We start from the raw sequence: 461,373 nt of genomic DNA, 5'->3' as shown, positions 1-461,373 counted from the left end.
GCTCGAAGATGCTGACAAGCAGCGCCACGGTGGCGAGCGAGACGCCCGCCGCAATCACAGCGGTTATGACAATGATTGTGAATAACTTGCGTCCTGGCGACTTGGGCGTCTTTGCGCTCATGAGATGTCTCCCTGTGCCCCGCTGGGCGAGATGATTAGTGCAAGTGCCCGACGGACTGGTGGCACTTCAGGCAAGATAAGGAGTCCGAACCGGCATGAGGCGATGCAGATTCGGGATCGATCATGCTGACGATTTCGCCATGGCAATCTCGACAGGCCTGCTCGGTGATGCGTCGATTCCGCTCGGTAATCTGGATGGGTTCGTGGAAGCCGCCGACGGTAAAAGCCATCGAGTGATGATAGCCGTTCAGGGCCTTGGTCGTCCACTTGCCCACAAATGTGTGTGGAGTGTGACAGTCGTTGCATGTGGCGATGGAGGAGTGACTGGATTTCGACCAGCCATCATACTGCTCATTCATGATATGGCAGTTTGCGCAGGACTCGGGATCGTCGACCAGGTAGGAGGCGCCCTCCGCGTAAACGAAGGTGAACCCGCCAATGCCAGCCGCGACACCCAGGGCAATGCCTGATGCGATTCCGGCGACTAAGAGGACCTTCCAACGCATATTCGCCACGCTCCATTCGGACCATTCTCGATATTCCATATCGTCTATGTCCAAAATAGACAACTTCGCAGGGCTCGGCGCAAGCGAAATCGGATAGTTGCTTCTAAAAATGGAATCGGGGCGACCGATCGTGGGAGTCATCCCCGACCCGGCCGCCCCAGACTTCTCTGCAAGACCTTCTCAGTCGTCCAGTGTAAAACCGATCTTCACCGTTGCCTGGAATTCAGTCACCTTGTCGCCGTCGATGGCGCCTCGGGCTTCGACGAGTTCGAACCAGCGCATCTTGTGAACGCTCTTCGAGGCCTTCGCGACGGCGTTCTGGATGGCCTCGTCGATGGAGTTCGGGGACGTGCCGACGACTTCGATCTTCTTATAGGTATGGTGAGCCATGAGGGGATCTGGCCTCCTTGGGGATTGTCGCGCGGACCGATCCTGCGGAGAACCGCCGCCCTGAAATCGGCACTGTGCGCGCTTGGCACCTTGATACCTCGGGGCGAGAACGGATTGCAAGTCCGCATGAACGCGTTCCGACCCGGGACATAGGGGCACACCGCCCTTGCGCACGGGGGCCGGGGGCGAGGATGGTGACCGCCGAGCCAATCGGCCCGTGGGAGATCAGGATGTCCGAAAAACGCGCAACTCGTCTTGCAGGTGCCTTGGCGGGCGTCCTGTGCACAGCTCTCTTGCTGGCGTGCGGCCACGGGCCCGAACCGGTCCGCGGCCCCAGCCCCGGGGCGGATCTCGAACGCGACAGGCCCATCCGCGCCGTCCTCGTCGATCCGGCCTATTCGATCACCGAGGCGGCCAAGACGCCACGCGACTCGTATTTCCCCTCTCCCGGCGACTGGCGCGACGAGGTCATCTATCACCTGCTGACAGATCGATGGTACAACGGCGATCCGGATAACGACAACGATCACCCCCGTGGAACGATCGACCGTGCGCACGCGGACCGGATCCACGGAGGTGACTTCGCCGGCCTGAAGGAGAAGCTGCCGTACCTGGAAGAGCTCGGTGTTTCGGCCGTCTGGATTTCGCCCGTGGTGCTGAATACACACGGTCAGTACCATGGCTACCACGCGCTCGACTTTGGACGAATCGATCCGCATTGGGGAACGCTGGCTGAGTTGCAGGACTTCATCGACGAAGCCCACAAGCGCGACATCCGCGTCTTCATCGATGTGGTGTGCAACCACATGAGCTATCTGATCGAGACGGTCGGCGAAGGTGCGCCGGCGTTCCTGCCGCCGCCGGATGAGTATGAACTGCGCTGGCGGAATTCAAACGTTCGCTACAACCCGCCATTCGATAATCTCGAGCTCTTTCACGCGCACGGAAACCTGGATTGGAACTACCCGGAGTCGCTGGTACTCGGAGAGCTTTTCGGCCTTAACGATCTGAAGACCGAATTGCCAGAAGTGCGCAAGGAGATGATCCGATTCTACTCCGATCTGATCACGGCGACCGATTGCGATGGGTTTCGTGTCGATACGACCAAGCACGTCGAACCGGACTTCTGGTACGAGTGGTGCCCGGCAATCAAGGAACACGCGGCGTCGCTCGGCAAAGACGATTTTATGATCTTTGGCGAAGTCTGGGATTATGATATTCCGTTCCTGAATGAGTTCCTCGTGCAGCCGGACGGTTCACCGGCCTACGATTCGCTGCTCGATTTCCCCCGGCTTCCCGTTCTGCAGGATGTGTTCGCGCGCGCAACGTCTGGGACATTGGAGCTATCTGAAATCAACTACCAGCTCCAGACAAACCTGGCCGAGCACGCCCGCGGGCGACTTGTGCGCTTCCTGGACAACCACGACGGGAAACGCTTCCTGGCAATTGCCAAGGGAAGCCAGCCTGACAAAGTGAAATTGCATAATCGGCTAAAGCTGGCCCTCGTCTATCTGATGACTACCGGCGGAACGCCGATTATCTATTACGGAACGGAGCAGGGTTTCTCCGGCGCAGAGGGACGCGGTTGGTCGGATAGCCGGGAAGATATGTTTGATGGCTTGTTCGAAGCCGGGCCGTCTTTGGGTGACAATTTCGATACGACATCGGAACTCTTCCAATTCACAAAACGACTTCTGGAATCGCGCAAGGCTCGCGAGTCGTTCCGGCACGGATTCCCGCGCTTCGTCGCGGCCGGGGACAAGCCGGGGCTGCTGGCGTATGAATTGAATTCTCCGAACGATCGAACTCTTGTTATCTTGAATACTTCGGAGCAGGATGCCGTTTCGATCAAGGACTTGCTTTACGAAGCGGCATTCTATCGCGGCGGCGCCGGACGCACGGCGCGCATGCCATGGCGCGTTGTCGACGGTTGGGAAACGGAAGCAGGAAACGCGTTGGAGACCGGCGCACTGAAACCGCAAGGCATTCTAATCCTCGAACGGGAACAGTAACCGATGATTGATCGTTATTCGCTTTCTCCCATGAAAGACCTGTGGAACGAGGAGGCGAAATTCGCTTCCTGGCTCGAAGTCGAACTGGCAGTTTGCGATGTATGGAACAAGATGGGGAAAATCCCCGATGCCGACCTGAAGCGCATTCATAGCCGCGCAAAGATCGATGTCGCCCGAATTGAAGAAATAGAAAACACCGTCCACCACGACGTGATCGCGTTCACAACGCAACTCGCAGAGAAAATCGGTCCCTCCTCGCGCTTCGTCCACTTGGGCCTGACGAGCAGCGATGTCGTGGATACTGCCTTCGCCCTGCGCCTGAAACGTGCGGGCGAGATCATTCAGCGCGATCTCAACACCGTCAAAAAAGAACTGACAAAACTGGCGAAGAAGCACGCCCACACGATCATGATGGGCCGCACGCATGGGATGCACGCGGAACCAACAACGTTCGGCCTCAAGGCGCTCGTGTGGCGCCAGGAATTCGAGCGCCAGAAAGTCCGTTTTGACGCCGCCTGCCAGTCGATTGCCTTTGGCAAGATCAGCGGCGCGGTCGGTACGGCGGCCCACACGGGTTTAAAGCTTGAGGAGCGTGTGTGTAAGAAACTGAAGCTCTCCGTCGCTCCCGTTTCAACGCAAGTTCTGCAACGCGATCGTCACGCGGAGTTTGCGTTGGCGCTGGCACAGATCGGTGCCTCGATCGAGAAGATCGCCACAGAGATTCGGCACCTGCAGCGCCCTGAAATTCGCGAACTGGAAGAACCGTTCCGCAAAGGCCAAAAGGGCAGTTCCGCGATGCCACACAAGCGCAATCCGATCATCTGCGAACGGCTGACGGGACTGGCGCGTATGCTGCGCGGATATGCGATGCCGGCCCTGGAGAATGTTGCCCTCTGGAGCGAACGTGACATTTCTCATTCCAGTGTCGAGCGCATCAACCTCCCGGACGCGTGCATGTTGACCGACTACATGCTGAACAAATTGATCGGCGTTCTCTCTGGATTGAGAGTTAACAAGCAGCGGATGAAGGATAACATCGGCCTGACTCGTGGGTTAGTTTTTTCACAACGGGTTCTACTTCGTCTTGTCGAGGAAGGGCTCTCCCGCGAGGATTCCTATGCTGCCGTCCAGGCCGCCGCGATGCGAACCTGGAATGGGGGGGATGCGTTCCTGGACGAGTTGCTGAAGGAAGATGTTGTCGCCGCAAAGATCGGCCGCGAGACACTCGAAAATGCATTCGATGTTTCGCCTTACCTGGCGCACGTCACCGCAATTTACAAACGCTGTGGTATCAGCCTGAAATAGTAAACTGAGTAGAGGATGGAAAGAGTCTCAAATGTCGTTCACGGCACTGCACATTGGCGATTTGCATTTCTGGCGCTTCCCGCGCAATCCGATGGCGCTGTTTGGAAAGCGCATTCTCGGCGTTGGGAATCTGGCGCTGAATCGGGCGCGCAAGTTTCATATTCATCGCGGGGTCGTCCTGGTCGAGCGCATGATGGAGTTGCACGCCGATTGGATGTTGTTCAGTGGCGATTTCACAACAACGGCACTTAAGTCCGAGTATCGGGCCGCACTCGCCGCTCTCTCTGTTCTTGACGAGAAACTTCCGGGGCGAATTCGCGCCGTGCCCGGGAATCACGATCGCTATACTGGCGGAGCCATTCGTTCGCGCACGTTTGAATCTCACCTTTCGAACTGGTGCGACATGGGAACGTGGCCCCACTACAGCGATCTCGGAGACGGTGTTTGGCTGGCGGGCCTGGATGCGACGACGAAGAACGGCCTGACGGGCAGCTTTGGCCGCGTCCCGAAACCGCAAATCGACGCACTGGCCCATTGGCTCTCGGAGAATGCTGCGAATGTCCGGGAGCTTTGGCTGCTTTGCCATTTCCCCGCCGAGGATCCTCCGGGCGTTCTGAAGCACGACCGCGGCATTCAGCTCTACAACACCGAACCGCTTCTCCAACTGCTCGGCGGCCTCGACATTCCGGTGCTCTATCTGCACGGGCACCATCACTATCGCTGGGTGTATCGCAGCTCGGCCCAACCGAACATCACGTATCTGAACGGGGGGGCGCCGCTGATGATCCGGCACGATCCGAATCCGGATCTCGGCTTCACACAGTTGCTTCGCGAAGACGGGCAGACGCGCATGCGCCTGCACACATACAGCGTTGAGGAAGAGGTTTGGTCGCAGGTTGACGTCCCGGAGCCCGCCCCGGGAGAATATCGCAACCTGCAGAAGGCCGCCGCACAGGTAGCCCAGGAGATTTCATGAGTCTGTTCAACGCCGGACGCCGCCGGCAGGCCGATGAGCTTCGAAAATCGGCAAAGCCGCGGTCGATCGAGATCCATTCGCTGACGCCTCAGCCTGACGGTGCCGGGATCCCTGCGCCGTACTACCGCGTCGCATTCACATTCCTCGATCCGCCCGGGCCGTATTCCATCCAGTTCTTCGAATCCGAACCCGACTCGCCCGACCTGGCGAAGTCCCTCGCCCCCGGCGTCAAGGCCCGCTACTTCGAAAGCCGTGACGGAGCCCAAACGCGCGTTATAGAAACAGAAGATGGCAAGGTGTGGTGGCCCCACTAAGTGCGAGGCTGGTCTCGTGTTTGCTCCGGTTTTCCATGGAGGTTCCAACTATGCGTCGATTTGCGATTTTGACCCTTGTGGTTTTGACTGCAGGCATTGCCCAGGCCATTGGCTTTAACCAATCCGCACCGGTTGCTCTCGATGTGGGCGGCAGCGTGCGCAATGTTGTCATCACGCACCAGCATCGCGACAACAGTTCGCTTGGAAAGGTCTATGTCGCGTACGTCGGCACGGCCGATGGCACGACGCATATCTTCGGCACGGTGGAGCAGACCGTCGGCGGGTCGGACTTCCTGCCGCCGGTTCAACTTTCCACGACGGTCGGCCCCCACAATCACCCGTCCATCGCAGTCGATCGGAACGGCAACGCCCACGTGGCCTGGGAAGGCCCGGGCGGATCCAGCGACACAGCCACCGACATCTACCACGCGATCTTTAATCCGTCCGGCAATATCGTACGCAGCCAGTCGAACGCGACGGACACAGAGGGTCAGTCGGAAAGCACGCCTTCCGTCGCAACCGTGAAGTACGGCAACAAGGTCCTGCCGATGATTGCCTACATCGGTCCGGACCCGTTCAGCACACCGGTCGATAACGATGTGCTGCTAGTGACCGGCAATGTGGGAACCGTCACGTACTGGGGTAGCCCGGCCGATATCTCCGACCAGCCCGGCGACGTGGATGAGACAAACGGCGAAGCCAACCCAGTCATCGATATCGTTCACATGGTTGATACGATCAACGATTTCCACCAAGGCGCGATCGTATGGGAGAAGGGCGGTGGTCTCTACACGTCCGTGATTGCGAACGAGAACACGTCCTCTGCGATTACTTACTTCTCCCAGGTCCTTCCGATCTTGAACAGCCAGACGGGCACGGCGACCGGTGACAGCCCTGCTCTCGACGTCCAGTCCGTTGGCACTGGGCGCGACTACTGGGTCGGGCACGTGGCATTCATTCGCACGGATACGCCACAGCGCACGGTCAACTATCTGCAGTTTTCTCCTCTTGAAGGAAACACAGATGAGCCCAGCGTCACGCTCGTGGAGAGCTTCGCGGCGTCCACATCGCAGTTCCAGCCGAGCTATCCATCCATCATCGTCGATGGCGATATCGATGTTCAGGATCGCTTCACGCGGCGCGTGCATATCTCGTGGGATGAGTTCAATCAACGCATCGTTGCCGTGCGCAACACAGGTGGACTGAGCGAGAAGTTCAACCTTGGCGGCTTCACTGGGAATCCTGCCGCACCGATTTCCAGCTTCAGCGATTCCGGCGAGATCTATCCGACGGTCTCTGCGCTCTACCACACCGGTCCGGGACAGATGGCCCTGACGCCAGTGGATAACACTCCGCGTCTGCGAGTGCTCTACGTCGATCCATCGTTCAATGGCACAGGAACGCGTGATGTGGTTGTGGGGAACGAATACCCTCTGCTCCCACCCACGCCCACGCCGACTCCGTCCCCCACACCGACGGCTTCGCCGACGCCAAGCGACACGCCCAGCCCGACGCCGTCGTCGACACCATCGCCCACCCCATCGGATACGCCGACTCCCACACCGAGTGCCACGCCCACCGAGACGCCGACTGCAACTCCCACGGGCGTGCCTCCGACCGCAACACCTTCAAAGACGCCAACACCAATACCCAGTCCTTCGCCGACGAACACGCCGACGCCGACACCTTCGGCTACTCCAACACCCAGCCCGACGGGCACTCCAACGCCGATTCCGACTCCCCTGCCTGTCTCAACAACGGAGATCGCAGACTTCCTGCTCGCGCAGTTGAGCCTCAGTCCTTCTGAGAAGACGGATGCGGATCTGAACGGCGATTTCGTGCTGGACATCGGCGACGTGGTGCGATCGACAGGGTATTAGCACCCCCTTTTTCGCCCCAAATCCCAATATTTGGTGTGATTTTCGTAAATTAGTCCAAATTGCTTGACGGCCTGCTGTCTCCTGTCGAAACAAGGGGACTGAAGTTTCTCTTTCCAAGAAGTTCAGGAGGAACCCAGCCCCCATTTCGTAAGGAGCAGTCCCATGAAAGTTCGCACACTACTCCTCACCGCCATTGTGGCCACTGCCCTCGTCCTGCCCTCGAACCTTTTCGCCGGATCTTATCTTCGTGTTCTCTCCTGGAATGCCCGCCACATGGGGTGGAGTGGAGAAACCAACTGGAGCGGCTATGCCGACCAGGCGTGGGAAGATTTCGGTTCCAGCAGTAGCGCCGGTAACGGCGTCGACGTCATCTTTCTGCAGGAAGTCATGTACAGCAGCAGCGCTTCGAGTTTCGCCTCGGCCATGACGAGCCGCAGCGGCGTGACGTGGAGCTACAAAGTCACCAGCGCTATCGGACGAAGCAGCTACAAAGAACGCTACGCCGTCGTTTACCGCACCGATCGCGTCAGCATCCTGAGCCAATACGTATGGAGCGACTCGGGCGACAAGTTCGAACGCGAACCGCAAATCGTGAAGCTGCGCCACAAGAATACAGGCGCGGACTATACGTTCATCAACTGGCATTGCATCTGGGGAACAACGACCCAGCGCAAGGCGGAGATCAACGCGATCGCCGACGTGTTCAAGAGCATCCAGAACGCCAGCAGTTCTGATCAGGACGTGATCCTGCTTGGCGACTTCAATCGCAACGCAACGTCCTCTTACTTCAGCCGCCTGAAGAGCACGTCTGTGATCTCGCCGCAGGTCAGCTACAAGGTGAATAGCAACACGACGATCAATTCGTCCTGCGCGTTCGCGAATCCTTACGACCACTTCTTCATGCAGACCGCGTATGTGACGGAATACTCCAGCGCAGGACGCGACTACATCTCCGGAATGTGTACGTTCCGCAATAACCTCTCGGATCACGCACCAATCTGGTTGAAACTCTATTCAACGTCAGACACTGACTGACTTCCGAGTTGATAGTCGGGAAGTTTGCCCGCCCCGCCGTTGTGCGGGGCGGGTTTTTGTTAGACATCAATGTGCTTCCACTTGCCGCGCCAGACGAAGTACACAAGCACGATTGTTCGCATCAACCAGTCGAACACAGTTCCCCAGTAGACCCCTGCAATGCCCATCCCCAGTTTGTAACCGAGCAGATAGCCCAGTCCGATCCGCATTCCGATGGTTCCGACAATCTGCGTCAGGAAAGGCGGCAGTGTGTCGCCGGCGCCGCGCAGGCCACCGCTCAGCGTCATTGCGGAGCCGATGAAGCACTGCTGCAGGCCAATCAGGAACATCAGCATCAGGCCGATGTCGCGCACGTTGCCCTGGACATCGAACCAGTCGAGAAACCAACCGGGGAACACGACGAACAGGATTCCCATTACGCCCATGATGACCATCGTAACCACGACGTTGAGCGAGAAGAGGCGCGATGCGAGGGCGATCTTGCGCGCGCCGAGCGCCTGGCCGATCATCGTCGCCGTGGCGACGGCAACGCCGAAGCCGGCGGTGAAGCTCAGCGATTCAATGCGCACGGTCGCCGTGTGCGCGGCAAGCGCCTCGACGCCAAAGCTGGCCACCATGCCGAGGAACACCATGAACCCGATGGAGACGAGAATCTCCTCCCAGAAGGCAGGCCACGAAACACGCATGATCGTCGGGGTGACGTTTGGCATCCAGATGCGAAAGCCGTCGGCCTCAATGCGAAGAACCCCTTCGCTGGACTCCGCCGGAGGGATCAACTGCAGGTCGTCGCCTTCGAGTTCCTGGTCGCCGGTCAGTGCAAGCGGCATGTCTTCCGGCGGTTCCATCACGCGCCGCGGCGTCAGCCCGCGGTGCAGAAGGATCAATCCGATTCCCAGGCCGATGATGACGCTGAAGGTCGTTCCCCACGCGGCGCCATCCATTTTCATTCTCGGGAAACCGAAGTGTCCGAAGATCAGAACGTAGTTCATCCCGATGTTAAGAGCGTTCATCAGCAGCGTCAGCAACATCGGCGTGCGCGTATCGCCGGCGGCGCGCATGCTGCCGGTCATATTGAAGAAGGCTAGTCGAAACGGGAACGACAGCAGAACGATGTGGAAGTAGCTGGTGGCAACACCAAGGACGGGATCTTCAGTCTGCAGGAGTTGGAACAGCCCGCGAGCGAAGGGCCAAAACGCAATCGCGACAACCAGCCCGATCAGGCCGCCGAGACTAATAGCGTGGCCGAGCGCCCGCCCAGCTTCCGCAAAACGGGTCTCGCCCCAGCGACGCGCGACGTAGGCGCCTGCGCCGACCTGCGTGATGCCGGCCGTATTCGAGAGTCGCCACAACGTCACGCCGGTGACGGCCGTGGCCGCGAGGTAGATCTGGTTATTCGCCAATCTCGCCAGCATCAGCGCATCGACAAGGAAGACGGCCGACTGCAGAAGGCTTTCAAGAACCGATGGTGCACCCAGCCGAAACACTGTCCCAAGGATGGGGCGAACGGGCAGCGGGCGGGATGTGGCGGTGGCGGACGTCATAGCGGGCGAATCTGGCTGTCGCCGGGCCGCGGTTGCAAGCAAAGCCAGACGCGACTTCTAGTTTGCCCCCACGCCATGGGTTACGCTAGGAGATCGAATTGGATTGTACGAAGACCGCACACTTTGCCTTTGGAGTAATTGACATGCGATTGCTACTCATACTACTTGCCTTTGTGATTTCCGGTGGACCGACCGGGATTCTTGCCCAAGGACAGGAACCTCACGGACGATTCGGGATGCCGATTGAGCCGCCAAGCGAGACGACGAAGGAATCGACCTACGGATTCCTGAAGGGCGCGCCGTCCGTAAAGATCGTCGAACCTGGCAGGTTTGAAGTGACCTTCGAAACCGAAGAGCCGACCCCGCCGGCCGTTCTGTCGGGCGGAGCAAACACGCTGGACGAGGAACTCGACTATCCGCGCTTCCACTATTTCTGCGGCGGGCGCGAGGACGGTGAAGTCACGGATCTGCGCACAGAGCACAGTATCACGGCGGATTTCTCCAGCATCAAGCGCCGCCTGCCGAATACGCCCTACGAGCCGCGCGTTACCTATCGCGTCGAGGTCTATATCCCGAGTTTCCGCGCAACGCGCTTCTTCGAGGGCCGTGTGTACTTCAATCCGGAAACACTCGGCGATGCGACGAATGTAACGTTCGGCCCGACGGTTGAGCAGGTAACACCGAACACCGCCGTCATCGCCTGGGAGACGGATCGGGAGGTCCCAGGGGAAGTGCGTGTCGTTCCCATCACTCTCTCCAACGGAGTCTACTACGAAACCGGCCAGTGGATGACGTTCCGTTCCAATGGTGTCGGTATCAGGCACGAAACCAAGATCGAGGGAATGAACCCAGGTGCGATGTATCGCTACCAGGTCGTGACCGGCGATACGACGGTACGGCCGTATGAGTTCAGTACGCCCGGCGACTGGCCGATTCGATTTGCTGCGATGGTCGATAGCCGCGAAGGAAACGGCAGCGGCATGAATAACTTCGGCGGAGTAAATGGCGCCTCGCTCTACTCGCTGGGAACAGATCTCTACTTCCGCGGCACGGACTTCGTGGTGTTCGCGGGTGACTTGATCAACGGCTACACGACCAGTCCGGATGATTATCGCAATCAATTGAATGCCTTCCGTTGGATCATGGGACCCGTGCACGCGCGGATTCCGATCTATGAGGGCATGGGAAATCACGAAGCCCTGCTGACCCGCTTCGACGATGGCAGTCGCTGGGGCGTCACAGTCGACAGACTGGGCGAAGAGAACTCCGAGACAGTGTTCGCCGACGCGTTCGTGAATCCGACGAACGGCCCGAAGGACGAAGGCGAAGGCTCGCCGTCCTACGATGAGACAGTGTATTACTTCGATTACGGTCCAGTCCGCGTCTTTATGCTGAACAACAATTACTGGTTCAGCAGCGATCCGTATAAGATTGGCGGAAACCTCGAAGGCTACATCCTGCCGAATCAGGTCGAATGGCTGCGTGAAGAAGTCGCCAAGGCCAACGATGATGACAGCGTGGAATACATCTTCTTCGCTGCGCAGGAACCGCCCTTCCCCAATGGCGGACACACACGTGACGCGATGTGGTATCGCAGCGGCGACACGAATCGCGATGGCAAGGTCGACGACAAGGACATCCCGATCGTCAAGAATCGCAATACGATCTGGGAGATTGTCTCCTCCTCGCCGAAGTCTGTCGCGTTCATCACGGGCGACGAGCACGCCTACAGCCGACTGATTGTCACAAATGAGACCGATATCGGATCGCGCACGACACTGGATGGGACCGAGTTGGAGATGAAGTATCCGGTATGGCAGATCACCAGCGGCGGTGCAGGCGCGCCGTGGTACGATAAGGAACTCGATCTTCCGTGGAGCCCGAACCTCAAGACACACTCGACGCAGCCTCACTACGCGTTCTTTACGCTCGATAGGGAAAACGTCACCGTCGAAGCCTACTCGCAGACGGGCCAACGGATCGATCACGCAATGCTGCGCAAAGACGGCAAAAACACGAAGGAGTGACTAGCCGCCGAGCGCTAGCGATCGCGAATGGACATCACGATTGAACACGCAGTTGGGACGTATATCGCCCTGGTGGGGATTGCCTGCCTCGTTGGTATCGTGGCGCGATGGCTGACACATGTGCCGTACACGATTGCGCTGACCGTTGTGGGGCTTTGCCTGGCGCTCTTTCACATCGGGCCGGAAATCCACGAGACAGGCTTCAGCAAGGAACTGATCTTCCTGGTCTTTCTGCCGCCGCTGCTCTTCCAGGGCGCGTTCCATATGCAGTTGGATCGCCTGCGTGCGCACGCCATTCCGGTCGCCATTTTTGCGACGATTGGTGTGGCTGCATCGATGCTGTTGATTGGCGGATTGTCATTCGCCCTCGGCGTCTTCTCATCGTTGGGCATTGCGTTGCTATTTGGCGCGCTCATCTGCCCGACGGACCCGGTCTCGGTGCTTGCGATCTTCCGCGAGTATGCCGTGCCGGAGGACTTGAAGTATCTCGTCGAGGGCGAGTCGCTCTTCAACGACGGGACCGGCGTGGTGTTGTTCGCGATCGTGCTCAGTGTCGTCAGCGGCGCGCACGATTTCCACGCCGGTGTCGCGTTGCTCGAGTTCGTAAAGGTGGCACTCGGTGGCGCCATCGTCGGAGTGGCGCTCGGCTATGCAACGTTCCTCGTACTGAGGCGCCTGCACGATCACCTGCTGGAAAACGCGATTTGCCTGGTTTGTTGTTATGGGACGTTTTGGGTCGCCGAGCACTTCCATCTCTCCGGCGTAATCGCAACGGTTGCTGCGGGTTTACTACTCGGCAACTACGGGCGGAAACTCGCGATGTATCCGAAGACGATCGCCACGGTCGAGGTCTTCTTCGAATCGATCGACTTCCTGATCAACTCGATCCTCTTCATTCTGATCGGCCTGGAACTCCAGGTTATTCCAAAGGATGAAGTGATCGGTCACCTGGGTGATCTGGGCATTGCTATCGTTGTGGTTCTGGTCGCGCGAGCAATCGTGGTTTACCCGATGTTCGCGATCGGCCGGGAGTTCTTCGGCCGCCGCGGAATCTATCCATTCCGGTGGGCACACGTCTTGAACTGGGGCGGCCTGCGGGGGTCCATCCCGATCGCGCTCCTGCTTGGCCTTCCGCGCACAGGAGTCGTCGGCGAAGCGCGCGACTTGCTTCTTGTGCTCGGGTTTGGATTCGTTTGTTTCTCGCTGATCGTCCAGGGCCTCACGATGAAGCCGCTGCTGTTCAAACTGGGATTGGTCGAGAAAGAAGAGCAGACTTAATCACTCAAGAAGCAACACGCCGAACAACTGGAACGGATCGTCTTCGTCGCGGTTGATCAGATCGCCCCAGTGCACCATCTCAAGCGTGTCCTTGAGCTCGATGCCGAGCGCTTCGAGGGTCGGGCGCTGCTTGCCGGGGAATTCGCACGGCCGAAACCGATCGTCGTGATGCAGATAGAGGCACGTCCCGATCGCAAGCGCAAACGCGCGCGGGTAGCCGCGCTTCAGGCATTCCTTCTCGGTGTGCAGGACGGTTCCGGAGAAATCGCTCCAGACCTTCAAGTGATCTCGCTGCCCGAACGGTTCTTCGAGGCGAACGATCAGTCCGTACTTGTACTCGCCGAGCATCTCGCGCGTTTCTTCCACAGTCGGCGAGTACGGCGGCGTGAGATCCGACTGGCGCGTCTCGTCGCAAGTGAACTGGCAGCGCAGACGCACCGATCGATTCACGAAAATCTGCGACGAGTAAATGAACTTAGCCTCGGTCAGTCCAAAGACCGCCGGATCGTTCATAATGCGGGCGACGTATCTCTCACGAACTTCCAAGGTCCGCCTCCTGTGGCTTCGCGGGATCTTGCTCCTTGAGAATCCGATCCAGGACACCGTTCACGAAGCGCCGCGACTCCGCATCCCCGAACTTCTTTGCCAACTCGATGTACTCGTTCACGGTTACAGCGCCCGCGACGTCGTCCATGTAGAGAATCTCCGCAACGCCCAGCCGCAGCAGCGCGCCATCGGTGGCGGACAGACGCTCGAGCGTCCAATGCTTCAGCGCCCCATCGAGGGTCTCCTCGATCTCTTCGTGGTGCTCGGCCACAAGTTGCAGCAGACGAGAAGCAAACTCGTCGACCGAGCGCGAATCGTCGTGCGCCATCATGCCGTGGCTGACGGTCGCGTCGCTAACATCGAATCCGGTGAAGTGCGTCGAGAAGAGAACCTGAAAAGCAGCTTCTCGAGATTGACGGCGTCTACCCATGAAACTCCTCGGGGGCGGCGCAGAAATGGGATCGCCGCCATACTGGGATGAGGTATCGCGAGGACGGGGAGCTTGGCAACCGGAGAACTCCGCGTACACACATGCTTCGATACGTCTGCACAGGAACAGGGCAAGCGACAATTCCGGTGCAATCGGTAGAATCCCAGTGGAAGGGGACCGTGCCGCCCGTAAGTCCTGAGGTCTCAGCCATCAACGCTTGCATCAGAGACGCTCCAAAAACTGGTGCAGTGTTTGCACGCTTTCCCGTTGGGGAAGTACCAGTATCTCCCGGCCATATCGCCGGGAACGTGTAAGCATGTTGGGATTGGGAACGATTCGGCAGGCAGTCATCGCTTTTCATGGTCTCCGTCGACCGATGTGAGACCATCTCCGAAAACAGTTCCCTGACATGATGATGATTTCCAAGGCTGACTGCGTTCGCGCGGCCGTGCTTTGGCCGTGCGGCCCTCTTGACTGCAGAGGATCAGGAGACGAATTGGCCGCGCGGCCGAACAGAAGCGTACCCTCCCTGGGTAACGATCCCCCCCAAAGACCTGCCCCCGGAAGACTTCCCACTTCCGGGGGCAGGCGCTTATCGGCTTCCTTCGCACCTCTCAGGTTCCCAGCCCAGCTCGAAGGAAGTCGACGAACTCATCTTCGTTGCGCGTCAATCCGCTGAAGGTTGCGACCGTCTCCTCGTCCGGAGTCACGATTGCATAGAATGGCAGCGAGAATGTGCCGAAGCGCTCCGCCTGCATGCGCTGGTACTTCTCCCCCACGTCCTTGTCGTCGGTGTACAGCGACACGAGAATGTACTTCTCGAGCAGCTCGTTCACGCGCGGACGCGGGAACATCTCCTTCTCCATCAGGCGGCAGTTTGTGCATGTCCACCCGGTGAAGTCGACAAACAGCGGCGTGTTCTCCTTCTTCGCGAGCGCCAGTGCGGCTTCGTAGTCATTCAGAATCCAATCGAGTTCTTCCACTTCGGCGTGGCCTCCACCGGCCACAACGACCGTCGTGCCTCCGCGCCTCGAAGCCGCGTCGGGCGGCAGATAGGATTCGATAAACGTGTGCAGCCGGCCACCAAACAGACCAACCGTCAGATACAGCGAAATCGTTCCGAAGACGATGGCGAGCATGAGCCGCCCCGGTCCGACGGCGCTCTTCTCGGGGTCGTGCGGGAGGCGAACCATTCCGATCAGATACAACGTCGTCAGGAAGGAGATCGTGACCCAGGTCGCCAGCAAGATCTCGCGCGTGAAGAAGTTCCAACTCCAGACGAGATCGCTGTTCGAAAGGAACTTAAGCGCGGCAGCCAGTTCCAGGAAGCCCATCACAACCTTGGTCGAGTTCAACCAGCCGCCGGACTTCGGCAGTGCGGAAATCGCCTGTGGCACAAGGCCCAAGACGAAGAACGGTAGCGAGAAGCCGACAGCGTAAGCCGTCAGGCCAACGAACGGCTTCAGCCAGTGGCCCTCGAGCGTCAGCACAATCAGCGGCCCGACGATCGGGCCGGTGCAGGTGAAGGACACGATCACAAACACGATCGCCATCAGCATCGCGCCCATCGCATCCGTTCGGCCGGAGGAACGCTTCTGCAGTTTCTGCGTCCAACTGGATGGCAGTTGCATTTCGAACAAGCCGAACAGGCTGAGCGCGAACACGATGAACAACGCCGCAAGCCCGAGGTTCAGCCATGGATTGGCCGCCAACTGGTTGATGGCGCCGGCGCGTTCGACTCCCCAGCCGAATAACCGCATCGCAACAGCCAGCCCAAATCCCAGGATCGCAAAGCCTGCCACGATCGAGCCCGCGTAGATGGACGACAAACCGACCTGCTTGGCGCGCGTGGAAGCGGCGCGTTTCGTGAAGAACGAAATCGTGATCGGGATCATCGGGAAAACGCACGGCGTAAGCAGAGAAATCAGGCCGAGCAGAAAGGCCGCTCCGGCCAGCCCGGCCATACCGGCGCGTGCCAGTTCGCTGCCGCTGCTTTGCGACGAAACGCGATTGACCGTGCCCGGAATCGGGGGCGGCTCGAGAAGCGAGTCGTCCGATTCGACGACCACGACGGCGGGCTCTTCGACTTCGATCACCTCTTCCACGACGGGGGTGGGTTCGGGTGTCGGCGTGGCCGTGGGTTCGGTGGCGGCTGCCGCTGCGGCTTCGCGCCCCATGCGGATCATCATGTCTGCGCTGAATGGCATCTTGCGCGGCGGCAGGCAACTCGTCGCGTCGCAGATCTGGATCAGAATCGTGCCGTCGGTCTTGTACTCGCCCGGCTCGATGTCCTGGGCCTTGTAGGTGCGCGAGAATGTTACCTTGCCTTCGTGATAACTCACGTCGACCTGGAAGCCGAGATCGAACTTGGTCTCAGGAGCCGGCTCCTCCCATTCGCCGATCGCGTCGACCCCGGTGCTGTCGCCGATTGTGATCGCCGTCGCAACTGGCCCTGCGGCACCGAGGTTCATTGCGTAGATGTGATAGCCCTCGTTCAGGTCCACGGTCACATCCAGGCGAACCTCTTCGCCGGGAAGAGCGACGCTCGGCGTGAAGGCGGCGGAGACCTCGGCCGGGTACCGGAAGTTCGACAGATTGCCGAATCCCTGGGCCAGGGCCGCGCCGGGCAGCGCTGCGAGCAGAAGTAGAATGGGGACGAGAAGCGACGGGAAGCGTACGCGCATGAGACTCCGTTTCCTGTGTTCCAGATCGATGAGCGCCGCCCGAATGTGGGCGGCTTGGTGAAGAGATAGGCAAAACCCGCGCCCGTTGCGGAAGGCGCTGCCTACTGTGCCCCTAACCCGAGCAAATTCAAGGCAAACTGCATCAAGAGCGTCCACATGTTCAACCCCAGGTGAATCGCGATAGCGCCCTCGAGTCCGAACCGTCGGCGCGCGAAACCCAGCATGAGCCCGATGGCCAGTATCTGGCCTTCTTTGATACCGTCGGGCGTCACCATGCCTGCATGCCCCAGCGCCCACAATGCCGCTGCCGCGACCACCGCCAACCAGGCGGGCCATCCGAACCGAGCGCAGATACGCTCCAGCAGGCCCTGCAGCGCCCCGCGGAAGATCAATTCCTCGATTGGCGCGGCCAGCAGTGCCAGAATGACCAGCGTGGGGAACTGCCAGCCGAGGACCAGCAGGCCTGCGAAAACCTCGGTTCCCTGGACATTGAACAGCAGCCCCGCGACCCAGAACCAAAGCAGCGACACGATGATGACGGCCCCGGTCCCCGCCAGGATGCCGATTTGCCAGACGGGCTTGGGCGGCAGGCCGCCCTTGCGCGATCGGCGATCCATGTCGAACGCCGCCGGCAACGCGCAGGCCGCCGCCGCCAGCATCACCCACGTCCCCAGCGTTCGAGTCATGAAGACCTTCTCAACGCCCCCCACCCAGACTGCCAGGGCCGCGCAAACCGACCCGAGAACCATCAGGGTGACCCCGGCTACCAGGGAGCGCCGCACCGGCCGATTGCCCACCAACCACTGCCCAACGATCTGCGGTCGCGCCATCATCCAGATGCTCGCTCCAACCACGGCCCCCAGCGCGCTCAGTTGAGCAACAGTCTGGGCGGCGGAAACATAGTCATCTGGCGATAGAAGCGGCATTGCAACCCCGGCATCGATGTCGTGCAGAAGTCATCCCCTGGCCACCGGCCGAGGACAAGCTTTTCCGGGGGTGGCCGTCCCCGCCGTGAAGGCTCCCGCCCGCGGATGCGTAGAAGAAAGTTCGGCTGCGATGTCGGAGGTGGGAGGAAGTGTAGCGTGCGCGCGGCCGGGATTCTCTTTTCTTGGAGTCGATAATGGATCTATCGCGAGGTCTGGTGGCTCTGGCCGCCACGCTCGCCGCGGGGCTGGCTGTGCCGGCCGCGGCGGAAATTACACCCCATGGCGCCATGCTGCGCTATCCGGATATCAGCAGCGAGAACATCGTCTTCTCCTACGCCCAGGACATCTGGCTGGTTCCGCGAGAGGGCGGCGTCGCCACACCGCTGGCGAGTCCCGTGGGCGGCGAACTCTTTCCCCGATTCAGCCCGGATGGCCAGACGATTGCCTACGTCGCCAACTACGATGGCAATTCGGACATCTACACGCTGCCGATCACGGGCGGTGTTCCCGAGCGCATCACGCACCACGGGGCACTTGAATTCCTGACCGATTGGACAGAGACGAACCAACTGGTCTTCCACGCGTGGGATCTGATGGGCCTCTCGCAGCAGGAGCGCCTCTACACCGTGTCGCCGACGGGCGGACTGCCCGAGGCGCTGCCTGTGCCGTACGGTGCGGACGGAACGATCAGCGCCGATGGCGAGTGGCTGGCCTACACGCCGTGGGGTTCGCGCAAGTTCCGCACCTGGAAGCGCCACGTCGGCGGCCAGGCGACAGACGTCTGGCTCTTCAACTTGAAGGACAACACCTCTCGACAGATCACCGACTGGATAGGCACAGACGGTCAGCCCATGTGGCATGACGGGATCGTCTACTACTTGAGCGATGCGGGCGAAGGCTATCGCTACAACATTTGGTCGTTCGATCCGAAGAAGGACAAGCGCGAACAACTGACTGACTACACGGATTACGACGTTGGATTCCCCGCGATTGGTCCAGGGCCGAAGGGGCGTGGCGAGATCGTTTATCAATACGGCGCCAGCCTCAATGTGCTCGACCTGAAGAACGGCAAAACGCGCGAAGTGGAAATCACAATCCCCGGCGACCGGCCGAATCTGCGTCCGACGCTGGTGGATGCGAGCGACTTCATCCAGGGCGGCTCCGTCTCGCCGGCCGGCGAACGCGTGGCGATCGAAGCGCGCGGCGATATCTGGTCGATGCCGGTCGAGAAGGGCGTCGCGAGAAACCTGACACGCACCGATGGCGCCTTCGAGCGTTTCCCCGCGTGGAGCCCCGACGGGCGCTGGATCGCGTACTTCTCCGATGAGAGTGGAAACTACGAGCTGACCATCACGCAGTCCGACGGCAAGGGCGAAACCCGCACGCTGACTGATCTAGGCGATGGATTCCGCTTCAATCCGAAGTGGTCGCCGGATTCGAAGTTCATCACCTATTCCGACTACGCCGGGAATATCTTCATCACGACCGTTGAAGATGGGATGACGAAGGTTGTCGATCGCGACAAGGGCGCGAATCGTTCGCACACCAGTTGGTCGCAAGACTGCGCGTGGTTTGCCTATACGAAGGAACAGCCGAACGGCAATTGGGCGATCTATCTCTACAACATGGAGTCGGAAGATTCGACCAAGGTAACGTCCGGTTTCTACTTCGACACATGGCCGACGTTCGATCGCGAAGGGAAGTACCTGTACTTCGCGAGCCTGCGCGAATTCACCGATCCGGTTTATCATTATGCCGGTGATGGATTCGTCTATCCAGACACAGATAAGCTGGTTGTTGTGCCGCTGAGGAATGACGTCCCATCTCCCTGGTTGCCGGAAAGCGATGAAGTGACTTGGGAAGAAGAGAAGGACGAAGCCGCCGAGGTCGAAACAGAAGAGGCTGAAGCGGAAGAAGATGAGGCTGAGGAAGCTGAGGAAGAAGGAGAAGAGAAGGAAGAAGAAGCGGAAGAGGAAAAGCCGCTCGAGATCGATCTCGAAGGCTTCGAAAGCCGCGCGATGTTGCTGCCGGTTGAAAAGGGCGGCTATTTCAACCTCTGCGTCGGCGACAGCGGTGCGCTATTCTACACACGCAACGCGGAAGGCGAAGAAACAAAGACGTTCACGATCAATATTGAAGACGACGAGCCGAAGGCCGAAGCCGTTGCGGACGAGGGCAATTTCTCGATGTCCGCAGATGGGAAGAAGCTGCTCTTCTGGCGCGGCAGTCGTGCGTATGTTGTCGATGCAAAGGCTGGGCAGTCGCTGAAGGACTCGGTTTCCACAAAGGGCATGGATGTGGAAATTCGTCCGCGCGAAGAGTGGCATCAGATCTTCACCGATGTGTGGCGGCTGTATCGCGACTTCTTCTACGATCCGGGTATGCACGGTGTGGATTGGGACGGTGTGTATAAGCAATACGAGCCGATGCTGGCCGATTGCGTGACACGCTCCGACCTGAATTACATTATCCGCGAAATGATCGCCGAACTCAACGTCTCGCACTCCTATCTGGGTGGCTCCGGCGATGTGGAACGAGCCGACCGTACATCCGTTGGCGAACTGGGCGTCGATTTCACGCTGGAGAACGGGGCGTATCGTATCGCCAAGATCTACGAGGGCGGACCGTGGGATCTCGATGCCCGCGGACCATTGAGCCAGCCCGGCGTTGACGTCAAGGAAGGCGACTATCTGCTTGCCGTAAATGGCGTGTCTCTCGATACGTCCATGGATCCTTGGGCATCGTTCCAAGGCATTGCGGGACAGACCGTTACGATCACCGTCAGCGAGAAGCCGGAGATCGATGACGACGCGCGCGAAGTGCTTGTCGAGCCACTGCGGAGCGACAGCGACTTGCGCTATCGCGCCTGGATTGAACTGAAGCGCTCCTACGTCGACGAGAGGACAAACGGCGAGGTCGGCTACATCTACGTTCCGAATACACAGATCGCCGGCCAGAATGACCTGGTTCGCCAGCTGCAGATGCAACGCGACAAGGCTGCGCTGATTATCGATGAGCGTTGGAACGGTGGCGGACAAGATCCGAACCGCTTTGTCGAATTGCTTAATCGCCAGGTGCGCAGCTATCGCCCATCGCGCTACGACGATCCGCCGTCGACCCCGCGCGATGCGCACTTCGGACCGAAGTGCATGTTGATCAACGGCCGCGCCGGCTCCGGTGGCGACTTGTTCCCGTACTACTTCCGTGTTGCCGGCGTTGGGAAGTTGATCGGCACAAAGACGTGGGGCGGCGTGGTCGGCCTGACCGGCAATCCCGAACTGATCGATGGCGGCTCGATCACCGTGCCGACACGCGCGACCTACAGCGCAGAGGGCGAATGGGTAATCGAAGGTTGGGGTGTCGAACCTGACATTCGAGTCGTCGATGATCCGGCAGAGATGATCAATGGTGGCGACCCGCAACTGGATGCCGCGATCGATCTGATGCTGAAAGAGATCAAGGAGAACCGTTACGAGAAGCCGCCGGTTCCCAAGTACCGCGATCGCAGCGGAATGGGTCGTCCCTGATTTCGCGTCGCAATTCCTAAAAACAAGTCGCCCGCTCTCAACTTCCGAGAGCGGGCGGTTTTCATTTCTGGAGACACGAGACTACTGCCTCTGGCCTTCTTCCGCGGCGCCGCTTCCGACGCGAATTGGAATCCAGAGGAATCGCACAGTCGGCGCGGTGTTCTTTCGCCCCCAACCGAACATCCCCCACAGCGGGCCGTGGGAGGAATTGATGACCTGGTTCTTCTTCAGATCGCTCAGCGAACGATCAAACCACAGGATGCCGAGAATCACCATGCGTTGTTTCTTGACCTTGTGTCTATACTGCGAGGTGACGTCCGAATACCCAAGGTAGGAGAAGAGCGGCCCGTGACCGATGATGCGATTCTGGTCCTCGCGGATATCGAAGTCCGCCCAGAGGATCGACCCCAGCAGTCCGCCGAGCAGGAATGGTGTCGCAACATAACCACCGTTTCCGGACTTGGTTTCGTAGGACATCACCATCGGCCCAAGCGTCCAAAGAATATTCGTCAGAGAGAAATCGCCATTCCGAAGATTGCCCCCAACGTGCGAGACGAACAGTGGAACTCCCCACGCATTCAGATTCGACCCGAGGGCCTGCGGATTGCGCGTCTTGGCGGAGGTCCAGAATGGTGTCCAGAAGAGGTGTGCCTCTCCGATCGGTTCATGGTCGCCGGCCTCGTAGAATGCCTGACCGGCGGAGACATACACCGGCAGGAAGATCAGCGGATTTCCAAGGTCGTACCAGGCGAAATCGAAACGACTGGCGGCTTCGCGCGAAATGGCAAAATCATGCAGCGAAAAGAACCACGGCAACGGCCACGTCTTCGCGTGGGAAGAACGGTGAACGCTGTCTGTGCCTTCGACCTGATCCCACAGCTCCGAATTGATCATTTCTCCCGGACCGGGAGCGGGAAAATCGGCAAAGATCTTGTCGTCGTCGATGATCGAACACCCGACAGATCCAAGAACAAGAAGCAAAAGGAACGCGAAAGTTGCGGTGCGACGTAAGGACATGAACATCTCCGAATGCAATTTGGACCGACTCTCATCGCTTGCCTTGTGCGCGATTGAGGTGCAAGCCGATTGCTTTATAACTGTCTGTGGCATTTTCGAGAAAAATCTCGGCTCCGGCCTTGCGCTCGGGCGGGGGGCTGTCCAATATCCCCCCGAATCCGGAGGGGAGAGGCTCCCTTGATCGGAAACCGAATCGGAAGGAGTTGTGCACATGGCAGTCAAAGGAAACCTGGTGGTCGGACAGTCCGGCGGCCCGACCGCGGTGATTAACCAGTCGCTGATCGGCGTGGTAAAGGAAGCAATGAAGCACCCGGACATCGAGGGCATCTACGGCGCTCGCAATGGCGTCGAGGGCGTTCTGCGGGAGGACTTCATCGATTTCCGCGCGGAATCGGATTCCAATCTGGAAGCGATCGCCGCCACCCCCAGCGCCGGCCTCGGGTCGTGCCGCTTCAAGCCGAAGGAAGAAGATTGCCGCCAGATCTTCGAGATTTTCGAAAAACACGGCGTCCGCTACTTCTTCTATATCGGCGGCAATGACAGCGCTCTGTCCGCCGGCATCATTAACAAGATCGCGCGCGAAGCAAACTATGAGCTCCGCGTTTTCCACGTTCCCAAGACCGTCGACAACGATTTGCTCGTCACCGATCACTGCCCAGGCTATGCGTCCGCCGCGAAGTACGTTGTGAATTGCTTCATGGGCAACGATCTCGACAACCGCGCGTTGCCGGGCATCAAGATCGACATCTGCATGGGCCGCAATGCCGGCTGGCTGACCGCCGCGTCCGCGTTGGCGCGCGTCAATCCGGGCGACGGGCCGCACAAGATTTACCTGCCGGAGCGTACGTACACGCTGAAGCAGATTCTCGACGACATCGATGCATCCTACCAGGAACACGGCCGCGCCCTGATCGCGATCAGCGAAGGCGTCGCCGACCTGGACGGAAACCTGTTCCTGCAGAGCGATCGTATTCGCGAGGAATTGAAGGAACTCGGCATGGAAGCGATCATCGGCCTGTTCGACGCAGCCGGCAAGGTTGAGGATCTCTCCGGCGGCGCGAAGAAGGATGCCTTTGGTCACACCCAGCTTTCCGGCTCTGGTGCATTGGCGGACTTCTTTGCCGCGGCGACGAAGATCTATCTCTATAACAAGTACCAGAAGAAGTTCCGTATCCGCGCCGACACGCTGGGCTACGCACAGCGCTCGATGGCAGGCGTCGTCAGCGAAGTCGATGCGCTCGAAGCGCGTGAAGTCGGCGAAGCCGCCGTCAAGATGGCCATGATTGGCGACATCGACGGTTCCGTCTGCATCCGCCGTGTCGATACGGCTTATGGTAAGTACCTGGCCGAGCCGTTCCGTGCAGCGCTGGAAGATGTTTCCGGCGTCAACTTCCCGAAGGGCCAGAAGCAGTATCGCCCGATGGAAGACAAGTACATCAACGAAGCCGGCAACGACGTCACCCCCGAGTTCATTGAATGGTGCCGTCCGCTGCTCGGCGAACTTCCTGTGAAGGGCATTTTGAAGTTTGCCCCGAAGAAGTAAGTTCGATTCTGCATCAACAAATCGATACCCCCGGGTTGGAGTTTTCAACCCGGGGGTATTCTAATTCTCATAAGCTATCTTTCCCATTTTCGCTCAGTGCGAGCTCGGAAAGTGAACATTCTTTTCATGTTGAACTTTCCACAGGATGAACCGGATTGCGCTGGACACCCTGCCGCTTGCGCGCGTCTACTATCCTTGCATCCTGATGGAATACAATACTCTCAACGAAGGACATAGTATTATGGCTAGAAAAGCTCGGAAGAAAGCTGCACCCAAAGCCGCTCCGGCGCGCATGCGTCCGGCTGTTGAGCTTCTTGTCGAATTGGAAAGACAAAAAGCCCAGTTCGAAAAGGAGCATGCCGAGATGTATCGCGAGATGTTGGAGAAGGCGATCGAAGAGAAGACTGACGAACTCGAGAAGGCCCGCATCGCTCGCGAGCAGGCTCAAGCCAAAGAGGCTAACCTGGAAGAGGTTCTTGCGGGCCTGAAGGCCGATCTCGCGAATCGCTCCGGCAAAGCCAAAGCTCCCACCGCGCCCAAGCCTGCAAAGGCACCGACGGCGAAGAAGACAAAGAAGGCGAGAGGCAGAAAACCCGCTGCCAAGAAGCCCGTCAAGAAAGCCGCCGCAAAGAAGAGCAGCGGCCGCAAGCAGCGCGTCGATATCGACACGAAGCGCAAATACGTCGCCGACGCGTTGAAGTCCTATCCCAAGGGCGTCGCGTTCAGCACACTGCGCGACAAGCTTGCCAAAATGACATTGCCCGGTTCGAAGTCTGCCGTCTTTGGCGCGGTCGACTTGAACAGCTCGGCAACGTTCGGCAAACGCCTTCTCCCGCGCGGCTGGAAAGTCCAGGGGTCACACCGCAGCGCGAAGGTTGTGAAGAAGTAATCGCAAGTTACCAAACTCCTAAACGAACTGCACCCGCCTCGGCCGAGGCGGGTGCAGTTCGTTTTGATATAACCAAGGTCAATCAGCCAGGGATTCCCGGGGTCCGGGCGCCGGATGGCGGAGCGACCGTGACGAGCGTAAACGGTCCGTCCGGAAGCGCGCAGATTTTGCAGCGCTGTCCGTGACCTTGCATGGCGACTTCGACGGCTTCCTGCAAGTCGCTCGTTGGCGTCATGCCCGTGGCCCACAGTTCGTCTTCGCTCATGCCGTCTGCCAAAACGATCACTTCATGCTTGGCGAGAATCTGGTAGAACACCTGCGCCACCCACTGCCCGGGCGTGAAGTTCTCCGGCTTGCTGTATTTTTCGCGGAAGCTACGCGGCCCGTCGCAATGGAGAAGAATATCGCGCAGCGGGTCGGGACCAATCCCATCGGCCAGCTTCGCCGTCAGGACGATGGTTCCATCGTCTTTCAAGGCGGGCAGAACGGCCGACAGCACATTCACCATCTGGAGAACCGTCGCGTCGTGGGGTGCTCCCCCGCCGCCGGTCACCACGATGTCCATCGGTTCCTTCAGGCTCACGTTCATCATTTCGCGAACCATGCCGACGGCCGCGATGTGAGACTGGCCCGGCTCGCCGACGACAACGCGCGATAGTTTGCCCTCTGGCGTCATCATCACGGAAACCGCCACATCGCACCCGGCCTTGCCCATCGCATCGAGGCCGGCCTTGTGGAACGGATTGTCACGAATGATCCCATAAACCACATTCGGGTCGGAAACGTTCTCGAAACTGTACATGTGGCGCAGCGTATCTTCGTTCGCAAGCCCCGGCGTGATCACGGCGCGGCCGCCGCTGAAGCCGCGGAGCAGATGCGGATACACCGGCCCGATCACGATCTTCAGATCCGCATCCAGGTAGCCCGTGTTGATGCGCAGCGGATAATGATCGAGCACATTGCCGATCTCGCGGGAAGCACCGTAGTCCGTCGGATCATGCAACGCCACGGGATAGCGGTCGCGGATGTCCTGGGGAACCAGTTCCTCGATCAATTCACGGCCGCTGGGATTCCAGTAGAAATTCGTTAGAAGTACCAGGATGTCCTTTGCATCGAGGCTGCTCGCCTCTTCCAACTCCTCCAGGAACTCGCCCAGGAACTCCGGGAACAACCCCGGCGCGGAGGAATCGATCGCCACGACCGCGTTGGATCGTCCGGCCACGAGGCGCTCGAACGAATCGATCCCGATCGGATCGTTGAAAGCAGCCAGCAACTCGGCGCGCTCGTCTCCTGCCTGTTCGTAGCGGTGGGAACGATAACAACGCCCGTTGATCCAGTTGTCCGGAACATCAACGGGGAGCATGTCATCGCCAAACGGCAGTTTTACGTGCATGAGCGGCACTCCGGTCGCATGAGAACATCCTTGGTTCTTAGGGGAACAAAGAGGGGTCGTCAACGCCGGAGAGCAGGGAGTTTTTCATTCCCCGCCGGGACCGGGCTTCCCGGCAATCCGCCGTCATTCTGACTTCAGATCGTATTCCCGGATCTTCTTGCGCAGCGTATTTCGGTGGATCCCCAGCACCTCCGCTGCCTGCACCTGGTTGTGGCCATTCGCCTCCAGGACCCGGGCGATGTGTTCCGCTTCTACGCGAGACAGGGGCCAGTCCGAACCGGCCGCCGGCCGAGATGGCGTGATGGGAAGCGGCGTCGGCGCCGCGCCTGGGCCCTGCGAAGGCGACGCGGATACCATCCGGCCCGCCAACGGAAGGCTTAGATGCCTGGGGAGAACCACCTTATCATCGCAAAGAAGGACCGCTCGCTCGATGCAATTGGAGAGCTCTCGGATGTTCCCCGGCCAGTCGTATTTCTCTAACGAGATGATCCCCTCGGCGCTGATGCCGACGATTTGCTTGCCGAGTTTCTTGGCGTGAAGCTGAAGAAAATGGTCGGCCAGGGGCGCAACATCGGCACGGCGCTCTCTGAGCGGTGGCAGCTCAATCGGGATCACGGCGACTCGATGATAGAGGTCCTCGCGGAAACGCCCAGCGCGCACTTCCTCCAGAAGATCCCGGTTGGTCGCCGTCACCAGTCGCACATCCGCGCGAATGGGTTTCGTCCCACCCACACGAGTGAACACACGTTCCTGCAGGAAACGCAGCAGCTTCGGCTGCATCGCCAGCGACATCTCGCCGATCTCATCCAAGAAGAGCGTGCCGCCGTTCGCCTGCTCGATCAGCCCGCGCTGCATCCGAATCGCGCCGGTGAAGGATCCTTTTTCGTGACCGAACAACTGCGACTCGAACAGCGATTCCGGAATCGCCGAACAGTTCACTGCGATGTACGGCGCACCCGCGCGGCCGGCCGGCGACAAGTCGTGAATCCGCCGCGCAAACAACTCCTTGCCTGTGCCCGTCTCCCCCACCAGCAGAACCGTGGCGGGGGTAGGCGCCAGCTTCGCAACCGTCTCCAGAGCTCTCCTCAGTGGCGCGCTCGTGCCGACAATGTCGGACTCCGGCCCGGCGTAGCGTATCCGCAGCGCAAGCGCCTCGGCCTTCTGGCGCGACTCGATGAAGACGGCCATCAGCTTTGCAACGGCGCGAGCATTCCGCAAATCCAGCAGCGAGTAGGCATCCAACTCCTGGCGCTCGAGGTACAGCGCGCCAATCGCCGTGTCGTCGATTTCCAGGGGCGCCGCGAGGATCGATCGACTCGCCGGAGCCTTCGGCGCATCCGGTGAAGGCGGCGCCGCCAAGTCCGGCCGGTCGCTGATCAGCATCGCTTTGCGCTCGTGGAAAGTCTTCTGAATCACCGCGGAGTCGGCAAGGATGCGCTCGTCGCGCGAGATCGCGACCGAAACGCGCAGCCGCCGCGCCGCCGTATCCCACAGCAGCAGAACCAACTGATCCGTGCGGAACAACTGCGCCAGGCGCTCGCACGCATGGTTCAGCGAATCTGCAAAACTGACGCGCGCGGAGTCGAACAGTTCGCCGAGCTGAACGACGAAATCCATCCCCGCGTCGGTCGGCTCGGGACCGCCCACCTCGGTACGCGACAGGACGGCAACCGGCGCCACCTCGACCGTCTCATCGTGAGGCTGAGCGAAGTACACGGACCGGTCGGAGAAATCCGCGTTCTGGATGTCGAAATCGGAGTCGAACAGAAACAGCGAGTGCCCGACTTGAATGACGTCGTTCTTCAGCAGCGGGCGCTGGCCATCGACGCGGTCCGTATTTACGAACGTGCCGTGGCGGCTTCCGGCGTCCTCAAGAATCCAGCTTAGATTGCGTCGGCGAATGCGCGCGTGCTCGCGAGAGACGGCGGCATCGGGCAATACCAAATCCATCTCCTCGGCGCGCCCGAGGCAAGTCACATCGCCCAATTCAAGCCGCATCCCAGTCAGCGGCCCCCGAATCCCAAGTAACGTCGCGATCGCCGGATACCTCCTGCAGCGATTGTATGCACAGAATCGGGAGGCTTTGGAGAGACGGCAAGCCGAAAGGAGGGCGGGGCGCTGATCCGTCGGGCCTTCAGCCCTCCGACTCCTGTGCTCACGGTACCTGGCGCTAAGCGCGCCAGGCTGGTATACTCCGCGCCGATGGCGCTTCGTCGGGGGCGCCAGACGTCCAATCACCCAGACTCTCACCTGCGCGTGCGCCGAGGATCACCACATTCACCCCGAGGGTGTTCTCAAGAGCGCTCATCTGCATACGAGGGCCTTCGCTACCCTTTGGCCTTCTCACCAACCACGCATCGCCTCTACACACAAGCGCCAACGGCGCGCCGCATACCAGCCTGGGGTGCCAACCCCAGGTAACGGGCGCCAAAACACCGAGCGCTGAAAGCGCGGTCCATCGCACACTCCCTAATCCCAGACGTAGGCCTCATCATAATCGACCTCGTACTTACTGAGGAACACCCGAAGCTCCTCCTGAAAGGTTCGCGACCTGTGATGCTCTTCCTGATTATCGATGTACTCAAGGAGCTCTTGCCGATACTGCGGGCTGATTGAGAAGCACGCATACCCCCGCTGCCACGCAAAGACTGCGAGATCCTTTGACTGCTCCTTCATCCAACTCGATGAACTGGCCTTGATCTGCCGAATCAAGTCGGCCACTGCCATTGTTCGGGGGAGACGAATCGCCAGATGAACATGATCTTCAACTCCGCCGATGCGATAACACTCGGCCCCCTCGTTTCGCGCGATAGTTGCCATGTATGCGTGGAGGGCCTGGCGGTTCGCGTGATCGATGAAAGGGCGACGATCCTTTGTACTGAAGATCACGTGAATCAGGATCAAACTCAATGATTGAGGCATCGCGACGGGTCGGGCCTTCAGCCCTCCAACTCCTATGTTCATGGTACCTGGTGCCAAGCGCGCCAGGCTGGCAATTTCTGCGCAGATGGTGTTTTCACCAACCAAGGTCGAATGGCTTGTGAGAAAGTGTCAATCGCCCAATCGGGTGGCCCAAGAGACGCGGGATGATCTCTCAACGATCGGTCGGGCCTTCAGCCCTCGAACTCTTGCGCTCACGGTACCTGGCGCTAAGCGCGCCAGGCTGGTATGCTCCGCGCCGATGGCGCTCCTTCAGCGATACCGAGGGGCCCCTTGAGAGACGCGGCCCTGAACTTCGGAATTCCTCCGCTCAGCAACCGCTCTTACCCACGCAAGCGCCAAAGGCGCATCGTACTCGCTCCTTGGAATAGCTCCCAAGCGATCATCTACTCATGGGAGCTTCCGGTGACGTTTGGTTCACTCCCCAACCACGCATCGTCTCTGCCCACGCAAAGCGCCGAGGGCGCGCCGTATGCCAGCCTGGGGTGCCAACCCCAGGTAACGGGCGCCAAAACACCGAGCGCTAAAGGCGCGACGCATCGACGGATTGGTTGCGATTCGATCGGTCGGGCCTTCAGCCCTCGACCTCTTGCGCTCACGGTACCTGGCGCTAAACGCGCCAGGCTGGTATGCTCCGCGCCGATGGCGCTCCTTCAGATTCGATCGGTCGGGCCTTCAGCCCTCGACCTCTTGCGCTCACGGTACCTGGCGCTAAACGCGCCAGGCTGGTATGCTCCGCGCCGATGGCGCTCCATTGGAGAAGGGCGAGCGCTTGATGTGCACCGCCCATCCCCTCGGCACAGGTGGGTGTGTCGAGTCTTCGCCAACCTTTCAACCCCTCGCTACCCACCTGTCCTCAGATCTTACGCAAGCGCCGAGGGCGCGCCGCATACCAGCCTGGGGTGCCAACCCCAGGTAACGGGCGCAAGAACACCGAGCGCCAACGGCGCGACACATCGCGCCCAATTCCCGTTGCCGGGGGGATGGGAACGTGGCGAGGGTGGGTCATGAGGAATCGACTCGTCCTCGCGTTCCGGATCGTTGTGTTGCTGGCCCTGGTCGGGCCGGCATCGGCGCAATTGTCGGAGCGCCCCGGCACGTCCACCGAGGGCTGGTCGGATCGCCGGGCGAAGGACTTGAGCGGCCTTTCCATCAAGAGCCGCCGCATTCGCATTCGGTCGAGCTTCGACGCGCGCGAGCCCGGGACGTCGGGTTGGTTCATCCGGCGCGATCCGTGGCTGGCCTTCCAGCGCGGCCGTGACTTGTTCCAGCGCCAGTGGCGGGTACGCGACGGCGCGACCGGCCACGGCGGCGACTTCATCGGCGGGCCACTCGGCGACGAACGCACGAAAATGCTTCCGCTCGCCGACGTGACCAGTTGCGCCGCGTGTCACACGAACGTGCCGCGCGAACCCGGACCCGGCGTGACCATTCCCAAGAACAGCGGACGCGGGCGACAGACCCTGAGCGCGTTTGGCGCGGGCGCCATCGAGATGATCGGCCTGCAGACGCGCATGAAGTTGATGGGCCAGGCCGATACCGATCGCGATGGGTGGATCTCGCTGAAGGAGATGACCGGAGCTGAACTGGTCGTCGAGCCCGCGCCGGGCGAATCGCCGCTCTCCTTCGGCAAGAATGAGGACGCCGATCACGACGGCCATCCGGACCTGAACACTGTGCTCCGCCTCTGGTACGTGGATTCCGACGGGCACATGCTGCCCGACGCGGAGAGCCTCGACGATCCGGAAGTGGCCGGCTATAACTTCACAATGCAGATCTTCGGCTGGGGCCACCGCGAGGGCGCTGTGTCCTCCACGGTGCGCGGCTTTGCCCGAAACGCTATGCACACGCACATCGGGTTGGATGCCCACGACGGCGTTGCCGCAGACGACCCGGATAGGGACGGAGTTGCCAGCATTTCGGTCAATGGAGCGCGGCAGTTCTCTGTCGAGCCGTCGCCGGATGCCGGCGTGACGCGCACGATCCTGGGCATCAGCGCAGACGATCCCGACGGCGACGGCGTGCTGGAGGAGTTCTCGCAGGGCGAGATGGATCTGCTGGAGTTCTACCTACTCCACGCGGCGATCCCCGCTCAGCGGCCTCCGACGGAGCGCACCTCCCGCGGCCGGGTGCTGATGGACAGCTTCGGCTGCACGACCTGTCACGTCCCAGACTGGCGGATCGAGCCGGCCAACCCGACCAGCACAGACGTCTATGGCCGATTCGAGGGCGATCGCCGGCTGTTCGAGCTGCGCGCCGCCTGGAACGAGGCTGCAGGGCGCCTGGAGGCCCAGGTCAAAGACCTGTCACAGATCGAGGATGGGTTGCGAGTTCCTCGGCGGGGCGCGGCGACCTTCACTGGCGTGTACTCCGACTTCCGCCATCACGAGATGGGCGACGGCTTCGCCGAGTTGAACTTCGACGGATCGATCCAGCGCCACTTCCGCACGCCTCCGCTGTGGGGCGTCGGACATGGCGCGCCTTACGGCCACGATGGCGCGAGCCTCGATCTGGATGCCGTCATTCGCCGACACGGCGGCGAAGCAGCCGCCGCGGCGGAAGCCTACGCCAAGGCTTCCGAAGCCGACCGCGAGGCCCTGGTGACGTTCCTGAACAGCCTGGTGTTGTACCAGACCGAGGAGTTGCCCTTCGATGTGGACGGCGATGGGGAAATCGAGGAGGATGGCTTCCAGGTCGCCGGGCGCGACGTCGGCGCCGAGCGCTTCAACCCCGAGTGGCTCTTCAATACGCCGGTCGAGATCGAAGGGCCCGTCCTGAATCCGGACGGCGAGACGGTACGGTCCATGGCGGCGGTGAATCGGACGGCTGCCTACGGCGAGGATCTGCCGGCGGCGACGGACATCGACGAGGACGGGTTTCCCGACGTGATCGACCCGTGCCCGGAGGTGACGGGCTATCTGGATGGCTGCCGGAATGAACCGGTTCTGGCAACCGTCGTGGCGTCCGAGGATTTTAGCGGCGGCCCGTCGGGATGGTCTCGTGTGACGAACCCGGCGTTTCCCGCCGCGGGCTTCAAGGACGAGTTCGGTGCCCTTCAGGTGCAGCTCACCGCCCCGGGGCAATACGGCGGCTTTGTCTCGCCGGCGCGCACGGTGGCTGTTCCGAAAGGGACATTGTTGCGCGTTTCCTGGACGGTGGCGGCCGAGGAAGATGCCGCCGGAAAGTGGCCGAGCTTCCGCCTGATGATACATCGCGATGCATTCGCGCGGACGGACCTGCTACAAATCGACGCACAGCCGGATGCGCTTGAATCTCCGAATCCGTGGGGGCGGCAATACCAGCAGTATCTGCTGGCCGAGGCCGACGTCCAGGAATGGACGTTCGGATTCGATCTTCTGGGGCTCGGGAGCCAGGAAGGCGCAACGATCCGCGTGCAGAATCTGAAAGTGGAGAACCTCGGCTGGTTGGATGATCTGTATCGATCGAACTCGACAATGCACCTGGAGTTCGCCGGACAGACCCACGGGTGGCAGCCGGCCTCGGACGTCGCCTTCAGGCCAGCGGAGGCGGCCGCTGCGGCCGACGGGCTGGTTTTGCAGCAACCCGGCTCCTCGGGTGACGTCTACGGCTCCTGGACCAGCCCACTGCTGGAGCCCAGTGCCGTGCCGGATCGCCCATTGTGGGCCGTGGGCGCCCGAATTGAACGGTTTGCCGACGGCCTTGCGCCCGCGTTGCGGCTGCGCATCACCGAGAAGGACAACCGTGCAACAAATTGCAGTATCTGGCGTTCCGCTCCCCCGGGCCGAATCTCGCCCACGGCCTTCCTGACCCTGTCGGATGAGATGGAGGCCGAGGAGTTAACGATCACATTCGATCTGATGGGCTTCGACGGCCAGGCGGACCCCAATGGCGGCGCCCGCCTGGAGGCCATCTCCCTGGAAACCTATCGCGCCGCGACGTCGCGGTAGCACCCCGCACGATCGCGGCAAAGGGCCTAAAAAGGCTTCGGCCCCCGGTTTCCCGGGGGTCGAAGAAGTCTGGTGGCTTGCCAAGAAGGGTAGTAATGGTAGGTTGTTTCTTAGGTAGGTAGTCTACTTGGAGAGTGGTTTGTCCCTTTCGGGAGCGAGGCTTTTCTCAGGAAGGGAAATCCCGAATCTTACTTCGGGGGACCGCTTCGCTGGCGTTTAGCCCACCATGACTGAGCAAATTTTTGTTTCGACTTCCTGAGTGACTCCTTCTCTGGGAGAGGTCTCGATTTGTTTATTCGATTACTAGGACTATCTGCCTTGTCATCGAGTTTGGTTCTGTTTGTCTTTCCTGCCACTCAAATCCGCCCCGATCTGGGAGAGGATTCTGTGGCGGCTGTCTTTTCCGCTGTCTGATGATCCATGGTTAAGAGAATCTCGTGCCAATTTCTCGACTCGGATTCCGTTTGTCCCCACCTGACACGATGTCCAGCTTTTCGCCGGCCGACGCTCCCCCGCGTCGGTGCCATTTCGAGAAGCGATGGAGCCGGATATCCAGGCCGCCCCAGGGGGGCTTCCTGCGACGCTCCAGCTCGTGCGCCAAACCTCGGTCAAGTGCCGATACCCTAGAAACTGGGATGTCCTACGTCAAGAGCTAAGTGCATGGTTTTCATGATTTTACAGAGATGTTTTGACGAGAGTCTATCCGGCAAGCTCTTCGCGGTACTGGAGCTCGTACAGGCGTCGATAGAGTCCGTCCCGGGCAAGGAGTTCCTGGTGATTTCCCTCCTCGGCCAGGTGCCCGTGGTGGATGACGAGGATCTTGTCGGCCCGCTGAATCGTGGAGAGACGGTGGGCAATAATCAAGGCGGTGCGGCCCGAAGAAATGCGCCCGACAGCTTCCTGAATGAGCTGTTCGGTCTCAGTATCGATGCTTGATGTCGCCTCGTCCAATATAAGAATATCTGGATCAAAGGCCAGCGCGCGGGCAAACGAGAGCAGCTGCTTCTGGCCCACGCTCAGGGTCGCGCCTCGCTCCATCACGCCCGTCTCGTAGCCGCGCGGAAGTCGCTCGATGAAGGGATGCGCACCGACGGCTTTGGCGACCTCGCGGATGCGTTCGTCGTCGATCGACTTCTCGCCCAATCGAATGTTCTGTTCCACCGATCCGTTGAACAAGAAGACGTCCTGAAGAACGATCGCGATGTGGCGTCGGAAGTCGTCCTGCTTCATCTCGCGCAGGTCGACTCCATCGATCAGAATCTGTCCCTTCTGAATGTCATAGAAGCGACAGAGTAACGACATGAGCGTCGTCTTGCCGGAGCCTGTTGGACCGACGATGGCCACGTTCTGGCCGCGCTCGATCTTGAAGCTCACACCGCGCAGCACCCAGTCTTCGTCCTTGTATGCAAACCACACATCGCGGAACTCGATCGAGTGACGGAATCCGGGCCATTCCTTCGGTTGTTCCGGATCCTGAATGGCAGGCTTCGTATCGAGGAGTTTGAAAAGCCTCTCGGCCGCAGCGATCGCGGCCTGCACCAGGTTGTACTTCTCGGAGAGGTCGCGAATCGGCATAAAGAATCGATCCAGCAACGTAAAGAACATGATCAATTCACCGACGGTGATCGCGCCTTTCATGAACTGCCCGCCGCCTTGCCAGATGATCAGTGACATCGCGATGACCGAGATGATTTCAATCATCGGGAAGAAGATCGAGAAGGCGAAAACGGTCTGGTAATGGGCGTCGCGATACAGATCGTTCAACTCGAGGAAGCGTCGATGCTGACGCTCCTCCTGGGTATTGGCCTGCACGGTGCGCATGCCCGTCACGTTCTCCTGAACGTGCGTGTTGAGCCGCGACAGGCGCAGTCGCGTCAGTCGATAGGACACGCGAATACGCCGGCGGAAGAACCACGATAACAACATCACCAGCGGCACAATGATCATCGTCCACAGTGTCAGGTACACGTTGAAATAAAGCAGGACCGCCAGAATACCGACGAGTGTGAACATCTGCTGGAAGATCCCAACGACGCCCTGCGCGAAGAGCTCGTGCAGAACGTTAACGTCCGACGTCATGCGCGTTACCAGCCAGCCGACAGCCTTCTTATCGAAGAAGCCGAGCGATTGATGTTCGAGGTGACGGAACAGATCCATGCGAAGATCGCGGATGCTTTCCTGGCCGATCTTCTGGATTTCGTAGAAGGTGTAGCTTTCAATAATGTACGTCAGGATCAGGATAAGCATGAATGCACCGGCAATGAGCCACACGCCGCTCATCTGTCCGGGCAGAATGTAATCGTCGACGACGTACTTCAACATGACAGACGGCGCGAGCATCAGTCCCGAGAGAATGATCGAGAGCACAACCGCCAGAATCACGCGTCCGAGTCGTGGGCGAATGTATTTTACGAGACGACGGATCTGCGTCCAGTCTTCGACGCGTTCGTAGGCTTCCGATTCGTGCACGCGCCGGAGACGTTTCTTTTCGTCGGTGGAGAGGATCTGCTCAGCCAATGGCCTCGACCTCCTCCTCCAGGAGTTGGCGGCGGTGCAATTCGGCGTAGAGACCGGGCTTCGCGATAAGTTGCTCGTGCGTTCCGCGCTGCGTCACACGTCCGTCTTCCAGAACGATGATCTCATCGGCCATCGAGACCGTTGAGATACGATGCGAGATCAGGAACGTTGAACGGCCTTTCATAATCTCGCGCAGCTCGCTCAGGATTTCTTCTTCCGTGTGCGTATCGACGGCGGAAAGCGAATCGTCCAGAATCATAATCGACGCATCGCGAACCAGCGCGCGCGCCATGCTGAGGCGCTGCTTTTGCCCGCCGGACAGGTTGATGCCGCGCTCGCCGAGCAACGTCGCGTAGCGATCCGGGAACTCGACGATGTCCTTGTGAACATCGGCCTTGGTGGCGGCCGCCTCGACGTCTTCATCGCTGAGCTCGCCGAGGGCGCCGAAACGGATATTCTCCGCGATGCTATCGCTGAAGAGGAAAGTCTCCTGGAAGACAATCCCAACTCGGCGTCGCAACTCGTCCAATGGCCAATCGTTGATATCGATACCGCCGAGCAGCAACTTGCCGCGCTCTACGGCGTAGAGTCGAAGCAGCAGATGCACGAGCGTGGACTTGCCGCTTCCGACCCGGCCGACGATGCCGATCGTCTTCCCAGCGGGGACATTCAAAGTGATGTCCTGCAACGCCGGTTGAGTGGTGCCCTCGTATTGGAAGGTCAGCTCGCGGAATTCAACATCAAGATCCTTGGGCAGGCTGGCAGGCTCGACGGCGGTCGGTTCGCTGCGAACCTTGGGATCGGCCTGCAGGATGCCGTTGATGCGATCGAGCGCCGAGGCGCCGCGCTGATAGATGTTCAACACCCAGCCAGCGGCAATCAGTGGCCATATAAGCATCCAGTAGAGCAGCAGCAGCGACAGCAGCGTGCCGTATTCCATGTTGCCTGCGATGATGTCGCGGGCGCCCATGACGAGAATCAGCAGCATCCCCGTGCCGCCCAGCAGGCGGATCGTCGGGAAGAAGAACGACTGCAGCTTTGCCACTTCCAGGCTGCGATCGATGTACTCCTGATTCTCTTCGTCGAAGCGATCGTAGTTGGAGTCTTCCTGACCGTAGGCCTTGATGACCCGGATGCCCGCGATGGCCTCCTGGACAAACGTGGTGACATCCGCGAGCTGATCCTGCTGGCGTCGGAAGCGAATGTGCAGGTGCTTGCCGAGCTTGCGCACGATCAGCGGCATGCCAAGCAGTGGTATCAGGCCCCACAGCGTCACCGTCGAATCCTGTAGCAACATGGACACAAGAACGATCGGAACGGAAAAAAGTGTGTTCGCTGTATACATGATGGCCGGACCGATCATCATGCGCACCGAATCGATATCGTTCGTCATGCGACTCATAATGTCGCCGGTGCTGTGGTTGTCGTAGAAAGTCGGATCGAGTCGCTGCAGATGTGCGTAGATGTCGTTGCGGAAATCGAACTCGACGTCGCGCGATGTATCGATCATCACGCGCCGCATCAGGTAGCGGAAGGCGCCCGCAAGTCCAGCAACGGCAACCAGGAAGATGCCGATCGTTCGCAGTTCATCCATCAGACTGTCGCGATTGGTGATCTGATTAATCGCGTTGCCGGCAATCACAGGAATGCGGGCAGACAGGTAGTTTGTGACGAGGACGAAGCTGACGCCAAAGAGGAAGCGCCACTTGTACTTGAACAGGTACGGCTTGATCGTTTGGAAAGCGGTCATGGGGGCGGGATTCGATTCCGGACGTTTGGAGGGCGGCGTCGAAGCCGCAAGGCGCACTTTGCAGCAAATACCGCTCCACTGACGTAGGACCGAATCACCGGCTTGCGGAATCCGCAAGCGAACGGCCCCCAGAACCATCGCCACTCGAAAGGCAGGAAGACGAAGAGCAACTGCGCCAAGCTGTAGTTCTTGACGAGCCAGATCATCCGTGATCGATAACTTGTCCGCACAAATCGAGGACTGTTCAACTCCAGTCCCGGCGACTCCCAGTGATACCCGACCGACGAGGCCACGTACCGCACGCGGCGGCCAGAGCGCTGCATCCGGACAGCCAGGTCCGACTCCTCATAATAGGCGGGGTGGAACTCCTCGTCAAAGCCTCCGAGGGCTTCCATCTCCTCCCGGCGGATGCCGATCAGGGCGCCCGTCACATAGTCGACGTCGGCGTCCTCGTCCCATTGGCCGTCGTCGATCTGGAATGCGCCATGGTGCTCGCTCATCGCATTGGGATGCCGAATGCCGCCGGCGTGCTGGATCTTTCGCGAGTGCGGGTAGTAGAGCTTCGCCCCAGTAATCCCAATTGTTGGATCGTCGATCAGCGGCCGGATCAGGCTCCGCAATGCATCGCGCGTGACGCAGCAATCCGGATTGAGGAACACCAGGTATGGGTGGGACGCCTCGCGCCAGCCCACGTTGTTGCCACCGGAATACCCCAGGTTGCCGCCGGTCTGGATCGTCTTGTCGACCAGCGGATGCGCACGGGCGATCGCTTCCGAATCGTCCCGCGAGTTATTGTCGACGACGATCACCTCCAGTTCCACGCCGCGCGAACGCCCCAGCTCCTCCAGGCACACCGGGAGGAATTCGGCGCTGTTGTACGAAAGAATGACGACGGAAACTGCTGGGGGCGACACGGTCGGCTCCGGCGAAAGGTGATTGTTAATCGCCCGGGAGGCGGCGGCGTGGCAAACGATTATGGAGAGGGGAGGAGGCTACTTCCCCAGCGCCCCCGCCGGAACGCGAACGGGGCGCTTCCTCGGCATTCGTAGCGTAAACGTGGACCCAACGCCAACCTCGGATTCGACGACAATGTCTCCACCCAGCAGTGTGGCCAGGCGTTTCGAGATCGCCAGGCCAAGACCAGTCCCGCCATAGGAACGCGTCGCCGAGCCATCGACCTGGGTGAATTCGTTGAAGATCTCCGCGCACTGCTCTGGCGGGATGCCAATGCCGGTGTCGTGTACGGAAATCTCGATCCACTCCTCCTGATTCGGAACATCGACCGGCTCGACGGCTTCTTCGTCGTCCTCTTCGTCGCCCAACGTCCCCGTGGGCTCCGGCAGAGCGGGGCGTGTGGCTTGCATGGTCAATGTCACCTGGCCGTTGTGGGTGAACTTCGCGGCATTGCCGAGCAGGTTCACGAGAATCTGCTGGAGGCGCAACGGATCGGCCTCGATCGTGCCGATGTCCGAAGGAATATCGAAGGAGAGCAGGTTGTCGTTCCGCTCCATCAGCGGCTCGACGTGCTCGCGGATTTCTTCCGCAAAGGAGATCAGCGGGATTGTCTCGTAGTTCGTTTCCATGCGGCCCGCTTCCATCTTGCTGATGTCCAGCAGGTCGTTGATCAGCGCCAGCAGTTTCTCGCCGCACTCCTGAATGTGGTTCAGGTTACCGATCTGTCGCTCGTCGAGCACCTCTGCGCTCTTCCGCGCGATGATGCGCGAGAAGCCGATGATCGCATTCAGCGGCGTCCGCAACTCGTGGGAAATCGTCGCGATGAACTGGCTCTTCAAGCGGCTGGCCTCGAGAAGTCTTTCCTTCTCACCGCGAAGGTCCTCGGTGTGTGCCTGCATTTGTTTCTCGAGCCGATGACGCTCCGTGATGTCCTCAATGAACAGGAAGGCGCCCTCGACGCGGCCCTGGTCGTTGACGTCGGGAATACCCTTGAAGGAGAGCACCTTCGATTCGCCGCCGCCCTTTGCGGGGAAGATCACTTCCGGCAAGTGCAGTTGCTGACCATCGAGGAGGTCCTGGAAACGGCGATGGATGCCGGCATTGATCAGCGCGGGATGGGTGAAGATCGATTGCCGCTGCGTGCCGATATACCAATCGAGCGTCCGCGCCGTGTTGCGCCTATAGTATGCGTTTGCGTCGACAATGTAGCCCTGCGCGTCGAGCACAACAACGCCGGTCGGCGCCTGGTCGAAGATCGTCTGATAGCGGCGCTGCGATTCGGCAAGCTCGCGGCTGAGCTGATGCTGGCTGGTGCGATTGCGCAGCAGGAGAATGCAGGCCTTCGTCCCGTCGAGCTGTTCGCTGAGGCCCGCCAATCGATAGCCGAGCCGCATGGGCTCTTCGCCCTCCGACGTGGGCTGCAGAACTTCGTCGCTCCACGGTCGACCGCGATCGGCGGCGCGCTGCACTTCCTGCCACATTTGCTCGGCGCGCGGTGCCGGCAGCAATTCGTGGATCGGGCGGCCTTGCAAGTCCTTGTTCTTCGATTCCGTGAGCCGGGCCGCGGAGGGATTCGCGTAGACGATCTGTCCGCCCCACCCGACAACCAGAACGCCGTCCTCGAAATTCTCAATCACTTCGGAAAGGAACTGAATGCGACGCTGCGAACGCACCTGCTCGCGCTGGGTGCGGCGTTCCTCCGAGACGTCGCGCGCCGTCATCAGCCACCAGAAGCGCCCGGTCTCATCGCGCTCCGCCGTGGCCTGCACGTAGACCTCCACTTGCTCGCCGTCTTTCCTGTAGTACGTCATGTACTCGCGGAATGGATCGCCGGTACCGGCGCGTTGGCGCAGTTCATCGAGCAGGAACGACTCCTCGCCAACGATCGCCTGTAGCGATTGATCGAGCAGTTCCTTCGATTCGTACCCGAGCGCCCGACATTCGGTTTCATTGACGTCGACGATCTTCAGATCGCCATCGACAGTGTGATAGAGAACCGGCGCGCGATCGTAGAGATTCTCGTACTTGCGTCGGATGTCGTGGATGCGATTCGCGCCGTGAAGCATCACGACGACAACAGCCCCGAGACCGATCGAAACGAGCAACCCGGCAAGCAAGACAAAGCGATTGATGGGATTCTCTGTCTCGTCGATGAACTGCGGGGTGGCAATAACGCGGATGCTGAAGCCCTGGCTGTCCGGCCCAAGCGCCAGCGGTTTTGTGATCGATGGAGGAGAGGTGCCTGACTCTGTGTCGCCAATCTCCATCAGCAGATAGCCCTGGTGATAAAGTTCCAGAACGAGACCGTCGGGACTGATCGTGCTGAACGTATCGTGCAGGTACTCCTCCAGTTGGAAGGAGCTGATGATGAACATCCCATTGCCAACTTCAGAGACGAGGATCGCCTCTACGGGACTCTTCAAACTCTGTAGAGGAATCGTCCAGGCGTGGCGACCGGGAGAGATCTGAAGCTCGTTGATAACCTTCCGGACCTCCGCCTCCTTGATCTGAGACGAGTCGAGAAAGCGCAGAGTGGTATCCGGGAAGACCTGCAGTGAGTGAGCGGGCTGTCGGGTGTCGTAGACTGAGATCGCGGCGAATGCATCCGGTCCTTCGAGCAATTCACGCGATCGTTGGACGAGCGAGATGAAGGTCGGGCTTCGCTCGTCGCGCCAGCTCTTGCCGATCTCCTCGACAAGCTCCTGGCGATGGAGGAAGACCTGGGCCAGAAACTCCGCCTGGATCGTCGTCGTCATGTCGATCTGGGTCTGGACCAGGCGATGGTGTTCCTTGTCCAGCAGCCGATAGACCGCCACGGTCCCCGCCGCAACCAGCAGCACAATGGCGGCAACGGGCAGGATCTGCTGGGGACGAATCCATGGAACGACGCGTCGGTGCTTCATCGCTCAGGCGTTGCCAGAACCCTCCGGAGATTCGGCAATAATGTAAATGCAAGCGGGGCGACGCCACTAGGGAAAAAGCGCCACGGGATCAGGTCGGGGTGGGCGCGGTCCTTCTGAGAGCCCAGATCATCGCCGGCCAGACAAAGACATAGAATCCACCTGCGAACACGGCCGTCCCCCAGAAAGGCAGCTTGCCACCCATCGCCATCCCGATGGGGATCATGGCGAATCCGAGCACGCAGATCCATGCCCACAGCGCCACATACCCCCACAAGCGGCGCTGGGCGCGGTCGGCAGCACGCGTGCGGCGAAAGAAGAGCGCGGCAATTGCAGTGGCGATGGCTCCGGTCACACCCAGGGCAACGCCCACGACGAGGCTGGCAACGGCAGTGTCACTCAATGTGTCGATCCTTGGTTATTCGGGGAGAACACGGAAGAAGGCTCCACGTGCGCCGTCGTTGCTGATGTCCGGATCGCCCAGAACGTCCTGGCCCATATAAACGACCTCGGTGGTGCGCGTGCCGCGGCGCTTGGAGAAGCTGAACTGCACGGCAGTCCCGGCCGAGGGCTTTAGACCGCGGGCCACGATCCGCGCAATCGGCGCATCGATGCCAAGCAGGTCGTCTGGCGTCGACGTCCCGACACGGTACTCGATCAAACCGCGAACCTGGTAGAAGGTGTTTGCCATGTGGTAGTCGAACGGGAAATCCCCGTGGAACGGCCCATCAAGGATGTTCGGTCCGAGCGTGATCCAGTTGTCCTGGTCCGCATCAAGGATTTCGATAGTCGTCGGATCGTACTGGATGAGGAACGAGATGCCGTCGATCTGGGAGTAGGTGCTGTTGTCGAGCACGATATCCATCGTGAAGATCTGGCCGACCTGAGGCGTCTCGATCGGCGGCTGGATGGCGATCTGGACGCCACCGACGCGCTCGTCACTGCCAAGGTAGAGCTGCGGCTCTTCCTGCATCAGCGCCGCCTCGTCCGGGTCCGCCGGAATCACACGAACGCCCACCGAGACCGTACCGTCGCCTTCCTCGTGCGGTTCGCCCAGGACGGATTCATTCTGGTACGTGAGATCGGTGACGCCGATCTCGCGATTCTTGCCGAATTCAATCGCGGTGTAGACGACCGGAGTCTTCGCCTCCCACCGCAGGTACATAATGGGCTCGTCCGATGGCGGGATTGGCTCTTTGAAATTCGCCTCGTAGTAGATCTGCCCCAGGCTGCGATTCACCGTGGCCTTCGGCGCGCCATCCAGGAATTCCTTCAGGGGTGTATCGTTGATGGACTTCGGGCTGATGAATGCCGGGTTGTAATCGACAATCAGGCGCATCGAATCGACGGGCTTGCCACGCGGATTGTCCAGCCGGATATCCGTCCCGAAGGTACCGCCCTCCACGGCATCGACATCCTCGAAGCCTTCCGCATTTGCGGCCGTCAGGCGGAGAATGAGATTATCCGGATTGCTGACCATCTGAACGCCGCCGAGAGAGCTTGCGCTGGACGCGCCAGAACGGCCGGTTGAGCTTCCCGTTCTTCCGCCTGCCTCGGGACGCGCTCCGCTGCCGGTGCGGGGCTGCCTGCTGGGGCGCCTGTTGTTCGTGTTCGATGCCCCGGAGCTCTGCTGCCGGTTGTTCGTCTGCTGGGGCTGCTTCTGAACGGGCTCTCTTTGCGCACCGCCGGTCGGCTGCTTCTGCGCGAGCGCGGGCCCGGCGGTCAGCGCGCAGGCGGCCACCAGCATGAGAATCCAGATTCGAGCGTGTTTCATCGTCATCGTCTTCCTCCGGTCAGCAGTGGGCCCAGAAAAGGGACCCGCCGAGAGCCCGCCGGGATTGGCGCTACTGGTTGGCAAGCATCTCGGCCAGCGCCGCCTGGGAAGGCTCCAGTGCGTCCGCGACCGCTTCCCAGTCGATATCGCGGATGTGCCGGCCCTCAAGGGATTTCAGCCCCTCGGGGGGCGCGATTCCGTCCCGGACGGGGATCTGGGCGCTTCGGGACTGGGCCAGCTTCGCCTCCACCTCCGGCGACAGCAGGTAGTCGATCAGCGCCCGGGCAGCTTCCGGGTGCGGGGCATTCTTGATCAGGACGACCGTGTTCGGAATCAAAATGATGCCTTCCTCGTTGGCCCCGTCGTCTGGATAAATGATCTCCACAGGCTTCCCGTCCAGCAGCGCGCCGTAGGCGTCATCCGTATCGGTCAGACACCAGGGCAATTCGCCATCGGCGGCCGCATCGCGAGCCTGGGCGTTGCCGGCCACCATAACGGCATTCTCCATGGCGGTACTCCAAAAGGCACGGAAGACCTCCTCGCCCTGCTCGGCCCAGATGACGGCGGCGTGTGTGGCCGTCGTGCCAAACAGCGGCTTGGCAAAGGCTGCCTTGCCTTGCCACTGCTTGCGGATCAGGTCGGAGACATTCTGCGGGCGATCGGCTTCAGTGGGCAGCAGTTCCGTATTCGCGCAAATCACCCGAGCGCGTGTCGCAAATCCCGTCCAGTGTCCCTCTGGGTCCTTCAGTTCGGGCGGGATCTTCTCGGCGCTCGGAGAACGATAGGCCTCGGTCACACCTTCGCGTTTCAGTTGAATCGAACGCACAATCTCGTTGTTCCAGAACACGTCGCACGTCGGACGGGCCTTCTCGGCGATCAGCCGATTCACAAGGCCCGTCGTCTTGACGGCTTCCGTGTCGTACACGGGTTTGACGACGATTCCGGTTTCTTCGGTGAATTGCTTCAGGATCGGCTCGGAGAACTCGCGATCGAGCGCCGTGTAGACCACGACCTCCTGTGCAGCGGCTTCCTTCTCTCCCCCACCGCAGGCGACGAGAAACGCCACCGAAAGAAACAGACCTGCGATGATTGAACGATACATGGTGAATTCCCTTTTCCCAGTTCTTTAGTCCGGCGAGATCGTTGTCCAAGTGCCCGTTCCGATGCAACCAAGAGTCGAACCCCTGACAAAAGAGGACGGGCGGCTTCGCAATGGAAGCCGCCCGCCACGGGAATTGGGTTGATCGATTCGGTTTACGGAGCCGGGACGGAGAAGATCTCCAGGCTTTCCAGGTAAATCGAACCGCCGATCTCGAGGTTGTCACTCGCCGGATTGGCCAGAATGTCGAAGGACGACAGCAGATTCTGGCCCACACCCATGTTCGCCGGGAAGAAGACCAGGTGCTGACGCGGAGCGCCAGGCGCCGGGACATTCATTGCCGATCCGGTCGAGGCAACGTTGGTGTACTGCGAAACACGGAACAGCGATTCGTTCAGGCGCAGGCGATATTCCGGCACCTGATCGGCAATCGCGATGTCCGTCCCCACAGTGAAGAGGGCGTAGTAGAGACGACCCGCCTGGATCGTCGGGTTATTGTTCGGATCCAACGACGATCCCCAGAAGCCGAACTGGAACTCGGACGTGTCGGCGACACTAAGTCCAAGGCGGCCATTCGCCGAGTCGTAAGCGAAGCCCGGCGCGGGGAAGCTCTCCGGAATCGAGAAGAAGTCCCAGCCATCCTGATTGCCTTCGAAGTCATAGGCGAATTCGGAGGTCGCACCATCCAGAATGGTTTCCGGAACCTGCTCGATCACAACGTTGTCCAGCATCAGTTGGGCCGATGCCGAATCCAACGGATAGAAGTTCAGCACGTCCCACTCAAGAGTGAAGATCGGGCTGACCGTCGGCGGACGGAAGAAGAGCGTGTACTCGACCCCGGCCGGTGTCGGCGAGTAAGCCGCGTCGGCGTTGGACTCGATCGTCAGGACTTCCGCCTGTTGGCTGTTCTGCGCGGTCGTGCGGACACGAACCTGCGGAACGAGCGTCAGATCCGTCTCATCCGTCATGATACGATAGGTCGTCGCAAAGATCGGCAACGTCCCGTCGGCGCTGACACGTAATGGAATCGTGTCGGTGCGGACAGGTACGGCGTCGGTTCCGACGATCTCGAAGGCTGGGGATTCCCAGATGCCTACCAGGTTCGTGTTGGTAGTCATCGTCATATCCAACGTACCAGGCGTACCCGGCGTGTTGTCGAAGACCGGCGATGTGAACGGCGGCCATGAATAGGGATCCCATCCCTGACGGTGATTCGCGAAGGTGAAGACAACCGGCGTGCCCGTCGGTGTCGGGGTCGGCGTTAGCGTCGGCGTGAACGTCGGCGTGAACGTCGGCGTTATCGTCGGTGTCGGTGTTGGAGTCGGTGTCGACGTCGGAATATCCGTCGGGCTTGGTGTCGGCGTCGGAGTAGACGTCGGCGTGTCCGTCGGGGTCGGCGTCGGTGTTGGAGATGGAGTCGGCGTGGGCAGGCCCTGGCCGAGATCCGTCGTACCGGCGTTATCGAACGTGTGCGGGATGTTGGTCTGCAGATCGCTGGCCAAAAGTGGCAGCGAACTGTCCGGATCATCCTGGAAGAGGATCGTGAACGGCGCAATCGGCGCGGCGTTCACCTGGAAAGTTGCCGTGAAGACATCCGGCGCGATCACATGCGCCGTCGCACTGCCGTCCGTCACAACATCGCGGAAGACGGTGGTCCCGAGGATCGTCTCCTCATTGCCGGCCAACGCGCCGCCCAGTTCTCCGCCACCGATGCCAAGGTACGTGACCGACGCGGTGTCGTAGATCATGCGGAACGCAGAGGATTCCGGGATGAGTCCGGTTTCGTTGGAAGCCACCTCGACGAGAACCGTGAAGTTACCGCCGATGACGTTCGGATCGCCGCTCTGGACGGACGAGCGAATAAGCACTTCGCCGGTCGCCTGGGCGATCAGGTTCATTGTCGCACTGTTATCGAACTGGTGCGGAATGTTTGTGGTGAAGTCCTGCGCCAGAAGCGGTCCCGTCGAATCCGGGTCGTCGCTCATCTGGATCGAGAACGGCGACAGCGGGAACGTCTCTGTACGGAAACGCAGCACAAAGACGGACAGTGTCTGGTTCGTGTTGCTGGCGTTGCTTTGCGTGCTGATATCGCGCACGACGTCGCCACCGTCGACTTCTTCGTTGGCAACGGTCAGTGCTCCGAGATCGCCCGCCAGCGCGCCAACAAACTGGACGCTTTCCGGATCGTAACGAACGCGGAATGCAGCCGCCAGCGGCGTCATGGTTGTCGGATTGTCGGAGACTTCGACCAGCACGTCGAACTCGGTGTCCGGTTGTGATGGATCGCCGGAGAGAATCGAGGTGCGAACGACAGCCTGGCCGGCCTGACCGGAAGTCAGAATGCCGGTGGTCGCATCGTTGTCGAAGACGTGGTCGATGTTCACGCCAAGCCCATCGTCAAGCAACGGCGCAGTCGAAGCCGGATCGTCGCTCACCAGAATCGAGTAGGGAGAAACGGCCGGGTTCAACACTCGGAACTTCAGCGTCATGACGTCCGGGAGCAGCATCGTGTTGCCGCCGGAACCATCGGTCAGAACATCGCGCTGCACAAAGCCGCCGCCGATGACTTCCTCGCCGCCCACGATGACGCCGCCAAGGTCGCCACCGGATGCGCTGACGAACTCGACGGAATCGAGGTTGTAGCGAAGCCGGAATGCAGCGGCGATCGGGATCTGGCCCGCGGGATTCGAGGCGACGTGAACCAGCACGTCGAACTCGGTGCCTTCCAGTGTCGGATCGCCGGAAGCAATCGTTGTCTGGATGACGGCATTGCCGAGCAACGGCGGTCCTGGGAAGTCGGTGGTCAGCGCGTTGTCGTAGGTCACCGGAATGCTCGTCGACAGATCGGTCGAGAGCAATGGCGCAGTGGAATCCGGATCCGATCCGACATGGATCGAATAAGGAGCGTACGGTGCGTTCTTCACGCGGAAGCGCAACGTCATCACGTTCGGCAACAACGAGGCGTTGCCACCGTTGCCTTGCGTGAGGATGTCGCGGAAGTTGTCCGAACCGTCGACTTCTTCGGGGCCAATTTCCAGCCCACCGAGGTCGCCGGCCGCGGCACCCACGAACTCGACGCTATCCACATCGTATTCGATCCGGAAGGCTGCCGAGACGGGGATTTCACCGGAGCCGTTCGAGACAACGCGAACGCCTACGTCGAACGTTCCGCCGGCAACATTCGGATCGCCGGAAAGAACGCTGGTTTGCACAACCGCACCGCCGGTCGGAGGACCGGGCAAATCGATCGTCGCAGAATTATCGTAGAGGGTTGGAATGTCCTCGATGCCGGCGCCGACAAGTGCAGACGTCGAACCGGTGGCATCGCGCATCTCGATCGAGAACGGAGAGTACGCGTTGTTGAGGACTTCGAATGTCAGGGTGAACACGTCCGGGGTCTGCGAGAGGTTCCCCGCATTCACATCGGTCGCGATGGGGTGACGGACCTTCGTCCCACCAATGTTGGTTGTGACGCCGACGATCGGATTGCCAAGATCGCCCGCCGTGGCACTAAGCAGGCTCACCGAAGACGTGTCGTACACCGCCTCGAGAGCCGCCTCGATCGGCGTGATGCCGGTCGTGTTTGAATCGACGTACACACGCACGTCGAATGTTCCGCCCGGCGTCGTCGTATCGCCCGAAACGATCTGTGTTTTGATCATCGCCGTTCCGGTGGTCGGATTGACTCCGAGGTTCGTTGTCGCATTGGAATTGTATGCGCGTGGAATACCATTCCCGGTGCCCGCTTCGGTCAGCGCAGGTGCGCCGTCCGGATTGCCGGAAACCGAGATGGTGTACGGCGCCTGCAAAGGCGTCGCCGTCTCGAAACGCATCAGGATGATATTCGGCGTCTCGTCGGTGTTGGCATCGTTACCATCCGTTTCGACGTAAACCTTGCCATCGACGGGAACCTTGCGAGTCGATGTGGTCGTGACCTTCCCAAGATCGCCGCTGTCGCTGTTCAAGTACGTGAGCTTCGTCGGATCGTAACTCACGATCAGGTTCGCCGATCCGGGGGCCATGCCAGTCGAATTGCTGGCAACGTCGATGGGAATGGAAAGCGTTTCGCCGGCCGCCAGTGGATCGCCACTCTGCAGGCCTGTCGCAATCATCGCCAACCCCACGTCGTTCGCAGTCAGACTGCCGGTGAAGGAGGAATCGTAATTCCGGCTGATCGGCGTTGTCTGGTCGACCGCAACCAACGGATCGGCCGCAGTTGGATTGTCACCAGCGCTGATGCTGAACGGTTGGAAGGGATTCGACTTCACCAGGAAGCGCGCCATCAGAATCTGCGGCGTCGCATCCGCATTGCCGGGATTGCCGCCTGTCACGAGGTCGACGGCCATTTCGCCACCGCCGAGGCTGACGGGAGGAGCAGCCGCAACTGCACCAAGGTCGCCATCGCGAACGCCCAGGAACTCCACCGAGTCGCTTGAATAAACAAGACGTATGGCAGAACGCCCGGGAATCTGCGCCGAAGCATTGGACTCGATGTCGACTGAGACTTCAAACTCCGCCCCGATGCGAAGCGGCGGAGCCGTCGCCAACGAAGTCCGAATCAGCGCAGCGCCCGCGCCGGTAATGCTCAGCGCGGTCGTCTGTGCGTTGTCGAAGTTCGTCGGGATGTCGTCGCTGCCTGTGCTGACCAGCGGATTCCCGCCTGCCGCGTTGGCAGAAGCGGAAATCGAGAATGGCACAAACGGCGAGCCCAGAACCTGGAAGTGCAACGTCATCAACTCCGGTGTCGCATCCAGGTTTCCTGGATTGCTTGCGGAGAAGTTGCGATAAGCCTGACTGGGACTCGGCATCATGAGCGTATCGCTCGTGACTGCGCCGAGGTCAGCGCCACTGACGGAAAGCAACTGGATCGACTGCGGGTTCCAGGTCACGCGAATATCCGCGGAGCCGGGCGCCAGCAGCGTCGTGTTGTCGTTGACGAGCAACTTCACATCGAACTGTCCGCCGGCCACGAGGCCGCCCGGAGCGCTGAGTTCCGTTGCAACGGTTGCCGAGCCGGAAATCTCGATCGGAAGGCTGGACGTCAACGAATTGTCAAAAGTATGCGGGATGGGCGCGTTACTGATATCCGCGAAGTTCAGCGGAGTCGATGAATCGTCCATCACCGTGATAATAGCTGGTGGATTGGGAGCTTGAAGCGCGCGGAATTTCACACGCATCAGCGTCGGAGTTGGATCCGTATTGGCGAATCCAATGCCGCGCACGTTGCGATACAGATCGGGCGCAGTGCCCGACTCGGGTCCGAGAATCAGGCCGCCCATAGTCCCCTGGGTGGCGGAAACCCACTCCAGGGCGTCGCTGTTGTAGTTGACTCGCAAGGCAAACACCGTTGGCGGATTGCCCGTGTTCGACTCGACAAAGACCTCGACTTCGAATTCCTTCCCGGTTTCGAGGACCACGTTGTCGACCACCCGTGTCTTGATCACGGCGTCCGCAAACACTGCCAACGGCATCATTACCAGGCAGAGCATCAAAACCGAACGGGTGAGATATCTCCTCGAGAACATAGTTTCTCCTGATCTTGTTAGGTCGCTGAAATTCGGCCAGGGGACGGAGAACTTGTCTCCCCCATCCCCTGGCCGTGGTAAACTAGAGCATGTTCAGGTCGTGCGCATGCATGGTTAGTAGTCCAATTGCCGCCATTCGGCGACCGAACTGTATGGGAACAACCCCTGTGTCGCTGTGTCTGTCGTTGCATCCACAGTGATGGGTGATGCCGTTACGTCGATCAGAGGACTGGCAGCTCCGGGATCCATCTCGAAGGTGATGTCGACGGCCGAAGCCGGCGTCGCGGTCATCTCGAACACGAGATCCATCACATCCGGAGTCAGGCTTGTATTGCTGAAGTTACCGAGGGTTGGAATGTCGCGCGTTACAACACTGCCGCTCACAACTTCTTCCGCGCCGATCGCGCCTGCATCCACCGTACCCAGCCAACCATCGTTCGCATCGCCGGAGGCGGAAATGAACGTGACGTCGGCTGTGTCGTACTGGAAGCGAAGCGCTGCGTGCGCGGGTGTTGTGGCGGTGTCATTTGCCGTTACGGCAACATGAATGGTAAACTGCTGGCCCGGCGCCAGACTGGCGGGCGGAGTGACCAGCGATGTGCTCAACGTTGCGCCGGCAAAGGCCGTTGAAACCGTCGCCACGACAAAGAGCGCCAGGCACGCCATGATCTTGCTTGATATGCGATTCATCACTTTCTCCTTTTTGTTCTCGCTGTTGTTTCCTGGTTCGTCTGGCGATCAGTTTCCAAAGGGCAGTTCTTGGATGTTGCCCAGGTCGTAGTTGATCGTGATCACGCCGTCGACGTTGTCGTTCACGCCGTCGCGGTTGACGTCAAACAGTGCAGGGTTGTCGAGCGCACTCAGCGTATCGAGGCCAAGGAACACACGCAGCATCTTGATGCCGTCGGTGAAGTCCACGCCGGCAACTGCGTTGTCCACGTCGCCCAGCAACGGAACCTGGGCGGGATCTTCCGGGTTGGTGCCGAAGAGCACTTCGTACCAATCGGCAAAGCCGTCGCCGTCGTAGTCGCTGTCGGTGCCGATCACACCGCCGGGAGCGTAGTTGGTCGGATCGAAGCCGTCCGGCAGGCCGTCGCCATCGCTGTCGACCGGGCCTTCATCGACTGCCGGGTCGGAGCCGATCTGGATCTCGACGCCGTCCTCGATGCCGTCGCCGTCGAAGTCGCGGCTGGCAACGCCGTCGGTGCCGAGCAAGGCTTCAAGCGCGTCCGGAACGTCGTCATTGTCCGCATCCGGATCGCGCGAAATGACGACGAGGCCGAGTAAGTTGTTGTCTGTGTAGTGCTGAACCTTGGCCTCAACAGCGGCCAGGCCGGCGCCGTCCATCTGGAAGGGGAACTGCAGTCCACTGCCGACGTCGTACTGGTTCTCCGAAGCGAAGAAGTTCTTCGCGAACGGAATGGCCGTGCTAACCGAGAGGTTCGACTCAGCAGCCTGATTGCCATAGAGGTCGAGCGCGTTGTCGGTCGTTGTGTTTAGGTCGCTCAGTTCGATGAAGGTGCCGAGATCGGCGCCGAACTTGTTCGGATCGGCCGAGTTTCCACAGACGATGTCCTGAATCTCGATCTTCACGCCACTGCCAGCGTTCTCCTGGGCGTGATCGCGGAAGGAGATCGCCGTCACACCGGATGTGCCGGTGGCATTGAACGTGTTGCCATAAATGCGCGGGCGATTGGTCTCGTTGCCCGCATTCTGGAAGGGCTGGCCGCTCGAGTAGATCTTGTTGTTCACTTCAAGCAGCAGACAGTCATCTTCCAGGGCATTGAACGTGTTGTTGCCAACAAAGGCACGACGCACGTTCGTGATGGCAAGGCCGGTGCCTGAAGCGCCTTCCGTTGCGGCGACCGTGTCATCTCTGCGGACATTGAACGTATTGCCCGTAATCTGGACTTCCGTCGAGTTGTAGCAGTTCTTGATCTGCATCAGACGACGGGGGATGAAACCTTGCGGCGAACGCTGTGAAACGCTGTCCAGCGTCTCGAGCGTATTGTTCGTGAAGGTCACGTCGCCGCCGGTCTGCACGTCGCCCAATTCCACGACGGCGCCGCGGTTACGTTCATCGCCGTAGCCGTAGAAGTGGTTGTTGTCGATGTTGACCGGAGCGTACGCGAAGCGGTTGATGAACGAGAAGTTCTCGCAGTACGTCGTGTTGCCACTGATCGTTCCGGTGCTGCGCTCCATAATGATTCCGAAAATCGAGAATGGATTCGTCGCGCTGCCAACCGTGTTATTCTGAATCACAGCATTCACCGGTGTTCCGCCGGAGGCCTGGTAGATGCTGATGCCGACGGATGACCCGTAGCCGGCGTTGCCGAACGGTGCGATTCCGCTGACGGATGAACTGGCGGATGGTCCCGTCGTCGTGATTGTGTTACCTGTAATCGTGCAAGTTCCCAACTGAGCCGCTGTGCCGACAAAGGCAATGCCGCCGCCCGCTTCCGGTTCGTCGACAACAACATTCAGGTTCTGAATGGTGACGTCTGCCACGGCGCTGACGCGAATAACGGCACCAGTGCCCGCAGTTCCCGTGTCTGCCCCGTCTCCCGGGTTCTGAACGATAGCGCCGTTGATGCCCTCCAGCGTAATACCGGCGAGCGCGATGTTCACCGTTTCAGTGACCCCGTTATAGGTGCTTCCATCTACAGTAATGGTGTCGTTAGCACTGGCCGATGCCAGCGCCGTGGTGATGTCGGCGTAGCTGCCGGATCCGTTGATCTGGACCTGGGCTGTCACTGCGGACGAAAGCAACATTGCGCCCGCGGCCAGCAAGGCCGGTGTGAGTTTCGATGAAAGATTGCTCCGCATCACTGGGAGACTCCTTTCAGTTCTGTGGATTGTGGCACGTTCCCTAAGTAAATCGCCTCTGTGCCAGGACAACTTGGAACGTTGCAAGCTACCTAATGTCATAGGCAGGGCGTCAATTCCAATCGGGAAGCACTCTAATTGAGTAGACTCGACAGTTCATGATCTTGCGCTGATATGCATGTACTTAGCTCATCCATATCCGGCAATTCCTCTGCATACGGCCGGGACTGCGGCGAAAACCAAACTATGGGCATAATGTTGAGTTCGCATATCCCGAATAACAAAAGGGGCAGGCGTTGAATCGCCTGCCCCTTCGGGAGAAATGCCATTTCCTGCAGAGATTAACCGATGCGAATCACGCCTCGGCGCGTCAATTCCTGCGCAATGGTCTCGATGCACTCGACGATCGATTGCGTGCCGGTATTGACGGTGATCTCCGCATCTTCGGGCGCCTCGTAGGGGGCGCTGATTCCCGTGAACTGCGGGATCTCTCCAGCGCGGGCCTTCTTGTAGAGCCCCTTCGGATCGCGCTCTTCGCAAACTGCCAGATCCGCCTCGACGTAGATCTCGATGAACTCGTCTTCGCCCTGCTGCAGATCACGGGCAATCTGACGATCTTCGCGGTACGGGCTGATGAACGCCGTCATATTCACGACGCCGGAATCGGTGAAGAGTTTGGCGACCTCGCCAATGCGGCGGATGTTCTCTTTGCGATCATCCGGAGAGAACCCAAGGTCCTTGTTCAACCCATGGCGAACGTTGTCGCCATCGAGGACGTAGGTGCGAATGCCGTGCTCGTGCAGGTAGCCGGCCAGCTCGTTCGCCAGCGTCGACTTGCCGGAGCCCGACAGGCCGGTGAACCACAGCGTTGCGCCGCGGTGCTTGTTCAGCGATTCCCTGTCCTGGCGCGACACCGAGTGATGGTGCCAGGTGATGTTGCGTTCCTTGGCGGCGCGATCGGCGTAGGCCTTGATCAGGATAGCGCTCGTCTCCGGGCGAATGATGCGCGGGTCGGGCGTCTCGCCCTTCTGCAGCATCTCGCGCAGGATACGGCCTGCAACGGTGACCGGCTTCCAGCCCTTCGGTGCGTGCTCTTCGATCAGGCCGACGTGGCCGAGTTCCTCGAAGTACGCTGCGAAGCCAATGTTGACCGGCTTGATCTCCAGCTTGCCCTTCAGGTTCTTGAACTTCTCCTGGGCATCGAAGTCGCCCCAGATGTTCGTGCCGTCATCGTACGGCGCGTCGGCGTGCTTGCGGCCGATCACGATGTGGCTGAAGCCGTAGTTCTGGCGATAGATGGCGTGCATCAGCGCTTCGCGCGGGCCGCCGTAGAACATCTTGATGTCGAGCGCGAAAAGATCGAACACGTCATTAATGTCCCGCCCGGCCTTCTTCCAGATCTCCGGATCGCTGTCGCCCTGGCCCAGCAGGCGGTCGGACTTCAGCTTTTCGTAGGTCAGCATGCGGGTCGCAGCGGGCACGTCGTCGCTCTTGGTCTCCCCCACCAGTGGGTTCAGCACGACGCCAGCCTTCAAGCCCTGGGCAGTCAGGCGCTCGCAGCCGGCCACCATGGCGTACTCGTGGGCGCGGTGCAGCGGGTTACGCGTCTGGAAGGCCACGGCTGCTTCCCAGCCGGAGGCGGCCAGCTTTGCCCGCGTCTCTGCAGGCGAGAAGGCGTACTTCTGAACGACGTCGTTGGTGTCGCGCTTCCACGGGAAGACGTGAATGCGCCCGCCGACGAGGACCTCGCGCGGATCGTCCAGCGCGATGCGGGCGCCCGGGTGATCGGTGCGTTCGGTGCCATAAACCGCCGTGTTGTAGGCATCTTTGTCCCAGTCCCACACGTCCTCGACGTCGAGAATCGCCACGACGTGGCCGCGCTGGTCGAGCAGTCGGGCGGACTTGCCGATCGCGATCTCGCCCCGCTCATCGACGGTGATCGGCAGGGCCAGCGGAATTCCCCAGGCGTAGGCGGTGCCGTCGACGTCAATGGTCTCGTCCTTAAGGACGCGGTTGTAAACGGCACTGGTCATGAAGCCGGTCAGCGGCGTGAGGGCACCATCGCCCAGGCGACGGACAGTCGAAAGGTCGGCATCGCTGACGACGATGGGGGGAAGTTTGGCCGCGGCAAGGCGGCTCGCCTCCACCTGGTCGGCGGGAATCAGGTTCTCGATCGGTGCGTTGGCCCCACCATGGGGCGGAAGAGGTAAAGTCATGAGTTCAAGAGCTCCATTTCGCTCGAAAGTTCTAAGCATTCTGCTTTTCGGCAGAAACCCTGCCCATGGGGGCCTCTGAGGGCAAGGGCTCATCTGAGGTTAGGACTCAAATCCTACTTTCTTGATAGGAGATCCAGTCCTATCGGTTTCGCTTGCCGTCCAGCCCGGCGCCTCCACAGGATTCCGGGCCTTGCAAACCTGCCCGGAGAGGACCCCCGCCCATGGCCGAAGAACACCTGGACGACAAACTGCGCGAGTTGCCGGAAGACGACGTTTCGCATCTGGCCGCCAACCCGGTCGAGCCGACCAAGGCGGGCCTGATCCGCACGCTCGTCGGCGGCGGGCTGATGGGAGTCGCGAACATCATCCCCGGTGTCAGCGGCGGGACGATGGTCCTGGCCATGGGGCTCTACGAGGAGTTTGTCGAGTCGGTTGCAGATGTGACGCGGCTTCGTTGGCGGATGCGGCCATTCGTCTTCCTTGCCGTGCTGGGGTTTGCGGCCATCGTCGCGATCGGTGCCAGCGTCGTGCCGATCAGTTGGGGTCTTCACAATATTCACCACATCATGTACGCGCTGTTCATCGGACTGACGCTCGGTGGCGTCCCGTTGATCTGGAAGGAGATCACTCCGCTGAAGCCTGGTGCGATCGGTGGGACGATCGCGGGGTTCCTGGCCATGGTCGGAATTGCCTTCTTCCTGAACGACATGCCTCTGCCGGTGAACTGGCTGACCTTCCTGATCGCCGGATTCATCGCCTCGGCGGCTATGGTTTTGCCCGGCATCAGCGGCTCCTACCTGCTCCTGATCTTCGGCCTGTATCTGCCATTCACGGATCGCATCAAGGAGTTCCTGCACGCCGTCAAGGAAGTCGATTTTGGCTTGGCCTTCAGTATCGGACTCCACGACATCCTGCCGATCGGCGTGGGCGTGATCCTGGGCATTGCAGGCCTGACGAATGTCCTAAAGGCGCTGCTCCACCGCTGCCACGACGCGACCATGGGTGTGCTGCTCGGACTGTTGGTGGGCTCCGTCGTTGGCCTGTGGCCATTTCAGAAGCTTGTTGAGGATGGAGAGACTGTCGTCGAGGCCCATCCCGCCACTCCGCTGAACATTCTACTGGTTCTGGGCGCACTTGGCGTGGGTTTTGTGATCACGTTTATCATCTCGCGGCTTGGCGAGGAATAAACAAAGGGAGATTTCCGTGAATTCCAACGATCGCAACAAGGCATTGTGGCACAGCACGACGATTCTGGCGGTTCGCAAGGACGGCCACACCGTGGTCGGAGGCGACGGCCAGGTGACCTTCGACAAGGTCGTTATGAAACACGGTGCCCGCAAAGTGCAACGCATCCACCACGATCGAGTGATCTGCGGCTTCGCCGGCGCGACGGCCGATGCGTTTGCCTTGCGCGAGAAATTCGAGGCCAAGCTCGAGGAATACAGCGGCAACCTGGTCCGCGCCGCAGTCGAGCTCGCCAAGCTCTGGCGCACTGACCGGATGCTGCGCCGCCTCGAGGCCATGATGCTCGTGGCCGATTCGGACTCGATCCTCCTGATTTCTGGAACGGGCGACGTTGTCGAGCCGGACGAGCCTGTCGTCGCGATCGGAAGCGGCGGCCCCTACGCCCAATCCGCGGCGCTGGCGCTGGCCCACAACACCGACCTGTCCGCCCGCGATATTGTCGAGAAGTCCCTGAAGATCGCCGCCGACATCTGCATCTACACAAACCAGCGCATCTCGCTGGAAGAGATCTGACGCGGCCCGGGCGGACTGAAGATCGCGGATGGCAAAGATCCGTACTGAAACAAGACAGGGAGAGCACTGCCCCCTGGCTCGCCTAAACTTAGGCGTCTCCCAACTCTCCCCCACTTCGCCCTTTCAATCCTCCAGAACAAATGGATAGGCGAACAGGGTGACGCCCGACAGGCGTGTCCACACGTCGGTATGCACGATCGTGTCCAGCAGATTGTCGTTGTCGTCGTAGATTTGCTCCGTGATGTCGTAAACGACTTCGACCGACATGCTGACGATTTCATCGTTTGGCTCAACGATGTAGTTCAAGCGCCCGTCGCTTCGCTCTTCCACGATGTCTGTATTGGAACCATCCACTTGCGTTGAAGAAATTCGATAGCGGTAGGTCTTGATCGCGCCCGCCGTGTGGACCTTGTAACCGGTGTCCGTGGATTCAATGCGGCTCAGGTTGACTGGCGTGGCCTGGAATTCGATGTCGAATTCGGCCGGCGTCTGGCCAAGCAGCCAGGCTAGGAAATCCTTGCCAATCGTGCCGTAATCAAGCGTGCGGATGCGCGCGAGTCCCGGGCCATCGACCGAGTAAGTGACATTGTAGCTTGGCGCGAGGCCTTCACTCAGACCGATCTGATACGTGCCGCCGTTCTCGACAGTCAGGCCGCTGGGGCCATCCCACTTTCTGTCCTGAGTGATTCCAATGTGCATGAACATCGGATTGGAAGCGCCCTGGGGATCCGTCAGCATCGATGCGACGTTCATCACGCGCCAGTCGGAGTTCGCTAGCCACTCCGCTCTGACAGGGACATCGAGCTTGTAGGCGCCATTCATCGCCACGAGGTCGCTGATGTGTTCAACATCCGGATCGCCGCTGTTGATGCTGGGGTGATAGGCAAAGGTCGAGCACTCGACATCATAACCGATCCGCGCGGTCAGGCAATGGCTGATTGTCATGTCCGTATCGAGGAACAGATCATTGATTAGCGTACTGAAAAGTGGCGATGTCAGGTACTTGACCTCGGGTACTTCGAAGCGCACGGCGGGGCCTTCGGTGATCTCGCTCGGGCCCATGTTGACGGTATTGAACTCGCGCTTTTTCAGCCCGTTCGTGAGCACTTGGGGCCGGATCGGGTAGAGATTTCCGAGCAGAAGTCCGCCGACATAGTCGTGCCACCAGATCTCAGCCTGTTGCGCCGCCGCGGCGTTGATCGCATCGAGCGTCTTGTAGTCGAGGCTGATGAATCGCCACAGCTTCTCGGGGAAATCGGTCTTTCCTCGTGTGCCGACAAAGTACTTCATCAGCGGCGCCATGCCGTAGCCGAAGTAGGCTTCCTTGCCATCGAGACCCGCGTTCAGGCCGATCTCGAACGGGACCATCATCGACTCGTCCATCACGGTGCGGGCGCCATCGGCGGAGTCGCTGTTATACTGGCATTCCATCCAGACGGCTGCCGCTTCGTCGGGCCACTCCGTATCGTATCGATAGTCCAGCAAACCGGCGGTGGCGCGGTAGTATTGGCGGGTGAAGCGGTGGGTCAATTCGTGGACGCCCGTCAGTGTTGTCTGGTTGTACTGGTTTGGCGGAGTGAGGCTGTTCACGTTGGTCTGGTTGATTGCGATGTAGTCGAGAATCGGACAGTAGAATCCCGCTTCGTCGATATCGCGGAATTGAACCTGAACCTTACCGGAGATGCCGGAACTCTTCAGTCCGTAAGTCGTTGTCAGTTCATTCCATGTCCACTCCATCGCGGTGATCATTTCGAGAACACTAGCAGTGGGAATGGAGGAGTCGAATTGCACGATGAAGTGTTCGCGCTCGATCTGGTAAACCTCATCCGCCAGTCCGAACCACGCGTCGACCACTTCGATGGAGTTCCGCCGGTGGCTTCGATCAGCAAGGGGCTGGAAGGGCGGAATGTCGAAGACGAACATCCCACCATCGATTGAGGTCGGACGGATCATGCGCCAGCTGAGTGTCGGCTCCCAGATTGAAGTGGGGAGCGTTTCGCGGCCGTAAACCAGGACGGTTTCGTCGGGGTTGTTTGCACCGACAGGCAACATAATCTGGTAGCTGCCGTTGCGAGAGTCGGGGATCCCGCTGAGCTCGACGACGGAGCCGGGTACGAGACCGGTGACCGCCGGATCTTCCTGGCCGGGATAGACATCGACGCTGACGGGAACATCGAAGGTGTGGCTGGGGACGGAGATCGAGAACTGCTCGGTCACCAGTAGGCCGCCATCGTCCGGCGTGACGTCCAGTGTTCCCAGCAGATTGGGATCGGGAGCCGTCGCGCCGGTGATCTCGCGATTCAGAAGCAGGCGATCGCCTCCATCAACCACGCCATCGGCGTTCAGGTCCGCGCGTGCAATGTCGTCGGGATTGCCGGAAGTCGACAGCAGTGCCATGGACACGCCGTCCGCAGAGTCGACAAACTGGTCGCGATTCACATCGTAGGGATACGCCGCGTTGGGTGGATAAACCGAAAGCGGCGCGCTCCATTCCGAGGCGGCCAGGCCATCGTCGAGGGCCTGCACGCGGACAAAAGAGGCTCGACTTGTTGGCACCTGAATCGTCGCCGTGCAGATTCCGCCATTGGGCAGCGGGTGCATCTCGAGCGGCTGGCTGCGCGTAAACGCATCTGTGGATAGATTCGCCCAGTCGGGAAGAGTGCCGACGGAATAGCGATAAGCGAGTTCCTCGACATTGGAGATATCGTCACTGGGCTGCGGCCATTCGATTGTTAGCTCGCCGGTTGCGGAATTGAAAGATCGCACTGCGAGTTCTGGCCGAGTCGGCGGCGTGTTGGGGCGGTTGAAGCGCAAAGGCTCGGCCGTGTGGTTTTCGAAGTAATGCAACCCGATATAGGCCTCGTCCCACTGAGCGCCAGAACGGGCATACTTGCCAAAGGCAACAAAATCCAAGTCCCCATCGGAGTCGAAGTCCGCCAACTCGACATCCGGGGATTCCAGATCGTCGTTTTCTCCTGTTACATAGGGAACAATATCGAGGCCGGTGAGGTAGCTGTAGTCCTGGGTTCCCGTATTGCGGTACAAGCCGACGTGATCGGCGTCCTGGAACTTCCCGGTGGCGGCCACATCGGGCACGCCGTCGTTATCCACATCGCCAAAGGCGAGCGTCTTGAGGTCTTGAAGATTACTGGTGGTTTCGCTGAAGTTCAGCCCAGGATCGTTCAAGAAGATCCGGTGAGTTCCTGTGTACGTCTTGATGATGACATCCAGCCAACCGTCGCCATTGGTATCGGCAACCTGAACGCCGGCAATGTCGTTGTGGAGTCCGGAGATGGTCGCGATGTTGTTCGGGAATGTATTTTCATCCACGAACGAATAGACGTAGATTCCGTAATCAACGCGCCCCGGGGTCGACACGGCGATCACCATGTCTTCCCAACCATCGCGATCCATATCGGCGAATTCCATGAATGGCCGCTGGTTGTAATCGCCGCCGATCTGCCACGACGATTCGGTGAATGTCCCGTCGCCGTTGTTCCACCAGAAACTCCACGGCGTGTTGTCGGGAAGGGGAACGGCGTACTCAATGCGTGCCGACACAGCGACATCGATGTTCCCATCGTGGTTCCAGTCGACAGCGCGCGCGACGAGGTGATCGTCTTCTACGGGAAAGCGCAAGCCGCTGTCGCTGAACTCGGCGAAGGCCGGTTCGCGATAGAAGATGCCAAACGCATCATCGATCCCAAGCAGCACGTCGAGGAAGCCGTCGTTGTTGAAGTCGGCCACATCCGCGAGAGTCACGTGCCCCGTGGGCAGGTTGGATTCGTACCACTCCATGCGGCCGTCGCCCCGATTGCGGAAAATGCCAAAGGCGTAGGTGCTGCCCGAGTTGGGGTACTGGGCGATGATGTCCAGGTCTCCGTCCCTATCGAAGTCGCCAACGTCCGTCACACAATCCCCCGTCCCGAGAACAGCGGGATGAATGTCCAGCTTGGTTGTTTCGCGCTCCCCGAAGAGTCCAATCTCCAGCGCGTAAATGTGTTCCGGCATGTCGGCTGGGTTCAGTGCATTCCAGTCCGTCGTGAAGATCGGCGTGTCCTCGCTGGTCCAGGTGCCGATGCCTGCCCGCTCGATGGAAAAGGACCGAATCGTCCCAAGGCGCACGCCGGGCCCGTAGATCAGCGGCAGGTTCAAGTCCACACCGGTCAGGCGGAACGTCTCGGCGCCGCGCGCTGTCAGGCGATCGATCGGAACGCGTACAATGCCGTTGACGGGGCGGCGGCCGAAGGCCTGATCCAACGACAGGCCGTACTCCTCGTCAGGGCCGATATCCGTGTCGCCGATTTCGACCGACATGATTAGTTCGTCAGCATTCTCGTGCGTGTAGTCGATGACGGCGTAATCCAAACACGGATCGGAGGGGCGGTCTTCGACCACGAGAAGCGAGTCGGAAACGAAGTCGATAAAGAAGTCGTAACCGATCCAGATGAACCCTCCGCTCGTGTCGTCGAAACCTGGCAGCGTCCATCCCCAACTTCCCCAGGAATTGACGGCGAGGACGGCGCCTGTCTTGGCGGTGCCGCTATCATTGTAGGGTCGGTCGTCATCGTAACCGACAATCGTAATGGCGTGCGGACCGCGATTGCTCACGCCGGCGTATTCATAGAAGACGCCATTGTCGAAACCATCGCCAGTCTCCCCATCGTAGTTGTCGAAATTCTGGCGCGCCTCGATCTCCGCATAGAGCACATCGCCATCGGCAATTTGCTGGCGCACGAAGGGCATCACATCCGCCGTGCCGGCGAACTCGGGATACCAGACCCTGTCAATACGATGGAGTTGCGCCTCGGCGAAACACTCCGGCGTCGGGAATTGGGCGGCTTCATCGTAATCCGAGGCCGCATAAGTCGGCGCCCCGAAAGTACGGATGAAAGGAATCAGGTAGTCGAAATGAGCCAGGAAGAATCCATCGATCACCTTGTCCGGATCGGTTTCCGGGTCCGGTCTGACCCAGCCGTGTTCGCGGGCTTCCTGGTAGGTGCGAATGTAGTAGCCCATCGCCATGTAGTAGCAGACGGGCGCTTCGCGCTGGCTGACAATGCTGGGCAAGTAGGTGCTGTTGATCTGGCTGGCTGGGAGTGCCTGGCGCCGATCAGGATACACGGCGCGACCCGAACCCCAGAGGAACTGGCGGTCGCCAGCGCTCATGCCGGGATGGAAGTCGGGCGGCACCTTGGCATCGCGCCGGGCCTGCAGGGGAAGCGCAGGGGCACTCGCAAAACAGGCTAAGGCGAATGAAATTAGTGAAATATGTTTCAGACTCAACATGGCCCCCTCCCAACCCATCAAGGTATCGAAAAGTGCCCCCCGGGGGCTCGACCAAGAAACAAACACGACATATAAGACCATGTTTATCTTGATTGTATAGACTCTTGCCCCGGTCCTTATCTAAGTCAAGACAGAACGGAGCAAGAACCTGGGCCGATCAAAAGAGGGACCGCGAGACATCGCGCCACGGATCAGCATCGCGCTGTCTCGTCGGAAAAAGCCGGAGTTCACAGGTTGTTTGAAAGCCGGGAAGTGCAGCGCTGGCAGGGCGGACAGGAAGTCCAATTAAATGAGTGGCTCCCCTCCTACTTCACCTCGCGCACTGGATTCGAGCGGATGTTGATTGCTGATCATACTCTAATTGTGACGCGACCGATTCGGGGGGCAGAGTATTGGAAGACTGTGACTGCACCTGAACTCGGTGATCTCCAACCCACATGGTGACCCCATAAACATTGATTTGACAACGGTCTGGCCATGCTCTATAGCTCAGCGCCTTCACTCTTGCGGCGACATCCGCCATCGCCTCTTCCGAACCTTCCGAGATTGATTTTACCAGAGAATAATAGCATTGAACTGCTTGTGCAGCCCATGCCTGATTTTCCTGGGACTGATCCTCATGCGCCAGTTTCTCCTGAAAGAAGTGGAGACTGCCATGACGGTGCGACGGATGGTCGTACTTGCCCCAGAAGTCGAGGTTGAAACAAAGCCATTTCAGGAAATCCCTGCACTTGTCATCGGGGTTCTGCTTTGAAATCAGAAGCTGAGAGTAGGGTTCTTTCATTTGGGGAGAAAGCGAACGCATGAATACGAGAAACCGCCTTCCCTCTTTCTTGTAAGAAACAATGGTTCGCGATCTCAAGAAACTCAAGGAATAATCAGATTGACATCCCTGGAAGCGAGCGGAAACAAAAGACACCGTTCAATAACTTGTTGGCTTCAGGAGAACAACAACCAAGGAGTACCTATGCCAGAGGATCGCACAGATAGAATACGCTCCATGCAAATGGACGAGATGGAGTTCGAACGCCTGGTCCTGGGCCTTCTTCGGGCAGAAGCGCTCGCGGCCGATCGTCAATTCTTGATTGGCCCCGAGGCGGGGGCCGAAAACCGCTACTTCGACGGGGTCTTCCCCACGGGCTATGGCGATCTTCCAGGACCAACGGTTGTCGAGGTTAAGTACCGAGCTCACGTCCGATCTGTTCACATGTTTCTCAATCGGTCTCTAAGAAGCAAGGTTGAGTACGGCAGCATCCTCCTCGTTATCCACGGACGCGGAAGAGATGTCGAGCGGGCGAGGAAGTATCTGGAAGACAAGGCCACAGTTCCTGTCAGAGTTATGAGTAGCGATGATGTACAGACGCTTGCCAAGAAACATCCTGCCATGGCGCTGACCTACGACATGAAATTCCTTAGCGATGCTATAGACGCCTTTGAATCCAGAGATGTTTCTCGCTATACGCAGCAGCACATTGGTTCTCTCAAGTCAGCCTTCAAGGAAGATCAACTTGTGATCTTTGTCGGAGCTGGGGTCTCGCTCTCGGCGGGTCTCCCGGATTGGCCTTCTCTGCTCAATCGCCTCACATTGGATTTGATGAAGACGCACCCTGATATTGCTGACTCGCTTGCAGGCTCCACCGATCTGCTAGAGTATTTGAGAGAGGAATCGCCCTCTTCACCAATCATTGCAGCACGCTTTCTTCGAGACAGTATCGACAAGTTCGCGGACCGCGTTCGGCGCGCCTTGTACGAGACTTACAATGGTGACTCACATTCAGACCTTATCAGAGCTATCGGCAAGCTGTGCCTTCCCGAACGCGCTCGGCAGGGCCTGCTCGCTGTGGTGAACTATAACTTCGACAATCTTATCGAGATTGAGTTGGACCGACGCAACGTGAACCATCACGTCGTAATATGCGAAGAAGACTCCCCATCTCGCGACGAACTGCCCATCTACCACCCACACGGCTTTCTTCCCAGCAAAGGCAAATTGACCGCTACACACGAAGCCTCGTTAGTTCTCAGCGAAGATGCCTATCACAGCCAATTCATTGATCCATATTCTTGGCCCAATATCACCCAGCTTAACCTCCTGCGAAACCATGTATGCCTCTTCCTCGGCCTAAGTATGACTGATCCCAATCTCAGGAGGCTTCTTGAGATCTCACAGAGAAAGAAACCGGGAGCACGGCACTACGCAGTGCTGAGAGACCATTGGAAACCATCGGGAAAGCGTAAAACCAAGGCAACCACTCTTGTGTCACGGGTCTTTCGAGGTCTGGAAGAGACGAGTTTCGCACGGCTCGGCGTATCTGTCATTTGGGTTCAGGACTACGCAGATATCCCAAAGGTAGTGTCACAGATTCGAGATTAGAAGCCAACAAGAGCGTCGACCCGTACGTTTCAAACCGCGTCTTCGCGTTATGGTCCGAAACGACGGTCATGCTTAACGTTGGTCAGGCAGGCGGAGGGAGGAAAGACAGCCTACGACCTGTTGAAGGGAAAGCTGGAGAGCCACCGCCAGGAGATCGTCAGACTCACCGAGGAAATCGAGAAAAAGGAATTCCTGAGGGACAAGGTCGAGAAGGATCTCTATTCAGCCGAGGCAATGGCCGGGGCGTTCTCAAGCTTGGCTGAGATCTTCACCCAGGCAAGGCCGCAAGATCTGAAAGAGGTGATCCCGATCCTGATTGATGAGATTAAGTGGTCATGGGGTGGAAGAAATGGGAAGAGGAGGGCACTGCCAGATCACCTACTTCGAGAACCCACTCCTGCACTGGAGGGGACTAAAAGCAAGAGCCTCAGAGGATGAGGAGGCTGGTTATGCGGAGTGGAAAGAATGGCTCCCCCACGTGGACTCGAACCACGAACCTGCGGATTAACAGTCCGTCGCTCTACCGATTGAGCTATGGGGGAGCAATTCTCTGTGGCGGCGGCGCCGGGGGCGCATCGCCAAATCGGTCGCCAGAGTAAGGGTGGTCGGACGGAAGTCAAGGGGTTTGTGGCTGGTTTCTCGGGCGATCCAGCGCAAGGCACCACGGATGACACGGACGACTCGGATCAGCGGGGGGCGAGCGCCTAAGGGACTTCATTGCGCTCGGGGCCCCTGGACCTGTCCCCCTCCCCAGAAGGGCAAAGACCTGTCCTGCGGCCAATCCGCTGATCACCTTTCGGACAAAGATCTTCAGTCCACAACCACTCTTGCTCCTCCATCATCCCTGGGGCTTGGGCACAGATGCTCAAGATGCCTTTTCCCGTCCTGGAACCGCCGCGCAACGCGGAGATTGGAACAATGAGAGCCCCCTCCTCTTGCTTGACCCCATTGGGCCCTCTCCTGCACGCTCGGTGGTCTGGATGGGACGATTGCGTTCCTGAAACGAGGTTTTGCGCCCATGGCAGGCGGATTTGACAAAGCACTCGGGATGATCGAGACCCATGGCCTCCTCGCCTCCGTCGAGGCTGCCGATGCGATGGTGAAAGCCGCGCACGTCCGCCTCCTCGGCAAAGAACACGTCGGCGGTGGAATCGTCTCTGTGATCGTTCAGGGCGATGTCGGCGCCGTCGAGAAATCCGTCGATGCCGGTGCAGAAGCCGCCCGACGCGTCGGCGGCCTGATGAGCGTTCACATTATCCCGCGGCCCCACGAAGGCCTGCGCAAGATGTTGCCGCGTCTCTAGCGGCGGAAGGATGACCCATGGATGGGCAAGCGCTCCGGCGCCTGGTTGAACAAATCGTCCGCGAGGTACTCGCCCGGCAGACACCGTCCGCCCCGGGCGTGCCCGCGCGCGTCCTGACCTTTGTCTTCACCGGCTCCGAAATTGGCGAGCGCGACGGCCGCAACCTGCTGGCTCAGATGCGCAACCGCTTCCCATGCGAGGTTGTCATCACGCCCTGCTACCGCGACCTGTACGGCGAGAAATGGCTCCGCGAGGACGCCGGCGATTGCCCCATCCACACCAAGCTCGATTCCGCCGAGCGCGAGAAACTCCTCCGCCGCACCGGCGCTCTGATCTTCCCGCATCCGACGCGCACCACCGTCGCCAAGGCCGCCTCGGGCATCGCCGACAGCCTGCCGACAACGCTTCTGCTCGGCGCCCTCCTGCAGGGCATCCCCATCGCCGCCGGGACCGGCGATTGCGACCCCGGCGATTGGCCGCGCGAGACACCGGCCGCCGTCCGCTCAGGCCCCCGCAGCCTCGGCCAGGTCATGCAAGACCACCTGCGAACCCTCGGCATGTGGGGGATCGAGATCCGTCGCGGCGGCGAGCTCCTTCACATCGTGGAGAAGCTCGCGAAGGACATGGAAGACCACCCCGGCCGCCTCGCCGTTCCGAACATGGGACGCGGCACATCCGCCGGCGAGCGCCGCTTCTGGACCGCCAGCGACATCCAGCGCATGGCGCGAAACAAGCAGTTCGAACTCTCCCCCGCCCCACGCGACATCGTCACCGATGAAGCCCGTTCCGTGGCCGCCGATCTCGGCGTCAGCATCCTGTAAGGACCGCCCATGACCAGCCCACACGGTACCATGAAAGGCATCATCCTGGCCGGCGGCGCCGGCACGCGCCTGCACCCCTCCACCCTCGTCGCCAGCAAGCAACTGCTCCCCGTCTACGACAAGCCAATGATCTACTATCCGCTGTCGACCCTGATGCTGATGGGCGTGCGCGAGTTCCTTCTGATTTCCACCCCCCAGGATCTGCCGAAATTCCGTGACCTGCTGGGCGACGGCGCGCAGCTCGGCATCTCCATCCGATACGCCGAGCAAGCCCGCCCCGCCGGCATCGCCCAGGCCTTCACCATCGGTGAGGAATTCATCGGCAACGACCGAGTCGCCCTCATCCTGGGCGACAACCTCTTCTACGGGAAGCTGAACACCTTTCGCGAGGCGATGGACTTCGACGCCGGCGGCGTCGTGTTCGGCTACTGGGTCAGCGATCCCGAGCGCTACGGCGTCGTCGAGTTCGACGCCGACGGCCGCGCCGTCTCCATCGAAGAGAAACCCAAGAAGCCCAAGTCTCACTTCGCCGTTCCAGGCCTGTACCTGTACGACAACCGCGTCGTCGAGATCGCGAAGAACCTGAAACCTTCCGCCCGTGGCGAGCTGGAAATCACGGACGTCAACCTGACCTACTTGAAAGACGGCCAACTCTCCGTCCGCCAGCTTGGCCGCGGCGTCGCGTGGCTCGACACCGGAACTCCGGTCTCCATGCTCGAAGCCGCCAACTTCATCGCCACCATCGAGCACCGCCAGGGCCTCAAGATCGGCTGCCTCGAAGAAGTCGCCTGGCGGATGCGGTTCATCGACGATGCCGGCTTCGAACAGGTGGTCGCCTCCCTCGCCAGCAACTCCTACCGCGCCTACCTCGAAGGCCTCATGGCGCGGTAACGGCATCCCCCCGTGGGGAACGCCCGCCCGAAATTGACACATTTCCTCCCCAATCCTCTTGCCGCCGGTCCCGCGCCGTGTGTACAAGGGCCTTTCCTAAATCCATTGAGGTCAGGGATGCCCATGGATCCGTATAACTTTGAGGAAGAAAAACCCCCCGAGGAAGAAAATCCGAGAGGATTCGACTTCTCCGAGGACGACCTTCTGCCGCCGCCGGCAGAGGAGTTGCCCGAGCCTCCTCCAGCCGGAGAGCCGATTGGCGAAGGGCCCCTCCGCACGCGCGACGATGAATTCTCCGACGGCCTCGTCGGACCCGATTCCGACCTGGCCGGCATGTACGTCCAGCCCGACAAGGGCACCGACGAAGTCCGCCTGACCATCAAGGAGGGCCTGCCCCCGCCGGAGCCCAAAAACTACAAGTGGCTCTTCCTGGGCGTCTTCCTGTTCCTGGTGATTATCGGCATTTTCACCGTGCTTTTCTTCGTCCATCGCCCCGTCATCAACATGCGCGGCCAGCGCGAACAGCTCCCCATGATCCAGTGGATCAAGGTCCAACTTACCATGTCGCCCGAGATGCGCGCTCTGCAGAAGATGGACGAGGACGTGCTCGGGTTCGTCGTTACCAAGCCCCGCATCGAAGTGCTCTACTTCCACTGCTACGACTACTACCGGAAGTTCGGCACCTATCCGCGAGACGTCGAAGATCTCATCAATGAAGGTATGGTGGATAAAGAAGACGCGACAGACGGCTGGGGATACGAATTCCGCCTGGCCACTGTCGATGGCGAAATCGAAGTCCGCTCCCCCGGCCCCGACGGCGAGTTCTTCGACCCGGACGACGTGTACTACTTCAAAGACAAACTTCACGCCCCGTCCGAATACGAAATGCTCGAATTCGAAGACGAATACAGCGGCGGCTAACCTGGGACCGCCGGCTTCCAGCCGGCACCCTGCCCGCAACGTCCGCAATGCCCCCAACATCACTGGGCTTGAGCAAGGATGCTCAAGTCGCCTCAACGATAGTCCCCCTTCGCACTCGTACACGTACTCGAACTCGTACTCGGAAATCCAACAAACCGAGAGCGAGTACGAGTACCGCTGCGCTGAGTACGAGTACGCCAAATCCTCCGACGACTCGTGCTCGTGCGCCTTGTTGGATTGCCGTTCCTGGGACCGGCACCCAATCCGCAACGTCCGCAATGCCCCCAACACCACTGGGCTTGAGCAAGGATGCTCAAGTCACCTCAACGATAGTCCCCCTTCGCACTCGTACTCGTACTCGAAAACCCAACAGACCGAGAGCGAGTACGAGTACCGCTGCGCTGAGCACGATTTCGCCCCAAAGGGGCAACGCCCCGACCCATACCAGCCCAGGGCACAAGCCCTGGGTGGGTCCCCACGCCCCATCACAAAGCGCTGAAGGCGCGACCCATCACCCTCTCCTGCCCCCAACCAACCGCCCCTGAGCGATTCCGCCCATGTTCCAGCTTGCGATCCCCTCCTTCCGCCATTTACCTTCGTCGGTTGGATGGATGGTAGATTGGGCCAATTAGGGGCCGATGATTTGAAACAGGGGAACTGGAATGCCAGCTAAAGGCTATCTTTCGCTCGTCCTGCACGCCCACCTGCCGTTCGTGCGCCATCCCGAATACGAGGACTTCCTCGAAGAGGACTGGCTCTACGAGGCAATCACCGAGACCTACCTTCCACTCCTGTTGATGATGGAAGGCCTCGAGCGTGACGGCGTGAAATTCCGCCTCACCTTCTCCATGTCCCCCACGCTCTGTTCCATGTTGGCGGATCCCCTGCTCCAGGAGCGCTATCTGCGCCACCTGGGCCAATTGATCGAGCTGGCCGACAAAGAAGTCGAACGCACCTCCGCACAGGCCGACTTCCACCGCACCGCCCTGATGTACCAGCGCAAGTTCCGCGAATGCTGGGACGCCTACCAGGACCGCTACCAGCGCGATCTCCTCGCCCAGTTCCGCGGCTTCATGGATCGCGGCTACCTCGAGGTCATCACCTGCGCCGCCACGCACGGCTTCCTTCCCCTGATGCAGCACCACCCCGAAGCCGTAAACGCCCAGGTCCAGATCGCCGTCGAGCACTACAAGAAGACCTTCGGCCGCCAGCCCCGCGGTATCTGGAGCCCCGAGTGCGGCTACTACCCGGGCATGGACGGCATCCTGAAGAAGAATGGCCTCGAATACTTCTTCGTCGACAGCCACGGCATCCTGTTCGCCTCGCGCCGGCCGAAATTCGGCGTATTCGCACCACTCAAGACCCCGACCGGCGCCTACTGCTTCGGGCGCGACGTCGAATCGTCGAAATCCGTCTGGTCCGCCGACCAGGGCTACCCCGGCGACTACCGCTATCGGGAGTTCTATCGCGACATCGGCTTTGACCTGGATCTGGACTACATCCGTCCCTACATTCACGAATCCGGCCTGCGCGTTTCCACCGGCATCAAGTACTACAAGATCACCGGCAAAGGCTCCCTGCGCGAAAAAGACGCGTACAACGAACGCGACGCCATGGAAGCCGCCGCCAGCCATGCCGGCCACTTCCTCTTCTGTCGCCAGCAGCAGGCCCTGCACCTCGATGGCCTCATGGAGCGCCCCGCCATCATCGTCTCACCCTACGACGCCGAACTCTTTGGCCACTGGTGGTTCGAAGGCCCGCACTTCCTCAACTACTTGCTGCGCAAGATTCACTTCGACCAGGAAGACATCGCCCTCGTCACCCCCGGCGATTACCTGGACGAATTCCCCGACAACCAGGTCGCCATCCCATCGATGAGCAGTTGGGGCAGCGGCGGCTACAACGCCGTGTGGCTGGAAGGATCCAACGACTGGATCTATCGCCACCTGCACCACGCCGCCACCCGCATGATCGCGCTCGCCAACGAATATGACGATCCCGACGAGCTCACCGAGCGCGCGCTCAACCAGTGCGTCCGCGAACTCCTGCTCGCCCAGGCCAGCGACTGGGCCTTCATCATGAAGACCAACACCCAGGTGCGCTACGCCGTGAAACGGACCAAAGACCACCTGCAACGATTCCTGCGCCTTCACCAGATGATCCTCGAAGAGAAGATCGAAGAAGACTTCCTGGCCGAACAGGAATTCCGAGACAACATCTTCCCCGAGGTTGACTACCGCGTCTACCGCACCAGTTCAGTCCCCGCCAGCGGAATGCATCACTGACAGAATCGTTTTATAAGTCTAAGAGTCGATGAGTCCTTCCCGACGATGGACGACGATGTGATTTTCTTTTGCGAGAAAACACTCCGCGTGTAGAGTCCCATAACCAACAAATCGAACGCCCCCAGAATCCCAACGGGATTCCACATCCGACAGCCCAGGGCAAGCAACGCGCCGCCCTGGGCTTGCGTAACGCCCCAGATCGCACCCCAACGGGGTGCAACAACCGCTCCCCTACCGCCTCTTCCTCTTCTTCGCTCGCGAAGGCTTGCGGTGTGCCTGCTCCTTCAAATCCTCCGTCAGCGTCTTCAGGCTGACCAAATACACCGTCACGCCCGTCGCGATCAGCAACAACGTCACGCGCAACGACTCGCTCTCCAGGAAAAACACGACGCTGCTGCCGATCGCCACCCAGAGCAGCGCGATGGCGATGATCTTCGTCTGGATCGTCACGGCATTATACTCCCGATAGCTCCGAATGTAGCTCCCGAAAATTCGATGGGAAACAAGCCATCCATACATCCGATCCGACCCGCGGGCAAAACAAAAAGCCGCCAGCAAGAGCAACGGCGTCGTCGGCAGCAACGGCAGAAAGATCCCCAACACGCCGAGCCCAACGGACACGACTCCCAGTGCGTTCATCAGGAATTTGAAGACCGGGTGCTTCATAGAACGATCCTCGCCGAACAGCCTGCCGAATCGAAAGCCAATTTCGCTCCAAGTCATCGCCGCCGTTGACCCGGCAGTCCCCGCACGTTACTTCTCCCCCACCACCGACGAAGGAGCCCCCATGAGAGCGGCTGTTTATCGCAAGTACGGCCCCCCCGAGGTCGTCACGGTGGAGGAGATGGAGAAGCCCGCCCCGCGGGAAAACGAAATCCTCGTCAAAGTCCGCGCCGCCTCGGTCACATCCGGCGATGCGCGACTGAGAGCCTTCAACATACCGTCCGCGCTGTTCTGGCTGCCCGGCCGCTTCTATTCCGGACTGTTCGCGCCGAAACACAACATCCTCGGCGCCGATCTTTCCGGCACCGTCGAAGCCATCGGCTCCGCCGTCCAGAACTTCCAACCCGGCGACGACGTCATCGCGTTCACCGGAGTGAACCTCGGCGCGCACGCCGAATACGTGTGCCTCTCCGAAGACTCGCCCGTCGCGCCGAAACCCGAGAACGTCACCTTCGAGCAGGCAACCGCAGCGCCCTTTGGCGGCACGGCCGCGCTGTACTTCCTGCGCGATCTCGGCAAGGTGAAAGCTGGCCAGAACGTTCTGATCAACGGCGCATCCGGTGCAGTCGGCACCGCCGCCGTGCAAATCGCCCGGCACCTTGGCGCGCGCGTCACCGGTATCTGCAGCGGCGCAAACCGCGAACTCGTCGAATCCCTCGGCGCCGAGCGCGTGATCGACTATACCAAAGAAGACTTCACAAAATCCGGCGAGCAATACGACGCAATTCTGGATACCATCGGAAAGATCAACTTCCGCCAGAGCAAACCCGTCATGAAGAACGGCGGCGTCTACCTGGCTCCCGTCATGACCGGCACCGAAGTCTTCCAGATCATCTGGACATCCATGTTCGGCAACAAACGCGTCCTCGGCGGCATCGCCCCCGAACGCAAAGAAGACCTTCTCTACCTCAAAGAACTTCTCGAAACCGGCGCACTCCGTCCCGTGATCGACCGCACGTATCCCCTCGACGAAATTGCCGACGCCCACCGCCAGGTCGACTCCGGCCACAAGAAAGGCAGCGTTGTCATTGCGATGGGCTAGACAAGTGCGATAGAAATGCCGGCGTGGAGGAGTTGGGATGATACTCGCCGTCCTGCGCGATTTCGTCGAACCATTCTGGAAAATCCTGAAGTGGGTCGTGATCTGCGTCGCAGCCCTGTTTGCCTTTGGGTTTGTCCTGGTCATGTTCCAAGCTATCGTTTTGGAGATCTTCCCCAACCTCGATGGCGAAACCGTCCGCGCGAAACGGTCCCGTGCCAGAGGTGACCAAAGAGCAATCGCAACAGCACTGGAATCCTACAAAGTCGATCATGGCGACTACCCCATCGCGGTGCCTTTCACGCAAGAAGGACCACCGCCCGAGATAACGACCTTCTGGCAGGGGATCCTGCCCGATTCACTTACGACACCAGTCGCCTATCTGAGATCGCTCTACGCAGACCCATTCGCCGGCACTTCAGACACGCACGCGACATTCGCCTACTTCGTGTTTCCCGAACACGAAGGTTCACCCTTCTGGATCATCTACTCGCAAGGGCCGGATGAAGATTACGATATTCGAAGCGCAGATTCACCCACGGATCCCGACGGCACATTCCGCGAAGACCTTCTGCAAAACAACACATGCGACCCAACAAATTGCACAAGAAGCAACGGCGATATCGCCTACGTAGGCTTGGATCGATTTAAACCACAATGAACCGCAAACTCTCTGCGTCTTTGCGTCTCTGCGCGAAATAACAAACCGAAGCGATCAAAAAACACACACCCGAGGCATGCCCATGAAAACCACAGTCATCATTCTCTCCCTCTGTCTCATTGGCACAATTGCCTTCTCCGTGTGGTACGGAAACTCAAAGAACATGCAGGACTTTGATGGACGCACGATGGCATGGGATCTTCTGCCCGAGTGCGCATCCCTTATCACGGAATGCCGGGGCGTTGCTCTTGAAGGCGAATATGGTTTCGCGATTCTCGAATTCGACACCACGCCGGAACTTGTCGATTGCCTTCAATTCAACGACCAGACCTCGCAGACGATTCAACTCGCCCATGAGCGAACCGGCCTGCTGGCGAGGACCGAAGACAAGATTGCAATTCTCTCTTTCCCCAGCGGGATGAGAAATTCCCCCTCCTGGCGGAACTTCATGAGAGAGCATTGGGACTACGCAAAACTCAATGATCCCGATTGAAACGCGGCAAAAGACTACAACTCTCTGCGTCTTTACGTCTCTGCGCGAAATAGAAATAGGAGATAAACGAAGGCCCCACACCCTCGACCTCTCGGCCCCAAATAACAAATTAGACTATCGAGGGAAAACGCGCCTACGCCTTGCCCGCCACGCCGCCGCACAACTCCTCGGCAAACTGGCGCAGCTTCGGCGCCACGCGATCGCGCGTCAGCGATGCCCGCGCTTCATCCGCACGTGCATACAACGCCGCGACCTCCGCGCGATTTGCTTCCAGATCGAGCAACAACTTCGCCATCCCGCCCGTGCGGGTGTAACCGCGCATCGCCGGAGCCAACGGATCGTCCGGGCTGATCGCCGCCTCGGGGAAAATCCCCGGCAGCCCTGTGCGAACAATGTACGCCGCCAGGCCCGTAATCTTCGTGCGCCCGTACGTCTCGCGCAGCTTCGCACGCCGGAACAAATCCTTTAACGGCGCCGCCACCATATGGCACTCCGCGAGGCGCGCAACCAAGCCTGGCTCGTGCAAGTACTGTCCGCTGCAATCCAGCGGCATCCCCGCCGCCTGCATCGATTGCGCACGCATCACAATCCGCCGACCCGACTCGTCGATCGGCGCACCAATGATTGGAAAATGAAACTTCCCCGGTCGCCGCGCGTGCAGCGTCTCGATCGTATCAAGCAGCCCATCGTAATCGCGGCGCTTCGGATCGATCATGCCCGGCACCGCAATCGTCAGCGGCCCCTCCGTCGGATCGGGCCGCGCTGTATCCATCGCTGCCAGCGCCGGCGGCAGGTCCAGAATCGCTCCCTCCCACCGATTGCGTTCCACGATGAACTGGCTCAACACCGGGCTCAACGTCGCCAACGCCGTCTGCCGCGAGAGAATCTCTGCCCGCGCGCGCCGCCGAGCACGCTCGCGGGGATTAAACGTCGCACCGTCGTTTGCAAACCACGCGGCGGAGTTGTGAATCAGCAAAACACTCGGGCACGGCGGCTGGAACTTCGCAAACGCGTCCAGATCCTCCTGCGCCTCGATCATCCAGAGAATATCCGGCGGCTCCGCCCCTTCGCCGAACCGCGCCAACAGCGACCCGACCGATTCACCCGCATCGCGCAACTGCCAATCGATTCCGTGCAGATCCGCGCGGCCCGCCTCGATCAGGCGCCGCCGCACCGCCTTGGTCCCCCAAATCGAAAAAGCCGCCTCGCCGTCCGCCAGACAATCCAGCAGCACCTCGACAGGGGCGCAGTGATTAGGATCGTTGGCCAGAATGGCGTGGCGGACCATAGACTCTTAGGAACCCGCTTCCGTGGCTAGCTGCCCTTCGTCATCTTGCCCCGAGGGAAGCTCGTCAAGCATGTTCTTCAGCCGCTGCCGAACATCGCTCTTCAGCCCCTCGGTCTCATCGATGATCCCTTCCATCGACTTGCGGAACTCCTGGGCCACATCGCCCGCCTTCTGCTTCTTCAGCTCCGCCATCAGCTCGCTGCCCTTCTGCACCGCCTCGCTCAGCTTCGCCTTTGCAACCTCTGCCGAATCGCTCGAAACCTCGTCCAGCTTCGTGAAGAACTCGTCGACCTCGGCGCGGATCTTCTGACCCTGCTCGCTGTTCGACCAATCCTCCAGCTTCGCCAGGCCCCCCTTGCCCATCTCCAACGCCTTCTCGTAGCCCGCCTTCAGCTTGCCCTCACCCGCCCACAGCTTCTCGTCCGCCCAACTGTCCAGCCCCTCGACGGTCATGCCCTCCGGCATCGGAGTGCTCCGATCGTCGCCGCGCATCACAATCTCAACGAAGGGACTGCCCAGAACCAGCGAATCCTTCTTGATCCGCCCCGTCGAATTCGGCGGAGCCGGGATCCGGTTGCGGTGCTCCGGATAAATCCGCACCGCCACTTCAACATGCTCCTTCGGCTCATCGGCCAATCGTACGCCGACGACCTCGCCGATCGTCGTCCCGCGCAACATCACAGGCGCCCCCACGTTCAGCCCCTTCGCATCCTGGAACGTCATCACATACGTCAACCCGCGCGTCCGATCCGTCAGGATAATCACAACCATCAAAGCCACACAGGCCAGAATAAACCCGACAAAGATCAGACTTCCGCGCGAAACTCGACTGGGCATAGCAGGACCCTCCTGAGACGTCCGAAATGAACCTGCAACTTCTACTACCGCGGAGCCAGGACATTCAACGAAACTTGCATTTTCGCCCGCCACTCCCAAAACCGGCTCCGAGGTGACTTGGGCATCCTTGCCCAAGAGCATACCCAAGAGCCCTCGATGAAGCCCGCATGCCACAGCGGGATGATCCACGCCCCTGGTGCTTGAGCAAGGATGCTCAAGCCACTTCAACATCACCCCCATGCCCGCGTATTCGAACTCGTGCTCGACTCTTCAACCCCAGTCCATCGAGTACGCGTACGAGTACCGCTTCGCTGAGTGCGAGTACGCCAAATTACCGCTCCCCAGCCGAGGTGACTTGGGCATCCCTGCCCAAGAGCATACCCAAGAACCCTCGATGAAGCCCGCATGCCACAGCGAGATGACCGACACCCCTGGTGCTTGAGCAGGGATGCTCAAGCCACTTCAACGTCACCCCCATGCCCGCGTATTCGAACTCGTGCCCGTCATCGTAATCGTTCCCCAAAAAGGGGCAACGCCACGACCTATACCAGCCCAGGGCGCAAGCCCTGGGTCAACGGCCCCCCGGCGCCGAGCGCTATCGGCGCGGCCCATCCCACCCACCACATCCGCCACGCCCCTCCTCCACCGGCATACATTCCCTGGTATTTTCGCTATCCCGACACCCAAAAAGCGAACAAAAAGCGAAATGCGCCCTTGCAAATCCGCGACTCTCCCGCCAGAACACCCGCTGAAGCCCAACCACGAGGAGGTTCAACCCATGCCGGAGAAAATGTCAGAACTCATCCGATACGGCCTGTCGGCCCAGGTCATCGCCACACTCGAGAGCGCCTTTGGCCCCGATCTGCTGCCACTCCAGCAACAGGTCCTCGAGCAGACTGGCCTCCTCGACCGCAACGAGAGCCTCCTCGTCTGCGCCCCCACCGCCAGCGGCAAGACCCTGGTCGCGGAACTCGCCGCGCTCAACCAACTGACCCGCTCGCGCCTCGTCCTGTTTCTCGTGCCGACCCGCGCGCTGGCTGAGGAGAAGGCCGCGGAATTCGCCGAGCGCTACGGCCCCCTCGGGATCCGCGTGGCCTGCACCACTCGAGACCGCCGCGAACACGATCGCGACATCCTGAAAGGCCGAATTCATCTCGTTGTAGCCGTGTACGAGAAGGCCCTCGCTCTCCTCGGTCGCCAAGCATCAATGCTTGGCAGAATCGGGCTCATCGTTGCCGATGAAGTCCAGCTTCTGGGCGACGGTGAACGCGGCGCCGCAATCGATCTCTTCCTGACGCGATGGAAGCTGGCGCCCGAACGCCCGCAACTCCTCGCGCTCTCCGCAGTGCTTGGTAATGCCGAAGCACTCGCTGCCACCTGGGGGATCGGATTGGTGCGATCGGAGGTCCGCCCCGTGCCCTTGCGCGAAGGTGTGCTCGATGTCCAGACTGGCGTCTTCCATTGGCGCGAGGCCCACGGCGGCCAGTCCGGCACCGAGGACCTGATCCAACCAGTCGCCGACGATTCCGTCCCCGCCGAAACCCGCGCGGCCAAGGCCATGATCCGGCTGGCGCGCGCCGCCGGGCCCGTCCTGCGGTTCTGCACCACACGCCGCGAAGCCGAATGCCTCGCCCAGGAACTCGCCCGCGAGGAGGCCTTCCCGCCAGCCGAGTCCGCCCTCGCCGAGCTATCCACCACAGAACGCCAGCTCTCCCGCGATCGCCTTGAAGAACTCCTGGCTCACGGAATCGGGCTCCACACCGGCGACATGCCCGCCCCCCACCGGCGGCTCGTTGAAGCCGCGTTCAACGACGGCGCGATAGCGATTCTAGTCGCCACGCCAACGCTCGACCAGGGCGTGAACCTCACCGCCGCCACCGTCGTGCAATCGCCCTACATGATTGAGCGCAATGCCTTTGCACGTTCCAGCACCGCCGTCCCGCTCTCCCGCGGGCGCTTCCTGAACCAAGGCGGCCGCGCCGGTCGACGTGGGTGCGACTTCGGGCGTTCCATGATCCTTGTCGAGGGCGAATTCGCCCGCGAGCAAGCCTGGCGCACCTTCATCACGCCCCGCATCGAACCCGTCGAATCGCCCCTTGGCGCCGGCCCTTTGACGAACGCCGTGGCGGAACTGCTGCGTGAAGGCCGCGCCTCCACCCAGGAGGGGCTCCTGGCATTCCTGATGGCGTCGGCCGGTGGGCAATTGCGCGGCCCCGACATCATCCGCGGCCGCCTGGCCCGCGCAATCGAGGAGGGCGCTCAGTGGGGACTCTGGCGAGAGGACTCGGCCAATCAACTCCCTCTGACGGCTCTCGGCGAGGCCCTCGCCAGCGGTGGAATCCAACCCGAAACGCTCGTCCGCTGGGTGGAAGTCCTACGCCACACCGACAAGCAACACGGCTTGTCAGACTTGCTTTTCTTCCTGATGCTCGCAAACGAATGGAAGGACGTCCCCTTCACCGTGACGTGGAGTGACTGGCGCCACAACGTCTGGCCGACGGGCCTTGTCGACCAGTTCGGCTCCGGCGGCCTGGGCCGGCACCTGCGCGCGATGTTCGAGACCGAATCGGGCGCGCCCTTCTCGCATCACCAGGCCTGCCGCCGTACCATGGTGATGCTCGACTGGCTGGCTGGCGACGCCATCGGGGAGATCGAAGATTTCCACGGCATTCCGGCTGGTCAGATCATCCGAATCGCTGCTACCACCTCATGGCTGGCAACGGCCGCGGCCGACACCGCAGGTGCCGTTGGAGCGCCCGAGGAACTCATCAAGGGCTTCGAGGATCTCGCCGCGGGCCTCGGTGAGAACATGCGCCTGGCGGAAGCTGGCGAACGCCTCCACAGAAAGGAACCGCCCGCAGCCCAGCCCGCCTCGGCCGAACACACCCCACGCCTCGTCTTCCCCTCCGAGAGCCCGGGCCACGTCGAATTCGACGGCCGCCGGATCGCCCTCACCCCGACCCAGTACACGCTCCTGCGCCTTCTCGCCGGGCGCGCCGGCAACGCGGTGAGCTACATCGAGATCGAACAGACCCTGTGGCCCGATGCCGCGGTCGAGCGCCAGCAGGTGTTCCACCACCGTCGCGCCGTCGACAAAGCCCTCTGCCCCGCCGGCGGGGGCCTCATCGCCACGCGACACGGCTGGGGGCTACTGCTCAAGCTGTCCGAAGCCGATGTCCTGGTGGAAGAAGCGGGCGAGCAAAGGCTCGCTGTGTGATGACGTTCCTCGCCCCGACACCGTCCCTCGTTTTTTGACGTTAGCCGACTTGGCACTTGAATTTCGGCAAAGGGGTGTGGCAAGATTTGGCTTTGCAGGCGTTATTGCCAAAATCTGGCACGAGGAGTCCTCTGTTCTAATGGCAAAAGTGACGTTCTACTATAAGCCACGTTGCCAGACGTGCAGGAAGGTCCAGAAGTTGTTGGAGAGCCTGGGTCATTCCCTGGATATGCGGGATCTGGATGAATATCCGCCCCCGCGTTCCCTGCTGGAGACCCACATCGATGCGAAGAACGTCAAAGCGTTCTTGAACACGCGTTCGGCTCCTTACCGCGACCACGGCCTGAAGGACGATCCACCCACCAAAAAGGGCGCGATCGAACTCATGATGCGGGACCCAACCCTCATCAAGCGGCCCATCACGGTGAAGGGCAAAAGGGCGGTTTTCGGCTACGACGAGGAGGCTCTGCGAGAGCTTTAGGCCAGCAGTCTCCGTACGCAACTGGTCTGCGCCCCGTGTCACGGCTTGACACGGGGCGCCGTTGTTTCACCCAATTCCCCTTCGGCACCTTGCCGCCGTCAGGAATGTTTTGAAGACTCTCTACGCCTATATAATCAAAGAGCTCATCGGCCCGATCGTCATCAGCGGGTTTTTCTTCACATTTGTGCTGCTGATCGTGCGCCTCTTCGATTGGGCCGAGATCCTCCTCCAGTCCGGCATCAGCGGCGACATCTTCCTGCACTTGCTCGGCGTCGTCGTCGTCACGCTTCTCTCGCTGACGATCCCGATGGCCATCCTGCTCGGCACCCTGATCGCCATCGGCCGCCTGACCAACGAGAATGAAATCCTCGCCATCCGCGTGGCCGGCATTTCCCTGACCCGCGCGTTCGTGCCGGCCGTCGTCTTCGGCCTGCTCGTCTCCGCCGCACTGATGTGGGGCAACTCGATCCTGATCCCGCGCATGTTCGGCAAAGTCGACGACCTGCGTTATCGCATCCAGTTCGAACTTCTGACGAACCTGCAGCCCGGCCGCTTCTACGGCGACCTCGGCCCGAAGGACACGGAAGTCACCCTCTTCTTCGAGGAACGCGCCGGCGGCCAACGCGCCTCCAACTCGCTCCTCGAAATGCGCGGCGTGAACATGCGCATCAAGGTCGAACCCGAAGCCATGATCGGTGGCGTCGACGGCGGCGATCGCGATCGCGAATTCCTGATCTTCTCCGACAAGGGCACCATCGAGGGCGACCTCACCGACCAGCAACTCAACGTCGTTCTCAGCGACGGCCTGCTGATGCCGACCGGCCCGGAGAATCAATCCGCCACCACAACATTCCGGTTCTCCGAAATGACCATGGCCCTCGAGGGCGGCTCCGAGGACGCCGTCGAACTCGCAGAGGTTCGCCCCCGCGAGATGGACTTCTTCCAGTTGCGCGAGTACCTCTCCAACCCGCCCACCATCCCCGTCCTCAAAGACAAGGACCACCGCGAGATGTACAGCGAGTGGAAGACCTACTTCTCCGCCCGCAACGAGATGCTCCAGCGCTTCACGCTCCCCTTCTCCGCGCTCGCCTTCATCCTGATCGCGATTCCGCTCGGCATCGAAGTTCGCCCGCGCGCCAAATCGCTCTCCTTCCTCGTCGCCTTCGTTCTGATGGCCGTCTACTACGCGCTGCTCACCCTGGGCGCCAAGATCGGCCAATACGGTGTCGGAATGCCCATCGCCATCTTCGCCCTGATGCTCCCCAACCTCATCATCGGCGGCCTCGGCATTTTGATGCTCTACCGCGCCCAATGGCGGTAGCGCCCAGGTCCGGAAGGCCAGGCAGACCTCTCTGAGGTGACTTGGGCACCTTGTCCATGAGCCAACCCGCCAGCCACAATCTGACCAGGATCGTCAGCCCACAAACTCCATTAAATTCCAACGCCTCTGGGCTTGGGCAAGATGCCCAAGTCACCGCAAGATCTTCCTCGCACTCGCCATCCGCAAGGGGCAACGCCCCGTCCCATATCAGCCCAGGGCGCCAGCCCTGGGGACCCTGGGCTCCTACGCGGAGCGCTGAAAGCGCGATCCATCCCCGGCACACAACCGATCCCTTCGAACTTCTCCCCACTCTTCGTGTCCTTCGTGCCTCTGTGGTGCCCCCCTCTCCCCCCCCGGGAACAGGCCCGGGATTTGCCTTGTCCAATGACCAGACAGGCGTCCCAGGGACGTCTTTGCGTCAATTTCGCAGGAGCAAGCGGGCTTATGAAGAACAAAACTCTCAATCTGCGCGGACTCTTTGTCGCACTGGCCATTTTTGGCCTGGGCGTTGCGGCGGGGGTCACTCTTCTCAGCCACCGGGATGCAGCATCACTGATCATCAACGAAGCCGTGGCCGCCGAGACGCCCCTTCCACAGCGCCCGGATCTGCCGATCGTAGATGTCGTCGAGCAAGTCAGCCCGGGCGTCCTGACCGTAGGCGCCGTGCGCCGCGCCTGGGTCGCCGACCCCTACCAGGACTTCTTCCAGCCATTCTTCTACCGTCGGCGTCAGGTCCTCGAACGCCTGCCCTACATGGGCAGCGGCTTCCTCCTCGATAAGAAAGGTCACATCCTCACGAACTTCCACGTCATTGAAAACGCCGAGAAGGTCTTTATCACCCTTGGCGACGGCCGAGAAATCGATGCGGATGTTCTTGGCGCGTCGCGCTTGATGGACGTCGCAATGCTTAAAGTCGATGTGCCCGAGGAAGAACTGCCCGAACCGCTCTCCCTCGGCGATTCCGACACGCTGCGGATCGGCGAAACCGCCATGGCTTTCGGTAATCCGTTCGGCAATCTGATCGAAGACCCTCGCCCGACTGTCACAGCCGGCGTGATCAGCGCCATGCATCGCTCCTTCCGACCGGACCGCCAGCACTTGCGCGTTTACCAGGATATGATCCAGACCGATGCCGCGATCAACCCCGGCAACAGCGGCGGACCGCTCGTGGACGCCACCGGCGCCGTCGTCGGCATCAACACCTTCATCGTCTCCGGCAGCGGAACCTCCAGCGGTATGGGCTTCGCCATTCCGATCAACCGCGCGAAGGGCTTCGTCGACGAGATTCTCGAGTACGGACGCCTGCGACCGATGTTGATCGATTTCGAAGGCCTGACGCTGAACACCCCACGCGTTCGCGGCGTGGTCATCAGCCAGATGGCCGAAGACGGCCCTGCGGAAAAAGCCGGACTCGAAGTCGGCGACGTCATCCTCTCGATCGATGACCGCGACGTCTCAGCCCGCGCCGATGTCGAGCTGTTGCTCGCCAGCAAACAAGTCGGCGAAACCGTCGACATGGAAGTCTGGCGAAGCGGCCAAACTCGCGAGGTTCAATACACGATTTCCGAAGCGAAGAAATAACCCCGGGACCGCCGGCTTCCAGCCGGCAACATCCCGCGAACCTTAGACACTCGAACAATGCCACCTCACCCCAACGTCGCCAGAGCAAGCGCCGTCCACAGCGGCAGCGTTATCAACGTCACCGTATAAGCCACCAGCAACACCGACGACACCAACTCCCAATCGCCTCCATACCGTCGCGCCGCCACGGAGAGATTCACGGCTGGCGGTGCCGCCATTTCGATCACCAGAACCAGTCCCATCAACGGCGATACCCAACCAAGCCCGCCCCACCGGATCACAACATACATGATCAACGGCGACAGCACCTGGCGAATAACGATTGGGATCAAGACGTTCCGCACCTTTAGCATCTTGCGCAAGTGAACGCGCCCGATCATCATGCCGAGCAGAATCATCGCCAGCGGCGCCATTGCGGCCCCGATTGTGTCGGCGGCCCTGACTGGAATCATAATCAGCGCAGGTGCCTGCCCGCCGGAGGCCGCCTCGGCGAACCCCGGAACAAATGCCAACACCGAACCGGTCAGAATGCCCAGCACCGGGGGATTGAACGCGCCCCGCATGGAATCCATCCAAGAACCGTCCACGCGGCGCGCCCGCTCCTCGTCGCCCCGCAACAGAAACACGCCCGCCGTCCACATGATCATCGACATCACGATCACGGCCGCGCCCACGTAAACCGTCGCCCGGCTCTCCAACTCTGCCGGCAGAATCGCAAGCACCAGCGGCAGCGGAACATAGATCGCATTCTGGAACGTCGACAGACACCAGATCGACCGATCGCCCGCCGGTGTCGACCCGCGTCGCCACACACGCGTCACACCGATCGCGATCAAGCAACTCCCAATCGTCCACACCAGAAACAGGAAGATCAGCGCCCCGGCGTCATTGAACGTCTCGCCGCTCAAGCCGCGCATCATCGAAACCGCAAGCCGCGCCGGCACGATCACGTCGATAATCAACCGCGTCAGCGCATTGATTGCCTCGTCCGACAGAATCTTCCGCCGGACTCCGATGAAACCAACAAGGCTGACCAGGAACAGCGAAGCCACCGCTCCGAACGACGAAGCGAGTGCATCCAGGAATGAAACAGACAGATGATCCAAGCCACTCTCCACAAAGGCGCGCGCCATTTCCTATAGCAACCGCCCCCAGGAAGCAAGTGTCCCGCCGAAGCATATTCCGCCAACCAGGGCTTGCACCGCGCCAACAGCCCCGACACCGTGAGGGCGAGATCATCCCCGGGCTCCGCCATGACGTCCATCCTGCACCGACATGCCCCGCTTTTTCTCGCCGCGATTCTTCTGCTGGCGGCGGCCGTGCATCTCACCGGGCTTGGGCAGGAAAGCCTCTGGGCGGACGAGTTCTACACGCTACTGACGGTCGACCAGGATTCCGCCGCGGATGTCGTCGAAGCCGTCGCCCAACGCGATCCGCACCCGCCGCTCTACTTCCTGACGCTCTACGGTTGGACGCGATACGCTGGATTGACGGACAAGGCACTCCGCCTGCCTTCGGCGCTCGGCGGCATCGCCAGTGTCTGGCTCATGTATCTCGTGGCGCTGCAGATCTGGCCGGGGTCGCGGCGCAGAGCCCTCCTGGCGGCCCTCATCGCCGCCCTGTCTCCTTTCCTCGCCTGGTACGCTCAGGAAGCCCGCTCCTACTCGCTCCTGGTCACGATGGAACTCGCCGGCATGTGGGGCGTGCTTCGCCTGATGCGCGAGGACCTGCGCCCTCAAGCCCGCGCGATCGGAGGCACCGTCGGCGCCCTCGCCATCGCGGCCGCATGCTGGATGCACTACTTCGGGCTGTTCATATGGTTCTGGGCGATGACGGCGCTGATTCTTTATCCAGTCGTGCAACGCCGCGCGCGCCAGTGGCCCGAAACCATGGGCCTGATCCTTGGCGTCATCGCCGGTGGACCGATCGCGATCCGTGCCGTGCGGGATCTGGTTTCTGAGAAAGGTCTCGGCTGGCTCACCGAGACACTCACTGCCGGACGGCTCTTGGACATCCTGCAAGCCCAGGTCGCTGGCCCGATCCATCCGGCAATCCCCGTCCCCCTGCCAGTCATTGCGTTGATCGTCGTCTCAGGGATTCTTGCCTTTGCAATCGCTTTGCCGGTGCGCCAGTCCATTCAGCGCCGCTCCATCCCACGGGAATGGCCTCTCGCGCTCGCATTCGTTTCTCTGCTGGTCTTGCCGACAGTGGTGGGGTTCTTTCTGCCAATCGTCCTCTACGGACAGCGTTACCTCATCATTGCCGTGCCGGTCTTTCAACTCGTGCTGTTGTGGGGATTGGAATTCTCTCGCCTGCGCAAAGCCATTATTGTCGCCATCGCCATCGAACTCCTCTGCGGCAGCATCTACATTGCCGACATGAAGCGCACCCGCCAACACCGCGTTTGGGATCGCGCCGCCGAGATGATCGAAGCCCACGCCCAACGCGGCGATGCCCTGCTCGTCCTGCCACCGCGCCTGCAGCCACTCGCCGAACGCTATATGAAGGATCCTCTTCCCGCGGCCGATCCGCTGGCAATCGCATCGCCAAAGAACCGCCCGCAACGTATCTGGCTCATCACCCTGATTGAACAAACACCCTACAGCAACCACCCCGCCTATCGCGTCAACCAGACAGGCATCCTTACTACCCACCACCCTGGAAACGTCCTCTACCTCCGCGAACTGGTCGCAAGAGAATAGGCCGGGACCGCCGACTTCCAGCCGGCAAGCACTCCGCGATGCACGACTTGGATCGATTCGCCCCGAGGTGACTTGGGCATCTTTGCCCAAGAGCCAGCCCGCACTCGTTTGCAGGATGGGCGAGAACCCCAATGGAAATGGCCTGCGCCCATGGGGCTTGAGCAAGGATGCTCAAGACACCTCAAGAAGCAGCCGCGTTTTCCTCGTGCGCGTAAGCGCAACCGGATCTGCTCTGAGATCATCGATTGAAGGGGCAACGCCCCGCCACATACCAGCCCAGGGCGAAAGCCCTGGGTTCAACGACGCCCGCTCACGGAGCGCTGAAAGCGCGCCCCACCTACGGCAAATACGGCCCGGGATCGATCGCGTCGCCGTTGCGGCGAAGCTGAAAGTGCACATACGGCTCGTCGCCCTTACCCGATTCGCCCGAGAGCGCAATCACGTCGCCGCGATTCACGCGCTGATTCACGCGCACCAGGTTCCGATCGTTGAATGCATAGCACGTCGCATAGCCGCCGTCGTGACTCACAATCACCATGTTGCCGTACGCCGTGATCGTGCTGCCCGCATAGACCACCGTACCGTCGCGAGCCGCTCGGATCTCCGTCCCCACCGGCACGGCGATGTTGATTCCAAAGTGCTTTCGCGTGCTGCTCGACTCGTATCCCCTCAAGATGCGCCCCTCGACCGGCCAACTGAAACCGCGGGAACTGGCCGAAGTGCTCGACGTGCTGCCGCCGGACGAACGCGAGGGCGGCGCATAAGATCGTGTTGGTTGCTGACTGGATGAACTGGACTGCGGGGAAGAACCGCCGCTCGATTCGCCCGGCAGTTTCAGCACCTGGCCGACCTGCAGAACGGCATCCTGGCGAATCCCGTTTGCACGCGCCAAGTCCGCGATCGATACATCGTACTTCCGACTGATCCGCCAGAGACTGTCGCCCTTCTGCACTCGCACCTGCGTCGGTTTCGATGGCTTTGGAGCCGACCGCGGTGCCGATCGCGACGATGTGTTCGTCGCCGCCGCGTATTGTTGAGGAACACGCGGCTGAGGCGATGCGGGGATGTAGAGTTGCGATCCGCCCACCAGTTGGCTGTTCACGCCAATGCGATTCGCCTTCGCAATATCATATGCCGACACGCGAAAACGCCGCGCCACGCCATCGATATTCTCGCCCGGCTGAACGCGATAGTAGAACCCATTCACCGCCATCGCAGAACGCGGCGCCCCGAGCACAAACACCCCGGCCAGAAGCCAGACGGCGACACACAGCAGTTGTGCTTTCGCAAGGCGCATGAACCCTCCGCAGGCGCAGCGGGACGGGGGCACCATTCCAGACACGGCGCCACTACCCGGCCCCTGTGGATCATTGAGCGAAAAACACTGTCAACGAAAGATACGGAGACAACAAAGCCTCGCCGAGGCGATTCGATTCCCATTCGCACATCGGCAGGACGTCCTGCACAAGATGCCGGTCTTGACCTTCAGCCCCCCTCTCAGCCTCAATGGCCACCATAGAACGGCGATTCGTTCGCCGTTCCCGGTATTTTTCGCCCTGCGCAAGGTCTCTCGCGATGTCGTTCTTCCCCATTCCTAAATCCGACGACGAGCTCATGGCTCAGTGCGATGTGGAGACCTTCTGCTCCAGCGGAGCCGGCGGCCAGAACGTCAACCGCCGCGAGACCGCCGTCCGTCTCCGCCATCGCCCCACGGGACTCGTGACGACCTGCCAGCGCGAGCGCAGCCAGCATCAGAACAAAGAAGTCGCACTGATCCAACTGCGCCAGAAGCTCGAAAAGCGCAATCACCGACGTCGGCGCCGAATCCCGACATCCCAACCGAAAGCCGTGCGCGAACGGATTCTCGAACACAAGCACCAGCGTGCGCAGAAGAAGAAACTGCGCCAGAAGCCCAAGATGGATGACTACTGACAGGTGACGGACATGATCAAACTCAGCGTAAACGTGAACAAAATCGCCACGTTGCGGAACTCTCGCGGAGGCACAGTGCCCTCCGTCACGCGCTTCGCCCAGATGGCCATCGATGCCGGCGCGCATGGCATCACCGTGCATCCGCGCCCAGACGAACGCCACATCCGCCGCACCGACGTCACCGATCTCCGTCCCCTCTGTAAGGCCGTCGAGTTCAACATCGAGGGCTATCCCGACGAGCGCTACTGCCAGATCATCGAGGAGACGCGCCCGGACCAGGCGACCCTCGTCCCGGACCCGCCCGGCGTCTTGACAAGCAACGCCGGCTGGAAAGCGCGCGAGCACCAGGCTTTCCTACGCGACACGATCGCGCGCCTCAAAGGCGTCGGCGCGCGCGTCTCCGTGTTTATGGAAACGAATCTTGCTGAAATCGATGCGGCGCGGGAAGCGGGCGCCGATCGGATCGAGTTCTACACAGGCCCGTTCGCCGAAGAATTCGCCGCCGGCCGCGGCAAAGCCTCCTACCAGGAATTTGCAACCGCCGCCCAGCACGCCGTCGACATCGGCCTCGGCATCAACGCCGGTCATGACCTGGATCTGGAAAACCTGGTCCTGATGCGCAATCTCCCCGGCCTGGCGGAAGTCTCCATCGGGCACGCACTCGTCAGAGACGCCCTGCTGATGGGCTGGCAGAAAACAATCGGCGAATATCTGCGCGTCCTGCAGGAGAAGTAGCCCGCCGGGACATTGGCGAAAGCGGAAGGGGAGGCAGACGCCGATAGCCTCTGCAACTGACCGCGGATGAGAGGGGCACCAAAGCGCAGCGGTCCCCGAAGGGGGCATAGCTGAATGGCCCCGGGTGACCGATCAGCGGGAGGGAACCCGGGGAAATCGTCCGCTTCCATTCGTCCCCGGAGGGGGCGAACAAGTCATGCCCGAACAACTCGACACAAACACATACGGAACAACTCCTTGAACGACCCGAACCACCCAACCCCGCCGAATCCGCCCGAGCCGCGCGACCCGCGCATGTCGACAACGACGGCGTTCTCCCCAGAGGCCGTCCCGACCAAGCCCGTCGGCTGGCAACAGACCTTCCGCGCGCTCGGCGTCCGGAACTTTCGCCTCTTCTATATCGGCCAGGGAATGTCTCTCGTCGGCACGTGGATGCGGCGCACCGCCATGGGGTGGCTCGTCTTTGAACTCACCGGCCGCATGGATCTGCTCGGCGCCGTGATGGCCTTGTCCCTCGCGCCGCTGTTCATCCTCGCCCCGATCGCAGGCGCCATCGCGGACCGCATGGAGAAGCGCCGCCTCATCATTTACTCCCAGATTCTTGCGGCGATTGTCTCCGGGACCATCGCCATCCTTGTCGCCACCGACACCATCCAGGTCTGGCACCTGATGGTCCTGGCCACGATCGCCGGCGTTGCATTCTCCTTCGAGGTCCCACCGCGCCAGGCTTTCGTCGTCGAACTCGTCGGGCGCGATAACCTCATGAATGCCATCGCGCTCAACTCCGGCCTGGTGAACCTGGCCCGCGTGATCGGGCCGGCCTTGGCGGGCGTTCTGATGAACACGGTCGGGATGGCGTGGTGCTTCGGCATGGATTCGATCACGTATTTGATTGTGATCGCGATGTTGCTCAAGCTTCGTCTCCCCCGATTCGAGAAGAAAAGCAGCACCGTCTCCCGCCTCGAGCATCTCCGCGGCGGCCTCCGCGAGGTCCTCGTGAATCGCCGCGTGCGCGTCGTCCTCAGCCTGCTCTTTTTCGTCTGCGTCTTTGGCTGGTCCTTCAACTCGCTCATGCCCGGCATCGCGCAAGATTACCTCAAAATCGACGAGAAGCGCTACGGCATCCTGATGGCCATGTTCGGTGTCGGCGCCACGGTCGGAGCGCTCTTCGTCGCCAGCCGCACCGAGCACGCAAACCGTCGCATGCAGCTCTTCGCAGGCGTCGGCGCCATGGTCGTCGGCCTCGGCTGGGTCTCCTTCATGCACTCCTTTGCGGGTTTCATCATCCCGCTGCTGATTGCCGGTTGGGGCGCCGTTACGTTCATCTCGACCGCCAACACCGTTGTGCAGATCAGCGTGGCCGACGAAATCCGCGGCCGCGTCATGGGAATCTGGGCCTTGACCTTCGGTGGCTCCATGCCCATCGGCTCGCTGATTGCCGGATTCGTCGCCGAATGGCTCGATCCGTTCATCACCGTCAAAATGTTCGTTGTCATCCTGGGGGGTGCTGCACTACTGATTTACCGAAGGTTGCCGCCGCGACATTCTGCAGCGGGGCCGTGAAGGGTTCTCCCCCACCCGCGTAGAACAATCAGGGCCGGGGGTATCGCCCACTTCTCCTCAGGAGGACGTTATGAGACCGACCGAAGCGCCACCCGTTGTGCAATCCGGGACGATTCTGATTCTGGGACGCTGATCTGTAAGGGGTTATGTGCTCCTGGGAGCCGCGTGAGCTTCACCGCTCGCGATCAATGAAGCCTATTCATCCACCTGCCCCTCCGGCCCTGCTGGAGGGGTTTCTTCATTCCGGATCATCGGCGTCACCTGCAGAATTCCCGCCTCGCGACAGATATCCGTCACATCGATGATGCGCTGCCACGCCAACTGTCCGTCGCTCGCCAGAATCACCTCTTCGGCGCCGTCCTCGGCCGCCATTTTCAACTCCACCGCCAGGCCCTCGGCCGTGATCTTCTCACCCTTGAAGAACAGGTCCCCCTCGCGCGTCATCGTCACGCGCGGGATCTCCTTCTCGGCGGGGCGCGCCTCGGCCGTGGTCGAGGACGGCAGCGTGATCTCCAGGAAGCGATCGCGCTCGCGGATGTTCGTCGCAAGAATGAAGAAGAAGATCAGGTTAAAGATAATATCCAGCAGCGGCGTCAGATTCAACGTCGCCCCGATGTTCTTCAGCCCGAGGGGATCGCTGCGACGGCGACGCGCCATCAATCGGACTCCTCACGCGGGATCGATGTCGTGCTGCGCGAAGCCTGCTCGAACCCGATCGCCCGCAGCACCACATGCAGCGCATCCGAGCCCTCGCGCTGCAGAATCACCTGCTCATACGTGTTAATCCGACGCGCGAAGATATACAGAAACAGGAACGCCGGAATCGCGATCGACAGGCCCCACGCCGTCGTCAGCAGCGCCAGGTTGATGCCCGTACTCAGCTCGCGAATCGACGGATCCGCCGACGCCGTGAAGTCCCGGAACGTTCGGATCATGCCGAACACCGTGCCGAGCAACCCCATCAGCGGCGCGACATTGTAAACAACGGCCAACTGGCTGTTCCGTTGCTGAACCGCGGCGCATTCCTCCTCGATCTCCGTCCGCAGCAACTCCGCCGGATCCGCGTCTGCCTTGAACTCCAGGTGCCGCAGAACCCGCCGCAGAATCAGCCCGATGCTGTGATTCTCCGACTCCAGCATCTCCTCCGCCTTGCGGTGCGAAATCCCCGTACCCAGCTTCTGGGCCAGCCGCTGCGCGTAGTTCCGCGGGCAGATTCGCCCGCGCCGCAGATTGATGAAGCCCTGGATCACGAAGGCGATCATCAGCAGCGCCAGCGGCACCAGGAAGATCATCATGACGCCGCCGTTCAATACATATCGTTGCAACGCTGTTTCGGTCGGCATACAGTCTCCGGGGTGTGAGGAAAATCGTCCGCCTGCCGCCGAGCCGAGAGGCCCGACGGCCGCAAACGTCCGCATTTGAGGCCATACCATGCCCGGCAGCAAGGCTCATATCCTCGTCGTCGATGATAACGAGTACAACCGCGAACTCCTCGTCCAGGATCTCGAGGACAGCGGATACCAGGTTCAGACCGCCGCCTCGGGGCTCGAAGCCCTCGAGCTCATCGAGCACAACCTCCCGCAAATGGTCCTGCTCGACATCATGATGCCAGGGCTGAGCGGCATCCAGGTCTGCCAGATTTTGCGCTCGAAACACCGCACCCAGGATCTCCCCGTCATCATGGTCACCGCGAAGGCCGACTCGCAGGACGTCGTCGCGGGCCTCCAGGCCGGCGCGAACGATTACGTCACCAAGCCCATCGACATCGATGTCCTCCTCGCCCGCATGCAGACCCACCTGAAGCTGCGCGAACTCCAGGTCGAATCCCGCCGCCAGAGCGAACGCCTCTACCGCGAACTCGCCGCCGCCCGCAGCGTCCAGGAAAGCCTCCTGCCTAAAGCCGAGCGCCTCGAAGAAATGCCCGGCTCCTATGGCCTCGAAATCTCCGCGCTCTGGCGCCCCAGCGAAACTCTCGGTGGCGACTTCTGGGATCTCGTCTCGCTGGCTGACGGAACGCTTGGAATTATGCTGATCGATTTCGCCGGTTGCGGTGTCGTGCCGGCCCTCAACACCTTCCGCATCAAGACCTTCCTGCAGGGCCAGTGCACCGGCCTTTACAACGCGATGCTGACCACCGCGCGCATCAACGCGCACCTGATGCTCACGCTCTCGAAGTGGGAACTCGCCACGTGCATCTATGCGCGCTACAACCCCGACCGGTTCCAGTTCACCGTCACCTCCGCCGGCCTGCCGTATCCGCTCGTGTATCGCATGGGCACCGACTCCGTCGAAGTCATGCGCGTCAGCGGCCAACCCGTCGGCGCGTTCCAGGACGCGACCTTCGAAGAAACCAGCGTCGCCCTCGAAGAAGGCGACAAGATCGTCTTCTACACCGACGGCCTGCTGAAATGCCGCAATGACGACGGCGAGCTCTATCCCGACACACGCATTCGCGATCTGCTGGCCGAATACGGCGCGCACTCGCCCCAGGACATCGTCGATGTCATCTCCAAAGACGTCGACGCCTTCACCGGCTCAACCACCCGCCGCGATGACCTGACCGCTGTTGTCATGCAGGTTGTCAACTAGCGCTTTCCCGTCCATGGATCGCGTCGATAAATACGACTTCCCGGAACGGAAGAAAGCCGGTTGCGTGGACGAGCCGAAGTTCGACTGAAACTCCCTACAAGAAGTGGTGGATTCGTGCAACGGGCGAGCTCCTGAATCAGACGGGCATCTCTCTCGCGCGTATCCTGAAGGGGCGAGCGCTTGAATCGAACCAGTAGCACATAGCACGGGATGTCGCTTAGAAACTCGACACGCTTCTGCGCCAGCCAGGCCTCCTCGATCACTCCAGTGCGTTCCAGGATGACACAAAGCCTGTGGACGAACTCTGCGCTCAAGTCGTGTGGGGAGAAGTAGTCGTCGACGTGGATGTCGCCGCGCTCAATCCCAGCCTTCTTCAGGTCCAGGTTCAGCGCCTCGATCTCCTTCTCGGTCGCATCCAGTTCATCAAAGCGTCCAAGCTTCTCGTAGTACTCGAAGAGAGCACACAAAGCGTCCTTCCTGCATGAAGTACTACTGGCCGAGGCGCGCTTCAGAAGTGGGACCGCGCGATCATCCTCACCATTTCGCAGATAGAGTCGCCCAAGCGCGAAATTCGCATCCGCATGTTCGGGATAATCGCGCAGGAACTGCTCCGCGATTTCAACCTTCAGGGGCTCCGACGAACGATTCATTCGGCATGCCGTGAGGATCCATGCCTCATTCTCCGTCAGCGGCTCTTCCTTCTGACTCAACTCGGCGATCTTCGTTTGCTCGAACTTCCCGCGCTCGTGTGCCTCGCGCCATCCCTGAATCACGTCCGCCTTCCACATATTTGAGAACAACGTCAGATAGTGCTCGCGCGCGGCCGGAATGAGAAGCTGCACAAAGGACGACTCCTCTGCACTGATCGGCTCGGGAAAATCATAGATCTCCGGCGTACGACCGCCGAGCGCCACAACTCGCTCCCGAAGGCAAGGATGGTCTTCCCAGATAATCGTACGACGTGAAGCGAGGTTCTTGCGAATCAGTTCCTCTTCAGCCTCGTCCAGAGGCTTTCGCATCGCCTCCTCGATCAAATCATAAACGCGAGCCGGAGGAAGATCATCCTCGTTCGCCCGCCGCCAGACCGTCGGCCAGAACACGCGCACCATTGCTTCGTGCAGGACCTCGGCGCGATACAGCGATCGAACCGCCGTCTCCTTGTTGGTCAATGACATGCCGATGGCGTCAGCTTCGAATTCGTGGTGGCGCCTCAGGAATCCTGCCCGCGCGCTGAGCCCCCTCCAATAACGTTCCGAGAGATGCTTTCTCATGAAACGCACAAGGAACCTCGTTGGTCCGCGATCAAGCATCGTTTGATCAAGACTTTGGTTCAGCCCGCCCCATGATTGACCGAGTCGAAAGAGCCACCGGCCAAGACGCGTATGCCGACCGATCAAATGACCCAATTCGTGGCCGATCGTGTCACGCAACTCGTCCGGCGGATGCGCCATCATGAAGGCCATCCCAACCACAAGAGTGTTCACGGGGTAGCCAAGCAAACCCAGGCGCGGCCAGGAACTGATGCCTGCATTGTGTTCCGGAACAATGACAATTCGGTGAATTTCCGGCGCACCCAATGCCTCGCGAACCTCTTCCACCATTTCGAAGAGGCCCGGCGCTTCCTCTCGCGTCAGAACGTAATCGTTTGATTCCGGCTCCCTGATGAAAACGATTTTCGACAACAGAAAGACGTAAATGCCGAGCGAGATGGCTCCGCCAATATAGAGCATGATCGCACCATCGGAACCATCCGTCTTTGCCATGAGCGACAAGTAGTACGAGAGTGCTCCAATCAGTACAGCAAGCACCACGAAGATCAGGTGAATGAATGTCAGCATCCATACATAACCCCAGATGCCGTATAGCCACCCGCCAACGATCACGCGACGAGGAGAACTCTGCCACTTCGCCTCGAGCTTTCGTACCAGGTCGCGGTAGTGCTTGTTCGTCATTGCGTCGTGTACTTCTCCACCAGGAGAGAAATCGGGCCGAACCCGGAATTCAATTTCTTCGCCGTTGCCCAGTAGAGATCGCGGTGTTCGGGGTAAAGCTCCCCGAGAACAAGGAAGATACACTTCTTATCCGACGGATCGCACTCAAGGCGAACCAACTTCTCCGGCGGAAGAGCCGACTCTTCATTCAGGGCTGCAATCAGGACATCATACTCGCCCGTCGAACCCATCAGATTGACCATCCGCTCGATCATAGCATCGCGTTCCTCAATCGCCCCCGCTCGATTCAGGGCAACTGAGGCAAGGGCAGCGTCAGACAGATCAAAATCGTCCTGCGCTTGCTGAATGATCGCACCCAAATCGCTCGTCTCTCCGTACCACATCTTCCCCAGCATCTCTTTGTGTGGATACCCCGGCGAATAATCTTTCCATCGAGCGAACCACTCCTCGTACTGCCCATCTCGGAATGCGCTTCGTTCCTCTTGTTGCGCAACGAGAGCTTCGATTCCGCTCGCCCCGAAAACCTCGCCCATCATTGCCTTTGCTCGGCGCATTGAGTTCTTGAAGTCTTCCTCTCTCCCCGCCGCCTTTGCGTAAGTAGCCTGAGACGCAATGTCTGCGATGCCGACCTGGCAAAGTCCCAGTCGTGTGCAGGAGTAATCGAAGGCTGCATTGTAGTCCCTCCGTGCAAGCGAGATGGCTTCAGCAAGAAGAAGATAGCCTACATTGTCCGGCTCTTGCGCAATCGCCTTTTCCACGTACTCCTTCGCTTGCTGACTCTCCCCGTAGCAATGGTAGAGAGAAGCCATTCCATACAGGCACTCCGAATTGTTCCCGCCCGCCTCGATACCCCGACGATAGTAGGAAGCAACCTCGTCTGGGTCTGTCGCCAACCTCCCTCTTAGGAACAGCACATCCGGATCGTTCGGGTACTCAGATAGCAACTCGTCATAGATCGCCTCCAGCTCCCCGGGCGGTAGATTGCCTTCAGCCATATTCAACCACGCCTCATGCAAGACAGGATCGATCGGGCGCCTATCGAGGAAGGGCTGGAGAACCTCCGTCGCATCATCGATCGAGGACATCGAACAGAATTCATACATCGCGTCGTAATCGCCCGGATCCAACTTGAATCGGGCGACCATTGCCCGCGCCAGATTCGCATACGACTCGGCGTCAGAGCCCTCTACCGCAGAGACCACACCGGGGGCAAGAATCCATCGCCTCGGATCCACGACAGTCAGTCGCGTCCTCTTGGCGAGTTTATTGTCGGAGAGCTGAAGCTTCTCGGGAAAGCGCTCGAAGACATAGTCCACATGATCTTTCCGAACAAGCACGTCACCGGCAAGAAGGTGAACCACGTTCTCGGGAACCTGCGAAACGGGCATGTCCTTCGGATAGTAATGTGTCAACACGCTCTCCAGCATCGCCGCCTGGTCCGGGTTAATCACGAAGATCGGCGATGCGATCGGGCGTCCGAAGAAACCTGTCTCCACAAGCACCGTCTTCGGCTCAATCTCATAGTCTCCGGGTTCCGGAACGATGTTCAAGATTCCTTCCCGAACTTCAATCGGCACCGGACTTCCCGGATGCAGCCTGATCGCCTCGCCGCCATTCACCCGCACACTGTATGGCTTCATCAGGCCATTTACCAGATAGACCTCCCGGTGTTGGCCGCTATACCATGCCGCAAACAACCAACCTAGCAGAGCCAACAGCAGGAGCACGGGACTGACCATCAGTGCGACCTTCCCTGATGCATTGCTCTTCGATCTCGCGCTCTTGGGGATCGAGCGCAGCTTCTTCGCCTTCTTGCGGATTGGCTTGTTTGTTCCCTGCAGTTTTTCCGACAACTTGCGCGATTTGTTGAAGTCCTTATTCTGCCGAATCTGTGGTACCAGCGCTTCGCACTGGTTCAGCAGTCTAAGCGCCGCGGCGTGATTCCCGATGGCTTGGTGCGACTCCGCTATCTTGTACAGCAACCACGCCTTGTCGGGCTCACCGCGATCGATAATGTGCTGCGCCAACTGCTCCGCCTCATCGGGTCGCCCAGCAAGCGCAACCATCTCGGCAAGGCTCTCCTTGGCCGGCACGTACTCTCCATCTGTCCGCAATGCCGCGCGCAAATTCGCCTCTGCATCTTTGTAGAGCCAAAGAAACCCCTGCGCATCCGCCAGCAAGGTCAACACTTCAGGATTGCGATCGTGTCGCGGCAGGATTTCGCGCGCGAAGTTCGCCAGCCCCTCCGTATCACGCAACGACACGAGTGCGCCGAGACACTCCTTGATCGCTTCTATGTTGTCGGGATCTTCGCGATACTTGCTGATCTCCTTCTCGGAAACCGTAGCGCGTGCTTCCTGCCACTGCTTCATCGACATCACACGATGTCGCCTGCAGCTCAGACACTGATCGAACACGCGAAGCTTCCGCAGCGGGATCAGCGGGATGAATAGAACGACAAAGAAAAGGGTCGTCTCATACGACTTCAGCTTGCCGACTTTTCCGCAAGCCTCGCACGCACCTTCCCGAACGACAATGTTGCGCTCGCCCCAGTAGTGCGTTCCCACTCCATTGAAAGTGAACGGCATGTCCCGCGCCCCCCGACGTCAGGTGATCGAACTTCCGTCACCAGCTTGCCGACGCTGAACCGATGGTCAACCATATTCCACGCCCGTCCACCCCGCTCTCTATCATGAAGAGCGCTCCCAGTCGCAGAATTCGATAAGAAAGGAATCCTACATAGCCGGAAACGTCAGCCCATGGCGTTCGCACAGAATCGGCACGCTGTCGAAGTCCATTTCCAGCTCGAACTTCGCGCTGACCCCGGCCAGCTTCTGCGCATTTCCCAATGCCGCAGAGCAACTCCGAAGAATGCCCCCCGACTTGACATCCCCTAACCCCGCTCCTACAGCTAACCCCCATGACGCCCCGAAATCGCCAGAAGGAGAAGCTCTCGACACGCCTGAAACGGGAAATCCACGTCTGGCGATGCGTCGCGAAGCATCCCCGGACTCCCCGAATTTCGAAGATCCTTCTCGGCGCAGCACTGGCATACATCGCCTTGCCCTTCGACCTGATCCCGGACTTCATTCCCGTCCTCGGTGTGCTGGACGACGTCATCATTGTCCCGGGCCTCATCTGGCTCGCCGTCCGATTCATCCCGCGAGACGTCGTGCAAGAATGCCGCGCACGCGCAAAGCCCCGACAGGAAATCGCCCATGCAGGATCGATACGCCGGCGACATCGGCGACTACATGAAGTTCGCACTGCTGCGCCAACTCGCCGGAACCGATCGACGATTTGGCATCGCGTGGTGGCTGTACGCCGATCCCTCCGAAAAGACCAACGACGGACGCCACACACGCTACCTGCACGACCCCGACAAGTGGCGCGCCCGTGATCCGGAACTCTTCGACGCGCTCAAGAAGATCGTCACAAGCAACAACCGGAGCATTGCGGCACTCGAGGCCGCGCGCCTCCTTCCTCGCGCACGATACGCATCCGACCTCTACCCCACCGTTGCGCGCAGCAACGATCGCCTTGCCGCGCGCAAAGACTGGTTTAGGCGAACGCTCGCAAAACTTGCAAAGGCTGACATCGTCTTCGCCGACCCCGACAACGGACTCGCGCCCGACACGTACTCGCCAACACTCAAGAACGCCGGCAAGAGCATCACCGTCGACGAACTGTGCGCCCTCTCCGGCCCGACGCAACGCCCCGTCGTTGTCTATCACCACCAGACGCGCCGCAAAGGCGGACACCTTCAGGAAATCGAAACGCTCCGCGCGCAACTCGAGACACACGGCTTCTCCACCATCGACGCCGTCCGCTGCAGCGCCTACTCCGCGCGTGTGTTCTTTCTGCTTAACGCCGATGCCGAACTCCGCCGCCGCGCGCAAACCTTCTGCGCCGCATGGCAAAACGAATCGATGTGGTTGCCGGGCAACTGAATCACACCATCAGCAGCACAACCAACGCCACAAAGCGCCACGCGCTGATCGCCACGCCGCACGGAATTTCACGCTCTTTCAATCGATGATGGAGAAGCACCGCAACCGCCCACGCCAGCCACGTCGCGCCCATCGCCAACCATCGAGCGTCGCCGCCGCGCACCTGCACCAGCCACAACAATCCCGCAAGCGCCGTCCCTGCCTCCAAGACCGGACGCGTCCAACGCCCCAGAACCGTCGCCGCCGTCGCCACGCCAGACCGCACATCACCGCGGCGGTCGCGATCGTCCAGCGCCAACGTATCCAGAAACAGCAGCAGCGTGAAGAACGCCGCCATCCCAAACAGAGGCGCGGCCCGTCCCGCGCCGTTTGCATGTCCCAACGCCAGCGGCACGCCGAGCCCACCGATGGCCCACGCGATCGTGATGACGATACTCTTCGCCGCGCCGATCTGCTTCAGCGTCCGGCGCTCCCCACCCCACGGCAGCAACGCAACGACATACCCGACCCCCACCAGCCCCAGCACGAGCAGCAGCAAGTCCGCCGCCGGATCCAGTCGCAGCCGCCCGATAGCCCACGGCACCGTCAGGATCGCCGCCATCAGCGCCGCCCCCACCGCCACGCGGTTTCGAGCGAAAAACTCCGCCCGCAGCGGCTGATTCCGCCAGTCCTCCTGAGAATTGCCCCTCCCCGCGTCCACGACGTACACAAACCACGTTCCGACAAACGCCAGCCAGTACACAGCGCCCGGTAAGTCCACGCCCAGCAGACGTGCACACACCGCCACGAACGCTGCCGAAGAGGCGGCCATCCAAATTTGGCTCAGGTAAATTGTGCCGAGGAGTTGACGCATTCCAGGCCCCGGGAGGAAGATGAAGTAAGCGGGAGCAGTATATGTACCGGCTGGTCGGGAACCTTTTTGAACCCGTCCTTGTCCAATGGATCACCCGGGACATCCGGGAATATCCCCCCAATCGGGAGGCCCATCATGAGAACGCGCACCTTCACCGCCCTTTCGATACTCCTGCTGCTGGCCGCCTCAGTCCTCCAGGCCCAGGCACCGGCCGACAACCAACTGAAAATCGGCCAGGATCAGACCCGCGGCTTCCAACCCGACGTCTCCACCCGTGGGATTGTCGTCGATCCCCTGCCGCCCAACTACAGGCCAGGCAGAATCGATGTCGACGTGTGGACCGATCAAAGCCGCTACTGGATCGGCGAAGACGTCCGCGTCTACTTCCGGGTCGACCGCAACTCCTACATCTACATTTTCAGCACCGACCCCTCCGGCATCACGCGCCAGATTTTCCCCAATCGCTTTGATCCGGACAATCGCGTGCGAGCCGGCGTGACCTATCGCCTGCCGGACAGCAGCTATCGACTCGTTGCCGATGGTCCGCCCGGGCGCGACACAATCTACGCCGTCGCCACCACGCAGCGTTACGGGTGGGTCCATTCCGGGTACGGCATCCCCAGCCGCGGCGGCGACGCCTTCCCGATTCGCGAGCAGGCCCCCGAAGCGCTCTTCAACAATCTTCAGAAGCAGGCCGAGACTGATGCTCAGCAGCTCGTCCGCGAAGAAGCCGAACTCAAGGCCCAGGCCCGCTCCAACGCGCAGCTTCGCATCGAAGTCTCCCCCCGCCCGCCCTGGCATGCTCCCGCATTCGGGCGCGACTGGCACACGATCACAATTACCGGGGATGGATGGTGGCGCGAACCTTACGACCGCGACGGTTACTACCGCGAAGGCCGCGATCGGTATCATTACGAAAGCCGCCACTACGACGACCCGGCAGAACTGGAACTCAAGACCTGGCCCACCAGCGCCCGCGTCTACGTCAACGGCCACTACGAAGGCCGCACGCCTCTCAAACTCGAACTCGCCCCCGGTGACTACAACATCATGATCGAGAAGCCCGGATACGATCGATGGGAACGCCACGTTCGACTCGAAGACGGCGCCGACGAATCGTACCGAATCCGACTACAAAGGTAATCTCCAACCACCGGAACAAATGAAGAGCGCCCGGGCAATCGCCTGGGCGCTCGTTTCTTGTCTAACATGCGTGGAAGCGAATCACTGACTCGTCGGCGGATCCGCGATCCCGGCCGTCGGTTGCGCCGCGTAATGCGATGGCGTGTGCGAAGGAGTCGGATCGACACCCAATTCACCGCTCGTGTGCCGCAACAATTCCGTCACGTACGTCTCAAACGCCACGACAACTTCCGGATCGTAGGTCTTTCCCGCGCCTTCCTTAATCCGATCCAGCGCCTCGTTGTATGTCATCGGTTTGTTGTACGAACGCTTCGACGTCATCGCGTCGAACGAATCCGCGACGCCTAGAATGCGCGCCTCGAGCGGACAGTGATCGCCCTTCAACCCATCTGGATAACCCGAGCCGTCCCACCGTTCGTGGTGGCCGCGGATCCAAGGCAACAGCTCGCGCAGATAACCGATCGGGCCCAGAATCTTCTCGCCCATCTCCACGTGCGCCTTGATCGTACTGTACTCCGTATCGGTCAAGCCGCCCGGCTTGTTGATGATGCCTTCCTTGATGCCGATCTTGCCAATGTCGTGCAGCTCTGCCGCCATCTCCAGTTTGCGCAGATGGTCCTGCTCGAAGCCCATCTCCTGCGCGATGCCGAGACTGTACTTCTTCACGCGCTGCGTGTGGCCCATCGTATAGGCATCCTTCGCCTCGATCGCCTTCACCAGCGCCTGCAACGTCTGGTGGTAACTTTCCTGAAGATTGTCGCACAGCCTCGCGTTGTCCAGCGCGATCGCGGCCTGGTTTGCGAACGCCGTCACGACCTCCGCGTCCAGATCGTCGTAGTGAATATTGCGCTGGCGGTTGTCGAGATACAGCGCGCCCAGCACCCGATCGCCGACAACAAGCGGCGCACAGATCACTGCCTTCACCGCGAACCCCACGATCGATTCGCTCGCGGCGAAACGCGAATCGCTGCCGATGTCGTTCGCAACCAGCGTCGCCTTGTCCTTCACCGCCTGGTTCAAGACCGTCGTGCTGATCGTCGTTTCCTCATCCTTGTCCCCATCACGCGTCGACGCATACCGCGGCAGGAACTGGCCCTTCTTTTCCTCGTACAGCAGAATCACCAAGTTCTCCGCGCCGCCAAAGACCTCGAACAAACCGTTCGCAATGACCTCCAGCAGATCGTGCACCGGCAACAACTGCGACATCTTCTGCGTCACGCCGTACAGCGACTTCAGGCTGTTCACCAGCCGCTGCGTCCGGACCAGTTCCACCTGCTCGATCGGGCTGATCTCGGGCTGATTGTCCTTATAGTAGTCGAAAATCTGCGAGAATTTATTCGCCAAGGCATCGGCACTCACCGACGCCGTGTTCAGCACGCTCGTGACCATCGATTCGCTTTGCACGAACTGGATGGTGTTGAAATCGCTGTCCTCGAGCAGCGCCATCTCGGTGCCGCCCAGCTTGATCAGATCGCCGACCGTTAGCTTCCGGGTCGCCACCTTCTCGCCATTGATTGATGAACCATTGGTCGAGTGATTGTCGCGGAAATACAGCTCGCCATTCACGAACTCGAAGAACCCGTGAATGCGCGACAGCTTCGGATCGTCGATTTTCAGATCGCAACTTGGATCGCGACCGACCGTCAGCCGATCCGTATTCATATCAATAGCGCGCCCTTTCAAGGGACCAGTGCGGACATTCAGGCGCAAGTTCGACAGAGAACTCATCGTCAGACAAAACCTCGGGGGAAAAAGGACAAATCAGAGCAGTGTGAATGCTCCGCCCGGCTCCCCGGCTTGTCAAGGCAACCCTGTTGTCGCCCCCCCAGGGCGTCCCATTGTGCCAGTCTCCTCGTTGCGCTGCGGTCAGCGACCTCGGTCACGTACATCGGTACGCTCCCTTTGGCCGCGGCCTTGCGCGCCTCGATCTTGGCACAATGGAACGCCCTGGAAACTCGAGAGCACTCCGGTTTTCCTCCCCGCGGGCCTCTCCTGCCTCTCCCGGATCATGCCCGACCCCCTTCACAACTTCTTCTTCGTGCTCTTCGTGTCTTCGTGGTGAGATTCAATCCTCTCGCGTCACCGGCACCGGCGTTGGGGAGGGCGTCGGCGGCGGGATGTGCTCAAACCACTTCGCCGGATCCTCATCCCCATTGCATTGAATGGCCGCATCCAACAAATCGACCGCATACTCGGCCAGATCCCCGTGTTCGCCCTTCCGCGGGAAACGCTGATGCGTGCGAGGCTGCGCCCAATCCGGGACCATCCCACCAATATCGGCCGCCAGGCCATCCCCTCTCAAGACCCAAACGAATCGGCGATTGCGCCCGAAGTCGTTTCGCTCCATCGGCCTCCACGCCTCGAGCACCTTCTCGACGAGGGCCTCCAAGTCAGGCGGGATTTCCTCGATGAGGTAGTAGTCGCGCGTTCCCCTCACCCACTCGGTGTCCCCGCGATTCCGCGCCCATCCCCCCACTACCTTTGTATCGTAGAGATAGATACTCAGGACTTCCCGGCCCTTGTCGTTAATCATCAAGTCCCATCTCTGATCATCTTGAATCCACTGGAAAACGACGAAGCCGATCTGCCCGGTCGAATTCTCCCAGACCTGAACGTGCCATGGAAGGTCGCGATGCTGAATGGAAACCGACGAATCAACCGGCAACCTCTGTGGACCATAGTGCGTATCGTAGTCGATCTTCGTCCGCCACGGCGGCTCCTCCCAGACCATCAGCTCCAGGTCGGAGTCCTTCGGATAGAACTCATCGCTCAGAATCCGCGGATTCAGTACCGCAAACCAAAGCAAGAGCAACGTCCCCACGCCGAAGACAATAAGCACGATCGCCTTGCGACGATACGGATGGGCGGGTTTGCCGTTCTCCGGTTCCATGGCAATCCTCAACTACCCTCGTGCAATTCGGCCGAGCTGGAACTCTCGCTCGATCCTGGCATCTGAGCTGGAATATCTGCAAACCACTCAGCTACATCCTGATCTCCATATTCCTCCACCACGCTGTCCAAGATCTTCACCGCATATTGAGCCAGGTCCTTATGCTCACCCTTCCTGGGGAAGCGATCGTGGCGATGAGTGCTCAAGCGCCGCGAGAAGCCCCAGGTCCTAGACCGGATCCCTTTGGTCCCGATCATCCAGAAGTACCGTCGGCTCTGTCCGAAATTCACCTCTCGCGAAGCCTCACCGATCTCTCGAATCTCCTCCGCGACATTCTCCAACTCCGGCGGAAGGTCACTGATTTGACTGAACTCTGGCGCGGCTTCCTCCCACTCACCCGTATCCGTCCGCCTCCATGCCCCTTGGGCCCCACCATTCAGCAGACTGAGATGGACACGTACCCCGCCTCCGTCATTCCAGTGCAGGGTACAGAACTGATCGTTCTCAGACCAGTGCATGATAATCGATTGGACACTGCCTTCTGCGCCAACCTCGATATAGGTTTCCCAGGGCTGATGCTCCCGATGCACATAAGCCGAGACTTCGACCGGGAAGACGTGTGGGCCGGCGCTGATCTCTTCCACGCTCTGGGGTCCAGATGCGATGGACTCACCGATCGAGACTTGAAGATTCGTGCCGGAAGGGAAATAATCGTCTGACAGAAACCTCGGCCGGAGAACCGCCAGCCAGAGCACAATGAACATCCCCAGCGCAAACACCGTAAGCAGGATCGCCTTGCGGCGATACGGATGGGCGGGCTTGGGTTTCGAGGATTCCATCGCACTCCTCCTCGAAAACCCTAAGCCCGCCACGTACGCATGTCAATGCACGCGCTTTCTCGACTTCTTCTTCGTGCTCTTCGTGACTTCGTGGTGAATCTAGCGAATTCCCGTACTTCCCTGGCTCAGAAATGCCGCTCCAGCCAGATCATCGTCCAGTACTGGAACTCCGGCAGCGTGAACTCCACATACCACTGGCCCTGGCTGGCGTCCCAGTTCGTCGTGTAGTCCGTCACCTCGACCGCCTTGCCGTTCTCGAAGTCCGGGCTCGCGTACCAGACCTTCGATGTTCCCCACGAATCGTTGAAGTACACCCGCACTGGTTTGTTCGTCACCACCGACGGCACCGTCACATTCGTCCCGTCCGGATCGCGCCAGCGCGTGTCGCTCGTGTTCAGCAGATTGATCAGGTGCGCGATGTCGTAGTAATTCGCCCCGTCCAGCCCACCGCGCCATTTCGCCAGCTTCCACACACGATTCGCCGTCCCGTCGTAACCGCTCGGGATCGAACCGCCCAGATCGTAATCCACGCGCTTGTTGCCGTCCCACACGTTGTCCCGAAGCACATTCTCGTAGGCCACCGCGAAGTTGTAATAGTCCAGAACCTTCGCCTTCAGGTCCGTCGACATGATCAGGTTGTGCGATGGGAAGTACTCGTTCGTCAGCACATTCAACCCGTCGCCCAGTTCGATGTGCCAGCCGCCCGACGCAAACACTGCCGCGTCCGCCAGCAACATCGCCGGCTCGCGCACGTACCCGGGATTCGATGACGAGAAGCCCTTCGCGTAATCGTAATGCAGATACCCCGCAAGGACACTGCTCTTCAGCGTATTGCCGCGGATGTTATTCAGCGTCGCGTTGATGTCGAAGAAATCATCCTCGTCCGACTCACCCCAAAGCTCCGAATACATCACGTCCACCTCGGCGTTTTGCGCCACCAGTGACTCGCCGAAATTCGAGACTGTATTGATCGCCAGGAACTTGTCCCAACCGAAGCGATACCGCATGTCGTTCACGAACCCGGCATACGTCGCATCCAGCGTGAACGCGTTCTTGTCCCAGTCGTACAGCTCGCCGCGATCCCCCACCGTATCGATGTGCCAGCCATCGAAATCGAACTGGCTGAACACGTACGCGATGTCGCTGCCGATCCAATCGCGCCAGCCCTGGCTCGCCGGGTTGAAGAAATAGATCCGCGGCGTCTCCCAACCCGAGATGTTCAGTTCATACCGATCCTGGTCGCTCGGATCGTACTGAGTCGACTCCCAGTGCGTGAACGATCCCCAGGAAAGCTGCACGCCGTCGTTCCAGTACTCGTCGTACGCGCCGTACATCAGCTGATAGACCATCGCCGCCATATTGTAATCATGGCACCGGTCGATCAGCTCGATCGTCTTCGACCTCGAATTCCACGGATCGCGCGCTGCGATATCCTGCCAGTAATCGAACCCGGGCTTGTAGTTGATGTGGTGCTCGTCCGACCAATCGTAGAACTGCACCGCATTGATCTTGTGGTCCCGCATCGGATCGATCATGGCCGCCGCATCCGTCGGATCGCTGAATTGCGTCAGAAAGCCGTACCGCGGGAACTTCGTCCAGTCGCTCGAGAAATCGAACGCCGTCGAGCCCCGATCCGTCGCCACCCCATCCCGCCAGCACCAGACCTCCGCCAGGTAACCCCGGTCGTCCGGTGAGTTCACATTGAACGTGAAGTTGAACGTCGCCGAACGCCCCTTGCGCAGCCGAACCGACTGCTGCTGGTCCAACCCCAACCCGGCGCCCAGGTGCCGCGGATAGACCCCGACCTCGCCATTCCAGGTGTACGGCAGCGTGTTCGTGAGGGACACCGTGACCGTCACGCTGTCGCCCGTCCTGTACTGCGCCTTATCCGTGCGAACGCTGTTTATCAGCGGACCGGCCTGCCCGGCAGCCGCCAGCGACATCGCCACAAGCACCGCGCCGAAACCGGAGAAGACTCGAAACAAAGACCTCTGGGGAGAATATGGGGGCGTCATCATACGTCCTTTCCGTAGAAGAGTACGGACAACCGGCGAAAGAAGATTGAAGCGCTTTGCTCTTGCTTTTTACTTTCTTGCACCATGTTTTGCAACATTGTCCGGATTTCAGTCATAGCGCTATGACTACCGGGCTCGACCCGTTTTGTCAACCCTGAATTTGAACCGCTCCAATCCCCCCTTCCTGGGAGCGCCGGCTTCCAGCCGGCAACGAACTCGATGAGACAAACGAGCATCGTTCCGCTGAGCACGAACACGGTATGCGCCCCGAGGCAGCCGACCGCCGCGCAACGAAGAGCCTGGGGCAATGAGAACGCCCTGTCGCCGCCGAATTCCCCTTGCAGTGCCCCCCCCTCTTGCCTACAAACAGCGCCCGTTTCGGCCGGATTGCGCGGTCGAGCGAAGAATCCACACGCCCTTCCGATGCACTCGGGGGTGTTCGCAGCGGGTCGACTCCGACGCGAATCCTGAGCGCAGATGACGAGGGCGGAGGAAAAAACCAAACGGAGAGGTAACTCCATGTCGAACGTCACCATGAAGCAGTTGCTCGAGGCAGGCGTTCACTTTGGGCACCAGAGCAGGCGCTGGAACCCGAAGATGAAACCCTACATCTACACCGAGCGTAATGGAATCTACATCATCGACCTCAAGAAGACCCTTCGTCTTCTGCGCGACGCCACCAAGTTCGTTCGCGACGAGGTCGCCCAGGGCTCCACGGTCCTGTTCGTCGGCACCAAGAAGCAGGCGAAAGACATCATCGAAGAAGCGGCCACGAACTGTGAGATGCACTACGTGAACAACCGCTGGCTCGGTGGTCTGCTGACCAACTTCGGAACCATTCGTCGCTCCGTGCTGCGCCTGATCGAGCTCGAGCAGATGTTCAACGACGGAACCATTAATCAGTACGTCAAGAAAGAGCAGGCAGCCCTCTCCCGTGAGATGGCCGCCCTGAAGAAGAACCTCAACGGCATTAAGAAGATGGATCGCATTCCGGACGTCATGTTCATCGTCGACCCGTCCAAGGAACAGATCGCCGTCAAGGAAGCCAAGAAGCTCAATATCCCCATCGTCGCCGTCGTGGACACCAACTGCGATCCGGACGAGATTGACTGGGTGATCCCGGGCAACGACGACGCCATTCGTTCGATTCGCCTGATGTGTACCGCCATCAGCGATTCCTCGCGCGAAGGCCGCGCGGCCGTCTCCGAAGGCTCCTTCTCGGACGCCGAAGAGCAGCAGGCCCCCGCAGCCGAAGGCGGCGTCCTGTCCGCCGAGGAACTCGAGCAGCGCTTCAAGGTCTACCAGGGCCAGGAAGGCGGCGAGCAGCCTGCCGCTCCGGCACCGGCACCCGCACCCGCACCCGCCGAAGGCCAGGTTCCGCCTCCGCCACCGCCGGCTGGCATCCCCCAGCCCGGCACCAGCGAATAATCAAAGAAAACATCGACTGCCCGCCCTGCCTCATCCGCAGGGCGGGCGATTCTCCGATAAAGGATCAGATCAATGGCTGAGATTACGGCAGCGATGGTGAAAGAGCTGCGCGACAAGACCAGCGTGGGCATGATGGAGTGCAAGAAGGCACTCGAAGAAGCCGAAGGCATCATGGAAGATGCCATCCGCGTCCTCCGCGAGCGCGGCATTGCCAAGGCAGCGAAGCGCGAAGGCCGCGCCGCCGCCGAGGGTCTGGCCGCCGTGGCCATCAACCCCGATTGCACCGAAGGCACCGTGGCAGAGCTTAACTGCGAGACCGACTTCGTGTCCCGCAACGAAGAGTTCGCTGCCCTGGTGAAGCAGATTGCCGCCCAGGCACTGGCCGACAAGCCGGCCGACCTCGAAGCGCTCAAGGGGCTTACGCTCGAAGGCGGCGCCAACGTCCAGACCGCCGTCGACGACGTCCGCACCAAGATCGGCGAGAAGATCGAGCTGAGCACCTACGCCCGCGTCAGCGGCGACGTGGTCACCGGCTACGTTCACCCTCCCGGAAAGATCGGCGTCCTCCTGGCCGCCGACGTTGAAGGCGGCGTCGCCGACGATAAGCGCACGGCCGTCATCGAAGAGCTCCGCGGCATCGCGATGCACATCGCGGCGTTCTCCCCCCGCTTCCTGGACGAGAGCCAGGTCGACAACAAGACCCTCGATGCGGAGCGCGAAATCTTCGCCGCTCTGGCTCGCAACGAGGGCAAGCCCGAAGCGATCATCCCCAAGATCGTCGACGGCAAGATCAAGTCCTTCTACAAGGACAACTGCCTCCTTGACCAGGCCTACGCCAAGGACCCCTCCAAGACCGTCGTCCAGGTCGTCGAGGAGTTGAGCAAGGCGGTTGGCGTGAAGGTCAAACTCACGGACTTTGTCCGCATTCAGGTCGGCGCCAAAGCCGAGGGCTGAAAGCAAACGGAATGATCGGCGCGGCGGGTTTTTTGCTCGCCGCGCCTTCGTATCCGGTTGTATCCCTGACCCCGCGAACCAAAGCCTCTGCGCCCCCGGGCGCCGGAAGGGACGACACGATGGAAGTGATTTCGAAGTCGGAAGTCTCACCCGCCGCAGCGATGGCCCAATACCAACGAGTGATCCTCAAACTCAGCGGCGAAATGATGAAGGGGAAAGAAGCCTTCGGACTGGACCGCGAATCGGTCCTGTTCATCGCCCGGGAAATCAAAAGCGTCGCCGATCTGGGTATCCAGGTCGGCGTTGTTATTGGTGGCGGGAATATTTTCCGCGGCAACAGCGAAGCCGCCCGCGACATGAAACGCGCCGTCGCCGACCAGGTCGGCATGCTCGCCACCGTCATCAACGCCCTCATGCTCCAGGACGCTCTCGAGCACATGGGCGTCCAGACGCGCACGATGACCGCCATCCCCATGGCCGACGTGGCCGAGCCCTACATCCGCCGCCGTGCCATTCGTCACCTGGAGAAAGGCCGCGTCGTCATCTTCGGCGGCGGCACCGGCAACCCCTTCTTCACGACAGACAGCGCTGCCGCACTGCGCGCCAACGAACTCGACGCCGATGCGCTCCTCAAAGGCACCAAGGTCGACGGCGTCTATACCGCGGACCCCAACAAGGACCCCAACGCAGAGTTCCTCCCCACGTGCAGCTACAGCCGTGCCATGCGAGAGAATCTCGGTGTGATGGACGGGGCCGCTCTAGCCTTGTGCCGCGACAATGACGTCCCCATTGTGGTGTATAATCTGAAGGTCCCTGGCAACACGCACCGCGTGGCATGCCACGGCGACATCGGAACAAAGGTTACCAAGGAGTGAGACAACGATGACCCTGATACCCGAAACCAAGACTGTCTACGATACCGCCGAGGCGAAGATGAAGGGCGCCCTTCGCGCGCTGGATGATGAATTTCATACCGTGCGCACCGGCCGCGCCAACCCCGGCCTCGTCGATCAAGTCGAAGTCGAAGCCTACGGCCAAGCCATGCCCATCAACCAGATGGCCAACATCACCACCCCTGACGCCCGCACCATTCAGATCAGCCCCTGGGACAAGAGTCAGTTGGCCGGCATCGAGCGCGCGATCATCGCCGCCAACCTCGGCTTCAATCCCAACAATGATGGCGTCGCCATCCGCATCAACATTCCGGCCCTGACCGAAGAGCGCCGCAAAGAACTCTGCAAAGTCGCCGCCCACATGGCCGAAGAAGCCCGCGTTGCCGTCCGCCACGTCCGCAAGCACGCCAATGACGACGTCAAGAAGCTGGAAAAAGACCACGCCATCGGCGAAGACGCCGGCCGCGATGCCCACGACGAGATCCAGACCCTGACCAATGACTATATCAAAAAGATCGACGAAAAGCTGAAAGGCAAAGAAGCCGAAATCATGGAAGTCTGAGAAAGCAAAGGCGACGGATGGCTGGCAGACGATCTCCAATCATCTGCCAGCTACCGCCTTTCTGCTTACTCGCCACTGCTTTCCCCTCCGGAGCCCCAGTGTCCCAACAAACCCGCCACGACAAACCTCGCCTGCTCGAACCCGTCTCTCCCGAAGAGCTGGCGGTCTTCGCACGGCTGCGCCTCGAGAGCCTGCCGCGCCACGTGGCGATCATCATGGACGGCAACGGCCGTTGGGCACGCTCCCACTCACTGCCGGAACGCATCGACGGACATCGCGCCGGCATCGAAGCCGTCCGCGCGGCGACACGCACCGCCGCCCAGCTCCAGCTCGACGCGCTCACGCTCTACGCCTTCTCCAGCGAAAACTGGAGCCGCCCCAAGCGCGAAGTCACCGCGTTGATGAAGCTCCTCGAACGCTTCCTCGTCAAAGAAATCCCCGAGCTCAACGACAACAACGTACGACTCGTTGCCAGCGGCCGCATCGACGCGCTTCCGGCCAGCGCCCAGAAGAAACTCGCCAACACGATCGAAGTCACCTCCAGCAACACCGGTCTCGTGCTGAACCTCGCGCTCAATTACGGCGGGCGGAATGAAATCGTCGACGCCACGCGCGCCATCGCCGAACGCGTCGCCGCCGGAGAAATGAAACCCGAAGACATCGACCCCGACGTCTTCGCGCGTCATTTGTATCAACCCGAATTGCCCGAACCCGAGCTTTTGCTTCGCACATCGGGCGAAATGCGCGTCAGTAACTTCCTGCTTTGGCAGATCGCGTATACCGAATACCTCAGCATGCCCGTGTTGTGGCCCGACTTCCGGCGCATCCACTTCCTCGAAGCCCTCGAAGCCTACCAGCAGCGCGACCGCCGCTTCGGCGGCGTCCGCTGACCGCTACGGCGTTTGCTCTACATTGGTATCGATCCACACCAGCAACTCATCGATCGATTCCATCTTCTCCCACGGCACGTCGAATTGGTTCAGCCAGTATTGAAACTTGTAGGCATCCATAATACTGCTCGAAGCATCGAGCATCTCGTCCGGCAACAGAGAGATTGCATCCCGGAAAAGGAGCAAATCATTCCGATTCGAATGCTCGCGCAAGACATCAATCGCCAGCGACCGCTCATCGCCGCCGCGTTCGAACGCAATCCGAAGACGCTCGTGGTCAACGGGGCCACGCGCTAAATCCTGCGCAAGCGACCTAGCCGGCCCCGACCCCGGGGACACGTAGGCGAAGTATTTATCCAGCGGAGTCATCTGCGTTCGTCGCGCCGCATCAATGACGACGATCGACATGGAGACGATCAGGACGCTCGCCAGCATCGCGATGCCTCCACGGTGCCACCGCCCCTCCTTGGCTCGATCCTGGACGAGCGAGACGGCAAACATCACAAACAAATAGATGAAGATTGCAAGCAGACCGATGTAGCCCGTCATCGGGAAAAGGACGATCGCGAGCACGATCAATCCGGCGCGTGACCCCAGACGAATGACGCGGCCAAACGGCTCCTCCAGAATCGGCAGCTTGCCCATCCAGAGAAGGACCGTGTGGACAATCTTCCACGCCACGAACGTGTAAAAGACCCCCAGGATCCCGGGGATATGATATTGAGCTAAGGATTGCGTGCAGACGCCGCATGCCCACACCGCCCCCGGCGCCAGCGCCAACGCCCCAATCATCCCGCCACGCATCCGAATCATCCCACCGCCGCTCCCACTCGGCCAATCCAACCCCACCACGCCCCCGCAAACGAATCAAGGGTCATCGCCGCCGTGCCTTGCCTCATGACTGCTATTCTTCTGATAGATAGACGCGACGCACGGCCTCTTCCATCTGCGCGATCTCGTCATCCGTCAGGAGTACAAAATGGCTTTCCTTCTTTCTTGCCGAAAGATGTCCGTCATTTTGCAGGCAAATCCGAATGAACAAGTCGATCTGCCGATCGGGAAGATCGACGATCTGTTGAACTGCTCTCTTTGCCGTGTCGTAGTTTGAGAGAAACTTCAGTTCCTCGATCAACTCCTTCTCGATCGTCACTTGGACGAATTCAAAGAGTGCCTCCGCCTGGTTCGTGAAATCCAGGAAGCGATAATGATCTCTCGTTTCTCCAATGACGTTCATCCGACCATTGTCGTCGAGGTTGTATTCCAGAATGGATAGCAATGGACGAGAGAACGACTCGAGCGAAGCATCATACTGCGCCAGGTGATTCAACATCGCCGCCGAAACGGGAAACATAATTCCCGGCGGGCTGAATCCGCATCGAGCCAGGATATTGTGTATCAGGAAGCGATGGATACGGCCGTTTCCATCTTCGAATGGATGCAGAAAGACAAAGCCATAAGCAATGATTGCAGCGTGAATCACTGCGTTGATCTTTGAACTCTCAATCCGACGATGAGTCGCAAACATTCCATCCATCAAAAAATCAAGATCCTCGGGCTTGGGACACACGTAGTGTACTCTGGGGGAAGCCCAAGGTATGGACTCTGCGACGTAATTCTGAGTCGTTCGGTAATCGGATTCAGCAAACCGTGGATCGACGGTCCTTCCTTGAAGCTCGATGAGTCGATCCTTCTCACAGAAGTCTTCCTTCTCGGCGAGTCGAAGCAGCGCAACGAAGCGCTGTGTCCGCGAGGAATCCGGTCGAATCCGTTCGATCTCATACGACGACCGCGTCTCCTTGGTGTACAGGTAATCGAGCGCGCGATGCAGCATCTCCGCGGAGTATTGAGAAACGACCTCACGCCCTCTGGTCGAAAGATCCATCGATTCGAATTTCGATAGCCTCTTCGTCCGCCGAACGATTGGACAGAACCGGGAATCGCCCAGCAGGTTATTGCGGATGCGTTGCCGCCTGACGCGATCGCCAGGCTCCGTAACATAGTACTTCCGTCGCTCCAGCAGATCCACGTAGTTCCCCTGCGTCACGTTATCGAGAGGAAGCAGCTTCTCGGTGAGGAACTCGTACAGAAACCAAATCCGGCGGGAATACTGGCCCGTCGGCTTCGACTGCACATAGGTAACGATGTCCAAGGGATCGATGACGTCGAAAATCGCCGCGAGAATCCCCAGATTCACCCCATCATACTTCAGCGCAAACTCCAGGTGGTCGCCCACCGTGTCGCCCGGCCAGTACGCGAACGGGAACTCTTCGATCACGGAATCGCCACTCTGCACGACGCGCCGCGAACCATCAGAAACACTCGACCGGTGCCAATTGGGGATCACATTCAACTCGAAGCGCTGGATCAGCTCCTCGTAACCCACAGGTTTGGATCTGGCCATTGCGCCCACAAACACTTCCTCCAAAATCGTTACGGTACCCAGAAAACAATTAGTCTTACGCCCGTTCCTTGAAAAATCATTAATTGTGGGCCTTGTCCAGGCTATATTCTGTATTTTTCGCAATACCCAACGATTAATTGTTAGAAATTGTCAGGATTCTGCAAAAACCATTACCACCAGAGGCGCACTACAGAGGACACTGCCTGATCAGAAGTCCGCACCATAACGTACCAGGTCCGATGCATGTTCCACGTAACCACAATGAAATCAGCAAATCAATCGGTCGCACACTTCTCGCTTACTCCATCCCCAGACGCACCGAAACCAGATAGGAGCCCGGACCATGATTCGCACTGGACGCTGGTTTGTGTATTCGATGCAGGCAGCAATGCTGCTCATCGCCGCGACCGCACTTGGGGAAGGAGTCGCAACCGTAACCCCCGATTCCGCGCAGGCCGGAACAAGCGCGCTCACCGTCACGTACACGCTGACGGAAACGCCCCCGCCGCCCCCGATTGATGCGCCCCTCGTCGGAGCCGCCATTGGCACGATCTCCGGCACGAACGTCACACGCGTCGATACCTACAACGTGTCCGCGCTCTTCAACATCCCTGCCGGCGAAACTCCGGGCACAAAGGACGCCACCGTGACTTTCGGCGGCCCCAGCGGAAACGTCGTCTTCTCGAAAGCCAACGGCTTCACGGTCACCGGCGCTGCCAACAGCCCGCCAACGATCACGGCCGATCCCGTCACGCGCTCGATCGTCGAGGGAGCCACAGCGAAATTCTCCGTCGCGGCCCTCGGCGATGGAACCCTCGAATACCAATGGCAAAAAAACCAGACGAACATTCCCGGCGCGATCGAATCGACGTACCCGATCACAGACACCTCCGCCGCCGATGCCGCGACATATCGATGCGTTGTCTCGAACGCCTTCGGAGATGCAACGTCCGCCGAAGCCACCCTGACAGTCCTCTCTCCTCCCACAATCCCCTACCCGATCGTCGATACAAACCAGTCGACCTGCTACAATTCCATGACCGAGATCACGCCCCCGACCGTCGGCCAACCCTTCTACGGCCAGGACGCGCAGATCGACGGCTGGCCGCCGAGCTACTCCATCAGCGACGACGGCCTCACTGTCTTCGATCACGTCACACGTCTGGAATGGGTGAAGGACGCCGACCTTGATGGCGACAACGACATCGATGTCGACGACAAGCTCTCGTGGGAAGATGCGATGAGCTACCCGGCAACGCTCAACGCGATGAACTTCGCGGGGCACAACGACTGGCGCCTGCCATCGATCAAAGAACTCTACTCGCTGATGGACTTCACCGGCTATACCGGCACAACCACCGAAACATCGAAGCCCTATCTCGACGAAGACTTCTTCGATTTTGCATTCGGGGATGAAAACGCCGGCGAGCGCATGATCGATTCCCAGTGGGCCACAACATCGATTTACACCGGACTGACAATGGAGGGAAACACGCCACAGTACCCGGGCAGCACAACCGACTTCGGCGTCAACTTTGCCGATGGTCGCATCAAGGGCTACGGCCTCACCAACCCCGGAACCGGCGAAGACAAACTCTTCTACGTCCGCTGCGTGCGCGGAAACACCGACTACGGCACAAACGATTTCGTCGACAACGATGACGGCACAATTACCGATCGCGCGACGGCTCTCATGTGGCCGAAAGACGACAGCGCGTCCGGCAAGAACTGGGAAGAGGCGCTCGCTTACGTTGAACAACTCAACGCTTCGAACTACCTGGGGCACAACGACTGGCGCCTGCCGAACGTGAAAGAACTCCACAGCCTCCTCGACTACTCGCGCTCGCCCCAGGCGACAAACTCGGCCGCCATCGATCCGATGTTCAACGTCACACCCATCACCGATGAAGGCGGCGGAACAGATTATCCCTTCTACTGGAGCGGCACCACACACGTCGAAAATGAAACCGGTGATCACGGTTCTTACGTTGCCTTTGGCGAAGCCCTGGGCTGGATGGAAGAGCCGCCCGATTCAGGCAGCTACACCCTGATGGATGTCCACGGCGCCGGCGCACAACGCAGCGACCCCAAGACCGGCGATCCGGCGGACTACCCGTACGGCTTCGGCCCCCAGGGCGATGTCATCCGCATCTACAACTTCGTGCGCCCGGTTCGTGATGCTGAAGTCCCCGTCATCGTCGCCGCCCAGAGCGGCTGGTTCGTCTACTGACGCTCGCCTCCAACCACCCGCTCCATAAGAAGATGGCCGGCCCCATTCGGAGCCGGCCAATCGATTTCCGTGGAAGCCCTCGGAAGAATTACTCTTCCATTTCCAACGACGACTCCAGATCCCAGTTCTCCGGATCGAAGTTCAACTCGGTCGTGTGGACCGGGTGCGTGGCGTCGAGCATCGGCGACGCGAGGATCGTCATGCCCTGGCCCATCGGGACATCGCCGACGAACTGCACGATGCCGTCCTCGTCCATGACGATGATCGTGTCGGTGCGTGAGACCTTCGCATAGAGGCCGAGGATGTTCACGCCATCCTGGTACTTGTAGCAGAAGACCTCGCCGTTTGCGCCCTTGTAGATCGAGTTGGGAACGCCGAGATTGGCGAATACCTCGGCCTTGGTGGCGTCTTTCGAGACCCGCTGCGATTGCGGCGAGCCGTACTTCTGTGTCGAGTAGATGACGCCGCAACCGGTCGTCAGACCGACTGTCAGTGTCAGCAGGAAGAAGAGTCCAAAAGCGCGCTTGATCATGTCTTTCCGTCCTTCGGGGATTGAATTCAGTGTGTGGGTAGACCTGACCGAACTGCTGCGAGAGGCGGGGGAACAGTGTCAACAACAGGTTGGTTCGTCGTCCTCATCATCCGGCGGCGGGCCGATGCGATACCACTCGTCCTGGGGCTCGCGCTTCACCGGATCCCAGCCGCCCTTGCACAGCGGCTGGCACCTGGCGATGCGCCAGACGATCATCCCGACAGCCTTCCACGCCGGCTTGGAACGCAGCGCGTCGAGAGCGTAGTTGCTGCACGACGGATAGAAACGGCACTGACCGCCCAGCACAAAGCCGAGGGAGTACTGATACCCTCTCACGAGGACGATCAGGACCCACCGGATGGCTTTAGAGAGGAAGAGAATGGGCGGCGGTGGTTTGTGCTTCATCGTGAATTCAACGTGTGCGCTCCCGGGCGTAGTGGCCAAGCGGGAAGTGCGTTAAAGAACCTGCCCCCCGGCGTGAGCCGGGGGGCAGGAAGTCGATGTTGTCAGGTTTGACGATTAGTCGTTCAGGATCATCCAGTCGTCAACACCGGCGAACGGGAAGTTCAGCGCGCTGTAGGTCAGCGGGAACGTCTGGTAGCCGGAGGTGCGCGGAGCGCCGTTGTCGTACTGGCCGATGATGCCGGTGATCGTGCCCGGGCCGCCAGGAATGGCCTGGCCGTCGAACTCGCCACTGACGTCGCCATCTAGACGGACGGCAAGCAGGGTGATGCCGCCGTTGACGGTCCAGTTGGAGCCGCCGCCGGAGACGGTGAAGAGGCCGGTATCGTCGAAGGTCAGGCCGGAGAGGACGGTCATCGTGCTCTCAGCCGCTTCGTAGTCGGCGCCAAGGGCCGTGCCAGCGTCGAGGACGTTGGCCGGCGGAACCGCACGACGGGTCGCGCCGAGGTCGGCGATGAGGCCAACGCTGCCGGTCGCGATCTGCAGAAGGCCGTTGTACTCGTCGACTTCACCAACGAACAGGATCTCGTTGCCCATGGTCACAGCGGCAGGAAGATCGAACGCGGAGTAGTCGCGGCAGACGATACCGAAGGCACCATTCTGGATGGTGATGTTGTCGTCGCCGTAGTCGTCGAGGAGGTTCTCAATCACCCAGCCGTCAACGGTGATCAGCGCGCCGTCGAGGCCAAGGTTCAGAGCGCTGTAATCCGGGTCGGCCATGACGGCCGCGCGGAGCGTGTCGAGGCCGACGATGCCGCCGTACAGGTTGGCGGAGGTCGCGGCTTCGGCGCCGTTATCGAAGGTCAGCGTGTCGCTGGTCAGGTCGCCGCTCATCGCGGTGTCCATGGTCAGCAGGTAAGCGCCGCCACCGAGGTCGTTGACGGAGGAAACCGCCGCGCCGGAAGCGTCGTCGAAGGACCAGTTGCTCGGGGTGGTCTCGCCACCGGAGGTAGCAAGGGCACCGAAGCTGGCGTAGATCTCGGTGTCGAGCGTGCCGGTCGTGAAGGCCGTGTCGAGAACCGGATCAACCGTGCCGGCAACGACGGTCGCGCGAACGCGGCCGGAGGTCAGGTCGAGCTCGAAGGTGACCGTGTCGACTGTCGAAGCGGTGACGCCCGCGATGTTCGGCGGGCTGAGGGTAGCGCCATCATTACCGAACTGATACTCGTCGGTCCAGGCGTTGCCACCATCGACGACCGAGACGATCTTCCACTCGTCGGCAGCGGTCAGCGGCCCCGAGGGGATGCCGGAGAAGGTGAAGATGTTGTCGCTGGCAACTGCGTCGCCATTAAGGCCGTCGTCATGCATGAGGGTGGTCAGATCGTCCGGATTCCAATCGGATCCGCCAAACTCAGACTGCACGGCGCCAACAACGATGAACGGAACCGACTCGTAGAGGGAGCAGGAGACCGACGCGGTGCCAGGAATCCAGCCGTCGCCCGACGTGTCGCTCAGGTCGGCGTTGAAGGTAACCGGGCCACTATAGGGGTTGATCGCGGTATAGCTGCGGGCGTTGTTGCCCAGCACGTCGCCGCCGCCCCATTCCGCGGCCTTGTCGAGTAGAACCTTGAATTCACCACCGCCGGTGCCGGCAAGGGTGACGGTCGTCGTGTAGAAGTCGCCGACCTGAACCATGTCTGCGGCAGCAGAGGGAGTCCAGTTGCCAATGCCAGGGTCGTCACCGACGACTGCCTTGATGACTGGAGTGCCGAATGTCTGGCCACTGTTGATGGTGCCGGGGCTGCCGGCAGACGGTGCTTGCCAGGCGAAATCGCCCAGAGTGGTGCCCGTGCCGGTCAACTGCAAGGTGTAGCCGACGGGGTCGGAGCCGGATTCGGAAACGCCCATGTCGGGCAGGGTCTGGCCATTGGCCGGACCGTCGGCTGCGGCGAAGGAGCCTTCGTAGCTCAGAAGATGGACAACGTTGGTTCCAGAGGCGTCCACGAGAACGATGCCGTCGGGGGAGCCGTTCTGCAGGCCACCGATGTTGAACCAGATGGCGCCGTATCCGGAGCCTTCGTCAGGAATTGTGCCCGAAAGGGCGGTTGAGGAATACAGGCCGCCACCGTTGCCGTTGTACGGAACGAGGCTCCAGCCGGTCAGGTCGGTGCCGGCGGGGCCGGCGACTTCTGCGCCTTCACCGGTGTCTGTGCCAGTGTTATCATAGTGAAGCTCGTTGATGAACACTGATTGGGCAAAGCCCATGGTACCCAGGCCGAGAACGAGGCCGAGTCCCAGTACTTTTCTAAGATTCTTCTTCATCCACCAAACTCCTAGTTTGATTTGGAGCGGCCCACGCATGGGGCCGGTACTGCGGTGCGGAAGGGGGTCGGCCTCCCGGGAAATTCCTTAAGATCACCTGCGGTGTTCGTGATCGAATGGCTTTTGGCGACCGGCACCTCCGATTGGTTTTCCACCCTTAACACATTGGGCTAAGGGGTGAAGTGTGTCTCAAGCGATGGGCCGTGTCGAGGAAATCTTGCCCCAAAACGCATCTTCGGGCGGAAGATGCCGGGGCACGGCAGCCGTGCGGGCAGCACGAATGCCTGGCTCGAGGGGCCCTCGCTGTCGTCGATCCGTTGCGTCTGGTGCTACTCTCCCGGGGAAAAACGCCCGACTTTGTGTCGCGAACACGCCGCCGGTGGGGCTGGATCGACTTGCGTCTATTACAAAAGAACGCACTCCTCGGGAGATCAAGTGTTAGGGTCGCCCAGGATTGTCTGTCGCGCAAGCGGAAACTTCCCCCGAGGAAACGATCTGACAGGAACTTCACGTTGGAACGGTCAAACATGCTGCCGCACAGGCCCTAAATCGCTTTACCAGAGAGGCCGTTTACATGTGTGTCTTGCCCCGATTGAGGTTTCCCCGCCCCGGGTTGCCGCCAGGTCCCAGGGGCCGGATTTCCCGACCGATTCCTGAGCGTCGACCGGGCGGGCGATGTTTCGCTTGCTTCGCGGGGCGCGTGGGGCCTCGCCTGGAGCCCGCTCGGCACACAGCCCGGGCGATTTCCGCCGGAGGAGCACTGCCCATGGGTATCGATTTTGGAATTTTGACCCCGGATGCCGAGGAGCCTCAGCAGATGGAGGAGTTCGCGAATATCGCGGGCTTTTACAATCTCTGCAGCCTGATGGGCCAGTTCTTCCCCTATTTGGTCGATAACTTCGATATTCGCCGCGAGGACGGCTCGGAGGACGTCGCGTTCACGACCGGGCAGGTCTTCGAGTGGTTCGGCAAGTACACGACGGAGGAGAAGGCGGAGAACCTGGCCGCGTTCGGCGGCTACGTCGAGTTCATGAATCAGGCCGCCCAGCAGATCATCGAAACGGAAGCGCCCGAAGACGCCGAGGATCTGCGAGCCCTGCAGATCGACCCAGTGGTCTTCGAAGAGAACATCCGCGCGTTCTGGGGCCGGCTCATCTTCCGCGACGGCGCGCTGGGTCCTGACGAGGCCCCGCTGGCCACCGCATTCATCGGCCTGAACCTCGGCTTCCTCGGTCTGCTCGCCCGCCAGTACGCCGAAGACGAGGAAGTCCTGGCGGCGCTGAACGAAGCCGACGCCACCCTCCGCCCGCTGATGGACGCCCTCGACCAGATCGACGGAACCGACCTCCAGGTGGTTTTCGACGCGTAAGAACCACGGATTTCTCGGATGGCACGGATGGGAGGTTTCGTGCTCGTGATCGAGCCTTTCTGCTCGACTTCTTTTCATTTTCGATTTTTTACTATCTCAAGCCATTACGAGAGCGTATGGGGCTGACTCCCAATCCGTGCGCTCTGTGAAATCTGTGGTTGGAGGAATGTCATGATACATGCCGAGATCAGCGAGGCGATCATCGGCGCAGGCATGGAGGTGTTGAACACGCTCCGGCCCGGGCTGGACGAGAAGCTCTACGAGAACGCGATGGTCCTCGAGTTGGAGGAGCGGGGCCACAAGGTGGATCAGCAAGCGGTGTTCGAAGTTCTCTACAAGGGCCGCCACATCGGCCGCTTGATTCCGGACATGATCGTGGACGACTTGGTAGTCGTGGACCCCAAGGTCGTGACCGGGTTTCACGACGAGCACATCGCACAAATGCTGGGGTACCTGGCGATAACGGACTTGAAGCTGGGCCTGCTGGTGAATTTCAAGAAAGCAAAGCTGGAATGGAAACGGATTGTACGATGATTGCCACCGAGCAGGAGCGACTGAATGGATCCTTTTCGTGAGCAGATCGAGGGACTCCGCGAGGAAATCGCCGCCGCATTCGCCCTGACTGGCGAAGAGGTCGCCCGCGCACACGAAGTCACGCGGGGCGGCTTTCCGTCGATGTACGAGGCTCCGGGCGTTCTTCCGTGGCTGGTGGGATGCGCGGCCCTAGTGACGCTGGACCAACTGCTGGCGGGCTCGGAAGTGCCCGAAGAGGCACTCGACGATCTCCAGATGCGATTGGAGCAGAGCACGGTAGTTTTGCTTCGCGATGGGAGCTTGCGCGTCTTGCTCTCGGGCGAGGACGAACCTGTGGCATTCACCGAAGTACAACGCCAGGCCCTGGAGCGTTTCGCGAAATACTGCAGCCTGTTTCCACCGCTGGGCTCAGATGGCTACCAATGGCGAGTCGTCTGCGAGCGGCTTGCGGGCATCTGCCGTGCGGGCGCAATCTTCAAACTTTTCGAATACAATTGGCAGGTCCGGCGCGAGTGGTTCGAGTGGTGCCGGGCGGTTTCGGAATCCGAGTTGCTGGCGCCTCGGACCGGGGGGCGCGGTGGGATTCTGGCGACGCTGTTCCATGTGGTGGATGTGGAATACAGTTGGATCCGTATCCTGCAGCAAGAGCCGGATTTCTCTGAGCCGTTCGAGGACTTCGCGTCGTTAGAAAAGGTCGAGGCGCTGTCGGAACGATTGCACGCGGAGGTCCTCGCGTTCTTCGACGACTGGCAGTCGGAGCAGGAGAACTGCACGCTGGAGCTTCCGGATGACGATGGCACAATGGTGACATTCACGCACGGTGAGATCCTGCGCCACGCGGCGGCCCACGAAATCCACCACATGGGGCAACTCTCCGTATGGGCGCGCGAAATGGGCATCAAGCCGGTGAATGCGAACCTGATCGGACGGGGCATTCAGTAACCACGGATTTCTCTGAGGGCACGGATGAAGAAGACCCCCAGGATTTGGGTCCTTATCCTCCAGTCCCTTTCCTTTCTAGGGACACTAGCGCTACTGCCGAGCACAGGACTTCGGGGAAGACTGTGGCTCGTTTCGGACTTCCTATATTTCCTGGGGCTCTCGATGTTCATCGTGGCAATCGTCTTCGCCTGTCGCCGAAGATACGATGAGGCGTTCTGGACCTTGATGGACTCTGCGGCTCTTTGTCTCGGCGCCCTTGTGGGAGATTACTACATCTGGTCGCCTTTATCATTCATGCTATCATGAGATTGTGAGCGAACCAATCCTCTCTCCCATCCGTGTCCTCCGTGCAATCCGTGGTCCAAATGGACCGTGGTTTCCGCGTCATCTGTGCGATTCCGCTTGATTCTGAGCGACAGGGGCGCACGGTGCGACACGCAATGCTATCCGAGGAGTGATACGTAAATTGGCAAAGAAAAAAAGCGCCCCCAAGAAGGTCCAGCCGAAGGTCAGCTATGAGCCCGGCGGCAAGTCTGCGAAGTTGAAGATCAAGAACCCCACGCAGGAGGAGCTTCTCCCCCACCGTCGTGGCGTCAAGAAGGTCGTGTTGGCCTACAGCGGCGGACTCGATACGTCCGTCATGATTCCGTGGCTTCGCGAAAACTACGGCTGCGAGGTCATCGCCTTCGCTGCGGACCTGGGTCAGGGCGGCGACTGGACGGCGCTGAAGAAGAAGGCGCGCGACACAGGCGCGGCCAAGTGCATCGTCCGCGATCTGCGCGACGAGTTCGTCAACGATTTCATCACGCCGGCCATCCAGGCCAACGCGCTCTACGAAGGGCGCTACCCGATGCACACTGCCCTCGGCCGCCCGTTGATCGCAAAGCACATGATCGACATCGCGCTCGCCGAAGGCGCCGATGCGGTCGCGCACGGCTGTACCGGCAAGGGCAACGACCAATGCCGCTTCGAATTTACCGTCAAAGCCCTCGCGCCTCAGTTGCGCGTGGTTGCACCACTGCGCGAGTGGGAGATGAAGTGCCGCGACGATGAGTTTGCCTACGCCGAGGCCCGCGGCATTCACCTGCCGATCTCTCGCGAGAAGCCCTTCTCGATCGACAAGAATCTGTACGGCTGCGCGATCGAATGCGGCGAGTTGGAAGATCCCTGGAACATCGCTCCGGAAGAGGCTTTCCAGGACACGACCAATCCGCTGACGGCTCCGGACAAGCATGAGGACGTCACCATCGGCTATCGCCACGGCGTGCCCGTGTCGCTGAACGGCAAGAAGATGAAGGCGCGCGCGATCATCGAGAAACTGAACGAGATCGGCTTCCGCCACGGCGTCGGCCGTATCGACGTGATCGAGAATCGCCTGGTCGGCATCAAGAGCCGCGAAGTCTACGAGGCCCCGGCGGCGATCATGCTGATCCAGGGACACCGCGAGATCGAAACGCTGGCGCTCGACAAGGACAGCCACCGCTTCAAGGAAGTCGTGGACCTGCGCTTCATCGACATCATCTACAACGGCATGTGGTACAGCCCGCTGCGCGAGGCGCTGCTGGCGTTCATCCAGAAGTCGGAAGAGGTGATCAGTGGCCAAGTGACCCTGCGCCTGTTCAAGGGCAGCGTTCGTCCGATCGCGCGCAAGTCGCCGAACTCGCTCTACGACCGCAAGCTGTCGACCTACGAAGCGGACGACGAGTACGATCAGTCGAAGGCCGAAGGTTTCATCGAAATCTACGGCATGCCTCTGTTGATCCAGGCACGTCGCCAGGCCCGCGGAATCAAGTAATCGAAGCAAGCATTGATGAACACGATATCGGGCGGCTCTTCGGAGTCGCCCGTTGTCTTTTCAGGACTGCGCGCGGCGTAGGAATTCTTCTTCCCGCTCTTCCGGGAGAAGGAAGAAATCATTGATCCAACGTCCCCCATCTTCGGACGCCTGGTCGCGTTCCAGATCGAATTCCGAGACGGGATGAATACGCCGATCGTCAGGTTCGAAGTAGTGCGCCCGGTAGCCATCCTCCGCGAGGCGGGCGAAACAATCGGCCAGCGGCTCCTCGTGATGCCGTTGCTCGATTTCGACGAGGAGAGCGGGGCGACATCGGGCAAGCGTCTCCGCGGCGCCCGCGAGGACCTGGTCCTCGTGCCCCTCGACGTCGATCTTGATGAAGCCGACGGCGGCTTTCACTTCGCGCTCGACGAATCGATCGATCGTCATCAGTTGCACGATCTGAGTCTCGCCAGAATCGGCAGATAGCGACGCACGTGTGCCAACCAACTCCCCGTTGATTCGCGGGATGTGCAATCGGGCCGTCCCTTCCTTGTCCGAGATCGCTAGTTGGTAAGCTCGGGCGGGCGTTCGCAACCGAGCCAGTTCCTTGAACGCCGATTCGCCCGGTTCGATACTGTAGACGTTTCGCGCCCCGAGCAAATCCTCCACGACGATGCTGTAAATCCCGGTATTGGCGCCGACGTCCAGGAAGGAGCTTCCCCGCTGGACGAGTCGCCGAACGATTCGGATCTCCGGTTCGAACCGAGGATCATTGCCGGAGAGCGCGGCCGCGCGAATGCGCCGCTTGTAGAGGCCGGGCAGGCGATCATGAAGGAACCCGCGGACGCGGGCACGCGCTTCGAACATCGATCTGAGCTTCCGAAAAGGATGGTCAGGTTATGGCTTGGGAGGGTCCGTCTGACCAGAGAAATCCCACAGGTGCGACAGATGGAAACGCGCCCCGACGGTCAGCTTGCAGGCTGCCGGGGCGCGGTTGTTTGCAAGTTCAGGAGGCCTGTGAGGCGTCAGATGGATGTCGCCGTCGGGGTCACAAGCCGCTCCGCCTGGGGCGGTTCCGTGTAAAGATCATTGGTCGAGAAGTTGGAGTGAATAATCTCCACCTGGTCGAGCCGCGGTGCGGGATCGATCGGCTCGGGCAGGATCGGACGGAGCTCGGCCATTTCGGTCAAGTCTCCCTCGAAGAAATGCACTTGAGGAATGGACTCATCGGTCTCGGGGATCACCCGAGCCTGAAATTCCTCATCCCCATCCGCCTCGGTTGCTTCCCGGTCCAGGGACTGAACCGTGGCAATAATTTCAAGCATGCGTTCTTCGTTGGCGATGACCTCGATAGCGACGTCATCGGTGTTTTCGCGATTGGCCCACTGGATGATTTCGGCGGTTCCGCCAACCGCTTCTACAGCCGGGGTGGCCAGACGCAAGAGCCGCTGGGGCTCACGGGTTCGGATTTCCACGATGGCCGTGACCGTCGAAGAATCAGGGTCCTTCTTGTTCATACTGGAGAGATTGGCCGCGTGAGGTGGTTCAGATTCCACACGACGCGGTGGATCGACCCAAGGCGGGTCGTCGGCAAAGCTGGGCTGGGCTGAGGCGGGTACGGCAACGCCTGCCAGCGCCAGGCAGGCAATACAAGCAATCAGCAGAGTTCTCATCTACGGGCTCCCGAAGGGGGTATCGGATCGGGTGCGGGGGAAATTGTCGTGCTCTGCATTCTCGCAATTGCAACAGGCGGACCAATACTCCCGACTGGGATGTATTCTTGACTCCAACTGTTGCGCATTTGCGAGCGGGGGGTGAGTTCGCGGTCAAATCGCGAACCAATCGGACCAAGCCTGTATTCCGGCAGGACTGCCTCGGGTCATGCCAAAAGGGCAGGCTCGCTTCGAGTCTCTCGGAACCTCCTCTCCCCAAAGATGTTTTGATATCGTAAACGAAGGGCGGGCCTTCGAGACATCACAATGCCTCACAACGAAAGCCTCCGTCAATGAATTTCCGCTCTGCAATGCGGTCAGGCCGTGGAAGGGGCGGCAATGAGAGACCGGCTGTCCCGGAATCGCGCCTTCTCATCGCCGTTGACACCCCAACCGCCGCGGCGCGAGGCTCGGAAACTGGCCCGCTGGCGTTGCGGCGCATTTCGATGGAGGCTTCCTTCCTATGTGGAAAGAGAGAATCACTCCCCCCGTCCGGTCTTTGGCCGGCGCCATTGGTTTGTTGGGAATTCTGCTGCTGGCGCTGGCGCACTTCGGAGCCGGCCCGGTCGATGCCCAGTCCTCGACGGACGATGATACAACAACCAATTACTCGCTGCTAGCGGTCGACCAGATCGTCCCCCGCCAGTCCGGCGTCTCGGTCGAAGAAGTCATTCCCTTCGGCAAGGACAACGTCTACCTGGTTGCCACGACGGCCGCCCTGATCGTTTTCCGCGTCGACACCAGCGATGGAACCGCCGTGAACGTGAGGATCGGCGAGATTCCGCTGACCTCGGCCGGCTACGATGAGATCATCGTGCTGGACGACATGGCGTCGTTCCTGGTGCGCAATGACAAGGGCGTCGCGGTGTTCTCCGTGGCGAAGAACGAAGTTCTGCCCGCTCGCTTGCGCTGAGCCCCACCATCTGACCGCTTTCCACGGCCCCGCCCGGGAACCTCTTTGCGGAGGCGGGCGGGGCCGAAGGTTTTCCAGACATGGCTATTCGGCTCGAACCAGCAACGGAGGAGTACGAGGAGGGCGTAACCGCTCTGTTCGCCCGGATGGGTTTGCCCGTCGAACCCAATCGCTGGTTGCGCGCCTATTCGCCCGAAGCTCCGGCCGATTATCCGAGCGTCCCCTTTGTCGCCCTGGATGAGGACGACCAGCCCGTCGGCTTCATGGGATTGCGGCCGATTCAACTGCACGTGGACCACGGATTCCTGGATGCCCAAGTGATGCACGACATCGTCGCCGACCCGGATCAGGATGCGGGGCGCACGGTGCATGCAATGATTCTGGAGGCTGCCGGGCAGGCAGTCGTCACGCTGGTCGGCGGTGCGCCGCCGGCCTTGTCACCGCTCCTGGAACTCGAACGTTTCGAACTGGCCGGCTACATCGAGCGCTTCTGCTTTCGTCCCGCGAAAGCCGGCAAAGGCGGCGCCATGAAGAGCCTGCCCTTCGATCTCGAACGCATCCACGAGTTCCCGCCGGCGGTCGAGGACCTGAACCATGGACTGGTCAGCGAGCGAAAGGTCTTCAGCCTGAGGCGCCCCGACCACTTGACGTGGCATTTCGCCGGACCGTTCCGCGAGTTTGAGATCTACGCCAGCCGGGACAACTCGCCGCTGGACGCCTATGCCGTCATCAGCGAAGTCCCCGGTGTCAGCGGGCCGGAATTGCATGTGGAGGATTTTGCGGCGCCAATTCTGGAAGCCGACAGAATGGTTCTGGCGCTGCAGAAGATGGCCCGCGAGCGCGAACGCGATCTGTACTGGTCCGTGATCAGCGCCCCCTGGTCGCAGAAGCTGATCGAATACGGCTTCGAGCGCCTGCGCCCGCGGTGGCCGCTGCACTGGCTGATCGGCGATCCGCTGGAGAAGAACGCCGGCCGCACCTTGGTTCGGAGCGACGTCTGGTTCCAAACGCCCGCGGATCTTTGCCTGGATCGTTATTGATAAGCTGCTACTCGCCCAGTTCCTTGCCCATCTCGAAGGCTTTGCCGATCGGATCGCCGATGGCGTGGTAGGTCTTCGTGCCGATCGCGTAGATGAACGGGCGCAGCTTCTCGATGTCGGGCATTCCGTCCGGAGCAAGAACGCTTTCGTCGGCCTTTACGTCGAGAATCTCTCCGATGAACTGCGTGTGCAGGCCGAGCTCGATGGTGCGTAGCAGGCGGCATTCGAGAACGAGCGGGCACTCGTCGACATACGGCGCGTTGACATGCTCGCTGCGCACGGGCGTCAGGCCGGCCTTGGCGAACTTGTCGACGTCACGGCCGCTGAAGAGACCGGCGAAATCCGCCGCTTTTGCCTGGTCGACGGACGGAACGCTGATGGTGAATTCCTTGTTATGCTCCATCCCCTCGAAGGAATGACGCCGCTTGGTGAGCGAAACGGCCGCGCAAGGCGGACGGCTGCAGACAATGCCTCCCCAGGAAACCGTCATGATGTTCGGACGGCCCTCCAGATCGTAGGTCCCGACCAGGTACACCGGAACCGGGTGCAGCAGTGTATGTGCGCCCAAGGACTTCTTCATCGCTGATCCCTCCGCAGAAGCAGATGTTCTGAATCGTGAGGACAACATGGATGAGACGCGAGGGGAAAGCGCGAAAAACTGTTGGAGCCCCTCGGGACCTCCAGGTAAAGAGTTGTTCATCGAGCGGACTGGGGAGCGAGCGAGCGCGATGGCTAACACCGATTTCGACAGATTCTACGCGAACGATGGCAAGACTCTAAAGCCGCCGTTCCGGTCCTTTCAGTTGCGGCGCGATGCCCTCCTGATCGGGGGCCATGCGTAGCACCGTACACGCCCAGTCCCACATCGATGCCCTGATTCACTCAGCCGCAGGAGGCAGCACGGAATGGCGGTAGATTTCTTCGAACGATTCTACGATGAGAAGCGACTCCGGCGTCGGCCGCTCTTTCGGCCTTACCAGGTGCGGCGCGATCCGTTGCTTGCGGAAGCAGACACGTGCCCCCTGCTGGATGTTTTCCGTTCGCGACGCGACTATCGCAGGACGGGGATGCGTTCGATCTGGGGTTGGATGACCCACGCCGACTACAAGACGGTCATCTGGCGTGCCCTGCTCCTGATCGTTTTCCTCATGAGCCCGCCCCTGTGGCTCCTTATTTGGATCGTCTCATCGCTCACCCGACGCATCATGAGGAAGATGCGCACTCCCGAGGACGAAAGCGCGCCGCCACGCTATGCATCGCATGTCTTTGTAGAGAAGGGCGTTGTGAAGAAGACGGCGCTCGAGCTTTGGATGTGCGGGATTTCCGGAGAGGACTTCGCAAAGGCAATCTACTTTGAGCGCCAACGCGACGCGCATCTTGTGTCGTTGCTTTTCGGTGTTCTCTTTGCGGTTGGATCGATCATTACCTTTGTCCTGACGTCGATGAAAGGCTGGCCCGGTTGGCTTCTGTCTCTGCACACGTTTGTCTTCCTGGCGGCGACGGCGTTTCTGTCCTATCGCCTCTTCTGGGCATTGTTGAAACTGAACACGCACCAATCGATCTCCTATCTGGAGAAGCAAGTCATGTTCTGGCAGGCGAAATTCAAGTTCCCCTTCTGGCGACGATTCCGAAGGGAAGCCCTGCATGCGGCCGTCGTGGTGGCCTGGATTGTGGCCGGGTTTGTGATCATCACGCTGTTTGTGTTCCAGTTTGCATTCGTGATGGGTTTGGCGTCAGGGATGGCCGGCGCATCCGGCGCTATCCTATCGCACCTAGTCAACCATGCCGCCGCGTATGGCTTCAGCCTGATGTTCGTCGAACTCGCGCTTCTGATCTGGTTGGCAGAATTCCTGGCGGGCCGACGCACGGAATGGCGAAAGGCCCGGGTGCTGGCCGACTGTGGCGATGTTTTCGATCTCATCCTCAATCTGTTCGCCGACTCGAAAACCGAAGACGTCGTCCAGTGGTACCTCAACAAGAAGAAGTACGTGAATGCGGTCGATGAGTATGTTGCAGAAAGGCAGCACCTGGACGCCCCCTAAGATGCGCTGAAGTACGCGACCAGGCCAGTCGACCGCAGTTCAACGAAGAGATTGGTACAATGAGAACGCCCTGGAGCGGGAGAGCTTTTCCGGTTGAGCAATAGCCCTCCCCTGCGGCAGAATTTGGTTACTCTGACCGGAGGCTCCCGTCATGACGAAAAAGGCCAGAAAGCAGAAGAATCCCGGCTCGAACGGCAAGGGGGCGGTGTTGGAGAAGGTGCCGAGCGAAGAAAAGCCGAAGCGCGTCAAGAAGATGAAGAAGAAAGACTACGAGAAGGAACTCGCCCATCTGCACGCCGAACTGGTCAAGATGCAGTACTGGGTGAAAGACCAGGGCCTGCGCGTTGTGATCCTGTTCGAAGGACGCGATGCGGCCGGCAAGGGTGGAACGATCAAGCGCATCGTCGAGCCCCTGAATCCTCGTGGCGCGCGCGTCGTCGCCCTGAGTGTCCCGAGCGATCGCGAGCGCACGCAGTGGTATTTCCAACGCTACGTGCAACACCTGCCCGCCGCGGGCGAGATCGTCCTGTTCGATCGCAGTTGGTACAACCGCGCGGGCGTGGAACGCGTCATGGGCTTCTGCACGGATCGCGAATACCGCGAGTTCCTGCGGTCCTGTCCGGAGTTCGAACGCATGCTCGTCCGTTCCGGAATCGTGCTGCTGAAATATTGGTTCTCGGTGAGCGACGAAGAGCAGGAGCGGCGCTTCCAGGCCCGTGCACGCGACATCCGGAAACGCTGGAAATTGAGCCCAATGGATATTCGCTCGCGCGACCGTTGGGAGGATTACTCCCGCGCCAAGGACGAGATGTTCTTCTACACGGACATTCGCGAAGCGCCGTGGTACACCGTCGAGTCTGACGACAAGAAACGCGCTCGCCTGAACTGCATTCGCCACATTCTCGGCCAGATTGAATACAAGGACATCATGCCCGGTCCGATCGATCTGCCCGCGCGCAAGATCGACCACAGCTACGTCCGCCCACCACGAGAAGAACACGCAATCGTACAGGATTGGTACGAGCAGAAGGATTGAACGAGGACAACCCTATTCATCCCTCGACGGTTCCGTCGCGATCAGGCTGTCCAGAATGTCCTGGACGGCCTGGTCGAGTTCTTCGCCTTTCGGTTCCAGATCCTGTGGTTCCCACTCATCGAGTCCCGCGGCTTCTCGTAAATCAAACGCCACACCCAATCGATCGAGCGTGCGCGGATAGTCCTCGGCGGATAAGTCGTCCCGCGTTGGTGGATAGGTGACCCCACGCAGGTCGTTCGTGCGTTGAATCAAGTCCGCGGCGTCTTCTGAGAGGTCAAACTCCGCAACACGATTCATCAGATCCCGATAGTCGTGATCGTCGGGATCCACCTCGGCGATCGTTGCGATCACAATGGCTTCGCGAACAAGGTTCTTCGCCCAGTCGGGCTGCGGTGGATCGAGTTGAAGCGTGGCGGAGGTCATCTGGACGTAGCGCTTCAGGAGTCGACTCTCGACGTAGTCCGGCGGAAAGCCATGTCGGTTGTTGTCAAAGTCCAGAATCCAACTGCCGAAGTGCAGGGCCTCTTCGGCCGCACCCGTTCTTCTTTCGTTCAGTGATTGAGGCAGAATGTCATCATAGTAGTTCGCCATCATACGGCGCACGTTGGGATGGTCGGCACCGAGAACGCGACAGATGTGCTGAATCGCGGCCACGAACATCAGTCGGCAATCATCGATCTGTCCATTGTGGAACAGCACATACGCGATGTTGTTGTAAAGAATCCCGATGGCGGGATTATCCTTCTTCCACCAAAGCTTCAGAATCCGCAGTGATTGCGCCTGATGATAGAGCGCCTCGCGGTACATCTCTCGTCCCATGTAGTTGGACGAGAGATTGTTGTGCATGATTCCCGTAAACATGTGATCCGGGCCATAGCTGTGTTCCAGAATATCGAGCGCCTTCAGGAAGGCCTCTTCGGCGTCCTCGTAGTTTCCTTGGTAGGACAAGCTGCTGCCCAACAGCGAATACGCCTTGCCCGTCTTCGGGTGCCGATCTCCCACCGTCTTCTGGTACCCCTCGATCGAACGGCGGATGTATCGTTCCGGCCGTTCATGATCGAACGAGCCTTCGTTCAGCAGTGTATTGGCCGCGCTGAAGTAGCCCATCGCCTTTTCCAGTTCTGTGACGTCCGGGTTCGCTTCGATGTCGGCCAGCGCTTTGTCGAGAACATCGCTGCCTTCATCCAACTCCCCCACCAACATCAAGCCACTCGCGAGATCCAGTTCAGTGTAACCGTAGTTTTTGTGAGACTGAAGCCCGGCGTCGTCCATAATCTGGAGGGCTTTGCGCGCGGATTCGACACCGCGGGCAAACTCTCCCCTGGCGATGTAAATGGAACCGAGGCGTTCCATGATCGCCGCGCCCTGGATGTCGTCGGAGAATCCCAAGTCATTTGCCAGTTCAAGAGATTGCGACGTGACGGCCAGCGCCTTCTCCAGTTCACCCAGCGAATGGTATCGATCGGAGAGCGCCTGCGTCATTTCATAGAGTTGCGGTTCGAGCACTTCCAACGACTGACGATAGTAGTCCAAGTACTCCTGGCTCGTCTCGTCGAGCATCCGGTTTGCTTCGCCTTCACGGGCGAGCGCATCGGCGTATTCCTTGTGCCGTTCGCCCTTCGTCAACGACGTCGCGGCAGTCGCTTGTGCCAGCAGCTTCGTCGCCTGCGTCAGATTGCCTGCGCGCGCGGCGGCAACACCCATTCCCGAGAGCGGCTCCGGTGCATCCGAACGAGCGTTGTGGGCCTGCTCGTAAAGGTCGAATGCGGCGTTGTATTCGTCGGTGGTTTGCGCTCGCTCCAATGCGAGATTCGCTTCCGCCAGAACGAGCGGGAAGGGTTCCGGGTCAAGGCGATCGCCGATCGCAGGAGATGCTTCCAACTGGGCACGTGTCTTTCGCAACGCATCGCGCCTTGAGAGCAACCGTTCGATCGCTGCTTCGTCGAGTGCATCGGCTTCGATATTGCCCTCGGGATCAATTTCTGTCGGGACGGATAGCACCGCAGCGATCTCGGAGGCCAGTTCCTCCTCGTCGCGCCGCAGCGTGTTGATGCGCTCGAGCAATTCAGCCGTGCGGTTTGCCTGGCTTTCCTTTTCCTGGGCCAGCAGGGCGCGTTCGACGGCCAGTTGTTTGTCGGCTTGCGAGCGCTGCACCATAATCATCGCGGCCAGCACCACAATCATCAGCAATGCGATTGCGGCCAGCGCATAGCGACGCTGGCGTTCGCGCCGATGAGCGCGCGTCTGCGCCGCGGCAATTTCCTGCAACAAGCGCTTACGATCTTCACCGTCGGGCAATCGACGGGTCTGCACTTCTGCCAGAACGAGATCGCCCATCGTGAGCGCCGCACGCGCGTACGCGGCCAATCCCTCGTTGCGCAGAGGTGCGATCGCTGGATTCGTCGGCCACAACGTACCGGCGCGATCCAGGTCGACCAGCGCCTCGTTGAACGAAGAGTAGTCGCGCAGACCAGTGCGCAACGCGGCGCGCACGTGCTGCACGAGCGTCTGCGATTCGCGACGCTTGCCCGCGCCAGTCAGGTAATCTTTCAGGCCTTCCACAAATGCCAGGGCGTTCGGCGTGCGATGTTCCGGGCGTGGAGAAAGCGCTCGCATCGCAAGGGCAACGAGTTCTTCCGGCAGATTGTTTGTCCCCGCACGTTGCGCCGGCGGTTCGATCTGCCCGATCGAAGCGCGCAGGAAAGCCACCTCCGAAGTCTGCGCCCGATGCGGCGGCGAACCGGCCAGCAGATAGTACAACGTCCCGCCCAGCAGGTATACGTCGGTCCAGGGACCGATGCCGTCGGCCCGCGGCCGGGTTTGTTCCGGCGCCATGTAGGCCGGTGTCCCGGATGGGCTCGATGCAGAACTGCGCGAGGGAATCAACTGACGGAATTCGTCGAGGATCGGCTCCTCCTGCTGCTCGTCCTGATCGTCGCGCCGGTAATCCAGCGCCAGCCCCCAATCGACGAGCAACACTTCGCCAAAGTCGCCGACCATCACCTGACTCGGCTTCAGGTCGCGATGGACGATGCCCTGCGAGTGCGCGAAAGCCACGGCCTCCGCAACGTCGATCAGGATGGGAATGTGCTTTCCAAGGAAATCGGGCAGGTCGAGGCTCTCTCGATCAGCCTTGAGGATCTCGCTCCAGGGCCGACCGCGAACCAGCTTCATCGCCAGCAGCGGTTTGCCGGCATCATCTATCCCGAGGTCATGCACCGGGATGATGTTGGGATGCTCGAGCGCGGCGGTCACGACGGCTTCCTGCTGGAAGCTCATCACGCGCATGCGCTCGTCGTCGGGGCCCTCGGACTTGTCCGGACGAACGCGCTTCACGGCAACGATTCGGCCAAGGGATAATTGACGGGCTTCCCAGACTTCGCCCATGCCGCCGCGACCGATCAATCGATCCAACTCGAAACGCGGTCCGACGATCGAAAGATTCTCACCCGCGATTTCGTCTTCGGTCTTGGTGCCTTCCGCTCTAATCGCCCAGCGCGAAACCGTGAGTTCGCCGCCGGGCTTGCCCTCCCCCGGCCGCACGATTGTCTCGGGGATAGACGGCGGGATGTACGACGAGGTCGCGTCCGCCGGCAGATATTGAGGGACAAAAGCATCGGACAGATCGCCACTCACGACGAAGCCGCTCGACGGCTCGGGGGTCTTCGATTCCTCGGGCTGCTGGTTGGGAGGGCCGCCCGGCCGGTCCTCGTTGTTGTCCATCAATGTCTCCCTGGCGACGCCACGGGCTGCTTCAATCCACCAGCAGCTCCCGGCAACCATCGGTAGTGCACGTTTCGCTCCAATGCGGAACACCTAAGCACCGATCGGACCCGCCCCGGTAGAAATCAGCAATTCGTTGATGCGCCGGAAGACACACCCGCTTTCGCCTCGACAGCCGTACAAGCCATCTGCATCCTCGCCCCAATTCGCGTCGGAGGGGAATCGCATGGCGAACGCAACCGTATCTGGCCTGGTGGCGAGTTGGGAGGATCTGCGAGCCAATCCCGTCTTCAAACGGACGCTTCTCCCGAGAGGCTTCCGCTCGATCATCCGCAGCCCGATTGTGCGGTCCGTGGTCTTTACAGCGATCGCATTGTCCGTCTATGAATCGATCCTGAAGCTCCCGACCGGCCTGATCCCTCTCCTCGGATTCGTGATCCTCTTCTGGACGATCATCATGGCGATCCAGAGGTTCTTCTGCTGGTTCGAGTTCTCATCACTGGCCGCCACGGGGACACTCGACGACTACCTGAACTCGGGGCTCAGCCGCGCCGACGTTGCGCTCGGGATCATCTATCCCGCTGTGCTGGCGGAGTATCTGGCAGTCGGCGGTATCATTGCATACTGGGCGATTTCCAACCATACCGACGCGATCATGCTCGGCTTCTATGCGCTGATCGCCTACCTGATATTGAGGCGTCTCTGGGACTCTCCGTTCGTCTTCCTGCCCGATGTCGAAAGCTACCTTCGCAAACGCAACCCGCTGACTTTGTATTTCGTGGGCTTGGCTGTGTTGGTGCCGCAGACAATCTGGTTCACAATGTTCTTTGGGATCTTCTTCGGGACTGACATCGCCTTCGGCTTGTTCGGGGTGCCGATGCCGGTTCGCAAGTACACAGTGATCTTTGCCTTCGCGATCACCTACTTCCTTTCGACCTGGCCGATGCGCTGGTGGCAGATGTGGCGTATCCGGCGGTTCTACTCGCGCTATCACTCCTTCGATGAGCTGTTCGACACGTACATCGAGAACCGCGAGATCGAAGCCGCCCGGCGCCGCATGGGGTGACGGCCTTGGCCCCTTCCAGGGACCGGAGAGAACGTAATCCCCTACCCCGGGCTCCCAAAGGTCGCCCGGGGCCATTGAACTTCGCCCCCCTGTCGGGGGACGCCTTCGTTCCAGGTGTGTATCCTGGAAATGGAGCTTGAGTGCTACTCCGCCACATCCTCCGGAGGAGGATCAGGTGAATGGCCCCGGGCGACGACAGGAGCCCGGGGTTGGCGCAAAGAGACAGCCCCGTGCCTGGAGGGGGCGAAGACCACGTCTTCACCTTTTCTTCGCCCTTGACCACCACCCCGCGGGCAGGCATAACTCCTGCACGCTTGCGAGTCGCCTCGCATTTTCCTCCGGACGGCGGTCATGTCTCCTATCGATCTCCAGGTCTTCGGCGCCTGCGAACACAATCTGAAGAACATCGATGTGCGCGTGCCGCGCAACACGCTGACCGTTGTGACGGGGCTGAGCGGCTCTGGCAAGTCGTCGCTGGCGTTCGACACGATCTACGCCGAGGGCCAGCGCCGCTACGTCGAGAGCCTGTCGGCCTACGCGCGCCAGTTCCTCGACCAGATGCCGAAGCCGCACGTCGAGCACATCGAGGGCCTCTCCCCCGCCATTTCGATCGAGCAGAAAACCGTCAGCCGAAACCCGCGCTCCACCGTCGGAACCGTGACGGAGATCTACGACTACCTCCGACTGTTGTTTGCGAACGCCGGTACGCCACACTGCACGCTGTGCGGGCGGAAGCTGCAGAAGCAGACCGTGCAGGACATCGTGGATCGCACAATGAGTCTGCCGGAGGGATCACGGCTGCTGGTTCTGGCGCCAATCGTGCGCGGCCGAAAAGGCGAATATCAGGCGCTGTTTCAACAGGCACTGAAGGAAGGTTTCGTCCGCGCAAAGGTCGACGGCGAGACGATCGAACTGGACCCGCAGATGCGCCTGAAGCGCCAGTTCAAGCACGACATCAGTCTCGTGATCGATCGCTTCATCGTGCGCAAGGATCAGCGCCAGCGACTGACCGATTCGGTGGAGTTGGCCCTGCGCAAAGCGGACGGCCTCGTCATCGTCGAGACGGTACCGGACAGTGGCGGCAAGTTCCCGAAGGGCATCGAGTGGGAAGGCGAACGCACCTTCTCCGAAGCCCTGGCGTGTCCCGAACACGGCCCGCAGATCATCGAGTTGGCGCCTCGCATGTTCTCGTTCAACTCGCCGTACGGCGCGTGTCCAAACTGCAACGGACTCGGCACAACGCCGGAGATTGACGAGGACGCGATCGTGCCTGATCCCTCTCGCTCGATCGAGGAAGGCGCTGTCGTGCCGTGGCGCGGGTACTTCCCCGTGCGACGCGGCGTGGTGGAGCCCAGAACGTCGGCATGGGGATATCGGGTGTTGTTGGCGCTGTCGAAAGCACTGAAGTTCAAGTTCGACACACCGTGGGAAAAGCTGCCGGCGAAAGTGCGCAACGCGCTGCTGCACGGGACGGGTTCCAAGAAGTACACCGTGCACATGAGCGCCGAGGATAAGGGCCACGTTCACAAGGTGGACTGGGAAGGCCTCGTGCCGCGCATCAAGCGACTGATGAACGAGACGCAGAGCGAAGCCATGCGCGACGGCTACATCCGCTATCTGCGCGATGCGGCCTGCCCGGAATGCAAAGGCGCGCGGCTGCGCCCTGAGAGCCTCGCGGTAACAATCGGCGACCGCAACATCGGCGAGGCCTGCGCGCTGACGATCGGCGAAGCACACGACTTCTTTGCGAACTTGAAGCTCGACGAACGCGAGGCGATGATCGCGAACCAGCCACTGAAGGAAATCCGCGATCGCCTGTCGTTCCTGCTGAACGTCGGGCTGCACTACATCACGCTCGATCGCCAGGCGGGGACGCTCTCCGGCGGCGAGGCGCAGCGCATTCGATTGGCCACGCAGATCGGATCGCAACTGGTCGGCGTGCTCTACATCCTGGACGAGCCGAGCATCGGTCTACACCAGCGCGATAACGAGCGCCTGATCGAAGCGCTCTGTCGTCTGCGCGATCTGGGCAACACCGTGATCGTCGTCGAACACGACGAGCAAACGATCCGCACGGCCGATCACGTGGTGGACCTCGGGCCGGGAGCGGGAACGCTCGGTGGCCACGTCGTCGCCAGTTGCACGGCGAAGCAACTCGTAAAGGTCAAGGACTCGCTGACCGGCGATTTCCTGGCCGGACGCCGCTCAATCGATGTCCCAGGAGAGCGCCGCCCGATCGATCCTAAGAACCAACTCGTCCTTCGGGGCGCGCGGCACCACAATCTGAAGGACATCGAGTTCGCACTGCCGCTCGGGGCGATGATCGGCGTCACGGGCGTGTCCGGTTCCGGAAAATCGAGCTTGGTCATTGAGACGCTCGTGCCCGCGCTGATGAACCACTTGCACAACGGCAACCATACCGTCGGCCCGCACCGCACGATCGAAAACATGGAAGCGCTCGACAAAGTGATCAACGTCGATCAATCGCCGATCGGCCGCACGCCGCGGTCGAATCCTGCGACGTACACGAAGATCTTCGACCTGATCCGCGATCTGTTTGCGCAAACGCCCGAGGCCCGCATGCGCGGCTACAAGAAGGGACGTTTCTCGTTCAACGTAAAGGGCGGCCGTTGCGAAGAGTGCAATGGCGACGGCATGAAGCGCGTCGAAATGCACTTTCTGCCGGACGTGTTTGTGGAGTGCGAAGCGTGCCGCGGTCGCCGGTTTAATCGCGAAACGCTCGAGGTCACTTATCGCGGAAAGAACATCGCCGACGTGTTGGAAATGACCGTCGCGGAAGCGCTCGAGTTCTTCCAGCCGGTGCACTTCATCGCGAGCAAATTGCAGACACTTCACGACGTCGGGCTATCGTACATCACGCTCGGGCAATCGGCGACCACGTTCTCCGGCGGCGAAGCGCAGCGCATCAAACTCTCGCGCGAGCTCTCCAAGCGCAACACGGGGCGGACGCTTTATGTGCTCGACGAGCCGACGACCGGCCTGCATTTCGAGGATGTACGCAAGCTGATCGAAGTGCTCAACCGGCTGGTCGACGCGGGGTCCACGGTGCTGATCATCGAGCACAACCTCGACGTCATCAAGTCCTGCGACTGGCTGATCGACCTCGGCCCCGAAGGCGGCGAAGCCGGCGGCGAAATCATCGCAACCGGCACCCCCGAGGAAATCGCCGCCGTAAAGACAAGCCACACCGGCCAGTTCCTCGCCCCCATCCTGACCCCCGCCAAGCCAGCCCGCAAACGCGCCACGAAGAAGATCGCGAAGAAGGCGGCCAAGCGCACTACGAAGAAGAGATGATTGATTCCAGGATGGACTGGCTCTGCCTTCCTCAATCCTCCTGCCCCGTCAGTTCCCACGAACTATCCCAGGGAGGTCCAAAGTCAGCGGCTCCCTCCCGCGCATCGAAGAGATCGAGGTATTCGCGATAGGAGTAAACGCGCCCTCGGCCGTCGCCGGTGACCGTCTCAAGCAGTCCGAGTTCCTCGAACAGGCCAACGAACTTGTTCGCCGTGTTGTAGGAGCACCCCAGTTCCTGCTCTGCGAGACGGACAGAGATCATTGGCCGACGGAAGAGAAGATCGAGAAGGCTTCGCGCGCGAGGATTGTCTCCCACGCGATGGATGATCAACTGCTGGTGCCGCTCTTTCAGAGCCCGGATACTCCGAGTTGTTTCAATCGCTTCTCGAGCTACTTCTTCTGCACCCCGAAGGAAGAAACCTAACCAGCCTTCCCAATCGCCTTTCTCTCGAATCGCAGTCAGTCGATCATAGTATTCCAAGCGATTGCGTTTGAAGAAATGAGAAAGATACAGGACTGGACGTGATAGGATTCCCCTTTCACACAAAAGGAGGGTGATGAGCAGCCGCCCGATTCGACCATTGCCATCCAGAAAAGGGTGGATCGTCTCGAACTGTGCATGAGCCAGCCCTGCCAGAATCAGAATGGGAAGGGAATCGGAATGCAGGAACTTCTCCAGTTCGCCCAGAGCATCCTTCATGTGAGGCACTGGCGGCGGTACGAAAGACGCCGTTTCGAGGGTACATCCTGGCGGGCCAATCCAGTTCTGGGATCGCCGGAACTCACCCGGGGTCGAGTGACTTCCCCGCCCAGACCGCATGAGAATCGCGTGGATCTCCTGAAACAGGCGAAGCGAGATCGGAAGATCTGCCAGGCGCTCCAAGCCATGATTGAGGGCAGCCACGTAGTTCACGATCTCGCCCGCATCCACGAATCGTTCGGCTTTTGAAGGAGCTATTTCGAAGCGCAGGACCTCTTCGAGAGTGCTCTGCGTTCCTTCGATCTGGGAGGAGAGCACTGCTTCGCGACGCACATACATTCCGAGGAATAAGTCTGTATTGGGCAAGATGTCCGTTATGGTGCTCAGCCCCCCGACGGCAAGGTCGGCCTGGGAGAGCAGTTTCTCCAGCTTGGTGTTCATCCGAACGGGTGGGCTGGGGGGAAAGGAGGCTGGAATGAACGCTCTAAAGCCCCCTGGTTGTTTCACAAAATGGCCAGATCGTGAAATAGAAGTCATCTCAAGTGTCCTCGAATTTCATTTTTTGAGACAACTGGTGTTTATCTCAAGCCCTTATTTCACAAAATCGCGATTTTGTGAAATAAGGCGCCGGTTTTGGGGGGCCTTATTTCAATAATTGAAATAGAACACGGAATTTACAAGTGTTGCGGGCAGGCCGCGGTCAGTGCGCCCCAACTGCGCCCTGCCTTTTTTGGGGGGTGACCACTTTTCTGGTTGCGCGCCGGGGGCCATTCTCCCAAGTAAGGAGCCCTCGCGGGGGCGATACCCGCGATGGGCCGCCATAGCTCAGCCGGTAGAGCACATCCATGGTAAGGATGGGGTCCACAGTTCGAATCTGTGTGGCGGCTCCACCCCTTCAACAATCCGTCCCCCGCCGGAGTGATCCAGGCGGGGGTTTCTATTGCGAGGTCCCTTATGAGCGCGATCCATCTCCTTCTTTCCGGACTACCTGGCCGCATGGCCAACGAAGTCGCCCTGGCGGCTCTCGAATCCGCGGCCGCGGAACGCTTCACACTGCTCGATGTTGCGCTGACAGGTGAGGTGGTCAATGACGCCGTTCATGTCGTCAGCGGTCGCGAGATCCAGCTCCGTCGACCATCCACACGCGAGAGCCTGGAACTGCCGCCGAACACCATCGCGGTGGATTTCACCGAGCCAACGGCCGCGCTAGACAACGTGCGCTTCTTCGCATCGGCGGGGATTCCGTTTGTAATGGGAACAACCGGGTTCGATCGCGACGAGGCGGTGAAGCTGGTTCAGGCGAGCGACGCGTCCGCCGTGATCGCGCCGAACATGGCGATCCCGATCGTGTTACTGCAGACGGCGATGGCGAACCTGGCGGACAACTTCCCAGGCGCCATGAAAGGCTACGGCTTTCATGTGGTCGAGTCGCACCAGAAGGGCAAGAAGGACACGAGCGGCACCGCCAAGGCACTCGTGGCGGACTTCGCGCGCCTCGGTCTGCCGGCCAAGGTCGACGAGATCGAGATGATCCGCGAGCCCGAGGAGCAGACATCGCGCATGAACGTCCCGGCGGAGCACTTGGCCGGCCACGCGTACCATTACTACGACATCAAGTCGTCGAATGGCAGTGTGCGGCTCGGGCTGAACCACTGCGTCGACGGTCGGCGTGTGTATGCCGAAGGCGCGTTGGTTGCCGCCGATTTCCTGGCTCGTCGCCTGGCCGAAGGTTCGCGCGGCGAGGTCTTCAACATGACCGATGTGTTGATGGATCAGGGCTAACCGCCGCCCCGCAACTTACATTCGCTGCGGCATGCCTTCTTCGTCGTCGCCGCGGAAGACCATGATTTCATACGGATGCCCGAGGATGTTTTCCCCGTCGGCATCGACTCGGCCCTGGGCTTGGAACATGGCGTCGCGCTTCGGCAATTCCTCCGTCGCGCTCGCGAAGTACTCCTTCTGATCGCCTTCGAGTCCATTCTTGCGGATCTTCAAATCCTGAAGCGTCAGTTCCTCGAATCCCCCCTCGGGCTTGCGGCGCAGGAAGCGATCTTCGGCGTGCCCGTACAGCATTTTGCTCGATGTCTCCAGGTAACCGCTCGCGTTGATCGGCAGCACGCGAAAGCCGTCCTCGATCGCGAGCGGTTCGGCGTCTTCGACCTCGTACAGAATCTTGACGTGTCCGCTGAACCCAGGCGGCAGGACGTAACTGTTCGGCGTCCGTTCGGGAGCCACTGCGCGATCGAAATCGACAAACACGAAAATCATAATCAGCGCCAGTCCCAGCGCCGTTGCGATTGGTATCCAGGAAAACCCTCGTCGTCCGGGGAGCGTCATGCGTTGCGAACTCCTATTCGTCTTCCAGCGCGCGTTCGATGTCTTCCATCAGCGATTCCGCCTGCCCGCGGATGATGGAATTCTCATCCTTCTTAGCCAGGTACTTCATGTCCTTGCGGGCTCTCTCGGGATCGGCACCGGCGTAGTACGTCATCGCCGCGCGGCGAATGTCCAGATCCTCCAAGGGATCCATCGAGATCTCGCGCAATTGCGGTGCCATACCCGGCCCGAGATTGCGCAATCTTTCGCGACCGGCGTAGCGGCGATCGTAATTCTGGGAATCGCGAGTCGCACGCAGCGCGCCCCTCAACGTTTCAAGCGGCAGGTCCGTGCGTTCCAATCCGCGATCGCGTCGGCGCAGAATCTCCGCGCGAACGGGGACGAACTTGGTCCCCTCGGCCTCGTACCATTGGCGCAACTGCTCGACGGCTTCACGGCGCCGGGCGATGGGCGAGACGCTCGTAATATCGTAGTTCCGCCCAGTCAGGTAATACACGTGGGCGAAGACCATCGCCAGCGCCGGATCCTCTGGATTGCGCGTCGCCACAACAAGCGGCAGCAGCCCGCGCGAATCGCCCAGCAAGCCCAACGAAACCGCGCCCTCGGAAATCATCAGGGGGTCCGTGTACTCGCGCATCGCTTCCAGGATCGTGTCGGCGGCCTGCGGATCGCCGATCAGCCCAAGTGCCACGACGGCGTTCTTGCGCAGACCCCGACTGTAACGAGCTGCCAGAATATCGGCGTCGTGCACCGGCATCATTTCCACATCGAGGCGAATCGTCGCCAGCACACCCGGCGGCAAGTCGCCCGCGGCAATCTGCATCAGAATCGGAACGCCCGCCTCCGACTGCGTCAGACCGAGTTCTTCGACGGCCTTGTTTGCGACTTCGGATTTCACGATCGGTTCCGTGGGAAGACCGCGCTGAATGGCCGCGTCGGAAAACCCCTTCTTGAGGAAAGCAATCAAGTCCGGCGCTTTCGGATTCACGCCATGGGAGATCAGAACTGGCCGGCGTTGATCGCGCGTCTCCTGTTCGGCGCGCTCGATCACGGGATCGCCGGCGGTCAGAGCCGTCGCGCAGAAAAGCAGCAGACATAACAACGCCAGGCGCTTCATCGGACTTTGTACTCCCGTTCGAGTTCCCGCTTGATCTGGCGCTCCTTCAGATCCTGGCGCTTGTCGGGAGCCTTTTTACCGCGGGCCAGGCCGATCTCGATCTTCACGTGGCCGCGATCGCTGAAGTAAACCTTCAGCGGCACCAGGGTCATGCCTTTCTGCGACACGGCACCGGCAAGCCGATCGATTTCGCGCCGATGCAGCAGCAGCTTCCGATCGCGCACGGCCGGTTCGACCCATGCGGATGCTTTCTCGTAGGGAGTGATGTGCATTCCCACCAACCACATCTCGTTGCCGCGCGGCACGATGTAGGCCTCCGCCACGGAGCCCTTGCCCTCGCGCAACGATTTCACTTCGCTGCCCGCCAGCACGATCCCCGCCTCGATGCGGTCCGTGATTTCAAACAGGTGGCGTGCCTTCTTGTTCTGCACGACCACCCGATTCTGAGATTTCTTCTCTGCCATTGGTGTGTCTCCCCCGAGATGCCAAGCACTGGACCGGCCGCGCCTGCAAGGGGTTAGTCGCCCTGCCTACTCGTCGCCGTCAAACTCCACCAGCTCGGGATTGGCCCGCAACATGTGCGCGTACTTCACGACATCCACGCCGACGCGCTCGACGCGCTGCTGGAGTTTCTCGTCCTTCAGGCTGCCGTCTTCCGCAAATGCCTGGTATGACGCGCCGATCGCCGCCTGGTGCGGAACCACCCATGCGTGCACCCATCGGCAAATGATCCGCAGATGATTCAGCGCGTTCGAACTCCCCTGCCCCCCCAGCACGCTGACAAGCCCACAGACCTTGCCCTCCATCTCGTTGAAGCTCAGCAGGTCCAGCGTGTTCTTCATCACTCCGGAACACGAACCGTGATACTCCGGCGTGGCCAGGATCACCCCGTCGGCCGCCTTGATCAAAGCGCGCAATTCGACGGCATTCGCGTCGTTCTCATCGAGATGATGCCCGTCGCAGAATGGGAGGGGATTTTCGACCTGATCGAAGTACTCGACCTCGGCCCCTGCCTGGCGGGCACTCTCCAGCGCGATTTTCAGAGCTTTTGCGGCATAGGATCCGGGGCGGAGACTGCCGCACAGGCCAATGATCTTGATTGGGGGTGCCATACATTCTTCCTGAACCAAAGTGTTGGGGCCTCCGGCCTCTAGGGGACGGTAAGCACCAATCGGACCGATCCGCCGAGTTGTCCAGATCTTGGGGCGGCAAAGCATGCAAATATGGCAATTCCAGCGATCCTAACGAAAATCGGCTTGATTTCCAAACCCACGGAGAGGAAGTCTGCAGCGTACCTGACAGACTTTGGGACCCCCGCTCGTGCTTGGTCCACGCGTAGTATTCGAGGGAAGGTGTGTCTTTGGGAGATGGTCTACTCGCGCGGTCTTCGTATCGCATACGTGGGAGTTGAGATTTGTATCCGAGGGGAATAGTCATGCCGAATTACGAAGAGCTCTTCACTCGAAGGTTCGGAGGGGGAAAGCGGACCTATTATCTGGACGTGAAGAAGGACACGAACGGAGAAAAGTACGTCGTCATCAGCGAGAGCACCCGCAAGGATGGCGACAAGAAGCTGCGGAATCGCGTGATGGTCTGGAAGGAAGACTTCGAGATTCTGTTCGACTGCCTGCGGGAAATGGAATCCTACCTGGCAGACGAAATCGAGGCTCAGCGCTCCCGCCACGAGATGGCTGCGGAGATGGCCGCCCCGACCGAGGTCGCGCACTAAGAAGACCGCTCCGACGCTTGACTGCAAGATGCTCCTGACGGCTTAATGCCCCAGACGATGCGACCGGTATTTATTCTGACAGATTTCGGCCTTCAGGATGCCTTTGTGGGCATCATGAAGGCCGTTGTTTTTCGACTCTCCCCCGAATCGCCTATCTTTGATCTCACGCACGCCGTGCCGCCCCAGAATGTGCAGTGGGGCGCCTTGGTGCTGGAAGACGCTCTCCCCTACCTTCCCGACAACGCCGTTGTGTGCGCGGTCGTCGACCCGGGTGTCGGCAGCCAACGACAGGCCATCGCTGTCGAAGTCGGCGGCCGATCCCTGATCGCGCCGGATAATGGTCTGCTGTGGCCGGCCCTGCAGCGCACCGGCGAACCCTTTCACGCATTTGCCCTGAAGCCCGGACAACACATTCGGCCGCAGGACTCCGCAACGTTTCACGGACGAGACGTCTTCGCGCCGGCGGCCGCACTTCGCGCTGCAGGTGTGCCCGCCGAAGAAATTGGAACACCAATCGAAGAGATTCAACGACTCGAGTTCCCTCAGCCCGAGGCGGATGGCGAAGGCGCGCTGCGTTTGGCGGTGCTGGCGATTGATCACTTCGGAAATCTGACACTGAATCTGCGAAAAGACAACGTCCCGGAATGGCTCCGAGAAGAGAGCGCAACATTCTCCATCGCCGGTGTGACCATCCGGGGCATCCGCCGGACGTTCGGCGACGTGGCTCCGGGCGATGCGGTCGTCTACTGGAACTCCGCGGGCCGGCTTGAAGTCGGCGTCAACCGCGGCAGTGCGTGCGAGTTCTTCGCCGTGAAACCCGGTGCGAAGATCCTGATGAGCAATGAAGAGAGCGGGTAGTCTGCGCTTCCCTCAGGGAACAACAATCGCAGTCCTGACGATGTCGCCGCGGGAAATGGTGCCGTTTGTCGGATCGTAGATCATCGATGGCGCAGCCGAAAGACCCACCGTCATGAAGTCGTTGCGCACGCCGTTCGCCTCATTCTCGCCATCGGGCCCGCGGCTACGCAACATCCAGCGATGCGTGTCCTTCGCCGGCGCCAGCGCGTGCGTGTCGGGGAAGCTCTTGAAGTTCGTCCAGGACACCCACTGCTCCGAACCGCCCTGGCCGAGAATGTCGCCCTGGTAGAACGGATCGCGCGACGGGATGCTCGTGATATACGCCACCGGCGTCGTCAGCGGCACGTAGCGATCCGGATAGGCAATCTCTCCGCCCGCGCCGGTCTTGTGCGGCGGGTAGGCATTGTGATCGACGCCGTAGGATTCAATCGCAGTCGCCAGCGTGCGGATGTCGGCCTTCACACGGCTCGTCTTCGCGCGTGTTTGTGCTTCGAGAAAGTTCGGCACCGCGATCGCCGCCAGAATGGCAATAATCGCCACAACGATGAGCAGTTCAATGAGCGTGAAGCCGCGGCGGCTTCCGAGGTATCGTTTCATTCGACTGGAACCCATTTCCCAAACTGATGCGAGAAGGTACGAGAGCAGCGGCATTCAGATCAAGGGAGACCGGAGAATCACTTGGGCCTGATCTTGTTCAAGTGCTCTCGCACTTTCTCCTTCGCTTCATCCGACTGGCGGGGATCGCGCTCGGCGACGTCCAGATACTTCTCCCACGCCGCGATCGCCTTTGCACCGGAACCGTGGAGCTTCTCCTCGGCCACGGCAAGGTTGTAGAAGTTCCCAGCCAGTGTCGGATCGAGCCGCGTGCCGTAGTAGAACATCAGGCGCGCAGTCTCGACGTCGCCGTTCTCAAACTCGATGCTACCCTCGAGGAACAGGCCCTCGGCGGCGGCGGAGTCCTTCATGTGAAAGAGGATCTTGAAGAGATGCCGGAATCTTGGAACGTAAGCCAACGGGGCGCTCCGGCGTCAGGGGGCCTGGCCCAGCAATTCCTCGGTCGCCACTTCCTCGCTCAGATCGTCCAGATACAGGTCCTTCTGGAGTTGATAGCGGAACTGCCGACGCTCGCAGGCGGCCCACTGCAAGTCTTCCATGGCCTGTTCGACGCGCTGGTAGCTGCCGGTCTCAAGGTAAAGCTGCTTCATCGCGCGATACCGCCCAATCGACAAGTAGCATCGATTGGTGGAGTACCAGGAGCAGGCGGACATGCTGCCGGCGGCGAGAGTCAAAACGAGGATCGTGGCAAGAATGCGGAGTGGCTTCATGGAAAGAGACGAGTGGAGAGTGGAGAGTGGCGAGCGGCCGAGAGCCGCCCGCCACTGGTGATTCGAATCTAGCGAACTTGAGGCGTTACTTCCACTTCACGCCCCAGCCGGTCAGCACCGTGTCGACCCGCTGGTAGATGAAGAGAATGTTGCTGTAACGCACATCGACGCGGACGTTCATCACGTCGTCGCATCCCTGGTCGCGAGCCTCGGCGAGGAGAGTTTCGTAACCGTTATCGCCGGTCGTGAACAGGCCGAGAATCGAGGAGCTGGTGCCCTCGGCCATAACCATGGACTTGATCTCGAAATCATCGGTCGTCAGCGTATACTGGGTGCTGGAGGCGTTGGCCGCGGGGTACACCGTGTCTTCGGTGTAAACGAAACCTGGCCCGGCACCGCTGGGGCCGAAGGAACCGATTGTCAGGCTACAGCCCGTCAGTGCCGTAACCGACAACGCAATCAGGGCCGTCAAAATCATTCGACGGGGCATGGGGAACCTCCGTAGTGGGCTTTCGATCCTACGAATGTCAAAGTAGGAACGCCCCGGTTTCGGCTCAACGGTTTTCTTCCGGTATGGCGCGGGCCGGAGGGTTCTGCGGCCTAAGTCAGAGACTCGCTCACCTCGGAATCCATCGGGTCCTCGGGGGTCTCCTCGGCCGGCTCCGGATGCATGTCGGCGTACAGCTTGATGGCGTGCATGATCTGCTCGTGGGCCAGACCAACGTCCTCCCAACCCAGGGACAAGGTGCGGTGGCCTTCCAGGTCCTTGTAAACGCTGAAGAAGTGAGCCACTTCTTTCAGGTAATGCGGCGGTACATCCTTGAGATCACGGAACTTACCGAAATAAGGATTTCCAGCCGGAACGCAGACGATCTTGTCGTCGTTGGCGCCCTTGTCCAGCATGCGGAATATCCCGACGGGCCGGGCGGCGACAATGCAGCCGGTGAACGTGGGTTCATTACAGATGATCAGGGCATCCAGCGGATCGCCGTCGTCGTAATGCGTCTGCGGAATCAGCCCATAATCGCCCGGATAAATCATCGGCGAGAACAGCGTCCGGTCCAGCCGGAACATGCCCGTGTCCTTGTCGAGCTCGTACTTATTGCGGGAACCCTTTGGGATTTCCACCAGCACATCGATCAGTTCCGGTGGATTCTGGCCAGGGGCTAAGTCGTGAAGAGGGTGCATGACGCGTCTAAAGTGCCTTTCGTGGTGCGTGATTTTCCGATCGTGGAATAGGAAGCGAAATCCGAGCCGCGGATTGGGCCGAAGATTCCACCGCGAAAGCCAAAACGCGCGGTAATCTCCCTCAGATTTGACTTGGCATCCCCCCGGCAAGGCCCTTTGATCACTCCGTGATAGTGGGAGTTCCAAAGGGAGTTCGACAAAGAAAATGAAACGCCGATTGATGATTCTGCCCATCGCCCTGGTGCTGCTCGCACTGGCGGGGCTGACTGTTTCCTGTGAGCAGGCAAAAGCCGAGACCCGTGAAGACGGGAAGATCGAAGTTGAATTCTGGTACGCGGTTTCGGGCAAGCAGGCCCGCTCGCTGAACGAAATCGTCGATGCCTTCAACGCCGAACAGGACAAGTATGTCGTTAAGGCCATCTATCAGGGCAGCTACCAGAGCCTGAACCAGAAGCTGATCGCATCGCTTTACGCCGGTCGCCAGCCGGCGGCCTCCATGATGTACGAATCGTGGACGACGCGCTTCCTGCGGTTCGGATGCCTCCAGCCGGTGCAGACCTTTGTCGAGCAGGACGAGACGTGGGGTGAAGAAGACCTGAACGATCTGTTCCCGGCATTCCGTCGCGACAACATGTATCGCCTGACGAAGGAGGGTGATCTCTATCATCCGGACCCGGAAGGCGAAATGACCCTCGCGACCCTCCCATTCAACAAGTCCCTCTACGTCCTTTTCGTGAACAACGACCTGATGAACGAGGTGGGCTACGACGAGCCGCCGAAGACCTGGGATGAGATGAAGGATCTGGCCCAGCGCATGACGAAGCGCAACGAAGCCGGCGAGATCGTGCGCTACGGCTTTGCCACGCGCCCGATGATCGAAGCCTTCACAACGGTGCTGTTCGCGGCCGATGGCAACTACATGGACGAGAACAATAAGAACTTCACGTTCACCAGCGCGAAGGGCGAAGCAGCTCTGCAGTTCCTGGTCGACCTGGTGATTGGCGAAAACGCGTCCGGTTACATCGAGTCCGACTATCTCTCTAATGTGTTCGGCCAGGGGACGATCGGCATGTACATCGGCTCGACAGCGGCGTTCCCGTACAACGACTCTGGCGTCGGCAACAAGTTCATCTGGCGCGCGTACGGCGTGCCCGCGATGGAAGGAGTAGAAGGCAAGACGCTGTCGCAGGGCACAAACGTCGGCATCTTCCGCCAAGGCTTCAACGGCATGGGCAAGAACTCCGAAGAAGTCCAGCGCGGCGCGTGGGAATTCCTGAAGTACCTCTGCGAGCAGGATGTCACCGTGAAGTGGGCCATCGACACGGGCTACATGCCCGTGCGCCGGTCCGCGGCCGAAGCACCGAAGATGAAAGAGTACTTCGAGAAGAACCCCAATTTCCGCAATGCGTTCGAGCAGTTGGAAACGGCACAGTTCGAGCCGAAGCCCATCTGGTGGGACAACGTCCGCACCATCTTCCAGCGCGAAATCGAAGGCGTCCTGAACGGCCGCCGCACCACGGAAGAAGGCCTGGCGAAAGCACTCGAGAAGAGCAAGATCATCCAGAAGACCGCGGGGCAGTAAGTCCCCGCGAACCTGGCTTTTGCGTTGGTTGGCCTGCGCGGCAGAGGGGGCATTCCTCGGCCGACCAGGTTGGAATTTGCAGTGCCGCCCAACTGGTGACGGGCACACCGGGCCGGAACACTCCGCCTGAGCGATCGAGCACGAGCGCGATTCCCACAACCTCGGCTCCGGCGGCCTCGGCGATTGCCTTGAGCTCCAGCACGCTGCCGCCGGTTGTCACGACATCCTCGCACAATAACACGCGTTGCCCGGGTTCGATCGCAAAGCCTCGGCGCAGCGTCATCTTGCCGTCCACGCGTTCGGCGAAGAACGCACGCAGCGCCTTCACCTGCCGCGCCATCGCATCACACCACGGAATTCCCCCTACGGCAGGACTAAAGACAACGTCGATCTTGCCGGATGGCAAGCGCTCGGCCACTTCCCCGGCTAGTCGATCCGCCCACGCGGGATTTTCGAGCAAGCGCATCGCCTGAAAATAAACCGAGGAGTGCCTTCCCGAAGTGAGTGCGAAATGCCCGTGGGTCAGCGCGCCGCTCTCTTGCATCAAGTCGTGCACAGCGTCGGGCAACGCGGCGGTGTTGTCTTCAAGCTCCGGCATCGTTGATGGCCTTTCGCAGGCGGTCGGCCTCTGTGCGTGCGGCGTCGGCGAAATCACTTCCGCAGCCGGCGTAGAGAATCGACCGCGATGCATTGATGATCAATCCGGGACCGCCACCACCTGCCCGCATCGTCCTTGCAAGATCGCCGCCTTGCGAACCAACGCCGGGTGCGAGGATCAAACGCTCGGGCGCAAGCGTGCGGATTTCCTTCAGCTTCTCCGGCCGCGTTGCTCCGACCACCAGGCCGACATTCGGATTCGTCTCCGCCCAAGTGTTCGCGAGGCAAGCGATACGTCCTGGCAAACCTGCGGGAATCTGCAAATCGTCTGCACCTGGATTCGAGGTCAGGCACAAGACGATCACCCCGCGGTCCTTGTACTCAAGGAACGGTGCGACACTGTCGCTGCCAAGCAGCGGATTTACGGTCACCGCATCCGCGCGGATGACGTCGAAGACCGCCTCGGCATAGGCGCGCGCCGTGCTGCCAATATCGCCGCGCTTTGCATCCAGGATCATTGGAATCGCGGACGGAATCATCTCGCGAAGTTCCTGCAGCAACCCGAACCCGTCGGCACCGAGGCGCTCGAAGAAAGCCGCGTTGGGTTTGTACGCGCAAACCAGGTCGGCGGTCGCCTCGATGATTCGCTGAAGAAATGCGCGCACTCCGCCGGCGTTATCGGGAAAGCCACCCGGCATGTGACCCGGGATGGGATCGAGCCCGACGCACAGACGGCTTTCGTTTCGCTCCGCGCAGGAGAGAATGCGCTCGACAAAACCGGGGACGAAATCACTCATCGCGCGGCAATTCCTGGTCGTCGCGGAAGATGTTTTCGCGCATGGCCTTTCGATCGGCGAGAAGGCGTGCGCGGAGCTCCTCGTCGCTGCGCGACAGAATCTGCGCAGCGGCAACAGCGGCGTTCACCGCACCGGCGCGGCCGATTCCGACGGTTAGAACCGGCATGTTTGGTGGCATCTGCACCGTGGAAAGCAGCGAATCGATGCCATTCAGCGGCGCCGCATCGATCGGAATCCCTATCACGGGCAGAATCGTCCGCGCGGCGACTGCACCAGCCAGATGCGCCGCCATTCCAGCGGCCGCGATGATGAGCTCCACGTTGTTCGCTTCCGCCTTCGCGATCAGCTCCTCGACGTACTCCGGCGTGCGATGCGCACTGGCAACGTGAACAACATAAGGGATTCCGAGGCTCTTCAGACGATCCGTGCAACCTTGCATGACGGGCCAGTCACTCTTCGACCCCATCATCACAAGAACGCGTGCGTTGGTGAAGCCGTTCATCCATCGACTCCCTTCAGGTGGACTCTCCCGGTGCCCGCGAGCGTGATACCGATCACTTGCGCGGGCGCCTCCTCCTGCAGGATCGGAAGCAATCGCTCTGCGTCGTCCGCTTCCACAATAAGGCACATTCCAATGCCCATGTTGAACGTCTTGAACATCTCCGGCGCATCGATTCCGCCACGTTGCTCGATACGATCGAATACCTCCGGCCGCTTCCACTGCTCCGGATCAAGTAGCACATCCACGTTCTCTGGCAGCGCACGCGCCAGGTTGCCCGGTAATCCCCCGCCGGTGATGTGAGCGATCCCGCAAATCGGAGCGGCCTGCAAGGCGCGTTGAATCGCGCGAACGTAGATGCTTGTTGGAGTCAACAAATCGCGCGCGACGTCCTCATCGGACTCGTATTCCGGCAAAACCTTGCGTGCGAGACTCAACCCATTGGAGTGAATACCAGAGGATGACAGGCCAATCACAACCTGGCCTTCCCGTACTCTTGATCCGTCAACCAAAGCCGCACGATCAACGATGCCAACGCCAAAACCCGCGACGTCGAAATCGCCTGCTGGAAAGAGCCCTGGCAACTCGGCCGTCTCTCCGCCCAGCAACGTACATCCCGCCAGATCGCAACCGTGGCGCAAGCCGCGCAAGATTGCGTCTGCGTCCCCGCTTTCGAACTTCCCGAGCGCCAGATAGTCGAGGAAGAACAGCGGGGTCGCTCCGCAACAAATCAAGTCGTTCACGACCATCGCGACACAGTCGATGCCGATCGTCGAAAGGTCACCCGCCGCGCGCGCCACGAGCACTTTCGTTCCTACGCCATCCGCGCCGGAAACAAGGCACGGTTCCTTCATGCCGCCGATGATGTTTCCGAGCGGAAACAGTCCCGCAAACCCGCCGATTCCCGGCAGGTCGCGCTTCAGCGAATCCAGCCATGCGTCGCACGCCGCGATGTTCACGCCGGCGCTCTCGTAGCTACTAGACGACATGATGTTCCTTTGCACAGGTATTTCCGTTCGGTTGCCACTGCGTGCGCGGATCGTCTTCCTCGAACGTCTCCTTCGTCAGATTCTCTGGCCGCACCGTCGGATACTTGCCGGTGAAGCACGCCATGCACCAACCCTCGGTCTCGCGAACCGCGCGCGTCAGCGCGTCCGGCGTCAGGAATCGCAACGAATCGCAGCCGATCTGGTCGCGCATCTGCTCGACCGTTGCGTTGTTGGCCATCAGCTTACGCTCGTCCGGCGTGTCGATCCCGTAGAAGCACGCATGCCGCCACGGCGGCGCGGTAATGCGGAAGTGCACTTCCTTCGCGCCCGCGTCGTACAGCATTCGCGCGATCTTGCAACACGTCGTGCCGCGCACGATCGAGTCATCAATCACGGCCACGCGCTTTCCTTGGATGATCGATCGCACGGGATTGTATTTCAGCTTCGCGCGGAAATCGCGAATGATCTGATGCGGCTCGATGAAGGTGCGGCCAATGTAGTGATTCCGGATCAGCCCCATTTCATACGGGATCTTCCCGGCGCGGGCGTAACCCACCGCGGCGGCCGTCGAACTGTCCGGGACACCCATCACTACATCGACGTCCGCGGGCTGCTCGTGCCAGAGCTCAGCCCCCAGGCGCTCGCGCACTTCTTGAACGTGCCGGCCGTCCACGACCGAATCCGGGCGCGAGAAGTAGACGAGTTCAAAGATGCAGTGAGCCGTTTCTTTCCGCTCAAGCAAAGGCAGACTGACAGGCTCCTCGCCCGGCGCGATTCGAATCACTTCGCCTGGCTCCACGTCGCGGATCAGCTTTGCATCCAGCAGATCGAACGCGATCGTCTCACTCGCAACGACGTGCGCACCGTTCGGCAATTGGCCAAGAACCAGCGGCCGGAAGCCTCGCGGATCGCGAACAGCGTAAAGAACATCGTTGTGAAGCATCACGAGCGAGTACGCGCCCTCGACCAGCGGCAGCGCATCGGCCAGGCACTCCTCGATGTCCGCATGTCGAACGTGTGTCAGTTGATGCAAAATCGCTTCAGAATCGATCGTCGTCTGGAAAATCGCCCCGGCCTGCTTCAGATCCTCACGCAACTCGCGCGCATTCGTCAGGTTTCCATTGTGCGCGAGGGCCACTGGGCCAAATCGAAGCGACGATGCAAGCGGCTGGGTGTTCGCGGGAATCGGCTGCCCGGTCGTCGAGTACCTCACGTGGCCGATCGCAACCTCACCTTCCAGGTGAGCAAGATCCTCTTCCGTGAAAATCTCCCGAACAAGGCCCAGGCCGCGATGAATCGAGTGGCGGATGCAACCATTGCCGTTTCGCGAGGCGGAGACGATGCCCGCGGTTTCCTGTCCTCGATGCTGCAGGGAATACAGACCGAGACATGTCAACTTTGCGGCCTCGGGATGGCCGACGACTGCGCACACGCCACACTCTTCGGTCGGGCGCTCGTGCAAGTAAGTAGGGACGGAGTTGCGAGTTGTCATCAGCGCAATCCTTCGAAGGGCTTGGTTTCGTGGGCTCTGCGAAGTTCATCGATCGTGATTTCCGCCTGCTTGCCAAGACGAAGCGCCTCGGCGGCGACTTCGCCAATGACAGCACATGGAACGCCGACCTCGTCGGCCATGCGTTGAATATCGCCGACCTTTTCTTTCGAGCCCGACAGAATAATGCGCGGCGGTAATTCGCCAAAGAACCACGTGACCGGAGCGACTGAATTCGGCTGTTCGATCCACGCGCCGAGTTGATGTGGAGAGCTCAGACAGCACTCCGCCAAAGCAACGGCCAGTCCGCCTTCGGTGACATCATGTGCGGAATGAACCAGGCCTGCGCGGATCGCCTCCAGGACGATTGCTTGCAGCCGCGCTTCCTCTTCCAGATCAAACGCGATCGAACCGCCGATCGGCGGCTTGCCGGGCATGTCCGGTCCGAGAGTGAGCTTCGCAAACTCGGATCCATCGATCGAAAGCGGCCGAGCGCCGAGCAGCAGAATACTGTCGCCCTTCTGGCGGAATCCACTGCGCGTGATGTGGGCGGCATCTTCGATCAAGCCAACCATACCAATCATCGGCGTTGGCGGAACGGCGATGCCATCGTGCTCGTTGTAGAGCGAAACATTTCCTCCGGTGACCGGAACGTTGAGGCGCCGGCAGGCATAGCCCATCCCGGCGACGCAATTCTTGAAGGCGCCGAAGATCTTCGGCTTCTCCGGTGACCCAAAATTCAGACAGTTTGTCAGCCCAACCGGCTCTGCGCCCACGCAGACGAGATTGCGCGCCGCTTCACTGACGGCCAACTGTCCGCCCAGTCGCGCATCACGCGCCACCCAACGCGCGTTGCCATCCCCGGTCACCGCAATGAACTTGTCCGCGTGTTTCCCTTCGCCGCGAACGCGCAGAACCGCCGCATCCCCATCGCCGGGGCGGACGACGGTGTTCGTCTGGACCATGTGGTCGTATCGCCGCCATGCCCAGCGCTTCGATGCCACGGTGGGCGACGCGAGCAACCGCAACAACCACTTGCCGACGCTGGCGCGCTCGACGGTCGGGATTGTCGGAACGGGCTGTGGAAGAATCGGATCGTCAGATTCCGGATGATAGACTGGCGCCTCCTCGGTCAACGGCGCGGCCGGGATGTCGGCCACGATACCCCCACGGTGACGTACAACCATGTGGCCGCTGTCGGTCACTTCGCCGATCACAACGCCGCCACATTCCCAACGCTCGCAAACCTCCAGCGCTTCTGAGACTCTCGCCGGCTCGCAAACGGCCAACATGCGTTCCTGACTTTCGGAGAGCATGATTTCATACGCGCTCATCGCGGCAGCGCGCTGAGGGACCTTGTCGAGATCGATGTCGATGCCGGTCCCTGCACGTCCCGCCATTTCGCAGGTCGAACATGTCAAGCCCGCAGCACCCATGTCCTGGATGCCGACGACGAGTCCGCGCTCGATCAATTCGAGCGTCGCCTCCAGGATCTTCTTCCCCATGAAGGGGTCGCCCACCTGCACGGCGCCGCGACGCTCCACGGCTTCTTCGTTCAGTTCTTCGCTGGCAAACGTGGCACCGTGAATGCCATCACGTCCGGTTGGCGACCCGAAGTACAGCACCGCGTTGCCAGCACCAGTAGCCTGGCCGCGCGCAATGTCTTCGGACTTCCCAACACCGACGCACATCACGTTTACGAGGATGTTCCCGGCATATCCTGGATCGAATGCGATGTCGCCCGCAACGGTCGGTACGCCGACGCAATTGCCATAACCGGCGATGCCCTCGATCACGCCATCAATCAGGTGCTGCATATTCGGATCATCGGGCTCCCCGAAACGCAGATTGTTCAACATCGCAATCGGCCGCGCACCCATCGTGAAGATATCGCGCAGGATTCCACCGACTCCCGTTGCGGCACCCTGATACGGTTCGACGGCCGAAGGGTGATTGTGGCTCTCCATCTTGAAGGCCACACAGACTCCGTCCCCAATATCAATGATTCCTGCGTTTTCCCCAGGACCGACGAGAACGCGCTCGCCCTGTGTCGGCAGCGTCTTCAATACAGGCCGCGAGTGCTTGTAAGCGCAATGCTCCGACCACATGACGGAGAAGATCCCGAGTTCCACGATTCCGGGCGTACGGCCCAGGATCTCGCAGATGTGGTCGTACTCCTCCGGGCGTAACCCGTGAGTCGCGACGATTTCCGGTGTGATTTCAGTCGCTGTCAGCAAGTCGTCGATACCTCTTGAATGTTGGCGAGAGACTCAAACACGCTCCGTCCTTCCGTTCCGCCCAGGATGGCTTCGCACGCACGCTCGGGGTGCGGCATCAGTCCGCAAACATTGCCGCGGTCGTTCATGATGCCCGCGATATCGTTCAGAGAGCCGTTCGGATTCTTGCCGGCGTAACGGAATAGAACCTGGCCTTCGCCTTCGATCCGCACGAGCGTTTCGGCATCCGCGAAGTAGCGCCCTTCGCGATGAGCGATCGGCATCCGAATGCGATCGGGACAGGCGGACGTGAATGCCGTGTCGCGACGTTCGACTTTCAGGTCAACGTCCTCGCAGCGAAACACGAGTCCGCGATTGATTAGCAATGCCCCCGGCAGAAGCCCAGATTCGCAGAGAATCTGAAACCCGTTGCAGATGCCGATCACGTGGCGCCCTTCATCGACGTGACGACGAACGCCTTCCATCACCGGAGCCAACGCGGCCAGCGCCCCGGCGCGCAAGTAATCTCCGTGGCTGAACCCGCCGGGCAAAATCACAAGATCGAGATCGCGCGGAAGATCATCGCCGTGCCAGCACGCAACTGTCTGCCAGCCCATGATGCGTTCGCTGGCGTCCAGGCAATCGCGATCGCAATTCGATCCGGGAAAAACAACGATGCCTGCCTTCATAGTTGCTCCTGCAGCGTGAACCGAAACGCCTCGACGTTCGGATTGGCGAGCACGCGATCGGCCAACGTCTCGACGGCTTTCTCCGCGGCGTCGCGCGTTGCAGCGTCCACGGCAAAGCGGAACACGCGTCCGACGTGAATTCCTTCGAACTGCACGCCATTCTCCGTGAGTTGCAGGCGCGACAGTGCACCTTCAATGGCCTGCCCCTGAGGATCGGCCACTTCCTTCTTCGGCATCACAATCACTTCGGCATCGAAGCGAGAACTCATACGGGCAACTCCTTGCCAATAATGCGCTCGGCGATTTCGCGATAGCGAGCGCTGGTCTGTGCAATCACATCCGCGGGAAGCTCCGGCGCGGGCGGTTTCTTGTTCCAATCGGTGCGTTCGGCCCAGTCACGAACGAATTGCTTATCCATCGAAACCGGATTGCCATCCTCCCCCGGAATCAGAAACCGAGAAGAATCCGGCGTGAGGGCCTCGTCAATCAAGAGGACTTCTCCATCCAGCAAACCAAACTCGAATTTTGTGTCAGCAAGCGTGATCCCAACACCCTTCAGTCGGTCCCGCGCAGCGGTGAACAGCCGAATGCTGGTTTCGCGTAATGTTTCCGCCAGTTCGCGCCCCACGATGTCCGCCATCTGTGCGAATGTCACGTTTTCATCGTGCCCGGCATCGGCCTTTGTGGAAGGCGTGAAGATGGGCTCCGGCAGTTGATCGTGCAGCTTCAAGCCCGGCGGCAAACCGTGTTCCTGGATCGCGCCGCGTTGGCGGTATTCTTTCCAGCCGCTTCCTTCCAGGCTGCCGCGCACGATGCACTCGGCCTTGATCGGTTCGCACTTCTCGACACGCAACGATCGGCCGAGCAGCGCATCCGCGTCCGGTGTCAGCGCATCCAGAAACTCGCGCGTCGCCGGCTCGATCAAGTGATTCGGCACAATGTCGCCGAGGGTCTGGAACCAATGCACACTCAGCGCGGTCAGCACGCGACCCTTCCCAGGAATCGGCGATGGAAAGACGACGTCGAACGCGCTCAGGCGATCGGTCGTCACCATCAGGAACTCCGTGTCGAGATCGTACATGTCGCGCACCTTGCCAGTGTGTGCGGGCGCGATTCCGGGCAGACTCGATTGTAGCAACGTGGATTCAGCCATGGTCGTTCTCCTCGCGTGTCAGCAAGTTGGCTCCCATTCCCCGAGCGCTCCGACGAGGTCGGTCGCGCGCTCGATGTTCTCCTCGCGCAGGAATTGCTCGAACTCATCAACGATCCGCATCGCCGCGCCAGGATGCGCCAACGATGCAGCGCCGATTCCCACCGCGGATGCGCCAGCGAGCAAATACTCTGCGACATCTTCGCCGCAGTTCACTCCCCCGAGCCCGATGATTGGCACGCCCGGCATTGCCTTGTGCACTTCATGCACCAGGCGCAGGGTCAACGGCTTCACGGCGGGGCCGCTCATTCCGGCAACGATGTTGCGGAAGATTGGTCGACGCCGACGCACATCGAGCGAAAGGCCCAGCCAGCAGTTCGCAATTGTCACACCGTCCGCGCCGCCTGCCATCGCCGCATCGACGATCTCGACGATGTCGGTCACGCCGGGCGCCAACTTCATGAACAGCGGCAACTTCGGCGCAGCGTCCTTCACAACGCGTGCAATCTCTCGAACCTGCGCCGGATTTGTACCGAATGCTTTTCCGCCGGCCTCGACGTTCGGGCACGAAACGTTCGCCTCCAGCGCATCGACTCGCGCACCATCGACGAGCATCGCGGCAATTTCGCCATACTCAGCGATATTGCCGCCTGCGAAGTTCACGATCACGCTGCACTCGATATCGCGGATAGCAGGCAACTTCTCGGCAAGAAGCGCATCTACTCCAACGTTCTCTAGCCCAACCGAGTTCAACACACCCGATGGGATGTTGCGCAGACGCGGCGGCGGATTGCCGGCGCGCGGCTGCCGCGTCACGCCCTTGACGGCGATGGCACCGATGCGCGCGTAGTCGACGAACTCTGATCCCTCGGGTCCGTAGCCCCACGTGCCGGATGCAAGCACGGCGGGCGTTGCAAGCTTCATCGACGTAAGATCCACCGCAAGCGATGGGACTGTTTCAGCGGAAGAGATTGACATCGAACACAGGTCCTTCCGTACAGACTCGGGCGTATCGCCCGGCGTTCGTCGTCACCGCGCACGCGATGCAAGTCCCGACGCCGCAGGCCATCGGCGCGTTTGTGAAAGCAAATTGCATCGGCGTTCCCGCGGGAACCGTCGCCAGCAGATGCTTGAGCAGTTTGTGCGTTCCGGCGGCATAGATCGCAGCATTCGAGGTCGCTTCTCCGACTGGAACATCGTCGAAAAGCACCTCTTTCCAGAAGTCCGCGGTATCTCCGAACTCCGAAAGTGTGGTGGGCGCATTGATTAGATTCTTCAACGATGCCAGCGTCACCGCGCCGATTCCCTCATAAACGAACTGCGCCTGCCTTCCTTCATGAACCTTAAACCCATTCCCAAACGGACCGGCGACTTCGACGTGGCCAAGTTGAGCCTGGGTCTCGAGCGGCTTCGTTCGCGCCCCATCGCGCTCCCAAATCAATCGCAACCCATCGCCATCTTGCGTCGGCAAAGCTGCCATCGGAATGGGAAGAAACGGATCGGTGCCCTGCAGCGTATGGCGCGCCAGGAAAAACTGCCCCGGATGAGCAGCACGAGCCATCTGCGGCGCAGGATGCGTGTACTCCATCACGCCGGGGGCAACCTCACGAAGGCCTTGTGCGACAGTCGGAATCGTCACCTCGTCGCCACTCCCATCTTCTCAAAAATCCGTCCGTCCGCAAACACGATGTCTCCACCGACGATCGTGTGGGTGATCGCGCCGCTGAACGTGTGGTTTTGGAATGGTGTGTTGAACGATTTCGAGAAGACACGCTCGCGCGTTACCGTCGTTGTTCCTTCGGGATCGAAGATCGCGATGTCTGCGGCCGAACCCACCGCCAGCGTTCCGGCCTTGAGGCCCAGCACCTTGGCCGGCCCGATCGTCATGCGCTCGATCAAATCTTCCAGGTTCACTTCGCCCTTCTTCACCAACTCGGTAAAGAGCAACACGAACGCGAAATCCAATGCGATCATGCCCGGAGTTGCCTGATCGAATGGCGCATCCTTCTCGATGTCTGTGTGGGGTGCATGGTCGGTTGCAATGCAGTCGATGATCCCATCACGTAAGGCCTGGCGAATGGCGGCGCGATCGTCGGCGCTGCGCAACGGCGGCGCTACGCGCGCCATTGTGTCGAACTCGCCGATCGCTTCATCCGTCAAAACCAGGTGGTGCGGAGTTGCCTCAGCCGTCACGCGAACGCCGCGGCGTTTGCCCTCGGCGATCAACTCGCACGCACGCGCCGTCGAAACATGGCAGATGTGAATGTGCCCGCCGGTTTCCGCGGCCAACTCAATGTCGCGCGCCACGCACGCGGTCTCTGCCGCGGCGGGAATACCTCGCAGCCCAAGGCGCGATGCCATCTCGCCCTGGTGCATCACGCCGTCGCCGACCAGCTCCGGCAGCTCCGCGTGATCCATGATCGGACGCCCGAGCATTGCGGTGTACTCGAGCGCACGGCGCATGATTTCCGGATTGTGCACCGGATATCCATCGTCACTAAAGGCAATGGCGCCGTGCGCCTCCAGATCACCGAACTCGGTGATGTCTTTGCCTTCCTGCCCACGCGTGACAGCCGCGATTGGCAGAACCCGAACGACGCCGTCGCGCGCTGCTACCGCGCGCACGTAGTTCACTCCGGTCGACGAATCGATCACGGGGTTTGTGTTGGGCATTGGGCAAATCGTCGTGTAGCCGCCACTCGCCGCAGCCCGCGTTCCCGAGGCAATCGTCTCCTTGTCCTCTCGGCCGGGCTCGCGCAGATGCACGTGAATGTCGATCAGCCCGGGGCAAACGACCTTTCCCGACGCTTCGATCGTTTCATCGACAGACGCACTGATATCAGTGCCGATTTCGGCAATCTCGCCATCCACAACGAGGACATCAAAAACTCCGTCCCTCTTTTCCGCCGGGTCGATCACTCGACCGCCACGAATCAACAATCGACTCATCGGTCCAGACTCCTTTGGGATGCGAGCGATCCCGACAAGAGGTAGAGCACCGCCATACGAATGGCGACGCCGTTGGTGACTTGTTCGTCAATCGTCGACCGCGGCCCATCTGCCACCGACTGATCGACTTCGATGCCTCTATTGACCGGCCCCGGGTGCATCAGGATCGCGTCCGGCTTCGCCCACGCGAGCCGCTCCTCCGTGATCCCATACATCAGTTGGTACTCGCGGATGGATGGGAAGAGATTCGCCTCCATGCGCTCACGCTGGATGCGCAGGACATTGATCACGTCCGCGCCGTCGAGCCCTTCGCGCAGGTCGTAGTGCAATTCCACCCCGGGGATGTTGAAGTCCCTCGGGATCAGCGTCCGCGGCCCCACCAGGCGCACACGGGCCCCAAGCTTCGTCAGTCCCCACACGTTTGAGCGCGCCACCCGTGAATGCAGAATATCACCGACGATCGCAACGGTCAGGCCCTCGATACGTTCCTTCTTCTCGAGAATCGTGAACATGTCGAGCAAGCCCTGCGTGGGGTGCTCGTGACAACCATCGCCGGCGTTGATGATCGACACGCCGGGTAATCGCCGCGCGAGAAAATGCGGCGCGCCGCTGCTCTTGTGCCGCATGACGATCAAGTCCGCGCCCAGCGCCTTGATCGTTTTTGCCGTATCCAGAAGACTCTCGCCCTTGGCGACGCTGCTGGTCGAAACGGAGAAGTTGATCAGGTCGGCGCTGAGCCGTTTCGCCGCGACCTCGAAACTGGTTCGCGTACGCGTGGAATTCTCGAAGAACAAGTTCACGACGGTCTTGCCTTGCAGAGTCGGCAGTTTCTTGACCGTTCGCGTGAAGACATCCTTAAAACCGGCGGCGTCGTGCAGAATACGTTGAATTTCCGCGGCACTCAGGCCTTCCAGCCCAAGCAGGTGGGATCGGCGGAATTCGGCGAGCGGCGCGTCGGTTTCGGCCGGCGCAGGCGCGAGGGGCGGGGACGAGGGAGAACCGGGCATGGTGCGCTCCTTCATGATCAACTGACCAGATCGACGCCATCGGCGCCGTCGAGTTCGCGCACATTGACGCGAACGATTTGCTCTCGTGTCGTAGGAATTTCAAAGCCGACAACATCCGGCTGAATCGGATATTCGCGGTGGCCACGATCGGCCAGAACGACTAACCGAATCGCCGATGGCCGCCCGTAGGCAAGTAAGGCGTCAATCGCCGCGCGCGTTGTGCGGCCGCTGTAGATCACATCATCGACAAGAACGATCGTCATCTCGTCGACCGGAAAGGCCAGGTCCGTTCGCCCAACGATCGGTTGCGCGCCGAGCGTTGAAAGATCGTCGCGGTACAGCGTAATGTCGAGCGTGCCGAAGGGAATCTCGGCGCCGGTCTGCTGCTCGAGCGCCGCGTGCAGCCGCCGCGCCAGCACAAGCCCGCGCGTGCGAATGCCAACGATCGCCGCGGGTCCATCGCCGAGGAAACGCTCGCGAATCTCCGAGGCGAATCGTGTCATCGCCGCATCGATTTCTTCGGCGGAATGCACTTGCCGACGTTCCGTGGTGGTCGTCATCGGGTCCTCCGTTCTGTCATCAAAGGGCAAAGAAAGAGGCTCCACACGGGAGCCTCGAATGCGCCGAACGAATCGGAAAACAACGCGGGGGACACCGCCCCCACGCGCCCAATGACAGGCGGGCAGGGCAACTTTTTCGGTCCGGCCTTCGTTCGGGATCGATATTGCATCGGCATGGCAGTCGCAGTTTCCGGCGCGTGAATTTGCGCGACGTGAAGCGCGTGACGGGGCGCCTTGTCAAGTACGAATAATTTTCTAACGTTTCGCTTGCAGTGTGGAGCGGCACACGACTAGTGAGTCAGGGTTGGCCTGATGGGTCCGGCCTTGATCACGTTCATTTCCGCTTCTCCGCAATCAATTCTTCTCAATCTGTCTTAACGCTTTTTTCCCTCGCGGAATCGTCGTAGGGGTTTTCGCGTTTCCGCGTTCGAGCGAATCTTCATCCGCGAGGGTTACGTCGTGATCGTCATTGTCGATTTCGGTTCGCAGTACAACCAATTGATCGCCCGCAAAGTCCGCTCCCTCAACGTCGCCGCACAAATCGTCAACTGCAACGCCTCCGCCGAAGAAGTCGTCGCCCTCAAGCCCGCCGGTCTGATTCTTTCCGGCGGCCCCGCCAGTGTGCATGTCGAGGACGCACCGAAACTCAACCGCGATTTGCTTGAACTCGGCGTCCCTGTGCTGGGCATCTGTTACGGAATGCAGGCACTCGCGCAAGCCGCCGCCGGCCAGGTTCAACCCGGCGAAGCAGGCGAGTACGGACGCACGGCGCTGAAGGTACTTGGCGAGGATCCGCTATTCCACGATGTTTCTCGCGAAACCGTTGTGTGGATGAGCCATCGCGATTCGGTTGTCGATCTGCCCGGCGATTGGAAGCCGCTCGCGTCCAGCGCCAACTGCAAGTTCGCCGCGACGCGTCACGCCGACAACCCGTGGTGGGGCGTGCAGTTCCATCCCGAAGTTCATCACACCGATGCCGGCGAGAAGATGCTGGAGAACTTCGCGATCGAAATCTGCAACGCAACGCGCGATTGGCAAATGGGCGATTGGATCGAAGACCACATTGCGTCGCTGCGCACGGATACGGGCGATCGCAATGTGGTGGCAGCCGTCTCCGGTGGAGTCGATTCCACCGTTATGGCGGTGCTGTTGCATCGCGCGCTCGGCGATCGCCTGCGCTGTCTCTTCATCGACAACGGCTTGCTGCGCATGAACGAGTCGGAGCAGGTGATGGAGAACTTCGCGAAACTCGGTGTGCCCGTTGAGAGACTCGATGAAGCTGGGCGTTTTCTCGACGCCCTCGCCGGCGAAAGCGATCCGGAAGGAAAGCGCCGCATTATCGGCCGCGTCTTCATCGAAGTCCTTCGCGAGCACATCGGCGATTCCGATCTACTCGCGCAAGGCACGCTTTACCCCGATGTTATCGAGAGCATTTCTACACACGGCCCGAGCGCGACGATCAAGACGCATCACAATCGCGTGGCGGAAGTCCTCGGCCTGATGAAAGAAAACCGCATCATCGAACCGTTGCGCGAACTCTTCAAAGACGAGGTCCGCGAAGTCGGTGCGCAGCTCGGCATTCCGCGCGATCAGCTTTGGCGCCATCCGTTCCCCGGGCCGGGACTGGCGGTGCGTATTCTCGGCGACATCACCGAGGAACGCCTCGACCTCGTGCGGCGCGCCGATCGCATCGTCGTGGAGGAATTGCACAGCGACGATCTCTACTACGATCAATCGTGGCAGGCCTTCGCCGTGCTACTGCCCGTGCGCTCGACGGGAGTGATGGGCGACGAACGAACCTACGGACAAGTCATCGCCATCCGCGCCGTCACTTCGACCGACGGCATGACGGCCGACTGGGCGCGCCTGCCCTACGATACATTGGCAAAGATGGCGAATCGCATCATCAACGAAATCGCCGGTATCAACCGCGTCGTGTACGATATCTCCAGCAAGCCGCCCAGCACGATCGAGTGGGAGTGAGAGAAAAGCAGTGGCGAGTGGCGAGTTGTTAGTAGCTTGTGGCTAGTGACTGGTTGCTAGAAATCAATGACCTGTCCCATGGGTCAGATACGTCCTATCCGTCCCATGCCAATCCCCCACCGCCATCAAGCCCGTTCGATTTGGCCGGGCCAGCCGTGGATGCCGCCGACCAGGTTCGCGACGCCGCCGAAACCATTTTGAATCAGTAAGAACCCGACATCGAAGCTGCGCATTCCGCTGGCGCAGTAGACCACCGTGAAGCGCTTCGGGTCGAGCTCGCTGACGCGGCCGACGATCTGGCTCATCGGGATGTGAACCGATCCGGGGATCCAGCCGGACATCATCAGTTCCGGCTTCTCGCGCACGTCCAGCAGAACCGGCGGCTCTTCGGACTGGAGCAGTTGCTGCACTTCGGCGGCTTTCATCTGGCGGGGGCTGTGGGGATTACCCATCCTGTTGTCGTCCTCATCAAATAGCGTATCGGCGCCCGTATCGACGGGCTCCGGCTGGCCCTGCAATCGTCTGCGGTAGGACTCGTTCACCGCGCCAATCCCAGTGGCGAGGCGTCAAGTTTCCGGCTGCCGACGCACATCCTCGCGGGCCGAATCGGAAAGCGGAGCCAGCAGCCCCGGAATCCCGGCCACGAAGGTGCTGTTGGGCAGAACCGTGTCGGCCCCCGCCTGGCGGGCGGCCCGGATCAGATCCGTCATCGCGTGCGAGCAGAACCCCACGATCCGCGCCCGCGACAGCCGACGTGCCTCGCGCACAAGCTCCAACATATCCACACCGGGATAGTCCAGGTCCAGCAGAACCAGCACGGGCTGGCCCTTTTCCACCGCATGTCGGAACTCCGACGCGGTCACCACATGCTGGACCGGCACGCCGTAATGGCGAGAGGACAGGTCGAGTTTCGAGCGAACCATCAGGTCCGGGGCGTACGAGACAACCATGAGAATCTCCGTGCCGCCCCACAAAGCAGGATTCGTACACGCCCAATCCCGCCCGGAGAAACCACCTAGTCCGTGAAGATTTTCACATGACTCCTGCTCGTACTCGTCCACGTACTCGAACTCGTACTCGGCCGCGAGTTCCGCCCTTCGTGCTCGTGGGCGTAATCGTAATCGAACGCGCAGAGGCGCAAAGACGCAGAGGGTTCTTCTGTCAAGACCCGCCCCAGTCACTCGGAGGAGAATACGCCTTTTCGCCCGTGTGGTAGCTGCAAAACACGGGCGGCCATGTGGGCTCCGGATTCAGGGTGTACTCGCCACCGCAGGGGCATTTGCGGGGATAGCGTATATACGAATCGACCCCCACCAAGTGCTTCTCCCAGTCCTCACGATCAGTCCCCAGAATCCGAACCGCCTCGGACCAATCTTTGAGATCATGATCCTTCATGTATTGCTGAACAGCCGAATGGATCCAGCCGACATTCTCCTGGCAAGAGTCTCTCACAGACATCGACCGCGGCTTCAGAAAAGCCGGGATAATCAGCGCCACAACAACCCCCACGCCCAACAGCGCCAAGGCTCCCCGGATCACGTGCTTCTTCCAAACCGGCCATTCGCCCCCCTCCTCTGCGTCTTGGCGCCTCTGCGCGGAATCCTCCGACATCGGTTCGATCTCGGAGTAGCGGACGGGCTCTGACGGCTGGCTGGCCTGGGAAGGCAGGTCATCGTCCCGACGGAAGTTGAACGGATACAGCGTGCTCACGTCGGAATCCTCCTCCCCGCGCTGAGCGCTTTGATGCCCTCTCCTTACCCCGATCACCGACAACCGTTCAATCTGTTTCTGTGCCCGCGGGGCGAACGCAGGGTTGCCGACGGAGCCCTCTTGGCCCGATTCTCGTTGCATGGCGGACCGGGGGCGGGGCATTTTCGCCCCGAAAGCCTGTGAACGCCAGTTTTGCGGGCCGGGAGCACTATCGAATTCGGGAGTAGTACATGCGTTTGCGTTGTTCATTCTGCGGTCGCGACCAGCACCAGGTCCGCACTCTCTTCAAGGGCCTGACCCGCGAAGGCGTGGGAAGCGTCTATATTTGCGACGAATGCGTCGGCACTTGCAGCGATCGACTTGCCCGCGAGCAAGTCGTCCGCACCGAGGAGCAGACCGTTGAGTCGCTGAAGAAACTGCCGCCGCCCGCGGAGATCTTCGAGGCGCTCGATAGCTACGTCATCTCGCAGGACCGCACCAAGCGTGTGCTCTCCGTCGCGGTCTACAATCACTACAAGCGCATCCTGTCCAACCAGCAGGACGACACGATCGAGATTCAGAAGTCGAACATCATCATGGCCGGGCCGACCGGGTGCGGCAAAACGCTGCTGGCCCAGACGCTCGCCAAAGTCCTCGACGTGCCGTTCGCGATCGCCGACGCGACGACGCTGACGCAGGCCGGCTATGTCGGCGAGGACGTGGAGAACATCCTCCTTCGTCTGCTGCAGAACGCCGACGGCGACGTCGAACGCGCCCAGCGCGGCATCATCTACATCGACGAAATCGACAAGATTCACCGCACCACCGAAAACGTCTCCATCACGCGCGACGTCAGCGGCGAAGGCGTGCAGCAGGCGCTGCTGAAAATCCTGGAAGGCACCATTGCGAACATCCCGCCGACCGGCGGCCGCAAGCACCCGCACCAGGAATACATCCGCATGGACACGACGAACATCCTGTTCATCGCGGGCGGCGCGTTCAGCGGACTGGTCGACATCATCCGCCGCCGCACCGAGCAGCGCACCATGGGCTACGGCGCGGAAGTCAAGTCGCGCCGCGAAGTGAACGAAGGCGAAGTGCTGCGCAACGTTGCATACGAAGACTTGCTGAAGTTCGGGCTGATTCCCGAATTCATCGGCCGCTTCCCGGTCGTCACAACGCTCGACAACCTGGGCGAGAAGGAACTGGTTCAGATCCTGACCGAGCCGCGCAACGCGCTGACGCGCCAGTACGAGAAGCTGTTCGAGATGGACGGCATCAAGCTCGACTTCGACGAAGACGCGCTGAACGAAGTCGCGCGCCTGGCCATCGACATGGGCACCGGCGCACGCGGCCTGCGCGCAATCCTCGAAGGCGTCATGCTCGATATCATGTTCCATCTGCCCGCGAAGTCCGAGCAGTTCACCCATTGCCGCATCACGCCCGAAGTGATCCGCGGCGAAGACGAGCCGATCTTCACCGCCGAAGAGAAGAAGGCCTCCGCGTAACGGGAGGCTTGCATGATTCCCGACATCATCGATGGCGATTTGCTCGACCAGGACGTCGAGGCAATCGTCAATGCGTGGAACCGCAACATCATCCCGTGGTGGTTGCTGCTGCCCCAGGGTGTTTCCGGCGCGATCAAACGGCGCGCCGGGTACGCTCCCTTCCGCGAAGTCGCGCGCCACGGCCCGATCCCACTCGGCGGCGCGGTCGTCACCGGCGCGGGACGACTCCCCCACCGCGCCATCATTCACGTGGCAGGCATCAACGCCGTCTGGTTCGCATCGGAACGCTCAATCCGCGGTTCCGTGCGCAACGCCATGCGCGCCGCAGAGGAGCGCGGCTTTCGCTCGATCGCCTTTCCAATCATTGGCGCGGGCTCCGGATCGTACAACACAGAGGAAGCTCTCGCACTGATGCTCGATGAATTCCAGACGATCGAATCGTCTATCGAAACGCGCATCGTGCGCTTCCGCAAGTAACCCCTGGATCGCCGGCTTCCAATTGGCCGATTGTGGAGCGCTTGGACGGGAGTGTTGAATCCCTTTGGGATTCAGGCACAAGCAACCTGGGGCGCCGCGCTGCGCGCTCTGCCCCAGGATATCGGATGTTCGAGCCCTTCGGGCTCCGCAGATAGTCAGGCCACAAGAAGCCAAGCGAATCCCAACGGGATTCAACATTCGACAGCCCAGGGCAAGCGACTCCTCCGCCGGCGTGTCCGCCGTCGCTTCAGCAAAGGCGGAAGTCGGCGAAGGAGGAGACGCCGCCCTGGGTCTCAGGGCCCGGATAAGTTGCACGCTGAAGGTGTGCAACAGGGCGCGAAGTTGGCGGAAGCCATAGAAGTACCATTGCCGCATGCAGCACGAAATGGACGCCAATCATCCAGACCCAACCATCGGGGGGCGCAAACAGTTTCGAAACAAACAGCGCCCTGTCAACTCCCGCCCTCCCCTGCCGACTTGCTCAGGCCATTCATCATTGCATCATATCGCGCGAGCCTTCTCTCGAAGGCGGCCTTGGTTCCTTCATTGAGTGAATCCCAGTATAAGAAGTTCGAAGCCGGATGAGCCAGCCCCTTGATATCCGGAGGTGTCGTAAAGAACTCATCGAACTCCAAGTTTGATCTCGGATCGAACGGGTCTTTGCAGCCTTTGAGCGCTTCGCTCCAGATTCTCATCTCGAGTTGTTTCCACTCCCACCCCGTTGCGCTCTGCGGCACTGTGACACTGTAGCCATGGTGCAACCCCCAACGCACGTCACAGATGCTGCCTTCTACCCTCATTCCAAATTCTTCATTGAATCTGATTCCATGAACCCTAGATGAGTGACGGCGAAGCATCACCTGCACTTCGGCTTCGATGCGCGGATCATTCGCGGCCTCAATCAGATCCTGAAGAATGTCGAGTGTTCTTCCAAGCTGATAGTAGGCGGTCAATCGAGGACCGAATCCCATGATGTGTTGCGTATGGATGGAGAGAAGCAGAATATCCACTTCCTCGATGGCCTCGTCGTAGTCCGCATTGGCAAGATCATCTGTGGCCTTTGCCCATTGGGCTCGGCAGGCCTGCCGGAGGAGATATGGAGAAACGAAATCCCCATTGGGCATTTCCAGATCCCAAACAGAGCTCTGGTAGTCAGGTTGTCGGACGAGAGCCTCGAAATCCAGTCGGAGGTCCTCGAAGAAACGGAGCATTTCCGGGTCAACCGCTGAAACCGAATCAGCATGCTGCAGATCAGTAATCTCGTCCATGTATATTCTAGCTTGTTCTTTGTCCAACTTCTCCGCCTCCTCGTATAGCGCGTAGACAAGCCGACGAGTCTCATCAGAGGACTCGGGCCATTCGAAGAACGCTGGATCAACCTCGACGGGCTCATTCAACCACTTCTCGTAAGCCGCCAACTGTACGGGCGTCATCTTGTGCCGAGCTTTGTAGTCTGCAGCGGCGATCAATGCATAATAGAGCCCCACCAACGCGCCAGCAAACACCAGCAGGCTGACAAAGCCCCACACAATCCAACGGCGGCGCGGTCGTGGCATGCGGACCCCTCTCAACTTCCACTCGCCGGAACGGGGGAGTTCATCATCTTCCGATATCGTTCGCGATGGTACTCGTTTGCAGCGAGGGCAGTCTTCAATGAGGTGTGCCATTGCACATAAGTGAATGCGAGTCCTGATCGGCTGTCGGATGACATCCAAACGAATGAAGATCTTCTACCTATTCCGTTTTGTTTCTCCAAATGATCGTGAAAGGCCTGCGCCGCCAGCGTCGACCATTCCTCCCCCGTCGCTTGCGCTGGTATTGTTACAGGCACGCCCTCTGCAACATAGTATCCCAGCATTCGGACACTCTGGATAGTCAGGGGATCGACGGAACTCTCTTGATGAGGAACAAGAATATCATCTGCGTGCCGTTGGAGCATTCCCCGAATGGCATCGGAGATTCGTGGATCGTCAGTTCTCTGTTCAAGTTCCTCGAGCGCATCGAGAGCCAAGCTCACGGAACGACTTACGAGGATAAGGACATTCTCCCGATCCAAACCATCCGCCCTTGCAAACTGGAGAAGGACTTCTATCTCGTCCATTGCAGCGCGCTCATTGCCGTGTCGAATGTGGTATTCCGCTTCACTCCACTGAGCTATAATCGCCCAATTGATTTGGAGCGCATCAAGGTCATCTCGCCACCAATCAATCCCGTCCAGAGCGAAAGCGTCAAAGTCCGCCTGCTCAACAAGTTCTCTGAAGGCCAGTCGCAGATCATTCAGACTGTTCTGTGCTTCATGATCGATCGGGCAGTCCGGCCTGTCATCATGGGCACGCGACAGGAGAAGGGAAGAGCGAGACCCGACAGTCCAGTCGATGTCTCTGGCCGCACCGTAGAGACGAAACAAGCACCTCTGAGTCTCCTCGGAAATCTCCACTGGAGCGAAGTCCTCCAGATCCACGGTGATCGGCTCACTGCACCACTTCCTGTACGCTTCCAGCTCGGAGGGAGGAATCGATCGCTCAATGAGGCGCCGGCTGCCGTGGTCAATGACGAAGTACAGGACGACGATCATGCCAACAAACGCCAGCAGGCCGGCAAGGCCCCACACAATCCAACGGCGGCGCGGTCGTGGCATGCGGCGTCCTCTCAACTCCCACTCGCCGGAACGGGCGAGTTCATCATTCGCTCGTATCGCTCGAGAATGGAATCTACTTCCCATCCCTCTTTGCCGAGAACATAAGTGCCGTTCCGGAAAGCTCCTGAGACGTGGGGCTCGTACAGAGATCGGGCCTCCCAGAAGAAGTCATTGGCATCCGGTCTTTCCTCTTCCCATTCCCCATGCCAGAAGAACGCCTCCTCGGCCAGTTTCTGCCACTGCGGTCCCGTCGCCGCGTGGGAACTTGGAATCGAGAATCCGCGGCCGGCGGCGCTGCGCACGATCCCGATGTCGTCCTCGACCTTCGCACTTTGAGTCACGCCCAGATGGAGGTTCCGAACATCTTCGGCGTGGCGGCGTAGCAGCTCTCGGATCGCTTCGGCGATCTCCGGCTGATCGTTGGCTGCTTCGAGTTCTTCAATCGCATCCAGCGCCGCTTCCACCGCCTGCGCTGCATGGCGCTTCTCCTGAATGCTGCTGTACGGATGGGCCTTCGCGAACTGCAGAAGCACTTCGATCTCATCGAGTGCCGCCCGGCCGTTATGTTGACGAATTTCGTGGGCCGCTCTCGCCCATTGGCACGTGGGAATGAAATTCCGTGCTGTGTCCTTGATAATGCTCACTCCTTCTACGCTTAGACGGTGAAGACGAATTTCATAATCAGGTCGTTGAACAAGAGCCCGAAGGGCATCCAACATATCATCGAAGAACGCCAGAGACTCTTCATCGATTCTCTCGTTAGGAGTCCCCCGCCGTGCCTGACTTAGAAGGTCCAGATATCCCCAGCGATCGAGATCCCGATTATCTCGAACAATAACCTCGGCGAAATCCAGGAGACGCTGCACAGTCTCATCGGAGAGTGGCGGAGGAATCAGATCGTCTCCGCTGACTTCGACGACTTCGTTGCGCCATACCCGATAGGCAGCGAACTCGGCGTCCGAGAGTTTTGCGCGCCTGGCACGCTGGGCCTGAGAGGCAATCGCGAAGTACAAGCCCGCCAGCATGCCAGCAAACACCAGCAGGCCGGCAAAGCCCCACACAATCCAACGGCGGCGCGGTCGTGGCATGCGGACCCCTCCTCGCGAGTTCCACAACCATTGATAATACACGCGCACCGCGCAATGCACGAAGAAACTGTGATTCGATGGGGATTTCTCCGGCAGGATGCCGGCGCGCCCGGGGAACGCTAGGCTTTGCCGGCAACTCACCGACGGTCGAGTTCCTCGAAACTCGGCACGTGCAGCGTCGGGCCGATGTACTTGTCGAAGGCCTCGTCGAGCGTGACCAGATGGAAGGCTGGATCGCCGCCCGCCTCGTTCTCAAACAATGCCAGTTCGGGCGTCAGTTCGGAGAGGCGAAGGAATTCCTCCACCTCGCCCGCACCCGCAGCCTTCGCATCGTAGAACCTCGCGTAAACATCCAAGGTGAAGTAGGGTTGATCGGCCCATTCGCCAAACCGCTCGCGATCCTCGTCGTCCTCGCACAGGTAAGAGTTCTCCACCAAGCGAAAGGTCACGGGGAAACGAAAGTCGCCGTCAACGCTGAGGGACTCGACAACCTGGCAGCGCGCTTCGTTGTACATCGTTGCGAACGCGAGATTCTTTCGGGCCTGGTCACGCGTTCGACCGGGACCATGCACGGTAATCCACTCGCGCGCCAGGTCCTGCTGTTGCAGCGCAATCGAACGCCCATCCTCCGCGAGACTCTTCTCAAACTGAGCGACGGAATTTGCCCACATCCCGGCTTGCATATGAAAGACCGTCCCGGCCGCAATCATGTATCGATCGCGCTCGAGCAACCGGAGCAAGTACTCGCCCGCCGCGGTGTTCTTGGTTCTGTAGACTGTCGGGTTCACTTCCCTCGTCTACTGCAGCCCGCGGTAGTACTCCGCCGTGCGGCGCAGTCCTTCCTTGAAGTCGACGATCACGTCGTAACCCAGCGCCTTGCGAGCCGCGGAGATGTCGGCGAGCGAGTGCTTCACATCGCCGGCGCGCGCCGGCTCGAACATCGGCTCGATCGGCGAGTCCAACAGCTCCTTCAGCAGCGTCATCAAATCGAGCAGGGTGTATGCGCCGCCGCAGGCCGCGTTGAACACACCGCCGACTCCAGTCTCGGAAGTCGCCGCCAACAAGTTCGCGTGTACGACATTATCGATGTACGTGAAATCGCGCGACTGCGTTCCGTCGCCGTAAATCGTGGGGCGCTTGCCCTCCAGCATCGCGGTGATGAACTTCGGAATCACGGCGCTGTACTCCGACGTCGGATCCTGGCGCGGGCCAAATACGTTGAAGTACCGCAGCACCACGGTCTCGAGTCCGTGCACTTCATGGTAAGCGCGCAGGTAGTGCTCGCCGGCCAGCTTGGCTGCGGCGTATGGCGAGAGCGGCTCGGGCTTCAGATCCTCACTCTTGCTCTCCACCGCCAGGTCGCCATAGGCAGACGAGCTGCCGGCATACACGAGGCGCCGAACGCCAGCCTCGCGGCAGGCATCCAGCAACACGACCGTTCCCGTCACGTTGGCTTCGTGACAGGCGATCGGCTCGCGCACGGAACGCGGAACGGACGGAATGGCGGCCTCATGAAAAACGAGCTCGGCACCTTCGACAGCGCGGCGGCAAATCTCGGGATCGTTCGTCGGACCTTCGAACAGATCGATGCGATCGCGCACGTTCGCCAGATTTTCGTGCTTTCCGGTCACGAAGCTGTCCAGCACGGCGACGGAGTGTCCGTCCGCCACGAGACGTTCCACCAGGTGGCTGCCGATGAATCCGGCGCCTCCGGTGACTAAGCACCGTGTCCGTATAGGGTTTGACATGAAAGGCCTTCCTCGCGCATGAAGTATACAGAGTGTAGGGACCACACTAGCCTGATCGGTCCACTGCCGGGCCAGCAAAATCTCGCCCAAGCGGCACGGGCGCCGGGTCAGGAAATCTGGGGAGCACGAAGGTCATGCCGCGCGACGATCAGAACAAACGCCGCCGCATCAGTGAGCTCATCCGCGAAGCGGACAAGCTCTTCCGCCATCGTAGTCATCCCCCGGATATCACACCTGCCCTGCCGAAGATGCATGCCGCCATGGTGCTGGCCGAGGAGCTGGACGACAAGACGCCACTCATGATCTGCGAGGCGAGCCTCGCGACCATGAATGCGGTCTGCCGCCGCACCTCCGATGCCGTCAACCATATCGATCGCGCGATTGAAATCGCCATGGACAACGACCTGTCCGTGCCGTTGCGGAATTTCACCTTCACGAAGTTTATCGAGATCGCCGTGATGGTCCGCCGCGAGCAGTCTCGCGCCCTGACATATTCCCGCGCACTGGTCCAATCGACAGCCGACGAGGAGCCCAGCTACCCGCAATTCCTGGCCGCCGTGTTCAACCTGGCGGTGGTGTGCTTCGAACTGGCCCACAAGCCCGACTGGGCCGTGTCGCTGCTCTCCTGGCTGTCCGACGAGGCCCACCCGAGCGAACACCCCGTGGCCGTCCAATCCCGCCGCCTGTACACCAAGGTCGCCCGCTCCTTCCCGGAGTGGGAGCGGCACAGCCGGCTAGCGGAAATCGAAGCCAACCGCGACGAATTCCTCCGCCAGGCCACCGGCGGCTTCCTGCCGGAGTACGCCCCGGAGCCCACGCTGGACGTGGAATAGGCCGTGCCGAACGCGACGGATTCACCGAGTCGATCCAATCCCCACCAATCCCTTGACCAGCCCCCACCCGGCCCGGCATAAGCAGCCCCCCTGGCGGCGGTAGCCGCCGACTCCCAGAACCAGGTTCGACTCATGCCCTTGCGTACCGGATCCATTTCCGCTCGCCGATATGTTCTGCAGAAGGAACTGCCCGAGACGTTCGCTCGAACGGCCACGATGGCGATTCGGCGATATGCCTACAAGCCCATCAATGCCGACCGCGGCGAGAAGGAGTCCTTCGGCTGGGTCAACCCGCGGGCGCCGCTCGAGGAGCGCTTCACCTGGGAGGACCTGGTGGACGGGCATCTTGTCTTTCTGGCCGTGCGGCGCGACCGCAAGTCTTTCAGCAAGGTCCTTTTCCGCGCCCGCCGCGATCAGCGCATGGAGCAGATTCGCGAGGAGCGCAGCCTTTCGCGCATCACCCGCCAGCACCGCCTCGCCATCGAGGAAGAGCTGACGATCCAGATGCTGAAGGAGACCTCCCCCACCGTCGCGTTCACCGAGCTGGTGTGGGACATGAACACGGGCGAAGTCTTCCTGGCCGCGACCGGCAACGCACTGTGCGAGCGCATCACCGACCTTTTCACCAGCACCTTCGACGTGCGCCTTTCGCCGCAATTCCCCGCGCTGATGGGCTTCGACTACATGGCTGCGCAAGGCCTGGAAGAGAACTTCGACCGCGCCAACGCCGCCCTGGCGGAAGGATAACGGACCATGGCTGAACCCGCTGCACTCGAAGTGATGGAGCGCTATGCGCTGCTCGGTCCGGACTTCCTGACCTGGCTGGCCGTGCGCATTATCAATGACAACGTCCCCGCCCCTCCCAGCGAACCGGGCCTGTCGATCGACATCCAGGGACCGCTGGTTCTCGGCTCCTCCATGGGCGAAGCCACGAAGATTACGCTGGCCGGCGATGAAGCCGCCGCCGCCCCCGAAGTCCGCGCCGCCCTGCGCGAAGGCAAACGCCTCTACCGCGCAAAGCTCAGCTTCACCGCCCAGGACGCCACGTGGACGTTTACGCTGGACGCGGAATCGTTCGACCTGAAATCTGTCAAGGTGCCCGTTCCGAAGCTGCCCGACCTGGACGAGTACATGCACCAGCGCATCCAGGCGTTGCAGCACTTGAATGTTCTGCTGCTGGAGCTCTTCGAGATCTACCTGCCCATCCGCCTGCAGCCTGAGCAATGGCGCGAGGAAGTCACCGGCTGGCGCGAACTCGACTGATCGCTTCTGAATTCGCTCAAATCAAACACCCCCTTCGCACGGTCGCGAAGGGGGTGTTGTTATTCCGGCTATGTTGCGCGCAATCAGTCGTCGTAGGAGCTGTAGTGCGTATGCAGAGCAATGGCCACCGCGCCGACGACGCCCGCCTGCAGCCCGAATGTGCCGAGGTCGACGCGGATGTCGTGCTCCATGGGCTCCAGCGCGCGACGCTTCACGGTGTGCAGGATCGCCTTGATCAGACGCTCGCCGTCTTCGGCCATTGAACCGCCGAACACGATCGCTTCCGGCGCCAGCAGATTCACCAGGCCGGCCAGCGCCGTGCCCAGGTAGTGGCCGGACTTATCGATGATGTTACCGGCCAGGCGATCGCCCATCTCCGCGGCATGGAAGACGGCCGACGGCGTGATCTCGCCGGAGTCGTCGACGTGCTCGGGGATGTGGGACTGCACGCCTTCCTTGATGGCCTGCTCGGCCTGCTGCACCAGCGCCCAGTCGCTCGCGAGCGTCTCCAGGCAGCCGTAGTTGCCGCAGTAGCAGATGGGCCCGTTGTCATCGATCGTGATGTGGCCGAACTCGCCGACGGTCGCCTTGGTGCCGCGATAGACCAGCCCATCGATGACCATGCCGACGGCCAGTCCGGGGCCCAGATGCACGTACAGGAAATTCCGCATCTCCCTGAATCGCCCGAAGATGCTCTCCGCCAGCGTCGTCCCGATCACGTGGCTCGCCAAATCGACGGGTACCTTGAATTTCTTCTCGAGGATCTCGACGACGTTGACGTTCTGCCACTCCTCGAAGCGCGGGAAGGAAATCGAAGTGCCGTTCTGCTCGTCCAGCAAACCGGACAGCACCACGCCGATGCGGGCCATCTCCAGCCCTTCGTCTTCTTTCAAGAACTGCTTCTGGTCCTCGATGGCCTCGATAATGGCCTGCAGCGTTCCTTCCTTTCCGAGCGAAGGATTGAACGGCCGGATCACGTGGTTGTGCAGGCGGCCCTTCATGTCCGCCGAAGCCGAGAGGATGCCGCGCGAGCTGAACTCGATCGCGACCACGCCGCCCTGCTTCGGGTTCACATCAAGCAACTGAGCCTTGCGACCGCCGGTCGAGGTGGCAAAGCCCTCCTCGATCAGTTCACCGCTCTTGATGAGTTCCTGCACGACGGCGGAAACCGTTGGCAGATTCAGCCCCATCAGATCCGCGAGCGCGCCGCGAGAGATGGGTCCTTCTTTCCAAAGCTGATAAAGCACCGAAGAACGGCGCGAATCGCTTTTTCGTGTCAGTAGACCAGTTCGATTCATCTCGAAAAACGTCCCCTGCACCCCCGTCATTCCGGCGAGTGCCGCTGTGTGAATAACTTCTGCCTTCTCGTAAGCAAAAGTCGCCTGACACCAAGCCTATTTGGGGGCGCTCGGTCAATAGAATTTTCAAATAATGTTTAAAGTCCGGGTTAGAAACGACTAAAACGCTGCACCTTTTGTCAGAATAGGGGCTGACTAGGCCCCAAAAAGGCGTCCATCGCGCAAACAATCGCATAAATCGCCATAAACGGCAGCAAGGCGCCCGGGAGAGAAATCCCCGCCCACCGCCCACAGAATCCGCCTCGCGAGGGGTCCGCGGGTCAAGATCAGGTCCAGCGCCCGGCGAGATTCACCATCCGGCAGCAGATCCGCCGCCAGGTGATGCCACAGCTCCCCCGCCGTCGCCCGTTCCCCCGCAAAACCAAACAGGGCCAGGTACCACGGATCGTCCAGAACGGCTTCCTCGGCCTTCTCTATTGTACGCGCGAGAATCTCAGCCAACTCCCCGACTTCCCACCCGCGCTGCTCCTCGCCACTGGTCCAGGTCTCGGCAACGAGCGCGCGCAGCACTTCCACAATCAGGGCAACCACCGCCAAGTCCGCCTCGGGGCATTCCTGGATGTCCAGCACACGGATCTCGATCGACCCGCGGCCGAAGCGCGCGATGGCGCCGCGGCTGTTCAGGAATTCGCCCTGCAGAATCTTGTCCGGATCATGCGGAGCGATGTCCCGGAACATCGGTGCGAAAATGCGCTCCTCATAATCCCCACGCGTGAAGACCGGTTCAGGAATGACTGCGCCGGCCACCGAAGGAATCCGCCGCTGGTTGCTTTGATAGACCTTCAGCCGACAATCCAGGCCGGGCCCGGCGGCTCCGTTGTAGACAGGCGAACTCGCCGCCAGCGCAGGAAGGATCGGCAGCAGAACGCGAATCGCGGCATGCAGGCGACCGAATTCCTCGTCCCCGCAGAATGGCAGGTTGATGTGCGTGCTCTGCAAATTCGCCCAACCGTGGCCGCGGCAATCGAAGATGCGATTGTACGCCTCGTAGATTGGACTGTACTCGTGTGGCCACAGCTTCATCTCCGTGAACGGATCCATCCACGGATGCATCGCGCCGGGCATCAGGCGCGCCCCCATCGGCGCCAGCAACTCGTTCGCAGCATCGACATCGCGCTGGAATTTTCCCGCCAACCCGCCCAAGTCGGCAGCCGGCCCGGCGGTTTTCAGCTCGATCACATGCAGCGCCAACTCGTTCGACCAATCCAGGTCGCCGCGTTCCACATCGCTGACGTACTCCCCTGCCTCGGCCATCAGCAGTTCGTCCGCAATCGAGCGAACCGACAGTGTTTCTGAGTCGACGATCATGTACTCCAACTCGACGCCGAATCCTTCGAATAAATGAAGAGGGGATGTCATCGATGGGCCCGCCGTTCTTTCTTTCGTTCGATGCGGTTCAGGAAGACCTCGGCGAATCGCTGGTACAGTTGATCCTTCGAATCCGCATCCTCGTAGCCCGCCACGATGTCCGGGTTGTCGTTGATCTCGATGATGTAGCAATTGCCGTTCGATTCCTTCAGGTCCACACCATACAGCCCATCGCCAATCAGGTTCGCCGCCCGCACTGCCGTCTGCACGACGTTTGGAGGCGCCTGCCAGAGTGGAATCGTCTCCGACTTGCCCCATCGCTCCTTTCCACCGGCGTCGCGCTTCACGATCTGCCAATGCGACCTCGCCATGTGGTAACGGCAGACATACAACGGCTGGCGATCCAATATGCCAATTCGCCAGTCGAAGGCGGTCGGCAGGAATTCCTGAGCGATCACGAGTTCCGAGCGTTCCAGGAAACGCTTTGCCTCAGCCTGCAACTCCTCTTCGGTGTCGACCTTTACGACGCCTTGGGAGAAAGAGCTGTCGGGCTGCTTCAAAATGCACGGAAGACCGATCGTGTCGGCCATCTCGTTGATGTTGTCCCGGTGCAGGATCACCGTTTTCGGAGTCGGGATTTTCGCGCGAGTCAGCAACTCCGCCAGGAAGACCTTGTTCGTGCAACGCAGGATCGAATCGGGGTCGTCAATGACGACGAGGCCCTCAGCTTTCGCCCGCCGCGCGAATCGATACGAGTGATGATTCACGCCGGTCAGATCGCGAATAAAGAGCGCATCGAACTCTGCCAGCCGGCCGTAATCGTCGCGCGTGATAATCTCGACGTCGAAGTCCAGCTTCTCGAATGCGCGCTGGAATCGCGCGATGGCTTTCGTATCCGACGGTGACATTTCCTCCTCACCGCTGAATAGAATCGCCATGCTGTAGCGCCCCGACGGCACGTCGACGCCGCTCGGCAACGGACGCTTCTCGAAGTACTCCCGCGCAAACTCGAGCACCACCTCGTGATGCCCGGCGGGAATCTCACTGGCGCCGATCGGGCCGATGTTCTGCATCACCCAACCGTCCTTGCCATTGACGAAGTGCGCCTGCATCAGCGGCGCCGGGAAGTAGCGGAACAGTTGGCTGCTCAAGCGGTCGTAGCGCTTCGCAACGTTCTTTCCGAAATAGATGCTGAGCGTGAACTTGCTCGATTGAATCGGCGCCAGGCTGCGATTGATTTCCCGCTCCAGGTCCTCAGACACGAATCGGATCAGGGTCATCGACTTGAGGTCTTGAATCGTGTTCACCGCCGGCAGCGTCTTGTGCCCGCGGGCCGCGGCCAGGAGCGAGACGTAGTAACCCAGCGCCTGGTAGCGATACGAACGGCACAGGTTGAAGACCTTGGCTTGTCGGAGTTGAGCAAAAGCAGGATCGGTCAGGTACGCACGGGCGGCGACAACTTGCACGCCAGGGGTATCGATAGGCCAGTCCTTGGGATCGTTCACAACGATCAGGTTACTCATTGAGGGGCGGATTTCCTTTCGCCGGGGGGAGCTTCCAGAACCAGCAAATTGGCATCATCGGTCAGGATGCCAAGCAGAATAGCGCAGATGACGCGCTCGATTTCGATCCGATAGACGTGACGTTGGAAAGGCGGATTCGGTCGCAGCGGATCGGCCACGACGACCTCGTGCGTCGCCGAGTCGTACCCGCACAGCACGACGAAGTGCCCGGAGGGTTCTCCGCGCAGATCGTCCGAGTCTGCCTTCGGCCCAAACTCGCGGGGGATTCGATACAGATAGGTGGCGCTGAGCCCCGTGATGATCGGAATGCCCTTCTTCAGGAACCGGCGGATCAGCGACGTGCGAAGGTCCTCGAAGTGGATCTTGCCGCCGAGCTTCAGGAACTCACGATAACCACGCGTCACGACGCGCAGCTTCCGGCTGTGCTTGAATTCGAGCTGCGCCTTCAGCCGCTCGCGCAAATCCACGTCGTCCTTCGAAAACCAGGTCGGATCGAAAGCCTTCAAATTGTAGGTATAGATTCGCGCCCGGTATCCACGCTTCAGCGCGTGGCACCCGAGGAAGGCGGCCAGAGTGCCGCCACCTTCGAGCTGGGGCACTTCCTCCACCAGGTTGTTCAACGGGATGTCGTCACCGAAGTAGCGATACACGGCATGCAGACAAGTCGCACCGCATGTCGTCTCATTCGGCTGGGCTTGAATTTGAAAAGGGAGTTCTTCTTGCATCGGCTTCCTTCGTCCAAGCGCATCTACGAGAAACGGCCCTGCCGAAGCAAGGCCGTTTCTCGGGTGGGACATTACGATGATCGGTTACACACAGAGTTCCGCCCCTACTCTCACGGAAAGATGGGCGTAACCGTCGGGGTGGCGGTTGGGGTGCTGGGTTGCGTCGACACGGGAGTTGGTGTCGCCGTCCCCATGTTCGACTGCATTCCGGAAGGCGGCCACAGGCCTCGGTAGGCCAGTACCACCGCGTTCAGTTCGCCGAGCGAGATCGTGCCGTCGGTCGGATCGATGTCCGCGCTACTCGGAGCCGGGCCCAGGCCACGGTAGGCAATGATCACGGCGTTCAGTTCGAACAGCGTCACCTCGCCGTTGTGATCCTCGTCGCCGGGCAGTCCGCTCGGAGTATCCTGAACGGTGTAGCCATAGACGTTCGGTCCTGAGAGCTCCGTGCCGAGATCGTCCACAATGCCGCCCGGCACGATGCCGAGCTCAACGCTGAGCCACCCGGGCACGAGCGCATCGATCGTGTAGCTCCACGTCGTCGGACCAAGCTGCACCGGCGGAAGAACGACGGCTGCCGAGGCGGCGTCGCCGCTCACGCCCAGGTCGCCGATGTCCAGATCGAACACGGGCTCGCTGAACTCGAACACGAGCTCGAGCGTCGGCACCTGCACCGTCGTGCTTGTCGGCGGGTCGACGCTCTGCACCGACGGAGGCGTGTTCACGATCATCAGAACAAGCACATCGGATGTCGGCGGATCGGGATCGTTTGTGGCAATCATCAGGTGCCCTTCGTAGATGCCATCGGGCAGGCCCGTTGAATCGGCCACGACATTGATCGTTCCACCATCCGTCGGCGGCAAAGTGCCGCTCGGCGCAGCGATCGACCCCGACTCGATCGACAGCCAGGAATGCCCGGTCGTCAGACGCTGGACGAAGTTCGTCACCGTCTCCTGGGCCGGAGCCGGATGCAGAATCGGGAACTCGTTCGCGTACCAGCCGGTCACTTGTTGTCCGAAGCTGACCGAATGGGGACCCGGGTCCATATCGCCGTAGTAGGCCACCGTATCCAGTCCCCAACCGACGCCGATCATATAGTAGTGCCCGGCTTGCAGCATCACGTTCATCGGACCGCTGGAGTGGTAACCCACGCCCGGCGTCGCGGGACTGGCCCAGACATCCTGGACCATGTTGAACGATCCGTACCGATCCGTGGACTCCAGAACAACGAAGTTCAAACCGCCGGACTGGTAGTCCAGCCAGGACTCGATCTCCGTCAGCAACGTATCGCTGTCAACATAGTAGAGATTGCCGCGATAACGATCCGTACCGGTCCAGGAGGCGAGCGGATTGCCGACGACTTCGGATTGCTCGATCAAGTCGTTTGTCCAGGTCGTGATGTTGTAGGTCAGATCGTCAAATCCCGGAGGCGCGTTGTTGACAATCAGCAACGATTCGAGGCCCGTGTTTCCTGGCTCGACGTTGATATTCATGCTAAGGGGATCCAGGAACATCTCGGGCGGACCGCCCGTGCTGATCGTGGAGAAGGACCACACGGGACCGTAGGTCCATTGCGAACCATCCCAACTGTTGACCTGCCAGAAGTAGGTCTGATCCGTCGCCAGACCGCTCACGTACCAATCCGGCGTCGGCGTGTACAAAGGTGGGAGCGTCGGCGGATCGACCGTATCCAGCCAGACCTCGAAGTCCGTGGCGGCGGGATCGCCTGTCCACGTCAAGGTCAGATCGGTGGGAATGCCGGTCGCTCCGTCGGGCGGCCATGGATTGCTGGCAGGTTGCGGTGGAGCTCCAGTCGTGAAGCTCCAGAGCATGCCGGTTGTGCGGCCACCAGGACCAATCGAGTCGACACGCCAGAAGTACGTTGTATTCGGATCCATCGTCGGCGTTGTGTAGCCGATGTAATTCTGAGTGGAAACCAGAGTCATGGTATCCGAAGTGCCGAAGTAGATATCGAACGTCTGCGTGTCGGTCGGCCAATTCCACCACAGGGTGTACGAGAGATTCACGCCAGTCTCGCCATCCCATGGACTTGGTACCGTGGCCTGGCCTGGAAGTGGAGCCGTGCTGAAGAGCCACTGGTCTCCTGTCGTGTAGCCATACGGATTCTCGGCATCCACGCGCCAGTAGTACGCAGAGCCCGGATTCAACGAAGGCGACGGCGTGTAGATCGTCTCGCTTTGAGACGTGACGTATGTCGGCGAATCCGGGACCTCCGACATGAAGAGGTGGAATGTCGTGTCGCTAGGCCGCTGGATGTCCAGTCGCACATCGTCCAGGTAGTATTGCGCCGGGCCGGTGTAGAACTCGGGAATCACCTGCTGGAAGTGCAAACGATAGCTGCTTCCCGGTGCCGCCGGATCGACCGACAGCAGATCAACTGTGTGAGTTGTCCAGCCTGTGTCGTCCTCGACGAAGTTCGGTAACGAGAACGAGTAGAGGACAGCGATCGGTGCGCCGCCGCCAGCCGGCTCCAGGAAAACATAATATTCGCGCTCGAGAGCTCCCGCCAGATAGCTCCAGGAGATGCGGTCCGACCAGGACAGGTCGACCGCCGTGGCATCTGGCGGTACAGTGAACTCTCGATACAGATCGAGCGTCTGGCTCGCTTCGCCGTCGAATGCATTCGTGGCGTAGTAGTATCCCTCGGGCGCGTTCGGTTCATCGTAGTTCACGCCCCAGGAGTTGTAGGAGGATTCCGGACTCACACTTTGATACCAGTAATCGAACCAACCGCTCTCGAAGCCACCGTTCTCAAACTCCTGAGAGGTCGCCGCGTCGATGGACTGCCACCACATGTCCGTGTCCACCGCCACACTGGCCATGCCGTCGAAGGGATAGGGATCGGTCGGCTTGACCGGAGGACCGACAACAACCGTCGAGAACCTCCACGTGTTGCCTGTGGTCACGCCGCTTGAACTCACAGAATCGATGCGCCAGAAGTACGTTGTATCGAGCGCGAGCGGTCCTGGGTCGAACTCCTCGAAGCTCACACTCTGTCGATAAATCGGCGGGAACGTGTCCCCAAAGTAAACATCGTAGGAGGTCGCTCCGCCGCCATTCTGCCAGGTCAGCAGAAGTTCGCGCGGCTGCGAGGTCGCCCAGTCCGCGGGGCTCGGGTTAATCGCCTGCTGCGGCGGACCGCTCGTCGTGAAGCTCCAGGTCGCACCGGTTGTCGTACCGCCTGGGCCGTTGGAATCAATCCGCCACAGGTAGGTTTCCTGGGGATTCATCGGCGGGTAGTAGTAGCTCCAGGATTGATGATCCGAAACAAGCGGCAAGGGTTCGCTTGTTCCGAAGTACACATCGAACGAATCCGTGTAGGCTCCGTAGGACCAGAACAGTCCGGACGTTGGGCTCACATCGATTTGTCCATCATATGGCGACGGATTGTATGCCGACTCGGGAGTCGGATACGTTGTGAAGTACCATTCGTCTCCCGTTACGTAGCCGAACGGATTCTCCGCATCGACGCGCCAGAGATACGTCGTCCCAGGATTCAGAGAGGGAGAGGGCGTGTAGAGTGTCTCGCTCTGCGAGGTTACGTATGCCGGCGGAGCGGGTGCCTCTGCCATGTACAGGTGGAAGGTGGCACCATCGGCTGCTTCCACCGTGAGCTGAACATCGTCGAGGAAATACATTGCCGGTCCAGTATAGCTTTCCGGCACATATAGCTGGAAACTAAGTCGATAGCTGGTGCCTGCTGCTCCCGGATCAATCGCCATCAGGTCTACTGTGTGCGGCATCCAATCCGTATCGCTGAAGGTTGGGAGACCATTCGCGAGCGTCGTCGAATAAAGCGTCGCTATCGGCGCTCCACCGCCAGCCGGCTCCAGCAACACATCGTACTGTCGCTCGAGTGTTCCACCGAGCATGTCCCACTGAATGCGATCGTCCCAAGAGATCTCTGCAGAAACCGCGTCGGCGGGAACCGTGAAGTCCCGGTACAAGTTGAAGGTGTCGCTTGCATTTCCATCGAAGTCTGAAGTCGCCAGATAATTGCCCTCTATCGGATAGACGGGTACGAAGAAGCCGGCCGAACTCGTGACAGTCCAAGAATTGTAGCTCGATTCACTTGCTGTCGGCGTCCAGTAGTCAAACCACCCGGTCTCGAATCCGCCGTTCTCGAATTCCTGGCTGAAGGCCGCGTCGACGGATTGCCACCACATCGACGTATCGACTGGGACGTAAGACATGCCGACGTATGGATAGGGATCCGTCGGTTTTAATGGCGGGCCATTCGCTGCGGTCGAGAACGACCACGGATCGCCGGTCGTCACACCACCGGCGTTAATCGAATCGATGCGCCAGAAGTACGTCTTCCCAAAGTCCAGAACGCCCGGATCGAACTCCCCGATGATGCTGGATCCTTGATAGATTGGCGGGAACGTCTCGCCGAAGTAGATATCGAACGTGTCTGCTCCCCCGCCATCCTGCCAAGTCAGCAGGAGTTCACGCGACTGCGACGTCGCGCCGTCGGCAGGACTCGGGCTAATCGCCTTGCTTGGCGGTGGAGGCGGCGGTTCCGTATGATACGTCCACGCGTCGCCGGTCCGTACCCCAATGCTGTTCCACGAATCGACGCGCCAATTCACATCCACATCGTAGGGCATCGTGCCGAGATTGTAGGAGGTCTCACTCGTGCTGGTAAAGAAAGACTCCGGACCATTAATGCCCAGGTAAATATCGAAGAAATCGGCTCCACCGCCATCTTCCCAGATCAGCGTGGAGTTAACCGAAACCGTCGTCGCTCCGTCCGCTGGATCCGGATTGATGGCCTTCTGTGGAATATCGCCCGTCTGGAATCCCCAGACGTCGCCCGTTGTTGTTCCTCCCGGGCCAACTGAATCAATGCGCCACTCATAGTCCGTCAGCGGCGCCAACGTGCCTGGGTTATAGAACGATTCGGTCTGATAGCCCATCGGCGCAAGACTGCCGGCCTCGCCGAAGAACACATCGAAGCCGTCTGTGTTTGCACCCGTACCCCAATAGAGCATTGTATTCGTCGAGATGCCGAGCGAGCCGCTTGTCGGGCTGATATTCGTCGCCGGATCGGGTAGAGGCGCTGTCTCAAAGAACCAAGGATCGCCGATCGTGTATCCGACGCTGTCCTCCACATCGATGCGCCAGAAGTACGTTTCCGAAGGCGACATCGTGCCCGGGTCGTAAGTCGTTTCGGACTGCGAACTGACCCACGCAGGCGAGCGGAACGTGTCGAGATGAACGTGGAACGTGACATTGGAATTGAGCATCACGTTCAGCGCAACGTTGTCCAGGTTGAATTGCGCAGGTCCCGTGAAGTCTTCGGGAACGAATTCGTGGAAGTGCAGCCTGTAGCTGCTTCCCGGCGCAGCCGGGTCGATCGCCAACAAATCGTGGGACTGGTTTGTCCAACCGGTATCGTCCGAAGTTCCTGCCGGAAGCTGGAACGTTGTCAGCGTGGCGATCGGCGTTCCGCCGCCGGCTGGCTCGAGGGTCACTTCATACTCGCGCGGAAGCGTCCCCCAATTCTGCCACTGGAAGCGCTCATCCCAACTCACTGAAACGGACGTTACTCCCGCAGGAACTGTGAAGTCGCGATACAAATCATACGTCAACCCCGCCCCACCATCGAAACCATTGAGGGCAAAATAGCTCCCGTCCGTCGGTGAACAAGGATACGAAGTCGTGCCCGAAGTAGAAATCGTCCAAGGCTGGTATTCAGTTTCCGGTCCCTGAGTCGCCGTCCAGTTGTCGAACGAGCCGTACTCGAAGCCGCCATTGTCAAAGGCGTTCATTCCGGGTGCATCGATGGATTGCCAATACAAGTCGGCGTCGATCGGAACGCCGGTCTCCGCCATGTAGGGGCTCGGCGAATAGGCCCTAGCAGGTGTATCGCCGGCCGCGGTGCTGAAGGTCCACAGATCGCCGGTGGTTACTCCACCGCCGTTAATGGAATCGATCCGCCAGTAGTACGGCGTGCTGTAATCCAACGTGCTCGGAAGATCGAAGCGGCCAAGCGATGACGACCCAAGATAGCTCACACTCGGTGTTGTTCCAAAGTAGATATCGAAGGAATCCGCCCCGCCACCATTCACCCAATACAGCGTCAGGTCGACGGACTGCGACGTCGCTCCATCCGCAGGCAGCGGCATGATCGCCTTTGCCGGCGGTGGCGGAGGATCGAAGCCAGCGTACCATTCGCTGAAGTCCGTTACGCCACCAATCGTCAGCGTGTTGTCGACAAGGGCAACGGGGTATTGCGCAAGGAAACTTCCTCCCTCGAACTGATAGACGTACTCGATCGGATCCGGCAGCAAGTCGTCGCTTGCAGGATCGATCTGCCAGTAGATCGTCGCATTCCAACTCGTCCCCAGGGATGGCGTGCCTTCGTTGATAGTCAGATACTCATCAATGAGCGAGTATGAAGAGAAACCGGTCGGAGGAACCAGGGGTGTCGAACGCTGAACAGAGAACTGTCCGCCCGCATTCGCACTCTCCAGCCAGATTACGGCATCCTGGCCCGGGGTCATGGGGAAGATGTAGGACTGATTCGAGGAGCCCGTGGATTGGACGAAGACTCCGCCGAGAGTTGTGTTCGCCAGAATGATGACTTCAGCAATCGTCGGTGTCGGCTCGGTGTGCCCGGAAGCATCCGAGGACGCCGTCGCGAATTGGTACTCGCCGTTTCCATTGGCAAGCGTGTAGTTGAACACGCCCGAATCGGCGAGCTCAAACAACCCGGTATCAACGAACGAAGTCGACCCTGGGACCTTCACATAGAGGCTGACACTCGTGACATCGTCGCCGCCGAGCCCCGTCGCCGTGAACGGTAGACTGATCTGCGTTCCGGCAAACGTGTAGTCGGTGAATGGATCGAGCAACGAAAGCCCCGGACGATATTCTGCGCCGAGCGAAATCGCATACTCGTTCACGCCACTCGGGACGCTACTCGTCGGAGAGGAACCGCTGATCTGAACGCTGGAACTGTCCGGATCCAGAATGAAGGCGCGGACCCTATCGCGGTACATGTAAGTCGCATAGGTGTCGATGCACACTACTCGCCCGTCCGGCATCATTGCCATCGGGATGTTCTCGGGGAGATTGGGTGGTTCGCTGCTCGCGTATGGCTGCTCGTAGATCAAAGTCTCTATAAGCGTATCCGGATCGATCGAATAGAACCCGTAGTCGTGTTGGATGATTGCCTCATTCGATGCAGTCAGTACAAATGAGGTTACTCCGGGCTGCGAAGCATGATCGATATCGGATGTCGAAGGATCGAACCGCCACAGGCCATACCGCGAAAACCAGATGCGCCCCAGCGAGTCCGTGCGAATCACATCGACGCCTGGCTGAGGGTATCCCTCCAAATACAGATCAAACCATGGAATCAGCAGTGTACGCTCAAGCGTATCCGGGTCGATCCGAACAATCCCTTCGGAATCAGCCGTGACGATGGTGCCATCGGCATCGATACAAAGGTCGTTCCCATTGTAGAGGATGGTATCCGTGGTGTATGCAACATCCGTGTTGCCGATGTCTGCGTCGATTTCGAAGATCGAGAACTCGAAACCGTCCAGCCTCGTCGACAGCCCAAAGAAATCGCTCGGGCTATCCGCTTCGACTGGAGTCACGAGTTCGTAGCCTGGCGGAATCGTGAGGCCAGGGAAGAGCGTCTCATCGTGCCAGGCATTCGCTGGGTGGAAATACCCGATTCGCACATCAATGCCGGATGTCGGCTCCGCCTGGAAGTGCGTCAACATCGCGTAATCCGGGAGGAATGAACATGTCCCTTGGAGGTTGACGGATGGACTGGGCTCTGCTGCGAAATCTGTGTAGAACTGCACGCGCGCCGAGAACTCGCCAGCCAATGTCGGAGCGAAGTGAACGCCAATCTCGCGCGACTCGCCCGGATGCAGCGGCGTCGTCAGCGGACCGCGCTCAAAGCGGAACATCTCCGTATCCGGTCCTTCGATGCTGATAAACGGCCACATGAAGTTGATGACTTCGGTTGAGAAGTTTGTGATCGTAATCGTCTGGGCGGGATGCATTCCCGGCTCCACGCTCCCGAAGTCAATCGCCTGCGGAGTTACCCAGGCGCCGTATCCACTGAGGTCGACCTCGATGAGGGGCTCGTACGGATCCGAAGTCTCAAACCGCAGGATCGCCTGGCGATCACCCATCATTGTCGGTGCAAACTGCACCTGGAAGATGCGGATCTCATCCTGCGCCAGCGGCGAGAAATCCGGCGGCGTAGCAAACTGGAAGTCGCCAGGATTGGCTCCCTGGAATGAGACCGCGTCGCCGGTGAACGTCAAAGGCGTGGGAGAGAAGTTCTGGAGACGGAACTGACGACTGTCGGATGCCTCGCCGACCGTCGTATCGGCGAAGACCTGCAAGATGGATGGGAAGACCTTCACGGACGAGTAGAGCCCTGCCAGGGCCGGGCCCGCTGTGCCTGCCGGAATCGTGTAGACTTCCAGTTGGGCCGACTTGGGACCGAAATCCAGTCCGGTCGGCGTAAATGAGACCTTGAAGGGATGGGCCTCGCCAATCGCCAGTGAATCTGTCGACGGGGCGTCCGATACGCTGAAGTAACTCGAATCCGCGCCCGTAATTGCGTAGGCCGGAGTGTCGAATCCGATTGGGGCTGTGCCGCGATTGCGAATCGTGGCAAACTGCTCGGCATGGACCACATCCGGAGTTACCGATCCGAAGTCGATGTCTGTCGGCCAAACGTCCGTAGAGGCATATGACATATACAAGTACGCTCGTCCGCTCAATTCCGGCTGCCCAACCTCGAGCCCGATCATCGGATCGGAGACGAGAACCTCCGAGGCTCCATCGCCGTTAATATCCGGAACGGCCGTCACACCCCATCCAAAGCGCCGTCCGTGATGTCCGCCCCAGGGATTCGGATCCGGTGAAGCCATGATGGGATTCTGTGCCGGAGGATCAAAGGCACTCCATGTGTACGCGTCCGTGCAGGTAGTTCCGCCGTATGGCGGCAAGCTTTGGCAGATTTGTGCCTGTTTTCCGCCGTATACAATCGCCCGCCCGTAGCCCCCGGGAAGGCCAATATTGGTGATAAACTGATAGAAAGTATCCGGACCCGTCGGCGCGCCGACGACAAAGCCGCCAATGCCCTGGCCGCCGAAGCCGGGCAAGACACAGATCGAAGTCCCCAGCCCTGTCAGGGAGTAGGTCTGACCGTACAAGTCCCAAGCATCCTCAACACCATCTCCATTGATGTAGAAGGAGGAGGTCTGCAGTTCGCGGAAACGCGAGATCTCCCAGCCGGTTGCTCCCGAGACGACATGCACATGCCCCGCAGGATATACTCCGGGCGCACCAATCGCAAAGTCCTCGATCCCGTCCCCGTCTACATCGGGGATCGGCGTCGCCGACATTCCATAGAAGGCATCAACCTCATTCGTGATGGTATTCTGCCGCGGGATTTCGAGTCCGGACTGAGAAGAGAGGAAGAAAATCCGCCCGGCATTTTGTACGCCACCCACGGTCGCGCCCGGATCCTGGACGAGAACGTCACTCCAACCATCCCCATCAATATCGTCGATTCCCTTGGCCATCGGCGCGATCATCCCGTTAAAGGAAAGCGGAACGATCCAGATGATCGTCGACCCATCAGCACCGGAAATCAGGTTCAGGTTACTAGTATCCCAATAGAGGAGATCGGAGATTCCATCACCCGTCACGTCGTCGATTCCCGACGCCATGAAACCGCTTACTCCACTGATCGTATAAACATACGTGCTATCCAGACGATAAACTTCCAGGGTCCCACTGGAATCAACGACCACCTCCGGCAGACCATCGCCGTCCACATCGTTCGTCAGACCGCGGTAGCCGCCTGGAAACGCAGTGATGATCGACTGAGTGTCGCCTGAGTAGAGATACGTGGTGGTCGAACTACTAATCAGGAAATCGCCGGCCCCGTCGCCATCCACATCGTCCAGACCGACGGCATTTCCGAAGAAGCCATAGTATTCCGGCGACGGAGGAGGAATCGTGATGGGCGGCAGGAAAGAAAGACCTGGAGTGGAAAGCCCACAAAAGATCGCCACCGACAAGCAGCAGAAGATCGCCGCGGCAAACTGCCCACGGCCACGCATAGCGAGACGCTCGAGTATCATGATCCGCTCCAGACCCCGTAGAGGGTGTGATTGTCAGATACGGACGCTTGGACAGTGATCAAATGAAGAATCCTTCGGTACAGCCGATCCCCCGGCCCCGAATTGCCTCGCGTCCCTCCGCCTCCTGGCAAGCGCACCATGTCCCGCAGTCGCGATGCGCCAAGAACTCCTTCTCTGGTCTGACAATGCAGGGCAATAGCGCCCTCAGACTGGTATCGTCAACGCGTTTCGGTCTCAAATATACTATAATTGACACACTTTCCGGCTGGACGGCCAAACCGCATGACAATAGGCTCACCAGTGAATGGTGAAGTATCTGCCCGATGCCCCAAAAGATTGTTGGAGAGCCCCTATGAAACGTATGCACTTCATATTCATTCTGGCAGCCGCGGTCCTGCTGACCGGCTGCACGTCGATACGCACGGGCCCGGGGCTCTTCCAGAAGCACTTCCGCTACGAGGGCAAGCTTGGCGGGTACCTCAGCTACACCGACTTGCGCGGTTACGACGGGGATGTTCTGCAGATCGACATCATGAACAACGAGCAACAACCGGGCGAGATTTTGAATCTGGATCTCTGGCCGCTCGGCGGGATCGGCATTGGGCCGCTTGGCCTGCGCGGGCACTTCACCTGGATCGGCGGCGGAATGGGTACACTCTTCTACATCCCCGACTCCGTCGGCAAGGGCACGATCAATAGCGATAAAGACTTCGACTTCAAGATCAAGTAGGCTCGTCCGCTACTCGATATCCAATAGCAACTCCGTATCGGAAACGGCGCGCCCCACCTTCACCCAACCTCGATCCGGCGTCAGGTTACCTGTCGCCCATTCCAGGTAGTAGTCCGCGCCTGGCGCGAGCCCCGTGTAGGCATTCGCAATGCCATCGAGCAGCGTGGGGACGGGGTTGGTGGAAGTTTGAGTCGCCACTCCGATCGGTTTCGCATAGCGACACAGAGCAACGCTGGCCGACCCAGTACTGTAGGCGACCAGAATGTTCGGACCTCCGAACGACGTGATGCTGGAGTAATAGCCACTGCCGGCTGCGATTGTTGTTTCAGGACCTTCGAAAATGTCTCCTTCAAACGCATCGAATGCAGTCGTAATAAGGTCTGTGTCCTGGGAAACGGCGGCGAATACGCCAGACTCCACGCGAACCAGATCGGCGGCCGTACCGAAGGTCTGTCGCGTGAGCGAGACCAAGGGGTCGCCGCTGACTTGGAAACAATGGAGATAAGAGTAGGAAACACCGCTTCTTTCGTAGGCGAGAGCCACGAGATTTTGCCCAACCGGAGCCATCCGAATCCGTGTGGGCACAGAGTTAAGGTTCTTCTTCGCACCAAGGACGATCTGAATGTTGTTTCCGATCTCCATAGAGGCGTGAATAACTGTCAGCTTGCCGGAGTTGTTGCCGTTATCATAAGCGACAAGGACATCATTCTCGCTGATCGAAGCGAGTGCGACCACGTTGCTGGATCCTGTGCTCACCACCTGTGATGAGTATTCCAAAACTCCCAGGGTGGCATTTGATAAGAAGAGGAGCTCGAGTGTTGGCCTGTTTGAATCATGAGGATTGATAAAGGCGATCGTTACCGTATTGTCACCGCTTCCCTCCAGGTCGAACTCCGTAACGATCCCGTTGCTGACTGTCAGAGGAGCCCCAACTGCAATAGAGAGATCCGGATGAACCGAGCCTCCCAGGGCAATCAGGTCCAAGCCGGAGACCACGGTTGTGTAGGAAACGACGAAGTAGCGCGAGAGCGATGACAAGTGAGGATAGAGCGCAGTGACCTGAACCAACTGCACCGCATCATCAGAGAAGACGACGGGATCCCCCAGCGTGATCGTCTCGCCGTCAATCGTCATGACGCGCAACTTCCCCCTGTTGCCGTCTGCTTCGTCTCGATAAGCGATCAGCGCATGCGTGTCGTCCAGTGCAGTGATTTCGAACTCCGTCGAGGTGCCAAACACCGAACTTGTAATGGCAGGGAACTCAAAGCTGGCTTCGTGAATGCTGCCGTCGTAATAGGAGACCGCTGTGCCGGCGCTGATGGAGCCTGCGGATGGATTGGGGAGTTCCCTCTCGGGTGCAGAAGGCAGCCACGCCGCATTCAACTTCCCCGAGGCGTCGGCGACGGGGATTGTACCCGCCGCCGGGGTTGTCGAGATGGGTTCGAGGTCCGTCAAGTCTGCCTTCGTGTGAAGGTGATCTCCGGCGGCAACCTGACCGGAGGACGCGCCGATCCTGCCCTCATCCTGCAGATCCAGATAGGCTGAGAAGCGACCCGAATTCAACGTACCCGCGTTGATGAGGGATGCGTTGCGTAGATCCGAGGCCGTGTAACCGCTGAGCGCCATGGAGTTGCGCGCGAGATAGCTCGTGTGCGTCGGAAGGAATGCCTGCCGTGGACTCAGGGTGGTGTACGTCGCGGGATCCCGATCTCCGTTGTCGACTGAGCCCGGACGAACCGCGAACTCCACATGGAAATCGCCCATCTCGAAGAGCTTACCGCTGAAATCGAGCTCAACAGAAAACACGCCATCGGATACCACCGTGTCGTCCGCGTAGAAGGTGTCGGCCGCGGGACTCCCATCGTTTGGAGTCAAGTACGGTGTCATCGCCAGATCGTAGGTCCCATTCGCCGGCGAACCGGCATCCTCCAGATATCCTTGATACACAAAGGGCGCACTCTCCGGGGCAGCGCTGACAGCGCTTATCAGTAGGACAACCAGAATCGCGGATGCCAGTGGACAGGCACGCGATACGAATCGAGAACGAATCTTCATTTGGATCTTCCTTCCTCCGGGGGATTGCCCCATGGGCTCATTGAGTGCCTTGTGTGCCAGCTCTACTCGATATCCAACAACAACTCCGTCTCCGAGAGCGCCCGACCGATGCGCGCCCAACCCGGCGTAATGGTCAGCGTGCCGAGCCGTGGCTCTGCGTAGTAGATCGCCCCGGGAGTCAAGCCGCTCAAGCCACTGACAATTCCCGACACGGCGACATCCACGGGCTGACCAACAGCTCCATCGGTGACGGCGATACCAATCGGCGGAACATAGCGCCCACGACTGACCTTCACGGATGTGCCGCTGTTGGCGATGATCACGTGCGTTGCATCCACAACACAGATATCGAGCCCCCCGGGCGTCACGCTTGTGTAGTAAAGCGTCGACCCTTCGAGGATGTGATTCTCGTACATCCCCGTGGGGCCGACTCGAATCTGGGTTGAGTCCTTTCTGACGGACACCACCTTGTTCGGACTCAGGTAGGCAACGGCGGAATCGGTACTGTTGTACCCCCACCGATCGCCCGGCCATGCACCGGCCTGGTTGACACAGAAGCCTGCCAAGTAGTCCGCATCTTCACCGGTCGGCCGCATTTCCAGGAACATCTTGTCGCCATCGATCGGGACGGGTTTCAGGCTATCGGCCACGAACCCCAAGTGCATCTTCAACCCGGTCGACATCGTTTCGTCGTACGTCAAATCCCAACGGATCGGAAGCAGCACTGCCTTGTTCGACGAACCGGCATCCATAAAGGACGCTGCAACCGACTGGTACGAGAATCCACCCAGGCCAATCTTCGACGTGGCAGCGCTATTGAATGTATTCACATCGTACAGCGAGATGGTCTCCATGTTGTAATTGAAGCCACACCTCAGAATCTTGCCGTAGTCTGAATCGTTCGGGTCGGCGTATGCGAGAACGAAGCGCGCCGTAATCATCGGCGCAAGATCGTATTCCGTGATCGGCCCTGCATGGGCTTGCACTGAACTGCCGAAACTGAGCGTGCTGCTGCCGACAAGCTGGCCACCCCGAACGTACAGCGCCTGATTCCCCGTTGTCGTATAAGCAACGATGAAGTGTGGGTAGTAACCCTTCGCATAAGTCGGAAGCATCGACATCACGCGGATCTGATCGATGTCCGACGAACTGAACGTGAGGGACGTCCCAATCGACATGACGCCGTTCTCGATCGAAATCAAACGGGCCTTCCCCTTGTTCCCATCGGCCTCGTCACGATAGGCGATGACCGCCTTTCCCCTCCCCAAGGCCCCGAGGCCAAACCTCGTCGTCGTGACAAGCAGTTCCTGCGTTTCGACGAAAGGCACCCAAAACTCCGCCGGGTGAATCTCGCCCTCGACCAGTAGAACCGGATCGCCGGCGTCGATGCTGTACACGTCGTCGCACGTGAATGTTCGCACGACGGCATCGCCGTTCTGAAACGGAAGCCAGCCGGGATCGATTATTCCCGCGCCATCCGCTAATGGGATCGTATCTGCCGCCGGCGTTGCGGAAATTGGCTCCAGGTCGGTGACGTCGGCCTTTGTATGATCGTGGTTCCCCACGGCAACTTGATTCGCGCCGCTGCCAACGCGACCCTCAACAACCAAGTCATCAATCGCCGAGTAATACGCCGGATCCAATGTCCCGGCGTTGATGTTGGATGCATCGAGCAACTGTGCCGCCGAGTACCCCTCGAGCGAACTCGACCAGCGGGATATGTAACTCGTCGGCGTTGGGAAAAAGCGCTGGCGCGGGGAGAGAATCGTGTACGTTCCGACATCGTGATTTGTGTTCGGATAGATTCCCGGACGCACCATGATCTCGACCCACGGATTGTACTCCGTCCACATCTGCGACTTGAAATCCATCGTGATGCAGAAGATGCCATCCGCTACGGCGGTGTCATCCGCATAGAACACCGGCCCGACGCTCGCACCGTCGATTTCTGCATCGTATGGCGCGAATGCCAAATCGAACGAACCCGTTGCAGGAGCTCCGTTGTCTTCCAGGTAGCCTTGGTAGGTGAACGGCGCAGGTGGATCAATCGCCCAACCGGGAAACGTGACCCAGAGGACCACAGAAAGCAGTACGCAACGACGGGAAACCCTCATCGTTATTCTCCTCCATGGAGAAGTCGTCAGCGCACGGTCCAACCATCGTATGCGCTGGGCGTGGGTGTAGGAGTTGGTACGACGGGAATCCAGAATCCGCCACGCACTTCGGTGGATGTACCGGTCAATGCTCCGCCTGCGCCGGCCTGGCCGGCCAGTCCGCTCACGCTGTAATGGCCTCCCGTAGAGTTCACTCCCCCGCCGCCTCCCTGTCCGGAGCGCAGCAGATCGTACCGACCGCCGCTTTGCGCCACGGCAATTGCCAACCCAAGAACCACCAGTGCCACCAACGCACTAATGATTCTTCCTTTGCTCAAGGTCGTGTTTCTCATCATGTTATCCTCACTCAATATCGAGCAGTAGTTCGGAATCCGAAAGCGCGCGACCGATGCGCGCCCAACCTGGTTCCATCGTCAAGTTCCCAGTCACATCGACATAGTAGTTTGCACCTGGAGAGAGACTCGAAAAGATATCGACTATCCCCTTCACGACTACGTCGACCGAGGAGCCCGAGGAGCCCGACGTCACAGCGATCCCCATCGGGGCGACCAGATTACCATACGAAATATACGCATCTCCCGTGCTATGCACCAGAACGACATTGGATTCGCCCATCGAGGCCATCCTCAGCGTGTTCCCCGTCGTTTGCAGCCACGACGGAGCGGTATCGCCCTGCATCGCATGATTATTGATCAGGTAGAAGGGATAGAGCCTCACTGAACTGACGCCCTCCGATGCTGTCACAAAGCGCCCCCGACCGAATGAGGCCATCGCATGAGCATTGCCCCCAACATTATCTCCGGTTCCTACGATGAACCCATCGGAGGTGATCGTCAGCGATTCAACAACTGCGCTTGAGACACTGGGATACCACCAGATGCCGAACACATTCGTGTCGATTTGGGCAAGCAGACACCAATCCGCCGCATCGCCAAGGTCGTATTTCGTACCGAGTGTAATCTGATCAAAATCGGATCCGGTGATTGCCACCTTGCGAAGCACGAAGTTGCCCCCGGAGTCTGCATCATTGAAACCGATCGCAATCTGCTGCGCGGAGATCACACCCATCTCAATCACCGATGTTGCCGCCGAGTTGAAAGTCAGGTTTGTCGAAATGTCGTGAGCATAGCTCGGCGTTGCAAGATAGGCCATCGCGACCTTTCCATAGTTCGATGAACCTGGATCCGCCCAGGCAATGGCGAAGTCCCTTGCTCCTGCACACTCCACATCGAAGTCCGTCACGGGGCCGGCATCCACCGTCGTGGGGGTCCCCAGCGTGATCGTTCCGGTACTTGAAACCTTTCCTCCACAAAGTTGCAGATCCCCGGAACTGCTTTCGTTTGTGAAAGCGATCGTGAACATCGGAGAGCCAATATTCAGGTCCTTCGGCGCAATGGTCAGACGAATCGATCCAACGGCGTCAGTGGAAAACACGACCGGATCCCCTACGGCCAGATTGCCCCCTGACAATGTGACAACGCACAACTTACCTTGGTTGGAATCGCCCTCATCTCGATAGGCCAGCAGCGCCTGATTTCCGCTGAATCCCACAATGTCGAACTCCGACGACGTGGCAAAGGCAGTACTCATCGTCTCTGCGCGAGGCGTCCAGTATCGCCCGCGATAGAGCGCCCCTCCAACTAACGAAACCGGCATTCCTGCCTGGATCCCAAAGGAGTCAGTATTCGATGGGTAGGAACGCACGATCGTCGACTCGCCGGTTCCACTCGGCAACCAACCTGCATCGAGTTTTCCGGAAGAGTCCGCCTGCGGAATCTTATTCGCCGTCGGTGAGGTCATCACAGCGCCTTCCGCCTGAAGATCGCTAAACGCCGAGTAGCGCGAAGTGTTCAATGTCCCCGCATTGATGTTGTTTGCATTTAACAACTCGGCGGCCGTGTACCCTTCAACCGACTGCGCATCCCTCGCGAGGTGCGCCGTATGCGTTGGCAGGAACGGCTGTCGCGGAGAAAGGACCGTATACGTCGCCGGATCGTGGCTGGTATTTGACACTGAGCCTGGACGGACCATAATCTCAATCCAGGGATTGTAGGATTCCCAGACCGCAGTGCCAAAGTCCAGCGTCACATTGAACACACCATCTGTGACGACGGTATCGTCCGCATAGAACTCCGAAGCGACCGGTTTGGTGCTGATGGATGTTTCGTACGGGATGAATGCCAGATCGTACGTCCCATTCGCCGGGACCCGGGCATCCTCGAGATATCCCTGGTACGTGAACGGCGCCGGCGGATCGGCCGCAGGCAATTGCAGGACCGCCAGCAGAACAAAGCAGGTCAGACACGCTAAGGTCTTGATGTTTCTCGAAAACATACCGCCTTCTCCTTTTTGCTATCGACCGCCAACTCATTGCCCGTCATTCAATATCGATCATCAACTCCGTTTCCGAAATCGCTCGCCCCATCTTCGCCCAACCGACATCGCGTGTGAGATTGCCGGACGAATTGATATAGTAAGTCGCGCCTGGAACCAGATCGCTCAGTCCATCGGCAACGCCGGCGACAATCACTTCCACCGGGGCGCCATAAGTCGAAGATGTCTTCACGATCCCCAGCGGAGGAGCATATTGCCCAAGGGCGAACTTGACTGGCCCGGAACTGTAAGCGAGAAGCACATGCGACCCGCCAAGCACCGCGATCGAGAGCGCGTCATTCCCGGTACTCATCACATAGCTTGCCGTCTCCGCGGTCGTTATGATGTTGGCTCCGTCCGTCGCGTAGCAGCCGACGTAGACACTGCTCGACCCCTGGCATGCTCGCACAAAGCGACTGTGATCGATCGGAGCATAGGTAGCGATGCCGCTTCGGCCAGTCTCGTTGCCAAGGGACATACTGTTTCCGGTGACTCTCACGGGGTACATGGTGTCCGAATCGTAGCCCTCTCGTGAATCGCACAGAATCATCATCTGGGAGTCGAGGGGCACGAATTCGATGTCGCTCATGGCGAGGGAACTCATGGTCACTGGTGTACCAGCATTCATCGTCGAAGAACCCCAATTGTGCCCAATCGTCAACATCGCCGGGTCGCCGGTGGCGGCATCGTTGTAGGCCAGGAGCCCGGAGTACTCTGAATACATCTGGATCGCGATCGTATCGGTTGCCGCGCTGTTGAACGTTCCAGAGGCATACTGAGATACGTTCCCGCTCGCCTGGAAGTAAGTGTAGCTCTTCACCTTTCCGTGGTCGGAGTCCAACGGATCGGCATACGCAAGAACGGGCTGCGACCTGGACATGTTCGCCAATTCAAACTCTGTCGTCGCCGCGGCAACAACTGTGATCGGTGTTCCAAGCACATACGTCTCGTCGTTGTTAAATCGAATCGATCGCATCAGCAGATGGTTTCCGATCGAAGAGTCCGTATAGGCGACAATCGCGGTGCGAAAGCTCGAGCTGTTCGCAGGCGACAGAACAACCGCCTGCATGTCGGTGATCGCATTACTCGAGAACACCTCGGGCGTTGTGAATGAAAGTGCAGTTCCGGAGACCGACACGACACAGGCCTTGCCCTTATTTCCATCCGACTCGTCACGATAGGCGAAGAACGCGCGCGACTCGTCGACGGCAATCAACTCGAAAACCGAGGACTGTCCGAAATCTGTCAGCCCAACGAGCGGCGCGACGAACTTCGGCAACTGCGCCGACCCAGCGCCATAAGCTACCGGCGATCCGGCTGTGTATCCTAATGCACCGGGATTCGGGACGGTCACGACAACCTGATTCCCAGACGCAGTCGATGGCAGCCATCCCGCATCGAGCTTTCCGGTTCCATCGGCCACCGGAATCGTATCCGCGGCTGGAGCTGCACTTACCTTCGATTCTGCCGTCAGATCGGAGTAGGCCGAATACCGCGAAGTGTTCAACGTCCCCGAATTGATCAACGAGGCATTCCGAAGGTCGCTGGAATCGTATCCACTGAGCGTCTGCGCATCGCGCGCGCTGTATGCTGTGTGCGTTGGAAGAAAGTGTTGGCGCGGAGACAGCATCGTGTATGGTGCGCGGTCGGCATCCTTTGTGGTTTCCAGGACGCCGATCTCGATCCATGGATCGAAGCGATCCCAGATTGTGGTCCCGAAATCCAATTCTACGTTGAAGACTCCATCAGTCACCCGAACGCCACCAACCACACATTCCGGCGCAAGAGGGGTCGTAGAGGACGACGTCTCGTACGCCACAAAGATGAAGTCGAAGGCGCCGTTGGCTGGGGCCCCGTCGACCTCAAGATAGCCTTGGTACATGAATGGAGCGGGTGGATCTGCTGCCTGGATGAGACTGCCGAGGGACATGCAAAGCACAACCAGGACACAGGCAAGCCCGTGTCCGCGGAGCGAACGCAAAAGGTTCATGGGAGTTTCCTCTCCTCACAATAAAGCAACAACGGCCCCTAGTGCCGCCGCCACGATGTCGGGATTCATTGAGTATAAAACCCCGATTCGCCTTGAGGAGTCAACCCAAGAGGGCTGAAATCCCGGCGGAGGAAGGGGCGTTGGGCCGATCTCGCACCCTGCGAGGTGCCCCCACGCTCGGTCGTTTCGATGAATAAGACCTGTCGATGGCGGTTTCAAATCCGCGGCGCCGTGCAAGGCGTCGGATTCCGACCGTTTGTCTTTCGACTGGCCGAGGAAATCGGTCTCCGCGGCTGGGTTGTAAATTCCCCGCGCGGAGTCACGCTCGAGATCGAAGGCCCAGGCGACTCACTCAAGAACTTCCGCCATCGACTTTCTGCAGAACTGCCCCCCAACGCGCGCATCACGGGCCTCGAGGTCACGGAACTCGACCCCATTGGCTTCGACGACTTCGAAATTCGCGAGAGCGATCATTCGGGCGCGAAGACGGCCATCGTGCTGGCCGATATTGCGACGTGCGAATTGTGCCGCACCGAGATTCTCGACCCGGCGAATCGGCGATACCGCTATCCGTTCACAAACTGCACTCACTGCGGCCCGCGATTCAGCATCATCGCGGCGTTGCCCTACGATCGAGCCAATACCTCGATGTCCAGCTTCACCATGTGCCCCGAGTGCCAACGCGAATACACCGACCCTCGCGACCGGCGATTCCATGCGCAACCCAACGCCTGCCCTGTCTGCGGCCCGAGTCTCGCGCTCTGGGATAAAGATGGCAACCAGTTGGCATCAAAAGATGATGCATTGCGCCCGGCCGAGGAGGCGTTGGCGAGTGGCCGAATCGTTGCAGTGAAAGGTCTCGGCGGGTTCCATCTGATGTGCGACGCGACGAACGATCGGGCCATCCAGGAACTGCGCACGCGCAAACGGCGTTCGGAGAAACCCTTCGCCGTCATGTTCCCATCCATCGATGCGATTCGCGCATCCTGCGACCTGCACGACGAAGAAGCGCGCGCGCTGCAATCGCCCGAGGCGCCGATCGTGTTGCTCGATCGATTCGATGGACCCAGCAGGGAAATTGCCCCCGGCAATCCCACCATCGGAGCGATGCTGCCCTACACGCCCCTTCACATCCTGCTCATGAACGATCTGAGCATTCCCCTCGTCGCCACAAGCGCCAACATCAGCGAAGAGCCTATCTGCACCGATGAACGCGAAGCCATCCAACGCCTGCAAGGTGTTGCCGATTTCTTCCTCGTACACAATCGCCCGATCCTTCGCCCTGTCGAGGACAGCGTCGTGCGCATCGCCGCGGGCAGAGAAGTGGTTCTGCGCCGATCGCGTGGATATTCGCCTTTGCCCGTGCGTGCGCCGATTGATTGCAGCCACATCATGGCGCTCGGTGGGCACCTGAAGAACACGATCGCGCTTGGCATTGGCGAAGAGATCATGACTGGTCCGCACGGTGGCGATCTCGAAAACGTCGTTTCGTTCGGTGCGTTCAAACAATGCGTCGAGGACTTCCAGCAACTCTACGAAGTTCCAACGTCTCAGATGGCGATCGATCGCCATCCGGACTACATGGCCTCGCGATTCGGCCGCGAAACGGACTCGGTTCCGGAAGAAATCCAACATCACTTCGCGCACGTCGCGGCGTGCATGGCGGAGAACGAACTGACCGGCCGCGTGCTCGGCGTGTCCTGGGACGGTACGGGCTACGGACTCGATGGGACAATCTGGGGCGGCGAATTCCTCCTGGCGGACGAAGCCGACTTCGAGCGCGTTGCGCACCTGCGCCCGTTCCGCTTGCCCGGTGGAGAGAAGGCCGTGCGGGAGCCTCGACGATGCGCGCTTGGCCTGCTGTATGAAGCGCTCGGCGATGCAGCATTCGATGAAGAAATCCTCCGGCAGCAATTCGAAGAAGCCGAGTGGAAGCTCCTCGTGCAGGCCCTTCCTCGCGGCCTGAACGCGCCGATTACTACGAGCGCAGGCCGCCTGTTCGATGCCGCGGCGTCACTCGCGGGCATTCGCCAGGTTTCCACTTTTGAGGGCCAAGCGGCCATGGAACTCGAGTTCGCCGCCCGCGCGTTCGGCACCGCATCGCCCTATGAAATGGACGGACCGGACTGGGCCCCAATGGCGAAAGCCATTCTCTCGGATCGCCGCGCCGGCGTTTCCGCCGCGGAAATCGCGGCCCGTTTTCACCAGACATTGGTTGAGGTCATTGCCGGAGTGGCGAAAATGGCCGGTGAAGAGCGCGTGATTCTAACCGGTGGGTGTTTCCAGAATCGCGTGCTGCTGGAGGGCGCCATCGGGCGCCTGCGCCGCGACGGGTTCACGCCGTACTGGCACCAACGCGTGCCACCAAACGACGGCGGCCTGGCCGTTGGTCAGGTTTACGCCGCCGCCGCGCGCAGAAAAAGGAGGGACGGAGATGTGTCTCGCAGTTCCGGGAAAAGTACTTAGCATCGACGAGAGCGATCCGCTGATGCGCATGTCGAAGGTCAGTTTCGGCGGCATCGTCAAGGACATCTCGCTCGCATACACCCCCGAGGCGAAGGTTGAAGATTACGTAATTGTGCATGTCGGTTTCGCATTGCGCACGATCGATGAGGAAGAAGCGAACAGCGTCTTCGAGTACCTCGAGCAAATGGGCGAACTGGAAGAAATCAGGGACGGAGAAACGTGAAGTACCTGGACGAGTACCGCGATGCCGACGCGGCGCGTCGCTATGCGGATGCAATCGCCGCGGCTGTCACGCAGCCGTGGACAATGATGGAGATCTGCGGCGGCCAGACGCATGCCATTGTGAAGTACGGCGTGGATGAACTGCTGCCGGACGGAATCACGCTCGTCCACGGCCCCGGCTGTCCTGTGTGCGTCACGCCGATCGCCAAGATCGACGCGGCGATCGAACTCGCCCGCAGGCCCAACGTTATTCTCACGTCCTTTGGCGACATGTTGCGAGTTCCCGGCACAGAGACCGATCTCCTCGCCGTGAAAGCCGCCGGGGCCGACGTGCGCATGGTCTACTCGCCCGTCGATGCCGTAAAGATTGCGCGCGCCAATCCGGACAAGGAAGTCATCTTCTTCGCCGTCGGATTCGAGACAACGGCACCCGCCAATGCGATGGCCGTGTACCAGGCGGCCCGGCTCGACGTCCCGAATTTCAGCGTCCTGGTTTCGCACGTTCTCGTTCCGCCGGCGATCGAGGCCATCCTTTCTTCACCCACGAATCGGGTGCAGGCCTTCCTCGCCGCCGGGCACGTCTGCACCGTCATGGGCACGGGCGAGTATTACCCGATCGCCGAGAAGTACCACGTTCCGATCGTCGTCACGGGATTCGAGCCCGTCGACATTCTGCAGGGCATCCTGATGGCCGTCCGCCAGTTGGAGGCCGGTCGCGCCGAGGTCGAAAACCCCTACAATCGCGTCGTGCGAACCGAAGCCAACGAAACCGCCCTTCGCATCATGGGCGAAGTCTTTCGCGTCGGCGATCGCGAATGGCGCGGCATCGGCACGATCCCGCAGAGCGGCTACGAACTGGCACCCGACTACGAGCACTTCGATGCCGAACGCCGCTTCGACCTCTCCCCCGCCCCGCCGGCCGCCGAAACCGAGTGCCAGAGCGGCCTCGTTCTGCAGGGCGTTCTGAAGCCCTGTGACTGCCCGGCCTTCGGAACCCGCTGCACGCCGGACAAACCCCTCGGCGCCCCGATGGTCTCCAACGAAGGCGCCTGCGCCGCCTACTATCGCTATCGGCGCGGGTAATCGACGCTTTGCTGGGTCTTGACTCTCTGCGGACGCCCGCGGACGCTCCACTCGAAAGGCGCCGCCCGTGAACCCGTTTGTACTTCTTGCCATAGCCGCCCTGGTTGAATCGCTCGTCGTCGGCGCGTTGCTGACGCCGCTGGCTCGTGTCCTCGGACGTCGCCTGGGCATGATCGATCACCCCGGGCTCGATCGGAAGATCCACGCCGAAGCCACGCCACGCAGCGGTGGCCTGGCCGTCTTCGCAGCGTTCTGGGGGTGCATGGCGCTGAACCTCGTGCTCGCCCGAACGGTCGTCCCGGGTCTCGACTTCCTGCCTGAACGCATCCGAGTCCTGGCTGCCAATACGGAGCTCCGCTTCGGCCAACTCGGCGGCATCTTTGTGGGATGTGCGATCATCTTCATCACCGGAGCCATCGACGATCGACGCCCGCTGCCACCGGTGCTACGACTCGCCATCCAGATCCTCGCCGTCGTTCCTCTCCTGGCCACAGGCGTCGTCATCAAGTTCTTCCTCCCGCTGTGGGCCGGTTGGATCCTGACGATCTTCTGGATCGTCCTGCTGACCAACAGTCTCAACTTCCTCGACAACATGAACGGCCTGACCAGCGGAGTCGCTGCAATCGTCGCCGCTGTCATGGCGCTGATTTCCGCCTTGTCGCAGGAATACTACATGATGCTGCTGTTCGCGATGCTCGCGGGCGCATGTATCGGATTCTGGCTTCACAATTTCACACGCAACAACATCTTCCTCGGCGACAACGGCTCAACGCACCTGGGTTTTCTGCTCGGGGCGTTGACCGCGGTGGCGACCTACTATCACGAAGGCACACCCACGCGCCTGCCGATCCTGATGCCCGTCATCGTCCTCGGCGTTCCGCTGTTCGATACGATCACGGTACTCTGGATTCGTTGGCGAAGCGGCAAACCGCTGATGCAAGGCGATCGCAATCACATCTCGCACCGTCTGGTCGATCTGGGAATGACGCCGCGCGAGGCTGTCGTCTTCCTCTACGGCGTCACGCTGGCCGTCGGTTTGGCAGCGATCGTGCTCAGGCCTCTTGATTGGCGCTACGGCCTGTTGCAGACTGCGCTTATTGCGATGCTGTTCGCCGCAATCTATTGGATGGAACGAGTCAGCCAACGCACTCGAAGTCAAAAAGGAAGGTCCGACAACAAATGAAGCGATTCCCCCTGCTCCCCGTGCTGCTCCTGCTCCCGCTACTGACAACCGGGTGTTTTCTGAACTCGCGGCGCCTTGCCGACGAAAACAACATGCTCCAGGCGCGCGTCCTGCAACTTCGGCAAGACCTTGAAGCCATCGACGCCAAAGCGCGCATCCTCGAAGAGCGCTACCAGGAGGCCGTCGACACAAACGCGGCGCTGGCCGAGGAACGCGATTCGTTGAAGGAAGAACTGATCGCCGTCCGCGAGCGACTTTCCACGACCCAGCGCGTGATGAGCGAATCTCAGCGCAGCCAGGCCGAAGCCCTGCAGCAGGACCTGACCGATCGACTCCAGCGGGAGAACGAGATGAAGCTGAGGATCGATGAACTGGGTGCAGAGTTGGAAACCACGCAGAACGCAAAGGCGCTACTGGAGAGCGAACTGGAATCGCTGAAGGGAACCCGCGAGAAGCTGGATGAAGCCACCGCGGATCTTGAGAAACTCGCAAAGGCCGCCGAATCCTATCGCGCCGAACGAGACGATGCCCGCGCCGAGCGGGACGATTTCCGCCGCCAGATTCAGGCGGCCCAGTCAGACCAGCAGGAAGTCGCCGCGCAACTCGAAGAAGTCAGCTCTTCTCTGCGCGATCGCGAGAAGGAACTCGCCGCCGCCCAGCGCCAACTGCAGGAGGCGGAGGACAAGCTGGCGTCCCTCGATCAGCAAACGAAACGCGCCGATCAGATCCGCCGCGGTTTGGCAGAGAAGTTGACGACGGTGCTGGCGCCCTTCGTCGAAAGCGGCGACGCCAAGCTCGTCAGCGATGAGAACGATCTGCGCGTTCGCATCCTCAGCGATTCGCTCTTCACGCCCGGCACTGTATTGCTCTCCGATGACGGCGTGAAGATTCTCGAAGCCGTGGCCGGTGTGCTGAAAGGCGCGGAATACAGTCGCCTAGAAATCATTGGCCACACAGACAATGTGCCCGTGAAGAATATGCCGTTCGTGGACAATTGGGACCTGGCAGCGTCGCGCGCCGCCTCGGTCACGCGCTGGTTCTCGGCCCAGAAGTCTATCCCCTCCGGCAAGCTCATCGCCGAGTCCCGCGCGTTCTTCGATCCGATCGCGCCGAACGAGAATCCCGCCGGGCGACGCCAGAACCGCCGCGTCGAGATTCGAATCGTCCCTTGATGTCATGAAGCGCCCTTCCTCCAACGCGCTCGTCTTCGCCGGACTCGCAATCGGCCTGGCGGCGCTCTCGTTCGTCTTGGTTCGAGATAAGGACTTCGGCTTCCACCTGGCCACCGGGCGCTTCTTCTTCGAGCACGGCATCCCACGCCACGAGTTCCTGGCGCCTCTGCTGGCCGACCAGCCATGGGCCAGCCAATGGCTGCTGGGCTCGATCTTCCTCACCGTTGCATGGAAGATCGCGGGCCCCGCCGGACTGGAAATCCTGAAGCTCATCGGCTATGGCGGAGGTTTCCTGCTCGCCGTGGAAGCCGCCCGCCGGCGCGGCGTTGAAACGTGGCGCGCCGGTTTGTGGGGAGCGATCGCAGCCGCCGGCGTCTCCGCTCGCATGGTCGAACGCCCCGGCCTCTTCTCTGCCCTCTTCCTCGGGGGGCTCTGCCTTCTGGCCGTCACTCCTGCCGTCATCGACTTTGTTCGCAGCAAGCCGGTCCGCTCCGCGGCCATCGTCGCGGTCGGCTCCACCGTCTGGTCGTGGACGCATCCAGAGTGGTACGTCGGCCTGGCGGCCCTGGGTTGCCTGCTTCGCAGCCGGGACGTCCCGTGGCGCCAGACACTGATCGTCGGATTCACGGCGCTGCTCGTTCCCTGGCTGTCCTTCGCGATCCTCCACCCGGCCGGCCTCATAGGCGTCCTGGGGCCGCTCATTCTGCCATTCACGGCAACCGGGGAATTCCAGACCGCCGAGTTCGCCCTTGTCTCATGGCAGACGATGCCACTCGGCCTTCTGGTTGTCGCATTGACTGTGGCGGCACTCGCCCGGCGCGCCGTGCAGGGCGATCGCTGGGAGGCGCTCCTCCTGGCGATCCTTCTGCTGCTGACACTCAAGGTCCCCCGCTCCGTGCTGCCGCTTGCGATCGTCGGTCTTCCAGCCGTCGGCGAGTTGTTCCAGGCCATTCCATTCCCCAAGCTGGAACGACCCGCGCGCCGGGATTTCCTGGCGGGGGTTGGATGCGTGGCGATCTGCGTCGCCGCGGTCGCCTTCTCTCCGTGGATGAGGCCGGGGTTCGGGTGGGATCCGGAGATCGACTGCCGCGGAGTGGGCGATGTGCTCGCACAGATCGACGACCACGAAGGTCCCATCTTCGCCAGCTACGGATGGGCGAGCCTCCTGCTCTCCCAGCCCGGCGCGGTGCGGCAGGGCGTCCTGATGGATGGCCGCCAGGAAGCCTACACGCCCGAGTATCTTCGCAAGGAGTACCTCCCGCTGCTCGATCCGCAGCCTGGCTGGAGCGATCGCCTCAACGCGAGCCCGGCCATGTTCTATTACGAGCCGTTCATCGGACCAACGCTGCGCGCCATGGCGCAGGCCCAGGCCGCCGGGTGGCAGATCATCGCCTGGGACAACAGCGGTCGGCTGGCCGCGCGGCCAGGGATCGCGACCCGCCATGGCCTGCGAACCTACGAAGTGGATCCTTTGAACGTCGACGCGGCCCCGGCAACGCCTGCGGCGCTCCAGGAACTCGCCTCGCGATGCGATGAACTCGAAACCGCCGGCTATCCCTCCGTCCATGGTCGTCTCGCGCAGGCACAGCTTGCCATGCGCATGGGCCGCCTCGAAGCCGTCGCTCAGTCGCTCGCCAATGCGCGAACGCAGGGCGGCGAGAGATTCGTCTCCTACTGGATGGTTTTTGGGAACTACGCACTCGCAACGGATCAGCCCGCGATCATTCCCGATGTGATCCGTGAACTGGAAGCGCTCGACGCACTCGGACCGGCTCTCGTGCTGCAAGCCCAGGTCGCCCTGCAGCGCGGCGATCGCGAGCGCGCCACCGAGCTTCTTCGCAAAGCCGCTGAGCACGACCCGCGGCTTGCCCCGATGCTCGAGCATCAGGCTCAGATGCTTTCCGAGTGATCCTTTTAAAGAAACCGACCCGCTCCGAGGAGCGGGCCGATTGCATCCATTCATCTCGCGGTGGTTACTCCGAAGCCGCCTTCTCCTTGGCTTCCTTGACCCGCTGTTGGAGTTCCATGCGACGCTGAAGCAGCTTCTCGCGCTCTGCATCCTGCTGGCGCTTGATCTCATCCCGCGGCAACGTCGCCCGGCCAGAAATGACGTCCGCTGTACTGGGCTGACCGTCGGCCTGCCGCTTCACCTCGGGACGAATTACGGCCTGGAACGGGAGATTCACTTCGGCCTTCTTTTCGCCAACCGTGCCACTGGCCGTCACGATTCCCTTGTAGGTTCCGCGCTCACCCGGAGCCAGGAAGTAGAGGCTCAGCAACTGCGTCTTCGGATTGGCTTCGCTGTTTGTCAGCTTCACATCGATGTTATCAGTCAGGTCGTAGTCTTTGCCGTCCCGCGACATCTGCGAAAGCGTGAAGCCGGTCATCTTGAACTCCAGATCGTCGCGAACCATCAGGCGAGCGACGCGCTCCAGGTCGGAATCCGGTGCGATCACACCGAAGAAAACCTGGTTCGGCGAGACAGCCAGGTCGCCCCGCACCGTGCCGGTGATCGCAACGCTCTGAACGGGCTCGTGCTCGTTGGATGTCGTAATCATGACGCGGCCCAACAGACGGCCGGCCGGAAAGTCCTTCTTTACGCTTATCAGGAACGGGATCTTGCGGCCCTTGCGGCCTGTGGCCGTATCGAGATACTCTTCCGGGTCGCCTTGGGCGACTTCGATACCTTCGGCTTGAACCTCGATGTTCTTGATCTCGATGGGGGTCTCGGCGAAGTCCAGCAACGCCACTTCTTTGCTGGCTCCATCGCCTTCCTGCACAGAACCGAAATTAAGAATCCGCGCGGTCATCTCCATCTCTGTGATCACGTTGCAAGCGATCTTCAACTGATAGGCCGGGTGGTCCGGATCGTTTGTGCTGACGGTGATGACCTTGTGCTGGGCACCCTTGCGACCGGCAGAATTGAAGGTCACGGTGATCTTCTCGCCCTCGCCGGGCGCGTAGGTCCGCTTGTCCAATGCCGCCGCCGTGCAACCGCAGCTCGTCCGGATCTTCTCGATCTCGATCGTCTTGTCCGATTTGTTCTCGAAGGCAAACTCGGCGGTCACCTTCTCACCCTGATGGATAGCTCCGAAATCGTGCTCCTCGGTCTCGAAGACGATGCCGGTTGCATCAGGGTTGGGCACTTTGTCGGCTCTCGGTGCAGGATGCGCCGGGGCTGCCGGTTGCCCCTCCGAATGGCCGTGCCCCTCGTGCTGTGCGGCGGCCGGAACGATTGCCAGGCCTCCGATGGCCAGTGCGGCCAGCAGGGTTCTGATCTTCTGCGGATGCTTCATGGTTGCTGTCTCCTTACCTACAATCAAAACTATTTAGTGTGAATCGATGTCGATCCGATTTGCTTTCAAGTCTTCGTCAGGTACTGTGCGGTTGAGGCTACCGCTCTGGAATCCAGCCAAATCCAGAGCGATCCAGTGAAATCCGAAAGTCCGCAGACACTTGACGATCTCCTCGCGGTTCGCAAGGACAACCTCGAAATCCGCCGCCGGAACTTCCAGACGAGCAACCTGCCCGTGATGGCGGCACCGCAGCTCGGTCAGCCCCAGTTCCTCCCGCAGATACTTCTCCGCGCGGCCCACCTGGTCCAGCTTCTCGCGCGTCACCGGCGATCCGTATGGAATGCGCGACGATAGACACGGGCTGGACGGCTTGTCCCGATTCGGCAGGCCAAAATGACGCGCCAGATCGCGCACCACTTCCTTCGAGTAACCCAACTCCTTCAGCGGCGAACGCACTTGAAGCTCGGCCACAGCCTTGAGCCCCGGTCGATAGTCGCCCACATCGTCCGCATTCGATCCGTCACAGATCGCCGAGAAGCCCCTCTGCCCCGCAATCTCCGCCAGTTGGCTGTAGAGCGTGTGCTTGCAGAAGTAGCATCGATTGACCGGATTCTCGGCGTAGTTCGGAATCGCAAGTTCACTATAAGCAATGATCTCGTGATTCAGACCATGCTCTTCGGCAATGCGGCGGCAGAGCTCCAGGTCGTCATCCGTGTTCGATTCCGTATCGGCCGTGATGGCGAGCGCACGCTCTCCAATGGCCATCGCGGCTGCCTTCGTCACAACGGTGCTGTCCACACCGCCGGAGAATGCGACGACAACACGATCGAACTGGCGGAAGTAATCCTCCAGCGCGGACGCACGTTCTTCAGTTGTCGCAATTGTCGCAGAACTCTTCATCATGCTGGTCGGAGAGCAATCCCCGTTCCCCGGCTATTCCAGGAAGGGATTATTTGCCCCTTCCCTCGCCTGGGGGATCGGAACGCCAGCCAACTCAGTCATCTTCTCGGTGAAGTCCTTCTGATTGCCGGAGTAGACCACGACTTCTTCCGCGGCGCCACCCTGGCCCAGAAGAACCGCAGCTGGGACGCGGAAAACGCCGTAACGCTGCGCCGTGGCGCGCTGCTCCGAAACATCCGTGCTCAGCACCTCGGCTGCCGACTGCAACGCCCGCCCCTCGGGGCCTTCCAGCCACTTCCGGGCGTCGATGCTCGACTGCGCTTTGGGATGGTAGAAGAACAGGATACGAGGCTTGCCGGTCGTTCCAATCGTCTTGGCCAACTGGGCGGAGAACTCGTTCTGTAGTTCGCTCTCGATCAGCGCCTCGCCCGCGGACTGCGCGGAAGCGACCGCCTGGCCGCCGGTGCTGGACTGCTGCGCGCGGGCAGCCGCCAGGCCGAACTCCGTCCACGGATCAGGCTTCCCTTCCATTTCCAGGATCGTGTTGTCCTCGGTCAGCGTGAACACCGAGTTGCTGTCGAGGTCCCGGGGCAGGTCGTTCGGATCGAGCGACATCCAACTGTCCGCCGCACCGTTCAACACGTACTTGAAGCTGTACTTACCGGGTTCCAGTTCGATCTTCTTGCTGAACATACCGTTCGCATCGGGGATCATCAGCGCATCGGCATCGGTCACCGTTCCCTGGTCGTTGTTCGCCCATTCGTTGAAGCTACCGGCCACATAGACCGACTGTGTCTTCGGCGCGTAAACGCGGAATTCCACCATGCCGTCGCTGGTGACGCGCGGAGGCAGAATCGCCAGATCCGCCGTCTCTGCGATCAGACCGCTCCGAGTCACCGTGAAGTACCGGTGCCCCGACGAGTCGCGCGGGAGTTCGGAAGAGCCTTCCAACCAGCGATCCGCCCGGCCGTCCAGGTTGATCATGTACTGATAGACGCCCTGCTTGATCGGAATCGTGCGGACGAACTCGTGATCGGGCGCGACAAACATCTGGTAGCGTCCGTCGCGAATCTGGCCATTCACATGATTCGCCCAGTTGTTGAACGAGCCCGCCACGTAGGCCATCCGATACCCCGGCGCGTAAACGCGGAACTCGATGCCACCGGGGGTGTTCTTGGGAGCAAACACATAGGGGTAACCGGCCGGGACGACCGTGCCATCAGGACGAACGACCAGGATGTTGTTGCCGGACTCGTCCACCGGCATCCGATCGCTGGGGACGTGCAACCAATCGGACCAGCGATCTTCCAGAACGTACTGGAATTTGTATGTGCCGGGAGTCAGCGAGTAGACTTTCGAGAAGTACCCATTCGCATCGGGGCCTGCCATTCGGGCATCTTCATTGACGATCTCGCCCTCCGAGGCATCGCCCCAGGAGTTGAAATCGCCCGCCACGAAAGCCCCAGTCGCACTGGGCGCCTTGATGCGGAACTCGATCCCACCCGCGACGTTTCGCGGCATCTCGGGCTGAGGAATCAGATACTGCGCATTTCCCACCGTCGCGGCCAGACAGACCGCCACAATCATCCCCAGGAATCCCAATGTGCTGGTTCGAGTGGTCATTTTGATCCTCTCCTGGAAATCCTGACCCACTGAACCTGTCGCCAGGTTAGCCCCCGGATCGGATTTCCTTCAACAGTCGCATTCGGCTGCGGCCATATATACTGGCCAGTATCTCCCCTCGCAGCCAACGAAAGAGTGCATCAAAACCGCTAGGATGACAAGGAAGAATGGCGCCTGGCAGTTAGCCTGTTGAACCGCTTTCAGCGGGCCGGCGCTTCGGAGAGTCTTCTCCTCCATCGTCCTCGTTGTAGTACCCCTCCGAGCCGTAACCATAATAGCCATAGGCGTAATACTCGCCGCTGCGCCGCTCCCGGCCCTGGACGTTGTAGATCGCGCCCAGCAGCCGAACGCCCATGTTGTCCAGCGCCCCGGCCGTTTTGCTCAGCACATCCCGCCGCGTCACGCCCTTGCGGATGACAAGACAGACGCCGTCGACTTTCGTCGCCAGGACGTAGGAATCGGCCATACCGAACAGAGGTGGCGAATCAATCACGATATTGGCATATTTCTCCCGCAGCTTCGTCAGCAGCGCCGTCATGTCCTCGGAATCCAGCATATCCGCGGGCGAAGGCGTCGATGGCCCGGCCGGCAGCAGGTCCAGGTCCGCCACGGTGTCGCAGGCAATGATGCTCTCTTCGATCGTCTTGTTCTCCGTCAGGACGTCCGTCAGCCCCGGCATGCGCATCGTCTTGAACGTCTGGTGAACAACCGGCTTCTTCAGGTCGGCATCGATCAGGAGCGTCTTCTCTCCCCGACCCGCCAACGTGATCGCCAGATTGATCGAGGCCGTCGACTTACCCTCGCGGGTCGCGCAGCTCGTCACCAGCAGCACCCGCGGCCGCGCGCCGGCAACCGAGTACTGGATCGCCGTCCGCAGATACCGGAAGGCCTCCGCCTGCGGCGACTTCGGGTTCATTTCGCTGACGATCTGAATCTGGCGCCCCTTGGAACGGCTGAAAATCCGCCCCGGCGCCCCGAGGAACGGAACGACGCCCAGCGTCGGCAGCCCGAGCGTCTTCTCCGCAAATGCGGGCGATTTCACCGAGCGATCGATCTGTTCCAGGAAGAACACCAGCAGCAGCCCCAGCACGAGCCCGGCGAAGATCGAGAATGCCATCGTGCGCGTCATCTTCGGGCGCTCGGGGAAGCGCGGGATGTCGGCGTAACTCACGACCGTCAGCGGCGATTCTTCCATCGTCGCCTCGACAGTCATCTCCTTGTAGCGCTGGAGCATCTCGCTGTAGAGCTCGCGGTAGGTCTCCGCGTCGCGCTGCAGCGCGCCGTGCTTCACGAGGCTCTGCGACAGGTACTCCAGCTCTTCCTCGGCCTCTGTCAGCCGTTCACGTTGGACCTTCAGAGTCTGATCCGTCACCGCCCGCCGAACGTCCGATTCGATTCGCAACCCCACGACCGCGGAGGTCAGTTGATCGTTCAACACGACCAACTCGCGTTCCACCTGCTGCAGTTCCGGGTGATCCTTCTTTGCCTCCGCCAGTAACGTCGCGCGGCGAATCTGCAGTTCGTTCAGTCGCTTGCGGAGGTCCGAGATGTAGTTATTCTCGCGCAGAATCACGCCCGCATCCTCGGCCATCTTCGCGCCGGAAACTTCGGCCTCTGCCTGAATCGTCTTGTCGGCCAGTTCATCGACACGCCGCGAGATATCCTCGACGCGATCTTCGACCAGCCGCTTCTTCATCTCCAACATCTTCTGGTCGGCAACGGCGTAATCCAGCAAGTCCTGCTCGGCCTGTTCCAGCTTCTCGCGAACTGCTTCGATATTCTCCTGCGCGGACTCACGCGCCGTTTCCGTTGCGAGATAAGCGACCTCGTTTACGAAGCCAATGAACTGGCGACAGAACTCGTCCGCGACGCGTGCCGCTTCTCGCTGGTCGTGTGAGTAAAAGGTCACTTCGATCAAGTGGGTCTTTGGGCGTTGAGTGACTTTCAGATTGTCGAGAACAGACTGAATGCGAATTTGCCGCTGCAGCGTCTCGGGATCGATCTCGGGGGCTTCCATTCCGACAACCTTGTCGCGGAACAGCGCCTTGATCTTACCAATAGACGCGATCAGCCGCTCGCCAAGATCCTTCTCGGCAAGCGGGGCATCCGACTGGCCGGCAAAAAGGTCCAGGGCATTGATGACGCGCTGCGCCACGGCGGGACTGCGGATCAGTTCGATCTGCGTGCGCAAGTCCTCGTTCGCACCCTGCTGCGTCGGGCCCTGGTTGAATTCAAAGACCCGCGGCGACTCGCGCTGAAACTGCATGACTGCCGTCGCCGCATAGACCGGATGCGTGCGCCGCAGGTAGAACGTGCCCGCGAAGAAGGCCAGCACAATGCAGAAGAGCACGAGCCACTTCCGCCCCCACACGAGTTCCATATAGCCGCGCAGGTCACGGCCCTCCTGGGTCGTAGCGGCGGGATCCTGCCACGGGGCGGGACCGGCGGATTTGTCGGGGTGTTCGGTCATGTCAGCACTCCGGGAACAGTGCTAGATTCCGAGGGCCACGGCGACAAGGGGAGAAAAGGGGCGGCAAAGTCAGAGCTCGTCCGCAAAACGCAGGCTCTGCTTCCGGAAAAGGGCGATTCCCGCCCACAGAATGAGCATCGTCGCCAGCGTCGTGACGCCCAATCCGATGAACAGGGTCGAGTCGGAAACTTCCGGCGCATGACGGAACAGGCGCCCAAAAAAGATCCGTCGATACGCCAACGTGATCGGCGTCATCGGGTTCGAGAGCCAGATCCAATACAACGGCTCCAGCCCCATGCCCTTCAGTGCCGGCCGCGCCAGATTACCAGGGTAAATGATCGGCGTCAGATAGAACCAAGCGCTCAGCACAATCTCGACGATCGAGCTCACGTCGCGATAGAAAACGTTCAGCGACGACACGATCAGGGCCAGCCCCAGCGCAAACAGCGCCTGCAGGACGACAAGGAATGGAAGGAAGATGATCTCCCAGCCCGGCAACATCAGAACTCCGAGATGTCCCCCTGCGCCCGGCTGCCCCTCGGGGATCTTCCCGAAGATCGCGTACACGATCACAAATCCGGCAAGAACCAGCAGCGTCAGGGCGAAGTGCACCAACTGGCCCACAACAACCGCCGCCGGGAATACCTCGGTTGGCAGCCAGACTTTCTTCACGACATTCGCATTGCCAAGAATCGTGAACAGCGCCTCCGCAATCGCGGTGCTCAAGAACATCCACGGCAACAAAGCCGTCAGGATATGCAGCGAATACGGCAGCATCGGATGGCTGGAGGGAATCAGTCGAACGACCAGGCTGAACACGCCCCAGATCACAAGCATCAGCAACAGGGGCCGACCAAAGGACCACAGGAACCCGAGCGCGCTGGACTTGTAGCGAATCTTCAAGTCCCGCTTCACCAGCGTGAAGATCAACTCACGGCTGTACCACAGACGCGCAAAGAAATTGCGCGTGCTCTTGGCCGCTACGGGAGATTGGACTTCAAGGCTCGAGGACACAGCGGGCCACACATTCGATGTGATAGGTTTGCGGGAACATATCCACGGGACGCAGCCGTTCGATCTTGTATCCGCCGTCGAAAATCTGCTGCAGGTCGCGCGCCATCGTCGTCGGGTTGCAGGAAACGTAGACCAGCACCGGAGCCTTGATGGCGACGAGCTGCGCCAACGCCTTCTTGTCCATGCCCGAGCGAGGAGGATCAACCACCAAACGGTCCACGGGCCCTTCGATTCCGCCGAGCAGAGATGGCAACGTCGACGCCATATCGCCCGCCATAAACGTCGTATTCTCGATCCCGTTGCGCGTCGCGTTCATGCGCGCGTCCCAGATCGCATCGCGAACGACTTCGATGCCGTACACATGCTGCGCCTGATCCGCGCAGAAAAGCCCGATCGTTCCGGTCCCGCAGTACGCGTCCAACAGACGCTCGCACCCCGTCAGGCCGAGGTAGTCCTTAGCCACGGAGTACAGCCCGACCGCGCCGAGCGTATTCGTCTGGAAGAAGCTGGCGAGCGAGATCTGGAACTTCAGCGAGCCGAGATGCTCCTCCAGAACATCCTCACCCCAGGTCTCGATCACATCCTCGGCGCGCGCGACATCGCTGCGGCCGGAATTCAGCCCCCACACAATGCCCTTCACCTGCGGACAGGCCTCGGTCAGCGCCCTGACGAACGCCTGGAAGTCGAACCCCTTCTGCGCTCCCGTCAGGATCGCGACCAATGCCCGCTGTTCGTATTCACTCCAGCGCACCACCAACTGCCGCAGCATTCCCTCGTGCCGCATTGGATTCCAGGAGGACAATCCCTGGCGCACGCCTTCCTCACGAGCCGCTGTCAGCAACGCCTCGAAAGGCTGCGGGTGCAGCCAGCATTGCTCCACGTCAAGGATGTGCTTCCAGTTGCCAGGCATGTGAAACCCGATCTTCAGCGGCGCATCGGGTCCCTCTTGGCCGAACGTGAACTCCATCTTGTTGCGATAATGGAACGGGTTCGGACTCGAAACAATGGGGTCGAGAATGACGTCCGCCGGGTCGAGGCCCTTCACCTGGCGCAACGCCCCAGCTACGATGTCCGCCTTCCAATGCTCCTGCACATCCATCGGCAGGTGCTGCCACGAGCAACCGCCGCAACGCGTAAACAGCGGACACAGCGCGTCGATCCGCGATTCGGAAGGACGCACGATCTCAAGCAGATTCGCTTCGCCGTGGCTGGACTTGCTCTTGTAAACGCGTGCCTTCACGCGATCGCCCGGCGCCGTGTACGGCACGAAGACGACATAGCCGTCCAACCGACCGATGCCTCGGCCGCCGTAAGCGAGGCGATCGATATCCAGTTCAATTACCTGGCCGCGCTGGGGACGTTGTTTGGCTTTCGTGGAGATGACGGTTCCTCGCTCACTGCCCTTCCGGGCGCATCGACGGGAAAAGAACCACGTCGCGCAACGTCGGCGAATCGGTCAGCAACGCGATGAAACGATCGATCCCAAGCCCCAGCCCGGAGATCGGCGGCATGCCGTACTCCATGCACTCGAGGAAATCCTCTTCGAGCATCATCGACTCTTCGTCGCCTGCCGCGCGCAGTTCCATCTGTTCCTCGAGACGCGCGCGCTGCTCCGTCGGATCGACGAGCTCCGAGTAGGCCTTCACGATTTCCCACGTGTTGACGACAACCTGGAACATGTCCAGGCGCGTGCCGTCCTCGTCGCTGCGCCGCGCTAGCGGAACCAGCTCCGACGGATGGTGCACCAGGAACATCGGCTGGATCAGCTTCGGCCGCACGGTCTTCTTGTAAAGCCAATCCACCATGCCGGCGTACGAAACGAAATCCTCGTCCTCGCCTTCATCGAATCCGCGCGCCTTGACTTCCTTCTTCAGGGTCTCGACGTCGCGCACGACGTGGAGGTCGATGCCCGTTTCTTCCTTCACCGCATCGCGGTAATCGACGACCGGCCACTCGCCGCTGAAGTCCAATTTCTGGCCTTCGTATTCCACGACCAGCCCGCCGCAGAACTTCTCGACGACCGCCTGGATCAGTTCACGGACGAACGTCATGTTGTCGCGGTAGTTCCAGAACGCCACGTACCACTCCAGCATGGTGAATTCCTGCAAGTGCGACGGATCCATACCTTCATTGCGGAAATTCTTGCCGATCTCGTAGACGCGCTCGAACCCGCCGACGACGAGACGCTTCAGGTACGTCTCCGGCGAAATGCGCAGGTAGAAATCGCAATCCAGCGAATTGTGATGTGTCGAGAACGGCCGCGCCGAAGCACCGCAGGCCGCCGCCTGGAGAATCGGCGTCTCGACCTCGAGGAAGTCCCGATCGTCCAGGTAGCGCCGAATGTACGAAACCATCCGCGACCGCATCTGGAAACGCTCGCGCGTCTCCTCGTTCGAGACGAGATCGAGGAAGCGCTTGCGATAGCGCAGCTCCTGGTTCGTCAAGCCGGTCCACTTCTCGGGCAGAGGGCGAATGGCTCGCGACAGCACAACGAGCTCCGTCGCGCCGAGGGTGCGCTCGCCCTTCTGGGTCGTCCACATTTCGCCGGCGAGCCCGACGTAGTCGCCCAACTGGAAGTCCTTCGCCCAGCGATCGAACGTCTCTTTGCCAACGTCGTTGACCTTCAGCGAGAACTGAATGCGGCCGGACCGATCCTGCAGCGTCGCGAAGAGCAGCTTGCCGAAGGTGCGCTTGAGCACCACGCGACCGGCAAGGCTCGCCGCCGAGCCATCCGTCAGCTCGCGGGCCTGGGCCGCCGTGTGGGACACGTCGTACCGTCCCTTGTAGACAATCTCGCCCTCTTCGCGCAGGCGATTGATCTTCTCGAGTCTTTCATCATATTCGGACATGCGTTCGGGCTCCTTCCAAGTTCCCGGGGGTTGAACCCTAACAAGGTCCGCGCCGTCAATGAGACAAGTCACCCGACGACCCTGAAGTGACACGATTGGGCGCCCGGATGCCGCTGAATGGACAGGATTTACAGGATGAACAGGATGCTAAGCCGTCTCACTCTCAATCGCCATCTCCCAAGTCCAACCGCCGCCAACTAGAAGCGCCGACGGCGCGATCCATACCAGCCCTGGGGAAGGTGCCCGACAAACACGAGGGCTGAAGGCGCGACCAATCGAGGCGGAATCTTGTTAATCTTGTGAATCCTGTCCACTCCCTGTGGCGGGAACCTTGCGTCCCCTCTTGTCAGTGGCGTTGACGGCGCAATGCCGACGACTTACGCTGCTTATCCACGTTTGGGGCGGCAGATTGGCGAAGGATCGCGCATGCTTGAAGTTCAGAAACATCCCGAAGAAGACCTCAATGAGGTCTGGCCCCTTTCATCCGTCAACCATCTCCATATCGAGATGGGCTACCAGTGCAACTACCGTTGTACATTCTGCTATCAGGTGGATTTCTCCGCCAAGCAGAACATGGATGAGACCATCTGGCGCGAGAGCCTGATCGGACTCTACCCCACCCTCAAGTCGGTCTTCCTGCAGGGCGGCGAGCCGACGATCATGAAGAACTGCATCGGCCTGCGCGACCTGCTCGTCGAGAAATTCCCCCACATCAAAATCGGAATCGTGACCAACGGGCTGCGCCTGGACAAGCAGTGGCGCGAAATCATGCTCAAGCATGGTTACTTGACGCAGTTTAGCCTGAATGGCTCAAACCAAAAGATTTACGACCGCACGATGCGCTTCGGGCAGTACGAAAAAGTGATGGAGAACATGGATGCGCTGCTTGAGCGCCGCCGTGAACTCGACAGCCCGCTCAAAGTCGCCGTCAGCTTCGTCATTGTCCCCGAGAATGTCTGCGACATGGCGGACTACGTCCGATTTGCCGCCGAGCGCGGCATCGACAAGGTCCTGTTCTTCACGGATCAACTCCTTAGCGCCGCCAGCAGCGACACCGAGGGTACGCTGCGCGAACTCGAACGCGCTTACAAAGCCATTGCCGAGCATCCCGAACTGGAAGTCGACGGCCTGGAGAGCTTCGAACTGCTCTACCGCCAGCGGCACAACTTGATGAGCCAGGATCCGACCGCTGCCGAGCGCTGCCGCGAGTCCCGCGCCCAGGATCTCTGCCAGATCCCGTGGACACAGATCTACGTCAAGCACCGCGGGGAAGTCACCGTGTGCTGCATGAGTTGGCGCACACTTGGAAACCTGCACCAGCAATCGATCGAGGAAATCTGGAACGGCCCGCGCGCCCGCGACTTCCGCCGCAAGATGTTGAAGGACAACTTCGTCTTTTGCTCCCCCACCTGTCTGGCCAACCGGCGGCCAAACTTCGGCTGGATGTGGAGCGTCCGCAAATTCGCCTACCAGGTCGCGGAAGATCCGGACCTGATCTGGAAGAAGGCCAAGAACAAGATCGAGAAGATCCGCCAGTACAGGAAAGACGCTCCGAAGGTCGACAGCGACTTCCCGTCCGTTCAGAAGAAGAAGGCTTAGGCCGACTACAAGCCGCGTCCATTCACGACAAAAAAGCCAACCCCTTGATGAGCAGGCTCAGGTGGCGTGTGTCTTCGCCAATCTGCCAGGCGTTTTCTGTTTCGAGCGTCAACTCGAAGCGATCGCCCTGCACGTGATCGATGGGAAAGTGCATGCAGTCGCAGGTGTTGTCAAAGGGCTCGGGTTCGCCGTCATCGACGCGGGCCATGCCGGGATTCATGATGCCGTTCGGCTGGCGCGGGAGCGTCTGGATCCGAAGGAATCGTGCGCCCTTCTTCATCGGCAATGAGAGGATCGCCCTCTTCCCAGTCCAGAAGTGGCTAACCGCCCCGTCCTCGTCAAACTCCAGATCGTAGCAGCCTTCGACACGCTGAATATCCGGAGAATCGAGCGGAAGCTCCTCCCGTTCAAACCCGCTGAAAAACCGATCGTAGTAATGCTCGTCCCCGGCCGTGATTCCCATATTGATGTGGCAGTAGCGACAAACCGCCGATGGGTTCCAACTCATGATTGTCCGACGGATGTTGCGATAGTCGGGCCCGTTCCAGATCTCTTCCCAGGACTGCTCGTTCAAATTCCCCAACGGCTCGATGATCCGACAGCACGCGTGGACCTTGCCGTTCTCTTCGATGTAAGTCTGTCGCCACGGTGCCAGGCAAAACGACGTCCCGGCCTTCACTTTCGGACCAAAGCCGTAACGCGCAACTTCCAATGCACGCGAAACCCCGCGACGCTGCAGAACGCCCTTCGCCAACGAGACTTTGCGACCGGCGCGACGCACTGCGCCAGTCAGCCCACTGCCTCGATTCTGCATCATCACCATGTCGCGAAATGAACCCGGCAGACGGAGCTCAACGCCCAACTCGGTCGCCAGTCGCAGCGCTTCCGTCACCGGCTCGGCAACCAGTTCAGGGCAATCGTTCAGCGACTGCCCTTTCGTCAATTCATGGTCTTCTTCGAAACCAAGCGGAAGAGCCTCGATACACTCGAAACCGTACTTTGCAGCGAGGCGAATCATATCCGGCAAGTCGGCGATGTTCTTCTTCATCGCGACGAAGTTAATCATCAGCCGAATGCGACGTTCCGAACCCGCCTCCTCGACATGTCGTTTCAGTTTCTCAAGTGTCGCGATCATGTCTTCCCATTTAATCAATGGACGCGCAAACTCGAAGGTCTCCTTGCTCGAACCATCGACCGAGACGCGCATCAGAACGTCTTCCCGCACGAGGCGAGCGATGAACTCCTCCTTGCGCAGCCGGATCCCATTTGTGGTGAAGGAAAGGGGAATATTATGGTGCTGGCACTGCTCGAACATCGGCCAGAATCGGGGCGAAGTCAGCGGGTCGCCCAGTCCCGTCAGATCGACGCTCTTCGCCGTAGGTAGCAGCGACTCGCAGATGATATCGAAGACACCGTCTTCCATATGGTGCCCGAAGTTATCGTAGTAGTGCGCGCAGAAAACGCACTTCGTGTTGCAAACCGTGGTGGGTTCAACCGCCAAGTGGAGAGGATTGGCCTCGGCCCGCTCGCCAAAGCTGGCCAGGTCCGGATAGGGATTGCGAGTTGGGAATATTGCCACGAAAAACTCCACTCGGACAGTCTCAAGCGCCCAGTCAATCGACGGGGCGTTTCGGCATCCTGTCAAGGCATTCGATGCTGCGAGCCGATCCGCCCAAACCCCGCCGCGGATGGCTTCGCAGAGCGGTATTACGCACACGGTTTTGTGCGCATGGGCCTGTGTGACCACTCGCGGACATCAACGGGGACGCAGCATTGCGCCTCGCAAACTACCGTCCCTAACCTCAATAATCAGAGGCCAGGACGAGAAAAACGCCCCTTCCGCACGAATCGCAAAAAAGGGCGCTTCTAAGCATTTAGTGACTTGGCCGCTGGGGGGGAAAGGGAATTTTGGGCTTGCCGGGAAGGAAAGTTGCAGGGATAAAGTAAACTCGCGCTGCGGCAGGGGGAAATTCGGGCAGGATTTGCCGGCGCGGCCCTCCCTGGGGGAACTCTCAGAATGATCGCCCATGAAGATCATTGCGACGTTGCCAACCTATAACGAGTCGGAGAATATTCTGCCTCTGATCGATGCGCTTTTGGCGGTGTCCAAGAATCTTGAAGTATTGGTGATCGATGACGACTCCCCGGACGGTACGTGGGAACTGGTCGGCAAAAGGGCGGAAGCGGACCCCCGGGTCCACCTGCTGCACCGAACGACGGACAGAGGACGTGGTACCGCGGGAATCGCAGGTTTCCGCGAAGCGCTTTCCTTGGGAGCCGAGCTCATTGTCGAAATGGATGCGGATTGGTCCCACCACCCGCGGTTCCTGCGCGCCCTGCTGGAAGGCACTCGGCGTGCGGACGTGGTCATCGGCTCCCGCCTGGTTCGAGGAGGCGGAGAAGCTGGCCGCAGCCCCATCCGAACCGCAATCACCCATGCCGCGAATTTCTACATCCGAGCAATCCTCGGTCTGCCTGTTCGGGACTGCACGACCGGCTATCGCGTTTTCCGCCGGTGGGTCCTCGAAGGCATCGAATGGGACCGCGTGCAATCCACAGGTCCGGCTATTGTCCAGGAGGTCCTTGTCGCAGCACGAGCAATGGGCGCCCGTTTCGTCGAAGTTCCCATCCAATTCGAAGAACGGCGCGCTGGTAATTCCACCTTTAACTCCAAAATCATGCTAGCCGGACTGGCCGCTCAATGGCGGCTGCGGTTCGGCAGGCCACCGGTGCGAGTCTTATGATGACTGAACTTCAGACAGCTCTTTCCGAAGTAATCGAACCCTACCTGACCAACGGGCGGACTCAGCTCCTCGTTGACAAGTACGAAACCTTTCTCGAAATGCTGCGCAACCGCGGCCGGGATAACAACCTGACTGGATTCCGCGACAGCAACGAACTCGCCATCCAGGTCGTCGGCGACGCACTGGCTCCCCTCGCGGACGGCCCCGCCGAAATTATCGAAGAAGGACCCGAGGAACTCCTCGACGTCGGTTCCGGCGCAGGCATCCCCGGAATCGTCTACGCCCTTTACTGGCCCGAGTGCGAAGTCTACCTGCTCGAGTCCAACAAGAAGCGCTTGGAGTTCCTCCACGAAGCCATCGAAACGCTCGAACTGGACAACTGCCAGATTCTGGAAGGACGAGCCGAAAGCCACGCCCACGAACTCTTCTGGCGCGAACGCTTCGACCTCGTAACCAGCCGCGCGCTGGCTCCCCTTCCTATCGCCCTTGAGCTCTGCCTGCCATACCTCGCTCTCGACGGCTGGATGCTGACCTTCAAGGGCAGCAACCCCAACGAAGAGATTAAGGAAGCCGAGTTCGCCCTGAATAAACTCGGCGCCGGCGACGTCGACGTGAAGCCCTACAACGCGGGCCCGAGCGAACCTCGCCGTCACGCGCTCTGGATCCCCAAGGTGGGCCTGACGCCGGATCGCTATCCGCGACGCGAAGGCATCCCCGCCAAGCGACCTCTGCGCGGCAGCAAGAGCTGACCAGCGAACGACATCCGAATGTCAAACGGGCCGGCGCGAATCTTCGCGCCGGCCGTTCGTTTGTTCCCACAAGAAAACGGCGGGAGGACCGATGCGCTTGGTCACTCCCGCCGTTCCTTCGGGGGGTTGCAATTTGTCGAGCGATGGATCAGTTCACGCTGAACGTGAAGTCGCCGCCGCCGTTGTTATCCCAGTGCGAGTCTTCCTGGCCGCCGATCACTTCGATCGCGTACTGCACCGAATCGCCGGAGTTGAACGAGCCCAGGTTCACGTGCCACCAGTCGTTGCTATTGTGCGTCTCGGACCAGCTCATCGGAACCGACTCCCAGTCGCCGCCATTCACCTGAACAACCACGCGCGCCGACGTCGCCGCACCGGCCGGATAAACGTCGATGTTCACCCAGACGTCTTCGCCCGCATCGATGTCGCCGTTGAACGGCCAGTTGTAGGCGTCGCCCGCCCAGGCCACCGCGGTGCCTTCGTCTGCCTGGGCGGCCATGACGTAGGTCTTCTGCGCGATCGTGCCCGTCAGGAACAGGTCGCCGCCGTCCATCACGTCGTCCGCGGACCACATCGCTTCGCTGCCAGCCGGGCCGGCCGCCGCCGCGGCGCCCCAGGTATATCCGTAGTCAGCCGAAGTGCGAATCTCGCGAACACCATCAACCTGCGCCACGAGGATCAGGCCCTGGGCCGTGAACTGCAGAGCGCGCGGCGAAATTGTGGCCGCTTCCCAAATCAGCGCCGGGGTGCTCCAGGAGCCGCCGATCGTGCGCTCGCTGAAGTAAAGGCCACCGCCCGCCGGGCCGGTGTTGTAGGAAACGAAGGCCACATTGCCGGCCGCGTCGGCTGCGATCTGCGCCGCGTTGCCGACGTAGTCCGCGGCCGCCCAACTGGCGCCGGCGTTCGTGCTCTCGTGATAGAAGTGCTCCGTATAGCCGCCGTACCAGCTCATCATGTGCGTCGTAACGGCCAGCTTGTTGCCACTGTCGGCGATCACCAACTCGTCCATGTACAGCGTCGTCTTGTAGGCGCTGAACTCGTGCACGAGCGACGAGGCGCTCCAGGAATTTGATCCGTTCGCCAACGTGCGCATGCGAATCCGCGACGTCTCCGGAACCGAGTAGTCATTGTAAACCGCGTACAGAACGCCGTCCTTGGCTTCGATCTCAACGCCGCGGATGTAGCCTGTCTCGGCCAGTAGTTCGATCGGGGCGCCCCAGTTCGCGCCGCCGTCGAAACTGCGGATCGCGTAGGTGTGGTACGTGTCCGTCGTGTAGACCAGGTAGACGACGTTGCCTTCGGCCGCGATCGTGACGTTGTGATCGTACTGGCCGGGGCTCACGACGATCGAGGACTGCCACGAGGTGTCGACGGTCTTCTTGGTAAAGCGAATCTCGCCTTGGTTGCCGTAGGGCTGCGTGGGGTTGGTCCACGCGGCGTAGATCGTGCCGCCCGCGACGGCGGTCACGCCGCCCCAGGCGTTGCCTTCCATCGGGAGCGCGACCGGCGTGCCCCAGACGAAATCGGACGCCGCGGCCGGAATATCGAACGAGTAGTTCGCGCCACCGTTGCTGTCCCAGATGTTGCCGCCCCAGTTGTCGTATCCGTGGAAGTAGAAGCTGACCGTCGCGCCGGCCGGATAGGCCGCGGCGGGCGTATACGTCCACATCGAGTTACCGTCCACGTTGCCCGCATAAGCCATCTCGAACGATTCCCAGGAACCGCCATCGACCTGGACGCCGACCTCGGCATGAAGGCCGTAGTAGTCCTGGTTCATCAGGATCGTGTAGGTCCCCGGGTTGGCGTCGGAGTGGCGTTCGTAGCTGCCGTACACGCCCATCCAGGTCGGGAAAGCGTTGGCCGCCTGGACCATCAGGAGGAGCGCGAAGACGCTCAGGATGCTGCGGAGTGTGAATTTCATGGTGGGTGAAGCCCCTTCTCTCGGCAAGATGCGTTGCAATTGGCTTTTGCAACGCGGTTTTTGTCTGCGTTGAGATTGGCCTATCCCGCACCGGTCGCCGCCGTCATCCCGGATTTAGGCCGAAATGGGCATAAAAGCGTAAAACATTTTATCCGATTTTTGACCAAGCGGGATGAGCCCGGCTGTTTTTGAAAATCCAGGGGATAATAGGAGAGGGCCAGGCGCGCTGAGTCACAGCTCTCCCACCAGCGGAGGAAACCAGGGACATCAGCAAGTCAGGATCGCAGCCCCGAGTTACATCAGCGGATACCCGATCTCTTCCAGGTCCTTGCGGGCGTTCGCCAGCTTGCGCTCGGCCGGGAGGGACTGGGCGAGCTGATCGTCCATCAACTGAAGGGAGAACATCGCCTTCAAGGTCGGCGGGTCTGGCGTCACTTCGTGGTAGGATTGGGCATAAAGGTAGAACGTCTTGGGCCCGACGTGAACCAACTCCAGCAGCGGCTTGCCCATGTCGAGGCTGGAGACGTTATCGACCCGGAAGAGCAGCCCCTGCCAAGGCTGGCCGCCTTCGCTCCAGGCCAGGAAAGACATTTCCTGGTATCGGAACTCCGGCTCGCGAAGAAGCCGAAGGGCTACATCCGGCATTTCGACGTCAGGCTCGCGTTGGAACCGCGCCAACGGGTCCGGCCCCATCGACATGCGCAAGGCACACGCCTTGATCGCCATCGAATCGCCGTCTTTGAGGACATAATAATAGGAGCCGGCGCCATCATGCCGCCAGGCCAACTCAGTGCCGTCGGGCCGCTGGACGTTGCACCGGTACTGACGCAAGTCCGGGTCCGCCGATAGCAAGGCATCCGCCGCAGCCGCTGCTTTCGATCGGGCCATGACGACTTCCGGATCCGGCAACCATTCCACCGCGCATACTTCCATCTCGCCACCTCCATTGGGGCTCAGGCCCGCGCAGGCGCCCGACTCGTGTTGAGTTCTTGATGAAATCGAATATCGGGAGGACGAGCGGAGTCCTCAAGGCATAAGTCGCCGCAGTATGGATGGGATGAGCACACATGAGGCGATCTTGGCCCCCTTCGGGGACCTTAATACTGTCGTCAGCTTCCCCCCGGGGCCATTCAACTGGTCTTCCTCCGGAGGACTTCACGACCGAAGATCCGCCATCGACATTGAGTAGAGCGGTCGCCGCACCCAGCGTCCCCCGACAGGGGGGCGAAGCTGAATGGCCTCGGGTGATCGACTATCCGACGAGGCGCGGGGCGCCAAGGGGGATGGGAGGGAGCACGAGGTTTGCGCAACAGCGTGCCCCGTCCCCGGAGGGGGCGAAGGCTGCCGGAGGTCATCTCCGCCATCTCCCCTTGCGGCAATCCGGTCTGGCCGCGGAACCTGCCCCTCGGTTCGATCGGGGGCCTTTGATGCGCGAGAAACTCCTCGAATTGCTGGATTGTCCGGTGTGCCGCGCGGGCGGCGGGCTGGAGGCGCACGTCCTCGAAAGACGCCAGGGCGCGGAGCTCGAGGAAGCCGTTCTGACGTGCGGAAGCTGTGGGCGCTGGTTTCCCGTCTCAGGCGGCGTGCCGGATCTCGTCGTCGACGGCCTGCGCGATGCGGACGCGGACATCGCCTTCCTGCAGCGCCATGCCGCGAATCTCCCGGCCGGGCTCGCCGACAGCGCCCCGCCGGTGAATCTGGCCAACCCGACGATCCGGCGCACCCCCGATCAGCAGCGCGTCTTCGATGAAGGCGTCCACTGGGGGGCGTACATGAAGCACTTCTGGGATGTCGGCGACCGGTCGATCTTCGACGTTCGCAAGCGCGGCTCCCACCCGTCATATTACATGGCGGGGATCCTGGAACCCGATGAACGCGACACCGATCGCGAGTACGGTGTCTTTCCCAATCACGTGTCTCGTGTGCTGTTTCCGTGGTTGCGCGAGCACGCCGGAACCTGGGGGATCGATGTCGGTTGTGGCGGCGGTCAGTACGGTCTCGAGGCCGCCCGCCAAGGCGTCCGTATGGTGGGCTGCGACCCGTCGATGATGGAGCTGCGCCTCGGTTTGCAGCACGCCCGCGATGAGAATGTCGAAATCGACTACGTACGCGCCGAGCCAGAGCATCCGCCGTTCAAACCGGCCGTCTTCGATCTGATGCTTGCGAAGGACTCACTGCACCACGTGCCGAATCTGGCGGCGGTTTTCCCAACACTGCTGGCGCTGCTGGGCCCTGGCGCCGGGTTCGGGTGCTACGAGCATATCGGCGCGTCGCCACTGAAACGCCGCGTTCTGGAGAAGATCAGTCCCCCACTGGTCCGCAAGATCAAGCGCCGCTACCCGTCCGTCGAGATTCCGCCGGACCTGCTGCGCGACTCGGCCAACGAAGACGTTTCCATGGACCAGGTGCGACCCGCGATCCGACAGCATTTCCGACGCCTGGACGAGCACGGCGAGTTGCGGCTCTACTTCGATATCGAGCAGCTCGTCCACTACGCCTACGGCAAACGGCTCTGGTTCACGTGGCTCGTCGGCTCGACGGCTTACCTGATCGAGCGCCTCCTGCTGAACCCGTTCCAACCCATCGAGCACTGGGCCTTCCACGGTCGCCTGAAAGACAACGAGAGTTAGGCTGGCCCTCAACTTCGTCGTGCCCGTGCTCAGCAAGGCGGTGCCATTGAGTCGTCCTCGAGTTCGGGAATCCGCGAGAAACGGTTGCAAGCACATGCGAATTCGAACGGAGAACGACCTGGAGCAGAATGCCCTCCAAATAGCAGGGCGTTCTGCTTGTTCCAGGATCGAGGCGCGCAAGGCGGCGGCCGAGGGAGCGTACTGAAGTACGTGACCGAGGCAACCGACCGCAGCGCAACGAAGAGCCTGGGACAATGAGAACGCCCTGCTGCCACGGCCCGATTCCCCTCGACCCCGCCCCCCCAGGGCGGGCATAGCATCCCCCCGCGGGGGCAGTCGCCTCTGCAGATCGCCAGACGGAATCTCTCATGCCTCAAGTTGCTCCTTATCTGAAACCCGATGGGAAGCGCGGCCCCGCCAAGTCCGACAAGCCGGACCGCGATGCGCTCAATATGCCCAAGCTGCCCGTCGCGGGATTCCTGCGCCGGTTCGGGGCGCTGCTGTTCGACCTGATCTTTCTTTATACCGTTCTGCGCATCCTGACGTCGGCCATGCCGGGCCCCTTCTTCGCCTTGGGCGACTGGGCGCCGAAGGTCGGCTCGCTGATCTTCATCGCCTATTTCACGATCGGAAATGGCCCATTCGGGGCCAAGTTCTTTGGCAAGGGCCGCACGCTGGGCAAGTTCCTCACCGGCATCCGCGTTACCGATTACGCCGGCAACCCGCCGTCGCTCCCGCAGTCCTTCCTGCGCACGTTGCTGCTGTTCCCGCTGCTGGTGACGTCCTACTGGATTGCCCCATTGCTGCTGGACGAAGGCAGCTTCATCCATAACAAGATCGGCGAAGTCTTTGGCGGTTACCTGCTGATCTCGCTATTCTTCGCGACGCTGCTGACGATTATCTTCAATCCGTTCAAGCAAGGCCTGCACGACTACTTCGTCCGGACACTGGTTCGTCCGGCCGCCGCGCCGGCGCCAACGTTCAGCGAATTGACAGAGACGATCGGCCAGGGGTGGAAGAAATACCAGATGCAGCCGGTGATCAGCGGCATCGTCACGCTGGTCCTGATCTGGGGCGCATTCCTGGTGCTGACGTGGCCGGGGCGCACACCCGCTGAACGCATCGCCCGCTACGAGCGCGAATACCTCCTGCCGCAAGAAGCCGGATTGCCCGAATTGAAGATGAGCGGCGTCGGAATCGCGCCTCCCGAGGGTGAACCGATGGATCCGGAGGTCATCCAGGCACTCCGCGCCGATCTGATGGACGAGGCCTCTTCCTCGACGCTTGCGATCGGAATCAACCTGATCCGCCAGGGCGAAGGCCCCCTCACCGAGGCGGAACGCCTCAAGGCCGAGGGGCTCGCGCGGACCTACTATGACGAGATTCTCCGGACGCACACATTCGCGGAGATCTTCCCGTACCTTCTCGGCTCGGATGATCCCAACAAGCCCCCGCGTTTCCAACTGACGAACTCGCGCGAGCGTCCGATACGCCTACGCCTCTTCATCATGCAGGAGATCAATCTGATCTTCCCCTATCAGCACAGGAAGGCCGACGAGGTCGCGGTGGACTTCCCGCCGCTCGGCAAGGTTGTGGCGCAGTAGCAGCCCCTGTCTGAATTCGACCAGTCGGAAAGCAGGAAATCGTCTTGCCCGTCAACGGCGGGCGGGGCACTCCTATTTGTCCGCCCCCGCGCGGAGAGACCGACCCCTCGGAGCAATCCTTGCCCGTCCAGACAGCAGCCCCAACACTGACGGAAGTCCTCATGGCGCCGCACATGTATGTTTTCCTGTGCGTGATCGCGTTCGGGTTCGGGACGATCTTCGGCTCCTTTCTGAATGTTGCCATCTACCGCGTGCCGCTCGGGGTCTCGGTCAACGACCCGAAGCGCAGCTTCTGCTTCCGCTGCGGGACGCCGATCCGCTGGTACGACAACATCCCGATCCTCAGCTACTTCCTGCTGCGCGGGCGATGCCATGCCTGCGGGGCGAAGTTCAGCATTCGCTACGCCATGGTCGAGTTCCTGACCGGCGTGATCTTTGTCGCGATCTTCATGGCGCACAACACACCCGAGACCGGCTTCAGCGCTTCGACGATATGGTACATCGCGTTCGCCTGTATCCTGATCGTCGGCACGTTCACCGACCTGGATCACTGGATCGTGCCGGACGGCCTGACGAAGTACGGCACCGTGGTCGCGCTGGTCGCCGCGCTAGTCATCGGGATCTGGGACCCCGTCGGTATCCTGACGGAGTCCGGCCCGTTCCCCGCCATCCGGCTGGCCGGCGGTGATTGGTTCGATAAGCTCGGCGCCATCGTCCGCGGGCCGACGAAGATGGGATGGGGTGCGGATCAGATCTACTTCTGGGAGCCCTTTGCGAACGCCGCCATGGGCGCGATCTTCGGGCCGTTCCTCCTGTACGGAATCGGCGTGCTCGGCAAGATGGCGTTCGGCAAGGAGGGCATGGGCTTTGGCGACGTGAAGCTCTTTGCCGCGATCGGCGCCACCGTCGGCCCCATCAATGTCATCCTGGTACTTGTTCTTTCCGCTTTCATCGGCTCGATCATCGGGCTGTCGACCATCGCGTTCGGCAAGCGCACTCGCCCGGAGGATTCTCCCCTGGCGCTGGGAGCCGCGAAGCTCGAACCGGAGGGGCCAAAGATTCCCGAGTTGACCGAGGACGAACGCGGACAGAATTCCGCCATCGCCGCCGATCTGGAGATGGAGTTCGTCGATTTGACCGAAACCGCAATTCCGCCAGCCGCCATCGAGCAGTTCCCCGCGAATCTCGTTAACGAAAACGTTGTGTTCCCGCTCGAGATCGGTGAAGAACGAGTCCGTCTGGCCGTGGCGGACCCGATGAACACGCGGCTGATCGCCGCTTTGCGCGAGCACTTCCAGCGCGACGTCGAGTTCGCCATCGCCGCCGAGAGCCAAATCCGGGCGCTCGCCGCGCACGTGTGGGGCGATGCCAACAGTGCTGAGGGGAAAGCCGAACAGCCGCTATTCGACAACTACATGGAGGTCGCCACGCTGGCGCCGTTGCCGCGACAGCTCCACCACCTGCCATTTGTGCCGTCGATCGCCGCCGCTTGCCTGCTGATGTTGATTTTCCACTCCCAGATCCACCTGGGCGTCGAGAAGTTGTTCTTTCCATTCTGATTCTGAAGAGGAGAGTCGCTGAATGTCCGCAATCACTGGCCGCACTCGATTACTGGGAGTCATGGGGTGGCCCGTGGAACACAGTCGATCGCCCATCATGCATGCAGCCGCGATCCAGGCCGCCGGGCTCGACTACGCGTACGTCCCGCTGGCGGTCGCGCCGGAGAAACTGGCTGAAGCCGTTCGCGGCCTGGCGGCCATGGGTTTCAGAGGATCGAACGTCACGATTCCCCATAAGGTGGCCGTGGCCGAGTTAATGGACGAACTCTCCCCCGCCGCTAGACAGATCGGCGCCGTGAACACAATCGTCGTGGAACCGGATGGACGGCTGCGCGGCGAGAACACCGACGCCTATGGGGCCTTTGGCGCGATCAAGAACCAGACGGGCCGTTCCGCACAAGGACGCGATGTGCTGGTGATCGGAGCAGGAGGCGCCGCCCGAGCGGCCGCCTGTGGAGCAGCCGAGCGCGGCGCCCAACGCGTGATTCTGCTGAACCGCACTCGCGAGAAGGCGGAAGCCCTCGCACACGACTTCGCTCAGTCCTGTCCCGAAACGGAATTCGCGGTCATCGACCAATTGGCGCCAGGCAATCTAGCCCCCGGGGCTTTTATTCTGCAGATGACCAGCCTCGGCATGAAAGGCGACGATCCGCTGCCGGCGGACCCGGGCACCTTCCCGAAGGACGCCGTTGTGCTGGAAGCCGTCTACGCCCCTCCCGTCACGCCGTTTCTGCAGGCCTGTCGCGCCAATGGCCTGCGAACCGTCGATGGCCTGGCGATGCTCGTTGCCCAGGGCGCCCGCTCGCTCGAAATCTGGACCGAGGCTACAATCGATCGCGAAGTCATGCGCGAGGCGCTGGAAAGCTGAGCCAAGGTACTTCTGTGCGTCACAAATACCGGCCCGGGTTGACAGCAGACCAGGGAACCGTGAACCTTATCGGACGATGCCGCGTTCAAACGGCATCATCCCCATTGTGAGAGGCGGAAATCATTTATGTCGACTCGTTGCGTCGTTTTGACGGGACTAATGGGAGCCGGGAAGACAGAAGTCGGCCGCGAACTGGCCGATATGCTGGGATATGAATTCATTGATACGGATACTTTGGTGGCGTCCCGCGCGGGCAAGTCCATCAACCAGATCTTTGATCAGGAAGGCGAAACCACCTTCCGCAAAATGGAACGCGAAATTATCGAAGAACTGAAAGATACGAAGGGCGCCGTGATCAGCGTCGGCGGAGGCGCACCGACAGACGCAGCAAACCGCGCCATCCTCAATCGACTCGGCCACGTCGTTTACCTGAAGGCCTCGCCCAAAGAACTCTTCCTGCGCATGAAGAACGATCAGTCGCGCCCGCTGCTGCGGACGAAGGACCCCGAAGGGCGCCTGCGCGAGTTGCTCTCCGAGCGCGAATTCGTCTACGAACAAGCCAACATCACGATCGATACCGAGGACCTGACCGTACCCGAGGTTGTCGACAAGCTGATCGACGAAATGGCAAAACGGACCGTCGAGACGCAGATGGAATAATCACCGATCGACAAGGAGTGCTGCTTGACGGACAGCCCGGCAAATCGGCCCCTGCGGATCTTCCACATCAATATGCACCTGAAGTGGGGCGGCCAGCCCAACCGCGTCCTGATGACGTCGGAGGGACTGCGCACGCTGGGCCATCACGTCTGCGTGTCGGGCCCACGGGGGGCGATGCTGACCGAACGCGCCCGCGCCAAGGGCTTCGATACGTTCGAGGACCTGGATCTGGCCCGTGGCTTCAAGCCGCTCTCGATGCGCCGCGATGTCAGGGCCCTGCGCGCGCACTTCGAAGAGCAGAAATACGATGTGATCGACACCCACGGCAGCCAGGACACCTGGGCCGTGGCCTTCGCACTGCGCGGAATGGCTGACCCCCCGGCCTTCGTCCGCACCCGCCACAACACCTTCCCCGTCGCGACGCACCTGCTGAACCGCTGGCTGTATCGCAAAATCGACCACATCATCACGATCAGCCCCCAGGTCATCCCGCTGATGGCCGGGCTCAAGGACGAGTCCGCCTTCACGCCGATCTACTCCGCGCCGGACCCGAAACGCTTCGATGTTGGCGATTGCCGCGACGACGTTCGCACGGAGTTCGGCATCGCGCCCGACGAACCCCTGATCGGCGTCGTCGCACGCCTGGCCCCCGAAAAAGGGCACCGCTACTTGCTCGAAGCAGCCCCACAGATCCTGGCGAAACATCCCAAGACCAAGTTCCTCTTCATCGGCACCGGACGCAGCCGCACGGCCATCGAAGAGCAAGTCGAACAGCTTGACATCAAGGATCGCGTCATCCTGACCGGATTCCGAGAAGACGTTCCCCGCCTGCTGCAGGGAGTCGACCTCTTTGTCCTCCCTCCGGATTCCGGCGAAAGTCTAGGAACATCAATCCTTGAGGCCTTCTTGATGAAGCGCCCCGTCGTCGCCACTGACGTGGGCGGCGTCCGCGAATCCGTCCGCGACGGGGAGACAGGGCGCCTTGTTCCGCCCGCCAAGCCAGACGCCTTGGCGGAGGCCATCATCGATCAGCTCGATCACCCCGATCGAGCCAAGGAATGGGCCCTGGCGGGACATGCTCTTGTTCAGGAGATCTTTACGCCGGAAAACATCGCCCGCCAGACCGAGGCCGTCTACCGCAAGGCCATCGCCGCCCGCGGGCACTGAGTTACTGCGTCTCCCAGTTGTCTACGAGATAAACCACCAGCCGCGCCCGGCGGATCTTGCTCTGCGACGGAATGCGGCGCACATCGCGAACCACTGGAGATTGCTCCTCCGGCATCTGCGGATCGCACGACTTGCACTCGTGAATCCACCCTGCAACCGTATGGCTGCGCACGTTCAACTGATCGTGATCGGCCGGATCGTCGATGAAGATGCGCTTCTCTTCACGAGAAAGGTCATCGACCAGCGTGGTCACCACGCCCACGAAAATGCCCGGCTCCTTCGGCGCCTTCTGATCGCCCGCAAACGGCGGCCAGGCGTTGAACGACCCAATGCCCGCCACCACAAAGCGCTCGCCGTGCAGCTTCGCCAATTCCTCGTACAGCTCCGCAAGCGTCCACCCCGAGCCACCGGCCTTGAAATCATAGCAAGCCGTTGGCTGGATCCGCCGCGGCACGCCAAGCGCGAACATCGCGTCCACCTGCTCCTGGGCCTTCGCCGGCCGACCGGAGAACGCCTCGCCGCCCCAGAACACCAGCGGCTGCTCATCCGCCGCCTCGCCGAGTCCCACGCGGAAAAGTTCCGCTCGCACCGGGTGAGATGGCTCCTCGCCGGCCAATGCCTGGCGTGCATCGCCCACGACGATCGCCGGGGTAACGCTGTCCGAACTCGCCCGTTGGATCAGCCCACGGCGCGCGCACCCGCCGCCCGCCATCGCCACCACCAGCAACAACACGCAAATCCGCATGACCGCCATAACCGAACTCCTTGAGCGAGAAGACTGCATTACCAGGCACCATGTGCCCCTCCCGGCCCGCGCCGCAAGGCCGAAGCCGAGCCCAATCCGTGGCCTCTGTGCAATCCGTGGTGGCCTATTTTCCGGACCGAAAAAACCGCGCATTTTGCTCTTGACCGGCGCCCCCCAAATCGCCAACCCTTCCCGCGTTGTTCGCCTGAGCGGGACTAGCTCAGTTGGCTAGAGCGCCACCTTGCCAAGGTGGAGGTCGCCGGTTCGAGCCCGGTGTCCCGCTCCATTCAAGTTTAGTAGAATCAGTGATTCGCCACGCCCCCTCGGCATCTCCAGCCTTGGGGGCGTCTTCATGTCCGGAATATGTCCGGTCTGGAACAAGGCTCATGCATGATCCTGGGGGGAGGACTCCTCTCAACTGGATCGCAAATACCAATGGAGGGAGCAACTCCCACACAGACCCTTGAAGTGTTTCCTCTCCCGATCTGCACCCGACAGTTGGCAAGTGTCCACTTCTAGCGAATGACCTGAGACTCCGAAAGCACTGCGCTTCATGGCCCACGGGCGGTTGACCATCGTGCACCGAAGAAACCTTGCGAGAACTCAGGGAGATGAAACCCGATTCCCCTTCGTCGGTTGGTATTGGCAATGGCAGTCATGTGTGCCGGAATAGGATATCATGTCGTTGGAGATTGCTAATGCCTCCCGCAAGAAAGCGAAGAGCTGCTTCCATTGAGGGGTTCCCGATGTGGACTGATAGATCCAAAAGGGACTCCACGGGACAGGATCCGCTAGGACTCGATCGAATCGGAGGGGAGATTCTGCGGGGTCTGTTTCCCGGAATCACTTCCACAACTGAGCGAGTCCGGTACTATTCAATGTTTGTGTGGATGATTCAGAACATCCACGCCACGGAACCTCCGGAAGACATGGCGGATTTTGCATCGGCTCTATTCCGACGCGAAGGAGCTGTCGCCGCAGCCACGAGACTGGATGATCGAGCCAGCCACGTGTCTGGTATCAATGTACTCAAACCAAAGCTGGAGGACTGGGAAGAAGCCGGACAGGTCGACCTGGAAGATTTCAAGGCATTGCCGGGAAACCCATTGAGCACCTTTGGACAGTACTATCGAGGCTCCATTCAGAACCTCGGACTTCTTTCTCGAGATGAGAGAGGCATCCCAGTGCTTGCTGATGGAGCGGCCTCAGATCTTGCAGAAGCTGTCCAGAAGGAGATCTCTACGAGTCCCTATTTCAAGAACGAGGCATACCTCAAGTCGCAGTTTCCACTTCCACTGCTTGAAGCGTCGAAGACTCAACTCTCATTGAACAGGGTTCCGCAAGGTGAGCGCCGTGTGCTGAGGAAGATCTTCTTCGAATCTCACTCACCATCTGGTGCCCTTGAACTTCAACGCGACTGTCTCCTTGCCCTTCTTGAAGTAGTCGAGAACTGCAATGGAGAGGGCATACGACCACCCTGCGATCCGCGCGAGGTCACACGTCATCCCGATCACACACTCCTATACCCCGCCTTCTACTACAGGCAAGTGGCCTGCGGCGGCGATCTGTACGATTACGAGCCTCCTCCAGGACTCCTGGACGCCGCGGGATTCCTCCAGCAATTCTGTCTTCATCAGTACGTGAGCTTCGCTTTCGAGTATATCCTGGAAGACATCCTCATCCTCTTGCGCGACAATCCTGGAGGTCTCGATGCCGGCGAGATAGCCGAATCTCTGACTGGATCGCAATTTCGTGAACTCCTCTCCGATCAAACCGGCAAACGAGTCCGTTTCACTAAGGACCTCCTGCGTATCCTGGATACCCCTGACGGTGGGCCGACGGGAGATTCTTGCCTCATGGCACGGCAGAAGTTCGATCTGTCACATGACCTCAATGAAGAGGACCTGTTCATTGAGTGCCTTCGCGTGCGTGACCAACACACAGCGAGTAGCATCACTGGATACCCGACCGCACTGGCAATGCTAATTCTTGGCTTGTCATTCGCGAAGTGGGGGCAGTTTGCACGAGGGGATCATGCGAGCGTAGTTGCGGGGATGGGGCCTGAAGAATGGGGGTTCGTCACAGGGAATGGACTCTGGGCACATTGGCACGGCCGGAAGGTCACCTGGCCCGAAGCCATCGAAGAGCTCGTTCCAATCATCTACATGCAACATGAACGTATTCGCCACTCAAAGGGCAGACTTGAGAGCCAGTGGCTACAAAGTCATCAAGCCAAGTACACTTGGGTCCAGGAGCACAGGGCTTTCAGAAGAACCAGCCGCTCCGTGAACTCTCTCGCAATCATGGCGGATCTCGGATTGCTCGAGAGTCTTGACAAACATGAACTCGCTGTAACCAAGGCAGGGCGTCGACACCTGGCCAGACATCTGAAGGGAACATAGGCATGGCAACCAACATGCGCCCCAAACTGCTGGACGAGCTAGACAGAGGGATGTACACATCTGGCCTAATCGCCACGTATCGGTTCGACTGGCCCTTCTTCGAAGAATATGCTCTGCCCAAGCTATCCAGCATACCATCGACCGGCAACTTGGCAGTTCTCCTTGATAATGGGCAGTATCACACCATTGCTCAGACCTTCCGTGGCTCTGGGGGGGATGCTTGGGAAGAGATCAGGCGTCCTCGCCGTGCCAACATCCACTATCAGTTGCTACCCGTTTCCAATACCCCGTGCTTCCACCCGAAGATCATCCTGCTTGGATCAAGAAAGAGAGCTCTTCTCATCGTGGGAAGTGCCAATCTCACAGAACAAGGCTTGGGGAGCAATGCCGAGGTTGTCGGAGTATTCCGAGCAATCAAAGGCAAGGTCCAATCTTGTCCACCCATAATCAAGGACGCTCTTGGCTTCTTCCGCCGAGTGGTTGACTCGGTCCCGAACACAGGCGAACTGATTTTGCATACTCTTGAGGAGGAACTTTCCTGGCTTCTTGCCGATCTCCCAACAGGCTCCGCAGCCAAGCACCCAAGACTTCTCCATAATCTTGACAAACCGTTGCTCGAGCAACTAATTCAACAGCACGCCAGTGAAAAACCGAGACGACTGCTGGTGACGGCGCCCTTCTTCTCTGGAAGACCAGACTTTCTGAATCAAGTGCTCAACCTGACGCGTGCTGACGTGTTGGAGATCTTCGTTCCCGAGTCGAAGAGCAACTTCCCGGAAACATGGATATCCAGAAAGGAGGTCCAAACGGGGAAGGCCAAGCTGTGGCGCTGCAACCACGCGGACTCCCGAGGCATCCGCCAGATCTCTCACGCAAAGCTCTACTGCCTGGACTATGGAACCGTGCAGAGAATTGCCTACGGCAGCGCCAACTTCTCACACCGAGCCCTCTGGGAGGTTGCAGACAAGGGAAACACGGAGTGTCTTGTCCTGGTTCCGCCAGTGCGTCTCGGCACGAAGCGCATTGCAGAGCTGATCGATCCGCTCGGCACGTCACAACGTCTACTGAGTTTTAGCGAACTGGAGACTCAGGATCAGGCGGATGACGACGAACCTGCTGCCGACCTGCCAATCCATCTTCTGGAAGCTCGTTTGGAAGCTCCGGATATCCATGTCACATTCGAGCCTATCAGGGAAGCGATCTCCACATCCTCTCTGGAGCTCGCCCTCCAAGCGCATATAGGCGAGGAATGGAGATTGCCCTTTGTGACCCGTGAAGCCAGAGTGACAGCAAGATGCTCCGAGGCTGATGCGCAGAAGCTCGATCAGATGACCGCTGTGGCCTGGATAGCGGACCCCAGTGGTACGCCACTGTCGAACACGGTACTTCTGGCGAATCCACACGCAGGCTCCTCCAGAAAAAGGGTGACTCAGTCGAAAGTGCGGGAAGCAGGATTGTCTCGAGACTTCTTCCTTCAGTACCTGGAAGAACTCATTGATCGGGAAGACTCCTCCGGACTGAAGGACTTGCTTCGTGCCTGCGAGATCACTCTTACCGCGTCGAGCGGAAGAATCCTGTGGCGCAGCCACGACATGTACAAGCTAAAGGTCATGGGGACGGTAGCATCAAGGCGCCCACGGTTCCAATGGAATGCGGGTCTAACGGACTTGGGCCTAGAGTTCCTGGCGAAGCACCAGAGAAGACTGAAGCGGCACAGCGACTGCAATATGCGATTCGATATGGAGCGTGTGTACCATGTCGTTTCCGCAATGGGACGCATTGCGGTGATCATCATGGAACAGGAGTTGTCTTTGTTGTCGGGGCTCACTGAGGCGATGTCACCGCACGATTGGGGTCAGGCACGACGCAGGTTGAACGGCATCATTGGGGGACTGGAGGAGTTGCTCGAAGTAGTATGCGATGATATCCCCAAGAAGGCGTGTCGAGCTCGTGGTGAGGCAAATCACGATTCCCTGAGAGAAATCGGGAGTGAGGCTGATGAATTGGTTCACTTCCTTCGCTCCGCCGAGGAAAGGCTGAGAGAGCTGTGTAGAGAGCACCTCAGAGTTCGAAGGAAAGATGGTCGACAGATCAGTCCACAGTTCTTCCCCGGGGATCGAATTGAAGAGGGCTACTGGTCTCGACTCAACCACAGACTTGAGATGTGGCTGATAAGGGGAACATAAATGCTCCATTATCGAGCCATTCAAGGGGTGGGAGGGGCGATTTCTAGTGACGTGTGGGAGGGGTGACCACACGACGCGTTTGACACAAACTGCTTTCCACGGGATTGCTCGATCGGGTGACAAGCCTAACCAAGTTCTCACGCAATCCATAGACGCGATCGCCAACAAGACGATGATAGCGGGCTTCTGTTTCGTTCGGGCCTCTCGGGCATCTACCAAGCATCCTAGGCAAGCAACGTTGCCCCTTCCACTCCCCCACCAGACCTCCCTCCCAAAAGAAGAGGCCCCCAGCAATCCCGGCGAAAGTGACTGCTGAGGGCGCTCTGGACTCGGGGCCGACGAGCAGGGCTCGAGATGACGTTACATCTTGACGACCTTCGCCGTCTGCACCGGATCCTCGTCGGGTTTCTCCTTCTTGAATAGACTCGGCACCTTGGCACCGGATTGAACGACATGCGAGTCGCCGATGTGAGCGTAGCGCATTGTCGTCTTGATGTCGGCGTGACCCATGAGCTGCTGAATGGTTGGAAGGTCCACGCCGGCTTTGACCAGGAACGAAGCGTACGTGTGCCGCAACGTGTGAAAACACACGCCCCGCTCCTTTAGTCCAGCTTGCTCAACGGCCTGGGTGTATCCCTTTGGTAAGTCCGTCAATGGACCTCCCGACACCGGGCTGGGGAACAGAAGCGACGAAGCGATCTGCATCTCGAGCGAATGGAGCAGCCCTCCAACCTTTTGCATGAGAAGATCGATCGAGGGTGCCCGTTCGTACTTCTTCAGCTCTAGCGGTTTCTCCTGCATGATCCCATCGCCACTCCGGATCTCCTTCCAGTGCTCAAGCCGTACCATTCGCTTCCTGGCCCGCTCGATACGACATCCAAGATCGGCACGGAACTCGTCGAGGATCTCAAAAAGCTGTGGGTTTACGCCGACTGTTCGGGACTTTCCGCTCTTTGTGTTAAACTGAAGATGGGCCTTCGGCTGGATCCGGCAGGTTCCAATCGTTCGATCCAGATCAGACCACTCCAGATGGAAGATCTCCTTTCGCCGCGCTCCCGTGAAGATGGCGGTCGCGACAATCGCTTTCAAGAGCACCGGGGAAGTGAGGGAGTCGTTCCGGGACTCAATCTTCCCGCACTCCTCCAGCAATCTCTGACATTCGTGCAGCTCGAGGAAGACCAGCCGGCCATGACGCGGTCGTGGCGGTTTGACCGAATCACAAGGATTTCTCTCCATGATGCGCTCAACGACAGCGAATCGAAGACTGGCGCTCAGCATTCGGTACCGAGTGAGCATCGTGTCGTTCGTCACAGCGCGTTCTCGGAAATCCGCCGTCATGAAATCCCTGACCATTCTGGGAGTAATCCGGCTAAGCGGGATATCTCCAATCTGCCGAAGCGCGAGGTTGAAAGCGCTTTGGTAGCGTTCCTCGGTTTTCTTTGTCCATGCCGGGCCACGATTCTCGGTGAATAGACGAAAGAGCTGGCCCAGTGTCTTGGCTCGTGACTCCGCTGCGAGTCACTCCTGCTGCCGAGCGTGCATCAGATCGTCCGGATGCATGTGGCCGGCTTCCAGGGCGGGCTTGAGATGATCCCGCACCCAGGTCTGTGCCTGCGTCTTGGTGAGGAAACCACCTCTACGCTTCTCCTTTCGCTCGCCCGTCCCGGGATCAATGGCTCGCCACTCGACTATCCACTTCGTCTTAACCGATCCATCGACGCTTTTCCATCGCCTCTTTCGGTAGGCCGGTTCCGGGTTCTTCATGATCGTTCTCCAATCAGTGTCGACGTTTGGGATTTGCTCGATCCATCAGCCAAGTCTCGACGTCCTCGCGAAGGAATCGGATCGTGCGCGGACCGAGCCGGTACTGGCTTGGTCCGTCACCGCGAGCCATAATGTGGCGGAAAGACTTCTCCGACACGTGCAGGTAATCTGCAACTTCCTGGACGGTCATTAGCTGGGAAATGGATCTGCTTTGTCTTTGTGATGGTTGCATGGAAGGGCTCCTTCCCTAGTTGGACTATCAGGGAATAACGGAGCCCTTCCAGACAGGTTGGGGGTCAGTTGGCTTCGCTCAGAACAGATTTGCCCACGATGAAATCGGCGGCTTTCTGCGCCTGGCTGGCTGCAAAGACGACCAGCTTCGGATCTTCCTTCAGCTTCTCGATCCAGTGGGCGATATAGGCGGCACTGTTCTCGATGACGGCACCGTCGATCCCGACGAGTCCGCAAAGCATTGCCGCTGTCATTTCGGCAACTAGCTCCTCGCGGCAGTACGGATCGGAGCCGAAGCCCTTTGACTCGCAGAGCGTCGTGCGGTTCAGCCTCGATTCGTGGCCTGTGGAGTGAGCCAGTTCGTGAAACAGGGCACTGTAGTACTCCCCTTCCGTCTGGAAGAATTCTCCTGGCGGAACATTCACCAAATCGGGCTTAGGCGCATAGAACGCCTGGGCCTTGTCGTGCGTGATCGCTGGCGGATAGGGCATCTGTGCCACTATCTGCTCACATTGAATCAGGGGATCGAAATCCGCGTTCCTAATCTCGGGTTGCGGGTAATCAAGATCCTCGCACTGTGTGGCATTGAACACGGTGTAGTAGCGCACCACAAACTGGGGGTGATCTTCATCTTCATCAGTCCCTTTGCCCTCGGATTCCATGGGGCGAAGGTCCTTCCAGAAGATGATTGGCCAGCCCTGCTCGCCTTTGCGAACGTGGCCGCCGCGTTCTTTGCACTGCCTGAAGGTCACCCAAAAGGGCGATGCGTAGCCGGAGAATGCCAGCATGAAGAGGTTCACGCCGCGATAGGTCTTCTCCGAGATCAAGTTCTTCGGAAGGCCACTAATGGAACTCCACGGCTTGCGCCAAGGCACCGTGCCCTGCGACAGGAGCTTTAGAATTCGGTCGGTGATGACTTCGTAGACTTTCTTGGACATGGGAATTCTCCTTGAAAAGGAAAGAGCCCGCCTCGGTGGACGGGCCCTCTCCCTGTGGCGTGAAACATGAGATTGCGAATCAGCGACTCGGTGTGCGTTGTCGGTTGTTCCGAGCTCCATTCGACCACTGCCGACTGTTCTGCCCCGATTGTCTCTTTCGGTCGTTGTCTCTGGGCTGCTGCCGGGTCAGGTACTGCTCCCGTCGGGCAAGAGCCAGCTCGTAGAAGTTGCCGTCCTCACGCAGAATCTTCTCGAGTGCATCGATCGTCTTTTCAGCCGGCTGGTACATATTCCGAACTAGTTCATCGTGCAGGAATGCCCTGCTCGTGGCCTGGCAGATTGCCTGACCACGCTGATCATGTTCTGCGGCTGCAGTTATCCATGCGAGCGCTTCCCAGATCGCATCCCGTCGATAGCAATCGTAGCTCCGCCGTGCCATGATCCAGCGTCTGGCTTCATCTCGATCCCTGCCAGCGAGGTTTACTTGAATCGCCACGAGGATTTCGAGCAGCGGCGTCTCCTCGGAGATCGGCTTCTGGTTGTTGATCATCTCGTTCAGGCGACTGAGGTTCGCATCGATCAGCAGACCTAAGGCCTCGACCTCGGCCTGAATGAGCTCTCCAGCAATCCATGTGATATGATCGTCGGTGGCTAGCCGTTCTGCTGCATGGCGGATGAAGTCGGAATCGTTTGCCTCGTCATTCGGCGGCGGGAAATCAGTCGCGTTCTTTTGTGGTTGTGTGTTCTGGAAGTCGTGGTTGCGGCCGTTCGAACGGCGCATGGGCATTGTCGTGTTCATCGATCATCTCCAAGTTGGATTAAGTGTCCGGCAGCATTACGTAGACCGGCTCGCTCACGAATCCATGGAACCCCATCTTCGCCCGTCGCGGCTTCAGGACAGGCGTCGACCACAGTCCAGCTCGCCGTTGTCGGCAAAGCTATGGTAGTCGCCATAGCCGACAATGACGTGGTCTAGGATCCTGATACCCAACAGTTCGCCCGCCTGAACAAGACGACGTGTCACGTCGCGGTCCTGTCGCGATGGCGTTGGATCGCCGCTGGGGTGATTGTGCGCGATGATGATCGTGTGCGCGTTCGATAGAATCGCTGCCTTGAAAACCTCCCTCGGGTGAACGAGCGACTGGTTGACGGTGCCACGGCTGACCTCGTCGATCGCCATGACTTCGTTCTTCGTGTTTAGGTGCAGGCAGAAGAACGACTCTCTGTCGCGCTGCTGTACGTCTCGGAGAAGTTTGAATACATCGTCGGATCGTGATATTTTGACGACCGGATTGTCGCTGACCTCGCGAATCAACTGGATCGTTCCGGTGTGAACCTTCGGATACGCTCTTGCCTTTCGCTTCATCTTGGTCTGGGGCATGTTCGGCCTCCTTGTGGGATGCCGACGGAAGAAACCCCATGTTCTTGTTGTTCTTGGATCTGCTTCTCGGGCACAGACGGGTGGCGGAACGGCGGGGTTTCCACTCATAATGACCCCGCCCCCTCGAAATCGAGCGTGTCGCCCCATGCCACGCAAGCTACCGGCCTGTGTGACGAGGATCGAGACCCTCGCGTGTAAGACTCATAGTGCCATCGCGCTTGGAGCAGGTCTGAAGTGGTCATCCGGACTTTCCTGAAGGAGTAGAAGAGCCTGAATGACGACTCCGAGTCCAGGGCATGCCGCCCCCATTTCTCCTTGCTTGCTAAGGCACAAGGGGATTGGCCGATGAATGTGATGCCCGTTGAATTACTCGGGCAACACAGGCGGCCTAGTTCTCATTCCCCGGATGATTCCCGCCAGCCCATCCAGTGAAGCGCTGGACTTCTCGACGGTCGGCCACGTTGAGGGTAGGTTGCCCCCCCGGCCATTGGTCCGAGTTGGACCTGCAATATGCGCTCATCTCGGTTTCAAAGAACAGCGTGTGCTTGTCGGGTATGCACACTTCCAGCAGGAAGATTTGCAGGGGCGGCGGCGTGTTGCCCCTGTCTCCTTGCCGGAGGACCAGCCGTTCACGACCGCCGGGTTTGGCGCTGCTGGAGCCTTCAACTCGTCGCATGGGTCGTCCTCCTATAATCTTCCTGCTCCGATCAGTTCCTGAGTGGTATGAGAGACGCTCGGTTCCTAAGCTGTCGCCTTCTCCGAGATAAGCCGGTCGGTTGCCGCTGACTCTCATCTTCGCCCGAAGGTAGACCGGGCCCCACCATCTCGCGATAGTGATAGACCCCCAGCGCATTTCCCCGCTGGTGTCACTCGTTGGTCGATCGGTAGGCATTTCAATCACTGCGTTACTCTCAGTCTTTCAGACGCTTCTTCCAGCGTCCGATCGTTTGAAGAGGAATGGTCTTTCCCGTCTGTTCGCGAATCTGGTAATGCAGATCGCTGAGGGTGGCTGCTGGCCGGATTCGCAAGTAGTTCCTCAGCACGTGGCTACATCGGGCGTACTCCGATCGACTGCCCGGCCTCCTCGTCCCGGGGACCGGAAGCCCGTGTTGATATGTCGTACGGTAGACGTTCACTGTGCTCTGGCTGACATTCAGTCGATGAAGGTAGAAATTCAAGTCGGGGTTTGCGCCGGCGATGAAGATGGCGCTGATTACTCGCCAGTACTTTGCCCCCACAGCGTTTCCGCGCCTTTCCTCTATCTGAGCCAGTCGTTCGAAGTGCGATTCGATGTCCTCCCGTGTGGCAGGAACGCTCTCAGGCAATTTCAGTCCAGATGGTCCTTTCCGATCCGTTGCTCGGGCATCTTGGTATGCCACGAGGCGCATCCGCACAACAACCGGATGAGGCTCTTCGAGGTGGCATTGCTTGTACTGCATGGTCTCGAGTAACATGGTTTCGCTCCTTTCATCTGTTTTCGCAATAACAGCCCTTTCGGATTGCATTCATCGTGATGTGGCTGCTGAGGCGAGCATGCAGGCAAGAAAGTCCTCCGTCATGAACTCGGAGATGCCCTCACAGGCTCCAAACCGCCTCTCTTCCACAAGCATGCGAATCTCTGGGAAAAGCCAGTACTCCGGGTCCATGAACTCGAATGCCACAACGGCTGGTGCCCGGTAGATGAAGCGCTGGAACTCGACAGGGAAGCCGCCCTCAACAAGTGCGAACTGCTTCCGGGTCAGATACCTTTGTGAGAGTGCCTCGATCCGCCGAGTTTCGATGTCCTTCATCTCATCGACACACTCATAGATGCGCACCAGGATCATCTCCCTATCCGGGTGGTACTTGAGGATTGACTGCAATGAAACGTTGAGTGAACGGTTTGCCTGGCCGGGTTGCCGTCTCAAAGGAAACGTCTCTTTAAGCTCTTCGTAGACGTCAATGCACGGGAATACACGCGGGCAGATCTTGATCAGCTTGTCGAACTGCCGGATCCATCCAACTCGGGCTCGCATCACCCGATAAATGGTTTGCCTTGCGATTCCGAGCCCAACAGCAACTTCGGCCACAGGGATCCGCATCCACAGAAGGAGAAATACGATTAGATCTGTGTCCTTGGCTGTAAGTCTGGGCGCTGGCATTGGTAGCTCCGATTTACTGCACTTCCATTAAATAGCAGGGGGTCTAAATCGCCGCCTCGGGGAACTTGAGCGTGTGACGAGGGAGACTCTGGAGATCCTGGCAACGGATGCATTCAATCGAACGATCAGCCGACCCTCGCAGGAATCAGTTCTTGGACCCCCCGGGGGGTGAAGCCATATCGATGTTCACAGGCAGGGTTCGAAGAGATCCAAATGAGTTCCATATCACCCGGGGGATTTGGCTCAGATGTTCTGGGTGGGATGCCGAGAAGGTTCACTCGATCCTTTCCCAGTCGTCGGGCCCGAGATCGATTATCCCATCCGTCGAGTAGTCAGGATCGACCAGTTCCCCCCTCATGGGACCAGGATCTGTGGGTTCGGGGTCCTCATCCGGAGTGCCACAAATGCCATCGTCGTCATCCTCGAGGATTATGCCATCGATGATAAACGAAGCATGGTTGCCTCTGATGAACTCTGCGGCCGAGTTGAGTAGATGACGCAAAAACTCCAAGATTTCGTCATTCCCACAATCTTCGTGTGGAAGGTCGTCATCGTCCCAGACCAGATCGCCGTAATCAATCCGGGCGAGCAGCAAGATGATACCCTGATCGCTCATGATCGTTCTGAGCGCCCTAGCGTGCTGTGCAACGAGTCCGATCAAGTCTGCTTCGAAATACGGAGGTTGGTCGAATAGACGACTGGGTGGCTCGTCATCAAACTCGTCCAGGGCCAACATGGCCAGCTTGACGATTTCCTCTTTCTTCTTCGTTTCCATATAGTGGATGCGGTCGCAGGTGTCCTTGATCGCGTCGGTGAAGTCGTAGATGTCTTTCATGACAGACCCTCTCCTTTTGGATTCGAACACATCGAGTGTCCGTAACCACTAATAAGGGCCCTGTTTTTCCGCTGAGGGTCTTCCTGACCTCTCAGGTCCAGGAACCAGCAGCATCGATCAAACCTCGGCTCGTACGTTACGTCGCCAGCTTGAGAGGGTTGCGATACTGATCGAGTGTCCCGCCTCGTCGAGCTTTGCTCTAATCTCCGCCAAAGTCGCATGCGTATTCTCGGCCAAGATCGCACGGACAATGGGAGCACATTCCGGAAACTGGGACCTCCTGCCCCGGCGCTTGGTGCCTGGGATCGGTCCGTTGTTTTTGTATAGAGAACAGTACTTCTGGATTGTCCTCTTCTTCAGGCCAATGTCGAAGAGCCAGGGATTCGTCAGAGGATCTCGGCCTGCGAGGTAGACGGCATGAATTACCTTGTAGAATCGAGCGCCATGGGCATTTCCCGCCGCTTCCTGCTGCCGCTGAAGCGCCTCGAAATACGCGGCTAGTCCTTCCAATGTGTAGGCGACTCCCAGGGGATACATGAGCCCGGAGGGGCCGCTCGGAACCGTTGGTGTATAGCCACGTCTCACCGAGTCATCGAATCTCTGCGAGGCATGTCTGTACTTCTCGAAGCGGTTTTCCAGATCCCATTCATGAGGTTCTTGCGGCCGCCTGCGAGGCTTCGGGGCACGCAAACGTAGCTGGTCCACGCTGGGGAACTGTGGGTTGAAGCTGGTTGTCATTCATGAATCTCCCTGAGTAGTTTCTTTTCAATATTATGTGCATCGCTGCGTTGAGAAAATCGCTTTCACAAATTGCTGCACCGAAACGCTGCCCGTTGTCGTGTCCAGGGCAACTATCGCAATCATTCTCTGGCTCAGTTCGACTCAGTAGATGTTCCATCGCCTCTGCCGAATTCCCGCGGTCCAGTCCAACCGAAGGACCTGGCCCCGCGGTAAACGAACGCAGGCCACGTACGCTCTCACATCTTCGCCTTCAGAAGAAGAGTGCTTGCACGAAGAACGTGCCAGTTGACACGGTCAAAATGAGACAATGTGGGAATTGTGGGATCGTGGAATCGTCGCTCAGATCACCCCTCGCCAATTGCTGAAAGGGCGATGTTACATTTGGCAACTAGACTTAAGTGAGATTCCCTGTGAGGGGATGAAGAAGTACCAAAACAGAATCTTCATCGCCTAGACGGCTTCTCACCCTCCTCCCTCTAGCCTGTCAATGAGAATTTCCTACTTCGGCTGCAGCCCCTGCACCGTATGAATGATCTTGACTGGATTATAGAAGTAGAAATCTCAGCGTGCGGAGATCTGTCGGCACCTTGTTTGGGACGCAGAATCCGTGATGGCCGAGATGAGAGTTGCAGGCCATCCTGAAACGGAGACGGAGGTCTTCAAGCATCGTTGCCCACGAGAGCCAGTAGTATCCCTCTGAGTCTCAGGAGGGCAATCCAGTCCGTTAATTCAAAGCGCAAAGGCCTCGGATCCCGTTTCATTGAAACGGATGCGATGGGGGATTGCACAAAGAGCATCCACATATCAAAACTAAAGTAGAACGACTCGCTAATACGCCCCTCTTCCCGGTATTGCTCCCCATGCTTCTCCCCGGGGTTCATCAATTTCACCGTCCCGCCTAGCGATAAGGTGGGCGTGGAAGTGCATGATGTTCTGCCCCGCTGACTCGCTTCAGTCTACGGTACCTTTGAAGGGCAAGTTCAAATCATCGGCTTCGTTCAAAGATCCTGAGATACCCTGCAGATTACTGTCGAGACCTCCGGCGCTTCGCGTGGCGACAGCAATTCTGCACCGGACACTCCTCACATCTCGGAATCTCTCTCTTGCAGAAGAGCGCGGCAAGATCGAGAATCGCCCAATTGATCTCGCAGGCTCGACGATGGTTGACTACCTCTCGGCACAGAGCTTGAAGCCACGGGTCATAGCGAATGTCCGCGAGTCTCCTCGGCGAAAAACATCTCTCTGCAACCCGTGCCATATTCACATCCAGCAGCGGTTCACGACATCCATGGCAGAACAACAGTACTGCGTTGGCGACATACTGCCCTATGCCTGGCAGAGACTCGATTTCTTCGCGCGCAGACGGGAAGCGGCCATCAGTCTTCAACATCATCTTCGCGAGTTTGCTCAAAGTTGCAGCACGTTTGCTGGACAAACCGAGGGGTTCCAGGAATTGCTTGAGTTCGGATTCTCTTGCGTTGGCCAGATCCACCCAACATCGAAATCGATCGAAGAAGTCAGGGAAGAACACGGCAACAGTCTCTGCCCGGGTGCGTTGGAGCAGGAGTTCGGAGACTATCATCTCATACTCGGTCGCTTCTGGATTGCGCCACGGGAAGGTGCGTCCATCGAGCCGAAACCAGCGAAGGAGCTTGGAACGGAACTCGGCAATTCTCCACCGATGACGAATTAGTCGAGCCTGCAATTGCCGGTCCGTAGGATACAACATTTCCTACCGGTCATTCAATCGATGGACCAAGAGGTAGTCGAGGCCCTCTTTCGTGAGTTCCCGTCCGCGTGGTCCGTGTCGAATGAAGCGAAGACGCACAAGGAAGGGCTCGACCTCATTCAATATGCGATCCTTGTCGACTGTTCGCATTAGATTAAGGATATTCTGCTCGCCTACAGGCCCCTTGGACCTTTCCAGAATCGACAGATACTGGAAGTCCATCGGAGTCAGCCCGTTCTTATCCATCTCCCTTGCACACCGAACATCTTCAAGATGGCCCAGCAGGGGCTTTGGCTTTTCGGCCACGATGGTCGCTGTCTCAAGCGCCTCTGCAAGCTGGATTGCAATTCGTGGCACGCACCGTCCCAAGGTGGCCAACGCTTTGTAGACTTCCTCCGGCCACTCATCGTGTCTTACCTTCCCCGCAACCATTAGCGCTACCTCATCTTGGAAGTACTCGCGCAACTGTATCTCGTCGCATCGACTCACGAAGGCTGCATCCACTTCTGAGGCGCGTGTTGTAGCAAACAGGAATGTCGCTTGATCAACTCGGGCGACTTGATCGGACAGAACCACGGTTCTATCCGCAGCCTCGAGCATCGTGAGTAGAGTCTCCTGAACTGCGCGCGATACAAGGTGAACTTCATCTATGAAGACTGTGAGTGGGGGATACTCGAGAACAGGGAGCCCCAGTTGTTGTCCCGTCTGGGAGGGCGATAGTCCGTGCGTCTCGAGTTCTCCGTTGATCAACTCGAACAGTCTGTTGCGACTGGAAACGCCTCGGCCATCTAGCTTGATGAAGGGCAGTCCAAGTGCGATGGCGACACGACGTGCCAACTCGGTCTTGCCAGTACTGGGAAGTCCCGTGAGGAGGTAGTTCTTCGCAAGATGAGGTGGCTGCTCAATGAGAGCCCGTAGAAGATCGTTAGTCAGGCGCATTATCGCGGGTTCATTTCCGATAAATCCCTCAAATGCGTCCCGAACCTGCTGTCTCACCTCCTGGGGCACAGACGTACCTGCCTGCACGAAACCTGGGAGTCGATGTGTGCGACTAGTAGTGTCAGGCTTGTCCAGTAGCCCGTCAGGTGGAGTCTCCAAATCGGAAGGCGTCGATGGATCCGTAATGATCACTTCTGGCATAGCACGATCTGGGAAGGCCTGCCCCAGTTGGATAGGGTGTGAGGTGTAGGAAGGAGACTCCTCACCTTTGGCATGGGTCGTCCGACTGTGACAGTTTGGGAAAGAAAAATCCATTTGTCTTACCTTCGAGTCGAGGCTTTGAGTCACGGGTGCCTCTCCGAGTAGCAGGGCGCGAGCGTCCGGATGAGAGATGACCAGAGTATCCACTCTTGAATCCCCATCCAAATCGGCCAGCTTTGTCTCAGGGAAGTCGCCAAAGATCAGCAGGCGACCTGCAGCATTCACAATCATATCTGCTTTGAACTCCAAGACATCCTGCAAGACTCGCTGGTGTATCTCAGCCCATTCATCAACTGCCCTTTGATGGATCGTCGGGTCGCCATAAATGCGAAAGCCAAAGTCAAGAATCTGTGAGAGCAACGCTGCAGTACATGTTCGCCAGAGCTCTGTTTCTTCGAACTTGCAGTAGAATAAGTTCAGTAGGTCACCCAGATTCTGGGCTTGGCAAAGATGGGCTCGCATCTCGGAGGGGCTTGCTCCTTGAGCCCGAAATTTGACCTCCACAGGAGTCATCTTGATGCGAACTGGCTCCGCATCGGCGGACAACTGGATTCCCAGTACGAGAAGATCGGGTCGTTGAAGCGTGCCAGATTTCTCCATCCTGGAGTCGCGCAATCGGGATAGTAGCTCCCTGTAGGGATCTACCGGAAGAACGAAGTGGAGGCATTCTCCCTTCTGGACGGGTAGCCGAGACTCAATGTTTCCGCCTCGAAATGAATCCTGCAGTAGGCGGGCTGCGAGAAGGAGTCCCAATTCACCACGCGATTGACTTCCTCCCGCAGCCAAACGCTTCAGAATCGGAATTCCGCGTCTTGAGATCTCCTCTAGCAGATCCTTCACCGAAGGTGGGGGATCAACGATAAGCGCAGCGGCACGACTGATAGCATCGTTCATCGCTTGATTGGGACGCGCGACCAGATAATACCCAAGACTGCTTGCCGCCCCCTCCCCCAGCACTCCCGGTAGCTCATAGTTCCACATGTAGCCCGTCTGGCCAATCGTACCGCGGACTATGCATGCAGGATCCACCTGACTTGAAGTTATCGAAAGGTAAGTTGATTCTCCGAGACGGCTACCGATGGCATCGCTGTTGGGGATAAATCGGAACTGAGAGCAGTCAGTTTTGAGGGCTGCTTGTTCCTCATACTTCTGAATCGCTCGCGCGAGCAACTCTGGTAAGTCTTCACCAGTCAAGCGAGTTGAAGCAACACGGGACTCCACTATGGAGCGGGCTGCAGAGAAATCCCGACGGATGCGAATTCGAAATGTCCCGCCCGGCGTGATTGCCGATCTGGTTGCTCCTCGAATTCCTTCGTGCTTCCGCACGCCAAGTTGGTCGATTATGGTCAGATCAATTGAAGAATCGATAGCGCTCGAGTCTCTTCTGAACCAGCGCACTTGTTCCCCGGTGATTTCCGACAGGTTCGCAAGCATTTCCGGAGATGGATCGCCCCCCCCTCGCGTATCAAACACCTCGACCCCAAGACAGCCACGCGCACGGAAGGTATCCTCCGCGTACTGCTCCTCACTCCATCTCAAGACTCCTCTTCCACATTCGCTAGAGGCTTCTGCGTCTCCAACTATCCCGATTCGTAACGTAGCTCGCGCCGGGAGTAATTGGGCGACCTCCTCGAGGCTATCTTGGGTCTGGTTGGCCGTGAAGCCGCCCGTTATTGTACGCACATCTAAACCCAGTTCAGCAAGTCGGCGCATCGCCCAACCACGAGATTCGGATTTGTCCAAGAAGCTGGTATTTATTAGCACGCTCCAGTTTGTATGCTCGCACGGAAGGGCGAAGAAGGAGCGTGCCTTGAGCTCATTACCATTCCACAAGTGAAGAACCGAAGCATCTGGACACTGCATGGGACCCAGAAGCCCAGCCGCGGGACAGCGGCAGTCAAGCTCCAGCGATTCCCTTAACTGACGCTGCGCTATGGCATGCCAACACAGCCGCAGTGGGTGGAGCGGTGAGAGAAGAATTACGACCGGCTCATCTGTTGCGATTTCGCGTCCTGCTTGAGGATTCCATTCCGCAGCAAATAGAGCGATAACGTCCACCCAACTGGCACCAACCTGATCCTGTTCGAGCCACTGAACATATTGCTTTAGATACTCAAGAAACAAAGGGGCGAGATCAGGGCGATCCAACTCAATCTCAGAAATACACCGCTGTTCATCGTGCAGCCTGATCCGCACAGCCTCCCGGGCATTGAGAAGAGATTCTGGGGGAGAAAGATTGGGGCGCGGATCAATAGATGGTTCAATGTTACCGAGCAGCCGCGTGCCCTCCCACTGGATCGGTGCATGTCCAATGTCCTTACTCCCCCAACACGCTAGGATAGGGCGCCAGCTCTCCTTTGACGTCAAATAGGATCCGAGCTCCAGGCGGTGAATCCATGTATCTGGAGCATGGGGGATGCATTTGCCCTTCCTGGAGCGGTGCTCTGATATGAGTGCCTCCAGGCGAGACTTCGAGATTTCTGTAGGTTCTTGCACCGCAATCCGAAGTGTCCACTCACCCATCAGGTCATTATCTGGGCCACGTACCTCCACATGGAACTCATCGTTGTTCTCGATGTCGACTTTGAATCGCGTGCATGGAGAACCTGGAGGCACTTGCTGGCAAATGGGTGTCTCTCCCGTTCCGCTCAGGCAAACCCTTGAAGCTGTCGTGGAGTGATAGACGGTCAACTCAGTGGCCCCTCCCCGAGAAATGGAGAGCTCCTGGCTCCAGGATTTGCTCCTTCGAGTTTGGATGGGGATTGAGCTCCGATCAGCTCCGCTTATGACCACGAGTCCGCCGCAGGCAAATGAATCGAGTGATATGACCTGAATGGTGCCGGGGCGTAGATTCGCGGCGGCAACGGAATATTTGATGGCCTTCAAATGCTCGGGAGGTCTAGGGTCAGAAATTCGGAGTGGATCTTGTCCTGATTGTGCCAGTTGGGCTGAATCTGTGCGATCGATTTTGCGTGTGAAGATTGTGTCAGATGGAGCCTGTCCACTTTGGCAAGACGCCGCTAATTCCACGTCCTGAATGACAACGTAGGGTCCCTTGCGAAGGGGATTGGCAGCTTGGAGTGCATTGTTGCATACGAGTCGCATGCGCCCCTGATCAGTGCCCTGAGTGAGTTCCGAAAGCAGATCCTCGATGATGACCGCTGATAGAGAATTGTACCACTGAGGGGATGGAGGTCCCGCCCGATAGAAGTGGATTGGTGCAGTTGACATCAGGGTAGGAGAGGTTAGTTGGGGCGCAAGGTGTGCCAGCAGCCCATCAAGATCTGACTCCACGCTGTGGCGCTTAGCGGCATCAGTTGCTTTCATTTGTTGAACGGCAGATTGGAGCCCCTCTCTAGCAATGAATTGGGAGAGACTATCGAGAGTCTGATACGCCCGCTGGAAACCAATTGATGCATTGCCCGGAACTGGAAGTCCAGTTGCTCGAGAGCCATCGTCCATGGCAGATCCTGTTTTGTCAGTTGAAAGCAACCGATTGATCACCTCCCACAATGCGGAGTCTCTCGAGCTCGGATCCAAGGAACTGGAATCACGGCAAACGATATCCAGAAGTTCTGTGGCCTGATCTGCTGACAAACCGATTTTATCCGCAACTACATTTGCTAGGTGAGATTGCAGAGGATCCTCATTGGAGCGCAGTGTGCCGACTTTTCCGATGGTTTCCGTGGTATTGGCCAGTGATTCTGGACGGACATCCCAGGAGTGTCGGCTTGCAAGCATCAATACCAGGGGCGCAGAGTTGCGAACTGAAACTGCATAGTCCCAGTTGCACACTTGTGAGAGCGCCTCTCCTGAGGGAGTTTCACGGGAATCCACAAGCAACACGATCACTTCCTGCGGCTTGCCTCCGCATGGGACTTGCCAGTCGTGCGTGCCTCCCCCTGTGAGGAGTGAGAATAGCTCTCGATTGGCTTCGTCCGGGGGGCCGATCAGGACGGGTCGAACAGATGCCGTCGGATCCCTCAAAAGGGCTGCAGCAAAGTGTCTCTCAACGTATTTCTTTAAGTAGCTAGCCAGAGCGTGCATTCTGTATCCCCATCCACGAAATCAAAGTGGTCTTACAAGGAGGCGGCCTCCTGCGGCATCCGGACTGTCAACAACCAATCCGAGCATGGCTAGATCCTGCCCTGTTCGACCGTGAATGAGTTCACCCGCAGGAACTCGAAGCCCGTACTCGCCCAAGTGCCGACGAAGGTCGTCCAGGCTAACGGGAATGTCCGAGCTTTCGGAACAACATGCGTGAACAATGCAAAGGAGCATGGCAGGACCTGGATGCACGAGCAGCGGCTTCCGATCGTCGGTATATGCAAACATGTAAGAAAGATCGTAGCAACGCTGGTCTGGGTCCTTGGTTCTTACCTGACCAAGACTATGTCTGGCAAATTCGAATAGGTTTCTTGTGTACCCTGACTTCCGCTGAGCCAAGGCGCGCATGTCTGATCTTTCGTCAAAAAGGCGTGCAACTTGGACCCGAAGCCACTTGTTTGCGTCGATCTTGTCGATTATGGTTCGATGCTCATGAATGTGACTCAGGAATTCATAGAGCCCAGTCGGAGCATTAGTCCCTTGTGCCAGCTGATACCCGATGATCTGGTCACTCAGGATAGGTTTCCCGTTTTCCTCAAGTCGGCAAAGGAGAAGGTTGAGTCCAGTCCGGGCATAGGCGTATCGCTCAATCAAGTTCTTGATCAATGGAAGTGCATCCGAGCCCAGCTCCAGAAGCGGATGGGCCTCATCGTGGCTCTCCCAAATACGACGTCTTAGTTCGTTCGTACCCGGGGGCTGGGTGCCACTTGCTGCTGAGAGAGCAAGCTCCCAGACGAGCACATTGGCGCGACAGGTCCATAGAACATGCATTCCCAATCCCAACCGCAAGATTGCCTCCAGCAGCACGGTCCATTGCCGCCTTGTGAGCTTGCACTTGGCATTTAGAACTGCCGGCAAATCATGGAAGAATCGCTCGGCAGGGCTCTTCTTCTGCGCATTTGGCATCTGCCGGAACGCACTAAGTTGCGCCTCGGTCAGCCTAACTTCAGTATAAGCGGGATCGTCTTGGGGTCTCGGAGCAATGGATTCCATTCCGGCCTCGAGAGCTTCTTCTACGAATCGCGCAAAAAGGTCATCCTTATCCGTCACCTCTAAGGCCTGTCCAAGGCTCATCAGGAGGGAATTTCCGTCGGCTTCTCCTCCTCCGGCTCCTATGGCCTCAAGCAGGAGACTGGATGGATTCCAGCGACTTCTTGGCCGCTTCCCCAATACACCCGCTATTCGTGCAGTTGCCGGAACGATTGGCATTAGTTGTCGCGTGGCCGTCGGGCTGGATTGACCATGCTTCAGTGGACTTGCGATGCCATCACGCTGCAGCAGCAATGCGCTCCAGAGCGGCTCCCCCCCCACCTCCTCTGGCATCAATGTCGGCATTGTAGCGATGTTTCCAAGATCTACGAACCTCTCGCTGATTCCAAGCACGAGGCGTCGGTAGGCAGACGCTAGCAGCACCTCTCCTGTCGACCACTCGGGGGCAGTGGTGAAGAGCATGGACTCTTCGTACTTTGGGTGACACGTGCTTCGTGGCTCACCTTCGAAAGTTTGTACGTCCATAGGTGACCTTGATTACTCCCTCTTTAGGGTTGGTCGTTCGCCCACCTTGGATAAGACTATCTGAAATTGCGAAGCGATTCGCACCGAGGTCCGTCCATCTGCGAATAGCTCTTCAGATCTGCATAGGTCTCCTGCGATTCTATGGCGAACCCTATCGATAGCAGCACGGACGTTCGCAGGAAGACTGCTCCCAGCACATCCCTCCTTGCGAAGCCGGATCGCCATGAAGAAGTCAAATGTGAGGGGGATCCGATAGTCTAAGTTGCTGAACTCAATGCACGGTACATCATGGCCAGGCGAGGACTCGTTGCCAGTCGGAGCAGCCACAGGTCTAATTCCCGGAGGCTGAGCAGATAAGGTCACTCTCGGTCGCTTCTCGGCAGTTGGTTGTCCAAGGATCTCAAGCATGTTAAAGCCGGGATCAGCCTCTCCCAGGAGTGACTGCAATGCAGCCCTTACGGCTGAAAGCCGATCCGGTGACCTCAATGCCGCCTCGTATTCCACCAAGTGCTCTTCCAAGGAGTGGTGCCCGAAGAGAACGCCAAAGCTCCGTTTTGCCATCATGCATCCTACGCTACGAAGTAGGCTAATGCAAGAACCAAGCATGGCGGAATCTGAATCACGGAGGAGCTCCTCGCACTCCTGTTCCGCGGACTGAAACAGAAGAAGTGAGCGGTATGCAATTGGAGAGGGGGGGGAGCTTCCATATTGCACCAAGCCCTGCTCCGCAGACTGGCAGAATGCATCCTCGAGAATCCTCAGCTCATGTGATTTGTCCTTCGGTGTACACAAAGCTGGATCAAGTCGAGAATAGTCGCGCAGGAGCGTTTCCCTGATCGGCTTGGAGGAGGCCAGACCGTCTCCCCTCCGAATCTCGGCCAGAAGGTTCTTGGTCAAGGGCTTAAGCGAGGAATTATCTGTATGTTGCTTCAAGAACGCGGAGACTGTATCGCGAATCGAGTTGCTGGGAAAAAGGGAATTGAAATACAAGCGTCTCGCCAGAGTAAGTATGCTACTGCTCTCGGGAGTGGACGCAGCGGCGGCGGCATGCTTGTGCACCCATTTGCAGGGATGGGGGCAATCCTCGAAATCACTCCATTGCCCTACCAGCAGCTCGGCCACTAAAGAGAACGCGTCACGGAAGTTCCACCTCTGGCCGCATGCCAATTCACCGCGGCGGAGTATGGCGATGAGATTACGTCGATGCGCCAAGTCGCGCAGGAGTGTGGCATTCTCCCGAAATGGGCAGCTTTCACGAGATCTGCAGTCTGCGCATTTCGCCTCAGCTTCCCATCTCTCCACGTTCGTTGCTTGATCGAGAATTGATCCAAGAACTTCAGTGGCGTTTCTATCGATCATTAAGCTCTCTAGATCAAGGGGCCAGCACGCGAATCGAGAATCTACTTCGAGTGGCCAGCAAGATTCCAGCGTCGAGTCTGCCCCAAGCCTCAAACTTGATTTCCGAATTACTTGTGCCAGAATATCTCTGATTGAATTATCTGAATCGCCACTAGAATACTCCCGGACAGCCTCGACCATGGATCGAGCCAGCAGACCGCGATTCGCACAGGCGATGAAGACAGGAATTGGCTCTGATCCCGAGCAGGTGAGGAGATCAGCGATATCGTGAGCAAGCTCTCGGGCAGCGTTGCCTGCCGCACACTCGGTCGCAGTGGCATCCTGGATCACCAAGAGGCGCCCCACCTTGGTTAAGAAACCTCCCGCGCTGGGCGGAAGATCCTCAGCCAATATTTCCACTTTTCTGGGAAGTAGTCCAGTCTGCGAGAATTTGGATCTGAGCGCACTCGTTAGCGCCCCTCTCAATTCAAGAGAAGCGTCCAAACTCGCCAAGAAGTCCTGGACAGTCTCAGACTTTCCGTTCCCCGGCCCCCCTACGAGAAAGATCCACCGAGGGTGCACTTCGGATCCTGACGCGATCTGCTCTGCCAAGTGGCGCAATCTGTGAATGAGCGGTGTCTCTATAACCCGACCAATTGGGTTTGGAGCTTCTTGAAAAGGGACATGTACTCCGCCGGATGAGTGTCCATGCCAACCCAGCAAGTGGACGACGTGATCGTTTAGATTTACCTGCATGTCTCCTCCATACCGATGATCTTTCTCCACAAGTCAGCCAGTACTCTCCCAACGAACTCCGCAAGGAATGGCGGCACGGCGTTTCCCGCCTGAGTATAGCGTGGACATTCTCGAAGACGTCGATCGCCTCCAGTGGAGTACTTCCCCTTGAACTCATACCAGTCTGGAAAAGACTGCAATCGGGCGAACTCACGCACGGTCAAAACTCTGGGCTCTGAGTAGTGCAGAAGGTCATCCGGCAGAGTGGTCAAGGTATGGGAGGGCCTATCCGGATCAAGCGGAACAGTGCAGTGCTTCTTGAGGTGGAATCGCTCTCGATCAGATGCCGAAAGCTGGACGCCTTTCCGGCAAGTCTCAAGTATCTGGGTGAACCGCGCAGTCACATCTTCTCCGTGGTTGGCCAAACGCATGCTATTGGGGGCAGTGCCATTGAGATGCCCATGCAAGAGGCGCTGGTACTTGCTGAGAGGCCGCTTGTACTTAATCTGCTTACTTCTTGCCGAATCGACGCAATCGATGATCGTCTTGTTCCGCACCTCCAGATCCGATATCGCCTGTCTCACGGTCACCGGTCGATTCACCGGCAAACCTTTGGATTTCAGGAACTTCTCACGACGCTCATGGAAATCCGCGAATGGATCTAGACCGGGGTGATCGGTAAGTAGATCCCTGCGAATCGCGAGCATGATATACCTTGGCCGGAATTGGGGGACTCCTACGTCCGTTCCATGCACAAGCTGGGTGAACACTGCATACCCGGCTCTGGTCAGGCTCCGCTTGATACGCTCAGAAAATGGCCTGAGGAAGCAGGCACTCTCTCCACTATTTGCGTGGGCCTGTTTCCTAAACGCAACAGAGATACCCTTGACGTTCTCCAAAATAAGGAACGGGGGCGCCAATATCTTGACCAGCGTCACGTAGTGCTTGAAGAGTTCGTTGCGCGGATCGTCGCTCTTTCGCCGTCCAGCGAGCGAAAAGCCTTGGCAAGGTGGACCGCCGGCCAACAAAGCCACCTGCCCTTTCATTGCCGCTAGCTGACCACGATGCTTTCGGATGAACTGTCTGATCTCAATCGGGGTCTTCTCTATCCAGTCAGGCCAATTGTACCTGACTGGGCAGTTGGGATGCCCGTCGATAAGATTGTGCTTCAGTGTTCCAAATGCCAATGCATCCTGTTCAACAGCGAAAAGCCCATTCCAGCCGGCGAGCATCAATCCCAGCGAGAGTCCACCTCCGCCAGCGAATAGATCCAAGAAGCAACGAGTTGGAGAATCTCCCTTTACCAACTTAACAGCCGCCACGTTACACTGCTCCTCTGTCCTGTTGATCTTGATTCCGTCCCGGTATACTTCGAGTCGGTCTCAGGATTTGTGATCCGATCGGCACAGCTTCGGTCGCCTGAAGTCCTCCATTAGCAGGCAAAAACCGCCTACCGTAGGTTTCCCACGAGAAAAAGACGGTAGATAAACCAAATCAAATCAATGTTCGAAGACACCTCAGTTCTTTTCTAGCGGAGCTGGGACAAGGATGTCGAGCCAAAAGCGAAGGTTCTGCGAAAAAGAAGTGTGGCGGCCTTCCTTATCCTGGAGGGGAGAACCTCAAACGACTGGTGGCCGCCCACTGCTCCTCACTCCACTCCAGTGCGACTCAATGTCTATTTCATCTGACTAGTCTCCGACTTCTCAGGGCCGATGAACTCAGCGAGGCCCAACATGACTACATGCCGCGCTCTTCGAATACCCCACCGCCAACAGCGGCAAGGTTGGGGTCGCAATCCCGCATGCCACTCAAGAAACTGAACACGGCTGAATTCTCAACTGGAGTGCACTTCCACTCCCTCTTCAGTGTGGGGGCCCGGAAGGAGAAGTAACCATCGGGATACTCCGCTTCCCGCTTCTTCACCTGGCGATCAAGCATCCAGATTGTGCTTTCTTGGGAGTTGAGTCCACCATCCCCGAAGATCAGCAAAGGTTCCAAGGGCAGAATTCTGCCTTTAGAAATCGAGACGAGGCAGAGTCTCCCATCATACTGAGATTCCGGGCCTCGGTACGAGTACTCCTTTGTCACTCCACCAAGCCCCTTGAAGACTCTAAAATACCCTGAGAAACAACCTGAGAGTCGCTCCCCAGTGACTGACTCGAAATGGCCAAGGGAGAACCTCCGAAACACGGAGGCCATGGCACTTCCCACGAGCCGTACCTGGTAAGAAGCGTCAATACCCGCCGCGCTTTGCTTATCGTGCTTCTCAGCATTGATTAGTTTAACCAGATGATCGATCCGCGCCATGCGCTCACCGTGGAATAAATCACGCAGAGGCCCTGCGAATTCAAAGCTATCATCGATTGTCGAAGAAATCTTTACCAGCAAATCCCAGAGCTTCCCAATTGAGGCTTCATGAAACTTCTTGAACCACTTAGACTCTGTCTGGGATGCCTTAGTGCAGAGCTCCATGTAAATGATTGAGTAGCACATCATGAATGAACTCTCGAGGAATTCTCTGGCCGCTCTTACACCATCAGACTTAGATCTTTGGTATACATATCCACGGAGGGGCTCCGAGAGAACCATGGGCAACTCGTACATGAGGCTCGCAGTATCAACGTACGATTGGTCGTCCAACTTGGCCTCGAAGTACTCGATCCTGGCGTGGTCCACGAACGACATTGAGGAGTTGGATGTTCCGAAGTCCAGTCCCAGATAAGCCTCAACAGCAACCTCCTCAACCGAAGCGTCAGTCATTTCGATGGGAAAAGGTCTGGCACTGATCGAAACTTCTTCGCAATTGTCCGTTTCATGTTGTAAGATGAACTTGGCTTGTCCACAGCAATCATGACCGACTCGCAACTCGAGCCCCAGCTTGCTATCACAAGAGACGTTCTTGGGAAGTTGAACGAATCTTTCCTCGAAGTTCTGGGGACAAGCCGTATCAGGTTTCGTCTCGCTATCAATGACAAAAACGTAGTCCAGTCGCCTGCGAGGCTTGTGGTCCAATTTGACTTTCCAGCGCAGAGGTAGATTTATATGTTTCTCCATTGCCATTGCCGAGGGAAGCACAACCCCTGGTTCTAGCGATGATGGAAAATCAGCCGTCACACTCTTGAATTTGTGCAGCGGCTCTTCGTAGTCATCTCCAGACAGCCTGAGGCAGAGCCTGTTGTATGTCACCGATCTGAAGTCGCCCACTCGATTTTCGTCGTAATATCGCCGGGTGCACTCGATCGCCAGACCGTGGGCAACTACTTGTTGGTAGTCCTCGACAGTGACTATCGGGACCTCTTCCGCGAGACCATCGATATCTCGATGAAGCAATTCGCGAAGCCAGCCAATATTCGCGCCTCCCCCTGATAGAAGCACTATGTCTATGGGTCTTGAATCATTTTGCCTGGCATGCCGGGCAATCGTCTGCACCACGAGAGCCTTCAGGTACTCATTCCATTCACAAATGAAAACCTCTTGGAACTCAGACGTGGTCAGGCGCAGTTGGATCATAGGGCTATTGAGGTTAAAGGGATCCTCGGGGATCTCAACCAACTCACTTCCCGTAAGCGCTAAGTTCAGTCCCCACTTCTGAATGGAATTGGATAGTCGTATCTTCGGTTCTTCCAGAGAATATACGAGACGATTGAAATTCACGAAGAAGTCTCTTTGTCGGGGGGTCACTTCATCATCCCCGATTTGATAGGCAGCCCACTTTCTGTAAGCTCGGAATGCACTTGTTAGTTCCTGCTGATTGACTTTTTTCTCTGTGCTCACGAGCTTGGTAAGAAGCTTCTTGGCCAGACGTCGGTTCAGATCGAATCCTCCGACGGGGATCGAACCCGCTGAAGCGGCATCCGCCATGCGAAGATTCTTGCTCACATCCCCCTGTCCTGTCGTAATGATGATGCACGCGTCAAACGTGCCTCCCCCAAGATCTAAAACCAACGCACAGGTCTGCTTCCTCCCAACAAGAAGTGGATGACGTTGACCATGGCGATAGTACTGGTAGACCGCAAATGGCTCCGGCAAAAACCATATGTTTGAGAAACCGATTTCGGTGAGATAAGATCGAATGTTTGATCTGTATTGTTGGACCCACGCTCTGCTGACAGTCTCGCCCTCGATACATATCGGCTCAGAAACCATGATGCCGATCGATCTCTCTTCCAGGTTCGGCAGGTCATTTGAGGCTCCATCGAAAAGCGCCCGGAAGTAGTCCTGTGCCATTTGTAGCTTGGTTTTTGCATCGCTTCCGGCGGTCGGGAACTTCCTTGGGTTCTTCTGATCAGCAGAGTGCCTTCCAACATCGACCTTGAAGTCAGTATTGACCATCGCGCCTCTCGCCCGTTTCGCCCATGCCGCTCTTCCAATGCAGGGAGTCCCTTCCGCTCCATCATAGCAAATCACTGTAGGAACAGAATGGGAGTCGCCGAAGTAGATCGATTCTATGGATGGAATCACCAGATTGTGCGTATTCTCCGAACTCTTCGACATTCTCATCTCCTTAGTGTAATCCTGGCCTTGACGAATTGGACTATGGGCACTCATTCGCCCCATCAATCATTGAGCGGATTTGCGAGTATGCTGCATACAGTCGGCAAGGCTCATGCATTATACGCATGCCGAACGCGAATCTAATGTGCAATCTTTATGCGGTGCGATCGCAAGGCGCAAGGTGTAATTCATCGTCGAGGGAATCTCGGCTCGTTGTCCAAAATCAGTGCAGGAAACCCGACCTGCGCCAACGACGGAGATGCCCGGATTTGACCTGCCCCCGAGCACGGTACTAGGTCGTATGTTAGGGTTTCGGTGCCTGTCGAGGGTGGCTGAGTGGCGGAGCGGGGGCTGGGGGGCAGGTCAGATTAATGTTGAAGTTCGGCGCAATGCAGATGCTACTTGTCACTCGGGTGGGAGTAGTTTTGTAGCACTCCTCTTCCTCCGACGGCCACTGCGCCCACACTCGATTTGGAGATGAGCCCCTCGGGCTGGCAATCCACTCTGGTGGCGGTGAATTGGCACAGAACAGGCCTAGACTTGTCCGGAATATGTCCGGAGAGCTGTCGGGAATGGTTGGGATTAGGCTGGTCTGGCTGGGATAGGGATAATGGCAAAACTCGGACAAACGGGGGCTCTTCTTGCATTGCATAGCACTGTGGTTATTAGCCTTAGAGAATTGCCAAGGTGGAGGTCGCCGGTTCGAGCCCGGTGTCCCGCTCCATAAAGATTCTTGAAATCGCAAGATTTAGCAAGACCGGCGACCCCCTCCAGGGTCGCCGGTTCTGCTTTCGGGGTCCGCGTAACACGAGCATGCCGCAAACTCGTCGGGAAGACCCGGGATATCGCAGCTGGGCAGACATGCCTCCGTCGCATTCACTGCCCCCCCCCCCCGCAATGCGGCTCGCTCGCAGCGTCGCAGGTCAACCTGTTGCACGGCAAAACGCCCCCCAACTCAGACAGAATACGCATCCATCATCGCTTTACCAACTCGACTGCGGGGAAGATCTTGGTTGAACGACGGAATCCTGGGCGCCATACAGTAGGATCAAACAGTTCGATGGACTAATGTCCTGATGCGCCAGGCAGGTTTGTCCCGGAGTTCAGGGGAGCTTCACGAACCGAAGGATCTGCATAAGGAGCGGAGGATCTCGTGATGAACACATCGGAAACTCGGCGACAGGAAACTCTATTCATCGCACGTCATCTCCATCTGGTCGGGAGACTCCTCCCCCTTCGGTTTCCGCCCCCGTTAATGGCGCCGAAGGCAAGTCCCGCCCCCGGGCGAAACGATGCGAGCGAGCCGTGCCGTGATGAGATATCCTGGAAATACCTGCATGTAGAGAAAACATCCCGGCCGATGTCCGAGGCAAGATAAGAGTATCCTGTGCCCGTATTACCGAATCCGGACAGCAGAGTGCCGTCCTCGAACGCAAAATTGACCTGAGAGGGGTCCGTCATGAAGCAGATGTTCTCAAATCGAAATGTAGTACTGGCGTCATTCTTGATCCTCCTATCGGCAACTGCCGCGTTCTCGGAAATCTCTCCAGAGCAAATCGCAGATTCAATTCAAGAGCGCAACGCGAAGATAACGAGCTATCACTCTATTGTGCGCGAAGAAGTACTCCTGGACGGCCAACTCGACGAGAAGGTGATCACAGAGGCAGTCTGGCAGAATGGGATGAAACTGATTGTCCAAGAGTCCGGGAAAGCGCCGGATTTTGTCGCATCAAAACATTACATCGCGTTTGATGGCCAAGAAACAAGAGAATGTACCAATCCGGATGCCGGCGCCCAAACTACTCCCGGCTTCCAGACAACTCTCGTGGCACAAGATTTTAACATCTTCGAGACCATCTCCTTCTTCTATACACGCGAAGACGGCTCGCCCCAGTGGAAAAGTGTGAGACTCGAAAATCTCGTGCGTCGTTGTGAACTTATCTCTGTTAATGGCAACCTCTACACAGTTGGGTTGAATACTCCGGATGGCTCTCCTCGCCAAAGAGCCGTCCTGGACGCTTCGAAGGGATTCCAGTTGGTCGAGTTCCGGGATATTCGACCTCACTCAAGGGCAGAAATGAAGTTTGAATTGCAAGAGCTGGCAGAGGGAATCTGGTTCCCAAAAGAGGGAACCTGGGCTATCCATTTGAATCCTGAGAACTGGGAAGAAGTGAGTCGTTTACACAAATTCCAAGTCGAATGCGAAATGAATGTCGATTACCCGCCTGATCTGTTTCAACTCGTCTTCCCGGATGGGGAATACATTTGGGATCACGAGTCGGATATCACCTTCCTCAAAGGTGCGACCCTGTTGGATCTTGAATCCATCGGAAAGGCTCCTCGAACCGATTCCCTGCCTGAAGGAAACTGAGAATGAGATTCAAGAACGCGATCAGGCCCGGTTGTCATTTCCAGGAAATTCGGCGACAGGAAACTCTATTCATCGAACATCAGTTCCATCTGGCCGGGGGGTTCTTCCTCTTTCGATAACCGCCCGCGCTAATGGCGCCGAAGGCAAGTCCCGCCCCGGGCGAAATGATGCGAGCAAGCCGTGCCGTGATGAGATATCCTCGAAATACCTGCATGCAGAGAAAACATCCCGGCCGATGTCGGAGGCAAGATAAGAGTATCCTGCCGCGTGTTGCCCTTCTTCTAATTGCCCTTGTTCTGTTTAGGAGGCAGTGCGATAAATGGCGTCAATCGAAAGGAACTCGATACATGAAAGCTCATTTGGTTGAAACCATCCGGTTAGGATTCCTGATATGCATCCTATGTGGAAGCATTACACAGGGACATCCGGATACCAATCAGAGAGCCGACCAGAGTGACATGCCGGAATGGGTCTTCGAACAGTCTGGCCACGATGTGAATCTGAGGGCAGACGAAGTCACAGTTGTCAAGCTCCAGGGGTGTTCTGGGGCACAAATCTTCCCTTACAAGCGCGGTGCGATTGTCTCCACGATTGAGCACCGAACATCCGTTAGCGCATCATGTTATCCTGTGACCATATACAGCTACAGTCTTGAATCAGGCGATCTCGACGTGCTTGTCGACGATGGACTCGACCACAAGATCCTGGATTTCGATGAGTCTCAACAAGCGCTAACGATTTTGGAAGCTCCGTGTGACTATGATAGGACACTATCCTCTGAAGGAGCGCTTCGAACACTCAGGGAATTCGATGTTCGGAGTAAGCAAAGCCGCCTGCTTGCCCAACTGGACCGGGATGATGGGCCGCTAATTGCATGGGATGCGAGCAGGAATAATCTCTATCTCTACGGCAGGCCAGCGAACTCGCCAGAATCCCTGTATCGGTGGAGGCGAGAGTCTGGCGACCTGAAACAGATCTTGCCAGACGGCAGCATCGTCTTGCGGATATTCTCGCTTCCTGATGGGAGTATCCTTTTCTGGGGAGCACGGCGACGAGGTGATACGAGAGAGCTGGGAGTTTTTGTGATTCGTCAGGACGAGGACGAGGCGACCAATTTCCATCCAGGAGTCGTCGAGCTAAGGGACTTCAAGGTTCGAGGAGATCTCGTTGAGTATTCCTATCGAATGAGAAAGGATCACGGCGACAGAGAGCGCTTTTCTGCAAAGATATCGGAGATCGAATCTGCCGGTGCGCAGCTGGCATCCTCTCTTGATGATCAACTGGACAGGAGTCTGGCGTCAGAACTTTCCACTCCTGCAACTGAGGCCGCCATTACGCGTAACGGCAAGGAGCTAATCCTATCTCCAGGGAAGGAGGGGGGATCGGTGCTATCGATCTCGCCAACTGATCGTCGATCAGATTCGCGCCCGATTCTCAAGCTCCAAGATCGAGCGCATTTTGCGGCGCGGGATTTAGATACTCCATTTGTCATTGTCTTAACAAATCCAGAGGCGAGGCGCCTTCGCACGAGCGAAACACCAATCTCCAGGGCTCATGAGATCTGGGTCATTGAACCAAGAGAGGAAAGCTCGAAATGCATTGGCAAATTGGACGGAGCGGTTCCTGACTTCGTTTGGGATCCTCGGAAGCAAGTCTTGTACGTCTGCTCCAGTACTCTCCTTTCCTGGAGCCCCGGGAGCGAATCCCTGGAAGAAGTGCTATCCGGACGTGCCGCCGTGTGGGAGGTACTTCCGCTCCTCAGCGGGGGACTTGTTATCCGAATGGGCTATTGGATTGCACCTGACGGGCATGCGCGAGACGCGGGAGTCTATTACCTCTCACCGGACCGAGATGAGCTGATTCTAATCGACCCTGATCCTCAGAAAGGCAATCTCCGCATCGATCCAGACAGCCCCCATCGAATCAAGTTCGATCTTCTTGTGCCCCCGTCACGAGGACTGGAGGCGACTGGTACAATTCAGATTCCAGACTAGTGGCTACTTCCAGCCATACCTACTTGGAGGTCGCTTCCGTGAGGCGCTATCGAGAAATTCGGGGACAAGACACGCCATTCATCGAACGTCAGTTCCATCCGGCCGGGAGATTCCTCCTCTTTCGATTTCCGCCCGCGCCGGTGGGGCGAAGGCGAGTGCCGCCCCCGGGCGAGAGGATGCGAACAAGCAAGCCGTGTCATGGCCGGCTATCCTCCAAATACCGACATGCATAGAAGTCACCCCGGCCAATGTCCGAGGCAAGAAGAGAGGTTTTTGTCACCGTTTTTGCCATTGCCACGAAGATTCAATCCCCATCGGCCATCGGGGCTTGCCCAGGCACAAAATCAAACTGGATCCACCCCGGAGATAACGCGCCGTTTGTCGGATCGTAGGGAGTCCCACTTGGGTCACCCCTGAAGACAAGCCAGAATTGGCCATCTTCCTGAATGGCCATGGGGGAGTTGAATCGGAATGGATCTTTTAGGCCCAAGGAGGAAACAGTATTATTTACTTCTTCGATCGTCCATTGGGACTTTCCTCGATTGGCTTGAGTGCGCAATTCTAGCTCCAGCTCCTTCAGTATTCCCTTCGCCTCTCGTGTCTTCATTGCTTCCTGAGTGGAAATCGGACCCACAGAAACCCTGTAAGTGACATAGCTGGCGATAAGTGACAGCATGATGAAGATCAGGACAACTGCTCGTGCTGATGCGGGCCACGACCTCTTTTCACCAAGGTGAGCTTTCATGGGAAATACCAATGATGCGCGCCAACTGCGCCGTGAAGAGAGTTCCGCGAAATACCGACATGCATAGAAGACATCCCGACCGATGTCCGAGGCAAGATAAGAGTATCCAGTCCACGTTTTGCCGTCCCAGTCTTGCAGAAAATTCGGCTTCGCGCTTGAAGGCATGTGGGTCTAGAATCTGTAGTCAGGAACTTCGAAGTCATCATCGGCAATCCTTGGAGGTTCCATGCCGAGTCGCGCGAAGTGCTTCAAGAGCCTTTCGAGGATCTCTCCCCTTTTGAGTCCGTCCATATTCCCAATCATGGACTCATATAGGGTGACTGGCGGGACGGTCAAAACATCGACATGATCGAGCGGAGGATGATCATGGAGATAATCCAGGTATCCGAATGCTACCGTCTGCCGATCAGCATCCGTTCGCTTTCGCCAACTGTCAGCAGTAAGTTGCTGCAGGTTTCTTTTGATGTGCCCAGTAACCATGTAATAGACAGCGTATTCGCCACAATTAGGACATGGTGGCAGACAATGCAGGCGGTATCCGGGATGATGCGACTCTGCGGCCAAGACCATACCCAATAGAAGATCGCGCTGGACTCCCCGCTTGGTTTCCTGAATCCATTCCAACTGCAGCATCCGCTCGGGATGAATCCCCTCGTAGCCTTGTATGAGGACCCTCAGATCCTCCCAGAGCCAATCATCTAGCCGCCAACAGCCAGCGGGCACATAGTGTTCGTCCAGCAGAAGAAATCCTTCGTAGGCATCGGGACCAATTTCTCCCCAGTAATTCCTGGAACACCGTCGGCACCGTACCTGATACTGATGAGTCGTGATTTCGAGCAGCATAAGTCAGTCTCGCCAGTCTGATTTCATCGCCAATCGGGATGAATAAGGTCAGAGGATATTCGGCGACAGGATACTCTATTCATCGAACTTCATTTCCATCTGGCCGAGAGATTTCTCCTTTTTCGATAACCGCCCGCGTTAATAGCGCCGAAGACAAGTCCCGCCCCCGGGCGAAACGATGCGCGCCAACTGCGCCATAATGAGCGTTCCCCGAAATACCTGCATATATAGAGAACATCCCGGCCGATGTCCGAGGCAAGATAAGAGTATCCTGTGCCCGTATTACCACGGCTTCTATTTCGTGCCTGAGGGATCTCTGACGTATGTCGGAGCCTGATCAATGAGCATCACTAAACGATCCGTAGCTCCACGAGTAATTGCCACGTAGTGACAAGGCCCCTCCAGGGACTCAACGTATCTGAATACGAAGTCTCGGACCGGAGGGAGCTTCACGTCGAGAGGGGGGAAGTCATAATCTGAAGCCGGTTCGATATTGCAATCCTCCTCCAGCGAGACCGCCTTGTGCACGGCTATGTTCAGCTGCCAATCGCTGCTATCTGCAACTCTGGGGTCAATGAAAGACAGGATGTCCATATTCTTGTTGTAGGCGATTCTGAAGTTGCGCATTTGCGCCTCCAATTGCTGGGCCAGCTCTTCCAACGATTCGGCATCCACGCTGATCACTGAGTACACGATGGTATCATCATGACTTGTCTCCGTGAATACATGAACGAACCCAAGCCCCCCAAATCCGGGAAGCTCCACAACAACATCCGTCGTGCTGTCCCTCTTTCTAAGATCCGCGACCACGCCCCCGATGATATCGGAAACTGTCACATTCCTCCATGTGAAGTGAAAGTCACTGGATACGCCATTCGCCGTGATTCTCCCAAACATCACAACTGCAACAACTACGGAGGTGACACACAGACAGACAACACGTCGAAAGGAGTTTGGCCTGATTTTCATTATGCCTTCCTCATGATTGAGTATCTTGCACTACTGAATTGCTGCGAATGTCCTTACTGCACTTATCCGGTAGGTGTGGGACATTCGGCGACAGGATACTCTATTCATCGAACGTCATCTCCATCTTGCCGGTAGATTCTTCCTCTTTCGATAACCGCCTGCGCTTGTGGCGGCGAAGGCGAGTGCCGCCCCCGGGCGAAACGATACGAGCAAGCCGTGCCATCTTTGGCTATCCTCGAAATACCGACATGCATAGAAAACATCCCGGCCGATGTCCGAGGCAACCCCGTTTCGTGTGGAAACCTCAGCCCTTCCCAACGTGCCAGGGCGTTCTGCTTGGGCCAAGATCGAGACGCGCAAGGCGCTGGCACGATCCTTTGTTGCGACTCATCACCGTAGGGCGCCGCAGCTTCAGCGAAGGCCACTCGCCACTCGCCACTAGCCACTGCTCTTGGCATTTCGTTTGCCTCTCATCCTCCCCGGCGCCCACACTGCGCGCCTGGTCGTTGCTTGACGGCCTCCAGGAGATCCAATGCACCCCGTACTCATCCAGATCGGCGATTCCTTCTTTATCGGCACCTACGGAGTCATGGTCGCCCTCGGCTTGCTCGTCGCCGTCACGCTCGCCAGCTGGCGCGCCCGACGCCGCGGCATCGCACCCGATCGCGTGTTCGATCTCGCGCTTGTGGCCGTCATCGGCGGACTCGTCTCCGCCCGCATCTTCTTCATTTTCCTGGAATGGGAGACCTTCAAAACCGACCCGATGAGCATCCTGCTCTCGCGGACCGGATTCGTCTTCCTCGGCGGACTGATCGGCGCCGTCATCTGCTGCATCATCTTCCTCAGATGGCGCAAAATCCCGATCCTGCCGATGGGCGATATCGTCGCGCCCAGCATCGCCATCGGCCATGCCTTCGGCCGCATTGGGTGTCACTTCGCCGGCTGCTGCTTCGGCGGCCAGTGCAATTCCCCGTTCGCCATCCACATCGAGCCCCACACTCAGCCCAACGGCCTGCCGTTCTACAACGCCTTCGAGGACCAGCTCTCCCGCGGTGTCATCCCGCCCGGCGCCGGGCACAGCCTTGGCATCTGGCCGGTGCAGCTCATGGAGTCCGCCGGACTCTTCCTGATCGGCTTCGCGCTGCTCTGGTTCGCGACCCGCCCGCGTCGCCCGGGGCAGACTTTGGCGCTGTACGTCATCGGCTACGCCCTGCTGCGGTTCCTCCTCGAATTCCTGCGCGGCGACGCCGAACGCGGCCTGTGGCTCGGCGGCCTCCTCAGCACCTCCCAGATCCTCTCGCTCCTGATGGTCCCCATCGGAGTCGGCCTCCTGTGGTGGTCGCACAAACAACCGATCTCCCCCCACAGCCACCCCAGCACCGCCCCTCCCCTGCCCAAAGAAGACGCAGCCCCCGAACCTGCCAGGGAAGACAAGAAACCCCGCTCACGCCGCAAACGTCGCAGCTGAAGCCCCTGGGACCGCCGGCTTCCAGCCGGCAAATTGCCCGCCACGCCTCGAAGAATCCAGAATACGTCAGCAGAAAAGCCCAAAACCTCTGGGGCTTGAGCAAGGATGCTCAAGTCACCTCAGACGGCATGTCTTTTTCGAGGTGACTTGGGCATCCTTGCCCAAGAGCCAACCCACCAACCACAGCCCGGCGACGAGCACCGATTCGCTGAGCATGAGCACACAATCCCTCTCGGACTCGTACACGTACTCGAACTCGCACTCGAACCCACAAAAAGGGGCAATGCCCCGCCCTGTACCAGCCCAAGGCGCAAGCCCTGGGCGCCCCACCACCACCCCGACAGGGCATTCTGCTTGTTCCAAGATCGAGGCGCGCAAGGCGGGGGGCGAGGGAGCGTACTCCAGTACGTGACCGAGCCCACCGTCCGCCGCGCAACGAAGAGGTTGGGACAATGAGAATGCCCTGTCGTGTCTCCGATTGACGCGCCAACCCGCCCCACCACAGGCCTTGAACGTCGAAACATCATCCCGGGGCGCTGCTCATGAACATTCTATTTATTGGAGATATCTTCGGTCGGCCCGGTCGCACCGCCGTCAAGAAGGCCCTCCCCGAGCTCCGCAAGCGCTACGAACCCGACTTCATCATCGCCAACGCCGAGAACTCCGCCGGCGGCAAAGGCGTGAACCGCAAGATCGTCGAGGAATTCCTCGACCTCGGCATCGACTGCCTGACCGGCGGCAACCACAGCATGTACCAGAAGGGCTGCGACGAGATCTACGACGCCGAGCGCCGCCTCCTGCGCCCCGCGAATTTCCCCGAGGGCACGCCAGGCATTGGCGCCGCTGTGTACGACAGCGCCGCCGGCTTTCCCGTCGCCGTCATGAACTTCTGCGGACGCGCCTTCATGGCCCACTTCGACGACCCCTTTCGCGGCGCCGCCGCCATGGCCGACAGGCTCGCGAAAGAGACCCCCATCATTATCTTCGACTTTCACGCCGAAACCACGAGCGAGAAGATCGCGATGGGCTGGTTCATGGACGGCCGCGCCAGCGCCGTCATCGGCACCCACACGCACATCCAGACGGCCGATGAGCGCATTCTGCCGAAAGGCACCGCGTACATCACCGACTCCGGCATGACAGGCCCCTACGACTCAGTGATCGGTTGCGGCACGGACATCATTCTGGAGACGATGCTGACGCTTCGCCCGAAACGCTTCGAAGTCGCCGAACCGCGCGACGTGCGCGTCTGTGGCCTTTTCATCGAGGTCGATCCCATGAATGGCATCGCCCGCAAAGTCGAGCGTGTGCGAGTCGATCTGGGTGATTTTGTGGAGTGATCGGTTCAGAGGGGAGCCGCCATGCCGCTGCGCCAGTATCGCCGCATTAACCGGATTCCTCCGTCACCCGACGGCGCGCATCTGGACTTCCCGACCCGCCAGGTTGCCACCTCGCTCGCACTGATTATTGCAATCCTGCTCATCGGAACTTGCGGCTATCACCTCATCGAAGGCGTTCCGCTCTTCGACGCATTCTACTTCACCGTCATCACCGTTTCAACAATCGGCTACAGCGAACCGTCGAACTTCAGCGAAGCCGGCCGAGCCTTCACCATCGGCCTTGTTATCTTCAACCTGATCATCTTCACCTACGCCGCGACGACGCTCGGCCAGTTCCTCGTCAGCGGCGTCCTGATGAACAAGTACGGAGCCCGAAAGATGCGCAGAGAAATCGAACGCCTCGAGGATCACTACATCGTCTGCGGCTACAGCCGCCTCGGCCGCATGGTCATCGATCAACTCCTCGCCTACGACCGCCCGCTGCTCGTTATCGACACGGATCGCGAGTGCTGCGACGAGATGACCAATCGCGGCATCCTGAACATCCAGGGCGACGCGTCCGAAGATCGCATCTTGAACGACGCGGGCATCAATCGAGCCGCCGCCGTGATCGTTGTTGCGCAGGACGATCCAATCAATGTCTACATCACGCTCTCTGCGCGTGCGCTGAATCCCGACGTCACCATCATCGCCCAGGGCATGGGCGACCTGGCCGAAAATAAACTGAAGCGCGCGGGCGCCTCGCGCGTCGTCTCGCCCCTCGAACGGGGCGCCATCTACATCTCGCAGGCTGCCCTGCGCCCCTCCGTGGTCGACTTCCTCGATATGACCGCGACGCCCGGCGGCGAGAAGATCCAGCTCGAAGAGCTCGAAGTCCCCGCCAAATCGCCACTCGCCGAAAAGACGCTCCGCCAGCTCGATCTCGGCCACCGATTCAGCATCATCGTCGCCGCCATCCACCGCTCGAAGGAGGAAGGCTGGCTCGAATTCAACCCTGGAGCAGACAGCAAGGTTCAGGTCGGCGACGTCCTTGTCGCCCTCGGCCGCTACGAGGACCTTCGCGCCCTGGAACAGGAAATGGGCGACTGAAGGCCGCAGGCCCACCTCGCTGCCGAGTTGGAAACCGCGGAGTTTCGCCTTCTGACGCGAACTAGAGGCGGCCCTGACTCTCCAGGAATCTGAGAGTATCCAGAAGATTCCGCATCCGGCGACGGAGCATTTCTCCGTGCCGCGCGTTGAAGTCGACCATCACATCCATTGCCCCCGACGTTCTGCTTTCACTCTCATCCTGAATCCGGATGGCAAGTTCCTGCCTTTCATATGTACCAACCGGAATTTCGAGAGTGTCACCCTCGAGGGAAATGCATCTTGCAGCGAAATCGGCGGCGTCAAAGACCCTGTGAAGAGGCAGCTCTTCGGACATTCTGCTCCACCGCCTCTCCGAGTGCCGCCATGTCTTCACTGAAATGTGCCCGGGGTCGTACTGGGCTGTACCCACCGATATCCAGCGGACATCGGTTCTCTCGCGGGGGTAGAATGCATCGAAAGCCTGGTACGGCAGAGCAAGGATGGGCTTGTGGTCAAGGTGATGCGGCAGATTCTGATAGGGTCTGTAATCTGAATCGTCGGGAAGCACTGAGTATGGCATGTCACCAACCCTTTTAGTAGATTTACTAAAATTAGTATATCCATATGGCTCCGAAGATCAACCAGAATCTCTGAGTGAGACGCGCGCAAACGACTGTCTATACAACCGTCATCCAACCTTATTCCCATGCTCGAAGTCTAATGCAATGAGGCTTGAGCACGCCCAAGTCCTTCGGTAGCATCCAACCCGCTTCGAGAATAAACGTAAGGTCCTTTCTATGAACCGTTTCTGGAAACTTCGCGGCGCGGCAGCGCTCTGGGCCCTGGGATTGGTCGTCATTGCTGCACAAGCCGCCGCGGTGCCTTCCGAGCCCATGATGCCCCGCACGGTCGATGGCGGCGTCGAGTTCGCCATTAAGGCCCCCGGGGCTCCCGGCGCATACGTGGTCGGCACCTTCAACGATTGGGGCAGTAACGAAGACGGCGTGATCCGAAACGAGGAATTCGCCATGGGCAATCCGGACAACGCTGGCGTCTTCCGCAAGACGCTTTCGCTCGCTCCGGGCGTTTACCACTTCCGCTACGTCTTAAAGGACCAGTGGACCGAGTGGATTTCTCTGCCCGCCACGCAGACCCCGATCGATCGCGATGGAAACAGCATCCTTGTCGTCAATCCCGATGGGACGTGCGTTCCGGCTGCCCACCCGTATGTTTTTCCGCCGCGCATTGCGCGCGAGGGCGTCCAGTTCCGCGTCTACTCGCCCGACAGCAAAACGGCGGAAGTGGTCGGCACCTTCAACAACTGGGGCAAAGGCCAACCCGGCATCGCGAACGCCAGCGGCCTCATGTACCCCGGCACAAACTACGAATTCGTCCGCACCATTCCGCTGTCCGCTGGAACTTACGCGTATGGCGTTCGTCTGGATGAAAACGCCATGTGGCTGCCCGGCGCGCTCGAACTGCCCGCCGACGAACAGGGCGAACGTTACTTCACGATCACCGGACGCAACACGATCGTCGAGCTGACCGATCAGATTCTTCTGCCTCCACGCGTCGTTCCCGGAGGCGTCGAGTTCCGCGCCTACGCCCCAAAGACGGAGATCATCTACGTCGCCGGCGATTTCAACAATTGGGGCGAGAATGACAGCGGACGCGTCACCGATGCGCACGCGCGCATGGTCCCCGACGCGCGCGGCATGTTCGTCAAAGTCCTCGCCATCGAACCGGGCGAGTATCACTTCAAGTACGTCATCAATGGCCATCCCGACGGCTGGCAAGCCGTCGATCAAATCGATCTCCCTCAGGACAAGGATGGCAATTCCGTTTTCACACTGACGGCCGATGGCAAGATCAAGGAGCTGGCCGGCAAACCCGATCCGCTCATCGAGACCGGAGTGATGGCACTCATTGGCGAAGACGCCCGCGAAATGGCGGAACTCGAAATGATGCCGCCGACCCCGGTCCAGGGTGGCGTTCTCTTCCAAGTCAAAGCGCGCAAGAGCGCAAAGGTCTTCGTCGCCGGCGATTTCAACAACTGGGCCAACAACGACAACGGCTACATCAGCGGCAGCGATGCCCTGCTGCGCTGGGATGATCGCAAATCCCTTTTCGAACGCACCTTCCCCCTGACCGCCGGCATGTACCGTTTCAAGTACGTCTACGACGGCGCGTGGATGGCCGTGGATCCCACCATTCTGCCACGGGATCAGGAAGGCAACTCCGTCTTCACGCTGACCGCCGATGGGAAGATCGAAGAACTCAACCGCGCAGGCAACTCAAACGAAGTCGCCACCGCAAACACACCGGCGGCGACGCCCGCACCACGCATCGAACGCACCGCCACCGAAGCGGAGACATTCAGCCGCAATCTGGAACGTGTGATGGACGACGAATCGAAGCCGCGCGTGCTGTATTTCCACCATCCCGATCTCGCGTCCTGTGCCGGCGTCAATGAATGGCTGGACAGTCTGGCCGGCCAGCGCTTCCAGGAACGCATTACGATGCTGGTCACCGACGTCAGCAAACACCCCTCGACCGCGAAGCGCTACGGCGTGTATCGAATTCCCGCAGCCGTGCTGCTGGACGATTCCGGCGCGGTGAAAGAGAAAATCCAGTACAACGACGACGACACGCGCTTCGTATTCGAACTGAAGCACCTCGCCGGCGTGTCTGTGAAAAGCGGAGCGGAATAGCCTCCGCAGAAATGCAACCAAGTCCGCATGACGCACATCGACATCATCCTCCTCGCGGCGTACTTCGCCGTCCTGCTGCCATTGGCGGGATTCGGTGCGCACCGACTGTGGATGCTGATTGCGTTGCGACACGTCACGCATCGGACTCCGCCTGATGCTTCGGCGGAAGAAGAACTGCCAACCATCACGATTCAGCTTCCGCTCTACAATGAACCCGCTGTCGCTGCGCGCCTGATCGATGCCGTCTGCAAGTTCGATTATCCGCGCGACCAATTCGATGTTCAGGTTCTCGATGATTCGACCGATGAAACCACGACTGCAGCCGCAGAGCGCGTCGACTCATGGACCCGACGCGGCATTTCCATTTCTCATCTGCGCCGCGCGGATCGCGAAGGCTACAAAGCCGGCGCGCTTGCATGGGGACTGCAACAATCAGACGCCGAACTCGTTGCCGTATTTGATGCAGACTTCATTCCGCAGCCCGATTTCCTTCGTCGGCTTGTGCCTGAATTCGCCGATGATCGCGTCGGAATGGTGCAGGCCCGCTGGGGTCATCTGAACCGCGATTACTCCGTTCTGACCCGCGCACAGGCTCTCTTCCTCGACGCGCATTTTCGCATCGAGCACGCCGTCCGCGCTGCAACGGGGCGCTACTTCAATTTCAATGGCACCGCGGGCATCTGGCGCCGCGCCGCCATCGACGACGCCGGCGGATGGCAAGGCGACACGCTCACCGAAGACCTCGACCTCTCCTACCGCGCGCAACTTCACGGATGGAAGTTCGTCTATCGCGACGATGTCGAAGCCCCCGCCGAACTGCCCGCCGATCTTCGCGCATTCCGTAGCCAACAGCACCGCTGGGCAAAGGGATCGATGGAGACGTCGCGCAAACTGCTGCCAACGATCCTTCGCGCGCCAATCGCATGGCCGCTGAAGCTCGAAGCCGCCATCCACCTGCTCGGCAACGTCGCGAATCTGCTATTACTTGTCCTGGCGCTGTTGCTGTTCCGCGTGTTTCTGCTTCGCGAATTGAACAACCTCGCGCTTCTGCTTTGGACGGATCTACTGATATTCCTGCCGGCAACCGTTATCTTCGCCGCCTACTTCGCGCGCGCCGCACGCATGAACGGCACATCGTGGCTTCGTGCGATCGGATTATCCCTCGCGGCAATGGCGATCGGTATCGGCATGAGCCTCAACAACGCCTGCGCCGTCATCCACGGACTCACTGGCCGGCGAACGCCCTTCGTCCGCACGCCCAAACGAGGAATGATTGCCCAGGGAACCACTTGGAAAGAAGTAGGAACGGAGTCAAAGATCACGCGCCGACACATCGACTTTCGCGATATCCTGCCGTGGCTTGAGTTCGCACTCGGTGCGCACTTCATCATCCTGATCGCCACGGCAACGTACTACACCGTGCCGCAAGCCCTTCCTTTTGCCGCACTCTTCGCCGCGGGCTATTTCACCATCGCAGGCATTTCATTCGGACAAAGCGCAAACCGCTTCTTCCAATCCCGCCGTGCACGCCGAGCAATCGCTGCGCTTCCCGCAGACGGCTGAGCTACCCCTAGCGCAACATCCAGCCCGCCTCGAACTCCGGAATCGCCGCACCTGGCTGCAGCGCAAACGCGTGCAACATATCGTAGCCCCACTCGTAGCCTGGGTCGCCGTTGAATTCGATCAGGTAAATCCGCTGATTCGTCGCATCGTATGTGATCGCGCCGGACAACTCCGTGCCGCCCGGCTTCCGCGAGAACTGATCGAGATCGAATACGGCATACGGCTGAGGCTCCCAACTCTCCATCGTCCCCGCGGCGACGGTCTCAAGATCCGCGGGGTTGTAGAACAGCAGCGACATCTTCCAGTCGCTCGCTCCATTGCCGCGACCGCCGAACATCGGCTCCGGAATATCATCGTCGCTCTGGAACGTGCCATCGGCATAGCCATACCAATGATCGCCGACGCACCGAATCGTCGACATCACAACGGCACTGCTTCCGCCGATCTCCAGCCACGCACCGCCCTGTCCGTCCTCGCCCATGCTCCAGTTCTCGACGCGATGCTCTGGCGTCGCCCCGCTGCTGTAACGCAGCAACTCAATCGCCGAACAGGTTTCGTTCTGCGCCGGCAACGCGCCGCTTTCCCACGGCGCCGTCGCAAACAACGACGGCCCGTGCGATGGCACGCCAAGACCCGACTGGTACGCATTGCCGCAAATCAACGAGCGCCCTCCCACAGTCGCATCAGCCCACGATTGCGGCGCCGGAAACAGAATCATCGACGTCAACGCCGGCGGAACATGGTTCGGCGGCGCCTCGCCCAGAAACCACGGACCATTCGCCGTCGTCAGATCCAAATCGAACGCGCCGTGATGCGGCTGGTCCTGCGGGCTGCCGTAACCATCGGTGATGCCGTAGAACAAGTGCGGCCCCACGCCATTGCCGCCGGGATGATAAGTGATCCCGCCCGTCGCCCAGCCACCGCCTTGCGGATAGTACTGCCCGTCATAAACATGCGGCCAGATATCCACCGGCGCCTGCAACGTCGTCGCCCGCGGAGCATCATCGATGTTCGCCGAATCCACCGCCTGCGGAATACTGATCTCGCACACGCGCTCGCACAAACGCGTCAGCACATACAGCGAACCCGGCCACTCCGTCCCGGAATCATAATCCGGATTTCCCGTCGGACAGAACGCCAGGCCATCGGACACGTAATCCATCCAGGGCTCCAGATCCACCGGCAGCCGAATCGCCCCGAGATACTGTAACTGCGAATACGGATCGATCAGCGCCGCGCCGCTCCACGCCGGCACGCCAATCGTCACCGTCGTTGCGAAATCGCTTTCGTTCCCGTGGCGACGCGTCGGCTGCTCCTCCGACGGATACATCCCGTACGGCGCCGCATCCAACGCCGTCACCGAATACGAATGCGTCGACCCAGGCGCCACCTGGTGATCCACGTAGTGCAAGTTGTCCGTACCGTAGTACTCCACCATATCGGGCGCCACGTTATCAAACAAAGCGCCATCGCGATAGATCAGATAGCGATTCACTCCAGTCGCGTTGGGCGCCGGATCCGTCGACGCACTCCACTCCAACCGCACGTGGTTCAGGCTGGTTCCCGCGGTCGCGGCCTGCAACTGCGCCGTCAGACTTCCCGGCGCGGATGGTGCCGTCAAATCCGCCTCGTCCGTGAACTCGATCCGCGTCAGCACAATCGCCGGGTTCGGGTATCGCTTGTTGATGTTAACGCGCACCGCGTCGCCCACCGATGGAGGCGCCAGCAAATGGTTCCCCATCGTCGCGTCGGAAATATAGTAAACAAACTCCGCCGTCTGACCCGCTTCCAGGCCATACCCGATGTCGCCCGTCATCGTGTACCACGCATTCGTCGTATCGCTGGGATCCGGACTGTCCGCATCGGTCAGGCTCAGGCGCGCATGGAAGTACGACTCATTCACATCGCGATTGTAGAACGTGCAGATAATCGCGTTGCCACGCGCAAAGGAAATCGGTGTCGTGCCTTGAATTCCCGCGAAACTCGGATCCCCCTCGGCCAGACTCTCGATCTCCGTGATACCCTGGTGGGCGGGATTCCCGTCAGGATCCACGTACTCCACGTTCGTCGAATGTCGCAGAATCTGGTTCCAATCCCCGTACGGCGTCGTGGACGTCCCGTCCGACGTTCCGAAATCGACCAGCACCCAGCGCCCGGCCTGCGCAACGGACACGGCCAGAACAATCATCGCCAGCGCCGCAGCACCACGGCGCAACAGAGCGGAAGCAACCATCGGAAACCCCTCCCGAAGTTGATGTTTTGTTGTGTCTGCGCACTATTGCCGCTCCGCTGCCGAATGGCAATCGGCATTCTTCCGTCGGGAAAATCGAAAAACCCCGTTGCCCGCCCGCCGAGGCTTGGGCCAAGTGGCGAGAAGCAACGAAACCCCGAGGCCCGGCTCCATGATTTCCCCATTCATGCGCTACAATCCATCGCCGAATCTCGACGCCCTCTCGCGTCGACGGTCATGGCTGCTGGCCATGTCCCCCGCTGCGCTCGGGATTCTCGTTTTCGGCCTGGTCATCGCCCTGATGATGGGATTGCGCTACACGATCCTCCTGGACGACGCGTTCATCTCGCTCCGCTACGCGCGCAACTTGTTCGAAGGCCACGGCCCCGTCTACAACCCCGGCGAAGAACCCGTCGAAGGCTACACGAATTTCCTGTGGATGCTCTTCATGAGCGTCCACTTCTTCTTCACAAAACATCCCGAGCACCTGATGCTCTTCTGGAATCGCCTGTTCGGCCTGCTGATCGTCGTCGTCGTCTGGTGGGAGCTCCTCCGCCGCGGCGAAGCCGGCCACCGCTGGTTGTGGCTCGGCGTCGGACTCGTTGCCTGCCACGAGACGCTGCACGCGTGGATGGCCGGCGGACTTGAGACGCACTTCTTCACCTTCCTCGTGGCTGTCGCAACCGGCCGTTTCCTGCGCGAGGAATTCACGCCACTCCATGCACAACGTCCCTGGAGCGCCATCCCCATGGCGCTTGCACTGCTCACGCGACCGGAAGCCTACATGCTCGGCCTCATCCTCGGCTCCGTGCTGATTTTCCGCCGACTCGTTTTTGCGAAGGGCGTACCCGGTGCGTGGAAGGGCTGGCGCCGCGTGCTCATCTGGGGCGGCGTATGCGCCGTCATCGGCGGCACGCATTTGCTCTGGCGACACGCCTACTACGGCGCGTGGTTGCCGAACACATTCTACGCAAAAGTCCCCGGCGCGTACTTCGAGAACGGCATTCCGTACGTGCGCCTCTATCTCGATATCAACTACTTGCATTGGATGATTCTGGCGTTCTGCGGACTGATCGGCTTCATTGCTGTCGTCTTCCAGCGCCACCGCCCGATCTCGGGACAGATCGCAACGCTCTGTCTTCTTACCGCCGGAATGTGTCTCTACCTGGCCTACACCGGCGGCGACGTCTTCGAGTTCCGTCTTCTCGCGCCGACGATTCCGTTCATCGCGTTGCTTGTTCCGCTCAGCTTCGAAGCCATCTCCGGCTGGCTCCCTTCGCGCGATCGTTGGGAAGCCATCGCGCGTCCGCTCGTGTTGGCCCTGTTGACACTCCTGGGTGGCACTATGATGGGCCGCGCCTTCTACACATCTCTCAATAACCCGCACGTCAAGGCACTCGGCGAACTGAAGATCGCGCCGGCCATTCACTACCAACTCTGGAACTGGGAAAGCCAGTGGCACCCCGTCGGCGAGTGGCTGCGAGAATTTGCAGACCCCGACGAACGCCTCGCAATCGGCGCGGCCGGCGTCGTGCCTTACGTCAGCGGCCTGCCGACATTCGACATCCTCGGCCTGAACGATCGCGAAGTCGCACACATGGAAGTCTCCGGCCGCGGCGGCGTCGGCCACGAAAAGAAAGCTGGATGGGAACTGATCAAGAAACGCGGCACCACCTACTTCATCGATGACCTCGGCCGACGCGACAAGCCGACCGATTTCCCCGATTGGCTACGCAAAGATGAGAATGCAGTCATCGTGAAGCTTCTCACTGATCAATGGCTCAGCATCAAGGCTCCCAACGGCGCCCAGAAGCTGCGCGAGAGCCTTCGCGAGCGCGGCGCGATCGTCTACCCCGGCCCGAAGGAGGATGCCGCGAAGGTCAATCCGATCAACAAGGCGAATGAAGCGAAATACACCGCCATCAAGCGGCGTTTGGATCGAGAAAAGAAATAGCCCGCCGGCTAGTCCTGCTGCACAACCGGGACCTCTTGCTGCTCGTGAATCATGTGTTCGAACGGGAACATCAGCATCTGGCAAATCGATAGCCCATACAACGTCAGCCCGATCACCAGCACGATCACGGCGATCCGGTGCGCCTTCGTCTTCTTGTCCCGACGACGAATGGCGGCGAGCAACCACTGCTCCGGATCCAGGTGCATGTACGACGTCAGCCAACGCACTGGCGTCACGTAGAGCATCGTGATCGCCGCCGCCAGCACACACGCCAGCAGGCCGCTCACGACAAGAATCTGCGCCAACAAGCTTGTCCCCGCAATCGTCCGCCCGCTGAATCCCGTCACCGTCACAACGACGCCCGCGATCGTGATCACGCCTGTGGCGCGCATGTGAATTGCGTTCAACTGCTCGTTGATCAGCGCGTACGCATCCTTGTACGAGTCGGCGCGTAAGATGCGCTCGCGAATGCACTCGATCTCAAGATGCTCCTCAATCGTTGCGGGAGATTGATCCTCTGGCGTGTGGGACTTCTGAAATGACATGTTCTCTCGCCTATTCTTTCTTGCTCTCGATACGACTCCGGATCCGTTCCAGCAGACGCCGGACATCCGGATGAAGGTTCTCATAAACCCCAAACGCCCGGCTTCCGGACAGCCGCTGAACCAATTCTTCCACGTCGCGCGACACGGTCTCGTCTCGGTTCAGAAACTCGCGCTGCAAATTCACGAGTGGATTCTCAACTTGTCCCGTGGCGACCCGATCCGGTGCGGGCTGAGGATTCTTCGCCCAATTCCGCAGTGGCTCGTAGCACTTTCCCGCCCCACGAAGCTCGTGCAACTTCTCCCGCCGACGTTCTGCTTCCTGCTCATCGAAACGCCCAAGGCGCAACTCCGTCCCCAGTTTCTCCGCAAAGTCGGCGGCGTCTCCAGCACGGGCCGTAGCGATCAATCCCGCATCGGCGAACTCTGCCGTGATTTCCGTCGGATCGTTCATCACGGCGCGCATTCCAGCCCATAGCCAACCGAACAGCCGGTTGCGGCAACCCAACTCGCCCTCCAGCGTCCAGCGGTCGCACGAAACACCAACGTCTGCTTCCAAACAACAATCGATGAATCGATCATGCTCGATCCAACCGAGGAAATGATAGCGGTCCCGGTGCGGCGACTTCTCGACACGAGCGCGAAAGTTCCGAAAGACCTTGTTCACATGCCCTTCAATCTCACCGCCGGTCGTCACATACACCGCTTGCGGATCGTTTGCGAGAACGCGCTCGACCGCCTCGAATAAAGTCGCTTCATCTAGCCACGTGTTGTAGCCGCCGGTGAACAAGATGATCCGCGCATCTTCGGGAACAATGCCGCCCCGAAGATAACCCCGCTGAGAAGAACGAAACGGTTCGTCAAACGGCAACACGACCGGAAGAACTTGAACCAGTTCATGGCCGCACGTCGCCGCATTCAGCCGTCCCGCAGCGCCCAATTCGCCCAGCAACGCATAGCGCTGCGCTCCGGAACAAACGCCAAACATATCCGCGCGCACCAGAACCGGCAGAACATAGAGCCACTGATCGTGCAGCGCCGCGTTGCTGCCGTGAACCTCGGCCTGCATCTGCCGCTCTGCCATCGGATGGCCGTTGTAATCGATATAGAGCGGCCCATCGAATTCCGACCGAACGGCCGCCAGCGCAGCCACATCCGTCAGCGCCACAACGGCATCGGCATTGTGCTCGCGCGCCAGCGCCGCAATGCGATCCGCAGCTTGCGGAATATCCGAAGGCAGGAATTCATGCCGGGCAACTCCATCGGACTGATCCTCTGCGGCTTTCTCCGCCCCGCCAAAGAGAAACTCCCCGACTGCGATCTCGTGACCGTCCGCCGCCAACTCGTGAATCATCGTCGCCAGGCGCAATCCGGGAGCAAACACCTGGCGCGCGGCCGGTGCCGGTCGGGGGCCAACTCCCAAAATCAGCAGTCGCGACATGACTCCGTCCCTTTTTACGCGATCGCGTTTCCAGCGCGCTTCACCAGCTTGCGCGCATCCGCTTTTGTCGGCGCCTCAACAAAGATGCGCAGAATCGGCTCCGTTCCGCTTGGACGCAAATGCACCCACGCGTTGTCCCACAGGAACTTCACGCCGTCCGTTTCGTCCACGGAGACGGCGTCCTTGAACTCCGCCTTCGCGCGCTTCAGCGTTTCAGCAACCGACAAGCCACCGAGTTCCACTTTGCCCTTCACGAGCTCATAGTCCGTCACGACCTCGTTCCACTTCGACAGCGTCTTGTTCCTCGTTTGCATGCCGAGCAGAATCAACGCCAGCGCCGTCGCCGCATCGCGACCCGGATGCACCAGTGGCAAGATCACGCCGCCGTTTCCTTCGCCGCCGATCTTCGCACGCGCCGCGCGAATCCCCGCCAGAACATGCGCCTCGCCGATCTTCGTGCGCTTCACCGTCGTGTTGTACTTCTCCGCCAGGCGATCCAGCCCCATGCTCGTCGAAAGATTCGCCACAAGCTTTGTCTTCTCGCCCGTCAGCGACAGGTACGAATCCGCCGCCAGAATCAGCGTCCTCTCCTCGCCAATCGGGCGACCCGTTTCATCCACAAACGCAATGCGATCTGCATCGGGATCGATCGCCGCACCCAAATCCGCCCCAATGCGCTTCACCTCGCGTGACAACACACGCAGATTCTTCGGCAACGGCTCCGCCCCGCGCGGGAACGTCCGCCCGGGATCGTCGAAAATCGCATCGACCTTCACGCCCAACGCCGTCGCCACCAACGGAGCCAGAATCGTCCCAGCACCATTGCAGCAATCGATCACGATGCGCAGCTTGCGCCGCCGGCGAGTCACCTGCGGCAACGCCTTCAGCAACTGCTCCAGGTGATACTGCGCCATGTCCGTTTCCTCGCGCCAACTGCCGATCTTCGCAGTGCCCTTCGGCGACGCGGGCTTCTTCATCAGCGCATGCAACTGCTCGTGATGCTTCGGCGTCAGAAACTCGCCCTTCGAGTGAAAGAACTTCAGCCCGTTCCATTCCGACGGATTGTGGCTCGCCGTAATCGCAATGCCGCCGCCCGCCTTGTAGCGCCGCACCGCCATCCCCATCGTCGGCGTCGGCACCAGCCCGATCGAGATCACATCCACCCCGCGCGACCGTAGAATCGACTCCACAACCGGCTGCGCCCACGCACGCGACGGACGACTGTCGCCGCCCACGACCACGCGCTTCGGCTTCACCAGATCCGCAAAAGCGGCCACGTACGGCAGAATAATCTCCGGCGTGAAAGACGTACCGACAATCCCCCGCAATCCGGCGATAGAAACGATCGGCTGGCTCATAGAAGTACTCCCTGGCACAAAATCGTGGGCCAAAGCCCAATCTGTAATTCAGCCCCACCCCCCGGACCCAACGCAACCCGGATGCTCTCAAGGACATTGGCAGTTGGTGGTGTTGGATCTTACGGATCAGCGAGTGGCGGCCGCGCCCTGGCGGAAGAGGATCCAAAGGAAGAATGGGCCGCCCAGGCAGGCGGTCAATATTCCGACGGGAATTTCAGTGGCTCCGCCGATGGCACGAGCGGCGGTGTCGCACGCGATCAGGAACGCGGCGCCTGCCAGGGCGGAGGCAGGCAGGAGGATTCGATTGTCGGGCCCCAGCAGCCGACGAATGGCGTGGGGGACGATCAGGCCGACGAACCCGATCGGCCCGGCATACGCCACGATCAGAGAAGTCAGCGCTGCAGCGACCCCGAGGCAGGTCAGGCGCGTGCGCTTGGCGTCGATGCCAAGGTGGGTGGCGGTCGCGTCGCCCAAGGTCATGAGGTTCAACGCGTGCGCTCGCGAGATCAGGAAGGCGCCGCCAGCAAGGACGGGCAGCAGCAGCAGCCCGGGGACGGTGAGGCTGGCGACGTCGAGCCCGCCCATCATCCAGCGCAGCATGCCGTAGGCTTCGTAAGGGTTGGCGAGGTACTGGAGGATCAGGACGCCGGCGGCGAAGATCAGGTTCATGGTCACGCCCGCCAGCAGGAGCGTGCTCATGCGATCGGCTACGCGAGGGCGGTGCGCAAGAGCGAGGATCAGCGCCACGGCGATGGCGGCTCCGGCAAAGGCGGCCCCCGGGATGAGCAGGGCAGCGAAGCCGGTGGCGACGCCCGCGGCAAGGAGATGGATGGTGCCGAGAGCGCCGAAGGTCGCGCCGCCGCTGATACCGAGGGTGTAAGGCGTCGCCAGGTCGTTTCGCAAGAGTGCCTGGAAGACCGCGCCGGCCAAGGCCAGCACGGCTCCTGCCAGCACGCCGAAGAGCGCCCGCGGCAGTCGGATGGTTTCGAAGATCAGGCGATCGGTGTTTTGGTCGATCGGGATCGAATGATCGAGAGCGCGCGACCAGGAGATCGACGTTGGGCCGACCAGCGGCGAGACGATGAAGACGATCGCGAGGAGCACAATCAGGCTCGCAAAAACAATGGCGATGCGGGGTCGCTTGGTCATGGCCGCAACCCCACGATCGGGTGTCCGTCCGGCCCGGGCGCCGTCCAGATCTCGGCGGCGTAGACGCGCTCAAGGAGCTCGAGCTGCAGGATCTCCTCCGGCGTACCGTGGGCGGCAACGCGACCCTCGTGCAGCACCACGATCTCGTCGCAGAAGCGAACGGCGAGGTTCAAGTCGTGCAAAATCAGTACGACAGTCTGGGACTGCTCGCGCGCCTGGCGGACGACGAGGCGGAGGATCTGTTGCTGGTGCGCGAGATCGAGCGACGCCGTCGGCTCGTCCAACAACAGGATCGGCGTCTGCTGTGCAAAGGCCCGGGCGATCAGTACGAGTTGTCGCTCTCCGCCGGAAAGCTGGGAGACCGGGCGGTGGAGCAGGGGCTCCAGCCCGACAAGCCGTATAGCTTGTCGGGAAATCGCGACGTCGTCCTCAGATTCCTGGGCCAGGGGACCCCGCAGATGAGGCGCGCGGCCCATCTGCACAATCTCCTCGACCGTGAACGGGAAGGCGGATGATTCGCCTTGAGGAACGACGGCAACGGTCCGGGCGATCTCGCGGCGTGGCATCGCCTGGAGGGGATTGCCCTGGAGCAGAATCCGGCCTCTCTCGGGCCTCAGCAGACCCGTCATCAGGCGCAGGAGGGTGCTCTTGCCGGCGCCATTCGGGCCGACGATGGCGACGATGCGGCCAGCGGGAATCTCCAGGTCAACGCTATCCAGCAGCGGCGATGGCCCAGAATAGGCAAACCGTACGTTTTCAATGGTGTAAGCGCTTTTCATGGCTCCGTGCCGACGGTCTCAGGGCGGATCAGATCGTGCAGCGTGCGTGCGTCGCGTTCGAGGAAAGCCCCCGGCAAGAGGACGCGCTTGTCCATCAGGAAGAGGATCCTCCCATCGCGCACGGCTGGCAGGGGCGACATGGCCTTCCAGGCGGCGCGCGCCTCGGCGTGTTCCCGATCGGTCTCCTCCTCGTGGTGCGTTTCGATGATGACATCGGGCCGCATGGAGAGGATGGCCTCGCGGTTGAGGACGGGATACTTACCAAGCTCCCCAGGGACGACGTTCTCCGCGCCCGAAATCGTCAAAAGCTCGTCCAGATAGGTGCCCCTCCCGGCGGCATAGAGATTCGCCAGGCTGCCGGGCTGGCGACCGACAACGATCAGGACCTTGAGCGGTGGCTCGTCCTTCCAGCCATCCTCAAGTCGAGCAATATCAGCGTTTGTTGCGGCAATCAACTCCTCCGCTCGATCCTCTCGACCAAGGGCTCGGCCGAGATCGCGCATGGTGCGGGCGATCTCTTCGCGGGTTTCGCAAGTATTGGTAACGACAAGCCGAATGGCTTGTCGGTTATTGAAGAAATCGATCACCTTTGCGCTGCTGGGATAGGCAACAACCATGTCCGGATCGGCGGCGACCATGGCCTCCAGGTTGGGGCTGAAGAGGTCCCCCATCGCCGGGCGCGTCGCGGCCTCGGGCGGGTCCTGGCAGTAGCGCGTCACGCCCACCACCTGGTCGCCGGCGCCGAGGGCGAAGAGCATCTGGGTCAGGTTTGGTGCGCAGGAGATGATGCGTGTGGGCGTGGTCGGATCATCGGCTGGGGCCGCCGGGGCCCTTGCCACGAGCACCAGCGCGAGAACGGCACCCGCGAGCGCCAGAACACGCAATGTTCGGTCGGCTCTCATCCCGGCGAATCCAACGGGGGGCAGGGATAGGGCACTTCGGTAACGCCGGTGGCGAGGCAGTAGGCAATGTACGGCAGGCAGAGGCGACAGGACTTGCCGCAATTCAACCGGCGCGCCACCTCTTCGGCGGTCAGGACTTCGTTCTCCCTCGCCCACGCCAGGATCTCGCGGAACGCGAGGTTCTTGCAGTAGCAATGCGTAATCGGCATGGGGCGCTACTCCGTCTCGTTGGATTCCGGCATGGCGGGCTCGGGCTGATCGCGCTGCCATGTGGTTTCGTCCATCCCTTGGTGTCGGTTTGCCCACCGAGCGAGCACGAAGAGGGCGTCGCTGAGTCGATTCAGGTACACGGTGGCATGCGGACCGATGTTCTCGATCATACTGAGCGTCACGGTACGGCGTTCGGCGCGACGGGCGATGGTGCGGGCCTGGTGCAAGGCGACGGCCGTGGAGCTGCCGCCGGCGAGAATGAAGTCCTGCAGCGGCTCGAGCTCCGCGTTGAAGCTGTCGCAGAGCCGTTCCAGATAGGCCGTCTCGGCCTCGCCAATCAGGGGCATCTGCGGGTGGCGATCTTCAAGCTGCGTCGCCAGGTCGCCGCCGAGCGTGAAAAGCTGATTCTGGATGAATTGCAGATGGGAATCGAGCATCTCTGCCTGCTCGATCGATTCGAACTGGCCGTTCTCCGTCTCGACGGCCAGGCGCGCCGCGCCCAGCGCCGCCGCCAGCTCGTCCACGGTTCCGTAGGCCTCGATCCGCGGGTCGTTCTTGCCGACGCGCTGGCCACCAACGAGGCCGGTCTTTCCGTCGTCGCCGGTCTTCGTGTAGACGCGCGTGATGCGCAGGCGAGCCGGCGCCTGCTCCTCGGCCTCGGCGGGTGACTCCTCTTCCTCTACGACCGGAGGTTCTTCCGCTTCGGGCGCGGGCTCCGGTTCCGGAGCGGGGGTGCCCTCAGCGGGCAGGGCATCGGAACTCGTCGAGAAGCTCGGCCCCATCTGGCGTCGCAGCATATCGGCAACCTGCTGGCACTGCGCCATCACGGTTTCGGCCGTCTCGACATCGAGGGTCCCCAGCCCGCAGGCCGGCGTGATGAAGGACTGCTGGAAGACTTGGCGCGCGCGCGGGCCGAACGTCGTCGCCACGACCTCGAAGAGAATGCGGGCCACGTTGTCGGCTTCACCACTGCCATCGGTGGGCACAGCGCCCCAGGCGATCACGCCGCCGCCGTCGATGAAGGTCTTCACGGAATCCTCGTGCTCCATGAACGAGCTCAAGTGGTTCGTCGCATCAAAATTCACGATGTCCAGGCCGAGGCTGAGGACGGAAGGCCAATGCGTGTCGCTGCAGCAGTGCAGCCCGACGATCGCGCCGGCCTTGCGGATGGTTTCTGCGGCGACGGCCAGCATCAGCTCGATCTGCTCGCGCGCGGCTCGGGCCTGGGCGCCGCGCTGCAGCAGTACGGCCAGCGCGGGCTCGTCCATGGTGATCGCCACCGGCCGCCCTTCGGCGTAGGCCGCCAGTTGGCGGGCCTGCCATGCCGCGACGCGCCCGGCATAGCGCGCCACCGCCATGGCGTACGGCGGGTCGTCCATGACGGGGCTGCTGCCTTCTCGCTCGATCGCCATCGCGAGCGTCACCGGCCCGGGCGTCTGGCCGCGAAAGGCCTTCGCTTCCGTGAATCGCGCGGCGGCTCGCAGAAAGACCTCGAATCCCGCGGCGGATTCCGAGGGGATTGCGCCATCCAGCTTATCCAACTCGCGCGGCTCGAATCCACGGCGCCATTGGTAGTGCATGTGGGCTTCGTCGATGGCGCGCATCAACGGCAGGTGCCCGAGCACTTGGGCCAGCATCATCTCGTCTCGACGGCGGGCCGGAAGCTGGGGCCAGTAGGGGAGACGCGGCGTCGTGCGGCGCACGAACTCGACCGCATCGCGCGGATCCGTGTGGGGCAGACTCCCTGCGCCGCCCACGGCAAGGCGGGGCGTGAAATTCTTCGGGCTCATGGCGAACTCCCGGGCTCCAGGGTGACGGAGAAGTCGCTCCAGAGCACGTTTTCGCTGCCCCACTCATTGTCTGCAGGGCTCGCGGTCGGCCCATGGGGGAACGGGATGTAGCGGTCCGGCGCCCAGTCGTGCGAGTTCAAATGCACGCAGCGGCAAAGCCACGTGCGCCCGCCCGCGCCCACGCCGTCGACCGGCGTTCCGTCGCTGCCGATGAACCCGTTCGAATCTGCCGCGCCCGTGTTGTAGGCGTAGCGCAGATTCTCTGCCCGGTTGCGATACTCGCGCGCCAGCGATGGGCAAAACAGCGTCTTGCGCTTGCCGATGTAGCCGGCATCCACCAGCACATTCGGCACGCCGTTCCAGTAGCCGTTCGCCGCCGGCCCATTGCCGAACTGCGTGCGGCCGCGCGAATCGCCCAGTCCCGCCACGCCATCGGACAGCGGCAGATGATTCCAATCCGTGCGGTACAGCGTCAGGGCCGTCGCGATCGTCTTCAGATTCGAGGCGCACTCGGCCGTCCGCGCGCGGCGGGTTGCCTCGCGCAGATTCGGCACGGCGATCGCCGCCAGAATGGCCAGAATCGCCACAACGATCAGCAGTTCCACCAACGTGAAACCGCGGCCTGCCCGTTCCCTTCGGGGACTGTGGTCTTTTTCGCTCGAATGAGAGCCGGAGAACAACATGAGTTTGCGCTTTCCCGCGGAATTCGCCTTCGGAATTCCTCGTGGACGGAATACGAAACGCCCGTCCCTCGGGCGGACTGACCGAGGACGGGCGCGCAAAATCTAATCCGGCTCGTCCCCTGCCGCTCCGGACCTCGAGAGGGTAGGGCACTTCGTCGTCGGATGACTGGCGGTATCGGGCTTTCGCGCTCCTTGCGGACGCGATTACCGTAGCGGGCCTGCGCCGGACTCTCACCGGACTTCCCCTTGCCGCCCCCCGCGCGGATCGCGAGGAGCACCAGCAACCTATGTTGCCCTCTTCATGCGCCCGCCCCCGGCCGATTGGCAAGGGGTAGTTTCGTCGCGCGCGATGGCGGCGCCGGCCCGCGAATCCACTCGCTGGCCGATCGGTCCAGGGCGAGATAGGGCGGCCCGATGGGCCCTTGAGAACCGGCGGAATAGCCTTGACAGGGGGCGGGGTTCTCTCCACCCTTTGCCGCGCGTGTGGGGCTGTAGCTCAGTTGGTAGAGCGCTGCGTTCGCAATGCAGAGGTCAGGGGTTCGACTCCCCTCAGCTCCACCATATCAATCATTCAAAGACAAGCACTTATAGAATGCACCGCCCCTTGGCCTTCGAGCCGAGGGGCTTCTTGCGTCACATATGTGTCACGCTTCTCTGAAATCATGCTCTCACCGGACTCTGCTCCACGCGCGAAGTGAGTTCTTTGGGGGGCTTTGACCGGTGCGTTGCCGTTCAACAGCTTCAGGATGCGCCCCAGCCTTCCTCTGGCTTTGACGGCGCCCCAACGGCCGTCTAGTATCCACCCCAAGACGTGACCCGCTTTCGAGATCACACGTCCCTCCAGAGGGAGATCAGTATGCCGTCCCTTACGGCAAGGCATCATTCTGCGAACTACCCCGCGACACCTCAGATTGAAAATAACGCGTGGTTTGGGAGCCGCGGCGTCTGGCAGATCGCGCGGCCCTTCCTGGTTGTTTTGCTGTTTGTGGCCGCAGGGCACCTTGCCGCCATGGAGCCCCCGGATCCGGGAGAATTGCAGGGCTATGCTGCGGATGGGAGCCTGGCAGTGCGCATGGAGTTCGCCCGATCGCTCGGGAACCATCTTGTCGATCCAGCCCTGGCGCGTCGTCATGCCGAGGTCCTTCAGGCTGCCGCCCGGGGGGAGGAAGTGCCGCGCAGTCAACTTCCCTATCCCACCGGGCTGCCCGCCAGCGGATCGCCTCGCATTTTCGTTCTCCCCATCGAGTTCCCCGAGTACCCCGCGCATAACGATGTTTCGGTGATCGAGCACAAACTCTTCGGGACCGGCGAGGCGGACGAGAAACCCCTCGAGAGTCTGACGGAATATTACAAGCGATCGTCGTACGGTGCGCTGAATATCCAGGGGGATGTGCTTCCCTGGTACCAGGCGGCTCACCCCCGCACCTGGTACGGCCCCGGGGTCCTGATCAAGGAGGCCCTGCAGCACTGGGACCCAACGCACGACTTCTCCGTCTACGACAACGACGGAAACGGGACGATCGATTACTTCATGGTCTGCTGGACCGGGCCCGACGACGGGTGGGGGAACCTTTGGTGGGCCTGGTGCGATATGAGCGCTTCGGAATTCGCCGGCGATTCGTTCACGGTGGATGGGAAGAAGCTCGGCGTTTTCTCCTGGCAATGGGAAGGGCGTCCGCTGGGGTCGGAGTTCCAGGCGGAGGTGGTGATCCATGAAACAGGACACGCTCTGGGGCTGCCGGATCTCTACGACTACGATGAGAGTGTCGGACCGGTGGGGGGTGTCGGCGGTCTGGATATGATGGACGCGAACTGGGGGGACCACAACGCGTTCAGCAAATGGATGTTGGGCTGGCTGACGCCGACGGTCATTTCGACTTCGGAGAGCATAATTTCGAAATCGTTGCGTCCCTCGTCGGAGTATCCCGATGCCATCATGATCATGCCCGGGGCGTCAGGTGCCAGTCCGTTTACGGAGTATTTTCTGATCCAGAACCGGTCGCGGCGGACGGAGGATACGAACGACTTCACGTATCCCAACGATGGTCTCGTGGTCTGGCATCTTGACGCCGAGTTGAATGGGACGGGCGACGGTTTCCTGTTCGATAACAGCTACACATCCCGCAAGCTGATCCGACTGATGGAAGCGGATGGGTTGGAAGAGATCGTGGCCGGCGGTGGTGTCGACGAAGACGACTACTACACTTCGTCGCGCTATTTCTCTTCGCTCTCGACACCGAACAGTCGGGCGTATTCCGGATCGGTTTCGGGTGTTGGGCTCCTGAATATCTACCGAATCACGCGAGTATTTACACTCCCGTCGACGTTCCAGGCGACGTACGCTATCACGTCGGAGGGACTGCTGAGTATCGGCGAGGCGGTGGATAAGACCGATGTCACGTGGAAATACACGACGGCGGCGCCATGGGTGGGTGTTGTGATGGCGGCCGACTACGGGAACGATGCGGCGCGAAGTGCTCCCATCGCCGATGGTGAAACGACGTCTTTCAGCACGATTGTCGACGGCCCGGGAAGCGTGCAGTTTGCCTGGAAGGTTTCATCCGAAGAGGGTGGAGATTTCCTGGCTTTTGAAATCGATGGTGTGGAGCAGGAGGCGATCAGCGGCGAGCAGGATTGGGAAGGCCGCAGTTTCCTTTTTGGCGAGAATGGGCACACGCTGACATGGAAGTACCGGAAGAACGCGTCCGTGTCGTCGGGGCAAGACCGGGGCTGGGTGGATCACGTGGAGTTGGGGTTGGTGTCGCTGGGCGAGGCGCTGGATTGCCCCGCGCTGGAGTGGACGAGTGATACTTCGCCCGTGTGGTACGGACAGAGTCAGGATTCGTTCTATGGTGGGAGCGCGGCCCGTTGCGGCGCGACGGCGGATTCTCAGATGTCGCGCATGTCCTGCACCGTGACGGGGCCAGGAACGATGACGTTCCTGTGGAAATCGTCCTGCGATGCCAGTGACGAACTCCGCTTCCGGATGGACATCCTCCTCCCCATTTCGATCAGCGGCGAGACGGACTGGCAGCAGCGGACCATCACGATTCCTTCGGGCACCCATACGTGCCGGTGGGATTATGTAAAGGATGCTTCAGGCACGGCCGGTGCGGACGCGGGATGGGTCGACAAGGTGACGTATCAGATGAACGACCTTGGGGACGCGGTGGAGAACACGTTCCTGCCGTGGACAACATCTGGCGAGGGAGGAGCCTGGACGAGTCAGACGGGGATTTCCGCTGTGGATGGCGATGCGGCGGAAGCTCCCACTCCTTCTGGAGTGGACATGCCGGCCTTGCTCGAAACATGGATCTACGGACCGGGAACGCTGACCTACAGATGGAAGGAATCCACAGTCGGGAATGCCGGAGATCTGACTCTCCTGCTGGACGATGATTTCAAGGATTACGCGGACAACACGGCGGACTGGGTGGACAAGGCGCTGGCGATTCCAAGCGGTCTCCACAAGGTGACGTGGAGATACCTGCTCTACTTCTCGGGGACAGACCAGGCGTGGGTGGACAATGTTCAGTTCACGCCGTCGGGGATTGACCTGGACGAGGCATTGGATTGTCAGGCGGTTTCGTGGGAGACGCCGGACACGATCGGCTGGACGGGGATCACGGATACGTCGGCATTCGGTTTTGATTCTGCCCGGACAGGCTCGATTGGGCATAATGGTCTTTCATACCTGCAGGGTCGCATCCACGGCCCGGCGATGGTCTCGTTTAACTGGAAGGTTTCATCGGAAGAGAATAAGGATGAACTGGAGTTCCTCGCAGACGGGTATGGCCGTTTCCATATCAGTGGAGACGTAGATTGGGAGAGGCGGTACTACCATCTCGTAGAGGGGCAGCACGACGTGGGATGGTACTACTGGAAGGACGCATCGGGATCCGCCGGGGAGGACGCGGGATGGGTGGATCGCGTTTCGGTGGATCCGGACCCGTCACTTGGCGAGGTCCTGGACACGACAGGATTGGCTTGGACTTCGGGTGGTTCCAATCCCTGGTATGGGCAAACATTGATCACCCAGGACGGTGAGGACGCGGCGCAATCTGGTGACGTTTACGATGGGCAGACGAGCTTCGTCTCAACGATTCTCGATGGGCCCGGGACGCTGACATACCAGTGGAGCGTGTCGAGTCAGGCGGGAGGAGATTGGTTGTCCTTCCTGGTCGACGATGTGCTGCAGGATCAGATTTCCGGAGTGGTGGACTGGCACGAAGGGTCCGCCAACATCCAACCGGGGCAGCACGAAGTGAAGTGGTCCTATGGGAAGAACAGCATGTTCAGCGACTATGACGATGCAGGATGGTTGGACCAGATCGTGTTCACGCCCGGCCCGGTTCCGACACCCACACCGGTTCCGACAGCGACGCCGGTCGTCTCGCTGGCGGATGCGTTGGATTGCTACCGCTTGGATTTCCAAGTCATCTCCAGCAATCCGTGGTATGGTGAGTATGATGTGAGCTACGACGGTGCGGACGCGGCGCAGAGTTATCCCATCACGCACAGCCAGACGTCGGCATTCTTCACGACGATTACGGGGCCCGACACGCTGGAGTTTCAGTGGAAGGTCTCGTGTCAGCCCACGTCGGATTACCTCGCTTTGTATCTGGACGGAAGCGAGGTAACTCGCATCACCGGCGAGACGAACTGGGCGCTGTACAGTCTCCCGATCGATGCCGGAGATCACCAGGTCGTGTGGTCGTACAAGAAGGACTCGTCTGTGTCGCAAGGCTCGGACGCGGGTTGGGTGGACCAGGTGAAACTGCTATCTGTGAAGCCAGGGAATGCGTGGGTCTTTCAGTAGGGATGAAGGGGAAGGGCGCAGGATGGGGGGTCATGCTTGATTGAGAAAAGTCTATTTTATGCAACTCCCTGGCGTCACATCCACGTCACGCTTATCTGACGTCATCGCAAAGTAGCGCGGGGTCAGGGAGTGGCACCGGCGACAGAAGAACCTGGTCAAGTCCGCTGCTCGAGCGAGGATGATGCTGTCGAGCCGGCCGCCGGGTGCGAGCGACTCGTAGATGTGCAGTCCGAAGGACATCAAATCACATCCCGATCGCCAGCCCAGCCGTCCAACTAAGGGTTTCGCGGACTGCACACAGGGGCTCTCGGTCGGTTGGTCAGCTTGCCTCTTACGGTTTCCAATCAGAGAATCCCGACTCTTTCAGCATTTCCTCCAGTTCTCTCTTCGACCTGCTTGCCGAAAGGCGGTAGTGCCAGTGGTAGATCCCCCGGTCAATCCTCGCAGGGGACTCAACATGCGGGTATCCGGCCCCCTTTAGGAACGTCAGGCATTGCTCTGCAACTTCCGGCGAGTACGTCGTCACCATGATGCGTTTATGGTCGGATAACGTCAGGTTTGTTGCACCATCTTTGAGATAGGCGGTCAAAGTAACGAATCCATTCAGGATTGAGTCCGCCTTGTTTTCATCGATGTGCGCAAGAATGCGTTCGGGCGCATTCAATTCTTCGTTCACGAGGAATTTGTCTTCTTCCTGATTCTCCCAGTGATCATGAAGAACGTACCAGAAGACCTCGTATTTTGGAAACAGTCGAAGCATTACGGAGTAGTCTGAGGCTAGACGTGATTGCTCGACATTCGCTTCTATTGCAATCAGACCTTTCGCGTCTCTCTCAATGGAGAAACAAGGCGTAAGATCATCAATAGCGCTCTCCCCTTCGGTACATGAGGCGATGATGCCCGTGGGGAGTTCAAATGACGATTCGTGTGGGAAGGAGAATCTGCTCAATGACCAGAAGACATCTGCGTCCTTACTGGGCGCTACTTCGCAGCCAAGATTGTCGATGTCGTAAGGATCGCACTCTTGCGCGATCGGCGACAGAAGACCGTTGGCCTTTGCCGAAGCCAGCATCATCTCGATTGCTGCGCCAAGGTGAGGCGCGCGGGCCCAATAGACCTGAACAAATGCCTCTGTGGCATTCTGCTCTTCTACCAGGCACGTATAGAGTGTGGTCGTCATATTCCCTGAGCTAGCTTCTGTTCAGATGGTCTTTGCACTGCACGCATCGCTCTCTTTCTTGAGGGCCTGTACGCAAGGCATTTTCCCCCGCTGCCTCCGCATCCCGGCGCCCTTGTGTCCCACACTGCTGCTATAGGTACTGCCGCTCCCCCCCCTGCTATGACTCTTCCTCCGCATCGCGTGGCTTGACATCGGGGCGGGGAGGGCGTTCGATTTGGGTCGAGCTTCGGAGACTTCCGAAGAGGGCAGAGATTATGCTACCGGCTGGATGGAATCAAGATTCGTTGGACGCGGGCTCGGGTTCGAGCGCGGCGTTCGGCTTTTATTACGGGTTTTGGTTTCGGTTTCCGAGAGGAAACGCCGGACGCGGTTAGGCTCTGCTTCGCAGACAGAAAAAACCCGGCCCCGGCGTTCAACGTCCGGGGCCGTTCATTTTGCGGGAAACCGTCAAGAAAACCAGGAGCGCATCATGATTATCGTACTAAAGGCCGGAACCAGCGAGGAGGACATTCAGATGGTGGAGAATCGGGTGACGGATCTCGGCTATCGCCCGCACCCAATCGTCGGCGTGGAACGGACGGTGATCGGCGCCGTCGGGCACGAGGACAAGACTCCGCTTCAGGCGCTCGAGATGCTCGAGTGCGTGGAGTCGGTGATTCCAATTCTGAAGCCCTACAAACTGGTCTCGCGCGAGTTCAAGCGCGAGGCGACGGTGTTCGATATCGCCGGCGTCGAGGTCGGCGGGCGCGATCTGGTTATGATGGCGGGGCCGTGCAGCGTCGAGAGCCGCGAGCAGATTCTGGAGTCCGCCGATGCGGTGAAGGCCGGTGGGGCTCAGTTCCTGCGCGGCGGCGCGTTCAAACCGCGCACCAGTCCCTATGCGTTCCAGGGGCTCCGCGAGGAAGGGCTCGAGCTTCTGGCCGAGGCGCGCGAGCGCACCGGTCTGCGGATCGTGACGGAAGTCGTCAGCGTGACGGACATCCCGCTGCTGGTGGAGTATGCCGATGTACTGCAAATCGGCGCGCGCAACTGCCAGAACTTCGCGTTGCTGTCCGCGGTGGGCGAAACGAAGAAGCCGGTGCTCTTCAAGCGCGGCATGTCGACGACGCTGAAGGAGTACCTGCAGGCGGCAGAGTACTTGCTCGACCAGGGGAACTACAACGTGATGTTGTGCGAGCGTGGCATTCGCACGTTCGAAACGGCATACCGCAACACGCTGGACCTGAATGCCGTGCCGGTGCTGAAGCGCGAGACACACCTGCCGGTAATCGTCGATCCCTCGCATGGCACCGGCGAAGTTCACATGGTATTGCCGATGGCATTGGCGGCTGTTGCATGCGGCGCGGACGGGCTGATGGTGGAAATTCACCCGAAGCCCGCGGAGGCGCTGAGCGACGGGCAACAGTCGCTGAAGCCGAACGCGTTCCTGGAACTCGTCGAGCGCATTCGCCCGGTGGCGGAGGCTGTTGGGCGATCGTACGGGGGCGCGTGATGGCGACTGGAACGTATGGCTGAATGGCTAACGCGTGTGGTGCTCGGGCAGAGATGCCCGAGTCACCTCTGTAGCGGGTAACCCTAGAGGTTAATCACAACCAGCGCGAGGATGGTCAGGGCGATCGCGGCAAGTTCGCGGGCTTTGAGGCGTTCGCCAAAGAACGCTGTGCCGACGAGGGCGATGATCACGATGCTGCCTGCGCCGAAGGCGGGAAACGCAACGGCCGCGGGGATTGTGTCCAGCGCGATGATCAGGAAGAAGGACGAGAAGAGGTTTGGAATTCCCACCGCAATGCCGGTCAGCACATCGCGCCGCTGCACCGGCTTGCGGCGGACAAGCGTAACACCCAGCGCAAACAGGAACGCAACAAAGAACGTGCAGCCGAGAAAGACGGCCTTGTGATCCTGGAGACCGTACTTCTGGAAAACCTTGTTCGAGAATTCCGCCGCGCCGCCAAAGAGAAACAGTAGCAGCAGCGCGGGCTTCAGTGCGCGGCGCCATCCGCCGTCGCGTCCTGGCCAGTTGACGAGCAGAATCGATCCCAGCGCCAGCGCGATGCCGAGCCATTGCAGAGTTGATGGATTCTCGCGCCAGAACAGCAGCGAGAGTATCATGGGAACGAAGGTGCCGAGCTTGATGAACGAGCCGGCCAGTCCCGCGCCGTGGTGACGGACGCTGATCTGATAGTACACAAGCGCCAGAAAAAACACGAGGCCCGCACACAGTCCCGCGGTTGTTGCCCAAACGAAGCTGCCGGAGCGAGAGAGCGTCTCTCCCGACGAGATGGCACTACGAATTTCTGCGAAGGCTCCTGAGACATCCAGCGGGCCGGTGTTAAGTCCCTTCAGCAGCAGAATCGCTGCACACACCAGAACCGCCGTCGCGTAGTTCGTCGCAGTCAGCGCGTAGCGGTTCATGTTCGACGTTTCGCTATGCTTGAAGATCAGCGCGATCGACGAGGTGCAGACAATGGCGAGGAGAAGGAAGACCATGGCGTAGAAGGCGGGTACCCGTTCCGGTTCATGTTGTCCATTGCGCACGGCTCGTGGTGCTCGGACAATGGATTCAGCTTTGGTGAGGAGCGCACAACGGATGCCTCGAAGCAAGACGCATGTTCGTTATCGCGGTGGTGCCCGTCGTCCGGCGGAGGCGATTCTGGCGGAATTGCTGCAGCGCAGATTCGTCGACCACGCGGGCTGTCTTGCGATTGCAGTGGGCGGTCCCGGCGGGACGGGTAAGACGACCTTTGCGCGGGCACTCGCAGAGCAATTGCCCGGTGCGGCCGTTCTGAGATTGGACGACTATAAGACGTCTCGCGAGGAACGCTATCCGCGGAACTTGTACGGCGCTCACCCCGAAGCAAATCGGATGGAACTGATTCGCGAGCATCTTGGTTGCATCCGCGAAGGCCGGGCGTTTGATAAGCCTGTCTACGATTCCGAAGCAGGTGAAGCGAGGATTACGAAGCCGTTCGCACCAGCGCGCTTCACGATCGTCGATGGTGAAGTAGCAACGTATCTTGAACTGCGCGACCGAGTGGACTTCGCGATCTTCGTCGATTCGGACTGGAAGACACAACTTGCGACGCGAATTTCTCGCGACATCGAATCCCGCGGTTATTCGCAGGAGAAGGCGATTGCGACGTTCCTTCAAAGCAACCTGCGCGAGTTCAGTGCGCATGGCGCCGAGAGCAAAAAGTGGGCAGACTTGCACTTGTACTGCCGCGAGGACTACACGGTTGTAGTGGAATCGGTGGAGGAGAAACTCTTCGCGCAATTCCACGATCTATTGGAGCCCGACTTGGCGCCGGTCGACTTGTCGGGTTTGATCGTCGCGGTTCTGACGCCTTTCGATGATGCAATGCAATTCGACGAGAGCGCGTTCATCGCCCACGTGGAGTGGTTGGCCGCGAACGGCGTGCAGCGCATCCTTGTGAATGGCACGACGGGCGAGTTCTTCTCGCTGTCTGCGGCGGAGCGGAAGCTCGCATTGACGCTGGCGCGACGTTACTTCCCGGGCGTCGTGCTATTTCATGCAGGGAGCGACAGCCTGGTGCAGACGCTGGAGGAGGCGCGCTGGGGCGAGGAGTATGGTGCCGATGCCATTGCTGCATTGCCCCCGTACTACCTGGCTAATGCACCGGCAGAGGGGATTGCGCGGTACTTCTGCGAAATCGGTGAACGCATCGACGCGCCGCTGGTGCTTTACAATTTCCCGAAGCACACGGGAAACTCAATCACCGCGGAGATTCTGGCGCAGGTTCCGCACGCCGCGCTAAAGGACTCCTCAGCCAACCTGGAACTGGTTCGTCACACGCCAAGGTACTTCATCGGTGGCGACGAACGCATCCTCGATTGCCATCGCGCAGGCGGTGTCGGTTTCGTGACCGGGCGGGCGAACTTTGTTCCAGAGCTTTACGTGGCGATGGAGCAATCGCTGGAGAAAAGAGGGAGGGACTCAGAGAGGCTGCAGGAGGAAATCACTCGCGGCGTACAAGCCACAGCCGGAGGAATTCCCACCTTCAAGGCAGAGTTGGCAACGCGTCTCCCCCACTACCCGACAAACGTTCGCCTTCCTCTTATCAAGGCTCTGTGACGCGCTGGACTTCCTCCGGAGCGAAGATTCGGAAGTTGCGGAATCGCAGTTCGGAACCCTCGGGCGTTGGCGGCTTGTTTTCCTCGGGGTGGCGATAGATTTGCCAATGAAACCGCACCAATGCAGCCCCTGCGGCGACTGGCATCAGTGCTCCGTATCGGCACCACCCATCGGATTCCTGACCCTGCAGCCCCTCGGTGAATCCGCACAAGGAGATGTCCTTGCCATCCTTGTCGTATATGGTCGCGAACATCCCGAGTGAATGTTGCGGCGCCGCGATCTGTTCCGCTTCATACTCGCAGTAGATCCACGATCCCGGAATCGGTTCGAATGGCGGCAAGGCGATTTGCATGGTCGGCGTGTCGCGCTCCAACGAGACCGACATATAGGGATCTTCTACGTCATGGTGAACTTCAATCTTGGACAGGTCGTTCGCATTGACCGCGACCTGGCCCCAGAAGGGATCGCCCTGCGGCCGTGGGAAGTCGCCTCGCGCCCAATCGGGGGGCGGCGTCAGAATTAGCCTTGGGAAGAGGTTATCATCCTGGGGAACGCTTCCCACCAGCCCAACACCCAGGATGGTTCCTTCATTGTCGCCGATGTAGGTTTCGCTGAGGAATGTGAAGCGGAATCGCACGCGCCGGCCCTTTGCATCTTCCGGCAATGGAACGTAACGACGATACGGGCCATCGATAATCTGCTGGGCACCCATCATGCCGGCGACGATTGCAAAGGGCTTGTCATCGATCAGAATCTCGAACGCAGCAGACACCTTGCCGGCCTCCTCCATCACCACGACCAGGCCACCGGCATCCTCCGGCACATCGAGAGCATACTCACACCAGTAGCTGCGCTTGAAATTCATTGCGAGTACCCCCGACCGCATGATCGGTCGCGAGTAAGGCGTGACGGGAACGCGCCACGCCAGCCCGCCGGGACAGAGAATCATTCCATCGACTGGGGCTGGGACAAGATCGAGCGATTCAATCGGCTCTGCAGCCTCCAATCGCAGCGTCATCGATGTTTCTTTCGCTGCGAGGAAATCACCCACAGGCGTTGGCATTGCCTCGCCGTTGACGAACAGCTTCGAGTTTTCGGGAGCACCTTTGAGACGCCAGCCGCCGGGCCCAGGCGTCAGAAAATCGAGTCCTTCGCCGGTCAATTGCTCGATAGCATCGCGATCCAACTTGAGAATACGGCCAGGGACGGCGATCAGATCGAGTCGCGGTCTCCAGATGTGAACGGAGTAGCTGGGCGCCACCGGCGAGTCCAGCTCCTTGACCTCCTTCATGTACGGTTCGATCGCCTCGATGAAGCGTCCCCTGTAGGACGCCGTTTCATTGATCATTGCGAACATGATTCCACGTTCGCTTGCCAGTCCCTGCAGAATTCCCGGTACCCCCGCACCAGCAGCGTTGCGCACGATTGGGCGTCTTTCCAATGGCAATCGCTGGCGATAGTAATCCAGGCCAAGCAACAGGATGCTGCTGGCGAAGATCGTCGGGGGCGCGGTGTCCTGCGTGTAGGACTCGGCGACCTCGATTGTCTGTCGATAGTTTGAGACATCCTTCACAATCATCAGGTACGCCGGCTGTGCATTCAGCGCGATCCAACCGAACATCAAAACACCAAACGTCCATGCCCCGGCGCGTGGAGACTTCGTCGCCACAAGGCGCCCGATCTCCGGCGGCACCGTTGCAATCAGCAGAAGCAGTCCCGGCACAGCGGCCATCATGTACTTCGCGGCCATTCCGATCTCCGCGGGAACAAAGAAGAAAGTCGCGAAGTAGAGCACGAAGGAGATGGGAATGAACAGCGCCAGCACTCGACTCCGGCGGAACATCAGTAACGGTCCAACGATCAGTCCACCGAACCAGAGGAAATTGATGACCTCGGTCCCGAATGAGCGCTTAGGAATGGAGAAATACAGATGAGTGAATGTGCGGCTGAGGAAGTCCCACGTGAACTTCATGTTCGGTGCGTGAGTCGCCTTGCCCGAAAGCACTGCGCCGAAATGGGCATTCCAGATTTCAGCGACCTTGGAGAACATCACAACAGGTGCAGCGACGGCGGTTGCGATCATGAAACCGAGCCAGACCGCGCGAATCATGGTCGCCGGGTTCCGCTTCTTGTTCTGAAAGGCGGGGCGAATCGACGTGGCAAAATCCCAAGCGACAAACCCAAAGGCCGCGAGGCCAATCATCATCATGAACGGGCCGCTGGCGGGGTGAATCGTGTAGGCATAGATCGCCGTCAGGCCACCAAGTGGAAGTGCCCATGCTCCTTTGCGACGATGGCAGAGCTCGAGCAGCAACAACCCAAGCGCGCCCAACATGAAGAGGAACGCGTAGTAACGAATCTCGCCCGAGTGATAGAGGGCGCGCGGTGCAATCACGCCGACGATCGTGGCAGAAAGTGCCATCCACCGACCGCCGAGCAGGCCGCCCAGAATCGCCATGAAGCCGATCCCGAGCATGATGGCCACGACGGCCGGCGTTCGGGCCTGGCGCTCGCTGCTACCATCGCCGATCAATGGGCCGATCGTCGCAAAGAAGCCTTGGTGGTATTTCTCACCAAGATCTTCCAGGCCCTCGGCCTCGACGGCGAGTTGGCCTTTGCGGATGGAGTGGATTTCGTCGATCCAGTAGCTGCGGCTCGCGTTCGTCTGCCACCGCACTAATCCCATCACAAGAATCAGAGCAAGGATCGCCCAAAAGAACCACCGATTGGCGCCAACGTACCACGGGTCCCTCAGGCGCTGGGACCAGGTCTTTGTATCGACATCCGTCTGCGCCCCCTCCTGGCGACGTTCCTCCGGAGGGGACGGTGCGGTCGCCTTCGACCTCCCGCCCCGCTGTTTGCGGGTATTCTTCGCCATCGCGAATTGCAGCTCCCCGATCTGGTTTTCCCCTGGGAGGGAGAGGCTTCCGAGGTTACGGCGCCATGGCAACCCAAGAAAACCACCTGTTCTCGTCATTGGAGCGCTTCGGGCCTGTCGACTGCCGCAATTGACACCGTTGGCCGGTGCCACGGACAATCTTTGCCATTCTGAGGCAAGGCGGCGAACCATGAGCTTGCTGGCGTTAGACATCGGAGGAACCAAGACAGCCGTGATTCTCGGCACCGACGGCGCCGCTGTCCTGGCGCGCCGCGAGTTCCTCACCTGCCCCGATCGGCCGTTCGATGAATTCCTCGCCGACGTGCGCCGCGAGGCCGATGCGCTCGCCGCGGAGCATTCCCCCCCAACCGCCGTAAGCGTCTCCATCGGCGGACCGATGGATGAGGCAACCGGCCATCTCCTCGTTCCGCCGCATCTTCCAGCGTGGCATGGGCTGGCGCTGCGCGAAAAGCTGGAGGAGGCGTTCAGCCTGCCCGTCCACATCATGCACGACGCCCGCGCAGGCGCCTACGCCGAGTGGCGCTACGGAATCGGCCGCGACTCGCACATGCACCGATTGGCCTTTCTGACGTTCGCAACGGGGTTCGGATGCGGCGTGGTCATCGATGGGCAAGTGCTAGCGATTCCCGGCGAGGTCGGGCATTGGCGCGTGGCCGAGGATGGACCCGAGTTGTTTGGCAAGGCCGGCAGCCTGGAAGGTTTGGCCAGTGGTACTGGCGTGGCGATGCAGGCCGTCGCGTCTGGCAAATTCCCGGCGGGCACGACGATGGCCGACCTGGCAAACGCAGCACGCAGTGGCAATGCCGATGCGCGCGAGTTGCTTACGGCGTTGGCAGAGCAGGTCGGACGCCAGTGCGCGCGCCTGATCGACCTGTTCGGTCTCGAGGCGATTGCCCTTGGGACGATCGGCGTTCACGCGGGCGATCTCTTGCTGGAGCCGATTCGCGCCGTGGCGCATCGCGAGGGATTGCGGCATCTTGCGAAACGTTGCCACATCGCGCCTGCGGGACTGGGCGAGCATCTCGGCGATGTTGCCGCGATGGCCGCTGCACTTCAGGCCGGGTGGCGCGAAGATGCGCACCGCGGGCCGAGCGTCGAATCGCAAGCCGCCGCGTTGATGAGCCTGGCGGGTCGCGTGGTTGCCGATCCGGAATTACTGGCAGGGATCGAAGCGGCCGCGGATCTTCTGGTCGAAACGCTGAAAGCCGGCGGCAAGGTGTTGACCTGCGGAAACGGTGGCAGCACGACCGATGCCGCGCACTTGGCCGAGGAACTGGTCGGGCGTTATCGCGGCGATCGTCCGTCGTTGGCGGCGATCAATCTGGCCGGCGATGCGTCGAATCTGACGTGCATCGCGAATGACTATGGATTCGAGGAGATTTTCTCGCGCCAGGTCGAAGGGCTCGGGCGTGAAGGAGATCTTCTGGTCGGATTCACCACGAGCGGCAATTCCGAGAACATCAATCGCGCCTTCGAGCGTGCGCGCGCAGCCCGCCTTCGCACGATTGCCATCGCCGGAAAGACCGGTGGGCGCGCCAAGGACCTCGTCGATGTGGCACTTGTTGTTCCGGACAGTCGCACGGAACGCATTCAGGAGGTCCACACGCTGATCCTGCACGCGCTGTGCGAAGCGTGCGAGCGCGCGTTCTCCTGACCTTCCATTCGCTTACGACGGATCGTACGACAACTCCGACGCCAACCATTGCTCGACGTACTCCGCCGACTCGCCCTTGCGTTGCGCGTAGTCGGCGGCCTGATCGCGATCGATCGGGCGCACATCGAAATAACGTGCCTCGGGGTGCGCGAACATGTATCCGCAAACCGAAGCGCCTGGATCCATCATGAACGACTCGGTCAGGTTCGCTCCGATTCTCTCCGCGTCAAGCAACTCGAAGAGCTTCGCCTTCTCCGTATGATCCGGACATGACGGGTAGCCCGGCGCCGGGCGAATGCCGCGATACTTCTCTGCAATCAGATCGTCGTTCGTGAAGTTCTCCGCCTTGCCGAATCCCCACGCATCGCGAGCCTGCTTGTGGATGTACTCCGCAAATGCTTCCGCGAGACGATCAGCGAGAACCTTGACCATGATTGAATGGTAGTCATCGTGATCGGCGTCGTAAACGGCGCACAGTTCCTTCACTCCAACACCTGCCGTGACTGCGAAAGCCCCAATTGTGTCGCGCCGTTTCGTGTCGCGCGGAGCAATGTAATCCGCTAGGCATAGATGCGACTTGGCGGAATCCTTTTCCGCCTGCTGGCGCAGGAAGTTCAGTATCTTCACAGGCGTTTCGCCCTCGTAGATGACAACATCGTCACCATCGGAGTTGGCAGCGAAGAGTCCGAGCACGCCACGCGCGGTCAGCGATTTGTTGGTGATGAAATCCTCGAGCATCTTCTGTGCATCGCGCTGCAGCTCGCGGGCACGCTCGCCGTACTTCGGGTGATCGAGAATCTTCGGGTACACGCCCTTGAGCTCCCACGCATGGAAGAATGGCGTCCAATCAATGAACGGCACGAGGTCTTCGATCGCGACATCGTACAGCTTTGGGCCCAGGAATTCTGGCTCGTCGATCTTTGCGCTGGACCAGTCGAACGTCGGCTTATTCGCGCGGGCCTGCTCGAGCGAAACGAGCTTCGCCTCGCCCTGCTTGCTGCGATGGTGATCGCGCAACGTCTGCTGATCTTCGGCAACCTGGCGTGCGTACTCCGTCCCACCTTTTTCGTCGAGCAAACCCTGCACCACGCCGACTGCGCGGGATGCATCGAGCACATGCACGACGGGAGCGCTGTACTGCGGGGCGATCTTGACGGCAGTGTGGATGCGGCTCGTCGTGGCACCGCCGATCAGCAGCGGAACCTTGAAACCTTCGCGCTCCATCTCCTTCGCGACGTGAACCATCTCGTCGAGCGATGGTGTGATCAGGCCGCTCAGGCCGATGATGTCGACGTCCTGCTCGCGGGCTTCGCGAAGGATTCTGTCCGTCGGCACCATGACGCCGAGATCGATGATGTCGTAACCATTACATCCGAGAACCACGCCGACGATATTCTTGCCGATGTCGTGGACGTCGCCTTTGACGGTCGCGAGCAGCACCTTCGCCGCGCCCTTCGTGATGCCGCGTTCTTCCTTCTCCTTCTCCATGTAGGGCAGAAGGCAGGCGACGGCCTTCTTCATCACGCGCGCGCTCTTCACGACCTGAGGCAGGAACATTTTGCCGCTGCCGAACAAGTCGCCGACGACGTTCATGCCGTCCATCAACGGCCCTTCGATCACTTCGAGCGGGCGGTCGAACTTCTGGCGCGCTTCTTCAACGTCCTCATCGATGAACTCGACAATGCCCTTGATCAGAGCATGCGAAAGACGCTCCTCAACCGTGCCATCGCGCCACGCAGCGGCGGTTTTGGCGTCGTCCTTCTTCTCACCCTTCACGGTCTCAGCGTACTCGATCAGGCGCTCGGTGGCATCCTCCCGGCGATTGAGAAGAACATCTTCGACCAGTTCCAGGCGATCCTTCGGAATCTCTTCGTAGACCTCGACCATGCCGGCGTTCACGATAGCCATGTCGAGCCCCGCCTTGATGGCGTGGAACAGGAACGCGGAGTGCATCGCTTCGCGAACGGGGCGATTGCCGCGGAAGGAGAACGAGATGTTGCTGATGCCGCCGCTGACCTTCGCGCCGGGGCAACGCTTCTTCAGCTCGCGTGTCGCTTCGATGAACGCCACGGCGTAGTTGTTGTGCTCCTCGATGCCCGTCCCGACCGTCAGCACATTCGGATCGAAGATGATGTCCGTGGGATCGAAGCCGGCCTTCTCGACGAGCAACTTGTAGGCGCGCTCGCTGATTTCGACTTTGCGTTCGGCCGTATCCGCCTGACCCTGCTCGTCGAACGCCATCACGACAACGCCTGCACCGAAGCGATGAATCTCGCGCGCGTGCTCGAGGAACTTCTCCTCGCCTTCCTTGAGGCTGATCGAATTGACGATCGCCTTGCCCTGGATACAACGCAGCGCAGCGGTGATGACGCTCCAGCGCGAGCTGTCTACCATGATCGGAACGCGCGAGATGTCGGGCTCCGCCGCCAGCAGATTCAAGAAGCGCACCATTGTGGCTTCCGAATCGATCAGGCCCTCGTCCATGTTGATGTCGATGATCTGCGCGCCGTTATCGACCTGCTGCTGAGCAACCGCCAACGCACCGTCCAGATCGCCTTCGCGGATCAGGCGAGCGAACTTCGGCGAGCCTGTGATGTTCGTGCGCTCGCCGACCATGATCAGGTTCGACTCCGCCGTCACGCGGACAGGCTCCAAACCGGAGAAGCGCGAAACGGGTGGCACATCGGGGCGCTTGCGCGGCGGAAGCTCGCGCACGGCCTCGGCGATTGCAGAGATGTGCGCCGGCGACGTGCCGCAGCACCCGCCGATCAAATTCAGCCAACCGCTGCCGGCGAAACCCCCGAGCACCCGCGCCATGTTGGCCGGCGTGTCGTCGTACTCGCCGAACTCGTTCGGCAGACCGGCGTTCGGATAGCAGCTCGTGTAGCACGTTGCGATCGCGGACAACTCCTCCAGGTACGGGCGCATGTCCTCCGCGCCGAGCGCGCAGTTAATGCCGACGGACAACGGATTGAAGCGCTCGATCGAAATCCAGAAAGCCTCCAGCGTCTGCCCTGAAAGCGTGCGGCCCGAGCGATCGGTGATTGTCACGGAAATCATGACCGGCAGGCGCGCGCCGCGTTCCTCGAAAACCGTTTCAATGGCGTACAAGGCTGCCTTGGCATTCAGCGTGTCGAAAATCGTCTCGACAAGCAGCGCGTCGACGCCGCCTTCGATTAGTCCGCGGGTTTGCTCCGCGTAGGCTTCGACCAGTTGATCGAACGTCACGGCGCGATAGCCCGGATCGTTCACGTCCGGCGAGAGCGACGCCGTGCGATTCGTCGGACCGATGGAACCGAGCAGGTACCGCGGCCGGTCCGGCGTCTCGGCCGTCTTGGCGTCCACAACGCGACGACCCAGGCGGGCAGCCTCCAGGTTCAGCTCGTAGCAGATCTCCTCCAGGTCGTAGTCGGCCTGCGAGATGCGCGTGGCGCTAAACGTGTTCGTCTCGATGATGTCCGCGCCGGCGTCCAGGTACTCGCGGTGAATGGCCTCGATCACATCCGGGCGGGTCAGCGTCAGCAGATCGTTGTTCCCCTTCAGATCCTTCGCGTGATCCGGAAAGCGATCGCTGCGGAAGTCCTCTTCCTGCAGCTTGTAGCGCTGGATCATCGTTCCCATGGCGCCGTCGAGCACCAGAATGCGGCGTTTGAGCGCCTGCTCGAGGGTGAGGTTCGTGGGGCGATTTTGATCTGCCATGATGGAGTGTTCCTCCTGGTGTTGTCCTTGCGCATCCATTCATCATGATATGATGATGCGCCGTCAAGGGAGAAGGCGACGGGAGGAGGTGTCGAACCCCGTCGGGGTTCAGTTTGGCGGCGATCTGCCACCCAGGGTGGCGCCTTCGGCTTACCCTTGGCTGAGTTGTATAATCCCTTCGGGCTGTGGCGAGGGCTCGTCATCGCACTCGTTTTTTGGGGTTTCGGGTGCGGGTTCGAGTACATGCAGGGAATGGGAAGGGAACGGGAACCGAGGTGACTTGGCCGCCTCGTCCCCTCCCCCACTCTTGCCATAAGCCGACTCAATCCTTGCGCCCAGCGCCTCGCACCCGCCACAAGGGACAACACCTGTCGTCGGCAGTCTGAGAAGGAGGCGAGGCTTGCCGTATAATCAAACCATCGAATACGCGCGCGCCCTGCGGGCCCAGATTGACCAGCCCGCCACCAATGCTCAGCGCCAGGAAGACATCTCCTGGAGCGCTTCGCGCCTCCTTATGGCTACGCGCCTCCTCGAAGGCCCCGGCGACCTCGTCGAAGAAGTCCTTCAGTCCATGGCCTATGGAAATCCCGACCGAGCCATCGAGCAACTCGTCGGCGGATACGACACGTGGGGGCACGACCCGCTCTTCTGGGGCCTGTCCTGCCACACCGCCGCCCAGGCCCTCTCCGACTTTGCCGCCGACATCTCGCGCCAGACCTACGAAGAACTCCCCAACTCCCCCGCCGAGTGGCTCGCCCATTATCGAACGGTGCTCGAGCGCGTGCCTGAGCCTCTCGACGATGGCAGTGCCATCCTGCACGAAGTCTACATCGCGCACTGCATTCTGTTTCGCGATCGCGCCGGAATGGAATGGGGGACGGAGCGCCTTCTGGGCTCCGTCACTGCCGAACGCGTGAAGGCCAGCGAGCTCACGCGCGATACCGCGGCGTTTCTTGGCGGCCTGCTGACGCAACGCACCGACGTTGCCAATCGTCGCGAACTCATCGCCTTGCTCGACCAAGCCTCCGACGATCCCGAAGTCAAAACGCTCGCCACCGCGCTGCGGGGCCTCGTCGTGCCCGGCGATGAACTGCCCGACATCGACAAACGCGTCATCAAAACGAAGCCCGGCAAGAAGAAGAAAGGCGGCGGCTTTGCCAAAAAACTCGACGACCTGGCCGAGCGCATCGGCTGGCTCTTCTGGCCCGCCGTCATCGGTGGCGTTCTCCTGCTCTGCGTGGCCATCTTTGGAGTCATCTTCGAGTTCATTCTCGACACGTCGCCCATCGGCAATTCCACCGTCAGCGAATGGTACGAGCGCGGTGAAGACGCAAAGAACGCCGAGAAACCGCCAGCCAACGAGATCGCCGAGGTCGTCGAAGATCCCTTTGCCGACTCGCCCAGCGCAAGGCCGACACCGTTCCCGACACCCTTCCCGACGCCGTTCCCGACGCCGCCTCCGATGCAGAATACAAGAATCGCCCCGCCCGCTCCCACGGAAGGAATGCGCGAACAACTCGCCGCAAAGATCCGCGAAGATTCCGCACAAATCGCCGCACGCGTCGGCATCCCGCGCACGGTCAGGGGCAGCAACAGCGCCGCCACATTCCACGGCGAACTGATCGGCGAAACGCACGAGCTTTCGGAAGAAGTCAACTACCCTCGCGCCGTCGTCAAATACCACATGAACTGGTACCGCGACGGCGAAGAAGTCGGCGAACAATGGCTGGAAACGCGCTACGAATACAACGGCGGCCAATGGCACGCCGTCTCCATCGTCCGATGCCTGAATGAGACGAACCGAGAAGGCAAACGCCTCTACGCCATGGCCCCGGACGAACTCAACTGGGCCGCCTCCCTCCTCGTTGCACCGTAATATCCGGGACCGCTGGCTTCCAACCGGCAAGTACACCCGCACGCCCCAACGAAACCAGTGCCGCATCTCGCCAGCGATCACATCGAGGTGACTTGGGCATCTCTGCCCAAGAGCGAGCCAACCAAGCTTCGCGTATGAATGTGGAGAAAGGTCGTGAACCGTACGGAACCTGCTCGCGCCCCGGACGCTTGGCCAAGGATGGCCAAGTCACCTCAATTGACTGTCCTTTTCCGACGCGACCCATTCCGGGTTCGTGCTCGTAATCGTTCTCGAACTTCGGCGCCCGCAAGCAGCAGCATGAAACAACTCCGAGTACGAGTTCGAGTACCGCTTCGCTGAGTACGAGTACGCGACAAGGCCGTCCCTCAAATCCCCTCCGCGTGACGGAACACTTCATCGCGCGATTCCGGCGCCGGCCGCACCGGCCATGAGCCATTCATCACCCGCGCATACAACGCCTCGTACTGCGGCACGATGATCTCCGGCAGGAAATTCTTGTGTACCGCATCGCGCGCCGCCCAACCGATCGAGTTCGCCAGCGATTGATCCTTCAGCACCTGAATGCCGTAACCTGCCATCGCATCCACATCCCCCACCGGAGCACGGAAACCCGTCTCTCCGTGCACGATCACTTCCTTCAGACCGCCCGCGTCCGACGCCACCACCGGGATTTCGCACGCCATCGCTTCCAGCGCCGCCAGGCCGAAAGACTCATACTCGCTGGGGAACAGAAAAAGATCCGCGCACGACATGAACAGCTCGATGTTTTCCTGCTTGCCCAGGAAGTGTGTGTGGCGATCCACCCCAAGATCCCGCGCCAGCGAATGCGCCATGTCGCGGTCTGGCCCATCGCCGATCATTAACAAGACCGCGGGCACCTCCTTGCGCAACTTCGCAAACGTCTTGATCACATCCTGAACGCGCTTCACCGGACGGAAGTTCGACGTGTGCATCACGATCTTCTCGCCATTCGGCGCATAGTGCTTCCGTTTGCACGGCTGCAGACCGCGCCGGAAAGTCTTCACATCCACGAAGTTCGGAATCACTTCGATCGGCCGCTTGATCGCAAATTCATCGATCGTCTCGCGCCGCAACCACTCCGACACCGTCGTCACCGCGTCCGAGTAATCGATCGCATAACGCACAATCGGAAAGAACGACGGCGCGCGTCCCACCAGCGTAATGTCCGTCCCGTGCAGCGTCGTCACCACCTTGAACGGATGATCCTCGCGCCCCAGAACCTCGCGCGCCATAAACGCCGAAATCGCATGCGGCACCGCGTAATGCACATGCACCACGTCCAACCCGAACTCCTCCACCACCTGCACGATTTTCGAAGCCTGCGTCACGCCATACAGCTCGCCCTGCAGCACCGGATAAGTGATCGACTGCACCTCGTGGAAATGAATGTTGTCATCCGTCGACTGAGCCAGCCGGAACGGCAGCGAGGCCGAAATAAAATGCACCTCGTGCCCGCGCAGCGCCAGAAACCGCCCCAACTCCGTCGCCACCACGCCGGACCCGCCGTACGTCGGATAACACACAATACCGATCTTCATATCCAGACCCCCAGGGTCAGAATCCAACTGCCTCCACCGCCGAGGCAACATCCAAGCCAACCACCCGCAGGAGGATATTGGCAGGCAAGCTCGTGCCGACACTCACTCCCCCTTCAGTCCCCAATGCCACTATGCCCATTTGGGTTCCGGCAAGCCCCTAGAACTTCTACCACTTGTGTTTTCACTTGCACCAGAGGCCTGTGCATCGCGTATGTTCATTAATATCCCATGGAGATCGAAAAGTGAAAACACTCGACTGGGACTACTTCGTCAAGCCGCCGCACGACGGGATCCATATCTTGATGTCATCTGGTGTCTGTCGCGTCAAGCTGGACGACTTCCAGCGGCTCGAGGTATCCGGTTTAGCATGGTTAGTTGCCGGTTGCGAATGGAGATACAGGAAGAGCCTTGGGCCAACCGAGGTCGAACTCCCAAAGGCAGGCTCATTCCCCAGCAGGCTCGTGTGGTTTACCGGATTCCCCTCACTCTGGCAAAGGGCTGGAGGTGAGCTGATTTACTGGGAGTCGGAGGAGAACGCCAAGTTCACGCAACTTGGCGACTTCTGGAAGACGTCTGACTTGCGTCCGGATCAAGCCCAGAATCTTGATAGCCGAAATTCTCTAATCCGGCTAACAAGGGTCGTGGAGCGAGAGCCTGCGGGGTTCTTCGAGCTAATGACAGGACTTTCAACCACCGTCGGGGACATTATGAATTCGGCGACGGAGCCCTATCGCAAATGGGTCCATGATTACTTCCGCCTCTTCCTCGAGCAACCAGAGAGTGCCCAGACTGAGGATCTGGAGAGGATCCTGGCAATCGAGGATGAACACCGGCTTTTTGCGGATTCTTGCGTCGAGCTAATATCAAACTCTATCAAGTATGCAAGGACCGCGTATCCGGTCGTCGAACATCAGCCCGCCTTCAGCAATCCAGCTCGGGTAAGAATGATATGCTGCGATCCGGGGGATGGAGTACACGACAACCTTGTTGAGGTCATGAAGCGGGAACTGGGTCACACCTCAGGCAATCTATTGAATGCACTTAGTATATCTCCCACCAACTCACGGGCTACACTGGAAGCTGCCTGCGCCCTTCGGTTGCTTCATATCGAGCGCAAGAAGCACGGCTTAATCTCGATACTAAAATACCTGTCCAGCCTCGATGCCGATTCGGCCTTTGACCAAGCTTGTTTCACGATGATAAGCAATGAAGGATGCCTGACATTCGAATTTCGAGAGGCAAAAGACTTGGACTACTTTCGGGAGCATCGAGAGCTGATTCAAAGGGAAGTCGAGGCTTCTCCAGGGATGCTTCAAGAAGAAGGTCATGCATGCTTTCTCAACCTATGGAAGAGAGCACTTGAATTCGTGCGCAGGAGTTCGAAATTCACGACACTTCCCGCCTCTTTCGGATGTCAGATAATGATAGAGTTTAGATTGAGGAAACGGGTACAATAAAGTGAAAGTTGTTGACCCTTTGAAATTGGCGATTGCCCGTGAGCTGCGCTCAGGCCAGTTTAATCCACTCGCGCGCTTGCGGGATTACGATTATGGAACTCTTCAACACGAAAGAGACTTGCGACTCGCGCTTGAAGCAATTCTTCCGCACGAATCTCCCGCAGTCATAGATTTCACGCCTTTCAGTGCCCTTTCTATTGCGCCCGATCGAGTGAGTGCCTTCTTGGAGCTAATGGCATCTCCGCTTTCATCCAGTGATGGATTCGCACTCGTGAGGGGCGAGTCGAAACTCGAGAAGGCCCTCAGAGAAGAATGGTCACACGTCCATATTCCATTTATAAGCTTCGATCGTGAAGGCAACTTGGTCGAGAGGTTCGCCGGCCACAATTCCAAGTTGCTTGTTGACCTTCAGACGCGGTTCCCATTTTCGACCCTTCTCGAATTTCGACAGTTCTGGTCGGATCGATTGTTCAGGAAGTACCTCAGTGCCGGAGGCATCATTTTGCCCACGGAATCGAATGGTTTCTTCGTAAAGACAGAGATTGAGGGAAAGCCATTCTTACAGATGGATAATGGCATGTACACGTCATGCTACCTCTCCATAAAGCATATGCTTACCCGTCCCCAGGATCTCCTTGATTGTGCCTATGAAGTCACCTACCGGCTCTTGGGTGGATACTGCGATGACACGATTAGCCATACACGTGATGTGGATACGCTGGTCGTGGCGAATCAATCCTCTCTCTTTGTCGCCGCCGCTGTACAGGCCATCACTGGGATTCAGCTCTGTGTTATCGATAAGGTTGGGCCAATTCCCGCGAAGCGAATCTCTGCCGCCAGAAATACAGTCCTATCCGGTGCCAGAGCCGCACTTCTTGCGGAAGTCATGGCTACAGGGGCAGAAATAGACAAGGCCCTAATGGTACTGAATGCTATCGACACAGAAGTGTGCCAAGTAATATGCTGCTTCAATCTCTCGATTGGTCGTCCTTTTCTAGTTAGTCCAGAGAGCATCTTCTCGCTCTGCACACCCCGAGAGGAGATTCGATATGTCTATCGATCCGGATAGGGAAGTCGGGCGCTTCCTGGAGAGACTGGGCGTTTCTGATTTGAGATCTTATCCCGACTTCGACATGAAGGGTAGTCTCCGACTTGCTATTGTCACCGCCCATTCGATATGGGAGAGGATTGAAGACACGTTCTATACCGACCACACTCTCGAGCACTCGCTTCGTATTTGTGGATACTGCCAACAGCTATTCGAGAATGGCTACGCGCACAAGGTGCCCCCGCTGTCCATTCCTGAATTAGTAGCTCTCGCTGTGGCGTCCGCGATCCACGACATTGGGATGCAATATCGTCTGATCTCTGCCCAGGAGGCTCCCGCAAAGAAGAGCCTTAGGGAGACTCTCTACGAGGACTTGGGTGATCTTACGCCCGATCAGGTGCGCAAGAGTCATGTGGAGATTGGCCGCAGATTGATTCAAGAAGCCGTGAAAGATGATGGCATATGGCCCAAGGCAATACCCCCGCCCTGCCTCGCCGATCCAAGATCGCGAGATTTCTTACACAAATGCCACCTGATTGCCTTTGCACACTCAAATGGACGCTTGTGGGATGAGTGCCACAGCTCCGGGTCTCCGAAGTTCACAATGACGAAATTCCGCGAGGATCTTTTTCGCCCACGCCTGCTTGCAGGACTGCTCAGGCTGGCAGATGAACTCGATGGATCCCAACTGAGACTTTCCAAGCTAGAGCGCTTCAGTAGCTCTGACGTCCCGCCTGAATCACAAACACACTGGCTTTCATGCGCACTCGTGAAAGAGATAATAGTCACGGGATCAGAGAGGGCTGCTGAGATCCAACTTCGACCGGTATATCCATTAGAATCAAGTGGAGCCCTTAAGGAGAGCGCAGAGCGCTTCTTGAGCGAGTTCAGGATTAGCAAGATCGAAAGCGAAATTCGAAAAATCAATGCGATGTTCGAGAAGGCTGGCGAACCGAAGAATCGTGTCGACGCCACTGTTTCTAAGCGCTTTCCTACAGCGGCTCAGGAGGTGATGTTATCGGAGGAAGTAATCGCGGAGACAATCGACAGGTGGACACAATCGGTGCAGACAATGAGCGCCGGGGATTCGAAAGAACAAGCAGATCCAATGCACTCCCTTCCACCTCTGAATGGTAGCTGCGACGATGGTGCAGGCGAGGAGGCAGGCGGTTTTGTAGGATGTCAGTTGCTGGAGAATGCTAGTACGACTGCCGAGATTTTGCTGCCAGAGCCTTCGAATGGCGATTTCAGGTTGGATGCCCCGGATATTGAAAGCGCGCTCAGGGATTGGTACCAGTCAAACCGCATATTTGCCCGAGTAGTATTGGAGACGGGAGCACACACGAATATCCTATTGAAATGCCGCTCCCTGATCTCCCAGCTCTCTCTTCTCTCTGAAATGCGCAGAGTCGTCGTTGATACGGTAAGGCCATTGAAGGTCGATTGCGTGGTGGGAGTCGGAACGAGTACGATTCCGTTTGCAGCGCACTTAGCGCTTGAAATGGAAGCGGCAGCCACATTCACTTTCTATGAGAAAGGACATCGCCACATTAGACTGGAAGTCGCCCCGGTCATTCCTTCTGGAAAGGGGAGCATACTCTTCGTGGACGACATCATCTCTGAGGGAAGAACCGCGATGCAAATCCTTAGGGATTCACTTGGATGGAACGGGAGCGAACAACTACCATATGAGAATGTAATCTGGTGCTCGTGGTTCAGGCTCGGTTCACAGGGAGCTGTCTTCCATCCACAGATCAAATATTACTACTTCTGCCATGTGCCTGAAGTCGTGTACTTCAAGGATCGTTCGACCTGCGGGTACTGCAGCACAGGAAATCATTGCCGGCCCGAATCCCGCTTATGATGGCGGATCCGCCAAAGGCTGATTGTCTCCAAAGAACTCCATCCCCCAGCACACAAAGAACCCGGCGGTCGACCCGCCGGGTTCTTCAACTTCATCCGCTCGTCGCGTTCATCAGAACGGAAGCAAGCCACCAAGCAGGCCGCCCGAGTCCGGATAGACGTCCTCGTCCACCGCGACGTCCGCACCCATCTGCTCGATGTCGGTCGCCTTCACAGCCGTGCCGTAGTAGTTCGTCTTCATCGTGCCCCAGATCGGGTACAGAATACCGGAGTACTCGTAGTCCATCATCGGGAACAGAATCGTCGTCGTGTCCGGATCGTACTGATCGCGGGCATTGCGCATCAGCAGGCCGTAGCCTTCCGAGCCTTCAGCAAACACGAAACCGCAAATAACGCGCGAATTTCCCGTCGCTTCGACGGCGCCGAGGATTTTGTACTCGGCATTGACAGGATCCAGAGTCCGAGTGACGTGCTCGTTATCCAGGCCTTTGTCATTGGTATACTGGGACATCGGCATGGGGGTCATGCCAAGACATCCGGTGAGAAGGGGAGCACATACCACTACCAGTGCAAGCAAGAGTTTGCGCATGAGGCGCCTCCTTAGATTTGGGCTTATCTCCAGTCCTCGCTAATACCCGGGAAAAGGCGCAAGTGTTTTGTTCACACCCAAAAGAAGTTGGGAGAAACAACCTGTCACTCCCTGTCACCCCGCCCGTCACGCCCTGCCATCCGGCCTCCAAACTACAGCCCCCGAGAGAGGTCAAATCGCCAATTGAATGCTGCCATTCCAATTGGAATCCCAACGGGATTCCACACCCGACAGCCCAGGGCAAGCGAGCCCCCGGGCGAGCGCCGCCCTGGGTACCAACGCCACGAACCCCGCACGCTGTAAGCGTGCAACACCATCGTGCCCGCCGACCCCTCCAGCTTGACCCGCAACGGACCCGCAGCAAACCTCCGGAAAAGGGAACTCTTGATGACGAAGAAGCAGAAGCCGATCGCCCATCCCCACGTTCCCCCGCCATCCAGTTGGCCGCCGGGCAGCGAAATCTCGGAGAACGATCTTCTCCATCTCCTGCGCGCATGGGAATCCGGCCCAATTCCGACGGAGGACGTCTCTCTCACCTTGCCAGAGGACGAAGTCATCGAAGCGACCACCCTCGCTGAAGTCGCCCTTATCCTGGCCGACCACATTCGCAACGACAAAGCCGAGATGGACGAATACATCCAAGAACACCCCCAGCTCTCGTACTACCATTCCGTCTGTATCCTCTCTACGGAGAACGAGTCGCGCTTTCACATCCGCACGACGATCTACTGCCCGAGCGAAGGCGGCTCCATCGGCTACCACTCCACGGTCAGAAAAACGGAACAATCCACCTACATGGTTCACCTGACGAGCTAGCCGCTGGGCTGAAAGGAGACAGAGATGGAAAAAACACTGAAATCAACTTGGCTCCTGCTCTGTCTCACCCTGGCCGGCATCGCATTCTTCGACTGCTACCACCTGATCACCTATTACGAGAGCAACGCGGACTGGATGAAAGAGAGGCCAGATGCCACACTGGCCATCCGCTGGCTTGCCATCTGCCCCTCCGCCGTATTCCTCCTGTTCATTGCAGCCGGGAGGATTTCGCACAGGGACGCCCTGAAGAGATCGGCAAGAGAAGTCCGGGGGAATGCCGTGGCCGTGGCAATCGCACGCAGAAGACTGATGCGGAGACTTCCGGCGCCATCCATGGTGGCCTTCGTTCTTCTGCTCGTGACTTGTTGCACACCGACGCCGGCCAGATCCTTCCTCCCCCACTCTCCCGGACTGCTCCTCTACTTCGGTCTCGGCGCCGGCATCTGGATCTCCTACGTTGGGATGGAATACCTTCAGCCGTCCCGCCACTGGCTGTTTCCGGCGCTCATCGGATTCGGCCTCTGCACGGAAACGGCCGTGATCCTCCTCGTCCATCCGATGGCGATCCAGATCATCGAACTCCCCTGGATCTGGGCTCTCATGATGGCCGAGATCACCGCCCGCGGCATCGCGTACTTGCACAGCCGCCGCGCTACCAATTGAATATCATCAGGCGAAGCCAGGCCAACCCAGCAAGAATCCCAACGGGATTCCACATCCGACAGCCCAGGGCAATCGAGCGCCCGGCGAGCCCCGCCCTGGGTACCGAAGCCCAAAGGTCCGCACGCTGTAGGCGTGCAACAATACCCCCACATGCGCCATCCCCGCCGATCGGGGGGACGGCGGGGACGGCAGTACGGGGGGACGCTATGAGAAATCTGTCAGTAGGTCGTCGATAAGAAATCCACCGCTTGCGGCGACGCCGAACGCGTCACATCGAACACGATCCGGTTCACCTCGTTCCCGCTCGAATCGTACGCCACCATCGTCGGCACGCGGAACACCTTGCACTTGCGCGCCCACTCCGAGCCCTGCGCGTCATGCGCCAGGTCCACGTACGTCAGGTTCACCTTATTGTCCCGCACCGACTTGGCGAAGTCCTGGCTCGTGTTCAGTTCCTGGAACAGGCGCGTCGCGTCCATGTTGTTCGTCGCGGAGAACAGAATCACGAACCCCTGCCGCGCGCGCAGGCTGCGCTGGAACGTGAACTTCGGATCACGATCCCATGCGATGCCCGTCGACTGGGCTCCCCGGGCCGTGCCCACTACCGGAGTCGGCTGGGGCCGCGCCGCGGGGAATGTGTACCCACTCGCATTCAGCACGCCCGGCGTGTTTTCCGGATTGCCCGGGCCGGACGGCGAACTCATATAGAAGTCCGACGGCAGATTCTTGTCGCGCCCGTCCAGAATGCGATACACGCCTGCCGGAACCCGAGTCCCGTCGGGTCCGATCGCCGGCACGCCGAACATCGGCTGGTCAAAGCCCGGGTTCTGCACGATCGCCACGCCGTCGTAGATCAGGAACTGCTCCGTGCCGCGCAGAACCGTCCCTGGCCGCGGCGCGTTATCGGTCGAGACCAACAGGACCGTCTGCGCCTGGTCCGGGAACGAGAAATCCGTCGATTGGAACGTCAGGTCCGGCGTGATCCCGTAAAGGTTGATCGTGCGCTGGTTCGCCAGCAGGAAGAGCTGGTTGCTGTTGCTTCGGGCGCCCCGGGGCAAATCCATGCGCCCCAGCACCCTGCCCGTGTCCGCGCCCTGGGCCGAGATCGTAATGATCGATAGACCGCCTAGATCCTGGCTCGGCCGCATCGTGAAGAGCTCGACATACTCCGAGTCCTCACCGCTGCCCGAATCGATCACAACCTCGTTCAGCACGGCACGCTGAGCCGCTGCCGGCACGACCAGCGCCAGCATCAGCAGTACTGCTCCCCATCCCCCGAATCCCCCGATTATCCGGTTGCACATAGCTCGTCTCATCATCATCGCTCCCTCTTGCAGCGAGTCCCCCGTACAAGACTCATTCTGCTGAAGGCTGCTCACTTCATCTGTAGAAATAGCGATAATCCTTTCGGTCATCAAGCGTTTTATTAGACTGATGACAGAGCATTTGCAGACCATGTGTCGATCTACACTATTCCATATTCCGGCGCAGGAATTCCTCCAGGCTTCGGCGGAAAATTCGGTAGCTCTGAGGCCCCAGACGCACGACCGCCAATTCGCCCCCGCGAACCAGATTATGGATCGTTTGAGGCGCGACATCCAGTATTTCCGCCACCTGCCGCGGCTGCAGCAGCGTCGGCAACTCCGCCAGCCCCAGATCGTCCAGATACTCCACCGGCTCCCTGCGCGGCGCCGCATCCGCCGCCATCGCCCTCCGTGAAACAACCCGATCAGTCTTCAAGACACACCCCTCCCATCGGAAACTCCCCGAATCCTGAGGGCGCAACCCGCCGAGAAACCCCTGCCACAATCGTGTCTTTTCGTTGTCTTTGCTTTGCCAGCTCTCGGCCGGAGACCCGCCTGCGCATGAAGCTTCGACAGGCAAGTGGCCGAGTCACCTCAAGAAACAACCCACTCCGAGGTGACTTGAGCATCCTTGCTCAAGCCCCAGCGATGCAGGCCTTGGTGTCATTGGTTCGAGAAGCTACATGCGCCCGATAATCAAATCGGGACTGCTCTTGGCCAAGGATGGCCAAGTCACCTCAAAAGACAACCCACTCCGAGGTGACTTGAGCATCTTGCTCAAGCCCCGGCGACGTTCGCCTTGTTTTCGTAGGTTCGAGAAGCCAACTGCGCCCGGCAGCACCCCGGGACTGCTCTTGACCAAGGATGGCCAAGTCACCTCAAAAGGCAGAACCCGCGGTCGCCCGAAGGGCGGCCAAGCTGAATCGCCCCGGGTGACCGACCGCAGGGAGGGAACCCGGGGATAGACTGAGAGAGACAACTCGTCCCCGGAGGGGGCGAAGAAACCTGCCCCCCTACCGCGCCAGCACTTCCACGATGTCATCCACCGTGCGCCGCAGCGTCGTCGCTCGCGCGTCCGCGTTGTTCACCATGATGCTGAAAGCCACCTGGCTGCCGTTGTTCGTCGTCACATAGCCGGACAGCGCCGCCACGCCATCCAGCGTCCCCGTCTTCGCGCGCACTCGCCGGGCTAATCCGCCGTCCGTCAGCCGATACCTCATCGTTCCATTCACACCCGAAACCGGCAGGCTATCGACAAACGCCTCGTCGTCGTGCATCTCGCGCAGCAATTCCACCAGCGCGTGCGGCGTCACCAGATTCTTCCGCGACAGCCCGCTGCCATCCATCGGCACCCATTCCCAGTCCTCTACATCCAGGCTGCCCCAAAAACGCTTCTCCGCCGCGTGCGAGGAGTTGTACGACCCGCGCCCGTAGAGCTCCGCCCCCGCCAGCAGATACGTGCTCTCGGCCAGGAAATTGTCGCTCGGAATATTCATCTCCTGGAGCAAGTCCCCCACCGTCGCCGAGGTCACCGCCGCCACCACCTGGCCCATCTCGCGACCCGCTTCGCTCAGCCGGATGTTCCCATCCACATGCACGCCCGCGTCGGCCAACTCCTCCAACAGCACGCGCGCCGCGTGCGCCACCGGCTCGCCCAGCGGCATCGACCTCGCCGCCTCGCCGGAATCCGAAGAGATCGACCCCGTAATCGTCAGCGTCTTGCCCGCCAGCCCGCGATCGAGCTGCAACGTCGGCGCCGAACCGGCCGAACCGGTCGTCGATAGATTCAGAATCTCAAAAGGCTCCACCGGGCTCGAAAACGACACACGCACCGGCGACCCCACACTGCCTGGCGATATCACCACGCGACCCAGGTTCTTCTCGATCCCGAACACCGAAGGAATTGCCCCATCGATCGTCTGGAAGTCCTCCCAGGTCCACCCTGGCGGAATCGGCGCCGGCTCCGCAAAGCGCGACGTATCGATCACCAGGTCGCCCTTCACACGCTTCACCCCAGCGTCCGCGATCTGATCCGCCAGCCGCGCCAGCACCGAACGCCCCAGTCGCCCGCCGAGGAACTCGCCATTCCACGTCGGATCACCGACTGCTTCGATCGTCAGGTCGCCCTGCACAATGCCGCCGGAAATCGACGGCACATGCGCCACCGTTCGCACCGTCGCATCGCCACCCATGTACTTCGCCGCCATTGCCGCCGTGACCAGCTTACGGTTCGACGCCGGAAGGAAGAGCTTGCGCGACTGGTAATCCGCAACCTCCGCGCCGGAGCTCAAGTTCACCGCGTATACGCCCCAGTGCCCACGCGCAGCGGCGCCCCTCTGTGTCAGTTGCCGCACCTCGCCATCGCGAGGCGCCGCCGTGCAGAGAATCGGAAGAAGAAGGGAGATGAGAAGGACAGCGAATGATTTCACAAGCAACAAGACCTCGGACCAGGATCAGGACCGTGGTTCTTTCGGCCGACACCGATCAACTGCAACGAGAAAGTCTCGACACGAACGACTCGCCTTCGCGTGATGAATTCCTCCACCGGAATGCTTGTTCGCTTTTTCACGAGGCCAAAGAAAAGCCTCCTGTGAAACTCTCGTCTCACAGGAGGCGTTAATTCTCATCACTACCGACGATCACAGACTCACATGGAGAACGAGCTGCCGCACGAACACGTGCGCGAAGCGTTTGGATTCACAAACCGGAACCCGCCGTTCAGCAGATCCGTCGAATAGTCCAGGGTAATCCCATTCAAGAAGAGATAGCTCTTTGGATCGACGAAGACCCGAATGTCGCTGATCTCGAAGACGCTGTCTGCTTCCTTCGGCTCTTCATCGAAGGCGAGAGTGTAACTCAATCCCGAGCATCCGCCGCCGGCCACACCGACACGCAGGCCCCAACTCTCTTTTTTCTCTGTCGCCAATAGGCGCCTGATTTCGGCCGCCGCCGTTTCCGTGATCGTAATCATGACACTTCACCACTCCGTTAGTATTCCCCGGCCCATCCCTGGCCGGACTCTGCCACTCCGAATAGCAGGGACTTTGCCAAGTCAAATCATCCACTTGGTCGATACCGACAAAATCAGCAAAATCAGCCGATTTGTCCAAATGCGCCATGCGAAGCGGTCCGTCCAACAACACCTCCTGATCCGTGCCAGAATGCCTCCTGGCTTAGTTCATCCCACACCCAGGAGGTTTCCAACCGAATGTCCTCACAGGAAGTTCCCATCAATCTTGAATCGTGCATAATGCGTATCGAGAATGTACTCGATCGCTGGCTCGACGTCTTTGAAGCCAGCCTCGACACCCTCGTCCAAACCGCTCCCGAGCGCCTCGCCGAGGCAGCCCCGAAGCTGCCCGAGCCCGCAAAGCTCACAGACCTCGGAGCCGTCCTCACCATCATGCAGCGCATGCTGCAAATCCAGGTACTCCGCCACAAACTGGCCGACATGGAGAGCGCTTCTCATGAAGATTCCGGATTCGCAATCGATCCACGGCTCCTCGAGGAGGGAATTCTGGAATCTGGTCAAACGGAGTGATCCGGCAGTCCAACGTCGGTTGATGGAGATCCGGTGCGAGCGCGATCTCGAAATCTTCGCGCAACAGGCTCTCGGCCATCACCTGCGCCTGCCGTTTGCCGAATTCCACTACCGGTTGCTTCGCCTCCACGAAGGTCTCTGCCCCGATCCGCTCCCGCAACGCGAAGGGCGCCGAATTGCACTGGCCGCCCCACGAGGATGCGCGAAATCTACCATCGTCTCGCTGCTGCTGACACTGCATGATATCGTCTACGCGCGGGAGAGCTACATCCTGCTCGTTTCCGCCACCCAGCGCCAGGCGCAACAGCGCCTCAGTGCAGTGCGGAACGAACTTACGGGGCACACTCCTCTAACCAAGTGGTTTCCGGATCGTTTCGGCCGCAAACGGATCGAATCCTCCGCACGACTGCTCGTTGCGAATGGAGTGCGACTCGAAGCGCTCGGTGCTGGTTCCGAAATGCGCGGAATCTCGCACAACTCCTGGCGCCCGACCAAGATCATCCTCGACGATGCCGAGTCCAGCGCCTCCGCCGAATCGCAGCGCCGTCGCGCGCATCTGCTCGACTGGTTCCACGAAGTCATCGAGCACCTCGGCGATCGCTACACGCATATCCTTGCCATCGGTACGGTCCTTCATCGCGAAGGTCTCCTGGCGCACTTGATGAAGCGCCCCGATTTCGAATCGATGCACTTCCGCTCCATCGTGAAGTTTGCCGAGCCATGCCCCCAATGGGACGAATGGCGGCGCCTGCTGACCGATACGTCGCAACCCGATCGTCGCGAACAGGCCCGCGAGTACTTCCTCAAGCATCAGGTGATCATGGAATGGGACTCGGACGTACTCTGGCACTCGAAGGAAGATTACGAGCAACTGCAAGTACAACTCGTCACACAAGGCCGCCGCGCGTTCTTCCAGGAAAAGCAGAACGAACCGCTCGGCCCGGAAGACGCCTTGTTCGAGCCCGAGTCCGCCTGGCGCGCTCGACGCACGAGAAAGGGTGTCTCGATCCTGCCGCCGCAGAGTCACCATCCGCTTCGCACGATCCCGATGAAGGACCTGCGACTCTTCGGCTATCATGACGCCGCGCTCGGCAAGAATCGCACGCGCGGCGACTTCGCAGCACTCGCAGCCGTCGGACTCGCGCCGGACGGAATGCTCGTGGCCCTTTGCATCTGGGTTCGCCGCGCCGCGCCCAGCAGGCAGGTTCAAAACCTCTTCGAGACACACGAACAAGCACCGTTCGAGCGACTCGCCATCGAAGGAACGGGCTTTCAGGAATTGCTGACGATGCCGATTGAAGAAGAACGCCGACGCCGCCAGGCTGAAGGACGTCGCTACGATTTGCCGATCGATATCGTGAAGCCGAATCGTCGCAAGGAATCCCGCATCGCAACGCTCGAGCCCCTGCTCTCAAGCGGGCGCCTGGCGCTCGCTGAAACGCTGCCCGAGGAATTTTGGCGCGAGTTCCAGGACTTCCCGCGCGTGCAACACGACGATGCCCTCGATGCGCTGGCCGGGGCCGTCGAGCTCGCGCTCCGCTCCGCCGGATGCACCGGCAACACAACGACGTTTGCCGGAGCACGCAAACAATCGCCACGCTTCTGATCCAACAAAGAATCCCCCGAGCGACCGTCGCCCGGGGGATTTTCATTTTCGGAATTGCCGGCTTCTACGGATTGAATGCTGGAATGACCTGCATCGCAACCGTTCCGCTTCCGCTCTCGGTTGCCGTTCCGATAGGAGCTCGACAACCCGCCGACGCAGCAACTGCATACGAACCATTCCAGGCCAATCCCTGGCCGGCCGTCGTGCTTGAACTCACCTTCACATGTGCGACACCGCCGAATGCCACAACGACGGTTTCCCCTGCGGCCGTATCGTTCGTGGCAACTCCTGCGACGGCTCCGGTAGCTGAAGAGTACGCCGGCGCGATCGCAACGCCTCCCGCGGTCCACGCAACCACGTCACCCGCTGCAATCGAACCGCCAGAGGCATTCGTAGACACGATCGTTGTCGCACCACCGACGAATACATCGCCGAGGAACACGCCGGCATGATCGCCGGGCGGAATCATCGTTACGGAAGTCGCATCGTCTTTCGACAACGCGCCAAGCACACCGATCCTTCGCGTTCCGGTCTCGCTTTCATCCACCACACCCGTCACACCCGCTGCCAGAAGCGAATTCCTCGCACTTCGTCCGATGCCATAGACACCGGACACCAGGCCGCTTGTCGATGCTGCAGTCGCTTGATCGATCGACGCGTCCCCATACACACCGGCCGCCAAGGCATTCGCCATGCCGCCATCGCTCGAAAGCGTGGCAGTCAAATCCGCACGAAGCGCAGCGCGTTCGCGATTGTCCAGCGCCACAGCTCCATCCGTCTCCGTGGCAAATGAGATCGCCACGCCCTCGGCGCGCAAGTCCTCGCTGTCATCTGTCGCGGCCACTCCCAACGGGCTCAGAAACTCCCAGTCGCCGAGAATATCCTCGGCAACCTCGCGAGAAACAAGATCTCCGGCTGCGATTCCTTCGACCGAAACGAACCCTTCCAGCACGGCCGACCGGTTTCCATCAAACCGACCGCTCAGAAGAGATGAAACAGCCGCTTCCGTAAACACCCCCGACTCACTCGTCGTCCACGGTGTCCACAAAGCGCGGTTGAGCTCAAATCGGAAATCCATCGGATCGTACGTCAGCGATGCACTGAAAGGCATTTCCTCGAAGATCACAGTCTTTTCGCCGATTGGATTCGGCGTCGAAAGCCGAATCGTCCCCGCGTCGAAATGAACGACATCATTGAAGTACCACGGCGCAGAGATCGTCTCTTCTTCCGTGCGGCCAAGATGATAATCTGCACTGGCAATGTGCTGCCCAATCGTCACGCCGCCAGTCACATCACCCAGCACCGGCATGGCATCATTGAACGCGGCATCATGCGCCACGCCGTGCCGAGCATCGTTCAGGTACTGCAGATGGTCATCTTCGACCAAGCCCGTAAGTTCTCCGTGCTCGTTTGCGCGCGAGACCAGATCTGTCAGCGAAACCGGGTCGCTCGTGATGTTATCGGAGAACATCAACTCTCCACCGTCGCGATAGATCGCAACCCGCCCGTCGTTCTCCGCTCCTTCCCGCATTTCCACGCGCTGTGTTTCAAAAGCCCCTGCCCCTGTCGCAATCAACAAGAGCACGCAAACCATCAACGTTCGCATTGAATTGTCCTTTCTGTTCATCGTCATAGCGCAACCGCCCGCTCGATGATCGATCCGGCCAGTTGCAGAGTTTTTGTGGAAGAATCAAGTGCCGCGACGATACCCAGTTCCGGAGTCCCAAGAATCAGACGCTCACCCTGAATGTTGAAACCGCCGTCCGGCGCTGAGTCGGCAAGATCGAGCAATTCCGCAATCCCGCCAGACACGATCAAGTTTCCGTCCGAATCGATCGCGAAGGCCTCGCCATTGATGGTGAAGACAACGCACTCGTCCTGGAACGCGATGGGCTCCTCCGCCTGCGGGACGTTTCCACCTTCCAGAACCTCGCCGCGAAGCTCAAGGTCCTCCGGCGTGAAGCGCGCAACGACTCGACCATCAATCGCCACAACAAGCCGCGTCGGCGAAACATCGCGCCGGAGCATCGCCCGATCGCATGACCAACAGATGACGCGACGCCCCAGCAATCGATGCTCGATCTGGAGAGAGCCGTCCTTCAAACCGCTTTGCGCAACGTGCCCAACGCGCGACTCCGTCCCCCATTTCTGAAGCGCCACCCGCGACTCCTTCCAGAGCGGAAGCCGCAACCACGCCATATCAGTCGGCAGCGAAATCCGATACGTCGGCACGCCGAGCCGCTCGAACGCGAGGCGCGCCAATTCATCGAAACCCGAACGCAGCCAGCGCAATTGCCACTTCGCACATCCCTGTCCGTTGGAGCGATTCGTTCGACATGCGGCCTCGCCTTCCTGATCGTGGAGCAACAGCGTCTTCGCTTCCAGCACCGCCGGTTCCACCTGCAGAGCGCCGGGGAACTCCAACACGTTCTCCTCTGTGAACTCAGCCGGTGCATGGAACTCTGGATCGCGGTCGAGTACACTGAGCGCCCAGCAGTCGCCGCGCGGAACAAGCAAACAACCCGCTTCGCCCAATGCCTCCAACATCACATCGCGAATGGTCCGCCTCTCCGCGAACCACGTTCCAAATCGCCGATGCAACGCCTCCAGATCCGCCGACGCCGCGGCCAATGCTTCGCCATCCAGCGAGGCCTCCGGCAATGCACCGAAGTCCGCATCTCGGTGGAGCAGCGCGATCACGTCGCCGGCCGCGCACGCGCCGTCCAGCCCCGTCATCCGCCCGCGCTGGTGAGTATACAGCTTCGTCGCCAACGCAACACGCGTCGCCGGGTACACGGAGCCCCGCCAAGTCAATGCATGAATCTCGACGGAGAACAACGAACCGGCGTTCACGATCCGCAGTGTCACACGCGGCGAATTATCTCCACCAGCGAGGAAGCTCCAAGGATCGCTTGGATCCAGAAGTTCAGAGACGTCGACGGAATAGGCCTGGAAAGCCATTGCTTGTCGCACGGAACCGGAGACCTTCACCTGTGCGCCCACAAGCCCGTCTGCGCTGGCTGTTTCACGCGGCGGCACTTCCGCTTCGATCCAGAAGCCCGCGACCTCCACTTCACCGCCGGCCGGCAACGAGAGATGAAACTCCGCATCCTCGCGAAGCAACTCGTCCGGCACAGCGCCGTTCGCGCCGAACCACTCTCCGATCGTCTGCCATTCCGTTCCGACAGAAGCCGAGTGCACGTACTTCAATCGGCTCGGAATGGAGGCCAAGATCTCGACGTTGCACGCCGACCCGACGGCCCGAACTCTCGCGAACAGTCCCACGCGTTCCATTGCGCGTTGCGATGGTACTGCCTGGCGATGAAGTCGTGCGACTAGCGGGGTCGACCCCCTTGCCCAGGTTGAAAATGAACCTGCGATGGCACTGGGTAAATCCGACCAATCGGCCGCCTGCACATCGTCGAAATCCAACACGAATCGATCCGGCGAACCCAACTCGATCGCACGCTCGGACACCGTGACTTCTTCGACCTTGCCGCTGCCTTCAAACGCCCCGATACTGCTCAGCAAATCCGCGAAACCGATGCGACGCACGATCGCGCCGCGCGAATTCTCCACGGTCAGCTCTACATACATGTCGGCGCCCCATCCGGCCGCCGCTACAATCTCCATCGTCAGCCGAAGGGCATCCAACTTGTCGTGTCGATTCGCGCGACGAGAGAAATCCTCCTGCCATTGCGCAACGATTTGCGGGTAGGCCGTCGACAGCCGCGCGCCCTGCGCCATGCCCGTTTCGAGGAACAAGTACGTCGGCCACATCGCCATCGTCTCGGGCTGCAACTCCCAGCACGTCGCATCCGGTTCCGGCGCAAATGGAATCGACCACGCTGCGTGCTCGCGCAGAACCGGAAACCGATCCGCGCTCAACACACACGCCGTGCGCCCCTCCAGTTCAACGTTCGCGGCTTCGAGCCCAAACACCTCTTCACCATCTGGCGATCCGGCGCGTACAGCCAGAATTTCCGACTCGTGATCGGCCGCGACCCAACGGACTGCCTCTCCATTAGCCGGCAACATAACAACCTTCGCCCCCTTCGGATGAGCACACACCTCGCCACGCTGCAGATTTACCAACGTCGGCGGATCTTCCTGCAGCGCCTGGTACTCAAGCACTTCGTCCTCGATCTGCACGCGCCCGCGCGTGGGCCAGTCGATTTGGGTTCGAAGAAGAACAATCGTGCTCGCCGCATCGATCGCCTCGCGCAACCTTGCACTGGAAACGACATGCAGCGCCGCCGCCGGAACACCGTCGTTCTCACCGAAGACTTGCGGCAACCACGTGTCCTTGCGAATACCCAGTGCGCTTCCGATGTTCAGTTCCGCAAGGTTTCGGCAGATGAGTTTCCTCGCATTCCACGGCCAATCCAACTCGGCACGAAGCGTCACAGCTCCTGGTTCGCGTTCCATCCCCTTCAGGCACGCGCAAAACACTGGAACCAAATCGTCGCCGCAGAACAACGAAACCTCTGGATTGTCCCAGAACTCCGATTCGGCCAACCGCAGCAATCGCACTGCGGCTACACAATCCTCCATCAATCGCATCGTGCCCCGTCCGTGCAATCGAGAGACGATCTTTCCGTTCCACAGCGGCTCGACGCCCTGAACAAACTCCGGCTGAGAGACGATGTCGCCAGGAGCGACCTCAATCGACTCCGTCCCCCATTTCACATGCAGGTGCCACTGCATCAGATTCGCTCGAGGCCGCATGTCCTCGTCCGGCAGAAAAGTGGCACTCATGACTCCGCCACCATTCCGTCAAAACTGACAAGCTCCTGCAGCTCAAGTCCGACGACCAAACGCGCCATTCCCGCAGAGAGCATCTCGACCTGCGGCGCTTTCTGAATTGCAATACGCCACGAGATCCCTTGTCCGTCGTAGCAGGCCGGGGTTTCGCTCTCCGAGAGGGAAACCAATGCCGCCAGCAGCGAATCCGCATCGCTCTGTAGAATCGGTGCGAAACACAAATCGATGCTTTCGGAACATGGCGAGATCATCGCACAGCAGAGACATCCCTCCAACGTCCTTGCCATGTTCGCGTGAACCGTCAAGGTCCGCTGCGACCCCGGTGCGGGACACACCGGCGCCGCAATCGCCCCAGTCGGCGTGAAGAACTCCGCTTCAGCGGGATAGATCGTCTTGCCGACAGGGAAGTCGATCGTTGCGGTATTTTCCTCCAACTCGCGAATAGTGCCGAAACAATGAATCGCGCCCGTGGCAACAACGCGCAGATACAACAAGTCTCCCAGCGACACATCTGCCGAGGCCGGCAGCGCAACCGTGGGCGATCCTGCGATTGTGGTTTCAAATCCAAGGCCCAGCGTATCCAAGGCTTCGAAGAACACAGGCGCAGTTTCATTCGACAACGGAACCGACTCCTCGAACGTCTCCTCCCAAACGGCATAGGGCTCCCTCGCCTGCAGAAGTCGACCTCCCGTCGGCACAAGCGGTGAGTGTCCATCTGCCAGAATGCAACCCGCCAGCGCTTCACGCACGGCCGCAACGGTGTCGTACAGCGCGACGCGTCGATTCTCCGGCGCGCGCAATTCCTCCTCTATGATTCGGATTGTCCAGATATCGAATCCGCCGGACTGGCCGATCCCGTTTCGCGCCGGAACCCAGCGTGCGAAACCAACCTGAATCTCCGGCGCACGAGTGATCCCCGACGCGCGCGCTTCCGACTCTGTCCCCAATTTCCCTGCAACGCGATGTCCTGGCAGCGCAGCCGACAGCACCTCCACCAGGACGTTCTCGCGTCCATTTAGCGATCTCATGGTCAGGGTCCTTTCTGCGACGAAACGGGGCGCCGTTACAGGCGCCCAAGGTTCTCGCTGGTGAATGCGCGGTCGTCCGGACCGCGCGTTGTCCGCACGCGCGCCGACGTGGCAATGCCTTCGATCGGCCTGCGCCCCGCAGCGATCTCGTTCAAAATCGTCCGCGCACGCGCGCAGCGTTCTGCCCAAGGCCCCGGCAACGCTTCGCGGCGCCGTTCGTACAGTCGCTCGATGGTCAGCGTTCCCACGATGCCCACCAGATGCGCGGGCCAATCTGAATCCGGCAGCGAAACCTCCCCCGCCAGGCGTTGGCGCACTTCTCCTTCCGCATCGGCGGCCGCTTGCGCGATCACCGACGCATCCGCTTGCCCGTCGCCATCGTCATCCGCCAATCCAACGACGACCTCCGGCGAAAGGATCGCTTCGAGGTAGTTCAGCGAAATCATGGTGTCCGTCCTTTCAATATCCGCGATCGCCGGGGAGAGATCGACTCCCTCCCCGGCGAATGGGCGCTTCGTTACGACACGGCGTTGGTGATCAGGTAACCCGCCGCGGGCGCGACCAGCTTCAGGTCGTAGTACTTCTGCACGCGCACCATCGTGGCCTTGCGACGTTCCTCGCGCCACGTCTGAACGCTCGTTCCGCGCAAGCTGGCGGACGCCTTTGCCCACACGAAGCCGAGCGCCGGGGCGATGCACTTCAGTCCCGCGCGTTGCGGCACATGCAGCATCAGCGCATCCTTGCCCCAGATGGTTTCGAGGCTCGGTTCCTGTCCCCGTGCGGCCGTGTTGTGAACGGCGCGCGGGATGAGGACCTTCTCGACATCGAACAGCTCCGCCAGTTCCTTCGGACCGACGACGCCGAGGCGGCTGTACTTGACGCGCTCCGCCACCTTCGCATTGTGCCGCACCTTGCGATACACATCGAAGGGCAACACCAGCACATTCGGCATCGCCTGGGTCGCATCGACGATCGCGGCGCGCGCCGTTTCGATATCGTCGAGCGGATCGATGTCGTCATCGTCCCAGCGATTGGCGGCGCTGTCGATATCATGGCCGGGCATCGCGGTTGCATCGCGAAGCAACCCCGCCAGCGCGATTTCCTGATTAAGCAGGATCTTCTCTGTCACGAACTCGACGCGATCCACTTCCGGCTGCAGCGGGCTGTCCGCATTCTCGCGCTCTTCGTCCGGAATGGCCGACTCCAGCGCATGATCGTCGCAGAAGTATGAATCGCTCGACAGATCGAAGTTGACCTCACCGGCCTCCGTACCGGGCGCACGATGGTCCGTCGTGCTGCGCATCGACTCGCGCTGCGGATCGTAGATGAAGTACTTGTTGCTCTGCCGGCGAACCTGAACCTCCGGCGCAATCTCCGCGGCGATGAAACCGGGATTGCGATACGCGAGAGAAACGTTCGTCAGCGCAACATCGTTATGAACCGTGGACGTATCGGGCATGAGTAGAATCCTCCTGAGATGATTAGTTGAAAAGGGTTACAGGGTGAGCAGAACGTCGACGATATCGCCGTCCGCGGCGGCCGTTTGCAGCGCGGTACCCAGGACATTCACGCCCTCCTGGCCGTCGGCAAAGACGCCTTCATCGTCGATAGCCATCAGGCCGGTGCCGGCGCTGCCGGTCACGCTCGAGGCAACAATGAAGCGCGAGAGATCCGCGTGTGCGTTGAAGAACTCGATCAAGGCCGCGGCGGTGGTCAGGATCGTTCCACCGCCGTCGCTGGCGAGCGTCACATCGACCGACGTGCCGGAGATCGCAGCCGCGAGTTCCGAGCCCACACTTCCTTCCACCAATCGAATCTGGAACGAATTGCCGACCATTCCCGGCGTCCGGAAGGCGAACTGCACCGCATTGTCCGAGCCGACGCTTCCCAGCGTCATCGTCGCACCCGATGCCTTCTTGATCTTCCCTTCGCTGCCGAACACCGCCACGGGTGAACCGGCCGGAATGGCGCCGCTCGCCTCGCAAGGCGCAATGCCGATCATGCGCACGCCGACCGACTTGTTCTGGCGCGTTTGCGCATGCGTTGTGATGCCGAGCACACCGCCTGCGTTGTCCGCGACGGGGTACTTGCAGCCGCCCCAGACATCGCCGATCACGACGACGCGGTGGGCCGCGATTCCGTTCGCTTCTTCAACATTGAAGCCGCGATCGAGAACATAATTGGACATGTTATGCCTCCAGTTGAATTCGAGAGGGACTACTCGCCGGCGGAGCGCACGAGCGCTTCCGCGTAGCTGTGAGTCGGGTTCTCCGCCATGAAGGCGAGGGCTTTGCGGTGACGGGCGATCGAGTCAGGTGAGGGCGTCCCGTTGAAACCCACGGTCGCATCGTCACCCGGATTGGAACGGCGTTCCGTTTCGCCGAACTGCACAGGTCCCGCTTCGGTCATCAGCACGGCAACGATGCCTTCGAGCAATTCGCCCGGACCCGCCTGGCGAAAGACATCCATCAGGCCGGCATCTTCCCACGCCGGACGCCAACGACCCGCCTCCACCAGGCGATTCTGCGCATCCTCCGCGGCATCGAATGTCTCGGTCGTTTCGGTGAAGAGCACCGTCTCCATGCCCTCATCCTGAAACACCGGATCGGCGAGCCCCTTCACCTCCGGGGCAGCGGCGCCAAGAAACGAAACCGCCTTCAGATACGGCCGACCGGTTTCGCGAAACGCGCGATACAGCTCCACGCTGCGCTTCTTATACCCCCCATCGGCCAGCAGTTGCTGCAGCGACGGACTGATCCGTCCGAGGATCGCCACGAGCCGATCGCCAATCCGACGAAGACCTTGCACCCACCCCTGGGCGGGTCCGCTCTGCGTGTGATCGATCGTCACCGGCGCCTCGTGCAGATCCGCATTGTAGTCGCTCGCAATCGCATCGAGAGCCGCTTCATCGTAGCGTCCTTTTCCGCCGTAATCGCCGGTTCGAAAGATTTCGACTTCCAGAGTCGATCGTGCCTTGTCAGGCATGATGTGAAACTCCTTTCCATAAAGGATGATTGAGACCAGAAAGGAAGGGACGGAGTCGGGTCAGAGCTCACGGGGCTCGGTTTCACTGATTCGTTCCGAGTCGCCATCGCTCGGATCGCCGGTTTGTGCTCTTCCCCGGCTCAACACCGCTCCGTCCCCAGAGGGGGCAAGAGCGGCCGTCGGCCTCTCCCCCCAAGGCACAGGTTCCAGATTCAGGCGCGCACGGACCTCATTCACGGTCAGCACGCCGTACTGCAGATGGTATTGAAAGAGATTGGAATCGTCGTAGCAGATTGCCCGCTCGCCGTCCGTCGGATGCGACCGACCATACCGCTCGTAGAAGTGCGACAGCGGTAACGGCACACCCAGCTCGATCAGCTCGCGATCGATTTGCGTTTGTTGAACGAGGTTCTCGGGTGGATTGACGTCCACGCTCCAGCGCGGCGCGGGCGTTCCCTTCGGGAAGTTCAGTTCGACCAGCCAGCGCACGATTGTCTCATTCATCACGCCGGCCAACAACCGCGCGTCCGCCTCGATGTAATCCTGCCGAACCGCATCGTGGATTGACCCGAGCGCCATGCTGCCCGAGCGGCGTCCCTCGCCACTGGTCAGCGTCGCGCCCAGCACGACCTTCGACATCTCGTCGTTGCACCAATCGGCAAAGGCCGCATAGGTACCCCCGTCTCCGCGCCCCATCGTTTCGAGGAAACGCAAACTCACCGATTCGGGCAACACAACGCCGCAATCCGTCTGCAGCGCTTCGACAACGTCCAGCAGACGCGCACGTTCATCCTCCGGCGTGCCTGGCGAATACGTCGCAATCGCGGTCGGCGAGCCGAACTTCTCGTTATAGATGCTCCAGAACTTCAGGTTGTTCTTCTTGAACCAGTAGAGCCAGTACGCCCGCTGCGCCAGGCCGCGCCCGTACGGATTTCGCGCGTCACGCCCGAACGTCAGGACGATGAACTTGTGCGGCGGAGCCGGAAACGCCCCCTGCGCGACCACCGTCGTCCGCCCCGCCGCCGGCAACCACTCTTCCGATCCGCGCCCTGGACGAAATGGCGGCGATAGCAACAACAAACGCCCACGCGCATCGAAGAGAAAATGCTCCTGCGGATGCGCAAGCCAATCCTGCACAACGATCCGCCGCTGCGCATCGTAGCCCCAGATCAACTCCACAACCGCAAAGCCCTTCGCCACGCCGTCCAACAACGCGCGCAGAAACTCCTCCGCCCGCGGCAAGCGATCCAATACACCGCGTACGAAGTCGACCGACTGCTGCGCGTCGCCAGTCGGTTGAATGTGCCGCGGCAAACCCAGCAGCCCATTCAGCCGCGTTTGCAGCACCGAGTACAGATGCCCGTCCTTCTCCTCCATTTCCGCAAACAACTCATAGACGGACCGCTGATAGCGCCCCCCCGCCGTTTCCGTTTCCAATAAATCCAGTGCGGCGCGCGTCCCCGTCCCAGCCAGCGTCGTCCACCATGACTCCGCCGGATTCAGCAGCGTATCGGTCAATTCCCGCATGGGATGATCCTCCGTAATCGCGTCTGACGGCCACCACTCGGCCGCATCGACAACGACGGAATCACATCCCCCAGTCCCTTTCAGGATCGCGTGGTCCGTTTAGTTCGTTTGGGTGATTTGGTTGATTTACTTCAATTGGTCGATTGAGATGGTGAGGCCTTGGCAATCGCTTTCGAGGTGACTTGGGCATCCTGCCCAAGAGTAGCCCCGCCAGCCCCGCCTGAGCGACAAGATCCGAGTGCGAGTACGAGTACTCGATCACCCCAAACCACTCTCCAAAGACCAGCGCCGCTGGGGCTTGAGCAAGGATGCTCAAGTCACCTCTGTCCCTCCTTGCCAACCTTGTTGAGGTGACTTGGGCATCCTGCCCAAGTGCAGTCCCGCCTGAGCGACAAGATCCGAGTGCGAGTACGAGTGCCGCTCCGCTGGGTACGAGTACGCGACCTCCTCGCACTCGTACACGTACTCGATCGCCCCAAACCACTCTCCGAAGACCAGCGCCGCTGGGGCTTGAGCAAGGATGCTCAAGTTACCTCTGTCCCTCCTTGCCAACCTTGTTGAGGTGACTTGGGCATCCTGCCCAAGAGCAGCCCCGCCTGAGCGACAAGATCCGAGTGCGAGTACGAGTACCGCTCCGCTGAGTGCGAGTACGCTACACTCCTCGAACTCGAAGTCGTACTCGATCACCCCAAACCACTCTCCGAAGACCGACGCCACTGGGGCTTGAGCAAGGATGCTCAAGTCACCTCATCTCCCCCAGGGACCGCCGCGCAACGAAGAGATTGGGACAAGCAGAGTGCCCTGCTGCGGCAGAAAAGGCGTTGCGACCCGCCCCCCCCGCCCGGTTGGCTCCGGGGGCGGAGGAAATCGCGCCCGATAATGACCTATCGCTCCACATTTCAGCTCCCCGACTGGCTCGCCGATCGCCTCGCTTGCCCCGCCTGCGGGCACGCTCCGCTCGCGGTGGGGGCCGAACTCTCGTGCTCGGCATGCGGCAAGACATTCCCCCTTCGCGGCGAAGTCCCCGTCCTTCTCAGTTGGCACTCCGTCACGCCCAAGCTCCTCGACGAATTTTATCGCTACCAGGAATTCTGGCGGAAGTTGCGCGAGCAGGAAATCGACAGCGGAAGCATCGGCAACAAGAAAGAGATCCTCCGTGGCGAGATCGAAGTCTGGCGTAAGTACTACTACGAAGCCGAAGCACGCATCGACTTCTCCACGCAGCCTTGCATCCTGGATACCGGCGCCGGTCTGTGCGAAACAACGCGACGCCTGGCAGATCGAGGAGCCCGCGTCGCCGCCTGCGACTTTTCTCCGATCGAGATGGATAACCCGCGGTTCTACTCGCTCTTCGACGACTCCGAATTCGACATCGACAAGTTCGACATCTATAACGGCCTGCGCCACCTGACGCCGGACGAACTCGACTTCCCACGCATCGTCGCCGATACCGAGAACCTCCCGTTCGCCGATGCCAGCTTCGACGTCGTCTTCACACGGTCCAGCCTTCACCACGTCAAAGACCTTCCCGCGGCGCTGGCCGAGATGGCTCGCGTCTGCCGCCCCGGCGGCCAGTTAATCGTCGCGGGCGAATGCATCCGAGCCCGCATCGATCGCGAGCAGGAATACGTCGAAGAGATCATGGATTATCAGGAAGGCATCGGCGAACGCGTCCACCGGTGGGCGGACTACGAGTCCGCGCTCCGCAGCGCCGGATGGCGTTCCATCGAACTCCAGCCCTTCACGCCGTCCCTCGGCCGCCGCCTGCCGCGCAAGCTCCCCGTGCGCCCCGATCTGCCGCGCGGCCTGCACGAGCGCACCCTCCGCGGGCCGCTCGGCCGACTCATCGGCCACTTCCTCGGGTGCGGCATCAACTTCTACGCCGTCCGCGGCGACGCCCCCGCGCCCGCACCGCACCGTGTTACCCCCCCCCCCGCCGACCTCGCCCGCCTGATGGCCGAGTGGAAAAGCAACCTGCCCGAGATCGCCCGCCTTGGCCGGCTCGCCCACGATCCCGCCCGGCTTTCCTCGCGGGTCGTCATGGACGCCACCCTGCCGCTGCCCATCATGCGCGGCTGGCGCCGCCCCGTCCCGACCCCGCAAGGCCTCGGCCGCCAGATGCAGCGCTGCGCCTACCTGCTCTTCCCCGCCGCCGGAGCCAAAACCCTCCGGCTGCGCTTCGCCGACGGAACCCTCCCAGCCGACTCCACCGACCTCCGAGCCGCGCTTAACGGCACGCCCTTAGAGCCCCAACCCGACGCACCTGCCAACTCGTCGGTCTTCGCCCTCCCCCCCACCGAGGAACCCGTCATCGAGATCGAGATCGGCTGGAAAGGCCCCGACGAGACCCGCCCCATCCTCCTGGAAGCCCTCCTCGAGGCCAAGTAGCACCCGCCATCAACCACCCGTCACTGGCCACTTGTCACTGGCCACCGCTCTTCTCTATCCGAAAGGGTTGCTTTCCCGCCATGCCCCCGCTTTAGTGACCAATGGCGGTGCAAGCCGTCAGACTTCCCCCAGGAATCTCGTAGCCCCCATGATGATCCGGTTCCTCTGCCCCGCGCTGCTCGCCCTCCTGTTGCTCACGTCCTGTCGCCCCGTCGAACCCGTGCGTGTCGAACCCACGCCCACGCCCACGCCAACACCGGTGGTCGTCCAGCCGACACCAACGCCCATCCCCCACCGTGCGCCCGCCGACCATCACTGGCCGGGCCTTTTTCTCAGCGAAGACGAAACGCGCCCCCGCGACGTCGCCATCGAACTCGACGGCCTGGTCGTCACTCCGCAGGAATACACCAGCGGGCTCGAGCGCTACATGGACGCCCACTCGGAGGACGGTTCGGAAGAAGCCTATCGCCGCGATTTGCGCGACGACCTGCTGCTGCTCGGCTACCTGCGCGATAGCGGCCTGATGGAAGACAAAGCCTTCGAAACCCGCGCGCGCCAGTCCCTCCGCAGCGTGCTCGCCGACCTCGTCCTGGCCGAAGCAAACAAGGACAGCCTCGTCGTCACCGACGGCGAAATCCGCGCGCGCTATCAGGCAGACATCGACAAGTACCGCCAGCCCCGCCGCGTCAAGATCCGCCTGATCCTCGTCTCCACGGCCACCGAGGGCCAGGCCGTCATGGATCGCCTCGACGCCGGCGAATCCTTCGCCTCCATCGCCGCCGAAGTCAGCCAGCACCCCTCGCGCGAAAACGGCGGCGACATCGAGCCCTTCTCCGAGGGAACATACAGCCCCGCGCTCGAAGACCTCGCCTTTTCCCTCGGCGTCGGCGACACCGGAACCGTCACGACGAACCGCGGCGTCTTCATCGTCCAGAAACTCTCCGACATGTCGGCAACAGTCACACCGCTGGAGGACGTGCGCGACGACATCGCCCGCACGCTGCGCGAAGAGAAATGGGAAGCCGGCCGGCGCGCGCTGCTCGACCGTCTCGAGCGCGAAGAACCGACGCCGTGACTGAATAAACACGCGTTCCCGGCCGTAGAAACCTTGCGGGTCATGGTGCATCCATCCGCACCGCCCGCCGAGGCAACCCATGGCAACCGGGGGAGTACCCACAGAACCGCTCAACGACCTTTCCACCTTCCCGAGGTGGACGCGGCGCCTGTTTCCCGAAATCGAACTTCTCGCGGACAACCCGGTCTACGCCGCATTCGCCGTGCGCCGCGAACAAATCAAACGCCACCGCCGCCACCAGGAAACTCCCGCGTGGATCATCGCGCTCGGCGCCGGCACACTGACTATCGAGATCGCCCTGACCTTCCTCTTCGGCTGGGAACTCGCACTCTTCATCCTCGTGGGAATTGTTCTGACCGGATTGTGCGTCCGGGCAATCATCGCGATCAGGGCGAGGCGGCCCAACGAAGTCCCGCCCAACTTCCGACAGTTGTTTGGGCACAAAGACATGCATACCGAGTACTACCAGGACCTCTGGCTGGCACCGATCACGTCGCGCGATATCCTGATGATGTCGGCAGCAGAGGTTTACAAAGAAGTTGTGGGAAATGTTGCCATACTCGCGGTTTCCCTCGCGTCTCTTCCACTTTACGCAATTTGGAGACTTCACCAGATCTCTATCTTGAGCATCACCGTGTTGGCCCTGGCCGTATTGCCCATCGTGCTGATCTCTCTTCCAGCTTGGATCCGCTACAGGACGATGGTGCCGATTGGCAATCTTCGGAAGAGCCACGTCACGCACTTGGCAAGAATGACTGGGCATGCGAAAGCCGTCGAGCGCAGGGGAAATCATATTCAGATCAAAGCCGGCGCCCTGGTATTAGCCGGATACGCCGTAGCTATTGTCATTGTCTTCCTAATCAATGCGACCGTCTTCAAGATGACATTCGACGGCCAAACGATCTGGGAAATGATGGTCGGCTGGTCGTCCGCCACGTGGCAGCAAATCGGATGGGGAATCCTGCTTTCACTCGAGGCGATCTTCTGCTGGAACTTCTGGCCGGTGTCCCGAGACAGCGAACAGGACTTTCTCGAACGCCTCGACGCCGCGAGCCAGTCCTTCGACCACCTTCGTGCCTTGCTCGTGCGCGCACTCGCAGGCGACACGATTGATTGCGAAGAATTCATGGCCGAAGTCTATGGCGCCACCGAGGAAGCATACAAAGAGTACCATATCGCAGCCCGCGAACGCGTCCGCCGCCGCCGCCTGCATCGCAGAGTATTCTCACTTTGCCGGAGACTCCTGCCAAAATGAGCCGCCGCGAAACCTCAGAACCCCTCAACGACCTCTCCGTCTTCCCGCGTTGGTGGCGTCGGCTGTTTCCCGAAATCGAACTGCTGGCGGATAACCCCCTCTTCGCGGCACTCGAAGTTCGGCGCCGGCAGATGCAGTCTCGGCATCGCACATTTCGACGCGCGGCGACCTTCTTGTTCTCACTCGGCTTTGTTGTGGGACTCGCGGTGTATATGACCGGACACATCAACGAGATTCGAAGCCTTTCCGAGTTGCTGCTCGAAGCCCTCACCATCTGCGTCTTCTACCTCCTCGGCGTTGCGGCAATCAACTTCCGCCAATTGCGCTCCCGCGGAATCCCAACCACGCTCTTTCCACCCTTCAGCAATCCGGAAGTCATCGTCCGTTACGAAGTCGATCTTTGGCTGAGCGCTATCCAGAGCCGTGACATCTTGAACGCTGCGCGCGGCCACATCCTACGTTACTGGCTCGAGTTATGCACGGCCTACATCTGCCTCATGATGCTTGGCTTCTTGCTTCTGTGGGCGCGCTTCCAGTATTCGCCAATTATCCTCTGGGTCGAGGTCGCCTCCATACCATTCTGGCTCTGTCTCTTCCCTGTAATCGTACGCAACGTCAGCAGCCCAGACGGCGGCCCCTACACATACTACCTGCAGTCCGAGTTGCCTCGCCGCACAGGGAACATTGTCCCCCACCTGAAGAACAAAGTTCGAGGTTTGGTGAAATCGCACGCCCCACGGCCGGGACGCTCCCGGTGGATTCTCATTATGCCTATTCCAATCATGCTTGTTGTCAGTCTGCTTGTTCTCGGAGCCATGCAGCTCTTCGAGTACCTCTGGAATGCCTCTGCGAGCCTTCCCCATGACACATTGGCAGCGATCGTGATCACGATTGGCGCCGTAGTCGAGACTGCCATCTGCAGCACGCTTGTTGGAATTCACCGTGCCCGCTCTCGCAAGGCTATGGAAGACCTTGATCCTGACAGAATCGCCTTTCTGGATCGCGCACGAACCATGATGGTCCGAGCCCTGTCCGGCGACATCATCGATGCAGAGGAGTACAAGCGCGACATCCTAGACCCCCGTAGAAAAATTCCGGTCGACGACAATCCCCACCCGGGTAAAACTCCCTAGAGCACAGTGCGACGCGACGCCGAGGCTCCCCGATGGACCGCGATCCCCAACACGAACCGTTGAACGACCTATCCGGCTTTCCCGCGTGGTGGCGGCGGCTGTTTCCCGAAATCGAGTGGCTCGCGGACAACGGCCTCTACGCCGCCTTTGAAGTGCGCCGCGAACAACTCGACGCGCGCTCCCGCCGCCGTCGGCGCATCCTGACGTTCGCCTGGGTCCTCTGCGCCGCCAGCGCCCCGTTCATCTCGAGCATCTACAAAGACCTCGGCGTCGCGTTGGACGTCGCTTTCTGGTCGCTGATCCTCGGCGCAATCGGAGCGGCCCTCATCAACGTCCGCATCGAGCGCCCCACCAGCATGCCGTCGACCTATCGCAAAGTCGTCTCACCCGCCGGCATCCGCACGCAATTCTACCTCGACCTCTGGATGACCCCGGTCAGCGGCCGCGACGTCCTCACCGAACTCATGAGCCGCGCTTACCGTTCCCGCGGCGGCGCTTATCTCTTCGCGACCCTGATGCTCGGCGTCCTGGCGGGACTGTTTGTTCTGGTCCTGCGCGGCATTGCGATTCCATTCCTCCTCGGCCTCTACTGCGTGCCGATTGCCGTCCTCTTGTACCCCATGCTGGTGCGCGGCGCCGCCGAAGGCCAGGTCGAGTTTTTCCGCCAGGGCTTCCTGAATCAACTCGCCGTCGCCGCCAAACAACGCAGTCAACTCTTTCGATCAACCTTCCTCGACGGCCTGAAGAAACTCGCCATCGGAATTCTCTTCTTCATCGCCATTATTCCCACCGTGTTGATTGCCATCTTCCTGATCGATGCCCTCCTCAGTGCCTTGACGCCTCGCTCTCCGATCATCGATCTGCTCGAGAGCATCCCCATGACCGCATGGCAAGTGATGGCCGTCGTCGCCGCAGTGATCGCGAACATCGCCATCAGCTTCGCCCTCTGGCGATCGCATCGCAACGGATACGAAACCCTTCGATTGTCGATCGATCGGTACGCCGCGTGGATGGACCGCGCCCAGGCCATGATGGCGCGCACCCTGGCCGGCGACACGATTACCGACCAGGAGTTCAAAGTCGAGATTCTCGATACCTGGCTTGCCCTCGACCGGGAGTACAAACGCGCCCGCAAAGCGCGCCGCCGAGAACGAAACATCCTGCGGCGATTCTTTGCCGCCAGGAGATCGTCGCCCCAATGACCGAGCCGGAGGGAGCCCGCAAAGTCATCGCCGACCTGTCGCACATTCCGCGATGGTGGAGATGGCTGTTCCCCGAGCTCAACGACCTGCAATACAACGCCGTCTACGCCGCCTTCGAAATCCGCCGCCGAAGTACTGGATACACGGCCGACTTTCTGAGACGTCTTGCCTCATGGCTCATGCCGATTCTTATCTGGGTGATGATCTCACTGACGATGCACCATTTCTTCCCACGCGGGATTATCCTGGAGTCCCTGCCAGTTATCGCGGCTCTGCTGCTGTATTTTTCTCTCGCCGAGAAGAAGTCTCCGAAGATTCCGTGCTCGTATTCGGAACTTCTGAAGAAAGCCGATGAGGCGGATTCTCCACTCGCTGAATTCCTCCTCACTGCCCCTTCCCCTCGTGACATTCTCGTTCTTGCCGGCCTCGAGAAGATCGCAGACTGGCGATTCAATTGCGCCGTCGCATTAATCCTCGCCGCAGGGGCCACTGGTGCATTGATATACTGGGGCGGAATAGAATTCCACATTCTCGCCTGGGCGCTCGTCCCGATCGTCTGCATACCCGTCTTTCATCTGACTATGCTGAAAACATCGATCCAACGAGACTCAAAATCGCACTGCAAACACGTCGCCGCTGTGATTTCAATCTCCAAAGGCTGCCGCTGCGTAACCGGCACAGAAAGCAAGATCGGGGTTGTCGAATTCGCCAGGAAGGACCCCACAACGAAGATGGGACTCCTGATCGCCCTCCTACTCCCTATCGCATTGCTGATTCCATTCTCTATCGCCTATGCTCCGAATCTCATGCGCGCACTGCAGCAGTTCGCAGCGTCGCCTTCCGGGAAAGAAACACCCCTCGGCCAGTATATCCTTCTAAGCACCATTCCCCCACTCATTGTCACAGCGACAATAACCTCTCTTCTGATCCTGATCCTCCGAAAGCATCGAAAGCGAACGGCGCAGGTCCTCGAGCGCCATGCCATGTGGCTCTCCGACGTCCTCCCCCTCTTGGCCCGGGTCGATGCGGGAGACATCGTCGAGCCCTGGGAATACAAGCAACAAGTCGTCAGACGCTGGGAACACTACCGAAGGATCGAATAGGGAAACCCCAAACCATGTCGGCCTATCAACAACCCAGACTTCCGATCGCCGACCTGTCGCACATTCCGCGATGGTGGAGATGGCTGTTCCCCGAACTCAACGAACTGCAATACAACGCCGTCTACGCCGCCTTCGAAGTCCGTCGCAAATCGATCCCGCTTTGGAAACGCACCTTCCGCGTCCTCCTCCTTCTCAGCGTTGTCACGCTGATGACAGTCGCCATCCCGGCGCTGATCATGTCGACCCGACCGGGGCTTCTCCTCGCACTGGGCGGATGGATCCCGTGGGTCGTCTACATCGCCGCGCAAGCCGTTCAGAACCGCTTCATCGAATCCATGGGAATGCCCGCCTCCTATCGGCAGGTCTTCTTCAATGGACGCGTCCGCCAATCCGCGTTTCTCGATCTGTGGCAGATCCCCATCGCGCGCCGCGATATCGCCGAATCCGTCGGCTGCGGCTTTCTCCTCTACTGGCACGCGCTCGCCACCGTCTGGTTCGCGCTCGCGGTCCTGCCGGCACTCGGGATCGGGTACGCCTCGCAATTCAATCCCGTCGGAGTCGCCTGGGCACTCACCTACGTGATGCTGATCGCCGTTGCATTTCCGATCGCATTGCGGCTTGTCGCGAACTTCTTCCTCAAGCACTTCCGCCGCATGGTCGTCGCCGCAACCTTCGGCGCCGCACGCGAACGCGGCGCCTACTTCAAGAAGCAACTCAACGAAGGCCTCCGAACCATCTTCTCGGTCGGCGTGACGATCATCGTTCTTTACGTGTTGGCCGTGATTGGCTCCTACTTTCTGTGGCGTGGAATCGGACTCGGGACATTCCTCGCCGAAGCCATGCCCGAGAGCGCCGGCGCCGTCGTGGGCGTTCTCATCCCCCTGCTGATCGGCCAGGGCTTCGTCATCGCCCTCTGGTCTCATCATCGACGGGCGCAGCACAAACGCGAGTTCCTCTTCACCTACATCGGACGCTGGCTGGACGACGCCCTGCCGGTGCTCGCGCGAACGCTGACCAACGACGTCGTCACCGCCGAAGAACTCGAAACGGCCATCCTGAAATCGTGGGAGAAAATGCGCGACGATTACGGCCGCCACGAACGTGCTTACCTGCGCGAGAAAGCGCGCGAACAGCGATGAACCCCAAACCCCTCAACGACCTGTCGCACATCCCGCACTGGTGGCGCCGCCTGTTTCCTGAATTGGAAATGCTCGAAAACAACGGCCTCTACGCTGCCTTCCAATCGCGGCGAGAAAACACACCGCGCCTGCGCCGCAACATCATATCGCAGCGCGCGAGCGCCATCACATTCGCCGTGGTCTCAATTGTCCTGTACCTGCTTTGGGAAGTGACGGGAAATGGATGGCTGGTAGTGGCCATGATGATCTCCGTCCTGCTATTCGTATCCCTCGCTGTTATTCGGGGCAAGTTCACCAGGAAGTCTGGCATCCCGTGCAGTTTCCTGGAGGTCTTCCCGTCTGGCGGCCTCAAGGATCAAGCCTTCCTGGATCTTTGGCAGACCCCCGTGAACGGACGCGACATCGTCGGTATCGTCGCTCTTGATCACCTCGCCGACTGGAAGAATCTCGTCTTCCTTTCCGCCCTCTCCTTGATTCTTCCAGCCGCACTATTGGCTAAGTTCTTCGGACCGAAACCACTGCCGATTGGCATAGGGATAGGATTGTCGGTCGCTTCCATCTTTGGTGACTACGTTTTGGTCCGCTCCCGGTCAATCGTGCAACTACGGGGGTTTCGCGATGCCGTCCTTCAGTCTGCCTGTCGGATATCCGGGCGCCCTGCCGAAGGCTTGCGCGCCCAAGCCGAGAACCTCCCACGAATAGTACTCCCGCTATTGCTTATTATCCCGATTGGTATTGCCGTACCATGCGGGGTTGGAGGTGTCGGGTTCCTCCTCGATGAATCGCCACTCCTGCACCCCTTGGTGGAATGGTGGAACGGCCACTCAGTTCTTTTGCGGTACACCCTCTCAATAGCGATAGGTCTCGTTCTATCTACGCTAATCGTCTGCTTAACCCTTCTCGCTCGACGAAATCGCGACGAAGCCCGCAGGTCCACAATCCAGAAGTACGAACTCTGGTTCAACCGTGCCCTCCCCATTCTCGGACGATGCGTCGCAGGCGATGACATCCCCGATTCCGAGTTCCAATCCGAAATCCTGCGCGCCTGGTGGAATCTCGGCCCCTACGGGACTAACCAACCACCCGCTCCCCCAACGCACGAGAAGGCGCGTGTACAGCGATGACCCCAAAACCCCTCAACGACCTGTCGCATATTCCCCGCTGGTGGCGCCGCCTGTTCCCCGAACTGAAAATGCTCGAGAACAATGGCCTCTATGCTGCCTTCCGAGTCCGTCGCGAACAGCTCCAGAGCCGACATCGCGTTCGGAAACCTTTCCTTCTCGCCGGAGGCGTCTTCGCCTGCCTGCTGGTGGTCGTCTACTTCCGATTGCCTGATCCGTTCGGTGAAATTCTGATCATGGCCGCTTTCCTCGGCACGCTGATTCTCCTCCTTTCGATTTTCGGTATCGGAAACCTCGGCCGCAGGAAACACCCGACAGATGTGCCTGAAACCTGCAAAGATCTGTTTCTCCGAAAGGGAGGAACGGAAGAGCAATTGCTCGACGTTTTGCTAACCCCCGCCACGGGGCGCGAGTTTCTCGCTGCTGTCTCCCTCGAACCCCTGCGCCGCTGGCCCGCGTGGATAGCCCGATGCTGTGCCGTCGCAGGAATCGTTCTGATCTTCGCGCTCGTTGCAGACTCGAAAGGCGAAGTCTTCCTGGTCGCCCTCACACTGTCCTACGTACCCACCGTGCCGCTGGGGATACTGATGAGCATTCGAATCACTCAGAAACTCCTCCTGCAATCCGTCGAAACGAAATTCCTGGTGGCGCCCGAAGCCGATCCTGCCCGGAAAATCTTGGAACCCGGCAAACCTGAGGATCGGAAGGAGACCCTCAAATTGCTGGTCGCCCTTGCTATTCCATTCGCTCTGTTGATTGCGCTCGCCCTCGTCTTCGAACGCCCGGCGACCCAGAGCTGGCTGCACGCCGTGTGGAACACCTTCACGCAACTTCCCCCTGCCGTTCAAGCGTCCTGCACAATCCTCGCCGCCGTGGCCTTGTCTCTTCTCAACGGTCTGGTGTTCTATCGCACATCAAAGAAATTGCACGAGAAGTACCTCCTGGACCTCGACCGCCTGTCCGAATGGCTCAGCCAAGTCTTTGTATTCCACGTGCACTCCATATCCGGCGACGAACTATCGTTCGAAGAACACAAGCGCCTCGTCAAAGAACCGTGGGAAGAACTCAAAAAGAAGTACGAGGACACACAGGAAAAGAGCGAGCAGCAGGAAGTAGAACAATGAACGCCACGCCGAACAACGCCACCGATCCCCTCAACGACCTCCGCGAATTTCCACGATGGTGGCGGCGCCTGTTCCCCGAACTGGAGATGCTCGAGAACAACGGGCTCTACGCCGCGCTCCGGGTCCGGCGCTTACAAACGAAACGCCGCATGACCGTCACTTGGGTTGTCGTAATTGCCGTTTCCACAGCGATGGCCGTTTTCCTGCTTCGAATCCTCATCGGAAACCCATCACCTTCCTGGTCGCAAATCGGAGGCATAGTCGCCATTGTTCTCCTTGGGGGAGGAATCGAAGGTTTCTTCTTGTGGCGCGCAACAATCGGTCTTCCGCGGCGCACAATCGCAATCTGCCTCGCCCGAAATCGATTCCGGAAACCCGCCGAAGAGATGTTAACCGTCCCCTACTCTGCCTCGGAACTCGTGATGTCCCTCTATGCCGACTTTCTGCCGAGTCAGTTCGGACTTCTGGTTGGGACACTTGCCATCATGTCGACGATACCGATCATGTTCCTCTTTGTCCTTCCGACGACCGGCGTAGGGTCTGTCTGGATTGCGATGATTCCATTCATGATGACCATCGCTCCGTCGGTCGCACGACGCGCAACACTCACGGTCGTCGAAGGCGTTGCGATCATGATGGCAAACCGCATCGCCGAGCTGGCAGGCCGCCAGAGTCCAAGAACCGTTGGGAAAGACATCGGAGCCGCCTACTGCCTGGTGGCATCGCTGATAACTGCGCTCGGGGCATTCACTGTGGTCGAGTTGGCCGAGCTTCTCCTGCTGGCAGATTTACCCGCCCTCTTCATTCCCGACGCCATGCGGCTTCCTATCTCTATCGCAGCCTTCGGCGCATGCCTTCTCGCGATCGCATACTTCTGCCGATGGGGATGGCGCCGTCACCGCAGCGAAACCCAAAACGTCCCCGATCAGATGCATATCTACGAACAATGGTATGCGCACGCCATGCCGATTATGACTCGAGCCCTCGCTGGAGATCCGATCGACGAAGCGGAATACCAAACCGAAATCCTCGACACCTGGAAGGAAACGCAAAGAACCAAACGCCACAACAAACGCAACCGATCCGGCAAGTCGAGACAATGAACACCGAACCCCTCAACGATCTCCGCGAATTCCCACGTCTGATTCGCTGGCTCTTCCCCGAGATTGAGCTCCTGCGAAACAACGGCGTCTACGGGGCGTTCGAGGCACGCCGCCGACAACTGCGCAGCCGAATGCCCGGCCCGATAAGAATCACCGTCAATCTTCTCATCACGGTGGCCCTTGCCTACGTTCTCTATCGAACGGCAGGCGCGATCTGGTTCAGCTTCGGATCCCGCGGCCTGATCATCCTGCTCGGGTTCTCCGCCATACTCTACTATTCCGGGAATCAGATTCCATCGATCCGTCGTGGTGTTCCTGCGTCCATCCTCAGCGTCTTCAGCGGCAACAAGACGTATGCGCAATACTACCTGGATCTGCACCTGGCGCCCATCCCAAGCGATGAGTTGATTCTCGCCGCAGCCTGCGTGGAGTACCGCCGCTCGAAATACTACAGAGAATACATCGTGGCGGTCGTTATTGGCTCACTCATCCTCTGGGGGATCTTTTCCAGCCATCCGTTCTTTCTGAAATGCCTGTTCGCCGCCCTTGTCCCCATCGAAGTTATCGGCCTGCCTGTTGTCGTCCGGAGGAAGTCGTTCAATGCCGCGCTCGCAGTACTCAATCATCTCCACGGCCAGTACGAACATCCAAGATTGATCCCACAAATCGAGAAGGCACATGCGGAACGTGTGCGCTCTGAAATCAGAGAGCTACGAATGCTTCCCCTCGGTTGCCTGGCAGCACTTGTCCTGATCGGGATGATCTTCGCCGCTTTCGGAGGCGTAGCGTGGTGCTTTGTCTGGGCGGTCGAGAGATCCGTTCCAATCCTCATCCTGGTCCCTGATTGGTTCTGGCAAATCGTGGTGGCAGGATTGGCGCTACTGTTGGAATTCTTGATCCTTCGCAAGCTTTGGAGAGTCTTTTCAGGCGGAGTCGACTACTGCCTCGAACTGGTCGACATCTACACTCCACATGTGGACAGAGCGCGTGCACTCTGCGCATCCGCCCTATCCGGCGACGATGTTATGACCGAACACTTCCAGAAACTAATCTGCGTCGCCAAGAACTCGCGATGGGACCCGGACATCGATTGGGACGAAGAACACAACTGCGAAATCCCCCGCCAGCGGAGGGACGGTGAGGAGGAGTTTGATGAGATCTGACCTCCGCGAATTCCCGCGCTTGTGGCTCTGGCTCTTTCCAGAGCTCGAACCGCTCGCAACAAGCCGTCTGTTCGAAGAAGTCTGCCTGTCCCGCATGAAGACACGCCGCTCTCGTATCCTGATCAAGCTGTCCTCTATCGGCTTTGTTGTCTGGGGAATTGCAATGCGAGAGCTTCGCGTTCAGATGGGGCCCTTGTCCCCGGCTCTGTTCCTTGTCATGAGCATCATTGCCATCGCGCTCGGTATGATCCTCGGCAGCGCAATCCACAAGACCTACTGCGCCGTCCCTGCGTTCCCGCTGGATATTCTTCTTGTCCGCGCGAAGAAACATCCCTCCCTCCCAATTGCCGAGGACGCCTCTGAGCTGGCCCTCGTCACGCACGAGCAGTTCCTCAAACCCGGCTTCTATGCCGTCACGATCACAACTGCCTTCTTTGTAGCGATTTCCCTGTTCGAGTTCGGCACAGAGAATCCCCTGTCTGGAATCTACTGGCTGGGCATCTCGCCGTTCCTCCTTGCCATGGCTCCGCTCTTCAGCCGAACGACAGGAATGCTTGGCCTAGATGGTGTTCGGAACTTGATCCTCCGCACTTGTTCGCGAGGCACTGGCATACGCTCCCGGAAGTACGGCAATCCCTTCGACGCCCCACTCGCAGGCATTGCGATGCCCTTCATCATTTACATGCTCATGTCGGCCGCCGAGCTCTGGCTTCCAACGGGCATTTCTCTGCATCTCCCATTTTCTGCCGAGACGATCACCATCGCGGCCATCTCCCTCTGTGCCCTGCTGACCATTGTTGCAACTTGGTACTTCTGGAGATTCCACGGCAGGAACTCCGCCGTGCATCGCATCACAATCGAGACTTACGCAAATTGGTTTGCCCACACACTCCCAATCCTCCAGCGCGTTGCCGAAGGCGAAGTCCTCACCGAACAGGAATTCAAAACCGAATTCATCGACACCTGGAAGACACTGAAGAAAAAACAACGCCAACTCCTACGACAATGGCGCAAAGACCACGGGCTTCTGAGCCTCTTCACGAGGGGAGATCGGAATTGAGCTCAGAACCCCTCAACGATCTCCGCGAATTCCCGCGATGGCTTCTTTGGCTCTTTCCAGAGATTGAGTCGTTGCGGGAGAATGCCTACTACGCCGCCCTGCAATCTCGACACGCCCAACTGCGTCGCCAACACCGCCGCGTCCGGATTGTAGCAAGAGTACTGGCCGCAATAATCGCTGCTTGCGCCGTCAGCTTTGCCCTCCGGCATCTGCACGTTCAGCATGCCAGCTACATCCTCGGCTGCGGCATCGTCCTGATCATCTCACTCGAGATCCTGTTCCATTCGCCCGTGAAGCGCCCTGGGCTTTCGTCTGCACCCGATCACTTCTTTAGCATCCGACGGGATCTCCAGAATCAGTTTCTCAGGGACCTTTGGCTGACATCGATTCCCAGCAAAGATATTTTGGAATACACAGTTCTTGGAACATTCTCCAACTGGTACAGGGTCGCCATTGTCTACTTCGGCATTGCGGCCATAATCTTGGCTTCTTACGCGCATCAGTCGGAACGAAGCCTGCTCGGCTTCGTGTTCGCCGTCGCAATGATTCCCCCGTGCGTTTTGCTGTTTCTGCTGATCCTCGGGGGCATGGCCAGCGCGAATGGAAAGAAACTCTGCGCCGGTTTTCGATCCCGATTCCCAGGCCCCTGGCGGCCACCCCCTCCGGCTACAACCCAACCGGGAAGCCTGGTGAAGACGGGCGGGAAGATACTCTTTGCCGCCGTGCTCCTCTTCATCCTTGTGCCCCTGGCCGTACGCATCTCGGCAGCCATATATCGAGCGAATCTGAAATTCGACCTCGTGGGTTTCACCCGAGAATACATGCGCGTCGTCCCGACCTCGCTCTGGTGGGGTCTCTTCCTCCTGGCAATCCTCGCCGCCGAATACTTCGTGTGCCGTTATCTCTGGCGATGCCACAGACGATTCTCGCGAACGCGCCTGGCCGAAGTCGAGCCTTACATTCCGTTCCTCGTGGAGATGCGATCCCTGGCCGCCGCCTTGGAAGCCGGCGATGATGTGCAAAGCATAGAGATTCGGAGACGCACTCTTCACGCCTGGGTAACTCTCTGGCCCACTGGCAAAGTCAGAAGCGCGGATGGAAATGAGCCCACAGATTCATAAAGAGAGGGCGAGCAGATCGAAACCAGATAGGAGAGAGCTGAGGAATCCATCGTCGCAGCGTCGCCTGAGAAGAAACCTCCCCCACTCACTCAATCCGGAAATCGTAAATATACAAACCCAGCCGCCGCGTGTCTGTGGAATCCGGCAGCCAGATCTTTGGCGTGTGCGTCGAATCCACATCGATCTGCAGCCAGCGCCTCGGCGCCAGCGCGCCCGTGTCATCCGCCGGCGTCATCGTGTGTGAAACCGACCGTGAACCTTCCTCTGCCAATTCAAACCGTTCCGTCGCGCCGTCCGGCCACTGGATCGTCACCGACGTCGGTGCGAACTTGCGGTACAGGGAAAACTCGATCTCCTTGGCATCCGGATCGATCGGCACGCGCAGCGTCTTGCCCATCCAACGCTGATACGCCGGCTCCTGCATGCCCGGCTCCATCAAACCCCAATGATCGAACGGCTGATCGATCAGCGGACGACTCAATCGCTCCGTCGCCATCCACACGGCGATCGCGCCGCACAGCACCAACGCCACCGGCCCGCCCCAGGAGCGCTGCGCCAGCGCCGGCTCGCGCGCCTCACTGCGACAAATCCCCAGGCTGAACCCGATCATCGTCCAGATCGTCAGCTCCACCACGCGCAGATAGAAAACATACTGCGCCACACCATCGATCAGAATCCCGCCGAGCCCCATCCACAGCGCCACGACCACCGCCTTCAGCCCCGGGCTGAAATGCGGCCACGCGCGACGAAGCTCCAACAGCAGCCCGACCAGCCCGCCCAGCAGCAGCAACAACACCGCCGGCCCGTTCTCGATCAACGTGTGCAGCGGCAGACTGTGGCTCGTCACATGGTCCCATTGGAAATTATGGAAGAACGGCGTGAACCAATTCTCGTACGTGATGTAATGCATCCCCAACCCGACGCCGAGGGGATACTCGCGCAGGAAAATTAACCCGCTCGCATAATAATTCGCGCGATCCGTCAACGCCATCAGGTGCTTCAGGCGCTGCACCAGCACATCGCCGCCCAACCCGACACCCGCCAGCGATAGCACCGCCATCGCAATCAGGCCGTAGAACAAAAGCCGCGAGAGCTCCGGGCGCTGGCGATAAATGAACAACGCACCCACGCACCCGGCGAACGCCGCGCCCAGCCACGCCGCCCGCGCCGCCGTCAGCACAAGCGCCAACGCCACCGGCACCAGCGCGCCCAGGATAATCGCTCGCCGGCGCGGCCCCGCGCCCTGCGTCCACAAAACGATCCCCGGCCAGAACAGCACCAGCCACTGGCCGAACCAGCCCGGATGCCCGGCCGTTCCCTGCAGACGCCCCGCCTGCAACGGATCGGGGTTCGCCGCACGCAACTCGCCCAGCGGCAACGCGCCCGCCCAGTTCAACAGCGCCACAAGGCTCCAGGCCACCAGCCCGATGCCGCCGAACTTCATGAACCGCGCGATCCGCAACGGAGACGCTCGCCGCGCGGCCACCGCCGCCAACCCCATCCCGGTCGTCCAATTGAACAACGCCTTGAAGGCCCACTCGTACTGTGTCGCCGGCCCCCAGACGATCCATGCCCCCAGGTACCGCGGCCAATCCGGCAGCCCCATGCGGACGTACTTGTACAGACCCAGCAACATCCCCGGCAACGCCGAGGCAAATAGCAACGCAGCCAGACAGAACGGCAGAACCGGCCACAGACCCCACTTGATCTGCACCGCCTTCTGCATCGGCGCACGCGAGAGCTGATCCGCCTGGCCCGGCGTCACCGCCATCAACTCCTCATCCGGCCGCCCCAGCAACCGCAGCTCGCCCATCAGCGACCCCAGCGCCAGCGCCTCCAGATGGCTCAGCCAATGCGCCTTGCCCGGATCCAGCAGGAACAATCCGCCCAGACAAGCCAGCGCGTACAGGCTCCACACCGGGTTGATCACCCCCAGGAGGAACCCCACGATGTTCAGGATGCGGATCTCGACCGTCCCGCCCAGCATCAACTGACCGAACACCGTCAGAATCGCCGCCATCGCCAGCCCACGCGCAATCCTCGTCGCCAGGGACAACGCCACACGCCCGCTCCCTGCTTCGGGGGCCATGCGTTGAGAACCGGATTTAGCGATTGAAGTAGACAAGAGTCATCCCTGCCCGCGGCAAAGTGCCCTCTTGATCCCAAACCCCCGCCCCCGCCCGCAAGGAGTATGGCATCTCCCGCCCTTGTCCGCCGTAGCTTGAAAGGCGAAGGCGGATGGGACCGAGGATGCCATCAGAAGACCTCGAAGTGGCTTGGGCATCCTTGCCCAAGAGTCCAGCAACCAACGTGCGATCCTGCCCGTCTCCCATCGAACTCGTACACGTACTCGAACTCGTACTCGATCGCCACATCACCCCGGGCGCTTGGGCAGGGATGCCCAAGTCACCTCAAGAATGCACGCCCTGCCATCGTGACCTTGCCCGTGCTCGTGCTCGTAATTGATGCCCCATGCCCCGGGAGCGCCGGCTTCCGGCAGGCAAGACACCCGCCATCGCCCGACGAAATCCGCGTACCCAATCCTCCACAAGACAGCCGAGAACGAGTCCGAGTGCCGCTTCGCTGAGTACGAGTACGCCTCCCCACCCCGGGCGCTTGGGCAGGGATGCCCAAGTCACCTCAAGAACTCAGGCCCTGCCCTTCGTGCTCGTGCTCGTCATCGTCCTCGTAATCGACACTCCGTCGGCAACAAACCCACGCCCCCCCAAAGGGGCAACGCCCCGTCCGATACCAGCCCAGGGCGCGAGCCCTGGGACCCCCGACACCCCCTCCACCAAGCGCTGAAAGCGCGCCCCATCCGCCCACCCACCGAGGAAAAACCCTTGCCATTGCGGAGCTTAGCCTCCCAACTGGGGAAGCCACCGTGCCAGTGCTGAGCCTGTCGATCGATGTCGCCACGATACTGCGAGCGACCGGCGAGGATTCAGTATGGCCGACCGGCGGGGCAATGCTCAGGGGGACTGACGATGCCGTACGATTCCGACGTCACCAAACCGATGGATCCGCTTGGCGACGGGGGATACCCCGGCACGCCAGAGCGCATGCTCGGTACGACGCTCGAAGATCGCTACCAGGTCCGCAAGATGATCGGTGCCGGCGGCATGGGCTATGTCTACATGGCCTACGACACCCGCCTCTTCCGCACCGTCGCCCTCAAAGTCCCCCGCGAGGACCTCGCTCACGACGTCCTTTTCCGCAATCGCTTCCACCGCGAAGCGGTCGCCATGAGCAACCTGCGCCACGACAACATCGTGAACGTCTACGATGTCGTGCTGAGTGAATCTCGCGCGGCCCTCTCCTACATCGTCATGGAATACGTGGAGGGCGAGCCGCTCGATTCCTTCCTGATCACGCACAAACGCCTTCTCTCCGTCGGCCAGGTCCTCGACCTGCTGCACGGCGTGGCCGCGGCGCTCGACCTCGCCCACAGCAAGGGCGCCGTCCACCGCGACATCAAGCCCCAGAATATTCTCGTCACTCACGACAAGCACGTCGCCAAGCTGATGGATTTCGGCCTCGCGAAAGTCGTTGTCGCCGGCATCTATCGCACCGGCGACAGCACGCGCCTCGACCCCGGGTCGCGCACCTACAGCCCAGCCTACGCCTCGCCGGAGCAGATCCGCGGCGAAGTCCTGACCCCCGCGACGGACATCTACAGCTTCGGCGTCGCCCTCTACCAGATCTTCTGTGGCCAGCTCCCGTACCCCTGCGAAACGCCGCAGTGCTTTGTTTATCACCACCAGAACTGCGATCCCATCCCGATCGCAAAGCAGAATTCCCACTGGCCGAACGCGCTCGACAAAGCCATCCGTCGCACGCTCGAGAAAGAGCCCGAAGATCGCCCCCGCGCCGCCAGCGGGATCGTGAACGACATTGAGGACGCCCTCGAAGGCCTGCGCGACGAACCCTTTGCCGATTTCTTTGATCTCGAAGCAGAAGATTCGACGCTGACCGCGGCATCGGGGCTCCAGTCCGCCGTCCGACGCGCCGATACCCGCCGCCAGAAACTGAAGCGCCGCCGCGTCATCTGGAAATACCTCCTCGCGGCGCTCGCCAGCGTCGTGATTGCCGCCGCGGTAATTGCTGCCATTCCGACGACCCGCAAAGCGGCGATCGAACTCGGCGGACCGGCCTGGACCGAAGTCATGGACTTCGTCGATTCGCTCACGACCGATGGCTCCAATCCACCCATCGTCGCGGATCCGCCTCCGACGCCAACGCCCACGGCCACGCCAGAGCCATCAGCGACCCCCGAGCCCACTCCCGAACCCACCGTGTCACCGACACCGACGCCCAGCTACACGCCGCGCCGGTCCGTCTTCTCCGAAGACACCATCCCGAAGAAGCTCAAGACCCCCGAGCCCTCTCCCACGCCGGAACAGACTCCCGCGCCGACTCCGGAAGCGACCCCTGCCCCGACGCCCGCACCCACGGAAGCACCAACGCCCGAGCCCACCCCCGAACCCACACCGGAGCCAACGCCCCAGCCGTCGCCCACGCCCATGCCGACGCTGACGCCGGAACCCACTCCGACAGATCGCCCGACGCCCGTTCCGGAACCGACGGAGACCCCCGAGCCGACCGAGACGCCGGTACCAACTCCCGAGCCCGAACCCGGCCTCGCATTCCCGGCCCGCCCAAGCAACGTGCCCGTCCGTCAATGGGAACGCATGAGGCGCGAAGCCGCCAGGGCTCTCGTCGAGAAACGCCTGATGGGTTCATGGGAAACGCGCGTGATTCTCGGCGACGCAATTATGACCGATCTGGCCGTGAAGATTCCCGTCGGAATCGATGGGATCGATTCCGAGCAGATCGCCCGCGCCGAGTACGTGTTCCCCGAAGTGGAAATCAAAATCGGCTACATGGATTCGCTCTTCCGCATCGTCGACGACACGGAGACGCTCACCGCTTCCGAGACCAGAAATCGCTACCTGGCCGGCACGCTGTCCGGCCACGATGTCGGAGACATCTTCACCGTCAACGGCCAGACAATCGTTCCCGCCCCCGACGTGCGGGAGTACCTTAACATTCCGCTGAGCGACATTCTCAGTTCGCCCGATCAGATGGTCCTGCCACTCTACGTTGAAGTGACAATTCCCGACATCCGCCTCGTGTGCCGCAGCGTCCAGGAACGCTCGAACGAGGATCCGGAAGAACTCCAACCACTCGAGCGGGCGAAACAGTTCGATGGCGAAGGAAACTGGATAACCGAATGGTCGCTCGGCGAGTACGACAAGCTCACGTCCGGGATTCGCCAGAAGTACAACGATGCGATGGCTCAGCTCGAAGCCCCGCGCGCGAAACTCCCCGGCGGCTTCAAACTCGAACGCGTCGCCTACGAGCAGGACGCTCGCCAAATCGATGTCCCCGAGGCCTTCTACGACTTCCTGCTGACTGCCAGCAACGCGCGCCGAGACGGCACCGCGATCTTCTACACGTACTACGAGGCGGACTACTCCCTCGATCCGGGACGGGGCGACCTGGAAGTCAGTCTGAACAAGAAGAGCGCCCTCCTCGCCGACAAGCGCGTCAACCTGCGCTACTTCATCCTGTCCGGCTCACTCACTGGACTGAATCGCGATGCCCGGATGGCTTATCAGATCGACTTCAACGGACGCCACGCCCAGGAAGACGGCCTCTACGTCTCCGCAAACCAGGACGAGATTCGCGCGATCCTCTTCCCGAACGTCTTCGGCGAACTCTCGACCTCCGACTCACGCTACACCACCGTCGTCGAATACAACCTCGACAAGGTCTTTATCCTCCTCGAAGATGCCGACGCGCCCACACGCCGCGGAACGATCTTCATGCGCCAGTGCGTGCGCCCATCTCATGTCATGGATTCCGGATTACTCGAAATTACCAATCGCTAGAGAAGGAGAACGAACATGCGGAAAGTCTCTTTGATTCTGATCGGGCTGCTCTTCGTCGGAGTGCTCACCGGCTGCGCATCGAAGGGCGAAGTCGCGTCCCTCAAGGCACGGATCGCGGAACTGGAAACCGACTACGGCGCTGCAGCTGCCGAACTCGCCGAATACCGCTCCCGCAAAGACAGTCTCTCGAACATGGACGAGCGCATGGCTGTCATCGAGAGAGATCTGCCCCTCGTGAAACAGCAACTCAGCCAGTCAAACAGCGACCTGACCGTCCAGATCAGCGCCGTCGAAGCCGACCTGCAGCGCCAGGACGAACGCCTCACCGAACTCATCCAGCAGAACTTCCTCAGCCTCAAGAGCAGCCTGACAATCGTCCGCGATCGCCTTCTCGACTTCGGCGAAGCCGTCAGCACCAGCATGGACAAAGACGTCGAACAACTGAACCGCCAACGCCAGATGATCGACCAGATGATCCAGGCCACGCAGGAACAACAAGCCTTCATCGACATGCACATCCCACGGAAAGACGACTTCCACCAACTGGAGAGCTCCCACCCGATTACGCAGTAGGGAAAGTGACGAGTGGCTAGTGGCGAGTGACTAGAGAGAGCCGCCTCTGCCAAAGCGACAGCGCAATTGCTGGTCGCGCCATTCGACGTGCCAGGGTGTTCTGCTTGGGCCAAGATCGAGGCGTGCAAGGCACCGTCACGATCCTTTGTTGCCGGTCATCACGATGGACTCCACTTGGGGCGAGTACAGGGCGGGAGACACGCCGAATGATCGTATGCTATGACTGTCCCGCGTCTCCATCCGCATTCATCGGTTGCCATCCATGGAACCAAGTCCTCTTTCTGAATGGGGACAGTGTGTCTCCATCTTTCTTGCAGTAAAACGTGTCCTTCCGTTGGACGTAAGTATCGCCACACTTGCACTTCCAAGTGCTGTTCTGTTCATCCCAGTCAACGAGCTCGTAGTCGGACTGTAGACAACACCCATTCTTGCATCTGGGGCGAAGGGGACGAAATTTGTAATAGAAGTCTATGGCTTTCGAAAGGGCCAACCAGGCGGCGACCGCTGCGATTATTGCGCCAAGTCCCGCAATCCAACCCATTCGCCACCCCAAGAAGCTGCCTACGCCTATGCCTATAGCGAGTCCAACTCCAATGTTTACCGCCCAATAAACAACTTGAAAGAGGTTCATATCTCGAAGCTCGCAAAACACAGCATGGATGGCTGTAACTTCCTTTGGGGGCGTACCAACGGAAACGATCGTTCTGAAGCCATGCTGCCGCGTCCCATTCGCGGCCTGTGTACAGCATACATGCCAACCGACGCTGGACTGCGAGGTAAATCCGGCGCCCGGGGGAAGGCTCGGGGCTGCGAGGAGGGCTCCAGATAGTATCAGGATGCTCCGCTAATCACTGTGGCGATCGACGGTCTCCTGTTCCTGGGGGACATAGAAGTAGCGTCCGTCATTGTAGTACAGCAGGTCCTCCGGCGCTGAGATGTCAACAATTCGAAGGAACCCCGGTTCTGAAATCGAGGGGACAACGCGAGCGACAATCACTCCCCCCGCTCGTTTTGCCGAAACAGCTGCGTCGGGGGGAGTTCGCAGTACTCGAATCAGCTTCTCTTTCAGGCGGTTCGACAGCGATGTGGACCAAAGCACACACGTATCAGATGTGAGAGCAGAGTAGGAGACAGTCTCTGTGAGAAGCTCCTCGGGAATTCTATTCGGCAATTGACCGGTCAACTGAAACTCTTGCAATAGATATCCGAACTCCTTGTATCCGGAGACCCTTCTCTCCCTCATCAGGTCGGACAGATCGCCCAATACTTGAGACTCTTCTTCTGTGACCTGGGAATTGTTCCAATGCCAGATCACGCCAAGAAGAATCGTGATGCTTATGGTCGTCACGATCAGGATGCGGAGGATCTTATTGTTTGTCTGGATCATTGTGTCGCCACCGCGGGTCACGCTCTGCGAAATTCGGAAATTCGGGGACAAGAAACTCCATTCATCGAGCGTCATCTCCATCCCGCCGGGAGACTCCTCCTCTTTCGATTTCCACCGGCGTTTGTGAAGGCGAAGGCAAGTGCCGCTCCCGTGCCAGAGGATGCGAGCGAGCCGTGCCATGGTTGGCCATCCTCGAAATACCTACATGCATAGAAGACACCCCGGCCGATGTCCGAGGCAAGACGAGAGTAGCCTGTCCCCGTCTTGGCCGGGAATCGACCTGTCTCATTCTATAGCAAAGATCCCGAAGTGCCGACAAGCTCCGATTCAGCAACTCAGATTCCTCTGGGGCCAACTCATCCCTGTCGGGCCCTGATAGGAACGATGCATTGACCTCCTCGAGTTCCCACCAGCGCATATTGAGTTCGTTCTTGAGTTCCGATGGTTCGAGATCGTTCAGGATTGATTCAAGCCCACACACCAGTTCGTCTAGGGAGGCTTCTCCAGCATCGAAACCGCTCACCGCCGCCTCAATTCGCTCAACAGTTCTCTGGATTCTTGGCGAACAAGATGAATGCATTGGTTCACGGGCCACTCTAAGTAATGATCCATTATGAACGTAACGTCCAAGTCCCTTCCTTTTGTGATGGAAATTCCGAATGGCGCCATAACATCCGAATACGCCCGCCATGCACCACAACGTCACAGTTTCGAGGAACGGCGAACTCATTGGATGCTCAATAGCAATGAAGGTTGACGGAACCAAAACAAGACACATGCAAGTCGCCAGGATTCTCCAGAACCATGGAGATACGGTTAGTACTCCGACGAACAGACAAGCAAAGGACAAAAGGGTAATAACTACGACACAAACCAGTTCGATGACATCGTAACCCAACTGCGTTACATAGAAGTAAAGCAAGACCCATGATATTAGTACTGTGGATGCAAAGAAGGGGATACTCCTCATCAACCGCATTCTATGCATCATCCAAGAGACGGTGCCGCCGTTCACCTCGCTTTGCATATCAGTGTGGTTCTTCCCCCAGCTTGCTAAGAGTAAAGACGACATGAGCATGCCTAAACAAACCGGCATTAGTCCCAACCAACGATATATGAGCGTATCATCAGGAACATCCCGCATCCATGAGATATTTGCGACCGTAAGCTTGTTCATTCTGAAGAGATCCAAGTAAAGAATCGCAAGATACAGAATTGAAACAGCGATCGCTACCTTCTTGATTGCTTCCATTTGTCTTCCTGAGAAATTGGCTTTTCAGCGGTAAGATATTCGGGAACAGGATACTCTATTCATCGAACATCATCTCCATCTGGCCGGCAGACTCCTCCTCTTTCGATAACCGCCCGCGTTAATGGCGCCGAAGGCAAGTGCCGCCCTCGGGCGAAACGATGCGAGCAGGCCGTGCCATGGTTGGCCATCCTCGAAGTGCCGACATGCATAGAAGACACCCCGGCCAATGTCCGACACAAGAATGGAGTATCTTGTCCTCGTCTTGTCCCCCGTTCAGGTGCCATTACCCACTGACCCGCGGGACCCGATTGTCCGATTCCGGGTGAACCAGCACAATTGGGACGGAATGACTCCCACCACGTAGCCAGTGACAAACTGGAATGGTACCGGCCCGAAATAGCGGCTATCCCAGCTTGCTTCGGAATTGTCCCCAAGCACGATCAATGTTCCGGGAGGAGCCTTCAGATACATCCCATCCGAAAGGAGCTCGTCACCGGGCATTGCACGTACCCTCTTTGCCCAAGATCCCATGGGGTAGTGATTGTTCGTCCCATTGTGAAAGGCAGCGATGCGGCCGACTTCGAGCTCCTCGGCAGGCACCTTCTTAACAATCAGGATGTCTCCAATTTCGATTGACGGGTTCATGCTCCTACCGACAGCAACTCCAAGCTCAATGGGCGAGAATGGCGATATGTAGAAGAATGCAAAGAGGCTACCTGTTAGGAGCGCTGCAATCCCTGGAACAACAGTATTGCGCCGGGAGCCGGCAGCTGAGATCGCCAGGGCGAGTAGAACGCTGATCCAGCGGAGTGCCAGCACTATTGCATATGTCGAATATCCAGTCGCTAGCTCAACAGTGCCTACCGTCACCACGACAATCGCAAACCAACCGGAGGCGGCGAGGAGTTTCCTCGGGAAGTACTGAATAAACCCACCAAATGGCAAGAAATAGTTCACTACAAGACAACGCGCGGTTTTCTGCAGTGAATCCTGCGGAGTAGCCTTTCGCCGAGCGTGTATTCTCACTTCGAACAACATGGCAAGGGGTTTGGTCAACAGGAGCACAAGAACCAACATGAAGCATGGTCCCGCGGTTGCATCACTGAGAATGCCGCCCACATAGGCTGTAGCGTGGGCAACCAACCACAGACCAGCAACCAGCAAGGCAAGACTCTTTGACCTGTTCCAGAACCCGAGTCCCGGAACAGCCAGATGCCAAAGAGCATTGCTCCATTCCACCATTCCATCCCTTTTCTTTCTCCGGACCTTCGGCGACAAGAAACTCTACTCATCGAACGTCAGTTCCATCTGGCCGGGAGATTCTTCCTCTTTCGATAACCGCCCGCGCTAATGGCGCCGAAGGCAAGCGCCGCCCCCGTGCCAGAGGATGCGAGCGAGCCGTGCCATGGCCGGCTATCCTCGAAATACCGACATGCATAGAAGACACCCCGGCCGATGTCCGGCACAAGAAAAGAGTCTCCTCTGCCCCCTGCCGTCAGAGATCTGGTCCTGGGGCTGGTTCGGACTCCAGGCTGCTCCGGAGCCGGGGGTGATGGCCGCGGCGCAGCGCGGAGCGGGCGATCATTTGCGCCGCGAGCGGAGCCGTCATGAATTGGAAGCTGACGGCCACGAGGGCCTTCATCACCGCAGTCGTACTGTCCAAGTTCAGTGCCGCCCCCAACACGAGGAAGCAGAAGCCGAACGTCAGCGCCTTCGACGCGGCCTGCAGCCGCAGATAGACGTCCTGGAACCGAACGACACCGACACTTCCGACAAAAACGAAGATCGTCCCAAAGGCCATCATCCCAATGCCGACAAGGTCACTCATCACTCAGTCTCCCGTCCTCGAGGTAGCGCGCGAGGGCAACGGTCGAAAGAAAACCCACAAGCGAGAGCACGACAATCGCGTCAAAGAACCACTCCGTCCCTGTAAAGGCGCTCCAGACTGCTGCTGCGCACAACAGAACCAGCGTGAGAGATTCGATGCTGGTCACGCGGTCCCAATTCGTTGGGCCCATGAGAAGTCGAACGACTAGCAGAACGAGGCAAACCCCAAGGATTGCCAGCAAGATTCCCATCACAAGAGTGGACATGCCTCAGACGTTTCCTTTCAGGATATCGATGGGTTTCCGCAACCGAGACGAGTCGTTGTCGCCCGGATACATCAAGTGCACGAGCATGGTCGTCCCGTCTTCGCTCACGCCGCAGGCCAAGGTCCCCGGCGTCAGAGTAATCCGATGATTGAGCAGGGCGATCTCCTCCGCTGTCAGATCATCGATCGGCACATGGATCATCCGGACCTGGTGTTTGTCTCCCGGCGTCAGAACATCCCACGCCATGACGAAGTTACTCACCGCAAGGTCCACAATGAAATCCCAACTGAAGTGAATCTTCGCGCGAATGTTCCTCGGGCCGATCCAACGATAGAACCGCTTGCTGGTCAGAAGCGTGACAACGACGAAGGCCGCTAGAACGCTCCCGATGGAGAATTCAAATGCAGTGCCCGCGATCGTCGCGGCAACGATTGCGCGGGCCAATACCCGCATTGTGGAAGCACTCATGGGGCGACCTCCTGGCTGTGCAGACTGACTTCGAGAAGAGGAACGGCATCCGGACCGCTCAATGCCGCAACATAGGCAGAAGGATCGAGGAGTTGCGCACTTGTGAACTCGGCAAACTCCATCATCGGCCCGCTGAAGACCGCGATCCCGACAGAGACGCCCACCAGCCCGACCGTGGCCCAGATCGGAGCGCGCGTCGCATTCGCCGTCTTCACAGGCTCGGATTCTTCGCCCCAAAAGGAGTTCGTCCAGATCTTCAACATACTCGCCAGCGTGAACACACTCGTCAGAATCGAGACGATTGTCAGCGTGTAGTGCTTCTCGCTAAAGCCCTCCACGACCAGCAGGTACTTGCCGTAAAAACCGGATAGCGGTGGAATGCCGGCCAGGGAGAACGCTGCGAGGATGAACAAGATCGCAAGGCCCGGCGTCTTGCTGATCAGTCCTCGAATCTCTTTCAGACTGTCCGTTCCAAACCGAACGATCACGCAACCGGCAATCAGGAAGAGTGAAGCCTTCACCACGATATGATGTGCCATATAGAAGAGGCCGCCGGCGAATCCCCCGGACGTGAACAGCGCCAGGCCGAAGATCATGTATCCAATCTGGCTGATAATGTGGAAGCTCAAAATGCGGCGGAAGCTCCATTGGCTCAGTGCGCCGAAGACGCCGATCAACATCGTTCCGCCCGCGATAAAAAGCAGAGCGTTCTGGAACCATCCTTCCATGGAATCCGTGTAGAGCAAACTGAAGAAACGGAAAAGGCAGTAGACGCCGACCTTCGTCAGAATCCCTGCAAAATATGGCAGAATTCCCGTGGGTGCTTTCGGATAAGAGTCTGGCAGCCAGAAGAAGACGGGAAAGAGCGCGGCCTTGATTCCAAAAACGACGAGAAACAACGACCCCAGTGCAATTGCCAGGTGAGAGTTCTCCGCTGCTCGAATCTTCGTCGCGAGATCCGCAAAGTTGAGCGTCCCGTAAGCCCCGTGGACCAATCCGGCTCCAGCCAGAAAGAGCGTTCCCGCAAGGAGATTGAGAGCGACGAATTTGAAGCTCTCGCGCAACTGAGTTCCTTCGTTTCCCGTGGTCAGCAACACATAGCTGGAGAGGAGAATGAGTTCGAAACTCACGAACAGGTTAAAGAGATCCGCCGTCAGGAACGACCAGTTCACTCCAGCCGCCAGAATGAGAAGCGCAGGATAAAAGACCCGGCCTTCGTCTCGAGGTTCAGTCCCGAGAACCAGGAACCAGAAGGTGACGGCCAATGTGACACCGGCCAGAACGAGCATCATTCCGGCGAGTGCATCGGAAGCCAGTGTGATCCCGAAAGTCCCCTCCCAGCCTCCGAGACCGACGGTGCGAACGATCCCGTCGCGAGTCCCAACCGCGAGCATGATTCCAACAAGCAGCGTCGCATGAATGGCGAGACCGGCGAGCACTCTCTGAAGGCTCGCAGATTTCCTCGCCAGCATCGCCAGGGCGCCAGCGGTCAACGGCAAGAGAATGGGGAGAAGTAAAGCAATCATCTCAGCGGGCCGCCTCCTCGCCATGCTCGCCAAGAGCAAGATCGGGTTCATCTTCCACAGATCGGGCTAGCAACCCCATGAGATAGCTGAGCAGCGCAAACCCGATAACAATCGCCGTCAGGATCAGTGCCTGGGGCAATGGATCTACGTAAAGGGAGGGGTCGACGGCGGATATGGGTCCCGCATCCGTGACGACCTTTTCCGAATTCAGGACGGCCGGTTTCAGTCCCGGCTTCCAGCCACTCATCGAAATGATCAGAAGGTTCACCGCCTGGCTGAGAAGCGCTGCGCCCAGCACCACATCGAAGAGGCTCTTCCTGAGGAAAAGGGCCACAGCAAGTGCCGTCAGAATGCCAACCGTCAGAGCGGCAATGAGTTCCATCATCTTGAATGCAAACCTCTCTCAAGCCCTTCTGAAAGTATTGAGGATCGTGAGGGTGACGCCGACAACGACGAGGAAAACCCCCAAATCGAACGCCATGGCGCTCGCGACTTCGAACTTACCGAGCAGTGGCACGCCAATGTAGGTGTGAGCGCTGCGCAGGAAGGCTTTGCCAAAGATCCAAGGCGCCACTCCCGTCGCAAACGCGATGAGCATTCCGATGGGAATCAGCTTTGTTGCGTCTCTAAAGACCCAGTATCGATCCAGATCATTGCTTGGGAGCGACATCATCAACGGGATCACCGCGATCGCTGCCAGCAAACCAGCGATGAACCCGCCACCGGGAGCATTGTGACCAGCAAGGAAGAGTACCCCGGAGAAGAGCAGCGCCAGAACTGCCAGCGATCTGGCCATCACCGCCAGCGCCTGTGGGCCACCACCCCTGAGACGATCGGCGGGCTCATTCAGGTCGGGATAGGTCGCAGAGGCGTCCAACTCATCCTTGCGTCGACCCCGCGTTCCGAACAGGGCCAGAACTCCGAATGCGGCAACGGCAAGAACTATGACTTCGCCGAGCGTATCCATCGCGCGGAAGTCGACCAGGATCACGTTGACTACATTGTTGCCGCCGCCGGAGTGCGCTCCCGCTTCCGCAGGATACTTGGAATTCTCAAGGTAAAACTCGGCGTGCGTCGGACTGTCGGGCAGAACCGGCTTCGCTCGCTCGGGGCTGTGTGAAGCCGCGAACGTGAGAGCCGCCATCACGGCTCCGGATACGATCGAAGTTGTAACAACAAACGCCTTCCTTCCGCGCTGGTGCGGCATCGCGCCCTTGAGTCCACGGATTCTCCTCAGCAATAGCAGGAACATAAAAAGCAGAATCAGCTCGACCAGAATCTGCGTAATCGCCAGGTCCGGCGCGCGATAGATGAGGAAGAATCCCGTCATCAGCAAACCCACGATGCTGAGCGACAAAATACGGAAGAGGGGTTCGCGAACGACCAGCACACCTGCTGCGCCTGCAATCATCAACACTGATAATACGACCGCCGCGGCATGACTTCCCGTCCACGCTCCCCAGCTAATGGCGCCGCCGGTGAGGAAACCGCCAAAGAGCGGTATGGCAACAAATCCCAATCCGACCAGTAGTGTCAGTGCCGCATTCCGCGACAACGAGGGCGACTGAACGAGCTTTGTCGATTTAGCCGCCAGGTTGGGAATGGCAACATTGAACAGCCCATCGAATCCCCTCAGGATCAGCCCGGGAGAAGGACCACGCGAAAGCAACCGTTCCATCCGGCCGGCCAATAGATAGACCAGCGGTCCGCCGATGAAGAACATCGCAAGACTTACCCAGAAGAGGAAATCGGCCTTCGCAAAGAACCCAACCGTGTACTTCGTACTATCCTCGAAAGCGGCGCGGTTGACGAGAAGCGAAATCGGTTTCTCAATCAGTGGTACATAGATCCCCCCAAGGAAACACAGTCCCACGAGGACCAGAGGGGATAGCAAGACTCCGATGCCGCCCTCGTGAACGTGCGAGTGAATATTCGCATCGCGTGGCCTGCCCAGGAACGGATTGATGAACAGGCGCATGCAGTAAGCCACGGTGAAGACACTGGCGATGATGGCGATCCAAAGGAGAACGTCCTCGATGAGGGCATGCGGTGCAGAGACTTTCATGCCCGCATCCAGGAACAGCTTCTTGGCAACAAACCCCAGCGTAAACGGCATCCCCGCCATACTGAGCGCACCCAGCAGGGTGAGCGTGCCCGTGACTGGCATCTTCTTGAAAAGCCCGCCGAGCTTTCTCCAGTCACGCGTGTGAGCCGCATGATCCACAACGCCGCACAGCATAAACAGTCCGCCCTTAAAGAGGGCGTGGCTTGCAATCAGCAGAAGATCGAGCGTAAGGAGCTCTTCCCCTCCAACCTTGCCGTAACCAAATCCGTAGTAAGCCGTCAAGAGACCGAGCTGGCTGACCGTCGACCACGCCAGGAGCTTCTTGATGTCATGACTGACGACGGCCAGGATCCCTCCGAGGAGCATCGTAATAACGCCGACACCTCCAAGTACCAGAAGCCACAACAGCGAACCGTTGAACGTCGGATAGAGACGCCCCATCAGATAGATGCCAGCCTTCACCATGGTCGCGGCATGAAGATAGGCCGAGACCGGCGTTGGCGCTTCCATGGCTCCGGGCAGCCAGAAGTGAAACGGGAACTGAGCGCTCTTCGTCAGAGCTCCCAGCAGCATCAGGATCAGCGCCAACGGAGCAAGGCGATGCTGCGTGATGAACTCGGTGTTGCTCCAGACTTGATCCCACTCGAGGGCGAAAGGAACAGGAGCGTCCTTGGCGATCACACCAAGAACGGCGATCCCAGCCATCAGGCTGAGCCCTCCCAGACCAGTCAGCACGAATGCCCTCTTCGCCCCCTTGATCGCTTCGGGTTTCTTGTGCCAATGACCGATCAGCAGGAACGACGACAACGAAGTCATCTCCCAGAAGATGAACATCAGAGGCAGATTCCGCGAGATGACCACACCGAGCATTGCGCCCATGAAAATCATCAGCGACGCGTAGAATCGATACGGTGAATCGTTCGGGTCCATGTAGAATCGGGAGTAGAGGAGTACGAGCGCTCCGATACCCAGAACCAGCCAAGACCAGAAAAGCGCTGGGCCGTCCAGCCAGAGGGAAAAGTCCAAGCCAACTGCTGGCATCCAGGACACGAAGAACGTCGGCTCCGCTCCCTGCTTCCATTGCAGGCTCAGATACCCAAGAACCGCCAAAGCAGCCAGGTTGAACGCGAGGGCCACGGCCTGGCAAAACCCGCCGGTGTTGCGGCGGGAGACCAGAATGGCGATCGCCCCGAGAAATGTCAGTAGAAGCGGCAGGACGAGCATGTCGCTTGCAGTTCCCCGTTTCGGTGAGAATAATCGATTCCGTCTCCAAAGAGACGCCGGTGGCTGCTGCGCAGTTCAAGAGTGAAGGGGCTGTCCCCTCCCCCGGCCTGATCGCTGGATGCCAGAACTGGGCCTGAGCTGCACCGGAGTCGATTAATGCGCGTGCTCCAACTGTTCTTCCGCCACCTTCAGCGCCGCAAGGAGTTCGGTGGCCGATCCGGTCCCAAGCAGCCTCTCGACCGTCACAGCATCGGAAAGCACCTGGCTGATCGCGCGAAGAACGGCCAGCTGGTCTTCGCTCTTTCCGTCCTTGGTCAACAGCAAGAACACAAGTCGTGCCGGTGCACCGTCAAAGGCATCGAAGTCGACTCCTCGGCGATGGCGGCCGAGCACAAGAACCGGTTTTCGCAATCCCGGAATGCGGGCATGGGGAATCGCGATCCCGTACTGTAGACCCGTCGGCATGATCCGTTCGCGGGCGGCGACCGCTTCCTGAACCGCGGCGGCATCGAGCGTCGGATCCTTCCGGACAGCGAGATGGACAAGTTCGTTGATGACCTCGTCACGGGTTCCTCCCGCCAGCTCCATTTCGATCCCCGCCTTACCCACCAGGTCCCGGATTGAGACCCGCCTGGTGCTCTTGATAACCGCCTGCACCATCGTCCCGCTTACCATCGACGTCAGCAACGCCATGATCACGAGCGCCACAAAGAACTCCTCGTTGATCAAACCATAGCGCAGGGCCAACAGGCCAAGGATAATCTCCATCGCCCCGCGGGCGTTCTTAGCCGCTCCGATCGCCAACGACTCGCGCCGTGACAAGCCGCTCCACAATCCACCCAGGAAACAGCCCGCGATCTTCCCCACGCACGCCAGTGCAAACACAATCGCCACAGGCACCAGCGCGAAGTTCGAAATGAAATCCACGCTCAACCCAATCGACGCGAAGAAGATCGGTGCAAACGTGTAGCTAATGAACTGATCCAGCGTCGCCCGCGTCTGCTGCTTTAAATGCCCCGAATCCCCCAGCGCCACGCCGAAGAGGAATGCCCCGAAGATCGCGTGAATGCCCAGCCACTCCGTGAAGGCTGCACAGAAGAGCGCGACGCTCAGCGACAGACTCAGCACGCCCGCCGGCCAACTCAGATGTGCTTGCAGATACACCAGGATCCTGTGTACCAGCCAACGCCCAATCGTCAGCATGACGGCAACGAAAACCAACGTCAGCAGAATCACCATCGGCAAGGGCAACGCCGCTTTGCTCGCCCCCAACATCCCCAGGATGATTGCGAAGACAATCCACCCCAGCAGGTCGTTCACAATCGCCGATGCCACGACCACAACGCCGATGTCCGTCTGAATCAGTCCCACGTCACGCAGGATCTTCACAACCACAGGCAACGCCGAAATCGAAAGCGCCGTCGCAAAGAACAATGCAAACACGAACTGCTTGCCTTCCGGAACTTCCATCAGCAAACCGGGGGCGAACCACGCCGTGAGAAATCCCAACACGGCCGGCAAAGCCATTCCTGTCGCCGCCACCTTAAATGTCGTCGCACCTTGTCGGAACGCCACCGACAGGTCCACCTCCAGCCCCGCCACCAATAAGAAAAGCACGACCGACAGCGCCACGAGCGCCTCGAGCACTATGGCGACGTTTCCTTCGGCTGGAAACAGAGTCTGCTGAAGGTCCGGGGCAAGGCGCCCAAGAATCGTGGGCCCAAGCAGGATCCCCGCCGCGATCTCTCCCAGCACGGAAGGCTGACCCAACATCCGAGCCAACTCTCCCAACAAACGAGCCACGCCCAGCAACACGGCAATCGCCAGAAAGAGGTACGTCAGGTCCTGTGGTGTCAGATTCGCCATGGGCGCGGGTTCCCCTTAAGAACGCTCAAAATCCTCACTCCCCTCCCCCTGTCAGGCGCGGACAAGCGCCGCATTCGGAAGATGAAAGCGAAGGAGAACGGCAACGCCGCCCAAACGCCAGAGACGCTCGTCGCGCTCAATCGTTTCAATCTCCGCCCCCGCGGCCGTCGCGAGCCGTGCAAGCTCCTCGCGTTCGGAGCCGGGAATCCGTCGATCGATCACCAGCATGTCCACCTGACCCAATTGGAACGCCCGGCGTGCAGCATCGCTGCCCACCGCCGCCAGACCGCTCCGACGCAACTCGTTCAGCACGCGGTCGACCGTCGCACGCGATTCCACCCGCTCCTGCTCGATGAAGATCTCCAACGTCGACTCCACGACATTGTCTGTTTCGTGCGAACCACTCTGGCACCCAACCTGTTCGATCAGGATCTCCTCCAGATGTTTTGGCAATGCCTGGCGCACCATCCCCAACACCTTCGGCGTTCCCGACAGAACCAGGTGCTTGTAGCCTCCCTCGTACATCCGTTGCTCCAGTACACCGATGCACTCCTTCAGGAACTTGTCGGTTCTTCCTTTCAGGTGACGCTGATAATGGCGCCGCGTCCATTCGCGCCCCACGCGAGAGCGCAATTCCGGGCGCTCGCTCCACATCTGCCAGGTCACTGCTCCCAGATTCACTTCAGCCACGCTCACCTGATCCTCCTGGCACACCATCACCAGGTAGCGGTGATACACGTCCTTCAATTCCACCAGTCCATAGATGTTCGGCACATCGTCCACCACAACCGCATCGGTAAGCGGAGCCTGGAATTCGAGAGCGAGGAAGAACGGGACCTTCCCCTGGCGGGAAAACACCGCCACGCTGCGCGACGCGGGATTCAGGCGCTCCTGCAGGTACTCCTCGACCGCGTCGAGTGCCTGCTCCACGACCTCCCGTCGGCCCTCGTCCACGCCCTTGATCACCGTCCTCCGCCGCGCCTGAAAGGCGCGAAGCGTCTCCGAAACCGGCCGTTCGAGTGAGTGGTAGGAACTGACCATCAGGTCCTCGGTTTCTTCCAACTGGGCAAGTTCTCTGAGCTGTTGTTTGAAAGCCTGAAGTTCCACGGCAATGCCTCCGTCGAAAAGGTGATTGACGTGTACCCTCCCCAGGCCTGTTTTGCCAAATAGAAATAATAACTCAGATTGATAGGTTTTGTCTATATGGAATGGATCAACCACAATCACCTGTATTACTTCTGGGTCGTGGCCCGTGAAGGCAGTGTCACTGCTGCCGCGCGGGAACTGCGCCTCGCCCAGCCCACCATCTCCGCCCAGCTCAAATCCCTCGAGGACGCGCTCGGCGAGGAACTCTTCGAGCGCACGGGTCGGCGCCTCGCGCTCTCCGAAGTCGGCCGCATGGTCTTTCGCCACGCCGACGAGATGTTCCGCATCAGCAAGGACCTTCTCGAAACGCTGCGCAGCGAAGCGGGTTCCGCCTCGGTTCTGCGGCTCAACGTCGGGGCCGTCATGGTGTTGCACAAACTCCTGGTCTATCGCCTGCTGCGCCCCGTCATGGACCTCGACCGCCCCGTCCGCCTTTCCTGCCACGAGGGCAAGTACAGCGACCTGCTCGCCAAGCTCTCCGTCTTCGAACTCGACGTCGTCTTTGCCGACTCTCCCATCGGTGATCAGGCAAAGGTCCGTGCGTTCAGTCACTTGCTCGGCGAGAGTCCGGTGGCCGTGTTCGGAACAGCCGCGCTCGCGCGTCGCTATCGCAAAGGCTTCCCTGCATCGCTCACAGGCGCCCCTCTTCTTCTTCCCGGCGAAACCGCGGCGTCACGCCATGCCCTCGATCACTGGTTCGAGATGATGGATATCCACCCGCGCGTAGTGGGTGAGTTCGAAGACAGCGCCCTGATGAAAGTGTTCGGCCAGGCGGGCGATGGGCTCTTCGTCATGCCGACGGTAGTCGCCGACGAAGTCTGCCACCAATACCATGTTCGTATCGTCGGCGAGATTCCTGCAGTCCACGAGCGAGTCTACGCCATCAGCGTCGAGCGCCGCGTCAAGAACCCCGCGGTCCGCGCCATCGCCGAGAGTGCGCGAACAGAGCTCTTCGACGAGAAGTAGAAATGCGGGCGATTGGCTCAACGCATCGCTGCTTGGAGATACTGCGCTTGACCCTGGAGCGATCCCCATTCACGCTTCAATAAGTGCCCGTTTGTCAAGAACTTCGCTGCTTGATCAGTGAAGAGCATTGTGTGTCACGGACCCTCGGTTTTGAGCGTCCGCGGCAGAGGAAACGCGATCATGACACCCAACGCATACAATTCCGAGATTCACAGATGGACGGCGATCAGTCGAACTTTTCTGTTGGCGACCATTCTCCTGGTCGCCAGCCCTCAATGGGCCGAGGCCGCTGCGCTGGGCGTCGATCACAATGCAACAGGGACCGGCGATTGTGCCTCATGGACGAACGCCTTCGTCAGTGTCAGCGATGCGGTTTCGTCCGCCACTGCCGGAGACGAAATCTGGATCGCCGACGGAACCGACACAGAAGCGATCGATAGCGCATCGACCGTCACACTCAGCGTAGAGCCAAACACAGCCCGCTTCGGCTGCGGCATCGCAATCGTCGATCCAGGTGGCCCAGGACCTGGACAGTCGGATCCCCTGTTCGTCGATTTGCTTTCGTTTACGGCCTCAACCACCGGCGCCGGATCGACCGTATTGGTGGAATGGGTAACGGCTGCCGAAGTCAACATCGTGGGCTTCGAGATCTACCGTGCCACTCCGGATGGAAGCGGCGGATATTCGCTGGGAGAGAAGCTGACAACCACTCTCATACCAGGCAAGGGAGACCCCACAAGTGGGGCGACCTATGAGTTCACCGACACGGAAACGACCGTCGCGGGCGAAGAGCGTTGGTACATGCTCGAAGAGATCGATATCGTTGGCAGCAGCCTCTTCCACGGCCCGGCGCACGTAGCCGTCCCCGCCGATGAAATGGAATTCTGGACGGTGCACTGAGAACAGACCGCAGCGATGACGACTCGATGACTCTCCCCTGGCGGAGAGTCAACGGAAGCGTGTGCCGGGGGAGTATCTCCGCCCCGAGAGAGCCACGAATGAAATGCTTGGCGATCAGCCCTTCTTGTTCGCCGAGAGGATCGCTGCGACGATCAGGGACAGCCCGAATCCTCCGAGGATGCAGCCTGTGAAGGCAAATACTGAAGTGACACCGAAAACTCCCACGGGGAAAAAGAAGAACCCCGCACCAACACCCAAGACCAGCCCTCCGATAATTATCAGCAAGCTCCGGTCTTCATTCCCATTGTTTCCGATCATATTCCTGCCTTTCCGGCGAAAATGCAGTCCTTTCGCGTGAGAGGACTTAGTCCAACCATGATTATATGCTTTTGACATGTTTCACCTTCATCACTTTTCTGCAAATCACCTCCTGAAGTCGCAAACGCTCCCTTCATGGAGCCGATTGCGGTTGACCACTTGGGTCCTGCGCTCTAGCAGGAAATCATCGTACAATCGATGTCACCCTGATGGTCCCGAACGTTTCGCTGCGCGAACGTGAGGGGGAGAGGTCATTTTTATGCGCTGTCGTGCGTTTGCGACTGCCCTCATGGCAGTCCTATTTGTTATTGGGGCACCCCTTCTGCAGCAGGCTTTCGCAGAAATCGAATCGCCAAAGTTTACTCCCGTGGATGCGAGCCTTGCCGAGGACGCCGCTGAATACTACGCGGGACATTTCTGGCCGGGCTCGAATCTCATCTCCGTGACGCCGTACTACTCGCTCGACGGAAACGTGAGCGCGTACGCCTGTCAGTTCTCCCTGAACGGCGAGTCGCTCTCCCAGACGGAGATTCGCCAACGCGCCCTGGAGGCAAGCGATCGATTCGGCGAGTTCCAAGCCATGGAAGAACTCGAGGTCGAGACGCAAGATGTCAAAGAAGCCGCTGCGGCGGAAAAGAACATGGACATCGATCTGGAAGGCAATGCGACACCGCGCGAGGCGGTGTCGTTTCAGTTGAAGCCAGGATCGCTTGAGAAGGCAATGCGTGAGCAGATCGATCTGCAGAATCGTCAGGCAATGGAGGATCACGCAGAATTGGCGAAGCAGGCCGACAAGGAAGAAGCCCGCATTGCGATCAAGCAAGCGGACTCCGTCGGAACGATCATTATCGCGGCGCGTCGCGATGTGTACCCACTGATCGAATACTATCGCGGCGTAGCGCCTCACATTCGCGATCTTCCAGCGGTCCGTGCGACCGCGAAGTCGCCAGACGCGAACATTGCAAAGACATATTACTCCGGCCCGCTGGAGATTCTGCACGAATCCTCGTCGTCGCTGCGGAGCGCCAACGCGCCGCTTGTGAATCCGTACGAGCAGACGCTGGTCGAGCGCAGCACGCGAAGCGCTTCCGGTCTACCCTCTGCACCCGTAAGCAGCGAACGCCCATCGGCCGTCGATACGTGGGCTTCCTTTGAGAAGACAGGTGCCCCTCCCGTCATGAAAGTGCGCGCACACCGCGGCATGAACGACATGGATGGCGTTCCCTTCCTGTACCAATCGCAGTACGGCAAGAATGCCTGCGGCCCAACGACATTCGCAACGATCTATGCCTACTGGGATCAGCACGGATACGGCAATTTCGTCGACAATGGCGAAGTGATGCGCAGCTCCGATCCAGGCCACGAAGAGAACCTCGTGTACCACCTGATGGATGCGTGCGAATACAGCCCAACGCTGGGCACATGGCCAATGGGCGATCCAGTCGCAGAAGGCATGGAATACGTTGCCAAACTGAACAAGTACGGCAACTCGACCACGTTCCGCGCCAGCGACGACCAGCCGGTGTACTGGGACCGAATTACGAGCGAAATCGACGCGGGACGGCCGCTGGCGTACTGCTGGTGGCGCACCGCGGGCGATATCACCAGCGGCCACTGGTCGACGATCGTGGGTTACGACAGCACAACGGGCGAGCACCTCGTTCACCTGCACACAAACTGGGAAAGCGAAGCGCCCGACGGCATTTGGTTGAACGTCGACAACAACAGCGACACGTGGGAATGGGTGATGCACGTCCAGCCGGTCGCCGATCCGTACGATGTCGTCTGGTCGGAAGACTTCGAAGGCGAACTGGGCCCCTGGACGCACATGTCAAAGGGAGCAACCTACGCCAAATGGGGCATCACCGGTGAACGCTCCCATCAACGCACGATAGATCCCGAGCCCCCCGGTGGAGATCCCTCCTACTCCGTGCATCCCATTGCAGCTTCGCACGGCACGACCGTCGACTATCCCGCGAATGTCGACAACTACCTGATCTACGGACCGTTCAGCACGAAATATCATACACAGGGCGAAGTCGGCGTGGCGATGACGTTCGAGTACACGGACTTTCCCGATGACTTCCTCGGAATCGCAGCTTCGACGGATGGCGTAAACTTCGACGGCTATCTGTATCGCGAGCCTTCCGGAGGGTGGTATCGCGGTGCGCTCGGACTGCATGACATGCCGAATGTCGGAAGCGTCATGGGCGAAGACCAAGTCTGGGTCGCGCTCTGGTTCCACAGCGACAGCGATGCGAACGTCGACGAAGGCGCATGGGTCGACGACGTGACCATTCGGTTGTGGCCCTATCAGGCCCAGGCGCCTGTGGGCAAGCCCGACGCTCCGGAAGCGTCAAATGGCACGCGCAGTGACGGCATCATGGTCACTTGGAATTCTGTTCCCGGCGCGGCGCTCTATCGTGTCCATCGAGCAGTGGACGGGAAACCCTTTGCTCCCATCTCAACATGGATTCCCGACACGAGCATTCTCGATTGGAGTGCCTCCTACGATACGAATTACGCCTATTCGATCGAAGCGGCCGCGGGACCGGGCGGCTACCTGAAGAGCGAGGGCAGCGATTACAGTTGGGGCTGGCGCAGGTCAAAGGCCCCCACGAACGTAAATGCCTCGGGCGGCGCCAGCACTTCCGATATTCTCATCACATGGACCCCGAATGGATCGCAGGAATACTATCGCGTCTATCGCGCGCCGGATTGGAATTCTCCGTTGGATGCCTACCAGCCCGTCAGCGACTGGCTGCATGATCGGACTTGGTTCTCCGACACCTCGGCGGACCCAGGAACATCCTACTACTATCGCGTCCGCGGCGCGAAAGCTAACGATGGAAACCATCAAAGCTTCTGGAGCGATAGCGATGTCGGCCTGCGCGCGTTGACCGCTCCCAGCAACGTCTCAGCGAGTAAGGGCCAGTTCGTCGACAAGGTTCGCCTCCAGTGGAGCTACGAATCGGATATGTGGTTCCGCGTGTATCGCAGCGAACATCCTGAGGCGACTCCCACCGCTGTTTCAGATTGGATGACTGCCTCGATCTTCTACGATGACGACGCTTCGCTGCAACTCGGCAAAGTGTACTACTACCGTGTCCGCAAGGCGATCGACAACGAAGGAACATTCCAGAGCGGCTTCAGCTCAGCCCAGCAAGGCTGGACGGGCCTCGTTGCGCCCGCCAACGTCAGCGCAACCGATGGAGCCTACAATGATCGAATCCGCGTTTCGTGGGATGCCGTCCCGGGCGCAAACTACTACTGCGTCTTCTGGCATTGGGAAGCGGATGCAACGAACCCATACCCACTGAGCGGTTGGATCAGCGGGACAAGCTGGGACGCCACCGGCCTGGACAAGCCCGACTCGCAGTACTTCTGGGTGAAGTCCGCACTGAGCCCAGGCGGCTACCGCGCCAGCGAACTCTCCGACCCGGACGATGGATACATCCGACTCACCGACCCAGATAACGTCACGGCCAGCGACGGAACATCCGAAGAGCATGTCACAATCGATTGGGACCCTGTCGATGGCGCGAAATACTACCGCGTCTGGCGCTCGGAGATCGTCGATGGCTTCTACGATCCCGTCAGCCACTGGCAACAATCGACGTCCTTCGAAGACGCAACCGGCGACGCGATGAAGACGTACTACTACAAAGTGAAAGCCGCCTGGACATTCGACGGAAGTCGTCCCAGCGAGTACAGCTCCGCCGACAGCGGATGGCGCGCCCTCGGTCCACCGGTCTCCGTATCCGCTTCAAAGGGGACGCGGGAAGATGGCGTGCACGTCTCCTGGTATGTCGTCGATGGAGCAACACACTATCGCGTGGGCCGATCCGAAACACCTGGAGGCGGCCTGATACCCGTTTCCAACTGGGTGTCCGGCGGCGAGATCCTCGACGATTCGGCCGCCTCGGGTGGCGTGTACTACTATCGCGTTCAAAGCGCCACGAACGAATTCGGAGCAAATGCAAGCGGCTTCAGCGATCCCGCCGCGAAGGGCTGGCTGCCCCTTCCAGCGCCAACGGGATTGACGGCGACCGATGGCGTTTATGGAGATCGCGTGCACCTCTGGTGGGATGAAGCTCCCCCCGGCTCCTACTTCAACGTCTATCGCTCGGACGCGGAGGATGGCGAGAAGACCCTCGTTGCCGAACTCATTTCCACGCTTTCGACGAATGACGTTCCCCCGCAGGCAGGAGTGCGCTACTACTACTGGCTGCAACGTTTCCTCGATGCATCCGGCGAAGTGGGAAGCGAACTGAGCGAGGTCGAATCCGGCTGGCAAGCCGCCGACAAATGGAGCCAGCCGATCAACGACACCGACGGATACGACACCGCCTCCTATTACTCGCCCAGCTACATCGACTTCATGATTGTCGACGACTGGGAATGCCTGAACGGCGAACCGATCGTGCGCGTCAATTGGTGGGGATCGTACCTCGGGTACAACAACTTGAGCGCGGACCGCTGCGACCCGCCTTCGACTGTCGACATCGACTTCCGCCTCGCCTGGTACGAATACGATACCAGCGGCGCGGCACCCCGAATCGGCAGCCTGATCGCCGAGACCACCGTCAGTGACTACACCGAAGAGTGGTACGGCGCGATCATCAATACCGGGCCGCAAGGCAACGGCGACTACGAGCACGAGTTCTACTACTCCTGCGCCCTGCCGACGGAATGGAACCAGACACAGGGAGAACACTACTTCCTGGCAATCGAGGCCATCTACTCAACGGGCGGCGCGCCACTCGTCCAATGGGGCTGGGCAAACACGGAGGTTCAGAATGGCGTCGCGGCACAACTCTACACGGACAGTACCTTCACAGAGTCGCTGACCTATGTTGGCGGTCACCGCCTCGGCGGGCAAGACATGGACATGGCGTTCGAGCTCGTCACCGGTCCTCCGCCGCCCACGCCAACTCCGTCTCCAATTCCCACACCGGGGCCGAAAGAGGAACGTATCCCCAATATGACGGATGGCTACGACAATGCCTCCTGGAAAATGTCCGACGATTCCTATCAAGATCTCGTCGTCGATGATTGGACGTGCCCCGATGGCCAGCCGATCGTCAGAGTCTCCTGGAGTGGCTGTCTCTCCGGCTATGAGTACGACAATCCGGACCCCGTCGCAGTACCGTCATCAGGACTGCCTGGTAGTTTCCTTCTCACATGGTACGCTTCCGACACGAGTGGCGCCCATCCGGTTCCGGGAACAATCCTCGAACAAGAGACGGTGACCGAGTATACCATCACGCCTCGTGGCGAAGTCACAGGCTACTGGGATCCCAACTATACATTCCATGTCTTCGACGTTGAATGCAATCTCGCAACTCCGTGGAATCAGGTGCAGGGAACGGACTACTTCCTGAGCATCCAGGCGATTCAGGGTCCCCCTTGGCCATCCAACAACTGGGGGTGGTTCACGGCCGAATCGCACGAGGGTCAGTCGGCGATGTACTGGAGCGGCACAGGGTTTGATCCGATTTCGTGGCCACCCGGACATCGCCTGGAAGGCCAGGTGTTTGATCTGGCCTTCGAACTCTGGCCAAGCCTCGGCCCGACGCCGACTCCGTCCCCAACGCCGTCGCCCAGCCCAACGCCTTCTCCATCGCCGACGCTCACACTCACGCCGACGCCTTCTCCGCCGCCGTCGCCCTCCCCCACCGGCAGCCCCACGCCGTCCGACACACCTACACCGTCGCCATCGCCGACGCCGGACTACATGGGCTGGAACCAGCCCCCGGACACCGACGATGGCGATGCGATGGAGTCCTGGGGGGACGATGGATCTCGCGCGGCGAGCCACATCACCGTCGCAGACGACTGGCAAAGCATTCCCGGCGCGCAAATCGAATCCGTGCGCTTCTGGGGAGCCTACGAAGGCTGGAGCAACGACTCTGCCGAGCCGCCCAGTGCACCGACGATTCAGCCCGTTGCCTTCCAACTGACGTGGTACGACTACACCGATGCCGCCCCCCCGACGCCCGGAACCGTCATTGAGCAAGTCTCCGTCCCCACTTATTCACAGACCTGGCTTGCCGCGGTTGAACGCTGGGATGCGCCCGGCACCTACGATCATGTCTTCGAGTATGAAGTCACACTCCCAACACCGTGGACATCGGACGCCGATGCCACGTGGTTCGTTAGCATCGAGGCGGTGTTCGATACAACATCGCCCGCCTATCCGTGGGGATGGATGACCAGTGCAAACAACTGGAATGCCGCCGCACTGCAACAGCCGGTCGGCAGCGGTTGGCAGGAACTGACATGGCCGTCCGGCCATCCAAGATCCGGCACAGCCGTCAACATGGCATTCGAAATGGAGGGCAACCTGTCCCCCACGCCAACGCCATCGGACACGCCGACTCCAGTCGTCACCGCAACGCCATCGCCGACACCGGCGGACGTCCAGGCGCAGCAACTCCCGAACACCACTGACGGGTTCGGATCGACATGTTACTCCGACGTGGGGGCCACAGCGAAGTTCATCCAGGCCGATGACTTCGTGTTCGCCAACGATAACAGCGTACAAGCAATCCGTTGGTGGGGTTCCTATCCCGGATGGGAAAGCGCAACATCCGCGCAGGTCAACTCGCCCGCCTCGCTCGAAGGCCTGACCGGCAACTACGACTGGCCCGACGAGCGCCCGACCTACTTTGAGATCTCGATCTACGAGTACGTCGATGGCCTTCCGCCGCAACCGGGCGCCCTATTGTATACCGATGCGTGCCGCTCCTACTCAGAGGAATGGGTCGGCGCCGTCGAGCAATGGAACGCACCGGGAACGTACGAACACCTCTACCGCTTCCAGGCGAACCTCCTCTCGGCGTGGCCGTTGGAAGAGGGTGAACGCTACTTCCTCTCCATCAGCGCGCTCTACTCCGCCGAACCGGCCACCTTCACGTATCACTGGGCGTGGTTCAACAGCGAGGAGCACTGGAACGCTGCCGCCCTTCGCAGCGAAGACGGACTGAATTGGAACGCACAATACTGGCCCGTCGGCCATCGACTGGATGGCTCGCCAATGGACATGGCGTTCGAAGTCTGGACAAGTCCGCTGGCTGCGCCATCGCCGACTCCGTCCCCTTCGCCGTCGCCAACCCCGGCGCCGACGCCAACGCCGGCCACGTGGTACACACTGACACTGAACGCAACAAACGGAACGATCGCCGCTGCGCCCGATCAACCCGGGTACGAATCGGGAACGATCGTGGAACTGAATCCCCATGCCGCGGAAGGCTACGAGTTCCTGGAATGGAGCGGCGACGTTCCACTCGAGCAGACGTTGGAGAACCCTCTGATGCTCACAATGGACAGCGCCAAGAATGTGACGGCCGAATTCGTCGTTGCCAGCTACGTCCTGAACATCAACGTCGAAAACGGATCGTATAACATCGATCCGACCAGCGCCGGCTACAATTACGGCGATACGGTGACAATCGAGGCGAGCTTCAATTCCGGTTGGGAGTTCGATCACTGGACAGGAGACATTCCGCCGGGAGCCGATCCTTACGCCAACCCGCTTATCCTTGTCGTCGAGACGGCGCACGAGGTCACGGCAATCTCGTCAGCGATCGCAACGCCGACTCCAACGCCCGTTCCTGCTCCGACCCCGTACAGCAAGCAGGATTCGGATGGAGATGGATTCAGCGATGAACTGGAAGACCTCTACGGTTCAGGACGCTCGGATCCCAACTCGCGTCCGAACTTCGGGGACGTCAACGGCGACGGAGTCACCAACATGACCGACGGCGTCGTGCTCGCTCGCCTGCTCGACGGCGGAACCTTGAATCCCTACGACAACCGGTTCGATGCCAACGTCGACGGCGTCGTCGACATTCGCGACGCCTGGATCCTCTACGGATGGTCCATCGGCCTGGCCGGCTATGAAGTACTCCCAGTCTACGGAGGAGGTGTTCCCTAAGCCGAATCCGCTGGCGGATCCTCACCGTCGCGGAACGCGCTCGCTCGCCGATCATGGGAGCGAGATACGGGCTGGTCTTGTACTTCGCCCTGTAAGCATCATCGATGCGATCGTTGATGGAGCCCTCCACTGGTTCGAAGTGGACTTCCTTCGTCATGCCCGGGGCTGCACTCGCCTTCGTCTTCACAAACGCAAGCGGTTACCGAAAGAGGAGGAGTCTCCCGGCGGGATGGAGATGATGTTCGATGAATAGAGTTTCTTGTTTGAGTGCATAAAGAAATGCTGAGGAAGGAAGTCTCGCCGTTGGCTACGAAAGCACGTCCCAGTTCAGCCGCGAATTCAAACGCCTCTTCGGCACCACCCCCGCCGAAGAAGCCCACCGCCAAAGAGCCCGCCTCACGGTGCACGCGATGTGAAGTTGCGGGAGGAATCAAAGCCCGGATGGGTGCGGAGAGAGCCACTCCTTCCATTGCTCCCGTGCAAGCGCAAAATCCTCGCCACATGCGAAGAACAAATCTGCGCCGCCATCATAGGGAGCATAGGCACTTCCTCCCGCCAAATTGGCTAAGACAATCTGAGGGATCTTCCACTCGGCCGTCTCCAAGATAAGATCATCGTGGGCTCCAGACTGCCAAATCACTTCTTTCGCAGAAATATGATACTCGTCCCATTTGTCCTCGTACGAAAACTCCGGAATCGCAATCGCCCGCTCATGCAGATAGGGGAAAAAGAGGACGCAACGTGCCGCTTCTCCGAGCATTTTCGCGGCAACGGTATTGTGACGATGAAGCAGGACTTCTCTATCGCGATCGTCTTCGGGTTGTCTCTTCGAGTCGGGCAGGCTGTGGATACGCAGCCATCGATCTTCCAGGATCTTTCGCATACAATGGCCGAACGGAGGAACGTCCCCGAAGGAGATTCTCCAATCCCGAATGACCTTGTCGATGTCCACTTGATGCACCTCTCGCAACCAGATCGATCCCCCCAGCTCAAACCCCTCACATCGCATCCAGCAGAAACGCCTCATGAAAACACACACTCCCGCGGGGTGTGCTGCCGTCCAGCGAGAGCGCGAAGAACACCTCTGGCGGGACGCCTTCGAGGTGCAGGTCGGATGAATTCGCGAAGCCGAACTTCTTGTAGTACTCCGGGTGCCCAACAAGGCAGCAGCCGCGCGCGCCGATGCCCTTCAGACGCGCCAACCCTTCTTTGATCAGCGCCTTGCCGATGCCCTGCTGTTGCAACTCCGGCAACACGGAAACCGGCCCAAGTCCATACCATCTTTCCGTGCCGTCCGAGATCGTGATCGGCGAAAACGCGATGTGTCCCACAACGCGGTCATCGATTTCTGCAACCAGCGAAATCGTCAACGCACCCGCCGTGCGCAGCGCATCGACAATCAAGTGCTCCGTCTGGTTGCTGATCTCCAGCGTCTTGAAGGCCGCGATCGTCACGTCCGAGATCCCGGCCACATCGCCGGGCGCTTCGTCACGAATCAAACAACCCGAAGCCGTCATGTGAATATCCTCCTGATCCGCCATTGAACTGCTTACTCAGAACATTCCATTCTCGGCATCCGCAACGTCAATCGCGTCCATAAACAGACAAACACAATTAATGTTCTCTGCATTGTCTTTATTGTACCGAAAAGCCCTACGCCTCCCGGGCCGGATATTGCTTTGGAGCGTTAAGTATCCATATTATGGCTATTCTGAACCTGAATTGGAGATATTTTTCATGAAGTCGCTATCGCTCTCCCTCCTTGCGACCATAGCAGTGGGCTTGCTCGCCCCCTCTGCGCTTCCGGCTCAGGAACGCAGCACGCTTACTTACATCCAAGTCACCACGCTTGTGGACGAGGATGACGGCACCATCGATCCAAGTCTCGGTACCGGCACCAGCCTTCGCGAGGCGATCACCCTCGGAAACTTCGAGTTCGATCCGAACCTCGATCTGACCTCTCTCAGTGGAACGCTGTCTCTGAACTCGTCGCTTCCGCCGATCACAGGCTCCATGCAGATCACGGGACCGGGCGCGGGCAGCCTGACCATCAACGGCAACGGCAACCGTATCTTCTTCATCGATGCCCCGGACGTCCTGATCAGCGGCGTTGCGCTCAAGGATGGTTACGCGAAAGGCGGCGATGGCGGCAGCGGCATCATCCCGCAGATTGGCGTCGGCGGCGGAGCCGGAGGCGGCGGGGCCGCCGGCATGGGCGGAGCCATCTTCATCAACAGTGGCAACACATTCACCACCGACGTTGCCTTCGTCGATAACACCGCCCAGGGCGGAGACGGAGGACCGGGCTACTGCTACCATCAGGACTCTGCCGGTGGTGGCGGCATTGGCGGCGATGGCCAAGATGTCTACCCGTCCTACTCTGCCGGCGATGGTGGCGGCGGCGGCTCATTGGGCGGAGCCGGCGGCACGGGCGGAGTCGGCGGCCCCGGCGGCAATGGCGGCCCCGGAGCGGGCGGCGGCGGCTCCCCCACCAGGTTCACGGGAACGCTTGATATCCTCGATGGATACGACGGCGGCGCCGGAGGCTTCGGTGGCGGCGGTGGCGGAGGCGGCGGTGGAAACTACCTCGGCGATGCCGGCTTCGGCGGAACCGGCGGCTTTGGCGGCGGTGGCGGCGGCGCAGGCGAATTGCGCGCGCTGAACCAGACCCGCATCGATGGAATCGGCGGCCCCTTCGGCGGCAATTCCAACAACGGTTGCGGCGGCGGTGGTGGCGCAGGACTCGGCGGGGCGATCTTCGCGCGCGCCGGCTCCTCTCTCACTGTCACAAACTGCACCTTTGATCGAAACAACGCAATCGGCGGCGCAGGCGGGCATTCGTCGAACGGAGAAAGCGGTTCCCCCGGCGAAGGCAAGGGCGGCGCGATTTTCATCATGGAAGGCGCCACGTACTCGCAGACCGGGATTTACTACGGCGGAGACAACATGGCCTCCGACGACGCACAGACAATTTTCGACAACGACAACTTCTACGGAAATGTCGTTCAGCCAATCGACCCGGACGTCCAATCCATCACACGCCTCGATCCCCAGCTCTCGAACCTGCACAGCGTCTCCTCTCGCACGGATTTCAGTCTCGCCGCTTCCGGCGTCGATGCGTCCGACTTTCAGGTGAACACGCTCACTGGCAGCTTCGACTCTCTGTCGATCGGCGACGTCACGAATCCCTTCACCGGTGCGATGAGCTTCGATTCGCCAACCGACCGATTGATCGTTCCGAACATTGCGAATTTTCCTACGGATGCGTTTACAGTCGAGATGTGGTTGAGGCCAAACGGCTCAAGTTTCTCTAACCAGTACATCTTCTCGTACGCCGTTGCGGGAACGGATAACGAAATTCTCCTCGGCGATCTAGGCAACCTTGTCATCTTTATCAATGGATCGTACTTCACCACCGGGATCGACATCAACTCCGGCGGTGGCGGTGATTGGACTCACCTCGCCGTCTCATGGCGTTCTTCCGATGGCGCATACACAGTCTACCGCAACGGCGTCGTGGCCGGCAGCGGAACCCTCTCCGCAGGCGTTCCGATTTCGTCCGGCGGTTATCTGGTACTTGCCGAAGATCAGGACAGCCTCGGCGGCGGATTCTCCGCTTCCCAATTCTACATCGGCGACATGGATGAAGTGCGCGTCTGGAATGACGTTCGGAGCGAAGCCGAGATCCAGGCGAATATGTTCAAAACGCTCTCCGGTTCCGATCCGAGCCTCGCTGCCTACTATAAGTTCACCGCGCTCGAAGACCTGGGCGTCACCGTACCATCCGCGGGTTCTCTCGACGTCGCCGATGCGAGCGGCAACAACAACAATGGCGACACGAGCGCCGGCACCACGATCTCAACAACCCCCGCCGTGCCCTCGCCCCAGTGGGATACGGAAATCGTTGTCGGCAACGGAGAGGGCTCGTTTGACATCACGCTCGTGGACGACGATTCCATCGTGACCCCCTACGGCGGAATCCTGGGCGGCAGCGGAGCCGGCAACGGCAACTTCACAACCGACCAGCCATACGAAGTCGATACGCTCGATCCGACTCCGGTCTCGATGACTTACTCAGGCGCGAATCCCACTGACAGCCAGGAGTTGCGCGTCCCAGTGCGATTCTCTGAGGTCGTCAAGGGCGTCGATCCGACCGACTTCTCGCTCGGTCTCACCGGAGTCGTCGGCGCAGCCATCACAGGATTCGATTCCATCTTCGGCGACGCTCTGTCGCTGACTGCCAGCGGCTACATCCGCACAACCGACCACTCTGCAATCAACGATCTGACGAACGGATTCACGATCGAGTTCTGGATCTATCCGAATTCAGATGGCAGCAGTGGTCACATCTTCAGCGCAACCCCGGACGCCGCAAATGGCTTCTCGGTGTACTTCTCACAACGGCGAGTGATCTTCATTCGCTACCCGGACAACGTCTTCCACGGCAACTACAACGAAGTGATGCCCGGCCAGTGGTCTCACGTTGCATGCGTCTATGATGAGAACAACCTGAACACGGTTTATGTGAACGGCGAAATCGCACACACACGCCAAGGCGATGCTCCGGCCGGCACAACGTCCGGTGGCTTCACCATTGGCGCATGGAACATCGATCCGAGCCTCGCGCAGTTCGATGGCAAGATCGATGAACTGCACGTCTGGGATCGCACACTGACACGCGCAGAGATCCTCGATCACATGGGACGCAGAATGTCTCCCCCCGAAACCGATCTGCTCCTCTCCATGGGCTTCGAGGGCGACCTCGCCAACGATGGCCCCACAACACCGGTCCTCACGACAACGGGAACCATCGGCTACGCCCCCAACTCCAATCCGATTGTTGGAACCGAATGGGTCGCCCTCGTCGATACGGGCACGGGCGAAGGAATCCTCGACCTGAACTTACTCAACGACGGCTCGATCACCGACGTCCTCGGCAACCCGCTCAGCGGATCGCTATCGCCGGTCGAAGTCTTCATCGACCGCGGCGACCCCGGCATTCCCCTCGTCGTCGATACGCTCATTGACGAGAACGACGGCTACCTTGTCGGCGATGTCTCGTTGCGCGACGCCATCAACTTCGCACAGGGCAACGGAATCCCTGCCAACATCACCTTCGCAGGCGCCGCAAGTTCCGGCACACTGACGCTGACCAACGGCATGCTGCCCGTGATCGACGGCGACATCACAATCACCGGCAATACCCCGCCCATCGTGATCGACGCAGGCTCCGCCAGTCGACACTTCCTCGTGCGCGCCGGCAGCCTTTCGCTCGAAAACCTCGACCTTCAGAATGGTCAATCCGCAGGCTACGCCGGTGGACAAAAATCCAGCTTCGGTGGCAGCGGCGGAGGTGGCGCCGGCATGGGCGGCTCCATCTTCGTGAATACCGGCGCCACGCTGACTGCCCACAACGTCAGCTTCGATGCAAACGTTGCCGTTGGCGGCGGTGTGAACAGCGGCACGGCAAACTCTGGCTCAGGATCCGGCGGCGGCGGCTTCGCCAGCAACGGGCAGAATGCCACGTCATTCCCGGGCAACGGCGGCTCCGGCGGACCGCTCGGCACGGCCGCGGCCGGCGGCAAAGGCGGAACATACGGATACAACGTGCCCGGCACCGTCGGCGGCCCTGGCGGATTTGGCGCAGGCGGAGGCGGCGGCGGTGGAACGAACAATTCGACGCCGGGCGTCGGCGGTGACGGTGGCTACGGCGGCGGCGCCGCCGGAGCGGGACGTCGCTGGCAAGTCAATGCTGCCAATGGCCAGCCCGGCTCGGCCGGTGAGTTCGCCGGAGAAGGCGCGGGCCAGATTGGCGGCGCAGGCGCAGGCCTCGGCGGCGCCATCTTCGTCCGCGATGGCGGAACGATCGCGTTCACGTCCGTTGCCCTGACAAACAACCAGGCGAACGGCGGAACCGGCGGAGCCAACCGCGGCCAAGGCAAGGGCGGCGCCATCTTCATCATGCCCGGCGCATCCTTCAACGGCACCGATCTCACACTCGAGGGCAACGCCGCCGAAGACTCCAGCAGCTTCGGCTTCTACCCTGAGACCTTCCTCGACAACAACGACATCTACGGCTTCGCCTCCGGCACAGGCCAGACCGAGTGGATGATGCTGTACTAACAGACTCGACAAGAAACACCCGCGGGCCAGGGACGTGCAAACGCACGCTCCCTGGCCCGCGATTCATTTAACGTCAGGCTCAGCGATCCTCCGCCGTCCCATCGCACCAATCGACGAACCACAGCGCTGCCTTCTCGAATTCCGTTCCCTGATAACGAGACGCCGAATCTTCAAATAACGCCCTGATCCCGTCGTGCAGGGGCTTTCCATCCGCGACGGACAAGTCGGTCTCGGGATGAAGAGGCAAAATGCTGCGCTTGCAGTTCACAGAAAAAGCCGCCGCTCGTTCCCACTCTGGGACGTATGGCGAGAACATCGGCTTCTCGACGAGAAACGCGAGATGCAACACCTTCGTCGTGGATCCATCGTCGGTGCATGACCATGGAAGATGCTGCCCATCCCCCTGGGGAAGCGTGCTGGTATCAATGAACCGCAGGCTCAGCATCAGCTTCCGATTCTCGGGGAGATCACCTTTCAGGGTCCGGACAACTGAAACCTTGTAGTCCTTCTCCGGGACATCCCACTCCATCGTGGGCAACAGATTCGTCGGGTTCTCGCGCAATCGTCGCGCATCCGGGGATTCAAGAATGCGAATCACCGAAACGCCGTCCGAAATTCGGAGTGAGGAATCAAGATTCGGGCTCACGCCGTAAATCGGTGCCGGCACAGGACTCGGCGCCAGCACCAGCAAGATAAATAGCACCGCCGAAAACAGAAGAGCTCTGCGCCTTCCATCCGAAATCACAAGATGCCTCCTCCGGACAATCGTGATTTCCAGTCAACGCGAAAGCTCACGAAATGGCAAGAGCAATGCAACGATCACTCCCCGACCCGACGCCCAAATCTCCTTGTCTGCAACAGAACCTCCGCCTACAACATGGATGTCCACGATGGGACGTGACACGGAGGAGAGTTCCATGGTCTGCAAAGCAATTCTTGCCATCATCGCAGCACTTGCGATTTGCTGTGTCGGATGTACGAGAGGCCCGCTGCCTCACGAACAGGTACTCGAGTACTACCAGCCCGGAGTGAAACGTGCGGACTTGCTGGGGGCAGAACCCGATCCGGATTTCATTCAATCCGTGGATCGGCCCGCGAAGGGGTGGCGAAGCGTAGAGAACGACCCTCTCTCGATTTGTGAACGAGCCGCCGGAGTGGAAGATCGCATGGACGTCACCGTAGCGCACGTAGACATGGTCCCAGTCTTCCGGTTTGCCTACGCATCCGATATGATGCCGGGCCTCTACCACGACTACTTGTTTTTCGACTCCCAGGGTGGCCTGATCACGTACGAACGACAATTCGTCGACTGACGCCTCACCGCCCCGCGATCCGCTCGAACGCATCCACAAACCGCGCGGCGGAATCGGGGTCCATGTTGAAATACAAACTCGGCTCGATCACCTCCACCTCCATCACGCCCAGCCCACCATCCGGGCAACGCGCCAGATCGATGCGCGCATAAAGCGTCTCGCCTGGAATCGCCGCCAGCGCTGCCTCGCTCGCCGCGTGCATTTCGTCCGTCGGCGTGATCGGCTCCATCACGCCGCCATGCTCCTCCTGCACGCGGAAGTCCCCCGACTTCGGCCGCTTCACGATCGCGTGACTGTACTCGCTCAGGAAATAGAACAGAGAAAGCTCGCCCTCGCCCAGGATGGAATCCAGGAACGGCTGCGCCAGGTACTCCGCGCCAGCATAGTGCTTCGCCGCAGCGCGCGCGATCGCGCCATCGAACGGTGCCGGAATCCGAAAGACCCCGTCCGCGTTCGCGCCAAACAGAGGCTTCAGAATCAACTCCTCCGTCCCCAATTCCGCCGCCAGCCGCGGCAGGTCCTCCATCGTGGCATTTCGCCCATGAATCGTCGGCACAATCGGCACGCCCGCCTCTCTCAACCCGAGCAAGTACGCCTTGTTCAAATTCCACTCAACAATCTCGAGCGAATTCATCAATTGCGCACTCGACGCGTCGATTCGCCGCAGCGCCTCCAGAAACTCCGCCGGCGCATTCTGATAATCCCACGGAGAACGAATCACCACGTACCCGTACTGCCCCCAATCCACCTCCGCGCGCCACGAGACATCGTCCACGCGCCATCCGCGCTCGACGAGAATATCGGACGCCAACTTGTCGTACGTAAAGAACCCCTCCAGGCTGTCCATTGTCAGAAAAGCAATCGGCTTCGCGGTCATTCCATTCATCCTCTGCGGGTGATTCCAACTCGTTGGGTGCGTAGACTCCCCGCCCCTGCCCCGCAAGCGCAATTGCCAATTGCCGGGCCCGCTAAAACCTGCCATGCTTCTCCTGAATCGCCGGAGGGAGCCCGCCTTGCTCAGCACGATCGTCATCCTCGTAGCCGCTGCCGCTTTGATCGCTTCCAGCGCCACGCGGTGTTGGCGCATGCGACAAGCACCCCACGATTGGGACTGGCGAACGCTCGCGCAAGCGGCGCCCGGCATCACCGCGGCGGTCTTCGCAGCCATCGCACTCGCACTCGGAGCCGGCCTCTTCTTCCAAGGCACTGTCGTGCTCGCCATCGATGTCTTGGCAATCGTGCTTGTTCTAACCTCAGTTGCAGAAACCGTCGTAGCGATGCGCTTCGGACCACCGGCACAGATGAGAAGGAAGAAACTCATCGCATCCTCCGCGGCCGCAGCAATCGGCCTCTTCATCCTCGCTTTTGTGTGTTTCTTGCGCACGGCGCCTAGTACTACCTCCGCGGCGATCCGTCTCGATCTGCCCGTCCATGGCGAGTGGCGCGTCGTCACCGGCGGCCGCACGGGACTCACAAACTACCATCACAACAACCCGCGCTCGCAAAGCTACGCAGTCGATATCGTCAGCGCCGCCGGCCCGAGCGAAGGCCGCCCGATTTTTGCTCCCTGCAACGGCCGCACCGTCAGAGCCGTCATCGACCAGGCCCCCGGCGGGGCTTCACCGGAGGGCAACTACGTCATCATCGAAGCAGCCGACGGCACACAGATCTGGATGGCGCACTTCCGTCAAGGCTCTGTGCGAGTTCATGAAAACGACATCGTCAAGAAGGGCCAACAAATCGCCGAATGCGGCTCCACCGGATCCGCCGACGAAGCTCACCTGCACATCCATGCTCAACGCAACGATGACCCGGTACCAATGCTGTTCGGCGAAAAGAAAGCCTTCCTCCTCCGCAACGATCGCCTTCCCTAACCCCTCTCCTTCAGCATCCGGTGAAACTCCTTCACCGGTCCGCCCTCGTGGCGGTCCTTCAGTTGAATGAAGCGCAGCTCGCGCGGAATCGCGAACGGGATCTTCACCTCGACCAAACGCCCCGAATCGATCTCGCCCGCCACCGTCATGCGCGAAAGACAAGCAATGCCCAGCCCAGCCTCGATGGCATGTTTGATCGCTTCTGTGTGCCCGAGCTCAAACGCGCAGTGCGGTTCCAGGTCCTGCGCGCGAAACGCCTGCTCGAACACCTCGCGCGTTCCCGAACCCTTCTCGCGCATGATCCACGTCGCCGCCGAGAGCTGCCGCCGAGTCGCACGCCCTTTCTTCGCCCACGGGTGCTCCGGCCCCACGATCACGCACAACTGATCGCGCCGCCAGAACTCCGACATCACACCTGGATGCGAAACCGGCCCCTCGATCAGCGCCGCGTCGATCTGCCCATCGATCAACTGCCGAACCAGGCTCTCCGTGTTCTCCACAACCAGCGAACACTCCACGTCCGGAAACCGCCGCTGAAACCTCCCGATGATCTCCGGCAGCAAATAGATCCCGATCGTCGTGCTGCCGCCGACATGCAGCCGCCCGTACACGCGACCGTCCCGCTCCGCCAGTCCCTCCAACAACGCATCTGCCTCGCGCAGCACACGCCGCCCGCGCTCCGCCACGAACCGCCCTCGGTCGTTCAGATACAAGCGCCGACCCGAACGATCGAACAGCGCCCCCAACTGCGCCTCCAACGCGCGCAGCGCCATGCTTGCCCCGGCCTGCGTCAGGTGAACACGCCGCGCCGCCTCGCTCACACTCCCCGACTCCGCAACCGCCGCCAACACCTGGAGTTGCCGCATCGTGATATTCATATCAGGAATCCTTATGCTTAACTCCAACTATTTGTCAGTTTCCTTATACACCAGGTCGCTGGCAAGGAAAAGGCGCGCAGGCAACACCACTGCTCGCGATGTGGGAGGGGAAGGAACCGCGCTCCACGTCGTATTCCAATCGAAGGATCGTCTTGTCCGTGGAAATCGCCCTGATCTTCTCCCTGATGCTCGTCCTGTCTTTGCTCGGCTGGGTTTCGCCCGTCGTTTGCCTGATCGCGGGAATTGGATACGCCATGATGCGAACGCCTGGCGACGCCTTTCGCGAGCGCGCCCACCACCTGAGCCAACTCATGCTGAAGGTCTCCGTCATCGGCCTCGGCTTCGGCCTGTCGCTCGGCACGGCCCTGCAAGTCGGGCGAGAAACCGCGCTGCTCTCCGGCGGATTCATTCTCTTCACGTTGTCATTAGGATGGTTCGTCAATCGACGCATGCGGCTCGAAAACAACACCGCGCTCTTGATCGCCGTCGGCACTGCGATCTGCGGCGGCAGCGCCATCGCCGCCGTCGCGCCGACACTCAAGGCCAACAGCCGCCAGGTCGCTTTTGCCGTTGGCGTCGTATTCGCCTTGAACGGCCTGGCGCTTGTGCTTTTTCCGCCGCTCGGACATTGGCTCGGATTCACGCAACACCAGTTCGGCATCTGGGCCGCGCTTGCGATTCACGACACCAGCAGCGTCGTCGGTGCCGCCAGTCAATACGGCAGCGAAGCCCTCAACATCGCCGCCACCACAAAACTCGTCCGAGCACTCTGGATCATTCCCGTCGCGCTGATCGCCGGCCGCCTGAACCGCACCGAAGGCACGCCGCCCATCCCCGTCTTCCTGATCGGCTTTCTGATCGCGTGCCTGCTGCGCACTTTCCTGCCCGGCGGTGCGGCCGTCTGGTCCGGCCTGCGCATGCTCGCCCAAGCCACCCTTGGCGCAACGCTCACACTGATCGGCCTTTCAATCGACCGCCACGTTCTGCGCGCCGCCGGCTGGAAGCCCCTCGCCTTCGGGATCGCTCTCTGGATGGCCGCCATGGTCATGTCGGCCGTTTGGGTGGCGTAATCGCCAAGCGGAAACAATTCTCAGCACCTGGAATGACGAGAACACATTCTCACCATACCCATCCTCCGTCCCAAGTTCCACGTGCACGCGATGCGAGCCCGTGCGGTCCCCCATGTTATAGACTTTCACGACCGGCACGATGCGATCGCGGTCTGGACCCACAAGGATTTGAACCATATCCCCAACCGCGAACGGCTCCCCGTTTGCCATGCTCCGCGAGTGATAAAACGACGACATAATGACCCACCCCGGCAATAGTGATCCGAAGTAGCCAACTCCACCCGCCAACACGATGCACAACACAAAGCGCAACGGATCCCCCCAGCTCAGCGGGTGAACCAGAAGTGGCCAGAAAGTGACGGCCGCAAGAGCGATCGCGCCAGAGACCCACACCCCAGCCCAGATCCTGATCGGCCATTCGTTCGCGACGAAGTAATGAAGCGCCGTTGCTCTTCCACGCAATGTTTCCATATCACACCGTGGATCGATCACATATCCTGATCCATCAATTCCCGTTCGCCTTCGAGGAATACCAACTTCATCATTGGCCGCGGCGGAGGGTTGTGTCTGAAGAACCGGAAAACACGCCTTCGATCATCCTCGGTCTTCACATCACCCATCACCATCAGCACTCCGTTTCCCATCGTTCCTGTCCGCAGCATCAGATTCTGGAACGCCGGATCATGTTCTGCCCGCCGATCAATCAACGGTTGAACGGCTTCGATATACCGACCAACCTTTCGCATGTTATGCCCTTGCGAGGTGCCGAATGAGTACCAGAACATAAACGGCAGTAGCGCCAGTAGAAGCAAATTCCAGCGCAGCAACTTCTTATCCCGTTCGGAAAGCCGATCGTACCATTTCATTGTGCTCTCGCTCCAAACCCAAACGGCTCTGTGGTTGGCGGCGATTTCATGCCACACATCCAACCACAGAGCCGTCCGTCGCGCAATTGAGATGTACAGTCGTTTTTGCCATTCGTGCCCCTCCTCCCCATCTCGCCTTGTCGCCTGGGAGCCACCTCCTCCAACATCGCCCACGCAACCCGGAGGAGGCGCACATCATGACCGACAAGCCCTGCCCGTTCTGCTCGCTGGATGATCGCGAGATCGTCCTGCAGGCCGAACACGCCGTTGCATTCTATGATGGGTTTCCGGTGAACCCCGGGCACATGCTCATCATTCCGCGGCGCCACGAGCCCAGCTTCTTCGAGCTCACGCCCGAGGAACGTACCGACATCCTCGAGCTGCTTGATCGTGCGGAGGCGCTCCTGACCGAGAAGCACTCCCCCGCCGGATTTAACATTGGAATCAACATCGGCCGCGCCGCCGGCCAGACCGTCTTCCACGCCCACGTCCACCTGATCCCGCGATACGAAGGCGACGTCGCCCGCCCCCAAGGCGGCATCCGCGGCGTCATCCCCGATCGCCAGGCGTATTAACGTCGAGCATTCGATTCAGCGACGCGACATCGCGCGCTTGCCCACCGTGATACCAAATCTCCTCGACAACGACTTCATCGGGCCAGGGTTCGTTGTAGGTATAGCCCTCGAGCATATCCAAGTGCCCACCAGAGATGAACTGAACAAATCCAACCGTGCTTTGCATGCCACGAAGTCGTGCCTCCACGTCTCCAATTCGAAAGCTGCGATTCTCAAGAAGTAAGACACTTCCGCTGACACGGAACGAGGTAAAGAACCCGCACCCTGTGAATTCCCGGCCGCGCACGGAGCTCAGAGCAAATTGCTCACGCAAGCGTGCCAGTGTCGGATGCGAGCCTGCCAGAAGCCGATCCATGACGGCCTGCTCAAGTTGAATCTGACCTTCTATACCCATCCCTCGGTTCCCTGCTTGTGCGGATCGGAGATCCGATGATGCATCATCATCGAGCGATGCACCAGGCAGACACGCTCGTTCCCCGATGAAATTGTGTACTCCATGATAGCAATGCGATCTTCGCGGGACTCGGCGCGGAGAACCTCTTCAACCCAACGCCCCTCTGCGCTCTGCGGAGGTTGAGGCCTCAGCCACGACCGGATCATCCCATCGAAGTTCGTGCATTCCATCAAACGAGGAGAGCCAATCGGTTTGGACTCACCAATGATGATGGTAATTGCGCAGAAGGCCTCACGCGTGAGTTCTCCCTCGGCCATCGACTTGAGCAACAATTCCGAGTGTTCCAAGAGATGCTCCAGAGAGAAAATGACAAGGCGCCGACACTCGGACTTCGCCCACCGAGAACCCAAGGCCTCCACCTCACGATCCGACAGGAACGGGTACTCATCAACCTCGTCCGTCGGACAGGAGAACATCCAAAGAGGATTTGTCGCCAGCCTTCTCCGCACCTCAGATATCATCGGGGCACCAACTCCTGGAGGTTCAGGAAACCTGCTCCCGGGATTCGAGGAAATCCAATATAGAGCCGTCGCAACTCCGGATCTCGCTCAGGGAGCTCAGCCGCATAGACCCTCAGCTTTGCACCGAAGTACTCGATGTCAGGATCCGGACGCAAGATCGCGGGAAGTTCATCGTCTACAACCGGCTGGAGCTTGACATTCGGCAGAATCGTATCTCGCGCCGTCTTGCTGAAGAAGAGATTTGGACAAACCGTCTTTTCGATGTCGGGATCACTCGGGTCTCCAGCCCAATCGAGATAAGTCAGACAGAAGAAAACATCCGGCTGCTGTTTTCGAGGAATGGTGATCGAGTAGTGCCGAACGACATACTGATAGTAGTACGTCGCCGCCAGAATCACAATCCGCCACAAGTCCACATCGGCCGCCTGCCTGACCAGCGCCAGGCTCTTCACCCGCGACCAGATTGGAATCTCCTCAAACGTCCCAGGGCGTGTGTCGATCTCCTGAGAACACATCAATCCGCTCCTCTGGAGCAGAAGCAGCGCAAGTCGCAAATCCCTTTCGCGGGCATTGCCTATCTGTTCCGACATGATGGGCCCCTTGATCGCGAATTCATTCACTCGACGTCAAGCCGCCACCACGTGCCATTAACATGCCAGTCAGAAAAGGGTATCGTTCCCTACCTCAACATCCACCCCTCCAAACCCGTACCATTATTCGCCACCATGAACGTCGCTTCCGTCAGCGCGCTCCATGTGCCGCCGGAGTAGGCGCGCGCCTTCACCGTCGTGGTCGAGGTGATCGCGACGGACAAGCCGCTCGCCCCGGACGTCGCATCGACATTGATGCTGCCACCGGGCTTGCGCGGATCGGAGCCATCGATCGTACAGTAAATCGTTCCCGCTGTCGCCGTCAGAATGGCGCCAAACCCGGCATTCACCGTTCCCCCGTGCTGGTTGAATTCCGGCGCATCGACCGTCGGATACAAGCCCGCCGACTTCAACTGCCCCAGAACGATCTCCGTGCGAGTCAGGGGAGATGCGTTGAAGAAATCATCCACAACCCAGTCCGTCGCGTCGCGCCAATCCACGTTGCGCGTTCGCGGCGAGGCCGGCGTCAGATAGTCCCCCCATCGTGCCGACTCCGCGATCATCGCCGCTTCGATCTCGTTCATCCGCGCCCTGTACCGCGCCGTGCAGGCCTCCGGCGTCAGCGGGCCGCCGTTGAAGAAGTGCCGATGCACGCGGTCGGCAAACGCCATCCGGTACTCTGCGTTGGTCTTCAACTTCGTGTGCAGCCACCACGGATTGAAGTTCACCTGCAGCGACAACTGCGAAGCCAACGTCACCGAGACGCGATTCACATTCACGCCGCTTTCCTGCTGCAGCGAATGCTCATTATCGTGCGGCATCCACTTCACGCCATCCGGATCTTCTCGATTCACCGCAGCATACAGATTGCGCGGTTTTGTGTTTTGATCCGGAGGCCCAAGCGGCATGTCCGTCGCCCCGGCAAAGAACACGATCAGCATGTAGTCGATCAGGTTCGCTTCGTCGAGATACTTCGGATACGCGGCGTTCTCCGTCCCGTCCGCATTCTGCCCCTTCAGCCGCATGTACCTCGCGACCGTACCGACGCCTGAATTCACCTGCGACCAGAATGCGAAGTAGAAATCCGTGTTTCCATCCACCGCGTAGATCTGGCCGGTTCCGGAATCGGCCTTCAGGACATCCCAATCCTCTTCCTCGCCATCCATGTACGAAGTACAGAAGAAGGAATCGGGCCGCTCCTCCGTTTGATAGAGCCCCCAGTAAACCCCGTCCAGATACAGGTGAAAGAAGAATCCGCGCGCGTATGGGTGCCCCATGTCGCGCATCGTATCGCGGCTGAACGGATCGTCCAGCCACGTTGCGTACTGAGCCCGACTGAAGTTCCACGAGAAATTCTGCGCCGTGCGGAAATCGATCTTGTCAAACTCGTCCGCCCCCTCGTCGCCGAACATTGGATACTCGATCTTCGAATCGCCGTACTCGCTGCGCATGATCATCCGGAAAGAATGCTTCGGATTGCTCGTCGATGTACTGACGCCGCCTCGAATACGCAGGCCGCCGTTCGCATGGAACGCATCCGTCCCATCTGCCAGCACCATCTCCACCGCGGCCGGACGTTCCCATTCCTCGCCCTCGCCGTCCGGATTCACATAAATGCCGGTTGTTGAGTCGAATAGATTCGGCAAGTCCGTCGTTACGATGATCGTCGGAATCGACCGCAACGCATCGTCCACCTCGTCGCCATACAGCAGACTACCAGTGATGTCCGGATCCATTTCGTAATCGATCGCCTGGCTGCCGCCCCCCGGACCTGGAGGACGGGGCGTAGTGCTTGCGCTTGTGGGAGCCGGCCAATCCGAAGTCGGGGCAGTCGATGCCTGGTCCACAATCTCATCGATGAAGATGTAAGTTTGCGTATCGATGTCTGTGGAGAACCATCCATCGAGACAAGCCATTGCGCGCAACGTTGTCGTGCCCGTGATTTGAACCGGCCCCGTGTACTCCGTCCCATTCGTCTCCGACGGACTGCTGGCGTCCAGCGTGTACTTGATCGTCGAACCTGGCGTTGAGCATGTGATTTGCACCTCGAATGGTTCCGTGAAGAAGCCGCGCCGAATATCAAACTTCGTGTCCGCTACAAAACCATTGCCGGCCACGCCATTCGCAGCATCAGGCGTTGGCGTTCCGAAGAACCCTGTGTTTCCGCCCGAACCAATTCCGTAAGAAATATCCGCTCCCTGCTCCGGATACCCGACAAACCCCGAAATTACCGTCGTCCCATCCGAGTCGACCAACAAGCAATCCTCGCCATCGGAACTCAGCTTAAACGTCGTGTGCAGATACCCCGCGCCATCGACATAAACCTCGACATCCGCCGCATTCCCCGATGCGATCACGACATAGTAGCCGCCCGCAGCGATCGTCGGATTCGCCACCGCCGGAAACTGCCACTTAGTCAAGTTGTCTGCATTATCTGTCAGGTACAGTCCATCCAGATCGATCGCCGCGGCGGTCGGATTATGAATCTCAATCCAATCCGAATGGTCGCCATTCCCATCCGCCAGAGTATCCGCGTTGCTCGCCATGAACTCCGTGACTACCAACGAAGAAACCTGCGGCAGGGCAACGGTTGGAACAAGCAATCCGAGAATCAGGAATAAACATCTCATCAGTGCGCTCCTCCATGGCGGTGGCCGCCTCATTTCGGAATACAGTATTGCCGTGAATCGGCAAGTTCCATACCCCGGCGTGATCACCGACAAACAGAAAGAAGCGCACTGCTAATCCATTGAAAACAAACGCCAAACACACAATCGCTACCCATCGCCCCCCAAATCAAACCTCTCCCATCCGTACAGACACCGTACGCTATGGTACGCTCTGGGATCGCCGGCTTCCAGCCGGCAATCACCTTCGCATGTCTGGTTGCGACTTGATCAGGCCTTGAACCTGTCTATTGGAAAGCTCGCAAACATGACCATCTGCTTGCACAATCCACCAGGACCTCCTCGGCGGCATGGTTAAGCCGTATGTGAGTGAGATCACAACATCTCCATTCCCCAGTACTTCCTCCCGCCCCCATGACCGTGAACGGTGTTCCTCCGGATACTTCGCCTCGAATGCTGCGACCACGGCTCGCATTCGCTGGCCCCTGCCGCGCCTCAGTGATATCCAATCAAAGATCGAACGCTGCTTCGCTCCCGCCTCAACATCGGCCTTGTAAGTCGCGGCGAGTTCCTCATCCGCGCGTTTCGCCGCACTCGCAATGAAATCCTCTAAGTCATCCCATCCGCACTTCAACTCCGTCCCTGCGGGGGTAATCTTGTCATTCCAGAAGTCCACGTTGATGTCCACATCGGCTTTGACTTCATCCGAATGGGGATAGAAGAACAACTGCGAGCCTTGCTCCGAATCGATTACCAACTCGAACTCCCCACACGGCATTCCACACTGAGTGGGCAACGTCGGAGTACGTCCCTGAACTGAGAGAACTCTCCCATCCCCTGTCTCCGCGAAGAGCCAGGCCGGCACAGACTGGTTATCCAAATAGCTCTCGCGCTTCTCCACAACGCGTGCCCATCGCCGAGCTTTACCCTGGAGGCGTCGGACATTGCGCGCGTTCAGCCAATCGGCCAGGAGCGCACGATCGCGGCTGTGAGCATCCCGCCAGATGCTCTGTACATACCGGTAAGCCCAAACGCCCCCGATCACCAAGCCTCCAATAAACATGAGAATCAACGCACTCGCGGAAGCATTCTCGCTATTGAAGCTCACGGGAACCCCGACGGCGACCAACCCGAGAATCCCGCCGAGTATCATCCCTGCTGAAACTTCCAGGCGCAGATGTCCCGGTGGCGCGGAGTCGCACCATCGAATCCGCTCTTCAATTGTAGCCTGCTCTTCAGGATTCAGCAACTCCGGGCTTTCACCCATATCGCCTCGCGTCTCCTCGATTCATCAACGCCGCCGCCCGCTCCATCCGCGCGCCCCTCCCCAGCACATTCACCCAGCGCGACGCATTCACCAATGGCCGCCACGCGGCATGCGTCAATCTCCATTGAATCAACCACGGCCACAACCAGTTCGACTTCTTATAGAGCGCACTCATCCCCAGATAACCCGGCACCGAGCTCCATCGCTCCGGCCGCCGCGCCCAGATCGAATCCCACGAAAACGTTCGGCGGTACGCCCACGAGTAGCCTTCCTCCAACTCCTCCGGCGACATCCGCGCCGGGCGAAACACCGCGTGCGACGTATCGTAGCGCCCCCAATCCTTGTGAAGCAAACGCCCCGCGCGTTCCATCTCTCGAAACAGCGGCGTCCCCGGGTAAGGTGTCAGAATGTGATACGTCGCGCACTCGAGCCGGTTCTCCTCGATCCACGCAACCGTTCGCTCGAACACATCCGGCCCATCATGATCGAAGCCAAACACAAAGCTGCCATTCACTTGAATGCCATGATCGTGAAAGATCCGAACGCGCCGCGCAAAATCCTGCGTGGGCGGAGTCTTCTTCCTGGCGTCGCGAAGATTTGAATCGTCCAACGTCTCGAAACCGACGAACACGCCCGTGCAGCCCGAGGCCGCCATCGCGGCAACAACGCTCGGATCGTTCGCCGTATCGATACTGACCGCGGCGCTCCAGATAATCCGCAATGTCTCCAGCTCTCGACACAACTCGCGCAGGTACTCCGGCCGCGACCCGAGGTTATTGTCGATGAAGACCGCGTACGGTTCGCCCGTCTCTGCAATCTCTCGGGCAACGTCGCGCGGAGGTCGAACCTGGTACGGCATCCGCAGCCCGCGCGTGGACAAATAGCAGAACCCGCAACGGCTGTGGCAACCGCGCGTCGCAATCACGCTGGCACGCGTCAGGAAATCCCGCGATCCCGCCAGCGAATGCCGCGGCGCCGGTTCCAATTCAAACGATGAGTCGAATGCGCCAACATACTCCGCCTTCTGCGTCCCCGCCTGCACATCGCGCAGAATCTCCGGCCAGATCTTCACGCCCTCGCCAAACGCCAGAATGTCCGCATGGGGACGGACTTCCTCCGGTGCGGACATCACATGCAAGCCGCCAAGCACCACAATCGCCCCGCGCCGACGATACCAGTCGGCCAACTCATACGCCCGGCGCGCAAACGTCAGATGCACCGTGATGCCAACGACCTGCGGAAACGGCTCAGAAGGGGGAGGACCCTGCAGAAGGTTCTCGTCCCAATACTCCACATGCCAATCGTCCGGCGTTGCCGCGGCAATCGACGTCAGCGTCAGCGTCGGCGTCAGCACATGCTTCCCGAACGAAGCGTGGGGGTCCTTTGGATAGAAGGGATTGATCAGCAGCGCCGTCCGCTGCCTCGGTGTCATTCGTGGAACGGACGAATCAAGAACAGGTGCCTCACACAGCTTCTTCGGAATCGACCGGTGCAATTGCACTCGCGCCCCCTTGGCGCCCGAACGGACGCACTTGAAGTCAACCTTCGAACTCCAGAAGATAGCAAGGCTGTGAGAGACCCCCTCCGAATTGATGAATTAACAGAATGCGACTTGTTGCGAATTCGCAACGCACCGACTTCAATAGCTCTTCCTGTGCCGAGAGGTTCTAAACAGGGAACAACGAGAAAACACAACTCCGCAGCATGCACCACCGATGCACACACGAAGCACACTCGCACAATTGCAACGCCACTGAATGGAAGAGATCACTCGCGAATCGCCTCAGCCCGGGCAAGCACCACGCACTCCGCTTCGTCGCCAAGAAACAAATCAACACAAACAATCCAAACAAGAAACCCATGGCCAGTCCTCGGCGCGAAAATCGGAGAGAACATCTCCTCAACGAACGAGGCCAATCGACACCCCCAAATCTTTGTCGAGAAGTCGCACTCCGCCCAGAATTTCCGTATCACGTTGTATTCTAAGGACTTAGGCGCCGCCGCGCAGCCCCAGACCGGACGCACACGCCCACCCGGATCAACAAAATCAAGTTTATTGAACCAAAAAATCAATTTTTTCAATTTCCGTGTTGACATACAGAACCTATTCCGCTCCACTCCCTTCAGAAAATGAAAACGAGGCAACTCGCCATGGAACGCCAGAACAACAACCCCACCCTCGAATGGAACGAGCTCACCCGCCTCACTGGCGGCCGCGAAGTCGCCGTCGAGCGCGTTCGCCTCAAGGAAAACGGCGTCGCCATCGAGGGCTCCTTCGAACTCCCCGCCCTCGCCCAGCTCTCCATGGAAGAGCAGTTCTTCATCATCGCCTTCGTCCGCAGCCACGGCTCCATCAAGCGCATGGAGCAGATCCTCGGCGTCAGCTACCCCACCGTGAAGAACCGCCTGAACCGCCTCGGCGAGAAGTTCGAGTTCGTCGAAGTCGATCACGATTTCGCCCCCGACCCCGAAGAAGAACCAACACCGACCCACGCCGACGCCTCGGCCGCTCTCGAAGCCCTGCGTTCCGGCAAGATCGATGTCGACGAAGCTCTCAGGAGGATGCGGTCATGAACAACGCCGTCGAACGTTGGGCCCCGCCCCAATTGCTGCGGGTACGCATGAAGCGCCCCGGTCGTCGCCAACTCGGATGCTGGCTCCCGCTCATCCTCATCTGGCTCCCGGCCCTGCTGCTCGCCCTCGCGCTCGTCCCGCTGGTGCTGCTGATCGCGCTGATCTGCCTGCCCGCCGGCCGCGAGTCGGCCCGCAAAGTCATCACCATCGGCCCGCAACTCTGGCAACTCGCCGCCGCCGCAAGAGGCACCCGCGCTGAAATCCACGATGGCAAAGAAGGATTCGCCTTCGCCATCGATTGAGACCCGAAAGATTGAAAGCTACGAACAGGAGATTCGAACAATGAGTAACGAACGCCGTCAGATTCTGGAAATGCTCAGCGAAGGAAAGATCACTGCGGACGAGGCCGAGCGCCTCCTGGCCGCCATCGAAACCGGCCCGGCCGAACAGCCGAAAACCGCTCCACCCGCCGCAACCGCCGTCGTCGCGAAGAAGCGCCCGAAGTATCTCTGCGTTCGCATCGAAGACAAGGGCGGCGAGAAGAACGAACGCGTCAACGTGCGCGTCCCGCTCGGCCTGGTTCGCGCCGGCATGAAGTTCAAAGGCCTGATGCCCGACCACGCCGCCGCCAAAGTCGAAGCCGCCCTCGAAGGCAAAGGCATCGAAGCCGACCTCTCCGCCATGTCCGCCGACGATCTCGAAGAACTCCTCGAGCACCTCGGCGAACTCACCGTCGACATCGACGATGAAAAAGGCAGCACCGTCCGCGTCTACTGCGAGTAGGTGGGAGGCACATGCCTTCCCCCTATCGCAGTATCCATATATCCGGGCGCGGAATCAGAGTCGTCCGGAAAGACTTCGTCGGGCTGGGCGCAGAATTCCCAGACAGATCTTCCGAAACCACCGAGTAGAAGTACTCCGTCCCTGGTTCCAACCCGGTCAGAGTAACAGAGTGCGAGTTGCGCATCCCGTCTTTGTTCGCTTCCCGCTTCAGGTCTGCTTCATCCGTGCCGAAGAGGACCCGACTACCCGCGAACTCATCCGTCTCCCAGGAAATCGTTGCCGCAGACAAAGTGATTCCGTCTGCAATCGGCCCATCGATAATCGCAGGAGGAATTGTATCCGGGTCCGCATCTGTCGAGAAGTTGATGATCGAACTCATGGTCGGCCCGTTGCCACTGACATCCGCCGAACCGGCCCTGAAGCAATAGTCCGTTGCCGGTTCCAGGTTTGTCAGCGTGACAGTGTGCTCGATTCGATGGGCGATATCTCCTTCAAACAGTGCAGGGTCTGCCCCCTGAGTCCCGTGCCAAAGCCTCGTGTCTGCAAGTTCCGATGTTTTCCACCAGATCGTTGCTGACGTGTCGGTCTTTGCGACTACAGAGGGACCGTTGATCAACGTCGGTGCCACGACATCCGGCGTTGAGCTGGTGACAAACCCGGCAGCACGCGAGCCCCCTGGAACGGGGCTTTCGTAAATCGCCACATTCCCGCTGATATCCATCGAGCTGACGCGGAAACCGTACTCCTCGCTCTCGGACAATCCCACCAGCGTCATCCAATGCTCACGCACCTTGTCGCTGTTCGATGACCGTGACGCGTACGGCAGAGAGGCGCCATACTCCACTACGGAATCTGCAGGTTCATCCGTCTCCCAGTACAACACAGCCGACTCATTTGTCACATCGATCACGTAGGGCTCCGTCAGGAACACCGGCGCGGTCGTATCCGGCAACGCGTCCGTGTGGAACGACAAGATCGAACTCGCGGAAGACTCGTTCCCGCTACCATCGACAGACGCCACTCGGAAGTAGTACAGTGTGTCCGCTTCCAACCCGACCACGGGGATATTGTGGATGCGATTCAGAGTAGCCTGGGCTTCCTGCAATCCCAACGTTGTCGAGGTGCCATACTCGACCACACTAGTCGCAGGCTCATTCGTCCGCCACCAGATCACGGCCGATTGATGAGTGACGTTCTTCACCAATGGCCCCTCGATCGTCACCGGAGCCTCCGTGTCCGGGCTGGCCGATGTCGTGAAGTCCAACGTTTCGCTCAGTGTCGGACCATTTCCGGAAGCATCCTTCGTCGATACGGTGAAGTAGTAGATCGTCGCCGCGTCGAGGTCCACCAATTGCACGCTGTGGGCTGTCACCAATGCCGTATCCGAGTGAACGCCGAACACAGTCCCATCGTTGTACGAAACCCCGCTGGTCGCGGGTTCATTCGTGGTCCACACAATCGTCGCTTCACTGTCCGTTACATCGATTGCCATCGGCCCCGATGTAATCACCGGAGGCGTAGTATCCGGCGCATGGAGCGTGCGGAAAGTGATCGACGGACTCACCACCGGGCCATTTCCCGATCCGTCTGTCGAAGAGACGAAGGCGCTGTATGAAGTCTCTGCGGCAAGCCCCGACAAAGCGATCCGGTGATCGCGAACAAGCGCCGAATCGGTGACCAGCGTTTCGCTCGATCTCATCGCACTGAAAGCCACTGAACTATCCGCGGGTTCATTTGTCGTCCATTCCACGATTGCGGAATCATGTTCGATGGAAACCACAACGGGCCCCCCAAGAATTACGGGCGGCTGTGTGTCCGACACGGACTGCGTTCTGAAAGACGTGACAGGACTCAGCGTCGGTCCATTCGAAGAAGAGTCCGTCGCCGACGCGCGAACGAAATAAGTCTCGCCAGGCGCCAGCCCGCTCAACAGAACAGAATGCTGGGAACGAATTCCTGGCACTTCCGCCACTAGCGATGGAGGGCTGCTAGTCCCAAAAAGCGCCTTGGTCGAGGCCGGTTCATTCGTCTGCCACTCCACAGTCGCGGTTGTACCCGTAATGCTGTTCACATACGGACCGGCAATCACCAGCGGCGCATGGGTGTCCTCGTGACTCAGCACAATGTTCTGCTGCAAAGGCCCGGGAATATCCACATTGTACATTCGAATCGAGTAGAACCCGCTATTGAGCGGTGGATCGATCTCTTGCCGATACTCCCCTGGGAGTACCGTCATTGAATAGGCGCCATTGCCGTCCGATGTGGACCAGTCCTCGCAGGGGTCGCCCGAGAGAACCAGCTCCAGATCCGTACCGGGAACGGGAACGCCGTTATTATCTGTCGTGTTCCCCGTCACATGAATGAACTCCGGCAAAATGACATCTTGAACCGTCTCCAGATTCACCGTAATCTTCGGAACAGCATCCAAGAGGGCAAATAACTTCGGACAATCGATGTTGAGCGGACGAGAGATGAATTCGCCGCCCTGCACTGCTAGCCAGTACTCGCCCGGCAGGACTTCCAGTTCATATTGGCCGGATGCTCCAGTCACCGACGTATCGCCTCCAGCGTAGACCTCTATTCCAGAAACCAGCGTCGTCCCATCGTGCGCCCGCACGGTGCCGCTCAGAGACACTGGGCGCTCCAGATCGATATTGTAGGTCATATCCCCGGTGACATCGATCCTTCGGAACCGCTGGTCAAGGAAACCGGAATCCGGAGGAGGCGTCACATCGGCGGTGAAGACACCCCAGAACGTCAGGAACTCGAATTCGCCGTTCGAATCGCTTGTCCTGAGATTGTCCGTCCCCGTGACGTAATCGTGCATGTAGTCGTCGCCAATAAACCAGAGTTCGACTCCCTCTAGCGGCACACCGTTGCCACGCACCTGCCCGGTCACTCGATAGAAAGGCGGCAGCGTCATGTCTTGAATCGTATCCTCAAAGACGGCAAGATTCGAGACCACGCCTGAAATCCCAAAAAGATCGGGAGATTCTATTCCGATGGGCGGGGAAGAATGAGTGCTGCCCGTCAGGGACAGCGTGTAAGTCCCGGAAGGAACTTCCAATTCGTAGTACCCTTCAGCGTCCGCGTATTCACGAACGTTAACGCCCCCTGTCCCATTCGCCGAAACCTCGATGTAAGCCGCCGGCGTAATCCCATCGGCAGCGTAGACATGGCCACTGAGAGTCAATGGGCGCTCAAAATGGAAATCCTGGATCGAATCCTCCGTGTAGGTCCAGTAACCGAAAGTCTTCGGTTCGTAACCTGAACCCTCGGGCGGAGTAATATCGAACCTCTCCTCGCCGGGAAATGTCCGGACCTCATAGGCGCCATTCTCATCCGTATCGACCCAATCGTCCGCATACGCAAGGGCGATCCCATCCTCGGCCATCCCCAGCTTATAGATCGAAGCCCCCGCCATCGGCTCTCCGTTCCCATAGACATGTCCAGAGATTTTGATAAAGGGAAGAAGCACGATATCCTGATTCACATTTCCGGAGACATTAATGTGGTAGATAATGTCAAATATCGTGAAGGAATCGCACGTCTCAATATTGGGCGGCGGATCGGAATTCTGAGAACCTGAAATGTGCAAACTGTACACACCAGGAGGAACGTGCAGTTCGTAGTAGCCATTCGCATCGCTTACGGTCTTCACCTGCGAAGACAAGCCGCCGCCGCTGGCAGCCACCTCGATCGCAGAAACCGAGGTCACACCATCCGCTGCGAAAACCGTCCCACACAAGACGCCTGCCTCCGCCAACAACACGACATTCTGCGTCACGTCCGCTCCATCGACGACGATGTCATTCACGTCCGATTCGAAGTACCCGCTCCCTGTGGGTGGCGAAACCCGCAGATTGTACGTCCCGTCCCCCACGGACAATGCGTAAAAGCCCGACGCATTGGTCGTGGTCGAATCCAAGGTATCCATCGTGCTCGGATCGAGCAGCGAAACCGTGGCATTCTCCATCGGGCTCGGACCACCATAGACGATTCCACTCAGAGTGTGAGCAAATCCCGCCGTTGCCACGATGGATATCAGAATAACAAGACACGGCAGGCGCAAGGCTCTGCCATGTCTCCCGAAACTGCGCGAATCGAAATGACGAATAATAGAAAAATGCATGGCCGTTCTCCCCTGGACTCGGCGATCGAATGGAGTCTCCCCCGAATCGACTCCAGTAGACATCTATACCTGTCTGTGTTCCAATGCAAGGGGAGAGTCGCTGGAGAATCTCTGCGCCAGAAAGAAGAAGGCAGCCCTTCAGCCCCCAACTTCGGCTACTGCACCAGCCAGATTTCTCCCGGACCTTCGGTCGGGGCTGGCGATGGAGTCGGGGACGGTGTCGGCGTCGGAGTCGTGCAGACGATCAACTCCATCGCATCCACGCCGAACAGCACATTACTCGTCGTCGACTCCGGCTTCGCGTTGCCCACGATCTGAATCGTGTGAATCCCGCCATCTGCGTAGGCAGAACAATCCAGTTCGTAATACGTGTACGGACGATCCAGGCGGAAGGACGCCTGCGAGAACAAGCCGTCCGTCAGCGTTGTGTTGTCGATTGCGAACGCCAGCGAATTCCCCGTGCCGTCGTCGTCCGGAATGTCCGCCGTCATGTAGAACGCCAGCGTCGTCGCGTTCGTCGGAATGCGAACATCCTGCTCGATCAGCACTGACTCCAGGATGCCCGAACCACTGTGCCGGCCCAGCCAGAGATACCCCGACCCTGCATACGCGCCCGGGCCACCTCGGCAGTCTGAGTCCGGACAGAACGCCGAGATCGCATTCGCCGACAACGTCTCCGACCACGGCGACGTCGCCTCCTCGAATCCTCCATCCAGCAGTGCCTTCGATGCCGAACAATCCGGCGTCGGCGTTGGCGTTGGCGAGGGAGTTGGCGACGGCGTCGGCGTGATGATGCAGTCCTGAATCTGAATCAGATCCACCGTGAACTTCGCCGTATGCGTTGCGACCGTATTCGCAAACGTCAGCGTGTGCTCGAGTCCGTCCGCCACGCCAACAATATCAACCGTCCGCTCTGTGTAGCTCATGTTGTTCAGGCCCGGCACCGAGTCGATCTGCTTCCCGTCCAGCAGAACCTGAAGCTCATTGTAAGATGGCCCGGAAAGCGCCGGCGTGACCGCAACCCAGTACGTCAGGCGCGTCGCGCTCACGGGAATCGTCACGGCCTGCTCGATCGAACCCTCCACGCCGCCAACGCCAAACAATGCATACTGCGAACCATCGAACGGAGTACCGGAAGAACAAGACCCCTCGCACAATGGACCGGTCGCAGCATCCGGTAATTCCGTCCAATACGGATTCGGGGCGGATGCCTCCAGGCTTGGATCGTCGACAACACCAAGGTCCTTGCAATCCATCGCAGGCGTTGGCGATGGAGACGGAGTCGGACTTGGCGATGGCGTCAGACTCGGCGTCGGGCTTGGGCTCGGCGTGGGCGATGCCGTCGGCGTCAGAGTCGCTCCACCCGGAATGTGGAATCGGGCCGTGAAACTGCAACTGCCGGTCTGATCGTAGTCGTCGAAGGAGACGTTCGTATCCGCACTGCCCTTCAGACGCAGGTAGTAATTCGTGCCAGCCGCGACGGATTCGTATCGAATGTACTCGTCGGCGTTGATCCCCGGTTCATCGGAGGAAGCAACCAGGTTGCCCGCGGCGTCGAACAGATCCATCGCCGCATCGAATTCGCTCGACGGATCCAAATCGATTTCAAGTAACCCCAACGCATCCACCGGTGCGGTCAGTTTGTAGTACTTAGTACTCCCAAGCGAAAGCAGCGGAATACTGATCGCGGTCTGCGTATACCACGGCGGGTTCGTCGAGGATCCGGGATTGATCGCGTCGTTCGCGGGCGGATCGATCGTCAACTCCGTCTCGATGTCCACGCCAAGAGCACCGTCGTTATCATCGCTGGCATAGAGTCGATAGAGCTTCCTCGAGTCATCATCGTTTCGGAAGATGATAACCTGCGTCCCCGGACCGCCAACGGTCATTCGCCGACCGTTGCTGGCGAAGTATGCCCCCGCGGTGATCTTGTCGGTGTAGTATCCCGTAGTGTAGCTGTTGAAATGCGTATTCAACGCGGGCTCAACCATCGTGTAGTGCGCCGAACCCTCGAGCAAATTATCGATCGAGAATTCCGCCACGCCCGTCACGGGGTTGAAACGCGCAATTCGATCAATCGCCGCTGGATATTCATCCCAAATGGTTCCAGGCTGTCCATCGACCCCATCGAAATCCACCGACAGCGAAAACGCGCCGTACCCGTCGAAACGATGAGAGGCGACGGCGAGATAGAAACCTGTGTCTCCCGGAAGATTTGGCAAGCTCAACGTATCGGCCACGCCGACGCCGTTTCCGCCTCCACTTTGTGCGAGCAGTTCTCCGTCTCCCCGAAAGACCGCAATGAGCGAATCGAAGCCCGTCGGCGTCACCGTGATCTCAACGCTCGCATCAACCCCCAAGTCCGGAACATAGTGATAGTACTTCACGTGCGACGACTTAATGAGATTCGACGAAACGGAATCCAAACCATCGCCATCCAGCGTGCGCTCGCTGACCGTCGGCGCCGGCCCTGCAACTCGGAATTGACAGGCCTGGTTGGTTGTGCTGAATGGCGCATCGCTATACACCGTTGCCCAGTACGGTTCCGCCGCCAGTCCGTTGACGGTCATCCCAGTCTCATCCCGGTCTACGCCAAGGACATCGCTCCCGTCATGATCGTAGACCACCGTGTAGACGTCTGCCTCCGACCCAGCCAGATTGTCCGCGACCACAGTCATCTCTCCAAGCGCAGTGCAATTCCACATGAAGCCCATCGGCGTGCTGTCATTCGGGAAGTACGCCTTCACACGCACGTCGCCGAAAGGATTCGTAATGTACTGGGTCGAATTCGTTTCGGGCTGCTGCATCGTCGTCAGCATCGTCAGTGCATCCAGCCGTCCGTATCCGGAATCGACATCGTATCCCACGTCGTGAAGATCGATCGCCGACGCCTGCAGTTGTTGAACAGCATCGTAGCGACTCAAACTGCCCGGTCCACCCGATGCCTGAAGAAGCAAACACGCCACCGCCGCCGCGTTCGGTGCTGCCGCCGATGTTCCAAAGAAATTCGGATACCCCGTACCGTCGGTGTCCGGCGAACCAAAGAAGGTCGTATCCACACCATCGACCGCTATGAACTCTGGCTTCTCATAATCGATGGGATTCGCATATGGACTGCCGGCAGGATCAAAGAAGTGAACCGACGGCCCTCGACTGCTGCCATTGTGCGCGTACGTCGGATCCCAATAATAGGACGACCCGACAGAAATTCCATTCGGACCATGTCCGTGTTGCACCAGCGATCCCGTTTCCTTCTCCAAGTGCTCCAGCAGTTTCGGAACGAGGATCTTGAATATCGGGCGCTCGCTGCTTCCGCCAAGCTGATGGATTTTCAGATGCGCATCGAACTCCGCCCCGCCGGTGTTATCGTACGCAATCAGGTCGTAAGGATTCCCACCGATGTTTGCATCGGCACTGCTGGCCAGCAACGTCGTGTCCGTCTCGTTCCACAGCTCGATTTCCATGTCGGTTGTCGCAGCGCCCCACGGCTGCGCCCACCACAACTCACTTGCAAACACCTTGTTGGCGCTGACAGTGACATTTAGCGACTCGTCGCCGACATCGAACTCATGATAGCCATTGTTGTCCGTGTCGATCAGTTCGGAAAGGTACGCCTTCTGAGGACCACCATTTCCGGCCGATGTGAAATGCATCCCGCCGTTTGCGACGAAGTTGTTGATCGCGATCGCAATCACGCCGTCCTGGAATACGGGTTCCCCATTGTAACTGACATCGTCGACGATGACGTTCATCCCATTGTTGGCGAGATCTGTAATGTTCGCCGCAAACGCTCCCTGCCCACCAGATGCTGTCTTGAACCCAATCTGTGTGACACCCGGCAACAGATCGTAGACCAACTCCATCATGCCGCGGCCTTCGTCCGAATAGCCCGTGCCGCTTGGATCTCCAAGGAACAGAATCCGAGCACCCAAAGGCAAGTCGCCTGTGTTCTGCGATTCCGCAATTCCAATCAGCCCACCGTCGCCGGCGACTCCATCTCGATTGTTCGCTGAATTCGACATCACACCGATTCTGATCCCGGTCCCATCGATCGTCGGAAAGTACCGCCGCATGTCATCGACATCCAGCGCCGTCTCCGCCTGATTGCTCGCGACGCCCTCGCCACGCGCAACAAACGTCATCTTCGCTGCGTCCTCGCCCATCGTGCGGGCAGCAACAGAAGACAAACCGCAAAACGCAGGATTCGCCGCGGCGCTCATCAATTGACCGACCGGAATCACGGCGGAGATCACCGTATATGTCGGCGCGTGTGCCACGCCATTGATCGTCACGCCCGGCAAGGCCTTGAGCTCTTCAATCGCATCTTCGCCATCGCCTCGCATCGTGATGTCAACGATTGGATGCTCGTGCGCGACCTGGAACGAGCGTGCATGGTAAGCAATCGAACCCGGCTCGTTCGCCGCCGGCGCTTCGCCACGCGCAGCCATCACCTCGCCTGCGACGAGCGCCTTCAAATCCGAATCCATCTTCAGCGCATTGGCCAGTTCATCCTTCGCCAGAGCCGTGTCCAGATACTTCCACGGCGCCGGACTCTGTCGCGGCTGCGCGGGAACCAGAGATGTCGAAAGAAGAAGTGAAGCGGAAAGCGTTAACAAAAAACGGGGACGCAGCAGCATAGTGTCCTCCCAAACAGGATGCTGGAGTAAGATGCACCGCTGCGAAGTCTTTCGCAGAAAAGCTCCTTCTCACAGAAGTGCAAGAAATCGAGGAGACCTTCAACACTTCGGCCGGTCAACCCGTTTTAGGACACAACAAACCACATCGCATTGTTCTCAATATTCCTCGATTCTGATGGATAGATGCTTGATTTGCCTGCGTGACGAATGTGCATTCTGTGACAAACACTTGCCCGTAGTCGTCCCGTTCCGGTCGCAACCGCCGACCTATACTTCCCGCCCTGACGGAAGTCCCATATATGCTGGGCGGGCATATATCCCGCCCGTTGCCCAACATTGCTGTTTGCCTTTGCCGCCCACCTTGGGTCAGCATCCGGCCTGCCAACCATTGATTAAGGGGAGTCTCCGCCAATGCGCACGCTATTCCTGCTTCTGACCGTCACCATGCTGTCGTCATGCTCGTCGATTTACTACAATGTGATGGAAACCTTCGGCTCAGAGAAGCGCGACATCCTCGTCGACCGCGTCAAGGACGCCCGCGAAGAGCAGCAGGAAGCCAAGGAAGAGTTCCAGAGCGCACTCGAACGCTTCAGCGCCCTGGTCGATTTCCAGGGCGGAGAGCTCGAATCCAATTACAACAAGCTCAGCCGCGACTACGAGCGCTGTAAGGACCGCGCCGACGCCGTCGGTGATCGAATCGACTCCATCGAAAGCGTCGCCGAGGACCTCTTCGCCGAATGGGAAGATGAACTCGACGACTACAGCAACGACCGCTTCCGCCGCATCAGCGAACAGCGCCTTTACGAAACCCAGAAACGCTACGACGACCTGATCTTCGCCATGCGCCGCGCCGAGTCCAAAATGGACCCCGTCCTCAGCGCCTTCCAGGACCACGTCCTCTTCCTGAAGCACAACCTCAACGCAAACGCCATCGCGTCCCTCGAAGGCCAAGTCGACGCCCTCGAATCCGACATCGCCTCGCTGATCAGCGAGATGGAATCCTCCATCGCCGAAGCGGACGCCTTCATCGATCAGATGAATCTGGATGAATAGGAACCCCAACCAGCCTTTTCACAACGCTCAGACTCCTTCGGTCATTTGTTCTTCTCCCCTTGCGAACCTTTCCGGTTTTGCTACTGTCAAAGGGGAGGAAATGAAGGTTTTCTCCCCACGGGAACCATAATTCCCAGAGAGGTGTCGAACGATGGCAGAACTGGAGCGCAAAATCCGGGCGATTCGTCGCCGCCTGATGATCTTCTTCTTCTTCGACACCGTCATTCGGACCGTCCTCTTCGGCCTGATCGGCGCCGTCATCGTCCTGCTCATCTCCCGTATCACGGTCATCCCCTGGGATCCGCTGATCATCTCGGCCGGCGTCCTCGGCGCGGCCCTTCTTGCCGCAATCGTCTGGACGTTCGCCAAGCGCATGTCCCTGCTCCAGGCCGCCACCGCGGCCGACGACAAGCTTGCCCTCCGCGAGCGCCTGTCAAGCGCTCTTGCTTTGCGCAATTCGCCGGACCCGGAAGGCGCCATCAAGGCCCTTCAGGACGACGCTGCCCGCCACGCCCAAGCCATCAATCCGCACAAAGATTTCCGGTACAAGGTCCCTCGCCGTCTCCTCCACCTCGTGTGGCCGACCGTCGCGTTCGCGGTGCTCTACCTCGCCATGCCCCAGATGGACCTGTTCGCCACCGAACCCCAGCAGCCCGAGCCCCCCCAGAAGACGGCCGCTCGCGAAGAACTCGAGCGCAAAGTCGAGGCTCGTCGCATCCAGGAGCTGGCCCGAGACATCAAAAAGGCCGCCGAGGACGAGGAACTGGAAGAAGCCCAGGAATTCGCCGACAAGCTAGAACGCTTGTCGCAGGATGTCTTCCTCGGCGCCAAGGACAAGAAAGCTGCCATCGCCGAAATGTCCAAGATGGAAGACGAGCTCAAGCTGAAGCAAAAGAGCCTCGATCGCAAGAACGAGCCCTTCCGCCAGATCAAGGGCCTGGCCCGCGCGGACAAGACCCGCGAGATCCAGCAGGCCATGAAGAATCAGGACTTCGACAAGGCCGCCCAGGAAATGCAGCAACTCGCCCAGCAAATGGCCGAGGGCATGTCCGCCGAGGACATGGAGCAGACCGCCGACGAACTCGAACGCCTCGCCGACGAGGTCAGGGAAAACCAGCAAATGTCCGAGGCGTTGCAGCAGGCCGCCCAGGCTGCGCGAAACGCCTCCAATGCCATGCAACAGCAACAAAACGGGCAACAGGACCAGCAGCAAGGCGGTCAGCAGGGACAGCAGCAGAACCAGCAGCAGTCCGCGCAGAACCAACAGGGCCAGCAATCCGGCCAAGGCAGCCAGCAACAGTCTCAAAATCAAAGCGGCGGCAACCCGCAGCAGCAACAGGGTCAGCAGGGCCAGCAGAACCCTCAATCCTCCGGCGATGCCATGGCCCAGGCCCAACAGCAGATGCAGCAGGCCTCTCAGCAGATGGCCAACCAGCAGCAGCTCATGAACCAGATGGCCCAGCTCGATAAGCTCAGCCAGCAGATGGGCCAGTGCCGCTCCTCGATGCTCAACCAACAGGGCCAGCAGGGCCAACAATCCCAGCAGCAAGGCAACGCCCAGCAGCAACAGGGACAACAAGGTCAGCAAGGTCAGCAGGGTCAGCAGGGCCAACAGCAAGGACAGGGTCAGGGCCAGCAGGGCGGACAACAAGGCCAGCAGCAGGCCGGCCAGCAACCGGGTCAGGGCCAAGGCCAGCAGCCGGGACAGGGTCAAGGACAAGGCCAAAACGGACAGGGGAACTGGCAGGAGGGCTTCAACCAGAGCCAGTCTCTCGGTAGCGGCTCCGCCGGCCAGGGCCGTGGCGGCCAGCCCCCCGACGCCGGCCTCGTCAACGTCCAGTTCCAGGACGAGATGGTCCGAGGAGCCAAGAACGACGGCGAGATCCTGGCCGTCATCGAAATTGACGCCCCGGCTCCCAAGGGCGAGTCCAAGGTTACCTACACGGAAGTTTACGAAACGCAGCGGCAGAAAGCCGCCGATACGATGAAGCGCAGCGAAATACCGGTGGGATATCGCAACTCGGTTCGGGATTACTTCGAGTCGATCAACCCGGAGAAACAAAGCTCCGACTGACGGGGGGAGTGACTGCTGAGTCGAGCGGGTTTGAAGACGATCGGTTGGCGAGCCGGGATCGTTCTAGCGGCGATCCTGGCCGTCCTTTATTTTTGGGCGAGCACCAGCCAGGCCGGTGACGCCCCCGCCGACGGCGCCCGCATCGTCGGCGACTTCGGCCGCCAGCCCGGCCAGTTCTCCAACCCCCGCGCCGTCGCCATCACGCCCGACCAGGAACTCATCGTCATCGATCGCACCGGCCGCATCCAGGTCTTCGACGCCACCTCCGGCAAGTTCCTCCGCAAGTGGTGGCTTCCCGCATGGGAAAACGGAACGCCTACCGGCATGACCCTCGACCTGGACAACAAGTCCGTCTGGATCGCCGACACGCACTACCAGCGCATTCTCCACTACGATCTGGAGGGCAACCTTCTCTCCTCCTGGGGCGAGGAAGGCATCGAGCCCGGCCAGATGATCTTCCCCACCGACGTCTGCCCCGATCCCGACGGCAAGACCGTCTGGATCACCGAGTACGGCCAGCGCAGCCGCGTCATGCAGTACACGCGCGAGGGCGAGTTCATCAAAGAGTGGGGCTCGAAGGAAACCGAGTTCAGCGACCTGCAGCGCCCCATGGCCGTCGCCATCGACAAGGACGGCCGCCTGTTCGTCGCCGACGCCGGCAACAACTGTGTTCGCATCTTCGATCGCGACGGCAACCGCCTCGATGTCTGGGGCGAAGCCGGCGAGGAACCCGGTCAACTGAAGTATCCCTACGACCTCACAATCGCCGACGACGGCACCGTTTACCTGTGCGAGTACGGCAACAGCCGCATCAGTCACTTCACCGCCGGTGGAAAGTTCCTCGGCATCTGGGGCGGCCCCGGCTATCGCCCCGGCCAGCTCTTCACCCCCTGGGGTGTCGCAGCAGGCCCCGAGGGTGAACTCGCCATTGCCGACACGAAAAACGGCCGCGTGCAGATGGTCGACCGGGCCGCCGGACACTTCCGCGCGGGAGGCGAATCGTGACCGCCTTCCACGCCGCCGAGCCCATCTACCTGTGGCTGCTGCTGATCCTCCCGCTCTTCTGGCTTGCCGCCCGCCGGTTGCGCACGGTCGAAACCGGCCGGCGCTGGCTGATCATCATCCTGCGTACGCTGATCATTCTTCTGTTCATTCTCGCGCTGGCGAAGATGGAATTCGTGCGCCAGAGCAAAGACCTCACCGTCTACTTCCTGCTCGATCAATCCGACTCGATCCCGGTGAACCTGCGCGAGCGCGCCACACAGGTCATCTCCGAATTCTCCAAGGAAAAACCCGCCAACGACGAAGCCGGTCTGATCGTCTTCGGCGACCAGCCATCTCTCGAGTCCACCGCCGTTAAGACCTTCGAGTTCGAAGGCCAGATCAACTCCGCGATCGAAGGCGAACGCACCGACATCGCGAAGGCCATGCGCCTCGCGCTCGCCGCCTTCCCGAACAACCGTCTGCGCCGCATGGTGCTGCTCTCCGACGGCAATGAAAACAGCGGCAGCGCTCTTGAGATCGCGCGCCTCGCTCGAAACAACAACGTCCCCGTCGACATCGTTCCGCTCAACTACTCCCAGGAACAGGACGTCCAGATTGACAAGATCATCGTCCCGCAGCAAACCGCCAAGGACTCGCCCTTCGACGTCAAAGTCTTCCTCTCCTCGAAAGAAGACACCGAGGGCCGTTTACGCCTGTACGAAGACGGTAAGCTCATCGTCGACCAGAAGGTCGAAGTCTCCGGCGGACGCAATACGCCGCTCACGCTGCCGCGACGCCTGGAGGAAGGTGGCTTCCACCAGTACAGCGCCACCTTCGAAGCCGCCGGCGATGCCCGCCCGCAGAACAACCGCGCGGAAGCCTTCACCTATCTGAAAGCCGAACCGCGCGTGCTCTACGTCGAAGGCGATCACACCTCGACCAACTACCTCGCGGCTGCACTTCGTCTCGAAAACATCGTCGTCGATTACGTCTCCGAAACGGAAATCCCGCGCACGCTCGGCGAGTTACAAGGCTACGACTCCATCATTCTGTCTGACGTCCACGCCTCGAGCATGACGCGCGACCAGATGAAGATGATCGAACGCGCCGTCCAGGATCTCGGCGTCGGCCTCGTCATGATCGGCGGAGAAAACTCCTTTGGAGCCGGCGGGTACCAGGACACTCCCATCGAACGCGCACTGCCCGTCTCGATGGACGTGAAGCAGAAGAAGGTCCTCCCCAACGGCGCCCTCGTCATCGTGCTGCACACCTGCGAGATTCCATCCGGTAACGCGTGGGCGCGCGAGATCTCCATCGCTGCACTCGATGTGCTCTCCGCCCAGGATTACTTCGGCCTCCTGTATTATGGCCAGAAGCCCGGCGTCGGAATCGGCGGCGGCATGGGCGGTTGGGGCGAGTTCTGGCTGTGGGATCCCGGGCTCCAGCAAGCCGGCGACAAGCGCCGCATGCGCGCCATGATCAACAACGTCTCGCCGATGGACATGCCCACCTTCGACCCGACACTCGAGCTCGCATACGAAGAACTCAAAGACGTCAAGACACAGGCGAAGCACATCGTCGTCATCTCCGACGGCGATCCCGCGCCGCCGCAGAAGCCGCTCGTAAACAAGATCCGCGACGAAGGCATCACCGTCTCCGCCGTCGCCATCGCACCCCACGCCGGCCAGACCGTCGAGACGCTCAAGAACATGTCCTACTGGGGCGCCGGCAACTTCTACTACCCGAAGACAGCACGCGAACTCCCGCGCATCTTCGTCAAGGAAGCGTCCATCGTTCGGCGTTCGTTGATCTTCGAAGAAACCTTCGCCCCGAAATACGACGTCCCCTCCGAAATCCTCGAAGGCATTCCGCAACTTCCCGCCCTGAACGGCTACGTCGTCACGTCCGACAAAGATCTCGCCACTTACGCGCTGCGCACCGACAAAGACGACCCACTCCTTGCGCACTGGCGCTATGGCCTCGGAAAAACCGTTGCCTTCACCAGCGATGCCAAGAGCCGTTGGGCCGCGCAGTGGGTCAGTTGGGATGGTTACAGCAAGTTCTGGAGCCAGGTCGTGCGTTTCTCACTGCGCGAGACCAGCAGTTCCAACTTCCAGGTCAACACCGAGCTCCAAGGCGGCCGCGGCAAGATCACCATCGACGCGCTGGAACTCGATGGCGGCTTCCGCAATTTCCTCGAATTCAACACCACCGTCATCGGCCCCGATCTCGAACCGCACAAAGCGCAGATTCGCCAGGTCGCACCCGGCCGCTACGAAGGCGAGTTCGAAGCCAACCAGGTCGGCACCTACATGGTTTCAATGGTGACCGGCGAAGAAGAGTCGCCCGAGCTGATCACCAGCGGCGTCGCGCTGTCCTACTCGCCCGAGTACCAGGCCACGCAAACGAACGACACCTTCCTCGAAAAGATCGCCAAAGAGTCCGGCGGTCGCGAGATGGACGCGCAGTACAACCCGTTCGATCACACAACGCTCGTCAGCGCCGCGCGCCCTCAACCCATCTGGCCGTGGCTACTGTTTGCCGGCCTGCTGCTTCTGCCCCTCGATATTTTCCTGCGTCGCGTGTATCTCGACTTCGCGGAACTCTGGGCAGGCGCGCAGCGATACGCCGTCAATACCTTCCGCATCATCACGTTCCGTAGCCCGAAGCGTATTGAAGAACGCGACGCGGCCATGGACAACTTGATGGCGGCCAAACGGCGCGCCACCGCCGACAAGGAACGCGAACGCGAAGAACAGGAAGCGCGGAAGAAGTTCCGCGAACGACTCGGCGATACGGAACAGTCCGACGGTTCCGTTTTCGCAAATCCCGACGAGCAGGCCCCCAAGGGTCCCGTTCGTCATCGCAGCAAACAAACCGTCTCGCCCACCGAAGGGCGCGGCGAGAGTGGACAAACAGGCATGGGCAGCCTTCTGGAAGCAAAGAAGCGTGCCCGGAAGAAAATGAAGTAAGCAAGATTCCAAACGCGGAGAGACACGACCATGACCGACATGGAACAACAAGCCAAAGCATTCCGCCAAGACTTCGATGCGGTCTTCAACGAAACGAAGAAGATGATCGTCGGAATGGAATCCGTCGTCGAAGGGGTTCTGATGTGCCTCTTCGCGGGAGGACACGTACTCCTTGAAGGCGTCCCCGGCCTCGGCAAGACGATGCTTGTCCGAACGCTCGGCGAAGTCCTCGACCTCCCCTTCTCCCGCATCCAGTTCACGCCCGACCTGATGCCGGCGGACATCATCGGAACGAACATGGTCCAGGAAGACCACACCACCGGAAAACGCGAGTTCGTCTTCGAGCACGGCCCGCTCTTCTCCAACCTGGTGCTGGCCGACGAAATCAACCGCGCCACGCCAAAGACGCAATCGGCCATGCTCGAAGCCATGCAGGAGAAGACGATCACCGTCTCCGGCAAGCCCTACATTCTCGACAAGCCCTTCTTCGTCATGGCCACCCAGAACCCGTTGGAAATGGAAGGTACCTACCCGCTGCCCGAAGCCCAGCTCGATCGCTTCCAGTTCAAAGTCATGGTCCAGTTCCCCAATCGCGAGGAACTCAGCGAAATCCTGAACCGCACGACCACCGCCCATACGCCCCAGATTGAAAAGCGCATGGAGCGCGACCGCATCCTGCATTGGATCAACTTCGTGCGCTCGACCGTGATCGCGCCGCATGTCCAGGACTACGCCGTGCGCCTCGTCCTCGCCACGCATCCCGAAAGCGAATACGCCACGCCGATGGCAAAGCGCTACGTTCGCTACGGCAGCTCTCCCCGCGGTGCACAGACACTCGTGCTCGCCGGCAAAATCAAGGCGCTCCGCGCCGAGCGCTACAACGTCGCCTTTGCCGACATCGCCGCCGTCGCACACAACGCCCTCCGCCACCGCCTTATCCTCAACTTCGAAGGCGAAGCCGAGGGCATCACCACCGACATGATCATCGACGACCTCATCCAGCAGGTTGCCCGCGAAGCAGGAGTGAACGCATAACCCTGCCCCCTGGGTGCGCAGGCATTAGAGCAAGAAAGAGAACGCAACATGGCAACGCCCGACATGAAAACTCTGCTGGAGCCCGAGCTGATCGCCCGACTCGATCAGTTGCAAGTGCTCACGCACAAGGTCTTCCGCGGCCGGCAGAAGGGCGAGCGCCGTTCCCGCAAGAAAGGCCAGTCCGTTGAGTTCGCCGATTACCGCGAGTACGTCCCCGGCGACGACACGCGCTTCCTCGACTGGAACGTCTACGGACGCCTCGAGCGCCTCTACATCAAGCTCTTCCTCGAAGAAGAAGACCTTGCCTTCTACGTTCTCGTCGACACCTCCGCGTCGATGAACTTTGGCGATCCCACGAAATTCGAATACGCCCGCAAACTGGCCGCGGCGCTCGGATACATTGCGCTCCACAATCAGGACAAAGTCGGCGTGTCGACCTTTGACGAACGCGTCTCTTCGCGCTTCCGTCCCACGCGCGGCAAAGCGCAACTCGCCAAGCTCATGAACTACCTGATCGATCTGGAGCAGGGCACGCGCACAAATCTCATCGAATCCTGCCGCGACTTCGTCCTTCAAAATCGCCAGCAAGGCATCGTCGTTCTCATTTCAGATTTCCTCGATGAACGCGGCTACGACGAAGCGCTCAAGCACTTCTTCATGCGCAACTACGACGTTTATTGCATCCAGGTTCTCAGCCCCGAGGAACGCGAACCCACAGTTGTCGGCCACCTGGAACTCGTCGATGCCGAAACCGGCGAACGCCAGGAAGTCACCGCCAGCGAAGCGCTCCTGAAGCAATACCGCGCCACCGTCGAAAACTTCTGCGGCGGGCTGCGCGACTGGTGCACCTCGCGCGGCATGACCTATCTCGCCACCACAACCGACACGCCGATCGACGTGATGTTGCTCGCCCACCTTCGCCAAAGGGGGTTGCTGCGTTGAACTTCCTGACGACTCCATGGCTGTGGGGCCCGCTCTTCGCGCTGTTGCCGCTCGTGGTGGTGATGTACCTCCTCAAGCTCAAGCGCAAACGCGTCGTCATGCCGTCCACTCTGCTGTGGAGACGATCGGTTCAGGATCTCATCGCGAACGCGCCATTTCAGAAACTGCGCAACAACCTGCTGCTTTGGCTACAGTTGCTGATACTTCTCCTGCTGATCTTCGCATTCGCCCGGCCGGTGATGAAACTCGCGAACCTCAGCGGAACCACGCTCATTCTGCTGATCGACAACTCAGCATCGATGCAGACACAAGAAGATGCCGGCAAGACGCGCCTCGACCTGGCGAAAGAAGCCGCCCTCGAAGCCGTCGACACGCTCTCCGCGCGCGACGAATGCATCGTCGTCGCCTTCAGCGATCAGACACGCATTCTGCAAACACTGACGAGCGATCGCACCGCCATCCGCGCTGCCATCAATTCTATCAAACCGCGCGAAGTCTCTACCTCCCTTTCAGAAGCCGGCATGATCCTGCAAGGACTCACCACAACGATGACCGATGAACGTGTTCGCATTCCGCGCGAAGACACGAAGACCGTCGTCCTTAGCGACGGCGCCATCGAGGACACCGTTGCACTCGCCGATATTCCGAACGTCGAGTTCGTCTCCATCGGCCACACCAGCAACAACCTCGGTATCACCGCCGTCGATGTGCGCGAGACATTCACAAACACGTTCGAGTATCAGATTTTCTGCTCGATCACAAACGCCAGCGAAGAAGAGAAGGACGCCTTCGTTGAACTCGAAATGAACGGCGAAATCCTCGATCTGAAAGGCACACGCATCGCCCCGAACTCGACCGGCGGCGTTGTCTTCACGCTCGGCGAAGAGCTCACCGGCCTTGCCACGCTGACGCTTGATTCAAAAGACAACTTCCCGCTCGACGATGTTGCGCGCGTGCAGATCGCGCCCTCGACGGACATCTCGGTGCTCCTCGTTTCAAAAGGAAATCGCTTCCTCGAACGCGTCTTGATGATCGACCCGCGCGTTCACCTCAGCCGTGTTCCTCCGACCGATTATCGCACAACCGACGAGTACGACCTCGTCATCTTCGACGGCTCGACCGTTGGCGAAATTCCGCCCGGCAACTTCGTCTTCTTCCACGCACTGCCGCCCGGCGGCGACTTCACGCGCAACGAACAGAACCCCACGATCGAACGCCCCACCGTCATCGACTGGAGCCGCGTCCATCCGCTGACGCGCTTCGTTAACTTCGAAGGCCTCCGGATCGCCGAGTCCATCAACTACAACGCGCCGAAGTCCTCCGTGATGATTCTGCAAGGACTCGAATCGGATCTCATTACGCTTTACGAAACGGAAACGCGCAACATCCTCGTTGTCGGCTTCGACGTTCTGCAATCCATGTGGCCGCTCGACGTCTCCTACCCGATTTTCATCTCCAACATGATCGAGTACTTCGCCCGCTCCGGCCGCGGCAAAGTCAAAGCCTCCTACGTCTCCGGCGAAACCATTCCGATCTTCCCGGAACTGGATGCTACCGAAGCCGTCGTCACCACGCCCGACGACGAACAGATCGAATTCTCCTTCGAAGGCGCCAGCACCGCCTACCTTTCCGAGACCGCTCGCACCGGCGTGTACCAGGTTGCCTTCGACGTCGGCAGCACTCAACTCCTGCCCGTCAACCTGGCCTCTGAGAAAGAATCCCGCATCGCCCCCGTCCCCGAACTCGAAATCGGCGGCCAGAAAATCGTCGGCACCGAAGACGTCGTCAAAACCAACCAGGAAATCTGGCACTGGTTCGTCCTCGCCGGCCTCCTCATCCTCCTCCTCGAATGGCTCATCTACTGCCGCCGCACTTTTATGTAGAGTTTCCCCGTGCTCGTGCTCGTCATCGTAATCGAAATCGACCAAAACCGAGTGCGAGTGTCGCATACGCATCACCACGAGTGTATTCTGGGGTAACTTGGCCATCTTGCCCAAGCCCCTGTGGCTCAGGCGATCGACCAGCTATCGGCCAGAGATGGCCAAGCCACCTCATAGGTTTTTCCTCTGCGTCTTTGCGCCTCAGCGCGAACCCCTCTCCACCTCGTACTCCTACTCGTACACGTACTCACACTCGAAATCCCAAAGCTCAAAACCGAGTACGAGTTCCGCTCCGCTGAGTACGAGTTCGAGTACGGATTGCGCCCTCCCTTCCTCTGCGTCTTTGCCCCTCTGCGCGATCTGCTCTCTCCTCTCCACCGAATTCCATTGCCCCTTTCCCTCTCCTGCCCCCAACTGAACACGAGAGAAACAAGGCACGGCAGTCTGGCTTGGAGGTCACGAGGAAACTCGCGACTGTTCGGGGTTACCCCGAGCGAGCTCCACTTCCGGCATCTCACGAATAAGGAATCCACATCAGGGGCGAGCCCGGATGTGGATTCCTCACAGCGGGCGTTGCAAGCCAGGCCGCCGTGCCGCTCTTCCCAGGACACCCGCCCCCATGATGCCCGCCCTGCAAATCGGCGCCGTTGCGATCATCGGACTCCTGGTCGCTGTCTTTGCGATCGTAGTCGTCCTAATCATCGTTGTGAACATTGTGAATCAGGCCCGACGCGGAGGCCCGGGCGGAGCACGCCTCGAACTTGGCACGGATGGCCTTCGTGTTTCAGTCGGCGGCCGGAGCAGAGGCAAGATCCTTGGATCCCGTGCACCGATCGTCCTCGGCAACTCACCGACATCGTCCTACCGCGAGCGCGACGATAAGATGCGCCAACTGCATCCGCAGAGCATCGACCGCCAACGCTCCCTTCGCCTGCCCGTGCTCGAGAAACCCGACGATATTGTCGCGTTCCTTCAGCTGCGCGACTTCCGCGAACTCGTTCACCTTTGCGATACCGGCCGCATGCAGGGCCTCCGCAACGGCCCGGGCAAACTGCGCAACTACACCATGCGCACGATCCCAAAACGCGGTGGCGGGCAACGCTTCCTTTTCATCCCGAAGCCTCGCCTCAAAGCCGCCCAGCGCCGCATCCTCCACGAGATCCTCGACAAGGTCCCCGTCCACGAAGCCGCGAAAGGCTTCGTCCGCGGGCGCGACGCCACCGATCACGCGCGCCCGCACATCGGAAAGCCCATCATCGTCGCGCACGACATCGCCGACTTCTTCCCGAGCATTCGATATCGCCGCGTCTGCTCGTTCTTCATGTGGCTCGGCTATCCGCACAGCGTCGCCCGCATCCTGTCGCTCCTCTGCACAACGGCGTCTCTCGCGTCCCTTGCACGTGTCCTCCCGCAAGGCGCTCCCACATCGCCGGCACTCGCAAACGCCCTCTGCTATCGACTCGATTGCCGGCTGGCGGGACTCGCAAAGAAATTCGGCGCAACCTACACGCGCTACGCCGACGACCTCGCGTTCTCCGGCGGCGAAGACTTCAAACGCGGACTGAACCGCTTCGTTCCGTTGGTAGAGACAATCCTGAAAAGCGAACGCTTCCATCCCAAGAAGGCCAAACGCCGATTCATGCGCCGCGGCCGCCAGCAGAACCTCGTTGGCCTGAACGTCAACGACCGCCTGTCCGTCGGGCGCGCGGAGATCGATCGCCTCTGCGCCATCCTCCACAACGCGTCCAAAGCCGGATCATTGGAAAGTCAGAATCGCGATCGAATCCAAAACTTCGCCGACCACCTCGGCGGTCGCATCGCCTGGGTCGAACGCTTCCACCCCGGCAAAGGCGCAAAACTCCGCTCGCAATGGCGGCAACTCATCGGCGCGCCCCCCGCGCCACCTCCCCCCGATCTCCCAGCCGCTCCCCCTCCGGAATGAACGCTATTCGTGCTCGTGCTCTTCATCAAAATCGACCAAAGCCGAGTACGAATGCCGCTCCGCTAAGTGCGAGATCGAGTACGCGATCGCCTCTCCCCTCGAGGTGACTTGGGCATCTTGCCCAAGCCTCAGAGGCCTCAGAACTCCCCGCAAGGTTCCCAATATCGCATCCCCCATCCTTTCCTCAGTCGACAGGCCTACTCTTAGCCAGGGACCCGCCTTCGCCTGAGGCTCCGGCGGCCAAGTGGCCAAGCCACCTCATACTCGCTTCCTCTGCGTCTTTGCCCCTCTGCGCGAGAGCATCTCCCCTCGTACTCCTACTCGTACACGTACTCGCACTCGAAATCCCAAGCCTCAAAATCGAGTACGAGTACCGCTTCGCTGAGTACGAGTTCGAGTACGCGTTGGCCACCACTTCTTCCCCCGCAGTTCTCCTCAGAAACGCACTCAATGCCCTGCAGCAACGGGGCGGCTCCGATTGGAGCCGCCCCATGGCGTTGTGATTGAGGGTTTGTCGGTCCGTTACGGAGCCGGTGCAGAGAAGACCTCGACACGTTCGACGTAGATCGAACCGCCGATGTCCAGCGTCTGGATCGACGGATCCGCAAGCAGGTCGAACGAGCACAGAAGGTCGCGGCCCACGCCCATGTTCGGCGGGAAGAACACCACGTAGTCCATCGGCGAACCCGGCGTCGGAACGTTCAGCGCAGAGCCCGTCGAAGCAACGTTCGTGTACTGGCTCACACGGAACAGCGACTCGTTCAGACGCAGACGGAACTCAGGCACTTCGTCCGCCGTCACGATGTTCGTACCAATGCTGTACTCGGCCCAGTATAGGCGGCCGGCAACGATATCCACGTTGTTCGCAGGATCGATCGTCGAGCCCCAGAAGCCGAACTGGAAGCCCGGCGTGTTCTCCACCGTGATGCCCAGGCGAGAGTTCGCCGAATCGTACGCGAACGTCGGCTCGTCGAACAGACCGTTGAACGTATAGTGATCCCATCCGTCCTGGTCGCCGACGAAGTCGTAGACCATCTCGGATGTCGCACCGGTCATGAAGCTGCTGTCGACCGGCACCACGATCACGTTATCCAGCATCACCGTCGCCGAAGCCGAATCCTGCGGATAGAAGTTCAACAAGTCGAACTCGAACCGGAAGATCGGGCTCGTTGCCGGCGGACGGAACATCAACGTGTAGTCGTTGCCCGCGGGCGTCGGCGAGAAAGCGCCATCGGCGTGCGACTCGATCGAGAGCACCTCAGCCTGCTGGCTGTTCTCCGCCGTCGTACGAACGCGGATCTGCGGCACAAGCGTCAGGTCCGTCTCGTCCGTCATCACGCGATAGGTCGCGGCGTACACCTGCGAACCGTTCGGCGTCCCCTGAACCATCAGGGCCACCACGTCAGGCCGCGAAGGCGTACCGCCACTCGGCACCAACTCGAACGCAGGCGATTCCCAGATACCCACCTGTTGCGTGTTCGTCGTCGCCGTCATATCCAGCGTACCCGGCGTACCCGGCGTATTGCCGAACACAGGTGGCGTGAAGCTCATGAAGCTGTGATCCGTCCACCCTTCCGTGCCAGGCACGAACGTGTACTCCACCGGCGTCGCCGTAGGCGTCGGCGTCGGAGTATCCGTGGGGGTTGGAGTGTCCGTCGGAGTCGGCGTGGCTGTCGGAGTCGGACTCGTCGTCGGCGTATCCATAGGAGGCGGCGTGGCCGTCATCGTCGGCGTAAACGTCGGAGTATCGGTCGGGGTTGCTGTGGCCGTCGTAGGCGTGTCCGTCGGCGTGGCAGTCGGCGTAACCGTCGGGGTAACAGTCCCCGTTGTCGGCGTATCGGTTGGCGTGGCCGTCGGTGTCGGAGTCGTCGGCGTATCCGTAGGCGTTGGCGTAGCCGTCGGTGTTGTCGGGGTATCCGTCGGCGTCGCCGTCGGAGTATCAGACGGAGTCGGGGACGGAGTATCCGAAGGCGTCGGAGACGGTGTGTCAGACGGCGTTGGACTTGGAGTATCCGTTGGCGTCGCCGTCGGCGTGTCGGTTGGCGTAGCCGTCGGGGTCGTCGGCGTATCGGTCGGAGTAGGCGTGGCTGTCGGGGTGTCGGTCGGAGTCGCCGTCGGCGTATCCGAAGGCGTTGGGCTCGGCGTATCCGTGGGTGTCGCCGTCGGAGTATCTGTCGGCGTGGGAGATGGTGTCGGCGTCGGCGTCGGAGCCGCGACCCATTCCTTGGATGCAGTCGCCGAGAAGGGAACGCTACCGATACTACCGGAGGCCTGCAACTGATCCGTTCCCGGCGTATTGCTGGTGTAGGTGAACGACGTCGCACCATCCTGGTTCGTGACGAGTGGCACCGAAAGGCCGGTGCTCGGGCCGGAGGTGACCTCGACCAGAACGGCCACATCTGAAGTCGGTGCGGAATTCACCAGGACGTTGACAGTCACAACGTGATCGGCACCGGTGAAGGAACTCGCCGTCGGCGGATTGATCGTGGCAGCCACGTCGCAAACCACGATCACGTCGAAGCTGCAGGTGGTCTTGTTCCCCGCACCATCGGTGGCGGTGTAAGTCACCGTCGTTGTCCCGGCCGGATAGACGTCGCTGGCATCCGCCGTTCCGGTGTAATCGTTCGTGACGACAAGACCGCCGCAATTATCGGAAGTTGATGGAGCCGGCACGGTTACGAATGCTGTACACGTGGCGGGATCGGCTGGCACGGTGATGTTGGAGGAACAAGTCAGAGTGGGAGACGTCACATCGGCCACACGCACCGTGAGCGTGCAGGATGACTGATCGTTCTCGTCGTCTGTGACAATCAAGTCCACCAAAGTATCGCCCAGGGAATAAGGCGGTGCAGGATCCAACTGAAGAGTAACGATGCCGCCATCCGGATCGTAAGATCCATTGTCTGCCTGAGAGGCCGTGGGATTAGCCTCGCAAGAGCCGTCGGCTGCCAGCTCCAGCAGGGAAACGCAGTTCGCCACGGGCGGAACAGAGATGCCTGTGACCGTCGGATCATTCGCCGCTCCGGTCGAGGGATCATCGGAGAGGACATCGCCGAAGTTCGACCCCGAGACGGTTGCCTGGGTCGACAGCGTCGTCGTCCCGACGGGAATCGGATCGGCCACGTCGGCTCGCATAGTAATGGTTACAGACTTGCCGGCGGGGAGATTGCCGACGTCAATGCTGACGGTATCTTGAGCTCCGGCAGAACCTGCCAGCAGCAAGAGCAGCACGAGGCCTACCCAACTATGTCGGTTCATTCTGAAGAACCACCTTCCGGCGAGTATTCGCGATGTCCGCTTCCGTTCGATGCTTCGCATGATCTCTCTCTGACGAGTGGCGATTTGTTGGCGATTGAGCACTGTCGTGCCTGCTTCTTCCTTGAGCCCGAGGGCCCCATTCTCTAGTTTCAACAAACTTCACCTCCGCAGAGGTCGCTGACATGCTCGAATCGATGACGCTCGATGACTTCCTGCCCCACGTGGGCGAGGCGCTTGAAATCCAGGTTTCCGCGGAACTTGCGCTCCCCGTCCAGTTGAAGAGCGTGGATGTTCTGGGCCGGGAACCTGCCGAGGGCAAAAGGCGCCCTTTCTCGGTGATCATCAGCGGCCCGCGGGAACCGATCCTCCCGCAGGGAATCTACACGCTGCGGCACGAGAAGCTGGGCGAACTCGAGCTGTTTATCGTTCCGATTGGAAACGACAGCGACGGAACGCGCTACGAAATCGTGTTCAACTGACCGCATCGGCAGACCACTCCATCAACAGATAGACGCCTTTGTCTTCCAGTACCTGAAATCCCAGTCGCTCATAGAGATGCAGCGCGGGGTTAAATTTCTCGACGTGAATGCGAACGGGCTTCCCAGCATCGCGAGCTTCACTCAGTATGTTCCCCATCAACCCGCCCCCAAGACCCATTCCTCGGAAAGACGGAAGCAGGGCGATGTCAATGACGCGAACCTCGGATGGCCACCGGCCGAGATAGAGCCGCCCGACAGGCTTTCCGTTGAATTCAATAATCGAAAACTCGTCATCGCTGTACGCCTTCAAGTAGTGCTCTCTCTGCGCCTGAAACTGCTGGAGCAGAAAATCGCTCTTTTGTTCCTCCGGCCAATCCACTTGGGCCAGTTCATCCGCACGCGTCGACGCGTAGAGCTCCTGCAGGAACGGAACGTCGGTTTCCCGTTCCGGCCGCAGGACAAGATCCTCTACTCTCGGACATATCGACGATTCGCGGTTCAACCGTCCATCACCTCCAGCAAAATCGCGGCGTGCTTGAAAGACTTACCTTCCGGCGAAGCGACATCGAGCAGCTCATCGGATGTTCCCAACTCGGGATCGCCCTGCTGATACTCGGCCCAACGAAGATCGGGCAGCGAGGAGCCGGCCGCCGGGGCGATTGCCGTCGTGCCCTTGCGCAGTTTCAGCGCCCCCACTTCTCGGCCAGGAACGAAGCGCAGGAGTTCGGCATGGGAACCCTTCGAATCGACCCAGCGTAGCTGCAGCCGAAGACCGTGTTTCGGATCGATCGGCACGGCGAAGTCGCGCGTCGCGAGCACTTGCGAGTTATTGTCCCTGTCGAATGCGATCGCCGTAAACTCCGCGCTGTGGAATGGCTCGAAACACACTGTCACGTCGAGCTTCTCCAGCTTGCTGTTGCCGTCTGGAATCAGAGCATGCAAAGCAATCCGCGCTCCACGGGACAAGCTGACGTCGCCGGAAAATAACCGACGGGAAGGAACGAAGCCACCGTTCCAGAAGGCGACACTGACGCCGGACAGCGAATCGTCCGAATTGCCACCACCGAAATCCAGCGAGGGTGCACCGAGTACACAGGAACAAGTCCCTGCGGAGAGGAGCGTGAGAAACTGGCGACGATTAAACTGGCCAAGAAGACCTGACATGTTTGTACTTCCTTCCTTGTGAATCGTCAGCCGCGCGAAGGATAAAGACCCTGGAGCGCAATGATGAAATTGATTGCAAGATAGGGCTGCAGATTGTTGTGCGCCTGGCTGCCCCCGTTGGACGGCAGGCTCTGGGCATTCATGTCCACCGTCGTGCCGGTCGCCTCATACATCGCGGTGCCACGGGCGAAGTAATTGCCCGCCGGATTCAGATCTTCTCCAAGCTCGCGTGTGCCCACCAGACTGTGATTGTGTGAGGGCATCTGCGCATCGCTCAAAGTCACGGTCTCAACGCCGGTCTTCTCTCCCAATCGCCGCTCGGTCAGCCCGGGGCCTCGCCCGGGATGCATGGGAGCGCGACCTTGAAGATCCGGTAGTCCAACCGTTGTGCGACCGTCTCCGCCATAGGTCGTTCCCACCAGAGAAAAGAGCGCAGTATTCTGAGAGATTGGCAGCAATTGGCCGTCGCAGAATGCCCAACTGCGGGGTGCGAAGTTCCCGGCAAAGATCCGGATTTCTGCAATGAATGGTTCAGTCATAAGTTTTGCTCCGTGGAAACTTTAGGTGCGGCTTGGGTAAATACCAGCGAGGGCAACGATGAAGTTCACACAAAGGCACGGCATCAGGTTCGTATGAGTCTGGCTGCCGCCAGCATTTGCAATGGAGGCGCTGTTCATGGTGTGCGGATCCAACAGCTCGTTGTAAACCTGTCCTGTCGCACTGGCCACTGCCTGGCCCGCCGGTTGGCGCTGGGTTGATGCTTCACTGGTTGCCTGCAGCGAATGGCCATGCGAAGGAAGCTGATTCACCGTCAGGGTGACCTTCTCCTGGCCACCTTTGCTCCCAATATTCCGAGGCGATAAACCGGGGCCTGTCCCGGCATGTATCGGAACGCGCCCGCGCAGGTCGGGAAGTCCAAACGTCGTCCTTCCGTCGCCGCCATAGATCGTCCCAAACAAGCTGAAGAGCGCGTCGTTCTGCGAAACAGCCAGCAATTGGCCGTCACAGAAGGCCCAACTTCGCGGCGCGAAGTTCCCGGCAAACATACGGATTTCGCCGATGAAAGGTTCACTCATTGTTCGTTCCTTTCCTGCTTTTCATTGTCAGCGCCTCAGTTCCGAGATGGGAAGAGCCCCTGCAAGGCGATACAAAAATTCAACGCCAGATAAGGCTGCATGTTGTTGTGCGCTTGGCCTCCCCCGGCGTTCGCAACGGTTCCGCTACCCATGGAAGCTGAATTCGACATGGTCCCATAGATCGGGAGGCTGCTCTCGGCGAGGTTGTTATTCAGAGCTGCAGTCTGCGTCCCCTGTTCGGAAACCGCATTCAGCGCGTGGCTATGCTGCGGCATTTCGCTGGCAGAGAGCGTGTGTGTCTCCTCACCACTCTTGCTTCCCAGATTATGCCCGTTCCCAACATGGACCGGAGTCCTGCCCCGCAGATCTGGGAGGCCAAACGACGTGCGCCCGTCGCCTCCGTATGTCGTCCCTAGCAGCGAGTAGAGAGACTGGTTCTGATTGATGGGCAGAATCTGACCATCGCACGTCGCCCAACCGCGGGGGGGGAAGTTGAAGCCGACCAATTTGATTTCAGCGAGAAATGGTTCCGACATAGTATTCACTCTCTCAGAGTTTCGTGTTGTTGCCCAACGACTGCATTACGGAATGCAGCTTCCTCCGGAATCGACGATGCCACCGCCCACAGTAACCGTCCCAGTGTTGTTAGCTGCAATGTTCGCCAGGTCCTCAGCGGTGAAGGTTCCTGCGCTCTCCACAAGTTCAAGCTCACCGGTTCCCGGAGTTCCCGAGCTATCCGTCGCGGTATTGTTGTCCAGGTTCAAACAAAGGGAAGGAGTACCCGCTCGAGACACGGCATAGAACTCAGGATCGAAAGCGATCGGGTCGTCATTGCGAATCGTGTTGCCGAGTACATCCACAGCGGCAGAGCGAGAATCCCGAACGTCTATATAGAGAATGCGTCCGCCGCCGTTGGTCGTTGCCCGGATGTTGTTATTCTCGATCGTCGCGGTTGCACTAAGAGAAGGCACTCCGCGAAGACGCACAAGGACCGCTCCATCAAATATATCGCCAACCTGTCCCTCGGAGCCGACCTTCTGGCCGATCCGGTTGTTGGAAATCCTTGGCCCCGGTCCCGACATGGAGGGGCCAACGCCATCGTCCAAGTCGATCAGAATGGCGAAATTCCCCGGGATACGATCGATGTCGTTGTTATCGATTGTAACGCTCACCGTCCCCACAGGACTGACTGTGTTGGTTGTCTGGCCAACAACTTGAATTCCACGCCTGGTTCCGCTGTTCAGGTCAATCGTGTTGCCAGAGATCGTCCCTGACAAAGCGCCACCACCGCCCGCGCAATTGGCCGTGATGATCCCCGCGGGGGCTGCGAGCGCAGTCGCAAGATCCTGAAAAGTATTCCCCGAGATCGTGAAGTTCTGCGTCGCGCCCGGTTGGGCCACCGTTACGGCAACACCCCCCGAACCGTTCGCAGCCGCACTCAGGAAATCCGAATCCTGAATGCTGGTGGTGACCGTGCCTGTCGAGCCGGGTGCCTCGCCCGCAGCACTCAAGATGGCGTCTCCACGCAAACCAGTGAACTGGCAGTTGTTCTCAACACCGAAAATGATGCTTGAGGACCCGAATGACTGAACGGTCACGTATGTCGCCGAATTGCCTGCACCCTGATTGGTGAAGGAAGAACTGTTCAGAGTCAGATTTCCGTTGATGTTCGTGTTCCTCAACCGAATCGCAGAGGTCGATGCCGTGTTGAGTCCCGTGAACAGAGAGTTTGAAACGACGGAATTGCCGTACTGATCCGTCGCTTCCCACCCATGGCCGACCGGGTTGGTGACACTGACGCCGCGCAACTCGAAGGAACTGGAAGTGGTGCTCTTGATGGCATCGCCCCCACAGTTCTGGAGATTCATAGAAGACAGAATAACGGTGTTCCCGACACTCGAAAGGAGAATGCCATCGGAAACAGAAGACGTCACTCCCCCGCCGGAACCGTTCTGCGTCTGGCTGCCATCGCCTGTAACGGTGAAGGTGCCGCCAGAGGTCGCATTCAAAGAGATTCCATTGGTGGAAGAATTCGTCGATTGGGCGCTGAGAAGCGTAATTCCTGACGTACCAATCGTCGAATTCGCAATCGAAACTGCAGGCTGACCCGTCGCGGCAATTCGGTTGGAAGTGCCGGTGACAGTCACCTCGCCGCCGTTGCTCACATCGATTCCAGGCCCCGTCGTGGTTTGGATATTCAAGTTGGAGAAGGACTTCGCCCCCAGGGAGTTCGTGAGCTTGATGCCCGTGGCGTTTGTGGTCGTCACACCATGGAACGTGAAGCCGCCAAGGCCGATATTGACACCATCGAGCGTGACGGCAGTCCCACTCGCGCTCGAAACCGTATTGTTCGCACCCGATACCGAGACAATCCCGCCGGACTGGGCAAAGAAGCCGGTGGAGCTTCCTGTGACGGCAAGAGAGAGATTACCCGTGAAGTTCACGTTCGCACTCGAGAGACTGCTGAGCAAGATCCCCGCTCCACTGTCCGAGATGGCACCTCCGAAGTCGAGCGTCCCACTGGTCCAGTTTGAAACTTCGACAGAAGATTGAATGCCGGTCTGGATAAGATCGCAATTAATGGTCGCATTGCCGCTTCCGTTTTCAAATCCGACAGAGTCGGCGGATGCATTCTGAATCAGGCCGCCCGAGACAATCAGATTACCAAGAGTGCCGGTTGCGGAAATTCCACGGCCCCCAACACTGGTTGATCCCGCCGAGAAACTGGCAAGAGAGACCGTTCCGGTGGCATTGTTCAGATCCAGAGCCGTGCTGGTCGTGTAAGGAATTGTCGTGGGGCCAAAGGATACATTGGCCGCCGTATTAGTGATGAGAATGCCACCACCTCCGGAGGACACGCCTGGCATCGTGACGTCTGCGAAAGTGATCGTGCCCGATGGGCAGTTCGTAATCTGGATGCCGCGTTCTGTGCGATCCGTCATGGTGGTGGAACCAGTCACCTGGAAGGAACCGGAAAGATTGTTGAGCACAATCATGTCGGACGCGCCACCCGTCTGGTTGCAGGTAAACGATCCGATTGTAGAGGAGAAGGTACTCGCGCCATTGATATCCACGCCCCGGGCCGTCGAATCGGTGATGGCGATTCCGTTCACGACATCGAACTGGCCCGTAACGTTGTGCAGCAAAATCCCGGTACCAATCCCGTTTGCTGTTTCAAGAGAATCGAACGTCATGGCGAGTGCCGTATCCACAGCAACGACCGCCTGGCCGCCGGAGGCCTGGATCGAGTTATCGGGACCAGTCACGGAAACAGTGCCCGTATCGGACAGGAACAAGCCCGCGCCGGCAACTCCCGCGACTTCGAATTGCTGCAGAGTGAAATTCTGTCCCGGGTTATTCGCCAGGTGAACGGCGTTCGCAACCTGGTTTACAATCGACACATCGGCGATGCTTGCACCGCCTCCGATGCTGTCGGCAAAGAGACCGTTTCCATCGCAGTCCTGCAGCCCAAGCCCACGGACGTCGGTACCTGCCGCCAACGTGATGACAATCGGCCCGGACGGGAACGTAATCACGGGGCGTGTTCCGCCGGCGAGCAATTCAACGCCGCCGACAACCAGGTCCGCAGCTCCGCCGATTAGTCGCTGGTTGCTCTTCAGAGCGATGCCATCGGCATAAGCCGCGCCACCGCCCGCCAGCGAGATCGTCTCTCCCGCAGAACTGGCCGCCTCGGCAGACGGAAGATCCTGGAAAGGATCCGTCGATGTCCCGGTGCCGCCCGCTCCAGCCGCGGAATCCACATACCACACCATCTGCGAAAGGTCGACAGTCACCGTGGCGGCTGAACTCATCGTCGTCCCGCCGTCATCCGTCACCTGATAGGTAAACGAATCCGCAGCAGCACCCGTCGCGCCCGCTGGCGGACTGTAAGAGAAACTGCCATCCGCCAGAATCGTCACGGAACCGCCGGCCGTCGTGGCGGCGTTCGTCCGGGGAACCGCGCTCATCGGCCCCGGACCGTCGCCGCCATCGCCGGAGCCCGCCAACAACGTCAGCGACCCAGTCGTCGCGGCATTGCCGACCTTCACCGTGCTCCGGGAAGGTCCGCTGACATGCTCCGTATTGCCGAAAGCAGAAATGCTCTTGGCCGTCGCCGTCGGCGGATCGTTCACGGAGAGCACATTCACAGAAAGGTTGTACGAATTGCTGACCGCCGGACCGTCATCGCTGACCGTGACAGGCACGGTCAAAGACCCGAAGTAATTCGCATCCGGATGGATGGTATCATTGTTCGCGCCCGTCACCGTGTAATTGGAACCGGGGCCGATTGTCAGATCGGTGAAAACGGTCGGGTAGGCGCTGTCGGGATCGGTTACCATCAGATCGGCGAACTTCACCTGGTAATCGGTATCTTCGTCGAACTCGATCGGAGTGGTCGTCTGCCCGGTGATCACCGGTGAATCATTCACCGGCGTGATCTGGATAGTGACAGTGCCCTCAGAGGGACTGTTTACGGTCCCATCGTTCGCGAAATAGCTGAAGCTTCCTTTAGAAGTTTCAGAACCATCGTGCTCGTAGTAGAAGGACCCATCGAGAGCCAGCGTGAAACTGGTCGCACGAGTCGGCCCGGCATTCAATTGCGCAGTCAGCGGATCAGACTCAAGGTCCGAGTCGTTCAGAAGGATACTGCTTCCAACGCCAATCGCCAGTGTCCCTCCCTCGGCCACGGTATACAGATCGTCAATAGCTGTCGGCGCATCGTTCACGCCGGAAATCGTCACAGACACGATGCTCGAATCGCCCTGCACGTCCGTGTCTACAATGCTGTATGGAAATTCATCCGACCCGGAGTCTCCGTCCCCCAGGGACTCGAACATGTTGTTCGGAGAATACGAGAACGTCCCGTCCGCAAAGACCTCGTAAAGCCCCCCAGCGGTGCTCGAGCCCGAAGCCGGAACGACTTGCAGGCTGACAGAAGAGGGCAGATCGAAGTCATTCGCAAGCAGATTGCCCCCCGGACCGATCGGCGTGTCTTCGTCCGTCCCCACAAAATCCTTCCTGGCCAGCGGAGTCGACGCCAACGAGCCGGGATCGAGCGCCAGATTCGGATCCAGCGGCACCTCGATGTGGACTCCGTCCCCATCCGTCGCGGTCGAGTTATTCACTTCAAGCTGATACTCAATCGTATCGCCGGCATCGACGCGGCCGTCATGATCAACATCGACAGCCAGTGAGTCATCCAACGAAACGTCTGGAGCCTGAGCGGATAAACTCCCCGGAATCAATATCCCGGCCGACAGAATCAGTGCGCAGAGGGAACGCGGGACAGCATACGGCGCCGAAGCCACCGCGTTGCGGAGGTCGATCATGATAGGAGACGACTCCTTAGCGAAGTACCTTATAGGGCATTTCTCATTCAACGGAGACTGACGCTGAGCAGAACATTATGGCAAGCGTTTTCGCGAGAGACCAACTAAAGCCTCCGCAATCGACGCCGTCCATGTCCGAACGCACTCAGCCAGCAGTTAAGTATAGGCTGCGCAGCAATAGCCATTCCCGGCAGGAAGTGCACCAATTGCTCTCACAGCCCCAGCAATGATGCACACGAGTAGAGAAGGGATTATCTTGGAGTGCGGCAGCCATGCTGCCGCCTTGTTTGCGCGAAGCCAGGCTTCGCGCACCCCGCGTCGCAGTCGCTGCACAAAATCACTCAAACCACTGGATCCACCCCAGAGGGCTTTGGTCTCATTGAGGGCGTTTACTCGTAGCGGTCCCTGTTCCACTTCGCCTGGATGTAAATCATCTTCATGTCGGTGAATCCGAGTTGATACTCACTTCGGACGATCGAACGTCCCTGTTCATAGAGCATGTCCCATTCAGTTCGATCCGTATCCAATGTCCCGAACAATGATGAGCACTCGACATCTATGCCAGTCTCCTCGGGATGAAGGCTCCATGTGGAGAAGGCCGCCTGAACATTCAGGCCTTCCTGAGTCGCAAACTCTGATATGAGAAGGAATGTTGCCTTGCGATTGGCCCGAAGATGATCACGACACCGCCCATCCGCCATCCACTCGTCGAGTTGTTGGGATAATGCAAAGAAGTACAGCGTCAAAGTCTGCAGCGCACGAGGATCCCAATCCTCAGTCCAGACATGAGCTTCAATGTCGTCGCGCCTTACCCTATAATAGTCATGTGCTTTCCTGCGCGTTTCACCATAATCCCAGGGACGCAGAAGGCCATACTCAGACGGTAATCGCCATTCCTCTGTTCTCGGAAGATCGTATAGATATGACGATGGATACTCTCGATCGGATCCTGTACCATAGTCGAGTTCGAAATAGTGTATCACTTGGTCATAATGATCCTTGCGGACTGCGCGATCGCTTGCCATCAAGAGCACCTTTGCCATCCAACTCTTCGTCTCCAGGGAAGCAGCGATACTCAACTGCTCATTTGTTGCCGACGCAGCCAGAAGATCAAGGCACGCATCAAACGCCTTCGCATTCGCAACTCGCTGATCTTTACTCAGAATCTCGCATGAAGCAGGATTTGCGACATAGAGCGTGAAGCGGGTAAAAAGGTCCACTTGGTCCGATGTCAGAGACATGCTTGAAATTGCATCCGCATCATAAGCGACAAGCGGCCCGAAAGCACTGCCTCTCACCGGAACAAATAGAAGGAAGACCAGAATGAAACTCGCCAATACCGAGTGAAGTGAGAAAGTCACCTCTTCCCTCCTCGAAATCTCCATCTCGCGGAATCCCCCACCGGAATTCCACTGGCTTAAAAAACCTCTCCCGTGGCCCCCATGGCAAGAGCAAATACAATGAAGCAGCAAGCCACTTGGAGTGCGGCAGCCATGCTGCCGCCTTGTTTGCACGAAGCCACGCTTCGTGCCCCCCGAACTAGTTGGCAAGGTCACCCATACAGAATCGAGTTGTTCCCTGCCACTTGATCTCGGAATCAGCGAATTTCGAAATGGAGATGATAAACCGACAATCGCAATCATCCGCCGAGATCCCCCCGTTGCTTTCTTCCCAGACGATCGGCGGCTTGTCCACAAGCAGTGGGATTCTGATGCCATCCCCCATCTTCACCTCGAGGGGTTCCGAGAGCCAGAATTCTTTCACGAGATCGGGGCCCAAATAGAGCCGACCACCGCGCAAGTAGACCACGTGCCGATTAATGCCCTCGTCAGATAGCCATCTGCTGTGCGCTATCTTGAACTCAGCCACGGGACCATACTCCTCTGAAGCCCTTGCACCCAGGATTTGAACCGGCATACATCCCACAAGCCAAGGCATGCCCATCAACACACAGAGAACTGCAGAACGACGAACAGTCCCCATCATCTCCTCCCATTCTCTCGCACAAATCCGAACACCTACGGGTGCCCAGTCGTCATATTGGAAAGGGCAACGTCGCCCGCTCACTCCTCCCCGCCCTCTTCGTCTTCGAGGTGAATGTATGTGACCCAAAGGTCGTGGCATAGACCCGCAAACTCTCGCAGCCATTCCCGACTGAGCGCAACGCTATCATGTCCGCATCGATTCTCCCGCCACAGCCCGACACTCACCCAATATCGCTCCTTCTCATTGAGGAGCGCTTCAATCTGCGCCCTCCTCAAAGTAAGCGCATCGAGCAAGAATTCGATATGGTCATCCATTTTCTGCGTCGGCACGTTAAACTCTGTGGAGTAGCGCCAAACGGTTCTACTATGCACTTCCGGCGTTGTGCCCCATGTCTTCGAGTCAGCATCGTAGCACTTCCGTTGATATTCGGTTCCCTTCTTCCACGATAGGGTTGGCGTCAATCCCAGTAGGCGGGTAACATACTCAGGATCGGAATCATCGGCATCAGAGCATACCGAAAGTTCGGCGTATTTCTTAGTCATGATATCATCCTTGTCAAAGCGGACGCCATCGGCCACTCCGATTCAATGCACTACCCAGAATGCAGGATTGACCGAGTACGAGAAGACTGAACTGGCCGTCGAAGCATTGCCGGCCGCATCGATCACAGCACCGGCCCGCACTTGCAGCGTCACCGATCCCGAACCCGTGGGCGTGACCGTGAAATCCCATGTCTTGTCGTTTTGAATGGGATTACTGATCGTCGCGTTGCTGACCGACAGGTGCGCGGGATTCGTCGGGAAAAAAGTCGTCATCGAGTTGCTCTCCGTGAACGTCACCTGGAAGGCCTGAGAACCTTCTTCGGCCAATCCCCCATTCGACACTGAAGTAGATGAAATGACAGCGGTGGGAACGATCGAGTCGAGAACGATACTGGTTTGCAGGATATTCCCAACATCAACAGAATTGGCAGCGCGTGCGCGAATCGTGTGCTTCCCTTGCGTCGGACTACTCAATGTATAGAGCACCGGCGATCCATAGATCTCTGTCACGTACGGCGTGAAACTGGACTCCTCGCTGATCTGCAACTGAGTCGCGACAGGATCTCCGGTTGCAGCCGGAAGCAGCGCAATCGTCGTGCTGTTCGTGTAACCAACCGTGGGCGAGTTGACACCATCGGCATCCTCGCATACCAGGTCTGTCAGCAGCGGAGGTGAATCACAAACCATCGAGGCTGTCCACTGAAACAGCGTGTAGTGAACAGCCTGATCCATCTTCAGCCAATTGGGAAACGGACCATAGTCCATGTAGAAGACAGCCCCATCAGCGACCTTCTCGACTGTAGTGATCTCGGTCAGCGAAGGAACGGCCAGGGGCGAATCAATCTGGAATCCCAACCAGTAATCTCCATCGTTCAGCGTCAGCGAACTTGGCGTTCCGGAACTGACTGGAATGACCATTTCCGAGCCGGCACTGGTAATGGGAATGGAGGGAGACTCCCACACGAGGGCCTGCTCGTAACTGAGATCATCATAGAGTGCCATACGGATGTTACCGTCGGCAATATGGGGGTAGAAGCGAAACTCGGTCGGATTCATATTAGGAACCACCGGGTCCAATCTCTGGAACCAGGCTCTCCCACTTGCCTGGAAACTGCCTGGTTTCATCTTAACCACAAGCGATGGCAGAGCGCCGCCGAGGAGATATAGATACCCCGAATCGTCCACCCCCATCGTCTGCGGACTGAGATCCGAGGAATCGAGGTAATCAACTGCCGCGCGCGACATCGATCCGCTCAGGCCACCCGTTTCTACCTTCACGAGTCCCTGATTCGTCATAAGCAGGGCCTCATCGGTGATGGGATCAAGATGCATGCTGAGGACGCTGAACTCGGCGGGTCCCAGATTGAGGGTCTCAAGCAGGATGGGTGCATCATTTGGTCCACGCAGTTCAACTTTCGCCAGTTGGAAGTCGTTAGCCAACGCGAGACCAAGAATTGCATAGCCTTCGGCCAGGTCCAAGCCGATCGAGTGGCCGGAATAGTAACCGGTATACTCGGTGATCGGCACCGTGACAGTTACCTTACCAATCTCCGTCGGTGTCTCCGTGGGACCGCCAAGATCCACCTTCACGAGTTCCAGATGAAAGGGCTTCCCCAGGAAGTAACCGATATTGTTAACGGGATCGAGCGCACAATGGTCCAGGGAGCCGGAACTTGTGCCAAAGACCTCTCCGACTTGCGCTCCCGTGTCCAAATTGATCTTCCAGATCCCACCGCCCCTGACAACGTACGCAATATTGTTCGAGAATTCATAAAGAACCGTACTCATGTAGGGACCGACCGATGGTAGATCGTAGGAGGCAATTGGGGATGGCGGCGCATCTCCCGTACCGGGATCGAATTTCACCAGCGAAGACGGAAAGGATGGTGGCCACACTTCTCCCGAAACTCCCACCCAACCAATGCCGCGGCTCGTATCGATAGCAATGTCGGAAGTGGCATCTCCCCGGGTGGTTAGCGAACCGATGCGAACCGGCAGATCGTCCACGCCAGTGTTCAAACGCACCTTCACGACCTTGCCTGGCACCTTTGATTCGTTCGTGGACATATACCCGTATCCGGCCTCCATATCGAATGCGCCGCTGAGCGTAAACGATTCTGGGGGAGTCAGGTCCATGTGGCCGATTCGTGTGGGTGGATCTGCCGGACTGTCCGCCGCAAACTTGATCATTCGATTTGGGGTTTCGGGATATGTTTCGTAGGACAAAAAAAACCCGCGACCGGTGTTGCTGTTGAATGCAGCGACCACAGGCGTCTCATCATCCGACAACAGCGCATCCGTGCCAATCAACGTGGCCGAACGTCCGTCCGGCATCAGTTGGAATTTTCTCAGCACAGAACTTGAGGAGGCATCCAGTGTAAAGACCTGGTTATTCAGCCTGTCGTAGCATACCACGCGAACAAAGTCGTCCGATAAATCTTCCACGTAATTGCATGTCGGGTTATCGCTCTCATCCATTGTAACTGTATAGGCCTTCCCATCACTGCCGATGAAGTATACAAAGCCATTGGCATCATCCCGGAAAGAATTCGTGAAGTAGTCGTGCCCCACCGAGACATATCCCAGACGACTCGGCGCAGCGTCGCCCGTTCCGGCGTCGAGCTTGATGATGCGATGCATTCCGTATTCGGCCAAGTACAGATGGTTCCGAACCGGATCGAATTGAATCGTATCGACACTGTCCTCACCGCTCAACAGCGTGATCGATCCTACCAGGACTGGCAGTTCCGGGCCTTCGCCCAAATCGAACTTGAGTATCCTGCAGGGAGCGCTATTGGTAACGAAGTAGCCGTAGTTGTTCGCCCTATCGATGACGACATCATACACCCCGCCGAAGTCGGAGGGAAGTTGCACAGAACCAATTCTTGATGGTACCGTCGTCGGGGTACCCAAATCGAATTTGATGATCTTCCCAAAGTCAGTATTCGCCGTGAAGTAACCATAACCGCGAGTCGAATCGACTGCCCCGCCGCGAAGCATGCGTTCATCAGGCCTGAGCGTCAGGATCGACGAGGTGACAGGATCCTCGTCCCCCGCACCCAGACAGATCTGATAGATTTGACCGAGACTGCTGACCACATAAACTGCATCATTGGCCTCGTCCATGGCGGACCCCGTCGGGCAATTCAAATAGTACATTCCCGTATGGCCCAGACGTTCGTATCCGATTTGCGGATAGACATTGGTCCCCAAAGTGGTTTGGCCAAGCACCTCGCTCGCCCAGCCCGTCTCACATGACAAAAGAATGCTGATCATGGCCGTCGCCAGCCAGATGGACTTCGCAATTCGCGGACAGAACAATCTACCCATTGGACATCAGCTCCAATTTGCCGACAGGCTCTTCCGTTCCCTCTTCCAGGCCCTTTTGCCGGCCGCGCCATATGGTCGCCCCTGAGTGTCTTCGGGACAAGACGAGACTTGATCAGGTGTGGCTTAATTCGCCCGAATCACGGATGGTTGCCAGTTCTTACCCGATCACTCCCCCACATGCATGTCCGGGAAGGCAAAATCCGCGGGCCGTGGTACCCACCTGTCGCCTGTCCAGAGACTCACCGCCGCCACCCCACCAAACGTTATCGATAACTTTTGTCCTTGCGCTACCCGGCCGCGCCTCCTATCCTACCCGCCACTTGCCCCTTCCATCGGGCAAAGACTCCACACGCGCCCTTGCGTTTTCTGGATGGTTCCAATGAAGAAGCTTCTTGCCGCGATCCTCACGACAATCCTTGCCGGGCTGTTCTCGGGGCAGCTCCCAGCCGAGCCGAGCGCGCCTGCAACCAGTCCCTCGCCCGAGCAAATCCTCGGGAATCCCCAGTATCTGGCCGCTTCCTTTGGTGGATACCGTCACAAGACGCGCGACCAGGTGCCGACCGTCGAGGAACTGAAGGAAGACGTGAAGATCATGCACGCGGCGGGGATTCGGATCGTCCGAACCTACAATACGCAGCACTACGGCCAGTCCGCGAACCTGTTGGAGGCCATTCACCAACTCAAACAGGCCGATCCGAAACTTGAGATGTACGTAATGCTCGGAGCCTGGATTGAATGCAAAGACGCCTGGCTGGATGGTATCGATCACACAGTCGGCAACGAGGAGGGCAATCGCGAGGAAATCGATGCGGCGGTCGATCTCGCCAATCGCTATCCGGACATCGTCAAAGTCATCGCCGTCGGTAACGAATCGATGGTACACTGGGCATCCTCGTACTTCGTGGAACCCGGCATCGTGCTGAAGTGGGTGAACTACCTCCAGGATCTGAAGAAGAAGGGCGAGATCCCCGCGGACATCTGGATCACTAGTTCCGACAACTTCGCATCCTGGGGCGGGGACGGAGACGAATACCACAAGCCCGATCTCGTCGCCCTCATCAAGGCCGTCGACTACGTCTCGATGCACACGTACCCCTTCCACGATACGCACTATAACTCGGACTTCTGGATGACGCCGGAGGATGAGAAGTCTCTGCCCGCGATCGAACAAGTCGATGCCGCGATGGCCCGAGCGATTGACTACGCGAAGTCACAGTACGCCGCCACCGCCGCGTATGTTCACAGCATCGCGCCGGGGAAACCCATCCACATCGGCGAAACCGGCTGGGGCACAACCGATGCCCACCTCTACGGACCGAAAGGCTCTCACGCCGCGGACGAGTATAAGCAGAAACTCTACTACGATCACCTTCGCGAGTGGACAAACGCAGAGGGCATTTCCTGCTTCTACTTCGAGTTCTTCGACGAGCAGTGGAAGGATGCCGGCAACGCGGCCGGTTCGGAGAACCACTTCGGTCTGATCAACCTTCGCGGACAAGCCAAGTACGCCCTTTGGCACCTTGTCGACGAGGGAGCCTTCGCCGGACTGACGCGCGGCGGTCACCCGATCACGAAAACCCACGGCGGTTCCGAAGAGATTCTCCTCAAGCAGGTTCTCGCGCCGCCGTCTCCCGACGATTCAGATGTTCCCGTGATCGGTTCAGTGAACAATAACCGCCAGCCCGGCGAACCCGTCACCGAATCCCAGTACATCGTCTATCATCAAAGTCTGACTGCCGATCCGGCAACGGGCTCGACGTATCCGAGCGCGAGGCTGCGCATCAATGCGTGGGAAGGAACTTGCGAGATCAAGAAGACTGAGGAACACACAATCGAAGTCACACCCGGGTCCGGCGACTGGTGGGGATGCGCGCTCGAACTCAGCGGCGGCGCGGGCGAGGATCTTTCGGCCTTTGCCGACGGCGCCCTGCATTTTGAAATCAAGGGCAATCCCGGCCTGAGTTTCAACCTCGGATTCCAAACGGGCAACTACGGAGCCGGAACGCAGGTAAACAACTTCGTGCGCTTCCAACCGGAGGGAGAGTATGCACTCACAAACGAGTGGAAGGCCTACACGCTGCCAATCGCTGAATTAAACGACGGCGCGAACCTGAAAGACATCACCAGCGCAATCGCCTTCATGGGCGAAAAAGAAAACTCCCACGGCACCTTCGCCGTTCGGAACATCACCTACTCGCGAGAGCCGTGAAACCTGCGAGCGGCACCTCGCAAAGCCTCACGCCTCTTCCATCGGATACGTCATGCCCCATTGGCGACGGCATTCATCGAGGATCCGCATGTTCGCCAGCGTCAGCTCCCACGAAATCACTTCGCTCTGAACGGCGCCGCGGCTGAGGCATTGCATGACTTCCTCCGCTTCGTAGTTATAGCCGTTTCCGGTGCGTTCGCAAACGAGCTCCTCTTCGCTTCGGCCATTCACGTTCACAAAGATTCTGTCTGGGTTCCAGAATCCGGGCAGGATCTTGATACTGCCCTTTGTGCCATAGATGGACGCGCCTGCGTCGGCGGTGATGCTGATCGATTGAGTCCCCGTCGCCATCCCGCCGTTATCGTACGTCATGATGATCGATGAGTGCTCGTCGACTCCGGTCGGACCGATGTGCGCGGCGCTGACGATGCTCTCCGGATCGCGATCGAAAACCATCCGGCCCAACGCCACGTTGTAGATTCCAAGATCTAGCAGCGCTCCCCCGCCGAGCGCAGGCGAGAACAACCTACCCTCCGGATTCCGTTCCGCGCGAAAGCAGAAGTTCGATTGAACCTGCAGCACCTCGCCGATCGTGCCGGACGCAATGATCTCGCGAACACGTCGCATCATCGGAAAGAAGTACATCCACATGGCCTCCATCAGAAAGAGGCCCTTCGACTTCGCCGACTCGATCATCTCCTCGGCCTCGGCAACATTCATTGCAAACGGCTTCTCGCAAAGGACCGCCTTCCCCCCATTGAGGCACGTCAACGTGTCGCTCTTGTGCATCGAGTGAGGTGTTCCGATGTAGACGACATCGACGTCGGGATCTGCAGCCAGCGCCTCCGTGCCAACATGGCGGTTCGGAACATTGAACTTCTCGCCAAACCGATTCGCCGACTCCATCGTCCGGGAAGCAACGCCCACCAACTCGGCGTCTTCAAGAACCGAGAGCCCCGCAGCAAACGCCTGCGCGATCCCCCCCGTCCCAACAATCCCCCATCGGATTTTCTCACTCATGGCTGCGATTCCTCTTTCGCGGGTGCTTTGCAATCACCAACGAAGCAACTACGCCACAAGGCTCCCCTCGCGCCAAGTAAGATTCGGCCGCAGTCAGAACGGCCCCAGTGAATTGGAATGCGGGCTGGTGCTTTTGCTGGCATCATTCGCCAACACCGGCCCGCTGAGGAAGAACTGATTCTCGGAAGCGACTTCAGCCTACTCAATATCGAGCAGCAGATCCGTCGCCGACATGGCTCGCCCGAGTTTCGCCCACCCTGACGTCCGACTGAGGTCACCGTACTTCGTCAGGTAGTAGGTTGCCCCAGGCACGAGGCCGGATTGATTGGAGGCGACTCCACTCACAATGACTTCGCCACTCGCCCCATTCAGAATAGTCGTATTGACAATCCCGATCGGTTGCCCAATTTGCCCTAGAGTGAATTTCGCCATTCCCGCGACAGCGTGGACGAGCAACACCGTGCTTGCACCCAGCACGCCGACATCGAGATCGCTATCGGTGACCGTCGCGAAATAATTAACCATCGGCGCGTCGAGAACGACGTCCGCACCGTCGGTCAGGCAGCAGGTTACTTCCATCCCTGAAGTCGATCGCGCATAGGCACGAATGAACTTCCCACTCGAAATGGGCGCATACGCGCCAAGACCCACGTGGGTTCCGTAGTTGAAGAAGTTCAAACGATCCCCAAGATGGGCAATATGATCGACGTAATCGGAGATGCCGCCCCGAGGAGACCAGCCGGCGATGAAATGACCAGAATCAAACTCAAACATATCAGCCTGCCCCACGGGCGCATAAACAGGGGACTCTGATCCCAGCGAGAGTGTTGATATATCATTTCTGACAACATCGAGAGACGCAAAGCGCCCCTTTCCGCCGTCGCTTGAATCGTTGAAGAGAATGAGCATCTGGGAAGCCGATGCGGCGGCCAGGGCGACGAAGTCGGTCGCGGACGAGCAGAAGTCGATTCCCGCGTTTTGTGTAATTGTCATCGTCGAGATGTTGATCGTGCAGGAGACGAGCTTGCCCTTGCCTGAATCCGCAGGATCGGCAAAGGCAATCAAATGGATGGGGAATCTTCGGCTCACCAGATCGAAAGCGGAGACATCCTCCGAAGAGACCATTGAAGCAGGACCTATCGAAAGCTCGCCGGAACTAAGCATCCTCACCGCCAGCGTAAACAGGGCGCCGGATGCGACAACGTCCTTGTACGCAATTGGGCAGAGACAGTAGCTCGAATTCCAGACCGCCGCGCCCGCGTGAATCTGTTCGACCGCATTTGTCGAGAAGGTCACCGGAGTGCCGAAGATCACGCTGCTCCCATCGACCGTCACGACACACACCTTGCCGCGATTCGAATCTCCGGTGTCTCGGTAGAAGAAGAGCGCTCGCGATTCATCCACAGGAACAAGTTCGAATTCATCCGAAGGACCAAAGTCCGTCGTTCCGACAACGGGCGCCTGGAAGGAAGCTTCCCACAATGAATCCGCGGCAAAAACCACGGGAGTGCCGGCCACCAGAGCGCCGCCGGAGTTGTTCTGATACATCCGAACCATCGTGCTTGGCCCCGAGCTGGGGCTGTAGGGCAGCCAGTCCGATGCAAGCTTCCCAGTCGCGTCTGCCATGGGAATCGTGTTTGCAGCCGGAGTCGTCGAGATCGGTGCCAGGTCGGTGATCTCCAGAGTCGTGTGCGTGTGCTCCCCCGCTGCAACCTGATCGGCACCCGAACCGACTTTCCCCTCGTCGGTCAGATCCGTATACGAAGAGTATCGCGCCGTGTTCAGCGTCCCCGCATTGATGTTGCTGGCATTCCGAAGGGCAGCAGAATTCAGCCCCTCCAGTTTCAGCGCATCGCGTGCAACGTAGCTCGTGTGGCTCGGCAGAAATGGCTGGCGCGGCGACAGAATCACGTACGTCGACACATCATGATTCGAGTTATCAGTCGCGCCGGGACGCACCATGATTTCGACGTACATGTCGCCTCCGTAGAGCACACCGGAGCAAAAATCGATCTGCACCGAGAAGACGCCATCAACGACCGGTGTGTCGTCCGCGTAGGAGAATTCGCTGATGCGGGCTCCATCGGTGATGGCATCATACGCGACAAAGGCCAGATCGTACGTGCCGTTGGCGGCGACACCCTTCTCCTTCAAATGCCCCTGATAAACAAACGGCGCAGGAGGGTCTGCTGCCCAGAGTGTCTGCGCTGCAACAAACGCGAGGACCAGCAGTGAGATTCTGAATCGAAGCATCGCGCGGAACGGGGAAGATGACATGAGAAGCTCTTACCTTTCTGAGAAACATCCAAAGCACGGTTCGAAATTGAGGGGAAAGCGGCTACCGGATCGTCCAGATCTCGTAAGGACCCGCCGTGCCGCCATCTGAAGCCGGGATCCAAAAGCCGCCCGCCACATCGAGGCCATCGGCGGACGACGTGCCGCTTGCGCCGGCCTGACACGCCATACCGCTCACTTCATAACCATCACCGGTGGAGGCAATTCCACCTCCCGCACCATAGGCGTACCGCGAGATCTCAAACTCGGCACCGCCCCTCGCAATAGCCAGCGCCCCCAAAAGAACCAGGAACGCCGCAATCAGCGCAGCGAATGCTCTCTTTCTCAAAGGCTTCATTTCGATGTTCCCCTCCTCGACAAATGGCGCATGGGGCACCCGGAAGATGCAAAATCCCTCGGGGTCCGTCGGTGAACTGACACCGAAACGGCCACACGAAATTGGAGGTCGATGCGAAACGAAATTCCTCCCAGCCCCGGCAGAAGAACCGGGTATCGCCGAGCGGTGCGTGGCGATTTCCAAACCCCTCGGATCAACCAGCAATCACTTCCCGCGCTGTCCCGGACCGAACAGCTTCCCGCAAGGCCTGACTTCTACTCTTCGAGTGGCGCCAAAAGCCCATTATCCATCAAGCATCTAACAATATGCCCATAGATCACAGGGCGGGATCGCCTTGCGGAAGTCAAGCACATAATGCAGAGGCAGCAGGGATTGCCTCCGATTTGCAGGAGATGAATCGGTTGCTTGAGTGCGGGATCGCCTCATACGCAATTGTCTTCCCGATGATAGAGTCGGGCTAAGTGAGCGTTGACCTGGTTGAGTCTCCCCAATACGGTCAGCCCTGCCTTACGGGATGAACGCCGCGGAGAGAATCATGGACAAGATCGCAGCCGCAGTCCTGCCCTTCATCCAGCAGAGAGGCTATCCTCACCGAATTGAGAACGGGCAGTTGATTGTAATTCTGCCCTCGAATTTCGGAGAGCTGTTGATTGGCGACGCTCCACCGGACGACACCATGATTGGGCTGGTGGGCTACGCATGGCACACGCACGGCGATATCGAAGAAGAGCTGTCAGGCCTGCCGATGGCAGAAGCCATCGCCCAGAGAGTCGATCGGATCTTCGCAGGTAAGGACCTGATGGTCGAAGAGACTGACCCGAATGGCAAGGTCGACAGAGTCATCTTGGATTCCAGGTTCGAGAGCATGGATCCCAAAGAGACACTGTCCAAAGCTCTCGAGGGGTATACGGCTCGAGTCTTCCCTGCAAGAACATAGTGTGTTACACACGCCGACGATCAGCCAGGCGCAAACGAATTTCCGATGCGATTCAAGAATGCAGGATCCCACAGATCGGAGCCCGCCGAGCGGGGCAAGCCAGCAGTGCTCAGGGGAGGACTCGATTGTCTCACCTATTCCGAGTCGAGGCGCGCAACAATGGCGAGGAGGACAAGGTAAACACCAACACCTCTTCACCCGTGGCCGTGCTAATATCGTGATGGAGGCTGATCACTTTTGAGCCGGAGATCTCCTCGATCATGGCCTCGAGGAGCGGGCGGGCTGTTTCGACCAACTGGGTGCGGACTTGCTTGAGCAGATCTCTGCCCTTTTCGGCCGGAAGAGTCCTGACCAGATGCTGCTCGGCTGCGGTGAGAACTCCCTGGAGGCGCACAACGAGGAAGTCGTCCAGCAGGTGAGCGCGAATCAACTGAGGACCGCGCCCCATATGTTCCCGCTCGAAGTGGATGATGCCTTCGCAGATCGCTGCTTCGATTTCGCCCAGAGTTTTCATATTCATCTCCGCTTCCTTGCAGTTCAGAGTACGGGCATGGGCCTTCGCCAAGGCAGATTTCCGACGCGGAAAACAAGACCGCCTCCAGTGACTGTCGAGTTCGGCCACCACCTTTACGATAGGCCCAATTGTCCTTGCATTCTGAGTTGTATGAGGCCATCTTTACCATAGTCTGACGTACAAAGGGCAACAGCAATTGGCCCTGCAGCGGTTGGATGACTAGAGAAAAGGCGGCTTGGCTGAGGCCAGGAAGCACGTTCTAAGAGTAACCCGACGCGGTCCCCACACAACGGTGTGGAACTGCGTCCTTTTTTTTGCCCCGCCGGATCTCGAAAGACGGCAGCACTCAGAGGTATGCCTCATGTGCAGAAGCGAACAGACCATTGCCCAACAAGTAGCCCAGGCTGCCATCGCTCTCCAGCGACAGAGAACTGGCCATGAACCGCGGACAGTCACGGTGGTTCTGACTGGCAACACTCTGGTGATCACGATGCATGGTGCCCTCAGTCCTGCAGAATGCGCGATGGCGGCAAGCCCTGCCGGAGCGGTGCAACTTCAAGAGTTCCACCGCCAACTCTTCGCCAACTCCTCGGAGGCAATGCGCCTGGAAATCAAACATATCACAGGCGTCGACGTGACGGAAGCAGCCGCTGAAGTCGATCTGAACACAGGCTCGGTCGTTCATGCCTTCGCCAATGGCACGATGATCCAGGTGTTCCTCCTCGCCGAGGATGTCTCTGAGGAGACATGGAAGGAGCAACACTGAACCCGCAGACTCGAGATAGAAGTAACCCCGCTTGCCGAGTACCCACCGAGCAATCGTTCAGAAGAGCAAGTGCTCGGAGACGAACTGCAAATTCGCCAAATGGAAAGGATGAACTCCCATGAAATCGACTGCCCAGTACAGGCCAAATCCGACAAACCACTACTCCGAACCTCGGCGCCTGGTTATTGCTCTCGTTCATCCCTCCAACTACGACCACGCCGACCGGTCCGGCGGCAGCTCATATGTTCAAACGTACGCCCGTGGTGTGATTCCCTGCAACACGCTCCGTGTGCTGCAAAGCCTGACAAACGAGGCTCTGAATCTCCCGAGCTTCGCCGGCATAGAAACCGAGGTTCATATCTTCGAGGACAGCATTCGGGCACAACAGCGGGCCTTTCGCCGCTTGCTGAAGAAATTCCCTCGAGAAAACACACTGCTCGTCGTTGGTCTCGTCGGTGTCCAGAGCAATCAGTTTCCGCGCGCACTGGACCTTTGTCGTGGCGCCTTGTCACACGACGCCCGTGTTGTATGGGGAGGCCCACACATCACGGCAAGTATTAACGCCTCCCTCAAGGGCATCAGCACCATTGATCCACTACGCCCGGGTGTTCCAAGCCCGCACACGATGCCGGCAGAGATACAACGCCTCCTGGAAACACAAGGCGTCGTTGTGTTCCACGGGGATGCAGATGCTAACCATGCATGGGCCCATGTTCTGGAAGATCTGGTGAAAGGGCGCGAGAAGAACTACTACGAAGCGGGATTGGCCCTGGAAATCAATGATCCCGGATGCATATACGATACACGGTATCTCCAAGCTTTTGCCTCGCCTGTGGCAGCCGTGGACACCGAGCGTGGCTGCCCATTCAAATGCAGATTCTGTGCAGCCATACAGGCCCACGGGCGCAAAGTACGAAGCCGAGATCCGCAAGCACTGGTGGAGTGGGTTCGCAAGCAGTGCATAGCTTATGGTAAAGGCATCACCGTCTTATTCGCTTCCGACAATCTCGCCCGCAATCCTCACTGGCGTGAATTGCTGTCTGGCCTGAAGGGGCTCCAGGATCAAGGCTGCAGATTCGATATCTGGGCTGAGGCCGACGTTCTCTGCAACTCGGGCCCAAATGAGGGATTCCTTGAGGCATATGCGGCTGCCGGCGGAAAGGGACTCTTCTGTGGAATCGAAAGCATGAACAGCAAGAACATCCTCCTAGCGAACAAGAAACAGAATTCTGTCGAGCAATTGCCCGCCTTCTTCAACGATTGCCACCGCCACGGTATCGCCCCCGAGGGTGGATACATGATTGGCTTCGAACACGACACTCCAGAGAGCATCCGAGCTGACGTGAGCCTGCTGTTGAGGGCTGGTATGTCGCGAGCGTCCTTCTTTATAAAGGCACTGCTGCCGGGTAGTCAGGATTGGGTCGAAGCCCTTATGGCGGGACAATCCATGAGTCCGGACCTCAATAACTACGACTCAACGATCGTGAGTTATGAACATGAACATATGAGCGAGCAGGAGTGGATGCATGCCTACAATCAGGCCGTCCGTCAATTCTACAGCATGGACAATATGGTCAGCACACTCATTGCCCATAAAGACTCCTCAGCTCGTTGGCGCCTGATCAAAGGATTCCTTTGGTACCGGTGGGCATATCTCGTTGAGCGATCGCATCCCATGACCGCAGGACTCTACAGACACCGCCCATTCAAGGAGAGACGGCCTGATTACTCCCGAGCCTCTATCCTGTCGCATGTCCTGAGCGAAGTGTGGCGTCACATGCGATATCTCGGCCTCTTCCTGCGAGAGTACTACATCTTCCAGAACGTGATTCTGGAGACGGAATTTCGTACCCGAAGCGACGGAATGGCCGGTCGCGTCAGCAGGCACATGCAGGATCTGACGGGGCGTGTGCATGGTGTTGGTGATTGGATCCAGCGCACATTTCAACTGCCGATGCGGCGCGTGTGGCTAAACGAATTCTGGAAACGCTATGGCAGCCGAAAATGGAAGCTCCTCACTCCGATCGGAGTGTGGTGGCATCTGAAGATGGTGCCCTTCGCCTTGTCCGAAGCCGTCTACACATTGCGATTCACTCGCTTGTTCCTGCGGGGCCTGCGCCACTAACCTGCTCCATCGCCCTGCTCGAGGGACAACAGCCCTTGTTTCAGCCAGACACGTTTCCGCCGCTCCCCCTCTCGGGGCCTGAATACTGCTATCTGCCCTAATCTCAGCTCACCGCACCAGTTCCGCCGTTTTCGTCACCCGGGCGGAGCATTTGGCGCGTGGGCCGTCGAGGGACTCCGCCCCGGGCGGCGATTTTGGGACGAAGTCAAATCCAGTGAAGGCGCCCACAGCGGGCGGATTGGGGTTACCATGCGGTTCTTCGTTGCTTGTCTTCTGATGCTTGCTCTGCCCGTTGCGGTCTCTGCGGAGACGATCACCTGGAGCGACACCGGCGGCGACGGCCTCTTCAACAACCCCGACAACTGGGACCTCAATCGCATCCCCAGCGAGCTCGACGACGTGGTCTTCAACGGAACCTCCGTCGAAGATTGCCACCTGGCCGGCGCCAACATTCTCGTGAATTCCCTCACGCTGGATACGGGCTATACGGGGACGTTTTCCTGCCAGCCGGAGATCACGATCCAGGAAGATTTCATTCTCCGATCGGGAACATTCGAAACGAGCGGCGCAGCCCTCTTTCGAGGAAGTTTCATCCACACCGGCGGCACGGCCGATATTGGCCGCATTCTGATGCGCCAGCAGCGCTCGAGCGTCATCCAGAGCGTCGCCAATCCGCTCGTCACTCCGATCTTCGACATGTCGACGTGGGATAATATCAACGTCGACTTCGACGTCAACTTGTCGGTCGATTCTTCATTCAATCTCTCCGCGTTTGCGCGCACGACAACATTCCGATTCAAGACGGGATCGAGCGTCGTCCTTGGCGCGGGGTCGTCCTACCTGCACCAGAAGGCGACCATCATCCTGGAGGACGGCGTCATCATCGACGCCCGCCAGGCGCTTGAGTTCTCGACCTACCAGGGCAAGCGAATCGAAGAAGGCACTGGCACTCTGCTCTTCGATGCGCAGGCGATGAGCTTCACCGATTCGCAAGGAATCGCCGTCTCCTCGCTGCCGCCCGGCGGCGACATCTTCGTCACGGTGATCGACCTCGAAGAGAACCTCGACTCTGAAGCGATCGACACCGTCGAGGTCACGGTCTCCAGCCCAACCACTGGCGACACCGAAGTTCTCACACTGCAGGAAGTCGATATGACGGTGGGACTCTTCCGAAACAGCACGCCGCTGCTGACCAGCGATCAGGCAGCGAACCCGGGCGACGGCATTCTGCAGTTTGCGACGAACGAAGATCTGCTCGCCGTTTACACCGACGCAGAAGATCCGAACGACACGATCTCTCGCCCTCTTCAGGTCTCCGACTTCGTTTGGGACGGCGGCGGAGCCACCGATTCCTGGAACGAACCCGAGAACTGGAGCACCGACTCCGTTCCAACCCGATTCGACAGCGTCGTCTTCAACGCAACCAGCAACAAAGACGTGCTCCTCGATTTCGGCTACTTCCCGATGAACAACATGACGGTCGATTCGACCTATATCGGAACGATTGTCTTTGATCGTGCGGCCGCCCAGATCTATGGCGACTTCCAGCAGTCCGGCGGAGCAATCGAATGGGGCACTGTCGGCCAGGAACTCTACGGCGATTTCCGATTCTCCGGCGGCACCGCAACGCCAGGCGCTTTCACTATCCAGGGCGCTGGAATCCAGGAGTTTGACGTTCGCCCATCCGGCCTCAACATTTCGGGCTTCAGCGTTTTCAGCAGAACTCCCGTCACTGTCAATATCCGCGGCAATCTTGTCCTCGATAACGTCTATGGTTCCTTCGTCGCATCCGGAACATCGGCTGACATTCATCTCTTCGATGGAAGCCTCGACTTTATTGGCGGCCGCTCCGACTTCACCATCATCAACGGCAACACGGTGACTATCGAGCCGTCGGCCCAAGTCGATTTGTCCGATATTCGCGAGTTCCGAAACTATGGAACTGTCATTGAGAATCCCCCCGGTGTCATGCTGCATCCCGCCAAGAGCCTTGGCTTCACTGACGCCGACGGCAATGCCGTGCGATCTGTTCCCGATGGAGGCGAAGTCTACATCACTCTCGATGACTTCGATGAAAACACGAATGGCGCTGTGGCCGAAACGACCGAGGTCACCGTCCGCAGCGCCACCACCGGCGACGAGGAAGTCCTTGTTCTGAATGAAACCGATGTGCGTTCGAGTTTTTTCCGAAACGCAACGCCGCTGATGACCGCAACCGGTGCGGCAGTGCCTGGAGACGGCATCCTTCAGAAATCCGGCGACGAAGAACTCACCGTGCACTACCAGGACAACGAAGATCCTTCCGACACACTCGACGAAAGCATCATCGTGCCGCCCCTTGTGTGGGATGGCGGCGGTGCGACGGAGAACTGGGACGAAGCCGCGAACTGGGATCCCGATGGCGTGCCGGGCGCAACGGACGACGTCATCTTCAATGCGACCAGCTCCAAGGATTGCGTGCTGAACGGTTCGCCAGTCTTCAACAATTTCACAATCGATGCAGACTACACCGGCTCCATCCTCCCGGAGAAATTCCTCCGACCAGAAGTCCGAGGCAATTTCACGCAGAATGGCGGCGCATTCATCGACGACACCGGGTGGTGGACTGTCCGCGGTGATTTGCAGGTCACAACGGGGACGTTCGTAATGAAGAACTTAGCCCAGATTGTCACACGCGATGCCGTCTGCGATTTTGGTCCGCAACCCGTAGATTTCTCAACTCTCGAATTCTCCTCCACCAACAATTCGAGCATCGACGCGAAAGGCACATTCACCTTTGCCGGCTATATGGAGTTCAGAGAGTCCGTTCGAGTCACGCTCGTGGAAGGCTCCGCGACCGGAGGTCCGACTTCCACCAGCTTCATCGCGTCGGGCTCGGCTTTCAAGATCTCCGATGGCACGCAAGTTAGCCTCGGAAATCCGAATGGCTTCAACAACTACGGCTCTCTGATTGAGGAAGGATCGGGAGTCATGCGCGTCCCGGCCATCGGGCTTGGATTGTCGGACGCCAACGGCAATCTCATCTCGGAAATCGCTTTAGGCTCTGATGTCTTTGTGAAGCTGATCGACAGCGATGAAAACACGAGCGGATCCCTCCGCGATACAAGCACCGTTACAATCAGCACAAGCAACTCCGCCGATCAGGAAATCATCGTCGTCAACGAAACCGGCACCAAAACCGGCACATTCATCAATTCCACCGGGCTGCCGATGCAGTTCGGAACGGCAGTGCCGGGCAATGGAATCCTGGAACTGAACCAGACCGACAATGTGCGAGCCCGATACATCGACAACGAAGATCCGACCGACTTCCTGGAGCCCTCACCGATCCCCGTCCTAACTCCCGAGATCACCGTCCTGAATGGCGTGACACCCATCGCAAGCGGATCGGGTCCATTCGATCTTGGCTCAACGGATGCAGGCGCAGAATCGCTGCGCAGTGAATTCGCAATCCGAAACGTCGGCGCGGCCGACCTTCAGATCGCAGACGTCACGGCAACGGGTGGCTTCCTGATCGAAGGCGCCCCCAGTGCCGTCACGGCAGGCAGCTCTGCGACGCTCACAGTTGCGCTACCAACAACCACCGCGGGAGACTTCTCCGGCACAGTGGAAATTCACTCGAACGATTTCGACGAGAGCACATTCACATTCACCGTCACCGCGACAATCACGGCGCCCGCAATACAGGTCAGCCAGGGCGGAACTCCCCTCGCCAACGACGCGGGTCCGATTGATCTCGGCCAGGCAAACTATCTGGGCACGCCGCTCTCCGCGACGCTTCTTATCGAGAGCATCGGCAATAGCGATCTCATCATCGCCACCGCCGATATCACCAACAGCTACACAATCTCTCTGACCCCAATGACGATCCCCACCGGCGAGTCCGAGAGCTTCACCGTGGATCTCGCTACGTCGCTCCCTGGCACCTTTGAAGGCACACTTCAGATCACCAGCAACGATGTGAACGACTCGCCATTCGAACTCACCTTCACCGCACAAGTCCTCGATGCCGAGATAGCTGCGAGATACCAGGGCAACGCCCTCGAAAGCGGCGTCTCCTTGGTCGATCTTGGCAGTCACTTCGTTGGCGCAACTCCCGTCGAGGCAGAACTGCTGATCGAGAACACCGGCGACGCGCCTCTCGTCATCTCCAACGCCTCCGTCCCCAGCGGATTCACACTCACGCAGTTGCCCGTCGATCCGATCGCGCCGAGCCATTCCCAGACTCTTCGCTTCCAACTCGAAACGCAAAACGCCGCCACGTTGTCTGGTGATCTCACATTCTCGACCAACGACTACAACCGGCCCGAATTCTCCATCTCACTGAGCGCCGAAGTCCTCCAGCGCCCCGCGCAGGAATCCATCGCCGCCAGCCTGTTGATGGGAGAAAACGAACTCGCGGGCAACGACATCAACGGCGACGGCGTCCTCGACGTCGCGGACATTGTGAAGACGCGGAATCCGTGAGGTAGAACGCAATACACACAACGCTCAGAACGTCAGCCAGTGATCCTGGTCGGTAACTTGGACTTCGCTGCACTCCACCCACCACAGCGAGTCAGCGGCGAAACCTAACGGTGTGCCGTCGCAATCGCCGGTGTCGTTCGTGCCGAGGTCCCATCCATCGAACGAGATGAGTAGCACTGTCTCGTCAGTAGGATGCGTGCAGATCACCGTGCCGGCACTGCCAATCGGCAAAGCGGATGCGCCGGAAGGATCGGGCGCAATGGTCTCGACACGCGCGCCGGGCACAGTACAAGGCGGCAGATCGATAACCTCGATCGTGAAGACCTTCTGGATCGCAGCGCCGCAGTTATCGGTGCAGCGAATCAATAGCTTATAGCTCGGAATGTCTTCGTAATCCAGGGTCCTCGTCGTACGAAGCAGATTTCCCGTCAGCAGGAACGAGAAGCTGCTCGGCGATGGATCGACATCGATCAACTCCAGCACGTGCGAATCGACCGGATCATCATCCAAGACACTAAACCACCCAACATTCCAGAGATTCCGCTTATTCTCCTCGATCGTGTTATTGCTCAAGAAGATATTCGTTGGCGGATTGTTTTCGATCGTCGGGAAAATCAGATCGTCAATGTTGAAAACGTAGAAGCCCTGCCCCGCGGTGTCATTGCTGATCAAGGTCGCAGAGAGAACGCTGGGGATCGACGATTCAACGCCCAGGCCGAGGAAGTACGCCTCACCGCCGTCGGGCAGAATCGCGCTGGGTGTTGCACCGTTGCTGACGGAGGTCCCTGGGCCAACGGTCAATGTGAAGTCGCCCGCTTGCACGTCCCCGGGACTGCCAATCACAAACAGGCCAAAAGACCTTACCGGGATGCAGAAGTCGATGGTCACACTATCACCCGAAAGAAAGGCGCGGTCCGCCGTATCGAGTCCAGCCGAGTTGCTTCCTCCCGCCGTCGTTTGCGAGAAATCGTCGGTCACGAGGAAGTCCGCCCCTGCAGCAGAATGCGACAACGTCACGCCACCCAAGGTGACCGGTGGCGGATACGTCGACCCCGCGACGGCGGATTCGAAGTCGATGCTGGAGGAGCCGGCCCCGTGGTCGGCGAAGAAATCGTCAAAATCATCGTAAGAACGAACCGGCGGCGGGCCGGGACATGATACGTCGGCAACAACATCCGAACAACTCACCCACCAAAGCGATCTGGGCGGAAACGCAATCGGTCCCGTGCAATCCACCATCGCATCGATGCCATGCTGCCAGTTCTCGAAGGAAACGAGCACTCCAGGTTCAGCACTCACGTTGGTGCAAGCGACATAGCCGCACGTTCCGGCGGGCAGGCCGATGGCACCGCTCGGATTGTCGCTGACCAGGCGAATGCTCTGCCCTGCCACAAGGCCGCAGTTGTTGATAAGAATGGCGGGGTCTGCTTCGTGGATCACATCATCGATACTGAAGACAAAGTACCCGAGCCCCTCGGGATCGTCGGTCGAGAGAATCGCCGTAGAGAAACGATCCAGTTCCGTCGCACCATGGATGATCAGGCCGAAGAAATACACCTCGCCGCCGTCGGGAAGAAACGCGTCGGGAGTTGCGCTGTTCGCAATGAAGACATCCGGCTCGACAAACAACGTCAAATCGCCCGGCTGCACATCGCCGGGACTGGCAATGATACTGATGCCAAAGGCCGCGACCGGATAGCCAGTCGTCATCACAACCTCGTCGCCCGACCAGAACAACTCATCCTCCGTGCTGAGCCCCAACGCGTTTGCGCCGTCGGGTGTCGTCTGGTCGTAGGCATCGCTGACCTGAAAATCCAATCCGCCAGCGTTGTGCGAAAAGAACACAGTACCGATCGAGACATTAGAGGGGAAGGTCGATCCGGCAGAGATAAACTCGAAATCGACTTCCGCCGTGTCGTACGGAATCTCTGCAAGAAAATCCGCCCGGCTCGTGTACGTGCTCGTCACCGCCTGGGCAAAGACGCAATTCATCGCCAGGAGGAACAGCATCGCCGTTCCGCAAGAGAGGATCCGGAAAGGTCGTGAGGTAATCACTGGGTGTCCCCCCACTTCCCTTAAACTGGATTTACGCGATCCGGCGCGAGAACGATGTACCCCTCCACCGGTCCGGCTTCGAGATCATGGTTCTTTGGAATCGCGAACCAGATGGTGCCGATGCCATCCTCGTGCTGCAGCATCTCGATAGCAAGGTAATCGACCCCACCGGACGTGAACTGTAAGCCGCTGTGTTGGTCGAGACGCGTCGCGCGAGGTTCAAGATCATAATTGAATTCCACGCCTTGTCCCCATCCACCCAGACGGAAATCGAGCATGACTTGAGAAATGGCGAATAGCCGCGTCCCAAATCCCTCGAGAGTAATCGTTACTCGCCCATCCGCCGGCGGGGTTGCATCACCGGCGCCGGGATTGAGGACAAACATGGGCTCGACCGGGCCGGCCGCCAGATCCTGATCCGCGGGAATCGCATACCAGATCGTCCCAACCCCATCTTCGTGTTCAACGATTTCGAGACCCGTGTAATCGACGCCACCGGAAGTGAAAATCTCCAGGCGCCCGTTCCAGGGATAATCGCGCGCGTTGTCGACGATCACCGCCGAACCCGTCCCGATGTCCGCGATCGGCCAGCGCGGCGATGCCAGTTCCGGCGAGACAGGCCACTTGGAGGCGTTCGGAACAATAGAGCGCGCATCGTTAGAATGATAGGCAATGATGTAGCTCAACGTCGTCGAGGGCTGCACGTTGGCGTGGGGGGCGTTGCTGCCAGTGACACCAATAGAATCAGTCCCCATCACGACAGACGTGGAGGCATTGAGATACTGGGGCGTCGAAGCCGTCGCCAGCACATTGCCCGCCGGCTGCGTCTGCGTGGCGGAGGAATTCGTCGCCCTCAACGTGTGATCGTGCGCCGGCAATTGCGTCACATCCAGGATCACCGACTCAGCGCCGAACTCCTCGCCCAGCTTCCGATTGCTCAGCCCAGGTCCTGCGCCGACACCCACCGCCACACGCCCCCTCAGATCCGGCAGGGCGAACGTCGTTCGCCCATCGCCACCATAGGTATTCCCGATCACCTCGAAGAGATCTGTGTTGTAGGAAATGGCCAGATATCTTCCATCGCACCGAAACCACCCCTGCGGGATATTCGGCCCCGCATGGAGACGGATCTCGCCCAGGTACGGCTGCGCCGGACGATTCGCGATCCGCGGATTGTGCCACAGCTCATCCATCTGTGCCTGCAGAGCCGTGATCGACGGACGCTCCGATCCAGAGACCCCCATCTCCACGCCGACAGGGTCCAGAACCAGCCGCACAGCGAGCGGCCCCGTCTCCAGGTCGTGATTCTTCGGAATCGCCAGCCAGATGTTCCCCTTGTCCGGAACGTGCAGCAGATACTCCAGCCCCAACCAATCGACGCCACCGGACGAGAAGAAATTCTCCTCCGGAGCCTCCAACCTCGTCGCGGCCGACGCCGACGGCACAAAAGCCGCCACAGCAATCAACGCCAGAGCCGCCCGCCAGGCAAACCGCCCATTGGATATCGTCATCCTTCGGATAAGAGCAAATAGCGACATGATCCTGCCCTCTCCCTCAGAAAAGTGGACACGCAAAACCGCCGGAATCGAAAAACCGATAGGTTATGTTCAGGTAACCTGAATCTGGCCAGAACTGCCCCGAGTTGTCAATTCCATTAGCAGCGATAAAGAGAGGGGGGCACAGTCTACACACCCAAAACCAAAGCCCCTCCCACTGCTGGGAGGGGCTTCGGCGTCAGGAGTTTGGTGCAAACTCAGTGATTCAGCACTTGCCATTCCGCAACGCCGGCATTGTTGCTACCCGCGTACCAGTCGCTGAAGCTTGTCAGCGGACCGATGGTCAATGTCTCGCCGCTGGGCGTGACGCTGTACTGGTTGATCGGCACGCCGCCCTCGAACTGGAAGACCGTGTCGAGCGCGCCGCTGAGCGTGTTGTCGCTGGCCGGATCGAACGTCCACGTGATCGTTGCCGATCCGCTGAACGAGCCGGTGATCGAGAGCATCTCATCGATCAGCGCCGCCGCGTTGTAGCCGCCGTCGGTCACATCGCCGGTCGTGCGGCTGACGACGATCGGCCCGCCGGACGCACCGCCGCTGAACGTGATCGTCACGTCCAAGGCATCGGTCATCGGGAACAGGAACGCACCGTCGGCAACCGTCGCGATTTCATACGTGCTGTCGGCCACTTCGTTGTACAGAACGGTCACGTCACCGGAATCGCTCCCGGACGGCGCGGCCTCGGCGTTATTCAGATTGTCCGTCGCAACTGTCGCGAAGGCGTAGGCCCCATCGCCGGCCGTCGGAGTATACGCCCAGACGCCGCCGGACACGCTGCCCGCAATCGTCCACGCTCCTCCGGGCTCCTTGACATGGAGCGCTACCGCGGCCACACCGCTGCCGCTGTCAGTTGCTCCGTACGTGCCGGTGATGTCGCCACCGACCTGCGTTGCATCCACCACGGTCGCGGCGGAATCGGGCGGAGTCGTATCGAGGGTGGTCAGATAGCCGCCGGCTATCTCAAACGATCCGGCGCTCGAAGTCGAAGCATCGGGCTGGCCGATCGCATCGTTGACTTCATAAACCCCACCGGCAAGAACCCCGCCGCTTTGGTCTGCGGAGCGGGCGATTTCAAACTGTCCTCCGGACTGGCCGAAGGAGATCGTGCATAAGAGGATCATCACGGAGGCCGTGATCATCGCTCGATATCTTATCAAAGGCATGAGAGCCTCCTTCACAGAAATGAGGAGATGATGCGAGGCGATTCGTGATGATTAGTAGAGCTGCACGCCGGAGAAGGATGTGTAGTTGAATGAGGTTCCAGGGAGTACATTGCTGTTCCGAATGCTGACAACATCCCCCGCGGCGAGATTGAGAAGCCGACTTCCTCCTCCTACGCTATCGCCGAAGGCCAGAAGCGTCCAATCTGTTCCATTGACCTGCAAGAATCCGGCCCCATTCATATTGTAAGCGCTCAGCGAGAACAAGTAAACCCCATCAGTAGGGGCAGTGAACTCACCTGTGAGGTGATTGTAGTTTCCACCATGATCATGCTCCTCGACGTCAAAGACGACCGTCTGACTGGCCCCTGCAAACCAGTCGGCGCCCAGATGTGCTGCAAACGACACATGCGGCTCCTGCAGGTCCGTCGAATCCAGCCCATCGAGCGTATCAGCATCGCCGGCCGTCATTGCGTACGTGGATGTCGTCGCGTAGTCCGCCTCCACCGAGAAGCGCGCCTGGGGCGCGGGGTGAATCTCGCGCCGCGGCGAGAGCAAAGTCAGCGATCCGCCGTTCGGGCCGACGCTAATCTCCAGCCAGCGCGCGTCGCCATCGAATGCCCCGGCGCCAAAGTCGAGCGAGACCGCGAAGAGCCCATCCACCACGGCAACGCCGGTTTCGTTCAGCGTCGATCCGATCTGCGCCCCCGCAGTGGCGTCGTCATACAGAGCGAATGAGAAATCGTAAGAACCATCAGCCGGCGCACCGGCATCCTTCAGCGTCCCCTGATACGTAAAGGCCGTCGTTACGGCAGACTGGCAGTAGGCGCGCGCCGAAAGCACGGAGAAGCCGGCGCACAACACCGCCAAGAGCACTGCGCAAATCAGTCGATTCTTCTTCAACACAACTCGCATTGATAGAACCCTCCATTGAGATTCATACGATGTCGATGGTTCCCCGAACCAAAGGCGCGGGCGGCACGTGAATGCCCTGCAGGCAACAGCGGAAAGCTTATCTCCCCGCTGCCGCCTGCAAGAGCTGGTGGATGACTCAGTGATTCAGAATTTGCCACTCTGCAACGCCGGTCACGTCGTTGAAGTTCACCGTGACGTCGGCGGTGGCCGGGGCGGATTCGGTGTTGCCGGCGATGTCGGTGCCGACGACGTAGAATTCGTACGTTCCGCTGCCGCCGGTGCCGGTCGTGTCGAAGCTGATCGGCGACGATGCAAACGTGCCGTAGCTCACAAACGCGCGCGCGCCGTCTTTCTGATAGAACAACTCGACATGATCGATGCCTGTGCCCGTTCCATCGTCTCCGGTCCACTCGACATCGAACACCGCCGAAGGCTGAACAAGCGAACCGCTCGGCGCCGTCACCTGGCTGCTGGGAGCTTGTGTATCCACAACGATGCTTGCATCGGCCGAGACCGGAGCTGCTTCAACATTCGTCGCGTTGTCCGTCGCGATGGTATAGAACTCGTACGTTCCATCGCCGCCCGTTCCAGCCGTGTCAAAGCTGACCGGCGAACCGACGACAGTTCCGTAACTCACGTACCCGCTTCCGTCGCGCTGATAGAACAACTCGACATCGGCGAGCCCCGAACCGCCGATCGTATCACTGCCCGACCAGGCAATGTCGAAGACAGCGGTGTTGATTGGACCCGACAATGCATCTGCAGAAGAGGTGGGAGGTGTCGTATCCACCCCAGTGCCGCTCAGTGCAATCGTCAGCGTACCGCTCGTCGTGTTTGTCTCCATGGTGATCGACCCGGTGACAAGTCCAAGGCCAGCAGGCTCGAAGTCGATTTCAAGCGTTGTGCTCGTGCTGTTTGCGAGCGGTGTTGCGGGCAGGGATGCGATCGAAAAGGTGCCGCTGCCATCATCAACCAGTGTCGTGCTCGTTTCCAGATCCATGTATCCTGTGCTGGTAAGGATTGCAAAGACAGTGGCGGGACCACTCCCCAATTCCACGTCGCCGAAGTTCATGGTGTCCGGCGTCAACTCCAACTTCGGACCTCCGGCGTTCAGCAATACGTAACCGTCCTGTGAGGCACACGCTTGGAAGTGCTTGCGCCGGTGGAGAGCGCT

At 59.6% G+C, this 461,373-nt stretch carries 336 protein-coding genes, 4 tRNA genes, 3 pseudogenes and 1 riboswitch (1 of these 344 only partly in view); of the genes and pseudogenes, 142 read left to right on the top strand and 201 right to left on the bottom strand.

The genetic code is table 11. The features are described from left to right. The 3 genes from KQI84_09605 to KQI84_09595 all read right to left on the bottom strand — a co-directional run. Positions 1–121, bottom strand: the 5' end (the start) of a protein-coding gene (locus tag KQI84_09605; GenBank protein MCB2155130.1) for an ammonia-forming cytochrome c nitrite reductase subunit c552. The gene continues 1,319 nt to the left of window position 1, outside the view; the window shows 121 of its 1,440 coding nt (coding positions 1–121); its start codon is at positions 119–121; its stop codon lies off the left edge, out of view. Between the two features lie 34 nt (positions 122–155). Beyond that, complete coding sequence (nrfH, locus tag KQI84_09600; protein ID MCB2155129.1) at positions 156–626, bottom strand: cytochrome c nitrite reductase small subunit; 471 nt, start codon at positions 624–626, stop codon at positions 156–158. Between the two features lie 180 nt (positions 627–806). Beyond that, positions 807–1,016, bottom strand: coding sequence for a dodecin family protein (locus KQI84_09595; protein MCB2155128.1), 210 nt, complete (start codon positions 1,014–1,016; stop codon positions 807–809). 230 nt (positions 1,017–1,246) lie between these two features. On the opposite strand from KQI84_09595, the gene KQI84_09590 reads away from it, so the two are divergent. The 6 genes from KQI84_09590 to KQI84_09565 all read left to right on the top strand — a co-directional run bounded on the left by KQI84_09590 (position 1,247) and on the right by KQI84_09565 (position 8,538). Beyond that, positions 1,247–3,028 carry a hypothetical protein gene (locus KQI84_09590; protein MCB2155127.1) on the top strand — a complete coding sequence of 594 codons (1,782 nt, stop codon included), beginning with the start codon at positions 1,247–1,249 and terminating at the stop codon, positions 3,026–3,028. A gap of 3 nt (positions 3,029–3,031) precedes the next feature. Then, positions 3,032–4,333 (top strand): adenylosuccinate lyase, encoded by a 1,302-nt coding sequence (locus KQI84_09585; protein MCB2155126.1) that lies wholly within the window; start codon positions 3,032–3,034, stop codon positions 4,331–4,333. A gap of 31 nt (positions 4,334–4,364) precedes the next feature. Then, positions 4,365–5,309, top strand: a complete 945-nt coding sequence (locus KQI84_09580) for a metallophosphoesterase (GenBank protein ID MCB2155125.1) — start codon at positions 4,365–4,367, stop codon at positions 5,307–5,309. Further along, on the top strand, positions 5,306–5,623 hold the full coding sequence (locus KQI84_09575; GenBank protein ID MCB2155124.1) for a hypothetical protein: 318 nt from the start codon (positions 5,306–5,308) through the stop codon (positions 5,621–5,623). The genes KQI84_09580 and KQI84_09575 overlap by 4 nt, the downstream gene beginning before the upstream one ends. 50 nt (positions 5,624–5,673) lie before the next feature. After that, complete coding sequence (locus KQI84_09570; GenBank protein MCB2155123.1) at positions 5,674–7,503, top strand: hypothetical protein; 1,830 nt, start codon at positions 5,674–5,676, stop codon at positions 7,501–7,503. A gap of 162 nt (positions 7,504–7,665) precedes the next feature. After that, positions 7,666–8,538 (top strand): endonuclease/exonuclease/phosphatase family protein, encoded by an 873-nt coding sequence (locus tag KQI84_09565; GenBank protein MCB2155122.1) that lies wholly within the window; start codon positions 7,666–7,668, stop codon positions 8,536–8,538. Positions 8,539–8,597: 59 nt separating this feature from the next. Here the strand turns inward: KQI84_09565 and KQI84_09560 are convergent, their stop codons facing one another. Next, positions 8,598–10,079, bottom strand: a complete 1,482-nt coding sequence (locus KQI84_09560) for an MATE family efflux transporter (protein MCB2155121.1) — start codon at positions 10,077–10,079, stop codon at positions 8,598–8,600. 143 nt (positions 10,080–10,222) lie between these two features. Here KQI84_09560 and KQI84_09555 point away from each other — a divergent pair, with 143 nt between their 5' ends. Both KQI84_09555 and KQI84_09550 read left to right on the top strand, forming a co-directional pair. After that, complete coding sequence (locus KQI84_09555; GenBank protein MCB2155120.1) at positions 10,223–12,106, top strand: metallophosphoesterase; 1,884 nt, start codon at positions 10,223–10,225, stop codon at positions 12,104–12,106. 27 nt (positions 12,107–12,133) lie between these two features. After that, positions 12,134–13,384, top strand: coding sequence for a sodium:proton antiporter (locus KQI84_09550; GenBank protein MCB2155119.1), 1,251 nt, complete (start codon positions 12,134–12,136; stop codon positions 13,382–13,384). On the opposite strand, the gene KQI84_09545 is transcribed toward KQI84_09550, so the two are convergent. The 4 genes from KQI84_09545 to KQI84_09530 form a co-directional block, all read right to left on the bottom strand. Continuing rightward, a complete protein-coding gene (locus KQI84_09545) occupies positions 13,385–13,930 on the bottom strand; it encodes a DUF2284 domain-containing protein (protein ID MCB2155118.1) in 546 nt (181 codons plus the stop codon). It abuts the gene before it with no gap. Further along, positions 13,917–14,360, bottom strand: coding sequence for a transcription antitermination factor NusB (gene nusB, locus KQI84_09540; GenBank protein MCB2155117.1), 444 nt, complete (start codon positions 14,358–14,360; stop codon positions 13,917–13,919). The genes KQI84_09545 and nusB overlap by 14 nt, the downstream gene beginning before the upstream one ends. 614 nt (positions 14,361–14,974) lie before the next feature. After that, entirely contained in the window at positions 14,975–17,044 is a 2,070-nt protein-coding gene (locus KQI84_09535; protein MCB2155116.1) for a thioredoxin family protein, read from the bottom strand. A gap of 101 nt (positions 17,045–17,145) precedes the next feature. Beyond that, complete coding sequence (locus KQI84_09530) at positions 17,146–17,970, bottom strand: CPBP family intramembrane metalloprotease (GenBank protein MCB2155115.1); 825 nt, start codon at positions 17,968–17,970, stop codon at positions 17,146–17,148. A 194-nt stretch (positions 17,971–18,164) separates the two neighbouring features. Between KQI84_09530 and KQI84_09525 the strand changes: the two genes are divergently transcribed. After that, the gene (locus KQI84_09525) at positions 18,165–21,497 is read left to right on the top strand and encodes a PDZ domain-containing protein (GenBank protein MCB2155114.1); all 3,333 of its coding nucleotides are present in this window, start codon (positions 18,165–18,167) and stop codon (positions 21,495–21,497) included. An 81-nt stretch (positions 21,498–21,578) separates the two neighbouring features. On the opposite strand, the gene KQI84_09520 is transcribed toward KQI84_09525, so the two are convergent. Further along, positions 21,579–22,514 (bottom strand): hypothetical protein, encoded by a 936-nt coding sequence (locus KQI84_09520; protein ID MCB2155113.1) that lies wholly within the window; start codon positions 22,512–22,514, stop codon positions 21,579–21,581. A gap of 211 nt (positions 22,515–22,725) precedes the next feature. Between KQI84_09520 and KQI84_09515 the strand changes: the two genes are divergently transcribed. Both KQI84_09515 and KQI84_09510 read left to right on the top strand, forming a co-directional pair. Further along, a complete protein-coding gene (locus tag KQI84_09515; protein ID MCB2155112.1) occupies positions 22,726–24,057 on the top strand; it encodes a diphosphate--fructose-6-phosphate 1-phosphotransferase in 1,332 nt (443 codons plus the stop codon). Positions 24,058–24,298: 241 nt separating this feature from the next. After that, complete coding sequence (locus tag KQI84_09510; protein ID MCB2155111.1) at positions 24,299–24,946, top strand: hypothetical protein; 648 nt, start codon at positions 24,299–24,301, stop codon at positions 24,944–24,946. A gap of 82 nt (positions 24,947–25,028) precedes the next feature. On the opposite strand, the gene KQI84_09505 is transcribed toward KQI84_09510, so the two are convergent. The 3 genes from KQI84_09505 to tnpA form a co-directional block, all read right to left on the bottom strand. After that, on the bottom strand, positions 25,029–26,339 hold the full coding sequence (locus KQI84_09505) for a DUF2088 domain-containing protein (protein ID MCB2155110.1): 1,311 nt from the start codon (positions 26,337–26,339) through the stop codon (positions 25,029–25,031). A gap of 123 nt (positions 26,340–26,462) precedes the next feature. Beyond that, positions 26,463–28,337, bottom strand: a complete 1,875-nt coding sequence (locus KQI84_09500; protein ID MCB2155109.1) for a sigma 54-interacting transcriptional regulator — start codon at positions 28,335–28,337, stop codon at positions 26,463–26,465. A 471-nt stretch (positions 28,338–28,808) separates the two neighbouring features. Next, positions 28,809–29,261, bottom strand: a complete 453-nt coding sequence (tnpA, locus tag KQI84_09495; GenBank protein MCB2155108.1) for an IS200/IS605 family transposase — start codon at positions 29,259–29,261, stop codon at positions 28,809–28,811. Positions 29,262–30,286: 1,025 nt separating this feature from the next. Between tnpA and KQI84_09490 the strand changes: the two genes are divergently transcribed. Beyond that, positions 30,287–33,208, top strand: a complete 2,922-nt coding sequence (locus tag KQI84_09490; GenBank protein ID MCB2155107.1) for a hypothetical protein — start codon at positions 30,287–30,289, stop codon at positions 33,206–33,208. A gap of 699 nt (positions 33,209–33,907) precedes the next feature. Here KQI84_09490 and KQI84_09485 read toward each other — a convergent pair. The 11 genes and pseudogenes from KQI84_09485 to KQI84_09435 form a co-directional block, all read right to left on the bottom strand. Further along, complete coding sequence (locus KQI84_09485) at positions 33,908–35,548, bottom strand: ABC transporter ATP-binding protein/permease (protein ID MCB2155106.1); 1,641 nt, start codon at positions 35,546–35,548, stop codon at positions 33,908–33,910. A gap of 169 nt (positions 35,549–35,717) precedes the next feature. Continuing rightward, positions 35,718–37,475, bottom strand: a complete 1,758-nt coding sequence (locus tag KQI84_09480) for an ABC transporter ATP-binding protein/permease (GenBank protein MCB2155105.1) — start codon at positions 37,473–37,475, stop codon at positions 35,718–35,720. After that, a complete protein-coding gene (locus tag KQI84_09475) occupies positions 37,472–38,389 on the bottom strand; it encodes a glycosyltransferase family 2 protein (GenBank protein ID MCB2155104.1) in 918 nt (305 codons plus the stop codon). The genes KQI84_09480 and KQI84_09475 overlap by 4 nt, the downstream gene beginning before the upstream one ends. Before the next feature lie 78 nt (positions 38,390–38,467). Then, the gene (locus KQI84_09470; GenBank protein ID MCB2155103.1) at positions 38,468–41,332 is read right to left on the bottom strand and encodes a PAS domain S-box protein; all 2,865 of its coding nucleotides are present in this window, start codon (positions 41,330–41,332) and stop codon (positions 38,468–38,470) included. 88 nt (positions 41,333–41,420) lie between these two features. Further along, positions 41,421–41,732 (bottom strand): hypothetical protein, encoded by a 312-nt coding sequence (locus tag KQI84_09465; GenBank protein ID MCB2155102.1) that lies wholly within the window; start codon positions 41,730–41,732, stop codon positions 41,421–41,423. A 15-nt stretch (positions 41,733–41,747) separates the two neighbouring features. Continuing rightward, positions 41,748–43,109, bottom strand: coding sequence for a hypothetical protein (locus KQI84_09460; GenBank protein MCB2155101.1), 1,362 nt, complete (start codon positions 43,107–43,109; stop codon positions 41,748–41,750). 64 nt (positions 43,110–43,173) lie between these two features. Then, entirely contained in the window at positions 43,174–44,205 is a 1,032-nt protein-coding gene (locus tag KQI84_09455) for an extracellular solute-binding protein (GenBank protein ID MCB2155100.1), read from the bottom strand. A 152-nt stretch (positions 44,206–44,357) separates the two neighbouring features. Further along, positions 44,358–49,727: a hypothetical protein gene (locus KQI84_09450; protein ID MCB2155099.1), complete on the bottom strand. Its 5,370-nt coding sequence runs from the start codon at positions 49,725–49,727 to the stop codon at positions 44,358–44,360. A gap of 114 nt (positions 49,728–49,841) precedes the next feature. Further along, positions 49,842–50,417: a hypothetical protein gene (locus tag KQI84_09445; GenBank protein MCB2155098.1), complete on the bottom strand. Its 576-nt coding sequence runs from the start codon at positions 50,415–50,417 to the stop codon at positions 49,842–49,844. A 48-nt stretch (positions 50,418–50,465) separates the two neighbouring features. Continuing rightward, positions 50,466–52,553 (bottom strand): hypothetical protein, encoded by a 2,088-nt coding sequence (locus tag KQI84_09440; protein MCB2155097.1) that lies wholly within the window; start codon positions 52,551–52,553, stop codon positions 50,466–50,468. Positions 52,554–53,518: 965 nt separating this feature from the next. Continuing rightward, positions 53,519–54,769 (bottom strand): annotated as a pseudogene (locus tag KQI84_09435) (sulfate adenylyltransferase). Positions 54,770–54,990: 221 nt separating this feature from the next. Here KQI84_09435 and KQI84_09430 point away from each other — a divergent pair. Both KQI84_09430 and hslV read left to right on the top strand, forming a co-directional pair. Further along, positions 54,991–55,956 (top strand): DUF368 domain-containing protein, encoded by a 966-nt coding sequence (locus tag KQI84_09430; protein ID MCB2155096.1) that lies wholly within the window; start codon positions 54,991–54,993, stop codon positions 55,954–55,956. A 43-nt stretch (positions 55,957–55,999) separates the two neighbouring features. Further along, on the top strand, positions 56,000–56,527 hold the full coding sequence (hslV, locus tag KQI84_09425) for an ATP-dependent protease subunit HslV (protein MCB2155095.1): 528 nt from the start codon (positions 56,000–56,002) through the stop codon (positions 56,525–56,527). Positions 56,528–56,650: 123 nt separating this feature from the next. Here the strand turns inward: hslV and KQI84_09420 are convergent, their stop codons facing one another. Then, on the bottom strand, positions 56,651–61,816 hold the full coding sequence (locus KQI84_09420) for a VCBS repeat-containing protein (GenBank protein MCB2155094.1): 5,166 nt from the start codon (positions 61,814–61,816) through the stop codon (positions 56,651–56,653). Positions 61,817–62,126: 310 nt separating this feature from the next. Next, positions 62,127–62,621, bottom strand: coding sequence for a hypothetical protein (locus KQI84_09415; GenBank protein ID MCB2155093.1), 495 nt, complete (start codon positions 62,619–62,621; stop codon positions 62,127–62,129). Between the two features lie 201 nt (positions 62,622–62,822). On the opposite strand from KQI84_09415, the gene KQI84_09410 reads away from it, so the two are divergent. Together KQI84_09410 and KQI84_09405 are read left to right on the top strand one after the other, a co-directional pair. Next, positions 62,823–64,190: an SIR2 family protein gene (locus KQI84_09410; GenBank protein ID MCB2155092.1), complete on the top strand. Its 1,368-nt coding sequence runs from the start codon at positions 62,823–62,825 to the stop codon at positions 64,188–64,190. A gap of 78 nt (positions 64,191–64,268) precedes the next feature. After that, positions 64,269–64,628 carry a hypothetical protein gene (locus tag KQI84_09405; protein ID MCB2155091.1) on the top strand — a complete coding sequence of 120 codons (360 nt, stop codon included), beginning with the start codon at positions 64,269–64,271 and terminating at the stop codon, positions 64,626–64,628. A 28-nt stretch (positions 64,629–64,656) separates the two neighbouring features. Here the strand turns inward: KQI84_09405 and KQI84_09400 are convergent. Next, positions 64,657–64,732 (bottom strand) — tRNA-Asn (locus KQI84_09400). A gap of 476 nt (positions 64,733–65,208) precedes the next feature. Here KQI84_09400 and KQI84_09395 point away from each other — a divergent pair. From KQI84_09395 to KQI84_09375, 5 genes are all read left to right on the top strand, one after another. Next, the gene (locus KQI84_09395) at positions 65,209–65,493 is read left to right on the top strand and encodes a BMC domain-containing protein (protein ID MCB2155090.1); all 285 of its coding nucleotides are present in this window, start codon (positions 65,209–65,211) and stop codon (positions 65,491–65,493) included. Positions 65,494–65,510: 17 nt separating this feature from the next. Further along, complete coding sequence (locus tag KQI84_09390; protein MCB2155089.1) at positions 65,511–66,314, top strand: hypothetical protein; 804 nt, start codon at positions 65,511–65,513, stop codon at positions 66,312–66,314. Between the two features lie 30 nt (positions 66,315–66,344). After that, entirely contained in the window at positions 66,345–67,205 is an 861-nt protein-coding gene (rfbA, locus tag KQI84_09385; protein ID MCB2155088.1) for a glucose-1-phosphate thymidylyltransferase RfbA, read from the top strand. 123 nt (positions 67,206–67,328) lie between these two features. Then, complete coding sequence (locus KQI84_09380) at positions 67,329–68,126, top strand: hypothetical protein (GenBank protein ID MCB2155087.1); 798 nt, start codon at positions 67,329–67,331, stop codon at positions 68,124–68,126. A gap of 662 nt (positions 68,127–68,788) precedes the next feature. Beyond that, positions 68,789–70,411 carry a DUF1957 domain-containing protein gene (locus KQI84_09375; protein MCB2155086.1) on the top strand — a complete coding sequence of 541 codons (1,623 nt, stop codon included), beginning with the start codon at positions 68,789–68,791 and terminating at the stop codon, positions 70,409–70,411. Positions 70,412–70,642: 231 nt separating this feature from the next. Here the strand turns inward: KQI84_09375 and KQI84_09370 are convergent, their stop codons facing one another. Then, positions 70,643–71,077 (bottom strand): YbaN family protein, encoded by a 435-nt coding sequence (locus KQI84_09370; GenBank protein ID MCB2155085.1) that lies wholly within the window; start codon positions 71,075–71,077, stop codon positions 70,643–70,645. A gap of 121 nt (positions 71,078–71,198) precedes the next feature. On the opposite strand from KQI84_09370, the gene KQI84_09365 reads away from it, so the two are divergent. The 3 genes from KQI84_09365 (at position 71,199) to KQI84_09355 (ending at position 73,327) form a co-directional block, all read left to right on the top strand. Beyond that, entirely contained in the window at positions 71,199–72,176 is a 978-nt protein-coding gene (locus tag KQI84_09365; protein ID MCB2155084.1) for an NAD(P)-dependent alcohol dehydrogenase, read from the top strand. Between the two features lie 37 nt (positions 72,177–72,213). Beyond that, positions 72,214–72,834, top strand: a complete 621-nt coding sequence (locus KQI84_09360; GenBank protein MCB2155083.1) for a type II secretion system protein GspG — start codon at positions 72,214–72,216, stop codon at positions 72,832–72,834. 82 nt (positions 72,835–72,916) lie between these two features. Next, entirely contained in the window at positions 72,917–73,327 is a 411-nt protein-coding gene (locus KQI84_09355; protein ID MCB2155082.1) for a hypothetical protein, read from the top strand. A 133-nt stretch (positions 73,328–73,460) separates the two neighbouring features. Here the strand turns inward: KQI84_09355 and KQI84_09350 are convergent, their stop codons facing one another. Continuing rightward, complete coding sequence (locus KQI84_09350) at positions 73,461–74,615, bottom strand: hypothetical protein (GenBank protein MCB2155081.1); 1,155 nt, start codon at positions 74,613–74,615, stop codon at positions 73,461–73,463. Positions 74,616–74,621: 6 nt separating this feature from the next. Next, positions 74,622–75,452, bottom strand: coding sequence for an MCE family protein (locus tag KQI84_09345; protein ID MCB2155080.1), 831 nt, complete (start codon positions 75,450–75,452; stop codon positions 74,622–74,624). Between the two features lie 778 nt (positions 75,453–76,230). Here KQI84_09345 and KQI84_09340 point away from each other — a divergent pair. The 4 genes from KQI84_09340 to KQI84_09325 all read left to right on the top strand — a co-directional run bounded on the left by KQI84_09340 (position 76,231) and on the right by KQI84_09325 (position 82,052). Next, positions 76,231–78,669 (top strand): DEAD/DEAH box helicase, encoded by a 2,439-nt coding sequence (locus KQI84_09340; GenBank protein ID MCB2155079.1) that lies wholly within the window; start codon positions 76,231–76,233, stop codon positions 78,667–78,669. A gap of 139 nt (positions 78,670–78,808) precedes the next feature. Next, positions 78,809–79,150, top strand: coding sequence for a hypothetical protein (locus KQI84_09335; protein MCB2155078.1), 342 nt, complete (start codon positions 78,809–78,811; stop codon positions 79,148–79,150). A 109-nt stretch (positions 79,151–79,259) separates the two neighbouring features. After that, a complete protein-coding gene (locus KQI84_09330; protein MCB2155077.1) occupies positions 79,260–80,471 on the top strand; it encodes an LptF/LptG family permease in 1,212 nt (403 codons plus the stop codon). A 444-nt stretch (positions 80,472–80,915) separates the two neighbouring features. After that, entirely contained in the window at positions 80,916–82,052 is a 1,137-nt protein-coding gene (locus KQI84_09325) for a trypsin-like peptidase domain-containing protein (protein ID MCB2155076.1), read from the top strand. A gap of 65 nt (positions 82,053–82,117) precedes the next feature. Here the strand turns inward: KQI84_09325 and KQI84_09320 are convergent, their stop codons facing one another. Next, a complete protein-coding gene (locus KQI84_09320) occupies positions 82,118–83,158 on the bottom strand; it encodes an AEC family transporter (protein MCB2155075.1) in 1,041 nt (346 codons plus the stop codon). A gap of 147 nt (positions 83,159–83,305) precedes the next feature. On the opposite strand from KQI84_09320, the gene KQI84_09315 reads away from it, so the two are divergent. Next, on the top strand, positions 83,306–84,754 hold the full coding sequence (locus tag KQI84_09315) for a glycosyltransferase family 39 protein (protein MCB2155074.1): 1,449 nt from the start codon (positions 83,306–83,308) through the stop codon (positions 84,752–84,754). A gap of 337 nt (positions 84,755–85,091) precedes the next feature. On the opposite strand, the gene KQI84_09310 is transcribed toward KQI84_09315, so the two are convergent. Beyond that, a complete protein-coding gene (locus KQI84_09310; protein ID MCB2155073.1) occupies positions 85,092–86,051 on the bottom strand; it encodes a peptidoglycan DD-metalloendopeptidase family protein in 960 nt (319 codons plus the stop codon). Positions 86,052–86,260: 209 nt separating this feature from the next. Here KQI84_09310 and KQI84_09305 point away from each other — a divergent pair, with 209 nt between their 5' ends. The 3 genes from KQI84_09305 to KQI84_09295 all read left to right on the top strand — a co-directional run bounded on the left by KQI84_09305 (position 86,261) and on the right by KQI84_09295 (position 88,984). Next, positions 86,261–86,686 (top strand): peptide chain release factor-like protein, encoded by a 426-nt coding sequence (locus KQI84_09305; protein MCB2155072.1) that lies wholly within the window; start codon positions 86,261–86,263, stop codon positions 86,684–86,686. A 12-nt stretch (positions 86,687–86,698) separates the two neighbouring features. After that, entirely contained in the window at positions 86,699–87,421 is a 723-nt protein-coding gene (locus tag KQI84_09300) for a pyridoxine 5'-phosphate synthase (GenBank protein MCB2155071.1), read from the top strand. Positions 87,422–87,658: 237 nt separating this feature from the next. Further along, on the top strand, positions 87,659–88,984 hold the full coding sequence (locus tag KQI84_09295) for an MFS transporter (GenBank protein ID MCB2155070.1): 1,326 nt from the start codon (positions 87,659–87,661) through the stop codon (positions 88,982–88,984). A gap of 195 nt (positions 88,985–89,179) precedes the next feature. On the opposite strand, the gene KQI84_09290 is transcribed toward KQI84_09295, so the two are convergent. Together KQI84_09290 and KQI84_09285 are read right to left on the bottom strand one after the other, a co-directional pair. Continuing rightward, positions 89,180–89,641, bottom strand: coding sequence for a biopolymer transporter ExbD (locus KQI84_09290; GenBank protein MCB2155069.1), 462 nt, complete (start codon positions 89,639–89,641; stop codon positions 89,180–89,182). Next, positions 89,641–90,327 carry a MotA/TolQ/ExbB proton channel family protein gene (locus KQI84_09285; GenBank protein MCB2155068.1) on the bottom strand — a complete coding sequence of 229 codons (687 nt, stop codon included), beginning with the start codon at positions 90,325–90,327 and terminating at the stop codon, positions 89,641–89,643. Before KQI84_09285 ends, KQI84_09290 begins: the two co-directional genes overlap by 1 nt. A gap of 88 nt (positions 90,328–90,415) precedes the next feature. Here KQI84_09285 and KQI84_09280 point away from each other — a divergent pair, with 88 nt between their 5' ends. Further along, positions 90,416–91,573: a fused response regulator/phosphatase gene (locus KQI84_09280; GenBank protein MCB2155067.1), complete on the top strand. Its 1,158-nt coding sequence runs from the start codon at positions 90,416–90,418 to the stop codon at positions 91,571–91,573. On the opposite strand, the gene KQI84_09275 is transcribed toward KQI84_09280, so the two are convergent. Together KQI84_09275 and KQI84_09270 are read right to left on the bottom strand one after the other, a co-directional pair. After that, positions 91,570–93,525: a M48 family metalloprotease gene (locus KQI84_09275; protein ID MCB2155066.1), complete on the bottom strand. Its 1,956-nt coding sequence runs from the start codon at positions 93,523–93,525 to the stop codon at positions 91,570–91,572. The genes KQI84_09280 and KQI84_09275 overlap by 4 nt on opposite strands. Then, complete coding sequence (locus tag KQI84_09270) at positions 93,522–96,113, bottom strand: hypothetical protein (GenBank protein ID MCB2155065.1); 2,592 nt, start codon at positions 96,111–96,113, stop codon at positions 93,522–93,524. The genes KQI84_09275 and KQI84_09270 overlap by 4 nt, the downstream gene beginning before the upstream one ends. A gap of 332 nt (positions 96,114–96,445) precedes the next feature. Here KQI84_09270 and KQI84_09265 point away from each other — a divergent pair, with 332 nt between their 5' ends. Continuing rightward, positions 96,446–96,925: a DUF1232 domain-containing protein gene (locus tag KQI84_09265; GenBank protein ID MCB2155064.1), complete on the top strand. Its 480-nt coding sequence runs from the start codon at positions 96,446–96,448 to the stop codon at positions 96,923–96,925. 551 nt (positions 96,926–97,476) lie between these two features. On the opposite strand, the gene KQI84_09260 is transcribed toward KQI84_09265, so the two are convergent. Next, the gene (locus KQI84_09260) at positions 97,477–98,286 is read right to left on the bottom strand and encodes a hypothetical protein (GenBank protein ID MCB2155063.1); all 810 of its coding nucleotides are present in this window, start codon (positions 98,284–98,286) and stop codon (positions 97,477–97,479) included. 177 nt (positions 98,287–98,463) lie between these two features. Between KQI84_09260 and KQI84_09255 the strand changes: the two genes are divergently transcribed. Next, entirely contained in the window at positions 98,464–99,471 is a 1,008-nt protein-coding gene (locus tag KQI84_09255) for a DUF4384 domain-containing protein (protein ID MCB2155062.1), read from the top strand. A gap of 81 nt (positions 99,472–99,552) precedes the next feature. Here KQI84_09255 and KQI84_09250 read toward each other — a convergent pair whose 3' ends face one another. The 4 genes from KQI84_09250 to KQI84_09235 all read right to left on the bottom strand — a co-directional run bounded on the left by KQI84_09250 (position 99,553) and on the right by KQI84_09235 (position 105,218). After that, positions 99,553–101,199, bottom strand: a complete 1,647-nt coding sequence (locus tag KQI84_09250) for an HD domain-containing protein (GenBank protein ID MCB2155061.1) — start codon at positions 101,197–101,199, stop codon at positions 99,553–99,555. Positions 101,200–101,536: 337 nt separating this feature from the next. After that, positions 101,537–102,361 carry a hypothetical protein gene (locus tag KQI84_09245; protein MCB2155060.1) on the bottom strand — a complete coding sequence of 275 codons (825 nt, stop codon included), beginning with the start codon at positions 102,359–102,361 and terminating at the stop codon, positions 101,537–101,539. A gap of 8 nt (positions 102,362–102,369) precedes the next feature. Continuing rightward, positions 102,370–103,200, bottom strand: coding sequence for a hypothetical protein (locus KQI84_09240; protein ID MCB2155059.1), 831 nt, complete (start codon positions 103,198–103,200; stop codon positions 102,370–102,372). Positions 103,201–103,325: 125 nt separating this feature from the next. Beyond that, positions 103,326–105,218 (bottom strand): glycoside hydrolase family 66 protein, encoded by a 1,893-nt coding sequence (locus KQI84_09235; GenBank protein MCB2155058.1) that lies wholly within the window; start codon positions 105,216–105,218, stop codon positions 103,326–103,328. Between the two features lie 516 nt (positions 105,219–105,734). On the opposite strand from KQI84_09235, the gene rpsB reads away from it, so the two are divergent. The 5 genes from rpsB (at position 105,735) to KQI84_09210 (ending at position 109,942) form a co-directional block, all read left to right on the top strand. Continuing rightward, positions 105,735–106,643 carry a 30S ribosomal protein S2 gene (gene rpsB / locus KQI84_09230; protein MCB2155057.1) on the top strand — a complete coding sequence of 303 codons (909 nt, stop codon included), beginning with the start codon at positions 105,735–105,737 and terminating at the stop codon, positions 106,641–106,643. A 72-nt stretch (positions 106,644–106,715) separates the two neighbouring features. Beyond that, complete coding sequence (gene tsf / locus KQI84_09225) at positions 106,716–107,597, top strand: translation elongation factor Ts (protein MCB2155056.1); 882 nt, start codon at positions 106,716–106,718, stop codon at positions 107,595–107,597. Positions 107,598–107,758: 161 nt separating this feature from the next. After that, positions 107,759–108,472, top strand: a complete 714-nt coding sequence (pyrH, locus tag KQI84_09220; protein ID MCB2155055.1) for a UMP kinase — start codon at positions 107,759–107,761, stop codon at positions 108,470–108,472. 7 nt (positions 108,473–108,479) lie between these two features. Next, the gene (gene frr / locus KQI84_09215; GenBank protein ID MCB2155054.1) at positions 108,480–109,052 is read left to right on the top strand and encodes a ribosome recycling factor; all 573 of its coding nucleotides are present in this window, start codon (positions 108,480–108,482) and stop codon (positions 109,050–109,052) included. A gap of 17 nt (positions 109,053–109,069) precedes the next feature. Then, the gene (locus KQI84_09210) at positions 109,070–109,942 is read left to right on the top strand and encodes an isoprenyl transferase (protein MCB2155053.1); all 873 of its coding nucleotides are present in this window, start codon (positions 109,070–109,072) and stop codon (positions 109,940–109,942) included. Between the two features lie 3 nt (positions 109,943–109,945). On the opposite strand, the gene KQI84_09205 is transcribed toward KQI84_09210, so the two are convergent. Both KQI84_09205 and KQI84_09200 read right to left on the bottom strand, forming a co-directional pair. Further along, positions 109,946–110,755, bottom strand: a complete 810-nt coding sequence (locus KQI84_09205; GenBank protein ID MCB2155052.1) for a hypothetical protein — start codon at positions 110,753–110,755, stop codon at positions 109,946–109,948. A 91-nt stretch (positions 110,756–110,846) separates the two neighbouring features. Further along, on the bottom strand, positions 110,847–112,343 hold the full coding sequence (locus KQI84_09200; GenBank protein MCB2155051.1) for a Fic family protein: 1,497 nt from the start codon (positions 112,341–112,343) through the stop codon (positions 110,847–110,849). A 343-nt stretch (positions 112,344–112,686) separates the two neighbouring features. On the opposite strand from KQI84_09200, the gene KQI84_09195 reads away from it, so the two are divergent. Further along, entirely contained in the window at positions 112,687–114,573 is a 1,887-nt protein-coding gene (locus KQI84_09195; GenBank protein MCB2155050.1) for a DUF1566 domain-containing protein, read from the top strand. Positions 114,574–114,661: 88 nt separating this feature from the next. Here KQI84_09195 and KQI84_09190 read toward each other — a convergent pair whose 3' ends face one another. The 3 genes from KQI84_09190 to KQI84_09180 form a co-directional block, all read right to left on the bottom strand. Further along, a complete protein-coding gene (locus KQI84_09190; protein ID MCB2155049.1) occupies positions 114,662–115,105 on the bottom strand; it encodes a hypothetical protein in 444 nt (147 codons plus the stop codon). 78 nt (positions 115,106–115,183) lie between these two features. Next, positions 115,184–115,465: a membrane protein insertion efficiency factor YidD gene (gene yidD, locus KQI84_09185; GenBank protein MCB2155048.1), complete on the bottom strand. Its 282-nt coding sequence runs from the start codon at positions 115,463–115,465 to the stop codon at positions 115,184–115,186. 159 nt (positions 115,466–115,624) lie between these two features. Next, positions 115,625–117,829, bottom strand: a complete 2,205-nt coding sequence (locus KQI84_09180) for a hypothetical protein (GenBank protein ID MCB2155047.1) — start codon at positions 117,827–117,829, stop codon at positions 115,625–115,627. 766 nt (positions 117,830–118,595) lie between these two features. Here KQI84_09180 and KQI84_09175 point away from each other — a divergent pair. The 4 genes from KQI84_09175 (at position 118,596) to KQI84_09160 (ending at position 122,469) form a co-directional block, all read left to right on the top strand. After that, positions 118,596–119,198, top strand: coding sequence for a hypothetical protein (locus KQI84_09175; protein MCB2155046.1), 603 nt, complete (start codon positions 118,596–118,598; stop codon positions 119,196–119,198). Positions 119,199–119,369: 171 nt separating this feature from the next. Further along, positions 119,370–119,732, top strand: coding sequence for a GxxExxY protein (locus KQI84_09170; protein ID MCB2155045.1), 363 nt, complete (start codon positions 119,370–119,372; stop codon positions 119,730–119,732). A 471-nt stretch (positions 119,733–120,203) separates the two neighbouring features. After that, complete coding sequence (locus KQI84_09165; GenBank protein MCB2155044.1) at positions 120,204–120,674, top strand: DinB family protein; 471 nt, start codon at positions 120,204–120,206, stop codon at positions 120,672–120,674. A gap of 547 nt (positions 120,675–121,221) precedes the next feature. Continuing rightward, positions 121,222–122,469 carry an argininosuccinate synthase gene (locus tag KQI84_09160; GenBank protein ID MCB2155043.1) on the top strand — a complete coding sequence of 416 codons (1,248 nt, stop codon included), beginning with the start codon at positions 121,222–121,224 and terminating at the stop codon, positions 122,467–122,469. Positions 122,470–122,529: 60 nt separating this feature from the next. On the opposite strand, the gene KQI84_09155 is transcribed toward KQI84_09160, so the two are convergent. After that, positions 122,530–123,318, bottom strand: a complete 789-nt coding sequence (locus KQI84_09155) for an FkbM family methyltransferase (GenBank protein ID MCB2155042.1) — start codon at positions 123,316–123,318, stop codon at positions 122,530–122,532. A gap of 158 nt (positions 123,319–123,476) precedes the next feature. Next, on the bottom strand, positions 123,477–124,124 hold the full coding sequence (locus KQI84_09150; protein MCB2155041.1) for a hypothetical protein: 648 nt from the start codon (positions 124,122–124,124) through the stop codon (positions 123,477–123,479). Between the two features lie 502 nt (positions 124,125–124,626). Between KQI84_09150 and KQI84_09145 the strand changes: the two genes are divergently transcribed. Next, positions 124,627–125,076 carry a hypothetical protein gene (locus KQI84_09145; protein MCB2155040.1) on the top strand — a complete coding sequence of 150 codons (450 nt, stop codon included), beginning with the start codon at positions 124,627–124,629 and terminating at the stop codon, positions 125,074–125,076. Between the two features lie 80 nt (positions 125,077–125,156). Then, positions 125,157–126,116 carry a hypothetical protein gene (locus tag KQI84_09140; protein MCB2155039.1) on the top strand — a complete coding sequence of 320 codons (960 nt, stop codon included), beginning with the start codon at positions 125,157–125,159 and terminating at the stop codon, positions 126,114–126,116. Between the two features lie 7 nt (positions 126,117–126,123). Here KQI84_09140 and KQI84_09135 read toward each other — a convergent pair whose 3' ends face one another. Next, positions 126,124–126,696: a flavin reductase family protein gene (locus tag KQI84_09135; GenBank protein ID MCB2155038.1), complete on the bottom strand. Its 573-nt coding sequence runs from the start codon at positions 126,694–126,696 to the stop codon at positions 126,124–126,126. A gap of 325 nt (positions 126,697–127,021) precedes the next feature. Here KQI84_09135 and KQI84_09130 point away from each other — a divergent pair, with 325 nt between their 5' ends. Then, positions 127,022–128,158 (top strand): hypothetical protein, encoded by a 1,137-nt coding sequence (locus tag KQI84_09130; GenBank protein MCB2155037.1) that lies wholly within the window; start codon positions 127,022–127,024, stop codon positions 128,156–128,158. Between the two features lie 151 nt (positions 128,159–128,309). Continuing rightward, positions 128,310–129,194, top strand: a complete 885-nt coding sequence (gene ppk2, locus KQI84_09125) for a polyphosphate kinase 2 (protein ID MCB2155036.1) — start codon at positions 128,310–128,312, stop codon at positions 129,192–129,194. Positions 129,195–129,206: 12 nt separating this feature from the next. Here the strand turns inward: ppk2 and KQI84_09120 are convergent, their stop codons facing one another. Continuing rightward, positions 129,207–132,917 carry a tetratricopeptide repeat protein gene (locus KQI84_09120; GenBank protein ID MCB2155035.1) on the bottom strand — a complete coding sequence of 1,237 codons (3,711 nt, stop codon included), beginning with the start codon at positions 132,915–132,917 and terminating at the stop codon, positions 129,207–129,209. A gap of 226 nt (positions 132,918–133,143) precedes the next feature. Between KQI84_09120 and KQI84_09115 the strand changes: the two genes are divergently transcribed. After that, positions 133,144–133,983: a hypothetical protein gene (locus tag KQI84_09115; GenBank protein MCB2155034.1), complete on the top strand. Its 840-nt coding sequence runs from the start codon at positions 133,144–133,146 to the stop codon at positions 133,981–133,983. A gap of 351 nt (positions 133,984–134,334) precedes the next feature. Continuing rightward, positions 134,335–137,298, top strand: coding sequence for an excinuclease ABC subunit UvrA (gene uvrA, locus KQI84_09110; protein ID MCB2155033.1), 2,964 nt, complete (start codon positions 134,335–134,337; stop codon positions 137,296–137,298). Positions 137,299–137,329: 31 nt separating this feature from the next. Here the strand turns inward: uvrA and KQI84_09105 are convergent, their stop codons facing one another. Beyond that, complete coding sequence (locus KQI84_09105) at positions 137,330–138,535, bottom strand: Fic family protein (GenBank protein ID MCB2155032.1); 1,206 nt, start codon at positions 138,533–138,535, stop codon at positions 137,330–137,332. A gap of 277 nt (positions 138,536–138,812) precedes the next feature. Here KQI84_09105 and KQI84_09100 point away from each other — a divergent pair. Next, positions 138,813–138,888 (top strand) — tRNA-Thr (locus KQI84_09100). Positions 138,889–138,952: 64 nt separating this feature from the next. Then, a complete protein-coding gene (locus tag KQI84_09095) occupies positions 138,953–139,780 on the top strand; it encodes a dihydrodipicolinate reductase (GenBank protein ID MCB2155031.1) in 828 nt (275 codons plus the stop codon). A gap of 15 nt (positions 139,781–139,795) precedes the next feature. Here KQI84_09095 and KQI84_09090 read toward each other — a convergent pair whose 3' ends face one another. The 4 genes from KQI84_09090 to KQI84_09075 form a co-directional block, all read right to left on the bottom strand. Then, the gene (locus KQI84_09090; GenBank protein ID MCB2155030.1) at positions 139,796–140,335 is read right to left on the bottom strand and encodes a hypothetical protein; all 540 of its coding nucleotides are present in this window, start codon (positions 140,333–140,335) and stop codon (positions 139,796–139,798) included. A gap of 13 nt (positions 140,336–140,348) precedes the next feature. Continuing rightward, positions 140,349–141,452: a hypothetical protein gene (locus KQI84_09085; GenBank protein MCB2155029.1), complete on the bottom strand. Its 1,104-nt coding sequence runs from the start codon at positions 141,450–141,452 to the stop codon at positions 140,349–140,351. Next, positions 141,449–141,916: an SsrA-binding protein SmpB gene (gene smpB, locus KQI84_09080; protein ID MCB2155028.1), complete on the bottom strand. Its 468-nt coding sequence runs from the start codon at positions 141,914–141,916 to the stop codon at positions 141,449–141,451. Before smpB ends, KQI84_09085 begins: the two co-directional genes overlap by 4 nt. A 66-nt stretch (positions 141,917–141,982) precedes the next feature. Continuing rightward, positions 141,983–142,564 (bottom strand): NAD(P)H-dependent oxidoreductase, encoded by a 582-nt coding sequence (locus KQI84_09075; protein MCB2155027.1) that lies wholly within the window; start codon positions 142,562–142,564, stop codon positions 141,983–141,985. Positions 142,565–142,887: 323 nt separating this feature from the next. Here KQI84_09075 and KQI84_09070 point away from each other — a divergent pair, with 323 nt between their 5' ends. Both KQI84_09070 and KQI84_09065 read left to right on the top strand, forming a co-directional pair. After that, complete coding sequence (locus tag KQI84_09070) at positions 142,888–143,181, top strand: PUR family DNA/RNA-binding protein (protein MCB2155026.1); 294 nt, start codon at positions 142,888–142,890, stop codon at positions 143,179–143,181. A gap of 57 nt (positions 143,182–143,238) precedes the next feature. After that, positions 143,239–144,039, top strand: a complete 801-nt coding sequence (locus KQI84_09065) for an SAM-dependent chlorinase/fluorinase (GenBank protein ID MCB2155025.1) — start codon at positions 143,239–143,241, stop codon at positions 144,037–144,039. A 12-nt stretch (positions 144,040–144,051) separates the two neighbouring features. Here the strand turns inward: KQI84_09065 and KQI84_09060 are convergent, their stop codons facing one another. The 5 genes from KQI84_09060 to KQI84_09040 form a co-directional block, all read right to left on the bottom strand. Further along, positions 144,052–144,636, bottom strand: a complete 585-nt coding sequence (locus tag KQI84_09060) for a prepilin-type N-terminal cleavage/methylation domain-containing protein (GenBank protein ID MCB2155024.1) — start codon at positions 144,634–144,636, stop codon at positions 144,052–144,054. Positions 144,637–144,713: 77 nt separating this feature from the next. Beyond that, complete coding sequence (locus KQI84_09055; GenBank protein MCB2155023.1) at positions 144,714–145,052, bottom strand: hypothetical protein; 339 nt, start codon at positions 145,050–145,052, stop codon at positions 144,714–144,716. 15 nt (positions 145,053–145,067) lie between these two features. Continuing rightward, positions 145,068–145,364, bottom strand: coding sequence for a hypothetical protein (locus KQI84_09050; GenBank protein ID MCB2155022.1), 297 nt, complete (start codon positions 145,362–145,364; stop codon positions 145,068–145,070). Positions 145,365–145,449: 85 nt separating this feature from the next. Beyond that, positions 145,450–145,854, bottom strand: a complete 405-nt coding sequence (locus KQI84_09045; protein ID MCB2155021.1) for a TRL-like family protein — start codon at positions 145,852–145,854, stop codon at positions 145,450–145,452. Between the two features lie 110 nt (positions 145,855–145,964). Continuing rightward, positions 145,965–146,552 carry an inorganic diphosphatase gene (locus KQI84_09040; protein MCB2155020.1) on the bottom strand — a complete coding sequence of 196 codons (588 nt, stop codon included), beginning with the start codon at positions 146,550–146,552 and terminating at the stop codon, positions 145,965–145,967. 205 nt (positions 146,553–146,757) lie between these two features. On the opposite strand from KQI84_09040, the gene KQI84_09035 reads away from it, so the two are divergent. Further along, positions 146,758–148,134, top strand: coding sequence for an ABC transporter substrate-binding protein (locus tag KQI84_09035; protein ID MCB2155019.1), 1,377 nt, complete (start codon positions 146,758–146,760; stop codon positions 148,132–148,134). On the opposite strand, the gene pyrE is transcribed toward KQI84_09035, so the two are convergent. Genes pyrE through pyrR form a run of 14 tightly spaced genes read right to left on the bottom strand, consistent with a single transcriptional unit; the run spans position 148,109 to position 161,076 of the window. Next, complete coding sequence (gene pyrE, locus KQI84_09030; GenBank protein MCB2155018.1) at positions 148,109–148,732, bottom strand: orotate phosphoribosyltransferase; 624 nt, start codon at positions 148,730–148,732, stop codon at positions 148,109–148,111. The two genes, KQI84_09035 and pyrE, sit on opposite strands and share 26 nt — an antisense overlap. Beyond that, positions 148,719–149,528 (bottom strand): orotidine-5'-phosphate decarboxylase, encoded by an 810-nt coding sequence (gene pyrF, locus KQI84_09025; protein MCB2155017.1) that lies wholly within the window; start codon positions 149,526–149,528, stop codon positions 148,719–148,721. Before pyrF ends, pyrE begins: the two co-directional genes overlap by 14 nt. Further along, positions 149,521–150,030: a 5-(carboxyamino)imidazole ribonucleotide mutase gene (gene purE, locus KQI84_09020; protein MCB2155016.1), complete on the bottom strand. Its 510-nt coding sequence runs from the start codon at positions 150,028–150,030 to the stop codon at positions 149,521–149,523. Before purE ends, pyrF begins: the two co-directional genes overlap by 8 nt. Further along, complete coding sequence (gene purM, locus KQI84_09015; protein ID MCB2155015.1) at positions 150,027–151,016, bottom strand: phosphoribosylformylglycinamidine cyclo-ligase; 990 nt, start codon at positions 151,014–151,016, stop codon at positions 150,027–150,029. Before purM ends, purE begins: the two co-directional genes overlap by 4 nt. Beyond that, a complete protein-coding gene (locus tag KQI84_09010; GenBank protein MCB2155014.1) occupies positions 151,006–152,508 on the bottom strand; it encodes an amidophosphoribosyltransferase in 1,503 nt (500 codons plus the stop codon). Before KQI84_09010 ends, purM begins: the two co-directional genes overlap by 11 nt. After that, entirely contained in the window at positions 152,508–154,742 is a 2,235-nt protein-coding gene (gene purL / locus KQI84_09005; protein MCB2155013.1) for a phosphoribosylformylglycinamidine synthase subunit PurL, read from the bottom strand. The genes KQI84_09010 and purL overlap by 1 nt, the downstream gene beginning before the upstream one ends. Beyond that, complete coding sequence (gene purQ / locus KQI84_09000) at positions 154,736–155,410, bottom strand: phosphoribosylformylglycinamidine synthase subunit PurQ (GenBank protein ID MCB2155012.1); 675 nt, start codon at positions 155,408–155,410, stop codon at positions 154,736–154,738. The genes purL and purQ overlap by 7 nt, the downstream gene beginning before the upstream one ends. After that, positions 155,407–155,679: a phosphoribosylformylglycinamidine synthase subunit PurS gene (purS, locus tag KQI84_08995; protein ID MCB2155011.1), complete on the bottom strand. Its 273-nt coding sequence runs from the start codon at positions 155,677–155,679 to the stop codon at positions 155,407–155,409. The genes purQ and purS overlap by 4 nt, the downstream gene beginning before the upstream one ends. Then, entirely contained in the window at positions 155,676–156,563 is an 888-nt protein-coding gene (locus KQI84_08990; GenBank protein ID MCB2155010.1) for a phosphoribosylaminoimidazolesuccinocarboxamide synthase, read from the bottom strand. The genes purS and KQI84_08990 overlap by 4 nt, the downstream gene beginning before the upstream one ends. An 18-nt stretch (positions 156,564–156,581) precedes the next feature. Then, the gene (locus KQI84_08985; GenBank protein ID MCB2155009.1) at positions 156,582–157,538 is read right to left on the bottom strand and encodes a dihydroorotate dehydrogenase; all 957 of its coding nucleotides are present in this window, start codon (positions 157,536–157,538) and stop codon (positions 156,582–156,584) included. Continuing rightward, the gene (locus KQI84_08980; GenBank protein ID MCB2155008.1) at positions 157,519–158,199 is read right to left on the bottom strand and encodes a hypothetical protein; all 681 of its coding nucleotides are present in this window, start codon (positions 158,197–158,199) and stop codon (positions 157,519–157,521) included. Before KQI84_08980 ends, KQI84_08985 begins: the two co-directional genes overlap by 20 nt. Continuing rightward, entirely contained in the window at positions 158,196–159,509 is a 1,314-nt protein-coding gene (locus KQI84_08975; protein MCB2155007.1) for a dihydroorotase, read from the bottom strand. Before KQI84_08975 ends, KQI84_08980 begins: the two co-directional genes overlap by 4 nt. Continuing rightward, positions 159,506–160,516, bottom strand: coding sequence for an aspartate carbamoyltransferase catalytic subunit (locus tag KQI84_08970; protein MCB2155006.1), 1,011 nt, complete (start codon positions 160,514–160,516; stop codon positions 159,506–159,508). The genes KQI84_08975 and KQI84_08970 overlap by 4 nt, the downstream gene beginning before the upstream one ends. A 17-nt stretch (positions 160,517–160,533) precedes the next feature. Beyond that, positions 160,534–161,076 (bottom strand): bifunctional pyr operon transcriptional regulator/uracil phosphoribosyltransferase PyrR, encoded by a 543-nt coding sequence (pyrR, locus tag KQI84_08965; protein MCB2155005.1) that lies wholly within the window; start codon positions 161,074–161,076, stop codon positions 160,534–160,536. Positions 161,077–161,517: 441 nt separating this feature from the next. Between pyrR and guaA the strand changes: the two genes are divergently transcribed. Further along, entirely contained in the window at positions 161,518–163,059 is a 1,542-nt protein-coding gene (guaA, locus tag KQI84_08960) for a glutamine-hydrolyzing GMP synthase (protein MCB2155004.1), read from the top strand. A 125-nt stretch (positions 163,060–163,184) separates the two neighbouring features. Here guaA and KQI84_08955 read toward each other — a convergent pair whose 3' ends face one another. The 3 genes from KQI84_08955 to KQI84_08945 all read right to left on the bottom strand — a co-directional run bounded on the left by KQI84_08955 (position 163,185) and on the right by KQI84_08945 (position 164,769). Beyond that, positions 163,185–163,484: a hypothetical protein gene (locus KQI84_08955; GenBank protein MCB2155003.1), complete on the bottom strand. Its 300-nt coding sequence runs from the start codon at positions 163,482–163,484 to the stop codon at positions 163,185–163,187. Between the two features lie 141 nt (positions 163,485–163,625). Beyond that, positions 163,626–164,009, bottom strand: a complete 384-nt coding sequence (locus KQI84_08950; protein ID MCB2155002.1) for a response regulator — start codon at positions 164,007–164,009, stop codon at positions 163,626–163,628. Positions 164,010–164,220: 211 nt separating this feature from the next. Further along, positions 164,221–164,769 (bottom strand): hypothetical protein, encoded by a 549-nt coding sequence (locus tag KQI84_08945; GenBank protein ID MCB2155001.1) that lies wholly within the window; start codon positions 164,767–164,769, stop codon positions 164,221–164,223. Between the two features lie 230 nt (positions 164,770–164,999). Here KQI84_08945 and clpX point away from each other — a divergent pair, with 230 nt between their 5' ends. Together clpX and KQI84_08935 are read left to right on the top strand one after the other, a co-directional pair. Then, entirely contained in the window at positions 165,000–166,256 is a 1,257-nt protein-coding gene (gene clpX, locus KQI84_08940; GenBank protein ID MCB2155000.1) for an ATP-dependent Clp protease ATP-binding subunit ClpX, read from the top strand. A 12-nt stretch (positions 166,257–166,268) separates the two neighbouring features. After that, on the top strand, positions 166,269–166,733 hold the full coding sequence (locus KQI84_08935) for a macro domain-containing protein (protein ID MCB2154999.1): 465 nt from the start codon (positions 166,269–166,271) through the stop codon (positions 166,731–166,733). A gap of 452 nt (positions 166,734–167,185) precedes the next feature. On the opposite strand, the gene KQI84_08930 is transcribed toward KQI84_08935, so the two are convergent. The 5 genes from KQI84_08930 to KQI84_08910 form a co-directional block, all read right to left on the bottom strand. Next, positions 167,186–168,289, bottom strand: coding sequence for a hypothetical protein (locus KQI84_08930; protein ID MCB2154998.1), 1,104 nt, complete (start codon positions 168,287–168,289; stop codon positions 167,186–167,188). 11 nt (positions 168,290–168,300) lie between these two features. Further along, positions 168,301–169,371, bottom strand: a complete 1,071-nt coding sequence (locus KQI84_08925; protein MCB2154997.1) for a hypothetical protein — start codon at positions 169,369–169,371, stop codon at positions 168,301–168,303. A gap of 11 nt (positions 169,372–169,382) precedes the next feature. Then, a complete protein-coding gene (locus KQI84_08920; protein ID MCB2154996.1) occupies positions 169,383–170,459 on the bottom strand; it encodes a hypothetical protein in 1,077 nt (358 codons plus the stop codon). 137 nt (positions 170,460–170,596) lie between these two features. Continuing rightward, on the bottom strand, positions 170,597–171,247 hold the full coding sequence (locus KQI84_08915; GenBank protein MCB2154995.1) for a hypothetical protein: 651 nt from the start codon (positions 171,245–171,247) through the stop codon (positions 170,597–170,599). Positions 171,248–171,256: 9 nt separating this feature from the next. Next, positions 171,257–172,207 (bottom strand): SDR family oxidoreductase, encoded by a 951-nt coding sequence (locus KQI84_08910; GenBank protein ID MCB2154994.1) that lies wholly within the window; start codon positions 172,205–172,207, stop codon positions 171,257–171,259. Positions 172,208–172,341: 134 nt separating this feature from the next. Between KQI84_08910 and KQI84_08905 the strand changes: the two genes are divergently transcribed. The 3 genes from KQI84_08905 (at position 172,342) to KQI84_08895 (ending at position 174,303) form a co-directional block, all read left to right on the top strand. Then, entirely contained in the window at positions 172,342–173,040 is a 699-nt protein-coding gene (locus KQI84_08905; GenBank protein MCB2154993.1) for a hypothetical protein, read from the top strand. 132 nt (positions 173,041–173,172) lie between these two features. Then, positions 173,173–173,787 (top strand): recombination-associated protein RdgC, encoded by a 615-nt coding sequence (rdgC, locus tag KQI84_08900; protein MCB2154992.1) that lies wholly within the window; start codon positions 173,173–173,175, stop codon positions 173,785–173,787. 6 nt (positions 173,788–173,793) lie between these two features. Continuing rightward, the gene (locus KQI84_08895) at positions 173,794–174,303 is read left to right on the top strand and encodes a hypothetical protein (GenBank protein ID MCB2154991.1); all 510 of its coding nucleotides are present in this window, start codon (positions 173,794–173,796) and stop codon (positions 174,301–174,303) included. A gap of 83 nt (positions 174,304–174,386) precedes the next feature. On the opposite strand, the gene KQI84_08890 is transcribed toward KQI84_08895, so the two are convergent. From KQI84_08890 to KQI84_08870, 5 genes are all read right to left on the bottom strand, one after another. Further along, positions 174,387–175,601, bottom strand: a complete 1,215-nt coding sequence (locus KQI84_08890; GenBank protein MCB2154990.1) for an ROK family transcriptional regulator — start codon at positions 175,599–175,601, stop codon at positions 174,387–174,389. A 195-nt stretch (positions 175,602–175,796) separates the two neighbouring features. Continuing rightward, positions 175,797–177,020: a glutamate--cysteine ligase gene (locus KQI84_08885; GenBank protein MCB2154989.1), complete on the bottom strand. Its 1,224-nt coding sequence runs from the start codon at positions 177,018–177,020 to the stop codon at positions 175,797–175,799. After that, the gene (locus tag KQI84_08880) at positions 177,017–178,492 is read right to left on the bottom strand and encodes a RimK family protein (GenBank protein ID MCB2154988.1); all 1,476 of its coding nucleotides are present in this window, start codon (positions 178,490–178,492) and stop codon (positions 177,017–177,019) included. Before KQI84_08880 ends, KQI84_08885 begins: the two co-directional genes overlap by 4 nt. After that, positions 178,489–179,217, bottom strand: coding sequence for a C39 family peptidase (locus KQI84_08875; protein MCB2154987.1), 729 nt, complete (start codon positions 179,215–179,217; stop codon positions 178,489–178,491). Before KQI84_08875 ends, KQI84_08880 begins: the two co-directional genes overlap by 4 nt. Before the next feature lie 110 nt (positions 179,218–179,327). Further along, a complete protein-coding gene (locus KQI84_08870; protein MCB2154986.1) occupies positions 179,328–189,368 on the bottom strand; it encodes a choice-of-anchor D domain-containing protein in 10,041 nt (3,346 codons plus the stop codon). Between the two features lie 352 nt (positions 189,369–189,720). On the opposite strand from KQI84_08870, the gene KQI84_08865 reads away from it, so the two are divergent. Continuing rightward, positions 189,721–190,098, top strand: a complete 378-nt coding sequence (locus tag KQI84_08865; protein ID MCB2154985.1) for a hypothetical protein — start codon at positions 189,721–189,723, stop codon at positions 190,096–190,098. Positions 190,099–190,107: 9 nt separating this feature from the next. Here KQI84_08865 and KQI84_08860 read toward each other — a convergent pair whose 3' ends face one another. From KQI84_08860 to KQI84_08840, 5 genes are all read right to left on the bottom strand, one after another. Next, complete coding sequence (locus KQI84_08860; protein MCB2154984.1) at positions 190,108–192,153, bottom strand: hypothetical protein; 2,046 nt, start codon at positions 192,151–192,153, stop codon at positions 190,108–190,110. Between the two features lie 62 nt (positions 192,154–192,215). Next, positions 192,216–194,267, bottom strand: coding sequence for a hypothetical protein (locus KQI84_08855; GenBank protein MCB2154983.1), 2,052 nt, complete (start codon positions 194,265–194,267; stop codon positions 192,216–192,218). 26 nt (positions 194,268–194,293) lie between these two features. Continuing rightward, complete coding sequence (locus KQI84_08850) at positions 194,294–194,584, bottom strand: hypothetical protein (protein MCB2154982.1); 291 nt, start codon at positions 194,582–194,584, stop codon at positions 194,294–194,296. A 25-nt stretch (positions 194,585–194,609) separates the two neighbouring features. Continuing rightward, positions 194,610–196,601, bottom strand: coding sequence for a hypothetical protein (locus KQI84_08845; protein MCB2154981.1), 1,992 nt, complete (start codon positions 196,599–196,601; stop codon positions 194,610–194,612). A 43-nt stretch (positions 196,602–196,644) separates the two neighbouring features. Further along, positions 196,645–198,630, bottom strand: coding sequence for a hypothetical protein (locus KQI84_08840; GenBank protein ID MCB2154980.1), 1,986 nt, complete (start codon positions 198,628–198,630; stop codon positions 196,645–196,647). 189 nt (positions 198,631–198,819) lie between these two features. On the opposite strand from KQI84_08840, the gene hypF reads away from it, so the two are divergent. From hypF to KQI84_08810, 6 genes are all read left to right on the top strand, one after another. After that, the gene (gene hypF / locus KQI84_08835) at positions 198,820–201,096 is read left to right on the top strand and encodes a carbamoyltransferase HypF (GenBank protein ID MCB2154979.1); all 2,277 of its coding nucleotides are present in this window, start codon (positions 198,820–198,822) and stop codon (positions 201,094–201,096) included. Then, positions 201,065–201,319, top strand: coding sequence for a HypC/HybG/HupF family hydrogenase formation chaperone (locus tag KQI84_08830; GenBank protein MCB2154978.1), 255 nt, complete (start codon positions 201,065–201,067; stop codon positions 201,317–201,319). The genes hypF and KQI84_08830 overlap by 32 nt, the downstream gene beginning before the upstream one ends. After that, positions 201,316–202,401, top strand: a complete 1,086-nt coding sequence (gene hypD / locus KQI84_08825; GenBank protein ID MCB2154977.1) for a hydrogenase formation protein HypD — start codon at positions 201,316–201,318, stop codon at positions 202,399–202,401. The genes KQI84_08830 and hypD overlap by 4 nt, the downstream gene beginning before the upstream one ends. A gap of 67 nt (positions 202,402–202,468) precedes the next feature. Further along, positions 202,469–203,584, top strand: coding sequence for an undecaprenyl/decaprenyl-phosphate alpha-N-acetylglucosaminyl 1-phosphate transferase (locus tag KQI84_08820; GenBank protein MCB2154976.1), 1,116 nt, complete (start codon positions 202,469–202,471; stop codon positions 203,582–203,584). Continuing rightward, entirely contained in the window at positions 203,581–204,756 is a 1,176-nt protein-coding gene (locus KQI84_08815; protein ID MCB2154975.1) for an OmpA family protein, read from the top strand. Before KQI84_08820 ends, KQI84_08815 begins: the two co-directional genes overlap by 4 nt. 4 nt (positions 204,757–204,760) lie before the next feature. Continuing rightward, the gene (locus tag KQI84_08810; protein ID MCB2154974.1) at positions 204,761–206,665 is read left to right on the top strand and encodes a hypothetical protein; all 1,905 of its coding nucleotides are present in this window, start codon (positions 204,761–204,763) and stop codon (positions 206,663–206,665) included. A gap of 64 nt (positions 206,666–206,729) precedes the next feature. On the opposite strand, the gene KQI84_08805 is transcribed toward KQI84_08810, so the two are convergent. From KQI84_08805 to lysS, 7 genes are all read right to left on the bottom strand, one after another. Then, complete coding sequence (locus tag KQI84_08805; GenBank protein ID MCB2154973.1) at positions 206,730–208,052, bottom strand: DUF1573 domain-containing protein; 1,323 nt, start codon at positions 208,050–208,052, stop codon at positions 206,730–206,732. 33 nt (positions 208,053–208,085) lie between these two features. Beyond that, a complete protein-coding gene (gene larE, locus KQI84_08800) occupies positions 208,086–208,952 on the bottom strand; it encodes an ATP-dependent sacrificial sulfur transferase LarE (GenBank protein ID MCB2154972.1) in 867 nt (288 codons plus the stop codon). A 33-nt stretch (positions 208,953–208,985) separates the two neighbouring features. Next, positions 208,986–210,575 (bottom strand): glycogen-binding domain-containing protein, encoded by a 1,590-nt coding sequence (locus KQI84_08795; protein ID MCB2154971.1) that lies wholly within the window; start codon positions 210,573–210,575, stop codon positions 208,986–208,988. A 181-nt stretch (positions 210,576–210,756) separates the two neighbouring features. After that, entirely contained in the window at positions 210,757–213,045 is a 2,289-nt protein-coding gene (locus KQI84_08790; GenBank protein MCB2154970.1) for a polysaccharide biosynthesis tyrosine autokinase, read from the bottom strand. Positions 213,046–213,114: 69 nt separating this feature from the next. After that, positions 213,115–214,059 (bottom strand): ABC transporter permease, encoded by a 945-nt coding sequence (locus tag KQI84_08785; protein MCB2154969.1) that lies wholly within the window; start codon positions 214,057–214,059, stop codon positions 213,115–213,117. Continuing rightward, the gene (gene rlmD / locus KQI84_08780) at positions 214,043–215,347 is read right to left on the bottom strand and encodes a 23S rRNA (uracil(1939)-C(5))-methyltransferase RlmD (GenBank protein MCB2154968.1); all 1,305 of its coding nucleotides are present in this window, start codon (positions 215,345–215,347) and stop codon (positions 214,043–214,045) included. Before rlmD ends, KQI84_08785 begins: the two co-directional genes overlap by 17 nt. A 106-nt stretch (positions 215,348–215,453) precedes the next feature. Then, positions 215,454–216,908 carry a lysine--tRNA ligase gene (lysS, locus tag KQI84_08775; GenBank protein MCB2154967.1) on the bottom strand — a complete coding sequence of 485 codons (1,455 nt, stop codon included), beginning with the start codon at positions 216,906–216,908 and terminating at the stop codon, positions 215,454–215,456. A gap of 426 nt (positions 216,909–217,334) precedes the next feature. Here lysS and KQI84_08770 point away from each other — a divergent pair, with 426 nt between their 5' ends. Beyond that, entirely contained in the window at positions 217,335–218,507 is a 1,173-nt protein-coding gene (locus KQI84_08770) for a radical SAM protein (GenBank protein ID MCB2154966.1), read from the top strand. 22 nt (positions 218,508–218,529) lie between these two features. Here the strand turns inward: KQI84_08770 and KQI84_08765 are convergent, their stop codons facing one another. Further along, the gene (locus KQI84_08765) at positions 218,530–220,086 is read right to left on the bottom strand and encodes a radical SAM protein (GenBank protein MCB2154965.1); all 1,557 of its coding nucleotides are present in this window, start codon (positions 220,084–220,086) and stop codon (positions 218,530–218,532) included. Between the two features lie 448 nt (positions 220,087–220,534). Here KQI84_08765 and KQI84_08760 point away from each other — a divergent pair, with 448 nt between their 5' ends. Together KQI84_08760 and rsmG are read left to right on the top strand one after the other, a co-directional pair. Beyond that, entirely contained in the window at positions 220,535–221,251 is a 717-nt protein-coding gene (locus KQI84_08760; GenBank protein MCB2154964.1) for a polyprenol monophosphomannose synthase, read from the top strand. Further along, complete coding sequence (gene rsmG / locus KQI84_08755) at positions 221,248–222,000, top strand: 16S rRNA (guanine(527)-N(7))-methyltransferase RsmG (GenBank protein ID MCB2154963.1); 753 nt, start codon at positions 221,248–221,250, stop codon at positions 221,998–222,000. The genes KQI84_08760 and rsmG overlap by 4 nt, the downstream gene beginning before the upstream one ends. Positions 222,001–222,148: 148 nt before the next feature. Here the strand turns inward: rsmG and KQI84_08750 are convergent, their stop codons facing one another. Both KQI84_08750 and KQI84_08745 read right to left on the bottom strand, forming a co-directional pair. Then, entirely contained in the window at positions 222,149–223,921 is a 1,773-nt protein-coding gene (locus KQI84_08750; protein ID MCB2154962.1) for a hypothetical protein, read from the bottom strand. A gap of 294 nt (positions 223,922–224,215) precedes the next feature. Continuing rightward, complete coding sequence (locus KQI84_08745; GenBank protein ID MCB2154961.1) at positions 224,216–224,854, bottom strand: hypothetical protein; 639 nt, start codon at positions 224,852–224,854, stop codon at positions 224,216–224,218. Between the two features lie 494 nt (positions 224,855–225,348). Between KQI84_08745 and KQI84_08740 the strand changes: the two genes are divergently transcribed. The 6 genes from KQI84_08740 (at position 225,349) to KQI84_08715 (ending at position 232,409) form a co-directional block, all read left to right on the top strand. Next, positions 225,349–226,551, top strand: a complete 1,203-nt coding sequence (locus KQI84_08740; protein ID MCB2154960.1) for a methyltransferase domain-containing protein — start codon at positions 225,349–225,351, stop codon at positions 226,549–226,551. Positions 226,552–226,919: 368 nt separating this feature from the next. Next, positions 226,920–228,155, top strand: a complete 1,236-nt coding sequence (locus KQI84_08735; protein ID MCB2154959.1) for an RDD family protein — start codon at positions 226,920–226,922, stop codon at positions 228,153–228,155. A gap of 119 nt (positions 228,156–228,274) precedes the next feature. After that, a complete protein-coding gene (locus KQI84_08730; protein MCB2154958.1) occupies positions 228,275–229,714 on the top strand; it encodes a prepilin peptidase in 1,440 nt (479 codons plus the stop codon). A gap of 22 nt (positions 229,715–229,736) precedes the next feature. After that, positions 229,737–230,582, top strand: a complete 846-nt coding sequence (gene aroE / locus KQI84_08725) for a shikimate dehydrogenase (GenBank protein MCB2154957.1) — start codon at positions 229,737–229,739, stop codon at positions 230,580–230,582. Between the two features lie 126 nt (positions 230,583–230,708). Continuing rightward, complete coding sequence (locus KQI84_08720; GenBank protein MCB2154956.1) at positions 230,709–231,242, top strand: shikimate kinase; 534 nt, start codon at positions 230,709–230,711, stop codon at positions 231,240–231,242. A 24-nt stretch (positions 231,243–231,266) separates the two neighbouring features. Then, complete coding sequence (locus KQI84_08715; GenBank protein MCB2154955.1) at positions 231,267–232,409, top strand: glycosyltransferase family 4 protein; 1,143 nt, start codon at positions 231,267–231,269, stop codon at positions 232,407–232,409. Position 232,410: 1 nt separating this feature from the next. On the opposite strand, the gene KQI84_08710 is transcribed toward KQI84_08715, so the two are convergent. After that, positions 232,411–233,163, bottom strand: a complete 753-nt coding sequence (locus tag KQI84_08710; GenBank protein ID MCB2154954.1) for a hypothetical protein — start codon at positions 233,161–233,163, stop codon at positions 232,411–232,413. Between the two features lie 200 nt (positions 233,164–233,363). On the opposite strand from KQI84_08710, the gene KQI84_08705 reads away from it, so the two are divergent. The 3 genes from KQI84_08705 (at position 233,364) to KQI84_08695 (ending at position 237,742) form a co-directional block, all read left to right on the top strand. Continuing rightward, positions 233,364–233,440, top strand: a tRNA-Gly gene (locus KQI84_08705). Positions 233,441–233,765: 325 nt separating this feature from the next. Next, positions 233,766–235,556: a hypothetical protein gene (locus KQI84_08700; GenBank protein ID MCB2154953.1), complete on the top strand. Its 1,791-nt coding sequence runs from the start codon at positions 233,766–233,768 to the stop codon at positions 235,554–235,556. A gap of 2 nt (positions 235,557–235,558) precedes the next feature. After that, complete coding sequence (locus KQI84_08695; GenBank protein MCB2154952.1) at positions 235,559–237,742, top strand: hypothetical protein; 2,184 nt, start codon at positions 235,559–235,561, stop codon at positions 237,740–237,742. Positions 237,743–238,102: 360 nt separating this feature from the next. Here KQI84_08695 and KQI84_08690 read toward each other — a convergent pair whose 3' ends face one another. From KQI84_08690 to KQI84_08605, 18 genes and pseudogenes are all read right to left on the bottom strand, one after another. Further along, positions 238,103–238,543 carry a tyrosine-type recombinase/integrase gene (locus KQI84_08690; protein ID MCB2154951.1) on the bottom strand — a complete coding sequence of 147 codons (441 nt, stop codon included), beginning with the start codon at positions 238,541–238,543 and terminating at the stop codon, positions 238,103–238,105. 414 nt (positions 238,544–238,957) lie between these two features. Next, positions 238,958–239,233, bottom strand: a pseudogene (locus KQI84_08685) (phage integrase SAM-like domain-containing protein). A gap of 27 nt (positions 239,234–239,260) precedes the next feature. Then, a complete protein-coding gene (locus tag KQI84_08680; GenBank protein ID MCB2154950.1) occupies positions 239,261–239,506 on the bottom strand; it encodes an Arm DNA-binding domain-containing protein in 246 nt (81 codons plus the stop codon). Positions 239,507–239,519: 13 nt separating this feature from the next. Continuing rightward, entirely contained in the window at positions 239,520–239,738 is a 219-nt protein-coding gene (locus tag KQI84_08675; protein ID MCB2154949.1) for a helix-turn-helix domain-containing protein, read from the bottom strand. Between the two features lie 64 nt (positions 239,739–239,802). After that, positions 239,803–240,675 carry a DUF1738 domain-containing protein gene (locus KQI84_08670; GenBank protein MCB2154948.1) on the bottom strand — a complete coding sequence of 291 codons (873 nt, stop codon included), beginning with the start codon at positions 240,673–240,675 and terminating at the stop codon, positions 239,803–239,805. Between the two features lie 79 nt (positions 240,676–240,754). After that, positions 240,755–241,474, bottom strand: a complete 720-nt coding sequence (locus KQI84_08665; protein MCB2154947.1) for a hypothetical protein — start codon at positions 241,472–241,474, stop codon at positions 240,755–240,757. A 93-nt stretch (positions 241,475–241,567) separates the two neighbouring features. Further along, on the bottom strand, positions 241,568–242,041 hold the full coding sequence (gene radC / locus KQI84_08660) for a DNA repair protein RadC (protein MCB2154946.1): 474 nt from the start codon (positions 242,039–242,041) through the stop codon (positions 241,568–241,570). 403 nt (positions 242,042–242,444) lie between these two features. Then, positions 242,445–242,732 carry a hypothetical protein gene (locus KQI84_08655; GenBank protein MCB2154945.1) on the bottom strand — a complete coding sequence of 96 codons (288 nt, stop codon included), beginning with the start codon at positions 242,730–242,732 and terminating at the stop codon, positions 242,445–242,447. Positions 242,733–242,967: 235 nt separating this feature from the next. Next, complete coding sequence (locus KQI84_08650; protein MCB2154944.1) at positions 242,968–243,510, bottom strand: hypothetical protein; 543 nt, start codon at positions 243,508–243,510, stop codon at positions 242,968–242,970. A gap of 51 nt (positions 243,511–243,561) precedes the next feature. Further along, positions 243,562–244,197: a hypothetical protein gene (locus KQI84_08645; GenBank protein ID MCB2154943.1), complete on the bottom strand. Its 636-nt coding sequence runs from the start codon at positions 244,195–244,197 to the stop codon at positions 243,562–243,564. 274 nt (positions 244,198–244,471) lie between these two features. Then, positions 244,472–245,032: a hypothetical protein gene (locus KQI84_08640; protein ID MCB2154942.1), complete on the bottom strand. Its 561-nt coding sequence runs from the start codon at positions 245,030–245,032 to the stop codon at positions 244,472–244,474. A gap of 117 nt (positions 245,033–245,149) precedes the next feature. Continuing rightward, on the bottom strand, positions 245,150–245,770 hold the full coding sequence (locus tag KQI84_08635) for a hypothetical protein (GenBank protein ID MCB2154941.1): 621 nt from the start codon (positions 245,768–245,770) through the stop codon (positions 245,150–245,152). A 1,027-nt stretch (positions 245,771–246,797) separates the two neighbouring features. Beyond that, entirely contained in the window at positions 246,798–247,355 is a 558-nt protein-coding gene (locus KQI84_08630) for a hypothetical protein (protein MCB2154940.1), read from the bottom strand. A gap of 150 nt (positions 247,356–247,505) precedes the next feature. Further along, positions 247,506–252,749, bottom strand: a complete 5,244-nt coding sequence (locus KQI84_08625) for an AAA family ATPase (GenBank protein ID MCB2154939.1) — start codon at positions 252,747–252,749, stop codon at positions 247,506–247,508. A gap of 21 nt (positions 252,750–252,770) precedes the next feature. Next, positions 252,771–253,883 carry a hypothetical protein gene (locus tag KQI84_08620; GenBank protein ID MCB2154938.1) on the bottom strand — a complete coding sequence of 371 codons (1,113 nt, stop codon included), beginning with the start codon at positions 253,881–253,883 and terminating at the stop codon, positions 252,771–252,773. A gap of 453 nt (positions 253,884–254,336) precedes the next feature. Then, entirely contained in the window at positions 254,337–255,683 is a 1,347-nt protein-coding gene (locus tag KQI84_08615; GenBank protein ID MCB2154937.1) for a hypothetical protein, read from the bottom strand. A 725-nt stretch (positions 255,684–256,408) separates the two neighbouring features. Further along, positions 256,409–257,629: a DNA cytosine methyltransferase gene (locus tag KQI84_08610; protein MCB2154936.1), complete on the bottom strand. Its 1,221-nt coding sequence runs from the start codon at positions 257,627–257,629 to the stop codon at positions 256,409–256,411. A 505-nt stretch (positions 257,630–258,134) separates the two neighbouring features. Next, positions 258,135–260,891 carry a hypothetical protein gene (locus tag KQI84_08605; GenBank protein ID MCB2154935.1) on the bottom strand — a complete coding sequence of 919 codons (2,757 nt, stop codon included), beginning with the start codon at positions 260,889–260,891 and terminating at the stop codon, positions 258,135–258,137. Positions 260,892–262,350: 1,459 nt separating this feature from the next. Between KQI84_08605 and KQI84_08600 the strand changes: the two genes are divergently transcribed. Then, positions 262,351–263,262 (top strand): hypothetical protein, encoded by a 912-nt coding sequence (locus tag KQI84_08600; protein MCB2154934.1) that lies wholly within the window; start codon positions 262,351–262,353, stop codon positions 263,260–263,262. A 347-nt stretch (positions 263,263–263,609) separates the two neighbouring features. Continuing rightward, complete coding sequence (locus KQI84_08595) at positions 263,610–265,256, top strand: hypothetical protein (protein ID MCB2154933.1); 1,647 nt, start codon at positions 263,610–263,612, stop codon at positions 265,254–265,256. A gap of 304 nt (positions 265,257–265,560) precedes the next feature. Here KQI84_08595 and KQI84_08590 read toward each other — a convergent pair whose 3' ends face one another. The 3 genes from KQI84_08590 to KQI84_08580 all read right to left on the bottom strand — a co-directional run bounded on the left by KQI84_08590 (position 265,561) and on the right by KQI84_08580 (position 267,813). Beyond that, positions 265,561–266,001 carry a hypothetical protein gene (locus KQI84_08590; GenBank protein MCB2154932.1) on the bottom strand — a complete coding sequence of 147 codons (441 nt, stop codon included), beginning with the start codon at positions 265,999–266,001 and terminating at the stop codon, positions 265,561–265,563. A gap of 171 nt (positions 266,002–266,172) precedes the next feature. After that, complete coding sequence (locus KQI84_08585) at positions 266,173–266,844, bottom strand: hypothetical protein (GenBank protein MCB2154931.1); 672 nt, start codon at positions 266,842–266,844, stop codon at positions 266,173–266,175. Positions 266,845–267,138: 294 nt separating this feature from the next. Then, entirely contained in the window at positions 267,139–267,813 is a 675-nt protein-coding gene (locus KQI84_08580) for a hypothetical protein (GenBank protein ID MCB2154930.1), read from the bottom strand. A 532-nt stretch (positions 267,814–268,345) separates the two neighbouring features. Between KQI84_08580 and lgt the strand changes: the two genes are divergently transcribed. From lgt to KQI84_08565, 3 genes are all read left to right on the top strand, one after another. Continuing rightward, complete coding sequence (lgt, locus tag KQI84_08575; GenBank protein ID MCB2154929.1) at positions 268,346–269,281, top strand: prolipoprotein diacylglyceryl transferase; 936 nt, start codon at positions 268,346–268,348, stop codon at positions 269,279–269,281. Positions 269,282–269,823: 542 nt separating this feature from the next. Next, positions 269,824–270,621 carry a TIGR00282 family metallophosphoesterase gene (locus KQI84_08570; GenBank protein MCB2154928.1) on the top strand — a complete coding sequence of 266 codons (798 nt, stop codon included), beginning with the start codon at positions 269,824–269,826 and terminating at the stop codon, positions 270,619–270,621. A gap of 21 nt (positions 270,622–270,642) precedes the next feature. After that, on the top strand, positions 270,643–271,710 hold the full coding sequence (locus tag KQI84_08565) for a potassium channel protein (GenBank protein MCB2154927.1): 1,068 nt from the start codon (positions 270,643–270,645) through the stop codon (positions 271,708–271,710). 61 nt (positions 271,711–271,771) lie between these two features. Here KQI84_08565 and KQI84_08560 read toward each other — a convergent pair whose 3' ends face one another. Beyond that, complete coding sequence (locus KQI84_08560) at positions 271,772–272,269, bottom strand: hypothetical protein (protein MCB2154926.1); 498 nt, start codon at positions 272,267–272,269, stop codon at positions 271,772–271,774. A 217-nt stretch (positions 272,270–272,486) separates the two neighbouring features. Here KQI84_08560 and KQI84_08555 point away from each other — a divergent pair, with 217 nt between their 5' ends. Both KQI84_08555 and KQI84_08550 read left to right on the top strand, forming a co-directional pair. Beyond that, positions 272,487–274,400: a hypothetical protein gene (locus tag KQI84_08555; protein ID MCB2154925.1), complete on the top strand. Its 1,914-nt coding sequence runs from the start codon at positions 272,487–272,489 to the stop codon at positions 274,398–274,400. Between the two features lie 27 nt (positions 274,401–274,427). Continuing rightward, positions 274,428–275,963, top strand: a complete 1,536-nt coding sequence (locus KQI84_08550) for a glycosyltransferase (protein ID MCB2154924.1) — start codon at positions 274,428–274,430, stop codon at positions 275,961–275,963. A 7-nt stretch (positions 275,964–275,970) separates the two neighbouring features. On the opposite strand, the gene KQI84_08545 is transcribed toward KQI84_08550, so the two are convergent. Next, a complete protein-coding gene (locus KQI84_08545; protein ID MCB2154923.1) occupies positions 275,971–278,196 on the bottom strand; it encodes a hypothetical protein in 2,226 nt (741 codons plus the stop codon). Between the two features lie 169 nt (positions 278,197–278,365). Between KQI84_08545 and KQI84_08540 the strand changes: the two genes are divergently transcribed. Beyond that, positions 278,366–280,147, top strand: a complete 1,782-nt coding sequence (locus KQI84_08540) for a hypothetical protein (GenBank protein MCB2154922.1) — start codon at positions 278,366–278,368, stop codon at positions 280,145–280,147. Positions 280,148–280,155: 8 nt separating this feature from the next. Here the strand turns inward: KQI84_08540 and KQI84_08535 are convergent, their stop codons facing one another. From KQI84_08535 to KQI84_08495, 9 genes are all read right to left on the bottom strand, one after another. Beyond that, positions 280,156–280,692 carry a hypothetical protein gene (locus tag KQI84_08535; GenBank protein ID MCB2154921.1) on the bottom strand — a complete coding sequence of 179 codons (537 nt, stop codon included), beginning with the start codon at positions 280,690–280,692 and terminating at the stop codon, positions 280,156–280,158. A gap of 10 nt (positions 280,693–280,702) precedes the next feature. Continuing rightward, positions 280,703–282,130, bottom strand: a complete 1,428-nt coding sequence (locus KQI84_08530; protein ID MCB2154920.1) for a hypothetical protein — start codon at positions 282,128–282,130, stop codon at positions 280,703–280,705. Positions 282,131–282,144: 14 nt separating this feature from the next. After that, complete coding sequence (locus KQI84_08525; GenBank protein ID MCB2154919.1) at positions 282,145–283,488, bottom strand: phosphoglucosamine mutase; 1,344 nt, start codon at positions 283,486–283,488, stop codon at positions 282,145–282,147. Positions 283,489–283,614: 126 nt separating this feature from the next. Continuing rightward, positions 283,615–284,637 (bottom strand): iron ABC transporter permease, encoded by a 1,023-nt coding sequence (locus tag KQI84_08520; GenBank protein MCB2154918.1) that lies wholly within the window; start codon positions 284,635–284,637, stop codon positions 283,615–283,617. Then, entirely contained in the window at positions 284,634–285,416 is a 783-nt protein-coding gene (locus KQI84_08515; GenBank protein ID MCB2154917.1) for a heme ABC transporter ATP-binding protein, read from the bottom strand. The genes KQI84_08520 and KQI84_08515 overlap by 4 nt, the downstream gene beginning before the upstream one ends. Further along, a complete protein-coding gene (locus KQI84_08510) occupies positions 285,413–286,318 on the bottom strand; it encodes an ABC transporter substrate-binding protein (protein MCB2154916.1) in 906 nt (301 codons plus the stop codon). The genes KQI84_08515 and KQI84_08510 overlap by 4 nt, the downstream gene beginning before the upstream one ends. After that, positions 286,315–286,527, bottom strand: coding sequence for a (2Fe-2S)-binding protein (locus KQI84_08505; protein ID MCB2154915.1), 213 nt, complete (start codon positions 286,525–286,527; stop codon positions 286,315–286,317). Before KQI84_08505 ends, KQI84_08510 begins: the two co-directional genes overlap by 4 nt. A 6-nt stretch (positions 286,528–286,533) precedes the next feature. Then, positions 286,534–287,310, bottom strand: a complete 777-nt coding sequence (locus KQI84_08500; GenBank protein ID MCB2154914.1) for a cob(I)yrinic acid a,c-diamide adenosyltransferase — start codon at positions 287,308–287,310, stop codon at positions 286,534–286,536. Positions 287,311–288,314: 1,004 nt separating this feature from the next. Then, positions 288,315–289,001 carry a DUF1559 domain-containing protein gene (locus KQI84_08495; protein MCB2154913.1) on the bottom strand — a complete coding sequence of 229 codons (687 nt, stop codon included), beginning with the start codon at positions 288,999–289,001 and terminating at the stop codon, positions 288,315–288,317. A 150-nt stretch (positions 289,002–289,151) separates the two neighbouring features. Continuing rightward, a riboswitch (cobalamin riboswitch) is annotated at positions 289,152–289,298 on the bottom strand. Positions 289,299–289,486: 188 nt separating this feature from the next. Between KQI84_08495 and KQI84_08490 the strand changes: the two genes are divergently transcribed. Next, positions 289,487–289,562, top strand: a tRNA-Ala gene (locus KQI84_08490). Positions 289,563–289,857: 295 nt separating this feature from the next. Beyond that, positions 289,858–293,820: a M6 family metalloprotease domain-containing protein gene (locus tag KQI84_08485; protein MCB2154912.1), complete on the top strand. Its 3,963-nt coding sequence runs from the start codon at positions 289,858–289,860 to the stop codon at positions 293,818–293,820. 51 nt (positions 293,821–293,871) lie between these two features. Here the strand turns inward: KQI84_08485 and KQI84_08480 are convergent, their stop codons facing one another. Continuing rightward, the gene (locus tag KQI84_08480) at positions 293,872–294,060 is read right to left on the bottom strand and encodes a hypothetical protein (GenBank protein ID MCB2154911.1); all 189 of its coding nucleotides are present in this window, start codon (positions 294,058–294,060) and stop codon (positions 293,872–293,874) included. 91 nt (positions 294,061–294,151) lie between these two features. After that, on the bottom strand, positions 294,152–295,000 hold the full coding sequence (locus KQI84_08475) for a hypothetical protein (GenBank protein MCB2154910.1): 849 nt from the start codon (positions 294,998–295,000) through the stop codon (positions 294,152–294,154). 469 nt (positions 295,001–295,469) lie between these two features. Here KQI84_08475 and aroF point away from each other — a divergent pair, with 469 nt between their 5' ends. Next, entirely contained in the window at positions 295,470–296,492 is a 1,023-nt protein-coding gene (gene aroF, locus KQI84_08470) for a 3-deoxy-7-phosphoheptulonate synthase (protein ID MCB2154909.1), read from the top strand. Between the two features lie 83 nt (positions 296,493–296,575). Here aroF and KQI84_08465 read toward each other — a convergent pair whose 3' ends face one another. Next, on the bottom strand, positions 296,576–297,487 hold the full coding sequence (locus tag KQI84_08465) for an EamA family transporter (protein MCB2154908.1): 912 nt from the start codon (positions 297,485–297,487) through the stop codon (positions 296,576–296,578). Positions 297,488–297,587: 100 nt separating this feature from the next. Here KQI84_08465 and KQI84_08460 point away from each other — a divergent pair, with 100 nt between their 5' ends. Continuing rightward, the gene (locus KQI84_08460; GenBank protein MCB2154907.1) at positions 297,588–299,090 is read left to right on the top strand and encodes a dihydrodipicolinate synthase family protein; all 1,503 of its coding nucleotides are present in this window, start codon (positions 297,588–297,590) and stop codon (positions 299,088–299,090) included. Here the strand turns inward: KQI84_08460 and KQI84_08455 are convergent. Then, positions 299,077–301,968, bottom strand: coding sequence for a hypothetical protein (locus tag KQI84_08455; GenBank protein ID MCB2154906.1), 2,892 nt, complete (start codon positions 301,966–301,968; stop codon positions 299,077–299,079). The genes KQI84_08460 and KQI84_08455 overlap by 14 nt on opposite strands. Positions 301,969–302,158: 190 nt before the next feature. Here KQI84_08455 and KQI84_08450 point away from each other — a divergent pair, with 190 nt between their 5' ends. After that, positions 302,159–303,643, top strand: a complete 1,485-nt coding sequence (locus KQI84_08450; protein ID MCB2154905.1) for an ROK family protein — start codon at positions 302,159–302,161, stop codon at positions 303,641–303,643. A 12-nt stretch (positions 303,644–303,655) separates the two neighbouring features. On the opposite strand, the gene metH is transcribed toward KQI84_08450, so the two are convergent. After that, complete coding sequence (metH, locus tag KQI84_08445; GenBank protein MCB2154904.1) at positions 303,656–307,342, bottom strand: methionine synthase; 3,687 nt, start codon at positions 307,340–307,342, stop codon at positions 303,656–303,658. Between the two features lie 400 nt (positions 307,343–307,742). On the opposite strand from metH, the gene KQI84_08440 reads away from it, so the two are divergent. Continuing rightward, positions 307,743–309,218: a hypothetical protein gene (locus KQI84_08440; GenBank protein MCB2154903.1), complete on the top strand. Its 1,476-nt coding sequence runs from the start codon at positions 307,743–307,745 to the stop codon at positions 309,216–309,218. A gap of 365 nt (positions 309,219–309,583) precedes the next feature. Here KQI84_08440 and bshA read toward each other — a convergent pair whose 3' ends face one another. Further along, positions 309,584–310,777 carry an N-acetyl-alpha-D-glucosaminyl L-malate synthase BshA gene (gene bshA, locus KQI84_08435; GenBank protein MCB2154902.1) on the bottom strand — a complete coding sequence of 398 codons (1,194 nt, stop codon included), beginning with the start codon at positions 310,775–310,777 and terminating at the stop codon, positions 309,584–309,586. Positions 310,778–311,019: 242 nt separating this feature from the next. Here bshA and KQI84_08430 point away from each other — a divergent pair, with 242 nt between their 5' ends. From KQI84_08430 to KQI84_08420, 3 genes are read left to right on the top strand one after another with little or no spacing between them, the layout of a single operon-like run. Further along, the gene (locus tag KQI84_08430) at positions 311,020–312,234 is read left to right on the top strand and encodes a hypothetical protein (protein ID MCB2154901.1); all 1,215 of its coding nucleotides are present in this window, start codon (positions 311,020–311,022) and stop codon (positions 312,232–312,234) included. 1 nt (position 312,235) lies between these two features. Then, entirely contained in the window at positions 312,236–313,303 is a 1,068-nt protein-coding gene (locus tag KQI84_08425; protein MCB2154900.1) for a hypothetical protein, read from the top strand. Beyond that, positions 313,284–315,146 carry a phosphoribosyltransferase gene (locus KQI84_08420; protein MCB2154899.1) on the top strand — a complete coding sequence of 621 codons (1,863 nt, stop codon included), beginning with the start codon at positions 313,284–313,286 and terminating at the stop codon, positions 315,144–315,146. The genes KQI84_08425 and KQI84_08420 overlap by 20 nt, the downstream gene beginning before the upstream one ends. A gap of 111 nt (positions 315,147–315,257) precedes the next feature. Here KQI84_08420 and KQI84_08415 read toward each other — a convergent pair whose 3' ends face one another. After that, the gene (locus tag KQI84_08415) at positions 315,258–315,734 is read right to left on the bottom strand and encodes a hypothetical protein (GenBank protein ID MCB2154898.1); all 477 of its coding nucleotides are present in this window, start codon (positions 315,732–315,734) and stop codon (positions 315,258–315,260) included. Positions 315,735–316,121: 387 nt separating this feature from the next. Between KQI84_08415 and KQI84_08410 the strand changes: the two genes are divergently transcribed. Continuing rightward, positions 316,122–316,550, top strand: coding sequence for a hypothetical protein (locus KQI84_08410; GenBank protein MCB2154897.1), 429 nt, complete (start codon positions 316,122–316,124; stop codon positions 316,548–316,550). A gap of 24 nt (positions 316,551–316,574) precedes the next feature. Continuing rightward, a complete protein-coding gene (locus KQI84_08405) occupies positions 316,575–317,213 on the top strand; it encodes a hypothetical protein (protein ID MCB2154896.1) in 639 nt (212 codons plus the stop codon). A 218-nt stretch (positions 317,214–317,431) separates the two neighbouring features. Here the strand turns inward: KQI84_08405 and KQI84_08400 are convergent, their stop codons facing one another. The 5 genes from KQI84_08400 to KQI84_08380 form a co-directional block, all read right to left on the bottom strand. Further along, positions 317,432–318,535, bottom strand: a complete 1,104-nt coding sequence (locus KQI84_08400; protein MCB2154895.1) for a hypothetical protein — start codon at positions 318,533–318,535, stop codon at positions 317,432–317,434. A 148-nt stretch (positions 318,536–318,683) separates the two neighbouring features. Next, the gene (locus KQI84_08395) at positions 318,684–318,953 is read right to left on the bottom strand and encodes a helix-turn-helix domain-containing protein (protein ID MCB2154894.1); all 270 of its coding nucleotides are present in this window, start codon (positions 318,951–318,953) and stop codon (positions 318,684–318,686) included. A 577-nt stretch (positions 318,954–319,530) separates the two neighbouring features. After that, positions 319,531–320,946: a D-alanyl-D-alanine carboxypeptidase/D-alanyl-D-alanine-endopeptidase gene (gene dacB / locus KQI84_08390; GenBank protein MCB2154893.1), complete on the bottom strand. Its 1,416-nt coding sequence runs from the start codon at positions 320,944–320,946 to the stop codon at positions 319,531–319,533. Between the two features lie 218 nt (positions 320,947–321,164). Beyond that, positions 321,165–321,488 (bottom strand): iron-sulfur cluster assembly accessory protein, encoded by a 324-nt coding sequence (locus tag KQI84_08385; protein MCB2154892.1) that lies wholly within the window; start codon positions 321,486–321,488, stop codon positions 321,165–321,167. Between the two features lie 243 nt (positions 321,489–321,731). Further along, complete coding sequence (locus KQI84_08380) at positions 321,732–321,986, bottom strand: hypothetical protein (GenBank protein ID MCB2154891.1); 255 nt, start codon at positions 321,984–321,986, stop codon at positions 321,732–321,734. Here KQI84_08380 and KQI84_08375 point away from each other — a divergent pair. After that, complete coding sequence (locus tag KQI84_08375) at positions 321,985–323,664, top strand: hypothetical protein (GenBank protein MCB2154890.1); 1,680 nt, start codon at positions 321,985–321,987, stop codon at positions 323,662–323,664. The two genes, KQI84_08380 and KQI84_08375, sit on opposite strands and share 2 nt — an antisense overlap. 64 nt (positions 323,665–323,728) lie before the next feature. Here the strand turns inward: KQI84_08375 and KQI84_08370 are convergent, their stop codons facing one another. From KQI84_08370 to KQI84_08335, 8 genes are all read right to left on the bottom strand, one after another. Beyond that, positions 323,729–325,270, bottom strand: coding sequence for a DUF2190 family protein (locus KQI84_08370; protein MCB2154889.1), 1,542 nt, complete (start codon positions 325,268–325,270; stop codon positions 323,729–323,731). A 23-nt stretch (positions 325,271–325,293) separates the two neighbouring features. Then, complete coding sequence (locus KQI84_08365) at positions 325,294–328,422, bottom strand: hypothetical protein (GenBank protein MCB2154888.1); 3,129 nt, start codon at positions 328,420–328,422, stop codon at positions 325,294–325,296. Next, positions 328,419–329,456, bottom strand: a complete 1,038-nt coding sequence (locus KQI84_08360) for a hypothetical protein (GenBank protein MCB2154887.1) — start codon at positions 329,454–329,456, stop codon at positions 328,419–328,421. The genes KQI84_08365 and KQI84_08360 overlap by 4 nt, the downstream gene beginning before the upstream one ends. A gap of 35 nt (positions 329,457–329,491) precedes the next feature. Next, entirely contained in the window at positions 329,492–329,902 is a 411-nt protein-coding gene (locus tag KQI84_08355; protein ID MCB2154886.1) for a DUF1320 domain-containing protein, read from the bottom strand. A 71-nt stretch (positions 329,903–329,973) separates the two neighbouring features. Then, a complete protein-coding gene (locus tag KQI84_08350) occupies positions 329,974–330,915 on the bottom strand; it encodes a major capsid protein (GenBank protein MCB2154885.1) in 942 nt (313 codons plus the stop codon). Between the two features lie 36 nt (positions 330,916–330,951). After that, positions 330,952–331,644 (bottom strand): DUF2190 family protein, encoded by a 693-nt coding sequence (locus tag KQI84_08345; protein ID MCB2154884.1) that lies wholly within the window; start codon positions 331,642–331,644, stop codon positions 330,952–330,954. A 29-nt stretch (positions 331,645–331,673) separates the two neighbouring features. Then, positions 331,674–332,441: a hypothetical protein gene (locus tag KQI84_08340; GenBank protein MCB2154883.1), complete on the bottom strand. Its 768-nt coding sequence runs from the start codon at positions 332,439–332,441 to the stop codon at positions 331,674–331,676. Between the two features lie 60 nt (positions 332,442–332,501). Next, the gene (locus tag KQI84_08335; protein MCB2154882.1) at positions 332,502–333,968 is read right to left on the bottom strand and encodes a DUF935 domain-containing protein; all 1,467 of its coding nucleotides are present in this window, start codon (positions 333,966–333,968) and stop codon (positions 332,502–332,504) included. 879 nt (positions 333,969–334,847) lie between these two features. On the opposite strand from KQI84_08335, the gene KQI84_08330 reads away from it, so the two are divergent. The 13 genes from KQI84_08330 (at position 334,848) to KQI84_08270 (ending at position 349,955) form a co-directional block, all read left to right on the top strand. Next, positions 334,848–336,356 carry a methyltransferase domain-containing protein gene (locus KQI84_08330; GenBank protein ID MCB2154881.1) on the top strand — a complete coding sequence of 503 codons (1,509 nt, stop codon included), beginning with the start codon at positions 334,848–334,850 and terminating at the stop codon, positions 336,354–336,356. A gap of 148 nt (positions 336,357–336,504) precedes the next feature. Further along, positions 336,505–337,431 carry a peptidyl-prolyl cis-trans isomerase gene (locus tag KQI84_08325; protein ID MCB2154880.1) on the top strand — a complete coding sequence of 309 codons (927 nt, stop codon included), beginning with the start codon at positions 336,505–336,507 and terminating at the stop codon, positions 337,429–337,431. Positions 337,432–337,510: 79 nt separating this feature from the next. Beyond that, entirely contained in the window at positions 337,511–338,686 is a 1,176-nt protein-coding gene (locus tag KQI84_08320; protein ID MCB2154879.1) for a hypothetical protein, read from the top strand. Beyond that, the gene (locus KQI84_08315; GenBank protein ID MCB2154878.1) at positions 338,683–339,819 is read left to right on the top strand and encodes a hypothetical protein; all 1,137 of its coding nucleotides are present in this window, start codon (positions 338,683–338,685) and stop codon (positions 339,817–339,819) included. Before KQI84_08320 ends, KQI84_08315 begins: the two co-directional genes overlap by 4 nt. A 32-nt stretch (positions 339,820–339,851) precedes the next feature. Next, positions 339,852–341,021, top strand: a complete 1,170-nt coding sequence (locus KQI84_08310; GenBank protein ID MCB2154877.1) for a hypothetical protein — start codon at positions 339,852–339,854, stop codon at positions 341,019–341,021. Further along, positions 341,018–342,124, top strand: coding sequence for a hypothetical protein (locus tag KQI84_08305; GenBank protein MCB2154876.1), 1,107 nt, complete (start codon positions 341,018–341,020; stop codon positions 342,122–342,124). Before KQI84_08310 ends, KQI84_08305 begins: the two co-directional genes overlap by 4 nt. 14 nt (positions 342,125–342,138) lie before the next feature. Next, positions 342,139–343,263, top strand: coding sequence for a hypothetical protein (locus KQI84_08300; GenBank protein MCB2154875.1), 1,125 nt, complete (start codon positions 342,139–342,141; stop codon positions 343,261–343,263). Beyond that, complete coding sequence (locus tag KQI84_08295) at positions 343,260–344,387, top strand: hypothetical protein (GenBank protein MCB2154874.1); 1,128 nt, start codon at positions 343,260–343,262, stop codon at positions 344,385–344,387. The genes KQI84_08300 and KQI84_08295 overlap by 4 nt, the downstream gene beginning before the upstream one ends. Beyond that, a complete protein-coding gene (locus KQI84_08290) occupies positions 344,384–345,508 on the top strand; it encodes a hypothetical protein (GenBank protein MCB2154873.1) in 1,125 nt (374 codons plus the stop codon). The genes KQI84_08295 and KQI84_08290 overlap by 4 nt, the downstream gene beginning before the upstream one ends. Further along, complete coding sequence (locus KQI84_08285) at positions 345,505–346,611, top strand: hypothetical protein (protein ID MCB2154872.1); 1,107 nt, start codon at positions 345,505–345,507, stop codon at positions 346,609–346,611. The genes KQI84_08290 and KQI84_08285 overlap by 4 nt, the downstream gene beginning before the upstream one ends. Beyond that, positions 346,608–347,774 carry a hypothetical protein gene (locus KQI84_08280; GenBank protein MCB2154871.1) on the top strand — a complete coding sequence of 389 codons (1,167 nt, stop codon included), beginning with the start codon at positions 346,608–346,610 and terminating at the stop codon, positions 347,772–347,774. The genes KQI84_08285 and KQI84_08280 overlap by 4 nt, the downstream gene beginning before the upstream one ends. Beyond that, positions 347,764–348,834, top strand: a complete 1,071-nt coding sequence (locus KQI84_08275; GenBank protein MCB2154870.1) for a hypothetical protein — start codon at positions 347,764–347,766, stop codon at positions 348,832–348,834. Before KQI84_08280 ends, KQI84_08275 begins: the two co-directional genes overlap by 11 nt. Next, positions 348,831–349,955: a hypothetical protein gene (locus KQI84_08270; protein ID MCB2154869.1), complete on the top strand. Its 1,125-nt coding sequence runs from the start codon at positions 348,831–348,833 to the stop codon at positions 349,953–349,955. Before KQI84_08275 ends, KQI84_08270 begins: the two co-directional genes overlap by 4 nt. Before the next feature lie 85 nt (positions 349,956–350,040). On the opposite strand, the gene KQI84_08265 is transcribed toward KQI84_08270, so the two are convergent. Further along, positions 350,041–352,017, bottom strand: a complete 1,977-nt coding sequence (locus tag KQI84_08265) for a hypothetical protein (protein ID MCB2154868.1) — start codon at positions 352,015–352,017, stop codon at positions 350,041–350,043. A gap of 925 nt (positions 352,018–352,942) precedes the next feature. On the opposite strand from KQI84_08265, the gene KQI84_08260 reads away from it, so the two are divergent. Next, positions 352,943–355,849, top strand: coding sequence for a protein kinase (locus KQI84_08260; GenBank protein ID MCB2154867.1), 2,907 nt, complete (start codon positions 352,943–352,945; stop codon positions 355,847–355,849). A gap of 15 nt (positions 355,850–355,864) precedes the next feature. Then, positions 355,865–356,422 (top strand): hypothetical protein, encoded by a 558-nt coding sequence (locus KQI84_08255; protein ID MCB2154866.1) that lies wholly within the window; start codon positions 355,865–355,867, stop codon positions 356,420–356,422. Between the two features lie 844 nt (positions 356,423–357,266). Here KQI84_08255 and KQI84_08250 read toward each other — a convergent pair. The 11 genes from KQI84_08250 to KQI84_08200 form a co-directional block, all read right to left on the bottom strand. Beyond that, on the bottom strand, positions 357,267–357,890 hold the full coding sequence (locus KQI84_08250; GenBank protein ID MCB2154865.1) for a hypothetical protein: 624 nt from the start codon (positions 357,888–357,890) through the stop codon (positions 357,267–357,269). Continuing rightward, positions 357,871–359,061, bottom strand: a complete 1,191-nt coding sequence (locus KQI84_08245) for a hypothetical protein (GenBank protein ID MCB2154864.1) — start codon at positions 359,059–359,061, stop codon at positions 357,871–357,873. Before KQI84_08245 ends, KQI84_08250 begins: the two co-directional genes overlap by 20 nt. Positions 359,062–359,334: 273 nt before the next feature. Beyond that, the gene (locus tag KQI84_08240; protein ID MCB2154863.1) at positions 359,335–360,339 is read right to left on the bottom strand and encodes a S26 family signal peptidase; all 1,005 of its coding nucleotides are present in this window, start codon (positions 360,337–360,339) and stop codon (positions 359,335–359,337) included. 217 nt (positions 360,340–360,556) lie between these two features. Then, positions 360,557–360,889: a monovalent cation/H(+) antiporter subunit G gene (mnhG, locus tag KQI84_08235; GenBank protein ID MCB2154862.1), complete on the bottom strand. Its 333-nt coding sequence runs from the start codon at positions 360,887–360,889 to the stop codon at positions 360,557–360,559. Beyond that, complete coding sequence (locus tag KQI84_08230) at positions 360,882–361,154, bottom strand: cation:proton antiporter (protein ID MCB2154861.1); 273 nt, start codon at positions 361,152–361,154, stop codon at positions 360,882–360,884. Before KQI84_08230 ends, mnhG begins: the two co-directional genes overlap by 8 nt. A gap of 3 nt (positions 361,155–361,157) precedes the next feature. Then, complete coding sequence (locus KQI84_08225; GenBank protein ID MCB2154860.1) at positions 361,158–361,622, bottom strand: Na+/H+ antiporter subunit E; 465 nt, start codon at positions 361,620–361,622, stop codon at positions 361,158–361,160. Beyond that, positions 361,619–363,148, bottom strand: a complete 1,530-nt coding sequence (locus tag KQI84_08220; protein MCB2154859.1) for a Na+/H+ antiporter subunit D — start codon at positions 363,146–363,148, stop codon at positions 361,619–361,621. The genes KQI84_08225 and KQI84_08220 overlap by 4 nt, the downstream gene beginning before the upstream one ends. 1 nt (position 363,149) lies before the next feature. Beyond that, positions 363,150–363,530, bottom strand: coding sequence for an NADH-quinone oxidoreductase subunit K (locus KQI84_08215; GenBank protein ID MCB2154858.1), 381 nt, complete (start codon positions 363,528–363,530; stop codon positions 363,150–363,152). Positions 363,531–363,551: 21 nt separating this feature from the next. Further along, entirely contained in the window at positions 363,552–366,437 is a 2,886-nt protein-coding gene (locus tag KQI84_08210; protein MCB2154857.1) for a DUF4040 domain-containing protein, read from the bottom strand. Between the two features lie 153 nt (positions 366,438–366,590). Next, positions 366,591–368,303 carry a cation:proton antiporter gene (locus KQI84_08205; protein MCB2154856.1) on the bottom strand — a complete coding sequence of 571 codons (1,713 nt, stop codon included), beginning with the start codon at positions 368,301–368,303 and terminating at the stop codon, positions 366,591–366,593. Positions 368,304–368,354: 51 nt separating this feature from the next. Beyond that, on the bottom strand, positions 368,355–369,410 hold the full coding sequence (locus KQI84_08200) for a host attachment protein (protein ID MCB2154855.1): 1,056 nt from the start codon (positions 369,408–369,410) through the stop codon (positions 368,355–368,357). Positions 369,411–369,506: 96 nt separating this feature from the next. On the opposite strand from KQI84_08200, the gene nhaR reads away from it, so the two are divergent. The 4 genes and pseudogenes from nhaR (at position 369,507) to KQI84_08180 (ending at position 379,988) form a co-directional block, all read left to right on the top strand. Then, positions 369,507–370,415: a transcriptional activator NhaR gene (gene nhaR / locus KQI84_08195; protein ID MCB2154854.1), complete on the top strand. Its 909-nt coding sequence runs from the start codon at positions 369,507–369,509 to the stop codon at positions 370,413–370,415. 180 nt (positions 370,416–370,595) lie between these two features. Further along, entirely contained in the window at positions 370,596–371,315 is a 720-nt protein-coding gene (locus tag KQI84_08190; protein ID MCB2154853.1) for a hypothetical protein, read from the top strand. Between the two features lie 607 nt (positions 371,316–371,922). Then, complete coding sequence (locus KQI84_08185; protein ID MCB2154852.1) at positions 371,923–379,572, top strand: C39 family peptidase; 7,650 nt, start codon at positions 371,923–371,925, stop codon at positions 379,570–379,572. Positions 379,573–379,865: 293 nt separating this feature from the next. After that, a pseudogene (locus KQI84_08180) lies at positions 379,866–379,988 on the top strand (AraC family transcriptional regulator). Positions 379,989–380,002: 14 nt separating this feature from the next. On the opposite strand, the gene KQI84_08175 reads toward KQI84_08180, so the two are convergent. After that, positions 380,003–380,599 (bottom strand): hypothetical protein, encoded by a 597-nt coding sequence (locus KQI84_08175; protein MCB2154851.1) that lies wholly within the window; start codon positions 380,597–380,599, stop codon positions 380,003–380,005. Continuing rightward, positions 380,571–381,089, bottom strand: a complete 519-nt coding sequence (locus KQI84_08170; GenBank protein MCB2154850.1) for an N-acetyltransferase — start codon at positions 381,087–381,089, stop codon at positions 380,571–380,573. Before KQI84_08170 ends, KQI84_08175 begins: the two co-directional genes overlap by 29 nt. 220 nt (positions 381,090–381,309) lie before the next feature. On the opposite strand from KQI84_08170, the gene KQI84_08165 reads away from it, so the two are divergent. Next, complete coding sequence (locus KQI84_08165; protein ID MCB2154849.1) at positions 381,310–385,695, top strand: hypothetical protein; 4,386 nt, start codon at positions 381,310–381,312, stop codon at positions 385,693–385,695. A gap of 79 nt (positions 385,696–385,774) precedes the next feature. Here KQI84_08165 and KQI84_08160 read toward each other — a convergent pair whose 3' ends face one another. Then, positions 385,775–386,440 (bottom strand): hypothetical protein, encoded by a 666-nt coding sequence (locus KQI84_08160; protein ID MCB2154848.1) that lies wholly within the window; start codon positions 386,438–386,440, stop codon positions 385,775–385,777. A gap of 172 nt (positions 386,441–386,612) precedes the next feature. On the opposite strand from KQI84_08160, the gene KQI84_08155 reads away from it, so the two are divergent. After that, positions 386,613–387,008: a hypothetical protein gene (locus tag KQI84_08155; GenBank protein MCB2154847.1), complete on the top strand. Its 396-nt coding sequence runs from the start codon at positions 386,613–386,615 to the stop codon at positions 387,006–387,008. 4 nt (positions 387,009–387,012) lie between these two features. On the opposite strand, the gene KQI84_08150 is transcribed toward KQI84_08155, so the two are convergent. Beyond that, on the bottom strand, positions 387,013–387,885 hold the full coding sequence (locus KQI84_08150; protein MCB2154846.1) for a hypothetical protein: 873 nt from the start codon (positions 387,883–387,885) through the stop codon (positions 387,013–387,015). A gap of 136 nt (positions 387,886–388,021) precedes the next feature. Here KQI84_08150 and KQI84_08145 point away from each other — a divergent pair, with 136 nt between their 5' ends. Beyond that, positions 388,022–388,882, top strand: a complete 861-nt coding sequence (locus KQI84_08145; protein ID MCB2154845.1) for a M23 family metallopeptidase — start codon at positions 388,022–388,024, stop codon at positions 388,880–388,882. Here KQI84_08145 and KQI84_08140 read toward each other — a convergent pair. After that, positions 388,879–389,760, bottom strand: a complete 882-nt coding sequence (locus KQI84_08140) for a LysR family transcriptional regulator (protein MCB2154844.1) — start codon at positions 389,758–389,760, stop codon at positions 388,879–388,881. The two genes, KQI84_08145 and KQI84_08140, sit on opposite strands and share 4 nt — an antisense overlap. A 152-nt stretch (positions 389,761–389,912) precedes the next feature. Here KQI84_08140 and KQI84_08135 point away from each other — a divergent pair, with 152 nt between their 5' ends. Beyond that, entirely contained in the window at positions 389,913–390,830 is a 918-nt protein-coding gene (locus KQI84_08135; protein ID MCB2154843.1) for a putative sulfate exporter family transporter, read from the top strand. Between the two features lie 488 nt (positions 390,831–391,318). Here KQI84_08135 and KQI84_08130 read toward each other — a convergent pair whose 3' ends face one another. Next, positions 391,319–391,696, bottom strand: coding sequence for a hypothetical protein (locus KQI84_08130; protein ID MCB2154842.1), 378 nt, complete (start codon positions 391,694–391,696; stop codon positions 391,319–391,321). Positions 391,697–391,893: 197 nt separating this feature from the next. Here KQI84_08130 and KQI84_08125 point away from each other — a divergent pair, with 197 nt between their 5' ends. Continuing rightward, on the top strand, positions 391,894–392,271 hold the full coding sequence (locus tag KQI84_08125; GenBank protein ID MCB2154841.1) for an HIT family protein: 378 nt from the start codon (positions 391,894–391,896) through the stop codon (positions 392,269–392,271). Here the strand turns inward: KQI84_08125 and KQI84_08120 are convergent. The 7 genes from KQI84_08120 to KQI84_08090 form a co-directional block, all read right to left on the bottom strand. Further along, positions 392,246–392,665: a hypothetical protein gene (locus KQI84_08120; GenBank protein MCB2154840.1), complete on the bottom strand. Its 420-nt coding sequence runs from the start codon at positions 392,663–392,665 to the stop codon at positions 392,246–392,248. The two genes, KQI84_08125 and KQI84_08120, sit on opposite strands and share 26 nt — an antisense overlap. Continuing rightward, complete coding sequence (locus tag KQI84_08115) at positions 392,656–393,186, bottom strand: hypothetical protein (GenBank protein ID MCB2154839.1); 531 nt, start codon at positions 393,184–393,186, stop codon at positions 392,656–392,658. The genes KQI84_08120 and KQI84_08115 overlap by 10 nt, the downstream gene beginning before the upstream one ends. Further along, on the bottom strand, positions 393,183–393,701 hold the full coding sequence (locus tag KQI84_08110; GenBank protein ID MCB2154838.1) for a hypothetical protein: 519 nt from the start codon (positions 393,699–393,701) through the stop codon (positions 393,183–393,185). Before KQI84_08110 ends, KQI84_08115 begins: the two co-directional genes overlap by 4 nt. Before the next feature lie 164 nt (positions 393,702–393,865). Then, positions 393,866–396,406 carry a CotH kinase family protein gene (locus KQI84_08105; GenBank protein ID MCB2154837.1) on the bottom strand — a complete coding sequence of 847 codons (2,541 nt, stop codon included), beginning with the start codon at positions 396,404–396,406 and terminating at the stop codon, positions 393,866–393,868. Between the two features lie 238 nt (positions 396,407–396,644). After that, positions 396,645–397,670 (bottom strand): hypothetical protein, encoded by a 1,026-nt coding sequence (locus KQI84_08100; GenBank protein MCB2154836.1) that lies wholly within the window; start codon positions 397,668–397,670, stop codon positions 396,645–396,647. Then, on the bottom strand, positions 397,663–399,171 hold the full coding sequence (locus KQI84_08095; GenBank protein MCB2154835.1) for a B12-binding domain-containing radical SAM protein: 1,509 nt from the start codon (positions 399,169–399,171) through the stop codon (positions 397,663–397,665). Before KQI84_08095 ends, KQI84_08100 begins: the two co-directional genes overlap by 8 nt. Positions 399,172–399,437: 266 nt before the next feature. Next, positions 399,438–399,767: a hypothetical protein gene (locus KQI84_08090; protein MCB2154834.1), complete on the bottom strand. Its 330-nt coding sequence runs from the start codon at positions 399,765–399,767 to the stop codon at positions 399,438–399,440. A gap of 33 nt (positions 399,768–399,800) precedes the next feature. Between KQI84_08090 and KQI84_08085 the strand changes: the two genes are divergently transcribed. Genes KQI84_08085 through KQI84_08075 form a run of 3 tightly spaced genes read left to right on the top strand, consistent with a single transcriptional unit; the run spans position 399,801 to position 401,027 of the window. Further along, positions 399,801–400,244, top strand: coding sequence for a DUF2089 domain-containing protein (locus tag KQI84_08085; GenBank protein MCB2154833.1), 444 nt, complete (start codon positions 399,801–399,803; stop codon positions 400,242–400,244). Beyond that, complete coding sequence (locus KQI84_08080; GenBank protein MCB2154832.1) at positions 400,241–400,546, top strand: hypothetical protein; 306 nt, start codon at positions 400,241–400,243, stop codon at positions 400,544–400,546. The genes KQI84_08085 and KQI84_08080 overlap by 4 nt, the downstream gene beginning before the upstream one ends. A gap of 40 nt (positions 400,547–400,586) precedes the next feature. Continuing rightward, on the top strand, positions 400,587–401,027 hold the full coding sequence (locus tag KQI84_08075) for a hypothetical protein (GenBank protein MCB2154831.1): 441 nt from the start codon (positions 400,587–400,589) through the stop codon (positions 401,025–401,027). Positions 401,028–401,049: 22 nt separating this feature from the next. On the opposite strand, the gene KQI84_08070 is transcribed toward KQI84_08075, so the two are convergent. After that, positions 401,050–405,099, bottom strand: a complete 4,050-nt coding sequence (locus KQI84_08070) for a fibronectin type III domain-containing protein (protein MCB2154830.1) — start codon at positions 405,097–405,099, stop codon at positions 401,050–401,052. A gap of 215 nt (positions 405,100–405,314) precedes the next feature. Continuing rightward, positions 405,315–409,796, bottom strand: coding sequence for a S8 family serine peptidase (locus KQI84_08065; protein ID MCB2154829.1), 4,482 nt, complete (start codon positions 409,794–409,796; stop codon positions 405,315–405,317). A 411-nt stretch (positions 409,797–410,207) separates the two neighbouring features. Here KQI84_08065 and KQI84_08060 point away from each other — a divergent pair, with 411 nt between their 5' ends. The 8 genes from KQI84_08060 to KQI84_08025 all read left to right on the top strand — a co-directional run bounded on the left by KQI84_08060 (position 410,208) and on the right by KQI84_08025 (position 422,678). Further along, positions 410,208–410,849, top strand: a complete 642-nt coding sequence (locus tag KQI84_08060; protein MCB2154828.1) for a DUF2959 domain-containing protein — start codon at positions 410,208–410,210, stop codon at positions 410,847–410,849. 151 nt (positions 410,850–411,000) lie between these two features. After that, positions 411,001–412,923, top strand: coding sequence for a hypothetical protein (locus tag KQI84_08055; protein MCB2154827.1), 1,923 nt, complete (start codon positions 411,001–411,003; stop codon positions 412,921–412,923). A 30-nt stretch (positions 412,924–412,953) separates the two neighbouring features. After that, positions 412,954–413,928: a hypothetical protein gene (locus KQI84_08050; protein MCB2154826.1), complete on the top strand. Its 975-nt coding sequence runs from the start codon at positions 412,954–412,956 to the stop codon at positions 413,926–413,928. Then, positions 413,925–416,879, top strand: coding sequence for a VWA domain-containing protein (locus tag KQI84_08045; protein ID MCB2154825.1), 2,955 nt, complete (start codon positions 413,925–413,927; stop codon positions 416,877–416,879). Before KQI84_08050 ends, KQI84_08045 begins: the two co-directional genes overlap by 4 nt. A gap of 30 nt (positions 416,880–416,909) precedes the next feature. Next, entirely contained in the window at positions 416,910–417,914 is a 1,005-nt protein-coding gene (locus tag KQI84_08040) for an AAA family ATPase (GenBank protein ID MCB2154824.1), read from the top strand. Positions 417,915–417,977: 63 nt separating this feature from the next. Continuing rightward, complete coding sequence (locus KQI84_08035; protein ID MCB2154823.1) at positions 417,978–418,856, top strand: DUF58 domain-containing protein; 879 nt, start codon at positions 417,978–417,980, stop codon at positions 418,854–418,856. Then, positions 418,853–420,739, top strand: coding sequence for a BatA and WFA domain-containing protein (locus KQI84_08030; protein MCB2154822.1), 1,887 nt, complete (start codon positions 418,853–418,855; stop codon positions 420,737–420,739). Before KQI84_08035 ends, KQI84_08030 begins: the two co-directional genes overlap by 4 nt. 616 nt (positions 420,740–421,355) lie before the next feature. Beyond that, a complete protein-coding gene (locus tag KQI84_08025; GenBank protein ID MCB2154821.1) occupies positions 421,356–422,678 on the top strand; it encodes a reverse transcriptase family protein in 1,323 nt (440 codons plus the stop codon). A 522-nt stretch (positions 422,679–423,200) separates the two neighbouring features. On the opposite strand, the gene KQI84_08020 is transcribed toward KQI84_08025, so the two are convergent. Further along, entirely contained in the window at positions 423,201–425,936 is a 2,736-nt protein-coding gene (locus KQI84_08020) for an HYR domain-containing protein (protein MCB2154820.1), read from the bottom strand. A 182-nt stretch (positions 425,937–426,118) separates the two neighbouring features. On the opposite strand from KQI84_08020, the gene KQI84_08015 reads away from it, so the two are divergent. Further along, positions 426,119–426,415 carry a hypothetical protein gene (locus tag KQI84_08015; protein ID MCB2154819.1) on the top strand — a complete coding sequence of 99 codons (297 nt, stop codon included), beginning with the start codon at positions 426,119–426,121 and terminating at the stop codon, positions 426,413–426,415. Here the strand turns inward: KQI84_08015 and KQI84_08010 are convergent. The 10 genes from KQI84_08010 to KQI84_07965 all read right to left on the bottom strand — a co-directional run bounded on the left by KQI84_08010 (position 426,408) and on the right by KQI84_07965 (position 439,843). Further along, on the bottom strand, positions 426,408–426,899 hold the full coding sequence (locus KQI84_08010) for a GNAT family N-acetyltransferase (protein ID MCB2154818.1): 492 nt from the start codon (positions 426,897–426,899) through the stop codon (positions 426,408–426,410). The genes KQI84_08015 and KQI84_08010 overlap by 8 nt on opposite strands. A 14-nt stretch (positions 426,900–426,913) precedes the next feature. Next, positions 426,914–427,579, bottom strand: coding sequence for a hypothetical protein (locus tag KQI84_08005; GenBank protein ID MCB2154817.1), 666 nt, complete (start codon positions 427,577–427,579; stop codon positions 426,914–426,916). Between the two features lie 26 nt (positions 427,580–427,605). Further along, positions 427,606–428,118 (bottom strand): tail fiber protein, encoded by a 513-nt coding sequence (locus tag KQI84_08000; protein ID MCB2154816.1) that lies wholly within the window; start codon positions 428,116–428,118, stop codon positions 427,606–427,608. 21 nt (positions 428,119–428,139) lie between these two features. Continuing rightward, the gene (locus KQI84_07995; GenBank protein MCB2154815.1) at positions 428,140–428,655 is read right to left on the bottom strand and encodes a tail fiber protein; all 516 of its coding nucleotides are present in this window, start codon (positions 428,653–428,655) and stop codon (positions 428,140–428,142) included. 35 nt (positions 428,656–428,690) lie between these two features. Then, positions 428,691–429,191 carry a tail fiber protein gene (locus KQI84_07990; GenBank protein ID MCB2154814.1) on the bottom strand — a complete coding sequence of 167 codons (501 nt, stop codon included), beginning with the start codon at positions 429,189–429,191 and terminating at the stop codon, positions 428,691–428,693. Between the two features lie 45 nt (positions 429,192–429,236). Beyond that, the gene (locus KQI84_07985) at positions 429,237–433,985 is read right to left on the bottom strand and encodes a tandem-95 repeat protein (GenBank protein ID MCB2154813.1); all 4,749 of its coding nucleotides are present in this window, start codon (positions 433,983–433,985) and stop codon (positions 429,237–429,239) included. A 389-nt stretch (positions 433,986–434,374) separates the two neighbouring features. Next, the gene (locus KQI84_07980) at positions 434,375–435,346 is read right to left on the bottom strand and encodes a hypothetical protein (GenBank protein MCB2154812.1); all 972 of its coding nucleotides are present in this window, start codon (positions 435,344–435,346) and stop codon (positions 434,375–434,377) included. A 178-nt stretch (positions 435,347–435,524) separates the two neighbouring features. Continuing rightward, entirely contained in the window at positions 435,525–435,854 is a 330-nt protein-coding gene (locus KQI84_07975) for a hypothetical protein (protein ID MCB2154811.1), read from the bottom strand. Between the two features lie 194 nt (positions 435,855–436,048). Then, positions 436,049–436,513 carry a DUF4279 domain-containing protein gene (locus KQI84_07970; GenBank protein ID MCB2154810.1) on the bottom strand — a complete coding sequence of 155 codons (465 nt, stop codon included), beginning with the start codon at positions 436,511–436,513 and terminating at the stop codon, positions 436,049–436,051. A 42-nt stretch (positions 436,514–436,555) separates the two neighbouring features. Next, a complete protein-coding gene (locus KQI84_07965) occupies positions 436,556–439,843 on the bottom strand; it encodes a hypothetical protein (protein MCB2154809.1) in 3,288 nt (1,095 codons plus the stop codon). A 379-nt stretch (positions 439,844–440,222) separates the two neighbouring features. Between KQI84_07965 and KQI84_07960 the strand changes: the two genes are divergently transcribed. Then, complete coding sequence (locus KQI84_07960; protein ID MCB2154808.1) at positions 440,223–442,052, top strand: exo-beta-1,3-glucanase; 1,830 nt, start codon at positions 440,223–440,225, stop codon at positions 442,050–442,052. Between the two features lie 27 nt (positions 442,053–442,079). Here the strand turns inward: KQI84_07960 and KQI84_07955 are convergent, their stop codons facing one another. From KQI84_07955 to KQI84_07945, 3 genes are all read right to left on the bottom strand, one after another. Next, entirely contained in the window at positions 442,080–443,072 is a 993-nt protein-coding gene (locus KQI84_07955) for a Gfo/Idh/MocA family oxidoreductase (GenBank protein MCB2154807.1), read from the bottom strand. A 198-nt stretch (positions 443,073–443,270) separates the two neighbouring features. Further along, on the bottom strand, positions 443,271–445,349 hold the full coding sequence (locus KQI84_07950; protein ID MCB2154806.1) for a hypothetical protein: 2,079 nt from the start codon (positions 445,347–445,349) through the stop codon (positions 443,271–443,273). A gap of 61 nt (positions 445,350–445,410) precedes the next feature. Continuing rightward, entirely contained in the window at positions 445,411–445,704 is a 294-nt protein-coding gene (locus KQI84_07945) for a hypothetical protein (protein MCB2154805.1), read from the bottom strand. A gap of 535 nt (positions 445,705–446,239) precedes the next feature. On the opposite strand from KQI84_07945, the gene KQI84_07940 reads away from it, so the two are divergent. Continuing rightward, a complete protein-coding gene (locus KQI84_07940) occupies positions 446,240–446,641 on the top strand; it encodes a hypothetical protein (GenBank protein MCB2154804.1) in 402 nt (133 codons plus the stop codon). A gap of 130 nt (positions 446,642–446,771) precedes the next feature. On the opposite strand, the gene KQI84_07935 is transcribed toward KQI84_07940, so the two are convergent. Beyond that, positions 446,772–447,155 (bottom strand): DUF2294 domain-containing protein, encoded by a 384-nt coding sequence (locus KQI84_07935; protein ID MCB2154803.1) that lies wholly within the window; start codon positions 447,153–447,155, stop codon positions 446,772–446,774. 361 nt (positions 447,156–447,516) lie between these two features. Here KQI84_07935 and KQI84_07930 point away from each other — a divergent pair, with 361 nt between their 5' ends. The 3 genes from KQI84_07930 to KQI84_07920 all read left to right on the top strand — a co-directional run bounded on the left by KQI84_07930 (position 447,517) and on the right by KQI84_07920 (position 454,513). Continuing rightward, the gene (locus KQI84_07930; GenBank protein MCB2154802.1) at positions 447,517–447,921 is read left to right on the top strand and encodes a DUF2294 domain-containing protein; all 405 of its coding nucleotides are present in this window, start codon (positions 447,517–447,519) and stop codon (positions 447,919–447,921) included. Positions 447,922–448,210: 289 nt separating this feature from the next. After that, positions 448,211–450,046, top strand: coding sequence for a radical SAM protein (locus tag KQI84_07925; protein MCB2154801.1), 1,836 nt, complete (start codon positions 448,211–448,213; stop codon positions 450,044–450,046). A 249-nt stretch (positions 450,047–450,295) separates the two neighbouring features. Then, a complete protein-coding gene (locus KQI84_07920; protein ID MCB2154800.1) occupies positions 450,296–454,513 on the top strand; it encodes a choice-of-anchor D domain-containing protein in 4,218 nt (1,405 codons plus the stop codon). Between the two features lie 24 nt (positions 454,514–454,537). On the opposite strand, the gene KQI84_07915 is transcribed toward KQI84_07920, so the two are convergent. The 5 genes from KQI84_07915 to KQI84_07895 form a co-directional block, all read right to left on the bottom strand. After that, positions 454,538–456,568 carry a cadherin repeat domain-containing protein gene (locus tag KQI84_07915; GenBank protein MCB2154799.1) on the bottom strand — a complete coding sequence of 677 codons (2,031 nt, stop codon included), beginning with the start codon at positions 456,566–456,568 and terminating at the stop codon, positions 454,538–454,540. A 20-nt stretch (positions 456,569–456,588) separates the two neighbouring features. Continuing rightward, a complete protein-coding gene (locus KQI84_07910) occupies positions 456,589–457,761 on the bottom strand; it encodes a tail fiber protein (GenBank protein MCB2154798.1) in 1,173 nt (390 codons plus the stop codon). A 560-nt stretch (positions 457,762–458,321) separates the two neighbouring features. Then, positions 458,322–459,287: a hypothetical protein gene (locus KQI84_07905; protein MCB2154797.1), complete on the bottom strand. Its 966-nt coding sequence runs from the start codon at positions 459,285–459,287 to the stop codon at positions 458,322–458,324. A gap of 51 nt (positions 459,288–459,338) precedes the next feature. Further along, entirely contained in the window at positions 459,339–460,199 is an 861-nt protein-coding gene (locus tag KQI84_07900) for a complement C1q domain-containing protein (protein ID MCB2154796.1), read from the bottom strand. A 136-nt stretch (positions 460,200–460,335) separates the two neighbouring features. Next, positions 460,336–461,373: hypothetical protein (locus tag KQI84_07895; protein MCB2154795.1), on the bottom strand; the 1,038-nt coding region annotated here is incomplete at its 5' end.

It is taken from the genome of bacterium (assembly GCA_020444065.1).
GTDB lineage: Bacteria > Sumerlaeota > Sumerlaeia > SLMS01 > JAHLLQ01 > JAHLLQ01.
Note: the sequence above shows the minus strand (reverse complement) of the source record. Positions and strands in the feature narration are given on the sequence as shown.

Bases quoted from the DNA above. Each gene is read 5' to 3' on its own strand.
- rdgC (MCB2154992.1), top strand. From the start codon at position 173,173: ATGCCCTTGCGTACCGGATCCATTTCCGCTCGCCGATATGTTCTGCAG.
- KQI84_07900 (MCB2154796.1), bottom strand. From the start codon at position 460,199: ATGCGAGTTGTGTTGAAGAAGAATCGACTGATTTGCGCAGTGCTCTTG.
- KQI84_08475 (MCB2154910.1), bottom strand. From the start codon at position 295,000: ATGACGACCACACTCTATACGTGCCTGGTAGAAGAGCAGAATGCCACA.
- KQI84_08645 (MCB2154943.1), bottom strand. From the start codon at position 244,197: ATGCCAGCGCCCAGACTTACAGCCAAGGACACAGATCTAATCGTATTT.
- pyrE (MCB2155018.1), bottom strand. From the start codon at position 148,732: ATGCCGGAGCTTGAAGACAACACCGCCGCGTTGCCCGACGCTGTGCAC.
- KQI84_07990 (MCB2154814.1), bottom strand. From the start codon at position 429,191: ATGTCGGAACCATTTCTCGCTGAAATCAAATTGGTCGGCTTCAACTTC.
- KQI84_07910 (MCB2154798.1), bottom strand. From the start codon at position 457,761: ATGGATGAGCTGTGGCACAATCCGCGGATCGCGAATCGTCCGGCGCAG.
- KQI84_09170 (MCB2155045.1), top strand. From the start codon at position 119,370: ATGATACATGCCGAGATCAGCGAGGCGATCATCGGCGCAGGCATGGAG.
- KQI84_08325 (MCB2154880.1), top strand. From the start codon at position 336,505: ATGATGATCCGGTTCCTCTGCCCCGCGCTGCTCGCCCTCCTGTTGCTC.
- KQI84_08665 (MCB2154947.1), bottom strand. From the start codon at position 241,474: ATGAACACGACAATGCCCATGCGCCGTTCGAACGGCCGCAACCACGAC.
- KQI84_08485 (MCB2154912.1), top strand. From the start codon at position 289,858: ATGCCGTCCCTTACGGCAAGGCATCATTCTGCGAACTACCCCGCGACA.
- KQI84_08910 (MCB2154994.1), bottom strand. From the start codon at position 172,207: ATGTCAAACCCTATACGGACACGGTGCTTAGTCACCGGAGGCGCCGGA.
- KQI84_09090 (MCB2155030.1), bottom strand. From the start codon at position 140,335: ATGACGCTCCCCGGACGACGAGGGTTTTCCTGGATACCAATCGCAACG.
- KQI84_09490 (MCB2155107.1), top strand. From the start codon at position 30,287: ATGAGGAATCGACTCGTCCTCGCGTTCCGGATCGTTGTGTTGCTGGCC.
- KQI84_08055 (MCB2154827.1), top strand. From the start codon at position 411,001: ATGGCAGAACTGGAGCGCAAAATCCGGGCGATTCGTCGCCGCCTGATG.
- KQI84_08710 (MCB2154954.1), bottom strand. From the start codon at position 233,163: ATGGCGGTCATGCGGATTTGCGTGTTGTTGCTGGTGGTGGCGATGGCG.
- KQI84_08460 (MCB2154907.1), top strand. From the start codon at position 297,588: ATGCCTCGAAGCAAGACGCATGTTCGTTATCGCGGTGGTGCCCGTCGT.
- KQI84_09380 (MCB2155087.1), top strand. From the start codon at position 67,329: ATGGATCCGTATAACTTTGAGGAAGAAAAACCCCCCGAGGAAGAAAAT.
- KQI84_08260 (MCB2154867.1), top strand. From the start codon at position 352,943: ATGCCGTACGATTCCGACGTCACCAAACCGATGGATCCGCTTGGCGAC.
- KQI84_09325 (MCB2155076.1), top strand. From the start codon at position 80,916: ATGAAGAACAAAACTCTCAATCTGCGCGGACTCTTTGTCGCACTGGCC.
- KQI84_08930 (MCB2154998.1), bottom strand. From the start codon at position 168,289: ATGCCACGACCGCGCCGCCGTTGGATTGTGTGGGGCTTTGTCAGCCTG.
- KQI84_07985 (MCB2154813.1), bottom strand. From the start codon at position 433,985: ATGATCGACCTCCGCAACGCGGTGGCTTCGGCGCCGTATGCTGTCCCG.
- KQI84_08255 (MCB2154866.1), top strand. From the start codon at position 355,865: ATGCGGAAAGTCTCTTTGATTCTGATCGGGCTGCTCTTCGTCGGAGTG.
- KQI84_09455 (MCB2155100.1), bottom strand. From the start codon at position 44,205: ATGTATCGTTCAATCATCGCAGGTCTGTTTCTTTCGGTGGCGTTTCTC.
- KQI84_08540 (MCB2154922.1), top strand. From the start codon at position 278,366: ATGATTTCCCCATTCATGCGCTACAATCCATCGCCGAATCTCGACGCC.
- KQI84_08305 (MCB2154876.1), top strand. From the start codon at position 341,018: ATGACCGAGCCGGAGGGAGCCCGCAAAGTCATCGCCGACCTGTCGCAC.
- KQI84_08110 (MCB2154838.1), bottom strand. From the start codon at position 393,701: ATGTGTTCTCAGGAGATCGACACACGCCCTGGGACGTTTGAGGAGATT.
- KQI84_08675 (MCB2154949.1), bottom strand. From the start codon at position 239,738: ATGCAACCATCACAAAGACAAAGCAGATCCATTTCCCAGCTAATGACC.
- KQI84_09105 (MCB2155032.1), bottom strand. From the start codon at position 138,535: ATGACTTCTATTTCACGATCTGGCCATTTTGTGAAACAACCAGGGGGC.
- KQI84_08565 (MCB2154927.1), top strand. From the start codon at position 270,643: ATGCCGCTGCGCCAGTATCGCCGCATTAACCGGATTCCTCCGTCACCC.
- KQI84_08155 (MCB2154847.1), top strand. From the start codon at position 386,613: ATGGTCTGCAAAGCAATTCTTGCCATCATCGCAGCACTTGCGATTTGC.
- KQI84_08085 (MCB2154833.1), top strand. From the start codon at position 399,801: ATGAAAACGAGGCAACTCGCCATGGAACGCCAGAACAACAACCCCACC.
- KQI84_08510 (MCB2154916.1), bottom strand. From the start codon at position 286,318: ATGAGAGCCGACCGAACATTGCGTGTTCTGGCGCTCGCGGGTGCCGTT.
- KQI84_08205 (MCB2154856.1), bottom strand. From the start codon at position 368,303: ATGGCGAATCTGACACCACAGGACCTGACGTACCTCTTTCTGGCGATT.
- KQI84_08005 (MCB2154817.1), bottom strand. From the start codon at position 427,579: ATGTCAGGTCTTCTTGGCCAGTTTAATCGTCGCCAGTTTCTCACGCTC.
- KQI84_08580 (MCB2154930.1), bottom strand. From the start codon at position 267,813: ATGAAAATCAGGCCAAACTCCTTTCGACGTGTTGTCTGTCTGTGTGTC.
- KQI84_08290 (MCB2154873.1), top strand. From the start codon at position 344,384: ATGACCCCAAAACCCCTCAACGACCTGTCGCATATTCCCCGCTGGTGG.
- KQI84_09535 (MCB2155116.1), bottom strand. From the start codon at position 17,044: ATGCGCGTACGCTTCCCGTCGCTTCTCGTCCCCATTCTACTTCTGCTC.
- KQI84_08060 (MCB2154828.1), top strand. From the start codon at position 410,208: ATGCGCACGCTATTCCTGCTTCTGACCGTCACCATGCTGTCGTCATGC.
- KQI84_07950 (MCB2154806.1), bottom strand. From the start codon at position 445,349: ATGTCATCTTCCCCGTTCCGCGCGATGCTTCGATTCAGAATCTCACTG.
- KQI84_08345 (MCB2154884.1), bottom strand. From the start codon at position 331,644: ATGTCCAATTATGTTCTCGATCGCGGCTTCAATGTTGAAGAAGCGAAC.
- KQI84_09250 (MCB2155061.1), bottom strand. From the start codon at position 101,199: ATGAGTTCTCTGTCGAACTTGCGCCTGAATGTCCGCACTGGTCCCTTG.
- KQI84_08630 (MCB2154940.1), bottom strand. From the start codon at position 247,355: ATGATAGTCTCCGAACTCCTGCTCCAACGCACCCGGGCAGAGACTGTT.
- KQI84_09340 (MCB2155079.1), top strand. From the start codon at position 76,231: ATGCCGGAGAAAATGTCAGAACTCATCCGATACGGCCTGTCGGCCCAG.
- KQI84_08585 (MCB2154931.1), bottom strand. From the start codon at position 266,844: ATGCTGCTCGAAATCACGACTCATCAGTATCAGGTACGGTGCCGACGG.
- KQI84_08125 (MCB2154841.1), top strand. From the start codon at position 391,894: ATGACCGACAAGCCCTGCCCGTTCTGCTCGCTGGATGATCGCGAGATC.
- KQI84_08570 (MCB2154928.1), top strand. From the start codon at position 269,824: ATGAACATTCTATTTATTGGAGATATCTTCGGTCGGCCCGGTCGCACC.
- KQI84_09190 (MCB2155049.1), bottom strand. From the start codon at position 115,105: ATGATCAAGCGCGCTTTTGGACTCTTCTTCCTGCTGACACTGACAGTC.
- larE (MCB2154972.1), bottom strand. From the start codon at position 208,952: ATGAAGAGTTCTGCGACAATTGCGACAACTGAAGAACGTGCGTCCGCG.
- KQI84_09485 (MCB2155106.1), bottom strand. From the start codon at position 35,548: ATGCTCGCGCCGTCTGTCATGTTGAAGTACGTCGTCGACGATTACATT.
- KQI84_08035 (MCB2154823.1), top strand. From the start codon at position 417,978: ATGAAAACTCTGCTGGAGCCCGAGCTGATCGCCCGACTCGATCAGTTG.
- KQI84_08150 (MCB2154846.1), bottom strand. From the start codon at position 387,885: ATGACCGCGAAGCCGATTGCTTTTCTGACAATGGACAGCCTGGAGGGG.
- KQI84_08090 (MCB2154834.1), bottom strand. From the start codon at position 399,767: ATGTCAACACGGAAATTGAAAAAATTGATTTTTTGGTTCAATAAACTT.
- KQI84_08545 (MCB2154923.1), bottom strand. From the start codon at position 278,196: ATGGTTGCTTCCGCTCTGTTGCGCCGTGGTGCTGCGGCGCTGGCGATG.
- KQI84_08640 (MCB2154942.1), bottom strand. From the start codon at position 245,032: ATGAAAGACATCTACGACTTCACCGACGCGATCAAGGACACCTGCGAC.
- KQI84_07960 (MCB2154808.1), top strand. From the start codon at position 440,223: ATGAAGAAGCTTCTTGCCGCGATCCTCACGACAATCCTTGCCGGGCTG.
- KQI84_08175 (MCB2154851.1), bottom strand. From the start codon at position 380,599: ATGAGGCGTTTCTGCTGGATGCGATGTGAGGGGTTTGAGCTGGGGGGA.
- KQI84_09595 (MCB2155128.1), bottom strand. From the start codon at position 1,016: ATGGCTCACCATACCTATAAGAAGATCGAAGTCGTCGGCACGTCCCCG.
- KQI84_08075 (MCB2154831.1), top strand. From the start codon at position 400,587: ATGAGTAACGAACGCCGTCAGATTCTGGAAATGCTCAGCGAAGGAAAG.
- KQI84_09065 (MCB2155025.1), top strand. From the start codon at position 143,239: ATGCGACCGGTATTTATTCTGACAGATTTCGGCCTTCAGGATGCCTTT.
- KQI84_09510 (MCB2155111.1), top strand. From the start codon at position 24,299: ATGGCTAGAAAAGCTCGGAAGAAAGCTGCACCCAAAGCCGCTCCGGCG.
- KQI84_09275 (MCB2155066.1), bottom strand. From the start codon at position 93,525: ATGACGAACAAGCACTACCGCGACCTGGTACGAAAGCTCGAGGCGAAG.
- KQI84_08000 (MCB2154816.1), bottom strand. From the start codon at position 428,118: ATGACTGAACCATTCATTGCAGAAATCCGGATCTTTGCCGGGAACTTC.
- KQI84_08735 (MCB2154959.1), top strand. From the start codon at position 226,920: ATGCCTCAAGTTGCTCCTTATCTGAAACCCGATGGGAAGCGCGGCCCC.
- KQI84_08165 (MCB2154849.1), top strand. From the start codon at position 381,310: ATGAAGTCGCTATCGCTCTCCCTCCTTGCGACCATAGCAGTGGGCTTG.
- KQI84_08620 (MCB2154938.1), bottom strand. From the start codon at position 253,883: ATGAGCCTTGGACAGGCCTTAGAGGTGACGGATAAGGATGACCTTTTT.
- KQI84_09270 (MCB2155065.1), bottom strand. From the start codon at position 96,113: ATGCCGTTCACTTTCAATGGAGTGGGAACGCACTACTGGGGCGAGCGC.
- KQI84_09035 (MCB2155019.1), top strand. From the start codon at position 146,758: ATGAAACGCCGATTGATGATTCTGCCCATCGCCCTGGTGCTGCTCGCA.
- KQI84_09345 (MCB2155080.1), bottom strand. From the start codon at position 75,452: ATGCCCAGTCGAGTTTCGCGCGGAAGTCTGATCTTTGTCGGGTTTATT.
- KQI84_08250 (MCB2154865.1), bottom strand. From the start codon at position 357,890: ATGGAGATGACGCTCGATGAATGGAGTTTCTTGTCCCCGAATTTCCGA.
- KQI84_08080 (MCB2154832.1), top strand. From the start codon at position 400,241: ATGAACAACGCCGTCGAACGTTGGGCCCCGCCCCAATTGCTGCGGGTA.
- KQI84_08405 (MCB2154896.1), top strand. From the start codon at position 316,575: ATGGAAAAAACACTGAAATCAACTTGGCTCCTGCTCTGTCTCACCCTG.
- KQI84_08330 (MCB2154881.1), top strand. From the start codon at position 334,848: ATGACCTATCGCTCCACATTTCAGCTCCCCGACTGGCTCGCCGATCGC.
- KQI84_08505 (MCB2154915.1), bottom strand. From the start codon at position 286,527: ATGCCGATTACGCATTGCTACTGCAAGAACCTCGCGTTCCGCGAGATC.
- nusB (MCB2155117.1), bottom strand. From the start codon at position 14,360: ATGGGTAGACGCCGTCAATCTCGAGAAGCTGCTTTTCAGGTTCTCTTC.
- purM (MCB2155015.1), bottom strand. From the start codon at position 151,016: ATGTCGTCTAGTAGCTACGAGAGCGCCGGCGTGAACATCGCGGCGTGC.
- KQI84_08500 (MCB2154914.1), bottom strand. From the start codon at position 287,310: ATGGGGCCGAGCTTCTCGACGAGTTCCGATGCCCTGCCCGCTGAGGGC.
- tsf (MCB2155056.1), top strand. From the start codon at position 106,716: ATGGCTGAGATTACGGCAGCGATGGTGAAAGAGCTGCGCGACAAGACC.
- radC (MCB2154946.1), bottom strand. From the start codon at position 242,041: ATGAAGCGAAAGGCAAGAGCGTATCCGAAGGTTCACACCGGAACGATC.
- KQI84_08370 (MCB2154889.1), bottom strand. From the start codon at position 325,270: ATGCGAACGTTGATGGTTTGCGTGCTCTTGTTGATTGCGACAGGGGCA.
- uvrA (MCB2155033.1), top strand. From the start codon at position 134,335: ATGTCTCCTATCGATCTCCAGGTCTTCGGCGCCTGCGAACACAATCTG.
- KQI84_09050 (MCB2155022.1), bottom strand. From the start codon at position 145,364: ATGAAGCCACTCCGCATTCTTGCCACGATCCTCGTTTTGACTCTCGCC.
- KQI84_08320 (MCB2154879.1), top strand. From the start codon at position 337,511: ATGGCAACCGGGGGAGTACCCACAGAACCGCTCAACGACCTTTCCACC.
- KQI84_09590 (MCB2155127.1), top strand. From the start codon at position 1,247: ATGTCCGAAAAACGCGCAACTCGTCTTGCAGGTGCCTTGGCGGGCGTC.
- KQI84_08385 (MCB2154892.1), bottom strand. From the start codon at position 321,488: ATGATTACGATCACGGAAACGGCGGCGGCCGAAATCAGGCGCCTATTG.
- KQI84_09255 (MCB2155062.1), top strand. From the start codon at position 98,464: ATGAGAACGCGCACCTTCACCGCCCTTTCGATACTCCTGCTGCTGGCC.
- KQI84_09235 (MCB2155058.1), bottom strand. From the start codon at position 105,218: ATGATGACGCCCCCATATTCTCCCCAGAGGTCTTTGTTTCGAGTCTTC.
- KQI84_07935 (MCB2154803.1), bottom strand. From the start codon at position 447,155: ATGAAAACTCTGGGCGAAATCGAAGCAGCGATCTGCGAAGGCATCATC.
- KQI84_08065 (MCB2154829.1), bottom strand. From the start codon at position 409,796: ATGCTGCTGCGTCCCCGTTTTTTGTTAACGCTTTCCGCTTCACTTCTT.
- KQI84_09460 (MCB2155101.1), bottom strand. From the start codon at position 43,109: ATGACGATGAAACACGCTCGAATCTGGATTCTCATGCTGGTGGCCGCC.
- KQI84_09305 (MCB2155072.1), top strand. From the start codon at position 86,261: ATGGCCACCATAGAACGGCGATTCGTTCGCCGTTCCCGGTATTTTTCG.
- purS (MCB2155011.1), bottom strand. From the start codon at position 155,679: ATGAGTTCTCGCTTCGATGCCGAAGTGATTGTGATGCCGAAGAAGGAA.
- aroF (MCB2154909.1), top strand. From the start codon at position 295,470: ATGATTATCGTACTAAAGGCCGGAACCAGCGAGGAGGACATTCAGATG.
- KQI84_08690 (MCB2154951.1), bottom strand. From the start codon at position 238,543: ATGCAGGAGAAACCGCTAGAGCTGAAGAAGTACGAACGGGCACCCTCG.
- KQI84_07970 (MCB2154810.1), bottom strand. From the start codon at position 436,513: ATGACTAAGAAATACGCCGAACTTTCGGTATGCTCTGATGCCGATGAT.
- KQI84_08410 (MCB2154897.1), top strand. From the start codon at position 316,122: ATGACGAAGAAGCAGAAGCCGATCGCCCATCCCCACGTTCCCCCGCCA.
- KQI84_09070 (MCB2155026.1), top strand. From the start codon at position 142,888: ATGCCGAATTACGAAGAGCTCTTCACTCGAAGGTTCGGAGGGGGAAAG.
- KQI84_08285 (MCB2154872.1), top strand. From the start codon at position 345,505: ATGAACGCCACGCCGAACAACGCCACCGATCCCCTCAACGACCTCCGC.
- KQI84_08950 (MCB2155002.1), bottom strand. From the start codon at position 164,009: ATGGTTGTCTCGTACGCCCCGGACCTGATGGTTCGCTCGAAACTCGAC.
- KQI84_09525 (MCB2155114.1), top strand. From the start codon at position 18,165: ATGGATCTATCGCGAGGTCTGGTGGCTCTGGCCGCCACGCTCGCCGCG.
- KQI84_09355 (MCB2155082.1), top strand. From the start codon at position 72,917: ATGAAAACCACAGTCATCATTCTCTCCCTCTGTCTCATTGGCACAATT.
- KQI84_08600 (MCB2154934.1), top strand. From the start codon at position 262,351: ATGAAGCAGATGTTCTCAAATCGAAATGTAGTACTGGCGTCATTCTTG.
- KQI84_09575 (MCB2155124.1), top strand. From the start codon at position 5,306: ATGAGTCTGTTCAACGCCGGACGCCGCCGGCAGGCCGATGAGCTTCGA.
- KQI84_08605 (MCB2154935.1), bottom strand. From the start codon at position 260,891: ATGTCGAAGAGTTCGGAGAATACGCACAATCTGGTGATTCCATCCATA.
- KQI84_08495 (MCB2154913.1), bottom strand. From the start codon at position 289,001: ATGTTGTTCTCCGGCTCTCATTCGAGCGAAAAAGACCACAGTCCCCGA.
- purE (MCB2155016.1), bottom strand. From the start codon at position 150,030: ATGAACGGCTTCACCAACGCACGCGTTCTTGTGATGATGGGGTCGAAG.
- KQI84_08760 (MCB2154964.1), top strand. From the start codon at position 220,535: ATGAAGATCATTGCGACGTTGCCAACCTATAACGAGTCGGAGAATATT.
- KQI84_09470 (MCB2155103.1), bottom strand. From the start codon at position 41,332: ATGAAGCACCGACGCGTCGTTCCATGGATTCGTCCCCAGCAGATCCTG.
- KQI84_08955 (MCB2155003.1), bottom strand. From the start codon at position 163,484: ATGAAAGCCGCCGAAGTGCAGCAACTGCTCCAGTCCGAAGAGCCGCCG.
- KQI84_09175 (MCB2155046.1), top strand. From the start codon at position 118,596: ATGGGTATCGATTTTGGAATTTTGACCCCGGATGCCGAGGAGCCTCAG.
- KQI84_08515 (MCB2154917.1), bottom strand. From the start codon at position 285,416: ATGAAAAGCGCTTACACCATTGAAAACGTACGGTTTGCCTATTCTGGG.
- pyrF (MCB2155017.1), bottom strand. From the start codon at position 149,528: ATGAGTGATTTCGTCCCCGGTTTTGTCGAGCGCATTCTCTCCTGCGCG.
- KQI84_08550 (MCB2154924.1), top strand. From the start codon at position 274,428: ATGACGCACATCGACATCATCCTCCTCGCGGCGTACTTCGCCGTCCTG.
- KQI84_08740 (MCB2154960.1), top strand. From the start codon at position 225,349: ATGCGCGAGAAACTCCTCGAATTGCTGGATTGTCCGGTGTGCCGCGCG.
- KQI84_08190 (MCB2154853.1), top strand. From the start codon at position 370,596: ATGACACCCAACGCATACAATTCCGAGATTCACAGATGGACGGCGATC.
- KQI84_08680 (MCB2154950.1), bottom strand. From the start codon at position 239,506: ATGAAGAACCCGGAACCGGCCTACCGAAAGAGGCGATGGAAAAGCGTC.
- KQI84_08015 (MCB2154819.1), top strand. From the start codon at position 426,119: ATGCTCGAATCGATGACGCTCGATGACTTCCTGCCCCACGTGGGCGAG.
- KQI84_09200 (MCB2155051.1), bottom strand. From the start codon at position 112,343: ATGGCCAGATCCAAACCTGTGGGTTACGAGGAGCTGATCCAGCGCTTC.
- KQI84_08975 (MCB2155007.1), bottom strand. From the start codon at position 159,509: ATGAGTCGATTGTTGATTCGTGGCGGTCGAGTGATCGACCCGGCGGAA.
- KQI84_09075 (MCB2155027.1), bottom strand. From the start codon at position 142,564: ATGGCACCCCCAATCAAGATCATTGGCCTGTGCGGCAGTCTCCGCCCC.
- KQI84_07995 (MCB2154815.1), bottom strand. From the start codon at position 428,655: ATGAGTGAACCTTTCATCGGCGAAATCCGTATGTTTGCCGGGAACTTC.
- KQI84_08970 (MCB2155006.1), bottom strand. From the start codon at position 160,516: ATGCCCGGTTCTCCCTCGTCCCCGCCCCTCGCGCCTGCGCCGGCCGAA.
- KQI84_08530 (MCB2154920.1), bottom strand. From the start codon at position 282,130: ATGTCGCGACTGCTGATTTTGGGAGTTGGCCCCCGACCGGCACCGGCC.
- KQI84_09310 (MCB2155073.1), bottom strand. From the start codon at position 86,051: ATGCGCCTTGCGAAAGCACAACTGCTGTGTGTCGCCGTCTGGCTTCTG.
- KQI84_08450 (MCB2154905.1), top strand. From the start codon at position 302,159: ATGAGCTTGCTGGCGTTAGACATCGGAGGAACCAAGACAGCCGTGATT.
- KQI84_09280 (MCB2155067.1), top strand. From the start codon at position 90,416: ATGCCCGGCAGCAAGGCTCATATCCTCGTCGTCGATGATAACGAGTAC.
- KQI84_08300 (MCB2154875.1), top strand. From the start codon at position 342,139: ATGTCGGCCTATCAACAACCCAGACTTCCGATCGCCGACCTGTCGCAC.
- KQI84_08700 (MCB2154953.1), top strand. From the start codon at position 233,766: ATGAAACCCGATTCCCCTTCGTCGGTTGGTATTGGCAATGGCAGTCAT.
- KQI84_08610 (MCB2154936.1), bottom strand. From the start codon at position 257,629: ATGCTCGCCGGCTGGAATGGGCTTTTCGCTGTTGAACAGGATGCATTG.
- bshA (MCB2154902.1), bottom strand. From the start codon at position 310,777: ATGAAGATCGGTATTGTGTGTTATCCGACGTACGGCGGGTCCGGCGTG.
- KQI84_09180 (MCB2155047.1), bottom strand. From the start codon at position 117,829: ATGAAGAAGAATCTTAGAAAAGTACTGGGACTCGGCCTCGTTCTCGGC.
- clpX (MCB2155000.1), top strand. From the start codon at position 165,000: ATGCGTTTGCGTTGTTCATTCTGCGGTCGCGACCAGCACCAGGTCCGC.
- rsmG (MCB2154963.1), top strand. From the start codon at position 221,248: ATGATGACTGAACTTCAGACAGCTCTTTCCGAAGTAATCGAACCCTAC.
- KQI84_08280 (MCB2154871.1), top strand. From the start codon at position 346,608: ATGAACACCGAACCCCTCAACGATCTCCGCGAATTCCCACGTCTGATT.
- KQI84_09360 (MCB2155083.1), top strand. From the start codon at position 72,214: ATGATACTCGCCGTCCTGCGCGATTTCGTCGAACCATTCTGGAAAATC.
- KQI84_08555 (MCB2154925.1), top strand. From the start codon at position 272,487: ATGAACCGTTTCTGGAAACTTCGCGGCGCGGCAGCGCTCTGGGCCCTG.
- KQI84_08185 (MCB2154852.1), top strand. From the start codon at position 371,923: ATGGCAGTCCTATTTGTTATTGGGGCACCCCTTCTGCAGCAGGCTTTC.
- KQI84_09415 (MCB2155093.1), bottom strand. From the start codon at position 62,621: ATGCGTTCGCTTTCTCCCCAAATGAAAGAACCCTACTCTCAGCTTCTG.
- KQI84_08230 (MCB2154861.1), bottom strand. From the start codon at position 361,154: ATGTCCACTCTTGTGATGGGAATCTTGCTGGCAATCCTTGGGGTTTGC.
- KQI84_09440 (MCB2155097.1), bottom strand. From the start codon at position 52,553: ATGCGGAGCAATCTTTCATCGAAACTCACACCGGCCTTGCTGGCCGCG.
- KQI84_09140 (MCB2155039.1), top strand. From the start codon at position 125,157: ATGGCTATTCGGCTCGAACCAGCAACGGAGGAGTACGAGGAGGGCGTA.
- KQI84_08810 (MCB2154974.1), top strand. From the start codon at position 204,761: ATGAAGCGCCCTTCCTCCAACGCGCTCGTCTTCGCCGGACTCGCAATC.
- KQI84_08455 (MCB2154906.1), bottom strand. From the start codon at position 301,968: ATGGCGAAGAATACCCGCAAACAGCGGGGCGGGAGGTCGAAGGCGACC.
- KQI84_09205 (MCB2155052.1), bottom strand. From the start codon at position 110,755: ATGATTCGGATGCGTGGCGGGATGATTGGGGCGTTGGCGCTGGCGCCG.
- KQI84_08815 (MCB2154975.1), top strand. From the start codon at position 203,581: ATGAAGCGATTCCCCCTGCTCCCCGTGCTGCTCCTGCTCCCGCTACTG.
- KQI84_08875 (MCB2154987.1), bottom strand. From the start codon at position 179,217: ATGCAAGAAGAACTCCCTTTTCAAATTCAAGCCCAGCCGAATGAGACG.
- pyrR (MCB2155005.1), bottom strand. From the start codon at position 161,076: ATGACGACCACCACGGAACGTCGGCAAGTGCATTCCGCCGAAGAAATC.
- KQI84_08115 (MCB2154839.1), bottom strand. From the start codon at position 393,186: ATGATATCTGAGGTGCGGAGAAGGCTGGCGACAAATCCTCTTTGGATG.
- KQI84_08830 (MCB2154978.1), top strand. From the start codon at position 201,065: ATGTGTCTCGCAGTTCCGGGAAAAGTACTTAGCATCGACGAGAGCGAT.
- KQI84_07940 (MCB2154804.1), top strand. From the start codon at position 446,240: ATGGACAAGATCGCAGCCGCAGTCCTGCCCTTCATCCAGCAGAGAGGC.
- KQI84_08465 (MCB2154908.1), bottom strand. From the start codon at position 297,487: ATGGTCTTCCTTCTCCTCGCCATTGTCTGCACCTCGTCGATCGCGCTG.
- KQI84_08525 (MCB2154919.1), bottom strand. From the start codon at position 283,488: ATGAGCCAGCCGATCGTTTCTATCGCCGGATTGCGGGGGATTGTCGGT.
- KQI84_08535 (MCB2154921.1), bottom strand. From the start codon at position 280,692: ATGTCATTTCAGAAGTCCCACACGCCAGAGGATCAATCTCCCGCAACG.
- KQI84_09365 (MCB2155084.1), top strand. From the start codon at position 71,199: ATGAGAGCGGCTGTTTATCGCAAGTACGGCCCCCCCGAGGTCGTCACG.
- KQI84_09265 (MCB2155064.1), top strand. From the start codon at position 96,446: ATGACGCCCCGAAATCGCCAGAAGGAGAAGCTCTCGACACGCCTGAAA.
- KQI84_08670 (MCB2154948.1), bottom strand. From the start codon at position 240,675: ATGTCCAAGAAAGTCTACGAAGTCATCACCGACCGAATTCTAAAGCTC.
- KQI84_08870 (MCB2154986.1), bottom strand. From the start codon at position 189,368: ATGATACTCGAGCGTCTCGCTATGCGTGGCCGTGGGCAGTTTGCCGCG.
- KQI84_07945 (MCB2154805.1), bottom strand. From the start codon at position 445,704: ATGAAGCCTTTGAGAAAGAGAGCATTCGCTGCGCTGATTGCGGCGTTC.
- KQI84_09505 (MCB2155110.1), bottom strand. From the start codon at position 26,339: ATGCACGTAAAACTGCCGTTTGGCGATGACATGCTCCCCGTTGATGTT.
- KQI84_09290 (MCB2155069.1), bottom strand. From the start codon at position 89,641: ATGGCGCGTCGCCGTCGCAGCGATCCCCTCGGGCTGAAGAACATCGGG.
- KQI84_08130 (MCB2154842.1), bottom strand. From the start codon at position 391,696: ATGAAATGGTACGATCGGCTTTCCGAACGGGATAAGAAGTTGCTGCGC.
- KQI84_08170 (MCB2154850.1), bottom strand. From the start codon at position 381,089: ATGACGGCTTCGGGTTGTTTGATTCGTGACGAAGCGCCCGGCGATGTG.
- rfbA (MCB2155088.1), top strand. From the start codon at position 66,345: ATGAAAGGCATCATCCTGGCCGGCGGCGCCGGCACGCGCCTGCACCCC.
- smpB (MCB2155028.1), bottom strand. From the start codon at position 141,916: ATGGCAGAGAAGAAATCTCAGAATCGGGTGGTCGTGCAGAACAAGAAG.
- KQI84_08880 (MCB2154988.1), bottom strand. From the start codon at position 178,492: ATGAGTAACCTGATCGTTGTGAACGATCCCAAGGACTGGCCTATCGAT.
- KQI84_08335 (MCB2154882.1), bottom strand. From the start codon at position 333,968: ATGCGGGAATTGACCGATACGCTGCTGAATCCGGCGGAGTCATGGTGG.
- KQI84_09210 (MCB2155053.1), top strand. From the start codon at position 109,070: ATGGCTGGCAGACGATCTCCAATCATCTGCCAGCTACCGCCTTTCTGC.
- KQI84_08590 (MCB2154932.1), bottom strand. From the start codon at position 266,001: ATGAAAGCTCACCTTGGTGAAAAGAGGTCGTGGCCCGCATCAGCACGA.
- KQI84_08020 (MCB2154820.1), bottom strand. From the start codon at position 425,936: ATGAACCGACATAGTTGGGTAGGCCTCGTGCTGCTCTTGCTGCTGGCA.
- hypF (MCB2154979.1), top strand. From the start codon at position 198,820: ATGAATAAGACCTGTCGATGGCGGTTTCAAATCCGCGGCGCCGTGCAA.
- KQI84_09565 (MCB2155122.1), top strand. From the start codon at position 7,666: ATGAAAGTTCGCACACTACTCCTCACCGCCATTGTGGCCACTGCCCTC.
- KQI84_08025 (MCB2154821.1), top strand. From the start codon at position 421,356: ATGATGCCCGCCCTGCAAATCGGCGCCGTTGCGATCATCGGACTCCTG.
- KQI84_08885 (MCB2154989.1), bottom strand. From the start codon at position 177,020: ATGACATCCCCTCTTCATTTATTCGAAGGATTCGGCGTCGAGTTGGAG.
- KQI84_09390 (MCB2155089.1), top strand. From the start codon at position 65,511: ATGGATGGGCAAGCGCTCCGGCGCCTGGTTGAACAAATCGTCCGCGAG.
- KQI84_08100 (MCB2154836.1), bottom strand. From the start codon at position 397,670: ATGGGTGAAAGCCCGGAGTTGCTGAATCCTGAAGAGCAGGCTACAATT.
- KQI84_08745 (MCB2154961.1), bottom strand. From the start codon at position 224,854: ATGGAAGTATGCGCGGTGGAATGGTTGCCGGATCCGGAAGTCGTCATG.
- KQI84_08295 (MCB2154874.1), top strand. From the start codon at position 343,260: ATGAACCCCAAACCCCTCAACGACCTGTCGCACATCCCGCACTGGTGG.
- KQI84_09500 (MCB2155109.1), bottom strand. From the start codon at position 28,337: ATGCGGCTTGAATTGGGCGATGTGACTTGCCTCGGGCGCGCCGAGGAG.
- KQI84_09135 (MCB2155038.1), bottom strand. From the start codon at position 126,696: ATGAAGAAGTCCTTGGGCGCACATACACTGCTGCACCCGGTTCCGGTG.
- metH (MCB2154904.1), bottom strand. From the start codon at position 307,342: ATGGCAGATCAAAATCGCCCCACGAACCTCACCCTCGAGCAGGCGCTC.
- KQI84_09115 (MCB2155034.1), top strand. From the start codon at position 133,144: ATGGCGAACGCAACCGTATCTGGCCTGGTGGCGAGTTGGGAGGATCTG.
- KQI84_09300 (MCB2155071.1), top strand. From the start codon at position 86,699: ATGATCAAACTCAGCGTAAACGTGAACAAAATCGCCACGTTGCGGAAC.
- KQI84_09240 (MCB2155059.1), bottom strand. From the start codon at position 103,200: ATGGAATCCTCGAAACCCAAGCCCGCCCATCCGTATCGCCGCAAGGCG.
- KQI84_09120 (MCB2155035.1), bottom strand. From the start codon at position 132,917: ATGGACAACAACGAGGACCGGCCGGGCGGCCCTCCCAACCAGCAGCCC.
- KQI84_08845 (MCB2154981.1), bottom strand. From the start codon at position 196,601: ATGTTTTCGAGAAACATCAAGACCTTAGCGTGTCTGACCTGCTTTGTT.
- KQI84_09585 (MCB2155126.1), top strand. From the start codon at position 3,032: ATGATTGATCGTTATTCGCTTTCTCCCATGAAAGACCTGTGGAACGAG.
- KQI84_09555 (MCB2155120.1), top strand. From the start codon at position 10,223: ATGCGATTGCTACTCATACTACTTGCCTTTGTGATTTCCGGTGGACCG.
- nrfH (MCB2155129.1), bottom strand. From the start codon at position 626: ATGCGTTGGAAGGTCCTCTTAGTCGCCGGAATCGCATCAGGCATTGCC.
- KQI84_09150 (MCB2155041.1), bottom strand. From the start codon at position 124,124: ATGAGAACTCTGCTGATTGCTTGTATTGCCTGCCTGGCGCTGGCAGGC.
- KQI84_08595 (MCB2154933.1), top strand. From the start codon at position 263,610: ATGAAAGCTCATTTGGTTGAAACCATCCGGTTAGGATTCCTGATATGC.
- KQI84_07905 (MCB2154797.1), bottom strand. From the start codon at position 459,287: ATGCCTTTGATAAGATATCGAGCGATGATCACGGCCTCCGTGATGATC.
- KQI84_08750 (MCB2154962.1), bottom strand. From the start codon at position 223,921: ATGAAATTCACACTCCGCAGCATCCTGAGCGTCTTCGCGCTCCTCCTG.
- KQI84_08220 (MCB2154859.1), bottom strand. From the start codon at position 363,148: ATGATTGCTTTACTTCTCCCCATTCTCTTGCCGTTGACCGCTGGCGCC.
- KQI84_09410 (MCB2155092.1), top strand. From the start codon at position 62,823: ATGGACGAGATGGAGTTCGAACGCCTGGTCCTGGGCCTTCTTCGGGCA.
- KQI84_09130 (MCB2155037.1), top strand. From the start codon at position 127,022: ATGGCGGTAGATTTCTTCGAACGATTCTACGATGAGAAGCGACTCCGG.
- KQI84_08625 (MCB2154939.1), bottom strand. From the start codon at position 252,749: ATGCACGCTCTGGCTAGCTACTTAAAGAAATACGTTGAGAGACACTTT.
- KQI84_09520 (MCB2155113.1), bottom strand. From the start codon at position 22,514: ATGTCCTTACGTCGCACCGCAACTTTCGCGTTCCTTTTGCTTCTTGTT.
- KQI84_08210 (MCB2154857.1), bottom strand. From the start codon at position 366,437: ATGCTCGTCCTGCCGCTTCTACTGACATTTCTCGGGGCGATCGCCATT.
- KQI84_08340 (MCB2154883.1), bottom strand. From the start codon at position 332,441: ATGCCTGACAAGGCACGATCGACTCTGGAAGTCGAAATCTTTCGAACC.
- KQI84_08310 (MCB2154877.1), top strand. From the start codon at position 339,852: ATGGACCGCGATCCCCAACACGAACCGTTGAACGACCTATCCGGCTTT.
- KQI84_08040 (MCB2154824.1), top strand. From the start codon at position 416,910: ATGACCGACATGGAACAACAAGCCAAAGCATTCCGCCAAGACTTCGAT.
- KQI84_08350 (MCB2154885.1), bottom strand. From the start codon at position 330,915: ATGCCCGATACGTCCACGGTTCATAACGATGTTGCGCTGACGAACGTT.
- tnpA (MCB2155108.1), bottom strand. From the start codon at position 29,261: ATGCCTCAATCATTGAGTTTGATCCTGATTCACGTGATCTTCAGTACA.
- KQI84_08650 (MCB2154944.1), bottom strand. From the start codon at position 243,510: ATGTTACTCGAGACCATGCAGTACAAGCAATGCCACCTCGAAGAGCCT.
- KQI84_09450 (MCB2155099.1), bottom strand. From the start codon at position 49,727: ATGTTCTCGAGGAGATATCTCACCCGTTCGGTTTTGATGCTCTGCCTG.
- KQI84_08215 (MCB2154858.1), bottom strand. From the start codon at position 363,530: ATGGAACTCATTGCCGCTCTGACGGTTGGCATTCTGACGGCACTTGCT.
- KQI84_08560 (MCB2154926.1), bottom strand. From the start codon at position 272,269: ATGCCATACTCAGTGCTTCCCGACGATTCAGATTACAGACCCTATCAG.
- purQ (MCB2155012.1), bottom strand. From the start codon at position 155,410: ATGAAGGCAGGCATCGTTGTTTTTCCCGGATCGAATTGCGATCGCGAT.
- KQI84_09315 (MCB2155074.1), top strand. From the start codon at position 83,306: ATGACGTCCATCCTGCACCGACATGCCCCGCTTTTTCTCGCCGCGATT.
- KQI84_08920 (MCB2154996.1), bottom strand. From the start codon at position 170,459: ATGCCACGACCGCGCCGCCGTTGGATTGTGTGGGGCTTTGCCGGCCTG.
- KQI84_08400 (MCB2154895.1), bottom strand. From the start codon at position 318,535: ATGATGATGAGACGAGCTATGTGCAACCGGATAATCGGGGGATTCGGG.
- KQI84_08520 (MCB2154918.1), bottom strand. From the start codon at position 284,637: ATGACCAAGCGACCCCGCATCGCCATTGTTTTTGCGAGCCTGATTGTG.
- KQI84_08895 (MCB2154991.1), top strand. From the start codon at position 173,794: ATGGCTGAACCCGCTGCACTCGAAGTGATGGAGCGCTATGCGCTGCTC.
- KQI84_08925 (MCB2154997.1), bottom strand. From the start codon at position 169,371: ATGCCACGACCGCGCCGCCGTTGGATTGTGTGGGGCCTTGCCGGCCTG.
- KQI84_09370 (MCB2155085.1), bottom strand. From the start codon at position 71,077: ATGAAGCACCCGGTCTTCAAATTCCTGATGAACGCACTGGGAGTCGTG.
- KQI84_08420 (MCB2154899.1), top strand. From the start codon at position 313,284: ATGTCTATCGATCCGGATAGGGAAGTCGGGCGCTTCCTGGAGAGACTG.
- KQI84_08140 (MCB2154844.1), bottom strand. From the start codon at position 389,760: ATGAATATCACGATGCGGCAACTCCAGGTGTTGGCGGCGGTTGCGGAG.
- KQI84_08770 (MCB2154966.1), top strand. From the start codon at position 217,335: ATGCTTGAAGTTCAGAAACATCCCGAAGAAGACCTCAATGAGGTCTGG.
- KQI84_08315 (MCB2154878.1), top strand. From the start codon at position 338,683: ATGAGCCGCCGCGAAACCTCAGAACCCCTCAACGACCTCTCCGTCTTC.
- KQI84_09245 (MCB2155060.1), bottom strand. From the start codon at position 102,361: ATGGAACCGGAGAACGGCAAACCCGCCCATCCGTATCGTCGCAAGGCG.
- KQI84_07955 (MCB2154807.1), bottom strand. From the start codon at position 443,072: ATGAGTGAGAAAATCCGATGGGGGATTGTTGGGACGGGGGGGATCGCG.
- KQI84_08480 (MCB2154911.1), bottom strand. From the start codon at position 294,060: ATGTCCTTCGGACTGCACATCTACGAGTCGCTCGCACCCGGCGGCCGG.
- KQI84_08890 (MCB2154990.1), bottom strand. From the start codon at position 175,601: ATGAATCGAACTGGTCTACTGACACGAAAAAGCGATTCGCGCCGTTCT.
- KQI84_09350 (MCB2155081.1), bottom strand. From the start codon at position 74,615: ATGGTCCGCCACGCCATTCTGGCCAACGATCCTAATCACTGCGCCCCT.
- KQI84_09515 (MCB2155112.1), top strand. From the start codon at position 22,726: ATGGCAGTCAAAGGAAACCTGGTGGTCGGACAGTCCGGCGGCCCGACC.
- frr (MCB2155054.1), top strand. From the start codon at position 108,480: ATGACCCTGATACCCGAAACCAAGACTGTCTACGATACCGCCGAGGCG.
- KQI84_09040 (MCB2155020.1), bottom strand. From the start codon at position 146,552: ATGCACCCTCTTCACGACTTAGCCCCTGGCCAGAATCCACCGGAACTG.
- KQI84_08805 (MCB2154973.1), bottom strand. From the start codon at position 208,052: ATGAAGCATCCGCAGAAGATCAGAACCCTGCTGGCCGCACTGGCCATC.
- KQI84_09285 (MCB2155068.1), bottom strand. From the start codon at position 90,327: ATGCCGACCGAAACAGCGTTGCAACGATATGTATTGAACGGCGGCGTC.
- KQI84_07930 (MCB2154802.1), top strand. From the start codon at position 447,517: ATGTGCAGAAGCGAACAGACCATTGCCCAACAAGTAGCCCAGGCTGCC.
- KQI84_08935 (MCB2154999.1), top strand. From the start codon at position 166,269: ATGATTCCCGACATCATCGATGGCGATTTGCTCGACCAGGACGTCGAG.
- KQI84_08855 (MCB2154983.1), bottom strand. From the start codon at position 194,267: ATGAGGGTTTCCCGTCGTTGCGTACTGCTTTCTGTGGTCCTCTGGGTC.
- aroE (MCB2154957.1), top strand. From the start codon at position 229,737: ATGTCCGCAATCACTGGCCGCACTCGATTACTGGGAGTCATGGGGTGG.
- KQI84_08615 (MCB2154937.1), bottom strand. From the start codon at position 255,683: ATGATCGATAGAAACGCCACTGAAGTTCTTGGATCAATTCTCGATCAA.
- lgt (MCB2154929.1), top strand. From the start codon at position 268,346: ATGCACCCCGTACTCATCCAGATCGGCGATTCCTTCTTTATCGGCACC.
- KQI84_08985 (MCB2155009.1), bottom strand. From the start codon at position 157,538: ATGTCAATCTCTTCCGCTGAAACAGTCCCATCGCTTGCGGTGGATCTT.
- KQI84_08375 (MCB2154890.1), top strand. From the start codon at position 321,985: ATGAAGATTCCGGATTCGCAATCGATCCACGGCTCCTCGAGGAGGGAA.
- mnhG (MCB2154862.1), bottom strand. From the start codon at position 360,889: ATGAGTGACCTTGTCGGCATTGGGATGATGGCCTTTGGGACGATCTTC.
- KQI84_09430 (MCB2155096.1), top strand. From the start codon at position 54,991: ATGGCCGAAGAACACCTGGACGACAAACTGCGCGAGTTGCCGGAAGAC.
- KQI84_09060 (MCB2155024.1), bottom strand. From the start codon at position 144,636: ATGAAACGATACCTCGGAAGCCGCCGCGGCTTCACGCTCATTGAACTG.
- KQI84_09530 (MCB2155115.1), bottom strand. From the start codon at position 17,970: ATGCCGCTTCTATCGCCAGATGACTATGTTTCCGCCGCCCAGACTGTT.
- KQI84_09395 (MCB2155090.1), top strand. From the start codon at position 65,209: ATGGCAGGCGGATTTGACAAAGCACTCGGGATGATCGAGACCCATGGC.
- KQI84_09155 (MCB2155042.1), bottom strand. From the start codon at position 123,318: ATGTTCGAAGCGCGTGCCCGCGTCCGCGGGTTCCTTCATGATCGCCTG.
- KQI84_09480 (MCB2155105.1), bottom strand. From the start codon at position 37,475: ATGACCGCTTTCCAAACGATCAAGCCGTACCTGTTCAAGTACAAGTGG.
- KQI84_09085 (MCB2155029.1), bottom strand. From the start codon at position 141,452: ATGAAGCGCCTGGCGTTGTTATGTCTGCTGCTTTTCTGCGCGACGGCT.
- KQI84_09260 (MCB2155063.1), bottom strand. From the start codon at position 98,286: ATGGCCGCCTCTTCGGCAGCGTTCGTGGCGGTGTGTGCACGTCTGCTG.
- KQI84_09570 (MCB2155123.1), top strand. From the start codon at position 5,674: ATGCGTCGATTTGCGATTTTGACCCTTGTGGTTTTGACTGCAGGCATT.
- KQI84_07920 (MCB2154800.1), top strand. From the start codon at position 450,296: ATGCGGTTCTTCGTTGCTTGTCTTCTGATGCTTGCTCTGCCCGTTGCG.
- KQI84_09010 (MCB2155014.1), bottom strand. From the start codon at position 152,508: ATGACAACTCGCAACTCCGTCCCTACTTACTTGCACGAGCGCCCGACC.
- KQI84_08635 (MCB2154941.1), bottom strand. From the start codon at position 245,770: ATGACAACCAGCTTCAACCCACAGTTCCCCAGCGTGGACCAGCTACGT.
- KQI84_08415 (MCB2154898.1), bottom strand. From the start codon at position 315,734: ATGCGCAAACTCTTGCTTGCACTGGTAGTGGTATGTGCTCCCCTTCTC.
- KQI84_08365 (MCB2154888.1), bottom strand. From the start codon at position 328,422: ATGAGTGCCACTTTTCTGCCGGACGAGGACATGCGGCCTCGAGCGAAT.
- KQI84_08120 (MCB2154840.1), bottom strand. From the start codon at position 392,665: ATGGGTATAGAAGGTCAGATTCAACTTGAGCAGGCCGTCATGGATCGG.
- KQI84_09335 (MCB2155078.1), top strand. From the start codon at position 78,809: ATGGCAAAAGTGACGTTCTACTATAAGCCACGTTGCCAGACGTGCAGG.
- KQI84_08275 (MCB2154870.1), top strand. From the start codon at position 347,764: ATGAGATCTGACCTCCGCGAATTCCCGCGCTTGTGGCTCTGGCTCTTT.
- KQI84_08105 (MCB2154837.1), bottom strand. From the start codon at position 396,406: ATGAGATGTTTATTCCTGATTCTCGGATTGCTTGTTCCAACCGTTGCC.
- KQI84_08905 (MCB2154993.1), top strand. From the start codon at position 172,342: ATGCCGCGCGACGATCAGAACAAACGCCGCCGCATCAGTGAGCTCATC.
- KQI84_09095 (MCB2155031.1), top strand. From the start codon at position 138,953: ATGAGCGCGATCCATCTCCTTCTTTCCGGACTACCTGGCCGCATGGCC.
- KQI84_08225 (MCB2154860.1), bottom strand. From the start codon at position 361,622: ATGAGTGCTTCCACAATGCGGGTATTGGCCCGCGCAATCGTTGCCGCG.
- KQI84_08790 (MCB2154970.1), bottom strand. From the start codon at position 213,045: ATGACCGAACACCCCGACAAATCCGCCGGTCCCGCCCCGTGGCAGGAT.
- lysS (MCB2154967.1), bottom strand. From the start codon at position 216,908: ATGTCCGAATATGATGAAAGACTCGAGAAGATCAATCGCCTGCGCGAA.
- KQI84_09045 (MCB2155021.1), bottom strand. From the start codon at position 145,854: ATGCCCCGTCGAATGATTTTGACGGCCCTGATTGCGTTGTCGGTTACG.
- KQI84_07965 (MCB2154809.1), bottom strand. From the start codon at position 439,843: ATGGGTAGATTGTTCTGTCCGCGAATTGCGAAGTCCATCTGGCTGGCG.
- KQI84_09145 (MCB2155040.1), top strand. From the start codon at position 124,627: ATGTGGAAAGAGAGAATCACTCCCCCCGTCCGGTCTTTGGCCGGCGCC.
- KQI84_09375 (MCB2155086.1), top strand. From the start codon at position 68,789: ATGCCAGCTAAAGGCTATCTTTCGCTCGTCCTGCACGCCCACCTGCCG.
- KQI84_08695 (MCB2154952.1), top strand. From the start codon at position 235,559: ATGGCAACCAACATGCGCCCCAAACTGCTGGACGAGCTAGACAGAGGG.
- KQI84_08380 (MCB2154891.1), bottom strand. From the start codon at position 321,986: ATGAGAAGCGCTCTCCATGTCGGCCAGTTTGTGGCGGAGTACCTGGAT.
- KQI84_08655 (MCB2154945.1), bottom strand. From the start codon at position 242,732: ATGCGACGAGTTGAAGGCTCCAGCAGCGCCAAACCCGGCGGTCGTGAA.
- pyrH (MCB2155055.1), top strand. From the start codon at position 107,759: ATGGCCCAATACCAACGAGTGATCCTCAAACTCAGCGGCGAAATGATG.
- KQI84_09420 (MCB2155094.1), bottom strand. From the start codon at position 61,816: ATGTTGAGTCTGAAACATATTTCACTAATTTCATTCGCCTTAGCCTGT.
- KQI84_09445 (MCB2155098.1), bottom strand. From the start codon at position 50,417: ATGAATCGCATATCAAGCAAGATCATGGCGTGCCTGGCGCTCTTTGTC.
- KQI84_09195 (MCB2155050.1), top strand. From the start codon at position 112,687: ATGATTCGCACTGGACGCTGGTTTGTGTATTCGATGCAGGCAGCAATG.
- KQI84_09560 (MCB2155121.1), bottom strand. From the start codon at position 10,079: ATGACGTCCGCCACCGCCACATCCCGCCCGCTGCCCGTTCGCCCCATC.
- KQI84_08245 (MCB2154864.1), bottom strand. From the start codon at position 359,061: ATGGAAGCAATCAAGAAGGTAGCGATCGCTGTTTCAATTCTGTATCTT.
- KQI84_08860 (MCB2154984.1), bottom strand. From the start codon at position 192,153: ATGAAGATTCGTTCTCGATTCGTATCGCGTGCCTGTCCACTGGCATCC.
- KQI84_08360 (MCB2154887.1), bottom strand. From the start codon at position 329,456: ATGAGATCGCTAAATGGACGCGAGAACGTCCTGGTGGAGGTGCTGTCG.
- KQI84_08865 (MCB2154985.1), top strand. From the start codon at position 189,721: ATGAAACGTATGCACTTCATATTCATTCTGGCAGCCGCGGTCCTGCTG.
- KQI84_08840 (MCB2154980.1), bottom strand. From the start codon at position 198,630: ATGAACCTTTTGCGTTCGCTCCGCGGACACGGGCTTGCCTGTGTCCTG.
- ppk2 (MCB2155036.1), top strand. From the start codon at position 128,310: ATGACGAAAAAGGCCAGAAAGCAGAAGAATCCCGGCTCGAACGGCAAG.
- KQI84_09550 (MCB2155119.1), top strand. From the start codon at position 12,134: ATGGACATCACGATTGAACACGCAGTTGGGACGTATATCGCCCTGGTG.
- KQI84_08355 (MCB2154886.1), bottom strand. From the start codon at position 329,902: ATGATTTCGCTGAACTACCTCGAAGCGATCCTTTCGCCGGAGGTCGTC.
- KQI84_09580 (MCB2155125.1), top strand. From the start codon at position 4,365: ATGTCGTTCACGGCACTGCACATTGGCGATTTGCATTTCTGGCGCTTC.
- rpsB (MCB2155057.1), top strand. From the start codon at position 105,735: ATGTCGAACGTCACCATGAAGCAGTTGCTCGAGGCAGGCGTTCACTTT.
- nhaR (MCB2154854.1), top strand. From the start codon at position 369,507: ATGGAATGGATCAACCACAATCACCTGTATTACTTCTGGGTCGTGGCC.
- KQI84_08720 (MCB2154956.1), top strand. From the start codon at position 230,709: ATGTCGACTCGTTGCGTCGTTTTGACGGGACTAATGGGAGCCGGGAAG.
- KQI84_08795 (MCB2154971.1), bottom strand. From the start codon at position 210,575: ATGACCACTCGAACCAGCACATTGGGATTCCTGGGGATGATTGTGGCG.
- KQI84_08990 (MCB2155010.1), bottom strand. From the start codon at position 156,563: ATGGCTGAATCCACGTTGCTACAATCGAGTCTGCCCGGAATCGCGCCC.